A 450,579-nucleotide genomic window follows, 5' to 3' on the forward strand; every position below is an offset into this window, starting at 1 on the left:
GCCGATACCGCCCATGATTGGCCGGCCGCACTGGCCGCGATCGAGGCCAAGGCCTCGGCGGCGGCCTGACAGGACCCGGCGGCTGCGGCAGAATCGGGGCATGAACGTCCGACTGCGCGCACTGTTGTTGTCCTTGCTGCTGGTGCCGGCCACCGTGCTGGCCCAGCAGACCGCCGAGCGTTCGGCGGCCTACACGGTGGAAACCGGTGACCGCTGGGTCGATGCCCAGCTGCAGGACATCAACCACTACGCCGAACGCTACCCCGACGCCTTCCTCGACGAAGTGTCGCGCTATGCCGAGGTGCCGCGCGGTTACATCAGCGCGCTGTTCACCACCCATGGCTGGCAGGCCGGGGATATCTACTTCGCCTGCTTCTGGGCCAAGGCCAGCGGCCAGACCTGCCGCGACAGCGTGCGCGCCTTCAGCCAGGACCCGGAGGGCGGCTGGGAGGCGGTGGTGAAGCGCATGCCGGCCAAGCCGGACAACCTGCATTACCGCGCCGTGCGCCATGCCATCGTGGCCAGCTACCAGCACTGGGACCGGCCGATCACCCTGGATGCCACCCTGAGGCGCCAGCTCAAGCGGTAGTGCCGGCCGCTGGCCGGCAACTGCACCCTTCCAGGCATCCCGAGGTTGCCGGCCAGCGGCCGGCACTACCGATTTCCTTCATGTTGCTCTGCATATCGCCGCGGCCCCGCGCTCCGGCGACAATACGGGTTCGAGCTGTTCCCCGTTCCCGTAATCGAGTGACTGATGAGCGCCTCTTTCGTTTCGCCTGATGTGATCCGCCGCCTGTTCGCGCAGGCCATGTCCCGCATGTACCGCACCGAAGTGCCGCTGTACGGCACGCTGGTGGAACTGGTGGAGCGGATCAACGCGCAGGTGCTTGACCAGGACCCTGCGCTGGCCGCGCAGCTGCAGCGCAACGACGAGCGCGCGCGCCTGGATGAAGAGCGCCACGGCGCGATCCGGGTCGGCACCGTGCAGGAACTGGCCACGCTGCGCCGCCTGTTCGCGGTGATGGGCATGTACCCGGTGGGCTACTACGACCTGTCCGTGGCTGGCGTGCCGGTGCACTCCACCGCGTTCCGCCCGCTCACCGGCGCCGCGCTGGCGCAGAACCCGTTCCGCGTGTTCACCTCGCTGCTGCGCCTGGAGCTGATCGAAGACGAAGCGCTGCGCGCCGAATCGGCGAAGATCCTTGCACGTCGCCGCATCTTCACCGAGGGCGCGCTGGCGCTGATCGAGCAGGCCGAGCGTGACGGCGGGCTGTCGCAGGCCGATGCCGAGCGCTTCGTCGATGAAGCACTGGAAACCTTCCGCTGGCACGGCGATGCCACCGTCGATCTGCCGACCTACCACGCGCTGCACAACGCGCATCGGCTGGTGGCCGACGTGGTCAGTTTCCGTGGCCCGCACATCAACCACCTGACCCCGCGCACGCTGGATATCGACGCGGCGCAGGCGGCGATGATCGAGCATGGCATGGCGGCCAAGGCGGTGATCGAAGGCCCGCCGCGCCGTGCCTGCCCGATCCTGCTGCGGCAGACCAGCTTCAAGGCACTGGAAGAAGCCGTGCAGTTCCCGGACAGTGAGGGTGGTGATGCCGGCACCCACACCGCGCGCTTCGGCGAGATCGAACAGCGTGGCCTTGCGCTGACCCCGAAGGGCCGCGCGCTCTACGACCAGCTGCTGTCGCAGGCCCGTGATGCCGGTGGCGAAGGCAGTACCGGCGGCGACTACGGCCAGCGCCTGCAGGCGGTGTTCGCCAGCTTCCCGGATGACCACGACACGCTGCGCCAGGAAGGCCTGGGCTATTACCGCTACCAGCTGACCGATGCCGGCCGCGCCGCGCCGGAGCGCGTGGCCGATCTGCCGGCTGAAGTGCTGGTGGCCGCAGGCCTGGCCACGGCCGACCCGATCGTCTACGAGGATTTCCTGCCGGTCAGTGCCGCAGGCATCTTCCAGTCGAACCTGGGCGGTGAAGAACAGCGCGCCTATGCCGCACATGCCAACCGCGAAGCCTTCGAGCAGGCGCTGGGCGTGGCGGTGAATGACGAGTTCGAGATCTACGAGCGGCTGCAGGCCGAATCGCTGGCGGCGCTGCGCACCGCGTGAAGGTAGAGCCGGCCGCTGGCCGGCTGTTCTGGGGAGCCGGCCAGCGGCCGGCTCTACCCGATGTCCGTGCCTGGGGTCATGGCGCTGCCCTCTGTAGAGCCGAGCCATGCTCGGCTGCCCAGGAAAGCAGTCGAGCATGGCTCGACTCTACAAAAGCGGGTCTCAGCCCTTCATCGTGCCGGTATCCAGCCAGCGCTGGTGCCACGACAACGCTTCCGGCAGCAGGTGCGGGGTGTGCTTGCCGTAGCTCTCGCGGCTGGCACGGTCGAAGTAGTCCTGCAGCTGCGGGCGGAAATCCGGGTGCGCGCAGTTGTCGATCAGCACCTGCGCACGCTTGCGCGGGGTCAGGCCACGCAGGTCGGCCAGGCCCTGTTCGGTGACGATCACCGACACGTCGTGTTCGGTGTGGTCCACGTGGCTGGCCATCGGCACGATCGCCGAGATGGTGCCGTTCTTCGCGGTGGACGGGCTCAGGAACGCCGACAGGAAACCGTTGCGGGCAAAGTCACCGGAACCGCCGATGCCGTTCATGATCCGCGTGCCCATCACGTGCGTCGAATTGACGTTGCCGTAGATGTCCACCTCGATCATGCCGTTCATGCCGATGCAGCCGAGGCGGCGCACCAGTTCCGGATGGTTGGAGATCTCCTGCGTGCGCATGATGATGCGCTCGCGGTAGAAATCGATGTTCTCCTTGAACGTCTCGTTGGCCTGCGGGCTCAGCGCGAAGCCGGTACACGAGGCATAGCTCAGCACGCCGTCACGCAGCAGGTCGAGCATGCCGTCCTGGATCACTTCGGTGAACGCGGCCAGGTCGCGGAAGCCGCTCTTGGCCAGGCCGGCCAGCACCGCGTTCGGAATATTGCCCACGCCCGACTGCAGCGGCAGCAGGTTCGGCGGCAGACGGCCCTTCTTCACTTCATGCTTGAGGAACTCGATCAGGTGCGAAGCGATCTGCTCGCTGGTCGCATCGATCGGGCTGAACGGGCTGTTGCGGTCCGGGCCGTTGGTGCGCACCACGGCCACGATCTTGTCCGGGTCGCAGCGCAGCGCGGTGTCGCCGATGCGGTCGTTGGCGTTCACCAGCGGAATCGGCTTGCGGTGCGGCGGCAGCGCGGTGCCGTAGTAGATGTCATGCATGCCGTCGACGCCGGCCGGCTGCCATTCGTTGACCTCGACGATCACCTTCTTGGCCAGGTCCAGCCAGGTCTTGTTGTTGCCGACCGAGGTGGAGGGCACCAGCGAACCGTCTTCGCGGATGGCCGAGACTTCGATCACGGCGGTATCGATCTCGCCATAGAAACCGAACCACACGTGCTGGGCCACGTGGCTGAGGTGGATGTCGATGTAGTCCAGCTTGCCCTCGTTGATGCGGTTGCGCGCATCCGGGTCGCTCTGGAACGGCATGCGCATGGCGATGCCATCGGCCTTGGCCAGCGCGCCATCGAGTTCCGGCGCGGTGGAGGCGCCAGTCATCAGGCTGATCTGGAAGGGCTGGCCCTGGGCATGCACCGCTTCGATGCGGCGGGCCAGTTCGACGGGAACGGCCTTGGGATACCCGGAGCCGGTAAAGCCGCTCATGGCCACGGTTTCACCGGGCTGGATCAGCGCGGCTGCGGCCTCTGCGGAGACCACGCGGTCACGAAGACGCGCGTTGGCGATGCGATCAACAGACATGACGACACGTGTTGCTGGGGGGAATTCCGATTATCGGCCATCCTCATCCGTACGGGGGGTTCTACCTTCGTGGAATGGCTTTTCCCGCAGGGGTCACCCAAACCCGCCGGTTTTGTTTTGCAGTGCAGCGTGCAAAGTGCTTTCGCAGCCCGCACGATGGACCTGCATCCCGACGTGGGGGAGGGAGCAGAGCCCGCTGGCAGTTCGCTGCAAGCGGGCTTTTTTATTGCCTGTCGTCCAGTATGAATACGCGGTCTCCATTATCGGTAGTGCCGGCCGCTGGCCGGCAACCCCAGTAACCTTCGGCAGGATCGTCGGATCTGCCGGCCAGCGGCCGGCACTACCGGGTCATCGGATTCGCTGGGCAGCGGCCGGCGTTAACGGGTCGATACAATCAGCCCATGACCCTCGCCCCCGCTGACGTGCCCGCCTCCCTGCAGCCTCTTGTCGACCGCGCCTTGGCGCGCCTGGCCCAGGTCCTGCCCGAGCCCATCCCGGCCAACCTGCTGCCGTTGCTGACCCGGCTGGCGGTGAGCAGCGACTTCGCGCTGGACACCCTGGTGCGGCAACCGGCCTTGCTGGCACAGCTGGCCGCGCCCGGCTGCCCGCCGATCCCGGCGCCGGTGCTCGATCCTCTGCAGCCCAGCGACTGGCCGGCGCAGATCCGGCGCTGGCGCACCGCGATGTCCACACGGCTGATCTGGCGCGACCTGGCCGGCCTCGACGACGTGCCGCAGACCCTCGCAGGTGCCACCACGCTGGCAGAGGACTGCCTGCGGCTGGCACTGGACGCCCTGCAGCAGGAATTCGCCCAGCGCCACGGTGTGATCGCCGATGAACACGGCATCCCGCAGCAGCTGGTGGTGTTCGGCCTCGGCAAGCTCGGCGGTGGCGAGCTCAACTTCAGTTCCGATGTGGATCTGGTCTACGCCTATCCGCAGGGCGGCGAATCGGACGGCCCGCGCCCGCTGGCCGCCGAGGAATACTTCGCCCGTCTCGGCCAGCGCCTGGCCAAGCTGCTGGACGAAACCACCGTCGATGGCTTCAGCCACCGCGTCGACCTGCGCCTGCGCCCGTTCGGCAGCGCCGGTCGGGTCGCGCTGTCGTTCGCGGCGATGGACCAGTATTTCCAGCGCGAGGGCCGCGACTGGGAACGCTATGCGTGGCTGAAGGCGCGCGCGGTGGCCGGCGATATCGAGGCCGGTGAGGCGTGGCTGCAGACCCTGCGCCCGTTCGTGTACCGCCGCTACCTGGATTTCACCGCGCTAGACGGCCTGCGCGAAATGAAGGCGGCCATCACCGCTGAAGTCGCACGCCGCGAACTGCACGACGACATCAAGCGCGGTGCCGGTGGCATCCGCGAGATCGAATTCCTGTGCCAGGCGCTGCAGCTGATCCGCGGTGGTCGCGAACCGGCATTGCGCGAGCGTCGGCTGCTGGTGGCGCTGGACGCACTGGTGGCCGCCGGGCAGATCGCGCCCGAGGACGGCAGTGCGCTGCGCGAGGCCTACCTGTTCCTGCGCCGGCTGGAAAACCGCCTGCAGATGCTGCGTGACGCGCAGACCCATGTGTTGCCCAGTGATGCGCTCGACCGCGAACGCATCGCCGTGGGTCTGGGCTATCCGGATTGGGAGGTGCTGCGCGCGGCGCTGGCCGAACAGCAGCAGCGCGTCAGTACTGAATTCGCCGCGCTGCTGGCACCGCGCAAGGGCCAGGCCGCGCCCGATGCGCTGGCCAACTACTGGCGCAGCCTGCCCGAAGGCAGCAACGCACCGCTGCTGGCCGAAGCCGGTTTCCTCGATGCCAACGGCGCTGACCAGTCGCTGCGCGACTTCGCCCAGGGCACCGGCGTGAAGTCGTTGTCCGATGCCGCGCGTGCGCGGCTGGATCGCGTGCTGCCCGCGCTGCTGCATGCGGCCACGCGTTCGCCGCAGCCGGATGCCGCGCTCAAGCGCGTGCTCGGCCTGCTGCAGGCGGTGCTGCGCCGGACGAGCTATCTCGCCTTGCTGGACGAACAGCCCAGCGCACTGGCGCGGTTGGTGGACGTGCTGGCGCGCAGCGCGCTGCTGGCCGAACGGTTGGCGGCGTATCCGCTGCTGCTGGACGAACTGCTGGACGTGCGCGTGTCCGGGCCGATGCCCGATGCCGCCGGCATGCTGGCGGAGTGCCAACAGGTACTGGCAGTGGAGGATCCCGAATCCGCACTGCGCTGGCTCAATGAAACGCGGCTGGCACTCAGCTTCCGCATGGCGATGGCCACGCTGGATGGCCGCCAGGGTGCGGTGGACAGCACGCGGCAACTGGCCGAGCTGGCGCAGGCCGTGGTGGTCACCGTGTTGGCGATGGCCGAAGCGGACATGCATGCCGCACACGGCGAGATTCCCGGCGGGCGTTTCGCGATCATCGGCTATGGCAGCCTCGGTGGGCTTGAACTGGGCTTCGGTTCCGACCTGGACCTGGTGTTCCTGCACGACAACCCGGCCGGCGTGGATGCCAGCAATGGCGCGCGTCCGCTGGAGCCGGGGCGCTGGTATGCGCGCCTCGCGCAGAAGGTGATGGCGCTGCTTGGTGCGGTGACCGCCGCCGGGCGCCTGTACGACATCGACGTGCGCCTGCGCCCGGATGGCGGCAAGGGTTCACTGGTGTCTTCGCTGGCCAGCTACACCGAATACCAGCGCGAACGCGCGTGGACCTGGGAACACCAGGCGCTGGTGCGCGCGCGTGGCGTGGCCGGCGATGCCAGCCTGCTGGCCGACTTCGAGCAGGTGCGTGCGCAGACGCTTGGGCGTGAGCGCGACACGGGTGTGCTGTACGCGGACGTGCTGAAGATGCGCGGCCGCATGCGCACCGAACTGGACCGCAGCGATGCCGCGCGGCTGGACCTGAAGCAGGGTGCCGGTGGCGTGGTGGACCTGGAGTTCCTGCTGCAGACCGGTGTGTTGGCGCGTAGCGCGCGGCATGCAGCGCTGCTGCAGCCGCGCGATACACCTTCGTTGATCGATGCGTTGGCGGTTGCTGGTTTTCTGCCGGAAGACACGGCGCAGGCATTGCATGGAGCACATGCCACGTTGCTGGATGTTGGCCTCGCCTGCACGCTGGATCGACGTCCGCGACTGGCACCGACCACGCCCGCGATTGAGGAGGCATGTGCAGCGATTACGGCAGCGTGCATCGCCGCGGAGCTGCCATTCGCCTGAGTGGGTGCAAATGCTGCAACAACTTTGGGTGGGTACCGACCGTTGGTCGGCACAATCTGTCGGCAGCGATGAGTTCTGCAGGGCGTGCCGACCAACGGTCGGCACCCACCGGATCAATGGCCGGCGATGACCCGCTGTTGGCAGCTACCAGATCAATGGCGGTCAGCTGGTGGCGCGCAGCGGCGCCATCTTCCACAACAGCGCGCGGAACGGGGCCAGCAGGCAGACGCCAATCGCCAGCTTCACCGCCAGGTCGCCGGCAGCCCAGCTCACCCACGGCAGGGTCGAACCGGCAAACGCGATCGACCAGAAAATGGTGGTATCCACCGTGGCGCTGCAGGTGGTGGCCACCATCGGTGCGCGCCACCAGCTGCCACGGCGCAGGCGGTCGAACACGGTGATGTCCAGCAGCTGGGCCACGATGAAGGCCGAGCACGAGGCAATGGCGATGCGCGGGGTGGCCACCCAGATCGAAAGCAGCACCGCCACCGCGAAACCGATCCACGCCACGCGGCGGGCGGGGCCCGGGCCGAAGCGGCGGTTGATCAGGTTGCTGACCAGGAACGCGACCGGGTAACTGAAAGCACCCCACGTCAGCCAATCGTTGATCGGGTACTGCACCAGTACGTTGGACAGCAGCACCACCGCGCCCATGGCCAGCACCGCCAGCACCAGGGCGCGGGCGGTCAACGGGGCAAACACAGGGGCAGGACGCACGGACATGGCGAGCCAGGGGGACAAAGGTAATCCCCCATTATCCGCCCGGCTCGCGGCAATGCCAAAACCGGCCGTTCAGCTTTACAGCGTTTCGCTCATCACATCGCCGGCGGCATAGGCGGTCGGCACATAGGCCAGCGCCTGGCCCTGCGCGCTCTTCACGGTCCAGCCGGCACCCGCGTCGGTCGGGTCGAAGCGCACCTGCTGGCCGACGACGAAACCGGCAATCGGATCATCGCCTGCAGCCGCCGGCCATTGCAGCGTTGCGGTCTGGTCGGCCTTGCCGGGCACCTGCAGGTGCACCTGGCGATCACCGGCTGGCGTGGTGGCGACCTGCTTCACTTCCATCGGTGGCAGCGGCACCGCCGGCGTGCGTGCGGCGACCTTGCCGTTGCGCTCGCTGGCCTTGAACGGGGCCTTGGACAGTTCGGCCAGTCCCATCGACGTGGCCAACGGAATCGACAGCACGATCAGCGACGTGACCAGCACGCTGGTCTGGCCGCTGTTCAACTGCGGCGCGGCGCCGGCATGGACGGTGGGCACCACCAGCGCCGAAAGCAGCAGGGCAGTGGCGGGAACGCGCAGGCAACGGAACATGGAGACCTCCTGGTCAGGGTGGGGACGGCGGCTCAGCGCCGGGTATCGAAGATGTCGCGCGGGCCGGTGGCCTCGGGTAGATATTCCAGTGGACGGCCCTGGTTGTCCTTCAGCTGCCAGCCCTGGTCGGCGCCGGTCGGTTCGAAGTTCACGGTCTGGCCCACGGTGAACTGCACGGCGGGATCGCCGATGCCGCGCGGGTACTGCATCGATGCGGTGTTCTGCGGGTCGTTGGCATCGCGCAGCAGCACTTCGCGGCGGCCATCCACGGTGGTGGCGATCGCACTCACCTGCATCTGCGGCAGCTTGATCTGCTGCGGGCGGGCCAGCGGCTGGCCAGCGTCGGCGGCATCCTGGGCTTCCTTCGCCGCCGCCGCGCGGGCCGACGTCACCATCTGTGTGGACATCTCCAGGCTCGGTCCCTGCGGGCCCGGGTCGTGGATGATCACGATGCGGCGCTCTGCATGAGCGGCCGTGGACCAGGCCAGGCTTGCGACGATCAGCATCGGCATCAGGACGGCGGGCAGGGTACGCATGTCGTTCTCCTTGCTGGATTCAGGGCGTGGCGGCGGCAGCACCAGCTACCGGCACGTGAGGGATCACCAGTTCCTGCTGCAGCTGGCTGCGCTGGTGCAGGAAATCGAACACCGATTCCACCGTCACCACCGAATAGTTGCCGGAGATGCGTTCGCCGGCCGGATGGTCAGTGGTGGTGGCGTTGGCCACGAACAGGCGCGCACCCACGCGCTTGCCCAAGCCGATATGCAGCACGCTGGGCTGGTACTTCTGCTGGCGCAGCCACTGCTGCGCCTGTTCGCGCTTGACGATGGCCGGCGCGCCTTCGGTCTGCGCCATCGCCGCGGCCAGCACTTCCAGCACCCACTGGTTGGAGTTCTGGTAGTCGGTGGCAAACGGGTAGGCAACCACGTTGTATTTGGTTTCGTGCAGTGCCTTCGGCTGGATCGACGGCGACACCAGCATCGCCTTCAATGCAGCACGCAGCGGCGCCGACGGCACGCCGATGCGCAGGTCGGTATGGCCGCCGCTCTCACCGACGAAGTTGCCCAGCCCTTCGTGGTACAGCTGCGAGCTGTCGGTCTTGCAGCGGTTGAGCAGGTGCATCGCGCGCCAGCGGCCATTGTCCTCACGCACCAGGAAGGCCAGGTGGCTGTGGCGCAGGCCGTAGCGGCTCAGGTCCTGGCCACCGCGCGCGGCCACCACCACGTCCACATCGGGCAGCGCGTCCAGGCGCTCAGCGGTGGTCCAGGCCACGTCCAGCATCGCTGCCTGCGCGGCCACGCTCGGGTAGCGCTCGCGGCATTCGGTGCTGTTGGCCCAGGCCGGTGCGGTCGCCAGCAGGCTGGCGATCAGCAGCGCGGCGCGCGGCAGGCGGGAGAAACGATCCATGTCGATACCTTCAACGGCGGGCAGGCCCGCGCGCCGATCATACGCTGCTCAGCGCAGCGGGCGGTCCAGGCCCTTGCGCTGGAGTTCCTTGTCACAGGCGTCGCTGATCGGGGCCACCGGCAGCGGCGGGCGCTGGCCCTTCGGATCGCGCAGCGCCGGTTGTTCGCGGTACGCGTCCAGCTGCTGCTGGCATTGATACGAGATCGGATCCAGCTCGGTGGGCGTGGTGGAGCAGGCAACGAGCAGGGCCAAGGGTAACAGGAGCAAGGTACGCATGAAGACGTTCAGAGTGATGGGGGACGCTGGACTCTAACCGCGTAGCCGGATCGAAATGTTCAGAAATCGCTGCGCGGTCGGGTAGTGCCGGCCGCTGGCCGGCAACGACAGGGTGTTCGGTAATGGGTACAGCGTTGCCGGCCAGCGGCCGGCACTACCGTGATGCCAGGCGCCGAGGATTGCCGGCCAGCGGCCGGCACTACCGTGATGCCAGGCGCCGAGGGTTGCCGGCCAGCGGCCGGCACTACCCCAATGCCAGGCGCTGCTTCACCTCTGCCGCCACCCGCGCGGTCTCGCGCAGCGGCTCGATACGGTCGTACTGCCAGTCCAGCCAGTGCGCCTGCAACCGCCCACGCTCGCGCAGCTGCTGCTGGAAACGCGCCAGCCGGCCCTGCACGGTATCGGCCAGCGCCACCATCACCGGCATGCGCGTGGCGCAGGCTTCAGACAGCAGGTTCACCGAATCGGGCGAGACCACCACGCGGTTGGCCCAGCCGAGCAGGCCGCCATAAGGATTCGTACCGTCGCCGCCGTCGCCCCAGATCACGTGCGGCAGGTCGGCGAACGTCGCGCGCAGGATCTCGGCCAAGGCCGGTGGCGTGCGCCGCGAGGTGGTGGCCAGTAGGCTGCCGCCCTCGCTGCGGATCTGCTCGGCCAACGCCTGGAACACGCCCACCATCGCGGTCTCGTCCCAGGGCGCCAGCGGCGTCGGCCCGCCCACCAGCAGCGCGGTGCGCGGGCCGGGCAGGGTACTGAAGCCGGCGAACGCGGCGCGGCCCCAGGCCAGCCAGTCATCGTCCACCGGGTTGAGGCTGCCGAGCAGGGTCAGTACGTTGCTGCCACGCAGGGCATCGTGTTCGGGCACCACCACCATGTCCCAGTGGCGGGCATTGATGCGCGGGTCGAGGATCTGCACCACCTGGCTGCCACGTGCGCGCAGCACGCGCAGTGCGCCGGCGGCCTGGCGGCCACAGCCGATCGCCAGCGGCGGTGCATCCGCGGCCAGCGTCGCGAATGCCTCGCCGTAGCCGTTCACATCACCAGGCAGCCGCCGCGGCGACAGCCAGCGCCAGGGTGCGCGGGGCTGCAGGACCAGCGGGCGATGGGTGCCCTGGCGCAGCGCAGAGGCCAGCGCGACCGCCTGGCGGACATTGCCGGCACGGCCGTCCGTGACCGTCCAGGGCGCACTCGATCGTTTCACCTGTGGCATTAATTCGTTTCAGCCCTGCTGGGTGTTGCAACAGTCGCGACACTCTACACTGCGGCTCGTCGTTTCGCCCCGCGCCGCCCGCGGGCACTGACTTCCCTTAGCCGCCCTGGAGATCCACCGATGTCCCACGCGCTCGACGCTGCTGCCCTCGACCAGCTGTTCCGTACTGCCCGCACCCAGAACGCTTTCCTCGACAAGCCGGTCCCGGCCAGCCTGCTGCAGGAACTGTACGACCTGGTGAAGTGGGGCCCGACCGCCGCCAACACCACGCCGGCCCGCTTCGTCTTCGTCACCTCGAAGGAAGCGAAGGCCAAGCTGGCCCCGGCCCTGTCCGAAGGCAACCACGACAAGACCATGGCCGCCCCGGTCACCGTCATCATCGGCGTCGACCTGGACTTCCACGAGAAGCTGCCGTACCTGTTCCCGCACACCGATGCCAAGGCCTGGTTCGACGGCCCGCAGGAAGGCCGCCACGAAGCCGCCATCCGCAACGGCAGCCTGCAGGGCGCCTACCTGATCCTGGCCGCACGCGCGCTGGGCCTGGATGCCGGCCCGATGTCGGGCTTCGATGCGGCCAAGGTGGATGAAGCCTTCTTCGCCGGCACTTCCATCAAGTCGAATTTCCTGGTCAACCTGGGTTACGGTGACTCGGCGGGCCTGTTCCCGCGTCTGCCGCGCCTGTCGTTCGACGAAGCGGCGCGCATCGCGTAAGTCGCTGTATCGGTTTCGGGCCTGCCGTCCCGTGGCAGGCTCTTGCTGCACCGTGTACCCACCCTACGATCCGGAGAGTTCCTCAGATGAGCGCCACCCGTAAACTGCTGCTGCCGCTGGCCCTGACCCTGGCCATCGCCGCCTGCTCCAAGCCGGCCGATACCGCTGCCCCGGCTGCTGACGCCGCCGCCCCGGCCACCACCGAACAGGCCGCCACCCCGGCTGCCGATGCCGCTGCCGCCGCGCCGGCCGCCGAAGCGATCCAGATCGCCTCGGGCACCTACAAGCTGGACCCGACCCACACCGACGTGCTGGCCCAGTGGAGCCACTTCGGCTTCTCCAACCCCAGCGCGCACTTCGGCAACGTTGAAGGCACCCTGGTGTACAACGCCGAAGACGTGACCAAGTCCACCGTGGAAGTGAAGCTGCCGCTGAGCGGCCTGAACAGCTTCACCGCCAAGTTCGACGAGCACCTGAAGAGCGCCGACTTCTTCGACGCCTCCAAGTTCGCCGATGCCACCTTCAAGAGCACCAAGGTGGAAGCCGCTGGCACCAACAAGCTGACCGTCACCGGCGACCTGACCATCAAGGGCATCACCAAGCCGGTCACCCTGGACGTGACCGTCAACGGCGGCGGCGAGCACCCGATGGCCAAGGTTCCGGCCGCCGGCTTCGATGCCACCACCACCCTGAAGCGCAGCGATTTCGGCGTCGGCGCGTATGCCCCGAACGTCAGCGATGAAGTGAAGATCCGCATCACCACCGAAGCCACCGGCGAAAAGCCGGCCGCTTGATGCACCCCGCTCACTCGTCGTGAGAAGGCAGAAGGCCCGCTGAAAAGCGGGCCTTCTTCTTTTGGGTTCTGGTAGAGCCGGCCGCTGGCCGGCTGCATGCTAGGTGCCCGATGCTGATGGGGTTGCCGGCCAGCGGCCGGCACTACCCGGTAGGTGCCAACCTGCATCTGGTAGGTGCGGACCTGCATCTGGTGGGTGCGGACCGTTGGTCCGCACGATCCCTCAGCGCAGCGCGCCCAACCATGCCACGCACGCTTCGCTCGGGCTCTGCTTGGCTTTCACCGCCAGCCCACTCACGCGCACGAAGGTCTGCGCGGCCTGCGCCACCACCTGGCGTGCGATCAGCGCCGCCTGCTTGGTCGCGGCCTGCTGCTTGCGCAGCTGCACGATGTGCACCGACGGCCGGCCCACCGGCGCGTACTTCTGGTCGCGGCGCAGCACATCGGCCACCTGCGCCACTTCGAATTCGGCCTGCAGGTAGCGGTGTTGTGCTTCCACCAGCTCACGCAGCGGTGCGCGCAGGGCAGCGGTGTCGGCGAAGGCGGCCAGGGCCGCATCGCAGGCGGCGTCATCGGCAAAGCGGGTACGCAGCGCATCCACGCTGGCCAGGGTCAGTTTGGCCATGTGGCCCTCGTTGCTGCAGGAAAGGAGCGCGATTGTCGCATTGCTTGGCGTGCTCCGGGCCGGGAGGCTTTCGCTTTGGTAGAGTCGACTGTCAGTCAACTGCTCTTGGCGCGATGCCGGAAACCCCCGCGCTGCGCGCGATAGTCGACTAACAGTCGACTCTACCTGGCTGGCATTTCAGGCGCAGCCGCATCCACGGAAGGAAGACCCATGCAGGACACGCAGTACTGGTTGAACGAATTCTGGACGGGCCTGAGCGTGCTCGATCTGCTGGGCGGCAGCGTGCTCGGTACGCTGCTTGGCCTGGTGCTGGGCATCTTTGCCTGGCGCTGGCTGCACCGCCGGGGTTGGTTGCAGCGGCGCAAGCGCTGGCATCACTGGCTGCTGGCCAGCTACGTGGTGCTGCTGCCGCTGGCCACCGCCTTCTTCGGCCTGCAGCTGGGCTTCACTGCCGGTGCGCACCGCGCGCTGTTCAAGCAGCTCGATCATTTCCAGCCGCACCTGCAGACCCTGGTGGAAGGCTGGAGCGAAGGCTTCACCGATTCACTGGACGACCCGCGCATGCGCGAGGCATTGCGCAGCCAGGGCACGGTGGGCGATGTGGCCGACACCATCGCCTCGGCCTACCTCAGCGAACATCCGTTGCCCGGTCTTGATCGTCTTGGCAACGGCCCGTTGGCGCGCGGCACCGGTTGGGTGATCGGCAAAGTGCGCGAAGGCCTGCTGCGCGGCATGGTGGAAGACACGCTGGTGGACAAGGCCGGCACGCTCGGTCTGGAGCCCAAGGTCGTGCGCGAGGCGCTGACCATGCACGTCGATGAGCTGCTGCACACCCGTGGCGTGCTGCGGCTGGTGAAGGCGCAGATCAACGGCATGATGCCCGGCGTGTACTTCGGGCTGCTGTTGCCGTTGCTGATCATCGCGCTGCTGGTGGCGCTGGAGATCTGGGCCGCGCAGCGGTTCGGGTGGACGCGGCAGGTGGCATCCAACGCGGTAGTGCCGGCCGCTGGCCGGCAACTGCAGGTTCCTGCCGAAGGTTCATGAGGTTGCTGGCCAGCGGCCGGCACTACCCATCGGAGGGCGTGCGGACCAACGGTCCGCACCCACCAAGCAGGGTCCGCACCCACCGGCTGCCCGATCAATCGCCGTCGGTTTCGTCCGGGTGGGCCTTCCAGTAGCCGGTGGAACGGATCCAGTCGCGCGGCACGCCCAGGTGGCCTTCGATGAACTTACGCATCATCCGCGCGCGGCGCGATTCGGTGGCGATCCAGTAGAAGACATCGCCGTCCGGGGCTTCGAAGTCGGTCAGCATGTCTTCCAGCAGCGTGCTGCTCGCTGCCGGAAAGCCATTGCGCTCCAGCCAGTGGATACGCACGTTCTCGTACTGCGGCAGGTCCTGGCGTTCGGCTTCATCGCTCACTTCGATGAAGGCCTGCACCTCGGCATCCTCCGGCAGCACGTCCAGCCAGCGGGCGATGGCCGGCAGCGCGGTTTCATCGCCAATCAGCACATAGGCGTCGTAGCTGTCGGCCACCACGAACGAGCCGCGCGGGCCGCCGATCACCAGCGTGTCGCCAGCCTTGGCCTGCTCGGCCCACGGCCCGGCAATGCCCTGGTCGTGCAGCACGAAGTCGATGGCCAGCTCGCCGGTTTCGTGGTCCCACCAGCGCGGCGTGTAGTCGCGGGCCGGTGAGGGCTCCTTGCCGGCCGGATAGCTGCGGCCTTCGGCAGTGACCACCGGCAGCACCATCTCGCCGCTGGCATTGGGGAAGAACAGCTTGATGTGGTCGTCGGCGCCGGGCGAATCGAAACCGGCCAGCTCGGCGCCGCCCAGCACGATGCGGCGCATGTGCGGGGTGACCTCTTCGGTGCGCAGCACGGTCAGTTCACGGAAGCGCACATCCAGGCGCAGGCGCGTGTTGTTGTGTTCGGTCATGGGGTTACCTGTAAAGGTGTCGCGCAGTGCTGCGCGGCGTAGGAGAGACCTGGCTGGATTCAGTCTGGCTGGGTCGTTGAAATGGGTGGGCTCTCGCTACCGGCCGTACCGTTGAGCAGCGCGGATGCCCGCGTCAGCAGCGCCGCAACTTCTTCCGCCTCGCCCTCGGCCCAGCGGCCGTGGTGATGCACCAGCGCCCGCTTGAACTCGCGCAGGGCACCGGCCAGCGGCGGCGGCAGCGAGGCCTTGGTGATCTCGCGGGCGCGGTCGAAGGCACGCCGCTGCGCCAGGCGCACCTGGGTGCGCTGCACCTTCAGCTCGAACTCGCCGGCGGTGGTGATGCGGAAGATCCGCTTGCCGTCCACTTCCTCGGCCTCGATCCAACCGGCCTGCTCGAAGCTGGCCAGCAGCGGGTACATGGTGCCGGCGCTGGGCGTGTAGGCCTGCATGAACTGGTTGCTGATCAGCTGCATCAGCTCGTAGCCGTGGCGCGGCTGCTCGCCGATCAGGGCCAGCACCAGCAGGCGCAGGTCGCCGCGGCTGAGCACCCGCGGCTGGCCGTTGCGGCGTGGCACTTCCGGATTGGTGGAACGGGCTCTGGGAGAAGCGGTACGGCTCATTTCGATATATCGGTAAACGAGTGCGCAAACGATATATCGATATATCGAAGACGACAATCATCGATCCGGCCACAAGCAGGTCAGTTTTGGGCCACGGCCAGCCCCGCGCACAGCAAAAGGGGCGCCCCTTGCGAGGCGCCCCGGGCAACACTGTGGAAGGGAGTGAGGCAGGGCCAGACGGCGGACCGAAGCGGGCGAGGCCAACACTCGAGGCCTACCCTGAGGGCAGGGCGGGGGGCGATCCAGAGGCAGGTGCGACACGTTGTCGCCCGTTCAGCGCCAGCACGCGCAGCCGATACAGGTGGGCATGGCGCTGCCCTACAACCGTCATCGGCAGCAGTAACACTGCGTCCTGCACATGGGCGCAGCGGCCCGCAAGCGACAGCCCGCGCAGCCGCGAAGGCCTGCCGCAGGGCCGTCAACGGGCCTGGCAAGCCCCTTGCGGACACTGGCCGGTTGCATCCATACGCCTGCGTAGCCAAGTGACGAAAGCCCTTGGTGCGCTACACTTTGCGGTCTAGAAATCTATACAACAGTCGCGCGCGTGCGTGCGGTTATGGGAGCGCTAATGAACTGGTTGAACGAGGTGCTGAACAACGACCCGAATCCTGTGGAAACCCAGGAGTGGATCGAGTCGTTGAAGGCCGTTATTGATGTCGAGGGCTCCGAGCGCGCGCATCAGCTGCTGGAAGGCATGGTGGAACTGACCCGTCGTTCGGGCGCCTACCTGCCGTTCTCTCCCACCACCGAGTACGTCAATACCATCGAGCCGCAGCTCGAGGCCAAGAGCCCGGGCAATGCCGAGCTGGAATGGCGCATCCGTTCGATCATCCGCTGGAACGCGATGGCCACCGTGGTCCGCGCCAACCGCAAGCCGGGTGACCTGGGCGGCCACATCGCCTCGTTCGCCTCCGGCGCCACCCTGTACGACGTGGGCTTCAACCACTTCTGGCGCGCCCCGAGCGAAAACCACCCGGGCGACCTGCTGTTCATCCAGGGCCACAGCGCCCCGGGCATCTATGCGCGTTCCTTCCTGGAAGGCCGCATCAGCGAAGAACAGCTGGACAAGTTCCGCATGGAAGTGGACGGCGGTGGCCTGTCCTCGTACCCGCACCCGTGGCTGATGCCGGAATACTGGCAGACCCCGACCGTGTCGATGGGCCTGGGCCCGCTGGCCGCCATCTACCAGGCGCAGTTCATGCGCTACCTGGAAAACCGTGGCCTGATCGAGAAGTCCGACCGCAAGGTGTGGTGCTTCATCGGCGACGGCGAGAGCGACGAGCCGGAAACCCTGGGTGCCATCGCCCTGGCCGGCCGTGAAGGCCTGGACAACCTGATCTTCGTGGTGAACTGCAACCTGCAGCGCCTGGACGGCCCGGTGCGCGGCAACGGCAAGATCATCCAGGAACTGGAAGGCGTGTTCCGTGGCGGCGGCTGGAACGTGATCAAGCTGCTGTGGGGCGGTTACTGGGATGCCCTGCTGGCCAAGGACAGCGACGGCGTGCTGAAGAAGCTGATGATGGAAACCGTCGACGGCGAATACCAGAACTGCAAGGCCTTCGGCGGCGCGTATACCCGCGAGCATTTCTTCGGCAAGTACCCGGAAACCGCTGCGATGGTTGCCGGCCTGAGCGACGACGACATCTGGCGCCTGAACCGTGGTGGCCACGACCCGCACAAGGTGTACGCCGCCTACCACCAGGCCGTGAACACCAAGGGCATGCCGACCGTCATCCTGGCCAAGACCGTGAAGGGTTACGGCATGGGCAGCGCCGGTGAGGCACTGAACCCGACCCACCAGACCAAGAAGCTGGACGACGAAGCGGTGCGCCACTTCCGCGACCGCTTCAACATTCCGGTGACCGACGCGCAGCTGGCCGATGGCCAGGTGCCGTTCTACCACCCGGGCCCGGATTCGCCGGAAGTGCAGTACCTGCAGGAACGCCGTGCCGCGCTGGGCGGCTACCTGCCGCAGCGCCGCCGCAAGGCCGACAAGACCTTCGTGGCGCCGAAGCTGGACGCCTACGAGCGCCTGCTGAAGAGCAGCGGCGAGCGCAGCTACTCCACCACCATGGCCTTCGTGCAGAGCCTGAACATCACCCTGCGCGACAAGGAACTGGGCCCGCACATCGTGCCGATCGTGGCCGACGAAGCCCGTACCTTCGGCATGGAAGGCCTGTTCCGCCAGATCGGCATCTACGCGCCGTTCGGCCAGAAGTACAAGCCGGTCGACGCCGACCAGCTGATGTTCTACCGCGAAGACCAGAGCGGCCAGGTGCTGCAGCAGGGCATCAGCGAGCCGGGCGCCATCGCCTCGTGGATGGCCGCCGGTACCAGCTACTCGGTCAGCAACGTGCCGATGCTGCCGTTCTACATCTACTACTCGATGTTCGGCTTCCAGCGCGTGGGCGACCTGGCCTGGCAGGCGGCGGACATGCGTACCCGCGGCTTCCTGCTGGGCGGCACCGCCGGCCGCACCACGCTGAACGGTGAAGGCCTGCAGCACGAAGATGGCTTCAGCCATCTGGTGGCTGGCGGCATTCCGAACGTGCGCAGCTACGACCCGACCTTCGGCTTCGAAGTGACCGTGGTGCTGCAGCACGGCACCAAGCGCATGATGGAAGACCAGGTGGACGAGTATTACTACGTCACCCTGATGAACGAAAACTACACCCACCCGGAAATGCCGGAAGGTGCCGCCGAAGGCATCATCAAGGGCATGTACCTGCTGACCGACGCCGGCAAGCCGAAGAAGGGCGAGCTGCGCGTGCAGTTGCTGGGTTCGGGCACCATCCTGCGCGAAGCCATTGCCGCGGCCGAGCTGCTGGACAAGGACTTCGGCGTGACCGCCGACATCTGGAGCTGCCCGAGCTTCAACGAACTGCGTCGCGATGGTTTCGACGTGGAGCGTGCCAACCGCCTGCATCCGGAAGGTGAGCAGCGCAAGGCCTACGTGACCGAGCTGCTGGAAGGCCGCCAGGGCCCGGCGATTGCCGCCACCGACTACGTGCGTGCGTATGCGGACCAGATCCGCGCGTTCGTGCCGATGTCGTACACCGTGCTGGGTACGGATGGGTTTGGTCGCTCGGATACGCGTGCGAACCTGCGCCGGTTCTTCGAGGTGGATCGGTACTACATCGCGCATGCCGCGATTGCAGCGCTGGCGAAGGAAGGGAAGATGACCGCGAAGGACGTGGCCCGGGCGATCAAGCAGTACAAGATTGATCCGGAGAAGGCTAATCCTGTTGGGGTTTGATTTCGTCAATTAATTGACGTGAGAAAGGGCGGCCATTGGCCGCCCTTTTTTCTATAAATGACCCGCCCTGAATTGGGTTGACACCTTTTCCCTCTGGAAAAGGAATGCTCAATGAAATCAACAATCAGGCGCAGCCAGCGGGATTACTCGCTGGCCTTCAAGTTGTCGGTGGTAGATCAGGTCGAACGCGGGGAGCTGACCTACAAAAAGGCCCAAGAGCGCTATGGGATTCAAGGTCGTAGCACGGTGCTTACCTGGCTTCGCCGACATGGTCGGCAATACTGCGCGGCTGGGGCATCATTTCCTCCCATGAGCACTGTCCCCAAAGCCGGAGCGGCCAAACTGACCTGCTTAGAGGCGCATCTTCGCAAGCGCCTGTAGTGGTTCCATGTGGCGGAGGAATCAGCGTGTCCTTCGGACACCGTGTGGACTATAATGAACGAACGGGATCAATTGATCCCACCTTCTTGACGCCAAATTCGGCGCGCATTGAGGCGAAGTTCGAGTCCTCGTTTGGGTTGAGTGCTTCCCTGGTGGTTGATGCAGCTGTCATCACTAAGGAGAAACATATGACTGTAAACACTCGCACTGTAAGTATTGTTCCGCACACGTCTGGCCAAGGAAGTGTTGGTGCTCGCGCCGGCTCTGTCACGGCGGCGGCTGGTCAGCAGACCACGGTTTGCGACGACGACTCAGGATGGGTCTTCGGTCTGTCTGCCCGTGCTTGGTTCAAGAAAGCTATGTGGTCTATTTGGTTAGTGGCGTGCCTCTCGCGGAGCCCAGTCGGGGAAGAGCTACAACCCAAATTGAAGGATGGATTCGCCTGCGTGTGACGTCGTAGTCAAGGGGAGGCTAGAGGGTTCGAGTCCCTCTCTCCGCGCCAATTTTTAACCTCGCGTCCACGCGCGGTTTCAGCTCTCTCGCTAGAGCAGTGATGTAGCCCGGCCGTCTTGTGGCCGGGCCTAGCTTGGCCCTCTCTCGGCCGTGCTCGCTTAGCGATGTCTCCAAGCTGGAGGCTGTGCTCAGAGTGATCAATGAGCTTCATGACGCAGGTCTCGTGGCTTAAGGTCCTGCTTTGGATCAGGCGCACGAGTAAGCACCTGGCCCGCGGAGATTTGAGCGTGTTGAGCCCATCTGGAGGGCTGCTGGGTGACCACCATTTGTATCGCTATTAGCTGGGGAGTCGGGCTTGCGATGGATTCAACCCGCGCGAGCGGGCGGATACCGTGAAACATGGGAGGGCATCAGCCATGCGGATGATCGCCTGCCGGAGCGGAAAGCAATTCTTGAACCTCTTGGACAGGATGGTACGGGCAGCTTTGGTCTTTGGGCTGGCCCACAAGGGAGGTGAGTCTCTGGTGATGCCTCAAAATCTGGTTCAAGCCATTGATCAGCCGCTCAAAGATCAAAGGTCAACGATTGCCAGCTCAACGAGCCTTCGTGCAATTCGCTCGGAGTCGACTGCAAATCTTGCTACGAAGGTTCGGTGCTCTTGACTGGTCCGGTCAAAGCGCACCGCCCGATGACTGCTTCGCTGCACCTCCGCGCTAGGTAGGTTGATGATGATGAAGCCTAGTACTGGCTCGCGAGTGCAATCGTAATGGGAGACGAAGTTTCGAACGCATCGGATCTCTTTGCACTTCGCCTGGTCGGCATTGTCGAATCGTGACGCATAAGTTTCCCAAAGCTCCTCGATGATCAGGAAGTGCCGCCGCAGCTGCTCCTCTACGTAGCCTCCGAAATCACCCGCCTCCGCGAGCGTGCGCACCCAGCGCTCTGCGGCAAGGGGAATCTGCGGCATTTGCACAGGCGCCGCCGCGTGAATGATCGTGGCCTCACAGCGATCCGAGAACGAGACCCCATCTTGGGATGTGGCGCCCCCCTTCATCACAGGCAACCTTGGTAGGGAAACATGGAGCCGCCGAAGCTGCAGCCGTTGCCCCAAACTCAGCTCCCAGGCCAACACAAGCTGCTGCATTCGAGCATCAGTGAGTGCGATGAGGGTGTCTAAATCCGTACCGGGCGCCACTTCAGTCTGGGCAATACGCAGGGTGGCGTCGAGATTCTCGCCCTGCTCGAAGTGACATCCTGGCCACTGGGGTGGAGGCACGTAGAGCAACCTGTGAAATCCTCGGACGAGGTAAACGATCTGAAGGGCATCATCAGGCAAAACTGCGGCGCTGGGCGCAGACTGTGCATCATCGCCAATCACTAGCCCGGGCCTCCGAGTCATTTGTAGATCAACCCTTCTTAGGTCTTCTATCGGCGAGCCACTTCAATGAGCGCTCATAAACAGGTTGCGCGTTATTGTAGATGTCGTTGTAATGAACCTGGACGACCAGATCAGCTAGGGTTCTTCGGACCTGAGCCCGAAATTGATCGGAGGGGTGGTCATAGACGAGCAGCTTGATACTCTTTCCGACTCCGATAGATCTTCCATCGATGTTCCCGACGTACCATCGGAATGCCATCCAATCAGGGAGCTGAAGATACAGGGCGTCGCCCAAGATCTCTCGATCCCTAACGATGCGCAATTTTTCGACAACTAGAGGGCCAGTGCCGTTGTTGATTAAGGTCACGATGATCCTGTCTTCAAGATCGCTGCAGATAACCGCCGCCAGTGGGCGAACGGAAAGCCTATTGTGCTTTCGCTGTGCCCACAACGCGAATACTGCAACTATGAAGGCGAGGATTGCACCTACGCCCGATAATCTATCGGCGTTATCCCATAACCAGCGCATAAGTCCCCTGAGCTTAGCGGCGCTGCCGCCGCGCAGCCAGTCTAGGATAGATCAGAATCCTCGGCGACCGGAGGCAAATGGTCATGTGCTCATCGCAATTTGCGAGCCCCCTGTTTAGCTAAGTGAATTGGCGTGGCTCCTAAATGAGACCTATGACCGACTGTGCTGTCCTAGTTGTTTGCCAGGCCCGGAGCATCGCGGCACAACTGATTCCTGCGCGGAGGTTCGGCCTTGACGCTAGAGGGCAACCTGTGGGAGCTGTGCATGAGCCTGCCCATGATGGCATCGGCCAGCGAGGGATCAGGCATGAGGGCATCTGGCTGGCATTTTCCGCCTACGATGGTTGCGCTCGGCCCATCTAGTCATCGAGCAGTTACAGCAGATCGGATGGCCCGCGGTTGCGGGGCGGGGCCACGAATGTCCGGCGAGCGCCTGCTGCCACTGATGGCAAATAGTCGCAAGCTTGAGCGACTACAGTCTCCTGCTGAGCCTCAAGTAGGGAGCAAATCTCTGTTGAACCATTGAGCGCGCCCTATCAACTCCTTCTTCGCAGTCCTTGAGGCGTTCGAAGTCCGCCCTATGAACTTCATGGGCCTCCGGGGCGATCTTTGAGCAGTGGTTTGCGTACATATGGATCATGGTTCGGTGGCGGTCGATGTAGTGCAAGAAGATGGCCACATCTTTATCGAAGAGGAAGGGAGCCTCCAATAAGCTGCTCTCGAAGTTGCTAACGACTTCTCTGGGTAATAGCAGATACGCCTTGGACGGCTGGCCGTTCTTGAGGCGCGCGGATGGACCGCGTCGGGTCGAGATTTCCTCCTGCATCGCATTGAGCAACGCCACGGTCGCTTTGTAAACCACCAGCCTGCGATCGTATGAGTCCAAGCGGAGCTTAACTCTGTTTGTGTGCCACTGTGCTGCTGCCACGGCAACACCCAGCGCAGCAACGCCGGGGCCGAGACTGGCCTTCATTAGATCCAATATAGAGTCCATGCAGATGCGTAGATCCAGAGGTGAGGAGAACGTTGCCGAGCTTGAGCGCAGGTGCCCCGTGAGGGATGGCTACAGCTATGCCCAGTCGTGGAGTCATGGCCGTGAAAAGTCCTAGGGAAGATGCTGGCCCCACAGGCTCGTTATCCGTAAGATCGGCCATACATGTATTGCCTTGAGAGACCAATGGTTTCAGCCCTAGCAATACCAAGGTCTCGTGTCTTCAGATGCCGGCTAGTGCAGGAACGCACGCAAACTCACCTGCGTATGGGGCTGGCCTTTAAGCGCTAGGGTCGCGTCTCAATCCAAGGCGGCAGTCGCTACCGCTAGCCGAAGTACGCCAGTTCTGAGTGGCGCGGCGAACTGGAGTTCATGCTCAATTTTTGGACAAGCCTGCATTGCGTCTATGGGGGAAGGAATGTGTCAACGACCATCATGGGTTCGGGTATAACCCATATTTCCCAGCACCGGGGCATCTCGCCATACGAATTGTTGAAGATTATGTTGTGGGCCTGTCGGGTAGGCGAGACCCCTGTGGCGCGACCAGTCATACTCTCCCTCATCGTGGCGCGTGATCTGATAGATCGGATCAGATTTTCCGAGATTGAGGCTGCCACCCACGGGTTGTAGAGTGTAGTCGTGACTGCTTTGACGGCCTTCGCCTGTGGGGACACCAGTTTCGCAACTGACAGCAGTTGGTAGTTGACTCAAGCATTGCATGGACCGTTGTGCGGTAACTCTTCCGAGGCGCTCTCAAGCCTCGTTCACTAGGGATAGGAGACGGAAATGTCTGGATCTGGTGGTGGTAGTTTTGGGGGCGGTGGGGTTCAGGAGATTGCCTGTGACCGTCTCTCTTTTGAGACGCAGTTGAGTTCCCCCAAGCCTTCAGTCGTGGCTGGAATCAACGTCGGCGATGTCTTGTTGGTGGCCATCGAGCAGCAATTGGCTGCGCAGGTAGTGGTGATCAAGTACGGCAATCAGGTGGCCGGAGGTATTACTTCACCCAAGATGTCCCGCTTGCTCGAGTGTATGCGGCAGGGAACCCAGTACCAGGCCACGGTACTGAGCAAGGCCGGCGGCCAGGTAACCATACGCATCTCGCCTTGAGACGTAAGGCAACGAAAGGGGATAAATGGATGTTGACCATCGTCGGTGGTATCTACCGCGAGGTGTGTTTGCGCCCGCAGTGGGACGAAGTGTATGGATCGGCCGGACGTGCGGCGTCAGCGGTGTCGCGTCTGGGTGGACAGGTGACGTTGCACGGCTATCTTGATGCTGACCTCCAGCCGATCCTGGAGTGTCGTGCAGCAGATGAGGGCTTTGGCCTATCGATTGCGCCGTTGCCACGGTCTGCCTCTTTTCACTACAGCCACGGATTGTCGGTACCGTGGATCCAGCAGCCAGAGCGGCAATCGCCGCTCAGCGTGAAGGCCGATCACGTGCTTCGCTTTGGCATGCTGGAGAGCACGGCCATAGTCGACGCTGAGTACGCCGTATTCGATCCACAGAACGTTACCGGGACTGAAGCTTTTGGCGCTAACGGCTCGAGGGCCCAGCACCTGGCGCTTGTGCTGAATCTGACTGAGGCAAGGAGCTTGCTCCAACGATTCGATTTGATGCCCGAGCAGATGGCTGCCGAGCTGGCTTCGCAGCACGGCGCAGAAGTGGTGGTGTTGAAGATGGGGCCGAAGGGGGCCTTAGTGCACCACGAGGGCGGCACTGAATATGTTCCTGCCTATGCCACCTCTCGGGTATGGAAGATTGGTAGCGGGGATCAGTTTGCGGCCAACTTTGCATACGCCTGGATGGAAGAGCGCCGCTCGCCCTTTGAGTCTGCGGACCGAGCATCGCGCTCGGCTGCCTTCTATGCTCAGCATCGCAGGTATCCTGATGTTGGGGAGCTAGATGCCTTCGCTCCGGCGCCGCTGCGGCTATCGGACACCTACCTGCAGGGGCGGGCGCCTACCGTTTACTTGGCCGGGCCCTTCTTCACCCTTGGGCAGCTTTGGGTTGTCGAGCAGGCTCGCAACTGCCTCCTCGACATGGGCCTGGACGTGTTTTCCCCCTACCACGACGTGGGACCTGGCCCAGCAGAGATGGTGGTGGGGAAGGACATTGAGGGCATCCACCGGAGCCAGGTCATGCTCGCCATCGCTGATGGGCTGGACTCAGGCACGGTCTTCGAGGTGGGCTACGCGCGATCTCGGGGGATCCCGGTGGTGATGTATGCCGAGAACGTGTCGCCTGAGGACCTGAAGATGATGGATGGTACCGACTGCTTCCTGCGCGACGACTTCGTCAGTGCCATCTATCAGACCGCTTGGAATGGTGTTTGCGTATGAAGAGTGCCCTCCTACTGTCTGGCGGGATGGACTCGATCGCTCTGGCCTGGTGGAAGCGTCCGGATATGGCGTTCACCGTGGACTATGGGCAACTCGCCGCGGCTGCCGAAGTGGTGGCGGCCAGAGCCGTGAGCGACCGACTGCAGATCCCGCATTACATCATTCGGTTTGACGGTCGTGAGCTTGGTTCTGGGGACATGGCAGGGTCCACCCCGGACGTCCACGCGCCTGCCAGTGACTGGTGGCCCTACCGAAACCAGCTGCTGCTTACTCTGGTTGGTATGAAGGCGATCTCCCTGGGCGCGCAGAGACTTTGGGTCGGTACCGTTGCTTCAGATGGTAGCCATCAGGATGGCACGCCGGGTTTCGTCGACCTGATGAGCAAGCTGATGCAAAGTCAGGAGGGTGGCATGGTGGTTGAGGCCCCGGCGATCCAACTGCAAACCAGCGATCTGGTGCGCACCTCGGGGATACCTCGTGATCTGCTGTCTTGGGCTCACAGCTGCCACAAAGCGTCTGTCGCCTGCGGTAACTGCCGCGGCTGCAACAAGTACTTCCAGGTATGGCACGAGCTCGAAGGATATGTGGGCGACGCTGGGTAATCCGGTCCCTCGTCAGGACCCTGAGGCCTATGCGCCTTGGCAGTGGCCGGTAGTGCGCTCGATCGCGCTGCCGGCCGCCTCGGACGTAGTGAGTCAATGGCCAGAGGCACTCCTGCAGCGCCGAAGTCGTAGAGACTTTGCGCCCATCGATATGCACGCGCTGAGCACGCTGCTATGGCACACCGTGCGTTGCCAGTGCACTGCCGAGTCGCCAATGGGGTTCTCCCTGCAGCAGCGGCCAGTCCCTTCTGCAGGCGCTATCCATCCGGTGCACCTGCTGGTGCAGCTTCCGCTTGAGGGTGGGCAATGGGCACGCTACAACTCCATGACCCATGCCCTGGATGTCTTGGGCCATGCGTCCACCGTCCTGCATGGGCTGTGCGAAGAGGCGGGTCAGGTGATTCGGACCGAGCCAGGCTCGCTGCTCTTGTTCGTGGCGGAGCCGGCAATGACCGCCGCCAAGTATGAGAATCCCTGCAGTCTGGTATGGCGCGATGCGGGTGTCATGCAAGGGGCTCTGGCCATTGCCGCGGAGGCCTTGGCGTTGAACTACTGCCTTCTTGGGATCACTGGTGACCCGTGGGTGGGGCAGCTATCCGAGCAGTGCCATCTGGTTGGAGTGGGGCTGGCGGCGCTGGGAGCGCGGCCGTGAGGGCGCGTGCTTGGCCTTGAACTTGCCTTCCGGCAGCGCGTTGAGTGTGGCGCCGACGGTCAGGGGGGAGGCCATCATGTCCAGCCAAATGACGGCATCGAGTTCGGACGCCCTCACGCCCAAGCCAACGCTGAACTTCAGGAACTGGTCCTCGAGCTGGAGGTAGTTCCGCTCCACTGTCAGCTCTGGATCCAGGAACCCGGCAAGAACGCCGGCGCGCAGGATATGGATATCGAGGATCGCGACATCGTCTGCATCCAGCCAGTTGCGCGCAATCCAGGAGGCGGTCTTGTATCCGATCCCTGGAACAGAGGTCAGCCAGTCGCGTAGCGCGCGACCTGACTGATCCGGAGAGGGCTCTTGGGAGAGCTTGCGCATTGCTGCTGCCAGATAGCGTGCCTTCTGGCCGGCAAAGCGATACCGCACCAAGCGGCCTTCGTGCTCCATCGGCTCGGAGAGCCACTGAAGCAGATCCTGCTCGTCCGGCGCATCAGCCTCAAAGGCGCCCTTCGACTTGAGGTGGTTGTAAGCCAGCAATCCAATGCTCGCGGGGATCCCGTGACCGCCCAGAAGGCATGCGCCCACTTCCTCGCGAAGCGTCTTACCCAGCTTGTACTTGATCGAGCGCGCCTCTATTCGCCTGGCCATGACCTGGTATGCCCAGTACGCCGGAGTGGGGAACGCTTCGACGGCGCCCCACGGCACCCCGGCAACTACTTCCGACTCTGCGGAGGGCAGTTCAACGTTCACCGTCATGGATTCGAGCATTACGCAGGCACGCTGCATGGGGAGCCTCTTTGGTCGCCGAGCGTTGCATCTGCAACTCCGGACAAGCTGGGTTTACACCTGATCGGACTGGCAGGACGTGTAGGGCGCGTTCCCGTTTCGTGGGGGTTAGCTTTCCTTCTATGCATCTTATACCATAAAGTATGCGTATATGCCTAAAAAATCCCAGAGCTTTCATCCCTTAATGCGCTCTCTTCCAGCGGCCCTGGGGGCTCGCATGATTGCGCTTGGACACAGTCAAGTGGAGGTTTCAGCGTTCACCGGTGTCCCGCAGCCGCAGATCAGTCGCGCACTGCAGGGCGCACGAAAGCGCCTTACGCCGGACATGAAAAAGCTATGCCGTTATGCGCTTTTGAGTGCGGAAGAACCGGAGGTTGTGGGTGATCCGGCTCTAGAGGTCACCTTGCTAATGCGTCAGCTGATTGGGGACAGCACGCTGGCAGCAGCGCACATGAAGGCCGTGCTTCGCAGTCTGGCTCCATTGATGGCCGACTATCGGCAGCGGACCTCGCCGTAGTACGGGTGCTGGTCTCAGCCGTCTACGCCACCAGGCAAGCGGCGAGGGGTGCAGTCGGCAGGCTCGGTACCAGGCATGGTCGGAATGGCACAAGCGATCAAGGTGGCCACAGCGCCCAACACCCTGTGGGGCATGGACTTTGTCAGTGACGCGTTGTTCGATGGACGTCGCTTCCGGTTGTTACCGGTGCTGGATCACTTCACGCACGAGTTCCTGAAGATCGTTGTGGATCATTCGTTGCGTGCAGACGATGTGGCCGAAGCGGTGGCGCGGCTGGTCGCTGGACGGGGCAGGCCGGACGCGATCAAGGTGGACAACGGCAGTGAATTTGCCGGTAAGGTGATGGACCGCTGGACTTATGAGAACTGCGTGGAGCTGGATTTCTCCCGGCGTCGTACGCCGACGGACAATGCGATGGTGGGGAGCTCCAACGGCAAACTGCGGCAGGAGTGCCTGAACGACCATTGGTTCTTGTCGCTGGCCGATGCAAGGAGAAAAATCGAAGTGTGGGGGCGCCTCTATATCGAGGAGTGCCCCCACAGTGCATTGGCAAGGAAAACCCCTGCGGAACTCGCCCGAGAACACAGGCCTCAAGCAAATTCTCTGGCGCCAAAAGTGGGCGAAATCTCTACCGGCTGATAGCCCTGCTATTGGGGGTGGCCCTATCAAAAACAACATCTCGGTGGAATTCCAAGAAGCCAAGTTGCTTCGGCGAGAAAACTCCATGTCGAAGCGATGCATCCAACTTGAGACCGAGCCGATCTTGGACGTCAAACGGTAGGCTGCTCGAAACTAGCAAGCGACCGCTCGACGAGAAGCTAATCCATCCCCGATCAAAGAGCAGGTCCGCATGCGGAGCGAGGAGAAGACCGTTCTCGCCGTCAACGCGCTCGTCGTGACTGCTGTCCGCCCACGGCTTGATATGGCTCGCGCGAAGGAATCTCAGGTCCTCAATGCCGGTCAGTCGACAGCCCTTCTCTACGCCGATAAGGCGCTCACGGAACAGGCGTTGCTTTGTCCGCACTTCGGTTTCGCGTCTTGCGCTGGTCGCGCCGACGTCATCGACAGCGGCATCGATCTCAGCCTGGTCCTTCTCACTTGCCACAAGGCCCAGCGAGGCTTCCAATGATCTCAAGCGGAACACGATCGCAGACCTTAGCTGCCCTTCTCGATCTGGCATGCCAGGTTGGACATAGGAGGATTGGCACATGAACCTACCAAGGTACCGGTAGGGCCGCCCCTTGCCCATCATCTGAAACACTACGAGCGTCTTGCCATCTTTGACGTGCTCGCCGATCGCTCGGTTGCCCGCCACATACTTCATGTCTCCGACTTGACCCTCGCCGAAGTAATGAAAGACTTCGTCGTCGTCCCAAAAGTCGTGGTAGCCGTGAGACACGCCGGCCTCGCCAGTGAACGCGATGACTAGCGGATGCTCCTTGGGTGTCGAAATGCCGCCTTGCTGTTGTCCGCCAAATACACCGTGGATCTGCTTTTGACGGTTGTAGAGCGCGCCCACCTCGAATGGGAGTTCCATCCTAGATCCCTGTCCCAGAAGCTAAGTGCCCAGGATTCTATCCAGAACCAGGTTCCTTGTGTCATTGATTGACGCGTTTGGCTGCCGGGGCAGGGTGCAGATGGGAGTCTACTGGGGTGCAGGCCTAGGGCAGCTGTTCTCAGGTGCGCTCAAGTTCCTCCTGCGTCTCTCTGGTGAGCCCCATCCATCTTTCCAGCGCTGTAGCCCTATTGCATCGCCTGCGACCGTAGACATGGTGGCTATCAGAAGACTTGGTCCAGAGTTGTCCACGAACAGAATGGCATCGCCACGTAGGCTCATATCAAAGAAGTGTCTACTGGGATCATGCTTTCCGATGGTGACGCCTTGACAAGACAACGCTTCGGCAAAGCTCTCGGCGTCGGCCCGAAACAGGGCAAACTCCGACTCGGTGAGTCTTGGGTAGTTCTCAATACTCACTGTGGTGGCTGGCGCGTACGCCCCGCCAATGATCAATCCCAGTAGTGCTGCCGCCGTCAGGGCAAGCAAAGTCCGGCTCGGCATAGTGAGGCCAGTGTTGGAGGCTGGAGGGCTCAGACAGCGGCGAATGCTTCGGACCGTGCATACGATCCGCACATTGCATTCGATGTGCGTAGCGAAGTGCGCGCTACTCCCGCACCTGCAGCCGCTCAATAGCCTGCGCAGTCAACGCCACGCACGCCATCTTCAACCCTTCCATCACCCGGTCTCCCAGGTACTCCTCGGGCGCGCCGTTCTGCCGCGTGCGCTCCGCAGCCAGCATCAGCTCCGCCACCACGCGCAGCCCCGCCAACGCACAATCCGCATCCGCCAGCTGAAGGCACCGCCCAGGCAGTTGATGCCGTTCCGGCCAAGGCTGGCCGTCCGCCGCGGCACCGGTTCCGATGCGGTGCAGCGTGGCGACGAAGGCGTTGGGATCGACGGACGGTTCGCGCTCGGGTTCGGCGTTGTCCGGATCGTACTGCGCGTGCAGGGAACGGAAGTCCGATGTGTTCATGGCAATGCTCCGTACAGGACAGATAGCAGCGCCACCGATAAAGGCGGCGGACGATGCGTGGTTCGAAAGCCGGACAGTAACCAAGCCGGTGGGTCCGAAGACCCCCACGCACCGCCCGCCATGGAACGCGAACGGATTGCCAGCCGGCGCCACGCAAGGTGACGCCGGCTGACAAGCGCAAAACATAAGGCTACTGAACGGGCTTTCGAACCCCGCGCCACCCTTTTCCGGTGGCACGCCAAGAGATACCCGTGCAGCAACCAAATGCCAAGAAAACCGCAGAACCGGCGATTGCCAGTCCTGACGCTTTCGGCATTGTCGCACACGGTGTTAAGCCGGCAAGCGATTGCGCCGCAACGCTCTTGAAGGGCTTGGCGCTATTGGCCCCAAGCGCGGGAGCGCCCGCAGCCAAGGGGATGACCTAGAGCCAATCGCGACAGATTGGACCGACGGTTCAGCCGGGCGGCGCCGCGGCCGTGGGCGCGAAGGTCAGACGGACCCGCACCCGCGCATGCTGCGCGATGCCCTCAACCACGACCGGATCAAAGCGCCATTGGTCCACTGCGGTAAGGGCCGCACGATCCATCTCCCGCAGTCCGCTGGACCGCGCCACCATCACGTTGGAGACGTGGCCCAGCTCATCCAATTGAGCAACCAGCAGCACCGCCATGGGAGCCTGCAGGAAGGTATCGGGCGGCGTGGCAGGGGCCGTTGAATACTCAATGGCAGGTGCCTGCAGCAGCTTGAAGGAGGGGTTGTCACCGGCCTCTACGAACACTTCGGTGGACACCTGCAGGTCTGCCGCCATGGCCATGGCAGGTGTGGCGCCCAGCAGCATCAGAACGAGGTTCAGTGCCAGGGCGGTATTCAAACGGGGCATACGTGGTTTCCATTCCGGTGCGCTACCAGCATAGCGGCCATCCCCTAGCATCGCCTGCCTTGAATGCCGGCGTGCTGGACTGCTGCGCGGATCACACAGGCGCGCCCGGCCGTGGCCACAGCACATCGTCGCGCTCCAGGTCGTAGTCGCTGCCGAATGCCAACGCCGCCTCACGCGGCGGCAGGTCTGCGTAGCAGCCCAGCAGGTACTCATCCATGCCGGCATCGCTATGGTCGATGGCGAACAGGTGGATGAGCTCCTTGTCGAAGGCTTCCAGCCATGTGGGGTCGATTCTGGTCATGGGCATCCTCCAGTGGAGGAGGGAGAATGGTCTGCCTTCATCTCAGAGGATGCGATGGAGGGCGGAATCTGCCTCTCGGTCATCACAGGGTGGCATCAGCGGAAACCGTGAGCCAGTCGCATCTGCCTCGAAACGACCATGCCAAGAAGGGTAAGCTCCATCTGCGGTGTCATTGAAGGGAATCCAGGGACGCAGGTGATGAAGCAAAGCCCTACCCAAGGCCCTCAAGCGGGCCAGTTCTACTTGTTCTCACCAGATCTGGAAAGCAGCCGTCCTTTCCGTGGCGCCGAGGTTGAGAACCTGTCGGTGTTGCTCGATCCACCGCGCATCATTCTGCGCCCGGACAGCGGAGGTTTCCCGGCGCTTCGCGAGAAGCCACGCATCGTCTTCGATGCTTTCAAGGGCCCTGAGCCACGTGACCTGGAGGGCGGCTTCAGCGGCTACTGGCTCGTCTCGGAACGGCTATGGTGGGTAATGAAATCCGTGGATCCACAGGCGTTCGACTTTGTTGAATGTGATGTCCGCCTGGCCGATGGCACGCCTATGCCACGGCGTTTCCTGTGCGACGTGGTGCGTGAACTGGACGCGATAGACGAGGAGCGTTCAAGACTGGATATCGAGATCGATGAGGACTTCATCAACGGAAAGTTCTATTCGATTGCAGGCGGGGCGAGTCTGGCCATTCGCTCTCAGGTGGTGCGAGATGCGCATGTCTTCCTGACTCCATTCAGTACCTTCGTGATCGCGAGCCGCGAGTTTGTTGATGCAGTTCGCGTGGCGGGGCTCCCCACGAATCCTCGGGATAGCGGCATCTCCTTCGTGGACGCTGCGGCGATCTGACCTTAGGGAGCAGACAACTGATGGCAAGCCAGTTGCGACGTGTTGAACAGCTGCACGGTTCAGTCAGGCACGCCCGGCTGTAGCCGCTGCCCATCGTCCGGCTCCACGTCGTAGTTGCTGCCGAACACCAGGACTGCCTCGTGCGGTGGAAGGTCCGCGTAGCAGCTTACGAGCGACTTCGATTCACATTCACAGCGTGAGATGACAAGCATGGGATCAACTTCCACCTACCAGCCGCGCAAGGGCGAGTTCTTCAAGCTACGACCGGATGCTACCCGTGGAGGAGAGGGTCACGGGGTGGTTTTTGATAACGAGGACGCGTTGCTTGCGACTCCCAGGCTGATCCTCTTACCCGAGGCCGGTGGCTTCCCTCCACTGCGTGAAACCCCGCGCTTGGTCTATCGGGAGCGGCAGGGTGTCCCTCCACAGGACCTGGAAGGCGGGTTGAGCGGCTACTGGCTGGTCTCCGAGCGTTTGCGCCAGGTCATGGAAGAGATTGACCCTGACGCGTTCGTTTTCGCTGATACCGACTATCGCCTGGAAGACGGTTCAAAGGGACCAACCTACTTCCTTTGCGACGTGGTCCGCACGCTGGACGCCTTGGATGAAGAAGCCTCCCAGCTCAAAATCGTGATCAGCGATGAGTACAAGGCAGGGAAATACTACCGCCTGACCGGGGATGTCCGGTTGGCGTTCAAACGCGAGGTGCTGGGTTCGGCTCACGTGTTCAGATTGCCGTTCCATGGCGGGGTATTCTGCGACCGAACGTTCAAAGATGCGGTGGAAGCTGCCGGCATAGTCACTGCCAAGAGATCCAACGGGCTCTGGTTTGAAGATGTGGTGAACTGCTGAGTCGGTCCCGGCGCCGACAGGAGGGCACGGCTGCGCTCCAAATATGCGGAGCATGGTGCGCGCGCTGAGAAATCGTAGATTTCCTAATTGCCTCAGAAACCATTGATGGTCAAAATTGCCGTTATCGTCTGCCTTCTCGCAAGCGGCGGGCTATGATCTCCGGGAGGGCTCACGGTCTACACTGGAGGTCTTCACATAGCTGGCGGCGAACGCCTTCCCGGGGCGCCGCTCTGTCTCCAGGCTGGAACACGAAATTTGGGAGGAACAAGCGCATGGATTCGTCAAAGCCTAATCAGCCTGTGCCCGGCGAGTTCTATCTGCTCATGCCTGACACGACCCGAAGGGGAAGAGGGCATGGCGTTGAGATCGAGAATGAGGACGCACTGCTGACGCCTCCCAGGCTGATCATCCGCCCCGAAGAAGGCGGTTTCCCTCATCTGGCGCAGAGACCGCGCCTGGTTCTCGATCCAAAGCTGGGGGATCCACCGCAGGACCTCGAAGGAGGAATGAGTGGCTACTGGTTGGTATCAGAGCGCCTCAAGAAGGCATTCACCGAAATAGATCCCGTTGCCTTTGAGTTCGTAGAGTGTGACTACGTGCTTCCGGACGGCACAGAGGGCCCAACGTACTACCTGTGCGAGGTTGCTCGCGAACTGGATGCCGTCGACGAGGAAGCGTCGAAGTTCCGGGTCATCGTTGATGAGGGCTATCCGGGCGGAAGGTTCTACGACCTTCGTGGCGGAGCAAGCTTGGCATTCAAGAGGGATGTAATCGCGGACAGTCACGTCTTCCGCACTCCATATTCTGGTGACCTTGTCTACTGTGACCGCATATTCCGAGATGCCATACGGGCTGCGGGAATCGGAAGTGACGGTGAAACACGCGGCCTTAGGTTCAAGGACGCATTCGATATCTGAAGCAGATATGTGATTTCATGGATGAGGTGTTGATATGCCGGCTGATCGTCCGATCCTGCAGGATCACCATGTAATCGAGCAGCAGACCTTCAGGAATGATCCGCTGCTCAGGGTGCTCGCCAAGGCAAAGCTCATTGAGAAAGATGCCTTTGAGAATCGCCTTTACATGCCAGCTGATCGGGAGCTTGCGCAGGCAATGCGTATCTCGCCGCATAGTGGCGGTCCGATAGCTGACTATCAGGACGGCATCGGTTTTGAGCTGAGGCAGTTGCAGTTTTCCCGAGACGGACAGGAAGCGCTGCGTGGTGATCCAGCGGCACTCCAGCGCGTAGCAGCGCAGGTCAAAGACCTCCGCGACACCATGACGGTCGGCCTCGTCAATGGAGACCTTTATACGAACGCGCCGCTTGGCATGCGCGCTGATGACATTCGGCCCGTGACGCAGTCGTTCTTCCTCGACAACCGGAGTTACGCTCAGCTACACGCATCGAAGATTGGTTCGCTTGCCAGCTTCGGACCGGTAGACCGCAGCTATCTGCTGGTGACGGAATCCGAGTCGCGCATCGTTGCTTTGCTTGAACATGCCGACCTGACGGGAAGCAAATTGACGAAAGGCAGAAATCTTGAGCTTCAACGAAGCGGATTGTCTCTCGCAATTTCCAATGCCCATCATGAAGGGCGGACTCTTCTTTCTGAGTCGAGCATTCTGACCGTGGAGCGCGTACTGGGCGAAGAGGCCGCGTCACGCCTTCGTGCTCCGGTCGGGCAACGCGGCGGAGTTACATTGGATCTCCTCCTCGGCGAAGCCTCCACCAGCCAACTGATCCGCTCCGGCGGCCTGCTCGCCTCCGGCGCCGACGCCGTTATCACCGCCCGCCGCACCTCGCAGCTGCTGGAAGAAGGCAACGGCACCGCCGCTCAGTCCGAGCTCACCCACGCCCTGGCGCGCAACGGCGGTGGCTGGATCGGTGGCATGGCCACGGCGTCGGTGATCGGCACCTCCAGCTTCGTCCCTGCGGCCATCGTCGCGGGCGATGCGCTGCTGATGAGCAAGGCGTTCGACAGGGGCGCAGATCTGCTCGACAACCGCGCCGTCTACCGGCAGACCGACAAGGCCGATGTTACATGGCAGTTCAATGGCCTCAACTGGCAGCGCCAGGCGGTCATGGACAGCGCGGGCGACGGCCTGGGCAATCCGGCTGAGCGCAGTGTGGGCGCCAGTTACGAGAAGGCCCGCGAGCTGGGTGCATATGCCCATGTAAAAGCGGTAGAGCTGGCGCTGGGCAAGGCGCCGCCGCCGCAGAATCCTTTCAGCATCCCGGCGAAGGACGGCGAGGGCCGTCTGGACAATCCCAACTGGCACCGCGATGCGCAGACCGAACAGTGGACGCGGCAGGTCAAGATCGGCGTGTCCGGTGCCAACGACCGGGGTGTGTATGAGACGCAGACCGCCAGCCCCGAACGGGCCAGTGAGTTGAATCGTGAGGCGGTGCAGCGCATCGAGAACAACATCGCCAATGGCAAGGCCGCCATTGCCGCCAGCTACCTGGAGACCTACGCCGCTACCCGCGCCAGCGACTTCGTGCCTCTGGTGCCGGAAGCGGTGGAGCAGGCCCGTGCCAGGCCCGACGCCATCCAGGGCTCGGACAACCAGCTCTACCAGCGCGACGAAGCAGGACAATGGAGCCATGCTGGCCAGATCGCGCAGGGCAACATGGCGCTGGAGTTGGAGCTGACCCGCACCATCCAGCAGCCGTCGCTCGATCAGTTCAACCAGACCATTGCCGCGTTGGACGCGCGGCCGTTGCCTTCTGCGGCCGAAGTGAACCAGAACGAGCTGCGTCACAGCTACTACGCTGCGGGCGTTGCGCTGTCACCGGCATGGGAGCAAGCGATTGCGCTGGCCACGGCGCGCACGCGCGAGCAGCACGGCATTACGGGCCCCACGCTGCAGGAACTGGGGCCTGCAGCCGAGGGCAACGCTGGCGCCTCCCGACCCATCACCCATTACCAGGTAGGCCAGGATGGCGTTGCACGCGCCGTCGCGACCACCAGTACGCAGGAGCTGCAGGCCGCATGGAATGAGGTGCGGGCGCTTGCCAATGAGCAGGCGCCGGTGCCGGACTCACCCGAGCTGCGCATTGCCGCGCTGTCGGCGGGTGAGCAGGAGGCTTACCGGCAGGCACTGCAGGAGGCCAATCGACAGGGGGCTGCGCAGGTGGATGCAGGTCAGGCTGCACGAGCGGCCGCGCAGGTGGCACATGGCGACAAGCCATCTGAGCAGGGCGGGAATGTGGAAGTGCGGCCTGAAGAGCCTGCGACTGCGCAGCCCATTGCGCCTGCGGCGGTAGCGGTCACGCCAGCGGTAGCGGTCGCACCACCACCTACGCCCGCGCCACAGGACAAGCCCGCGCCTCAACGGCACGCCGAGCAGCGCGATCCGCCGCGGCGTGAGGCGGAGCCGCAACCTCAGCCCCATCCAAACAGCGAGGCGCCCACCGAAAGCCGTACCGCTTCACAGACGCCGGAGCCCGCTGGGCCGATGCAGGCACACCCAACCGAATACGAGCGCGCGACGCCACACTCTGCCGCGCCTCTGGCAGCGGCAACGCAGACGGTGCCCACGCAGCGCACAGAGCAGGCATTGGAGCCGGAGCGGATGGCACCGGTGCCTGCGGTTGCCCCCACTCCAAAGCAGGACATGGCAGTGCAGGAGGTGGAACCGGTGCCCTTCAAGGAGCCACTGCCTGCTGAGCCTGCGTGCGATCCATGGCCTTTGGAGCAGGAAGCGGCACAACACGTGCCAGAGCCCGAACCGGCTCCGTTGTATGACCTCCAGCCCGTCACTGCGGCTATCACTGTTCCTGCCGAGCCCACGACAGCGCCAGGCCCTGAACCGGCCGCGCCCGCACCGGATGAGGCATCGGGCCCGAACCGGGCGCTGCAGGACCCCACGCAGCCCGGCCACCCCGATCACGCGCTATATCAGCAGATCCGTGAGGGCGTGGAAGCGCTGGACGCCAAGCACGGCCGAAGCTTCGATGAAGTCAGCGAACGCATGACAGCCAGCCTTCTGGTACTGGCCAAGGACAACGACCTGGAACGGGTGGACCATGTGCTGGTGAGCAACGCTACGAGTGAACATCCGGCCGGGCACACGCTGTTCGTGGTACAGGGTGAGCCAAGCAATCCGGCACATCAGCGCGCTGCGATGCCGACCGAGCTGGCGGCGCAGACACCGGTGGAGGAGTCACTGCAGCAGTTCGACTCTGTCAGCCGTGAAGCGCATCAGCGTGCGCTTGCCAATCAGATGGACCAGCAGCTGGAAGATCAGCGGGTGCAGCACGACATCCAGATTCGTGCGGCGAGCATGTGATGAGCAAGGCACGCGCTGCACTGGCGACCTGCACGGAGGACTGAAGATGACGCCACATGGAAAGCGCCGGATATGCATGCTCGCGGGACTACTCGTTCTTCTGGCTACCGCGTGCCGGCCCGATGCGGCTCGCGACGCAGGCTCGATAGCAGAGGCCCATCGTCCGGATCTGGTGCCGCTTGTGCGGGCCATGCCGACTACCTCAATGGATGCACCATTGACGGTCGAGTTCGATGTGGCTGCTCCCAGAAAAAATTCCTCTCCAACGCTCATGATCGGCATTCGCGTTGACCGCACGGATAACACCACGGCGTTTGGGGCACTGGCCGATGTTCGGGCGTCCGGGTTCCAGGCGAAGGTTTCCATGCAGCGCCTGGAATCGAGTGGATGGAAGGACGTGCCGTTGCTCCGGCTGGAATCGATCATTGGGGAACCTGCCAGGACGATTCCCATCCCCGCCGATGGTCGAGTAACAAGCGCGTGGCTGGACGATGCTGACGTACTGGCGCTGCAGAATGCTGGGCTGGAACGACCCGGCGACACCTATGCACAGCTGGCCTTCGCATGGGCGCGCAATCCGTCGCCGGGCCGTTACCGGGTTGAAGTGCAACTGCATTCGCCTCTGACGCAGCTTGATCCGTATCACCCCGAACTGCTGATTGCCTACCTGCGCAGGCCCAAGTAGCGAAGGAGTCAGCTTCTTCCCCTTGGGATTGCTGGCTGGTTCACACATTCAGCAAGCCAGCCGTGGCCTTAGCTTTGTCCTCCACCTGCCCCCCATCCCACCTATGCCATCATCCAGCCAGGACCGCAGCACCCATCAAGGCTGAACAGGCATGGAGCAGGCAACACGCTACACGGCAACTCTTTATCTGGCCGCGCCCGGCACCCCATTGAAAAGTGGGGGAATCTCGCCGCGCGGCCACATGTACCTGCAGGTGGCGGCAGGCGACGAGGCCCACAGCTACGGCTTCGCACCGCCGCGCCAGGCGCCGGGCGAAACCCGCACCGGCGTGCAGTACGCGCAGGTGCGCCTCGACGATGCCGACGAGCATCTGGACCCGTACTACAGCCGCACCCTGGAAATCACCGAGGAGCATTACGGTTGCCTGCGTGACTTCGCCGAGGAACCGGCCGAGTTCGAATTCGATGTTGATCGCCCGGCCACCATCAACCGCTGCAGCGATTTCGTCTGGGCGGCGCTGCACTACGCCGGGCTGCATCCGCTGCCGGCGCCGCTGGATGGCGGCAGCAACCTGGGCGAGTTCGCAGTGCTGTTCAACCTGCCGGAAATCCAGTGCATTGCTGCGCCGTTCCCGGGCAGCGATCTGAATGCCGAAACCCACCATGCGATGCCCGAGCGCGAGGCCGAACATCATCGCCAGGGCGACCGTGCCAGCGATGCGCCGCCGCCGACGCCGATTGAAGTGGCCGGCACGCTGCTGGACCCTTCTCATCCCGACCATCGCCTGTTCTCGCAGCTGATCCAGAAAGTGGCCGAACTGGATGCCGCGCATGGCCGCCCGTTCGATGCGGCCAGCCAGCGCATCAGCGCCAGCCTGCTGGTGCTGGCCAAGCAGAACAATCTCTCGCGCGTGGACCACGTGCTGCTCAGCCAGCCGACCAAGAGCAGCCATGCGGCAGAGAGCATCTTCATCGTGCAGGGCGACCGCAACGACCCCGGGCACCGCCGCGCCAGCATCGCCACTGAAGTGGCGGCCAAGACGGATGTGGCCGATTCGCTGCGGTTGAAGGAGCAATGACGCGGCCACAGCGGCGGGGGGCGGTGGTACTGGCGGTGCTGGGCGCGCTGGCGGCATGCCGTGCGTCACCAGCGCCTGAGGTTGCGCCGCCCCTGCTGACGCGCGCACAGGCCGAGTCCCGCACGGTTGTGCCGATCACGCGGGCCGTGCAGTTGCAGAAGGCCGGTCGGATTGCCGAGGTCACGTTTGATTTGCCGGCACCCCAGAAGCCGGCCATTCCGATTCTGAACATCGGGTTGCGGCTGCAGGATACCGACGCGCGGCGGCTGCTGGATGCTTCGGAGAAGATCACTCTCGGACGTTTGCCAGCGCGGCTGCGCCTGGAGCGGATTGATGGCAGCTCGGCTCGTCATGTACAGCTCTGGCAGCGTACCCGCGATGGACGCGACTCGCAGAAGATCGCCGATGATGGCGTGGTCACAGACCTGACGACGGGGAGTGTGGACATCAACAGCTTGGCCGAGGCCGGGTTGTACTCTGAAGACGTGCTCTATCGCACGCTGCAGCTGGCGCAGGTCGGAGGCATTGCACCCGGGCGCTACGTTCTGCTGGTCGACCTTGTGGAGGATCGACCCCCGCTGGATGGCCTGAAAGCAGAATTGATCATTGGCTACCAATCACTAGGAAAGTAGACATGCACAAGGACGAAGCCGAACGCTACAGCGTAACCATCCATCTGGCGGCCCCCGGCACGCCGCGCTACGGCCGTGATGCCGAGGGAAACAGGTTCCTGCTGGAGCCTTCGTTCGCGGGGCACATGTTCCTGTCGCTGCGCCGTTCGGGTGAACCCTTGCCGGAGAGCATTGGTTTCACCCACGCAGGCACCAAGGACGAGCCGAACAGGGGCAAAGTCGATGACATGGACGTGTCGGTCTACGACAAGCCCCGCTTCGAGCGCACGATCGAGATCAGCAAGGAGCAGTACGACCGCATCCTCGAGTTCTCGGCGGACCCGAAGAAGCACGGCTTCGACATGAACTACGACTTCTTCGCCAACGCCTGCACCGATTTCGCATGGGGTGCCCTGAACCACGCAGGCCTGCGACCGGTCGGGCTGGCCGGGGAGATCACCAACTACGAGGGCGCCACCAAGGTCCTGGACAACATCCGCGCGGTCAACGCCATCCCGCAGCAGGTGAAGGGCAGCGAGCTGGACAGGGTGCAGTGGAACCCGATGCCGAAGCAGACGTTCCGCGAGTGGATGTTCACCGAGAACGGCGAGCAGTGGCGCGGCAACAGTGCACTCGCGGCAAGCGGCACGCCCGCAGACCCGGCGCACGACGATCATGCCCGCCTCAACCAGATCCACCAGCAGGTGGCCGACCTCGGCGCTTTCGGTGCACGCAACGGCAATGTCAGTGCCAGCCTGCTCGCGCTGTCGAAGGAGCAGCAGTTCTCGCGCGTGGACGAAGTGGTGCTGGGCGAGCAGCGCGGTGATACCGCACCGAAGCTGTTCATCGTGCAGGGGGACCGCAGTGACCCGGCACACCAGCGCGCCAGCATGCCCGCGGAGGTTGCAGCGCAGGCACCGGTGGAGGCCTCGTTCGAACGGGTCGCTCAGTTGCAGCAGAACCCGCCGCAGCGCGATGTGCAGCGCCTGCAGGAAGAGCAGCAACTGCAACAGAGCCACGGCCCACGGATGGCATAGCCGGCGGACGCGGTTCCAAGGTCGAACGTCTGCCACGCTCAGGCAGACGCACGCCACGCCCCCCACCTGCTACCATTCCCCCGCAACCCCAGCCAGCCCACCCTGCGCAGACAGATGCGGGGCGGGCCGTCGCAGTACGGCCCAGCGAGCCAGGACACCCTCCCGTGCCCATTCAAGGACGCTCGCATGTTCCGTAATCCTCTCTTCCGCTCGGCCGCCCTGGCCGTTGCCGTTTCGCTCAGCCTCGGCGCGCCCTCGGCCTTCGCCGACAACGCTCCCGCCGCCAGTGCCACCGCCGCCGTGCAGCGCCAGGCCGTGGCCAAGGGCCTGTACGAGCTGGCCTACAGCCCGAAGCAGAACGCCGTGTTCGTGGCCTCGTCCGGCGGCTTCGGCGATGACGCCGGCCCGGCACAGGTGCTGCGCCTGAACCCGGCCACGTTGGCCGTGGAAACCCGCATCCCGCTGGAGCGCAAGGCGTTCGGCGTGGTGCTGGATGACGCCCACAACCGCCTGTACGTGGGCAACACCGTGGACCTGTCGGTGACCGTGGTCGACACCGCACAGAACAAGGCCGTCGGCACCATCCAGCTGATGGAGAAGAAGACCGGCAAGGACGGCAAGGCTGCTTACACCCACGACCTGCGCGAGCTGGTGGTCGACAGCGCCGCCAACCGCCTGTACGTGACCGGCCACAGCAGCCAGCCGGATGTGAGCAGCGTGCTGTTCGTGATCGATACGAACACGCTGAAGGTGATCAACACCATCGACGGTTTGGGCAATGCCAAGGCGCCGGGTCTGGCGCTGGATGCGGCCAACAAGCGCGTCTACACCAGCAACCTGCTGGCCGATCTGGTGGTGGTGGGTACCGATTCGAACAAGGTGGTGGCGCAGCACAGGATCGCCGCCGAGCAGCCGATGAACATCGCGCTGGACCCGGCCGGCAAGCGCCTGTTCGTGACCGACCAGGGCTCGGAATTCCTGCGTGGCTACCAGGCCAAGAGCAGCGGCCTGGTCAGCAAGCATCCGGGCCAGCGCGTGCTGGTGCTTGACCGCAGCAACGGCAAGGAACTGGCCAGCATCCCGACCGATGCCGGCCCGCTGGGCATCCTGCTGGATGCACCGCGCAAGCGCCTGTACGTGACCAACCGCGAAGCCGGTACGGTGACCGCGTACAACAGTGACAGCTACCAGAAGGTGGCGACCTACAAGGTGCCGACCCACCCGAACAGCCTGGCGCTGGATGCGAAGAACAACGTGTTGTTCGTGAGCATCAAGAACGGCGAGAAGGATGACAAGGGCGCCGACGAGAGCGTGGCGCGGATTCAGCTGTAACGAGCAAAAGTCGGCCGCGCTTGAGAGAAGCGCGGCCGATTCATTGGGTTCTACGCAATACGATATCGATAGGCGAGAGCTTGCAGGTTCGCATCCGAGATTTGCCACGGCTGCTGAATGTGTGCGGTTCCTCCGGCGCAAATGGGTACTCCGTCGTGCGACTGCAGTTGGATACCATGCACGACGAACAGGCCGTTGTTCGGATGATGCTTTAGGTGGTGCTGCACTTCGTTCTTGGTGAGCACGATGTCCCCCAAACCGCCGGTGGTTCCCTTCACCTCGATGTAGTGAACCTGGCCTTCCTTTCTGATCTCCAGATCGTAAGGGGCCGTAGCACTCGTATCCTTGATTTCATATCCCGCGCTGCCGAAGTGCTCCTTGGCAAGTGCCATCGCTTGCAGCTCCACTGCTCGGCGCTGAGGCTGCGTGAGCCCAAAGCCCTGTCCAGACTTCTTGCGACCCGAGGCGGTCTCTTCGATCGCCTCGACCACTGCAATAACATCCGGTGAAGTTTGGCCGCTACGCTTCTGGGCCGGCTCACCTCGATAGATGCTCTTCAGTAGACGCGCCATCGTGAGCATGTCGGCGCGCAATTGATCATCGGATGGAACGTGATCCTTGGCGTAGAAATACGAAACAGCTGTGGTGCTTTCGTAAGCCTTTGCCAGAGAGCCGCCGCCCAAAGTCATGGATTTGAGTAGTCGTGGATCCGCGGTGATGTCATTCTCAAGTATCTCCAAGGCCCATCTGGTTAGGCGCTGAGTCTCGCCCGGGGAACGCTTGATAAAATCGCCATCAATCTTCTCGGTAGAGGCATGGGAGACCGCTAGATAGACGCCGGAGCCATCCTCGCGGAACAGCCAAACCACATACCAGCCCTCGGTTGCGGTGGGCGAGCGTGCTTCGGATGCAAAACGAACCCACGGAACTTGGGACTTTCTGCCGATCCCATCACGCCCAACGAGTAAAAAATCCCCCGGCTCGATGTCTGATGCAAGGCGAAGTTGCTCGGCGTTCTCGCTAAGCAGCTTGGGTAGCTGATGCTTGATGATCTGGCCGCGAGCCTGCATGGCAGCTGTCGGCAATGAACTGTATTGAGGCTGCAGTTCCATCACCTTCTGCAATTCGTCCCTGATACCCACGACGCCCCCTGCGCAATTTTCGATAGACGCAATTAATGCATACAGGGATATCGATCCGCAATGCATATCAAGTCGGTGTCATTGGCGTCAAGGCATGTCGTTTGTGGGTGGTTTGGCGCAGATATGACCAGCAGCCCCTGCAGTTCGCGGTAGGCGGGGCTCCGGTCGGGATAGCTTCCGATTGGACTGAATCTCAAGTAGGGCGCTGCAGGTCAGCGGACGCCCTGGTCACGTGATGGCCGGCTCTGAGCGGCGCCGGCGTGCTTACCCCATCCGGTGCGCAGGATTCTGCATTTCCTGCGCCTGCACCTCGACCTGCGGCTGCCCACCCAGCCCCAGCTTCTGCATCGACTGCTCCACCGGCGTCTGCGCCGCCACAGCCGTCGGCATCATCGCGCGCAGGTGCGCCGGATTGGCCGGGTCGCCCTGCACGACGAAGACGTTGTGCCCGGCCGGATGATTGGCCGTGGCGTTGCTGACCAGCACGTGGTCGACCTGCTGCAGGCCCTGCTCGCGGGCGAGCACGGTCAGGCTGGCGGTCAGACGCTCGCTGGTCTGGTCGAACGGACGGCCATGCTGCGCGTCCAGGGCGGCCACGCCCTGGCGGATCTGCTGGTTGAGGCCGTACTCGGGGTGGTTGGGGGTGATCTCTGCCATGGGGCGATCTGCAGCGGTAGGTCGTGATGGACCTGGGCAGTATAGAACCGGTCCGTGAACCACCGCATCGCGGCGATCAGTCCGCCGGCCGATGGTCATAGCTGATCACCCGCTCGGCCAACCAGCGCCCGTCCACGCGACGCCAGACCTGGATGAAGCGGGCCTGGCCCACCCAGCGCTCCACGCCGTCCTTGCCGCGTTCATGGAAGCGGTGGTCGCCGATTTCCAGCGCCCGCTCGTCGTGTAGCGGGAACACCTGCAGCGAAGGCTCCACCCGCTCGCGGCGCAGGCTCCAGCCGCCCTTGCGCGCATTGCTGCACATGTTGGCCACGCTGCGGCGGAAGTCTTCGCGGCTGCTGGCCGACTTGCCATCCTTGTCATGGAAGAACTCCATGTCCTGGGTGGTCATCGCGGCGGCCTTGTCGGCATCGCAGGCCTCGAAGGCGGCGGCGAACAGCTGGGTGTCGGCTTGGCGGATCTGCTCGCGCAGGTCATCGGAGGGCGCGGGTGCGGCGGCGAGGCCGGCGGCCAGCAGGGGCAGGGTGAGCAGCAGCATGACGAGTCTCCAGGGAGGGTTCGCGCAGGCTCGCATGGCGTTTGGTGCGCTGCAGCCGGCGTCTGACGAAACGGCCGTTCCATGGAGTGAATGCCCGCATTGGCGGCTCGGCTCCAACGTCGGGGCCGTGGTCTGTGCAGGGGATGTCATGGCGACCGGCGATTCCATCACGGTCGCGATAGGGGCCGGCCCATAGTCTGAAATCCTCCCCTTCCACAGGAGGTTCCATGCCTGCTTCCCCCGTCCGCCTGCACGTTGAAGACACTGGTGGCGACGGCCGCCCGGTCATTCTGATTCACGGTTGGCCGCTGTCCGCCGACGCATGGAAGACGCAGGTGTCGATCCTCCGCGACGCCCAACACCGGGTGATCAGCTACGACCGGCGCGGCTTCGGCCGTTCCGATAAGCCGGCCGAGGGCTATGACTACGACACGCTGGCAGCGGACCTGGCCGGGGTGATCGAGGAGCGTGACCTGCACGGCGTCACCCTGGTCGGCTTCTCGATGGGCGGCGGTGAGGTGGCGCGCTATGTGGCCAACCACGGGCAGGAGCGCCTGCACAGCGTGGTGTTTGCTGCTGCGGTGCCGCCGTATCTGCTGCGCAGTGATGACAACCCGGATGGCCCGCTCACCCAGGAAAAGGCCGATGAAATGCGCAGCGGTCTGGAGAAGGATCGTGAGGCGTTCTTCGATGGCTTCACCCGCGATTTCTTCAGCGCCCATGGCCAGTTGATGGTGACCGAAGAGACGCGTCAGGCGGCGATCGCGTTGTGCCATCAATCCGACCAGAACGCAGCGCTGGGGTGCATGAAGGCGTTTGCTACCACCGACTTCCGCGAAGACCTGAAGAAGATCACGGTGCCGACCTTGATCCTGCACGGTGACAGCGATGCCATCGTGCCGTTTGAAGGTTCTGGCCAGCGCACGCACCGAGCCATTTCGGGCAGCGAAGTGGTGATCCTTGAAGGCGCGCCGCATGGCTGCAACACCAGTCATGCTGATCACTTCAATCTGGCGCTGTTGAACTTCCTGAAGCAGTAAGCTGCGGCCATGCGTGAACCGAAGACGCCCCCGTGGAAGAAGCCCAATCCCAAGGGCCAGACGTCGCAGCCGTTGTCGCCTGCGCAGAAGGAGGCAGCCCGGCAGCGTGCGGAAGAGAACGGGCGGCGTTATCCCAATCTGGTGGACAACATGTGGGCCGCGAAGCTGCCGCGCGGATCCTGATCTGTAGAGTCGAGCCGTGTTCGACCCCGCACGGTGCCCATCCACGCATGGCGTGGATCTACTGCAACAGCAGCCTGGCTTGGCCCGGCATCTACATGCCGTCCAGCGGCGTCCAGCCGGGTTCCAGCCAGGGTGAGATCTCGCTCTGGTGGACGGTGATTGCCTCCGTCGGCAGCCCCGCCAAGTGCGCAAGCTCTGCACGCAGCAGCTCGGAATCCACCGGCGCGGCCGTAGCCACCTGCAGCCGATCACCCTGATGCCTCACTTGAACCGGCAGCGTGGCGTGCGCATCATGCTCGCCGCCGGTGCGTCCGATCGGGTAGCGCATCGTTACCGGCCGCGACAGTTGCGCCAGTGCTGGCTGCCAGGCCTGCAGTACGAGGGGCTGCCCGGCAGCGGGAACATGTACTTCAGCAATCGTAGCCGGGTAGCCGGTGATGCTCTCGACCATGACCTGGAAGCGCGCGCCATCCGGCACGACCAGCACGGTGGCGATCAACGCGAAGAGCGAAACGAACAGCGCTGCGAGGTTCCAGCTGCGCGGCGCGGAGGCCGGGCGAGTTGCGGTACGCAGACCTGGCTTTCGCCGCAGCTTTCGCGCGTAGATGCGCCGGTCCTTCCTGCGTGGGCTGCTGCTGTGCTCGGGCAGGTTCAAGGGAACCCGTGGAAGGCGCGCCACGCGGGCCTTGATCAGGCGCGACAGCAGCATCCAGGCGATCACGAACGCCAGCAGCGGAAGCAGCGTTCGCACCCACAGATACAGCGTGACCATCCACAACACCTCTACATACGACCATCCATGCTCATCCACATCCTACCGGGACCGCGCGCCGGTTGTCGTATCCGCCAGCCGACAAGCACAGGGCGCTTGGTTAGGATGGTCCTTTGTTGTCATGGATGAACCGATGGTCTCTGCTGCTACCCGCTTCTGTCGTATCTGTGGTCCTGGCCCGATCCTGCTGGCACTGCAGGTGGTGGCGCTGCTGGCGGTAGCCCTTGCAGTCGGCTTCTTCCACTACCGTGTGGGACTGCTGCTGGAGCCGGTGGATGACGCATGCGGCGGGCCCGACCCTGTCGCGCGCATGCAGGTGGCCGAACAACTGCTGGCGCGGTCCACTGCGCTTGCACCGTGGCAACCCTTGCAGTGGATTCCGATGGCGGGCGTGGTACTGGCGCTGCTGGGCGCGATGTCGATCAGCGTCTACCGGCTGGGCCGCCTGTCGGAACGCCTGCGACGTGCCAACTGGGGGCTGATGGCGCTGCACGCCGCGATCCTGGCGCTGGCCCTCAGGGCATTGCACCTGTACGACCTGGCATGGACTGGCGTGGCCAAGTTGTCCCCAGCGGCGTGCCTGGTGGAGCTGGGCGAGCAGGGCCGGTTGCCGCTGGCACAGGCGCAGCAGGTGGTGTTCGAGATCCTCACCCATGAGCATGCACCGCTGCTGCGCAATCCCGATGATCTTGCCCTGGTGCTGGTCGCGTTGATGCTGATGGCGATGGCTGCAGGATTCATGCTGTGGCGGGCGATCGTGCGCGAACGTCAGGAGCAGTCGCCCGGCCCATAGCGGGTGTGGGGCCGGCCGCGCGCCCGCAATCGCGCTAGAGTCAGCACTTCGCCCCTGCAAGGATGTGCTGATGCGTTGGTTGCTGCGTGCGGTGCCATTGCTGCTGTGTTCGTTGGCGGTACACGCCGCCGAGGTGGATCGCCGGATCGCGATGACCATCGACGACCTGCCGTGGGCGCGGGTGGATGAGATCGTTCCGCCGGACCTGCAGTCGCGGCACGAAGCGCTGATGGCCCAGCTTCGCCAGGCGGGTGTGCCGGTGGTCGGCTTCGTCAACGAGAACAAGCTTGAGATCAACGGACACGTGCAGCCCGCGCGGGTGCAGATGCTGCGCGACTGGCTGGACGCCGGGTATGTGCTGGGCAACCACACGTATTCGCACATGGATCTGAACGCCAGGGGTGTGCCTGCGTTCCAGCAGGATTTCCTGCGTGGTGAAACGGTGCTGCGGCCGTTGCTGGCCGAACGTGGACTGAAACCGCAGTGGATGCGCCATCCCTATCTGCGTGCCGGACGCACACCGGAAGAACGCGCGGAGATGGACATGTTCTTCAAGCAGCACGGCTACCGCGTGGCACCGGTGACGGTCGACAACGGGGAGTGGGTATGGGCGTTTGCCTATGCCAACGTGATGAACGAGCAGCCCGATTCCCCGGCGCGCGAGGCGACGCTGGCGCAGCTGCGCAAGGGCTATGTGCCGTACATGCTGAACAAGCTGGACTACTACGAGAAGCAGTCGCAGGCGCTGCTGGGCTACGCGCTGCCGCAGGTCTGGCTGATGCATGCCAACGAACTCAATGCAGCCACCTTCGCCGAACTGGTGGCGGCGACGAAGCGGCGCGGCTATCGCTTCGTTTCACTGGATGAGGCGATACGCGATCCTGCTTACGCGCGCGGCGCCGAGGGCTACAGCGGTCGCTATGGCCCGAGCTGGCTGCACCGCTGGGCGATGGCCGAGAAGAAGCCGAAAGACTTCTACGCCGGTGAACCGGAAGTGCCGAAGTGGGTGATGAAGCTGGCGAAGGTTGACTCGGAATGAAGCTCAGCGCTTGACGGCCAGCACGCCGTCCAGCGCCAGCTCGGCCTTGAAACCGGCCTTTTCCAGGCGCTTGGCCACTTCGCGCGGCACGTCGCGGCCGCTGGTCAGCTTGTTCGGCGCGCCGGTGTAGTGGAACAGGCGCCCGCCCTTGCGGATGACGCGGGCGAGGTGGTCGTAGAACACCTGCGAGTACAGTTCGCCGGCGATGCCGAAGCGCGGCGGGTCGTGCAGGATCGCGTCGACGCTGCTGCTGGCCACCTGTTCGATCTGCTGCGAGACATCGCCGTGGCTGAACTGCAGGCGGCCACCGGCCGCAGCCGAGTCCGGGTCCGGCGACCACGGGTTGAGCGTGCGCAGCCACATCACGTCGGCATTCTTCTCGAACGAGCGGATCTGGCCGACGCTGGCCTCCAGCGCGCAGGCGGCGAAGTAGCCCAGGCCGCCGCAGGTATCGAGGATGACCTTGCCGGCCGGGGCGACCAGCTCGACCTTGCGTCGCGCATCCTCGAACGGTGACAGCTTGGAGGTCGGCAGCATCTTGATGCCGTCGATCTCGAAGGTCGGTGCGCCCCATTCGGTCGGCACCAGCTTGATCAGCGAGCTGCTGTAGCGCGAGATAGGTGCGAAGTCCTCGCCATCCCAGTAGTACAGCGTGCGGTCCTTCAGCTTGCCCGGCCACGGGTAGCGCTGGCCACGGAAGTGGAAGCCGTCGGCATCCAGCACCACGCTGTCCTCGCTGCGGCCAAGGTCGAGCGAGCCCTGCCAGTCGGCAGCGCCCTTGTCATGGGCACGGCGCAGGGTGTCAGCGCTGTCGCGGGTCAGCAGGGGGCCGGTGTAATGGGGCACGGCGGGTACCGGGGCGGTTCGGGGGAGGGCATGGTACCGCAGCTGTTGCCGGGGCCACGCGTGGCTGCTGTTGCGGTAGATCCACGCCACGCGTGGGTGCCGGCATGGCGGCACCGGGCGTGGGCTCGGCTCTACAGCTGGCTGGTGCAGCTGTAGCCGTGTGTGGTTCCTTCCCCTGAAATCATGCCGACGCCACGCGAGGGCCGCATGCCCTGCCGCGCGCATGAGCGACGATGAGCGTCCTGGGTTTCCGGTGGCTGCCGATCAAAGTCGTAGCGCAGGCTGCCGTCTTCCTGCAGCAGCCAATGCACGGTAACGCGCTCGTGGCGACCATCGCCGAGATCCCAGTCCAGGGTGCGCAATATCAGTGTCTGGCCGTCGGGCAGTTCCCGGACTTCGTCATAGGCACCCTGAGACTGTATTGCACCGGCCATCAGCAGGAGGGGCAGCATGTTCCAATGTCCAAGACTGAATGTCATTTCGTCAGTCCTTTGGCAACGAGTATATGGCGTTTATGCATGGATGAGAGATGCCCTGCCTTTGGGCATGGGCATCTCCCTCTAGGAGCTATTGAGCGAAGATCGTCCCTCTATTGGTGGCACATTGTTTGGGGATGCAGGTCTCCATCATGGTGTTTGCAAACTTGGACTGCGAAAAATAGCAATTGACGCCAAATTGGGTTCTGCCTCTGAATGGCCCTGCGTAGTGGTCGGTTTCCTGTGCAATACAGCGTCCATTGTCTACGCTGAGGGTTGAGCGCCTCATGCCGCCAATAGAGCTCTCCCAGCTCCCGCTCCCAATGGGAAAGATATTCTGACCAACGGGTACCTGCCCACTCGGTGCAGTCGCCGTTGCCCAATCAATACTGTTCAAAGGGTCGGCAGGGGGCGCGGGATCATCGCTGTAGCATGACCAGCCGGTGGAGGGGCCCGACAACGTCATGGTACCGCTTGAGGGTGCCATTTCCACCGACTCGCAATAGGCTTGGTGATAGAGCTGCGTGGCTCTACTCTGATCTTCATAGCGATAGCTGAGTCTCCCAAAATCATCTTGTTTCAGGCGCTGCGTTACGTCCACGATGCCGCCATTGAAGTCTGGCCAGCTGCTTGTCCTATCTACGCTGACACTTCCGTCTGGATTCGCTACTACGACATCTATGCTTAGACGCTCGCTAGCGCAAATGGCGGTCGCGGGCAGAAAGGCTGTTATCAAAAAGGCGAACTGCTTCAATTTCATGTCTCAGCTCCTCTTTTGGGATGGAGAGCTGATGCTGAACTGAGTTCTGGTCGCCCGACGAGACACCTATCCAGTTATCGTTGTTTTGAAATTTTTCCTATGCTTCGGGCTGTTAACTACGAAAGAAGCTGTCGCAAACAACTGCTCAAATACACTTCACCGCATACACCGGCCCGGCCCCGATCAGCATCAGTGCCATGTAGTCACTGTCGCTGGCTTTGCCCTTCAGCGTCGCGCCCTTGTTGAAGTGGAAGATGCCGAAGCCACCGGCCATGCGGATCAATGCGCTGTCGATCTGCTCGGCGTCATCGCGGAAGTAGCGGCTGATTTCGCTGCGGGAGGCCTTGTGCAGGGCATTCGACTCGCGCTGCCACTGCTCGCCGCGGCTGAAGGAGACGAAGTACTGGCCGCCTTCCTTGTCGATGCGGAAGTCGGCCGGTTTGCGCGCGCCGGTGGCGAAGCAGCCCTGCAACGGGTCGGCGCTGAAAGGAAGCCCGGCATCACCACTGCAGGCGGTGAGCAGCAGGAGGGCACCTGGCAGCAGCAGGTGGAGCGTGCGCATGGGATGTCCCGACGGGGCAGGTGCGGCTAGTGTAGGCAGCGCACGGGCGTGGTCCGTACAGAAATTCGGCAAGGACACAGGGGTTTTCGGATGGCGAAGGGCAAGGCACCGTGGTGCGGCGTGGCCAGTTGGCTGGGGATCGTGGTGGGCTGGGGCGCGGGCAGCCTCGCTGCGCAGGCGGCGGTGGCCGCAGGCGGCAATGGCATGGCTGCGGGATTGGGCGTGGGGGTGCTGGGCGCGGCGCTGGTGGGCTGCGGTCTGGCGGTGGCTTCGCGCGTGCGCGGCGAGCGCTGGCCGTGGATCGGCATCGGTGGTGCAGTGCTGAGCGCGCTGCCGCTGCTGATGTACCTGCTGCGGATGATGTTGAAGCTGTAGTTGTAGAGTCGAGATCCTATGTTCGTGGTCAAGCCTGCTGGAAGCAGGCTTGACCCACCTTCAGCATGGCCGGATCGAAGTCCCGGCCGCTTTTGAAGACACCCCAGGCGATCCTGGCCAGCTTTCTGGCCAGGATGTTGAAGACGGCGGTGCTGGGGTGACCGCGTTTTGACAGCTCGTCGTAGAGCGGTTGCCCCTGGCGACACCGCTTGAGCCCCATTGCGGCCATGTAGAGCATCTGGCGCAGCACTGGCGCGCCCTGTTTGGACAGCCGACGCCGTCCCGTTCTGCCGCCAGACTCGTTGGGCCGGGGATCCAGGCCGGTGCAGGCGATCCACGCGTTGGCGTTGGCCAACGGCCAGCGCGTCATGTAGTAGATCAGGTGAGCGGCGACGGCGGGGCCGATACCAGGGATGGTCAACAGGCGCTTGTAGAGCGTGCCATGCTCTCCATCGCGACCCAAGCGCTGCAGTTCGCTTTCCAGCTCGGACAGCGTCCCAGCCAGAGCGCAGAACAGATCTGACAGCTCCCCGGGGGCACTTTTGCTTACCCCGAAGGATTGCTCCAGGCGCGCGCGTGTCTTTACCAGCGTCTGCCGCTTGCGCAGCAAATCGTGCATCTGTTGCTGCTCGTCGGTACGCGGTACGTATTCACGCAGGCGATCGTTCTCCTTCTTCACGTACCGGGCGATCGCTTCGGCGTCCATGGCGTCCGTCTTGCCACGCGAGCCCGTCGCCCGGCCGTAGTGCTTGATCAGACGTGGATTGATCACATAGACAACGTGGCCTGCCTGGCCAGCCATCCGAGCCAACAACTCGTAGTACCGCCCCGTCGCCTCCATGCCAATCCGGCATCGCTGGGGCAAGGTGTTGAGCCACTGGGCTATGCCGGCCCGGGTGTTGGCGATCCTGTCGCCGGCCTTGCGGTCGGCCACTGCCGGTACGAACTCCTTGGAGTCCACGTCCACGCCAATATCGAGAGAATCAGACATTTGTACGGCTCCCAGCTATCTTTAAGGGGCTGGGGTGGTACCGCACCGACGTTAGCTTGCCTACATCGACGATCCCCTTTGGGGGCCGTACGATCCTTTATCGACGTTCGTGTGCGGGATGGGGATCGCTCGACTCGTCTGTCGGCTAGTATCCGCAGATGCATGCTTGACGGTCCCTCCACCCTGGCTCCTACATACCTCGTAGGAGCCGGGAGGAACATACAAGCCATGCTCGACTTGTGGGCAACGCACCCAGGCATGGCCTGGCTCTACTGGTCAGCGGCGGCCGGAGCATGCCATGCCGGCCAGCGGCCGGCACTACCCGGCGTGGATCATGCGCTGCGGTGAATCTCCACCGTCACGTGCACCAGCTCCTCATGAATCGCCAGCGCGTTGCGCACGGTATCGGCATCCAGACGGGCGTCGCTGGTAACCACGCTGGCGCTGACCGCGTACTTGCCGCGACCCACCTGCCAGACGTGCAGGTCGGCCAGGCGCGCCGGCCACGGGCCGTGTTCGATTACCTCGCGCACTTCGGCCACCACCGGCGCATCCATCTGCGCGTCGAGCAGGATGCGGCCGCTGTCGCGCAGCAGGCCGATCGCCCAGACCGTCACCAGCACGGCGCCGACCAGGCCCATCACCGGGTCCAGCCAGGTCAGGCCCAGCAGCTTGCCGCCAAGCAGGGCGACGATGGCCAGCACCGAGGTGGCGGCGTCGGCCAGCACGTGCACGTAGGCCGAGCGCAGATTGAGGTCGTGACCGTGCGCATGGCCGTGATCCTGGTGTTGGTGGTCATGCCCGTGATGATGGCCATGGTCATGCCCGTGGTGGTGATGCGCGTGGCCCGGGCTGTCGTGCAGCCACCAGGCGCAGAGCAGATTCACGCCCAGGCCCACCGCTGCAATGGCGATGGCTTCGTCGTAATGGATCGGTGCCGGCACCCACAGCCGTTCCAGCGATTGCACGGCCATCAGCGCGGCGACGCCAAGCAGTGCGATGGCGCTGGTGTAGCCGGCCAGGATCTCGATCTTCCACGTACCGAAGGCAAAGCGCGGATCGTGCGCGTAGCGGCGCGCGCAGCGGTAGGCGAACACCGAGAGGCCCAGCGCCAGCGCGTGCGAACTCATGTGCCAGCCGTCGGCGAGCACGGCCATGGAGTTGAACCACCAGCCGCCGACGATCTCCACCAGCATCATGACGACGGTGAGCCACAGGGCGCGGCGGGTATTGCGTTCGGCCAGCGGGTTGCCGTCGTCGAAGCGGTGTTCGTGGCGACGGGCGGCGGCGAGGGCGTCCAAGTGCATGGCGGCGGGAGCTGGAGTAGATACCCCTATAGGGTATATGATCCCGCCATGGCGCATGTACACAAGAATCGAAAGCAGCTGCTGACCCGGGTGCGCCGCATCGCGGGCCAGGTGGCGGCGTTGGAGCAGGCGCTGGACCAGCCCGAGGGTAAAGCCGGCGACTGTGCGGACGTGCTGGTGCAGGTCGCCGCCGTGCGCGGTGCCGCCCACAGCCTGCTGATGGAGCTGCTGCACGAGCACCTGCAGGAACACGTGGTGGGTGCCGATGACCCGCAGCAGCGGGCGGACGAGGCTGCGGTGCTGGTGGAGCTGCTGCGCCGCTACGGCAAATAGCAGGGGTAGTGCCGGCCGCTGGCCGGCAACTGCAGGTTGCGTCCGAAGCTCATGCGGTTGCCGGCCGGCGGCCGGCACTACCCCGCGTGCCGGTGCCGCGCGTTCCAGATATGCGTGGCGGCCAGCAGCAGGCTGCCGGTGACCGTCATCGGCGTTTCCAAGTCATGTGAGGGCAAGGCCAGCGCTCCGGCCAGCAGCAGGCCGAGCCCGGCGCCGGCGGTGGCCCAGGCCAGCACGGGCAGTGGGTGACGGCGCTCGGCCCGCCACAGCGCGTAGCCGGTCAGTGGCAGGGCAATGGCCACGAACAGCAGATGCACCCATTCCGCTTCGGCCCACGCGCCGAACAGGGGGAGCGCGGCGGCCAGCAGGGGCAGCGCCAGGCAGTGCAGCAGGCACAGGCTGGACAGGGCGACCGCGCCGGCATCAAGCAGGGCGGCAGAAGGCGACTTCATCGGCGGAGGTTCCTTGCGCAACAATTGTTATACAGTAACATTTCCGTTCCGCAGCCAACCCGCTCCGACATGAACACTGTTTCCCGCGCCGACCGTCGCCTTCCGGTCACCGTGCTGTCCGGCTTCCTCGGGGCCGGCAAGACCACCCTGCTCAACCAGATCCTGCGCAACCGCGAGGGCCTGCGCGTGGCGGTCATCGTCAACGACATGAGCGAGGTCAACATCGATGCGCAGCTGGTGCGCGAAGGTGGCGCCGAGCTGCGCCGCACTGAAGAGACGCTGGTGGAATTCAGCAACGGCTGCATCTGCTGCACGCTGCGCGATGACCTGCTGCAGGAAGTGCGCCGTCTGGCCGATGCCGGTCGCTATGACTATCTGCTGATCGAATCGACGGGCATCGGCGAGCCGATGCCGGTGGCGGCCACCTTCGCGGTGCGCGACGAACATGGCTTCAGCCTGAGTGATATCGCGCGGCTGGACACGATGGTGACGGTGGTCGACGGCAGCGCGTTCCTTGCCGACTTCGGCTCGACGTCGCGACTGGCCGAGCGCGGCCAGCAGGCCGGCCCGGAGGATGATCGAAGTGTGGTTGACCTGCTATGCGAGCAGGTCGAGTTCGCCGACGTGATCGTGGTCAGCAAGGTGGACCAGGTGGATGACGAAGCGTTGCAGGACACGCTGGCCGTGTTGCGTGGCCTGAACCGCGACGCGAAGCTGCTGCTGTCCAGCTTCGGCGATGTGCCGCTGGCCGAGCTGCTGGATACCGGCCGCTTCGACATGGAGCGTGCGCAACGTGCGCCGGGCTGGGTGAAGGAACTGCGGGGCGAGCACACACCGGAAACCGAGGAGTACGGCATCGGCAGCTTCGTCTACCGTTCGCGGCGTCCGTTCCACCCCGCGCGATTCGCCCGCGCGTTGCAGTCGGGCATGCCCGGCGTGATCCGCAGCAAGGGCTGGTTCTGGCTGGCCAACCGCATGGATTGGGTAGGCGAGTTGAACACCGTGGGCGCCGCGACGCGGACGCAGGCGGCGGGCTTCTGGTACGCCGCGCGCGACCGCGTGCGTGCCGGCCTGGAAGACACCGCACCGTTGTTGCCGCCGACACCGCTGCCCTACAGCGACCTCGGCTGGGCGCGGCAGCAGGCCGATTGCTGGAGCGCACCGTTGCCGGGGCTGGAAGAGTTTCCGGATGCAGCCGCGCACACGGCGATGCAGCGGCTGTGGCACCCGTTGTGGGGTGATCGCCGCCAGGAGCTGGTGGTGATTGGTGTGCACATGGATGAGCGTGCGGTGCGCGCGGAGCTGGATGCGTGCCTGCTCAATGACCAGGAGCTGCGGGCGGGGCCGCTGCTGTGGCAGCAGATGCCACAGGCGTTCCCGGTGTGGAAGCGCTGATGGTGCATTGAGGTTTCCTGGGCTGCCGGCCAGCGGCCGGCACTACCCCGGGTCGATACGCCATGCGTGGATCTACAAGGCGTCATGCCACTGCCAGCCCTCGGTGCTCACGTGCAGCACCTGGGTCGGCCGCAACGCCTGCAGCAGGTGCCGGTCGTGGCTGACCATCACCAGCGCGCCCGGCCACGCCGCAAGCAGTTCCTCCAACGCCTGCAATGCGCTCAGATCCAGCGCATTGCCGGGCTCGTCCAGCAGCAACAGCTGCGGCGCGGGATCGGCGTACAACACGCTGGCCAGCGCACCCTTCACCCGCTCGCCATCGCTGAGGCTGCTGGCGGCGCGCTGGATGCGCTGTGCGTCCAGACCCAACAGGGCCAGGCGCGTGCGCAGCTCCCCGGGGTCGGCACTCGGGTTGGCGGCCTGCACGCTGTCGAGGATGCTGCATTCGCCGGACAGCCCCAGCAGCTGCTGATCGAGCAGCGCCAGCGGTGTGTGACGTTGCACGGTCCCATCGCGCGCGGGCAGCTGACCCGCCAGCACCCGCAGCAGTGTCGACTTGCCGCTGCCGTTGTCACCGACCACGGCAATGCGCTGGCCGCGGCGGATCTCCAGCTGCAACGGGGCGCTGCAGCCATGTGGGAGGATCAGATCCTGCGCCTGCAGCAGGCGCGTGCTGCCACGTTCCCCCGCACCGGCAAACAGCGCCAGTTCCGGCGCGGTGTGAACCGCCGAGGCCGCTGCGCGCAGTTGCTCTGCGCTGGCCTGCAGGCGTTCGGACTGCACCTGCTGCGCGCGCCCATGACTGGCTTCGGCGCGCTGCTTCTGCCGGCCAAGCAGGATCGGTGCCTGGTTGGCCTGCTTCGCATCGCGATTGCCGCGTGCCTGGCGTTGCTGCTGACGTTCGTGTTGTTCGCGAGCGCTGCGTTGCTGTTGCCGATGCTGCGCACGTGCATGGTCAAGCTGGGCGGTGGCGGCTTCACGTTCGGCGGCGCGTGTGTCGGCGTAGTGCTGCCATGCGCCGCCATAGCGATGCAGGCCACGCCCATCGAGTTCGACAATCTGCTGCATTCGGCCCAGCAACTCGCGATCATGACTGATCACCAGCAGGCCACCGCGCCACTGCTGCAACTGTTCGTACAGCTGTTGGCGATGGCGTGCGTCGAGGTGGTTACTGGGTTCGTCCAGGATCAGCCAGCCGGCACTGCTGGCCCAGGCGCCGGACAGCGCCACCTGCATGGCCTGGCCGCCACTGAGGCGCGCAGCAGGCTGGGCGTGATCGAGATCATCGGGCAAGCCCAGCGCCTGCCACTGCTGCTGCAGGCGTTCACGCAGATCCCAGCGGTCGCCTATGCAGGCGAAGTCGGCCTCATCGACGCTGCCGGCTTCGATGCGTGCGAGCGCGGACAGCGCTTCACCCACACCGGCCAGTTCACCGACCGTGCCGGCGGGTGGATAACCGGGTGTCGGCAACAGGAACACGCGGCCGCTGCCACGTACCTGGCCGTTGTCGGGCGACAGCCGGCCGGCCAGCAGGCGTGCGAGCACGCTTTTGCCAGCGCCATTGGCACCGACCAGGCCGGTAGCAACCGGTTCGAAGGAAAACGTCAGATCGGAAAACAGCACACGGCCGTCGGCCAATCGATACGACACGCGATCGAGCGTGAGGGAATACGGGGTCATGCGACCTCCATGGATGCCGGGTTCTCCCCTGCGCGCAGGGGCGGGAAGAGTCAGGCCGTCTGTTGTGAAGACGGCGGCATCAATGGCGCATTGGTCGCGAGCCTCTGGGAGGAATGAGCGGCCAGTATAGCGGGGCTGGCTGAATGGTTTGATGGCGCGACTCTACAAAGGCATCCACGCATGGCGTGGATCTACTGTGGGCCGGGCATGGGGTGGATCGATCTCCTACGGCACGGTTTCTAAGCGCGCGCTGACGAAGTCGATGAACACGCGCAGTTTCGGTAGCACGTGGCGGCCGGAGGGCCACAGCAGGTGGAAGATGCCGCAGGAGTGCACATGCTCGTTGAGCACGGTCACCAGCCGGCCGTCGGCCAGTGCATCGCGCACCGAGTGTACCGGCACGAATGCCAGGCCGATATCGCGCAATGCAAGCGCCACCCGCGCTTCGATGGTGTTGGCCACCATGTGTACTGGCAGTTCCTGCGGTGTTTCATGGTCGGGCCAGTGGATCGGCCACAGTTCCAGCTTGCCGGTGCTGGGGAAGCGATAGTGCAGCAGCGTGTGCTGCATCAGATCGGCCGGCGTGCGCGGCGTGCCGCGCCGCTGCAGGTACGCCGGCGAGGCGACGATGCGGCGTGGGAACACGCCCAGGCGTCGTGCGTTCATGCGTGAGTCGCTGGGCTCGCCGACGCGCAGCACGGCATCGAAACCCTCCTCGATGACATCGACCAGGCGGTCGCTGAAATCCAGATCGAGGCGGATGTCCGGATACGCGGACATGAACTCGGCCATCAGCGGCAGAGTGAGATCACCCACCAGCGGCAGACCGATGCGCAGCGTGCCACTTGGTGCGGCATGCGGTTGCGCCAACTCGGTGCGCGCGGCATCGCGCTCGTCGAGGATGCGCCGGCAGCGTGCCAGGAACAGCTGGCCCTCGGCGGTGAGGGTGATGCTGCGCGTGCTGCGGTGGAACAGGCGCACGCCCAGTGCCTGTTCCAGCCGGGCAACGCATTTGCCGGCGGCCGAGGCCGAGATGCCCTGCAGGCGCCCGGTCTCGACGAAGCTGCGGGTGTCGGCCGCGTGCACGAAGGTCTGCAGATTGGCGAGGTTGTCCAGGACTGACATGGGCGTGCGGGCAATGAAAGCGGCAGGGTAGGTCGGCGCGGCTGTAGCGGACGGCTCCGCCATCGCAACACTGTGGTGCGAAGTGGTGTGGAGCCCGTTGCGGCCTTGCAGTTCCGGCCATCATGCCGATTGCGGACTGCACGGTCCATGATGCCCGGAGCGGCAACCGGCTTTTTGCACGGGGGCGTGGTGCCTAACGTGGCGAGCCTCTCCCCACGGATCACCGCGATGAACGCTGTTCCTTCCCTTGCACCTGCGCCGACGCTGCCGTCGGTGCAGCGGCTGCTGCAGCAGGTCCACCCACAGCGCCTGGTCGGTACGGTGGTGCTGGTGCGCGAGCACGGTGTGCTGCGCCACGCCAGCGCGACCGGGCTGGCCGATCGCGAGTCGGCCACGCCGATGCGGCGCGACCAGTTGTTCCGGCTGGCATCGGTCAGCAAGCCGCTGTTGACCACGGTGATCCTGCGCCTGGTAGCCGAAGGCGTGCTGGACCTGGATGCGCCGGTACAGCGCTGGCTGCCGGACTTCCGCCCGGCGCTGGCCGATGGCAGCACGCCGCCGATCAGCCTGCGCCAACTGCTCAGCCATAGCAGCGGGCTGGGTTACCGCTTCCTCGAAGCCGATGCGGATGGCCCGTACGCACAGGCCGGCGTCAGCGATGGCATGGATGCGAATCCGCTGACGCTGACCGACAACGTGCATCGCATCGCGCAGGCGCCGCTGCTGTTCGCGCCGGGCAGCCAATGGTTGTACTCGTTGGGCGTGGACGTCGCGGGCGCCGTGGCTGAAGCCGCGACTGGTGAAACGCTGCAGGCATTGTTCGCACGCCTGTTGGCCACGCCGCTGGGCCTGCGCGATAGCGCGTTTGCCATCGACGATGCTGCGCGGCTGGCCACGCCCTATGTCACCGACGCGCCGCAGCCGCATCGCCTGCAGGAAGGCGAGGTGGTCGCTCCATTCGAGGGCACCGTCGGCATCGAGTACAGCCTCGCGCGCGCCACCGATGCCAGCCGTTTCCCTTCGGCCGGTGCTGGATTGATTGGCAGCGCCGACGAGGTGATGGCGGTGTTGGAGGCCTTGCGCGATGTGCAAGCTTCGAATCTGTTGCCGCCCGCGCTGGTGGCGGAGATGGCCAGCCCGCAGGTGGGCGAGCAGGGGCCGCCGGAACCGGCCGGCTGGGGCTTCGGGTTGGGCTTTGCGGTGCTGCGCGATGCCGCCGCCAGTGGCACACCGCAGAGCGAAGGCACCTGGCGCTGGGGCGGTGCCTACGGCCATAGCTGGTTTGTCGATCCTGCGCGTGGGCTGAGCGTGGTGGCGCTGACCAACACCCTGTACGAAGGCATGGATGGCGCCTTCGTCGATGAACTGCGTGACGCCGTCTATGCCGATCTGGAGGCTGCACGATGAGCGGCCATGCCATTGATGCGGCGAGTCCTGCCGGCGAAGCTACACACCTGCCGTGGGCCGGCCTGCTGGCGCTTGCAGGTGGCGGCTTCATCACCCTGCTGACCGAGACCCTGCCCGCCGGTGTACTGCGGCCGATGGGCGAGAGCCTGGGCGTGAGTGATGCGGCGGTGGGCCAGCTGGTCAGCGTGTACGCGCTGGGATCGGTGATGGCCGCACTGCCCATGACCGCGCTGACCCAGCGCCTGCCGCGGCGGCCGTTGCTGCTCGCGGCGATAGCCGGCTTCGTGGTGGTCAACACGCTGACCGCCGTGAGCAGCAGCTATCCGCTGATCCTTGCCGCGCGTTTCCTGGCCGGTGTGAGTGGTGGCCTGCTGTGGTCGCTGGTGGCCGGCTACGCGGCGCGCATGGTGGTGCCGTCACTGCAGGGCCGCGCGATCGCAGTGGCGATGGTCGGTTCACCGCTGGCGCTGTCGCTGGGCGTACCGGCGGGCACGTTGCTGGGCCAGCAGATCGGCTGGCGCTGGGCGTTCGCGTTGATGAGCGTACTGGGTGTCGGGCTGCTGGCGTACGCGCGCTGGACACTGCCGGCGTTGCCCGCCACCGGTGCCGGCCAGCGCATGTCACTGGGCACGGTGTGGCACATGCCCGGCGTACGCAGCGCGCTGGCGGTGATGGTGCTGTACGTGCTGGCGCACAACGTGCTGTACACCTACATCGAACCGCTGGCGGTGGACGCCGGTGCCGGTCCATGGCTGGACCGCCTGCTGCTGGCCTTTGGCGTGGCTGCCATCGTTGGAATCGGCATTGCCGGCTGGGGCGTGGACCGTCATCTGCGCACGCTGGTGTGGGCGGCCGTGATCGGTTTCATCCTGCCGGTGTTGACCCTGCTGTTGTGGCCAGGACAGGCCACACCGCTGCTGCTGGCGACGATCCTGTGGGGCATGGCGTTCGGGTCGGTTGCGACCCTGTTCCAGACCGCGCTCGCACGCCGTGCCGGTGCTGCCGCCGACCTGGCGCAGTCGATGCTGGTGACCGGTTGGAACCTGGCGATTGCCGGCGGTGGCGTCGCCGGCGGCGTGCTGTTGCAGGCCAGCGGCCCGAGCCAGCTGGGCTGGTTGCCGTTGCTGTTGCTGGCGGTGAGCGCGGCGTGGCTGTTGGCACGGCCGAAGGCCTGGGCGTAGGCGCAGACCAGACGTTACCGAGGTGCCGGCCAGCGGCCGGCACTACCGTGGTCCACGCCATCCACGCATGGCGTGGATCCACCGAGCGCAGCGACCCGCGTTGGCCTTTGATTCTTCTGTTGATTCCGTGGTGGGACGCCGCCGCAATGTGTCCGTGGCCGGGTGGGTGGGCTGCGCAGGGGCGTGAGCCGCATGGATGCGGCGACCGAGCTTACATGGACGTACTTGCAGCGCCCCCTGCGCAGCCCACCCACCCGGCCCACCCCGACGGTTCCGCCGAACGCGACCCACCACGAGGGGCTCCGCCGTTGGCCGTCCTACTCGATCCCCTCACGCTCGATCGGCACGCTGCGCGGATTCTGCATGTGCTCCCGCGCCGCGCCATAGCGCTGCTGCCGCTTGTGATGGAACACCACGAACTCATCCCGCGGCAGCGGCCGCGAGAACAGCCAACCCTGCGCGAACTCGACCTTCCGGGTATGCAGATACGCCAGCTGTGCCTCGGTCTCCACGCCCTCGGCCACCACCCACAGGCCCAGCTCCTTGGCCATGTCGATGATGTGCGGGGTTACCGGGCTGGTGGCGCTCTCGGTGTCGATCGCATCGATGAATGATTTGTCGATCTTCAACGCGTCCAGTGGCAGCTGTTCCAGGTACTGCAGGCTGGAGAAGCCGACGCCGAAATCGTCAATGGCCACGCTGTGCCCGGCCCGACGCGCCTGCGCCAGCATCGTGCGGGCGCGGTCCAGATCCAGGAAGCCGCGCTCGGTGGCCTCCATCCAGATCTGCTGCGGCAGGATGCCGCTGCCGGCCATGTGCTTGGAGATCATCTTCAGCGCACGGCCGCTGCTGATATCTTCGGCGGCCAGGTTGATCGCGATGTGCGCGCTGCGGTCGGCCACCAGCAGTTCACGCATGTCGCGCACTACGTTCTCGATCACCAGATCGGTGACCGCGCCGATCATGCCGGCCTCTTCGGCCAGCGGAATGAACAGGTCCGGCCGCACCTGGGTGCCATCCGGGCGCTGCCAGCGCACCAGCGCTTCGGCGCCGACGCAGATGCCGGTATCCAGCTCGATGATTGGCTGGTAGTGCAGGTACAGCTCGCGGCGGCGGATCGCTGTGGCCAGCTCGCCGCGCAGGGACAGGCGGCGACGCGACAGCCAGATCACCAGGCCGGCACCGGCAGCGGCCAGCAGAACGCCGATCGGCACGAACAGCCACGCCTGCTGGCGGAAGGTCGCGGCAAGCGCGGTACGCGGCATGGTCGCGATCGCCAACCACTCTTCGTTGCGGGCGGTGGCATACAGGGTGTGGTGGTCCAGGCCTTCATCGGGGGCGCGCAGCAGGGTCTCCAGCAATGCCGGATCCATGCCGTCCTGCCTGGCCAGGAGACGCCCATCGGGGCTGGCCAGGGCAAGGCGCACGTTCGGGTCGGCGATGACATCGACGAAGCGGCGCGGATCGACCAGCACGTCGTAGTTGCCGTACAGGAACGACAGGACCTGGCGCCGTCCGCTGGCCTCGGGGCGCACATCCACGGCGATGCCGGCGCCATCACTGGTGACGTGGTCGGCCTTGGGCTGGTTGACGTCGGACAGGAACGGCCCCCACGACGTACAGCGCAGCTTGCCACCCTCGAAGTAGCCCATCTGGTCGACCGACGGCGAGGTCATCACCAGCGTCTGCATGCGCCGGATATGGTCGGGCCCGCAGGCGTCGTGGGCGCCGACCTCGGCCGACTGCAGTGCCGCCAGCGCTTCCTGGTAGGACTGGTCGGCGCGGCGCAGGGCGCGACCGGCGATGTCGCGCAGCCGCTGCTGCTCGACGCTGACTGCACGGTCCCAGGTGGCATAGGCCATCACCGCGATCGGCACGGCCGCGGCCAGCAGCGCCAGCGCGGTGCCACCAATGATCACGCGCAGCCGACTCAAGGCCGGAGCTCCAGCGGGGCGGGCAGGGCAGGGCACATGGTCAGGCCGATCCTTGGGCAGGTGCGGCTATCTGAGCATGACGCCGGGCCGGGCGGAATGGGACGAATCCGGTATTCGGTCACAATGTGATGAAAGCGACCATGATTGACGTAATCGGGCCGTCCAGCGCTGGCGCTCCGGGCCGGGGAGGACTAACGTCGAACGCTTCGCCCGCCCCAGTGCACGCCCATGACCGAGCCCGCAACGCCCCCCGAGCACCTGCGCCGCAGCCTGTCCAACCGCCACCTGCAGTTGATCGCCATCGGTGGTGCCATCGGCACCGGCCTGTTCATGGGCTCGGGCAAGACCATCAGCCTGGCCGGCCCGTCCATCGTCTTCGTCTACCTGATCATCGGCGCGATGCTGTTCTTCGTGATGCGCGCGATGGGCGAGCTGCTGCTGTCCAACCTGCAGTACAAATCCTTCATCGATTTCTCCACCGATCTGCTCGGTCCCTGGGCCGGCTTCTTCTGTGGATGGACGTACTGGTTCTGCTGGATCGTCACCGCCATCGCCGACGTGATCGCGATTGCCGCCTACGCGCAGTTCTGGTTCCCTGGGCTGGATGCCTGGATACCGGCACTGGCCTGCGTGCTGCTGTTGCTGGCACTGAACCTGGTGACGGTGAAGCTGTTCGGCGAGATGGAATTCTGGTTCGCGCTGATCAAGATCGTGGCGATCTGTGCGCTGATCATCACCGGCGCCGGGCTGGTGGCGTGGGGCTTCACCTCGCCCAGTGGCCACACCGCGTCGTTGTCGAACCTGTGGAATGACGGCGGCATGTTCCCGATGGGCCTTGTCGGCTTCTTCGCCGGTTTCCAGATCGCGGTGTTCGCTTTCGTCGGCATCGAGCTGGTAGGTACCACCGCCGCTGAAACCGCAGACCCCGAGCGCAACCTGCCGAAGGCGATCAACTCGATCCCGGTGCGCATCATCATCTTCTACGTGCTGGCGCTGATCGCGATCATGGCGGTCACCCCGTGGCGCCAGGTGGTGCCGGACAAGAGCCCGTTCGTGCAGCTGTTCGTGCTGGCCGGCATCCCCGCCGCGGCCAGCCTGATCAACTTCGTGGTGCTGACCTCGGCCACGTCTTCGGCCAATAGCGGCATCTTCTCCACCAGCCGCATGCTGTACGGCCTGGCCGAGGAAGGCCACGCACCGCGCGGGTTGTCGAAATTGTCACGCGCCGCAGTGCCCGCCCGTGGCCTGCTGTTCTCCTGCCTGTGCCTGCTCGGCGGCACGCTGCTGATCTACCTGATCCCCAACCTGGTGACCGCCTTCACCCTGGTCACCACGCTGGCGACGGTGCTCTTCATCTTCGTCTGGTCGCTGATCCTGGTGGCCTACATGGCCTACCGCCGCCGCTACCCGGAACGCCACGCTGCCTCGATCTTCAAGATGCCCGGCGGCGTCGCCATGTGCTGGGCCTGCCTGGTGTTCTTCGCCGCCGTGCTGGTGCTGCTGAGCCTGCAGGCCGACACCCGCCAGGCGCTGGTCGCCAGCCCGGTGTGGTTCGTGCTGTTGGGCGTGGGGTACTGGGTGCGTCGGAGGACCGCGAAGTAATCCAGCATTTGCGTTCCATCGATTGATCCAGAGATCTCTCTGGAGTGGGGTCAGAGACCGTTGCGCAGCAACGGGATCCGACCCCCCGCAGGAAATCGGCCGTTGCCGTTGCTGTTGAGGTTGCCGGCCAGCGGCCGGCACTACCACGGGTGCAGGGCGCAGCCCTGCTGGCCCCCATTCACCCAGCATTAGCGGGCGCGGCCGGATGATCCGGCCGCCATGTTCCGTCGCCCTCTCCTGCTTGCGCTGTTGCTGCTGCCCAGCCTGTGGCCCGGGCTGGCCGCCGCGCGCACCGTCTATCGCTGCGTGCAGGGCAACACCGTCAGCCTGGCCACCGCGCCGGAACCCGGTTCACGCTGCACCCCGAAGGAAATCGACGACAACGCCATCCAGACCCCGAATCTGTGGGGCAACATGGGCGTGTTCAGCGGCGTGCTGTACGAGCGCGAGCAGGATGGCGCGCTGGTCTACTCCACCCGCAACCTGCCCGGCTCGCGGGTGTTCCTGAAGTTCACCATGGCCACGCCGCCGGGTGAACCTGCCCACGAAGGCCTGGGCAAGGTGGGCAAGCCGCAGCTGGCGCAGCATGCCAAACAGTTCAAGGCCGCCGCCAAGGCCACCGGCGTGGATGACGCGTGGCTGCGCGCGATCGCCCATGCAGAAAGCAACTTTGATGCACTGGCGGTGTCCAGCAAGGGCGCACAGGGCGTGATGCAGTTGATGCCGGACACCGCGCAGGAGTACGGGGTGAATGATCCGTTCTCGCCGCAGCAGTCGATCGATGGCGGCGCCCGCTACATGCGCGCGTTGCTGCGTCGCTACAACGGAGATCGGCCGCTGGCAGCGGCCGCCTACAACGCCGGCATCGGCGCGGTCACCCGCTACAAGGGCGTGCCGCCCTATGCCGAAACCCTGGCCTACGTGGACAAGGTGATGGCCCTGTACGCACGCTACCGCGAGGCGATGGGCATCCGTACCGAGGTGCCGGCGCGCTAGGCGGGTGGTGCTGCACGCACGTGGTTCTACATGGGAGCTTGCTCAGCGCGAGGTGGAGGTGCTGACCAGTTCGTAGCGTTCGATGCGGCCCAGGCGGGCAACCTCGGCCTGCACGTCGGCGCGCTGCTTCAGCGCACGCCAGGCCGCATCGATCTTCACGTCGCCGGGCAGCGACGGATAGGTGCGCATGTCCTGCAGGCTGGCCAGCGTTTCACCGCGTTCAACGGGTGAGCGCAACTGTTCGATCAGCACGGCAGCTGCGCCGTCGAGATTGCCCTCGTCCAGCAGCATTTCGCGCTGGAACAGGCGCGCATCATCGCCCTGGGCCAGGATCGCTGCACGCGCGGCCTGTTCGGCTTTGGCATCGCCACGTTCACGGGCGGCAACGAACTGCAGCAGTGCCTGGGCTGCCTTGCCGTAACCGGCCAGGCCCGGCATGTCATTCACTGCCGTGGCGGCATCCTGCATGCGGCCCAGCGAACTGAACACGAAGCCGACGTTGAACTGGTGCTCGGCACCATCGGGGCCCAGTGCACCGATGCGTGCGGCCAGCTTGGCTGCCGCCAGCGCATCCTCGTTGCGACCCAGCCGGCGCAGCGCCGTGAGCCGGCTGTTGAGCAGCCATGCCACCCATTCGGCTTCTGCCGCCGAAGGCGCCTCGCCTTCGGCGGCCGCAGCGGCCATGCCATCGGTCAGCGCCAGCACTTCCTCGTTGCGGTCCAGCATCAGCAGCGTGCTGCTGAACTCGGCCATGCGCGCGTCCAGCGCCCGGTCGAGCAGGCCGGAAACCCGCAGTTCGTCGAGGTGCTTCTGTGCAGCCTGCACGGGATCAAAGCGCGGGTTGGCGCGGTCGACATAGGGATCGAAGCGCTTGTCACTGCGCAGCCGGATGATTTCGGCGGGCGCGGAGATGCGGGCCAGGGTCGCGGGGATGGCCTCGCCACGGCCGTTGTCGGCCTGCAGCGTGGCCAGTGCCAGCCACAGTCCGGTGGGTTCCAGGCCGCCGCTCTTCCAGCCGTTGTCGAATAGTGCCTGCAGCAGTTCCATACGCTGCTGCGGCTGGTCCCGCAGGCGGAACTGCAGGTAGTTGATCGCGTGGTGGTCCACCGGCAACGGCGCGTCGGCATGCTTCAGCGCCTGCACCAGGTGCTTGGTGGCAGGCGCCGGTTGGTTCTCGGACAGTTCCACCGAGACCAGGGTCAGCAGGATCTGCGCATCGTCCGGCAGTGCCTCCTGCGCGCGCTGCAGATAGCGGCGAGCCTGGTCCGGCTTCTTCTGCACCATCGCGGTCCAGCCGGCCACCTGCGCGGCGCGGCCGCGATGTTCAGCATCGAAGTCATCCAGCATCGGATCTTCCATCAGCCGTTCCATCGCGATGAGTGCGCCCAGCGTGTTGCCACTGCGTGACTGCTGGATCGCCTCATCCCATCGCGTGGCATAGGCCTGGTGCATCGCATCGGCGGTGACTGACGGCTTCTGTGGTGCCACCGAGATCGAGGCGGAGGCCGGCGTGCTGGCCAGTGCGGCCACCAGCAGGGCGGCGAGGGGGAAGATGCGGGGCATGGAGGATCTCCATCCGTGGGAAGAGCATTGAACCCGCTGTAGCCAGGGAGAACAAGCGCGACGCATGGAACTCTGGTATCCGGCAGTACGTTTGGCCTTGGCGGATCCTGCGTTCAGCGTCTATTGTCGGTGCCTCTTCAGACAGCAGGCAGGCAGCGCAGCACGATGGCACGGTGGCAATGGATGGCGGCAGGCGTAGCGTTGGCGACCGTAGTGGCACTGGCCGCGACCTGGTGGGAGACGCCGCTGCATACGCCGGCTGAACCGGCAGGTCCGGTTCCAACGCCGCTGGCGTGGACCGCGCAGATCGAGCCGCTGGCCGGCGATGGCCACCCGGGTGACCGCGATGGCGCGTCCGCGCAGGCGCGTTTCGCCGATCCGTACGCGTTGCTGCGCAGTGCCGATGGCAGCGTCTATTTCACCGATGCCGGTGACAACAACCGGATCCGTCGTCGACTTCCCGATGGCCGCGTTGAAACGGTGGCCGGGCAGGGCGAGGGGCGTATCGATGGCCCGGCACTGCAGGCCAGTTTCAATACGCCCTCGGGCATCGCCGCCGACGCGCAGGGCAACCTGTATGTGGCCGACACCGGCAACCACGCGATCCGCCGTATCGGCACCGATGGCCAGGTGACCACGCTGGCCGGTGGCGAACAGGGCTACGCCGATGGCCCTGCCGCGCAGGCGCGCTTCGATGCACCGATGGGCATCGCGGTGGACGCGCAGGGCCAGGTCTATGTGGCCGATACCTTCAACGACCGCATCCGGGTGATCGGTACCGACGGCAACGTGCGTACCCTGGCCGGCGGCGAGCGCCCGGGGCTGGCCGATGGCCTGGCGGGCGATGCACGCTTCGATACACCAGTGGCGCTGGCCTTCGATGCGCACGGCGCGCTGCTGGTGGCCGACCTGTTCAACAACGCGGTGCGTCGGGTCGGTGCCGACGGCATGGTCAGCACGCTGCTGGGCGATGGCGGCGTGATCAATGGGCCGCTGTCGCTGGCCACCACGCACGACGGCGTGCTGTACGTGGGTGACCTTGATGGCCGCATCGTGCAGGTAACACCGCAGGGCCACCAGATCGCGCTGGTGGGCAACGGCCGCCTGCCACGCCTGGCCCGCCCCAGTGGGTTGGCGATGGATGCCGATGGCAGCGTGCTGGTCGCCGATTCCGCCAGCTATCGCCTGCACCGCCTGCGCCCGCTGCCGGTGGGTGACCTGCCGGCACCGGCGCTGGTCGGGCCCGCTGCCGATGCAGCATTGCCGGACACCGGTGGGCGCTGGCCATTGGCACCCCAGGATGGCTGGCATGAAGTGGTCGGCACGCTGGGCGAGGTGCGCGGCAACTTCAAGGGCGAGAGCCGCCACCACCTGCACGGCGGTTTCGATGTGCGCGGCGATGTCGGCCAGACCGTGCTGGCGATCGCCGATGGCAAGATCAGCAGCCCGGTAGCGGCGTGGAGCCTGGGTGGGCAGGCCGAGGGCCTGGCCGTGGACCGCCTCAAGTACATCCACATGCGGGTCGGCCGCACACCGCGCGACCAGCCGTTCGATGCGCGCTGGCAGGCGCTGTACGACGAACAGGGCAAGCTGGAGCGGATGCGGGTGCGTCGCGGCACGCGCATCCACGTCGGCGATCGCCTGGGCAGCATCAACAACCAGGCGCACGTGCACCTGGCGGTGGGCACCGGCGGCTTCGAAACCAACGCCGTGGCGCTGGGCTTCCACAACTACGCCGACCACTTCGCACCGCGCATCACCGATGTGGCGCTGCTGGACGACAACGACCAACCGCTGGCGGCCGGCAGCGACGGCGTGGTGATGCTGGCGCGGCAGGGCCGCGGCGTGCAGATCGTGGTCGAGGCCTGGGACCAGGTCGACAACAACCTGCCGCGCCGCCGCCTGGGCATGTACCAGGTGGGCTACCAGATCCTTGATGCTGCCGGGCAGCCGCTGCAGGGCTACGAGCAACCGCGCTGGAACATCGTGTTCAACCGCATGCCGCCGCAGAACGAAGCGGTGCGCGTGGCCTACGCGCCGGACAGCGGCATCACCGTGCATGGCAGCGCGGTGACCCGTTTCCGCTACCTGGCCACCAACACCGTGCGTGACGGCCTGATGGAAACCGGGCGCTGGCAGCCGGCGGCATTGCCACCGGGCGAGTACACCGTGCGCGCCAGCGTGCGCGACTACAGCGGCAACGAAGGCGTGGGCCCGCGCGAGATCAGGGTACGGCTGCTGCCATAGCCGCAGCCGGGGCGCCGCAGCGTTCGCGCTCGGCGTCCATGTCTTCCAGCGGCCGCACCTCGATGCTGCCGAAGCGTGCCCACGGGAAATCGCGGGCGATGCGCATGGCTTCGTCGCGGTCGCGGGCGACGATCAGGTTGAAGCCGGCCAGCAGTTCGCGGGTTTCCGCGAACGGGCCATCCAGTACGCGGCTGTGGCCATCGCGCACGCGCAGGGTCTGCGCGGTGTCGACCGGCTGCAGCTTCTGCGCGGCCAGCAGCGTGCCTTCCGCCTGCAGTTTGTCGGCGTGGGCGAGGCAGTCGCGCATCAGCGCGTTGAATTCTTCGGTGGGCAGGGCCTGCAGCAGGGCAGGCTCGATGTAGATCAGAAGCAGGTACTGCTGCATGGCACGATCCTGGCGGGGGGCGGGGTGTCCATGATGGCGCAGGTTTGCCTGCCGGCATGCTGCAGCGCGAAAGGCCGCCTGCGGCGGGCGATCGGCGAACGGCGGAGCCCCTCCGTGGTGGGTGGGTTGGTCGCTGAAAGCTCGGGTTCTTGGATTTGGCCGGGTGGGGAGGCAGGGCAGGGGGCGCTGCAAGTACGTCCATGTAAGCTCGGTCGCCGCATCCATGCGGCTCACGCCCCTGCCCTGCCTCCCCACCCGGCCTTGGACAGATCTCTGCGGCTGACCCACCACGGGAGATCAACAACAAGAGCAAAAGCGGGTCGCTCCGCTCGCAAAGCCGAGGTCGCCAGCCACCCGCTGTTGCTGTTGCTTCTGCCTTTTTTCTTGATCTTCCCGTGGTGGTTCGGCCACCGGAATCTGTCTGGGGCCGGGCGGGTGGGGTTGGCGGGGTATCCGCGGCATGGATGCCGCGGCTAAGCCCCCATGGACGGGTTTACGGCGTCCCCGCCAATCCCACCCGCCCGGCCCACCCACAGGAAACCAGCTTTCAGCGACCCAACCCACCACGGAGGGGCTCCGCCGTTCGCCGACTCCCGCCGAAGGTGCGCTTTCCACGGAAGAAACAATTTTCAGAGAACGTGTCGATTCCCAGCCCCCTGGTTCGTTGTACCCAGTGAAGGGCACGCACCACGCGTCCCCACGGGAGACCGCAATGAAAGTGATGGTGATCGTGAAGGCCAACGCCGACTCCGAAGCCGGCCGCATGCCCAGCGAACAGGAATTGTCCGACATGGGCGCCTTCAACGAACAGCTCGTGGCCGCCGGCATCATGCTGGCCGGTGAAGGCCTGCATGCCACCCAGCGCGGACGTCGCATTCATTTCGGCGGCGGCGCGCCGAAGGTCGAGGCCGGTCCGTTTGGCCCCGCCAGCGAACAGATCGCCGGTTTCTGGCTGTGGGACGTGCGCTCGCTGGACGAGGCCGTTGAATGGGCCAGCCGCGCGCCGTTCAACAGTGGCGGCACGCTGGAGCTGCGCCCGCTGATCTCCGCCGAAGACTTCGGTGAAGCCTTCACCCCGGAATTACAGCAGCAGGAACAGCGTCTGCGTGCACAGTTGGAAGGTTGACCCGGTTCATTTCCCCCGCCGGGCATGGACCGGCGCTACCACCCTGAAACCCACGACGGAGTATTGCCATGAAATTGATTCCCTTCCTCGGCTTCAGCGGCCAGGCCCATGAGGCGATGGCGTTCTATGCAAAGGCACTCGGTGGCCAGGTCACCTCGGAAATGAAATACCGCGACATGCCGCCCTCCGATGGCTCGCCGGGCTGCAACGAGATGCCGCCGGAAACCCTGGACCACGTCGCGCACAGCCAGCTGGAAATCGGTAGCGCCATCGTGATGGCGGCCGACGGTCCCGGCGGTGGCGAGGGTGGCTCGACCACCATCAATGTCGACGTCGACAGCATCGAAGAAGCCGAACGCGTGTTCGCCGCGCTGGCCGACGGTGGCCAGGTGCAGATGCCGATCGCCGAAACGTTCTGGGCGCACCGCTGGGGCATGTTGATCGACCGCTACGGCAAGCCGTGGATGGTCAACTGCATGAAGCAGCCCTGATCCCTCTTCTTTTCATCCACAAGGAGCTTCACCGATGAATGCACCGCAACCGCAGATGATCTTCGTCAATCTTCCGGTGAAGGACCTGGAGAAATCCAAGGCCTTCTTCACCGCGCTGGGCTACAGCTTCAATCCAACTTACACCAACGATGACGCGGCAGGCATGGTCATCAGCGAGAGCATCTACGTGATGCTGCTGACCCAGCCTTTTTTCCAGCAGTTCACCAACAAGCCGATTGCCGATGCGCACACCCACACGGAAGTGATCAACGCACTCTCGGCACCCAGTCGCAAGGCAGTTGACGAGTTGGTGGACAAGGCACTGGCCGCCGGCGGCAGCGAACCGCAGCCGCCGCGCGACCTGGGCTTCATGTACCAGCGCGGCTTCCAGGATCTGGATGGCCATCTCTGGGAAATCGCACACATGGACGGCGAGCCGGGCTGACGGCCGCCGCAGGGAGAATCCTCATGGCTTACGTGGATGCTTACGTGCTGCCGTGCCCCCAGGACAAGGTGGCGGCCTACCGCGGCCTTGCCCGCAAGGCCGGTGCGGTGTGGAAGGACCATGGCGCGCTGCAGTACATGGAATGCGTGGCTGACGATGTGGAACCGGGAAAGAGCACGTCGTTTCCGCGTGCGGTCAAGGCAAAACCGGGCGAAACGGTGATCGTCGCCTTCGTGGTGTTCCGTTCGCGCGCGGCGCGCGACCGTATCAACGCGAAAGTGATGGCGGACCCACGGCTGGCGTCGCTGGGCCCGAAGGACATGCCGTTCGACACCAAGCGCATGTTCTGGGGCGGCTTCAAGCCGATAGTTGAAGCGTGAGCTGCGGCGCTTGTGCGGGCCGGGCGTGCGTGCTGTGATCGGCGCATGCTCGAGCCCGCACTGACGCAGCGTCTGGAAACCCTCTGGCGGATGGAGTCGCCGGTGTTGATCGCGCGCCTGGCGCGGCTGCTCGGGGGCGATGTCGGCCGCGCCGAGGAGCTGGCCCAGGACACCTGGCTGGCCGCGCTGGAGCGCTGGCCGGAGCAGGGCATCCCGGACAACCCCGGAGCCTGGCTGATGACCACTGCGCGCAACCGTGCCATTGATGTGCTGCGCCAGCACCAGCGGGTGGCGCAGCAGCATGCGCAGTGGGGCGAGGAACTGCATCCGGCGCCGCTGCCGGCGCCCGATGACAGTCAAGCGCTGGAAGATGATCTGGGTGACGACCTGCTGCGGCTGATGTTCGTGGCCTGCCATCCGGTGCTGCCGGCCGATGCACGGGTGGCATTGACCCTGCGCCTGCTGGGTGGCCTGACCACTGTCGAGATCGCGCGCGCCTTCCTGCAGCCCGAGCCGACCATCGCCCAGCGCATCGTGCGCGCCAAGCGCACCTTGGCGCAGAAGCAGGTGCCCTACGAGGTCCCGCGTGCTGACGCGATGCCCGAGCGGCTTGGTTCGGTGCTGGAAGCGATCTACCTAGTGTTCAACGAAGGCTATGCGGCCAGTGCCGGTGACGACTGGATGCGCCCGGCACTGTGCGAGGAGGCGCTGCGGCTCGCGCGCATCCTGGCGCACCGGCTGCCGGTGCCGCCGGTGCTGGGCCTGCTGGCGCTGATGGAGCTGCAGGCCTCGCGTGCCGCGGCACGGACCGATGCGCAGGGCGTGCCGGTACTGCTGGACCAGCAGAACCGCGCGCGCTGGGACTGGCTGCAGATTGAACGCGGGCAGCAGGTGCTGGCGCGCGCGCTGGCCGCCGGTGGCGCTGATGATCCCTATGTACTGCAGGCGCGTATCGCAGCGTGCCATGCAGCGGCGCGCCGCCCCGAGGATACCGACTGGCCGCGCATCGCAGCGCTCTATACGCAGCTGCTGCAGGTGCAGCCCTCGCCGGTTGTTGCATTGAACCGGGTCGTGGCGGTGCTGCGCAGTGACGGTGCCTTCGCGGCGTGGGCGCAGCTGCAGCCGTTGCTGGTGGACGCGCGACTGCGTGAGTACGCGCCGCTGCAGGTGGTGCGCGGGGAGTTACTACAGGCGCTGGGGCGCGACCTGGACGCACGTCACGCTTTTGCGGAAGCCGCCAGACTCAGCCAGAACCAGGCAGAGCGGGGCCTGCTGCGGCAACGGGCCGGCCTGCCTCCCACGGAGTGACCTCGACGAAGGCAGCACTTGTCGGCGGGCCCGCGAGCCGTTATGTTTCGCGCCCAGCGGACGCGTCAGCGTCCACTTTCCATGCGTATTGACCGAGGAGCGGTTGGATGTATTCAAGGACGAAGAGCGCATCGCGCGCTTATGCGCGCCTGCTTGCCTGTGCCCTGTGCCTGGCCGTATGGCCGATGGCCGTACAGGCGGCAGACAAATCACAGCAGGCCTATTGGGCCGGTTTTGCCTATACCGCTGATGCCGCTGCCGTGCAGGCGACCACACCGCATGCGCATGCGGTGCTGGAACAGCGCGGCCTGATCCCGTTGAACCAGGCCCTGGCACAGTCGCTCAAGCGCCGCGCCCCGGCCCACCTGCAGCTGATCGACCAGCCGGTGGCGATGCTCGACGGCACCACCAGTGCGACAGTGCTGGCCGCGGCACTGGACCGCGAACTGGTCTCGGTCGAGCCGATCGGTGACCAGTACAAGGTGCTGGTGGAAGTGGCGCTGCAGGCGCTGTTCTTCGATTTCCGCGAGCGCCAGGTGATCGCGTCCTATCCGCTTACCCTGCAGCGCATCGACGTGCAGGATTACCGGCCGGACAACGACGACATCGACGCGATCGTCGCCGATCTCCTGTATGGCAGCGCCGATACCAGCCTGTCGCAGGTGCTGGCTGCCAGCCTCGCCCAGGCCAGGCTGCCCGATGCCGCCGTGCGTCGCCTGCAGGTCGGTGGCGTAACCCTGTCCGACGCGGTCCGCGCCAAGCTGCCCGACCCGAAGTGGGAAGCCCCGCTGCGCGCCACGCTGGCCCATGAGCTGTCCAAGACGCTGTCGTCCAATACCGGCGTCGGCCTGCTGCCGCCGGCCTCGGGCCAGGCGATCGGTGGTGCGATGGCGGCGCGCTTTGCCGACGGCAAGGTCTACCAGCTGAAGATTCCCGAGCCGGACTACGTCATCAACCTGCAGGTGGATGCGCTGAAGAACGGCGTGATCGAAGAAACCCCGGCGATGAAGACGATGCTGTTCGGCGCGTTCTTCACCGCCAAGGTGACCGAGCCGTTCTCCGGCAAGGTCTATTTCGAACAGCCGCTGCGCAAGGGTGCCACCAAGGTGGTGCCGGTCACGCAGTGGCAGGTCGACCAGTGGTCGGCCAGCTACGAAACCCTGCTGGCCGGCTTCGACGCCTTCGCCGGCGCCGCCGCCAAGCGCGCCGATTCGCGCGGCTGGCTGGACGAACAGAAGCCGGGCGGCCGCCCGTTGCAGCAGCAGACCCAAGCCCTCCAGGAGTTGATCAAGTCATGTCGTTGATGCGTACCATCCTGCTCATCCTCATCGCCCTGGTGGTGGCCTCCCCGGTCGCTGCACAGACCGCCAGTTCACGCGGTACCGGTTCGGCCAGCTACGGCCTGCGCCTGAGTGCCGACACCCGCGCCCAGGCCCTGAACAAGGCCAAGGTCAATGCACTGGAGGCGTACATCGCCGAGACCGGTGCGGCCAAGCTGCGCCTGTTCGAAGCACGTCGCTCCGAGTTCATCGGCGAGATCGACCGCTACGTGCTCAGCGCCGTGCAGCTGTCGGACACCGAAGACAAGAAGGCCAAGACCTACACCGTCACCGTCCGCGCCGAGATCAACACCACACTGCTGCAGACCAAGCTGGATGCCGGCTCGGCCGTGGCCGGTGCCACCGCCGCGCAGCGCTCGCTGCTGACCTTCCTGTTCATGGCGCGCTCGCAGGACACCGTGCAGTCGTTCCAGGACAAGGAATACCGCCGCGTCGACGCCAGCAGCAGCTACAGCGAGAACACCCGTGAAGGCGACAGCTTCCGCGGCAACTCGGTCAGCACCAACGGCAGCATCAACCAGAACGGTTCGATGTCGGTCACCAGCGGCGGCAGCACCACCCAGCGCAGCGACAACATCAGCTGGAAGGTGGCCAACGCCGCCGAAGTGAACACCGCGATGACCGGTGCCTTCAGCGCCGCCGGCTACGAAGTGGTTGAAGCCGAATACGTGGAAGGCGAATCGCGCGGTCTGCTCAGCATCGAGCGTATCCGCAAGGACTTCAGCACCGGCAACGACCTGGCCCCGGCCACCCTGCGTGATACCGCCAACGGCATCCGCGCGGCCAACATCCCGTACATCGCCGTCGGCACCCTCGACGTCGGCATGCGCGACCGTGACCCGGCCAGCGGCAACACCCGCGTGTTCGTCACGGTTACCGGCAAGGTGCTGGACGTGACCGGTCGCTTCCCGCGCACCGTGTCGTCGGTGGGCCCGGTGCAGTTCTCCGGTACCGGCCCGAACGAAACCGTCGCCCGTACCAACGCGCTGCAGCTGGCGGCTGAAAAGGCTGCCCAGCAGATGATCAACGAACTGAACGTCAAGGCAGTTCGTTGATCCGCCACCCCGGTGGGTGCCGAGCTCGCTCGGCATCGCCCGGGGTTACCGATTTCCCACGTGCCGCTTCGCGGCCGTCTCTCCCAAAGGACACTCATATGATCCGCAATACCGCTCTTGTCGTGGCCATCGCTGCCGCCACCCTGTCGATGCCGGCCCACGCGGGCCTGGGCAAGCTGAAGGACCTGGCCGGTGCCGCTACCGGCACCTCCAGCAGCAGCGCCTCCAGCGCCGCCGCTCCGGATGAAGCCGCGCAGGAAGCGCTGGTGCGTCGTTTCGTCAGCTCGCAGTCGCACTCGCTGCAGGCCCAGACCTCGTTTGCCCGCGCCTTCGGCCTGGCCGAGCAGGTGCAGCTGCTGGAAGCCGAGCGCCAGGCGCTGTCGTCGGGTTCGGTCAGCGTCGATGCGATGAAGAAGTCGGTGTCGGTCAGTGAAGCTGCGCAGGCGGCGATCAACGAGCGCCAGGCCGCACAGCCGGAACTGAACGCTGAATCCAAGCAGCACTACGCCGAAGGCCTGGTCTCGCTGCTGTCCTCGGCGGCCGAAGCACAGAAGCTGGGCGGCGAAGCCAGCAACTTCACCGCCGGCATGAAGAACCTGGGCGCGACTCAGCTGGCCACCGTCGGCCGCAAGCTGGCAGCAGGTGCATGGGTGGCCAAGGAATCGCCGGGCTTCATCCAGGGCCTGTACGGTTCGACCAAGTCGGCCGTGACCTTCGCCAAGAAGAGCAAGGTGAAGGTGCCGTCCAACGCTGATTCGATGCTCGACACGCTCTGATCCGAGGCGAATCTCCATGCGTATGACCTACCGTTTGATCGGCCTGGGCCTGGCTGCCACGCTGCTTGCAGCCTGTGGCAAGCAGGACACCCCGGCCGCCGCGCCCGCCAAGGACAAGGCAACCAGTGCACTGGCCAGCAATGCGCCAGTGGAAGCAGCGCCCCTGCGTGGCACGCCGGATTTCGGCGGCACCACCCAGGTCGCGCGCGAAGCCGACGGCATCGGCAGCACCCCGGAACTGGCGGTGCTGGCGGCATTGCAGTCGGCGGTGGCGCAGGTCAACGGCGTACGCGTGGCCAGCCAGATGCAGAGCCTGCGTGCAGGCCTGCATGTGGATGTGGATGACGAACACGTCGGCGATATCCGCGCCGACGCGTTCACCCAGCAGATGATCGCCGGCTCGCAGGGCGCGGTGCTGGGCTATGAAATCTTGTCGCAGGATGAAGTGCGGCAGCTGGACGAGGAAACCATCGCCCGCGTGCGCGCCAGCGACGAAGGCTGGAGCTTCAAGGGCTCGGCGTCGGCCAGTGCCTCCGGCGAAGCCTCGGCCAAGAGCGGTTCGGCCTCGGCCAGCGTCAGGGAAAGCTACGACGAGAAGGTCAGCGTCGATGCCAAGCGTGGCGCCAGTTCGTTCGATTCCGACGTGACCCATCGCCGCATGCGCAGCTACTGGAAGGTGCGCGTGCGCGCACAGATTGCCCAGTACCGCGCGCCGGACGAGCAGGGCAAGCCGAAGATCGTGGTTGCACTGCCGCGCACCAAGGCCGGCAGCTATGCCGTGGGCGACGGCCGCGTGGACGCGGACGAAGTGGCCGATGCGATCCGCGCACGGCTGTCCGACACGCTGACCCAGACCCAGCGCTTCATCGTGCTGGACCGCGAATTCGGCGACGAACTGCAGGCCGAGATCGACCACATCAACAGCGGCAACGTGCGCCTGCAGGACACCGCACGCGTGGGCCAGCAGCTGGCTACCGACCTGATCCTGATCCCGACCATCGAACGCTTCGAGTACCCGCGCAGCGTGCGCAACCTGCGCATGTCCGACCGCCAGGTGACCTCGTACTCCGGTGGCGGCCGCATCACCCTGCGCCTGATCAACGCCACCACCGGCCAGGTGGTGATGTCCGACAGCTTCGACCACCAGCTGGCCTCGACTGGCCCGAGCACCCTGCCGCGCGTGGTCAATGGCCGCAACATGGCCGCGGCGATGATGGAATCGCTGTCCGGCCAGATCGGCACCACCATCGTCACCACGCTGTTCCCGGTGTCGGTGGTTTCGGTGGACGGAGACCAGGTGGTGCTGAGCCAGGGCGGTGACACCGTGCAGGCCGGCCAGCGCTGGCAGGCCGTGCGCCTGGGCGAAGAACTGAAGGACCCGCAGACCGGCCGTTCGCTGGGCCGCAGCGAACACCCGTGCTGCACCATCCGCATCGACCGCGTGGCTGCACAGACCTCGTACGGCACCATCGAAGACGGCGTCGACGCCATGCGCGGCGGCTTCCGTCCGGGCCAGATTGAACTGCGCCAGAAGCTGGGCAGCAAGCCGGCTGCCGCCGCTGCCGCTGCCGGCGCAACGGCCTCGGCTGCACCGGCCGCCGCCGCGCGCCCGGCGGCCAAGCCGAAGCCCAAGCCCGCTGCCGCCCCGGCCGAAGACCCGAACTGGTAACACGCCAAGGCAGCACACAGATGGGGTCAGAGCCCTTTTCCACCGGGAAAGGGAACTGACCCCTTCTTGTTTCCGTCCGTGTCGACCAAGGTCGACACCTACCACAGCGGCGTGTCGACCAAGGTCGACACCTACCACAGCGGCGTGTCGACCAAGGTCGACACCTACCAACAGCGGCGTGCCGACCAAGGTCGACACCCACCAACAGCAGCGGGAACCTGTCGAAGGCGGGGTGGGTCCGGTTGCGGGGGTGTAAGCGCCATGGATGGCGCGCCCAAGCCTCCAGGGACGGATTCACGGCGTCCCCCGCAACCGGACCCACCCCGCCATCCCACGGAATGCCGCTGTTGCTTCAGCTGTTGCTGTTGCCCCGGCTTCGGCAGGTGCAGGGCGCAGCCCTGCCGAACCCCTTACACTCCAGAAGGATTTCCCTGCTGGAGAGAGCAATGAAACGAGTGGTACTGGGCGTGCTGGCCCTGTCGGTGTCGAGCGCACTGATGGCGGCCACCCCGAAATTCGATGGCGCGCGGATCTCCGCCGACGTCAAGGAACTGGCCTCCGACGCCTACGAAGGCCGCTCCCCGGCCACCGCCGGCGAAGAGAAGACCATCGCCTTCCTCAGCAAGCAGTTCGCCGACGCCGGCCTGCAGCCGGGCGGTGACCTCAAGGATGGCAAGCGCCTGTGGACCCAGGCCGTGCCGCTGCGCAAGGGCGACATCGTCGGCGTACCGCAGCTGGCGCTGCACCAGGGCGGCAAGACCGTTGCGCTGGAACAGGGCAAGCAGATCGCCGTGCGCGCGGCCATGAACGGCGCCAGCAACGTCGACATCAGCAAGGCCCCGCTGGTGTTCCTCGGCTACGGCGTGAAGGCCCCGGAGCGCAACTGGGATGACTTCAAGGGCGTGGACCTGAAGGGCAAGATCGCCGTCGTGCTGATCAATGACCCGGACTTCGAGACCGGCCAGGGTGATTTCGACGGCAAGGGCATGACCTACTACGGCCGTTGGACCTACAAGTACGAAGAAGGCGCCCGCCAGGGCGCGCTGGGCGTGCTGATCGTGCACGAGACCGCACCGGCGTCGTACGGCTGGGCCACCGTGGCCGGTTCCAACACCAACACCATGTTCGATGTGGTGCGCGACAACCCGGCCGACAGCCACCCGCTGCTGGAAGGCTGGATCCAGCGCGACCTGGCCGTGGAGCTGTTCCGCTCGGCCGGCCAGGACTTCGAGGCGCTGAAGAAGAAGGCGCAGCAGCGCGACTTCACCCCGGTGCCGCTGACCGGCGCCAGCCTGGACGCGAAGTACGCGGTGAAGACCGAAGTGATCACCTCGCACAACGTGGCCGCACGCCTGGAGGGCAGCAGCCACCCGGACGAGACCATCGTCTACAGCGCGCACTGGGATCACATCGGCGTGGGCGAGCCCGACGCACGTGGCGACCGGATCTTCAATGGCGCTCTGGACAACGCCAGTGGCACCGCATCGCTGATCGAACTGGCCCGTGGCTTCGCCAAGGCCAAGCGCCCGCAGCGTTCGCTGCTGTTCCTGGCGGTCACCGCCGAGGAAAAGGGCCTTCTGGGTTCGGAGTACTACGCCACCCATCCGCTGTATCCGCTGGAAAAGACCGTGGCGGTGATCAACATGGATGGCATGGCGCCGTTCGGGCCGTCGCGTGATTTCGGCATCTACGGTGCCGCGCGCTTCGAGCTGCTGGACCAGCTGAAGGACGTGGCCAAGGGCTGGGATATCCGCTACACGCCGGACCCGAAGCCGGAAGCGGGCCTGTTCTTCCGCTCCGATCACTTCCCGTTCGCCAAGCGTGGCGTGCCGGCGCTGTCCTGGTCGGCCGGCCAGGACTGGGTGGACGGTGGCGTGGCCGCAGGCAAGAAGGCCTCCGAGGACTACACCGCCAAGCGCTACCACCAGCAGGGCGACGAGTGGCAGCCGGACTGGGTGTTCGCCGGTGCCGCCCGCGACCTGGAGGTGCTGTACACGCTGGGCAACCAGCTGGCCAACTCGCGCAGCTGGCCAAACTGGAGCAAGGACGAATCGTTCCGCGCCGTGCGTGACGCCAGCGCCGACCAGCGCAAATAAGGCAACGCGCCGGGCTTGCCCGGCGCCTCCCGGGTAGTGCCGGCCGCTGGCCGGCAACCTTGTGATGCTTGTGGAGGTCATGGGGAGCCGGCCAGCGGCCGGCTCTACCAGAATGGCTTCCATCCCCGCTTTCCGGCCCTTCGTCGCAACCCGCTTGTTTGCCCGGCGGGCCGCCCTATGCTCGGCTCACCCCCTTCCTCCAAGGCGCCGCCGTGTTCGCCAGCCTCTCTCTCCTGCTTCGTCACCTGCTGGCCTGGGCTGCGGCGCTGTTCGTCGCCGGCATGGTCTGGAGCGGCATCTTCAGCGGCATGAACGATGGCCCCGGCTGGATCTTCGGCCTGCTGGCGATGTTCCTGATGATTTCCGCGCTGGGCAGCGCGATTACCCATGTACGCCGCGTCTGGCTGGTCGCCGGCCGGCTGGATTCGACCACGCTCTCCGGCCGCCAGCGCCGCCAGGTGGAACTGCCGATGGATGCCGGCCAGGCATTCTCGGTGGTGGAAGCGGCCATCGCTGAACTGCCGCGCGTTGAAGACGTGGAAAGTTCGGCCGGCAGCCTGCAGGTGCGGGCCTACGTGCGCCGCGTGGATGCCTGGAACGGCCGCCAGCCATCGCGCTGGAACCTGCCGGCACGGCTGGCGATCAAGCGCAACAGCGTGCTGGCGACGGTCACGCCGGGGCAGGGCACCAGTACCGTCACCCTGTTGTTTGAGCCGGATGCCGGCTGGTGGGCCGACCTGCTGGCACTGGATGAGGGCAGCAACTTCGAGAACGCCGAAGCGGTCACCCGCGCGATCAGCCGCCGTGTTGCCGACCAGCGTCGCGACGAGCAGGCCGCGGCCGAGCAGACCCAGGTGGAAAAGGAGCTGTCGGTGGCCCGGTTGAACCTGCTGCACGCGCAGGTGGAACCGCACTTCCTCTACAACACGCTGGCCAACGCGCAGGTGCTGACCCGCACCGACCCGGCACGTGCTGACCAGATGCTGGGCCACCTGATCCAGTACCTGCGCAGCTCGTTGCCACAGGTGGACGAATCGCTGTCCACGCTGGGCGTGGAGCTGGAGCGTACCCGTGCCTACCTGGAGATCCTGCGTATCCGCATGGGCGCACGGCTGGGGGTGGAGGTGCAGGTACCGAACGAACTGCACGGCGTGCAGCTGCCGGCGATGGCGCTGCAGACGCTGGTGGAGAACGCGATCAAGCATGGCCTGGAACCGAAGCCCGGCGGTGGCACGATCTGGATCCTGGCGCGTGGCTTCGATGACCATGTAACGGTGACGGTGGCCGACGATGGCCTCGGCTTCGGCCAGGGCACCAGCGGTACCGGCATCGGCCTGAAGAACCTGCGCGAGCGCCTGCGCCTGACCTGCGGCGAACAGGCCGGCGTGGCGATCGTCGCCAACTTCCCCAGCGGCGTGGCCGCGACCATGACCCTGCCGCAGTCGAGCAAGGAGCGCAGCCATGCCGCTTGAGGCGCTCATTGCCGAAGACGAGGAACTGCTGCGGCAGTCGCTGGTCGAGCAGCTGGGCCGGTTGTGGCCGGACCTGAAGCTGGTGGCCGAGTGCGAGGATGGCGCCAGTGCGCTGGAACAGCTGGCCGAGAAACAGCCGGACATCGCCTTCCTCGATATCCGCATGCCCGGCATCAGTGGCATTGAAGTGGCCCGTTCGCTGTCCGAACTGAGCCCGCGCACCCAGGTGGTGTTCGTTACCGCCTACGACCAGTACGCCATCGACGCGTTCGAGCAGGGTGCGATGGACTACCTGCTGAAGCCGGTCAGCGATGAGCGCCTGCTGGCCACGCGCGAACGCATCCTGTCGCGGCTGCCATCAACGCGCCAGGACGATGCCGTACTCGAACGCCTGCTTCAGCGCCTGGGGCCGTCGCAGAGGGCGGCAGAGCGCCCGCCCTTGGCCTGGATCACCGCCAGCAACGGCCGCGAGACGCAGCTGATCATGCTGGAAGACGTGGCCTATTTCCGTGCTGACAACAAGTACACCACCGTGATGACCGCGGCCGGTGAGAGCCTGCTGCGCACACCGTTGCGCGAGCTGCTGGAAGTGCTCGATCCGCAGCACTTCCGCCAGATCCATCGCTCGACCATCGTCAACATGAAGGCGGTGGCAGCGGTCAGCCGCGACGATACCGGGCGCGGGGTGCTGCGCCTGCGTGGGCGTACGGAGACGCTGGTGGTCAGCCAACCCTTCATGAGCCTGTTCCGCGGCATGTAGCCGCACCCTGGAGGCACCATGCGCCTGTTCCTGTTTGCCTGCGTTGCTGCGCTGTCGTTGGCCGGCTGCGAGAAGTCCAGCGAAACCTCGATCACCCGTACCAATGCCAACGGCGTGGACACGCTGTACAGCAAACGCACCGTGGTCGATGGCGAGGCGCGGTTCCAGTGCATCGCCAGCAGCAGTGGCCACTGCCACTACGTGGTGCTGGACCCTGCATGCAGCAGCGGGGCCGCGTGTGCCACGCCGCCGTTGCGTCGGTTCGCGGTGGCGGTGGGAAAGACCGAGACGATGCGTGACCTGCCCAGGGGCTTCCACCAATGCGTCAGCCAGGACCCGATAGAACAATGCCACCGTGAGTGATCACGGTGGCATTGTGGGCCCCCCCGCTTCCCTGAAGGATCAGTAGGCAGGTTGCAGTGTCAGGTCGTGGTGGTGCTCGTTCTCACCCACATGGTTCAGGCGGCCGACCAGTTCTGAGTGCTGCTTCATGCGCCCGATCTCGGTCATGATGCGGATGTCCTCATGGCGCAGCTCGCGCTTGGCGGTGACGGCCTGCTTGTAGTCCAGCACTTCCGGGTAGTGCTCGGCCAGGTCCAGTGCCTCGGCCACGTTCTCGACGCTGTCGGCCTTGGAGCTGATGCGGGCGCGGCTGTTGAAGGCCTTCATCCAACGCTCGAAACCGGCGGTGCGGTCGAACATGTTGGCCATGAACCAGATCACGAACAGGATCGAGATCCATGAGCCGAACACCACGACCACGCGGGTGAAGGTGATGTGGTAATCGTCGCGCCACAGGTAGTTGGTGATCAGCCCGAGGATCAGCAGCGAGGCCGCCTGCCAGCCGACGATCGAGGCGATCAGCCATTGGCACTTGGCCTGGGCCAGCACAGCCACTTCATCGCGGATCTGCTGCTCGCTGAGGCTGCGCCAGTGCGCGACCTGTTTTTCGAACGGGCTGCTGTAGAGCTCGTTGTCGCGAAGCAGTAGTCCCAAACCCTTGAACAAAGCAATCATGGCTGGCTCCTTGTGGAACGTGCGTCGATCAGCGTTGGACGGTGTGGCGGGTTCAGTTCTAGCACTTCCAGCGAGCCGTGCAATGGGCGCAATGCCTAGCGGCGTAAGGGTTTTGTCTGAATGGGTGAATGTTGCTGCATCGCAACATCATGGTCGCAGCCTGCGACAGGATGTCGCAGGGTGAAACGTGCTGCGGCTGCACATGAAACCGTGGCTGAGCGCGGAGGCTCGCCGTCGGCGTCGTGATCGCCCAGAATCGGGGCCGACCGCGCAACCTGCGGCCGCTCTTCCGCCTTTCCTGGACCTGTGATGCCGGCTCTGCTGCAGCGACTTTCCCGCCCCGTGACCGCGCCTATCCGGCGCTGGGTACTGGAGGCCTTCCCGCGTGGCCAGAGCGGCATCGATTACGACCACCCGCTGGGAGACCCGGGCTGGTTCGGCCCCGACAGCGTCACCTGGCGCCTGCATGCGGAATTCCCCTCGATGCTGGCCGGTGGCCTGTGTGCGCTGATGCTGCAGACCCTGCACCCGCGCGCGCTGGCCGGCGTCTACGACCACTCCAATTTCCGCCAGGACCTGGTGGGACGCCTGCGCCGCACCACCGCCTTCGTTGCCGGCACCAGCTATGCGCCCCGCGGCGAGGTGGAGGCGCTTGTGGCCAAGGTACGCCGCATCCATGCGCAGATCCGCGGCCAGACCGCGCAGGGGGAGCCCTATGCGGCGGACGATCCGCAGCTGCTGACCTGGGTGCACGTGACCGAAGCCTTCGGTTTCCTGCAGGGCTTCCGTCGTTACGGGCGCGAGGTGCCTGCGCACATCGCCGATCGCTACTACGACGAGTATCGCTGCGTGGCCGAAGCACTGGGTGCGGTGGATGTACCGCGCAGCGAAGCGGAAGTGGCGGCGTACTTCTGCGCGCGGCAGCCGGAACTGCGCGTCGACGAACGCTCGCGCGAAGTGCTGGAGGTGTTGTCCGGCGTGCGCCTGCCGGTACCGGTGCCGGGTCTGTCGCGCGAAGTGTTCCTCGGCGCCGGTGCGGCGCTGCTGCCGGATTGGGCCGAGGGCATGCTGGAACGCAATGCGCGCCAGCGCGCACAGGCTGCAGCGTCGGCGAAGCTGATGCAGGGCATGGCGCCGCTGTTCCGCCGCGCGCTGCCCGATGGCCTCGCCAGCCGCGCCTGCACGCGCGTGGGCGTGCCGGTGGATGTACTGCGCGAGTGGCCCACCGTTCCCCGGTAGGTGCCAACCTTGGTTGGCACGCGTTTCGCGCGGTGTCGCAGAAGCGCCAACCAAGGTTGGCCTCTACCAGAGCGGATTCCGCAGTAGATCCACGCCATGCGTGGATGGGCGTTACCCGGCCGACTTCAACCCACGCAACAGCATCTCCAGCGCCGCCGTCGCCTGCTGCAGGCGCGCGTCGCCATCCTCGCCCTCGGCGATCCAGAACGCGGCCTCGGCCAGGCTGCCGTAGATCAGCGACGCCATCGCCTGCGCATCCACCGGCGCCACCGCACCCTCGGCAATCAGCTGCTCGATCAGGCGCTGCATCGAGTTCACGCAGTGCCGCTGCGATTCCGGTGAGGCGCCACCGAGTACCGCGCGCGCATCGCGCAGCACGATGCGCTGGATCTCCGGCTCCAGTGCCATCTCCAGATAGGCGCGGCAACGCTGCACGAAGCCGTCCCAGGCATCATCCGCGCCATCGCTGATCGCCTGCAGGCGCAGGTCGGTCTCGGCATCGAGCTGGGCGACGACAGCCGCCAGCAGACCCTTCTTGTCGCCGAAGTGGTGGTACAGCGCGCCGCGGGTCAGCCCGGCCTGGGCGGTCAGGTCGTCCATCGAGGTGGCGGCATAGCCATGCGCGCTGAACACCCGGCGGGCGGTGGTCAGCAGGGTGGCGCGGGTTTCTTCCATCTCGGCGCGGGTGCGACGAACCATCCGGAGCTCCTTACATACACAGTGCATGATTATTTACATACGGCACGTATGAATGTAGCCTCTTATTCATACGCTCTGTATGTATTGTCGTGGCGCTCGGTGCGCCAGGCAAGTCGCTGCCCTGGAGATCCTGATGGCCACCCCCTATCGCGACCTGTTCGCTGCCCCCGGCACCGCCGGCCTCGCCCTGGCCGGGCTGCTGGCACGCCTTCCTCTACCGATGACCGGTATCGGCATCATCACCCTGCTGTCCCAGCTGCGCGGCAGCTATGCACTGGCCGGTGCGGTGTCGGCCACCTTCGTGCTGACCTACGCGTTGCTGTCGCCGCAGGTATCGCGCTGGGTCGACCGGCGCGGGCAGGGCAGGGTGCTGCCGTGGGCCACCGCGGCCAGTGCGGCGGGGTTGCTGTTGCTGCTTGCGTGCACGCTGCTGGCCGCGCCGGACTGGACGCTGTTCATTGCGGCGATGCTGGCCGGTTGCATGCCCAGCGTGTCGGCGATGGTGCGCGCGCGCTGGACCGCGATCCATCACGGGCGCCCGCAGCTGCAGACCGCGTATTCGCTGGAGACCGTGTTCGACGAGGTGACCTTCATCGCCGGGCCACCGTTGTCCGTCGGGTTGTCGGTGGCGGTATGGCCGCAGGCCGGCGTGCTGGCCGCCGCCCTGCTGCTGGTGCTCGGGGTGACCGCACTGGTTCTGCAACGCGGTACCGAACCACCGCTGCAGCGCTGCGAAGGCGCAACACCCTCGCGCTCGCTGCTGCGGCAAGCGGAGATCCGCCTGCTGGCGTTGCTGATGCTGGCGATGGGTGTGATTGTCGGTACCGTCGACATCACCAGCGTGGCCTTCGCCGAACAGCGCGGGCAGCCACTGGCTGCCAGTTGGGTGCTGTCGGCCTATGCGCTGGGCAGCTGCGCGGCGGGCCTGCTGTTTGGTGCGCAGAAGCTGCAGATCCCGTTGCCGCGCCTGTTGCTGACCGGAGCAGCGGCCACTGCATTGGCCACGCTACCGCTGCTGTGGGTCGGCAGCCTGCCTGCCCTGGCCGTTGCCGTGCTGCTGGCCGGGGTGTTCTTCGCGCCGACGATGATCGTTGCGATGTCGCTGGTCGAACAGTACGTGCCCGAATCGCGCCTGACCGAAGGCATGACCTGGTTGCTGGCCGGATTGAACATCGGCGTGGCGCTGGGCGCGGCACTGTCCGGGCAGGGTGTCGATGCGGGGGGCGTGCGCAGCGGTTTTGCTGTTGCGCTGGTGGCAGGCGGTGGCGTGCTGCTGTTCGCCGTGCTCGCGCAACGTGCACTGCGCCCGTCTGCCTCGACCACATCCCCTGAAGGAATCGTCCCGTGAGCGCTTCATCGCCTGCGCACGCCGCGACTGTGCCTCGTCATCCGTGGTGGTCGGTTTCCGCCGTCGGCCTCGCCACGTTCTCGGTGGTCACCACCGAAATGCTGCCGGTCGGCCTGCTGACCCCGATCGCCGAAGATCTCGGCGCGTCCACCGGCACCGCCGGCCTGATGATCTCGCTGCCGGCCCTGCTGGCGGCAGTGTTCGCACCGCTGGTGGTGATCGCAGCCGGTGGCATTGATCGCCGTCGCATCCTGTGCGCGCTGCTTGCGCTCCTGCTGGTCGCCAACCTCGCGTCGGCGCTGGCACCGGGCATCGGCTGGCTGTTGGCCGCACGGGTGCTGGTGGGGTTCTGCATGGGCGGCATCTGGGCCATCGCCGGCGGTCTGGCTGCGCGCCTGGTGCCGGCTGACCGCATCGGCCTGGCTACCTCGATCATCTTCGGCGGCGTGGCCGCAGCGTCGGTGCTGGGCGTTCCGTTGGGCGCGCTGATCGGGGATGCATTGGGTTGGCGCAGCGCCTTTGCAGCGATGGCGTTGTTCAGTGCGGCGGTGATGCTGCTGCATCTGCGGGTGGTTCCTGCGTTACCTGTAAGTACATCGGTGCGGCTGCGGCAGTTCGTGCAGCAGCTTGGCCAGCGCGACCTGCGGCGTGGCCTGTGGCTGACCGTGCTGCTGGTGTCCGGGCACTTCATCGCCTTCACCTACGTGCGGCCGCTGCTGACGTCCGTCTCGGGCGTGGAGGCGTCGTGGATCGGTGCACTGTTGTTTGCCTACGGCCTGGCCGGCATCGCCGGCAACTTCATTGCCGGGCCGCTGGCAGCGCGCCATCCGCGCGGTACGTTGCTGGCGATCGCATCGGGCCTGCTGCTGACGCCGCTGCTGTTGCTGTGGCTGGGGGGCACGCCGAGCGGTGGCATTGCGGTGCTGCTGCTATGGGGCCTGGCCTATGGCGGCGTATCGGTGGGCCTGATGAGCTGGATGATGAAGGCGCTGCCGCAGGCCGTGGAGATCGCCACCGCGCTGTACGTTGGTGTGTTCAATGTGGGCATCGCGCTCGGGGCGTGGGGCGGTGGCCGGCTGCTGGATGGCATGGGCCTGCATGCGAATCTGTGGGTTGCCGCGGTGTTGGCTGCGAGCGCTCTGCTGATGGTTGCCACCACCCGCCGGTAGATCCACTCCATGCGTGGATTCCTACCCCGTGCCGACCAAGGTCGGCACCCACCAGAGCCGGGACATGTGCCGACCAAGGTTGGCACCCATCAGAGCGGGGTATTTGCCAACCAAGGTTGGCAGCTACCAGGGCGGGGCATGTGCCAACCAAGGTTGGCAGCTACCGGGAAATGAAACGGGCGCCTTTCGGCGCCCGTTCCGGTTACATCACCACACCTTGACCCGCTTGTCCGGGGCCAGGTACAGCTTCTGGCCTTCCTTCACTTCGAACGCCGGGTACCAGGCGTCGATGTTGCGCACGGTGAGTGCGCGGAACTGGCCCGGTGCATGCACATCGGTCAGCAGCGAGTTGCGCAGCGCCTGCTCGCGGCTCTTGCTGCGCCACGCCTGGGCGAAGCCGAGGAAGAAGCGCTGGTCGGGGGTGAAGCCTTCCAGGGTCTGGCCCGGCTTGCCCTGCAGCGACAGCTGGTAGGCATCGTAGGCGGTACCCAGGCCAGCCACGTCGGCGATGTTCTCGCCCAGGGTCAGCTTGCCGTTCACATGCACGCCCGGGAACGGCTCGTAGCTGCTGAACTGTGCGGCCAGCGCATCACCAGCGGCGTTGAACTGCTTCAGGTCTTCAGCGGTCCACCAGTTGTGCAGCTTGCCGGTCTCGTCGAACAGCGCACCGGCGTTGTCGAAGCCGTGGCTGATCTCGTGGCCGATCACTGCGCCGATGGCGCCGTAGTTCACCGCGTCGTCGGCAGCACCGTCGAAGAACGGCGGCTGCAGGATCGCGGCCGGGAACACCAGGCGGTTCTCCAGCGGCACGTTCATCGCGTTGATGGTCTGCGGCAGCATCGCCCACTCGCTGTGGTCGACCGCCTTGCCCAGCTTGGCGATGTTGCGCTGGTACTCGAACAGTTCGGCGCGCTGCGCATTGCCCAGCGCGTCATCACGGCGGATCTCCAGGCCGGTGTAATCACGCCACTTTTCCGGGTAACCCATGCCCACGGTCAGGCCGGCCACCTTGGCCTTGGCGCTGGCCTTGGTCTGCGGCGACATCCACGCGAGCGCGTCGATGCGCTTGGCGAAGGCGGCGATGATGTTCTTCGCCATCTCGTCCGCGCGTTCCTTGGTCTTGGCGTCGAAGTGCTTCTCGACGTAACGCTTGCCGATCGCTTCGCCGATGGCATGGTTGGCGTCGTCCACTGCACGCTTCCAGCGGTCGCTCTGCTGCGGGGTGCCGCTCAGCGCGGTGCCATGGAAGGCGAAGCGGGCATCGGCGAACTTCTTCGGCAGGTAGGCAGCGGCGCGGTCCAGCGCGTGGAAGGCCAGGTAATCCTTCCAGACATCCAGCGGCTCGGTGGCGACCAGCTTGGACAGGCCGGCCACGGCCTTGGGTTGCCAGACGATGAAGTCCTGCTGCTTGCCCAGCGCAGCCGCGTCGAGGAAGGCGTTCCAGTCCATGCCCGGTGCCTTGGCATTGAAGTCGGCCTGGGTCCAGGGGTTGGCACCCTTGGTCACGTCGTTGGTTTCTTCCTGGGTGGCGTGTGCCTGCGCGATCTTGGTCTCCAGCGCGAGGATGCGCTGCGCCTTGCCGGCCGGGTCGGCAACGCCGGCCAGCTGCAGCATCTGTGCGATGTAGGCCTGGTACTGCTTGCGCAGTTCGGCCATGCGGCCACCCCCCAGATAGAAATCGCGGTCGGGCATGCCCAGGCCGCCCTGCACCAGGTAGGGTGCGTTGCGGTCCGGCTGCAGCAGGTCCACCGACACCCACAGGCCGAACAGGCGGTCGGTGTAGAAGTTGGTCGCATTGAGCAGGTCGACGTCGGCGCGCATCTCGCCGCCCAGGGCTCGGGCCAACCCGGCCTTGTCGGCGATCGCATCGATGGCCTTCAGCTGCGGCTGCACCGGCGCGATGCCGTGCTGCTCGATGCCGGCTTCGTCCATGTAGGCGGCGTAGTAGTCGCCGATCAGCTTGTCGTCACCGCTGGCCTGGGTGTTGCCGGCGGCGCCTTCGAGAATGGCGCGGGTGTCGGCCAGGGTCTTCTCGGCGATGACGTTGAAGCTGCCGAAGCGCGAGCGGTCGGCCGGGATCTCGGTGTTCTTCACCCAGGTGCCGTTGGCGAAGCCGAAGAAATCATCGCCGGCGTTGATGCTGCGGTCCATGCCGCTGGCATCGAAGCCGAAGCTGCCCAGCATCGGCTTGGCGGCCGCAGGTGCGGCATCGGCAGGCGCGGCGGTGCCGGCAGCCGGATCGGCCGGGCGGTCGCAGGCGGCCAGGGACAGGCTGGCAACGATGGCCAGTGCCAGGGTGGGACGGCGCAGCTTGGACATGGACTTCTCTTGCAGCGGAAAACCCCAAGTCTAATCCGCTCCGCCCCGGCTGGCCCTCCCGTAGTGCCGCCCGCCCTGTGCGGGATCTGGCTGAACGCGCGGAAGCGATCTTCACGCCGTCACCGGTGTGGTGCATGCTGGCCTCAGGAGCCCTGCGCGGACACGGGGAGGTGGCCATGCAGGGGCGGGTCAGGCGTCAAGAATGGCGTCCGCCGGCCGTTGAGGTCGGGGATGTGGAGGATTCGTTCGCGCATGAAGCCAGCCGACTGCACAAGGAAGACCAACCGATGCCCGCGCTGAAACGGGCGTTGGCCCGGCCGCTGCGCGCCATTACCTGGGGCGGGGTGTTGCTGGGCATTCTGCTGGTGGCCGGGTTGACCACCATGTTGGCCAACGACCATCACCGCCGGCTGGAGGCCGCACAGCGCCAGAGCCGTGCACTGGCGGTGGGCAGCGAGCGCCTGCTGGCGCTGGAGCTGCGCAACCTGGAGCGGGCGATGTCCGGCATCGCCGCCGATGCCGTTGAAGTGTTCCGCAGCGTGCCCGCGCAGGCGCCGGCGCTGCTTGATGCCTCCATCGGCGGCGTGCTGCGCCGGCATGCCGAGCTGCACAGCATCGTGGTGCTGGACAGCTATGGCCGCGCCCTGACGGCCGGCAAAGGTGACCTGAACCTGCCGCTGTGGACCGATCCGCAACGCCGTGGCCAGGGCAGCGCGCTGTACATCGGCCCGCCGCAGCGTGCCAGCGACGACGGCTGGGTGGTGCCGCTGGCGCTGCCGATGGCCGGCGACCGCTGGCTGCTGGCACGGCTGCGCTGCGGCGAACTGCAGCGCATCATCGGTGGCCTCGATGTCGGTCCGAACGGACTGGTCTCGATCAGCGATGCCGAAGGTTACATGCTGGCCCGCGTGCCGGACCCGCATGGTACGGTCGGCCGTCGCTACGACCTGCCGCGCCGCGATCTGCTCGGCAAGCAGGCGGTGGTCGAGCTGGGCAGCCTGCCGGGCGCGGTGGATGGCGTGCCCCGCATCATCACCATCAGCACGCTGGAGCGCAGCCCGCTGGCGGTGCAGGTCGGGTTGGCCGATGAGGACGTGCTGGCACCCTGGTGGCCCTACCTGCAGGCGTCAGTAGCGATCGTGCTGGCCTACGTCGGGGTGCTGCTGGTCCTGCTGTACGCGGTGCGCCGCAGCACCCGCCGCCAGCAGTCGATGGCGGAGGAACTGAAGACCGGGCATGCCGAACTGCGCCTGGCCCACCAGGTCGGGCGCGTCTGCACCTGGTACGTGGACGAGGATGCCGCACTGTTGCGCTGGTCACCGCTGGCGCGTGAAATCTTCGGCGTGCAGACCGATGCGCTGCCGGTGGCCGATTTCTTCGCGCGCGTGCATCGTGATGATGCGGCGCGCCTGCAGCAGGCCTTCGACCAGGCCTTCGCCGGTGGCGCGGTGCTCGACCAGGTGTTCCGCCTGGTACTGCCCGGAGGCGCAGTGCGCTGGGTGGGCGCACGCGGGCAGCGGGTGGAGGTGGCCGACAGCGAGCGCCGCATGATCGGTGCCCTGACCGACCTGAGCGAACGCTACCAGGCCCGCGAGCAGATGAGCGAAGTGGAACGCCGCTTCCGCCTGTTGTTCGACCGCAATCCAGCACCGTTCTGGGTGTTCGATCCGGATACGCTGCGCTTCATCGAGGTCAACGATGCCGCCGTGCGCCAGTACGGCTACAGCCGCGAGGAATTCCTGGCGATGAGCATCCTCGACATCCGCCCGCGCGAAGGCTGGGACGAGGTGAAGGGTGCGATCGCCAAGGCCCGTGTCGGCGAGCTGCAGGATGCCACCGTGCGCCTGCACCGGCGCAAGGACGGCAGTGTGTTCGAAGTGCGCGCACACCTGTCCAGGCTCGATTTCGATGGCCAGCCCGCCTGCCTGGTGCTGGCCGAGGATGTGAGCGAACGGCTGGCCTACGAGCGCGACCTGGCCTACCAGGCGCGGCACAACCCGGCCACCGGCCTGCTCAACGTGCGCGCGCTGACCGAACAGCTGGACGAGCACGATGCGGGCTACACCATTGCGTTCGTGCAGTTGCGCGGCCTGCAGCTGGTGGCCGACACGCTGGGCCGCGAGATCGGCGATGCGGTGCTGCAGTCGATGGCGACCCGGCTTGGTGGCCTGGGCGCGCGCTGCGGCACGCTGGCGTTCCAGCCGGCGGAGGACTTCGTGTTCGCCATCGGTGCCGAGCACGATACCCAGCGCGTGCTGGACGACCTGCTGCAGATCGTGTCGGCGCCGATGCGCGGCAAGGATTCGCTGCACCAGTTCGAGCCGCGCATCGGCGTGGCCGTGCACATTGCCGGCGACGGCCACAGCGCCGAGCAGGTGATCGGCATGGCCGCACAGGCCGCGCATGCCGCGCGCGCCGAAGGCAATGTGGTGGTCTGGTTCGACGCGGCGGTGACCACGCGGTTGGCCGATCGCCTGCGCCTGGCCGGACGCATCCACGCCGCCATCGACAACGAGTTCCAGCTGTATTTCCAGCCGATCCGGCACGCCAGCGATGGCAGTCCGGCCGCGCTGGAGGCCCTGCTGCGCTGGCCGCAGGCCGATGGCAGCTTCATCCCGCCCAACGAGTTCATCCAGCTGTGTGAGGACACCGGGCTGATCCTGGCACTGGGGCGCTGGGTGATCCGTGCGGCGGCGAAGGCGCAGCGCCGGCTGGTCGAGGCCGGTTGGGGCGAGCTGCCGATCGCGGTCAATGTATCGGCGGTGCAGTTCTTCAACAGCGATCTGGTGGCCGAGTTCACCCGCGCGCAGCAGGAGTTCGGCCTGGCCCGCGGCGCGCTGCACGTGGAGCTGACCGAGAGCAGCCTGATGCGCAAGCCGGCGCAGGCGATGCAGACCATGCAACGCCTGCACGAGCAGGGCATCAGCGTGTCGCTGGATGACTTCGGTACCGGCTATTCCAGCATGTCCTACCTGCAGCACCTGCCATTGGACATCCTGAAGATCGACCGCAGCTTCGTCGCCGACGTGGAAACCAATCCGCGCAATGCCTCGATCTGCCGCGCGCTGCTGTCGCTGGGCCACAGCATGGGGCTGACCATCATCGCCGAAGGCGTGGAGACGCCCGGACAGCTGGACTGGCTGGCTGCGCACGGCTGCGACCAGGTGCAGGGTTACCTGCTTGGGCGGCCGGCGCCGCTGGAACGGATCATCGAGGCGCTGGATGAGGTTGCCGCCTAAGTGGTAGTGCCGGCCGCTGGCCGGCATTCGCCCAGGACCGGGATGTGTCTGATTGCCGGCCAGCGGCCGGCACTACCGGCAAACGCCAGATTCGGCTACACCCCGGCCTCCACCAGATGGTCGATGAAACTGCGTACCTTCGGTGCCAGGTGGCTGCGGCTGGTATAGACCGCGAAGATGCCGATCGGCGAGGCCTCCCACTCGGGCAGAACGCGCACCAGGCGGCCATCGGCCAGTGCGTCTTCCAGCAGGAAATCCGGTTGCAGGATCACGCCCATGCCGGCGATTGCTGCTTCGCGCAGCACGTCGCCGTTGTTGGCGTGCAGCAGGCTGCTCACCGCCACCTTCACTTCGCCGCCGGGCCCCTGCAGCGGCCAGTTGTTGCCGGCGGCCCAGTAGCTGTAGCTCAGGCACGCGTGTGCCTGCAGGTCCTGCGGCGTCTGTGGGGTGCCGCGTGCGGCCAGGTAGGACGGCGCGGCGCACAGGCTCACCCGCGATTCGCCCAGACGTCGCGCGATCAACGTCGGCCCCGGCTCGCGGGTGATGCGGATGGCGACGTCGTAGCCTTCCTCGACCATGTCCACCAGCCGGTCGGACAGGGCCAGGTCCAGTTCCACCTGCGGGAAGCGTTCGCGGTAGCTGGCCAGCAGCGGGCCGAGGCGGGCGATGCCCCAACTGACCGGTGCGTTGATGCGCAGCGTGCCGGAGGGCTCCAGCGCCTGCGCGCCGATGCTGGCCTCCAGCGCGTCGAACTCGGCCAGCAGGCGCACGCACTGGGCGTAGTAGGCGGCACCGGCACTGGTCGGGCTGACCCGGCGCGTGGTGCGGTGGAGCAGGCGGGTGGACAGGCGCTTTTCCAGCGCGGCGACCTGGCGGGTGACGCCGGCAGTGGACATATCCAGGGCCTGGGCGGCGGCACTGAAGCCGTTGCGCTCGACCACCGCCACGAACACGCGCATCGCCTCGAGGGTGTCCATTGTTGCGCCTTTTGAAATAAATACGGTCAATCCATCGTATTTATTGGTCCACGAAGGCGCAATAACCTGTGCCCACTCCCTTCAAGGTGTTTCCCCATGCACACCACGACCGCTCCTGTTTCGCCGCTGGCCCCGTACGGCGCCACCCTGCTGCGCCTGGCCCTGGGCGTGCTGTTCCTGGTCCATGCGCTGATCAAGCTGCTGGTATTCACCCCGGCCGGCACGGCGGCGTTCTTCGAGTCGCTGGGCCTGCCCGGCGTGCTCGGCTACCTCACCATCGGCGTCGAGCTGGTGATCACCGTCGCGCTCCTGCTGGGCATCTACGCACGCTGGGTGGGCCTGGTCGGTGTGCCGCTGCTGCTGGGCACCATCGTCACCGTGCACGGCGCCAACGGCTTCGGTTTCGCCAATGCCGGCGGCGGCTGGGAATACCCGGCGTTCTGGGCACTGGCGCTGGTAGTGCTGTTCCTGGTCGGCGATGGCAAGTGGACCCTGCGTTCGCGCTGATCGCCGCCTGACCCTGCAACTGGAGAATTCCATGTCCCGCCTGCCTTCGCTGTACATCTCGCATGGTTCGCCGATGACCGCCCTGCATCCGGGCCAGGTTGGCGTGCGCCTGGCCGAGCTGGCGCGCGATCTGCCGACGCCACGCGCCATCGTGATGGCCTCGGCGCACTGGCTGGGCCGGCAGCCGCTGGTCGGCGCGCATCCGCAGCCGCCGACCATCCATGACTTCGGCGGCTTCCCGCGCGCGATGTTTGAACTGCAGTACCCGGCGCCGGGCGATCCGGCGCTGGCCGAAGAGGTGGCCGGCCGCATCACCGCCGCTGGCCTGCCGGTGGCACTCGACCCGCAGCGTGGCCTCGACCACGGTGCCTGGGTGCCGCTGCGGCTGCTGCGCCCGCAGGCCGACATCCCGGTGGTGCCGGTGTCGATCCAGCCGATGCTCGGCCCCGAGCACCAGTTCGCGCTCGGCCGCGCGCTGGCGCCACTGCGCGAGCAGGGCGTGCTGCTGGTCGGCTCGGGCAGCATCACCCACAACCTGCACGACTGGGGCGACTACCAGGACGGCAAGGAAGCGCCGTACGTGCGGCCCTTCATCGAGTGGGTGGAGCAGCGTCTGGCCGCCAATGACCGCCAGGCCCTGTTGGATTACCGCAGGCAGGCGCCATTCGCCGAACGTGCGCACCCGACCGACGAGCACCTGCTGCCGCTGTTCTTCGCGATGGGCGCGGCCGGCGAGGGCGGCTTCGGTGCACGCCGCATCGACGCCGGTATCGATGCCGGCTTCCTCGCCATGGATCTGTACCGCTTCGACGGGGCATGAGCCGGGGCTGACGCGCGGCGGCCCCGGCCGTCGCGGTCATGGCCGCATGTGGTAGTTTTTTCCGGGTTTCCGGCGCTGGCTTGCGAGCCTCCCCGCGCGCCGCTTCCTGGAAGAAGCATGCATACCATTGAAGTCGTCCTGGCGATGCTGGTGGCCGTTGTCGCCAGCGGCTACCTGGTTCGTGTCCTGCCGTTCTCGTTGCCGCTGCCGCTGGTGCAGATCGGCCTGGGTGCGGTCATCGCCGGCGTGTTCAACCGCGGCCACGCGCTGGAGCCGGAGGTGTTCTTCCTGCTGTTCCTGCCGCCGCTGCTGTTCCTGGATGGCTGGCGTATTCCCAAGCAGGGCCTGTTCCGCGACAAGGGCGCGATCCTCGAGCTGGCGTTCGGCCTGGTGGTGTTCACCGTCATCGGCGCTGGCTTCCTCATCCACTGGCTGATTCCGGTGATGCCGCTGGCGGTGTGCTTCGCGCTGGCGGCCATCGTGTCGCCGACCGACCCGGTGGCGGTCGGGGCCATCGCTTCCAAGGCGCCGATTCCCAAGCGCCTGATGCACATCCTTGAGGGCGAGTCGCTGCTGAACGATGCCTCGGGCCTGGTCTGCTTCCGCTTCGCGGTGGCGGCAGTGATGACCGGCACCTTCTCGCTGGCCACGGCCTCGCTGACCTTCGTATGGGTGGCGGTGGCCGGCCTTGCTGTGGGCGTGGCAGTGACGCTGGGTGTGTCCACCTTCCAGCGCTGGCTGTGGCGCCGCTTCGGCGAAGAGCCGGGCGCGGCGATGCTGGTCAACCTGCTCATTCCGTTCGCGGCCTACCTGCTGGCCGAAGAGATCCATGCCTCGGGCATCCTCGCCGCGGTCGCCGCCGGTATCGCGATGAGCTATGTCGAGCTGACCGGACGCGTCTCCGGCAGCATGCGCGTGCAGCGCGCCGGGGTCTGGAACATGCTGCAGTTCAGCTTCAACGGCATCATGTTCGTGCTGCTGGGCGAGCAGCTGCCGGGCATCGTCGAACGCGCCACCACCACCATGAACGAGACCGGCCACCAGAGTGCGTGGTGGCTGCTGGTGTATGTGGTGGTGATCAATCTGGCACTGGTCGTGCTGCGCCTGCTGTGGGTGTGGCTGTCGCTGCGCTGGAACCTGCTGCGCGCGCGCCGTCGCGGCCTGGAGCGGGGCGAGGCGCCGAACTGGCGCATTGTGGTGGCGACCTCGGTGGCCGGCGTGCGCGGTGCGATTACCCTGGCCGGCGTGTTGACCCTGCCGCTGTTCCTGCCCGACGGCAGTGCGTTCCCGGCGCGTGACCTGGTGATCTTCCTGGCCGCGTCGGTGATCCTGTTCTCGCTGCTGGGCGCCAGCATCGCACTGCCGCGGCTGTTGAAAGGCCTGCAGCTGCCGTCCGATTCGGGTGAGCGCAAGGAAGAGGATCTGGCGCGCCGGCTGTCGTCGAAGGCCGCACTGGCCGGGGTCGAGCGCATGCGCCAGCAGATGGTGATGAACCAGAACACCGAGAACGTGCAGCTGTACAACGATGCCGCCTCGCGGGTCAGCCTGCTGTACCAGCGCCACCTGGAGAAGGACAGCGACGGGCCCGACGTGGACCCGGAGAAGGTGCGGCGCATGGAACTGGGTTACCGCCAGCTGCGCAGCGCCGGCCTCAATGCCGAGCGCGAGGAGCTGTTCCGGCTGACCCGGCGCGGGGTGATCTCCGATGAGATCTCGCGACGCCTGATCCGCAACCTGGACCTGCTGGAATCGCGCAAGCGCGAATGACGCCGAATGTAGAGTCGAGCCATGCTCGACTGCTCTTGCCCCAGGCGTCATGAACCCGGAACGGAAAGCAGTCGAGCATGGCTCGACTCTACACAAGCCGGTTATTCCGGCTTCGTTTCCAGGAAATACGCCTCGACCTTGCCCTTGACCTTGATCGTCATCGGGTTGCCGCGGCGGTCGCGGGCCTTGCCGGCCTGCACGCGGATCCAGCCTTCGCTGACCGAGTATTCCTCGACGTTGTCGCGCTCGACGTCGTTGAAACGCACGCCAACGCCGCGCTCCAGCGCCTGCGCATCATGGAAGGGGCTGGCCGGGTTGATCGCCAGGTGGTCGGGAGGGGTATCGCTCATCGCTTCATTCACAGTGACGGCCACCAAGGCCGGCTTCAGCGGCACAGGATAAACCGTAGAATGCCGGCCTGCCCCAGAGGAAGTTCCGCCATGCCCGACAACAGCGACTATTTCGACTTCGAGGAAGACATCCACGACTTCGACGAAGACGGCTTCGAGGCGCGGGTCTGGAACCTGCTGGTGCTGATCAACCCGGGCGACGAAGAGCTGGCCCTGCAGCAGTTCAACCGCTGGCGCGAGCACCTGTCCGAGGACGGGCAGCCGCTGGAAGCGGACAGCGACTGGCTGCCGGCGCTGTTCACGGCCATTGCCTGGCAGTCCGGTTTCGAGGTGGAACGAGATGACCTGGAATCGCTGCAGTCGGCGGTGAACGAGCTGTCGGCGCGCTTCAACCTGCAGCTGGACTGGGGCGGCGACCTGGACGACGAGGACTTCGCCGAAGACCTGGACGGCGTGCAGCTGATGTCCACCGCCTTCGACCGCCTGCGCGAGCACAATTACACGCTGTGGAGCGTGGATGCCGGCAGCGACGGCTTCACCGGCGTGATGGCGCTGACCCGCGACGACGACGCGATGCTGGCGTTGTGCTCGCTGCTGAACGTGGAAATCCGGCTGGGCAGCGACCCGTTCTGAGATTGATCGGTAGCGCCGGGCCATGCCCGGCGCTCCCATCTACGGCCGGTACTGCGCCCTGGCGTTGGCGATCACCGCTTTGACCAGCGCGCGGTCGGTGTGCCTTGAGATCGCCTGCGCGCCGAGCGCGATCGCCTGCGTACGCAGCTCGGCGGTGACGTCGTAGTGGGCGCCGCTGGCCTTGTTCTGGAAGGCCCGCGGGGGAATGCCGAGCTGCGCCGCCATCGCGTGCAGCTCGGCCAGGGTGTCGGCCATCAGGTGCGCCCAGCGCTGTCCACGCCAGGGATGCACCGCGTCATCGACGTAGACCGTCACCGCCGCGGCCGGTTCAGGCCTGCGGCTTGCTGTCGCTGTCAGCGGCCGGAGCGGCCGGAGCGGCCTCGGCAGCGGCTTCTTCGGCCACGTCGCCCTCGGCGGCTTCGCCTTCCTCGCCCTCAGCAGCGTCGACGCCTTCGAACTCGGCGACCAGCTTGTCCAGGTACTCGTCAGCGGTCTGCTCGGATTCGGCGGCCAGGGTGTCCAGCAGCTTCTGCAGCAGTTCGGAGTACTCCAGGTTGACCTTGCGGCCTTCCTTCTCCTGCACGTTGGCCAGGTGCTTGAGCATGGCCAGCATCGGCACCGGGTTCTCGGCATTGCCCATGGTCTGGCCGCCGATGGCCAGCAGCCACTCACGGCCCTGCAGGCCGATGGCCGCAACCACCTGGCCGTCTTCGTTGGTCAGCACGGCATGGTTCTGCACCTGCTGCTGCGCGTTCAGGCGGAGGAACGGGCGCTTGGCCTGCTGCTTCTTGCGCTTGTCGCGCTTGGCCTTGGAGTTCTGGGACATGGGGTGGGGTCACCTGGAAACGGAAAGACCGCCATTGTAGCGGGTGCGCCGGGTCATGCCCCTGGTGGGTGCGGACCTTGGTCCGCACGCTTTTCCGGATGTGCGGACCAAGGTCCGCACCTACCGTTTACTTTGCCGGACCCTGCGCGGCCTGCACGTCCGGGTCGGCGGCGGGGGCCGACAGCCCCACCTGCGGGCCGGCACCGGCCAGGGCGGCTGCTTCGGCGGCCTGGGTCATCACCACGATGCTGATGCGGCGGTTGATCGGATTCTGCGGGTCGGCCTTGTCGAACAGCACCGACGAAGACAGGCCGACCACGCGGGTGATCTTGCTGTCCTCCAGGCCGCCGTCCACCAGTGCGCGCCGTGCGGCGTTGGCACGATCGGCGCTTAGTTCCCAGTTGCCGTAGCCGCGCGCGGCCGAATAGGCGGTGATGTCGGTGTGGCCGGTCAGGCTTATCCGGTTCGGCACGTGGTTCAGGTAATTGGCCAGCTCGTGCAGGATCTGCTGCGTGTACGGCTTCAGCGTGGCGCTGCCGAGGTCGAACATCGGCCGGTTCTGCTTGTCCACGATCTGGATGCGCAGGCCTTCCGGGGTCAGGTCCAGCAGCAGCTGGTCCTTGAACGGCTCCAGCGCCTGGCTCTTGCTGATCGCCTCCTGCAGTTCCTTCATCAGCGCTTCCAGCTGCTGCTTGTCGCGCTGCTGCTGGTCCACCGGCTGCGGCACCGCTTCCTTCTGGTTCTGGAAGGGATCGTTGCTGCTGCCCCGCGAGATGTCGGTGGCGCCACCGAGCTTGATCATCGAGGTGCTGGCGCCACCCGGGCCGGCCATGCCGGGCGCCGGCGTGGTGTTCTGCCCGCTCAGCGGGCTGGGGTTGCGGAAGTACTCGGAAATGGCCGCGCGGTCGTTCTTGTTGGTGGTGGCCATCAGCCACAGCACCAGGAAGAACGCCATCATCGCGGTCACGAAGTCGGCATAGGCCACCTTCCACGAACCGCCATGATGGGCGGCGTGGCCGGCCTTCTTGACCCGGCGGACGATGACGGTGGGCTTGGTCTCGGCCATGGCTTACTTGACCGTCTTCAGGTGCTGCTCGAAATCGGAGAAGGCCGGGCGCACGTTCGACGGCAGCGTCTTGCGGGCGAATTCCAGCGCGATCTTCGGGTTGTAGCCACGCAGACAGGCCAGCAGCGCGGTCTTCACCGATTCGTAGATGCGGCTGTCCTGCTCGGCGCGCGCTTCCATGGCGGCTGCCATCGGGCCGACGAAGCCATAGCCCAGCAGGATGCCCAGGAAGGTACCGACCAGCGCGCCGGCCACATGGCCGCCGACCTCGACGATATCCCCGCCGATCGAACCCATGGTGATGACGATGCCGAGCACCGCCGCGACGATGCCGAAACCGGGCAGTCCGTCGGCGACCTTGGTCAGCACCTGCGACGGCGCCATGGCCTCGGCGTGGTGCTTTTCCAGCTCCAGTTCCAGCAGCGGCTCCAGCTCGTGTGGCTCGATGTTGCTGCCGATCATCAGGCGCAGGCAGTCGGTGATGAAGTCGATCAGGTGGTGGTCGGCCTGCACCTTGGGGTAGTTGCCGAACAGCGCGCTTTCGGCCGGGCGCTCGACGTGGTCTTCCAGCGCCATGAAGCCTTCGCGGCGGGCCTTGTTGAGCAGTTCGTAGAGCAGGCTGAGCACATCGATGTAGTCCTGCTGCTTGTAGCGCGGGCCCTTGAACACGCCGACCATGGCCTGCAGGGTCTGCTTGACCGTCTTGGCCGGGGTGCCGACCAGGAAGGCGCCGAGCGCGGCGCCACCGATGATGACCAGCTCGTAGGGCTGCCAGAGGGCACCCAGGCGGCCGTGGGCACCGAGATAGCCCCCGATCACGCTGACGATGACGACCAGGAATCCAACGATGATGAGCATGGGGCGACGCAAGGAGAGGGGATATCTCCTTGTCGGCCCGTCGCCCGGTTTTCTGAAGAGGGAATTCTGTGAAATCGGTCAGCGGGGTGTTTCAGCCCGCCACGCCGCTTTCGGCGCCGCCACGCTGCAACGGGTCGGGCCAGGGCTCGCCATTGCCGGTGAACGAAAGTGAGACGGAGTTCAGGCAGTGGCGCTCGTAGGTGGGCGGCGGGCCGTCCGGGAATACGTGGCCCAGATGGCTGCCACAGCGCGCACAGGTGATCTCGGTGCGGACCATGCCGTGGCTGGTATCGCGGATTTCGCGCACGTGTGCCGGGTCGAACGGGGCGAAGAAGCTCGGCCAACCGGTGCCGGAATCGAACTTGGTGCTGGAGCGGAACAGCGGCAGCGCGCACAGCCGGCAGCAGTAGACGCCCTCGCGCTTGTTGTCGAGGAACACGCCGCAGAACGGCGCCTCGGTACCGTGCTGCAGCAGCACGCGGCGCTCTTCACTGCTGAGGCCGGCGATCAGCGCCTCGGTCTGGGTGGCGGTGGGGGGCGTCAGGTCGAAGGCAGTCATGGCGGCGCTCCGTGGGGTTGATGGCCTGGGGATGGCGGAAAACGTGGGGGTGCCGGCGCGCGCTTGCAAGTGTGATGGCCGTTCATGGCCGGCACACAGGTGCAGGCGCAAGGTGAATGTGATCCACGCCGGAGCGTGACATGAAACCGACCCTTTCCCTGCTGTTGATGGCCCTGTTGCCCCTGGTCGCGCAGGCCCAGGTACCGACGTCGTCGAGCCCGACCGCCACCCGCAGTGCCACCACCGTGGCACCGCAGCCGGTGATGCCGCCGCCGCAGGCCGCTCGCCCGCAGCCGCAGGTCCTGCCGTCGCCGCAGCCGGCGCAGCCGATCAGGTCCACCGGCCCCGCCCAGATCGCGCCCACCCCGGCGCCGAAGCCGGCCGACAAGGTGTACGACCGCAATGGCCGCATCGTCCCCGGGGTACGCCCGGCCGGTCCGAACCGCGTGTTCGATTCGCGTACCGGCCGCTATTACGACAGCGTGCCGGCCGGCGATGGCCAGCAGATCAAGCGCTGATCTCGGGTGCCAAACGAGGTTGGCAGCTAGCGCACGCTGTCCGGCCTGAACGCACGAAAACAACCCGCTGCAGATCACTGCTTTTTCGCCTGCGATTAACCGTTCCGGGACCAACGTGACCGTGCGCCGGCATTCCGCCGCCGCATGTCCTTCGTCCACTGGATCGCGATCATGAAAAACCAGCAGAACCGTCATCCCGGCAAGGAACCGCAGGGCCGCAACCCGCAGCAACAGCAGCAACAGCAACAGATGGACCCGCAGCAGCCGCACAAGGGCGGCAAGCAGCAGGAACAGCGCTCGCAGAAGCATCCGCAGCAGCGCTGACGGACCCGGGGGTCAGAGCCCGCTGCACGGGATCTGGCCCCACTACCGTTCCGGACTCAATCCGGAATCGGCAGGCTCAGCGTCTCCTTCACCTCTTCCATCACGATGTAGCTCTTCGACTCACGTACGTGCGGCAGTGTCAGCAGCGTGCTGCCGAGCAGCTTGCGGTAGGACGCCATCTCGCTGATCCGCGCCTTCAGCAGGTAATCGAAGTCGCCCGAGACCAGATGGCACTCCAGCACGTTGGGCAGCTTCAGCGCCGCGCGCCGGAACTCCTCGAAGATGTCGCCGGACTTGTAGGCCAGGCTGATTTCCACGAAGACCAGCAGGCTGGCCTTTACCGCCGCCGGGTCCAGGTGAGCGTGATAACCGGTGATCACTGCTTCGCGTTCTAGGCGGCGCACCCGTTCGGTGCACGGGGTGGTCGACAGCCCGACCCGTTCACCCAGTTCGGTGAAGGAGATACGGCCCTCGGCCTGCAGGATGCGCAGGATCTTGCGGTCTATCTTGTCCAGTTCACGGGTACGTGTGGCCATGGCCGTCAACCTTGGGGAATGAATTGCAGGAGAACATCCTGCCGGTTGATCGCAAATCAGGCAAATCAACTGGTATTGGCTGTCTATACTTCCCCAATTATGGTCCCGGCACGCTCCAGTGCAGGGAATGATCGGGTTGGAGAAGTCCCATGCGAGTCCTAGTCCTCGGCAGCGGCGTGATCGGCACCACCAGTGCCTGGTACCTGCGACAGGCCGGGTTTGAAGTCACGGTCATCGACCGTCAGCCCGGCCCGGCGCTGGAAACCAGCTTCGCCAATGCCGGCCAGCTGTCGTTCGGCTACACCTCGCCGTGGGCCGCCCCGGGCGTGCCGAAGAAGGCCATCGGTTGGCTGTTCGAAAAGCACGCGCCGCTGGCGATCAAGCCGGGCATGGACCTGGCCCAGTACCGCTGGCTGTGGCAGATGCTGCGCAACTGCACCCACGAGCGCTACGCGATCAACAAGGCGCGCATGGTGCGCATGTCCGAGTACAGCCGCGACTGCCTGAACGAGCTGCGCGCGCAGATCGGCATCGAGTTCGAAGGCCGCGACCTGGGCACCACCCAGCTGTTCCGCACCCAGCAGCAGCTGGATGCCTCGGCGCAGGACATCGAGATCCTGGCCCAGTACGGCGTGCCGTACGAGGTACTGGACCGCGCCGGCATCATCCAGGCCGAACCGGCCCTGGCCCATGTCGATGGCCTGGTCGGCGCGCTGCGCCTGCCGCGTGACCAGACCGGCGACTGCCAGCTGTTCACCCGCCGCTTGGCGCAGATGTGCGTGGATGCCGGTGTCGAGTTCCGTTTCGACCAGGACATCACCGGCCTGGAGTTCGATGGCGATCGCATCACCGGCGTACGCATCGATGGCAAGCTGGAAACCGCCGACCGCTTCGTGGTCGCACTCGGCAGCTATTCGCCGGCGCTGGTCGCATCGCTGGGCATGCGCCTGCCGGTGTATCCGCTGAAGGGCTACTCGCTGACCCTGCCGATCACCGACCCGGCGATGGCGCCGACCTCGACCATCCTCGATGAGAGCTACAAGGTGGCGGTCACCCGTTTCGACGACCGCATCCGCGTCGGTGGCATGGCCGAAGTGGCCGGCTTCGACCTGTCGCTGTCGCAGCGCCGTCGCGAGACCCTGGAGCTGGTGGTCAGCGATCTCTACCCGAAGGGCGGCGACCTGTCGCGCGCGCAGTTCTGGACCGGCCTGCGCCCGGCCACGCCGGACGGTACGCCGGTGATCGGCGCCACGCCATTCCGCAACCTGTACCTCAACACCGGCCACGGCACGCTGGGCTGGACCATGGCCTGCGGCTCGGGCCGCTACCTGGCCGACCTGATGAGCGCGCGCCAGCCGCAGATCAGCACCGAAGGCCTGGATATTTTCCGCTACGGCCAGTACGGTCACGCGCCGCAACAAGAGAACCGCACATGCGTCCTGCCCGCGCGCTGATCGATCTGGGCGCCCTGCGCAGCAACTACCGGCTCGCCCGTGAACTGGGCGGTGGCAAGGCCCTGGCGATCATCAAGGCCGATGCCTATGGCCACGGCGCAGTGCGCTGTGCGCAGGCACTGGAAGGCGAGGCCGATGGTTTCGGCGTGGCCACCATCGAAGAGGCGCTGGAACTGCGCCAGGCCGGCATCCGTGCGCCGATCCTGCTGCTGGAAGGCATCTTCGAGCCCAGCGACATGGCGCTGGTGGCCGAGCATGATTTCTGGTTCGCCGTCGGTTCGCCGTGGCAACTGGAAGCCGTCGCTGCCTTCGACAGTCCGCGTCCGTTGACGGTGTGGCTGAAGCTGGACAGCGGCATGCATCGCCTCGGCCTGGACGTGGACAGCTTCCGCGCCGCGCATGCACGCCTGTCGGCGCTGCCGCAGGTCGAACGGATCGTGCTGATGACCCACCTGGCGCGTGCCGACGAGCTGGATAGCGAACGCACCCACGAGCAGGCGGCGACGTTCGCGCGGGCCATCGACGGCCTCGATGGCGAGACCAGTGTGTGCAACTCGCCGGCGCTGCTGGGCTGGCCGGATGTACGCAGCGACTGGGTGCGCCCGGGCCTGATGCTGTACGGCGCCAATCCGCTGCCTGACAACACCGTACTGACCGAGCGCCTGCGCCCGGTGATGACGATGCAGTCGAAGGTGATCGCCGAACGCTGGATCGAGGCCGGTGAGCCGGTGGGCTATGGCGCGCGCTTCGTGGCCAAGGCACGCACCCGCGTGGGCGTGGTCGCGCTCGGCTATGCCGACGGTTATCCGCAGTTCGCCCCGAATGGCACCCCGGTGCTGATCGATGGTCAGCCCGGTGCCCTGATCGGGCGCGTGTCGATGGACATGCTGACCGTGGACCTGACCGCGCACGCGCAGGCCGGCATCGGCAGCGTGGTGGAACTGTGGGGCAGTGCACCGACGCTGTCCGAACTGGCGCCGCGCTGCGGCGTGAGTGCGTACCAGCTGCCCTGCGCGGTCAAGCGCGTGGCGAAGGTCTATCAGGACTGACCGAACGCTGGCCGTGCACGGCTCTGGTAGCGGCCGACCTTGGTCGGCGCTGTGAATGCGTGTCGACCAAGGTCGACACCTACCGACGGGCTTTACGCGCAGTGGTCGCCGGGCGCGGCTCTGGTAGCGGCCGACCTTGGTCGGCGCCGTGATTGCGTGTCGACCAAGGTCGACACCTACCGATGGGTCTAACACGCAGTGGCCGCCGCACGCGGCTCTGGTAGAGGCCGACCTTGGTCGGCGCTGTGAATGCGTGTCGACCAAGGTCGACGCCTACCGATGGGTCTAACGCGCAGTGGCCGCCGGGCGCGGTTCTGGTAGCGGCCGACCTTGGTCGGTGCCTTGAATGCGTGTCGACCAAGGTCGACACCTACCGGTGAGTCGCGTCGCCCGGGATCATCGCGCCGCGGTGGCCTGGCTGGCCAGCTGCCGCTTCACCCAGTCATCGATCAGGCGCTTCTCGTAGCGCAGCGGATCACTGTCGCTCTTCAGCCCCAGGTTGTGCAGGTAGCCGGTATCGCTGAGGCGCGCATCGCCCTCGCTGACGATACGGCCGCTGGCGTCCTTCAACGTGTACTGCAGGCTGATCCGCGGCGGGTAGATGTCACGCATGATCCGGATGTCGCGGCCACGCGGGCCATGCCACGGCTCGTAGTCACCGGCGCGCTTGATGTCGACCAGGGTCACATCGAGGGTCTGCCCAGGCTGCAGCGGCTTGGCGGCGGTGGTCTGCAGGTAGCGTGCCAGCTGCTGTACCCAGTCGCCACGCTCGGCCTCGAAGCGGTTGGTGCTCTGGCGGATCTCGGTGAATTTGGCCGGGTCCTCCCATTTCACGCTGACCGGGCCATCGGCCTGCAACGCACGTGGCGCGTCCGCATCGGTCACGGTGCGCGGTGCAGCGTTGGCGCCGCCCGCCACCAGGGCGCCTGCCAGCAGGGCAATCGCGAGTGAGCGTTTCATGACGGTCTCCTGCGTCCCCGCTATGGGGACGATGTTGATCACGGATCGAGTGTGATCCTGCGGCCGGGCCGCCGCAATGGCAGATTGCGTCATGCACAAGAGTGGTTGCCGCCAATTCATCGTCGTCAACCATGACTGACGGCGCTTGACGCTGTGAATACGCCCTTTGGAAGATGCTGTGCCTCCAACCCGGCCTGCACTGACGCCCTTGTCCACACTGCCGCCCCTTGTGGAGCGCCCACCGATGATGGTGCCGGCGCCCGAACCCGACCTGCATCATGGCGTGCTTGAGCGCATCAACGCCGGTTTCTGCGTGATCCAGGTGCTGTTCGAGGGCGATCGTGCGGTCGACTATCGTTTCATCGAGGTCAACGACGCCTTCGAGCGCCACACCGGCCTGAAGGATGCGCGTGGCCAGCGCATGACGGCGCTGGAACCGGGCCACGAGGAAGACTGGTTCCGTATCTACGGCGAAGTTGCCCGCAGTGGCCGGCCGGCACAGTTCGAGATGGAAGCGCGTGCGCTGGGCCGCTCGTTCGCGGTGGATGCGGTGCGCGTGGGCCGCCCGGGTGAGGACAAGGTCGGCATCCTGTTCTTCGACATCACCGCGCGCAAGCAGATGGAAGTGGAGCTGGGCGAAAGCGAAGCCCGCTTCAGTGCGCTGGCCGACGGTCTGCCGATGCCGGTGTGGGTGCTCGACGAGCGCGGCCATGCCCGTTTCGTCAACAGCGCTTTCAGTGAGTTCTTCGGCGGCGACGAGACGCGCGTGCCGGAAGACGTCTGGCGTGGCCTGGTGCACCCGGACGATGCGTCGGTGTTCGAGTACGAACTGCAGGAAGCGCTGAAGGCACAGCGGTCGATGCATGCGCTGGTGCGGGCCCGACGCGCCGATGGCGACTGGCGTTGGTTGGAGATGAACGCGCGTCCGCGCTTCTCGCGGATGGGCCGCTTCATCGGCCTGGCCGGCAGCAGCCCGGACGTGACCGAACGCCGCGAGATCGAACTGGCCCGCGAGGAGCTGCTGCAGTCCGAGCGTGCCGCGCGCAGCGCCGCGGAGAACATGGCGCGGCTGAAGGACGAGTTCCTGGCCACGCTGTCGCATGAACTGCGTACGCCACTGACCACCATCCTCGGTTGGAGCGAACTGCTGCTGCAGCGCGTGGACAACACCAGCCCGCTGTACAAGGGCCTGAACGTGATCGCCAACAGCGCCGGTGCGCAGAAGCGGCTGATCTCGGACATGCTCGACCTCAGCAGCATGCTGCTGGGCAAGGTGCAGCTGGAGGTGGAGATACTGGATCTGCGCGACCTGCTGGGCGAAGCCATCGGCGCGCAGGAGCTGGTCGCCGAAGGCAAGGCGCTGGACGTGAGCCTGCAGCTGCCGGAGCAGCCCAGCCTGGTGCTGGGCGATGCCACCCGCCTGCAGCAGGTGTTGTGGAACCTGCTGTCGAATGCGATCAAGTTCACCCCGGCCGAAGGCCGCATCGATCTGCAGCTGCAGGCCGACGGCAACCACTGGGTGATCACCGTGCGCGACACCGGCGACGGCATCGCGCCCGAATTCCTCAATCATCTGTTCAGCCGCTTCCGCCAGGCCGATGGCACCACCACCCGACGCCATGGCGGCCTCGGCCTGGGTCTGGCAATCGTGCAGCAGCTGGTCGAACTGCATGGCGGTACCGTCACCGCTGCCAGCGAGGGCCATGGCCACGGCGCCACCTTCACCGTGCGCCTGCCGCAGCACATTCCCGATGCCGAACGGCGGCCGCTGCGCGAAGTGATCAGCGGACCGATCCTGGAGCCGGTGATCGTCGAACCGTATCCGCTGCGCGGCATGCATGTGCTGGCGGTGGAAGACCAGCCGGAAGTGCTGGAGTACCTGCGGCGCATGCTGGAAGAGCAGGGCGCAAGCGTGTCGGCAGCCAGCTCGGCCGGTGAAGCGCTGGCGCTGCTGGCCGATACCGGGCACCTGCAGTACCACGTGATGCTGACCGACATCGGCATGCCGGGCATGGATGGCTATGGCCTGGTGCGCACGCTGCGCGAGGACATGGGCGTGGATGCGATGACCCTGCCGGCGGTTGCCGTGACCGCGCTGGCACGTGCCGATGACCGGCGCCGGGCGCTGGCGTCGGGCTTCCAGGAACACGTGGCCAAGCCGTACTCGGTGGCGCAGCTGGTGGCTGCGGTACGCAAAGTGCAGGTGCCACGCGCGGACAGCGCGCTGCACTGAGCATTCACGGCCGATCGGCGACCCTGTACGCAGGAGGTCGCCGATGTCCCGTACAGCTCCCCGCATCCACACCGATCCGACGCAGATTGCGCGCCTGGAAGCCCTGCTGCCGCAGCTGGAAGGCGAAACGCAGGTGGAACTGACCCTGCACGATGGTCGCCGCCTGCTCGGCACCGTCGCCGTGAAACCGACAGTGCAGCAGTACCGCAACGAGGCCGGCGACGAAGGCAGCAACGGCCAGCTGCGCCTGGATGACTACGACACGCCGGTGCAGCAGCACCATGTGTGGCTGGACGAGATCGCCAGCATCCGCAGGTTGCCGCCCAGGGTCTGACGGCAACCTGCCAACCCCATCCACGCATGGCGTGGATCTACTGGAAAGGGCCACGCATGGATGTGCGTGACCTCGTCATCGGCCAGGCCTCATGCCGTCCACGCACAGCGTGGATTTTCCAGAGGTTGCAGTAGAGCCACGCCATGCGTGGCTGTTGGGATCAATGCTCGAACAACGTAGGCGTCGCCTCGAACCGGCGCGCATAGGCGCGTTCTTCCGCCACCCTCGCCACCTCGTCGTCGGCCAGGTCCGGTGCGCCGTACACCGCATAGGCCACGCTTCCGTCGGCACCATGGCCGACCTGGTGCAGCCGGTAGCGCGAGTGGCCACCGCCGGTGTCCTCGGGGTAATGCACGGGCGGATGGCTGCCTTCCAGGTCCATTTCACTGTTGTCGACCACGCCACCGACGAACAAGGCTCGCATGCAGGTTCTCCTGGGTTTCCGGGGGGAGCCTCTACCCTGAACGTTTCAATGTTGCTGGCAGATCAAGGCCCCGTTCGGGTTTCGCAAAGCGGCCGCCGGGGCCGGCCCGGCCAAGCCGGTACAATGGACGGCCCTCACGCTTGAAGTACCCGCGCCGATGGCCTCCAGCGACGACGCCCCCCTGCAGACCCTGTTCCTGCCGTTCTCCCAAGGCGCCCTGCGCTGGCCGGAGGGCCCGGTGGCCTTCCTGCGTGCCCGCGACGGCTGGCCGCTGCGCGAAGTGGCCGGCAACCGCGAAGTGCATTGCGAGCAGAGCTTTGCCCCGTTCGCGCAGCCGCTGCAGCAGGCCGCCGGCTGGACCGTCAGCGGCCAGCTGGATGATGTGGCCGGCAAGGGCCGCTACCCGCTGGTGCTGGTGCTGCCGCCGCGCCAGCGCGAGGAGGCCCGTGCCCTGTTCGCGCGCGCGCTGGCGCTGGTCGCCGACGGCGGCCGCATCGTCGCCTGCCAGTCCAACAACGAAGGCGCACGTTCGGGCGAGGGCGACCTCAAGCAACTGACCGGCCTCGGCGGCAGCCTGACCAAGAACCACTGTCGCGTGTACTGGACCGCCCCGATGCAGGGCCAGCACGACGCCGACCTGGCCAAGCGCTGGTCGGCACTGGATGCGGTGCGGCCGATCGTCGGCGGCCGTTTCCTCAGCCGCCCGGGCGTGTTCGCCTGGGATCGCATCGACCCGGCGTCGGCGCTGTTGGCCGAGCACCTGCCGGCCGACCTGGCCGGGCGTGCCGCCGACCTCGGCGCGGGCTATGGCTATCTGTCGCGCGAGCTGCTGGAGCGCTGCCCGAAGATCACCGCGCTGGATCTGTACGAAGCCGAGCAGCGTGCGCTGGCCCTTGCCGAACTGAACCTGGCGCCGCCGCCGCGCGCGCTGCCGCTGCGCTTCCTGTGGCAGGACGTCACCGCCGGCATCGAGCCGGGCTACGACGTCATCATCAGCAACCCGCCGTTCCACACGCCCTCGCGCGCCGATCGCCCGGACATCGGCCAGCGCTTCATCGCCGTGGCCGCGCAGGCGCTGCGCCCGGGCGGACGCCTGTACGTGGTGGCCAACCGCCACCTGCCGTACGAGTACACGCTCAACGAGAGCTTTGGCGCGGTGCGCGTGATCGCCGAGCGTGATGGCTTCAAGCTGGTGGAAGCGGTGAAGGGGAAGGGCAAGTGAAGCTGGTCAAGCTTATCGCCAACCTGGGCTATGGCAGCCGCAAGCAGGTGCAGTGGATGTTCCGCGAAGGCCGCGTCACCGACGCCGACGGCGAGGTACTGTATGCCGACGACCAGGTGCCGCACGAGGCGATCCGGGTCGACGGCGAGCCGCTGGACCCGCCGGTGGGGCTGTCGATCGCGCTGCACAAGCCGGCCGGCTACACCTGTTCGACCAAGGACACCGGCCGCCTGATCTACGACCTGCTGCCGCCGCGCTTCCGCGACCGCGATCCGGTGCTGTCCACCGTGGGCCGCCTCGACCGCGAGACCAGCGGCCTGCTGCTGCTGACCGACGATGGCGGCCTGCTGCACCGGATCATCTCGCCGAAGTCGAAGCTGCCCAAGGTCTACGAAGTGGAACTGAGCGACGACCTGCGCGGCGACGAAGTGGCGTTGTTCGCCAGCGGTACGCTGATGCTGGAGTCCGAGAAGACCCCCCTGCTGCCGGCTGAACTGGAAGTGCTGGATGCGCGCCGCGCACGCCTGGTGCTGCATGAAGGCCGCTACCATCAGGTACGCCGCATGTTCGCCGCCACCGGCAACCACGTGCAGGCCCTGCACCGCAGCCGTGTCGGCGGGCTGGACCTGCAGGGACTGGACGAGGGGCAATGGCGGCAGCTCACCTCCACCGATCTGGATACGCTGTTCGCTCCATGACCACCATCGCTGCGCTGCCGTTCCTGCCCGACGCCGTCATCTTTGACATGGACGGCCTGATGATCGACAGCGAGCGGGTCTCGCTGGCCTGCTGGAGCGAGGCGGCCGACGAATTCGGGCTGGGCCTGGACGAGACCGTGTTCCTGCGCATGGTCGGCCTCGGTGACCGTGACACGCACGCGCTGCTGCGTGCGCAGGGTATCGAGGACAGCGTGATCGAAGCGGTGGCCGCACGCTGCCATGAGCTGTACGAAGCACGCACACAGACCGGCCTGCCGCTGCGTCCGGGCATTCTGGAGCTGCTGGAGCTGCTGAAAGCGCACGCGGTACCGCGCGCGGTGGCAACCACCACGCGGCAGCCGCGGGCCAACCGCAAGCTGGCCGCTGCCGGCCTGCTGCCGTATTTCGATGCCGTGATCACCAGTGGTGATGTGGCGCGGCCGAAGCCGGCGCCGGATATCTACCTGCTGGCCGCGCAGCGGCTGGGCCAGGTGCCCGAGCGCTGCCTGGCGCTGGAAGACTCACCGGCCGGCACGCGTGCAGCGCTGGCGGCAGGCATGACCGTGATCCAGGTGCCGGACCTGGTGCATCCGGATGAAGAGCTGCGCGCGCTGGGCCACCGCATCGTCGGCTCGCTGGTGGACGCGCACGCGCTGCTGCTGCCGCTGCTGCCGAGGTAACGGTGGGCGCCCGACCGTGGGTCGGCACACCCAATGCCCCGGTAGGTGCCAACCTTGGTTGGCACGCCCAAACGCCCTGGTAGGTGCCGACCGTTGGTCGGCACGCCTTCCCATCACACCCGGCCGAACACCAGCGCAGCGTTGGTGCCACCGAAACCGAAGCTGTTGGACATCACGGTATCCAGCTTCTGCTCGCGGCTCTCGCGCAGGATCGGGAAGCTTTCCACCTTCGGGTCCAGTTCGCCGATGTTGGCCGAACCGGCAACGAAGCCATCGCGCATCATCAGCAGGCAGTAGATGGCCTCGTGCACGCTGGCCGCCCCCAGCGAATGGCCGGACAGCGCCTTGGTCGAGGACAGCGGCGGCACCGCATCGCCGAACACTTCGCGGATCGCGTTGAGCTCGGTGACGTCGCCCAGCGGCGTGGAAGTGCCGTGGGTGTTGAGGTAGTCCAGCGGACGATCGACGCCCTGCAGCGCCATCTTCATGCAGCGCACCGCGCCTTCACCGGACGGCGCGACCATGTCGGCGCCATCGGACGTCACGCCATAGCCGATCAGCTCGGCATGGATGCGCGCACCGCGCGCAACGGCGTGGTCGTAGTCCTCCAGCACCAGCATGCCGCCGCCACCGGCGATGACGAAGCCGTCGCGGTCCTTGTCGTACGGACGCGAGGCGCTGGCCGGGGTCTCGTTGAAGCTGGTCGACAGCGCACCCATCGCATCGAACATCACGCTCATCGACCAGTGCAGGTCTTCACCGCCACCGGCGAACATGATGTCCTGCGCGCCATGGCGGATCATGTCCGCGGCGGCGCCGATGCAGTGCGCCGAGGTCGCGCAGGCGGCCGACAGCGAATAGCTGACGCCCTTGATCTGGTAGGCGGTGGCCAGGCAGGCCGAGACCGTCGAGCACATCGTGCGCGGCACCATGTACGGGCCGACCTTGCGCACACCACGTTCGCGCAGCAGGTCGACTGCGCCGATCTGCCATTCGCTGGAGCCGCCGCCGGAACCGGCGATCAGGCCCGTGCGCAGGTTGCTGACCTGCTCGGGGCTGAGCCCGGCATCGGCGATCGCATCGCGCATGGACAGGTAGGCGAAGGCTGCCGCATCGCTCATGAAGCGCTTCTGCTTGCGGTCGATCAGCGCCTCCAGGTCGAGGTCGACGCGACCGCCGACCTGGCTGCGCAGGCCCGCTTCGGCGTGGTCGGCCAGGGCGGTGATGCCCGAGCGCCCTTCGCGCAGCGCAGCCGAAACGGTATCCAGATCATTGCCGAGGCAGGACGTGATGCCCATGCCGGTGATGACGACGCGACGCATCAGAAGCTCCCGGTTTCAGTGAACAGGCCGACGCGCAGGTCGCGCGCGCTGTAGATTTCGCGGTCATCCACGTACATGCGGGCGTCCGACTGGGCCATCACCAGCTTGCGGTTGATGACACGGCTGATGTCGATCTCGTAGCGCACCAGCTTGGCCTCCGGCAGTACCTGGCCGGTGAACTTCACCTCGCCGCAGCCCAGTGCGCGGCCCTTGCCGGGGGCGCCCAGCCAGGTCAGGAAGAAGCCGGTCAGCTGCCACATGGCGTCCAGGCCGAGGCAGCCGGGCATCACCGGGTCGCCGATGAAGTGGCAGCCGAAGAACCACAGGTCCGGGCGGATATCCAGTTCGGCGCGTACCATGCCCTTGCCATGCGGTCCGCCGTCCTCGCGGATGTCGGTGATGCGGTCGAACATCAGCATCGGATCGTTGGGCAAACGGCCGGCGGCGGTGCCGAACAGTTCACCGCGTGCGCTGGCCAGCAGCTGTTCGCGGTTGAACGCGTGGAGACGGGTCATGAAGCACAATCCTGGAAGCGGGGAAACAGGGAAACAAGCGCTCGAGGATGCCCGTGGAAACTGCGCCGATCAAACATTTCAACCGTACGCAACCGTAGTGTTTTCAATGGAATACGCGCATCCTGTTGATGTGCAACGACCATACTTCGGCGTGTGGCCCGTTCGGCACGCCCCCGCCCTTTCCGCCTGACATGACCCGACTGCGCAAGATCATCCACGTCGACATGGACGCGTTCTACGCGTCGGTGGAGCAGCGCGACGATCCGTCACTGCGCGGCAAGCCGGTGGTTGTGGCATGGCGCGGCGCGCGCTCGGTGGTGTGCGCGGCCTCGTACGAGGCGCGCGTGTTCGGCGTGCGTTCGGCGATGCCTGCCGTGCGTGCCGAGCGCCTATGCCCGGACGCGATCTTCGTGCCGCCGGACTTCGCACGTTACAAGGCGGTGTCACAGCAGGTACGCGCGATCTTCCTGCGCCATACCGACCTGGTCGAGCCGCTGTCGCTGGACGAGGCCTACCTGGACGTGACCGAGCCGAAGAGTGGCATCGAACTGGCCACCGACATCGCGCGCACCATCCGTGCGCAGATCCGCGAGGAGACGAACCTGACCGCTTCAGCCGGGATCGCGCCGAACAAGTTCCTGGCCAAGATCGCTTCGGACTGGCGCAAGCCCGATGGCCAGTTCGTGATTCCGCCGCAGCGGGTGGACGCGTTCCTGCTGCCGCTGCCGGTGAACCGCGTGCCCGGCGTCGGCAAGGTGATGGAAGGCAAGCTGGCCGCGCGCGGCATCGTCACCTGCGGCGACCTGCGGCAGTGGGCACTGATCGACCTGGAAGAGGCGTTCGGCAGTTTCGGCCGCAGCCTGTACAACCGCGCACGCGGCATCGACGAGCGGCCGGTGAAGCCGGACCAGCAGGTGCAGTCGATTTCCTCCGAAGACACCTTCGCCGAGGATCTGCCGCTGGAAGACCTGGGGGAGGCAATCGTGCAGTTGGCAGAGAAGACCTGGAATGCCACGCGCAAGACCGAACGCGTCGGCCACACCGTGGTGCTGAAACTGAAGACCGCGCAGTTCCGCATCCTCACCCGCAGCTTCACCCCGGAGCGCCCGCCGGAATCGATGGAAGAACTGCGCGACATCGCCCTGGCCCTGCGCGCCCGCGTCGACCTGCCGGCGGAGACCCGCTACCGGCTGGTGGGTGTCGGACTCGGTGGCTTCCGCGAAAAGGAGCCGGTGGTGCAGGGGGAACTGTTCGAGCACGGGCCGAACGAGTCCCCACGTAGCTGATCTTCGTGTCGACCAAGGTCGACACCTACCAAGAGCAGGTCATGCCATCCAGACAGGTTGCGGAGACATGCCATCCAGGCAGATCGCAGAGAACTGTCGAAGGCGGGGTGGGTCCGGTTGCGGGGGCGTGAGCGCCATGGATGGCGCGACCGAGCTTACATGGACGTACTTGCAGCGTCCCCCGCAACCGGACCCACCTCGCCATCCCACGGATAGCCAGCTGTTGCTGTTGCTTCGGCTGTTGCCGTTGCATTGAGCAGGTGCAGGGCGCAGCCCTGCAAAAGAAAACTCCCTACCTCATGGCCACTGCATCTCGCCCTTGGCCACCTTCGCACTCAACTCCAGCGACGCCACGCCCGCCAGCTTCGGGTAGCGCGCCTGCATCGCCTTCACCAGTGCCGCACTGTCCTTCGCCTTTGCCGCCTCAACATCGAACGCACGGATGTAGTCCGCGGTGAAGCGCAGCGCACTGGCATCCAGCGCCGCGCCCGGCGCGTAGTGCCCCGGCACCACCACCTTCGGCTTCAGTGCCTGCAGCCGCTGCAGGGTCTGCAGCCAGTCGGCATGTGACTTCGGCGTCTGCGTATCGGCCATCCACACGTGCTCACCGGCTACCACCGGAATACCACCGACGATCGCGCGCAGCGACGGCACCCATAGCACCGTGCGGTCCGGGGTCGGGCCATCGAGGCCGATCAGCGGCAGGCGCTGGCCTTCCAGTTGCAGGGCATCGCCGTCCAGCACCTGCGGCACCACGATGCGCGCCGGCACGTCGGCACCTATCTTCGGCCCCCAGTAGGCCAGCTTGCCGGCCTGGGTCTGCTGGATGTGGGCGACGGTCTGCGCGGTGGCGACGATGCGCGCCTGCGGGAACGCGTCCTGCAGCGTGGCCAGGCCGAAGTAGTAGTCCGGATCACCGTGGCTGATGTAGATGGTGGTCAGCTGCTTGCCGCTGGCGCGGATCAGCTCGACCAGCTTGCGCGCGTCGCTGGCAGCAAACTGCGCATTGACCAGGATCGCGTCGTGGCGGCCTTCGATCAGCACCGAGGACACCGAGAACATCGCCTGCGGGCCGGGATGGAAGGTCTGCAGGTGCAGCTGGGATTTCGTGGCCGTGGCCGGCGCTGCGGCGGCCGGCGCGGCGAGCAGTGGCGCACTGGTGAAGCTGGCGGCCAGGGCGAGGGGGAGCAGCAGGGCAGCGGTACGCATGGGGCATTCCTTGTGGCGGACGGCGAGCCGGGCGTGGGCCTGGCTCACAGGTGGGTAGCGCCGGGCCATGCCCGGCGGCCTGGCATCAGTACGCCGCAGTGATGATCTGCTTCGGGTACTGGTGCGCTTCCAGCTCGGCGACGAACGCCGCGCCGTAGTCGGCGTAGCTGATGCGGCTGTGGCCGCTGGCATCAGCGAGGAAGGCCTTGGCCTGCACGCGGTACTGGCCGCGCTGTTCACCCGGGCCGATTTCGGCGGCCGGCGAGAAGAAGGTCCAGTCCAGGTCATCCACCGCCTGCAGGCGGTTGAACGCCTCACGGTGTGCCAGTGCGTACGGCTTGTAGGCGTCCGGGAAGGTGGGGGTATCGACCAGCTGCACGCCGGGTGCGACTTCGAGGCTGCCGGCGCCACCGACCACCACCAGGCGCGGTACACCGGCCTTGCGTGCGGCGGCGGCCAGCTGCGCGGCGACCTCGCCGACGCGGCCGATGTCATCGCCCGGGCGCGGGCCGTAGGCACTGGCCAGCACGTCGTGGCCGGTGATGGCGGCAACCAGCGCGTCCTGGTCATCCAGCGAGGCGATCACGGGATGGGCACCGGCCAGCTCGGCCGGGAGGTCCTGCGCGCTGCGCACGATGACAGTGAGTTCGTGGCCGCGGGCCAGCGCGTGGCGGGCGATCTGGCGGCCGATGTTGCCGGTGGAACCAACGAGGGCGATTTTCATGGCATGACTCCGTGGGGCGGTGTGGGGTGGGAATGGGGCCACTCTAGGCTGCTGCAGTTGCTCGAAAAACAGCGTATAACGCGCTTGTTTGTTGCATGGATCGAGCATATGGACCGATTGACCGCCATGACCGTGTTCGTCGAGGTGGCCGAGCGCGGCAGCCTCACCGCCGCCGCCGAGGTGCTGGACATGTCGCGGGCGATGGTCAGCCGCTACCTGGCCGAGGTCGAGAGCTGGCTGGGCGCACGCCTGCTGCACCGGACCACGCGCCGGGTCAGCCTGACCGGCCCCGGCGAGGCAGCGCTGGCGCGCTTCCGGCAGATGCTGGCGATCGGCGAAGAACTGCAGGGCGAGCTGGCCAGTGATGATCCCGAGCCGCACGGTACGCTGCGGGTGACCGCCAGCGTCTCATTCGGGCAGAGCCACCTGGCGCGGGCGGTGGCCGGCTTCGTCGCGCGCCATCCGGCGGCGCGCATCGAGCTGCTGCTGGTCGACCGCACGGTGAACCTGGTGGAGGAGCGGGTGGACCTGGCCGTGCGCATCGCGCGCCAGATCGATCCCAGCCTGATCGCACGGCGGCTGGCCACCTGCCGCTCGGTGCTGTGCGCGACGCCATCCTACCTGCAGGCACGTGGCACACCGACCGCCCCCGAGCACCTGGCCGCGCACAACTGCCTGACCCACCACTACGTCGGCAAGAGCCTGTGGCAGCTGCACCGCGATGGGCGTTCGCTGTCGGTGGCGGTGGGTGGCAACATCAGTGCCAACGAGGCCTCGCTGCTGCTGGAGGCGGTGCGCGCCGGTGCCGGCATCGCCATGCTGCCGACCTACCAGGTGGCGCCGCTGCTGCGCAGTGGCGAACTGATCGAACTGCTGCCCGAATTCAGCCTGGACGAACTCGGCATTCATGCCGTGTACGCGTCACGGCGCCAGCAGCCCGCTATCATGCGGCGATTCCTGGACTTCCTGGCCGAGTGCTTCGCCAGCCCGGCCTTCCAGGATCTGGATTGGCGCCCACCGGGCAAGGAGAACACATGAACCATGGACAGGCCTTGATCGACCACAACCGTGCTGCCTGGGACCGCCAGGCCAGCGAAGTGCGCGAATGGTCGCGCCCGGTGGAAAGTTCAACGATTGCCGCCGCGCGCGAAGGCCGCTGGCAGGTGCACCTGACGCCCCGCGCGTTGCCACTGGACTGGATGGGTGATGTGCGCGGCCGTCGCATCCTGTGCCTGGCCTCGGGCGGTGGCCAGCAGGCACCGGTGCTGGCCGCTGCGGGCGCTGACGTCACCGTGTTCGATCTCTCCGACGGGCAGCTGGAACAGGACCGCAGGGTCGCCGCGCGCGATGGCCTGCAGCTGCGCACCGTGCAGGGCGACATGCGCGATCTGCACGTGTTTGCCAACGACAGTTTCGATGTGGTGTTCCACCCGATCTCGAACCTGTACGTGCCTGATGTGCGCCCGGTGTGGACCGAGTGCCGCCGCGTGCTGGCACGCGATGGCATGCTGATGGCCAGCTTCTACAACCCGGTGCTGTTCGTTGGCGCGCGCGATCCGCAGCTGGATGCACAAGGCCTGATCCGGCCACAGTACGCCATTCCCTATTCGGACCTGGAAGACCTGGCGCCGGCCGAGCGCGAGGCGAAGCTGGCACGGGGTGACGCGCTGACCTTCGGCCACAGCCTGACCGAACTGATCGGTGGTCAGCTCGATGCCGGCTTCATCATCGATCGCTTCATGGAAGACTGGCAGCCGCAGCCGCGCTTCCTGATCGATCGCTATCTGCCCACCTTCCTGGCGACCCGCGCGCGCCGGATCGGCTGAGGCGGATCGGCGCAAAAACCAGCGGCGTACAATGGACGGCCCCACGTCATGCAGGTGCCGTCCCTTGTCGTATCCCTATCCGCTGGTCGTGTTCGACCTTGATGGCACGCTGGTCGACAGCGCCGCCGATATCGCCGAAGCACTGAACCGCACGCTGGAGGACATCGGTGTGGCACGCGTGCCGGAAGCCACGGTGCTGGGCTGGATCGGAGATGGTGTGCGCCGCCTGGTCGAGCAGGCCGTGCATGCCGCCGGTCGCGAAGTCGACCTGGCCGAAGTGATGCCGGTGTTCATGGTGCACTACCGTGAGTGCCTGCTGCGCAGCCCGCGCCTGTTCGATGGCGTGGCCGAAGCGCTGACGCAGCTGCGTGCGCGCAACGTGCCGCTGGCGATCTGCACCAACAAGCCCGAAGCGCTGGTGCCACCGCTGCTGCAGCACCTGGGCATCGGTGATGCGTTCGCGCTGGTGTTGGGTGGCGACTCCCTGCCGCAGCGCAAGCCCAGTGGTGAACCGCTGCGGCACGTCGCCGCGCACTTCGGGCTGCCGGTGGACGCATGCCTGATGGTGGGTGATTCGTTGACCGACTACCGCGCCGCCGAAGATGCGGGCATGCCGATCGCACTGGTGCGTTACGGCTATCCGCGTGGCCTGGACCTGGCCACCGCGCATGCGGTGGCGGTGATCGACGACCTGCGTGAGTTGCCGGGGTTGCAGGGCTGATGCAACGGACATCCCTGGTCGCCGGCCGGTAACCCGGGCTGACGAAATGGGTAGTGCCGGCCGCTGGCCGGCAATCCCGGATCGGCGCATTGGGTAGTGCCGGCCGCTGGCCGGCAACCCGGGATGCGTTGCCGAAGGTCATGGTAGTGCCGGCCAGCGGCCGGCACTGCCATGACCGTCGCGGTCACTTCGGCTGGTAACGCACGCTCAGCTGGTACTCGCGGCCCGGCTGGTTGAACCACGCCACGGTTTCATACGTGCGGTCGAATACGTTGGCGGCGCGCGCCAGCAGCGACCACGACGGCGTCAGCGCGTACTCGGCGCGCAGGTCCAGCGTGCCGTAGCCGCCAACCTTCACCGAGTTGCTGGCGTTGTCATAGCGCTTGCCCGCACCCTGCACGGTCAGGCCGGCGCGGACGTCACCGAAGCGGCGGTCGACGTCCAGGCGCGCGGTCTGCTGCGCACGGCGCGGCAGCCAGTTGTCGAACTGGGTGCTGCCATGGGTGCGGTTGCGCGGGTCGGTGTAGCTCAGCTGCGCGTTGATGTCGAAACCGGCCAACAGCACGCCACCGGTCAGCTCGGCACCGCGGATGCGCGCCTTCTCCACCTGCTGCATTTTCATCGTGGACGCATCGTAGGTGATCAGGTCATCGATGCGGGTCTCATAGACGTCCAGGCCCCAGTGCCAGCCCTGGCCCTGCTGCGAAACACCGAGGTTGGCGCTCTTGGACTTCTCCGGGTTCAACGTCGGCACGCCGCTCCACGGGTCGTACAGGTCGCTGAAGGTCGGCGCCTTGAACGCCGTGCCGTAGCTGGCATTGACGCGCAGGCCGTGCTCCAGTTCCATCGCCCAGCCCACGCTGCCGGTGGCATGGTTGCCGAACTGCTGGTTGTCGTCATTGCGCGCGCTGGCCAGCAGCTGATGGCGGCCGAAGCGACCCTGGTACTGCACGAACACACCGGTGTTGCGGCGGCTGTCGACGAGATATCCGGCGCTGCTGCCGTCCAGGTTGTCTTCGCTCCAATCCACGCCTGCACTCAGCAGCTGGCCCTCGGCCACGCCGAAGTCGCCCTGCAGCGAGGCGCTGTCACGATGGGTCTGGGCGCTGCCGAACACCCCCGGTGCGCCGAAGTTGTCCGACTCGTTGTCACTGCGGCCGACGTTGGCTGTGAAAGCCAGGCGTTCAGACGGGGTGTAGCGCACTTTGCCAGCGAGCACCTGCTGGCGGGTTTCCGAATAGTTGTAGTAACCGTCGTAGTGGTTCTTGCCGTCGGCGCGCAGTGCGCTGCCTTCCACGGTCCACTGGTCGTTGAAGCTGTAGCCGCCGCGCAGGCTCTTGGACAGGTTGCGGTAGCCGTCGCGGTCGTGCTCGTCGGCAAAGCAGCCCGCGGTGAACACCGAGGCGGAGCCGCGGCAGGCATCGATGCCGTCGGAATGCTGGTAGGCGATGTCGGCGCCGAACCAGCCGCGTTCGGTGCCACCGCCGATGCCGCCGCTGGCTTCGCGCAGGCCGTTGCTGCCACCGCCGAGCTGGAAGTGCGGAGCGAAATCGCCCTGGTTGCGGCGGGTGAAGATCTGGATCACGCCACCAATGGCGTCGGCACCGTACAGGCTGGACTGCGGGCCGCGCACGATTTCCACGCGTTCGATCTGCGCCAGTGGCAGGTCCTGGTACATGGCCAGGCCGAGGTCGGCACTGTTGATGCGCACGCCATCCACCAGCACCACGGTGTGGCCCGAGTTGGTGCCGCGCAGGAACAGCGAGCTCTGCTTGCCGAGGCCGCCGGAGTTGGTCAGGTTGATGCCGGCGCGGCCGCGCAGCAGTTCCTGCAGCGACGTGGCCTGGCTGGATTCGATCTGCGCGCGGTCGATCACCTGGGCCGGCGCGATGCTGTCCTGCAGGGCGATCGGGGTGCGGGTGGCGGTAACCAGGATCTGGTCGAGCGCGGTGGTGTCATCGGTGGCCTGGGCCAGCGCGGGCAGGGCGGCCAGCACGGCCAGGGACAGCATTCGGGACTGCAGCTTCATGGGGGACTCCAGGTACCACGCACGCCCGCGTGGCGAAGGGGAGGAGCCGCGAAGGCAGGCATGCGCCGACGCCGCAGCGCAGGCTGCGGTCATCCAGCGCCATGCCCACCGCATCGCGACCTGAGGCTTCCTGGCCGGTCTCCGGGCTTGCCGCCGGGTGGCGCGAGGCCACCGTCCAGGCGCCTTCCCATGCCTGCGGCACAGTGGCGTTGTTGCCTGGAACTGACGTGCTTACCGTTGCGGGGGCAGCGCCGGCCTGGCGTGGAATCACGCGTCACCGGCTTCCCGTTTCAACCTGCCGGCCGTGGCCGCAGGTCACCTGGAAGTGCGCGCAGTCTACGGCATCGCAGGCGGCCCGTAGTGTCGAGCGTGCTCGACTGCCTTTGCTGTGCCCTTAGAATGGTCCCTCGATCCCGTGGTGCCGTTGCCGATGTCCGCCCGTTTTCCGCTGTTCCCGCGTTGCCTGTACAGGACGCACGCATGATCCTCGACCTGGTCCGCCATGCCGGCAACGGTCGCGATGAGTTCCTCGATGGCCGCAGCGATCCACCGCAGCTGGCCCGCCTGCCGCAGGAACTGGTCGACGCCTACGCTGCGCAGCCCTGGGAGCGGGTGATCAGTTCGCCGCGGCTGCGCTCGCTGCACACGGCGATGGCCCTGGCCACGCCGCGCGGGCTGGACGTGGAAGCGGACGAGGAATGGGAAGAGCTGGATTTCGGCGATTGGGACGGGCAGTCGCTGTTCGACCTGCCGGAGGACGCATTGGCGGCCTTCCATGCCGACCCGCATGCATTCCCGCCGCCGAACGGCGAAAGCTGGGGCCACTTCGAGCGGCGCATCGCGCGCGCGCTGGATCGCCTGCTGGATGATGACGATCCGGTGCCGACGCTGGTGGTCAGCCACGGCGGCCCGCTGCGCATGGTGCTGTCGCAGGTCTGCGGCCTGCCGATGTCGCTGTGCTGGGCCCTGCGTATTGACCACGGCACACGCCTGCGGGTGTGGCTCGAGCGCGGCGAGGTCGGGCTGGTGGGCGAACTGCTGGAGCTGCAGCAGCCCTGACGAATCCGGTAGCGCCGGGCCATGCCCGGCGAATTCCACATCACCCGCGCTACGCGCTCGCCGGGCATGGCCCGGCGCTACCGGTCAATCCTCGTCGGCGCTCTCCGCCACGCTGTCTTCCGCGTCATCATCGGTGTCGAAGCGCTGCTCATGCACCGGTCCCGAGGCCGGGCCGGCCGCTTTCAACGGATGCGCGGCGATGCGCGCCTCATAATCCTGCACCAGCGCCTCACGCTGCGGCTCGCTCAGTTCCTGCCAATGGCAGTCCAGCAACGCGCCTTCCAGTGAATAGAGCAGGTTCAGGCTGGGCTTGAAGCCCGCGCGCTTGACCTTGACGAAGGCACCGACCGCGCCGATCGCAACCAGATCCTCGCGGCTGCGCAGGCCGACCTGACGCAGCCAGGCTGCACTTTTGGGGCCGATGTTGCGCAGCTTCGGTGCGCTCATCCCAGCGCCTCGACGAACACGCGGGCGATGGCTTCCAGGCCGGCCTGGTCATCGGCATCGAAGCGGCCGACCTTCGGGCTGTCGATGTCGAATACGCCGATCAGTTCATCGCCGCGCAGCAGCGGCACCACCAGTTCCGAACGCGAGGCCGAATCGCAGGCGATATGGCCGGGGAAGGCATCGACGTCCTCCACGCGCTGGGTCACGCGCTGGCTGGCGGCGGCACCGCACACGCCCTTGTCCAGCGGGATGCGCACGCAGGCCGGCAGGCCCTGGAACGGGCCGACCACCAGTTCCTTGCCGTCGTACAGGTAGAAGCCCACCCAGTTCAGGTCGGGCAGAGCGTGATAGACCAGTGCGGAGAGGTTGGCCGCGTTGGCGATGCGGTCGGACTCGGCGTAGACCAGGCCGCGGGCCTGTTCCAGCAGCTGGGCGTATTGTTCCGGCTTGCTGCCGGTGAGCGAGGCATTGGCGAACATGCTCGCAGTCTAGCAAGCACGCCGGGCCGGCGATAATGCACGCTCTGTTGCCCCGCTGGAGCTTATCGATGCCGTTGCCCGCCACGCTGCCGCCTGCCCTGTTCGTCACCGGCACCGATACCGAGATCGGCAAGACCGCGGCCAGCACCGCGCTGCTGCATGCACTGCGCCGGCGCGGCCTGCGCGCAGTCGGCATGAAGCCCGTGGCCAGTGGCAGTGAAGATCTGGGGCAGGGCCTGCGCAACGAGGACGCGCTGGCGCTGCAGGCGGCCAGTTGGCCGGTGCCGGACTATGCCGACCTGAACCCGTACGCGCTGCGGCAACCGCTGGCGCCGGAGCTGGCCGCTGCCGAGGATGGCGTGCAGGTGGAGCTGGCGCAGATCGTGGCCGCGTTCGCGCGCCTGCGTGCGCAGGCCGATGTCGTGGTGGTGGAGGGCGTTGGCGGTTGGCTGGCGCCGGTCTCGGCCACGCTCGACCAGCTTGATCTGGTGCGCGCACTGCAGCTGCCCGTGCTGTTGGTGGTGGGCATGCGGCTGGGCTGCGTCAACCATGCGCGGCTGACCGCGCAGTCGCTGCAGGCCAGCGGCGTGGAGTGCCTGGGCTGGATCGGCAACCACATCGACCCGGTGATGCAGCGCCAGGATGAGAACATCGCGACGTTGCAGCAGCGCCTGCCGATGCCGTGCTGGGGGCGGCTGCCGTATCTGCCGGGAGTGGATGGCGAAGCACTGAGCGCGTACCTGCTCGAGTGACCCTGGGTAGTGCCGGCCGCTGGCCGGCAACTGCATCCACTCGGCGATCCCGAGGTTGCCGGCCAGCGGCCGGCGTTACCGTGCCGCAGCCGCCAGCTCCTTCGCGATCGCACCGAGCCGCTCAACCGCACCGATGAAGCGCGCATCCAGCGTCTGGCAGCACGACAGCCGCAGGCAGTGGCGATAGCGCGCACCACGTGAATACACCTGGCCGGGCATGAACACGATGTCCTCTGCCAGCGCACGCTCGAACAGCTCACGCGTATCCACGCCCGGCAGTTCCAGCCACAGCAGGAAGCCGCCCTGCGGCTCGGTGGCACGGGTGCCGGCCGGGAAGTGTTCGGCCACCAGCTGGCGCAGCCGTCCCACCTGTTCGCGGTACAGCCGGCGCATGCGATGCAGGTGGTGTTCGTAGCTGCCTGCTTCCAGATACGCCGCCACCGCATCGCCCAGCAGCTGCGGTTCGCCACCGGTGGACTGGAACTTGAGCAGTGCGATGCGCTCGGCGAAGCGCCCCCCGTCCAGCCAACCGATGCGGTAATCCGGCGCCAGCGTCTTGGAGAAACCACCGACCACCATCACCCAGCCATCGCGATCAAACGCCTTCAGCAGCGGTGCCGGCGGCTCGCAGAACTGCAGTTCGGCGTACACCGCATCTTCGATCAGCGGTAGCTGGAGAGCGTTGACCAGTTCGGCCAGGCGTTGCTTGGCGGGTGTCGGCATGGTGCAGCCCAGCGGATTGTGCACGGTCGGCATCACCACCAGTGCGGCCAGCGACGTGTGCTCCAGCATCGCTTCCAGTGCATCGACATCCAGGCCGTGCTGCGGGTGGGTGGGCAGCTCGATGGCCTGCAGGCCGAGGTTGGCCAGCAACGGGTACAGGTTGAAGTAGGACGGCGCCTCGATGCCCACCGCATCACCGGGCTGGGTAACCGCACGCAACGCCAGCTGCAGGGCCTCCATCGCGCCGTGGGTCAGCAGCAGCCGCTCGCTGTGGGTGTGCAGGCCCATGCGTGGACCACGGCGCACGATCTGCGCCAGCAGCCGGGGTGAACCGTTGGGGCGCGCGTAGGTCTCCACCGTCTGCTGGCCGTGACGCAGCACCTGCGCGGTGTGACGGGCCAGCTGTGCGCCCGGATAGAACTGGCGACCGCGCGGACCGGCGAACGCCAGGTCGATCACTCCGGAGCGACGTTGTGCCTCCAGCACGCGAGCCATCAACACCTGCTGCAGCGGCGCGGTGGGCGCAGACGGCGTGTCGCGCAGCGAACGTTCCGGCACCGACAATCGCGGCGCGACCTCGAAGCCGGCTTTGGGCCGCGGAATGACCAGGCCGGCGTCCTCCAGCTGGCGATAGGCCGCGATCACCGTGTTCAGGCTGAGCCTTCGCTGCAGGGCCATCTGCCGCAGTGAAGGCAGGCGGCTGCCGACCGGGAGACGTCCGCCGTGGATGGCCTCGGCCAGTTCGTCGGACAGCCGTTGGTAGCGGGGTGGGATCATCGCGCTCTGGTCATCTGTATCCATCGAACTTCCCGCCATCTGGTTCTGTACCCATGATGATGGCGAGCCTAGCATGTCGTTGTCGGACGGGCCTGATCGGGGCACGGCCGATACTTCCCAAGCGCACGGCTGGATGGCCGTGCGTCTTTTTTGGAGGTGGTACCGGCCGCTGGCCGGCGATCCCCAGATCCGCAGGAGCCGGCCAGCGGCCGGCACTACCCGGGTCGTTACCGCATCGGCACCAGTGCCGCGTCGCGCCGGTACAGCGCCGGGAACTGCTTGCCCAGTGCCGCCAGCTTCGGTGCGTCGTAGTAGCGGATGTAGGCCGCCTGCGGGTAGTTGGTCATGTAGTTCTGGTGGTAGCTCTCGGCCGGGTAGAAGTGCTGGCCGCTGACCAGCTGGGTGACGATCGGTGCGCGGTAGCTGCCGGCCTGGCCGAGCTGGGCGATGTAGGCGCGGCTGGCCGCCTGCTGGCGTGCGTCATCACTGAAGATCGCCGAGCGGTACTGGCTGCCCTGGTCCGGCCCCTGCCGATTGAGCTGGGTCGGGTCGTGCACCACCGAGAAGAACACCTGCATCAGCTGGCCATAGCTGACCTGGCGCGGGTCGTAGTCGATCTTCACCGCCTCGGCATGACCGGTCTGGCCACCGCTGACGCGCTCATAGCGCGCATTGGCCGCGCTGCCACCGATGTAGCCGGACACCGCATTGCTCACGCCTTTGACGTGCTGGAACACGCCCTGCACGCCCCAGAAGCAACCGCCGGCGAACACCACGCTGGCATGGGTGGCGTCATCGCGGAACGCGGCGTCGCCGCTGGGCGCCGGTAGTGCCTTGGCCTGCGCGCTGGCTTCCAGCGGTGCCGCGACTGCGCCGTGGTCGACCAGCAGCACGCCAGCGATCAATGCAGTAGCTACCAAGCCGGCGACACCGGCGGCGATACCTTGTTCAAAAGAGAGTTTCATCGTGTGCTCCCGTTTCAACCGAAGGTGAAGGCATAGGCGTGCACGCCCGCATCGAGAAATTCGATCTCGAAGCGATGCGGGCCGACCGCGCCGCGCTGGCGCACCAGCTGGTACAGGCGGTGTTCGTTGACCACGCCGCTGCCATCGGCGCCGACATCGCTGCCGGCATCGGCGGCGGGCAGCGGCTTGCCATCCAGCCAGACGCGGAAGCGCACTGGCTTGCCGTCCTCGTTCGGTGCCAGCACCAGGTGCAGGTCACGTGCGTGGAACTGGAAGGCGATGCGGCCACCGGCCTGTTGCAGCTGTGCGGCCTCGTCGGTGACGGTCCAGCGCCCGGACAGTCCCCATTGGTTCAACGCCAGAGTGGTGGGCAGCGTGTAGTCGAACGCGGTGTCGCTGCGCTGCCCGCCGGGCGAGGCGAACTGCTCGGCGCGGGCGTGGCCCAGGTAGGTTTCCGGCGAACGCAGGTTGCCCATGTCGGCCTGCACGGCCACGCCCTTCAGGTCGGCGGCAGCGGGATCGGCCGGTGGTGGCAAGTTGGTCTGCCCGGCTTCGGTCAGCAGGCGACGGATCATCTGTTCCGAGCGCGCATAGTTGCCCTCGCCGAACTGATGGCCGCGGATGTTGCCCTGCGCGTCGACGAAGTACTGTGCCGGCCAGTAGCGGTTGTTGAAGGCGCGCCAGATCGTGTACTGGTTGTCGAGCACCACCGGGTACTCGACCTTCAGCTGCTGCACCGCCTTCATCACATTGCTCGGGTTGCGTTCGAAGGCGAACTCCGGCGTGTGCACGCCGAGCACCACCAGCCCATGGTCACGGTAGCGACGTTCCCATTCGTGCACGAACGGCATCGCGCGCAGGCAGTTGATGCAGGAGTAGGTCCAGAAATCGACCAGCACCACCTTGCCGCGCAGCTGCTGTGCACTCAGCGGCGGGCTGTTGAGCCAGCCGGTGGCACCGTCCAGCGCGGGCAGGGTGCCTTCCACCGGCAGCGGTGCATCGGCACCTGCATTGGCGCCGGCCATCATCATCATCGGCGGTGCCGCCGGCTGCGCGCCGGGTACTGCGTCCAGCAGGCTTTGCTCGATGCGCGCGGTGCTGACCGTCGAAAGACGGGTCAGCAGGCCGGTATCCCAGCCGAGGCCGATCGCTACGACGGCCAGCAGCGCGGCTACACCCAGCACCTTGCGCAGGACATCGCCGAGGCCGAGCCGCGCCTGCAGCGCACGGAACACCCGGCCGCCGACCCACACCGCCAGCGCCAGCGCGGTGATCGCACCCGATGCATAGGCAAGCAGCAGGGTGCTGGTACCGACGCTGGCGCCATGCAGGGCAGCACCGGTCAGCACCAGGCCGAGGATTGGACCGGCGCACGGCGCCCACAGCAGGCCGGTGGCGACGCCGATCAGCAGCGAGGTCCACGCGCCGCCACGTCCTGCGGCGTCCGCGGCATCGGCGCGTGCGCTCAAGCGTGCACCCACACGCTGGAACGGCGCCAGCAGATGGTCGGCCAGCCGTGGCCACAACAGGGCGACCGCGAACAGCGCCATCAGCAGCAGGGCAATCCAGCGCCCGACCTGGTTGGCCTGCGCCACCCATTGGCTGCCTACGGCGGCCAGGCTGGCGACCACGGTGAAGGTGAGCGCCATGCCCAGCAGCAGCGGCAGCGTGCTGCGTAGGAATGGACGGTCGGCACGCGCGAACACGAACGGCAGCACCGGCAGGATGCAGGGGCTGAGCAGGGTCAGCGCGCCCCCGAGGTAGGCAAGCAGCAACAGCAGCATCGTCAGGCTCCGGAAGCAGGGGAAGAACCGACCGGCACCCGCCAGCCGTCGGCAGTGCCAGCAGGGGCACCGGGAACGAACACCATCGCCGCACCGTTCATGCAGTAGCGCAGCCCGGTCGGGCGTGGCCCATCGTTGAACACATGGCCGAGATGGCCGCCGCAGCGGCGGCAGTGCACCTCCACCCGCAGCATCCCGAAGGTGACGTCGCGGTCTTCGCCGATGGCGTTGTGCAGCGGTGCCCAGAAGCTGGGCCAGCCGGTGCCGCTCTCGAACTTGGTGGAGGAGGAGAACAGCGGCAGCGCACAGCCGGCGCAGGCGAAAGTGCCCTGCCGATGTTCCTTGTTGAGCGGGCTGCTGTACGGGCGCTCGGTGGCCTGCTGGCGCAGCACCGCGTACTGCGCCGGGGTCAGTTGCTGGCGCCACTGCGCATCGCTGTGCATGACCTCGAACTGTCGCGACGGACGCGCTTCGGCGGCGGCCGGGGCTGCGCGGCTGCAGGCCCCCAGGCCGAGCAGGCCGGCGGCGGTGGCAACACCGCCCAGGCCCAACAGATGGCGGCGGGTTAGGGACATGGCGGACTCCGGGAAGGGGCGACGGGGCCATGCTGCGCCCGCCCGGGTCAACGAATCCTCACGCAGGATTCAATTTTTCGTGAGGTATCGGCGGCCGTCCCGCGCCACAATGCAGCCAGCTTCCCCACTGGCCCCGAGCTGCCAATGTCCACCAAACGCGTGCTGATCGTTGAAGACGATGCCCACATCGCCGACCTGCTGCGCATGCATCTGGGCGATGAGGGCTACGACGTCGCCCATGCCGCCAGTGGCGACGCCGGCCTGCGCCTGCTCGAGCAGGACGGCCCATGGGATGCGCTGGTGCTGGACGTGATGCTGCCCGGTGTCGACGGCCTGCAGGTCTGCCAGCGTGCACGCGCGATGGCGCGCTATGTGCCGATCATCATCATAAGCGCGCGCGGCAGCGAAACCCAGCGCATTGTCGGCCTGGAGCTGGGCGCGGACGACTACCTGGCAAAACCCTTCTCGATGCCGGAACTGGTGGCACGGGTACGCGCGCTGCTGCGCCGCGCCGAGGCGATGGCGCAGAGCGCGCGCATCGATGCCGGCGCAATCGAGCTGGGTGGGCTGCAGCTGGATCCGGTCGCGCGCACCGCGTCGGTGGATGGCAATACGTTGGAGCTGACGCCGCGCGAATTTGATCTGCTGCTGTTCTTCGCCCGTCATCCGGACCAGGTGTTCGCGCGCATGGAGCTGCTCAACCAGGTCTGGGGCTATCAGCACGATGGTTACGAGCATACGGTCAATACCCATATCAACCGCCTGCGCAGCAAGATCGAGCCGGACCCGGCCAACCCGCGGCGGCTGCTGACGGTGTGGGGCCGCGGCTACAAGCTGGTCGACCCGGCCGGGGCGGCGGCATGATCAAGCCCAATCTATGGCAGAAGCTGGCGGCGGTGATCGCCGCGCTGATGCTGATGTGCTGCATGGCGTTGCTGGCACTGCAGATGCGCGCCAACACCCGCCATGAGCAGGAAGTGGTGCAGCGGCTGTCGCTGGGCCTGGCCGAACACATCGCCCAGCGCAGCGAACTGATGGACACCAGCGGCATGCGCGATGCGGCGGTGCGTGCGCTGTTCGGCCAGCTGATGGCGGTCAATCCCAGCGTCGAGGTCTACCTGCTGGACGACCAGGGTCGCATCCTCGGCCACGATGCACCCAGTGGGCATCTGGTGCGCAACAAGGTGGACGTGGCACCGTTGCGTCGCCTGCTGGCCGGTGCGCCGCTGCCGATCCTCGGTGATGACCCGCGCAGCGCCGATGGCCGCAAGGTGTTCAGCGCCGCACCATTGATCGTGCAGGGCCGGCCGGCCGGCTATGTATACGTGGTGCTGGTCGGCGAGCACCGGCAGATGCTCGCCGACGATCTTGCCGCGGGCAGCCAATGGAACACCACGCTGTGGTCAGTCGTGCTGGTGGGGGGCCTCGGCCTGTTTGCCGGGCTGGTGGCGTTCTACTGGGTGACGCGTCCGCTGCGGCGCCTGACCCGACGCATCCAGGCGTTCGACATCGACGCGCCGACCCCACTGCCGCCGCCGGAGCCACTGCGGCCCGGTGAGCGCGATGAACTGGTGATCCTGGAACACGCACATGCGCAGATGGCGCAGCGCCTGGGGGAGCAATGGCAGCAGCTGCGCCAGCAGGACCTGCAGCGGCGCGAACTGGTGGCCAACATCTCGCATGACCTGCGCACGCCGTTGTCGTCGCTGCACGGCTACCTGGAAACGCTGGCGCTGAAGGACGCCACGCTGTCCCCGGACGAGCGCCGCCGTTACCTCGGTATCGCGCTGGCGCAGAGCGCCAAGGTTGGTTGGCTGGCGCGCGCGCTGTTCGAGCTGGCGCGGCTGGAGCATGGCGAAGTGCGCCTGGAGTGGGAAGTGTTCGCGCTGCCGGAACTGCTGCAGGACGTACTGCAGAAATTCGAGCTGGCGGCGCAGGCACGCAACCAGCGCCTGCACGCCGCGTTCCCGCCCGGCCTGCCGCTGGTGCGTGCCGACCTGGGCCTGGTCGAGCGCGTGCTGACCAACCTGCTCGACAATGCATTGCGGCACGCACCGGAAGGTGGCCGGATCGAAGTGTGCCTGCGTGCGACCGCGGACAGCATCGAGGTGAGCGTGGCCGATGATGGTCCCGGCGTGGCAGCGGCGCTGCGTGCGCAGTTGTTCCAGGCGCCGGCCGCGCTGGGCGCACGGCGTGGCGAGAACGGTGGGCTTGGCCTGCTGATCGTGCAGCGGATCGTGCAGCTGCATGGCCGCCGCATCGAACTGCGTGACAGTGAGCGTGGCGCGCTGTTCGTGTTCGCGTTGCCGCGCGCGGAGCCGGCGGCCTAGCAGGCCGCCTCGCTCTCCACGGCACCGCCGCTTTCCAGCGGCAGGTGCAGGCGGATGCAGGCACCGCCCAGCTCCGAATCGGTCACTTCAACGTGGCCGCCATGCTTGTCGGCCACCACCTGCACCAGCGCCAGGCCGAGGCCGAAACCGGGGCTGCCCGGATCCAGCCGCACATAGGGTTGCAGTACCTGGCCGCGCAGTTCGGGCGCGATACCGGGGCCGTCGTCCTCCACCTGCAGGCACAGCCAGCCGTCGTTGACCGTGCTGGCGATACGGATCTGCCGCCGTGCGTAACGCAGGGCATTGCCGAGCAGGTTGCGCAGCGCCAGTTCCAGCATATGCCGGTTGACGTTGACCAGGCCTGCCGGCGACAGCACCTGCTGTACCGGCAGCGGCAGCGGTGCGAACTGGGCCACCACGCCACGGACCAGTGCCGCCAGCTGCAGGCGCTGGCGGGTCAGCTGATGGCAGCGGCCCAGCGCGGCGTACTCGACGCCGGCATCGGTGAGGTGCTGCAGCCGATCGACATCGGTGCGCAGCCCGCCCAGCGCATCGCGCTGTATCTCGTCCAGCGCGGTGTCCTCCAGGTCGGCCAGGCCGAAACGCATCCGCGCCAACGGCGTGCGCACTTCATGCGCGACCGCCTGCGCCAGCACGCGCTGGCTCTCCAGCAGCTGCTGCAGCTGCTCGGCCATGTGGTTGAAGGCATTGGCCAGCGGCCGCACCAGCGCGGTGCCGGCACGCGGCGCACGCGTATCCAGCTGGCCGTCGCGCATCTGCCGCGCCGCCTGTGCCAGCTGCGACACATCGCGCCACAGGCGGTAGACCATTACATACATCGGCAGCGCCACGGCCACCATCAGGATCAGCAGCAGGATCGCCACGCCGGACACTTCGCTGTCCTGCCAGCCTTCCTCAGGCAACGCTTCATCCAGTGGCCCCAGCATCACGGCATAGTCTCTGTCGCCGATCCGCTGCAGGCTGCGCATGTGTTCCAGGTCGATCTGCACACGGCCGTTGTTGAACGGCGGTCGCTGGCTGGTCGACAGCGCCTTCTCCGCCTCGGCCAGCGGCACCATCCGCAGGGCATAGGCGAAGTCGGCGTCGAGCCCTCGTGCCAGCGCCGGCCACTGGTCACGTGGTGTTTCCGCGAAGCGTTGCTGCAGCAGCGCATGGGTGCCACGCATCTCGGCCAGCAGGCTGGCTTCGGTGCGGTCTTCCAGCAGCGCATCCCAGGCCCACAGGCCCAGCACGATCAGCAGCAGGTGGGCGACCAGGAAGCCGATGCCGTAGCGCAGGAAGTGGAAGGCGTGGCCGCGCATCGCCGAGTGCGTGCGCTTCATCCCCATGCCGAGCGGCTGAACAGGTAGCCGCGTCCACGGACGGTCTTGATCCGCTCCGGTTGTTCAGGGTTGTCGCCCAGCTTGCGGCGCAGGCGCGAGATGCGCGCATCGATCGAACGGTCCAGGCCGTCAAAGGCGATGCCACGCAGGCCGCGCAGCAGCGCATCGCGGTCCAGGATCTGGCCGGCGTTGCTGGCCAGCAGGAACAGCAGGTCGAACTCGGCCGTGGTCAGCTCCAGCAGGCCGCCCTGCAGGTGCACGTTGCGGGTGGACGGGTCGATGTTCAGCTCGCCGAAGCGCAGGCTGCCGTCGCGCGGTTCGACCCGGCGATGGCGGCGCAGGTGGGCACGCAGGCGGGCGAGCAGCACCCGCGGTTCGATGGGTTTACCGATGTAATCGTCGGCCCCCAGCTCCAGTCCCAGCACCTGGTCGATGTTGTCGGTGCGGGCGGTCAGCACACAGATGATGCCGTCATAGTGGGGCCGGATCTGCCGACACACTTCGAAACCATCCTGGTCGGGCAGGCCGACATCGAGCAGGACCAGGGCCGGCTTCTCGGCCAGGATCCGGGCCACCGCGCGCTCGCCACTGCGCTCATGGGCCACCTGATAGCCATGCCGCTGCAGATAGTCGCTGACCATCGTACCCAGGCGGGCATCGTCTTCAACCAGTACGATATCCAGCATTTTCAAGGCCTCCGTGGGGCGTACGTACCGCCACGGCACGAGCGCGGCGATGCTATCCCAGCCTGCGGGCCGCCCGGGTCCCGGGGGCGGGCGCCATTCAGCCGGGGTTGCTGGCGCTCGGGCCGGGCCTCAGGCCTGGCAACAACTTGGCGTCCAGCATAGCTTGTTGCCGTTACAAAACGTTACCTTCGTGATACGTCTGGTGACCATCGCTGACAGCAAAGCGACTGACGCGGGGCAGGTGGGGCGCCGAGCATGGAGTCTCCTCCGCTCCGCGTGCCGTTCCCATGTCGCTCGCCGCCCCCTGCCTGCTGAACCCGTCCCGCCGCTGCCGCTGCGGAGGTGCCCGATGAGCGGCGTGGTCGGGGCCTGGTTGCCGCCCGCCGAGGACGAACATCTGCTGCAGCAGCTGGCACCGATGCTGCGCGCCCTGCAGCAGCGTGGCCGGGGCCGCATCGGTTACTGGACCGACGCCGAGGCCGGCCTCGCGCTGGGCCATTGCCGGGCGCCGACCGACACCCCGCTGCAGCCACTGAGCTCGGACTGTGGCCGTTACGTGCTGTGCCTGGACGGTCGCCTGTACAACCGGGCTGACCTGCAGTCGCAGCTGCGCGATCTGCCACGCAGCTGCAGTGACGCCCGGCTGCTGCTGCAGGCGATCGTTGAATGGGGCGTAGAGCGGGCGCTGTCGCGTATCGAAGGCGCGTTCGGTTTCAGCGTCTGGGACCGTGAGTCGCGAGCGTTGTGGCTGGCGCGTGATCCGGTGGGCGAGCGGCCGCTGTATTACGGCTGGTTCCAGGGCCAGTTCCTGTTCGCTTCGGAAATGAAGGCGCTGCAGGCCTTCGCCGGTTTCGCCCCGAGCATCGACCAGGATGCGCTGAGCCTGCTGCTGCGCCACGACTATGTGCCGGCGCCGCACACCATCTACCGGGGCATCCACAAGCTGGTGGCCGGCGCGGTGCTGCGCGTCGATCTGGATGACCACGCTGCCGGCGGTTCCAGCCAGGCGGCGGAAGGGGGCGCGCGCTACTGGTGCGCACGCGATGCGATGCAGAGTGCGCTGCAGGAACCCCTGCAGCCGGCGCCGAGCCTGGAACAGGCCACCGACCAGCTGGAAGTGGTGTTGCAGAAGGCGATCGCGGCACGCATGCATTCGCCGCTGGCCTGCGGTGCGTTCCTGTCTGGCGGCACCGACTCGTCGCTGGTGACCGCGATGATGCAGGCGCAGTCGACGCTGCCGATCGAGGCCTGGACGGTCGGCTTCGACGATCCCGGCCACGACGAAAGCGATTGGGCCTCGCAGGTCGCGCGGCATCTGGGCGTGCAGCATCATCTGCACCGGATGGACGCGCGACAAGGCCTGGATCTGCTGCAGCGGCTGCCACAGGTCTGGTGCGAACCGTTCGCCGATGCCTCGCAGCTGCCGACCCTGCTGGCCAGTGAACTGCTGGGCGCGCGCAAGCCGGTGGCCCTCACCGGCGACGGTGGCGATGAACTGTTCTTCGGTCATCCCAGCTATGGCCGGGCGCTGCGCAATGCACGCCTCTGTGGTGGCTTGCCGGACTGGGTGCGTGACTTGGCGCGGCGCAGTGGCAACCGCATGAACGTCGAGCGTGGCCGCCTGGGCGGCTGGCGTGCGCTGGTGGCCGAGGTTGCCGCCAACGATGTGGAAGGGCATTACCTGCAGCGTGTCACCCGCTGGCGGCAGCCGGCGCAGGTGGTGCTGGGCGCACGTGAGCCGATGACGATCTTCCAGCAGCAGGACACCGCGCTGCCGGCCGAGGCGCGCATCCAGCTGTTGGATTTCCGCATGGATCTGGCCGAGGGCATCCTCGCCAAGGTCGATCGTGCGGGCATGGCGGCGGGCGTGGAGACGCGTGCGCCGCTGCTGGACATGGAGGTGGTGCGTCTGGCCTGGCGCCTGCCGCAGCACCTGAAGTACCACGATGGTGAGCACAAGCGGATCCTCAAGCACCTGCTGGCGCGCTACCTGCCGGAACCGCTGGTGTACCGCCCCAAGCGCGGTTTTGGCCCGCCGATGGCGCGTTGGTTGGCGGGCCCGCTGCGCGATTGGGCGGAGGCGCTGCTGGACCCGCAGCTGTTGCGCAACCAGGGGTGTTTCGATGTTGCGCGCGTGCGCGGTATCTGGGAGGCGTTCCTGCGTGGCGAGCGCAAGTGGCACACGCACCTGTGGAACGTGCTGATGTTCCAGGCGTGGCACCAGCATTGGCACGGTGGTCGCGGGCGCTGAGCGGTTTCTGCATTGCGTGCAGCGGATTGAATCAGCGTGGCGCGGGGCGGATGCCCTTGCGTACGAATGTCCTCCGGCGCCGGCCGTTGGCCGTCACCTCCCCCTTTACTTCGTACGCAAGGGCATCCGCCCCGCGTTCGGAGTTCGTCGGCGCCTCATTGAGAAGCTGTCGCGAGCGCTGCGCTCTGCTCACCGCACGCCGAGCCTCGTCGGGATGGGCAGGGGTCTGGGCAAAGTAAAGGAGGAGGTGACGGCCAACGGCCGGCGCCGGGGGACATTTGCCCAGGCCCCTGCCCGCCCCGGCGGGGCCCCTCAGCTCGCAGAGAGTCCAGACGAGGAAGCGCTTTGGAATCCGAACGCCAGGCAAAAAAAGACCCGGCAGAGGGAGGGATCTGCCGGGTCCGGATTGCGTGGGGGGAGGGACCCACGCAATGAGCGTTGCGTCGCGTCAGTGGTTGTTCGCGTCCGCCGTTGATTCGTTGTAGCCCTGCACCAGTTCGGACCAGGCCTTGCCGGCCTGCAGGCTGAGACCGACTACGTCCTGCTGGGCCTGGCCCAGCCGCTGCAGGTTGTCCTGCCACAGCTGTGCGCCCTTGTTGAGCACCCCGGCCGCGTCGTCACTGCGGGCCAGCTCGCCGAGCCAGCCGCCGGTCGCGGTCAGGTTGCGCTCTATCGCCTTCAGCTGCACCCCGAACATGCTTTCCGCGTTCTCCAACGCCAACCGGTTCGCGCGCGTTGCCGCGGCGGCGAGCTGGCGGGTGGCATCACTGAAGCGATCGCTGAAGGCGGTGGCCATGGGGGCATCAGGGAGTGGCTTGATGCAGTGCAGCATACGCCGTTGATGCGGCAATGCAACAAAAATAACAAAGGCGCCCAGGGCGCCTTTGAAGGACCTTTCAGATCAATGGGTTGATCAGGCTGTTGGGCCGCGGTAACGGCAACCCGAGGTGCAGGTTTCGTGCACGGTGATCTCGCTCAGCGCCGGCAGGCTCGGCTTCAGCTCGTTCCAGATCCACACCGCCAGGTTCTCGCTGGTCGGGTTCTCCAGGCCGGGGATGTCATTGAGGTAGTGATGGTCCAGGCGGTCGTAGATCGGCTGGAAGGCCGCCTTCACGTCGCCGAAATCCATGATCCAGCCGGTCTGCGCACCCGGCTCGCCCTCGACCTTCAGTTCCACCCGGAACGAGTGGCCGTGCAGGCGCGCGCACTTGTGCCCCGGCGGCACGTTGGGGAGGCGGTGCGCCGCCTCGAGCATGAAGACTTTGAAGATTTCCATGACGCGATTGTACGCCGCAGGTGGCCGGCCAGCCTGAGCGGATGTTGGACTTTCGTGAAGCCAGTCTTTCCATCCGGATGAAGAGATGATAGTTTCTCTTATATCCGTATGAAGAGATGTTATTGGCCGGACCCCGGCCAGGCATGGACTACTGCGGAACTTCGTCGCCCTTACCACCTCCCCCACATCGTCATGCCCAAGCACACCCTGCTCGTGGCGGCCCTGGCCGTCGCTCTGGCCGCGCCTTTGTCCGCCGCCGCCGAAACCTCCGCCGACGCCAGTGGCGAAGCCAGCACCCTGGCCGCCGTGCGCGTCACCGGTTCCAACATCAAGCGCACCGATACCGAGGCCTCCAACCCGGTGCAGGTGATCGGCCGCCAGCAGCTGGAACAGACCGGCAAGGCCACCGTGGCCGATGTGCTGCGCTCGATCTCGGCGAACACCGGCAACGCCAGCAACGAAACCACCAACAACGGCTGGGCCTCCGGCTCGGCCGGCATCGGCCTGCGTGGCCTGTCGCAGAAGAACACGCTGGTGCTGCTCAATGGCCGTCGCCTGGCCAACTACGGCTTCCCGGCCGGTGGCCTGTCCGACACCTTTGTTGATCTCAACGCGCTTCCGCTGGTCGCGGTCGAACGCATCGAAGTGCTCAAGGATGGCGCCTCGGCGGTCTACGGCTCCGACGCCGTGGCCGGTGTGGTCAACATCATCACCCGGCAGAACTTCGAAGGCGCCGAGATCGGCGGCAGCTTCGGCGGCGCCGACCAGGGCGGCCTGCACGAGCAGAACCTGAAGTTCGTCGGCGGCCTCGGTGATCTCGATACCGACGGCTACAACATCCTCTTCAGCCTGCAGGGCTACAACCGCGAACGCCTGGATCAGGACGAACGCAACCTGACAAAGAGCGGCATCTACACCGACAAGCCCGGCGGCCGCTGGAACGGCTGGTCGGCCAAAGGTGCGCGCTATCTGGTCAACGGCGTGTCGGTGCCGATGCTCGATGCCAACGGTAACTGCCCGACCGGTACCACCCGCGTTGCCAGCGCGCCGATCGACGGCCTGGCCGGTGATACCTGCGGCTTCAACCAGGCGCCGTTCACCACGCTGATTCCCTCGACCAAGCGCTACCAGGCCTATGCCAACGGCACCTTCCGCCTGAACGACAACGTCGAAGCCTTCGGCGAAGTGCTGTACAGCCAGATCAAGAGCACCGCGTGGTTTGGCAGCAGCCCGTTCTTCACTCTGGAGAGCGGCCGCTTCGCACTGAACGCGGACAGTGGCCTGGCCGAGCCGGTGTCGTCGCTGCTGCCGGCCAACAATCCGTACAACCCGTACGGCCGTGCGATCCCGATCGAGTACACCTTCTTCGACCTGGGCGGCACCCTCAAGACCAACCGCTCCACCGCTTACCGCGGCGTGTTCGGCCTGCGTGGCACCACCGCGAAGTGGGACTGGGAAGTCGCAGCGTTCGGCGCGCGCAGCAGCGAGCGCGAGAGCGTCTCCGGTGGCTTCGCCAACCGCTGGGCGCTGGCCGATGCGCTGGCCACCGGCAGCTACAACCTGCTGAACCCGGCCGCCACGCCGCAGTCGGTGCGCGACTCGATCAACATCGCCACGCTGCGTCCGGCCGAGTCCAAGCTGCAGGGCATCGATGCGAAGATTTCCGGCAGCCTCGGCCATACCTGGGCCGGCGAGATCGGATTCGCCGCCGGTGCCGAGTGGCGCCGCGAGAAGCTCGATTCCAACAACCCGTGGCAGATCGACGCCGGCCTGCAGGTGCGCCCGGCCATCGCCGAAGTGCACGGCAAGCGCCAGGTCAGTGCGGCCTACGCCGAAGTGAACGTGCCGCTGGCATCGACGCTGGAGCTGTCCGCTGCCGCGCGCGCCGATCACTATGATGATTTCGGCGATGCGTTCTCGCCGAAGATCGGCCTGCGCTGGCAGCCGCTCGACTTCCTGCTGGTGCGTGCCTCCGCCTCGAAGGGCTTCCGTGCGCCGTCGCTGTCGGAGAACTCCAACAGCACCAGCATCGCCTACGGCAGCGTGGTCGATCCGCGTGACCCGGACGTGCCGGGCTCGCGCCAGAACCCCACCTTCTTCACCGTCGGCAACAACGAACTGAAGCCCGAGCGCACCAAGAGCGTGAACTTCGGCGTGGTGCTGTCGCCGTGGGCCAACACCAACCTGAGCGTGGACTACTACCGCATCCAACTGGACAACTTGGTCGGCACCAACAACACCCAGACCCTGATCAACGACAACGTGGCCGGCGCAGTGCAGCGCGATGAGCGCGGCAAGCTGCAGGCGGTCTACAACCGCTACCAGAACCTGAGCGAGCTGAAGACCTCGGGCATCGACGTCGAGCTGCGCCAGCGCATCCCGACCGCTGCGCTCGGCGACTTCATCGTGTCTTCGGCCTATACCCACGTGCGCGATTACCGTCGCCCGACCGTGGTCGGTGGCCCACTGGTGGACTACGCCGGCAGCAACCTGGGCGCAACCCTGCCCAAGGACAAGGCCACCACCACGCTGGACTGGAAGTACGGCGACTTCAACGCAGCCGTGACCTGGTACTACACCAGCAGCTACCGCCAGGAAGCCAGTACCGCCGCCAAGGACGTGCAGCAGCGTGTCGGCAGCTACAGCCAGTACGACCTGTACCTGGCCTACACCGGCATCGACAAGCTGACCGTGTACGCCAAGGTGCAGAACCTGGCCGACAAGACGCCGCCGTACGACGCCTCGTTCCCGGGCATCCGCGCGCCGTACGACTTCAGCCAGTACGACCTGCGTGGCCGCTACTTCACGCTGGGCTTCGATTACCGCTTCTGATCCATCCGCCGCGGCCGGTCACCTGAAGGGACCGGCCGCGCGACTGTCTGCCGTTGTGTTCCAGGGGAGTCATCGTGTCCTTGCATCGCCGTGCCGTTCTTCCGTTGCTGCTTGCCGCCGCCACCGCACTGTCCTCGCCGCAGCCGGCGCAGGCACAGAGCGCGTACTTCTTCCCGCAGGTCACCGACGCAGCGGCGTTCGATGCAGCGGTGCCCACGCCGGAGCAGTTCCTCGGCTACCCGATCGGCAGCCGTTACACCCGGCACGATCAGCTGGTGGCGTACTTCCAGGAACTTGCGAAACGCTCGGACAAGATCAGCGTGCGCGAGATCGGCCGCAGCTATGAAGGTCGCCCGCTGCTGATCGCCACCGTCACTGCTGCAGGCAACCACGCGCGGCTGGAACAGATCCGCCAGCAGCACGCGACCCTGGCCGATCCGGCGCAGCCGCGCAGCGCCGCCGGTGACAGCCCGGTGGTGGTGTGGCTGGGCTACAGCGTGCATGGCAACGAGACCTCCAGTGCCGAAGCGGCGATGCTGACGGCGTACTACCTGGTGGCCAACCGCAGTGCCGAAACCCAGCAGTGGCTGCAGCAGGCGGTGGTGCTGTTCGACCCGGCACAGAATCCGGATGGCCGTGATCGTGCCGCCAACTGGCACAACGCCTGGGCCTCCGATCCGGCTTCGGCCGACCCGGCCGACAAGGAACACGTCGAGCCGTTCCCGCAGGGCCGCACCAACCACTACTTCACCGATCTCAACCGCGACTGGCTGGCCCTGACCCAGCAGGACTCGCGGCCGAAGGTGGAGGTGTTCCACCAGTGGTACCCGAACGTGCAGATCGATTTCCACGAGATGGGCAAGGACAGCACCTACTACTTCGAACCGTCGCCGAAGAGCATGCACAGCCCGCTGATTCCGCCGGCGTCGTACGAGTTCAACAAGACCCTGGCCAAGTACCACGCGCAAGCCTTGGATGCATTGGGGTCGCTGTACTACACCGGCGAGAATTTCGACAACTTCTCGCCGGTCTACGGCTCCACCTATCCGGACTTCCATGGTGCAGTGGGCGTCACCGTTGAACAGGCCAGTTCGCGCGGCCGCGTGCAGGAATCAGTGAACGGCCTGCTGACCTTCCCGTTCACCATCCGCAACCAGGTGGCTACCGGGCTGGGCACGGTGCGGGGTGCAGTGACCGAGCGCAGCGGCCTGTTCGACCTGCAGAAGCAGTTCTTCCAGAGCGCGCTGAAGCAGGCCGCACAGCAGCCGGTGAAGAGCTTTGTGTTCGGCGATGCGCATGATCCGGCACTGACCCGGCGCCTGCTGGAACTGTTGCTGCTGCATCGCATCGAGGTGCGCGCGCTGGATCGTGACGTCAGTGTCGATGGCCAGCGCTTCGATGCCGGCAGCGCCTACGCGGTGCCGGTGCAGCAGGCGCAGTTCCGCCTGGTGCATTCGATCTTTGCCGAGACGCCGCCGATCAAGGGCGATGTGTTCTACGGCAGCACCAGCTACGCGATTGCACCGGCCTACGGCGTGGCCTTCGCCGGTAGCCGCAGCCGCATCGACGGCGGCGCACGCGTGGCGGCGCTGCCGGCGGAGCAGGGCACCGTGCTGGGCGGCCAGGCAGGATTCGCCTACGCGATCGACTGGCGCGACTACAATGCCGGGCGCGCGCTGGCCGCGCTGCAGGGCAAGGGCGTGAATGCACGCGCGGCATTCCAGCCGTTCACCACCGCGACGGCGCAGGGCGAGGCCAGCTTCGCCGCCGGCAGCCTGGTGATTCCGGTAGCCGGGCAACCACTGCAGGGCACGGCGTTGCTTGAGGCAGTTACATCCGCCGCACGCGAGGCAGGTGTGCAGGTGCACGCGCTGTCCAGTGGCCGCAGCCGCGAAGGCATCGACCTCGGCAGTGACGGCGTCAAAGCGCTGCGCAAGCCTGCGGTGGCACTCGTGATGGGCGAGGGCGTGGCCGCCACCGAAATCGGATCGGCGTGGTTCCTGTTGGACCAGCAGCTGCGGTTGCCGGCCAGCAAGCTGGATCCGCAACAGCTGGGCAAAGTGCCGCTGGACCGCTACACCACCATCGTGTTGTCCGGCGGCACCTATACCGGCGTCGATGCCACGGCGGTGGCTGCACTGAAGCGCTGGGTACAGGCCGGTGGCTCGCTGGTGACGTACGGCAGTGCCTCGAAGTGGGCGATCGAACAGAAGCTCGCCGACGGCGAGAAGCTCGGCAAGGAAGAAGATGCAGCTGACGAAAGCCGTCGCGCGTTCGGCGATCAGCGCGACATCGCCGCGATCGAGCGGGTCAGCGGCAACATCCTCAGTGTCGATGTTGATACCAGTCATCCGCTGGCGTTCGGTGTGCCGCGCCGGCAGCTGGCGATCAACAAGGAGAACACGGTAACGCTGCAGCCGAGCACGAACCCGTTCTCGACGGTGGTGCGCATCGACACGCCGCCGCGGGTGAATGGTTATCTGTCCGAGCGCAACCGCGCGCGGGTGGCAGGCAGCGCGTGGCTGCTGGTGTCGGCGCAAGGGCAGGGCAACGTGGTGCTGTTCGCCGATGATCCGGCGCATCGCAAGTACTGGCACGGGACGGATCGACTGCTGATCAACGCGGTCTTCTTCGGGAATCTGGTGAATCCGAGTAAAGCGCGGGGTTGAGGTGTTTGGCGCCGAGTTTCTGTTGTGCTTGGGAGGCAGGGGGCCTCAGCCAGGACACGCCGTAAACCCATCCATGGGGGCTCGATGGCGCCATCCTTGGCGCCAACGGTCCTGGCTGAGGCCCCCTGCCTCCCATGACAGTTTCCTGCGGGCGCGGACGCATCAGACCCCAAGGCGGGAGCAAGGGCAAATACAAAAGCAAAAGCAAAAGCAAAGCCAGGAATTGCGACTTCGGCTTTTGCCTTTGAATTTGAATTTGAATTTGAATTTGAATTTGATCTTTCTTCTCCCGGCTACCCGGCGGGACAAGAAGGCGCAGGCAATGCTTGAAGCGGATGGGCATGGGGGCAGCGCAGAACCGTTGGCGCCATGGATGGCGCCATCGAGCTTACATGGACGTATTTACAGCGTGTTCTGCGCTGCCCCCATGCCCATTCGCCCTCGGTACTGCCACCGCGTGCTTTATCACCCGGTAGCCCGCAACAAAAAAGGACGGCGCGTCAGCGCCGTCCCTCGATAGCCCCCGCGCAGCGGGAAGCACCCTCCATGTCAGCTGGGATCAGCCGGCGCGACCGCCGCCGTTGCCACCCTGGCCGCGGCCACGGCCGCCACCATTGCCGCCACCGCCACGACGCTGGCCCTGACCGGCACCTGCACGCTGCTGGCCATTGCCACCGCCCTCGCGACGGCCACCACCGGCCTTCTTCGGGCCCGCATGCGCATGGCGCGGCGCATCGCCGTGCGGACGGCGCGCGTGGCTCTTGCGCGGTGCGCGCTCGCCGGTATCGTGCTCGGCTTTGCCCGGCGCACTGTTGCCCCAGCGGATCGGCGTCTGCAGCTCGAAGCCCGGCACATCGCGGATGTCCATGTCGCGGCCCAGCAGGCGCACGATCGCGCGCAGCAGCTTCACTTCATCCTGCGCCACCAGCGAGATCGCCTGGCCGGTCGCGCCGTTGCGGCCGGTGCGGCCGATGCGGTGCACGTAATCTTCGGCCACCATCGGCAGGTCGAAGTTGATCACCTTCGGCAGCTCGTTGATGTCGATGCCGCGCGCGGCGATGTCGGTGGCCACCAGCACGGTCACGCGGCCGGCCTTGAAGTCGCCCAGCGCACGCAGGCGCTGGCCCTGGCTCTTGTTGCCATGGATCGCCGCGGTCTTGATGCCCGACTTTTCCAGGAACGTGGCCAGCTTGTCGCTGCCGTGCTTGGTGCGGGCGAACACCAGGGTCTGCTCGCGGCTGTCCTGCGCCAGCAGGTGCAGCAGCAGGTCACGCTTGCGACCGGCATCGACCGGGTGCACGCGGTGGGTGATGGTTTCGGCCACGGTGTTCTTCGGCGTCACCTGGATCTGTTCCGGGTTGCGCATGAACTCCAGCGCCAGCTGGCGGATGTTGTCCTCGAAAGTGGCCGAGAACAGCAGGGTCTGGCGGTTCTGCTTCGGCAGCTTGGCCAGGATGCGCTTGATCGACGGCAGGAAGCCCATGTCGAGCATGCGGTCGGCTTCGTCCAGCACCAGCAGTTCAATGCCGGACAGGTCGATGCTGCGACGCTCCAGGTGGTCGATCAGGCGGCCCGGGCAGGCCACCAGCAGGTCCACGCCACGGCGCAGGATGTCCAGCTGGTTGCCCATGCCGACGCCACCGTAGATGCAGGCGCTGGGGATGCGCAGGTACTTGCTGTAACCGCGCAGGCTGTCATGCACCTGGGTGGCCAGCTCGCGGGTCGGGGCCAGGATCAGCGCGCGCGGCTTGCGCGGGCCGCTGCGCACTTCCTGCGAGGCGGTGCCCAGGTGCTGCAGCAGCGGCAGGCCAAAGGCAGCGGTCTTGCCGGTACCGGTCTGTGCACCGGCCAGCAGGTCGCGACCGGCCAGCGCCAGCGGGATCGCCTGCTGCTGGATCGGGGTCGGGTTTTCGTAGCCCTGCTCGGCAAGCGCACGCAGCAGGAAGGGCGCCAGGCCCAGCGATTCAAAAGACATTGAGTTTGCTCCAAGTACAAGAAACGCCTGTCCGACTGGACAGACGGGGGCAGATCAAACTGATCGGCTGACTCGGAGCGTTCCCGTGAACCGCGCTGCGAGAATTGGGTGCAGCCGGCACGAAGCGCAGGCTGGAATGCGTGACGAACGGCGTCGGAGTGGGGGCGGGCGAAGAGGGCGGACCCTGGTCGCCGGCGGTCCCGGAGGGAAACGGACGGCCGCTGCAGACCCTGCAAGTCTAAACGATGTTTGAGACTTCACGCAAAAAGGCCTGTTCAGGTAGGGCGGGCTCTCTGCAGGGCTGCGCCCTGCACCCGCAGAGGCCGAAGCAACGTCAACGTCAACGTCAAAAGCCGGTTTCCTGAGGGATGCGGGGTGGGTCCGGTTGCGGGGGGCGCTGCAAGTACGTCCATGTAAGCTCGGTCGCCGCATCCATGCGGCTCACGCCCCCGCAACCGGACCCACCCCGCCTTCGAGAGTCTTCCGCGATCTGTCGAATCTCATTCGATCAATTTCGATATCTGACGGATTTCGACGATGAATGATGTGGATGTTCGATCCGTCATCGGGAAATTGTCAGGGGTGGGACGGTGTGGGTGGGCAGGACCGTTGGCGCCATGGATGGCGCCATCGAGCCCCCAGGGACGGGTTTACGGCGTGTCCTGCCCACCCACACCGTCCCGCCCAGCTCACAGACAACCCAGAGCCGGCTGTTGCTGTTGACGTTGCCCTGGCTTGAAGCAGGTGCAGGGCTGCAAGCCCTGCCGAACCCCCCACTACGGTAGGGTGGGCCGATGCCGCGCTGCAGCTTGGCGTCGACGCAGATTTGATTACACTTGAAACTTGTTTGCCCACGACTCCGGACACCCACCCATGAAGCTTGGTTCTTTGAAGGAAGGCGGCCGCGACGGCACCCTGATCGTCGTCTCGCGTGACCTGCGCCACGGCGTGCGCGCCACCGGCATTGCCGCCACCCTGCAGCAGGCCCTGGAGGACTGGAGCCACATCGCGCCGCGCCTGAACGCCCTGTACGAATCGCTCAACGCGGGCGACGCCGATGGCGTGTTCGACCTGGACCCGCAGGCGCTGGCCGCGCCGATGCCGCGTGCCTATGAGTTCGTCGATGGCAGCGCCTACCTGCCACATGTCGAGCGCGTGCGCCGCGCCCGTGGCGCCGAGGTGCCGGAGAGCTTCTACACCGACCCGCTGATGTACCAGGCGACCAGCGCCGGTTTCTACGGTCCGCGCGACGCGGTGAAGGTGGTCAGCGAGGACTACGGCATCGACCTGGAAGCAGAGATCGTGGTGATCACCGACGACGTGCCGATGGCCGCCACCCCGGAACAGGCCGCAGGCCATATCCAGCTGGTCGGCCTGGTCAACGATGTCTCGCTGCGCAACCTGATTCCGGGCGAGCTGGCCAAGGGCTTCGGCTTCCTGCAGTCCAAGCCGCGCTCGGCGCTGTCGCCGGTGTTCGTCACCCCCGACGAGCTGGGCGCCGCGTGGCAGGACAGCAAGGTGCACCTGCCGCTGCTGACCCACATCAACGGCCAGTGGTTCGGTGCGCCGGAAGCGGGCGTGGACATGCAGTTCAACTTCGCCCAGTTGGTTGCGCATGCGGCCAAGACCCGTCCGCTCAGCGCCGGTACCATCGTTGGCTCGGGCACCATCGCCAACGAAGACACCAGCAAGGGTGCCTCCTGCTTTGCCGAACAGCGGGTGGTCGAAACCCTGCGCGACGGCAAGCCGAGTACGCCGTTCATGTCGTTCGGGGACGTGGTCCGCATCGAGATGCTCGATGCCGCCGGCAACAGCATCTTCGGTGCGATCGAGCAGCGCATCGAACAGGCGACCAAGCCCTGAGCATGGAAGCGGCGATGGAGATCCCGGTCGACGACGGCATCGTGCTGTACACCTACTGGCGATCCAGCGCCGCCTACCGCGTGCGCATCGGCCTGGAGCTGAAGGGCCTGGCCTGGGAGGCCCGGCCGGTGCACCTGGTGCGCGACGGTGGCGAGCAGCACCTTGACGCCTATCGCGCGCTCAATCCGCAGCAGCTGGTGCCAACCCTGTTGCATGAAGGGCATGCGCTGATCCAGTCGCTGGCGATCCTGGAGTATCTGGAAGAACGCTTCCCGCAGGTACCGCTGCTGCCGGCCGATGCCGCCGGCCGTGCGCGGGTGCGCGCGCTGGCCCAGCTGGTGGCCTGCGACATCCACCCGATCAACAACCTGCGGGTGATGCAGTACCTGGAGCGCAGCCTGCAGGTGCCGGCCGATGTCCGCACGCAGTGGACCCTGCACTGGATCGCCGAAGGCTTCGCTGCCATGGAGGCAATGTTGGCCAACAGCAGCGCGACGGGCACCTTCTGCCACGGTGACCGTCCCGGCCTGGCCGATATCTGTCTGCTGCCGCAGCTGTACAACGCGCATCGCTTCGGCCTGGACCTGACGCCGTACCCGACCCTGCGCCGTATCGAAGCTGCCTGCCAGGCACTGGACGCCTTCGACCGCGCACGCCCGGAAAACCAGCCCGACGCCGCCTGAAAGTAGAGGGGACGGAGGGGATTAAGTCGTTTGTGCACTTACGACTTAATCCCCTCCGTCCCCTTTTTGTTGCAATCGGGCCAGGTCATCGCGGAACAGCCGGTAGGCATCCTCGCGGCGCGCATCGTCGGTCTGCCGCAATACCCATGCCGGGTGCACCGTGGCATAGCCGCGGGTGCCGTCCTCGAGGGTGTGCCAGCGTCCGCGGTCGCGTGAGAGGTCGAACCCACGACCAAACACCGAGGCTGCCGCTGTCGCGCCGAGGCACACGATCACCTGGGGCCGCACGCGCGCGATCTCACCCATCAGCCAAGGGCGGCAGGCCTGGATGTGCCGGCTTTCCGGTCGCTTGTGCAGTCGCACCTTGCCACGCCGTTCATGATGGAAGTGCTTCACGGCGTTGGTGAGGTACAGCGCCGCGCGATCGATTCCCAATTCGGTCAGCGCACGGTCCAGCAGCTGACCGGCAGGACCCATGAACGGCTGTCCGCGCAGATCCTCGGTGTCGCCAGGTTGTTCCCCGATCAGCATCATGCGGGCGTCTGCAGGCCCCTGCCCGAACACGGTCTGCGTGGACTGCTCCCACAGCGGGCACTGGCGGCAGGTGCTGGCCTGTCCGCGTAGATTCTCCAGACTGCTGGCATCCGCTGCTGGCATCGCAACACCTGCACGCAGGGGGATCCTGCGCTGCGGTGCCTGCGCGGGACGGTCATGCATTTCCTGTACGCGGTCGGCCGCATCGCGCACCAGGCGTGGCAGCAGCTGGGCCTCCGGCAGGTGGCGCCAGTACTTTGCCGGCATCTCCTGCATCATCATGCGTGTATTGAGTCGCGCCGGATTGAAGATGCTGGCGTAGTAGGTCTGCCACAGTGATTCGCGCGCATCCTCGGCCGGGGCATCCTCGCGCCGTGCGCCGGGGCCGAAGGCAAGCGCCTGCCCATCCCATGCGACGCTGCGCGAAGGCGTGAGGATCGCCCAGCGCATGCCGGTGAAGCGGCGCGCGAAGAAGGGCGCGACCCGGTCGACAATGTGGTGCTGTGGCTCAAACCAGGCGATGAACGCATCAGGCTGGCCAGGCACCTCGCGGAAGCGCACGAATGCCTTCATCTTGTGCGTGTCACGGCGGACGGCCTGGGCGAGCGCCGTTGCGCGCAGGACATCGGCGTCGGCGGGGTTGCTCAGCACCGAACGCTCGCCATGGACGATGCGCCACAGCAGGCGATACAGCAAGGCCAGTCGCTGGGGGTCGCGATGGCACAGGCAGGTGGCCGCCAGTTCCAGGAAATCGCGGGGCACGTTGGGTGCACTGGCATCGGCCAGCATCGGCGCCCGCTGCACGGCCGGCGCATCCAGCAACGACGTTTCGCTCCCTTCCAGCCAGTCCAGCTGAGGCGGGGCCACGCCTCGCAGCAACGCTTCGCGCGCAGCATCGCGCCAGGCCTGCAGCGACCACTGCGGGTCCACCCGCAGCGACCAGCGCTGCGCGTCAGGCGGCGGGCGGTGCATCAAACAGCGATCCCTGACGAGGCGGTGGGGCCAACTGCGCGCGCAGCGCCGCCGGATCGTCCAGCGATTTGCGTGGATGGTGGTCAGCCAGCTGCACAAACGGAAGCAGTTTGCTCATCGGTGCCTTCAGGCGTGCTACATCGGCAACCCGCAGGCGACCGTGGCGGCGTGCCATCAGCACCCGTTTCACGTTGCGCACGCCCAGCCCGGGTACGCGCAGCAGCATTTCCTTCGGCGCACGGTTGAGATCCACAGGAAAGCGCTCGGGGTGACGGATCGCCCAAGCCATTTTCGGGTCGATATCCAGGTCGAGCATGCCGTCCTGGGTGGTATCGGTAATCTCATCCACGCCGTAACCGTAGAAGCGCAGCAACCAGTCGGCCTGGTAGAGGCGATGTTCGCGCTGCAGCGGAGGCGGTTGCAGTGGCAGCTGCCGGCTGGCGTCCGGAATCGGGCTGAACGCGGAGTAGTACACCCGGCGCATGCGGTAGTTGCCGTACAGCGCATCGGCGCTGGCCAGGATCTGTTGGTCGTTGGCCCCGTCCGCGCCGACGATCATCTGCGTGCTCTGCCCGGCGGGTGCGAAACGGGGAGGGCGTGGACTGCGGCTGGCCCTCGGCGCCACCGCTGCGGGGGCTTTGCGCGCCTCCTTGGCTTCCTCGATGCGCCAGCGTAGTTCGCCCATCGCGCCGCGTATCGAATGCACCGTCTTCTCCGGCGCCAAGGCACTCAGTCCCGCTTCGGTGGGCAGTTCGACGTTGATCGACAGGCGGTCGGCGTAGCGCCCGGCACTGGCCAGCAGTTCCGGCGAGGCCTCGGGAATGGTCTTGAGGTGGATGTAGCCGGCGTAGCGGTGTTCTTCGCGCAGCTGCCGGGCCACTTCCACCATCTGTTCCATGGTGTAGTCCGCATTGCGGATGATGCCGCTGGACAGGAACAGCCCCTCGATGTAGTTGCGCTTGTAGAAGTCCAGGGTGAGTGCGACCACCTCGTCCACGCTGAAACGTGCGCGGGGCACGTTGCTGGAGACGCGGTTCACGCAATAGGCGCAGTCGTAGATGCAGAAGTTGGTCAGCAGGATCTTCAGCAACGAAACGCAGCGGCCATCGGGCGTGTAGCTGTGACAGATGCCCATGCCCTCGGTGCTGCCGATACCGCCACTGACGCGCGAATCGCGCTTGCCCGAGCCGCTGGAGGCGCAGGAGGCATCGTACTTGGCGGCATCGGCCAGAATGGCCAGCTTGCGGATGGTTTCCATTGAGGAAACCTACGGATGAGGGGTCTCATTGGATGAGACCGCCCCTGAATTCTTCAGGAAAAGGGGACGGAGGGGATTAAGTCGTAAATGCACTTACGACTTAATCCCCTCCGTCCCCTTTTTCGTGCGGTCAGAAGCCGTGGGTGATGCTTGGCTGCCCGGCCGAGAAATCCGCGTACGGGTCGTGCTCGCCACTGCTGCCTTCGGACAGGCGGAACTTCAGAGCCAGGCCATCGCGCGAGTCGGCCGCGCGCAGCGCTTCCTCCTGCTCGATGATGCCGGCCTTGGCCAGACGGAACAGGCACTGGTCGAAACTCTCCATGCCTTCCTCCAGCGAGCCTTCCATCGCCGCCTTGATCTCGTGCACCTGGCCGCGACGCAGCAGGTCACGGATCATCGGCGTGTTGATCAGCACCTCGGTGGCCGGCAGGCGACGGCCCTCCTTGTTCTTCACCAGGCGCTGGCTGATCACCGCACGCAGGTTCAGCGCCAGGTTCATCAGCACGTTCTTGTGCGCGCTTTCCGGGAAGAAGTTGAGGATGCGCTCGATGGTCTGGTCGGCGTTGTTGGAGTGCAGGGTGGCCAGGCACAGGTGGCCGGTTTCGGCGAAGGCGATCGCCGCCTCCATCGTTTCCGCATCCAGGATCTCGCCGATCAGGATCACGTCCGGCGCTTCACGCATCGCGTTCTTCAGCGCGTTGTGGAAGGCATGGGTGTCCAGCCCGACCTCGCGCTGGTTGACGATCGACATCTTGTGCTTGTGCAGGTACTCGATCGGGTCCTCGATGGTGAGGATGTGACCGGTGGTGGTGCTGTTGCGGTGGTCGATCATCGACGCCAGCGAGGTGGACTTGCCGGAACCGGTGGACCCCACCACCAGCACCAGCCCGCGCGGGGTCATGATGACGTCCTTCAGCACCTGCGGCAGGTTCAGCTCCTCGATGCTCGGGATGCGGCTGCGGATGGCGCGGATGACCATGCCCACTTCGCCGCGCTGCTTGAACACGTTGACGCGGAAGCGCCCGGCATCGGGCAGGGCGATGGCCATGTTGAGCTCCAGCTCGCGCTCGAACTGCGGCACCTGGCCTTCGTCCATCAGCGAGTAGGCGATCTTCTTGACCATGCCCGGCGGCAGGCCGGTGTTGCCCAGCGGATAAAGCTTCCCCTCGATCTTGATGTAGACCGGTGCTCCGGTGGTCAGGAACATGTCCGAAGCGTTCTTTTCGGTCATCAGCTTCAGGAAGTAGCCGATATCCATTGCGAATTTTCCCCAACGAAACGGCCGACGCCCGTTGCCAGCACGGTGTCGGCTTGACGACAATGGCCGTGAACCGACAACCGGTACGGCCTCCCCAATGAAACGACTTAGCTTCGCACGAATGCGCCATGGCCTGTATGTGATGGCGTTTGCATTCGCACTGTCTGCCCCCGCCTGGGCGCAGGACGGCGCACTGGAACTGGCCCAGGCCCGGCAGGCGGTCGACAAGGCCACCCAGGCCGACGCCGACCAGTACGCCCCGGACCTGATCGGGCTGGCCCGGCAGGGGCTGGAACAGGCCCAGCGTGCTGCCGGCGACCGCCGCGAGCGCAAGAACGCCCCGGCGATCGCCCTGCGCGCCGCTGCCGATGCCGACCTGGCCCGCGCCCGCAGCGAGGAAGCCACCGTCACCGCGCAGCTGCAGTTGCGCCGCAACGAGGTCAACCAGCTGCAGCGCCAGCTGTCGACCGGGGAGGACCGCCGGTGAAGCCGATGACTGCCACAACCCTGGCTGCGCTGCTGGCGCTGCCGACCCTGGCTCTGGCCGCCGACAACCCGATGGTGGCGCAGCTGAGCCAGCGTCTGATGGCCATCCAGGCCAATCCCGACACGGCTGAGCTGGGCGCCTTCGAGCGCATGCAGGCCCAGCAGGCCATCGCCACCCTGGACAAGGCCAAGCGCCGCGACCAGGAGCTGGCCACCTACCTGGCCGAGCGCCGGGTGGAGATTGCCGAGACTGCCGTGCGTGCCGCACTGGCCGCGCGTGAGGTCGACCGCCTGGAGCGCACCCGCAGCGACCTGCTGATCGAGGCCAGCCGCCGCGATGCCGCCCGCGCCCGCCAGGAAGCCGAGCAGCTGAGAATGCAGGCGCAGATGCAGGCCGAGGAGGCGGAGCGCCTGCGCCAGACCGCCGAGGCCGAAACCCTGGCCCGCCAGGACGCCGAGAACGCCCTGACCAGCGTCGCCGGCAAGCAGCAGCAGCGCCTCAGCGCCGCCCAGCAGAACGCCGCCAAGCTGGCCCGCGAGGAAGCCGAGCTGGTATCCGGGCAGAAGTTGCCGGGCTCGAAGTTCGATGGCCGTGGCGAAGTCTTCACCTTCAATGGTGACGCATTTGCCGCTGGCGCCTCCAGCCTGTCCGGTGGGGCCCGCAACCAGGCCAAGGCGCTGGCCGAGTACCTGAACATCGGCAAGAAGGGCCGCCTGCGCATCGAGGCCTATGACAGCGCCAACGGGGTCGGTCAGAAGCGCGCCGAAGCGCTGCGCGACGCCCTGGTCGCGGGCGGTGTCGCCAGCAACCGGATCCAGCTCAGTGGCAAGAAGGCGGCGTCCACCCGGGCACGCTCGGCCGAGGTCATCATCGCCCCGTAATTGCTTGATATTGTTTGTTTTTCGTTGCGATGAGCATTCAGCCTGAACCCCGCCCCGGCGGGGTTCGGTCTTTTTGCCGCAGGGGTCTTGTACCCCGCCTTGAGCAGGCGTAGGGTCAATCGTCCGGGACGCAATGCCGCGGACCGGACGATGGGAGGGCCGGGCCGATGCAAATAGGGCGCGAACCGCAGCAGATCGACGTGCGCAGGCCAGTGCCGCAGGTCGTTGCAGGCGTCCAGGTGGCCATCGACCGGCGCTCCTCCATGAACAACGCCCCGTGCCTTGCGGCCGGGGCGTTCGTGTATCTGTCGAAGGAGGTCCATCATGTTTGAAGATCAGCCCCAGAGCGAGATCGACGCCCGTCGCGCGCGTGATCCGGAGTTCAGGGCACTCCATGACCAGCACCGTAAGTTGAACAAGAAGTGCATGGACGCGGAGTTGGGTGTACTCCCGATCGATGATGTCACCCTGGGTCGCATGAAGCGCGAGAAGCTGCTGGCCAAGCAACGACTTCTGCGAATGTACGAAACACCGCTCCCAATGACGTCCCCCACGCTTTGACGCACCCCGTCACGCCCGGAACGGCGTGACCCGGCCATCGATGGCCCCGCCGGGCGCTCCTGCCCCGGCATCGCGGCACCGCCGATGAGGCGGCCGCGCCAAGGCACCACAGGCCGTGGTGCCTTGGCCTGCAGGCACAGCTCACCGATGCGGGCGGTACCGGTCTCCTCGTCGATCCGGGGCCGTCCGCATCTCTTTTTACGGTGGACGGGCTGCGGCCCTGCCGACCTGACTTTCATCGCCATCCGTCGGATAATCATCGGTCCGGCCCTGTGCGGCGCGAACCGAAAGTCCTCCGAATGCCCATCCATTCTTCCGTCCTCGAACTCATCGGCCAGACCCCGATCGTCAAGGCCCAGCGCCTGGACACCGGCGTCTGCGAGCTCTACCTGAAGCTGGAGAGCGCCAACCCGGGCGGATCGATCAAGGATCGCATCGGCCTGTCGATGATCGAGGCGGCGGAAAAGCGCGGCGACCTGAAGCCCGGTGCCACCCTGGTCGAGGGCACGGCTGGCAACACCGGCCTGGGCCTGGCGCTGGTGGCCCAGCAGAAGGGCTATAAGCTCATTCTGGTCGTTCCCGACAAGATGAGCCGGGAAAAGATCTTCAATCTGAAGGCGATGGGCGCCGAAGTGCGCCTGACCCGCTCGGACGTAGCCAAGGGCCATCCGGAGTACTACCAGGACCTGGCCAAGACCATCGCCGAGCAGACCCCGGGCGCCTACTTCATCAACCAGTTCGGCAACCCGGACAACCCGGCCGCGCATGAATTCGGTACCGGCCCGGAAATCCTCGAACAGATGGGCGGCGACCTCGATGCCATCGTGTTCGGCTGCGGCAGCTCCGGCACCATGACCGGCCTGTCGCGTGCCTTCGCCAAGCTGTCGCCGAAGACCGAGCTGGTGCTGGCCGATCCGGTCGGTTCGATCCTGGCCGAGTACATCAACGACGGCAATCTGAACGACAAGTCGGGCAGCTGGCTGGTGGAAGGCATCGGCGAGGACTTCCTGCCGTCGATCTCCGATTTCAGCCGCGTCAAGAAGGCTTATGCCATCAGCGACGCCGAGAGCTTCCACACCGCACGCGAACTGCTGGGCAAGGAAGGCATCCTGGGTGGCTCGTCCACCGGCACCCTGCTGGCCGCCGGCCTGAAGTACTGCAAGGAGCAGACCACGCCGAAGAAGGTGCTGGTGCTGGTGCCGGATACCGGCAACAAGTACCTGTCGAAGATGTACAACGACTACTGGATGCTGGACAACGGTTTCCTGCAGCGCCCGCAGCACGGTGACCTGCGCGACCTGATCCTGCGCCCGTACGGCCAGCGCGACACCGTGGTGATCGGTCCGAACGACCTGCTGACCACCGCCTACCAGCGCATGAAGCTGTACGACGTATCGCAGCTGCCGGTGATGGACGGCGAGCAGCTGGTCGGCATCGTCGACGAAAGCGACGTGCTGCTGCACGTGTATGGCGATGAGGCACGCTTCCGCGACACCGTCGCCACCGCGATGGTCAGCAAGCTGGACCGGCTGGACGTGAAGTCCCCGATCGAGGCGCTGCTGCCGGTGTTCGACCGCGGCCAGGTGGCGATCGTGATGGACGGCGACACTTTCCTGGGCCTGATCACCCGTATCGATCTGCTGAACTATCTGCGCCGTCGCGTGCAGTAAGCCGCTGATCGCCGACGTTCACTGCTGAATCCTGGTTTATCCGCGTCAAAGGTCGTTAAGGCCGCGCTGGTAGACTTCCGCACCTTCGATGGCGCCGTGCGTCGGCGCCCCTCAGGAAAGAACATGTCCAACGCAACTTCCCAGGATCGCGCCCTGGCCCTGGCTACCCTGGCCATCCACGGTGGCCAGTCGCCCGACCCCAGCACCGGCGCGGTGATGCCGCCGATCTACGCCACCTCGACCTACGCCCAGTCCAGCCCGGGCGAGCATCAGGGCTTCGAGTACTCGCGTACCCACAACCCGACCCGCTTCGCCTATGAGCGTTGCGTGGCGTCGCTGGAAGGCGGCACCCGCGGCTTTGCCTTCGCTTCGGGCATGGCGGCCAGCTCGACCGTGATCGAGCTGCTGGACGCCGGCAGCCATGTGGTGGCAATGGACGATATCTACGGCGGCAGCTTCCGTCTGTTCGAGCGCGTGCGTCGCCGCACCGCCGGGCTGGATTTCAGCTTCGTCGACCTGACCGATCTGGCCGCGTTCGAGGCCTCCATCACGCCGAAGACGAAGATGGTGTGGATCGAGACCCCGACCAACCCGATGCTGAAGATCGTCGACATCGCTGCGGTCGCTGCCATCGCCAAGCGCCATGGCCTGATCGTCGTCGTCGACAACACCTTCGCCTCGCCGATGCTGCAGCGCCCGCTGGAGCTGGGCGCTGACCTGGTCCTGCACTCGGCCACCAAGTATCTCAATGGCCACTCGGACATGGTCGGCGGCATGGTCGTGGTCGGCGACAACGCCGAACTGGCCGAGCAGATGGCCTTCCTGCAGAACTCGGTGGGTGGCGTGCAGGGCCCGTTCGACAGCTTCCTGGCCCTGCGTGGCCTGAAGACCCTGCCGCTGCGCATGAAGGCACACTGCGCCAATGCGCTGGCCCTGGCACAGTGGCTGGAGAAGCACCCGGCCGTGGAAAAAGTGATCTACCCGGGCCTGGCCTCGCACCCGCAGCACGAGCTGGCCGGCAAGCAGATGGCCGGTTACGGCGGCATCGTTTCGATCGTGCTCAAGGGCGGTTTCGAGGCGGCCAAGCGCTTCTGCGAGAAGACCGAGCTGTTCACCCTGGCCGAGTCGCTGGGCGGCGTGGAAAGCCTGGTCAACCACCCGGCGGTGATGACGCATGCCTCGATCCCGGTCGCGCGGCGGGAGCAGCTGGGCATCAGTGATGCGCTGGTAAGGCTGAGCGTGGGTGTGGAGGATCTGGGGGATCTGCAGGTGGATCTGGAAAGGGCGTTGGGTTGATCCGATGAGCACTGTCGACGGACGTGGTCCGCTGCGTGACGCGTGGGATCATCGCGCCCTGCTGGGACGCATGGTCAAGCGTGATATTCGGGGGCGGTATCAGGGCTCGATCTTCGGGGCTTTGTGGTCATTCGCTACGCCCTTGCTGCTGCTCTGCGCATACTGGTTTTTCTTGGGTGTCGTGCTGCAGGCACGCTTCGGAGCGGCTCCCCAGGCTGCATTCCCCGTAATTCTCTTTTCTGGACTCATTACCCATCTCTTCTTTGCAGAAGTAATCGGCCGCTCTTCGGGGTTGATTTTCGAACATGCCACCTATGTGAAAAAAGTGGTGTTCCCGTTGACGGTGCTTCCTTGGATGACTCTTGCAACGGCGGCTTTCCATCTCTGTGTGAATCTTTCGATCCTCCTGGTGGGACAGTTGCTCATCGTCGGCAGTGTCCCGCCGACCTGGCCGTTGATCTTCGTTGCACTATTGCCGGCGTTGCCCCTGATGCTCGGGTTGTCGTGGCTGCTGTCCGCGTTTGCGGTTTTTCTTCGTGATACCCAGCAGGTTGTTCCACTGGTACTCACGCTGATGATGTTCGCCAGTCCCATCTTCTTCCCCATGGAGATGGTGCCTGAACAGTACCGCCCGTTTCTTTACCTGAATCCGACAACGGTGATCATCCAGCAGGTCCGGGCTGTGGCCATACATGGGCAGATGCCTGATTTCCTCGTTCTTGCTACTTACTCTGTGGTGGCGCTGCTGGTTATGAGTCTCGGATACTGGGCATTCATGCGTACGCGCAAGGGCTTTGCTGATGTGCTCTGATCAGTTGATCGTCGAAGTCGCCCATGTCGACAAGAGTTTCCTCTTGTACGACAAACCATCTCACCGCCTGTGGCAGATGCTGGTCGGCAACCGGCGGACGTTCTATCGAGAGCATCAGGTTCTCAAGGACATTAGTTTCCAGGTTCCGCGAGGTCAGACGCTCGGCCTTGTGGGTCGCAATGGCGCAGGCAAGTCGACCCTGCTGAGCATTCTGTGCGGCACGCTTACCCCTAGTAGTGGGGTGGCCCACATACATGGGAAAGTGGCCGCCTTGCTTGAATTGGGAGCAGGTTTCAATCCCGAACTGACCGGCCGCGAGAATATTGACCTTTGCGCACAGATCTATGGGCTGTCCGAGGAGCAGATCAGCGCCCGCCGGGATTCGATCATCGCGTTCGCGGATATCGGCGACTACATTGATCGTCCGGTGAAGACGTACTCCAGCGGCATGTTCACCCGTTTGGGGTTTTCGGTCGTTGCTCACGTGGATGCAGACGTGCTCATCGTGGATGAGGCCTTGGCGGTAGGTGATGCCTTCTTCGTGCAGAAATGCATGCGCTTCCTGCATGGGTTCCGCGATAATGGCGGGACCTTGGTGTTCGTCAGCCATGACATGGGTGCGGTCACCGCGCTCTGTGATCGGGTCATTTGGCTGAAGGATGGTCGAGTGTTCATGGATGCGTCGCCGAAAGAGGTAGCGGGTGCATATCTGGCGGATCTGTATGAACAGCCCGACACGGCAGAGGCTGTTGATTCGTCCGCCGAGCGCGCCTCTCCGGTCACGGCATTTACCGCCGATGAGGTCGATGCACGTCTGGCGTGGATCAACACAACCTCCTTGCGCAACGACATCGAAGTATTTCCATTCGCGATCCAGCACGACTTCGGATCGGGCGGCGTCGTGTTCGAGGCCGGTGGGCTGTTCGATGAAAGTGGGCGAAGGCTCAGTTGGGTCATTGGGGGCGAACTGGTGACCCTGCGACTTCAATTGAGGGCACATATCGCCATCAATTCGTTGCTGGTCGGCTTCGTTGTCAAAGACAAGCAGGGGCAGCCATTGTTCGGCGAAAATACCCAGCTGACCTACCTGGACAGTCCCCTGGCGCTCGCTGCGCAGCAGCTCTGTACGGCAGCGTTTACCTTCCGTATGCCCGTGCTGCCTTCAGGAGACTATGCCATCAGTGTTGCTGTCAGTGATGGAACCCAGAAGCAACATGTCATGCACCAGTGGATTCATGATGCGCTCATCCTTTCAAGCCGATCAACCAGCGTGTCAACGGGCCTTATCGGGATACCGATGCTGGATATCAGGATGGATGTGGCCAATTGAACCTGCCTGATGGCGCAGGGCCTTACGTGATTGGCGCTCGATCGCCGCAATGCATTGGAGAGGCAAAGATGGGAAACAATGAGCTTCCAAAACTTGGACGCCTGCGTGTGCAGGCTGTTCTTTACGGAAACGAGCCGGACTCGATTCTAAGAACGGTCCAGCACCTGGATCGCGCCGCGGAGCTTGCAGTCCAGATAGGTGCCTTTGGTCAAGTCACGCTTGCATACGGCGACTCATCGCCGACAGATTCCCTGCGCTCGGTCGTTGAAGATGCCAAGGCGACCTGCAGCACCCTTGCCGATGTCGAATACGTCCACTTTGGCAAGAACATGGGTTCGGCCGGTGGCCACAATGCTTTGATGGAGCTCGGTCAGACGGACTTCACCATTCTGATGAATCCGGACATCATGTTTGCCCCAGATGCCCTGATCGAGCTCGCACGCCCATTCGTCGACCCTTCCGTGGGCATGAGTGAGCCCAAGCAGCTGCCGTTTGAACACCCCAAGGAATACAACCCGTCATCCGGCGAAACCCCTTGGGCATCCGGGGCCTGCACTCTGGTCCGCCGCGCTGTCCTGAGCGAGCTCGAAGGCTACGATGCGCGGACGTTCTTCCTCTACTGCGACGACGTGGATCTTTCTTGGCGTGCTCGCCTGAAGGGCTACAAGCTCATCTACTGTCCGCATGCAGCGGTCTTTCATGACAAGAGGATGCAGTTTGGCGGCGAGCGCCCCGTTGGTTGGGCGGAGAAATTCTACTCAGCGGAAGCGGGGTTGCTCATGGCCTATAAATACTGCCGGGATGATCGCGTGAAACAGATCGCCACGTTTTTCGCGGAAAGTGGCGACCAGGTATGGCTTGATGCGCTGGCATCCTTCGAGAAACGCCGGGAAGATGGAACGTTGCCTGATCGACTTGATCCCGATCACAAAGTCGCGTACTTCCGCGATGGCCTCTACGCTCGTCACAGGTACGTTTGAAGATGGATATCTACGACAACGCCTTTTCAGAAAGCAATCCGTATGGGCATGTGGTCCAGCTGGTGGCTCGCTTTGAACCGGGCCCCGGTGATTACATTGTTGATGTTGGTTGTGGCTATGGACGGATTGCGGAAATCCTTCGAGACAGGTTTGGTATTGAGTATCTCGGCTTGGACGCGGACCTCGAGTCCCTTGAGTCGCTGCGTTCGCGGGGTTTCAATGCGGTCCAGTTCATAGCAGGTCAGCAGGATCTGGCGGCGCAGATCTTCGCTGCTCTGCCCGTGGGCGCCCGGGTAGTCGCGATCACCGCGCTCGATTTCATAGAGCATATCAACGATCCCGGACAGCTGTTGGCTGACTTGGCGACGATCGCAGCACCTTGGAATGCGCCGTTGATCCTGTCGGTCCCAAATGTCTCTCATCGGGATGTCGGGACCAAGCTCGCCCTCGGTCGCTTCGACTGGACTGATGCTGGTCTGTTGGATCGCACGCATATCCGATTTTTCACCAACGATGTACTGGCAAGGCTGACGCACGATCACGGATGGCACGAGGTCTATCAGCACGATTTCAGCCTCAGGAAAAGCGATCAACACTTTCCTGGCACGTTGCCGGGTCTGTCTGCTGACACGCCCTTAGGCCAGTTCCTTGCCCAGGTGAGAGAAGGCGCTGATCAGTACGGATATGTGAATCAGTTCATCCGTGCATACCTGCCTGGACCGACGCTCAAGGTGGGTGCGGATGTCGATGGCGTGGTCCAGAAGGTAGCCAACCCCTTCCTCAGCGTTGTGATCCGCACGACGGGGATGAGGATCGGCACTCTTCGCGAGGGGCTGCTCTGCTTGTCTGCGCAGAGTGATCAGGATTTTGAAGTCCTGATCGTTGGACACAATCTGGAGATCCCTGCTCAGATTGAAGTCGAGCGCCTCATCGAGCAGCTGCACCCTGCCTTCCGCAGCCGGGTCCGTCTCGTGCGCGTGGACGGCGGCGGGCGCTCTGTGCCACTCAATACCGGCTTCAACGCTGCGAACGGAGAATACATCGTCGCGTTTGATGACGACGATCTGCTGTTTGGTGGTTGGGTCGAGACCTTCAGGAATCTGGCTGAAAGAGCGCCTGGCGCGCTTCTGCGGCAGTGCACCGTTGCGCAGGACTGGGATCGGGTTGCGGCTGCAGGTGGCGATGCCGCTTCTCGATCAATAGGCGGCATGAAGTCCATCTATCCCGCGAACTTCGATCTGCTGGCGCACATCGTGGAGAATCGGACGCCGCTTCACTCAATCGCGTTCCCAAGGGCACTGTTCAGCCATCTCGGTTTCCAGTTCGATCCCGGTCACAGCACCGCTGAGGACTGGGATCTGATCATCCGTGCTGCCCCGTTGTGCGGTGTGAGCACCTCTACAGATGTTGGCTGTATCTATCGACACTGGGCCACTGGTACGTCCTATACGACCCATTCACAGTTCGAGTGGACCGGCAACTATCTGAACACTCTCAAGAAGTTGAACGATCGACCATTCCTGCTTCCGAAAGGATCCGTGAACCGGTTGCGCAATATGTATGCGGAGTTGCAGCGCCTGAAGGGCGATGTCGACGTCTCCGCCGAGACCGGTGTCGAGTCCCTGGCCAATGGTGTGCTGCTTGATGACGAGCAACGACTGGCCGAGCTCAAAGAGCGCTATTACGAGCTGACCACATCCAAATCCTGGCAGATTACCGCGCCCCTGCGGGTGCTGTTCAGCGCCTTGAAGCGCAGGCCCTGGGCGCGTCCGCCTCGGATCTGGCTGATGAATGAGGCTGACCTTGATTTCCATATCAGGCAGATTCTGCAGTCGTCATCCTGGAAGTGGACCCGCATCCTACGAGGCCTGAGATGACGAAACGAAATCGCTACGACGAGCACGGCACGTCACGCGCGATTACGCCGGCGATCCGTCTCATGTTGGGAATCTTGCTGATCTGGCAGATTTCGTCGCTAGCAACCTCATTGGGCTTCTCGGTCGGGATTCTGCGCACCGCCTTTCTGCCGTTCGCTGGAGAATCAGAATCGTTGCCGCCAGCCGTGGGCGAGTTTGCGCACCTTCTGCGCATCCAGACGAAGGCGCCGGTGTCCTGTTCGCTCAGTGAAGAGGTGGCGTCGGACAGCCTGCTGATGCAGCGGAGTCATGAGGCCGTCTACCCCGTGAGGATTGATCCGAGCAGCACCAGCTGCGTACTGAGTACGGGCGCAACTGCGGCTGCGTCGGCCTGCAGGCTAAAGTCGGAGGGCGACCATGCGCGCATCTTCAATTGTGGTTAATGCACGCAGCTATCCTGCAACCTGGCTTGGTGCATCACTGCTTCTTGTCTACCTGTTCTATGCAGCGGGTGTGGGCGGGATGCTGCTCACGGCCTTGGTAATAGCGTGCCTTGGCATATTCGTGACTGTCGCGTCGACGCAGCTGCTCTCCCGACAGAATCTTCTGGTAGTCCTGTTTGTTTTTGCGTTGTGCGTCATCGCACTGGCCACGCCATCGCCGGCATGGGATGCGCGCTCGATCTGGTTGTTTCATGGAAAGCGGATTTTCTATGACGCTTCGCTTTACGCGCAGTTGGATAACTATGCGGTCTGGAGCCATAACGACTACCCGTCATTCGTTCCAGCGCTGATGGCCTCGGTTGCACATGTGCTCGGTCATTGGAACGACGTATTTCCCAAAGTTGTTGTCCCGTTGGCGATGCTCCCCCCTCTGCTGGTTATCCTTCGCCGGCTTCCCCGACTGGAGTGGCGCATGGCGTTCCTGGTCGCGCTGGTCGCATTCGGTGGGACTCACCTCGTTGACGGTTACGTTGACGCTTTACTTGCGTTGGCGTTCGTTGCGGTGTTCCTTCTGATCAATGAGATCACGGCGACCGACGCGCCTGGGCTCGAGCAGTATCTGCAGCTGGTCGTGATGGCAGCGCTGTTGGCACTGGTGAAGAATGAAGGCGCCGCATTGCTTCTGTGCGCAACTCTGGCGGGGATTGCCGGCCTGCTTGTCCGCAGGCGCAGAGTGAATTTTGCGATGGTGGTCAGCCTTGCTACGGCATTGTTGCCCTTGCTGGCTTGGAAGCTGAGCGTCTCCAATGCAGGCCTGTCCAACGATCTTGCCGGGTCTGACCTGATGGGCCAGATATCCGGTCGGCTCAGGAGCGTTCAGTCCTACTGGCTGCTGATCGATGCATTGCTGTTCCGCCTGCCGAGCCTGATACTGCTGCCGCCCCTGTTGCTGTTCGCCTTTACCGCTCGCAGGGACAGTATTTCGCTCTATGCGATGTCTGCATGCGTGAGCTATCTCGCAGTTCTTTTTGTGGTCTACATGAGCACTCCGAACGATCTTGCCTGGCATCTTTCTACCAGCGCTGACCGCACGTTGCTCCCAGTGTGGCTTTTGGCGGCCTGCGCATTGCTCGTTGACCTGACCCGCAACAGTGAGAGGGAGTAGGCGGCGTGCCAAATTTTTCTGTTGGATATCTGAGGTCAAACATGCAGCCTGAGTTCGAGTTCGTAGTCGTTACTCCGGTCTACGAGGATCGCACAGCGTCGAGCCGCTTGTTCAGCGAACTGGCATCCTGCTACGGTAGCCGCGTCTATGTGGTTGCCGTAGATGACGGCTCATTGCGCGAGCCGGTACTTGCCGAGCATCTGGAGGCGGCGGGGGTCAATGGCGTGGTGCTTACGCTGCGCCGCAATGTGGGGCACCAGAAGGCCATTGCTATTGGGCTCAGCTATGTGGAAAGCGCCCTGCCCGATGCGCAACGTGTAGTGGTGATGGACTCGGATGGCGAGGATCTGCCGGCCACCATTTCCGATCTGCTCGGCGCACTGGATGCTGAGAACGTGGATGTCGCGGTGGCGCAGCGCAAAAGCCGGGTCGAGACCTTTCGATTCAAGCTCTTCTATGTTGTCTACAAGTTCATTTTCCAGCTGCTGACTGGGCGATCCATCAGCTTCGGGAACTTTATGGCTTTGAAACGTCCGGCCCTTTGCCGGGCCAATGCAATGCATGAGGTCTGGACACACGTCGCCGGCGGTATCATCGCCAGCAAGCTACGCTTGGCTGTGTGCCCGATAGACCGGGGGCCCCGCTATGCGGGCCACAGCAAGATGAATTTTGTCGGCCTGACGCTGCACGGTTTCCGTGCCCTCATGGTATTTGCAGAGGATGTGCTGGTCAGGGTCGGTTTGATGTGCGTGGTGGTGTCCTCCGTTTCTATCGCGTTCGCCGTCGTGGCAACGCTCTTGAAGCTGGCGGGCTACGCTACTCCCGGCTGGTTTTCGATGGCACTGGGTGTCCTGTTCCTTGTGTTCCTGCAGACGGGCACGCTCACCCTCATGACTCTCATGCTTAGCGGCATTGTCCGCGGTGGTATCCAGAAGCGGGGGGCGTTCATGGATTACGTCACCTCTGCCAGCGAGGTGGGTATCAGTGCTGCGCAGCGTTGATCTTCGCCAGTTCGCCCGATTTGTAGTGAATGGGTTGGCTGCGACCGCGGTTCACTTCGGGACACTGACCTTTCTGGTTGAAGTAGTAAACGTAGGATCCAAAGGGGTGGCTAACTCCATCGCAGCGGTGCTTGGCATCTTTGCATCATTTCTGGGCAATCGCTTCTTCGTATTTGCCTCGAAGACAGGCAGCCTGCGCAGGGAGCTGCTCAGGTTTTCCGCGTTGTATGCGACATTGGCGCTCTTGAGTGGCGCGCTGATGGCACTATGGGCTGACGTGCTTGCTTTCGACTACCGAATCGGTTTCGTCGTCATCAGCGGTATTCAGCTCGTCCTCTCTTTCCTGGGTAATCGCATGTTGGTATTCAAAGTATGAACAGGTTCCTGAAGGCCGCGGGTCTGACCGCTGTCTATGTCGTCGTGCTGCTTGTCGTGTATGTGATCCACATGCGCTATTTCGCTGTCGACGTCGTCTTCTATGCGGCGATCGGCGATGCATTCATTGCGCTTGTCATCACCGGTCTGATGCTGCTGCTGCCGTGGTTCAGGACCTTGTCCGGGCTTGAGAAATTTCTTCTTTGCGTGATCTGGTTGCTGGGGGGGTACTCGTTTGCGATCTCGGTTCCCACGGTGCTCGACCGATCGCTTTCGTTCTACATCCTGGAGAAGCTAGAACAGCGTGGCGGTGGGATCCGCCAGGATGCCTTCCAGGAGGTGTTCACCAAGGAGTACATGGTTGAACATCGTCTGGTTGATGTGCGCTTGACCGAGCAGGAGAGCTCCGGAACCGTAGAGATCGTCAATGGATGCGTCCGCTTGACGGATAAGGGCGAGCGCATTGCCACACTGAGCAGGTTCTATCGCAAGAACTTGCTGCCCAAGCGCAGGCTCTTGCTTGGCGTCTATTCCGATGACCTTACCGACCCGTTCCGTCATAGCCTGCAGGATGTGGACTATCGCTGCAGGTGAGGTGCAGGACGTGGAAGCCAGTAGCGAATCCGCTGTCGCGGGCAAACTGGTATGGAACTTCTGCAATGCAAAAGGGGCGCCTGAAAGGCGCCCCTATTCACTTCAGCTGTTCTCGCTGAGCAGGTTATCAAAGTATGTGATCGTGCGACGCAGGCCCTCTTCCAGCTGGACTTGGGGTTCCCAGTTATCAAGTTTGCTTCTGGCCAGCGAAATGTCTGGTTGGCGCTGCATCGGATCGTCAACCGGCAACGGCTTGAATACCAGTTTGGATCCCGAGTTGGTCAGTGCGATGACCTTTTCGGCAAGTTCTCGGATCGTGAATTCGCCGGGATTCCCGAGGTTGCAAGGCCCGGTGAAGCCTGCCTCGCTGTCCATTAGCCGCAGGAAGCCCTCGATCAGGTCGTCGACATAGCAGAATGAACGGGTCTGCTTACCTTCGCCATAGATCGTGATGTCTTCTCCCCGCAGTGCCTGCACGATGAAGTTCGACACCACGCGCCCGTCGTTGGGGTGCATGCGCGGACCGTATGTATTGAAGATCCGCGCGACCTTGATGTCGAGTCCGTGCTGGCGATGGTAATCGAAGAATAACGTCTCGGCGCAGCGCTTGCCCTCGTCATAGCACGAGCGAGGGCCGATAGGATTGACGTTGCCCCAGTATTCCTCGCGCTGAGGGTGGATATTGGGATCTCCATAGACCTCACTGGTGGAAGCCTGGAAGATGCGGCAGTTGAGCCGCTTGGCTAGGCCAAGCAGATTGATTGCTCCGTGCACCGACGTCTTGGTGGTCTGTACTGGATCGTGGCTGTAATGGATTGGCGACGCGGGGCACGCCAGGTTCCAGATCTCGTCAACCTCAACGTAGATGGGGAACGTCACGTCGTGACGCAGGAATTCGAAGTGCGGATTCTGCAACAGGTGCTCGATGTTCCGCTTGCTGCCGGTGAATAGATTGTCGGCGCAGATCACTTCGTTGCCTCGGTCCAGGAGGCGTTCGATCAGGTGGGAGCCCAGGAAACCCGCTCCCCCAGTCACCAGGACACGCTTTCGACTGTTGTAATTTCTCATTTTAAATTCCCGTTGCGATCACTGGTTACTGAGCGACCCCTGCCAATGCCGTAGTAGGCGATTCCGGTAGATTCAATTTTTGCGGGGTCATACATGTTGCGGCCATCGAATACGACCCGATCACGGAGCTGCAGCAGCGATTCGAAGCTGGAAAGCAGAAACTGCTTCCACTCCGTGACCACCACAAGTGCATCCGCGCCTGTGATCGCTTCTTCGGCAGAGCTGGCAAACGAAACGTTGTCGCCGAGAGGGGAAAGCAGGTGGCGCGCCTCAGTCATTGCTTGCGGGTCGTAGCAACGAATCTTTGCGCCGCGAGCTACCAGGTCTGCAATGAGAACAAGCGCGGGTGCCTCGCGCATATCGTCAGTGTTGGGCTTGAATGACAATCCCCACAAGGCGAAGGTTCTGCCGGCTACATCATCAGCGTAGTGGCGAGAGATCAGTTGCGAGAGTTTCTGCTTCTGGCGGTAATTGACCGCTTCGACGGAACTGAGCAGCTCGGCCTGGTAGCCGACCGAATCCGATGTTCTGGCCAGTGCTTGAACATCCTTGGGGAAGCACGAACCGCCATATCCTGCGCCAGGATAAATAAAGGAATAGCCAATCCGGCTATCGGATCCAATGCCTTTGCGCACCTGTTCAATATCAGCGCCAACGCGTTCAGCGATGTTGGCGATTTCATTCATGAAGCTGATCTTGGTGGCCAGCATCGCGTTTGCCGCGTACTTGGTCAGTTCGGCCGAAGGTACGTCCATCACGATAAGGCGGTCATGGTTTCGATTGAACGGTAGATAGAGCTCCCGCATCCGTTCAGCAGCCGACGAATCCGCGGTGCCCACAATGATTCGGTCCGGACGCATGAAGTCTCGGATTGCGTCGCCTTCCTTGAGGAACTCCGGATTCGAAACGACATGGAAGGCAATTTCCCGGCCGGTGTCAGCCAGCGCCTGACTGATCTGTGTCTCGACCCGCGCCGCAGTACCCACGGGTACCGTCGACTTGTCAACGATGACCGCGTCATGATCCAGGTGTCGGCCAATGGTGTCAGCCACGGCAAGAACATAGGTGAGGTCAGCGCTTCCATCTTCCCCAGGAGGTGTGCCGACGGCAATGAAGATGATGTTGCCGTGTCGAACTGCGACCTCAGCATGGGTTGTGAATGACAATCTCTTTGCAGCAACATTGGCCGTGATCATCAAATCCAGGCCAGGCTCGTAGATGGGTATGATCCCTTGCTCCAGCCGCTCAACCTTGCGCGCATCGGTATCGACGCAGATCACGTCATGGCCCACCTCGGCCAAACAAGCGGCCGTTACCAGGCCGACATAGCCCGCACCAAAAATAGCTACTTTCATCAATGACCTCTTCTAGAACGGACGACGCCCCGTCGGCAGACGGGGCGTCGCGGCGGCAGCTCCAGAGTTTACAGTGCCTTTTCCAGCTCCGGCAGGACTGCAAACAGATCCCCCACCAGGCCGATATCGGCGATTTCAAAGATCGGCGAATCCGCGTCCTTGTTGATGGCCACGATCGTGCCGGCGTCCTTGATGCCGGTCAGGTGCTGGATCGCACCACTGATGCCAACGGCCACGTACAGTTCCGGCGCGATGATCTTGCCGGTCTGGCCGACCTGCAGGTCGCTGGGCACGTAGCCGGCATCGACGGCCGCACGCGAGGCACCGACGGCAGCACCGAGCTTGTCGGCCAGCTGGAAGATGACCTTGAAGTTCTCTTCCGAACCGACGCCACGGCCACCCGAAACCACGCGCTTGGCGCTCTGCAGGTCCGGACGGTCGCTGGCACCGGCGGCCAGGCCGACGAAGCGGGTATGGGTCGGCAGGGCAGCGTCGACGCTTGCTGCTTCAACGGCGGCATTGCCACCCTGGGCGGCTTCCGGCCACGAGGCGGCACGCACGGTGGCGACCACGATCTGGTCGGCCGGCGCTTCCACGGTGATGATCGCGTTGCCGGCGTAGATCGGGCGCTTGAAGCTGTGGCTGCCTTCAACGCTCATCAGGTCGGAGACCTGGTTGACGCCGAGCAGGGCGGCCACGCACGGCATCAGGTCCTTGCCGAAGGTGGTCGACGGGCCGAATACGTGGGTGTAGCCCTTGGCCAGCTGTGCGATCTGCGGCGCCAGCACCTGGGCGATGGCCTGCGCGTTGGCAGCGTTGGCCACGGTCAGGACCTTGGCGACCCCAGCGATCTTCGCGGCTTCAGCGGCGACAGCGGCCGGATCGGCGGCCAGCACCAGCACGTCGATGCTGGCACCGCTGATGGCGGCGGCGGCACTGACGGTCTTGGCGGTGGCGGTGTTGAGCTTGCCGTCGTGATGCTCGGCGATGACGAGAATCCTGCTCATTACAGCAACCCCTTCTGCTTGAGTGCGGCAACCAGTTCGGCCGCGTCCTTGACCATCACACCCTTGCTGCGCTTGGACGGCGCGGCGTACTGGGTGGTCTTGAAGGTGTCGGCGGCTTCAACGCCGAGGTCGGCCAGCTGCAGGGTCTCCAGCGGCTTGGCCTTGGCCTTCATGATGTCCGGCAGCTTGATGAAGCGCGGTTCGTTCAGGCGCAGATCGGTGGTGACCACGGCCGGCAGATCCACTTCCAGCGTTTCCAGGCCGGCGTCGACTTCACGGGTCACCGTGGCCTTGCCATCGGCAATTTCGAGCTTGCTGGCGAAGGTCGCCTGCGGGCGGCCCCACAGCGTGGCCAGCATCTGGCCAGTCTGGTTGGCGTCGTCGTCGATGGCCTGCTTGCCGAGGATCACCAGATCCGGCTGCTCCTTTTCGATCAGCTTGAGCAGGGTGCGCGACGCGGTCAGCGGCTGGATCGCCTGGTCGGTGACGACGTGGATGGCACGGTTGGCGCCCATGGCCAGGCCGTTGCGCAGGTGCGCCTGGGCGTCGGCCGGGGCGATGGTGGCAACCACGACTTCGCTGGCGATGCCCTTGTCGCGCAGGCGCAGGGCTTCTTCCAGGGCGATTTCATCGAAGGGGTTGGGGGACAGCTTGACGCCGTCGGTGACCACGCCGGAACCGTCCGGCTTGACCTGAATGCGGACGTTGTAGTCCACCACGCGCTTGTACGCGACGAGGATTTTCATCTGGTACGGGGTCCTTCAATAACGGAGAGAACGTCCGGTCCTGGAGCAGCAACCGGTTCGGGGGTGGGACCCCGATTCTAGCTGGCTTGGGGTGACCATGCGAATGCGTATGGTGGGAGCTCCGGCTGTTGCGATGCAGCAATGCAGTCGGCCTGAGTTCACTTGTGTGATCGCGTGTTACCGGAGGCCCGTTGTATCCTTCAACGTTGCATTGTCGTGGCCATGAAGGCCCCGTCCCACGAATTTCGATCAGGAGAACAGGTAGTGCCCACATGGCTTGTCACCGGCGGCGCCGGATTCATTGGCGGTAACTTCGTTCTCGAGGCCGTCGCGCGCGGCGTCAAGGTCATCAACCTCGATGTGCTGACCTACGCCGGCAACCTGAAGACCCTGTCCAGCCTTGATGGCAACCCGAACCACCTGTTCGTGCAGGGCGACATCGGCGACCGTGATCTGGTCGCCCGCCTGCTGGCCGAGCATCAGCCGGACGCGGTCGTGAACTTTGCAGCTGAAAGCCACGTTGACCGCTCCATCGATGGTCCCGGCGCCTTCATCCAGACCAATGTGGTAGGCACCCTGGGCCTGCTGGAATCGGTCCGTGACTACTGGAAGGCGCTGCCGGCCGAGCAGGGCGCGGTGTTCCGCTTCCTGCACGTGTCCACCGACGAGGTGTACGGCACCCTGGGCGAGACCGGCAAGTTCAGCGAAACCACCCCGTACGCCCCGAATTCACCGTATTCGGCGTCGAAGGCGGCTTCGGACCATCTGGTACGTGCGTTCCACCACACCTATGGGCTGCCGGTGCTGACCACCAACTGTTCGAACAATTACGGCCCCTACCACTTCCCCGAGAAGCTGATCCCGCTGGTGATCGCCAAGGCGCTGGCCGGTGAGCCGCTGCCGGTGTACGGCGATGGCAAGCAGGTGCGCGATTGGCTGTTCGTGTCCGACCACTGCGAGGCGATCCGCACCGTGTTGGCCAAGGGCCAGGTCGGCGAGACCTACAACGTCGGCGGCAACTCGGAAAAGCAGAACATTGAAGTGGTGCAGGCCATCTGCGAGCTGCTGGACCAGCGCCGCCCGCGTGCGGATGGCCAGCCGCGCAGCAGCCAGATCACCTACGTCACCGACCGCCCGGGCCATGACCGCCGTTACGCGATCGATGCGTCGAAGCTGAAGAACGACCTGGGCTGGGAACCGGCCTACACCTTCGAGCAGGGCATCGCCTTCACCGTTGACTGGTACCTGGACAACCAGGAGTGGGTCAACGGCGTGCTGGACGGCAGCTACCGCCTGCAGCGCATCGGCACTGCGGCCTGAACCCGGGAGACGACATGACCCAGCGCAAGGGCATCATCCTCGCCGGCGGCTCCGGCACCCGGCTGTATCCGATCACCAAGGGCGTCAGCAAGCAGCTGCTGCCGGTGTACGACAAGCCGATGATCTATTACCCGCTCAGCGTGTTGATGCTGGCGGGCATCCGCGAAGTGTTGATCATCAATACCCCGCACGAACAGGCGCTGTTCCAGCAGTTGCTGGGCGACGGCTCGCAGTGGGGCATGGACATCCAGTACGCGGTGCAGCCGAGCCCGGACGGCCTGGCCCAGGCCTACCTGATCGGCCGCGACTTCGTGGCCGGCAAGCCGAGCTGCCTGGTGCTGGGCGACAACATCTTCCACGGCCACGGCCTGCGCGAGGTGCTCAAGCGCGCTGATGAGCGCGTGGATGGTTCGACCGTGTTCGGCTACTGGGTAAATGATCCGGAGCGCTACGGCGTGGCCGAGTTCGACAAGAGCGGCAAGGTCATCGATCTGGTCGAGAAGCCGGAGAATCCCCGTTCGAACTACGCAGTTACCGGCCTGTACTTCTACGATGGCAAGGCCAGCGATTACGCGGCCGAGCTGAAGCCGTCGCCGCGCGGCGAGCTGGAGATCACCGATCTCAATAAACGCTACCTGGAAGAAGGCAATCTGCACCTGGAAGCACTCGGCCGTGGCTATGCCTGGCTCGATACCGGCACGCACCAGTCGCTGCTGGAAGCGTCCAACTTCATCGAGACCATCCAGACCCGCCAGGGCCTGCAGGTGTGCTGCCCGGAAGAAATCGCGTTCGGTCAGGGCTGGATCAATGCCGAGCAGCTGGAGGCGCTGGCTGCGCCGCTGATCAAGAATGGCTACGGCCAGTACCTGCATAAACTCGCTTTACGTGGAGTGGTTCCGTGAAAGTAGTTGAAACCAAGTTGCCCGGCTGTGTGGTGATCGAGCCGGCCGTGTTCGGCGATGCCCGCGGTTACTTCTTCGAAACCTGGAACGCCGAGCGCTTTGCTGCGCTGGGCCTGCCGGACCGTTTCGTGCAGAGCAACGTATCGACGTCCGCACAGGGCGTGCTGCGTGGCCTGCATTACCAGTGGCCGCGCCCACAGGGCAAGCTGGTCAGCGTGCTGGAGGGCGAGGTCTATGACGTGGCCGTGGACATCCGTCGTGGCTCGCCGACCTTCGGCCAGTGGGAAGCGGTGGTGCTGAGTGCGGAAAACAGGAAGCAGTTCTGGATTCCGGAAGGCTTCGCGCATGGGTTTGCCGTGCTGTCCGAACGTGCGCTGTTCAGCTACCTGTGCACCGATGTCTACGTCAGGGAGGCGGATGCGGGTATCCGCTGGAACGATGCTGATATCGCAGTGGATTGGCCGGTCAGCGCACCGACCTTGTCGGCCAAGGACGAGAACGCGCCGTTCCTGAAGGACATCGCTGAAGATCGCCTGCCGGTCTACGTGCCATGACCGTTCTGGTGTTCGGTGGCAATGGCCAGGTTGGCCAGGAGCTGCTGCGCGCGCTGGCGCCGCTGGGTGAAGTGGTTGCCACCACCCGCAGTGGTCAGCTGCCTGATGGCAGCGCCTGCGAGGTGGCTGATTTCGGCCAGCCCGACAGCCTGCCAGCCTTGCTGGATCGCCTGCAGCCATCGGTGGTGGTCAACGCGGCCGCCTACACGGCGGTTGATCGTGCCGAGCAGGATGCCGAGGCCGCCTTCGTCGCCAATGCGCAGGCGCCGGGCGTGATCGCGCGCTGGTGTGCGGCGCACGGCGTGCCCTTCGTGCATTACTCCACAGACTACGTGTTCGATGGCCAGGGCACCACGCCGTACCGCGAGGACGAGCCGACCGCGCCGCTGGGTGTGTATGGCGCCAGCAAGCGTGATGGCGAAGAGGCCGTGCGCGCTGCCGGTGGCCGCCATCTGATCTTCCGCACGGCGTGGGTGTACGCCTCGCATGGCGCCAATTTCCTGCGCACGATGCTGCGTGTGGGTGCCGAGCGCGACCAGTTGCGTGTGGTAGCCGATCAGATCGGCACGCCGACACCGGCTGCGCTGATCGCTGATGTCACCGCGCAGGCACTGCAGCATCCGGGGCAGCTGTGCGGCACCTGGCATCTGACGGCCAGCGGCCAGACCAGTTGGCATGGGTTCGCCGAGGCGATCTTCGCCGAAGCGCTGGCGACCGGCGTGTTGGCGAAGGTGCCGACCGTCGAGGCGATTCCCAGTTCCGAATACCCGACCCCGGCCAAGCGTCCGGCCTGGTCGGTGCTGGACAACCGCAAGCTGCAGCAGGATTTCGGCATCGTGCTGCCGACATGGCAGGACGGCCTGAAGCGGGTGATGGCGGAGATTGCCTGACCCGGTAGGCGACGTGCCGACCAACGGTCGGCACCCGCCGCAGGGCGTCGGATCAACTGCGCCCGTACGTGTCCTCGAAGCGCACGATGTCATCTTCGCCAAGGTAACTGCCGGACTGCACCTCGATCAGCTCCAGCGGCAGCTTGCCCGGGTTTCGCAGGCGATGGGTCACGCCCAGCGGGATGTACGTGCTCTGGTTCTCGCTGAGCAGGATCACCTCGTCGCCGCGGGTCACCTCGGCGGTGCCGCTGACCACGATCCAGTGCTCGGCGCGATGGTGATGCATCTGCAGGCTGAGCGTACCGCCGGGCTTGACGGTGATGCGCTTGACCTGGAAACGCTCGCCGTTGTCGATCGAATCGTAGGCGCCCCACGGGCGGTAGACCTTGCGATGCCAGGTGGCCTCGCTGCGACCGTCGGCCTTCAGCTGCGCCACCACGGTCTTGACCTCCTGCATGCGGTCGGCCTTGCCGACCAGCACCGCGTCGTCGGTCTCGACCACGATCACGTCATCCAGACCGACCAGTGCCACCAGGCGCTGTGCATAGGCATAGGTGTTGCGGCAGTCGATCGCGATCACGTCACCCTGGTGCGCATTGCCATCGCCATCCTGATGCGAGACATCGCGCAGTGCGGTCCACGAACCGACGTCGTTCCAGCCGGCGTCCAACGGAATCACCACGGCGTCTTCGGTTTTTTCCATCACGGCATAGTCGATGGAATCGGAGGGAACGGTGGCGAACGCCTCCTTGTCGAGGCGGGTGAAATCCGAATCGCGACGGGCCTGCTGCCAGGCCTGGCGGCTGCTGGCCAGCATGTCGGGCTGGAAGCGCTCCAGTTCCTGCAGGTAGCGCGAGGCCTTGAACAGGAACATGCCGCTGTTCCAGTAGTACTGGCCGCTGGCCACATAGCCGGTGGCGGTGTCCAGGTCGGGCTTTTCGACGAAACGCTCGACGGCACGCAGGCCCTGCCCATTGGCGGCCTTGATATAGCCGTAGCCGGTTTCCGGACCGGTCGGCACGATGCCGAAGGTCACCAGCTTGCCGGCCTCGGCAGCGCTGGCTGCAGCCTGCACGACTGCACGGAACGCAGCCTCATCGGTGATCACATGGTCCGAGGGCAGCACCAGCAGCAGCGCATCGGCGCCGTCGCGGGTGGCCTCCAATGCTGCGACCGCAATCGCCGGCGCCGTATTGCGGCCAACCGGTTCCAGGATGATGGCAGCCGGCTCGGCGCCGACCTGCTGCAGCTGCTCGGCAGCGACGAAGCGGTGCTCTTCGTTGGCGATCACCAACGGGCCGTGGGTGGCGATGGGCGCGACGCGCTGCCAGGTGGCCTGCAGCATCGTCTGTTCGCCTGCCAGCGGCAGGAACTGCTTCGGATACGCCTCGCGCGACAGTGGCCACAGGCGGGTGCCGGAACCACCGGACAGGATGACGGGCTGGATGTTGCTCATGATCTTCCTTGATTACTGCTGGATAAGGCGGGAGATTTCGTCGGTGCGCGCCTGCATCAGGGCTGCGTCGCCGCGGGCTTCAACGTTCAGGCGCAGCAGCGGCTCGGTGTTGGAACTGCGCAGGTTGAAGCGCCAGTCGCCGAAATCGGCGCTGATGCCATCGGTATGGTCCAGCGCGGGCGACCGCGCGGCGAAGTGCTCCATCACGCGGGCCACGGCGGCCTTGGCATCGGCCACCTTGAAGTTGATCTCGCCGCTGCAGGGATAGGCCGCCATGCGGTCTTCGACCCAGTCGGCCAGCGAGCGGCCGCTCTCGGAGATCAGCTGCGCGATCAGCAGCCACGGGATCATGCCGGAGTCGGCATAGGCGAATTCGCGGAAGTAGTGGTGGGCGCTCATCTCGCCGCCGTACACCGCATCTTCGGCGCGCATCTTTTCCTTGATGAAAGCGTGGCCGCTCTTGCACAGCACCGGCACGCCGCCTGCCTGTTCAACCATTTCCACGGTGTTCCAGACCAGCCGCGGGTCGTGCACGATCTTGCCACCGGGATTGCGTGCCAGGATGGCCTTGGCCAGCAGGCCGACCAGATAGTAGCCCTCGATAAAGCGGCCGGTATGGTCGAAGAAGAAGCAGCGGTCGAAGTCACCGTCCCAGGCAATGCCGAAGTCGGCGCCGTGTTCGCGCACCGCATTGGCGGTGGCGGCGCGGTTTTCCGGCAGCAGCGGGTTGGGAATGCCGTTGGGGAAGCTGCCATCGGGTTCGTGGCAGATGCGGATGAACTCGAACGGCAGGTGCGGTGCCAGCAGGTCGACGATGGCGCCCGCACCACCGTTGCCGGCATTGACCACCAGCTTCAGCGGCTTGAGCTTGGCGGCGTCGACGTAGCTCAGCAGATGCTGGATATAGGCGCTCTTGTCATGCTGGGCGGTCTGCCCGGCGCGTGGCGGCTGGGCCTCGGACGTATCGACGGCAACCGCATCGGAGATCGCGAACAGGCCGGTATCGGAGCTGATCGGGCGGGCGTTCTCCTTGACCAGCTTCATCCCGTTGTAGTCCATCGGGTTGTGGCTGGCGGTCACCATCACGCCGCCGGCTGCGCCGAGGTGATCGGTCTGGAAGTAGACCTCTTCGGTACCGCACAGACCGATGTCGATTACCTCACGACCGGTACCACGCAGGCCTGCGGCCAGTGCATCCTGCAGCGCCGGGCTGGTCAGGCGCACATCGTGGCCGAGGACCACCGGGCCGGGAGCGAGCTGCGCAGCCAGGGCGACGCCGATGCGGCGCGCCAGGTCTTCGTTCAGTTCTTCCGGCACGCGGCCGCGGATATCGTAGGCCTTGAAGGCGGGCAGGGGCATCGATCAGATCCTTTGTGAGCTCAGCCCTCAATTGTAGTCCCAGTCCCGTTTGGGAATCGTTTCCATCGGAGAACGCCACCTGACTGGCGCCACGGATCAGGCCTGCGGCGATCGTCGGCCTGGCCGGCGGGTGCGCTTGGCCGGCAGGCCCGGCAACGGCGCCAGCAGCGCCTGGACGTCTTCCTCACTGAAGCGTGGACCCGTGCTGCCGCCGCCTTCCAGAATCGATTCCGCCAGCAGGGCCTTGCGTTCCTGCAGCTCGGCAATCCGTTCTTCGATGCTGCCTGCGGCGATCAGCCGGTAGACGAACACCGGCTGCTGCTGGCCGATGCGATGGGCGCGGTCACTGGCCTGGTTTTCGGCCGCCGGGTTCCACCAGGGATCGAAGTGGATGACGGTGTCTGCAGCAGTCAGGTTCAACCCGACGCCACCCGCCTTCAGGCTGATCAGGAACACGGGTACCTCGCCCTGCATGAAACGCTGCACCGGCGTGGCCCGGTCCTGGGTGTCGCCGGTCAGCGTCACATAGGCCAGCCCGAGCTCCTCCAGCGCCTGCGCGATCAGCGCCAGCATGCCGGTGAACTGTGAGAACACCAGGATCCGCCGGCCTTCCTCGACCATCGACGGCAGCATGTCGCGCAGCAGCTCCAGCTTGGCCGAGCCGGCATTGCGTGCAGGGGCGTCGCCCGGCAGCAGGCGCGGATCGCAGCAGACCTGGCGCAGCTTCAGCAAGGCATCCAGCACCACGATATGGCTGCGCGCCAGCCCGCTGCCGCTGATGGCTTCGCGCACCTGCTTTTCCATCGCGGCACGCACGGTTTCATAGAGATCACGCTGGCCACCCTCCATCTCCACCGCGCGGGTAATGAGGGTCTTGGGCGGAAGCTCTGACGCGACCTGATCCTTGCGCCGGCGCAGGATGAAGGGGCGCAGACGCTGCGCCAGCAACGTGGCGCGACGGTGGTCGCTGCCGCGTTCGATCGGATGGCGCCAATGTTGGTTGAACTGTTTCTCGCTGCCGAGCAGGCCGGGCAGCAGGAAATCGAACTGCGTCCACAGTTCGCCCAGATGGTTTTCCAGCGGCGTACCGGTCAGGCACAGGCGATGGCGGGCCTGCAGCGTGCGCAGGGTGACCGCCGCACGCGATTTCGGATTCTTCACCTGCTGGGCCTCGTCGAGGATCAGCAGATGGTAGGCATGTGCCTGCAGCGCCTGCTCGTCGCGCCACAGCAGGGGATACGTGGTCAGTACAAGATCGTGCTCGGGGATCGCCTCGAACAGTGCTTCACGTGCCGGTCCGTGCAGGGTCAGTACGCGCAGGCCCGGGGTGAAGCGTGCCGCTTCGCTCTGCCAGTTGTGCAGCAGCGAGGTCGGCACCACCAGCAGCGCCGGCCGGTCCAGGCGGCCACTTTCCTTCTCGACCAGCAGATGCGCCAGTGTCTGCAGGGTCTTGCCCAGCCCCATGTCATCGGCCAGCACCCCGCCCAGCCCCTGCTGGCGCAGGTACTGCAGCCACGACAGGCCCTCCAGCTGGTAGGGACGCAGCGTTGCCACCAGCCCCGCTGGTGGCGGCACTTCGCCCAGTGCGGGTGCCTGCATCAGCCGCTGCACCAGCGCCTGGGTATCCTTGCGGCCCCGGAACTGCAGGCGCGCCGTGTCCTGCAGTGCCTGCAGGCGGCCACGGTCAAGCGCTGACAAGCGCAGCGGCGCGCCACGCTGGGCGAACAGGTCCGCCAACAGGGCCATGATCGGCTTCAGTCGCGCGGCCCGCAGTGCCAGGCGGGTGTTGTCGCCTGCCATCAACAGGACGTTCTCGTCGTCGCCGATGGCGTCCAGCTGGCCACGCATCCAGCGGGGATCGGACTGCAGCACCTGCTGCAGCAGCGGAACCATCGATACGTTGCGGCCTTCCACCTGGATGTCCAGACCCAGGTTGAACCAGCCCGCATCCGCCGGGTCCGCCTGGATGTCCAGGTCGATCTCATCCACCCGGGTGATGCGATGGCGGAAGTCGTCGTCAGTCTCCACCTTCCAGCCCAAGGCTTCCAGGCGCGGCACGTCATCCAGCAGGAACCGTGTCCAGTCATGGGTGCGCAGCTGGAACTGCGGGCCAGCGCCGTCCAATGACGCCCGCGGGTCCGTGTCGCGATACAGTCCCACCGTGCGCAGCTCGGCCTCGCGCCGTGATTCCTCAGCCAGGTCACGGGGCAGCAGGGCGAGCTGGCCCTCCGGATCGAGTGCGAACAGGCTCGGATCATCCAGGAACCGCACGTGCTCGTCGTACTCGAAGGCCACGGTCGCGATATCGGCCCATTGCGACGGGTCGCGGCGGCCGAGCCACGCCGGCCGGAACTCAATCGTATGCAGGCGCAGCACGGGGATCATCGCGCTGATCTGCAGGGTGGGCAGTGTGTCGCTTGCACCGGGGCGCGGCAGGGCAGGGTCGATCTGTTGCAGCATCTGTGCGACCACCGCTTCTTCGTTGGGTAACAGATTGGGCAGGCTCAGGAAGGCGTCGGCGTCCTCGGCCCTGACATCCAGCAGCAGCGGACCGACCTCGCCGGTGACCGGGTCCAGATAGCACGCACTCCGGCCCAGGACCACGCCTCTGGCGCCGCCCTCCACGCTCAACGCGGGTTCCAGCAGCGTCGCGCCCTGCGTCATGCCAACGGTCCAGCCCAGTTCGCCGCGGCGTGGAGCTCCTGACCGGGCCGGCACGTCGCCGTGCGTACCGCAGGAGACCCAGCCATGGCCGCTGGAGACGATCAACTGCAGGGTGGCCGCGAAGTCGATCCATTCGTCCTTCGTCGCGGGCTGCCGCTGGGTGCGTAGCTGGATCATCACCGCCAGATCAGTCGGCGTGAGATAGGCCGGAGGATCCAGCAGCAGGTCCGCGGTGATATCCATCCACTTGCCCGTGCTGATCGCACCATCGGTCCCGTACTTGACGCGCCGGACCAGCACGGCGGGGTGGTGGTTGTAGGTGGACAGTTCGAAGATGACACCGTTCCGGCGTGGCTGGGCCGGCCGGATCCGCGCGCTCTTCCAACGCGAAAGCTCCGCCAGCAGTTCAGGACGCGGCGGTTGCGCCAGGTCCTGTTCGGTCAGGGGGCTCTCGTCGTCCATGGCAAGCGAATCCAGCATGTACGAGACCAGCACCGCCGCCACATGCTTGCAGGTGCGGCCGACGGGGCAGGAACAGGCACTCTGCAGGCGGCTGCGCGCGGTGCGCGTACTGGCCGTCAGATCGATCTCCACGTAGTAGGGATGCCTGGCCGAACCCTGTACCTCGGCCGTCAGCAGGCCATCGCGAAGTTGCCGGTTGCGCACGCCACCCAGGCACTGCTCGCTTTTCTGCAGTGTCCATTCGTCGATCCAGCGGAACAGGTCTTCGTCTGTGAAGGTCGGCGTCATCGTAGATCGAGGGGCGTAGGCGCTGAAGCACCCTTCTGCGTGGAATCGCCCATTCTACCCAATGCCCGCCTGGTGCTCCGTCAATGCTGCGGCGCATCCAGGCCCTTCGCCGCCCTCCAGCTAGAATGCGGTCATCCTCAACGTGCAGGGTAGTACAGCAATGCAGCAATCGACTTCCACCGGCAAGCGCGGCAAGCGCTTCGCCAGTGCGGCGGAGGCCCTGCAAGGGGTGGTCGCCGATGGCCAGACGCTGGCCGTGGGCGGCTTCGGCCTGTGTGGCATTCCCGAGGCCCTGATCGCCGCGCTGCGTGACAGTGGCGCCAAGGGCCTGACCGTGATCTCCAACAATGCCGGCGTCGATGGTTTCGGCCTGGGCCAGCTGCTGGAAACCCGGCAGATCAAGAAGATGATTTCGTCCTACGTGGGCGAGAACAAGGAATTCGAGCGCCAGTTTCTGGCCGGCGAGCTGGAGCTGGAATTCAACCCGCAGGGCACCCTGGCCGAGCGCCTGCGTGCCGGCGGCGCGGGCATCCCGGCGTTCTTCACTGCCACCGGCTACGGCACCGTGGTGGCCGAGGGCAAGGAAACCCGCGAGTTCGACGGCAAGCACTACGTGATGGAGACCGCGCTGCGTGCCGATGTCGCGCTGGTCAAGGCGTGGAAGGCCGACGAAGCAGGCAACCTGGTGTTCCGCAAGACCGCGCGCAACTTCAACCCGGCCTGCGCGATGGCCGGCAAGGTTTGCATCGTGGAAGTGGAAGAGGTGGTGCCGGTCGGCGCCATCGATCCGGACCTGGTGCACCTGCCGGGCATCTACGTGCACCGCATCGTGCACAACCCGCATCCAGAAAAGCGTATCGAACAGCGCACCATCCGCGCGGAGGGCAACTGACATGGCGTGGACCCGCGATGAGATGGCGGCACGCGCCGCCCGCGAACTGACTGATGGCGCCTACGTGAACCTGGGCATCGGCCTGCCGACCCTGGTCGCCAACCATATTCCCGAAGGCGTGGATGTGTGGCTGCAGTCGGAGAACGGCCTGCTCGGTATCGGCCCGTTCCCGACCGATGCCGAAGTGGACGCCGACCTGATCAACGCCGGCAAGCAGACCGTCACCGCACGTGCCGGTGCCAGCTACTTCGGCAGCCACGACAGCTTCGCGATGATCCGCGGCGGCCACGTCAACCTGGCCATCCTCGGCGCCATGCAGGTCACCCATAAGGGCGACCTGGCCAACTGGATGGTGCCCGGCAAGATGGTCAAGGGCATGGGCGGCGCGATGGATCTGGTGGCCGGCGTGCAGCGCGTGGTGGTGCTGATGGAGCACACCGCCAAGAACGGCGAGCACAAGATCCTGACCGAATGCACGCTGCCGCTGACCGGTGTGGGCGTGGTCGACCGCATCATCACCGATCTGGCCGTGTTCGACGTGACGGACAAGGGCCTGCTGCTGGTGGAAGCCGCGCCGGGTGTCAGCGATGAAGAACTGAAGGAAAAGACCGGCGTCGCGTTCCGTCAGTAAGGCCTGCTCACGGCTACATTGCCACGGCCACTGAAGTCGTCTTCGGTGGCCAAATCCTGCAGCCAGGTGCCTGCCTGCCAGCTTCCCTCGGCAAGCAGGCGCAGTGGTTCCAGCACACTCCGTTCATCGAGCGTGATGCTGACAACGTCCGTGCCGACCGCCGAGCAGACATCACTGATGAATGCGAGCGCGCCAGTCTGCACTGCGGCGAGAGCTTCCAGTCCACGCTCCCCCAAGGTCTGTTCGCCGAACTCGCCGTGCACCACTCCACTCATGTCGCGGAAGTAGCCGTTGAACTGACCGTGCGGGGCACTTAGCAGTGCTTCCAGCAAGAGGTCGTGCTGAAGGATCAAGGATGAGCCTGAGGGATCCTGGCGGCCGTCGAAGTAGCGCGCTTCAGCCCAGCCCAATCCGTCCAGCTGCTTGGCCGTTTCCCGCAAGGCGAAGTACTGGCCGCCAATCGGTTCGCCGCTAAGGCGGATCAGATTGCGCTGGATGGTTCCTGCATAACCCAGATCGACGACCATGGCTGGTTCGCCGCCAGTGGCCTCTGACAGGCGCGCTTGCCAGATCTGTCGGCTCTGCTCGGCCAGCTCAAGGAGGGAGGGAAGTGCAGGTTGCAGCCACAGCGAGACCGTGTCTGCCATTTCAGGCAAAAAGACGTCGCGCTCCAGCAGCGTAGAGTCAACTTGGGCAATCACGTCCATGGCCTGCGTGCCAAGGCGTGCCACAAGAAGTTGCCGCATGTTGCCGTTGAAGCTACCGGCCAGTACGGCAGATAGATCTGCATCCGCTGCCAGTGCCGGCAAGGCCGTGGAGCGCCGCGATGCAAGAAAATACTCTGTGCGCAGTGCTCGCATTCCGGAATGGACCTTGGCCAACAGCGTCCAAGCCTGCTCCAGCAGATGGCCTTCTCGAGCGAGCAGCAGGATTGAACCGATACCCCGCCGTTGGGCGGCAGTGGCGGTTGTCAACAGGAAATCAAGCAGGATGGGACCCAACACGCAGTAGCCCGTGTCTTCCGCTGCAAGTTGTGGCGTCGGGTACACGCGATGTGGGGCGGTGTCGGCTATGTACGTCAAACGATTGGCCAGCAACCCACGCCATAGCTGCTCAGGCCAAGGTGCCTGCGCTGCTGAACGATGGCGCAAGGTGCGCAGAGCGGGGACCATGTCGAACAGTGCGCCGGGACGTAGCACGTGGACCGGATTGATCAGGCCGGCACGTTGCGGCAGCTGGACATCAGAATGTTCATTGTCGCCCACATGCAGCCAATGATCCGGAGATATTGCCAACTGCTCCGCCCATCGCGCCCAGCTGTCGTCGGCATCCTTACGGTGCCCGGTTTCGCAGGAGATCCACCAGGTGTCGGTAATGGCTTCCACTGGTGGTGGCAGTATGCTGCGCAGTACAGCTGCGGGCAGGTACATGTCCGACAGAGCGATCAGCCGTTTTCCGGCCAACGTCGGTAGTGCTTCCAGAAGCCCCTGGCGCGGGCGCAACAGCTCCTGCTCTGTCTGCACTTCCAGTGCCAGCAGACGCTGGGCCATGGCGCCGTCAAGGTGCCCGATGCGTCCCACCTGCTGGTAGATTTCGGCCAGTTCCGGATCGCGGCCCAGACGTTGCCGTTCTGCGATTTCCGCGTCCTCCCGAATCTCGGCGAACGCAGTCAATCCCGATATGCGTTCAGCACGAAGTGCCAGCAGTTGGCGCGCGCCATTTGGCGTCGTGAAGGGGCGCAGAACCATGGTGTCGAATACATCCAGCGTCACCACCCTGGCTTCGATGCCCGCCATCCGTAGTTGCTCTGCCAGCGGATACCTGAAGGCAGCACCGGCATTTCGCTCACCTTCGGTGGCCATGTGGCGACTGCCATCGGCCGGCAGTACGCCGATTCGATAGCCACGATCGCGAGCGATCAATGCGAAAAGACGTTCGATCGCATGCTGCAGAGTGCCATCGATCTGGCCCTGCTCTGCGGGAAACTCATCCAACGAAAGTCTCAGCTCGAACAGTGGCCGCAGGGCATCCACTCGCGCCCAGAACATCGAGCCGGCGGGGTAATCGAAGTAGCCGGTGCCGTCCCACCCCAGACCCAGGCGGGCGCACAAAGCGTGACCTATTGAAGCGTTGGAAAGCCAAGTATGTGCCCATGGCGGTAGTGACGCATGGGTTTCCGGATAGACCAGCCCCAAATCCGGGGCCGCCTGCAGCACGCCAAGCAACCAAGCCAGGCGATCGTGGTCACCAAACAGCGATGCCAGTAGATAGCGTCGCCACTGTTCCTGGGTGCTACCGGTGTAAAGCGATTTCTTGGTGTGTACGTGGCCCACCACGTCCAGCTCACGGATGCTGGTTTCAAATGCGAGCATCAGTGGCGCGATGTCGCGGCCACGGTTGGCTACCTTCGCTACCTGCAGGTCGATCAGCTTGGGAAGCTGCCCAAACCGTGCACGAACCTGCTCTGCAGCGACGTCATCCACCACCGAGACCATAAGCCGATAGGGAACTGGCATCTGTTCCAGCGACGAGGCCAGCTCTTCAATCAGGTCCGGATAGAAGACATGCGCCATCACTCCGACCTTCAATGAAATCAGCTCCAGTGGGACTGGTGCTGGCAATGGTGTGTCGCATACTGGTGGAGTACTCGCGTGATGAGTTGCGCCGGAAGTGCGCACGCGGCGCAGCAGTCCACCGATACCCATGACACGTGCAATCTTCAGTGCGCGACGGACCACCGACCAGAGCCCCGGCAATCCGCCTCCGTGGCGCTGAACCGAGCGTTGGATTGCATCAAGGTAACGACGGAGCTTCACCGTTCACTCCGTTGGTCAGATGCAGAGCTGGACTGGCTGGGTTTAAGGCGCGGCATCAGTTGAATTGGAAGGATAGGTCGAGATGGAGCATTGTCCCGTCTGTGACTGAACCGGGCAAATCGGGCAAGCTGGAGCTGATTTCATCTGAAGACATGGCGCCATGCTGTTCCCTCACGACCTGCCCGATGCCGATGTCCAGCACCTGCCGGGCTGGCTGGCCGCGACCGATGCCGACCGGCTCCTGTCCGTGCTGCAGGCCGAAGTCCCCTGGGAAGTCCACCGCATCCGCATGTTCGGCAACTGGGTGGATTCGCCGCGGCTGAGCTGCTGGATCGGCGATCCGCAGGCGCGCTACCGCTATTCGGGGGCTGAATTCGTGCCGCACTTCTGGCCACCCGCGTTGCAGGCCATGCGTGATCGCCTGCAGGTGGAGGGCCTCGGCCGCTTCAACAGCGTGCTGCTGAACCGCTATCGCGGCGGCGGTGATTACATGGGCTGGCACAGCGATGACGAGCCGGAGCTGGGGCCGGCCCCGGTGATTGCTTCGCTGAGCCTGGGCGCGGCGCGGCGCTTCCTGCTACGCCGGCGCGATGACCCGGCGCGGAAGGCCGAGTATCTGCTCGGCCACGGCGATCTGCTGGTGATGGCCGGTCAGACCCAACAGTTCTATCAGCACGCGCTGCCGAAGATGGCGCGGGTGCAGGGCGAGCGGATCAACCTGACGTTCCGCTGGATCACGCCGCGCTGATCGATCAGCGCGCGACGGTCGGCTGGTCGGCCTGCCCGCTGGTCAGCGTCCAGCCCACCATCTCCTGTGCCAGCTGCTGCAGGCCGCGCTCGAAGGCCGCGGTCACCGCCGGTACGTCGGTGCTGCCGACCGGCTGCGCCTGGCGGAAGGTGCGGTCGGCGACCACGCGCTGGTCGGCGACGTGGATCAGCTTGGCGTTGACCTCGATCACCACCGTCGGCGTGGCCTGTCCCTGGTAATCCGATTCGAAGCGGCGCACGTCGGTGGACAGCTTGTAGTCGGCGCGGATGCCGGCGGTGCTGCGGGCCACGCCGCGGATGCGGCCGGAATCCTCGAAGCCGCGCAGCAGGGTGTCCTCGATCATGTCGGTGGCCGGCTGCGCCCAGCTGGCGCCCTTGTAGATCTCCAGCTGCGATGGCGTCGGCCGCACGTTGATGCGCGGGCTGTCGACCATGCGCGCGGCGCTGGGTTTGGCCAGTACCAGCTGCCAGCTGGCCTGTGGCCACGCCGGGTCCGCCTTGACCTGCACGGACGGCGAGTACAGCGTCACTGCGGTTTTCTCGCTGCTGCCAAGGATGGAGCAGCCGCCCAGCAGGGTGACCATCGAAGCGGCCAGCAGCAGGCGCGGAAGGGTGGTCGGGCTCATTTGGGTTCGAACTCCTTCGGTGCGTCGCGGCCCAGCAGGTAGCGCGCGGGGTTGTTCTCGAGGCGGTCGCTGACCCGGCGCAGGTCGCGGATCAGGCCGCGCAGTTCGGTCAGCGTCGGGCCGAGCTGGCCGAGGCCATCGTTGGCGAAGCTGTTGATGGCAGCGCGGTTCTCGCCAAGGATCGAATCGGCGTTGCCTGCGGCCGAATCAAGCTTGGCCAGAGTGCCGTCGAGCTTGTCGATGATGCCCGGCAGCTGCTGCACCAGGTTCTTGTCCAGGCGCTCGATGGTGCCGTTGGTGGTCTTCAGCGTGGTGTCCAGGCTGCGCGCGGCGTCGCGCGCGCTGAGCAGCAGCGCCTGCGTGCCCTGGTCACGGTCGGCCAGACCACCGCTGATGGTTTCCAGGTTGGCCAGTGTCGCGTTGATCGAAGCCACGTTGCGGTCGCTGAGAATCTGGTCCATGCGCTCGACGATGCGGTTGGCGACGTCGGTGATGTTCTGCAACGCCGACGGCGTGGTCGGGATGATCGGCGCCGGGTCCTTGTTGACCGTGGTCAGCGCCGGCGACTGCGGCGTGCCACCGCTGAGCTGGATGATCGACGGGCCGGTCAGGCTGGTGATCGCCAGCTTGGCGCGGGTATCGGTCTTGACCGGCGTGTTGGAGTTCAGGCGGATGCGCGCGACCACCTGGCGCGGGTCGTCCGGTACCAGGTTCAGTTCGGTGATCGAGCCCACCGCGATGCCGTTGTACTGCACCGGGCTGCCCACAGACAGGCCGGTCACCGCTTCGCGGAACACCACGCGGTATTCCTGCCAGGTGCGGTCGGAAGAGTACTTGGCGGCCCACAGGCCGAAGGCCAGCAGGGCCAGGCCGGTGATCAGGGTGAACGCGCCGATCAGCACGTAGTTGGCTTTGGTTTCCATGGCTCAGGCACTCTCGATCTGTTCGCCACGCGCGGCACGCGCGCGGGGTCCGTGGAAGTATTCCTGGATCCACGGATGATCCAGTTTCTCGATGTCAGGCAAGGGCGCGTTGGCCACCACCCTGCGGTCGGCGATCACCGCGACCCGGTCGCAGATCGCGTACAGCGTGTCCAGGTCGTGGGTGATCAGGAACACGGTCAGTCCCAGCGCTTCCTGCAGGGTCTTGATCAGGCGGTCAAATGCAGCCGCACCGATCGGGTCGAGGCCTGCGGTCGGTTCGTCCAGGAACAGCAGCGGCGGATCCAGCGCCAGCGCTCGGGCCAGGCCGGCGCGCTTGCGCATGCCACCGGACAACTGCGAGGGCAGCTTGTTGATCGCATCGGCGGGCAGGCCGGCCAGCTTCACCTTCAGCAGCGCCAGCTCGTAGTGCCAGCGCTCGGGCAGTTCGCGATGGTGCTCCTTCAGTGGCACCTGCACGTTCTCGCCCACGGTCAGCGAGGAGAACAGGGCACCGTCCTGGAACAGCACGCCGGTGTTGCGCTCGATGTGCAGGCGGCTCTCAGCATCGTCGGCACGCGCGTCGCGGCCGAGCACTTCGATCTGCCCGGCATCGGGCACGCGCAGGCCGAGGATCGAACGCATCAGCACCGATTTGCCGGTACCCGAACCACCCACCACGCCCAGGATCTCGCCGCGGCGTACATCCAGGTCCAGGTCCTCATGCACGGTCTGGCTGCCGAAGCGGTTGACCAGCCCGCGCACGCGGATGGCCAGCTCGTGGCCGTTGTCGTCCTGCATGGGAATTTCTTCGGGCGTCGCATGCGTGCTCATGTCACCAGTCCATGTGCATGAACCACAACGCCGCGAAGGCGTCGATGATGATCACCAGCGAGATGGTCTGCACCACGCTGGAGGTGGTGCGTTCGCCGACCGACTGCGCCGTGCCTTCGACCTTCAGGCCTTCCAGGCAGCCGATCAGGCCGATCACCAGCGCGAACACCGGCGCCTTCGACAGGCCGACCAGCATGTGGCGCACTTCCATCGTCTCGTGCATGCGCGCGATGTACATCTGCGGCGGAATATCCAGGTCGAACGCACCCACCGTGATGCCGCCGGCCAGACCGGCGACCATGGCGATGAAGGTCAGCAGGGGCAGGGTGACCAGCAGCGCCAGCAGCCGTGGCAGCACCAGCAGGTCGATTGGATCCAGGCCCAGAGTGCGCATCGCATCGATTTCCTCGCGCGCTTTCATCGCACCGATCTGCGCGGTGAAGGCGCTGGCGGTGCGGCCGGCCAGCACGATCGCGGTCAGCAGTACCGCGAATTCGCGCAGGAAGGCGATGTTGACCAGTTCGACCACATAGATCTCGGCGCCGAAGTCGCGCAGGATGGTCGAGCCGAGGAAGGCGATCACCGCGCCAACCAGGTAGGACAGCAGTGCCACCAGCGGTACCGCGTCCAGCCCGACCTGCTCCATCTGGTGCACGGTGGCGGTCAGACGGAAACGGCGGGGTTCCTTGACCAGGCGTGCGGCCTTGACTAGGTTCTCGCCGAGGAAACTGCACAGCGCTTTGATGTTGTGGCCGGTGGCATGGACCCTGACACCCAGCCGTTCCAGCGCGGCCAGCACGCCGAAATCGCGCTTGGGCCTGGGCCGGTCGTCGGCCACTTCCTCGATGGTGCACACCAGCGCCTGATGGTCCGGGCGGAACTTCAGTGCGTCTTCGCCGAGGTCGGCACGGTGGGCTACGCGCAGCACCTGCAGCACGCCGGCCGAATCCATCTTCTCGATGGCGGTGGCATCGATGCCGGTCAGCGTGTCGGGAACGCCGCGCAGCACTTCGGCCGCGGCCAGCGCGGTCTTCAAGGTCCAGGTGCCGGACAGGCGGATCACGCCCGGGTCATGGGCATCCTGTTCGAGCTGGGGGGCGTGGTTCGGGGTCACTTGGGCCATTCGGGTCGCAGCATAACCGTTCTGTATTGGGCATCGCGTCGAACTCGGATGAATTTCTCCGGTAAGGCCCAGCCTAGGTAATACTACGGCGCATGTCCGCAGACGCTCACACGATCCCCACGCCCCAGGCCACCTACGCGCAGCGCGTGGCCTTCGTTTCCGAGATCGCCGGACGCCTGCACAGCTACGGCACAACGGCCCAGCGCCTGGAAACGGCAGTGGTGGCACTGGCCCGCCAGCTCGATCTGGATTGTGAACCGTGGTCGAATCCCACCGGTATCATCCTCAGCTTCAGCGACCCTGCGCAGGCGATCGGCTCCAGTGACATCACCCGCGTGATCCGCCTGGCCCCCGGCGAGAACGACCTGCACAAGCTCAGCGTGGCCGATCATATCGCCGAGGAAGTGGCCAACGGGCGGATGAGCATCGCCCAGGGCCACACCGCGCTGCGCCAGCTGGACAAGGATCCGGGCCGGCGCGGCAAGCTGCGCACCATCCTTTCGTTCACCCTCGGCGCGGCCGGTGTGGCCGGCATGTGGAAGCTGCCGTGGCTGGACATTGCCACCGCCGGTGTCATTGGCCTGATGATCGGCCTGCTCGGCATGGTCACCGACCGTCGCCCGGCCACCCGCGAAGCCGCCGAGGCACTGGCCGCGCTGCTGGCCGGCCTGGTCGCCACCCTGGTCGCGTCCTTCATCGGCGCGCTCAATCTCAACACGGTGATCATCGCCTCGCTGGTGGTGCTGCTGCCCGGCATGTCGCTGACCAATGCGGTCAATGAACTGGCCAGCCAGCACTGGGTGTCGGGTACCGCGCGCTTTGCCGGCGCGCTGACCACCATCATGAAGCTCAGCGTCGGCGCGATGATCGCGGTGACCCTGGCCGACGTGCTCGGCCTCGATCCGGTGATCCGCGCCACGCGTCCGCAGGGGCCGTGGGTGGAGTGGGGCTCACTGCTGACCGCGGCGTTTGCCTTCGCGATGCTGTTCAAGGCCAACCGCCGCGATTATCCGTGGGTGATCGCGGCCTCGGTGGCTGGTTATGCGATCTCCAAGTTCGGTGGCCACGCCTGGGGCGCGCCGGCTGGCATCTTCCTGTCGGCGATGCTGCTGACCGCCGGTGGCAATCTGTTCGGCCGCCTCGTCGGCCGCCCGGGCGCAATCATCCGCCTGCCCGGCATCATCATGATGGTGCCCGGCAGCACCAGCCTGCGCGGCGTGCTGACCCTGGTCCAGCAGCAGGACGTGGGCGCCGGCCAGAGCGTGTTCCTCACCGTGCTCAACGTGGTGATGGCGCTGGTCGCTGGCCTGCTGTTCGGCAACCTGCTGATGCCGGCCCGCAAAACCCTGTAATCGCCCTCTGGGCTGCTTCCTGTGGATGTGGACCGTTGGTCCACACCCCTTTCCTTTCCGGGGAATGAAAAAACGCCGGCTTTCGCCGGCGTTTTTCATTGCATCCCGATCCGGCCTCAGGCCTTCTTGATCAGGAAATCTTCCGGCTTCTTGTTGCCCTTGGCGGTCAGCTCGGCCATCCAGCGCGGCTGCTTGCCACGGCCGGTCCAGGTTTCCTTCGGATTGGCCGGGTTGCGGTACTTCGGCGCAACCTTGCCCAGCTTGCGGCCAGCGGTCTTCGACGGTGCCTTGGCAACCTTGGCAACCTTGGCCACCTTGCGCGCGCGCGGGGCCGGGGCGTCGCCGAACAGTTCCTCGATGGTGTAACCCTCGGTCTTGGCCAGCTTGGTCAGCTGTGCCCGGACCTTGGTGATCGGCCGGCGCTTGGCGACGATGGTCTGCTGCTTCTTGGCGGTGCGGATCAGGGCGCCCAGCTCGCGTGCCGACAGGCCGGTCAGGTCAATGCTCATTTACGGTTACTCCGGAAACTAATAAGTGGACGGGACGAGCCAGTCCCTGGCGTCGCGGGACAGAATAAAGATGAATTAATCGCAGCACAAATGCAGACCGGTCATGGCCTGGCAGCATCCCGGCTGCATTGCGTCGATTTTGACCGGATTATGTCCGCTGCAATATTGCTCAAATGGGCGTCAGGCAAAAAAAGACCGGGGCATGCCCCGGTCTTTTCCTGATCAACCCTGCAGGCGCTGCAGCAGGGTGGCCTTGTCCAGGCTTTCCGCTTCGCTGGCACGACGCGAGCGGTACTCGTAGGTGCCGGCGGCCAGACCACGTTCGCTCACCACCACGCGGTGCGGGATGCCGATCAGTTCCATGTCGGCGAACATTGCGCCCGGGCGCAGGCCACGGTCGTCGAGTGCCGCGTCCAGGCCCGCATCGCGCAGCTCCTGCAGCAGGTTGGCCGCGGCGTCGGCCACGGCGGCGTCGCCCTTCGGATTGATCACGCACACCACCACCTGCCACGGCGCCATCGCGTCCGGCCAGATGATGCCGGCATCGTCATGGTTCTGTTCGATCGCGGCAGCCACCACGCGCGAGATACCGATGCCATAGCAGCCCATCGCCATCACCGCCGCCTTGCCGTTCTCGTCCAGAACGGTGGCATCCAGCGCTTCGGCGTACTTGCGGCCGAGCTGGAACACGTGGCCGACTTCGATGCCACGGGCGATCTTCAGTTCACCACCGTCCAGCGCGCGGTCACCGGCACGCACGTTGCGGATGTCGGCCACTTCCGGTTCCGGCAGGTCGCGGCCCCAGTTGACGCCAGCCAGGTGGAAACCGGCTTCGTTGGCGCCGACGACGAAGTCGGACATCGCCGCCACTTCGCGATCGGCCACCACGCGGATGGCCTTGGCCGGGGCGACCGGGCCGAGGAAGCCCGGCACGCTGCCCAGGTGCTCGGCGATTTCCGCCTCACTGGCGAAGCGCTGTTCGTCCAGGCCGGCAACCTTGGCCAGCTTGATCTCGTTGACCTCATGGTCGCCGCGTACCAGCAGCAGCACGAACTGCTGTGCCTTGCCTTTGCCGGCGATCAGCGCCACCGATTTCACCGTGCGCTGCAGGTCGATGCCGAGCAGCGCCGCGACATCCTCGCAGGTTTTCTGGGTGGGGGTATCGACCTTGCGCATGGCTTCGCTGGCGGCCGCACGCGGTGCCGGATCGGCAGCGATCGCCGCTTCCATGTTGGCCGCGTAGTCCGAACCGGTGGAGAACACCAGCGCGTCTTCGCCGGAATCGGCGATGACGTGGAATTCCTGCGAGGCATCACCGCCGATCGCGCCGGAGTCGGCCTGCACCATGCGGAAATCCAGGCCGAGGCGGGTGAAGATACGGCTGTAGGCCGACTTCATGTTCTCGTACTCGCGCACCAGGCACTCATCGTGCAGGTGGAACGAATAGGCGTCCTTCATCAGGAACTCGCGCGAACGCATCACGCCGAAGCGCGGACGGATCTCGTCGCGGAACTTGGTCTGCACCTGGTAGAAGTTCACCGGCAGCTGCTTGTAGCTGGACAGCTCGCTGCGCGCGAAGTCGCAGGCGGCTTCTTCGGCGGTCGGGCTGTAGCAGAACACCTGGTCCTTGCGGTCCTTGATCTTCAGCAGCTGCGGGCCGAACTTCTGCCAGCGCCCGGTCTGCTCCCACAGTTCCTTCGGCTGGATGGTCGGGATCTGGAATTCCACGGCACCGGCGCGGTCCATTTCCTCGCGCACGATGCGCTCGACCTTGCGCAGCACGCGCAGGCCCAGCGGCGACCAGGTGTACAGGCCCGATGCCAGCTTGCGGATCATGCCCGCGCGCAGCATCAGCCGGTGGCTGGTCAGCTCGGCGTCGCTGGGGGTTTCCTTGGTGGTGTGCAGGTGAAACTGGGAGAGGCGCATCGTCGGCTTCGGATAACGGCAGAGACGCCTATTCTGCCAGCCCGGCCGGGGGGAGGGGTATCGGCAGGGCTGCGCCCTGCACCCGCCTCAAGCAACGTCAACTGCAACTGCAACAGCGGGCTTCCCGTGGGATGGCGGGGTGGGTCCGGTTGCGGGGGACGCCGTAAATACGTCCCTGTGGCTCGGTCGCGCCATCCATGGCGCTCACGCCCTCGCAACCGGACCCACCCCGCCTTCGACAGTTTTCCGCGATCTGCCGCCCTTTTGTAGGGCCGAGCCATGCTCGGCTGCTGTTCGATCAATTCTCGAACTATTCGATTTCCATGGAGATTCATCCACGCATGGCGTGGATCTACTGACCACCGGGAATCTGTCGGGGGTGGGGCGGTGTCGGATTGCGGGGTGTCAGCCGCATGGATGCGGCTGCCAAGCCTACAGGGACGTACTTGCGGCGTCCCCGCACTCCGACACCGCCCCGCCATTCCACGGAATGCCCGCTTTTGACGTTGCCCTTGCCATTGCCTCTGCGGGTGCAGGGCTGCATGCCCTGCCGATACCCTTACTCTGCCGGGCAGTAGGCCTTGATGGCGGCTTCAGCCAATCCCTTCTGCGCGCTGCGCTGCTCCGGAGCCAACGGGGTATCGGCCTTGCCATCACCATCGGTGTCCTGCATTACCTGGCCGCCGCCGTCCAGCAGGGCCAGGTTGGCGCGGGCGGTGCTGCACTGCTCGGGCACCGGCGCGGCCGGGGTCTCGGCGCTGGCCGCCGCCTGGGGACTGCGCGCCTGCGCCCGGGTCTCGAACTTCCTGCCCGCCGGCGGGGTCTCCGAATACTGGGTCACGCCATTGGCGTCCTTCCATTTGTAGACCGGGCCGGCCACGGCGTTGGCACTGGCCAACAACAGCAGGCATCCAAGGCAGGACAGGGCACGCATGGCAAACTCCACGGAATGGGCGTAGAACGCCGATTGCAGCATTGGCGCCGAGCACTGGCAAGTCGATTAAACTGGATTCCATGGACCCGATCACACCGCCGCCGCGTTCGCGCACGATTTACCTGCTGCCCAACCTGTTCACCACCGCCGGCCTGTTTGCTGGCTTCTACGCGATCATCGCCGCGGCCAACGGGGACTTCGTCAACGCCAGCATCGCCGTGTTCGTGGCGGCGGTGATGGATGGCCTGGATGGGCGCGTGGCGCGCCTGACCGGCACCAGCAGCGAATTCGGCGTGCAGTACGACTCGCTGGCCGACTTGGTCAGCTTCGGCATGGCCCCGGCGCTGGTGATGTACCACTGGTCGCTGTCGTGGCTGAAGTTCGACGACCCGCTGCTGGGTCGCGTCGGCTGGGCCGTGGCCTTCCTGTATGCCGCCTGCGCGGCGCTGCGCCTGGCCCGCTTCAATACCCAGGTAGCGGTGGTCGACAAGCGCTGGTTCGTCGGCCTTGCCAGCCCGGCCGCAGCCGGCCTGATGATGTCCTTCGTCTGGGCGTTCGCCGATGGCAACCTGGGCTGGGACGGCAACCAGCTGCGCTACGTGGCGCTGGCGGTGACGATCATCGCGGCGCTGCTGATGGTCAGCCGCATCCGCTTCTGGAGCTTCAAGGGCGGCGGCGCCAAGGGCACCCGCTCCGACCGCGTGCCGTTCCTGGTACTGGCCCTGGTGCCAGTGGCGATCGCCATTGCGGTCATCGACCTGCCGCGCGTGCTGTTCGCGGTGGGCATCCTGTATGCCTTGTCGGGCCCGGTGATGTGGGCCGTGCAGCGCCTGCGCAAGAAGCCCGAGGCCGCGTGAGCGAGGACCTGCCCTTGCTGTGGTCACCGGCCCAGCAGGCCTGGCTGCAGGCCATGGGCTACACCGTCTATCACGACGGCCAGCTGGCCGCCGAGCTGGATGCCGCGCTGCAGCTGAGCGTGGCCGACGCCGAGGCGGCTGCCACACCAGCGGCGGAGCAGGCGCGGGCGTCAACCGCACCCGCGCGCGAACCTCTGGCTGCGGCCGCACCGGTTTCCCGCCAGGAACGCCCGGCGCCAGCGCGCCGCGAGACCCCGGTCAGCGCACCGGACACCGCGCCCGCGGCTGCCCGGCCGCTGCCTGGCGGCAATGCCCGGCAGCCGGTGGTGCGCCTGCCGGATCGCCTGCAGATCGCCTTGCTGCGCGCGTCCGGCTGCAATCCCAATGATCCGGCCACGCAGGCGCTGATGGACAGCTGGCCGCTGGACCAGCTGCGTCAGGACCCGGCCGCCAAGCGCGCGCTGTGGCCGCAGCTGCGCGCCCTGCGCAAGCGGGGTGCGCCATGAGTGCGGTCAGCCAGCCCGGTCCGGTCAGCCTGCGCGCGCTGCGCGAGAGCGACCTCAACGCGGTGATGGCGATTGAAGTACGCGGCTATCCGTTTCCCTGGACCCGCGGCATCTTCGTCGACTGCCTGCGTGCGGGCTATCCGGGCCTGGCCATGGAGCGCGATGGCCAGTTGATCGGCTATGGCGTACTCAGCATCGCGGCCGACGAAGCCCATGTGCTGAACGTCTGCATCGACCCGCTGACGCAGTCGCGTGGGCTCGGGCGTCAGCTGCTGCGCGCGCTGGTACAGCTGGCCGGCGACCGGGGTGCGCAGCGTGTGTTCCTTGAAGTGCGTCCGTCCAACACACCGGCGCTGGCCTTGTACCACAGCGAAGGCTTCAACGAGATCGGTCGCCGCCCGCGTTACTACCCGGCCGCACAGGGCCGCGAAGACGCGGTGGTGATGGCGATCGAACTGGTCGACGGCGACCTGCAGGCGATGCCGCCGCTGTAACGGAGCAGGGTTGCCGGCCAGCGGCCGGCACTACCGATGGATCTCCGTTGCCATCGACACATCACCTACCGTGGTAGGTGCCAACCTTGGTTGGCACGCTTTCCTCACGCCAGCCGCAGTGCCAACACACCCCCGACGATCAACGCCGCCGCCAGCCAGCGCGCGCGCGGAATCCGTTCGCGCAGCAGGAACACCGAGATCAGCAACGCGAACAGGATCGACGATTCGCGCAACGCCGAGACCATCGCCACCGGCGCCTGGGTCATTGCCCACAACGCCATCGCATACGAGGCGGTGGTGCCGACGCCACCGGCCAGCCCCAGCGGCCAGTGCTGTCGCGCATAGTCCAGCACCGCGCCGCGGCGCGTGTACAGCGCCCACAGTGGCAGTGGAATGCCCGACAGCAGGAACAGCCACAACGTATAGCTGAGTGCGCTGCCGGACTGACGCGCGCCCTGCGCATCGACCAGCGTGTAGGTGGCGATCATCGCCGCGGTCAGCAGCGGCAGGCGCAGCTGACCGCCACGTGCACCCAATGCCATGCACAGGATGCCGGTGCTGACCAGCACCACGCCCAGCCACGCTGCCGGTGGCAGCTGCTCGCCCAGCAGGGTGCCCGCCAACGCGACCAGGATCGGCGCGCTGCCACGCATCAGTGGATAGGCCAGGCTCATGTCGACCTGCTGGTAACAGCGTGCGACCAGGCCGTAGTAGGTCACCTGCAGCAGCACCGACGCGCCCAGCCACGGCCAGCTGTGCGCGGCGGGAAATGGCAGGAAGGGCAGGCCGGCAGCCGACAGCAGCGCGGCACTGCCGGTCACCAGTACGGTGCCGAGGAACTTGTCCGGCCCGCGCTTGACGATCGCGTTCCAGCTGGCGTGCAGGGCTGCAGCGGCGAGAACCAGCAGGAAGATGGAAAGCGGCATCCGCCGATGATGCCATGCGCGGGAAATGTAGAGTCGAGCCATGCTCGACTGCTGTCATGAGTCGAGCACGGCTCGACTCTACAAAAGGAAACGCCGGGCAGTACCCGGCGTTTCCCTGCACTTACAGCTTCGCGCGCTGTTCGCGCAGGCCGGCCAGCTGGGTGTTCCAGTCGACCAGGCGCACGCGCTCCTGCTCGACCACCGCCGGCGGCACCTTGTCGGTGAACTTGGCCAGCTTGGTCTCGCTCTTCTCCTGCTCGCCTTCCACGCGCTTGATCTCCTTGTCCAGGCGCGCGCGCTCGGCATCGAGATCGACCAGGCCTTCCAGCGGCACCAGCAGCTTCAGCTCACCGACAATCGCGGCGGCAGCCGGCGGTGCACTTTCGCCTTCAGCCAGCCACTGGATGCTGTCCAGCTTGAGCAGGAACGACAGCGAGGCGCTGAAACGTTCGATGCGCACGCGGTCCTGCTCCAGACCGGCCTGCAGGCGCAGCGGCACCAGCTTGGACGGCGCGACGTTCAGCTCACTGCGCACGCGGCGCACGGCACTGATCACGGCCTTCAGCCATTCCACGTCGGCCTCGGCCTGGGCGAAATCGCCTTCGAACTCGGCGGCGGTCGGGTACGGGCGCAGCGACAGCGTGGTTTCGGCCAGGCCCAGGCGCGGCGCCAGCTGCTGCCACAGCTGTTCGGTGATGAACGGGGTCAGCGGGTGCAGCAGGCGCAGCAGCGCTTCCAGCACGTACAGCAGGGTGTGGCGGGTGCTTTCGGCGTCGGCGGCATCGGCACCATTCAGTGCCGGCTTGCTCAGCTCCAGGAACCAGTCGCAGAACTCGTTCCAGGCGAACTCGTACAGGCACTGCGCCAGCAGGTCGAAGCGGTAGTTGGCGTAGTGGCCCTGCGCCTCGGTGGACACCGCCGCCAGGCGCGCCAGGATCCAGCGCTCGGCATCGGTGCGCGGCGTCGGCACGCCGGTGAACGCTGCACCCTCGGTGTTCATCAGGGTGAAGCGGCTGGCGTTCCACAGCTTGTTGCAGAAGTTCTTGTAGCCCTCGGCGCGGTTCATGTCGAACTTGATGTCGCGGCCGTGGGTGGCCAGCGCGGCGATGGTGAAGCGCAGCGCATCGGCACCGTGGGCAGCAATGCCGTCCGGGAATTCCTTGCGGGTGGCCTTCTCGATCTTCTCCACCATCTTCGGCTGCATCAGGCCGCCGGTGCGCTTGGCGACCAGATCGTCGATGGTGATGCCGTCGATGATGTCCAGCGGATCGAGCACGTTGCCCTTGCTCTTGGACATCTTCTGGCCCTGGCCGTCGCGGATCAGGCCGGTGAAGTAGACGTCCTTGAACGGGATCTTCCCGACCAGGTTGTCGGTGGCCATGATCATGCGCGCCACCCAGAAGAAGATGATGTCGAAGCCAGTGATCAGCACCGACGACGGCAGGTAGCGGTCGAAGCCGCGCTCGGCCATGGCCTGTTCGTTCGGCCAGCCCAGGGTGGAGAACGGCCACAGCTGCGAGGAGAACCAGGTCTCCAGCACGTCGCTTTCCTGGTTCAGCACCACGTCGCTGCCCAGGTTGTGCTTCGCCCGCACTTCCTCTTCGCTGCGACCGACGTAGCAGCTGCCGGTGGCTTCGTCGAACCACGCCGGAATGCGGTGGCCCCACCACAGCTGGCGGCTGATGCACCAGTCCTGGATGTTGTTCATCCAGTGGCGGTAAGTGTTGATCCAGTTCGGCGGCACGAAGGAAATGCTGCCGTCTTCGACCAGCTCCAGGCCACGCTTGGCTAGGTCGTCCATCTTCACGAACCACTGGTCGGTCAGGTACGGCTCGATCACCTGGCCGGTACGGTCGCCGCGCGGCACCTGCAGCTTGTGCGCCTTGGTCTCGACCAGGATGCCCAGGTCTTCCAGTTCGGCCAGCACGGCCTTGCGCGCGGCGTAGCGGTCCAGGCCCTGGAAACGCTCCGGCGCGTTTTCGTTCAGCGCCGCCACCGGGGTGAACAGGTTGATCATCGGCAGGCTGTGGCGCACGCCCACTTCGTAGTCGTTGAAATCGTGCGCCGGGGTGACCTTGACCACGCCGGTGCCGAAGGCACGGTCCACGTAGTCGTCGGCGATCACCGGGACGCGGCGGCCGGTCAGCGGCAGCACCACGCTCTTGCCGATCAGATGTGCATAGCGCTCGTCTTCCGGGTGCACCATCACCGCGGTATCGCCCAGCAGGGTTTCCGGGCGGGTGGTGGCGACGACCAGGTAGTCGCGGGTTTCGCGCAGGGTTTCCACGCCGTCGGCATCGCGCTCGACGTGTTCGTAGCTCAGGCCCTCATCCAGCGTGTAGGCGATCGACCACAGGAAGCCGTCTTCCTCGGCGCTTTCCACTTCCAGGTCGGAAATGGCGGTCTTCAGCACCGGGTCCCAGTTGACCAGGCGCTGGCCGCGGTAGATCAGGCCCTGCTCGTACCAGCGCACGAAGGCCTCGTTGACCGCCGCCGACGGCTGCGGGTCCATGGTGAAGGTGCTGCGCGACCAGTCGGCGGAGGTGCCGAGGCGGCGCATCTGGCGTTCGATGGTGTCGCCAGACTGCTGCTTCCACTCCCAGACCTTGCCGATGAAGCCTTCGCGGCCCAGCGAATCGCGGGTCTCGCCCTTGCCTTCCAGCGCCAGGTTGCGGCTGACCACCATTTCGGTGGCGATGCCGGCATGATCGGTACCGACCTGCCACAGCGTGTCGTAGCCACGCATGCGGTGGTAGCGCACCAGCGCGTCCATCAGGGTCTGCTGGAAGGCGTGGCCCATGTGCAGGGTGCCGGTCACGTTCGGCGGCGGCAGCAGGATGGTGTACGGCTCGCCCGTGCCGGACGGCTTGAAGTGGCCGGCCTTCTCCCAGGCCTCGTAGAGGTCGGTCTCGAAGGACTTCGGGTCGTAACTGGAGGCGAGTTGGGTCATGCGGGGGAACCGGTAATCAAGGCGGAAGGGAGATCAGCGCGGCCCGAGGGCGCGCCGGATCTTCTGGTCGGTGTGGTACTGGCTGACCGCGTAGGCGGCCCAGATGGCGGCGGGCAGCCAGCCGATCAGGGTGATCTGCAGGATCAGGCAGACAATGCCGGCAAACGGCCGGCCGATGGTGAAGAAGGACAGCCAGGGAAGAATCAGGGCGATCAACAGGCGCATCAAGGGGTCCTCGCTGGACTTACATGTCGTGCTTGTTCAGGTCGTAACCGGCGGCCTTGTACTGGCGCCAGCGTTCGCGCAGCGGTTCGCGCGCTTCCGGGTCGGCCGGAACCACTTCCAGTACGCGCTCGCACTCGCCCAGCCAGGGTTCATCACGCAGGTTGATCACCAGCGGGCGCGCCGGTGCATCGGTGCCCGGCACGGCGATCAGCACCAGGGCTTCTTCCTCGTCCATGTCCTCGCCGGCGATCTGGTGCGGGATGTAGGCATCGTTGTCGAACGCCCACAGCAGTTCGTCCAGCTCCTCGGCCTGGGCCTGGTCGCGGGCCAGCACCAGGGTGAACAACCCGGCGTCGTTGGCCTTGCGCGCCAGCTCGCAGACCAGGCGCAACGGCTCGGTCAGGAAGCGGGGCTTGGCGATCAGGTAGAAGTCGGCGCGGGGCATGGCAGGGTCCGGGTCAGGCAGGGGCCCGGCAGTGCCGGGCGAGGCCCTGGCCGGCGGGGCCGGCCAGGGTCGGGTACGGCATCAGGCGCGGGCGGCCTGGTCCAGCAGCCACTGGCTCAGCAGGCCGACCGGGCGGCCGGTGGCCATGCCACGCTTGCCTTCATCGCTGGCCACGCCGGCGATGTCCAGGTGGGCCCAGCGCTGGCCTTCGGCGAAGCGCGACAGGAAGCAGCCAGCGGTGATCGCGCCGGCCCAGCGGCCGCCGATGTTGTAGACGTCGGCGAAGGTCGAATCCAGCATCGGCTGGTATTCGTCCCACAGCGGCAGGCGCCAGGCGCGGTCGAACACCTGCTCGCCGGCGGCCAGCAGCTCGTTGGCCAGGTCGTCGTGCTTGCTCATCAGGCCGGCGGTCTGGTGGCCCAGGGCGACCATGCAGGCGCCGGTCAGGGTGGCGACGTCGACCAGCGCGGCCGGCTCGAAGCGCTGCGCGTAGGTCAGCGCGTCGCACAGGATCAGGCGGCCTTCGGCGTCGGTGTTGCCCACTTCGATGGTCTTGCCCGACATCGAGGTGATCACGTCGGACGGGCGGTAGGCGTTGCCGTCGATGGCGTTTTCCACCGCCGGCACCACCACCACCAGGTTCAGCGGCAGCTTGGCCTTGACCGCAGCGACGAAGGTGCCGATGACGTTGGCGCCACCGCACATGTCGTACTTCATCTCTTCGATGCCGCCCTGGGTCTTCAGGTTGACGCCACCGGTATCGAAGGTGATGCCCTTGCCGACCAGCACGTACGGCTTGGCGTCGCCGCCATTGTTCCACTTCAGCACGACCAGGCGCGGGCGGTTGGCCGAACCACGGGCCACGGCCAGCAGCGAGCCCATGCCCAGCGCTTCCATCTGGGTCTCGTCGAGGATCTCGGCTTCGGCACCATCGTGCTCGCCGGCGAACTTCACGCCGACCTCGGCCAGATGGGCCGGGGTGCAGTAGTTCGGCGGCAGGTTGCCCAGTTCGCGGGCGAACTCGACACCGGCGGCGATGGCCTGGCCCTGGGCCAGGGCCTGCGCGTCGTCACCGGCGATGGCCAGCTGGGCCAGGCCGGCGTCGTCGGCCTTCTTCTTGCCCAGGGTGGCGGTGTAGCGGTACGCGGCATGATCGGCGGCGATCACCGCCTGGCGGATCGCCCAGGCCGCGTCGCGGTCCTTCACCGCCACTTCGGACAGGGTGAACAGTGCGCTGCGGGCAGCACCGGCCTTCAGCGCGCGCACGGCGTCGCCGACGGCCTTCAGGTACGGCGGCACGCCGAAGCGGGCGGCTTCGCCCAGGCCGACCACCAGCACGCGCGGGGCGGTCACGCCCGGCAGGTCATGCAGCAGGGTGGTGGCGCCGGTCTTGCCGGACAGGTCGCCGCGCTGGGCCAGGGCGGCCAGGCGGCCACCGCTGGCGGCGTCCAGGGCCTGTGCGGCCGGGGTCAGGGTATGGTCGGCATACGCGCCAACCACCAGGCAATCGACGGTGGCGGCGGCCGGAGCAACGTGGTTCAGGGTGAATTCGAGGGCCATTGAGCAGATTCCATTGGCGAGTCCGTACAATCGCAGGCCGTTTACGCCCAGACAGTAGACTGGGCGGCACCGCGAACGAACCCCAGAGTTTAAACCACCGCCCCATGCTGAAGCTCGACCGATACCTGCTGGGCGATTTCGTCCAGAGTTTCCTGGCTACCCTGATCGTCCTGCTGGTGGTCAGCGTGGGCGGCGTGCTGGTGGACATCCTCGGCAACATCGCCGACGGGCGCCTGCCGGCCAAGCTGCTGTTCTCGCAGCTGGGCCTGCAGTTCATCGCCTACCTGCCGCTGATCCTGCCGCTGGCGCTGATGCTGGGCCTGCTGCTGGCGATCGCGCGCCTGTACCGCGACTCGGAAATGGCAGTGATCACCGCCATTGGTGTCGGCCCCAAGCGACTGCTGCGGCCACTGCTGATGCTGGTGGTGCCGGTGGTGGCACTGGTGGGCGCCTGCTCGCTGTGGCTGGGCCCGTGGGCCGGCCGGGTGGCCGAGCAGATGATCATCGAGGCCAACCGCAGCGTGCTGATGGCCGGTCTGGAGCCGGGCCGCTTCACCCCGCTGCCCAATGGCGGCGTGGTCTACCTGTCCTCGATCTCGCCCGATGGCACCCAGCTGGGCAAGGTGTTCCTGCAGCGCCAGAAGGATGACCGCCTGGAGGTGGTGTCGGCCAATGGCGGCCGCATGTTCTTCGAGGGCACCCGTCAGCGCTTCCTGGAGCTGGATGACGGCCACCAGGTGGAAGGGCCGGTGGCTGGTGGCCTGGACTACCGCCTGGCGACCTTTGCCCGCAATGACGTGGCCCTGCCCGATGGCGCGCAGACCCGCACCGAGGATGACCCGGAACTGATGCCGACCCTGCAGCTGATCGGCGATGAGCGTCCGCAGGCGCAGGCGCAGCTGCACCGCCGGCTGGCGCCGCCGCTGATCGCGCTGGCGTTCGCCCTGCTGACCGTGCCGCTGGGCCGCAGCTCGCCGCGCCAGCAGCGCTACGGCCGCATGATGCTGGCGCTGATGGCCTACATGGTCGGCACCAATCTGATGTTCATCGGCAGCGGCTGGATCGCCAACGGCAAGATCCCCCCTGCGCTTGGCCTGTGGTGGTTGACCCTGCCGTTGCTGGCGCTGGCAATCTGGATGTATGCACGTGATGGCCGCCTGGGCCGCCCGAAGGGAGCCCGCGCATGAGGCTGCGCCCGATGCGTTTCGACCTGTACCTGGGCCGGTCGGTGTTCACCACGGTGCTGCTGACCTGGGCCGTGCTGGTCGGCCTGGACGTGGTGATGGCGTTCTCCGGCGAGTTCAAGGACATCGGCAAGAACGGCTACACGCTGGGCCATGCTGCCGCCTGGGTGCTGTACACGGTGCCACGCCGCGCCTACACCATGTTCCCCACCGCCGCGGTGATCGGTGCACTGATGGGCCTGGGCCAGCTGGCAGCGACCTCGGAGCTGACCGCGCTGCGTGCGCTGGGCCTGTCGCGCAAGCGCCTGAGCGTTTCGGTGGCGATCGCGCTGTCGCTGCTGACCGCGGTGATGGTGCTCAGCGCCGAGACCCTGGGCCCCTGGGGCCAGGACCGCGCCGATGCGTTGAAGTCCAGCGCCAAGTGGGGGCGGGATATCGCCACCAGCCGCTACTCGGGCCTGTGGGCACGCGAGGGCGATACCTTCCTCAACGCGCAGAGCGGCGAGGAGCAGCTGGTCGGCGACAAGGGCACGCGCCTGATCCTGCGCGACGTGCGCCTGTACCGCATCGCCGAGAATGGGGGCATCGCCTCATTGACCCATGCCGACACCGCCGAGCATGACAGGGATGGCTGGGTGCTGACCGGGGTACGTCGCGATACCTTCGGCGAGCGCTCGGCGACCCGCCAGGAAGTCGCGCGCGAACCGTGGAATTCGAAGCTGGATGCGGCCGCATTGGCCACCGGCATCGCCAAGCCGCGCAACCTCAGCCTGGCCGAACTGAGCACCAGCATCACCTACCGGCAGCGCAACGGGCTGGACGCGCGTGACTTCGAGGACGTGTACTGGAGCCGCTGGTTCTACCCGTTGAACGTGCTGGCGCTGTGCCTGGCGGCGGTGCCGTTCGCGTTCGGCTCGCTGCGCAGCGGCGGCATGGGCAAGCGCCTGTTCCTGGGCATCCTGTTCGCGCTGGGCTTCTGGCTGCTGCAGCTGTTCTTCGGGCGCATGGCCGGCGCGCTGAAGTTCGATTACCGAATTGCCTATGCGCTGCCACCGATCGTGATGCTGGCGGTGTCTGGATTGCTGTTCCGGCGCAAATCGGGTTGATTCCCAGGGAGCCGGGCAAGGCCCTGCTGTTTCCGTTTCACTTCAAGGACGAACATGAGCTTCCAACGCTTTCTGCCGTACATCGCGGCCGTGCTGCTTTCTGCCGGCTGCAGCCGGTCCACCGTCGACTTCGAGATCGACAACCCGACGGATGCACCGCTGACCTTGTCGGTCGACCAGCAGGTGCATACCCTGCCGCCGCACACCTCCATGCCCCTGGTCCTGGAGCCGGGCCAGTACCGGCTGCAGAGCGAGAAGATCGGCAGCGTACGCATGGTTGTCTACGCCGACGGGATCGGCGGGCTGATCAACCCGGCCATGGCCGAGTACGTGATCGTCACCGAGCAGTACGTCACCAGCAAAACCAATACCGGCAACCTGGCATCGAAGATCGAACTGAACGATGTGGAGATCGAGGGTCCCTACGTGAAGGCGACCGGCTTCTTCATTCCGCGCCGTTGGGACGCAGGACTGAAGGACGAACTGCCTGACACGGTGGTCTCCAGCAGCCCGGATACCTCGTCCGACTACCGGACCAAGCTCTACAACGTGCCTGGCTTCTTCGAATACCTGGATGCCGGGGACGAGCTGAAGGAGGCTTTCGGGCCGGATGGCTACCGGCCGCCGGCAGCATCGGTGGCTTTCACTGCCGCCCAGCTGCCGCCGCTTCCGGCGGCCTATGAGGCCCAGGGCAAACCGATGCGCGAGCTGTACGCGCAGTACCTTGCCGCAACCGATGCAGGCGAGCAGAAGCGCCTGAAGAAGGCCAGCCTGAAACTGTGGCAGGAGTTCGTGAAGACCCGTGCGCAATTGAGCGGACAGTCGCCGGTGGCCGATGATGTGCAGGCCAATGCGTTTGCGTCCGCCTTTTTCGACCTCTGGACGCAGCCGGCGGTGATCCTGCCGGATCCGGCGCCAGCCGGCTGATCGCTGCGTTGATCGTGTGGAGCCGAGCCCATGTTCGGCTCTACACGTGGTGCATCACCGCTTCGGCATGCGCATCAGGCGGGTGCCGCTGGCGCGGTCGTGCCAGGTCAGGCGGTCGCGGTCGACCCATGCCCACCAGAACCCCAGTCCACCCAGCAGCAGTGACAGCGTGCCCACCGCGAAGCGCAGCCACAGTTGGCCGAGCCGCAGCGGCGTGCCATCGCTCGATTGCAGTTTCAGCCGCCACGGTCGCATGCCCAGCGTCTGCCCGCCGCGTCGCCAGCTGGCCGTGGCGTACCCCCCCGTGATTCCCCAGCACACCGCCCACAGCAGCCACTGCCAGGCACTGAACGGTGCGATGTTCTCGCGCTGCGCGTGGCCGCTGAAGGTGTAGGCGAGGGTGAACAGCGTGCCGGCCAGCATCCACAGCGCCAGCACCGGCAGTGCGTCGTAGACCATCGCCAGCACGCGCCAGGCCAACAAGGCACGTGGGCGGGGCATTTCGGTAGCGGCCGCAGGGGCCGTGTCGGTGGCGGGGCGGGACATGCGCCGAGCATACGCAAAGCTGGCCGTGCCCGCAGTGGCCCTCGTATCCTGCACCCATGGCCCTTGTTTCCACCCCCGCCGAACGCCGCCAGCTGGTCCAGCAACTGCCCGAGCTGCGCGCCGACGACAGCGCGCGCATCCAGCGCTTCCTCGATGCGATCTGGGCCGAGAACGGCCTGGCCCGCGCCACCCTCGACAGCTACCGGCGCGACCTGGAAGGGCTGGCGCGCTGGATGGATGGGCGCGACGGTGGCCTGGCCGGCATCGAGCGCCCGGGGCTGTTCGACTATCTGGCCTGGCGCACCCGGCATGGCTGGTCGCCGCGCAGCAATGCGCGCCTGCTGTCGGCGCTGCGGGCGTTCTTCGCCGATGGCGTGCGCCGTGGCGAACGCAGCGAAGACCCCAGTGCGCTGCTCGACCCGCCGAAGCTGCCGCGGCTGTTGCCGAAGGCGCTGGCCGAAAGCCAGATCGACGCGCTGCTGGCGTCGCCGGACATCGACAGTCCGCTGGGCCTGCGCGACCGTGCCATGCTGGAGCTGATGTATGCGGCCGGCCTGCGCGTGAGCGAGCTGGTGCTGCTACCGGCCACGGCAGTCAACCTGCGCCAGGGCGTGCTGAGGGTCACGGGCAAGGGCAGCAAGGAGCGGCTGGTGCCGCTGGGCGAGGAATCGCAGCACTGGCTGGAGCGCTATCTGCAGGCGTCGCGCCCGCAGCTGGTCGGCAAGGGCAAAGTGCATGCCCTGGCGGATGGGCAGACCCCGTTGTTCATCGAGCCGACGTTGCATGCACTGACCCGGCAGGCGTTCTGGCACCTGGTCAAGCGCCACGCGCAGGTGGCCGGCATCGACCCGGCGCGGATCAGCCCGCATGGCCTGCGCCACAGTTTCGCCACCCATCTGCTCAACCGCGGTGCCGACCTGCGCGCGCTGCAGATGCTGCTCGGCCACAGTTCCTTGTCGACCACCCAGATCTACACCCTGGTGGCGCGCGAGCATCTGCAGAAGCTGCACGCCCGCCACCATCCGCGCGGCTGAGCGCCGGGCTGAATCGCTGCCCGGGGCCGTGCCGGGCGTCGCGGCCCGGTTCTGGTGGCTGTGTCAGAATCCGGGATCTTCTTCTGTTGCGGATCGCTCCATGCTCCGATTTGCCATCGCCGCCGTGTTCGGTGCGCTCAGCCTGACCGCCTGCGCCCAGCCGGCTCCGCCGGCCGCCAAGGCACCCGCCGCGGCTGCGGCCAAGGCCGCCCCGGCCGCCAACGCTTCGGCCGACCAGGCCGTGCGCGCCGCGCTGACCGCGCTGAATCCCGGCTTCCAGGTGGACTACATCGGTGCTGCGCCGTTCCCCGGCTTCCGCGAGGTCGTGGTCTCCGGCCAGTTGCTGTACGTGTCCGACGATGGCCGCTACCTGTTCCAGTCGCAGCCCTACGACACGCGTGCCAAGGGCCCGGCCAACAGCGAGGGCCTGCTGGGCTACCGCCGCGATCTGCTGGCCAAGGCCAACCACGGCGACCGCATCGTATTCGCTGCGCCCAATGCCAAGTACACCATCAGCGTGTTCACCGACATCGAGTGCGGCTACTGCCGCAAGCTGCATCAGGACATCGCAGAACTCAACCGCAACGGCATCTCGGTCGAGTACCTGGCATTCCCGCGCATGGGCCTGGGCAGCAAGGACTACACCGACATGATTTCGGTCTGGTGTGCAGCGGATCGCCGCCAGGCCCTGACCAACGCCAAGCGCGGTGGCAGTGTGCCGGCCAAGAACTGCACCAACCCGGTGGCGATGCAGTACGCGCTGGGCCAGCAGTTGGGCGTGAACGGCACGCCGGCGATCTTCGCGCCGGATGGCACCCAGCTGGGCGGTTACCTGCCGCCGGCGCAGCTGCGTGCGGCGCTGGACAAGCTGTCCGAGAAGCGCTGACGCGGAATCGTAGCGTCGAGGTATGCTCGACTGCGGGACCATCAGCCGAGCATGGGCTCGGCGCTACAGATCAGAGGCCAGGGGCGCACAATGCGCCCCCGGCTTTTTGCTTATTTCAGGCCATCACTGACCGCCTTGGTCAGCGTGCCCTGCGCATCGTCACCGCTGAACTCCCAGACGAACGCGCCGCCCAGGCCCTGGGTCTTCACGTAACCCATCTTGCGGGTGATGTTGGCCGGGGTATCGAAGCTCCACAGCGTGCTGCCGTTGTAGATCCAGGTGGCACCGGCGGTGTTGTCGGTGTAGCCCGGCCACGCCAGGTTCTTCAGCACCTTCCAGTCTTCGATGCCGGCCTCGTAGGTACCCGGTGCGGCACCCGTCGCGGTCTGGTACAGGCCGTTGTTGGCGTTGGCCACACCGGTCCAGCCACGCCCGTAGTAGCCGATGCCCAGGTTGAGCTTGGCGGCGGGCACGCCACGGCTGATGAAGGCCTCGATGGCGTCGTTGCTGTTGTACAGCTTCTGGTCGCCGGTGGACGGATCATTCGGCGAATCGAACAGCGCCGACTGGTGATTGGTCTTCGCATCCCACGCGCCGTGGAAGTCGTAGGTCATCACGTTGATGTAGTCCAGGTACGGGTGGTACGCGGCCGGATCAGTGACGCGGATCTTGTCGATGCCGGCACCCACCGCCACCGTCAGCAACAGGCCCGGACGCACCGCATCGAGCTGGCGGCGGAACTCGGCCATCAGCGCGGTGAAGTTGGCGTTGTCCTCCGGCTTGCCGCATTCGATGCCACAGGCCACCGGGTACTCCCAGTCGACGTCGATGCCGTCGAACACGCCCAGTGCGGCACCGGCGCCACCGGCACCGTCGGTCACCGGCAGGTTGCCCTTGATGTAGGCGTCGATGCACGAGGCGACGAAGGCCTGGCGGTTTTCCGGACGCGCCGCGCTGGAGAAACCACGCGACCAGGTCCAGCCACCCAGCGAGATCAGCACCTTCATGCCCGGGTACTTGGCCTTGAGCTGCTTGAGCTGGTTCCAGTTGCCGCGCAGCGGCTGGTCCCAGGTATCGGCGCTGCCGCTGACGCTCTCGGCGGCACTGAAGGCCTTGGTGTAGTCGGCGAAGGCATCGCCACCGGCACCGCTGTTCGGATCCGACGGCTGGGTGATGCCCACTTCGCAACGGTTGTTGCGCACGTTGCCGAACGCGTAGTTGATGTGGGTCAGGCGTGCGGCCGAGCCACTGCTGTCGATGTTCTTGACCCGGTAGTTGCGGCCGTAGATGCCCCACTGGGTGAAGTAACCGATCACCCGCTTGCCGGTGGTGCCGCCGTCGCCGGCCAGCGTAGTGGCGCTGATCTCGGTGCCCTGGGCCGAGGCGTTGCCGGCGTTGTCGCGGGCACGAACCCGGTAGCGGTAGGTGGTGGAGGCAGTCAGCCCGCCATCGATGTAGCTGGCGCTGGACGGTGAACCGACCAGGCTGCCGTTGCGGTACACGTCGTAGCCGGCCACGCCGCTGCCACCGGTGTTGTCGGTGGACGGGCTCCAGCTGAGCGCGATGCTGTTGGCGGTGCGGGTGCCGACCGCCAGCCCGCCCGGCACACTCGGTGCGGTGGTATCGCCACCGGCGGCGTTGACTGTGATGGTGATGGTGGCGGTGCTGGTGGTGGCGTTGTTGTTGTCGGTCGCGACTGCACGCAGGGTGTGGCTGCCGGCGCTGGCATTGGCCCAGCTGGCCGCATACGGCGCATTGGTGGCCACGCCCAGCGAGCTGCCATCGCGGAAGAATTCGACCTTGGCGACGCTGCCGTCCGGATCACTGGCGTTGGCTGTCACGTTGACCGTGCTGCCGGCGCTGAAGGTGGCGCCGTTGGCCGGCGAGGTCAGGCTGACCACCGGCGGCTGGTTGCTGCCGCTGCCATCGCAGGCACCGAGGTTGGTGTAGTAGGGCGCACCGGCCGGATGGTCCGGCGGCGCGTTCCAGATGTCCTGGTTCGCCCGATAGAGGACGCCTCCTTTCTGCAGGGTATCGCCGGCCCGGTAGATCTTGGCCTGGTCCCACTGGGCCACGCCGGCACAGCTGGCGGCTTGCGCCAGGCCGGGCAGGGCGGCGGTACCGGCGGCCAGGGCAAGCAGCCAGGCCAGGCGGCGGGGACGACAGCTTCGGGTCGCACGTTCGGCACTGCGCACAATCGGGTCGTACATGGGTAAGTCTCCGATCAAAGGGCGCGCGGGCCCCGATGGCGCCGCGCGTGACGCAGGTCCGGGCGTCGCCCGGGAAGGCGACGGAGGGGGCGGACGGAGGTACCTGGGAGGCCGGGGAGAGAGTCCGGCGCCAGGTGGGGACAACGTTGTCATCAATCGCGTGGTCAATCCGTGAGCGAGTGCATGGTTCGGGGATTTGGCGGAGAGCGGCGCTGCGCGCGGTCGGCGGCCATCGGCGGAGCCCCTCGTGGCTGGGGTGGGTCGCGTACAGCGGATTTCTGGGGTTTGGCCGGGCGGGTGGGCTGCGCAGGGGACGCTGCAAGTACGTCCCTGTAAGCTCGGTCGCCGCATCCATGCGGCTCACGCCCCTGCGCAGCCCACCCGCCCGGCCACGGACAGGTTCCTGCGCGGCCAGCCACGGAAGACAGAACAAAAAATCAAAAGCAGAAGCCGATCGCTTCGCTCTTCAATGCCTGATTTCTGAAATTTCCTGGTTGCCGGCCAGCGGCCGGCACTACCGGGGAGCATCCACGCATGGCGTGGAACTACTGCAGATCGCGGAAATCTGTCGAAGGCGGGGTGGGTCCGGTTGCGGGGGCGTGAGCCGCATGGATGCGGCGATCGAGCCTCCATGGACGGATTCACGGCGTCCCCCGCAACCGGACCCACCCCGCCATCCCACGGGAACCCCGCTTTTGCTTTGGCAGTTGCCGTTGCCTTGGCTTCGGCGGGTGCCGGGCGCCGCCCGGCCAAAGCCCTTCCCCCGCTTCCGGTACAATGTCGGGCCCGTTTCCCAACTACGGTTCCCCGGACATGATGGTCCTCGAGGGCGCGCCCGCCCTGTCGCCGTTCCGCCGCGAACGTCTTGAATCCCGCCTGCAGTCCATCGCTCCCTCCCTGCGTATCAGCGGTGCCTGGCACGTCTACTTCGTGCAGCCCGAAGGCAGCGCCGCCCCCGACCTGACCACCCTGTGCCGCATCCTCGAAGCCGCGCCGCAGGCCGAGGCCGTGGCCGACGGCGCGGTCAGCCGCATCGTGGTGCCGCGCCTGGGCACGCTGTCGCCGTGGTCGAGCAAGGCCACCGAACTGGTCCGCGGTGCCGGGCAGCCGGTCAGCCGGGTCGAGCGTGGCCTGCGCATCGACGTGCAGGGCTGGCCGGCCGATGCCGCCGCCCAGCAGGCGCTGGTCAAGGCGCTGCACGACCCGATGACGCAGTCGGTGCTGGAGACCGTGGAACAGGGCCAGGTGCTGTTCTCGGCGCCGGCCCGCGGTGAACTGGAACGCGTGCCGGTGGACCAGCTGGAGGCTGCCAACCAGCGCCTCGGCCTGGCCATGGCCCAGGACGAGATCGACTACCTGCGCGAACGCTTCACCGCGCTCGGCCGCGCACCGTCCGACGTCGAGCTGATGATGTTCGCGCAGGCCAATTCCGAGCACTGCCGCCACAAGATCTTCAACGCCAGCTGGACCATCGACGGCCAGGAACAGGACCGCTCGCTGTTCCGGATGATCAAGAACACCCACCAGCAGACCCCGCAGCACACGCTCAGCGCGTACAGCGACAATGCCGCAGTGATCGAAGGCCATCCGGCGTCGCGTTACCGCCCGGATCCGGCCAGCGGCGAATACCGCCGCGAGCCGCAGGTGCCCAGCGCGTTCCAGATCAAGGTGGAAACGCATAACCATCCGACCGCGATCGCGCCGTTCCCGGGTGCATCGACCGGCAACGGTGGCGAGATCCGCGACGAAGGCGCGACCGGCCGCGGCGGCAAGCCGAAGGCGGGCCTGTCCGGGTTCTCGGTCTCGCACCTGCGCATTCCGGAACTGCCGCAGCCGTGGGAAGCGCCGCGCGCGCTGAACCCGCGCATGGCACCGGCGCTGGAAATCATGACCGACGGCCCGCTTGGCGGCGCTGCGTTCAACAACGAGTTCGGCCGCCCGAACCTGCTCGGCTACTTCCGCAGCTTCGAGCTGCCGGAAGGCGCCGATCTGGTGCGTGCCTACGACAAGCCGATCATGCTGGCCGGTGGCCTCGGCGCGATCGACCGCGTGCAGGTCGACAAGATCCAGCTGCAGGCCGGTGATGCGGTCATTGTGCTCGGCGGTCCGGCGATGCTGATCGGCCTGGGCGGCGGTGCCGCCAGTTCGGTGGCCTCCGGCGAGAGCGCCGAGGACCTGGACTTCGCCAGCGTGCAGCGCGACAACCCGGAAATGGAACGCCGCTGCCAGGAGGTCATCGACCGCTGCGTGGCGATGGGCGCCAACAACCCGATCAAATTCTTCCACGACGTCGGTGCCGGTGGCCTGTCCAATGCCATCCCGGAACTGCTGCACGACTCCAAGGTCGGCGGTGTCATCGATCTGGGCAAGGTGCCCACCGATGATCCGTCGCTGTCGCCGATGCAGCTGTGGTGCAACGAGTCGCAGGAACGCTACGTGCTGGGCGTGGCCCAGGAGCGCCTGGCCGAGTTCGCCGCACTGTGCGCCCGCGAGCGCTGCCCGTTCGCCGCGGTTGGCGTGGCGACTGCCGAGGAGCACCTGGTGGTGGCCTACGGTGCCGTGCCGGGCCACACCCCGGCCGATCCGCCGATTGATCTGCCGATGGACGTGCTGTTCGGCAAGCCGCCGAAGATGCACCGCGACACCGCGCACCCGCCGGCCCCGCGCTGGCCAGCGCTGAAGACCGGCGGCCTGGACCTGCAGGAAGCCGGCCTTCGCGTGCTGGCGCACCCGACGGTCGCTTCGAAGAACTTCCTGGTCACCATCGGTGACCGCAGCGTCGGCGGCCTGACCGCACGCGAACAGATGGTCGGCCCGTGGCAGCTGCCGGTGGCCGACGTGGCGATCACCCTGGCCGACTTCGACGGCGTGTCCGGTGAAGCGATGTCGATCGGCGAGCGCACCCCGCTGGCCCTGCTCGACTCCGCTGCTTCGGCACGCATGGCGGTGGGCGAAGCGTTGACCAACCTGTGCGCGGCCCCGGTCGATGCGCTGGATGAGATCAAGCTGTCGGCGAACTGGATGGCCGCGGCCGGCCACCCGGGCGAAGACGCGCTGCTGTACGACGCGGTGAAGGCGGTGGGCATGGAACTGTGCCCGCAGCTGGACATCAGCATCCCGGTGGGCAAGGACTCGCTGTCGATGCAGGCGCAGTGGCACGACCAGGGCGAAGCACACAAGAGCGTGTCGCCGGTGTCACTGGTGATCTCGGCGTTCGCGCCGGTGGCCGACGTGCGCCAGCAGCTGACGCCGCTGCTCGACCGCGACGTGGAAAGCGAGCTGTGGCTGATCGGCCTGGGTGCCGGCAAGCAGCGCCTGGGCGGTTCGATCCTGGCCCAGGTGCATGCCGACCACGGCGATCTGCCGGCGTTCGCCGGCGCTGCCCCGGATCTGGACGACCCGCAGCGCCTGCGTGGCTTCTTCGAGCTGATCCGCGATGCGCGCCAGTCCGGCCTGCTGCTGGCCTATCACGACCGCAGCGACGGCGGCGCCTTCGCTGCGCTGTGCGAGATGGCCTTCACCTCGCGCCTGGGCCTGGATATCACCCTCGATGCCTGGGGCGATGATCCGTTCCGCAGCCTGTTCAACGAAGAACTGGGCGCGGTGGTGCAGATCGCACGCGAAGACCGTGCGGCCTTCGCCGACCTGGTCGAGCGCCATGCACTGACCGAATGCGCGCAGCGCATCGCCAAGCCGACCACTGCACCGGTGGTGCGCGTGTCGCTGGGTGGCGAGAACCTGGCCGAGTGGCGCTGGGACGCGCTGTTCGACGCCTGGTGGTCGGTCACCCACGCGATGCAGAAGCGCCGCGACAACCCGGCCAACGCGGATGCCGAGCGCGAGGTCGCCCGTGCCTTCAATGCGCCGGGCCTGAAGCCGAAGCTCAGCTTCGACCTCAACGAAGACGTGGCGGCGCCGTTCATCAGCACCGGTGCGCGCCCGCGCGTGGCCGTGCTGCGCGAGCAGGGCGTGAACGGCCAGATTGAAATGGCCAACGCCTTCGAACGTGCCGGCTTCCGCGCGTTCGACGTGCACATGAGCGACCTGATCGAAGGCCGCGTGGCCCTGCAGGACTTCACCGGCCTGGTCGCCTGCGGCGGCTTCAGCTACGGCGACGTGCTCGGTGCCGGCCGTGGCTGGGCCACCTCGATCCTGGAGCGCAGCGCACTGCGTGATGCCTTCGCCGCGTTCTTCGCGCGCGAAGACAGCTTTGCGCTGGGCGTGTGCAACGGCTGCCAGATGATGAGCCAGCTGAAAAACATCATCCCGGGTGCCGAGCACTGGCCGCAGTTCCGTCGCAACGCCAGCGAGCAGTTCGAAGCCCGCACCGCGCTGCTGGAAGTGGTGGAATCGCCGTCGATCCTGCTGCGTGGCATGGCCGGCTCGCGCCTGCAGGTAGCGGTGGCGCACGGCGAAGGCCAGGCCGTGTTCGACAACGCCGTCGACCAGGCCGCCGCACGCGTCTCGCTGCGCTACATCGACGGCAATGGCAACGTCGCCAGCCAGTACCCGCTGAACCCGAACGGTTCGCCGGACGGCATCACCGGCCTGACCAGCAGCGACGGCCGCGTCACCATCATGATGCCGCACCCGGAGCGCACCCCGCGCGCGCTCAACCTGAGCTGGGCTCCGGCCGAGTGGCAGGGTGACTCGCCGTGGATGCGCATGTTCCGCAACGCGCGGGTGTGGTGCGGCTGATCGCACTGCATCGCGCAGGCCTCAATGCCATCGCGTATGGAAAAACCCGCCGTTGATCGGCGGGTTTTTCTTTGCGCGCTTGAAACTCCAGTCGCGACCGCTAGTTACATGCATTTTCATGCGTCGAGGAATCGTCACGCATGCATAACAAAATCATTTCATAAACACGTGAAATAGTGATGTGCTTCACGGCAATAGGATTTGCTGTGTCAAAGTCTTGACGATCTGCAAAGTTGCCGTTAACACTTGAACCCCGTTTCAGAATCATTCATTTCGCAGTAACCGCTTGGCGCACGCGCTCGGTTTTCTGTCGCTGCGCGCCGTTCGGCAATACCCCGCAGTAAATCACGCGAATAAACGCCCCCAGGGGACGTTGGGCCGGAAAGCCCAGCGGTGGCGTTGCTTTGCCCAAAACCAGTCCAATCAGGAGCCGTACCGATGAATCGGATTTATCGCAAGGTCTGGAACAAAGCATTGGGTCAGTTGGTGGTGGCCTCGGAACTGGCCTCCTCCGACAGCGGCGGCGGGGTCGTCGACCAGCGCCGCGATGCAACGCAGGCTGCGCCCGCAAGGTTGGCGATGGCACTGGGCCTGGTGTTGGGATTGGGCATGAGCGGTATCGCCGCAGCACAGTCGGTGCAGATCGGCGGCAGCGCCACCTGCGTGGCATTCAGCGGCAAGCTGCTCGAAAAGTGCCTGATCGAAGGCTCGGCCACGGCCAAGGGCAGCAACGCGGTGGCGATCGGCAGCAACAGCAGCGCCAGTGCGGCCAATAGCGTAGCGCTGGGCGCCGGCTCCAAGGCCACGCGTGCCAACACGGTGTCCGTGGGTGATACCGGCAAGGAACGGCAGATCACCAATGTTGCCGCAGGCAGCCAGGCCACCGATGCGGTGAACAAGGCGCAGCTGGACGCGCAGGCGCGCGCCACCCAGGCTGCGCTGGCCGATGTCGCCGCAGACGGCAGCCGTTATTTCAAGGCCGATGGCGCAGGCGATGACAGCGACGCGGCGAAGATCGACGGGCAGGGCGCAGTGGCGGCCGGTGCCGGCGCACAGTCGCTGGCCAATGCCACCACTGCCATCGGAACCCAGGCCATTGCCGCGGGCCTGGGCGCAAGCGCGTTCGGCCAGGGCGCCTTGGCAATCGGCGATGCCAGCGTGGTGGTCGGGCAGAGCGCTGCGGCCTTCGGTCTCGGCGACACCGCGGTTGGCGCAAGCGCGACCGCCGCGAGCGAGAACGGCGCGGCCACCGCGCTGGGTGCGCTGTCCGAAGCGACTGCCGATGGCGCCACGGCTGTCGGCGGCGGTGCCGTGGCGATGGGCCCGGGCAGCACCGCGCTGGGCCGCGGCGCTACCGCAGCCAACGAAGCATCGATCGCGGTGGGTGCGTTCAGCACCGCCGTCGGTGAATACAGCACCGCGCTGGGCTCGAATTCCGCGGCGGTGGCCACCGGCAGCGTGGCGCTCGGCGCGGGCTCGCTGGCCGACCGCGTCGATACCGTGTCCGTTGGTGCCGCCGAATACGGGCTGACCCGGCAGATCACCAGCGTGGCCGCAGGCACCGAAGACAACGATGCAGTCAATGTCGGTCAGCTGAAGGACGTCGCCGCCGTGGCCGATGCCACCGCCAAGCGCTTCCAGGCCAATGGCAGCAGCAACAGCGATGCCGGTGCACTGGCCGAGGGCGACGAGGCGCTGGCGGCCGGCGAGGCCGCCAATGCCATCGGCAACGGCACCACTGCAGTCGGTGCCGGCGCCACCGCCGTCGCGCAGAACGCCACCGCCGTTGGCAACAACGCGCTGGCCTCGGGCCAGAACAGTGCCGCGTTCGGCAACAACGCGCAGGCCAACGGTCCGGGCAGCGTTGCCGTGGGTGGCGCTGCGGTGGATGCCGACGGCAACCCGCTGATCACCAGCGGCGGCGTGCCGGTGGAAACCGGCGCAACCAGCGCAGGCGTCGGCGGCACTGCGGTCGGCGCCAGTGCCGAAGCCAGTGGTTTTGCGGCGTCGTCCTACGGCGTCGGCGCCTATGCGGCCGGTGCGCAGGCGTCGGCCTTCGGCGCCGTGGCCAATGCCATCGGCGATTATTCCACCGCGCTGGGTACGCAGAGCAACGCGACGGGCACCAGCAGCGTCGCCATCGGTGGCCCGGCTGACCTGATCCCCGGCCTGGGCTTCTTCGTGCAGACCCAGGCCAGTGGCGAAGCCGCCACCGCCGTCGGTGCCGGTGCCATCGCCAGTGGCGACCGTGCCGTGGCCAACGGCAGCCTCAGCGAAGCCTCCGGCGCCGAAGCGACCGCGGTCGGCTACTTCGCCTATGCACCGGGCGAGAACGCCAGTGCCCTGGGCGCGCAGACCTGGGCGAGCGGAGCGCAGAGCACGGCCGTGGGTTACTACGCCACCGCACGCGGCGCGAACAGTGTGGCACTCGGCGCGAATTCCGAAGCGGTGCGCGCCAACAGCGTGGCCGTCGGCAGCGCCGGCAACGAGCGGCAGATCACCAGCGTCGCTGCAGGCAGCGAAGCCACCGATGCGGTGAACAAAGCCCAGCTCGACGCCGTGGCCGGCACTGCCGACACCACCGCGCGTTTCTTCCAGGCACAGCCGGAGGCGGGCAGTGATGCTGGCGCACTGGCTGATGGCGAAGGCTCCATCGCTGTGGGTTCGTCGAGCAATGCGATCGGCGCAGGTGCCATCGCGCAGGGTGCTGCCGCGTCGGCCATCGGCGATGACAGCGTGGCCGTGGGCCGCAACAGCGCGGCCACCGGTAATGGCGGTGTCGCCATCGGTGGCCTCGGCCAGGCCTACGACGAGTTCAACCAGCCGATCATCGGTGCCGATGGCACGGCGCAGCAGGTGGGCACCACCGCTGTTGCCGATGCCACCGCAGTCGGCAGCGGTGCGCAGGCCACCGGGGCTGCCAGCAGCGCTTTCGGCAACGCGGCCAAGGCCAGTGGTGACAACAGCTTCGCCGCAGGCGGCAAGTCGCGCGCCACCGGCAGCTATGCGGTTGCGGTCGGCGACAGCGCATTCGCCAGCAGCGATGACAGCACCGCAGTAGGCGGATACAGCTGGGCCACTGCCAGTGGCGCAGCAGCATTCGGTTCGGGTGCATGGGCCACCGCCACCAACGCGTCAGCGTTCGGCAACGCGGCCTGGGCCAGCGGCAGCGGCGCGACCTCCATCGGTTACAACAGCTGGGCCAACGGCGCCAGTTCCACCGCCGTTGGCCGCGGTGCCTTCGGCTATGGCGACAACAGCGTGGCGCTGGGCTTCCAGGCGCTGGGCAACAGCATCAACAGCATCGCCATCGGCACCAACACGGTGGCCGGTGGTGAGAGTGCGATCGCGCTCGGTGCCGGCAGCAATGCCAGCGCCAGCAACACGGTCGCGCTGGGTGCCGGTTCGGTCGCCAACCGCGCGCGCACGGTGTCGGTGGGCAGCGCCGGCAACGAACGCCAGGTCACCAACGTCGCCGCCGGCACCCAGGCCACCGATGCGGTGAACAAGGCGCAGCTGGATGCGGTGGCGACCACGGCCACCACCACCAGCCGCTTCTTCCAGGCCAGCGGCAACGGCGACGACGTAGCCGGTGCATTGGTGGAAGGTGACAACGCACTGGCGGCCGGTGATGCCGCCAATGCCATCGGCAATGGCGCCACCGCACTGGGTAGCGGCGCCAACGCGCTGGCCAGCAACGCACAGGCGCTGGGCTTCAATGCGTTGGCGACCGCAGCCAACGCCAGCGCTGTTGGTGCCAACGCACAGGCCACGGGCGAGTACGCCACCGCGCATGGCGCGGAAAGCGAAGCCAGCGGCGAGCAGAGCGCGGCGTTCGGTGCGGCCAGCATCGCCAGCGGCGCCGGTAGCACTGCCAATGGCGTGCTGTCCGAAGCGTCCGGCGAAGAAGCCGTGGCTGTGGGTTACTTCAGCAATGCCAGCGGTGACGCGGCAACCGCCGTGGGTAGCGAAAGCGTGGCCAGTGGCACGGCGTCAGCGGCCTTCGGTATCGGTGCCGAAGCCAGCGGCGGTTACAGCACCGCCATCGGTGGCTACGCACAGGCCTCGGCATTCAACGCCACCGCGTTCGGCAACTTCGCCAACGCCTCCGGCTCCAACAGCGTGGCCGTGGGTGGCGACTCGGAAGCGTCCGGCGCCTACAGCACCGCCACCGGCCAGGGCAGCCTGGCCACCGGCACCAACAGTGTCGCCGTTGGCGGCTCGCTGTTCGGTCTGCTGGCCACCGAGGCATCGGGCAACTACTCCACTGCGGTGGGTGGTGGCGCCTGGTCGGGGGGCATCAACAGCACCGCACTGGGCAACGCCGCCGAATCGCGCGGTGCCAACAGCGTGGCGCTGGGTGCGGACTCGATTGCCGACCGCGACAACACCGTGTCGGTGGGCGGCGGTGGCAACACCCGCCAGATCACCAACGTGGCCGATGGCACGCAGGGCAATGATGCGGTCAACAGGAATCAGCTCGATGCCGTAGCCGCGGCAGCGGAAAAGACCAGCCGGCAGTTCCAGGCCAGCGGCAATGCCGATGGTGAAACCGGGGCGCTGGTGGAGGGCGACAACGCGCTGGCCGCAGGTGACGCCGCCAATGCCATCGGCAACGGCGCCACCGCGCTGGGCAGTGGTGCCAATGCGCTCGCGGCCAACGCCACGGCGGTAGGCATCGATGCGCTGGCCACCGGCAGCAACGCGGCGGCTCTGGGCAGCACGGCACAGGCCACCGGCGAAGACAGCCTGGCGCTCGGTACCGGCGCCAGCGCCAGTGAACTGGGCGCAAGCGCGGTCGGCGCGCGTGCGCAGGCCAGTGGTGCGTACAGCACCGCCAGCGGCGCCGAAGCCAATGCCAGCGGCACCCAGGCACTGGCCAGTGGCTTCCGCAGCGCCGCGTTTGCCGATGGCACTACCGCTGTCGGCGGCTACGCCGAAGCCAGCGGTCGCCTCGGCACTGCCTTGGGCTACGGCTCGGCAGCCAGTGGTGCCAACACCACTGCAGTCGGTTTCGGTGCCGCTGCGGCCGGTACCGGTGCCGTTGCCGTGGGTCAGTCCAGCGAGGCCAGTGGCGAGGAGAGCGTGGCCATCGGCGGCAGCACCTTCTTCGGCCTGATCCCGTCGCGTGCCAGTGGCACCGGTGCCGCGGCATTCGGTGCGGGCGCGTGGGCCACCGAAGACTACGCCACGGCGATCGGCTGGAATTCGTGGGCGGCGGGCAGCAGCGCCACCGCGCTGGGTGCCAATGCCACCGCCAACGGCAGCAACAGCGTCGCGCTCGGTGCCGGCTCCAAGGCCGACCGTGACAACACGGTGGCCGTCGGCAAGGCGGGCGGTGAGCGCCAGGTCACCCATGTCGCAGCCGGTACCGAAGCCACCGATGCGGTGAACAAGGGCCAGTTGGATGCAGTCGCCAGCGTCGCCGACAAGACCAGCCGGCAGTTCCAGGCCAGCGGCAATGCCGATGGCGAGGCCGGTGCCCTGGTGGACGGTGACAACGCACTGGCCGCCGGCAACGCGGCCAACGCCATCGGCAACGGCGCCACCGCGCTGGGCAGTGGTGCCAATGCCATGGCCGGCAATGCCACGGCCGTGGGCTTCGATGCGCTGGCCACCGGCAACAATGCGGCGGCGCTCGGCAACGCGGCGCAGGCTGCTGGTGTCGACAGCGTAGCCGTGGGCAGTGGCGCCAGCGCCAGCGAACTCGGCGCCAGTGCTACCGGCGCCGGCGCCCAGGCCAAGGGCGCTTACAGCACTGCCAGCGGCGCGCAGGCCACGGCCAGCGGCACCCAGTCGCAGGCCAGTGGTTTCCGCGCCAATGCTTCGGCCGACGGCGCTTCGGCGCTGGGCAGCTATGCCGAAGCCAGTGGTCGCCTTGGCACTGCAGTGGGTTACGGCAGCAAGGCCACCGGCGCCAATGCCACCGCAGTGGGTGTCAGTGCCAACGCTTCGGCGGCCGGCAGCATCGCACTGGGCGCAGGCTCGGTGGCCGACCGTGCCAACACCGTGTCGGTGGGCAGCAGTACCAGTGATCGTCAGATCACCCGCGTCGCTGCCGGTACCGAGCGCACCGATGCGGTCAATCGTGGCCAGCTTGATGCGGTCGCAGCGACTGCCGATGGCACGGCACGTTACGTCAAGGCCACCGGCGCAGGTATCGCCAGCGCCAGCGGCAGTGATGCCGCCGCGATCGGTTCGGCGGCCAGTGCCAGCGGCGCGCGCAGCAATGCGCTGGGCGCCAACGCGATGGCGATCGGCAACGGTGCACTTGCACTGGGCAACAGTGCCGGCGCGTCCGGTGCCAACTCGGTGGCGCTGGGTGCGGGCTCGCGTGCGCTCGATGCCAACGTGGTGTCGGTCGGCGGTGGCAATGGCACCGATGGTCCAGCCACGCGCCGCATCGTCAATGTAGCCGATGGCCGCATCGCCGCCGGCAGCAGCGATGCCATCACTGGCTCCCAGCTCAACGTCACCAACCAGCGGGTGGGCGCGGTGGAAACGCGCGTGGGCGATTTCGATTCGCGCATCGCCACCGTGGAAACCACCGCGGCCAGCGCGGTCAGCTACGACGACGCCAGCCGTGACCGCCTGACCCTGTCCGGCTTCCAGGGCACCACCATCGACAACGTCGGTGCCGGCAGCATTGCCGCGGGCAGTCGCCAGGCGATCAACGGCGGCCAGCTGTTCCAGTCGCTCAGCGATGCCGCCAGCTTCCTCGGCGGTGGTGCCAGCGTCGGCATGCAGGGGGTGTTCGTGGCTCCGAACTACGTGATCCAGGGCGCCACCTACAGCAACGTCGGCGATGCGCTGGGCGCGCTGGACCGCAAGGTCAGCGAGATCGACCGCAGAACCGCCGGTGGCTCGCGTGCCGGGACTGCCAACCTGCGCGCGATGAGTGCCTCGCTGGATGAGAGCCCGCTGGCAAGCACCGCTGATGCACCTGCAACGGCCGACGCGGCACCGGCCAGCACCGCGCGTGTGCAGGGCACGCCGACCGCTGCTGCCGCCGGTGCCGGGATTCCGGTTGGCACTCCCGCGACGGGCTTCAATGCCGTCGCCATGGGCGAGGGCGCCGTCGCCAGTGGCGCTTCGTCCACGGCCATCGGCCAGGGCGCCAATGCCACCGCGGCGAACGCGGTGGCGCTGGGCCAGGGCTCGGTTGCCGATCGTGCCAACACGGTCTCGGTGGGCAGTGAAGGCAAAGAGCGCCAGGTCACCAATGTGGCGGCGGGTACCACGGCCACCGATGCGGTCAACAAGGGCCAGCTCGACCGTGGCATGGCCACAGCCAACAGCTACACCGACAGCCGCGTCCAGGCCGTCGCCGACAGCTTCGATGTGTTCAAGGGCGAGATCGACGGACGCCTGCGCCACATGGATCGCCGCATCGACCGCCAGGGTGCGATGAGCGCGGCGATGCTCAACATGGCCACCAGTGCCGCCGGTATCCGCACCCAGAACCGGGTCGGCGTCGGCATTGGTTTCCAGGGCGGCGAGTCGGCGTTGTCGCTGGGCTACCAGCGTGCGATCAGCGATCGCGCCACGGTGACCTTCGGCGGTGCTTTCAGCAGCGACGACAGCTCGGTTGGCGTCGGTGCCGGCTTCGGCTGGTAAGCCACTCCATCGCGCCGGCGGCCACCCACGCCGGCGCAGCACCTGCAGTGAGGGCCTGGGGGGAGGTCACGGCAATCCCGGCTGGGCCGGCCGGGAGTCGTCAAGGAATGATGGCCGCAGTGTTGGTTCGATCCATGACCCAGAAGAGGAATTCGACGTGATCAAGAAGCAGAACCTTCGCATCAATGTGCTTGCCGCCGCCGTGCTGTCGATGACGGCCGTCGGTGCCGTCCACGCCGCCGGCCTGCCGACCCACGAACCGGTGCGCCAGGCCAGCACCGCCCAGCCGGGCGCCGAGCGCATCATCGTCAAGTACCGGGCCGGCGCTGCCGCCGCCACCGACCGCTCGGCGAAGCTGTCCACCGTGCAGTCGGCGCTGACCCGGGCCAGCCTGTCCGGCGGTACCTCACGTGCCAGTACCCTCGGCCCGCAGGTGGTACGCAAGCTCGCTACCGGTGCGGACCTGATCCGCGTGCAGGGCCGCCTGGCCCCGGCCGAACTGCAGCGTGTGCTGAAGGAACTGAAGGCCGACCCGTCGGTGCAGTACGCCGAAGCCGACGTGAAGCTGCGCCGCACCGAACTGCGTGCCGGCAACGTACAGCCGGCGCTGGTGCCGAACGATCCCTTCTACCAGCAGAACCAGTGGCACCTGCACAACGCCGTCGGCGGCATCAACGCACCGGCGGCATGGGATGTCTCGCAGGGTGAGGGCATCGTGGTGGCGGTGATCGATACCGGCATCCTGCCGCAGCATCCGGACCTGGTCAGCAACCTGCTGGAGGGTTACGACTTCATCAGCGATGCGGAGACCTCGCGGCGCCCGACCAACGATCGTGTGCCGGGTGCGCAGGACTACGGTGACTGGGTCGAGAACGACAACGAGTGCTATGACGGCTCGCTGGCCGAGGACAGTTCCTGGCACGGCACCCACGTAGCCGGCACCGTAGCCGAGCAGACCAACAACGGCGTCGGCATGGCCGGTGTCGCCTACAAGGCCAAGGTGCTGCCGGTACGTGTGCTGGGCAAGTGCGGCGGCTACCTGTCCGACATCGCCGACGCGGTGGTCTGGGCATCGGGTGGCACGGTGACCGGCATCCCGGCCAACACCAACCCGGCCGAGATCATCAACATGAGCCTGGGCGGCAGCGGTACCTGCGGCAGCACCTACCAGGACGCCATCAATGGCGCGATCTCGCGTGGCACCACCGTGGTGGTCGCGGCGGGCAATGAAGCCGACAACGCGTCCAAGTACCGTCCGGCCAGCTGCGAAGGCGTGGTGACCGTGGGTGCCACCCGCATCACCGGTGGCATCACCTACTACTCCAACTATGGCACCCGCGTGGACCTGTCCGGTCCGGGTGGCGGCGGCAGTGTCGACGGCAACCCGGGTGGCTACATCTGGCAGACCGGCTCCAATGCGGCCACCACGCCGGAATCGGGCACGCCGGGCTACATGGGCATGGGCGGTACCTCGATGGCCTCGCCGCATGTGGCCGCCGTTGCCGCACTGGTGCAGAGCGCGCTGATCGCCAAGGGCAAGGATCCGTTGACCCCGGCCGCGATGCGTACCCTGCTGAAGGAAACCGCACGTCCGTTCCCGGTCGCCATCCCGGCGGCCACGCCGATCGGTACCGGCATCCTCGATGCCAAGGCCGCGCTGGCCAAGGCACTGGAAGAACCGTGCACCGAGAACTGCGGGCCGGTGGCCACGCCGCTGACCAACAAGGCTGCCGTCGGTGGCCTGTCCGGTGCGGCCGGCAGCAGCAAGCTCTACAGCTTCGAAGCGGCTGCCGGCAAGCAGTTCAGCGTGATCACCTACGGTGGCACCGGCAACGTTTCGGTCTACGTGGCTGAAGGCCGTGAGCCCAGTGCCAGCGACAACGACGCCAAGTCGACCCGTCCGGGCACCTCCGAGACGGTGCGGGTGACCAAGCCGGTGGCGGCCACCTACTACATCAAGGTGGTGGGTGAAGCGGCCTACAACGGGGTGAGCATTCTCGCCACGCAGTAAGCTTGAACTGTCGTAGTTGAATGGCCGAAGCCCGTCATCCCATGTGACGGGCTTCGTCTTTTTACGAAAGGTGGCGCAGGGGCGGCGGAAATCATGGCTTAACTGTTAAAGTCGAGCCGATTGACAGGAGAGTCATGTGAACGCGCTTGCTGCTACCGCCGCTGCCGACGACGCTGAAGGCCGCATCCTGGATGCGCTGCTGGCGCGCGGCCGGCTGAAGGAAGGCGATCTGGCACGTGCGCGGCCGCTGCACGCAGAGGCCGGCGGCAGCCTGCTGGGCCTGCTGGTGCGGCTGGGGCTGGTCTCCGAGCGTGACCAGGCACAGGCCAGCGCCGAAGTGCTGGGGCTGCCGCTGCTGGAAGGCAAACAGCTGCCGGAGGCGCCGCCGCAGGGGCTGGCCGAGGGCCTGCCGTTGTCGCTGCGCTTCCTCAAGCAGTTCCATGTCTGTCCGCTGGCGCTGGATGAACACGGGGTCCGGCTGTGGCTGGCCGATGCCCATGATCCTTATCCGCAGCAGGCCGTGCAGCTGGCACTGGGGGTACCGGTGACACCGGTGCTGGGCATGCGCGCAGAAATTGATGACCTGGTCGAGCGCTGGTTCGGCCAGGGCCGCAGCGCGATGGGCGCGATCGTCGAAACCGCCGATGGCGAGGGCGGTGCGGTCGATGATATCGAGCATCTGCGTGACCTCGCCTCGGAAGCGCCGGTGATCCGCCTGGTCAACCTGGTGATCCAGCGTGCAGTGGAGCTGCGCGCTTCGGACATCCATGTCGAACCGTTCGAAAGCCGGTTGAAGGTGCGTTACCGCGTCGATGGCGTGCTGGTGGAAGGCGAAAGCCCGCCGGCCAACCTCACTGCTGCGGTGATCAGCCGCATCAAGATCATGGCCCGGCTCAACATCGCCGAGCGCCGCCTGCCGCAGGACGGCCGCATCATGCTGCGCGTGCAGGGCAAGGAGCTGGACCTGCGCGTGAGCACGGTGCCGACCGCGCACGGCGAAAGCGTGGTGATGCGATTGCTGGACCGCGAAACGGTGGTGTTCGATTTCCATCGTCTCGGTTTCACTGACGCCTTCCTGCCGCAGTTCCGCAAGGTGCTGGAACAGCCGCACGGCATCCTGCTGGTGACCGGCCCGACCGGTTCAGGCAAGACCACCACGCTGTACACCGCGCTGAGCCAGCTGAACACTGCCGACGTCAAGATCATCACGGTCGAAGACCCGGTGGAATACCAGATCGAAGGCATCAACCAGATCCAGGCCAAGCCGCAGATCGGGCTCGACTTCGCCAACGCCCTGCGCAGCATCGTGCGCCAGGACCCGGACATCATCATGATCGGCGAAATGCGCGACCTGGAAACCGCGCGCATCGCGATCCAGTCGGCGCTGACCGGCCACCTGGTGCTGTCCACCCTGCATACCAACAACGCAGCCGGCGGCATCACGCGCCTGCTCGACATGGGCGTGGAAGACTACCTGCTCACCTCCACCATCAACGGCATCCTGGCCCAGCGCCTGGTGCGTCGGCTGGAGCCGACCCATGCCGAGCGCTATGAAGCCTCGCCGGAAGAGATCGAACGCTTCGAGCTGCGCCGCCTGCAGCCGGAAGGACCGATCCACCTGTACTGCCCGAAGCCCTCCGCGCTGGCGCCGACCGGTTACCTCGGCCGGACCACCATCATGGAATTTCTGGTGATGAACGACGCGCTGCGGCGCGCGGTGATGCGCCGCGACGGCATGGGCGAGATCGAACGCATTGCCCGCGAAGCCGGCATGCGCACGATGTACGAAGATGGTCTGTCCAAGGCCCTCAGTGGTCAGACGACCATCGAGGAAGTCCTGCGTGTCACCGAGGAAAGCTGATGCGCGCAGGACGCCGGGGCTGACATGCCGACCTACCGTTACAAGGCACTGAATCCGCACGGCGAGATCTTCGACGGGCAGATGGAAGCGGCAAGCGAGGCCGAGCTGGTCGCGCGCCTGCAGGACCAGGGCCATCTGCCGATGGAGACCCAGCTGGCCGATGGCGGTGCGATCGGTGGCAGTACCTGGCGCAACCTGTTCCGCCAACGGCCGCTGCAGGGCGCTGCATTGCTGCAGTTCACCCAGCAGCTGGCGACACTGCTCGGTGCAGGCCAGCCGCTGGATCGCGCGCTGTCGATCCTGCTCGGGTTGCCCGAAGACGAACGCTCGCGCCGCGCGATCACCGACATCCGCGATGTGGTGCGCGGTGGCGCGCCGCTGTCGACCGCACTGGAGCGCCAGCATGGGTTGTTCTCGCGCCTGTACGTGAACATGGTGCGGGCCGGTGAAGCCGGCGGCAGCCTGCACGAAACCCTGCAGCGCCTGGCCGACTACCTCGAACGCAGCCGCGCGTTGCAGGGCAAGGTGATCAACGCGCTGGTGTACCCGGCCATCCTGCTGGTGGTGGTGGGCGGCGCGCTGCTGTTCCTGCTCGGCTACGTGGTGCCGCAGTTCGCGCAGATGTACGAAAGCCTGGATGTGGCGCTGCCGTGGTTCACCAACGCGGTGCTGCAGCTGGGTCTGTTCGTGCGCGACTGGTGGGTGTTGCTGCTGGTGGTGCCAGGGATACTTGCGCTGTTCTTCGAACGCAAGGCGCGGCAACCAGCCTTCCGGCTGGCGCTGGATGGCTGGCTGCTGCAGCGTCGCGGCATCGGCCGCCTGCTCGGCGAACTGGAAACCGCGCGGCTGGCCCGCACGCTGGGCACGCTGCTGCGCAATGGTGTGCCGCTGCTGGGTGCCTTGGGCATCGCCCGCAACGTGCTGGGCAACCGCGCGCTGGCCGCCGATGTGGAAGCCGCCGCGGATGAAGTGAAAAACGGTACCGGCCTGTCGCTGGCGCTGTCGCGCGGCAAGCGTTTCCCGCGCCTGGCGCTGCAGATGATCCAGGTCGGCGAGGAATCCGGTGCACTCGATACCATGCTGCTGAAAGCGGCCGATACCTTCGAACAGGACAGCGCCCGGCGCATCGACCGCCTGCTGGCGGCGATGGTGCCGGCGATCACCCTGGTGCTGGCCTCGGTGGTCGGTGCGGTGATCGTTGCCGTGCTGGTACCGCTGTACGACCTGACCAATGCCATCGGTTGACGATGGATCCCTACGCAACCCCGACACTCCGCAACTGAAAGGACCGACCATGATTGCTTCCCGTCGACCGATCCGCCTTTCCTTCACCGCCGCGCGCAACCAGTCGGGCATGAGCCTGCTGGAAATCATCATCGTCATCGTGCTGATCGGTGCGGTGCTGACCCTGGTCGCCAGCCGCGTGCTGGGCGGCGCTGATCGCGGCAAGGCCAACATCGCCAAGGCGCAGGTGCAGACCGTTGCGTCCAAGGTCGACAACTACCAGATCGATACCGGCAAGCTGCCCGGCTCGCTCAACGATCTGGTGACCGCACCGGCGGGTGTCGGTGGCTGGCTGGGGCCGTATGCCAAGCCGGCTGACCTGAACGACCCGTGGGGCCACGCGCTGGAGTACCGTGCGCCGGGCGAAGGCCAGCCGTACGAGCTGATCAGCCTCGGCAAGGATGGCAAGGCCGGCGGCAGCAGCGTCGATGCCGACATCCGCTACCAGCCGTAATCCTGCATGACGTATTTCCTGCCGCGCCGGCTGCCTCGCCCGCGCCTGCACGGCAGGCGCGCAGCGGGCCTGTCGCTGCTGGAAATGCTGCTGGTGATCGCGCTGATCGCAGCGATCGGCCTGATTACCGCCGCCGGCCTGTCGCGCGGCTTCGCCGGCATGCAGCTGCGCAGCGCCGGCAAGGACATCGCCAACCAGCTGCGGGTGGTACGCGCGCAGGCGATCGCCCGCGGCGAGCCGCAACGCTTTGTCATCGAACCGGCAAAGCGGCGCTGGGAAGGCGCCAACCAGCGCCATGGTGACGTGCCGGCACAGCTGCAGGTGCAGTTCGAAGGCGCCGCGCAGCTGGCCACCGCGCCAGGGCAGGGCGTGATCGAGTTCCATCCCGATGGTGGCTCCAGCGGTGGCCGCATCCGGCTGCAGCGTGACGATGCCGAATGGCGCATCGACGTGGGCTGGCTGACCGGTGAGGTCCGCTCCGGCCCCTGGCGGGCACAATGAAGCGGCACGTTCGCGGCTTCACCCTGCTGGAAGTGATCATCGCCTTTGCCCTGCTCGGGCTGGCGCTGACCCTGCTGCTGGGCAGTCTGTCCGGTGGTGCCAGGCAGGTGCGCGAGGCCGAGCTGCGCACGCGCGCGATACTGCATGCGCAGTCGCTGCTGGCCGAAACCGGTGTCGCCACGCCACTGCAGGTGGGTAGCCAGCAGGGCGACTGGGAACAGGGACGCTACCACTGGGAGCTGCAGGTGCAGCCGTGGGTGGAGCCACGTGCCGGCAACGCCGTGCAGTCACAGTCGGCCGGTGCCCCCTGGCTGGCCGAACTGCAGCTGCAGGTGCGTTGGGGCGACAGCGAACGCGAGCAGCTGCGCTGGCGCAGCCTGCGCCTGCTGCCGCCGGACCTGGAGAGCGCGCGATGAAGCGCCGCGCCGCGGGTTTCACGCTGATTGAAGTGATGCTGGCCACGGTGCTGCTGGCCGGTGGCCTGGCGCTGGCGTTCGCCAGCGTCCGTTCGGCAATGGCGGTCAGTCAGCGTGGCGAGCAGATCGCGGCCGAGAGTGAGCGCATGCGCGCGGTGCAGGCGCTGTTGCGGCGGCAGCTGGCCGGTGCGCTGCGCACGCCGCTGGAAGTACCCGATCCCACCCGCGAACCGATCTTCTTCCAGGGCGAAGAGCAGCGCATGTTGTTCGCCGCCGATCTGCCGGGCTACCTCGGCCGCGGCGGACCCTACCTGCACGCGCTGCAGGTGGACGGCCGCGATGGCCAGCAGCGCCTGCTGCTGGACCTGGTGCTGCTGCAGGAAGGCGAGCGCATCGCCGAGAACCCGCCGCGCCCGCCGGAAGTGCTGGTGGAAAACCTGAAGTCGGTACAACTGCGCTATCGCGGCATCGATGCCAGTACCGGCCAGGTGAGCGACTGGATGCCGCGCTGGGACGATACCCGCCGCCTGCCGATGCTGGTGGAGATCAGGATCGTCCCGGCCAGGGGCGCGCCCTGGCCGACGCTGGTGGTGGCGCCGCGTAACGGTGGCAGCGGAGGCGCGCGATGAACCGGCAACACGGTGCGGCACTGGTACTGGTGCTGTGGTTGATCGCATTGATGACCGCGCTGGTCGGTGCGTTCGCGTTGAGCGCACGGGTCGAGCATCTGCAGCAGCGGGTGCTGGATGACGATGCACGCGGCCAGGAACGGGCGCGCGCCGGCCTGGAGTACGCGCTGCTGCGCCTGTCCGCCGATCCGCTGCGGGCGCCCTGGCGCGCTGATGGCCGAACCTACCGCTGGCAGTTCGATGACGCCAGCATCGAAATCAAGGTGCTGGACGAGAACGGCAAGATCAACCTGAACCTGGCCGACGTGACCTTGCTGACCGCGTTCCTCAAGGCGCTCGGCGAAGACGAAGGGGCAGCCCGGCAGCTGGCCGGTGCCATTGTCGACTGGCGTGATGAAGACAGCCTGCTGCAGCCGGGCGGCGGTGCCGAAGCCCCGGACTATGCGGCGGCGGGGTTGCCGTATGGCCCACGCAACAAGCGTTTCGAGACGCTCGGTGAACTGCAGCGGGTACTGGGCATGCGCGGCCCGCTGTACAAGGCCATGCTGCCGCACCTGACCCTGTACAGCCGCCAGGCACGCCCGGATCCCCAGTTCGCCAGCGCGCCGGTGCTGACCGCACTGGGCCTGGATGCGGATACCGTGCTGGCGCAGCGCGCACAGCAGGAGCGTGACGCAGATACCGCTGGTGGTGCGACAACGCTTGCCAGCAGCAGCGGCACCTATAGTATCGAGTCTCGTGCAACCGACGGCAGTGGACGCCGGTCGGTGTTGCAGGCAGTGGTACGCAATGGCTCGGGCGGGGTTCCCGGGCGGTCCTACACAGTGCTTCGCTGGGAGCAGGGAATGACAGCAAGATGACGGCATGGCAGGACAGTGTGCGGCAGGTGCAGGGCCGGATCGGCCCTGGCGCCGGCCGTTTCCTGCGCTGGTGGCGGCAATCGCTGCTGGCCTGGGTGCCGGCACGTTGGCAGTGGGCACTGGGCTGGGCACAGGCGCGCCTGCTGCTGCAGCGCCAGGGTGAGCAGCTGCAGGTCTGGCGAGAGGCCGGAGAACGCCGCGAAGCAGTTGCCAGCGTGCCATGGCCGCTGTCGCCGGCCGAACTGGACCGCGTGCTGGAACCGCGACTGCGCAGCCTGCCGCGGGTGTGGCTGCTGCCGGCCAGCGAGGTACTGCGTCGTCATCTGCGCCTGCCTGCGGCTGCGGCCGACCGGCTGCGCGCCGTGGTCGGTTTCGAGATCGACCGCCAGACGCCGTTCGAATCCAGCCAGGTCAGCTATGACGTGCGTGAACTCGGGGGCGCCGCCGAGGGCCAGCTGCAGGTCGAACTGATCGCCTGGCCACTGCGCCAGCTTGAGGCGTGGCGGGCCAGCGTAGGCGAATGGGCCGATGCACTGGCCGGTGTCGATGCCATCGACACCGAGGGTGAACCCCTGCAGGTGAATCTGCTGCCACCGGGGCAGCGCCAGCTGCGGGCAGACCCGACGCGGCGCTGGAATGTGCTGCTGGCCGTGGCCGCGCTGGTGATGCTGGTGCTGGCGGCCCTGCAGCTGCTCGACAACCGCCGCGCCGCCGCCGACGAACTGCGTGCGCAGGTCGAGCGCAGTGCACGCAGTGCGCGTGGTGTCGCCAGCGAACGCGCGCAGCTGCAGGCGCTGATCGATGGTGCCGCATTCCTGGAAAAGCAGCGCAGCCAGCGCGCCGGAACGGTGGAAATCTGGAATGAACTGACCCGGCGCCTGCCGGAGGGCACCTACCTGGAAAAGCTGGCCATCGAGAACAACAACCTGCAGCTGATCGGCCTGAGCCGCGAGGCCTCGCAGCTGGTGCAGCTGCTGCAGGACGCACCGCAGTGGCGCAAGGTCAATCTGACCGGCGTACTGCAGGCCGATGGCGCCGCCAGTGGCCGTGACCGCTTCACCATGACCGCCGAACTGCAGCCGTTGCCGGCTGCGGCCCCGACCCGGGAGGCGGCCGATGCCGATGCCAAGCGCACGCCGTGACCGCTGGCTGGCACTGGCGCTGCTGCTGGCAGTGCTGGGCCTGGCCTACCTGCTGCTGGTGCACCCCTGGTTCACCCAGCCACTGCGCGAAATCGACGCCGACGTGGCCGCCCTGCGCGAGCGCGAGCAGCGCGTGCAGGCGCAGCTGCAGCAGCAGCCGCAGATCGAACAGCGCCTGCGCGCCACCCGGGAGGCACTGCAGCAGCGGCCGGGCTTCCTGCGCGAAGCCACCGCCGAAGCTGCGGCCGCTGCGCTGGGCGCGAAGCTGCAGGATGCGGTGGCGATGGCCAGCCCGGGCAACCGCAGCTGCACCATCAGCAACCGTACGCCACTGACCGACAACCGCCGTGACGCCGAATTCGTGCGCGTGGCCATGCAGGTGCGCCTGCGTTGCGGTGTGGCCGAACTGGCCACGGTGCTGCACAGCCTGGAAACCGGCAGCCCGCGCCTGTTCGTCGACAACCTCAACCTGATCGCGCAGCGCTTCCAGCAGTCGCCCAACGAGTCCGGGCTCGGCCTGGACGTGTCGTTCGAACTGGCCGGTTACCTGCTGCCCGGTGCTGCGGCCGATGGCGCTGCGCCGGCACCTGCAGCCGAACCGGGCGCGGCGCCGCAACCGCCTTCGGCCACACCTGCACCGGCCGCCGCACCGGCTGCGCCGGAAGAAGGGCAGGAGGTGGCCGATGAAGCTTGAGCAGATCAGCCTGCGCACCGGCTTCCTGCTGGCACTGGCCGGCTGGGCGGCAGCGGTCTGGCTGGCCACCGGCTTCGGTCTGGGCAGCCAGCTGCCAGGTGCGGACGGTGATGCCGATGCGGTGCCTTCGTTGCCGGTGCTGCCGCCGTTGGCCGCAGAACGCATGGCCAGCGCCGACAGCTACAGCGCGATCGGCGAGCGACCGCTGTTCGCCGAGGACCGCAGGCCGAAGCCCTACCTGCTCGGCGGCAGCGAGCCCGCCGCCAGCGCCGCGCTGCGCCTGACCGGCGTGCTGCTGACCGGCGACTTCGGCATGGCCACCTTCACCACCGAACAGAACCGCTCGCTGCGCCTGCGCCTCAACGGTGAAGCCGTCGACGGCTGGCAGCTGGTCGCACTGCAGCCGCGTCAGGCCACCGTGATCGGCCCCGGTGGCAACCAGGTGCTGGAACTGGCGGTATTCAACGGGCAGGGGGGTGAACCACCGACCGTGCTGCGCGGCGCCAACGGTGCGCCACCGGCCGGTGCGATCGTTGTGCCGCCCCCGGCAGGCGCTCCGCCGGCACCGCCGCCGGCTGCGGCAACCGCATCGCCGTCGCCTGCTGGCAGTGCGCCAGCATCCTCGGCTGCGGCGGCCGCCACACCGCCTGCCAACAACAACGGCCCCAGCGAAGCGCAGATGCAGGCCATCCGCGAACGCATCCAGGCCCGTCGCCGCCAGCTGCAGCAACAACAACAGCAGCAACAACCGTCGCCGCCCCCGGGCGATGGCACCAACCGATAGAGTGAATGCATGAGCCTGCGTTTCCTTCCCTGGTCCTTTGCCCTCGCGCTGCTGGTCGGCTGCAGCACCGTGTCCGCACCGCATGTGCAGCGCAAGGGCAATCTGTCGCCCACTGCCGAGGCCGGCCAGGCGGCCGAAGTCGCCGCTGATGCTGCCCGTGACGCCCAGGGCGCTCCGCAGGCGGTGATCCGCCGTGGCACCGGCACCATGATCAACCGCGAAGCAGCACGCGCACCGGCTCCGGCACTGCATGGCGCCAGCACCGGTGAAGCAACCTTCAATTTCGAAGGCGAATCGGTGCATGCGGTGGTCAAGGCCATCCTCGGTGACATGCTGGGCCAGAACTACGTGATCGCACCGGGGGTGCAGGGCACAGTCACCCTGGCCACGCCCAAGCCGGTGTCGCCGGCGCAGGCGTTGAACCTGCTGGAGATGGTGCTGGGCTGGAACAATGCCCGCATGGTCTACAGCGGCGGCCGCTACAACATCGTCGCCGCCGATCAGGCATTGGCCGGTACTGTCGCGCCGAGCACGGCGCCGGCAGCCAGTGCGCGTGGCTTCGAGGTACGGGTGATCCCGCTGCAGTTCATCTCCGCAACTGAAATGAAGAAGGTGCTGGAGCCGTACGCGCGCCCCAACGCCATCGTCAACGTCGACAGCGGCCGCAACGTGATCACCCTGGGCGGTACCCGCGCCGAGCTGGAAAACTACATGCGCACCGTCGAGATCTTCGATGTCGACTGGCTGTCGGGCATGTCGGTGGGCGTGTTCCCGATCCAGTCCGGCAAGGCCGAGCAGGTGGCCGCCGACCTTGAGAAGGTGTTCGGCGAGGAGAGCAAGACGCCCAGCGCCGGCATGTTCCGCTTCCTGCCGCTGGAAAACGCCAACGCGGTGCTGGTGATCACCCCGCAGGTGCGTTACCTGGACCAGATCCAGCAGTGGCTGGACCGCATCGACACCGCCGGTGGCAGCGCCCGCCTGTTCTCCTATGAGCTGCGCTACATCAAGGCGCGCGATCTGGCCGAACGCCTCAGTGAAGCCTTCGCCAGCAGCGGCAACCGCGGCGGCTCCAGCCCGGCCTCGCTGGCACCGGGTGCAATGCCGTCGCAGCTGGGCAGCGACGGTGAGCGTGGCATGGACAGCAACAACAGCAGCAATTTCGGTTCGACGCCGGGCACTGGTTCCAGTGGCACCGGCAACGGCAGCATGAACCTGCCGCAGCGCCAGTCCGGCAATGTCAGCGTCAGCCTGGAAGTGGAAGGCGATCGCGTGGGCGTGTCGGCGGTGGAGGAAACCAACACCCTGCTGGTGCGCTCGACCCCGCAGGCCTGGCGTTCGATCCGCGAAGTGATCGAGAAGCTGGACGTGATGCCGCTGCAGGTGCATATCGAAGCGCAGGTGGCCGAGGTCGCACTGGAGGGGGACCTGAAGTACGGCGTGAACTGGTTCTTCGACAACGCGGTGGCCGGGCGCGCGCTGACCGGCGCATTGGCCGGCGTGACCCTGCCGGCCGCCGCCGGCGGCTCCTGGAGCAGCTTTGCCGGTGCCGCGACCGGTGGCGAAGGCCTTGGCTGGGCATTCACCGGCCACAATGGCGCGGCGGTGGTGAGCGCGCTGGACAAGGTCACCGATGTGCGCCTGCTGCAGACCCCCTCGGTGTTCGTGCGCAACAACGCCGAGGCCACGCTCAACGTGGGTGACAAGGTGCCGATCAATACCACCACGGTGAACACCGGTATCGGCACCAGCAGCTACAGCTCGGTGCAGTACATCGACACCGGCGTGATCCTGAAGGTGCGCCCGCGCGTGACCCGAGACGGCACGGTATTCCTCGACATCGTGCAGGAAGTGAGCAGCGCCTCGAACGTGCCGGAGAACTGCAACCCGACCGAGCGCAACTGCAACCCGCGGATTTCCACCAAGAAGCTGTCGACCGAAGCGGCGGTGCAGAGCGGCGACACCATCATGCTGGCCGGCCTGATCACCGACACGGCCACCGATGGCAGCAGCGGCATACCCGGCCTGAGCCGGATTCCGGTGGTGGGCGCACTGTTCGGGCAGAAGAGCCGCACCAGCCGTCGTTCGGAGGTGATCGTGCTGCTGACGCCGAGCATCGTGCGCAACGGGCAGGAGGCACGCACCCTGACCGACGAGTACAGCCAGCGCTTCCGCGCGATGGAACCGCTGAACCAGCCGCGCGCAAAGAAGTAAGGGGTTACGGCCGGGCTGCGCCCGGCACCCGCAGAGGCCAGAGCTGGAGCAACGGCAACAGCGGGTTTACTGAGGGGGGGCGGGGCACTGTGGGTTTGCGGGGACGCCGTAAATCCGTCCATGGAGGCTTGGTCGCCGCATCCATGCGGCTCACACCCCGCAAACCCACAGTGCCCCGCCTTCGACAGTTTCCTGCTGCTGTTGGTAGGTGTCGACCTTGGTCGACACGCTGGATCCACGCCATGCGTGAATGCTTTTCGATTCCAATTCGAAATATTCGATTCCGATGGAGATTCATCCACGCATGGCGTGGATCTACTGCAGATCGCAGAGATCTGTCGAAGGCGGGGTGGGTCCGGTTGTGGGGGCGTGAGCCGCATGGATGCGGCGACCGAGCTTACATGGACGTACTTGCAGCGTCCCCCGCAACCGGACCCACCCCGCCATCCCCCAGGAACCCAGCTTTTGCTCCGGCTGTTGCTTCGGCTCTGGCTCTGGCCTCTGCAGGTGCCGGGTGCAACCCGGCCGATACCCTCCCAGTGCTAGGCTGTGGCTACCGACAACCACGGAGGCGGGATGGGGGCGATCGTGTTGTTGCCGCTGTGCGTGGACGATGCCGCACTCGACCGCTGCCTGGCCGCGCTGGATGCCGGCACCGCGCCGGGTACCGCGGTCTGGCTGGCCGATGACGCGCAGACCGGCCCGCGTGCGCAGGCGGTGGTGGAGCATTGGTTGGCGCATACGCCACTGCAGGCCGAATACACCCGCCGCGCGCGGCCGTTGGGCGAGGTCGCCCATCTGGATGAGATGCTGCGCGCCTGCGAGGGCATGGACGTGGCGGTGCTGGCGCCGGACAGCGTGCCCGCGCCGGGCTGGCTGCAGCAGCTGCAGGATGCCTTCGCCCGCGACGCCGCCATCGCCACCGCAACCCCGTGGTGCAATGCCGGCGAAACCGCTGCATGGCCGCGGCTGGGCGAAATCAATCCCGAACCGGAGGACCCGGCGCTGCTGGCACACACCTGTGCCACGCTGCCGGTGCTGCATCCGGAGCTGCCCTCGGCGGTCACCCACGCGGTACTGGTGCGCGGCAACGCGCGTCGCCGCGCCGGCGGCCTGGACGTGGACAGCTACGCCGGCTGGAACGCGGCACTGGTGGACCTGAGCCTGCGCATGGCTGGCCTGGGATGGCGCAACGTGCTGTGCGAGACCGCCTTCGTCAGCCGGGCAGCGGGAGGCGGTCAGCCGTGATGGCGATCTCGAGGCCCTGGCCGCGCGCTGGCCGGGGTGGGTGCCACGGTTGGCTGACTTCCTCATGCACGATCCGTTGCATGGCCTGCGTGCCGATCTGCAGCAGCGCATGCGGCAGGCGATAATGCCGAAGGAACAGGGTGACCTGTTCGTCTCGTCTTCCGCGCCGGAGCCTCCTGCTTGAATGTTGCCATTGCCGCCATCGTCGTCACCTACCAGAGCGGCAGCACCATCGACGCCTGCCTCTCGCGTCTGCGCCAGGCGCAGGACGTGGCCGAGATCCGGGTGATCGACAATGGCTCGATGGATGGCACGCTGGATATCGTGCAGCGCCATGCCAGCCACGACCCGCGCGTGCGTTTCGTCGGCAATCCGGACAATCCCGGCTTTGCCGCCGCCAACAACCAGGGCGTGGCCGATTCGCACAGCCCATGGCTGGCCTTCATCAACCCGGACCTGATGGTCGAACCGGAGACGTTGGCCGCACTGCGCAGCCGCGCGGAAGGACTGGGCGACTGCCTGCTCGGTGTCGAGCAGGTGGACGAGCAGGGCCATGCCGACGAAGCCGTGCGCCGCCGCGACCCGGATTTCCTGATGATGCTGCGCTCGCCGGGCAAGGGCTCGAAGCTGGCGGTGCCGCGTGACCCGCAGCAGGCGCTGCAGCGGGTGCCGGCGCTGTCCGGTGCGCTGCTGATGATGCCGCGTGCATTGTTCGACTGCATCGGAGGTTGGGACGCCGGCTATCGCCTGCATGCCGAAGACCTGGACCTGTGCCGGCGTGCACGCGAAGCCGGAGCAGTGGTGGCGATCGCCAATGACCTGCAGGTCACCCACGTTCGTGGCGTCTCCAGCCGCTCGCGGCCGTTCTTCGTGGAATGGCACAAGCACAAGGGCCTGTGGCGCTATTTCCAGAAGTTCGAGGCCAGGCAGCGTTCGCTGCCGGTGCGGGTAGCGGTGTGGGGCGCGATCTGGGCGCACGCGCTGATGCTGGTGCCGAAGCTGCTGCGCAGGGCGCTGTAGCGCCGAGCCCACGCTCGGCTCAGGCAACACATCCAGCCGAGCGTGGGCTCGGCTCTACGGAGGGCGGGCGCGCCCACGGTTCACTCCGCCGGGCGCATAATCCGCCCCATGCCTATCATCCAGTCCCTGCTCGACACCGACCTGTACAAGTTCACCATGATGCAGGCGGTGCTCCACCAGCACCCCGGCGCCCAGGTGCAGTACCGGTTCAAGTGCCGCACGCCCGGCATCGACCTGGCCCATTACATCGACCAGATCGACGAAGAGATCGACCACCTGTGCAGCCTGCGTTTCAGCGACGCGGAGCTGGACTACATGCGTGGCCTGCGCTTCGTGAAGCCGGACTTCGCCGATTTCCTCGGCCTGTTCCACCTCGACCGCAAGTACATCCAGCTGCGCGCGTCGAAGACCGTGCCCGGCGAGATCGAACTGGACATCACCGGGCCCTGGCTGCACACCATTCTGTTCGAAGTGCCGCTGCTGGCGATCATCAACGAAGTCTGGTTCCGCAACACCACCACCGCCGACTTCGCCGAGGGCGAGCGCCGCCTGCAGGCCAAGGCCGCGCTGCTGCGTGATACCCCGGGGTTCGAGCAGTGCCGCATCGCCGACTACGGCAGCCGCCGCCGCTACTCGCGTGACTGGCATGCCCGTCTGCTGCCGCTGCTGCGCGATGCGCTCGGCCCGCAGCTGGTCGGCACCAGCAACGTGCACTTCGCCCGCCTGTACGGCATGACCCCGCACGGCACCATGGCCCATGAGTACCTGCAGGCGTTCCAGGCGCTGGGCCCGCGCCTGCGCGATTCGCAGGTGGCGGCACTGGAGTCGTGGGCACGCGAGTATCGCGGCGACCTCGGCATCGCGCTGTCCGACGTGGTCGGCCTGGATGCGTTCCTGCGCGACTTCGACATGTACTTCTGCAAGCTGTTCGACGGCGTCCGCCATGACTCCGGCGATCCGTTCGACTGGGGCGACCGCATGCTGGCGCACTTCCAGCAGCGCCGGGTGGATGCACGCAGCAAGGTGCTGGTGTTCAGCGATGGGCTCGACATCGCCAAGGTGATGCGCCTGTACGACTACTTCCGTGGTCGCTGCCAGGTCGCCTTCGGCGTCGGCACCCACCTGACCAATGATCTGGGGCCAACGCCGCTCAACATCGTCATCAAGATGGTCCGCTGCAACGGCCAGCCGGTGGCCAAGCTCAGCGATTCGCCGGGCAAGAGCATGTGCGACGACCCGGGCTACCTGGCCTATCTGCGCCAGGTGTTCGAGCTGCCGCCGGCGTAAACACGTCGGCTTACAGGTAGTCGACCACCACCAGGTAGGCGCCCTGCAGCGGCTGCTGCTTCGAAGCCTGCACGCTGTAACGCTCGGAGAAGGCGATATCGCCGGCGCGCATCGCGCTGGCCGACACCGACAGCTTCTGGCCCTGGCGCTTGCCGTCGCGCAGCGTCGCGGCCTGACCATCGGCCAGCGCCGTCACGGCCACCGTCGAGCCCTTGGCCGAGGGCGGGCAGGCGGCCAGGCTCAGCTCACCCTGGGACAGGTTCGTCGTGCAGCCCGGCTCGGCGATACGGCCGCTGAAACGGATGCTGCCGCTGCTGGCCTGGGCCAGCGCACTGACGGACATCAGGGCCACACACAGCAGAATGGAGTTCCTCATGACACGTTCTCTGGTTCGGTGTGTCCTAGTTAGCGACAGGTTCGATCCGTCTTTAATAGGACAAATCCGAATCTGCTAGGGCCATCACCAAGAAAGAGTGATGCGCATCAAATAAGGCGATTTCCACCTGAAAAAAGCCTGTTTTCGCGCATGTCGAACGCGCCACGGGAAGCGTCATGCAGGGTCGTTTGTGACCTGATCGCCTTGCCGTCAAATCCCCCACGCCCGCCGGGCTCTCATTCCGCCTACCACGTCACATTTGAGGCGTCAATGAATTGGCGTTCAGAAAAATAATGAGACTTTCATCACAGTTGTGCCTATACTTGCGTCACGGATTCAGGGGAAGGTATGTCCGAGTCCGGCCACAGGTGAGACGCAAGGATGGGTCTTGATAGCCCGGCAGTGCTCCTTGCTTCCTCCTCTACTTCTCATCTCTTCAGTAGGGTTAGGTAAAAGCGAATGCACAAGATCAATATCATCGCCGCTCTGATGCTGGCCGCCGCTCCGCTGGCCGCCAACGCCGCCGACGGCACCATCACCTTCAACGGCAAGGTGACCGACAAGACCTGCACCATCTCGACCCCGGGCGGCAAGGACTTCTCCGTCAACCTGCCGACCGTGTCCAAGAACACCCTGGCCGCCGCCGGTAACGTTGCCGGTCGCACCCCGTTCGCCATCAACCTGACCAAGTGCAGCGCCGGCAACGTCGCGACCTACTTCGAGCCGGGTTCGACCGTTGACTTCAACACCGGCCGCCTGCTGAACCAGGCTTCGGCCAACGCTGCCACCAACGTGCAGCTGCAGCTGCTGGGCTCGAACAACCAGGTCCTGCCGATCAAGGCTGCAGGCGCTGGCCAGGCCCAGACCAACTCGCAGTGGGTCACCGTCGGCACCGACGGCTCGGCCGATCTGAACTACTACGCTGAGTACTACGCCACTGCCGCCGCCACCCCGGGCGACGTCACCAGCAGCGTCAAGTACACGATCATCTACAACTGATCGTAGTCGTACCCGCACTGGCCGGCGTACGCGCCGGCCAGTGCCTCGCGGCCCCTGGCCACATACCTCGAGCGTAGTACTTCCGATGAAAGCATTCTTTCCCCGGGCGCTGCTGCTGGCAGCGTTCACGCTGCCCTTCTGCCAGAACGCTCTGGCCGGCGTGGTGGTCAATGGCACGCGAGTGATCTATCCGGCGCAGGCGCGCGAAGTCACCGTGCAGGTCGACAACGTGGGCGATTCGCCGGCGCTGGTGCAGGCCTGGATCGACAGCGGCGACGCCAACCAGACCGCCGATACCAGCGATGCCCCGTTCGTGCTGACGCCGCCGATCGCGCGCGTCGAGCCGGGCCGCAGCCAGGCGCTGCGACTGATCTTCTCCGGCGCGCAGCTGCCGACCGACCGCGAGTCGGTGTTCTGGCTCAACGTGCTGGATGTTCCGCCGTCCCCGGACAACGCCGACAGCGGCGAACAGAATTACCTGCAGGTCGCGTTCCGTTCGCGCCTGAAGCTTTTCTACCGGCCGCAGGGCCTGAAGGGCGTCGCCAACGACGCGCCCGCAGCGCTGCGCTGGACCCGCACGGGCGACCGTCTGCGGGTGGAAAACCCGAGCCCCTTCCACGTCACTCTGGCCGAAGTACATGCCGTGACCGGCAGCAGTGAAAAGGCCGTCGAGGACAAGGGCGCGATGGTCGCGCCGAAGCAGAGCCTGGAGTTCGCCGCACCGGCGGGCACCGACCAGGTCCGCTTCATCACCATCAACGACTACGGCGGCCGGGTGGAACACACCATCCGCCTCGGCAGCACCGGGGGCTGAACGCGCCGCGCCGGCCTTGGGCCTGCGCATCCCGCCACCGCCGCTGTGCGGCGAATTGAAGGAATGTCAGTGTGATCGGAAACAGATTGACATTGTCGATCCATCAGGCGCTTTGCCTGTTGGTTGCTGGCGTGGCCTGCCCAGGATGGGCGCTGGCTGCCCCGGCCAATCTCGGCGAACAGGCGCTGATGGCGCAGAGTGGTGCGGCCAATGCGCGTGCACCGGAATCGGCCCAGTTCAACTCCAGCTTCCTGTCTGGCCAGGCCAAGCAGGTCGATCTGGCGGCCTTCAGCAACGGCAACCCGATGGTGGCCGGCAACTACCGTGTCGACGTCTACGTCAACGGTGCCTGGCAGGGCCGTCGCGATCTGCAGTTCAAGGCCGATGCGCAGGGCCGTGTCGACGCCTGCCTGCCGCTGCCGATGCTGGAAGAAATGGGCGTGGACAGCGAAGCCGTGCTGCTGCAGCAGGATCCGTCCGTGCCGACCGACAAGACCAGCTGCGTGCCGGTCCAGCAGCGCATGGCCAATGCCTATGGTGTCTATGACAGCGGCAACCTGCGCTACGACCTGAGCATCCCGCAGGTGTTCCTGCGCCGTGAGGCACGCGGCTACGTCAACCCGGCGCTGTGGGACCGCGGCATCAATGCCGGCTTCGTCGGCTACAGCTTCAATGCCATCGACAGCGACAGCCGTGTCGAAGGTGGCCAGCGCAACCGCAGTGCCTACCTCGGCCTCAACGCCGGCATGAACCTGGGTGGCTGGCAGTTCCGCCACGATTCGAACCTGACCTGGTCCGAGGGCGATGGCCGCCATTGGCAGAGCATCGCCACCTATGCGCAGCGCGGCATCCCGCAGGTGCGCGGCATGCTCACCATCGGTGAGGCCTACACCACCGGTGAACTGTTCGACTCGATCGGTTACCGCGGTGCCAGCCTGGCCAGCGACGACCGCATGCTGCCCGATTCGCTGCGCGGTTACGCGCCGGTCGTGCGCGGCATCGCCGAGACCAACGCACGCATCGAAGTACGCCAGAACGAGCAGCTGATCTACTCCTCCACCGTGTCGCCGGGCAGCTTCGTCATCGACGACCTGTACCCGACCGGCTACGGCGGCGACCTGGAAGTGAGCGTGATCGAGGCCGATGGCCGCCGCCGCGAATTCAAGGTTCCGTTCGGTTCGGTGCCGCAGATGCTGCGCGAAGGCGTGTCGCGTTACTCGCTGACCGCCGGCCAGGTGCGCAACAAGCTGCTGGCCGATGAGCCGTGGCTGGTGCAGGGCACCTACCAGCGCGGTATCGGCAACCAGCTGACGCTGTACGGCGGCAGTGCACTGAGCGACGGCTACCTGTCGCTGCTGTACGGCGTCGGCCTGTCCACGCCGGTTGGCGCGTTCGCCGCCGACGTCACCCACGCACGTACGACGTTCGACCACTACGGCAACCACACCGGTGCCAGCGTGCGCTTGAGCTACAGCAACATGATCGGCGAGACCGGGACCAACCTGACCCTGGCCGCCTACCGCTATTCGACCGAAGGCTTCTACAGCCTGCAGGACGCGCTGTATGGCCGTGATTCGGACAAGCGCGGCATCGATCCGACCACCCGTGGCCGTCAGCGCAGCCAGTTCCAGGTAACGCTGAACCAGCCGCTGGGCCGTCGCGGCGGCGCGCTGTACGTGACCGGCTCGGTGCGTGACTTCTACGACCGCCCCGGCACCTCCAAGCAGTATCAGGTGGGCTACAACAACGCCTGGCGTTCGGTGAACTACGGCTTCTCGGCGCTGCGCACCGAAGAGGGCGTGCTCGGCCGCTCCGACACCCAGTACCTGCTGTCGATGAGCGTGCCGCTGGGCCGTGGTTCGCATCCGGTGTCGTTCAGCGCCGACCTCGGCGTGCGCGAGCGCGGTGGCTACGACAACAGCCGCGTTGGCATCACCGGTTCGACCGGCATCGACAACAACTTCAGCTACGGTGTGGCGCTGTCCGACTCCCGCGAAGGTGGCACCACCGCGGTGGGCAGTGCGGAATACCGCAGCCGCTACAGCGCGTTGAACGCGACCTACAGCCACTCGCGCGATTTCCGCCAGGCGTCGGTCGGTGCCAACGGCAGCGTGGTCGTGCATCCGGGCGGCTTCACCTTCACCCCGCAGCGTGGCGACACCATGGTGCTGGTGGAAGCGCCGGGCGCACGCGATGCGATTGTCAGCAACGCCCCGGGCCTGCGCGTCGACGGCCGCGGCTACGCGGTGGTCCCGTACGTGTCGCCGTACCGCCTCAATACCGTCACCCTCGACCCGCAGGGCATGGCCCACGACGTCGAGCTGGAAAGCACCAGCCAGTCGATCGCGCCGTTCGCCGGAGCCATCAGCTACCTGCGCTTCGATACCCGCAAGGGCAACGCGCTGCTGATCCAGGTGCGCAACCCCGATGGCCGCACCATGCCGTTCGGTGCGCAGGTCAAGGACGAGCAGGGCCAGCCGGTGGGCATGGTCAGCCAGGGCGGCCGCCTGTACGTGCGCAGCGAGAAGAACCAGGGCCAGTTGCAGGTCGAGTGGGGCGCAGGTGCCGATCAGCGCTGCACCATTGATTACCAGGTACCGGCGGGCGCCGACGCGTCCAAGACCGGCTTCATCCCGCTGGAGGCAGCATGCCGATGATTTCTTCCCGTGGCCGCAAGGCATTGGCCGCGTTGGCCCTGCTGGGTGGCGTGCTGCTGGCGCAGCAGGCCAGTGCGGCCTGCCGCATCCAGATCAACGGCTTCGTTGCACAGGACGTGCAGATGGACATGGGTCAGATCGTGATCCTGCCCAGTACACCGGTGGGTGGCGTGATCAAGGAAATCAGCGTGCCGATCAACCAGCAGAACAGCGTTGCCCGCTGTGACTACTGGTATAGCGGCTACTCGACAGGCGAGTACGTCAACGCGCCGCAGAAGCGACCGGTGGCCGGCTTTGCCAACGTCTATGAGACCGGCGTGGCCGGTGTGGGCATCCGCCTGTTCCGCGACTCCGGCGCGATCCAGGCCTATTACCCACATACCATCAATTTCGCGGCCAACTCCACGATCTCGCTGATCGGTGGCCAGTTCCGCATCCAGCTGATCAAGACCGCCGCGCAGACCGGTTCGGGCGTGATCGCACCGAACGGTCGCTTCACCACCTACTACTTCGATGGTGATGGCCCCAGCCGCCCGGTGCTGACCTCCACCTTCAGGGGCTCGGGCACCACCGTGGTCAGCCCGACCTGTGAAGTGCAGGCCGGCAGCCGCAACATTGCTGTCGATTTCGGCAGCGTGCCCAACACCACCTTCACCGGTGTCGGTTCCAGGGCTGTCGATCGCGATTTCGAGATCCGCCTGAACTGCCAGGGCAGCAACGTTGCTGCCTACCAGAGCAAGATCGGCATCCGCCTGGATGCCGACCAGGACAGCTCGAACATGCCGGGCGTGCTGAAGCTCAGCGCGGCCACCAACAGTGCCACCCGCATCGGCATCCAGATGGTCCAGCGTGATGGCAGCACCGAGCGCGAAGTGCGTTTCGGCCAGACCGTCAACGTCGGTACCACCACGCCCGGCACCAGCACGATGACCTTGCCGCTGCGCGCGCGTTACGTGCAGACCCAGGCCGGCACGGTGGGTGCAGGTGTCGCAAACGGCCAGGCCACCTTCACCATCCAGTACGAGTAAGTCGGCCGCAGGCCGCGCCACTGCTGCGTTCCACCGCAACGTCGCCCGTTCCACGGGCGGCGTTGACTGCGTCTTGATCTTCCAACGATGAAGATCAATGCCACGACGCACGTACCATCATTCGAATGTGATGTACGTCGCGATTTTGGAGTTTCCTCATGAGGTGACCGTCTCCTGCCTGCGGGTGTTGGACGGGAACGCCGAAAGGATCCAGACGTGGCTACAGCTCCTGGCATTCCCTCGCGCCGACCTTTCGGAGCGCTGCGATGAAGGTCCTGTCGGTGTTCGGCACGCGACCGGAAGCGATCAAGATGGGGCCGCTGGTAAGGGCCTTGGCGGAGGCTGCGGACATCGAATCGGTGGTCTGTATCACCGGCCAGCACCGGGCGATGCTGGACCAGGTGATGTCGCTGTTCGCGATCACCGCCGACCATGACCTCGATGTCATGGTGCCCAACCAGACCCTCAATGGCCTGTGTTCCAAGCTGTTCGAACGGCTTGACGCGCTCTACACGCAGGTTCGTCCGGACCGGGTACTGGTGCACGGCGATACCACCACGGCGATGACCGCCGCACTGGCCGCGTTCCACCACCGCATTCCGATCGGTCACGTCGAGGCCGGCCTGCGCACCGGCGACATCAACCGGCCGTGGCCGGAGGAAATGAACCGGCGGGTGATCGATGTGGTCGGCCACCAGCTGTACGCGCCCACGCCCAGCTCGCGCGCCAACCTGGCCGGTGAACACCTGGGCGGGCAGATCCTGGTCACCGGCAATACCGTCATCGATGCCCTGCAGCAGACCGTAGAGCGGCTGGATGCCGACCCGGCGCTGCGTGCGCGGGCTGACGAACCCTTCCACATGCTTGACCCCGATCGTCGCCTGCTGCTGGTCACCGGCCACCGCCGTGAGAGCTTCGGGCAGGGCTTCGAGGACATCTGCCGTGCACTGGCCGAACTGGCGCGGCGGCCGGACCTGCAGGTGCTGTACCCGGTGCATCTCAACCCGAACGTGCAGGGCCCGGTCAACGCCCACCTCGGCCATCTCGACAACGTGCACCTGGTGCCGCCGCAGGACTACCTGCGCTTCGTGCGCCTGATGCAGCGCGCCGACGTCATCCTCACCGACTCCGGTGGCGTGCAGGAAGAAGCGCCTGCGCTGGCCAAGCCCGTGCTGGTCATGCGCGACGTCACCGAACGCCCGGAGGCGGTCGAGGCCGGTGTGGTGACGCTGGTCGGCACCACGCCCTCGCGCATTGTCGAGGCGGTCAACGCAGCACTGGCCCAACCACCGCAGCCGACCCACTTCGACCCCGATGCCAGTCCCTACGGCGATGGCCGTGCCAGCGCGCGCATCGTCGCCGCCCTGCGTGGCACGCCCCTTCCCGAATTCTCGCCCGGCCTCCGCAACAGCGGTGCCGCCCACCCCCATCCACGCGAAGTGACGCCATGACCCAGACCGGCCGCTCTCCCCTGTTTGCATCCGCCGCCGCGTTCGTCCTGTCGGGCGTGGTTGCCAGTGCCCATGCCGCCGACAGCGTCGCCGGCCAATTCGCCGAATGGAGCGGCGACAGCACGGTCAACCGGCAGATGACCCTGCGTGAACTCGGTTTCCGCCAGCCGCTGGTGCTTAGCGGGCAGGAGAGCCAGCGCGAGGTCTACCTGCCGGTGCCGGCCGGCGTCGCCACCCGCGATGCGCAGCTGCAGCTGGACGGGCGCTATGTGCGCGGCCACGCCGGGCGCACTTCCGGCCTGTGGTCGGTCGATGGCGATCCGATCGCCGCGCGCTCGATCACCGATGCGCAGGGCGACGCCAGCCAGCTGCTGGCCATTGATGGCGAACCTCGCCAGAACGGCTTCGTGCGGGTCGGCGTCGGCTGGTGGTCGATCGTCTCCGACTACCAATGTGCCGACCAGAGCGCGCCGGCCAACGTTTTGCGGCTGTCGCCGGACTCGCGTTTCAGCTACCGCTTCGACGGCCGCGCCGTGGACACCGTGGCCAAGGCCTGGGGCGCGCTGCCACCGCAGGTGCGCCTGCTGGTGGACGGCAAGGCGCTGCAGGCGCCCGCCTACGACGCCGCCTGGCGCATCGGTACCGCGTTGCAGGGCGGTGGCAAGCAGGTGCAGGTGGTGGCGCTGCCCAAGGTCGGTGACAGTGTCGACCTGGCCGGCATCAGCATCCCGGCCAGCCTGCAGGGCGTGCCAGCCTATGCCGCGCTGGCTGCGGGCGAGCGCACGCATGCGATCAAGGACCTGGCCGAAGTGGGGGCGCTGCTGTCGCTGCGTGACAGCGGACCCTTGGCCGCTGACGTGATGATCGGCAGCGATGCGCTGCGGGCCGGCGTACGCGCGGCACTGGACGCGCTGGCCGTACAGGTTGCGGCTACGGGTGCCGATGCGGGCGCTGCCTTCGCCGCGTGGCGCGGTACCGATATGGGCGGCCTGGAAAAGCCCACGGCCAACGCATCGGTCAGCGTGGTCGCCGTTGCTGGCCGTCCGACGCTGGTGGTCGACCCGGCGGCGGCGGGCAAGGTCGCCGGGTTGTTCGCCGAACAGTGGCGCAGCTATGCGCTGGGCCGCAGCCTGCAGGTCAGCGCGGCGGGAACACCGAAGCTGGACGGAGACCAGGTGCTGCTGAGCCGGCTCGGCAACATCGCCGGTACGATGGATGTGGTAACCCGCGCGGACCGCAGTGCCACCTTCGACCTCGGCACGCTGTCGGCCGATGGGCGCCTGCCCGAGGAAGTGGTGATCGATGTCTCGGCGGCGCCCAACGCCGCCGGGCAGGGCGCGGTGGCCACGATCCATTTCAACGATTACCTGCTGGGCGGTAAGGTGCTGTCGGCCAATGGCCAGCCGCAACGGCTGGTGGCCAAGGTGCCGGCCTACGCGCTGTCGGCGCGCAACGAGATCCGCGTCAGCTTCCTGCGCCAGCCGGCACGACCTTATTGCCACGATCCTGCCACCGCCTATCCGGTCTCGATCCTGCCCAGCAGCCACCTGACCCTGGCCAAGCGGTCGCTGGGCAGTGATTTCGTCGGCGCCAGCAGTCAGCTGTCGCGCGGCAACCAGGTGTTCGTGCCGGCCACGTGGCTGCAGGATGCACCGGCATCGCTGCGCAAGGTGATTGCGGTGGCCAGTGCAGTGGGTGCCTCGCCGGAGGCGTCGGAACTGAAGGTGGTCGATGCCGGTGCGGCGGTCAGCCCGGGTGCGCCGTGGCTGGCGTTCGGTGTGGCGCCATCGGGTGTCGATGTGGCCGGCCTGAAGGACGGTCATCTGCTGCTCGGCGGGGAGCCGCAGCCGCTGCTGGATGTCAGCGGGTTGGATCGTGCCGCGGTGGTGCAGGTCGGCACCGCCGGCGGACAGCTCGGCGTGCTGTACAGCGACCTGGGCGCACAGGCACCGCCGTTCGGCGCACCGTTCCGGCTGCTGCGCGGTGATCTCGCCGTGCTCGACGGCAGTGAGGCCGTGCGCGAATTCGACCGCCAGGATCCCTATGGCACGCGTATCGCGCAGGACGGCAATCCGCAATCGAAGTGGGAACGGCACATGGTCTGGTTGCTGCTGCTGGTCGGCGTGATCGTGTTCGCGCTGCTGGCCGCCCGCGTTACCCAGGTGCGCCGCCGCAAGTCCGCCAACACAGGGCACTGATCCACCGTGGACGGTCTGTTCTGGAACATCCAGCTGGCCAACTACTACGCTGCCCTGGAAACCACGGCGGCTGCGGTGGCCGTGCTGATCCTGATCTCCAGCCTCGATGACCTGTTCATCGATGTCTGGTACTGGGTGCGCGAGAGCTGGCGGGCGCTCACCATCAAGCGTCGCGAGGCGTACCGGCCACTGACCCAGGAAGACCTGCTGCAGCGGCCGCAACAGCCGCTGGCGATCATGGTGCCGGCGTGGATGGAGTACGACGTCATCGCGCAGATGGTGGAGAACATGATCAACGTACTCGACTACCGCGAGTACGTCGTGTTCGTCGGCACCTATCCCAACGACCAGCAGACCATCGACGAAGTGGAGCGCATGCGCCGCCGCTACAAGCGCCTGCGCCGCGTGGAAGTGCCGCATGACGGGCCGACCAGCAAGGCCGACTGCCTGAACTGGCTGATCCTGGCCATCTTCGATTACGAGAAACGCCACGACATCGAGTTCGCCGGGGTGATCCTGCACGACAGCGAGGACGTGCTGCACCCGATGGAACTGCGCTTCTACAACTACCTGCTGCCGCGCAAGGACATGATCCAGTTGCCGGTCACCTCGCTGGACCGCGAGTGGTACGAACTGGTGGCCGGCGTCTACATGGACGAGTTCGCCGAATGGCATGCCAAGGATCTGGTGGTGCGTGAAAGTGTTTCCGGCATGGTGCCGTCGGCGGGCGTCGGCACCTGCTTCTCGCGGCGCGCGCTGCTGGCACTGAGCGCGCAGACCGACAACCAGCCCTTCAACACCGACAGCCTCACCGAGGACTACGACGTCGGTGCGCGGCTGGCGGCGATGGGGATGCAGTCGATCTTCGCGCGCTTCCCGGTGCAGTTCCGCGTGCGTCGCCCGTCCTGGTTCGGCTGGGGCCCGGTACGCGAGCGCACCCAGCAAATGGCGCTGTGCGTGCGCGAGTACTTCCCCGACAACTTCCGCGCATCGTACCGGCAGAAGGCGCGGTGGGTGCTGGGCATCGGCCTGCAGAGCTGGGAGTCGCTGGGCTGGCGCGGCTCGCTGGCCACCAAGTACCTGCTGGCGCGCGACCGCAAGGGCATCATCACCTCGTTCGTCAGCATCATCGCCTACGTCATCTTCCTGCAGCTGCTGCTGTTCTGGCTGTTGAAGATGACCGGGCTGTGGACGATGCAGTTTCCCAGCGTGTTCCAGGCCGGTACCTGGCAGATGAACGTGGCGCTGCTGACCACGGCGGCGCTGGCCACCCGCGTCGTGCAGCGCTTCTACTTCGTCAACCGGCTGTATGGCTGGGAGCATGCGCTGATGTCGATCCCTCGCATGGTGGTCGGCAACATGATCAATTTCATGGCCACCGCGCGCGCGTGGAAGGTGTTCCTGGCCTACCTGCTGTTCGGCAAGCGCATGGTCTGGGACAAGACCATGCACGACTTCCCGGATGCGGCACAGCTGGTGCAGACCCGCAAGCAGCTCGGTGAGCTGTTGACCACCTGGCAGGCGGTGGAACCCGAACGCCTGCAGCAGGCGCTGGATCAGCAGCAGGCAGGCCGCCAGCAGCCGTTGGGCCGCATCCTGCTCACCCAGGGCTGGCTGGATGATGAAACGCTGGCCGAGGCGATCGCCTTCCAGGGCGACCTGCCACGCGCGGTCATCGACGTGGACTACCTGCGCGCCTGCCAGTTCCCGGTCAGTGCCGATGCCTGCGTGCAATGGCGCATGCTGCCGCTGCCACCGCGTGAGCAAGGCACCCTGCGGCTGGCCGTCGCCAGCCCATTGCCCGAAGAGGCGTTGGCGCTGCTGAAGCAGGAAACCCGCAGTGAGCACGTCGAACAGAGCATCGCCCGCGAAAGCGAAATCAACGCGGGCCTGCGCCTGATCGGCGGCGACCGGCAGTGGCACCTGGACAACGTGCCGCTGCTGGGCGACCTGCTGGTGGAAATGCGCCTGATCGACCACGCGCGCTTCGAGATCGCACTGGATGACTACATGCCGCAGCGCGACGGCCGCATCGGCGATTACCTGGTCAAGCAGGGCATCACCACCGAGGAGGCCGTGGCCCAGGCCATGCAGGAACAGCGCCGGCGTGCGGCCACGCTGCAGTCGCCGCCTCCAGGAGCCTTGCCGGCATGAAGACCACGCTGCTGTCCACCGTCATTGCTGTCGCGCTGGCTACAGCCACCGCACCGGTACTGGCACAGGCCGATGCGCCGCTGCCATTGTCCGGTGCGGCCTACCGCATCGCCGAACAGGCGTTTGCCGCCTATGAGCGTGGTGACTACCGAGCGGCGTACCAGCAGTCCACTGAAGCGATCCGGCTGCGCCCGGACGTGGTGCGGCTGCGCCTGCTGCAGATCTATGCGCTGCAGAAACTCGGGCGTGGTGCAGAAGCGCAGCAGCAGGCGCGGCGTGCGCTGGACGCGGGGATGAAGGATCCGGCCTTGCCGGCGCTGGCGGCTGCCACCGCTGCACGTAGCGCGGCAACCGGAGGCGAAGGTGCGCGCACGACATCCCCATCTCGTCCGGTCGGCAGCGCCGCACACCGCAGCAGGCAGCAGGCCTACGCGCTGGCCACCGAGGCGTACGCGGCCTATGACGCCGGGCGGATGGGAGAGGCGGCCAGCAAGGCCGAGCAGGCGTTCCGGAAGCAGCCGAAACAGGGCGCATGGGCCCTGCTATGGGTGGCAGCACTGGAGGCACAGCAACAGCCCGAACAGGCCGACGCCGCCATCGGCACCGCGCTGCAGCTGGGTGCACCGAATGCCGAGGCGCTGCGCACGCGGCGCGTGGCACTGGGTCGCCAACGCGCCCTGCTGCAGGCCCAGCAGGCCTATCAATCGCTGTCCGGAGGCGAGGATGCCGCCGCCATTGAGCAGGCACACGCTGCCGTGGAACTGGCCCCCGACGTGGCTTCATACCGGCTGCTATTGATCACCGCGCAGCTGCAGGGCGATCAGCTGGCCGACGCTGAGCACAGTGCTGATCAGGCATTGCAGGTAGATGCCAACGACCTCAATGCACGGGTCATGCGCGGTTACCTGCGCCAGCGCCAGGGCAGCACGTTGCGGGCCAATGAAGATTTCGACGCCGCACTCGCTGCGCCGGGGTCGACAACGCAGCAACACAACGTGCGTCTGCTGGCGGTGGATGCGGCGCTGGCCAGTGCCGACCGCACGCGCGCCGCGGCGCTGCTGGCACCCTTGCAGTCGGCATTGCCGACGGATGCGGGCGATGCACGCGCGCAGCAGTTGCTGCAGCAGGGCATCGAGCAACGCGCCCGGGCGATCCGTTCCAGTCGCGCGCTTCCCCGCATCAGCGCCCAGACCTACCCGGCACCCGTCCAGCATTGCCAGTCCGGTGATACCGGTAACGTCTGCGAGCTGACGCCGGCCGACCTGCAGGGCGATGGCGGTGCCGCACAGCGCGCCTACGCTGCCTACGCGCGCGAGGACTACGCCGATGCCATCGGTGAGGCGCGGCAGGCCGTGCAACTCGCACCGGACGACGCGAACCTGCAAGCCCTGCTGACCACCACGCTGGCAGCGGGCAACCGCGCACAGCAGGACGAAGCACGGCAGCGCCTGGATGCGGCACTGGCACAGCGTCCTGACGATGCGGAGGCGCTGATGCAGCGCGGCTACCTCAACCAGAAGGCGCACGAACCGGCGCAGGCACTGGCCGACTTCCGTGCCGCCGAGGCCACCGGCAAGGCACCGAAAAGCGTGGTGCTCGACCAGGCCTACGCCAGCGCAGCCAACGGCGATCATCCACAGGCGGTGACCCTGCTGCGTAGCGCCATCGACCGCGCCGACGTCGGTGAGCTGCCGCTGGATGAGCATCAGCGCTACAACGTGCGCAATGCCATCGCCAACTATTCACGCGAGTGGGGCGTGATCGCCTCGGCCGGTTTCCGGGGGGCGCGCCAGGCCGCAACCAATGTCGGCGGTGCGGCGATCAGTACGCCCGGCGATTCGGTGTTCAGTACGCTGGAGGCGTTCTGGCGGCCCCCGGCCTTCAACGACCAGCATGGCACGCTGGAGCTCTACGCACGCCTGCTCAACACGCTGTACGACGAGGGCGGCACCTACGAGTCGATCCGTGCGGTGGATCCGTGCACCGGCGAATCAACGCCGGATGCGCGTGCACGCGCCGAGCGCCTCAGTCATTCGCGCTCGACCACCGGCTGGCCGTCCACCATCGCCTCGTTCGGGTTGCGCTACGCGTTTGGCCAGACCGGTCTGAGCGCCGGCATCGAGCGCCGCCAGTTCCTCGGCAGCGCCACCCGCCAGGGCGAGGTCTACCCCGCATCGGCAGCGGTGCAGTGCCGCCTGCAGCTGGCCCTGAGCCGGCCACTGGAAGCCAGCACGCTGGCGCGCTACCGCTTGGCCAGCGGTTCCGGTGGATGGATGTCCTACCTGACCTACGGTTATTACCACGGCACCGATCTGCGCACCGATGTGAACCAGTGGTGGATGGTCAGTGGCTATGCGCAGGGGGGATATACCTGGGACGACAACGGTGCCACCTTCACCCTCGACGCGCTCGATGCCAACGGCACGCCGGTGCGGCGCCTTGGCGAGGCCAACGGGCGCCTGCATCGCGAACAGTGGTTCGCTGCCGGTGAACTGCGTGCCGGGCGCAGCTTCCGTTTCGGTGCCGGGCAGACGCACTGGGTGGTCACACCCTATGTCGTGGTTGGCGCCGATTGGCTGGACCAGCGCTCGCGCGTGCGCGACATCCGTTACCCGCTGTTCCCGGCGCAGTCGTTCGCGCTCAACGATACGCAGCGCAGCTGGTCCCTTGGCGCGGGCCCGGGCGTGGGCGTGCGCTACTGGTTTCGCGAGGACCACTACAACACACCGCGCTCCTACCTGGACCTGACCGTGCAGTACCGCTTCGCGATCGGCGGCGGTGATACGCAGCGCGCCAAGGGTCTGTTCGCCACCGCCATCCTCTACTACTGAGGCAGGCCCCAACGTCGTCGCAGCGCCGCGGCCTGCGGCGTGTCCTGGGTCAGCCATGGCTCCAGTGCATAGACCAGCACGTGCTGTGCGCCGCTGCCGCGTGCCCATGCCAACTGCCGCTGGACGCGCGCGGCATTGGCAGTTTCGCCCTTGAATCCGCTGCCGTCGGCAGGGCCGCCGGGCAGTTCGCGGAACAGTTCAACGATCGCATCGAAACCGATGCCGTGTGCGTGGAAATGATCGAGCAGCGGTTGCAGCTGCTGCACGTTGCCGACACCGGCCACCCCCACACCGTCCTGCACCATCGGCCGCACCGCCGCTTGGGCCAGCACGGCCTGCCACAGCGTGACCAGGTTGCCATCGGTCTGCAGGCGGCTGAAGTAGCAGGACATCGCGCAGTCGCCACCGCGTGCGCTGGCCGCCTGCACCAGCCCGTGCAGCCACTGCGCCAGCCAGTGCTGGCGGGCCGGATCGGCCCAGTGGTACTGCTCCAGCTCGTAGGGCAGGTACCAGCCCCCGAAGGCCGGCTGCTGCGCCCAGGGCGCCTGTGCCAACCAGCGGCGTGCCTGCGCCAGGCTGTCGGCCAGGAAGGCCTGCAGCGTGGCATCGTCGGCGCCGATGGCCTGCCACCAGCGTTGCTGGAAGGGCAGGCCGACGCGGATGCGGATGTCGTTCTCGCTGGCGGCGGTGAACAGTTGCTGCAGGCTGCCGTCGGGCAGTGACCAGTCGCCGTCGCTGCCACCGATGATGCCGGTCCACTGCAGCACCAGCTGCCGGCAGCCCAGCGTACGTGCAAGCTTCAAGGATCGCTGCCAGTCGGCCAGGTCCCACTGCAGGTGGCTGCGCCAGGGCTGCAGGAAGGTGCCATCGACCTGCACCGGCGGCGAGCAGCCGGGCAGGGTGGTCAGCGCAGCGGCCAGCGGTGCCACCACTGCCGCACGCAGCAGCCGGCGGCGCAACGGCGAGGACGGATCAGCAGGAAGGACTGGCGGCACCATGCCCGCATCATCCCAAAGCACCGTGCGCGGCAGGTGAACCACCGCCCGGTAGTGCCGGCCGCTGGCCGGCACCGCCCAACGCTTACTCCAACGCGTAGCGCAGGGTGAACAGCACCGCCACCAGCCACACCGCCGGATGCACTTCGCGCCAGCGGCCGGTACCGGCCTTCAGCGCGGCATAGGCGATGAAGCCGAACGCCAGGCCATTGGCGATGGAGTAGGTGAACGGCATCGCCAGCGCACACAGTGCGGCCGGCACCGATTCGGTCAGGTCGCTCCAGTCCACTTCCACCAGCTCACGCAGCATCAGCCCGGCCACGAACAGCAACGCCGGTGCGGTGGCATAGCTGGGCACCATCGCCGCCAGCGGCGAGAACAGCAGCGCGGCCAGGAACAGCGCCGATACCACCAGTGCGGTCAGGCCGGTGCGGCCGCCGACCTGCACGCCCGAGGCGCTTTCGGCAAAGGCCGTGGTGCTGCTGGTGCCGAGCATCGAACCGGCCACGATCGCGGTGCTGTCGGCCAGCAGCGCACGGCCGAAGCGCTTCTGCGCGCCCGGCAGCTTCAGCAGGCCGGCGCGGCCGACCACGCCATACAGGGTGCCGGTGGCATCGAACACTTCCACCAGCACGAACACCAGCACCACCTGCAGCAGCACCGCGATCGGCGCACCGCCGTCATGGTGCAGCAGGCCCGGCAGGTCCAGCTGCAGGAAGGTGGGTGCCAGGCTCGGCGGCAGCGAGACCAGACCCTGGTACTGCACGTCGCCCAGCGCCCAACCGGCGCCGGTCACCGCCAGGATGCCGATCAGGATCGCGCCACGGATGCGACGCGCTTCCAGCACCGCGATCAGCAGGAAACCGGCCAGCGCCAGCAGCGGCGGCGCCGTGTTCAACGGGCCCAGCGCCACCAGCGTGTCTTCATTGCCGACGATCACGCCGGACTTCTGCAGCGCGATGATCGCCAGGAACAGGCCGATGCCGGCCACGATGGCCGAGCGCAGCGACGAAGGAATGCCCGACACCAGCCATGCACGCACACCGGTCAGCGACAGCACCAGGAACACCAGGCCGGAGATGAACACCGCTCCCAGTGCCTGCTGCCACGGCAGGCCGGCAGCGCCGACCACGGTGAAGGCGAAGAACGCGTTCAGGCCCATGCCGGGCGCCATGCCGACCGGGAAGTTGGCGGCCAGCGCCATCACCGCCGAACCCAGTGCAGCAGCCAGGCAGGTGGCCACGAACACCGCGCCCGCATCCATGCCGGTGGTGCCAAGGATCTCGGGATTGACGAAGACGATGTAGGACATCGTCAGGAAGGTGGTGACACCGGCCAGCAGCTCGGTGCGCACGGTGGTGCCGTGCTGCTGCAGCTGGAACAGGCGTTCGAACAGGGACATGGGGGAATCTCGCGACAATAATGCGTCACGACCAACGGTCGTGACCTACCCGAATGCAGAACGTGGGTGCCGACCGTTGGTCGGTACGCTTCACAGCGTCACCACCAACGGTGGTGACCTACCGAAATGAGAAAGGCCGCGCGAGCGCGGCCTTTCCTGTTGCCTTACTTCAGCGCCTTGAAGCGCAGGCGCTTCGGCGCGGCGTCGTCGCCCATGCGGCGGCGCTTGTCTTCTTCGTACTCGCGGTAGTTGCCCTGGAAGAACTCCACGTGCGAGTCGCCTTCGAACGCCAGGATGTGGGTCGCGATGCGATCCAGGAACCAGCGGTCATGCGAAATGACGAAGGTGTTGCCCGGGAACTCCAGCAGCGCATCTTCCAGCGCACGCAGGGTTTCGATGTCCAGGTCGTTGGACGGTTCGTCTAGCAGCAGCACGTTGCCACCCTGCAGCAGGGTCTTGGCCATGTGCAGGCGGCCACGCTCACCACCGGACAGCGAACCGACCATCTTCTGCTGGTCCTGGCCCTTGAAGTTGAAGCGGCCGATGTAGGCGCGCGACTGGATCTCGATGCCGTTGATGTTGAGGATGTCCAGGCCGCCAGCGATTTCCTGGAAGACGTTGTGGTTGCCTTCCAGCGCGTCGCGGCTCTGGTCCACGTAGGACAGCTTCACGGTCGGGCCGACCACGATCTCGCCGGTATCCGGCTTTTCCTGGCCGGTGATCATCTTGAACAGGGTCGACTTACCGGCACCGTTCGGGCCGATGATGCCGACGATGGCGCCGGCCGGCACCAGGAAGCTCAGGTTGTCGAACAGCAGGCGGTCGCCGAACTTCTTGGAGACGTTCTTGAACTCCATCACCGCATTGCCCAGGCGCTCGCCCGGCGGGATGAAGATTTCATTGGTCTCGTTGCGCTTCTGGTAATCGACCGACTGCAGCTCTTCCAGGCGGGCCAGACGGGCCTTGCCCTTGGTGCGGCCGCCCTTGGCGTTCTGGCGCGACCATTCCAGTTCCTTCTGGATCGCCTTCTGGCGAGCCTTTTCCTGGTTGTCTTCCTGCTTCAGGCGCTCATCCTTCTGGGTCAGCCAGTCGGTGTAGTTGCCCTTCCACGGAATGCCGCGGCCGCGGTCCAGTTCCAGGATCCACTCGGCGGCGTTGTCCAGGAAGTAGCGATCGTGGGTAACGGCCACCACGGTGCCGGTGTAGCGCGCCAGGAACTGTTCCAGCCATTCCACCGACTCGGCGTCGAGGTGGTTGGTCGGTTCGTCGAGCAGCAGCATGTCCGGCTTCTGCAACAGCAGGCGGCACAGCGCCACGCGGCGCTTTTCACCACCGGACAGCTTGCCGACCACGGCATCCCACGGCGGCAGGCGCAGCGCATCGGCGGCCACGTCCAGCTGGTTCTCCAGGGTGTGCGCGTCGCCAGCGGCCAGGATCGCCTCCAGGCGCTCCTGTTCCTTGGCCAGCGCGTCGAAGTCGGCGCCTTCCTCGGCGTAGGCCAGGTACACCGCGTCCAGCGCGGCCTGGGCCTGCAGCACTTCGCCCACGCCTTCCTCGACCGCTTCACGCACGGTCTTGGTCGGGTCCAGTTCCGGTTCCTGCGCCAGGTAGCCGACCTTGATGCCCGGCTGCGGGCGGGCTTCGCCCTCGAAATCGGTGTCCACGCCGGCCATGATCTTCAGCACGGTGGACTTGCCGGCGCCGTTCAGGCCCAGCAGGCCGATCTTCGCGCCCGGGAAGAAGGACAGCGAGATGTCCTTGATGATCTGCCGCTTGGGCGGGACCACCTTGGACACGCGGTTCATGGTGTAGATGTATTGCGAGGACATGCGGTCTCCGTAGGCGCGGCCCTGCGCCCGATCCGTCACGGGAACATCCCGTTGCGGCAGCGGGCACAGACTGAAATGGAATACCGCCAATTATAGCCGGAACCGGTTCCGGGCCGCGCCCGGGCAGTGGCGCCGGGCTGGCCGCGGCCTGAATACCCGGTCACAGTCCTGTAGCGGGAAGCGTTTCCAGCCGGAAACGGTTCAGATCGGATGCGCAATATGGGTTCACCACCCACCCGAGCAGAGGTCTGACATGCGCATCAATCGAGTAATGGCCGGCGCCGTGGCCCCGGCCTTCGCCGACAACGACCACCGCCGCGACCATGATCGCCGCGAGTGGCGCGAGGACCGCCGCGAGTGGCGCCAGGATCGCCGTGACTGGGAGCGCGACCGCCGCGAGGCCCGGCGCGACTACCGCCAGGATCGCCGCGAGTGGCACCGCGACCATGACCGCTACTACCGCCCGGCACCGCCGCGTGTGGTGTACCGCCCGGCCTATGGCCCGGGCTACGGCTGGAAGGTCGGCCATCGCTACCGCGACTACTACCGTGGCCCGGTCTATGTGGTGAACGACTACCCGCGCTATCACCTGCGTCGCCCGCCGTATGGTCACCACTGGATCCGCGATGACCGCGGCAACATGCTGCTGGTGGCCATCGCCACCGGTGTGATCGCCCAGTACGTGCTCAGCAGCCGCTGAGTCCGCAGCCACCTCCACGCATGGCGTGGATCTACCGGTACGCCGGTACAGCGCACTCGAAACCATACGGGGCCGGATTCCTTCGGGGATGCCGGCCCCGTCCGTTTCGGCCCCGGCAGGCCCGGTGCGGAGCTACAATCGGGGGCTGAGCCGTACCCCTTTTCCCTGCCTGCTGGAGTACCCGATGTTCCCGCGTGACGTCCGCATCGAATCCTACGATCCCGAACTGGCCAAGGCCATCGCCGCTGAAACCCAGCGCCAGGAAGACCACGTCGAGCTGATCGCCAGCGAGAACTACACCAGCCCGGCGGTGATGGAAGCGCAGGGCAGCCAGCTGACCAACAAGTACGCCGAAGGCTACCCGGGCAAGCGCTACTACGGTGGTTGCGAATACGTGGACATCGCCGAGCAGCTGGCGATCGATCGCCTGAAGCAGCTGTTCGGCGCCGACTACGCCAACGTGCAGCCGCACAGCGGCTCGCAGGCCAACCAGGCCGTGTACTTCGCTCTGCTGCAGCCGGGTGACACCATCCTCGGCATGAGCCTGGCCCACGGCGGCCACCTCACCCACGGTGCCAAGGTCAATGCCTCGGGCAAGCTGTTCAACGCCGTGCAGTACGGTGTGAACGACCAGGGCCTGATCGATTACGACGAAGTCGAGCGCCTGGCCCTGGAGCACAAGCCGAAGATGGTCGTGGCTGGCTTCTCGGCCTACTCGCAGGTGATCGACTGGGCGCGCTTCCGCGCCATCGCCGACAAGGTCGGTGCCTACCTGTTCGTGGACATGGCCCACGTTGCCGGCCTGGTTGCCGCTGGCGTCTACCCGAGCCCGCTGGAACACGCGCACGTGGTCACCTCGACCACCCACAAGACCCTGCGCGGCCCGCGCGGCGGCATCATCGTCGCCAAGGGCGCCGACGAAGACCTGGTCAAGAAGCTGCAGTCGATCGTGTTCCCGGGCATCCAGGGTGGTCCGCTGATGCACGTCATCGCCGGCAAGGCCGTGGCCTTCAAGGAAGCGCTGGAACCGGGCTTCAAGGCCTACCAGCAGCAGGTGGTGAAGAACGCCCAGGCGATGGCCAACACGCTGATCGCGCGCGGCTACAAGATCGTCTCCGGTGGCACCCAGAACCACCTGATGCTGGTCGACATGATCGGCAAGGACGTGTCCGGCAAGGACGCGGAAGCCGCGCTGGGCAAGGCCCACATCACCGTCAACAAGAACTCGGTGCCGAACGACCCGCGTTCGCCGTTCGTGACCTCGGGCCTGCGCCTGGGCACCCCGGCGGTGACCACCCGTGGTTACGTCGAACAGGATTGCGTGGACCTGGCCAACTGGATCGCCGACGTGCTCGACGCACCGAACGATGACGCCGTCATCGCCCGCGTGCGCGACGCCGTCAGCGCGCAGTGCCGCAAGTACCCGGTCTACGGCTGATCGCAGCAGGGGTCGGATCCCTTCCTGCCGGGAAGGGCTCCGACACCGGTATGGGAGTAACCGCGCATGGATGAGCGCCACCTCAAGTACCTCTACGCCGCGCTGGCGGTGCTGTTCGGCCTGCCCAGCCTGGCGATGGGCGGCGCGGCGGCGACGATGCTGCTGCTGATGGGGCTGGGCCAGTTTGGTCATGGCACGCTGGCCTCGGTGACGGTGATGCCGCTGTGGGGCCTGGCCGGCATTGCCGGCTGCCTGGCCTGGTTGTGGCTCAGCGCGGGTTTTCTGTTGCAGGGGCGTGCCGGGCTGCACGTGCACCGCCTCTGGTGGTGGATGCTGCTGGCGGGCGGTCTCGCCGCCTTGCCCCCGCTGGGGCTGGCGCTGTGGTGGGGCATCGCCGTGCACGGCGAAGGCCTCGGCTTGTTGCTGCTGGGCCCGTCGATGCTGGTGCCGGCTGCGATGCTGGTGTGGATCAAACGCCGCGGATGATGCGGCCCAGGGAAGGAAACCGAACGCATGGATGAGCGTCTGCACAAACGCTGGATGGCCATTGCCGGCCTGTTGGTGGGCCTGCCCACGGTGGCCGCCGGAGGCACGGGTGCCGTGCTGGGTCTGATGGTCGTATGGGATGGCAAGTACCTGACCGGTGACGAGTACAGGATCCTGCTGCTGTGGTCGTCGGCCGGGATCATCGGCCTGCTGTCGTGGTTGTGGCTGAGCGGCCTGTTCCTGTGGCGCGGTGTCAGCGGCCTGCGCCAATCGCCGGTTGTCGCCTGGGTCGGCCTGGCGCTGGGGACCCTGGCCGCGCTGGGCGTGGTTGGCGCCACGCTGTACTTCACCTTCAAGCACGGGGAGATCTCGACCCTGGCCTTCCTCGGGTTCGGCCCGCCGTTGCTGGTGATGGCAGGGCATCTGGCGTGGCTGCGTTGGGCGCCCGCGGCCTCGGCGCCGCCGGCACCCGGTTGAACGCGCAGCCGTGACCGCGCTGGCGGCTCTGTTCGGCCGAAATGCAGGCACTTCCGCGCAGACAGCATTTGCTGCGGGGCCCTTTCTCAGGTACCTTTGCGACGCTGCCATGACCGTGGCAATAGGTACTTTCCTGAGCCAGGCGTTCCATGCACTGCCCCTTCTGCCAACATGCCGATACCCGGGTCATCGACTCGCGCGTCTCCGAAGACGGCGCGACGATCCGTCGTCGGCGTGAATGCGAAGCCTGTGGCGAGCGCTTCAGCACCATGGAAACGGTGGAGTTGAAACTGCCCGCCATCGTCAAGAGCGATGGCACCCGTGAAGCATTCGACCAGCGCAAGGTCCGCGCTGGCTTCGACCGCGCGCTGCAGAAGCGTGCGGTGGCCGAAGACAAGATCGAAGCGGCGGTACGCGCCGTGGTCCACCAGCTGCGCATCAGCGGCGAGCGCGAAGTGCCCTCGATCAAGGTCGGTGAGTTCGTCATGAACGAACTGCGCAAGCTCGACCATGTCGGCTATGTGCGCTTCGCGTCGGTCTACCGCAGCTTCGAGGACGTGGCCGATTTCCGCGAGGAGATCGAGAAGCTTGAACGCGACCTGCCCTCCAGTACCGAACAGCTGCAGCTGCTGGGCGACGTGATCGCCCTGACCAAGAAGAAGAAGGGCTGACGCCCCGGTAGATGCCAACCTTGGTTGGCACAGATATCTGCTTCGGTGGGTGCCAACCTTGGTTGGCACAGTGGCGCCCATCCACGCATGGCGTGGATCTACACCGGCACCAACGGCGCTACCATGGCCGCATGACCACCCCGTTCTCCGTTCTCGACCACCTGCACATGGCCAACGCACTGCGTCTGGCCGAGCGTGCCGCCTACACCACCCGCCCCAACCCGATGGTCGGCTGCGTCATCGCCCTTGGCGAACGCGTGGTCGGGCAGGGCTGGCACCAGCGCGCCGGTGGACCGCACGCCGAAGTGTTCGCGCTGCGCGAGGCAGGAAGCGAGGCGCGCGGTGCCACCGCCTACGTCACCCTGGAGCCTTGTGCGCACTACGGGCGCACACCGCCGTGTGCGCTGGCCCTGATTGAAGCGGGCGTGTCGCGTGTGGTTGCCGCGATGCGCGATCCGTTCCCGAAGGTCGATGGTGGTGGCTTCGATCTGCTGCGCAATGCGGGCATCGAAGTCGCCGAAGGGCTGATGGCGACGCAGGCACGTGAGCTCAACAAGGGCTTCCTGTCGCGTGTGGAGCGCAACCGGCCGTGGCTGCGGGTGAAGCTGGCGGCCAGCCTCGACGGTCGCACCGCGATGGCCGACGGTAGCTCCAAATGGATCACCGGCCCGGCCGCGCGCGAAGACGTGCAGCACTGGCGCGCGCGCGCAGGTGCGATCCTGACCGGCGCCGAAACCGTGCTGGCCGACGACCCGATGCTGACCGTGCGCCTGGCTGATGCCGAGGTGATGCCGCCACTGCGCGTAGTGCTGGATTCGCGCCTGCGCTCACTGGAGTGCAGCCGTGTGCGCGAGGGTGGGGCACCGACGCTGTACCTGCACGATGCTGCAGTGAGTGCACCGGATGCGGCTGACGCAGAATTTGCCAGCGTGCCCAGTGTTGACGGCCGTCTCGATCTTGGCGCGGTGCTGGCATTGCTGGCCGAGCGCGGCATCAACGAAGTGCATACCGAAGCCGGCGCGACGCTGGCCGGTACCTTGCTGCGCGGCGGCTGGGTGGACGAACTGCTGCTGTATCAGGCGCCCACGCTGCTGGGCGACAACGGCCGCCCGCTGCTGGCTGGCCTCGGCATCGATGCCATGGACCAGCAGCGTCGCCTGCGTGTGGTTGACCAGCGTCAGGTCGGTGAGGACATCAGGCTGCTGCTGCGCCCGTGAGGCAATGACGCGAAGCAGGGGCGACGCCCTTGTCGTCAGGCATCCTCGTCGTCTTCTTCGCCGACCGGGCACTGGCCCTTCCATTGCTGCTTCCACAGCGCATGCAGGTTGCGGCAGTACGCGCCCAGTGCCTCGCCCGGCAGTTTCTTCGCCTTCAATCGCAGCTGGTGACGGGTAAAGCCGTCGTCGTACTCATGGGGCAACACCAACACGGCACACTGATCGTGGTACATCAGGAACGCGTGACAGTCGTCGTCTTCGCTCATCCACGCATCCAGCTGCCGGTCGCTCAGCAGGGTTGACTCGAAGGCAACCGCTGGGATGACCGAGAAGGTCGTAATCCTGGACTTGGGAGCTTTGGCTTGCCCGCACGCCACAAGCGCCAGCAGCGTCAGCAACATGACCATGGTCGACGTCGTGCGGTGTTTCATGCGGTTGCCCCGATGGAAGAGGGCAACAGCATTGACCATGCAGGCCACGCAGGGCCATGCAACGGTTCTGAAAGTGCGGCCGCCCTCGTCGTCGGCGACAATGAGCCGAGCGTGGGCTCGGCTCTACACGCGGCTCACGCGCACTCGTCGGTCCACATCATCTCGGCGATCGGGCGCAGTGCCTTGCACTCCTGCGTCATCTCATCGGCCGACTGCACCTGTGCCTTGGCCTTCAGCTCCTCGGCCATGGCGTCCACGCCGCTGATCTGGTCCGGTGCGATCTTCGCCACGCAGGCACGATGCTGCTGCAGCAACAGGTCGCAGCCCGGTACGCCGGTCACCTTCGGCGCGTTGGCCGCCTGCGCGTCCTGCATCCAGTCCTCGAACGGTGCCAGCGCACCGGCCAAGGTGCCCACCAGGTCATCGAAGTTGCCGCTGTACCAGTAGCCGTTGTCCTTGGCCGGGTACAGGGTGAAGGTGCCGCTGACCGGCACGCGCGCGCCACTCTGCAGCGCCTGGGTGTAGGCATCGGTGAACTGCTTGCGCGAGGCCGGGCTGGCATCGGATGCGAGGCTGGCGGCGAACAGCGGGCGCACCTTGCCCAGGTCGGGCAGCTGGCAGCTGTAGGTGATCCGCGCCAGCTTCTGGTCTTCAACGTATTCGTTATCTTCGATCACGCTCTTGGTCGCGCGGCACTTCGAATCACGCAGCGCCTTGGCATACAGCGCTTCGGTGGCTGCAGCGTCTACCTTGGCGCCGGTGCTGGCCAGTACGGTCTGCCAGGGTTCGGCCAATGCCTTGGCCAGCGCACCCGGGTTCGGGGTCACAGCGTCCTGGCCTTCGAATGCCGGTTTCAGTGCGTCGTTGAGCGCGCGCGTGGCGGTCGCGTCGTCTTCCAGCAGGGTGCGTGCATACAGGTCGAACGCCTGTTCGGGCGACAGCGTGGCCGGGGCGGCCGTGGCGATCAGCGGGGCGCACAGCAGCATGCTGGCCAGCAGAGTACGGGTGGGGGTCTTCATGACGGTGTTTTCCTGTTCCAGAGGCGCGCAAGCCTAGCGCATCTGCGTGGACTTTCGATGGCGCGATGGGGTCACGAGGTCGTGTATGCCGGCCAAAAAAACGGGCCCCTTGCGGGGCCCGTTCGATCGCACGACGAGGAGCGATCGTTGGATCAGAAGCTGGCGCGGACGCCGGCCGAGTACTGGGTGACGTCGCGGTAGCCGGAGATCTCGCCCACCAGACCCCAGGTCCTAGTGAAGTTGATCTGGCCACCGATGGTGCCGACCCAGGTGCCCTTGTAGTTGTTGCCGCCGTCCATGTAACCGGCCTTGGCCCAGGCTTCGGTCATGCGCGACGGCTTGCCGCGGATGCCCATGGTGGCGCGGGCCAGGTTGGTGTGGTCCTTGTAGCGGTCGCTGTAGCCGTCATAACGATCGGTCAGCTCAGCGTTCTGGCGCACCCAGGCGATGTCGGCGGTGAAGTCGACGCGGTCGGTCCACGGCATGTGGTAGCCGATGCCCAGCTCCGGCTGATTCAGTTCAACCTTCAGCGAACCGTCGCTGTAGTGATAGGTCTTGCTGGTGCGCGACCAGCCACCGAACACGTAGACCTGTTCGGCGATGGCCACAGAGCCACGCAGGTAGCCGCCGTCGACCTTCGGGTCGTCCAGTGCGTTGTCGTCAACCTTGACCTGCGTCCAACCGCCTTCAACGTAGGTGTAGCTCAGGGCGTCGGCCGAAGCCGAGAGCGGGGCGGCGGCCAGCAGGGCGGCCACGATCAGCATCTTGCGCATGGGAATTCCTGTGAATTTCAGTCCTTTGGCGGGCCTGCCCAGCGGGCTGCCCGTGGCGACCTCATGTCGTCCGGGGCAGAATTTTAATGAAAGTTTTACAAATTGCGAGCGACGGCCGTCACAGCTGTGGCATCCGACCCCGTTCAGCACGGGCTGGTACACTAGCCACGCCGGTTCGCCGGTACACAAACGTCTTCAGGGCGGGGTGCAATTCCCCACCGGCGGTAGGTGCGCAAGCACGAGCCCGCGAGCGCCCCGGCCCACGGCCGGGGGTCAGCAGATCCGGTCCAATGCCGGAGCCGACGGTCATAGTCCGGATGAAAGAAGACGGTGCCACAGGGCTCATGCCCTGCGTGCGCCTGTTTGCCTTGCGGCGTTTTTCGCTCACTTTTCGCGGAGAACGTTACTTGTTTACTGGAATCATCGAAGGCGTCGGCCGTCTGGCCGCACGCGAATCCATCGGCGGCGATGTCCGCTTCACCTTCAATGTCGGGAATCTGCCGTTCGACAACGTGCAGATGGGCGAGAGCATTGCCATCAACGGCGTCTGCCTCACCGTCATCGCATTCGACGCCAGCAGCTTCCAGGCTGACGCGTCCACCGAGACCCTGGGCCTGACCACGCTCGGCCAGCTGTCCGAAGGGGCGGTCATCAACCTTGAACGCGCCATGCGCCCGACCGACCGCCTCGGCGGCCATCTGGTCAGCGGCCACGTCGACGGCCTCGGCCAGGTGCTGTCCATCCACGAAGACGCGCGTGCCCAGCGTTGGCGATTCGCAGCGCCGGCCTCGCTGCGCCGCTACATCGCCAAGAAGGGCTCGATCTGCGTGGACGGCGTCAGCCTCACCGTCAACGAAGTGGACGATGAAGGTTTTGAAGTCGCCCTGATCCCGCACACGGTGGCCAACACCGCCTTCTCCGCCGCAGGCGTGGGCAGTGCGGTCAACCTTGAAATCGACCTGGTGGCCCGATACGTGGAGCGCCTGATCAGTGTGCCGGCCAACGGTCAGCACCCGCATGGAGATGCAGCATGAATTTCGCCCCGATTCCGGAGATCCTGGAAGACATCCGCCTGGGCCGCATGGTCGTCATCGTCGATGACGAAGACCGCGAGAACGAAGGCGATCTGATCATGGCCGCCGAGCTGGTCAAGGCCAGCGACATCAACTTCATGGTCACCCATGGCCGTGGCCTGGTGTGCCTGCCGCTGAACCGCACCCGCGCCGCCGATCTCGGCCTGGCGCCGATGGTGCAGGCCAATACCGCGCAGTTCCAGACCAATTTCACGGTCAGCATCGAGGCCGCCGAGGGCGTCACCACCGGCATCTCGGCGCATGACCGCGCGCATACCATCCGCACCGCGGTGAAGCCCAACGCCAAGCCGTCGGACCTGCACCAGCCGGGCCACATCTTCCCGCTGATCGCTCAGCCGGGCGGCGTGCTGACCCGCGCCGGCCACACCGAGGCGGCCGTGGACATGGCCATGCTGGCCGGGCTGGAACCGGCCGGCGTGCTGGTGGAGATCCTGAACCCGGATGGCAGCATGGCACGCCGCCCGGAACTGGAAGTGTTCGCCCGCGAGCACGGTCTGAAGATGGGCTCCATCGCCGACCTGATCGCCTACCGCCTGGCCACCGAAAAGACCGTCGAGCGTGTGGACGAGCGCGAGATCGAGACCGAGTTCGGCCCGTTCAAGCTGGTCACCTACCGCGATCGCATCGCCCACGACGTGCATTTCGCCCTGGTGCGCGGCACCCCGGATGCCGAAACGCCGACCCTGGTGCGCGTGCAGGTGGAAAACCCGCTGGCCGACCTGCTGCACTGGCGCCGCGATGACTTCGGCGTGGCCGCCACCGATGCCCTGCGCGCGATCGATGCCGAAGGCGCCGGCGTGATGGTGGTGCTGTCGGCCCCGCGCGACGGCGAGGCCCTGCTGGCCCGCCTGCGCCAGCAGCCGGCGCCGGTGGTACCGGGCAAGGACAAGGACGTGAGCCAGTGGCGCCGCAATGGTGCTGGCGCACAGATCCTGTCCGACCTGGGCCTGGGCAAGCTGCGCGTACTGGGCACCCCGCGCCGCCAGATCGGCCTGGCCGGGTACGGCCTGGAAGTGGTGGAGACGGTGACCCTGTAAGGGGTAGTGCCGGCCGTTGGCCGGCAACCGCAGTCCCCGTGATTGCCGGCCAGCGGCCGGCACTACCGGTGGGTGGCGACCCCGTGCCACCGGTGGGTGCCGACCGTTGGTCGGCACGCCCCGGGCCCCCATCGGCCACGACCGGGGCCCATCCACGCTAGAATTACCCCCTTATCGAGTCCCCCAAGCCGCATATGAGCCACTTCGAAGGCGATCTTCGCACTCCCGAATCGGCGCGCTTCGCCATCCTGGCCAGCCGCTGGAATGCCCGCATCACCGACACGCTGGTCGCTGGCGCCCGCCAGAGCCTGGCTGGCAACGGCATCACCGAAGCCAACATCGACGTGATCCGCGTGCCGGGTGCCTGGGAACTGCCGCTGGTGGCCGCGCGCCTGGCCGCCGCCCACGAACACGCCGCCATCCTTACCCTGGGCTGCGTGATCCGTGGCGATACCCGCCACTACGAGCACGTGGCCGATCGCTGCGCCGAAGGCCTGATGCGCGTGCAGCTGGACTTCGGCGTGCCGGTGCTGAACGGCGTGCTGGCGGTGGAACGCGTTGAAGACGCCGAGGCCCGCGCAGGCGGCAGCCACGGCAACAAGGGCGAGGAAGTCGCACTCGCCGCATTGGAAATGGTCAATCTTCTGGAGCAGCTGCCATGAACAAGAACACCCAGGGCAAGCCCTCCGGTAAACCCGTCCGCCGTGATGGCGTCGATCCGGTGCTGCGCTCGCGCGCCCGCCGTCGTGCTGTGCAGGCCATCTACGCCTGGCAGATCTCCGGCGGCAACGCCCAGTCGCTGATCGCCCAGTTCGCCCACGAGCAGGCCCGCGAAATCGCCGACCTGGCGTACTTCGAGGCGCTGCTGCACGGCGTGCTCGACAACCGCCGCGACATCGACGAAGCGCTCGGCCCGTACCTGGACCGTGGCATCGAAGAAGTGGACGCGATCGAACGCGCGGTGCTGCGCCTGGCGGCGTACGAGCTGCGCTACCGCTTGGACGTGCCGTACCGCGTGGTGATCAACGAGGCCATCGAATCGGCCAAGCGCTTCGGTTCCGAACATGGTCATACCTACGTCAACGGCGTGCTGGATCGTGCCGCCGTGGAATGGCGCAAGGTCGAATCGGGTCACTGACCCACCTGTGGTAGTGCCGGCCGCTGGCCGGCAGCTGCAGGGATCCTGAGGTTGCCGGCCAGCGGCCGGCACTACCGCCCACCGCGCACTGCGCGGCACGTACAACAGCGGGAACGCCCCATGTCCCTGGCCGAATTCGCCCTCATTGACCGCATCCGCGCCCGTACCCTCGAGCGCGACGACATCCTGCTCGGCATCGGCGACGACGCTGCGCTGCTGCAGCCGCGTGCCAATGAGCAACTGGTGGTCACTGCCGACACGCTCAACAGCGGCGTGCACTTCCCGGCGGAAACTCCGGCCTTCGACATCGGCTGGAAGACCCTGGCGGTCAACCTGTCGGACCTGGCTGCGATGGGCGCGCGCCCGGCGTGGTGCACGCTGGCGTTGTCGCTGCCGGAAGCCTCTGAAGACTGGATCGATGCGTTCGCCGATGGCTTTTTCGCCCTGGCCGATCAGCACGACATCGCGTTGATCGGCGGTGACACCACGCGTGGTCCGTTGTCGCTGTCGGTGACCGCGATGGGCCAGGTGGGACGTGGCCAGGCGCTGCGTCGCGACCGCGCGCAGGTGGGCGATGACATCTGGGTGAGCGGCACGCTCGGCGATGCCGCTGGCGCGCTGCGCCTGTGGCAGCAAGCTGCGCTGAGCATCGCCACCGCCACGCTGCTGGCCGACTACGAAAGCCTGCGCCTGCGTCTGCTGCGGCCGACGCCGCGTGTGACCCTGGGCCTGCGCCTGCGTGCGTTCGCACACGCGGCGGTGGATGTGTCCGATGGCCTGCTGGCCGATCTGGGTCACATCACCACGCGCAGCAACGTGGCCGCACATGTCGATGCCGATTCGTTGCCGATCTCCCACGCGCTGCGTGAGCTGCTCGGCCGCGATGGCGCGCGCGACTGCGCACTGCGCGGTGGCGACGACTACGAACTGTGCTTCACCGCCGCCGCCGACCAGCGCGACGCGCTGCACTACCTGGCCGAATCGCTGGACGTGCCGCTCACCCGTATTGGTCGTACTGCCGAAGGGCAGGGCGTACACGTGGATGGCGAAGCCGCCGACGGTGGATACCAGCACTTCGTCTGATTGATGACGCCGGGCATGGCCCGGCGCTGCCACGCGACTGAAACCGCCGGGCATGACCGGGTGCTGCCGTATCGGTGCGCGGTTGCTGGATGACATCGACGCTGCAGAGCCGAGCCTACGCTCGGCTCACGCGCGAAGCGCGGCTTTCATCGCGATGTGCCCCATGGCAGCCGAGCATGGGCTCGGCTCTGCAAATGTCGCTAAGCTGCCTGCAACTGCACATCCAGTACTCAGTCAGCCTGCGGCTGCCTGCCGCGACGCTGCTGCAGGCAGGACTCACACGTGACCGTTGCCAGCGACCGCGCATCGTTGACCGCGGCCAGGGCCTGCTCCAGGATCGGCGCGAGGTCATGTGGCAGGCGCGCAGCGGCTTCGCCAAGAGTGGTGATGACATGGGGATAGAGAGGCTTGTACATCTCGGCATCCTTGTTCGCAGGGCGTGGGCGCTGTTGCTTCGACCCAACCCGTTCGGCGGTTGCCAACGGCTCACAGAGATGCCGATGGTGCTGTCACTGCAGGCTCGCTGGACCAGGCAGCTGGCGCTCACGACGGGCGTGGGTCAGAGCTGTGTGGTGCTGTTGGCGATATGTTCCTGGCAAAGGAGCAGTTTTCCCATGCAACAAGTTGCAAAGCACACTGGACACCGGATGGAGCTTCAGTTGACGGCTGGCAGCGTGAAGGTCCGTAGCGGGTACAGTGCGACGCCTCCAGCTGGGGAGGGCTCCTGCGGGTCGTCGTCAACACATTGGCAGTGGCACTACACCGGCGGCAGCACCTTGCCGGGGTTGAGAATGCCGTCCGGGTCCAGCGCGGCCTTGATCGCGCGCATCGTCGCCAGCGTTTCCGGGGTAAAGGCCTGCGCCATGAAATCGCGCTTGGCCAGGCCAATGCCGTGTTCGCCCGACAGGGTGCCACCCAGCGCCAGCGTCAGCGCGAAGATCTTTGGCAGCGCGGCATGTGCGCGCGCGTTCTCGTCGGCATCGTCCGGGTGATACAGGATGTTGACGTGTAGGTTGCCGTTGCCGGCATGGCCGAAGGTGACGATGGTCAGCGTGTAGTCGCGCGCCAGTGCCTGCACGCCCGCCACCAGCTCCGGAATGCGCGATACCGGCACCACCACGTCTTCATTGATCTTGCCCGGCGCAACGCTGCGCAGCGCAGGCGACAACGCCTTGCGTGCGGCCCACAGCTGGTCGCGCGCGCGTCCTTCCATCGCCACATCCAGTTCGATCATGCCGTCGCCTTCAGCGGCGCTGGCCAGGGCCTGCAGCAGATAGGGCAGGGTGTCGTGGTCACCATCGGCTTCCACCAGCAGCATTGCACCGGCCTCCGGCACGTCGGCACCGTTCAGCCGCAGCAGCTCGAGGCTACGTGCGTCCATGAACTCCAGGCGGGTGGGTACTACCGGCTGCGACATCAATCGCGATACCGCGGCTGCGGCGGCATCGGCATCGCGGTACAGCACACGCAGGCCGGCCTGGCTGACCGGCAGCGGGGTCAGTTTCAGCGTGGCTTCCACGATCAATGCCAGCGTGCCTTCGCTGCCTACCAGCAGATGGGTGAGGTCGTAGCCGGTGGCGTCCTTGGTGTAGGCGCCGCCGCAGCGGATGACGTCGCCGGTGCCGGTCACCGCCACCAGACCCAGCACGTTGTCGCGGCTGGTGCCGTACTTCACCGCGCGCGGGCCGCCGGCATTGCAGGCCAGGTTGCCGCCGATGCTGCAGATCTCGGCGCTGGAGGGGTCCGGCGCCCAGAACAGGCCATGCGGGGCCAGCGCCTGCTGCAGGGCGCCGTTGAGCACGCCTGGTTGCACCACCGCGCAACGGTCACCGGCGCGGATCTCGACGATGCGGTCCATGCGGGTGAACGACAGCACGATACTGCCGGGCAGCGGCACCGCCGCGCCGGTGGTGCCGGTACCAGCGCCACGTGCGACCAAGGCCACGCCATGCGCACGGCAGGCCCGCACCAAAGCCTGCACCTGTTCGATGTCGGCTGGCAGCGCCACCGCCGCCGGGCGCTGGTGACGCCATGAGTTGTCCTGCGCGTTCGCCTCCAGCGCGCCGTCATCCATGCGCCAGCCCTCCGCGCCCAGCAGGGCGGACAGTTCGGCAACCAGGGCAGCAGGCAGGGCAGGACTCATGACGGATCTCGTGGGGCAGCAGGAGCGGGTTGGATCAGTTTCCAGGCAACAACGGCGGTAGCCAGTGGCAGCCACACCCAGCGCAGTTCAGAGAGCAGGGTGGCCACGCCACGCGCGCTGAAGAACTGTGGCGCGAAGGGTGAAACGCGGATGGGTCGCCACGGCGCGAAGAAGCGCTGCTCACTCCATGGCCAGGCCAGGGCGACACCGAGGCCGCCGGAGGTCGTCGCATCCAGCAACGGATGGCTGGCGGCGCAGACGAAGACGAACACCGCCGCTTGTACGGTCGATGCCACCGTTGGCCCTGCCTTGGTAGGTGCCAACCTCGGTTGGCACGAAACCGCCGACCAAGGTCGGCGACTACCGAAGCTGCGTGGTGCCGACCAAGGTCGGCCGCTACCAGAGCGTGCCATCGCCTCTTCGGTAGGTGCCAACCTTGGTTGGCACAGAAGCGTCGACCAAGGTCGGCGACTACCGGAGTTGCGGGGCGCCGACCAAGGCCGGCGGCTACCAAAGAACGCCAACACCGCGGCCAATGCCGCCAGCACGCCGGCAAACAGCAACGAATGGCTGGCACCGCGGTGGCCGAACGCATCGGCGTAGGGAATATGCAGTGCAAAGGCCAGCACGTCGGCATCGGGCAGCATCGCTGCGATCACACCGGCCGCCAGCAGGCGCGGAGGGATGCGGCCACGGTCAGCGGCGCACCAGAGCGCCAACGGCACAGCGGCATGGGTGATGATCGAAGGCATCAGTCACGCACCGTGGTTGTGCCGGCCAGGCTGCGCTCCGGTAGGTGCCAACCTCGGTTGGCACAGAAGCGCCGACCAAGGTCGACCTCTACCAGAGCGGACGGAAACCATCAGCAATCATCCAGCCGGAACGCATCGCGCAGCCAGTTCAACTGCGGCGGTTCACCCGTGGCTTCCACCACATCAAAGCGGCACGGTGCATTGGCCAACGCCGGATTGTCCTGCAGGAACAGCTGCGCGGCATGGGCCAGGCGCCGGCATTTGCGCGCATCCACCGAAGCGGCGCCGCCACCGAAATCCGATCGCGCGCGATAGCGCACTTCCACGAACACCACGGTGCCGGCGTCGTCCATCACCAGGTCCAGTTCACCACCGCGATAGCGCACGTTGCGCGCACGCCGCTGCAGTCCGGCCTGTTGCAGATGCAGCTCGGCGGCGGCTTCCACCGCCGAGCCACGTTGGCTGCGCTCAGCGACCACCGACGATCGGCATCGGCCGGCCGCCATTGAAGGTGGACCATGCCGGCTGGCGCAGGATGTTGCCGTTGCTGTCCAGGAACAGGGTGCCGGTAGCACCGTCCAGGCCGCCCTCGTTGGACAGCTTGTCCAGATAGGCGGTGATCTTCCATGCATCGGCACCGAAGGCGAACAGACGGCCAGCGGCGCCGCGAGCGCTGGGCAGCGCGCTGGCCACCTGGCTGGCCGACGGCAGGCCGGACACGCTGCGCACGTTCCAGGCTTCGTTCGGGTAGACGATGCCGTCCAGCGCCACGTCTTCTTCCACCTTGCCGCTGCCGACGGTCAGCTGCGAGGTGCCGACGCGGGTCGCGCCGCCGGCACCGGCCAACGCCAGCTGCGGTGCCAGCAACCGGGCCTGCGGGGCGCGCACGGCGAGGAACACGGCGTCGACCTGACCGGCATTGCGCACCTGCGCGCCGACATCGCCGACGGCTTCGCTGACATTGACCGTGGCCACCACCTGGCCGCCGCGCTGTGCGAAGCGCTGGGCGAAGGCGGCGGCGGAACGGCGGCCGGTGTCGTCGTTGCTGCTGATCACCAGCGCGCGGTTGCGCTCGCGGCCACGCAGGTACTCGGCGGCGACGATACCGTCGTCTTCCGGTGCCAGCGAGAAGCCGGCGCTGCCGGCCGGCGGTGCATCCTTGCCGCGGTTCAGGGCCAGCACCGGTACCTGCAGCTGCTGGCGGCCGTACACGGCGTCCACTTCGTCGCGGCCCAGCGGGCCGACCACGAAGTCGGCACCGGAGGCGACGGCCTTGTCGTAGGCGGCGAGGGCACCAGCCGGGGTGCCAGCGGTGTCGAAGAAATTGATGTCCGGGCGGCGACGGCTTTCACCGTAGTAGGCGCTCAGCAGGCCATCGCGCACCGGCTGTGCGGCGGTGGCCAGGCGGCCGCTGAGCGGCAGCAGCACCGCCAGCTTGGCCGGCGGCCGGTAACCGTCGCTCATCGCCGGCGGCCGCTTGCTGGTGTCGAACTGAGCCGCGCCATCGCGGTCGAACGGGCGCGGCAGCGGCAGGCCGCGCGCGATCAGCGCACGGCCGGCGAAGTTGTACAGAGGATCGTTGGCCGGCAGGGCGGCGGCACGGCTGCGCAAAGTGGCGTCGTCGAGGGTGCCGAGCAGGCCGGCGATGGCGGCCTGGTTCTCGCTGCGCGCACTGCCGGTCAGGCTGGCATGGGCGCGTGCACGTTCGGTGGCGGCGCCGAAGGCATCGCCGGTGCCCTGCAGGGCCTGGGCGCGGGCCAGCAGCCAGCGGGTGCGCAGGCCGACCGCAACACTGTCGGCATGATCCTTCAGCAGGGCCAGGGCCTGCGCCGGCTGCTTGTCGGCCAGTGCCAGCTCGGCGCCGGTCAGCTGGTAGCGCTGCAGGCTGGCGCCGGACAGCTGGCGCGCGGTGAGCTGGCCCAGCAGGCTGCGCGCGCGCGCACTGTCACCGGCCAGGTGCCAGGCCCAGGCCGCGTCGGCCAGCGCGTTGCTGCGGGCGCCGCCGCGGAGGGTGGCGGCCAGGGCTTCCAGCTGCAGCGCGGCGTCGCGCGGCTTGCCCTGTTCGATCAGCGCCAGCGCCTGGCTCTGGGCCGGCGAATCGGGCGTGCTGGTCAGGCTGGTGGTGGCGCAACCGGCCAGCAGCATCAGCGACAGCGACAGGGCGGAGATCCGTGCGGCGGGCTTGTTCATGATCGGGTCCATGCGATGAGGGCAGCGGCCTTGGCCGGGTACACGCTACGATTCTACCCTTGCCCCGTGAGTACCGCTGAAATGAGTGTGCCAACCCTGTACGTCGTCGCCACCCCGATCGGCAACCTGGCCGATCTGAGCCCGCGCGCGCAGGAGGTGCTGCGGTCGGTGGCGGCCATCTGTGCTGAAGACACCCGCCGCAGTGGCCAGCTGCTGTCCCATTTCGGCATCCAGCAGCCGTTGGTGGCCCTGCACGAACACAATGAAGAGGCCCTGGCCCAGCGCCTGGTATCGCGCCTGCAGGCCGGTGAATCGCTGGCGCTGGTCAGTGATGCCGGCACCCCGCTGGTCAGTGACCCCGGTTTCCGCCTGGTGCGTGCTGCGCGCGCGGCGGGCATCAAGGTCAGCCCGATTCCCGGCGCCTGTGCCGCCATCGCTGCGCTGAGCGTGGCCGGCCTGCCCAGCGACCGTTTCAGTTTCGAGGGTTTCCTGCCGGCCAAGGCCAGCGGCCGCCGCGACCGCCTGCAGGCGCTGGCCGGTGAAGTACGCACGATGGTGTTCTACGAATCCTCGCACCGCATCGCCGAATCGCTGGCCGACATGGCGGCGATCTTCGGCGGCGAACGACCGGCGGTGCTTGCCCGCGAGCTGACCAAGCTGTTCGAGACCGTGCTTGATGGTGACCTGGCCGGCCTGCTGGCGAAGGTGGAAGCCGACGAGAACCAGCGCAAGGGCGAGTTCGTGGTGATGGTGCAGGGCGCGGGTGATGACGAAGAAGCGCAACTGGCGCATGGCCGCCGCGTTTACGCCAAACTGAGCGAGCACCTGCCGCCGTCGACCGCCGCCAAGCTGGCCGCCGAGTTGACCGGCGCGCCGCGCAAGGCGTTGTACGGGAGTTGATGGATCGTGCGGGCCAAGGTCCGCACCCACCAACGCGGAATCTGCACCCACCAGAGCAGCGGAATCGGTAGATCCACGCCATGCGTGGATGAACGGGCCACGCCGGGGTCTGCACCCACCCGGGCGGACCGATAGCGCCAGGCCTTGCGACGTCAGGACTGTACGGGTGTGTCGAGGGTGTCCAGATAGTTGGCAATCTCGGCAATCACCGAAGAGAGGTCCGGCGCGATCAGGCGATTCCTGCGCAGGAAGGCGCGCCACTGGGTCTGCTTCTGGGTATCTGCGGCGAATGACTGAGTCAGTCCGTAGGGCAGGGGCGTTGGCGCCGGGGTCCTTCGTCGATCAAACGTCGCGCCAATGGCCGCAACAAGGTGCGGGCGATCCATGGCGTCTTCGCGGATCAGTGCCAGCAAGTCGAAGAAGTCCTTCATCCTGCTGTTAGCGATGCCCAGTGCCGCTATAGCCTCGAGCTTTTCGGCAAACACGGTTTCGCGTGGATAGACGCGCAGGCAGGCTGGAGGGAATCCCTCCAGAATCACCGGATAGGTGATTTCCGGCGGCGGGGTGATCACCGCGTCGCCAAACCCGACGTCCCACTGCACATGGCAGCGTGCGCGGCCCAGATGTGCGATCAGGCGCATGCGCAGCCCCTCGTACGTGGCTTCTTCACGTATGGCCTCGATGACGATGCTGCCTGGATCGAAGCGCAGGCCGTCGTCCCCGGGCATTCCACAGAGCGAAAGTGCGATATGTAGCAGGCGATCGGGCTCAGCGCTGCCGGATCCCAGGAAATCGGCATCCCGTGTAGGGCGGTGCGGCGCGTCGAACCACACTGCGAACAGCATGGCACCCTTCAGCAGGAACTGGTCGCGGTATCGAGAAGCGGAGAGCCGGTAGAGCAGGCGCTCAACGGCGAACCTGTCCAGCACGAACTGAAAGTCCTCACCCCGCTTGCGTGCGAGATCGAGCAGCCGTTGCCGGATGGAAGCAACGCGGTGGGGAGGTGTTAGAGAGGGGATCAAGCCAGGGCATCGAGGTACGGTCTCATCAGTCTGGCAACGCGGCAGATCCGCGCATACTCCATCAACGCATCCGGCGTGGTTGCACGGCTGTGAAGCGCGTCACGCAGGGCTTCAAGTGCGACATCAAGCCCTACGAGATTGCGGAACTTGAAGCAATCGACGACGGTTTTGGCAGCGTTGCTGACGTATATGAGACGTCCGCCTACGCGACGTTCTTCCAGCCCCGCATTGAGGGTCGTTGCCGACATGCGGACCACACGGAGGGGCGGCCAGTCGATCCGCGGAACGCGGTCGCTGTTGCCGATGGAGACCCAGCGTTCGAATGGTGCTTGGGTGGTCAGGCCATGCAGGCGCAGGGCACTCAGCAGGCATAGACGGGGGTGTGGCAGGCGTTCTGCAATGATCCGCAGTCCATCATCGGTGTCGTCGCTCTTTCTTTCCGCCAACGCGTAGACGCCACGGGACAACCGGATCAGTGCGCCTGCCTCGACCAGGCGGGTCAGTTGGGCGCGGGCGATCCCGGCAGTCACCAGTTCGCGGGCGCGCAGGGTGCCTGCGCGTCGCAATAGCTTTCGTGCCTTGGCCTCGGCGTTTCCCATGACGGCATTGTTCCATAATGTCGGGTGTTTTGAATATCGACTGACAAAAAGGAACATCGTTGGCTGCGGCGAGTGACGAGTGAATGGTGCGGACCAAGGTCCGCACCCACCAGAGCGGAATCCGCACCCACCAGAGCCGCGCGGGTTTCGCCGGCCCTGTCCAGTGAATCGGTAGATCCACGCCATGCGTGGATGGCTGAACCTGACGCCGCGATCAGCACGGCAGGAAGGGCGTGCGTAGGCTAGAATGTGCACTGGCGGAGCCGGCCAGACAGTCGCGTCATCCCTTCGGGGGTGCCGAGGAAAGTCCGGGCTCCATAGGGCAAGGTGCCAGGTAACGCCTGGGCGGCGCAAGCCGACGGAAAGTGCAACAGAAAGATACCGCCTACGTCTTCTTCGGAAGGCCGGTAAGGGTGAAATGGTGCGGTAAGAGCGCACCGCGAGTCTGGCAACAGACCGGCACGGCAAACCCCACCTGGAGCAAGACCAAATAGGGATCCTTTGGCGCGGCCCGCGTTGGATCCGGGTAGGTTGCTTGAGCGTTGCGGTGACGTAACGCCTAGAGGAATGACTGTCCACGACAGAACCCGGCTTATCGGCCGGCTCCGCCTCCTTCTTCCATATGCGTGAACCGCGCATCGGTAGTGCCGGCCGCTGGTCGGCAGCGTCACGATGCCTGCAGGGCGGACAGAGTGCCGGCCAGCGGCCGGCACTACCTCGACGCCGCGTGTTCCTCAACCCGGCGTGCGGTACTGCCCGGCGGAGATGAACTGCGAGAAGCGCTCGCACCACACCACGACCGTGGTGTAGTCGTCCACGTTGACGTCATCGGGTACATCGACCAGGAAGCGGTTGAAGGTCTTCACTTCACCGATGCGTTTCGCCTGTGCCTTGATCTTCAGGAAGTCGGCCTTGTTGTCGACGAAGTCGCGGACCAGGTACACCTTGTAATCCGGGCCCGGCCCCATCTTGCCGTCGAAGGCGACCTGGCGCGGGCTGACGCTGACTTTGCCTTCCGCCCAATGCACTGCATCGCTGCCCTTGAGGTCGCGGCGAAAGGTGGTGCGGTAGGGGGCATCAGTCATGGCGGCCTGCACCTGTGCGACCGGCGGGTCATCGGGGGCAATCAGGATCGGCAGGAAGTACACGCCCAAGCCGAAGCCAAGGCCGAGGGTGAGCAGGTGGGTGACGATCAGGATGAGGATGCGGCGCATGGGGCCTCCATGGGGGTTGCGGTCGATCGCGCGGCGGGGTGCCGGGCGCCACCACCCTGGGGGGGCAGGGGCGACATTTATAGACACAGTGCCGATTGCGAAAAGGGCACAGTGGGCGGACTGCGACGCCGGAGCCCCTGTGGCGTGGGCGGATCGCGGTCGCGGTTGGAAGCTGAATGACGTTTCGAGCCCGTTGCGATGACGACTGCCGTCGCGTGGATCGCGACAACGCGATGCCCGGTAGTGCCGGCCGCCGGCCGGCAGCTTCATGGCGCATCCAAAGATCCAGAGGTTGCCGGCCAGCGGCCGGCACTACCCTGCTGGAAAGGAACTCCCGCCAGCGGCCGGCACGACCCGGTCAGAAAATGACGTGACTCTGTCCGTTGGCTGCGCCCTGTGGGCCAAAGCGGCGCTCGTGGATCTGGCCGTGGCCATCGGCGTCGATCAGCAGCACGGTGCTGGCGCGGGTGCCGTAGTCGTCGCCGCGGATGAACGCCGGACTCAGCCAGCGCTCGCGTTCCAGGCCGATGCCGGTGTCGGGCAGGTCGCTGTCGGCGGGGCGATGTTCGTCGGCCAGGGCGGCCCAGAGCGGGGTCAGGTCCGGGGTCAGATCCTTTTCGCTTTGCGAAAGGGATCTGACCCGGTCTTCCTGCAGCCAGGCTTCAAGGGCCTCCGTCAGCCGCCGGGTCTTCGGCCAGGGCGCGTCCAGCGCGCCGTTGGACATGCCATGCACGCCCGGGCCCAGGCTCTGCCGCTCGGCGGGGTGGTTGCCCAGGAACTCCAGGCTGTGGCCGTCGGCCAGCAACAGGTTGAACGGCGCGTAGGCGCCGGCCACGGTTGCCAGTCGGTCGATATGCACGGCGGCCGGGTCGCGGCCGCGCAGGAAGTCGGCCACCAGCGCGCCCCGTGAAGGACCGGTCTGGGCGGCCAGCGGATCACGCACATTGGTGACCACCGCCATCCGGCCTGCGGCACCGACGCCCGCCCAGCCGCCGCCGGAGCGCAGGTCGCGCCCCCCGATGACGGAGGTCTCATCTTGCCAGGGGGCCAGCGCCGCCGTCGGGCGGGCGTGGAACTCATCACGGTTGCCGGTCATCACCAGCCGCCAGCGCGGGTGGTGCATCCAGCCAAGAGCGAGCAGGCACATGGCCTCATTGTGCACGGTTTGCGCAGTCTGGCGCCGCTTCCGGCCCGTTTTGGATGAATGCGCGGCCGATGTTTCACGCGCTGTCCACAGCCCTGAACTTCCGTTCAATCTCAAAAATTGAGACGGATCAGCAACTTGTGGATAAGCCTTGAACAATTCTCTAAAGGTTGTTGCAAGCCATTGATGTGGCTGGCGATTTCCCCGCTGAAAAGTTGTTGACAACCCTTCGGCCGCTGCTAAGGTGGGCATCAGAGGGAAATCCGGGTGTTTTGTGGGTTTTCGTGGTTCAATGTTTCACCGGGCGAAGGATAGGTGCACGCGTCGTGTTCCAGGGCGAGACGGCCATCACAGTTGACGATAAAGGGCGCATGGCGGTTCCCACCGCTTACCGCGACCTCGTCGCGCGCGCCAGCAACAACCGTCTCGTGCTGACCTACAACCCGTTCGAAGCCGGCTGCCTGTGGCTGTATGCAGAGTCGGAATGGGAGCGGGTCCGCGACGACGTGATGTCCAAGCCCAACACCCAGCGCGTCGTGCGCCTGTTGCAGCAGAAGCTGGTCGGCTCGGCCGCCCATCTTGAGCTGGACGGCAACGGTCGCATCAGCATCCCCGCCAGCCACCGCGGTGCGGTGGGCATTGAGAAGAAGGCGGTATTGCTCGGTATGGGCGACAAGTTCGAATTGTGGAGCGAGCAGGCGCATCGGGCCCTGATCCAGCAGACATTGTCTGACGAGGATCTGGGTGATGGGTTGCTCGACCTGAAGTTGTGAGCCGGGGTGCCCGGATGCGCCCAGAAGCGCAGGCCGGTCACCTTCCGGTGTCGCAGTCGCCGGCGGTGCACCTGCCGGTCCTGTACACCCAGGTCCTTGAAGGCCTGAGGGTGATCGAAAACGGACGTTATCTGGATGGCACGTTCGGTCGTGGCGGTCATGCACGTGGCGTGCTCACCCAGCTCGGTCCCGAGGGGCGCCTGCTGGTCATGGACAAGGATCCGGAAGCCATCGCCGTAGCCGAGCGCGATTTCGCGCCGGACCCGCGCGTGTCCATCTTCCGTGGCAGCTTCGCCCAGCTGCTGCAGTGGGATGCGACGGCTGAAGGCCTGGACGGCGTCCTGTTCGACCTGGGCGTGTCGTCGCCGCAGCTGGACGTGGCCGAACGTGGCTTCAGCTTCGGCAAGGACGGCCCGCTGGACATGCGCATGGACCCGGACAGCGGTGAAAGCGCCGCGCAGTGGATCAACCGCGTCGAAGATCGCGAGATTGCCGACGTGCTGTGGACCTACGGCGAAGAGCGCCAGAGCCGCCGTATCGCCCGTGCCATCGTGGCGCGCCGCGAGAAGCAGCCGTTCACCCGCACCGCAGAACTGGCCGAGCTGATCGCCTCGGTGATGCCGCGTGGCAAGGACAAGATCCACCCGGCCACGCGCAGCTTCCAGGCCATCCGCATCCACATCAACCGCGAGCTGGCCGATCTGGAAGCCGGCCTCGATGCGGCGGTGGAGCGGCTCAAGCCCGGCGGTCGTCTGGCGATCATCAGCTTCCACTCGCTGGAAGACCGCATCGTCAAGCAGTACATGAACCGCCTGGCCAAGGCGCCGCCGGCCAACCGCCGCCTGCCCGAGGCGGAGGTGTTCGTACCGACGCTGGATCTGATCGGTGGCGCCATCAAGGCCACCGACGAAGAACTGGCGGCCAACCCGCGTGCCCGCAGCGCCGTGCTGCGCGTGGCCCAGAAGCGGGAGGCCGATGCATGAGCCGGCTGCTGCTGATCATCCTGTTGGCCTCGACCGTGGCCTCGGCGATCGGCGTCGTGTTCGTGCGTCACCGTCACCGTCAGACGTTCATCGAGCTGTCGCGCGCTGAGCGCAAGCGCGATGACATCAATCTGGAATTCGGCCGCCTGCAGCTGGAGCAGGCCACCTTGGCCGAAGCCAACCGTGTCGATCGCATCGCCCGCGAGAAGCTCGGCATGAAGTTCCCCGAGGCCGCCGACATCGTGGTGGTGCGCCCATGAGCAAGACCGGCCGCAACCGCCCGCGCAACGCCTTCAACCTGCGCCAGCGCCTGCGCTGGGTGGCGTTGGCGCTCGGCCTGTGTTCGGTGTCGCTGGTGGGCCGTGCGGCCTACGTGCAGATCATCAACAGCGACTTCTACCAGCGCCAGGGCGAGGCCCGCTACCTGCGCGAGCTGCCGATCAAGACCTCGCGCGGCATGATCACCGACCGCAACGGCGAGCCGCTGGCGGTGTCGACCCCGGTCGCTTCGATCTGGGTCAACCCGCAGGACCTGCTGCGTTCGCCTGAGCGGATTCCCGAGCTGGCCCAGGCGGTCGGCATGTCGGTGGATGAACTGAGCAGCCGCCTGTCGCAGAAGTCGGACAAGGAATTCATGTACCTGCGCCGCCGGATCAATCCGGACGAGGCAGAGAAGGTGGTCGCGCTGAAGATTCCAGGCGTGGCCGCGCAGCGCGAGTTCCGCCGCTTCTACCCGCAGGGTGAGGCGATGGCGCACGTGCTGGGCTTCACCAACATCGACGACCGCGGCCAGGAAGGCCTGGAGCTGGCGTTCGACGAATGGCTGCGCGGCAAGGCCGGTGCCAAGCGGGTGATCCGCAACCGCAAGGGCGAGACCGTCGAGAGCGATCTGCTGCGCGCCGCCGAACCGGGCAAGGACCTGACCCTCAGCATCGACCGCCGCATCCAGTACCTGGCGTTCAAGGAACTGCGCAATGCGCTGGTGGCCAACAAGGCGGCCGGCGGTTCGATGGTGATCATGGACGTGACCACCGGCGAGATCCTGGCCATGGTCAACCTGCCGACCTACAACCCGAATTCGGTGGGTGGTGCGGCTCCTGATACCCGCCGTAACCGTGCGGTGACCGACCTGGTCGAGCCGGGTTCGACGATGAAGCCGCTGACCATCGCCACCGCATTGCAGGCAGGTGCGGTGACCAAGGACACCGTCATCGACACCAATCCGGGCTACATGCAGGTGGCGCGCTTCACCATCCGCGACGTGCCGCGCAACAACGGCGTATTGAACGTGACCGGTGTGATCACCCGCAGTTCCAACATCGGCGCGGCCAAGGTCGCGGCGAAGATGCCGGACCAGGTGTTCTATGACGGCGTGCGCCGCTTCGGCTATGGCTCGGTGCCGCACAGCGGCTTCCCGGGTGAATCCGGTGGTGTGGTGCGGCGCCCGGCCAACTGGGACGGTGCCACCAAGACCACCATGTCCTACGGCTACGGCCTGAATGTGACCCCGCTGCAGATCGCCACCGCCTATTCGGCGCTGGCCAATGGCGGCAAATTGATCGCGCCGACCTTTGTCAAAGGCCAGCGCAACGAAGCGCATCAGATCATCGATGAGAGCGTCGCCAGGCAGGTGGTGGCGATGATGGAAACGGTTGTTACCCAGGGCGGCGCCAAGCAGGCGGCGGTGCTGGGTTACCGCGTGGCCGGCAAGACCGGTACCGCGCGCAAGACCGGCCCGGGTGGTTACGAGCGCGGCCATTACAACGCGCTGTTCGCCGGCGTGGTGCCGGCCACCAATCCGCGCTTCGCCACTGTCATCGTCATCAACGATCCGCAGGCCGGCAAGTTCTATGGCGGCCTGGTGTCGGCGCCGGTCTACCACAACGTGATGGAAGGCACCCTGCGCCTGATGGACGTGCCGCTGGACGACCTGCAGTCGTGGCTGGCCGCACAGCAGTCCGGCAAGGTCGGCCATTCGGCCTCGATCCTGCCCGCGCCGCCGGCCGAGGCCGCGCTGCCGGTGGATGCCGCCGCTGAATTCGACGCTGCGCTGCCCAGCGCGCAAGCCCAGACGCCGCCCGCTACGGGAGGCACGCAATGAGTCCTTCGATGTTGCTTTCGCAGTTGCTTCCGGATGTGGCCCTGGCGGGCCACGATCCCGTTCTGACCGGCCTGGTGCTGGACAGTCGCGCCGTGCGCCCCGGCAATGCCTTCGTCGCCATTGCCGGTTTCGGCGCGCATGGCCTGGGCTTTGTCGAGCAGGCCCGTGCGGCCGGCGCTGGCGCCATCCTGTTCGAACCGCCGGCACCGGTCGAACTGCCGGCACCGGACGATGCGATCGCTGTGCCGGGCCTGCGCGCGCGCATGGGTGCGATGGCCGACCAGTTCCATGGCGCACCGTCGCGGGCGATGGCGATGGTGGGCGTGACCGGCACCAACGGCAAGACCTCCACCGTGCAGCTGCTGGCCCAGGCCTGGCACCTGCTCGGAACGCCCAGTGGCAGTATCGGCACGTTGGGCGCCGGACTTTACGGTGCAGTTGAGCCGACCGGCTTCACTACGCCGCTGGTGCTGCAGATGCATGCGTTGCTGGCGCAGCTGCGTGATGCCGGTGCGCGCGCGGTGGCGATGGAAGTCAGCTCGCATGCGCTGGACCAGGGCCGCGTGGATGCGGTGCACTACGACGTGGCGGTATTCACCAACCTCACCCGCGATCATCTGGACTACCACGGCGACATGGCCAGCTACGGCGCGGCCAAGGCGCGGCTGTTCCATCGTCCGGGCCTGAAGGCCGCGGTGATCAATCTTGACGACGCGTTCGGTCGCCAGCTGTTCGCCGGCCTGCCGGCCGGTGTGCAGCCGATCGGCCTGAGCTCGCGCGGTGCCACCGATGCCAGCGTGCGCGCCGAGGCGCTGCAGCTGGATGGCCGTGGCATTGCCTTCGAACTGGTCATCGACGGCCAGCGCGCGGCGGTGCAGTCGCCGCTGCTGGGCCGCTTCAACGTGGACAACCTGCTGGCCGTGGCCGGCACCCTGCACGCGCAGGGTCAGCCGCTGCCGCGCATTGCCGAGGTGTTGTCGGCGCTGCAGCCGATCCGTGGCCGCATGAACCGCCTGGGCGGCGAAGACGGCCTGCCGACCGTGGTGGTCGATTACGCACATACCCCGGACGCACTGGAACAGGCGCTGGACAGCCTGCACGGCCACCTGCAGGGCACGCTGTTCTGCGTGTTCGGCTGCGGTGGCGAGCGTGATACCGGCAAGCGCCCGCAGATGGCCGCGATCGCCGAGCGCTTGGCCAACCAGGTCATCGTCACCGACGACAATCCGCGTGGCGAAGATGGCGACGTGATCGTAGCCGACATCCTGGCCGGCTTCACCGATGCCTCCGCCGTGACCGTGCAGCGCAGCCGCGCACGTGCGATCGGCCTGGCGGTGAAGCGTGCCGGTGCCGGCGACATCATCCTGATCGCTGGCAAGGGCCACGAGCCGTACCAGGAAGTGCATGGCGTGCGCCATGACTTCGACGACACCGAAGTGGCCGCCGCTGCGTTGGCCGCCAAGGCCGGTGTGCTCAGCGCGCAGGCCGGGGAGGGCATCGCATGAAGCGCACTCTGCTTTCGCTGATCGCACACTGGGCCGGCGGCGAGATCCACGGCGACGACGTGGCCATCGATGCGGTCAGCAATGACACCCGCAGCCTCGGCCCGGGCAACCTGTATGTGGCGCTGCGCGGCGAGCGTTTCGATGGCCATGACTTTGCCGCCGACGCGCAGGCGCGCGGTGCCAGCGCGCTGCTGGTCGAGCGCCTGCTGCCGATCGAACTGCCGCAGGTGCTGGTGGCCGACAGCGAACTGGCGCTGGCGAAGATCGCCACCGGCATGCAGCGTGACCGTGATACCGAGGTGTTCGCGATCACCGGCAGCAACGGCAAGACCAGCGTGAAGAGCCTGCTGCTGTCGATCCTGCAGCAGGTGGCCCGTCATGCGCACAAGGTGGTCTACGCCAACCCGGGCAACCGCAACAACGAGATCGGCCTGCCGCTGGCAGTGATCGATGCCCCGGAAGATGCCGACTACGCTGTCTACGAGATGGGCGCGGGCAAGCCGGGTGACATCGCCTACCTGACCGACATCGCCCGCCCGCGCTATGCGCTGGTCAACAACATCGCCCCGGCGCACCTGGAACGCATGGGCAGCCTGCTCGGCGTGGCAGTGACCAAGGGCGCGATCTATGCCGCGCTGCCTGCCGATGGCGTGGCCGTGATCAACGTCGACGATGCCTACGGCCGCTGGTTCGAACAGCACTTCGTCGGCACCCCGCCGCGCTGCCGCGTACTGCGCTATGGCCTGGAGCACACCGCGGACATCACCGCGCGCGACATCCGCGCCGGCGCGCAGGGCAGCCAGTTCACCCTGGTCGCACCGGGCGGCGAAGCCCGCGTGGTGCTGGGCCTGCCGGGTCGCCACAACGTCAGCAATGCGCTGGCCGCTGCCAGCCTGGCGCTGGCCGCCGGTGTCGATCTGGCGCTGATCGCGGCCGGCCTGGCCGAAGCACAGCCGGTACCGGGCCGCCAGATCGCCCATCAGCTGCGCAACGGCGCGGTGCTGGTGGACGACAGCTACAACGCCAACCCCGGTTCGCTGGCCGCGGCCATCGACGCCCTTGCCGCCGCACCGGAAGAGGGTTGGCTGGTGCTGGGCGACATGCGCGAGCTGGGTCCGGACGCCGAAGCGCTGCACGCGCAGGCAGGGCTCCGCGCGCGCGCTGCTGGCCTCAAGCGCCTGTATGCGCTGGGCCCGCTCAGCGCCGCTGCCGCCACCGCCTTCGGTGAAGGCGGCCGTCATTTCGCCACCCATGACGCGCTGTCGCAGGCGCTGAAGGACGAGCTGCACGCCGGCGTGCGCTGCCTGGTCAAGGGTTCCCGTGGCAGCGCCATGGACACGATTGTCAAAGCGCTGCTGGCGCAAGGAGAGGAATCCCCGCATGTTGTATGAACTGGCTCGATGGTTGCAGCAGTTGGAGAGCCTGTTCGGGCTGTTCAACTACCAGACGTTCCGCGCCATCCTTGCCGCGTTGACGGCCCTGTTCCTGTCGCTGTGGCTCGGCCCGGCGATGATCCGCAAGCTTGCCCAGTTCAAGGGCGGCCAGCCGATCCGCAAGGACGGTCCGCAGACCCATTTCTCCAAGGCCGGTACGCCGACCATGGGCGGTTCGCTGATCCTGCTCACCATCACCCTGTCGGTGCTGATGTGGGCCGACCTGCGCAACCGCTACGTGTGGCTGGTGCTGGCGGTGATGCTGTGCTTCGGCGCCATCGGCTGGTATGACGACTGGATCAAGATCGTCCGCCGCGACCCGAACGGCCTGAAGTCGCGCTGGAAGTACCTGCTGCAGTCGATCTTCGGCCTGGCCGCGGGCCTGTTCCTGTTCTACACGGCCGACGTGCCGGCAGCGCTGACCTTCTACATCCCGATGTTCAAGTCGATCGCGCTGCCGCTGGCCGGCATCGGATTCGTGGCCATCGCCTACTTCTGGATCGTCGGCTTCTCCAACGCGGTGAACCTGACCGACGGCCTGGACGGCCTGGCGATCATGCCGACCGTGCTGGTGGCCTGCGCACTGGGCGTGTTCGCCTACGCCTCGGGCAACGTGGTGTTCGCCAACTACCTGCAGATCCCGCAGATCCCGGGCGCCGGCGAGCTGGTCATCATCTGCGCGGCCATCGCCGGTGCGGGCCTGGGGTTCCTGTGGTTCAACACCTATCCGGCCATGGTGTTCATGGGCGACATCGGCGCGCTGGCGCTGGGTGCGGTGCTGGGTACGATCGCAGTGATCACCCGTCAGGAGCTGGTGCTGGTGATCATGGGCGGCGTGTTCGTCATCGAAACGCTGTCGGTGATGATCCAGGTCGCCTCGTTCAAGCTGACCGGCAAGCGCGTGTTCCGCATGGCGCCGATCCACCACCACTTCGAACTGAAGGGTTGGCCGGAGCCGCGCGTGATCGTGCGCTTCTGGATCATCTCGGTCGTGCTCGTGCTGATCGGCCTGGCCACGTTGAAGGTGCGCTGAGATGAACGACCTGTCCCGCCAGGCAACACGCCTTGAGGCCATCGAAGGCAGCTACGACAAGTGGCTGCTGGGCGCGATCATCGCGCTCACGGGCATCGGCGTGGTGATGGTGGCGTCCAGCTCGATCGCTCTGATGAGCAGCCCGTTCTACTACCTCAACCGCCACCTGATCTTCCTGGCGGTGGGTATCGTGCTGGCGGTCGTTGCCGCCCGCACTGAACTGAAGTCCATCGAGCAGTACAACCAGATGCTGCTGCTGGGCTGCTTCGTGCTGCTGCTGGCGGTGTTCGCACCGGGCCTGGGCAGCACGGTCAACGGCGCACGCCGCTGGATCAATCTGGGCATCTCCAAGTTCCAGACGGTGGAAGCGGTGAAGGTGCTCTATATCGTCTGGCTGTCCAGCTACCTGGTGCGCTTCCGCGACGAGGTCAACGCGACCTGGCCGGCGATGCTCAAGCCACTGGGCGTGGCCGGTGCGCTGGTGCTGTTGCTGCTGCTGCAGCCGGACTTCGGTTCCTCGACCCTGCTGCTGGCGATCACCGCCGGCATGCTGGTGCTGGGCGGTGTGAACATGCCGCGCATGTCGATGCCGGTGATCATCGGCCTGGTCGGCATGAGCGCGCTGGCGATCATCGAGCCGTACCGCATGCGCCGCATCACCTCCTTCCTCGACCCGTGGGCCGACCAGCAGGGCGACGGCTACCAGCTGTCCAACGCGCTGATGGCCGTGGGCCGCGGCGAGTGGACCGGCGTTGGCCTGGGCAACTCGGTGCAGAAGCTGTACTACCTGCCGGAAGCACATACCGACTTCATCTTCTCGGTTACTGCCGAGGAATTCGGTTTCCTCGGCACCTGCGTGATCGTGGCCCTGTACGCGCTGCTGGTCGGCCGCACCTTCTGGCTGGGCATGCGCTGCGTGGAAATGAAGCGCCACTTCTCCGGTTACATCGCCTTCGGCATCGGCCTGTGGATCAGCATGCAGACCTTCGTCTCGATCGGCGTGAACCTGGGCATCCTGCCGACCAAGGGCTTGACCCTGCCGCTGATCTCCTCCGGCGGTTCGTCGGTGCTGATGACCTGCGTGGCGATGGGCCTGCTGCTGCGCGTCTCCTATGAGCTCAAGCGCGCCGAGCGTCGCCAGGCCGTGCGCATCGGCGGTGGCGACGAGGCCGTGGCCGATGCACCCGTGGACGCGCCGGCCGCACCGGCTGCGGCCAGCGTGCCGATGAGCGCCGAGCCGACGGCTGCCGCTGCAGCGAACGCCACACGCGGTACCAGCCGCCTGCAGTCGCGCATCGAACCGACCTTCGGGAGGCTGTCATGAGCGCAGCCACCGATAACGTGCGCCCGGTGATGATCCTGGCCGGTGGCACCGGCGGTCACATCTTCCCCGGCCTGGCCGTGGCCCGCGTGCTGCGCGCGCGCGGCGTACCGGTCACCTGGATGGGCGCCGATGGTGCGATGGAAACCCGCCTGGTGCCGCAGCACGACATTCCGATCGACACGCTGGCCATCACCGGCCTGCGCGGCAAAGGCAAGCTGGCCCTGCTGGGCGCGCCGTGGCGGCTGATGCGCGCGCTGCGTGCCGCCGGCATGATCATCCGCAAGCGCCAGCCGCGTGCGGTGGTGGCCTTCGGTGGTTTCGCGTCCGGCCCGGGGGGCATGGCCACACGCCTGCACGGCCTGCCGCTGCTGGTGCACGAACAGAATCGCGCTCCCGGCATGACCAACCGCATCCTGTCGCGCTATGCGCGCCGGCTGCTGACCGGCTTCCCGGGCACCTTCGCCAAGGGCGAAGAGTTCGTCGGCAACCCGGTACGTGCGGAGATCGCCGCCATCGCACCGCCGGAACAGCGTTTCGCTGACCGCCAGGGTCCGCTGCGCGTGCTGGTGGTCGGTGGCAGCCAGGGCGCGCGTGCGCTCAACACCGGCGTGCCGCAGGCGATTGCTGCGCTGGGCACGAGTGTGCCGGTGCAGGTTCGCCACCAGAGCGGCGAAAAGCTGCATGCCGAAGCGGTCGAGGCATATGCCAAGGCCGGCGTGCAGGCTGAAATCACGCCGTTCATCGCCGACATGGCCGAGGCCTTTGCCTGGGCCGATCTGGTGGTGTGCCGTGCGGGCGCTTCCACTCTGGCCGAGCTGTGCGCGGTGGGTGTCGGCAGCGTGCTGGTGCCATTCCCCGCCGCCGTCGACGATCACCAGACCCGCAACGCGGAGTACCTGGTCGAGCGCGGCGCGGCGGTTTTGCTGAAGCAGGACGGAACGCTGGCTGACGGCATTGCCGCACTGCTGCGCGATCTGTCCGAAAATCCCGCCCGTCGCATGCAGATGGCGCAAGCCGCGCGTGCCCTGGCCAAGGTCGATGCCGCCGAGCGCATCGCCGATATCATTCTTGAGGAAGCCGTATGAAGAAGGCATGCCACCGCGCCTGCCCTGCGCGAGGCCGCGCATGATCCGTCGCCTGCACGACACCAACGACCTGGTGCGCGCGTTCCCGCGCGTGCATTTCGTCGGCATCGGCGGCACCGGCATGAGCGGTATCGCCGAAGTGATGCTGACGCTGGGCTATGAGGTGTCCGGCTCGGACAACGCCGACAACGTGGCGACCCGTCGCCTGGCCAGCCTGGGTGCGCGCATCATGCGCGGCCACTCCGCAGCCAACGTGCTGGGCACCGACTGCGTGGTGGTCTCCAGTGCCATCCGCGAAGACAACCCGGAACTGATGGAAGCGCGCAGCCAGCGTATTCCGATCATGCCGCGTGCGGCGATGCTGGCCGAGCTGATGCGCTTCCGCCGCGGCATCGCCGTGGCCGGTACCCATGGCAAGACCACCACCACCAGCCTCACCGCTGCGGTGCTGAGCGAAGGCGGCCTGGACCCGACGTTCGTGATCGGTGGCCAGTTGCTGGCTGCCGGCGCCAACGCCAAGCTGGGCGGTGGACAGTGGCTGGTGGCCGAGGCCGACGAAAGCGATGGCAGCTTCCTGCGCCTGAACCCGCTGATGTCGATCATCACCAACATTGACGCCGATCACCTGGAGAACTACGGCAACGACTTTGCCCGCGTGCAGGCGGCGTTCGCCGAGTTCCTGCAGCGCCTGCCGTTCTACGGCCTGGCGGTGCTGTGCATCGACGATCCAGAAGTCGCGGCTCTGGCTGCCAAGACCCCGCGCCACGTGATGAGCTACGGCATGAGCCCGCAGGCCGACGTGCGCGCCGAGAACGTGGTGCAGGAAGGCTCGCGCATGCGCTTCACCCTGCGCCTGCCGCAGGGCACCAGCCAGGAAGTGGTGCTGGCGCTGCCGGGCAAGCACAACGTACTCAACGCGCTGGCCGCCGCTGCGGTGGGCTGGCAGCTGGGCGTGGCACCGGACGCGATCGCGCGTGCACTGGAAGGCTTCGCCGGTGTCGGCCGTCGCTTCAACGATCTGGGCGAAGTGACCACCGCCAGCGGCGCCAAGGTCCGCATCATCGACGACTACGGTCATCACCCGAGCGAGCTGGAAGCGGTGTTCGCCGCCGCCCGTGGTGGCTGGGCCGACAAGCGCCTGGTGGTGGCCTTCCAGCCGCACCGCTACAGCCGTACCCGCGACCAGTTCGACAAGTTCGCCGCGGTGCTGTCCAGCGTCGATGCACTGGTGCTGAGCGAGGTCTACCCGGCCGGCGAGGAACCGATTGCCGGTGCCGATTCGCATGCGCTGGCCCGCGCCATCCGCGCGCGCGGCCGCAGCGAACCGGTGGTGGTGGGCAAGGCCGCCGAGCTGGCCAGCGTGCTGCCGGACGTGCTGCAGGACGGTGACCTGCTGCTGATGATGGGTGCCGGCGACATCGGTGCCGTGGCCACCCATATCGCGGTGGAAGGCTTCAAGGGGGAGGGCGAGGCGTGAGCGCGCTGACCTTCCCGCCGCTGCGCGTGACCGACCCGGCCGTGTTCGGCCGCGTCGCCGTGCTGCTCGGCGGCAGCTCCAGCGAACGCGAGGTGTCGCTGGACTCCGGCCGCAACGTACTGGAAGCGCTGCAGTCGCGCGGCGTCGATGCGTTCGCGGTGGATGGCATTCCGGCGCTGGCGAAGGCGCTCGCCGCCGGTGGCATCGATCGCGTGTTCAACATCCTGCATGGCCACAACGGTGGCGGTGAGGACGGCATCGTACAGGGCCTGATGGACGCCTTCGGCGTGCCGTACACCGGCTCGAACGTGCTGGGCTCGGCGCTGAGCATGGACAAGATCCGCACCAAGCAGGTGTGGCTGTCGCTGGGCCTGCCCACCCCGCAGTACCGGAAGGTGGACGCGACCACGGTGCATGCACTGGCAGCCGAACTGGGCCTGCCGGTAGTGGTGAAGCCGGCCAACGAAGGCTCCAGCGTGGGCATCAGCCGGGTCACCGATGACGCCGGCCTGGACGAAGCGGTGGCCCTGGCCGCGCGCTACGACGGCCAGCTGCTGATGGAACAGATGGTGGTCGGCGACGAACTGACCGTGGCCATCCTCGGCGATGTCGCGCTGCCGTCGATCCGCATCGTGCCCAAGGGCCAGTGGTACGACTACAACGCCAAGTACATCGCCGAGGACACCCAGTACCTGTGCCCAGGCCTGGACGGTGACGACGAAGAGGAAATCCGCCGCATCGCGCTGGCCGCGTTCCGTGCCGCTGGCTGCCGTGGCTGGGGCCGCGTGGACGTGATGCGCGATCGCAGCAGCGGCCGCTTCTTCCTGCTGGAAGTGAACACCGCGCCGGGCATGACCAGCCATTCGCTGGTGCCCAAGGCCGCAGGCCAGGCCGGCATCAGCTTCGAAGAGCTGGTGTGGCGCGTGCTGGAACAGACCCTGGAGGCCTCGCACGCATGAACGCGGTGCTGCGCATCTTCGTCTGGCTGTTGGCGCTGTCGGTGGTTGCACTGCCGGTGGTGGCCGTGGTCAATGGCTGGGTCGGCGCCGAGCGCTGGCCGCTGGCGAAGCTGCGCGTGCATGGTGAGTTCAAGCGGGTGCCGGCCGAGCAGTTGCAGCAGGTGCTGCTGCCGTACGCGCACGCGGGCTTCTTCGCGGTCAAGCTGCAGGACGCGCAGGACGCCTTGGAACAGCTGCCGTGGGTGGAAAGCGCGCAGGTGCGCAAGCAGTGGCCGGACGTGCTGGAAGTGACCCTGGTCGAGCACAAGCCGTTCGCGCGCTGGGGCAACGACCGCCTGGTTTCCGAGCAGGGCAAGCTGTTCCCCACGCCGAAGAAGCTGGCCGATCTGGCGCTGCCCGAACTGGATGGCCCCGACAGCCAGACCGAAGAAGTGATGAAGCTGTACAGCGACTCGCGTGCATTGTTCGCACCGGCCGGCGTCGACGTGCGCCGGGTGACGATGGATGCGCGCGGCAGCTGGTCGCTGGTGCTGAGCAACGGTACCGAAGTGGTGGTCGGCCGCGACGACGCGCGCTCGCGCATGCAGCGCTTCGTCAAGGTGCTGCCGCAGCTCAACCGTCAGGACGCGCCGATCGAGCGCGCCGACCTCCGTTACACCAATGGTTTCACGCTGAGCTGGGGTACCCCGGCCACGCCGGCGAAAACGCCGGCGACCCCAGCCAGCAGGACGCAGGAAAGGACATGAATCGCAAGGGTGACAAATCGCTGATCGTTGGCCTGGACATCGGCACCTCCAAGGTGGTGGCGCTGGTGGGCGAGTACTCGCCGGGCAACCCGATCGAAGTGATCGGCATCGGCTCGCACGAGTCGCGCGGGCTCAAGCGTGGCGTGGTGGTGGACATCGAATCGACCGTGCAGTCGATCCAGCGCGCGGTGGAAGAAGCCGAGCTGATGGCCGGCTGCGAGATCCGCTCGGTGTATGCCTCGATCTCCGGCAACCACGTGCAGTGCAAGAATTCGCCCGGCATCGTGCCGATCCGCGACGGCGAAGTGACCTGGGGCGACCTGGATCGCGTGCTCGATGCGGCCAAGGCCGTGGCGATTCCGGCCGACCAGAAGATCCTGCACGCGATCCCGCGCGAGTACGTCCTGGACGATTCGCAGGAAGGCATCCGCAACCCGGTCGGCATGACCGGCGTGCGCCTGGAAGTGCATGCCCACCTGGTGGTGTGCGCGCAGTCGGCTGCGGCCAACATCAGCAAATGCGTCCAGCGCTGCGGCCTGCAGGTGGACGACCTGGTGCTGTCCTCGCTGGCCTCCAGCGTGGCGGTGCTGACCGCTGACGAGCGCGAGCTGGGCGTGGTGCTGGTCGACATGGGCGCCGGCACCACCGATATCGCGGTGTTCGTGCAGGGCGCGATCTGCCACACGGCTTCGCTGCCGATCGCTGGTGACCACGTCACCAATGACATCGCGCACATGCTGCGCACGCCGACCCCGGAAGCCGAGCAGATCAAGGTGCGCTATGCCTGCGCCCTGGCCCAGCTGGCCACCGCCGAGGAAAGCATCCAGGTGCCGTCGGTGGGCGACCGCCCGCCGCGCCGCATGCCGCGCCATTCGCTGGCGCAGGCCGTGCAGGGCCGCTACGAGGAAATCTTCGAGATGGTGCAGGCCGAACTGCGCCGCTCCGGCTTCGAGGAACTGGTGCGCGCCGGCATGGTGCTGACCGGTGGCGCTTCGAAGATGGAAGGCGTGGTCGAACTGGCCGAGGAAATGCTGCAGATGCCGGTTCGCGTGGGCATCCCGCAACACGTCACCGGCCTGGGCGAAGTGGTGGGCAACCCGGTGCATGCCACCGGCGTGGGCCTGCTGCTGATGGGCAGCCAGATCGAGCACCCGCGGCGGCCGTCGCTGCCGACCGGGCGCGCTGGAAGCATGTTCAAGAAACTCAAGACCTGGTTCCGCGGCGAGTTCTGACGCGGAACCCGTAACACCGGGCATCGCCCGGGCGCAGCACCCGCAGTACCCGTAGCACAACGCAACACCGGCAACACACAACCCACACAGCCGCAACGTCGGCATGCAGCAGGACGGCAGGACGCCCGAATGCCCATGCCAGCCAAAGCGGATACAACGAGGACACGGACATGGCGCATTTTGAACTGATCGAAAAGATGGCACCCAATGCGGTGATCAAGGTGGTTGGCGTGGGCGGCGGCGGCGGCAATGCCGTGGCGCACATGGTCAACTCGGCGGTGGACGGCGTGGAATTCATCACCGCCAACACCGACTCGCAGGCCATCAAGAATTGCGGTGCCAAGCTGCAGCTGCAGCTGGGTACCAACGTGACCAAGGGCCTGGGCGCAGGCGCGAACCCGGAAGTCGGCCGTCAGGCCGCGCTGGAAGACCGTGAGCGCATCATGGACGCCCTGCAGGGTGCGGACATGGTGTTCATCACCGCCGGCATGGGCGGTGGTACCGGCACCGGCGCTGCGCCGGTGGTGGCACAGCTGGCCAAGGAAATGGGCATCCTGACCGTGGCCGTGGTCACCAAGCCGTTCCCGTTCGAAGGCCGTCGCCGCATGCAGGTGGCGCTGAAGGGCATCGAGGAACTGAGCCAGCACTGCGACTCGCTGATCACCATCCCGAACGAGAAGCTGATCACCGTGCTGGGTCGCAACGCGACCATGATCCAAGCCTTCCGTGCCGCCAACGACGTGCTGCAGGGCGCCGTGCAGGGCATCGCCGACCTGATCGTGCGTCCGGGCCTGATCAACGTCGACTTCGCCGATGTGCGCACCGTCATGTCCGAAATGGGCCTGGCGATGATGGGTACCGGCACCGCCCGTGGTGATGACCGCGCCCAGGCCGCGGCCGAAGCCGCGATCCAGAACCCGCTGCTGGACGATGTGAACCTGGCCGGTGCCAACGGCATCCTGGTCAACATCACCGCCGGCGCCGACTTCACCATGGCCGAGTTCGACGAGATCGGCCGCACCATCGACGGCTTCGCTTCCGAGGACGCCACCGTGGTGGTCGGTACCGTGCTGGATCCGGACATGCAGGACGAAGTGCGCGTGACCGTGGTCGCTACCGGCCTGAACCGCGTGTCGGCCAGCAAGACCCAGCGTCCGGGCGAGCGTGCGCCGATCAAGCTGGTCCGCAATGCCACCACCGGCCAGCCGGAATTCGGTGACTTCGACAACGGCGGCGACGCCGTGTCCAAGGCCGTGGGCGGCATGGGTCTGGGCCTGCGTCGCGCCAGCAGCGATACCGCGGCAGCCTCCGCTCCTTCGGCCCCGGCCGCTTCGGCCCCGGCGGCGGCGGAACTGCCGAACGATTACCTGGACATCCCGGCGTTCCTGCGCCGCCAGGCGGACTAAGCGGGGCGCCCGGGGCTTGTCCTCCCCGGGTTGCGCCACCATGTCCTGAAAACGCGGGCGCCGGGCCAGGATGGGTCCGGCTGCCCTGCTTCACGCGCGTCCCCGCGGCGTGCCGGTGCGTCCTGCCGGCAGCCTTCACTGGCGTTTCAGCCAGGGTAGGGGAGGGCGCGTGTTAATCTAATGTGTCACTTCCGGCCCATCCCCCATGATCCAGCAACGCACCCTCAAGAACACGATCCGCGCCACCGGCGTTGGCCTGCACAGCGGTGACAAGGTCTACATGACCCTGCGCCCGGCACCGGTCAACCATGGGATCGTGTTCCGTCGCGTGGATCTGGACCCGGTGGTGGAAGTGCCGGCCAAGGCCGAACTGGTCACCGAAGTGACCCTGTGCACCGGCCTGACCTGCAACGACGCCAAGATCCAGACCGTCGAACACCTGATGTCGGCGCTGGCCGGCCTGGGTGTGGACAACATCATCGTCGAACTGTCCTCGGCCGAGCTGCCGATCATGGACGGTTCGGCCGGCCCGTTCGTGTTCCTGCTGCAGTCGGCGGGCATCGTGGAACAGGACGCGCCCAAGCGCTTCATCCGCGTGCTGAAGACCGTGGAAGTGACCGAGGGCGACAAGGTGGCCCGCTTCAGCCCGTACGAGGGCTACAAGCTGGGCTTCACCATCCAGTTCGATCACCCGATGATCCCGGCCAAGCAGTCGCGCCAGGAAATCGAGTTCTCGACGCTGGCCTACACCAAGGAAATCTCCCGCGCGCGCACCTTCGGTTTCATGCGCGACCTGGAATACATGCGCGAGCGCAACCTGGGCCTGGGCGGTTCGATGGACAACGCCATCGTGCTGGACGAGTTCCGCGTGCTCAACGAAGACGGCCTGCGCTACGCCGACGAGTTCGTGCGCCACAAGATCCTCGACGCGATCGGCGACCTCTATCTGGCCGGTGGCCAGGTGCTGGGTGCCTACGAAGGCTTCAAGTCCGGTCACGCCCTCAACAACAAGCTGGTGCGGGCGCTGATGGCCGACGCCACCGCCTGGGAATGGGTCAGCTTCGACTCGCCGGCCACCCCGGACCCGGTGGAATATGCCACTCCGGCTTACGCTTGATTCCTGTAGATCGTTGAATTGAAAGACAAAAACGCCGCCTTCCAGGGCGGCGTTGTCGTTTCAGGCGTGTCCGGCGCATTCAGCATGCTTGACGCGAGTCAAGGCCGGTTCGAGGTCACGGTTTTGTGAACCTGTTGGATCGGAAGCCTGAATTTAACGCGGTTTTAACAACAATCTAACGACAGGCCCCCGGATGGCAGCTAGGATGCGACCCGGCCCCCGAATTGTTTCACGCCGTGGTGACACGCGCGACGGGGAGCGGAGCCGGATGCTCCGTTGTCGTCAGGACCGCTTCTTCGGCTTCGAAGGAACGTCCTGCAGGCAAGCCAAGGCGTCGCGTAGCCCTTTGTGCGTGGCGGCTGAAACTGCGTGGGGTCCATTCCGGTTGTCGAGCGCTGGGGAGCGCGTGGGAGTGGGAGACGCAGTCTTGATGGTCACCCTGGTGGCCTTCAGCCCGATGGAACGGGCCGCGTCGAGCAACTGGGCTTCGGCAAGCCGCAACTTGGCATGCCAGACCGGGGACTCGACGAGAAAAACGAGGTGTTCCCCGTCCACATTGGCCAGCCGGCAACGGCTGCGCAGAGGTGGCGGCAACTGGGGGCGCAACTGACGGTCCAGCGCGTCGAGCCACAAGGCACGCCGCAGCGGGTTCCCGCTTTTGTCCGCCATCACCGCATCCAGCGCCGGCTTCGGCACTGACGCGGGGCGAACGCTGGATTTCGGCTCAGACATGAAAACTCACTGATGGCATTCAAAAAGATCGTAATCAAAACGCGTGAAGGACAGGCCAAAGCGTCGCCGATCGCGCGTTTGCGGTTCTATTTCGAGGACCGCCCCCGCGCCCTGCTGGGCAGCGTGCTCGGGGTAGGCTGCATTATCGGCCTTGCCGGCGGCATTGGCGCCAGCGCGCTGAATGATTCCCGCCTGCAGGCCAAGGTCGAGCGCCAGGATGCAGAGCTGGCCAAGGTCAAGCGCGATGCGCAGACCCAGGTCAACGCGCTGGCGGCCCGCCTCGGCGAGCTGCAGGCCCAGGCCACCCGCCTCAACGCCCTCGGCGAACGGCTGACCCAGATGGGCAAGCTGGAAGACGGCGAGTTCGACTTCAACGAGACCCCCGGTCTCGGTGACGGCGACGCCGGCGGCCCGACCAGCGACATCCCGGTCAAGGACGTCAACGCCGACTTACAGGTGCTGGAGCAGCGCTTCGCTGCTTCAGGCCGCCAGTTGTCGGTGATGGAATCGCTGATGTTCGACCACCAGCTGCAGCAGAACGCCGTGCCGTCGCGCATGCCGATCCGCAACAGCTACGTGACCTCCGGTTTCGGCACCCGTGCCGACCCGTTCGGCCGCGGTGCCGCCACCCACAAGGGCATGGACTTCCACGCCAGGGTCGGTGACCCGGTGATGGCCGTGGCCGAAGGCGTGGTCAGCTTCTCCGGCGTGAAGGGCGGCTACGGTAACGTGGTCGACGTCGACCACGGTAACGGCTACGTCACCCGCTACGCGCACAATTCGCGCCTGGTGGTGAAGGTCGGCGACCTGGTGCGTGCCGGGCAGGAAGTGGCCAAGGCCGGTTCCACCGGTCGTTCGACCGGCGCCCACGTGCACTTCGAGGTGTGGGAGAACGGCAACGTGGTCAACCCGCGCAAGTTCCTCGGCGACGGCGGCAACACGCCGGTCGGCCGCGTCAGCCGCGGCTGATGCCCGGGTCGGATCCCTTCCGCGCCGCGGAAGGGCCCTGGCCCGATTCCGTTGATCTGGTAGTGCCGGCCGCTGGCCGGCAACCTCATGATCTTCGGCAGCATCGCGTACCCGGCCAGCGGCCGGCACTACCGGGAATGTTCGGATGCCATTGCCGCCAAAGGGTTGAAACCCCTTGCGGCCGTCCCAAGCTACAATGGGTGTTGCCATCGACAGGGCGCCAGGCGCCCTGTTTCGTTTGCGGCGGACGGATCCCAAGGGGGAGGCCGGGCGTCGTGTCCATCCAACCCGGTTCCTTCAATGATCAACAGCCTGCTTACCCGCGTATTTGGCAGTCGTAACGAACGACAGCTGCGCCAGCTCAACCGCATCGTCGCCAAGATCAATGCGCTGGAGCCGGAGATCGAGAAGCTTTCCGACGAGCAGCTTCAGGCCAAGACGCCGGAGTTCAAGCAGCGCATCGCCGACGGTGAAGCCCTGGACAAGGTGCTGCCGGAAGCGTTCGCGGTCTGCCGCGAAGCCGGTCGCCGCGTGCTGGGCATGCGCCACTACGACGTGCAGCTGATCGGCGGCATGGTGCTTCACCTGGGCAAGATCGCAGAAATGCGCACCGGTGAAGGCAAGACCCTGGTGGCGACCCTGCCGGTGTACCTCAACGCGCTGGAAGGCAAGGGCGTGCACGTGGTCACCGTGAACGACTACCTGGCCCGCCGCGACGCCGCGCAGATGGGCAAGCTGTACAACTGGCTGGGCCTGAGCGTGGGCGTGGTGTACCCGGGCATGCCGCACAGCGACAAGCGCGAAGCCTATGCCTCGGACATCACCTACGGCACCAACAACGAATTCGGCTTCGACTACCTGCGCGACAACATGGCGCTGTCCAAGGCCGACCGCTACCAGCGCGGCCTGCACTACGCCATCGTCGACGAAGTCGACTCCATCCTGATCGACGAAGCGCGTACCCCGCTGATCATCTCCGGACCGGCCGACGATTCCCCGGAGCTGTACATCCGCGTCAACCGCGTCGTACCGAACCTGGTCAAGCAGGAAGCGGAAGACGGCGAAGGCGACTTCTGGGTCGATGAGAAGGGCAAGCAGGTGCACCTGTCCGAAGCGGGCATGGAGCACGCCGAGCAGCTGCTGGTCGAGGCCGGCATCCTCGACGGCGAGACCGAAGGCCTGTACGCGCCGCAGAACCTGACCGTGGTCCACCACCTGAACGCCGCGCTGCGCGCGCACGCGATCTACCAGCGTGACGTGGACTACATCGTGCGCGATGGCGAAGTGGTCATCGTCGATGAGTTCACCGGCCGCACCCTGTCCGGTCGCCGCTGGTCCGATGGCCTGCACCAGGCGGTGGAAGCGAAGGAAGGCGTGCCGGTCCAGCGCGAGAACCAGACGCTGGCGAGCATCACCTTCCAGAACCTGTTCCGCATGTACAAGAAGCTGTCCGGCATGACCGGTACGGCCGATACCGAAGCCTTCGAGTTCCAGAGCATCTACGGCCTGGAAGTGGTGGTGATCCCGACCAACCGCCCGACCATCCGCAAGGACAGCCCGGACCAGGTGTTCCTGAACCGCAAGGGCAAGTTCAATGCGGTGCTGGCCGACATCGAAGAGTGCGCCAAGCGTGGCCAGCCGGTGCTGGTGGGTACCACCTCGATCGAAACCTCGGAAATGCTGTCCGAGCACCTGCGCAAGGCCGGCGTGAAGCACGAAGTGCTCAACGCCAAGCAGCATGACCGCGAAGCGACCATCGTCGCCAATGCCGGTCGTCCGGCCGCGGTCACCATCGCCACCAACATGGCCGGTCGTGGTACCGACATCGTGCTGGGCGGTTCGCTGGAAGCGGAAATCCACGAGCTGGGCGAAGGCGCGACCGACGAACAGAAGGCCGCGGTCAAGGCCGATTGGCAGAAGCGCCACGAGGCCGTCAAGGCTGCCGGCGGCCTGCACATCGTCGGCACCGAGCGCCACGAATCGCGCCGTATCGACAACCAGCTGCGTGGCCGTTCGGGCCGCCAGGGTGACCCGGGTTCGTCCCGCTTCTACCTGTCGCTGGAAGACAACCTGATGCGCATCTTCGCCTCCGACTGGGTGCAGAAGGCCATGCGCATGATGGGCATGAAGGAAGACGACGTCATCGAGGACCGCCTGGTCAGCCGCCAGATCGAGAAGGCGCAGCGCAAGGTCGAGGCCCACAACTTCGACATCCGCAAGAACCTGCTGGACTTCGACGACGTCAACAACGACCAGCGCAAGGTGATCTACGCACAGCGCGATGAACTGCTGGACGCCGAGTCGGTGAAGGACAACGTCGACGGCATCCGCGACGACGTGATCTTCGACGTGGTGGCCCGCTTCGTGCCGCCGAACTCGATCGACGAGCAGTGGGACCTGCGTGGCCTGGAAGCGACCCTGGAGTCGGACTTCGGCCTGCAGATGTCGCTGACCGACCTGGTCAAGTCGCACGAAGAGCTGGACGCCGAAGCCATCGCTGCCAAGGTGCAGGAGCGCGTCAACCAGCACTTTGCCGAGAAGGAAGCCGGTGTCGGTGAGGAAACCATGCGCGCGCTGGAGAAGCACGTGATGCTGACCGTGCTGGACCAGAGCTGGAAGGAGCACCTGGCGCGCATGGACTACCTGCGCCAGGGCATCTACCTGCGTGGTTACGCGCAGAAGCAGCCGAAGCAGGAATACAAGAAGGAAGCCTTCGAGCTGTTCTCGGACATGCTGGAGAACGTCAAGCGCGAAGTGGTGACCCTGCTGTCGCGCGTGCGCATCCGCAGCGACGAGGAAGTGCAGGCGCTGGAAGCGGCCGAACGCCAGCAGGCCGAAGCGCGCCTGAGCCAGTCGCAGTTCCAGCACCAGGACGTGGGCGGCTACAGCGCCGACGAGGAAGCCGCGCAGGTGCAGGCTGCCCAGCAGGGCATTGCACAGGCGCAGCGCGATGAGCCGAAGATCGGCCGCAACGATCCATGCCCGTGCGGCAGTGGCAAGAAGTACAAGCACTGCCACGGCCAGCTGAGCTGACCCCGAAAAGCCCCGCGAAAGCGGGGCTCTCTTTTTTCATGGCGGCTGTTTCGCGGGGCTGATCCGGCCCGATCCGAGATTGCGCGGGCCGCCCTGTTCTGGGCATGCTTCCCCCATGGCTCCCCCCACCCGATCGATCCACGTCGTGGCCGCCGTCATCACCGACGCCCGTGGCCGCGTGCTGCTCAACCGTCGTACCGAGAACCGCGACATGGCCGGCCTGTGGGAGTTCCCCGGCGGCAAGCGCGAATCCGGCGAGACCTCCGAGCAGGCGTTGGTTCGCGAGCTGCGCGAGGAACTGGGCATCGAAGCCGATGTCGGCGAATGGCTGATGGATGTGCCGCAGCGCTACCCGGACAAGCACCTGACCCTGGAAGTGCGCCACGTGCGCAGCTGGAAGGGGACGCCACGTGGCCGCGAGGGCCAGGCCATTACCTGGGTAGCGCCGGATAAACTGGGTCGCTATTCGATGCCACCGGCCGATCTGCCGGTGGTGGCCGCGCTGCGCCAGCCCGACAGCTACCTGATCACCCCGGCGCCGGCCGATGATGAGGGCGGCATGCAGCATTGGCATGAACAGCTGCAGCGCGCGGTGGACGCGGGCCAGCAGCGCATCCAGCTGCGGTTGCCGACGGCGCATCCGCAGCGCCAGGCGATGGTCGAACAGGCCGTGCGCGCGCATCGTCGCAGCGGGGTGCAGTGGCTGCTCAACCGCGATATCGAACGCGCGCGCGTACTGGGCGTTGGGGTGCACCTGGGCAGCGAGCAGCTGCTGGAGCTGTCGCAGCGTCCGCTGCCCGAAGGCCAGCTGGTGGCCGCGTCCTGCCATGACCTGCAGCAGCTGCAGGCCGCACAGCGGTTGGGCTGCGACTTCGCCGTGCTGGGCCCGGTGCAGGCCACGGCCAGCCATCCGGATGCCGTGCCGCTGGGCTGGAACGCGTTCGCCGAGCTGCGCGCGCAGGTGTCACTGCCAATCTACGCCCTGGGCGGCATGGGCCGCGGTCACATCGCCGAAGCGCGTCGCCATGGTGGGCAGGGCATCGCCGCCATCCGCACGCTGTGGCCGGAGTAAAGCTGCTTCGCTCGCCGGGCATGGCCCGGCGCTACCGTGTGGGATGGAGGCAGTAGATCCACGCCATGCGTGGATGGATGCTCGCGATCACAGCGTGATCCAGAAACACCCGTATTGCCGTCGCAACCCCAGCACCGTCGAAGCGCGCGACGCGCTGCCGGGCAGGGTCTGCTCCAGGCGCAGGCCGATGGGATGCCGCGCCACAGAGGCCACAGGGTCGGATCCCAACGCGGCAGGGCTCTGATCCTCATCCTGCGATTGCGGCAGCGCCTGTGACGGATACACCGGCACCACGTCCACCAGGGGCCGCCGCGCCAACGATTCCAGCTGGCCGAGGATGCGCTGCGCGCCCGCATCGGAAACCGCGCCCCACAGATACAGTGAGGACAGCCGATTCACATCGTTGCTGACGATGCCGACGCGCAGCGCGTCCACCAGTTCACTCAGCCGCCGCGGGCAGCGTGCCCCCAGGGTGTCGCGCTGCAGGGTATTGCCGGCGGGCGCAGGCGGTGGCAACCGCGACCGCGCGCCCAGGCTGTCGCAGGGCCGGTCGGTGTAGACGCTTTGGCCCTGGGCATCGGTGCAGCGGTTCAGGCGTGTGGACTGTGCGTGGGCGACGCTCGACAGCACGCACAGCGGCAGCAGCAACAGCAGGAAGGAAAGCCGGATCATCCTCGCAGGGTAGCGCCGATCACGCTTGCGCGCCGTGCTTTCAGCCCTGCAGCAGCTTCAGCACCGAAGTGGTCGGCTTGGCCAGGTTCAAGGTGTAGAAGTGCAGGCCGGGTGCGCCGCCTTCGATCAGGCGCTGGCACAGCTTGGCCACCACTTCAGTGCCGAATGCACGCACCGACTCTGCATCATCGCCATAGGCCTGCATCTTGCGGCTGATCCAGCGCGGGATCTCCGCACCGCACTGTTCGGAGAAGCGGCGCAGCTGGCTGAAGTTGGCGATCGGCATGATGCCGGGCGTGATCGGTACCTGCACGCCCAGCCGCCGCACTTCGTCGACGAAATGGAAGTAGGCATCGGGGTTGAAGAAGTACTGGGTGATCGCCGCATCGGCACCGGCGTCGATCTTGGCCTTGAAATGCTTCAGGTCGGCCAGTGCGTCGGAAGCCTGCGGGTGCGTTTCGGGGTACGCGCCCACTTCGATATGGAACGCATCACCGTGCTCGGCGCGGATGAAGTCGATCAGTTCGGCGGCATAGCGCATGTCACCGGGGAAACCCATGCCCGACGGCAGATCGCCGCGCAGCGCGACCAGGCGGCGGCAGCCGATGGCGCGGTACAGCTTGAGCAACTCGCGGATTTCCTGACGGGTGCCGCCGACGCAGGACAGATGCGGTGCGGCATCGAAGCCATGGTGCTGGTTGAGGTGGCGCACGGTCTCGGAGGTATAGCTCAGGGTCGAGCCACCGGCGCCGAAGGTACACGACACGTACTCGGGACCGTAGTCCTTCAGCCTGGCCGCGGCACGGTCCAGCTGGCTGCGCTGTTCGTCGGTCTTGGGCGGATAGAACTCGAAGCTGATGGCGGTCATGGCACGGGCGGCAGCGGCGGGTGCGGATCAGTATATCGCTTCATCAAGATGGATGTTGTCAATTTCTGCGGGCGAACATCGTCAGCCGCCTGCGACCGTTCGCCCCGGCGATCGGCCGCTGCTCCGAAATCGCCCCCCGGGTGCCGTGGCCGGCGGCACGCTGAGCCCATTCCGGCACCACCCACCTGACGAAGGAGCAGACGATGAAGATCTTCCTGGCACTCTGGTATGCAATGAAGGCCCTGGCCCGGCTGGCGATGATCGGCATGGCGATGGCCGTGCTCGGCTCCGGCTCGGCGCACGCCGCCAGCGCCCCGGCGGCGGGCAAGGTGCAGGTCGAGGTGGTCGGCAAGGGCCGCCCGCTGCTGATGATTCCCGGCCTCAACAGCAGCGCCGAGGTGTGGCGCGAGACCTGCCTGGCCCTGAAGGATGTGCAGTGCCATCTGGTGCAGCTGCCCGGCTTTGCCGGTGCGCTCGCGGCCGATCCGCGCCCGGTCGAGTTCCTGCCGGCGATGCGCGGGCAGCTGCTGGCCTACCTGCATGACCAGCATCTGGGGCCGGTGGTGGTGGTTGGCCACAGCCTCGGTGGCCTGCTGGGCCTGCAGATGGCGCAGGCCGAGCCGAAGGCGGTCAGCGCGCTGGTGGTGGTTGACGCCCTGCCATTCCTGCCGGCCGCGCGTGACCCGAAGGCCACCGCTGACAGCGTGCGGCCGGTGGTCGACCAGCTGCGCAAGGGCATGCTGGCCGCCGACGCCGCGCAATGGCAGGCGCAGTTGAAGGCGGGCCTGCCGGGGATGACCCGCGATACTCAGCGCCAGGCCGAACTGGGCCGCTGGGGCGAAGACAGCGATCGCCAGACCACGGCCGATGCCATGCATGCGGTGATGACCACTGACCTGCGTGACAGCATTGCCTCGATCACCGCACCGACGCTGGTGCTGGGCAGCTGGGCCGGCTACCAGCCGATGGGTGGCACCGAGGACGGCACCCGGGCGGTGTTCCAGTCGCAGTACGCGAAACTGCAGGGCGTACAGATCGCGATGAGCGCGCAGGGTTTCCACTTCCTGATGTGGGATGATCCGCGCTGGTTGCAGGAACAGGTGCAGGCCTTCCTCGACCGCCACCACTGAGTTTCAACACGCCTCGGAATGGACATGCCGGATTCCTCCTCGACGGTACGCTTCTGGCTGCTCAATGCGCTGGTATGGGCGCTCTATGGCGTTGCCGGAATCGGCCTGCGCCAAGCCTATTTCAGCGATGCCGGAAGCGCAGGCGTGTTGATCACGCTGGGCCTGGCGTTGGCCCTGTTCGGATGCAGCGGTGCCATCCGCGCGCTGGCGCTGCGTGCAGACTGGTGGGCGCGCGGAACGGCCGGGCTGTTGCTGCGGCTGGCGCTGTCGGTGGCATTGGGCGCGGCAGTGGCGCAGCTGCTGGTGAACATCGCGCTGCACTCGGCGCTGGCCTGGAACTGGGTGAGCCTGGGGCGGCAGACGGCCGACTTCAGCTCCAAGGCGCTGCTGCTCTACTGGTACACCACTGCGGTGATGCTGGCCCTGTGGGCAGCGCTTTGGGCAAGCCTGCACAGCCTGCGCCGGATACGCGGGGCGGAACTGGCCCGCCTGCGCGCCGAAGCCGAGCGCAGTGCGCTGGAACGCGATGCGCTGCGTGCACGGCTCAACCCGCACTTCATGTTCAATGCGCTGAACAACCTGCGCGCGCTGATCCTGGAAGATCCTGAGCGTGCGCGCGACATGGTCACCCGTCTGTCGCGCACGCTGCGCCAGGCGCTGGCGCACAACCGCAGCGAGCAGGTCACGCTGGCCGAGGAACTGGCGGTGGTGGACGACTACCTGGCCATCGAGGCGGTCCATTTTGAACAGCGCCTGCAGGTGCGGCAGCAGATCGATGCCGATGCCATGCAGGCGCAGCTGCCTGCGATGGCGTTGCAGCTGCTGGTGGAGAACGCGATCAAGCACGGCATCGCCAGCCGCCCCGGCGGCGGCGAGGTGCAGATCCGTGCCACGCTGGACAATGACGTGCTGCGCCTGCAGGTGGACAATCCGCTGGGCAGCGCCAACGAGCCCACCCACGGGCATGGCGTCGGCCTGGCCTACCTGCGTGCGCAGCTCGGTACGCAAGGTCGTTTCACCCTGCAGCCGGTCGGCGACCGCATGCAGGCCCTGCTGGAGATTCCGCAATGAATGGCGTGCTGCGCGTGTTGATCGTTGATGATGCGCGGCTGGCGCGGCAGGAGCTGCGCACGCTGTTGTCGGCGCTGCCGTGGGTGCAGTGCGTGGGCGAGGCCGACGATGTGCCGGCCGCGCGCGAGGCGATCGCCACACTGGCGCCGGACCTGGTGCTGCTGGATGTGCAGATGCCCTCCGGCAGCGGCTTCGATGTGCTGGATGGACTGGAGACGGTGCCGGCGGTGGTGTTCGTTACCGCTTATGACACCTATGCGGTACGCGCATTCCAGGCCAACGCGCTGGACTATCTGGTCAAGCCGGTGGAGGCACCGCGCCTGCTGGAAGCACTGGAGCGGGCGCGCGAGCGCGACGTGGTGGCGAGCGGCGCGCCGGAACTGCGAAGCACGCTGGGTGCGCAGGACCAGGTGTTCGTGCGCGAGGGCGAACGCTGCTGGTTCGTCGCGGTCTCGGAGATCCGCCGGCTGGTGGTGGATGGCAACTACACGCGGCTGTGGTTCCGCGACCAGAACGCCCTGTTGACCCGCAGCCTGAGCGCGCTGGAAGCACGCCTGCCGCCGGATCTGTTCTTCCGTGCCAACCGCAACACGCTGGTCAACCTGCGCCGCATCCGAGGCGTGACGCCCAGCATCGCTGATGGTTATGACCTGGCGCTGGATGACGGCAGCGAGGTGGAGGTGTCGCGGCGGCAGGCGCGTGAACTGCGCGAGCGGATGGCGTTGTAGCTGCCGCTACAGCTCGGCACTGACCGGGCTGGACCGCCGGAGGCGCTTCATGCCTCGGCTGGCTGCCCCCTCAAGCGGGCCATCACCCCGCCACCGCCGTGCTGGATGACCAGTTCGAGCCCGTAGTGGCTGCACAGTCGCCGCATGATATCCAGGCCCAGGCCGTTGCCCTCGCTGCCATCACGCTTGTCGAATGGCCGCGGCTCGGGCCAGTTGCCAAGGAAGGGTGAAGCACCTGCCGTGTTGTGCACCAGCAGCTGAGCGTCCTGCCATGCAATCAGGACCTGGCCCTGCGCGGTATGCGCGAACGCATTGCCGACCAGATTGGCCAGGACTACGCGCAGGGCCGCCTCGGGCGCGCGCAGCGTGGCCCCGTCGGGCACGGTCAGCTGTACCTCGACCGGCCGTGCAGCCAGCAACGGAGACTGCTCGATGATCACCCGTTCCAGCAGCGGCACAAGTTTGACCGGCGGAGCGCCGTGGCTGGCGGTTTCCTCGCGAGCCAGCGCCAGCAGCGCCGCAATGGCCTGCTGCAGCTGCAGTGCCGAAAGACGGATATGCTGCACATGCTGGCGGCCACGCTCGGACAGGCCCGACTCGCTGGCCAACTGGCCTGCCGCACTGGAGATAACGCTCAAGGGTGTGCGCAGTTCGTGGCTGGCATCGCGCGTGAACGCGTGTTCGCGGGCAACGAAGGCAGCGACGCGTGCGGACAATCCATCCAGGGCGCGCGCGAGCACGCCAATCTCGTCATCGTCGAAACGTGCTGCCAGGCGCACGCCGGGGCCTGGTTCCGGCTGCAGCGCTTCAACCTCCTCGACCAGCGCATAGAGCGAGCCTGTGCTGCGATGGGCGAGCCAGATGCCGAGGAAGATCGCCGCGATCAGGACCAGCAGTGCTGTGCCAGCAAGCAGCATTACGACCCGATCGCGGATCGGCCGGACCACCAGTTGCGCACTGACCTCCGACACAAGCCAAGCAGGGCGGGCGCCGGCCGGGGGATCGATCCGCTTGAGATGGTAGTGCCGACCATCGACGCCCGCGAACTCCGAGCGCCACGGTTCCTTTGCGAACTCGCTGCGCAGATCGTCGGGGAAGGTAGAGGGTGAACGATGCAGCTGGATTGCGGCATCGGCAGGTGTACGCCAGTCCCCTTCGAGCGCGTGCCGGGCGAGCTGAGCCCGTGCTTCACGGTCCAGTTGGGCGTTGAAGATGCTGTCTTCCACCACATACATGAACACCAGCGAGTAGGTGCCGAACACCATGGCGGTGAACAGCGCGAAGGCTGTGAATGTGATCAGCAGTCGACGGCGCAGGTGCTGGGTGGGCCGCGGTTTCATGGCGAAGCTTCCAGACGGAAGCCGACACCGTGGACGGTGCGCAGCATCTCGCCTTCGAACGGCCTGTCCAGTACCTGCCGCAACAGGTACAGATGCGAGCGCAGCGGATCGGAAGGAGGTGCTTCATCCCCCCACAGGCGTTGAACGAGCTCGCTGCGGGTGACGGTTCGCGGCCAGGCCTCGGCCAGTACGAGCAGGATGCGCTGCGGAACCTGTGCCAGCTCCAGCAGCAATCCCGCGCGCCAGGCCTGGCCGCTGCGGCGGTCGATGCTCAGCGGCCCAATCTGCAGGAGGTTCGGTTGACCCACGCGATGGCGGCGGGCGAGGGCGAGACAGCGGGCGAGCAGCTCGGCATCGTCGAAGGGCTTGACCAGATAGTCATCCGCGCCCGCAGCGAAGCCCTGCAGCTTGTCGTCGATCGCATCGCGTGCGGTCAGCATCAGGATGGGGACGTGCCGATCACTGCACTCGCGCAACCGACGGCAGACCGTCGTACCATCGGTGCCCGGCAACCCGATATCGAGCAGCAGCACATCCGGCGGTGACGCCAGCGCCAACTGCAGCCCGACGTGTCCGCCAGCGGCGAAATCGACCAGATGGCCATGCGCCTGCAGCATGTCGATGATGGCCGAGGCCAGCGGCAGGTTGTCTTCAATCAACAGCAGGCGCAGGCGCTCGGCGTCCATGGTCAGGGCTGCATGCGGGCCAGGAGAGCGTTAGCTTCGTCCAGACCGGGCTGCTTTTCCAGCACAGCCAGTACCTGCGAACGGGCCAGATCGGTCCGGCCCAGGCGCCAGTGCGCTTCTGCCATCGCGACCTGCAGCCTCGGCTCGTCCATATGCGGGCTGGCCAGCTGCATGATGGACAGCGCGTCGGCGGTTGCAGTGGCGTCCTTTGCTGCTTTCAGCTGGTAGAAACCCAGCATGCCGATCAGCTCGACGTGATGGTCGGACGGGCGCTGCGCCAGTATCTGCGCCGCCTGACCATCACGCTGCTGCAGGTGCTGCTCCACCAGCGCCATGCTGCGCTCATCGCGCCATGCCTGGCGTGCCAGTGGCACACGCCCGCTGGCGCGCACGAAGGCGTCAGCCAGTGCGGCGGTCGAGAACGGGTTCTGACCGGTCAGCAGGCGTCCATCGACTACGACCTTGGGCATCATCAGCGGTGCCTCCTGCCAGCGTGCGCCCAGCTCGCGCATGCGCGGTTCAAGCTGGAACGCGAATTCCTTCGCCCAACGTTTGCCGAACAGTGCTTCTTCCTCTTCCGTGAATCCGGTCATGGCGCGGCCTTCCACCATGGCCCGGCCATCGGGAAGGCGAACACCCGCCAGTGCGGCCGGACCATGGCATACCGCCGCGACCAGTCCTCCCTGCTGCCAGATTCCGGCAATCGTGGCATGCAGGGCCTTGTCGGCCGGAAGGTCGAACATGGCACCCTTGCCGCCGATCACCAGGACGCCCTGGTAGTCGCTGGCACGCAGTTGTGCAGTGGGCACGGTCGCGGCAAGCTTGCCCATGGCCTGGGAATCGGCAAGGACAGCTGCGTTGAAGGCCTCGGAGGGGTTGTACTTGTCAGCCTCGACGGCGCCGCCACGCGGACTTGCCACGTCGATGTCGAAGCCGTTCTGCTTGAGGATGAGCCAGGCCTGGGCGAATTCGTCCATCTCGAAGCCCGGACGGGTCTTCCCTTGGTCCCGGCCTTCGCTGCTGACGACGAGCAGCACGCGCGATGGTGCGGCAGATGCGGAAGATGGGGCCATGGCAGGGAGGAGAAGGACGGCCAGCAGGCCGGACAGCAGGGGGGAGCGGAAGCGGTTCATGCAGGACTCTCCGGGAGATGTGCGCGCACTGTGGCCGGCAAATGTGAAGCAGACTTCAAGCGCATCGACGGTTACCCTGAGGGCCAGTTCCCGTTCGTGCATGCCATGTCCATCGTCCTCACCGACTTCGCCCGTCCCCGCCTGTTCCCGCGCGTGCCGCGCGGCAACACCATCCAGGATTGCACTGCCGAGCAGTTCGAGGCACACCTCAATGCGCACGCGCCGCTGAAGGTGCTCGATGGCTACGCCCCGTTCTGCAAGCTGTTCGTCTACGAGAACTGGACCAGCACTCGTTGCCTGACGGTGCCGGTCACCGACGCCAACCGCCACCAGCTGCGCAGCGGCTACGAAGCGCGCAACCGCGAGGAACTGCCGGTACTGGTGCGCTGGTTCGAGGGGGTGGAGTCGCCGCGCGCGAACTATCTGGTGGTGATCCTGTACAGCGCCGGGCAGCTGGCGAAGGAGGGTTCACCGATCGAGGCCGACTGGGGCATCGTCGGCTGTATCTACACCGCCGAACCCGAAGAGGTACCGATGGCGCCGATCACCATGATGCGCAATGCACTGGGCGTGGAGGAGGGCGGTTCCGGTGTGCCGCTGGATCGCGAGGCTTACCAGCGCTCCGTCGCGTTCTGGGAGAACAACGCCAACTGGCGGCCGTGAGCCCACGCTGCGGCCGGACAGTCGGCATGTGAACAGGGAAGATTGCAGCGGGACGCTACCATGGCGGTGGATCAACGCAGGGAGCACAGGGATGGATGTTCGCAGTTGGATGCCGTTCGCATGGGTCGCCGCAGGCCTGCTGGCCGCGTGTGAGGGCTCTGCAGCAAAATACGATGCAGGCGCTGCCTGTGGTGCTTTGTCCGACGTGACGCCGATCCGCGATGCCGGCGTGGGTTCACTGCAGGCGCAGGCAACGTCGGGGCGCTGCACGTTCCATGTGGAAGCGGATGACGCTGCAGCGCTTTCGCGTCAGCAGTCGTTGCTGCAGAGCGTGTCGGCGATCGCCTGTAGTGCGCCAGCCACCACCCGGCCTTCGCAAGGGGCTGCAGGCTTCGACCTGCAGATGCCTGCACGTTGCCCACTCTCTTCCAGCACGCCCTTGATTGCCCGGGAAGGAGGCTGGCACCAGCGGCGACTTTCGTCGGTCCCGACGTATCCTGCGGCCGCCATGCGCGAGGCCCAGCAGGGAGGTGTCGAGCTGATGCTGCTGCTGGATGCGCAGGGCAAGACCCAGGCGATCATCCTGTCCCGATCCAGCGGCTACCCGCTGCTCGATGCGGCGGCGCTCAAGCACGCGCGTGATTGGCGTTACGAGCGTGAAGCGGCAGGCAAGGCACCAAGCATGAGCCTGATACGCGGCACGGTCACGTTCAAGCTCAACTAAGGCGTCTGCAGGGCGGGCTCGGGCTTCCACTCCCACCAGCGATAGTGGTACTCGCGCTCGGTCGCGCTCCATTGCTGCGCGCAGCAGGTGCACGTCAGCCGGTAGCATTCGCCCCAGCCGTCCTCCGCTTCGCCCCGTGCACGCAGCTGCACGTGACCTTGTTCCAGCAGCGGCTCGGGGCTGAAGAACACATAGGATGGGTAGAGCGCGCACAGGCAGCCTTCGCGTGCCTGCCAGTAGCGCAGCCGTTGCAGGGCCGCCTTCAGGTGCACCTGGTTGCTGATCAGCATGCCGCCAAGGGCGATGCCTTGGCAGCTGCGTTCGATCGTATCCACATGCGCGACCAGCGCGTCCAACGATGAGGCGCTGAACAGCCGAGCGACCGTACGCGTGGCATCGTTGATGCGCGTTGCATCGCGCGACAACAGGTCCTGCAGCAGCACATCGGCCTGTGCATCGTCGAGCCGGGGTATCGGTGCTGCAGACCACGGCCAGCGCATCAGCGTGACTTGCCGATGGCAGCGTAGTGGCCGGCAGTCAGCCGCAGCAGGTCGGCTGGTGCCAGTTCCACTTCCAGGCCGCGGCGACCGGCGCTGACATGCAGCGCGGGCAATGCCTGCGCGCTGGCGTCCAGGAAGGTGCGCAGGCGCTTCTTCTGCCCGAGTGGGCTGATGCCACCGACCAGGTAACCGGTCGCGCGCTGTGCGGCATCGGCCGCGGCCATTTCGCACTTCTTGCAGCCGGCCGCTTCGGCCAGCGCCTTCAGGTCCAGCTGGCCGGCCACCGGCACGATCGCTACCAGCAGTTCATGGGTCTCGGTGCTGGCCAGCAGGGTCTTGAACACCTGGGCCGGGTCGAGGCCGAGCTTGTCGACGGCTTCGCCGCCATAGGATTCGGCGTGAGCATCGTGCACGTAGCTGCGCACGGTGTGGGCGATCTTCTCGCGCTTGAGCAGGTTGATGGCCGGAGTCATGGGGGCATCCTAGCGCGGGGCAGGGGTGTTGCCTTGACCGAGGCTATTGTTCCCGCTCCGGTGGGGAACATCCATGCACGGCGTGGATCTACTGTGGGTTGGCTGGGGGATATCCACGCATGGCGCGGATCTACTGGGGCCGGACGATCAGTAGATCCACGCCATGCGTGGATACGTGGTGTACGGCCACACGCGAATGCAGAACGGGCGCCCGAAGGCGCCCGTTCCGTGTGTTGCATGCACCGGTAGTGCCGGCCGCTGGCCGGCACCGCGCAGGCATCAGTAGCGGTAGTGGTCCGGCTTGAACGGGCCTTCCACCGGCACGCCGATGTAGTCGGCCTGTTCCTGGCTCAGGGTGGTCAGCTTCACGCCGATCTTTTCCAGGTGCAGGCGGGCCACTTCTTCGTCCAGCTTCTTCGGCAGCAGGTAGACCTTCTTCTCGTAGCTGTCCTTGTTCGCCCACAGGTCGATCTGTGCCAGGGTCTGGTTGGCGAAGCTGTTGGACATCACGAAGCTCGGGTGGCCGGTGGCGCAGCCCAGGTTCACCAGGCGGCCTTCGGCCAGCAGGAAGATCGCGTTGCCGTTCGGGAAGATGTACTTGTCCACCTGCGGCTTGATGTTGACGTGCTTGATGCCGGCGAACGACACCAGCGCATCGACCTGGATTTCGTTGTCGAAGTGGCCGATGTTGCAGACGATGGCCTGGTCCTTCATCGCGCTCAGGTGCTCGATGCGGATGATGTCCTTGTTGCCGGTGGTGGTGACGTACAGGTCGGCACGGCCCAGGGTCGATTCGATGGTGTTGACTTCATAGCCTTCCATCGCCGCCTGCAGGGCGCAGATCGGGTCGATCTCGGTGACGATCACGCGCGCGCCGTAGGCACGCAGCGAGGCCGCGCAGCCCTTGCCGACGTCGCCGTAGCCGCAGACCACGGCCACCTTGCCGGCCAGCATCACGTCCATCGCGCGCTTCAGGCCATCGGCCAGCGACTCGCGGCAGCCGTACAGGTTGTCGAACTTGCTCTTGGTGACCGAGTCGTTGACGTTGATCGCCGGGATCAGCAGGGTGCCGGCCTGGGCCAGCTGGTACAGGCGGTGCACGCCGGTGGTGGTCTCTTCGGAGACGCCCTTCCAGTCCTTGACCACGCGGCCCCAGTAACCCGGGCGCTCCTTGGCGACGCGCTTGAGCAGGTTCTTGATGACCTGTTCTTCGTGCGAGGCAGAGGCGGTGTTGACCCAGTCGCTGCCGTTTTCCAGCTCGTAGCCCTTGTGGATCAGCAGGGTCACGTCACCACCGTCGTCGACCACCAGCTCCGGGCCGGTCAGGGTGCCGTCGGCCAGGGTGAAGGTCAGCGCGTCCAGGGTGCAGTCCCAGTACTCTTCCAGGGTTTCGCCCTTCCAGGCGAACACCGGGGTGCCGGTGGCGGCGATGGCGGCAGCGGCGTGGTCCTGGGTCGAGAAGATGTTGCACGAGGCCCAGCGCACGTCGGCGCCGATGTCCTTCAGGGTCTCGATCAGCACCGCGGTCTGGATGGTCATGTGCAGCGAGCCGGTCACGCGCACGCCCTTCAGCGGCAGCTCGGCCTGGTACTTGCGGCGGATCGACATCAGGCCCGGCATTTCGTGCTCGGCGATGTCCAGTTCCTTGCGGCCCCAGTCGGCCAGCGTGATATCGCGGATCTTGTAGTCACCTTCGGTGGAGAAGGTCTTGGCAACAGCGTTCATTCGTGTGCTCCGGTTGTGGACGAGCGGATGCTCGCATCTAGCCGGGCGCCGTTGTTACAAAGCCACCTTACCGAGCCTGGCCGGGCCTCGTGGGATCCGGTCGCAGCGCCCCTCGGCAGGGGAGAACCCCAATTATATCGCGGCCCCGACGTGACATCCGGATGACCCAACCATCGGCAGATGGGGCCGCGTGCACGGCCTGTTAAGGTCGGTGTTTTCACGCATCACACAGGTGGAACGATGAGCATGCACGCGCGCCGTACTCGGCGCTGGACCGGCCTGGTCCTGTCGATGGGACTGCTGGCGGTGGCCCCGCTGGCCTGGGCCGCAGCGCCGCAGCCGGTGGCCGCACAGGCCCAGGGCGTCAACGGCTACGAACTGCCGTCGGCCGCGCTGCAGGCGGTGGTGGACGCGCCGCGCGCGCCCTCGCTGTACCTGTCGCCACGCCGCGATGTCGCCGCGATGATGCAGATGCCGTCGCTGCCGTCGATCCAGGTGGTAGCGCAGCCGGAACTGAAGCTGGCCGGCCTGCGCATCAACCCGCGCACCTTCTCCGACAGCCGCTTCAGCTTCGGCGAGAAGCTGTGGCTGATGAACGTGGCCGACGGCAAGGAACGGCAGATCAGCGGCCTGCCGGCCAAGCTGTCGATCGCCAGCGTGATGTGGTCGCCGGACCAGAAGTGGCTGGCCTTCAACCAGGTCGACGCCGCCAGCGGCGCCAATGAACTGTGGCTGGTGGATGTGGCCGGCGGCAGCGCCCGTCGTCTGGTCGCCGGCCTGAACACGGTGATCGGCAGTGGCTACCAGTGGCTGCCGGACAGCCGCGGCCTGGTGGTGTTCACCCGTCCGGCCAACCTTGGTGCGTCCCCGGCCGCCGACGGCATTCCGACCGGCCCGGCCGTGCAGCAGACCAGCCAGGGCGGCGGCGTGGTGTCGATCCGTACCTACCAGGACCTGCTGAAGAACGAGGCCGACGCGCGCCAGTTCGATTACTACGCCACCACCCAGCCGATGGAAGTCAGCCTGGATGGCAACACCCGCGCGATCGGCGCGGCCGGCATCTTCATGGGTTTCTCGGTGTCGCCGGATGGCCGCTTCGTGCTGCGCCAGCCGGTGCAGCGGCCGTATTCCTACGTGGTGCCGGTGAGCAGTTTCCCGCGCCGTATCGAAGTGATCGACCGGGCCAGCGGCAAGCTGGTGCACACCGTGGCCGTGCGTCCGCTGGTGGAAGGTCTGCCGACCGGCAACGACGCTGAAGTGACCGGCGTGCGCGATATCAGCTGGCGTGGTGATGCCGACGCAACGCTGGTCTGGGCCGAAGCCCAGGACGGCGGCGACCCGAACAGGGACGCCAAGGTGCGCGATGCGGTGCTGATGCAGGCTGCGCCGTTCGACAAGCCGCCGGTCACGTTGGCCCAGCTCGGCAGCCGTCTGGTGGGCATCAACTGGGGCCGTGGCGACCTGGCCCTGCTGACCGAGTCGTGGTGGAAGACGCGCAAGACCAGGACCTGGCTGATCGCCCCGGACAATGCCGGCGCCGAGCCGCGCCTGCTGTGGGATCGCGACGGGCAGGACCGCTATTCCGATCCGGGCCGGCCGCTGTTGTCCAGCGACGACCGCGGCCGCTCGCTGCTGCAGACCAGCGCCGATGGCAGCAGCCTGTATCTGGCCGGTGCCGGTGCATCGCCGGAAGGCGATCGTCCGTTCGTGGACCGCTTCGACGTTGCCACGGGCAAGGCCACCCGCCTGTTCCACTCGCAGGCGCCGAGCTATGCGCTGCCGGTGGCGTTGCTGGACGACCAGGCCAGCTCGCTGCTGCTGAGCCGCGAGAGCCCGGATGAGCCGGCCAACTTCTACGTGCAGTCGCTGGCCGATGCCGGTGCTGCGCCGCGTGCGCTGACCCACTTCGCGCATCCGCTGCCGCAGTTGAAGGGCGTGCAGAAGGAGCAGATCCGCTACAAGCGCAAGGATGGCGTCGACCTGACCGCGACCCTGCTGCTGCCGCCGGGCTACGACCCGAAGCGCGACGGCCCGCGGCCGCTGCTGATGTGGGCCTACCCGGGCGAGTTCAAGAGTGCGGCTGCGGCCAGCCAGGTGACCGATTCGCCGTACCGCTTCAATGCGGTCAGCTACTGGGGCCCGCAGGCGTTCCTGGCCAAGGGCTATGTGGTGCTGGCCAGCCCGTCGATGCCGATCATCGGCGAAGGCGACAAGGAGCCGAACGACACCTACATCGAACAGCTGGTGGCCAACGCGCAGGCAGCCGTGGATGAAGTGGTGCGCCGTGGCGTGACCGATCGCGATCACATCGCCATTGGTGGCCATTCCTACGGTGCGTTCATGACCGCCAACCTGCTGGCGCACACGCGCCTGTTCAAGGCGGGCATCGCGCGCAGCGGCGCCTACAACCGCACGCTCACGCCGTTCGGCTTCCAGGCCGAGGAGCGCAACTACTGGCAGGCGCAGGACGTCTACCAGAAGATGGCGCCGTTCAACTACGCCGACAGGATCAAGGATCCGATCCTCTTCATCCACGGCGTGGACGACAACAACTCCGGCACGTTCCCGATGCAGAGCGAGCGCATGTTCGCCGCAGTGAAGGGCCTGGGTGGTACCGCGCGTCTGGTGATGCTGCCGAACGAATCGCATGCCTACCGTGCACGCGAGTCGATCATGACCATGCTGGCCGAAAGCGAGCGCTGGCTGGAACAGACCATCGGCCCGGCCGAGCAGGGCAAGGCGAAGAAGAAGCGCTGACGTGACCCGGTAGTGCCGGCCGCTGGCCGGCAACCTCAGGTCGCGTGAGTCCATGAGGTTGCCGGCCAGCGGCCGGCACTACCAGATGAAACCATTTTTGCATCGCAGCACGATGCCCGTTCTGGTTTAGGCTTGGGGTCTGGATCCGTTGACCGAGGCCTGTGCGTCGCCGATGAACGAGTACCGCAGCAGCATCGAGTTTGCTTCCCCCGATCTTCCGCTTCGCGATGACGTGCGCCGGCTCGGCGCGCTGGTTGGCGACCTGCTGTTTGAACAGGTCTCCGCCGCGTTCCTTGACGATGTCGAGGACGTGCGCACCCGCGCCATCGCCCGCCGCGAGAACCAGGCGCCGTTGTCGGAGCTGGCCGATGGCCTGGCCGGGCGCACGCCGCAGCAGGCCGAAACCATGGTGCGGGCCTTCAGCACCTACTTCCAGGTGGTCAACATCGCCGAGCGCGTGCATCGCATCCGCCGTCGCCGTGACTACCAGCGCGCCGGTACCGCAGGGGCGCAGCCCGATGGCCTGCAGGATGCACTGCAGCACCTGAAGGCGCAGGGCGTGGGCCTGGACGAGCTGGCGCAGTGGCTGCCACGCATCGACATTGAACCGGTGTTCACCGCACACCCGACCGAAGCAGTGCGCCGCGCGCTGCTGGAGAAGGAGCAGCTGATGGTGGCCAGCCTGGTCGACAATCTCGATGGCCAGCGCACACCGGGTGAAGCCGCCGCCGATGCCGCGCGCTTCCGCATGGCATTGACCGCTTCGTGGCAGACCACCGATTCCTCGCCGGTGCGGCCCACCGTCGATGACGAACGCGAGCACGTCGGCTTCTATCTGGTGCAGGTGCTGTACCGGGTGATTCCGGTGCTGTACGAATCGCTGCAGCAGGCGTTGCGCGATACCTATGGCGAAGAACTGCCGCTGCCGCGCCTGCTGCGTTTCGGCACCTGGGTGGGCGGCGACATGGACGGCAACCCGAACGTGGATGCCCATACCATCCGCAATACGCTGGATGCGCAGCGGCAGGCGGTACTGGGCCGTTACCAGAAGGAACTGTTGCAGCTGGCCAGCCTGCTCAGCCAGTCCACCGAGCGGGTGGGCGTGAGCAATGCGCTGCAGGCGCGCGTAGCGCATTACCAGCAGTTGCTGCCGCAGGTGCAGTCGCGCCCGCGCCATGCCGACATGCCGTACCGGTTGCTCAACGACCGCATGCGCGCGCGCCTGCAGGCCACGCTGGATGATGGCGCAGGCGCTTACGCTGGTCCGGACGAACTGATCGACGACCTGCAGCTGATCCTCGACAGCCTGCGCGCCAATCGTGGCGAACATGCTGGCGGTTTCGCGGTGCAGCGCCTGCTGTGGCGGGTGAAAACGTTCGGCTTCCATCTTGCGCGGTTGGACGTGCGCCAGGAATCGAGCGTGCACGCGCGCGCGCTGGCCACCGTGCTGGGCGGCGACGCGGCGTGGGACGGTCTGGACGCATTGGGCCGCGCGCGCCTGCTGGCGCCGCATGCCAGTGGTGACGCGCCGATGCCGAAGGGCGACGACGAAGGCAACCAGCGACTGGATGCGGTGTTCGCGGCGTTGGCCGATGCGCGTGCGCGCCATGGTGGCGATGCACTGGGCAGCTACATCATTTCGATGGCGCATGACCGCAGCGATGTACTGGCGGTGCTTGCGCTGGCACGCCGTGGCGGCCTGGTGGAAGAGGGCGGTTCGGTGCCGCTGGATATTGCGCCGCTGTTCGAGACGGTGGACGACCTCAAGCGTGGCACCGCGACCCTGCGCGACCTGCTGGCCGATCCGGTGTACCGCGCACACCTGCATGCACGCGATGACGTGCAGATGGTGATGCTGGGCTATTCGGACAGCAGCAAGGACGGCGGCATCGCTGCTTCGCGCTGGGGCCTGCAACGCGCGCAGGTGGAACTGCTGGAGGTGGCGGCCGAGGCCGGCATCCGCCTGACCTTCTTCCATGGCCGTGGTGGTTCGATCAGCCGCGGTGGCGGCAAGACCACGCATGCGGTCGATGCCTCGCCGCGCGGCAGCATCGATGGCCGCCTGCGGGTGACCGAGCAGGGCGAGGTGATCCATCGCAAATACGGCATCCGTGCGCTGGCGCTGCGCTCGCTGGAACAGGCCACCGGCGCGGTACTGCGCGCCAGCCTCCGCCCGCGGGCTGCCGAACCCCGCGAGGATGAGTGGCGACCGGTGATGGATGTGGTCGCTGGCTCCAGCAGCGAGGTGTACCGCGCCTTCGTCGGCCAGTCTGGCTTCATGGACTACTTCCGCACGGCCACGCCGATCGACGTGATCGAGCGGATGACGCTGGGTTCGCGTCCGTCGCGCCGGCTCGGCCAGGACGCGGCGTTGGGCAACCTGCGCGCGATTCCGTGGGTATTCGCCTGGAGCCAGGCGCGTGCCGTCATTCCCGGCTGGTACGGGGTGGGCAGCGGCCTGCAGGCGGCGGTGGATGCTGGCCACGAACAGACGCTGCGCGAGATGGCGCGTGACTGGCCGTTCTTCCGTACCTTCCTGGACGACATCGCGATGGTGCTGTCCAAGGGCGATATCACCATTGCCGAGCAGTTCTCGAAGCTGTCAGGTGATCTGCACGGGCGCTTCTTCCCCCAGGTCGAGAAGGAGCTTGAACTCACCCGGCATTGGTTGCTGGCGCTGATGGGCCAGCAGACGTTGCTCGACCACGATGCGCGGCTGTCGCTTTCGATCCGTCTGCGCAATCCCTATGTCGATCCGATCAGCGTGCTGCAGGTGGATCTGCTGCAGCGCTGGCGAGCCAGCGGGCGCGAGGATGACGACCTGCTGCGCGCACTGGTGGCCTGCGTGAACGGTGTTTCGCAGGGTGTGCAGAACACCGGTTGATCCGCATCCGCCGGGCATGGCCCGGCGAATTCGAAAAGGTAGTGCCGGCCGCTGGCCGGCAACCTCATGATGTCTGGCAACACGCGCGAGGTTGCCGGCCAGCGGCCGGCACTACCTCACTCTTCCGGCGACGGCGGGTTCGACGCCAGCAGTTCCAGATGGCGCTGCTCCATTTCCTGGCGCAGCTGGCGGCGGATCAATGCGGCCGCCTGGCGGCGCTTCTCGTCCGACGTGACCGGCTGCAATGACGGCACCGGCGTTGGCCGGCCTTCCTCATCCACGGCCACCATGGTGAAGAAGCAGCTGTTGGCATGGCGCACGCTGCGCTTGAGGATGTCCTCGGCCACCACCTTGATGCCGATCTCCATCGACGAGGTGCCGGTGTAATTCACCGAGGCCAGGAAGGTGACCAGCTCGCCCACCGCGATGGGCTGGCGGAACATCACCTGGTCCACCGACAGGGTGACCACGTAGCTGCCGGCGTAACGGCTGGCGCAGGCGTAGGCGACCTGGTCGAGCAGGCGCAGGATGGCGCCGCCGTGGACCTTGCCGGAGAAATTGGCCATCTCCGGCGACATCAGCACGGTCATGGACAGCTGGTGGGTTTTCAGTTCGGTCGACATGGGGCGATTGTATCGGCAACCGGTAGTGCCGGCCGCTGGCCGGCAACCACGCGATTGTTCCCGGAGGCCATGAAAAAGCCGGCCAGCGGCCGGCTCTACCAGAAGCAGAAGGGCCGCTTGCGCGGCCCTTCGTGTTTCTTACTTCAGCTTCGCATCGGCGCGCAGGGCGGCGGCGCGGTCGGTCTTCTCCCAGGAGAAGGCCGTGGCGTTGACGGTCTCGCCTTCGCCGTTGAGGTAGCTGAACTCCTTCGGCTTGCGGCCGAAGTGGCCGTAAGCCGCGGTCTGCTGGTACATCGGGTGCACCAGGTCCAGCATCTTGATGATGCCGTACGGGCGCAGGTCGAAGTGCTTGCGGATCAGCTTCTCGATCTTGTCGTCGCTGATCTTGCCGGTGCCGAAGGTGGTGACCGAGATCGAGGTCGGCTCAGCCACGCCGATGGCGTAGGAGACCTGCACTTCGCAACGGTCGGCCAGGCCGGCGGCAACCACGTTCTTGGCGACGTAGCGGGCCGCGTAGGCAGCCGAACGATCGACCTTGGACGGGTCCTTGCCGGAGAAGGCGCCACCACCGTGACGGGCCCAGCCGCCGTAGGTGTCGACGATGATCTTGCGGCCGGTCAGGCCGCAGTCGCCCACCGGGCCGCCGATCTCGAACTTGCCGGTCGGGTTGATGTGGAACTTGGTGCCCTTGTGCAGCCACTTGGCCGGCAGCACCGGCTTGATGATCTCTTCGCGGACGGCCTCGATGAGGTCCTTCTGCTTGATGCCCGGGGCATGCTGGGTCGACAGGACAACGGCGTCGATGGCCGAGACCACGCCGTTTTCATAGCGCAGGGTGACCTGGCTCTTGGCGTCCGGGCGCAGCCACGACAGCGGCGAGTTCTTCTTCTTGCGGATCTTGGCCTGCTGCTCGACCAGGCGGTGCGACAGGTGGATCGCGGCCGGCATGTAGCTGTCGGTCTCGTTGGTGGCATAGCCGAACATCAGGCCCTGGTCGCCAGCGCCCATTTCTTCCGGCTTCTTGCGATCCACGCCCTGGGCGATGTGCGGCGACTGCTTGCCGATCAGGTTCAGCACGCCGCAGGTGGCGCCGTCGAAGCCGACGTCGGAGCTGTCGTAGCCGATGTCCGTGATGACCTTGCGGGTCAGCGCTTCCAGGTCGATCCAGGCGCTGGTGGTGATTTCACCGGCCACAATGGCAACACCGGTCTTGACCATGGTCTCGCAGGCCACGCGGGCGCGCTGGTCCTGGGTCAGGATCGCGTCCAGCACCGCATCGGAGATCTGGTCGGCAACCTTGTCCGGATGGCCTTCGGAGACCGACTCGGAGGTGAAGAGATAGCTGGACATCAGGCGTAATATCCCTTGATTCGGATGGAAAGATGGGCGCGAATGATACACGGGGTGCGCCGCCTGTGCATTGTGAACCTGTACCGGTTGCCGGTGGTTAAGCCCGCGTAGGCCCGGCAGGGGCCGTCCGGCCGGGATTGGGGCTCAGCCTCGAGGTCCAGTGTTCCACCAGCGTGACAACGCAGCGCGCGGCTACCGGCCCCGACTGCGCGGGCCACAACGCCCGGCAGCGGCTGTGCGGCCGTCATCGTTCTGCCCAAAAACCGCCATCTGGCTGCCGCCTGCCGGGCGCAGGCTGTCGGCCAATCCGGCCGCCGGGCATGAGTGGATCCGCCATGCAGGAACTTGAACAGCGTCTCCAGCAACGCTTCCCCGATTGGTTCCATGGCCGCCGGGGCCAACTGGCGCGGCCGTTGCTGCGCAGCGTCGGTCGCTGGTCGCGGTTGGACCAGATCGAAGCCTTCCTGCAGCGCAGCTCAGGCCTGCGTGGCTTCGGCTTCGTCGCCGCCGGCCTGGAGTTCATCGACGGCCAGTACCAGGTGGACCCGGCCGCGCTGGCCAGGATCCCGGCCACCGGCCGCCTGCTGATCGTCGCCAACCATCCCTCCGGGGCACTGGATGCCCTCGCCCTGCTGGACGCGGTCGGCCGCATCCGCCGTGACGTGCGGATCGTGGCCAACGACCTGTTGGGGGCAATCGCGCCACTGCAGGACCTGCTGCTGCCGGTACGCATCCTCGGTGGCAAGGCCCAGCGTGGCAGCCTGCATGCCGTCGAAGAGGCGCTGGCCGCCGAGCAGTGCGTGATTGTGTTCCCGGCCGGCGAGGTCTCGCGGCTGTCGCTGCGCGGCATCCGTGATGGCCGGTGGCAGCGCGGTTTCGTCCGCTTTGCCCGTGCCGCTGGCGCGCCGGTGCTGCCGGTGCGGGTGGAGGCGCGCAACTCGGCGCTGTTCTACGGCGCCTCGACCCTGTTCAAGCCGGCGGGCACCGCGCTGCTGGCGCGCGAGATGTTCACCCGTCGTGGCCGTCCGCTGCGGCTGAGCATCGGTGAGCCGATGCAGCTGGGCAAGGGCGGCGACCCGGGCGCACAGCTGCTGGCGGTGCGCCGCGCGCTGTATGCGCTGGGCCGTAATGGGGCGGCGGGCGATGCAGCTGCTGTAGCAGGCCCCGAGCCGCTGGCGTCCCCGGTGCCGCCTTCACAGGTGGCCGCAGGCATCGCCGCGGCGACCCAGCTGGGCCAGACCGCCGACGGCAAGCAGATCCTGCTGGCGACCTGTACCGCCGATTCGCCGCTGCTGCTGGAGCTGGGGCGCCTGCGCGAGCTGACCTTCCGCCAGGTAGGCGAGGGCACCGGGCGCAGCCGCGATCTGGATGATTACGACCCGCGGTACGAACACATCGTGATATGGGACGCCGCCGCGCAGCGCATCGCCGGCGCCTACCGGATCATGCGTGGTGCCCACGCGCTGGCCCGGCACGGCCTGTCCGGGCTCTACAGCGCGTCGCTGTTCCGCTATTCCGACGACGCCATCACCCACATCGCCGAAGGCCTGGAACTGGGCCGCAGCTTCGTGGTGCCTGATTACTGGGGCAGCCGCAGCCTGGACTACCTGTGGCAGGGCATCGGCGCCTACCTGCAGTGCCGGCCCGGCATCCGCTACCTGTTCGGCGCCGTGTCGATCAGCGCAGCGCTGCCACGCGATGCACGCGAGCAGCTGGTGGCGTACTACCAGCGCTACTACAGCGGTACCGCCGGCCTGGCCGAATCGAACCGCCCGTTCCAGTACTTCGCCGCGCCGCCAAGTTTCGGCGAGCTGGATGCAGGTGCCGCGTTCGATGTGCTCAAGGCCAACCTGGCCGCACTCGGCACTGGCGTGCCGACGCTGTATCGCCAGTACACCGATCTGTGCGAACCCGGTGGCGCCCGTTTCCTTGCCTTCGGTGTCGACCCGGACTTCAGTGATTCGATCGACGGCCTGATTGAAGTCGACCTGTGCGCGATCAGGCCGAACAAGCGCAAACGCTACCTGCGCGACGCGGGGGCGCCGGCATGAGCGCGCTGGCGAACCTGTCGCCGCACCGGCGCGCAGTGTTCGTCTCCGACGTGCACCTGGGGTCACGTCATTGCCATGCCACCGAGCTGGCGCGGTTCCTCTCGCAGCTGCGCTGCGAACGGTTGTACCTGGTGGGCGACATCATCGACCTGTGGTGGATGGCGCATCGCCGCGCCAACTGGCGCCAGTCGCACAGCGAAGTCATCCAGGCCCTGCACGCGCTGCGCCGTGCCGGGACCGAGATCGTCTACATCCCCGGCAACCATGACGCGTCACTGCGCCACGTGTGCGGGCTGATGCTCCCAGCGATGCAGGTGCGCCGCCGCGCCATCCATGTGACCGCCGATGGCCGTCGCCTGCTCGTTGCGCATGGGGACGAGTACGACGGCGTGACCCACTTCGGTGGCCTGCAGGAAAAGTTCGGTGACTGGCTGTACTACCGCATCCTGACCGGCAACCAGGCGTTGAATGCGGTGCGGCGGCTGCTGGGGATGCGCTACTGGTCGCTGTCGGAGTTCCTGAAGAAGCGCAGCGGTGCGGCCGAACGCTACATCGAGCGCTTCGTGCAGGCCGGGCTGGACGACGTGCGGCGGCGCGGACTGGATGGCATCGTCTGTGGCCACATCCACCGCGCCGCGCTGATCGAGCACGATGGCCTGGTCTATGCCAACGACGGCGACTGGGTGGAGAGCCTGACCGCGCTGGCCGAAGACCATGATGGCGCGCTGCGCCTGCTCGACCACAATGGCCAGACCCTGGTCGAACTTCCTGGCGCGCGCATCAAGCAAGCGGCTTGACCCACTCTCGTAGAGTCGAGCCATGCTCGACTGCTCTTCTCAGACTGCCCCGCGTACAGCAGTCGAGCATGGCTCGACTCTACAAAAGAGCGCGAGCGGCTGTGCCATCAAGACGGCACGCCCGCAAGCCGCTAGCATCGGCCCATGGATTCCCTGACCCAGATCGTGCTCGGCGGCGCCGTCGCTGCTGTCATCGCCCCGCCCGGACATCGCCGTGCGGCCCTGCTGGCCGGTGCCGCGCTCGGCACCCTGCCGGACCTCGACGCCCTGTGGCTCGGTTTCACCGCCGCCGACCCGGTGGCGAACATGATCGAGCACCGCAGCTTCAGCCACTCGCTGCTGGTGCTGCCTTGGGTGGCGGCACTGATCTGGTGGTTGTTCAAGCGCTTCGGCAATGGCCGCGTCGCCCAGTCACCTGTGCGCTGGTTCTGGGCGATCCAGCTGGCGCTGGTCACCCATCCCATGCTGGATGCGTTCACCGTCTACGGCACCCAGCTGTGGTGGCCGCTGCGCCCACACCCGACCATGGGTTCCAGTGTCTTCATCATCGATCTCGGCTACACGGTATGGCTGCTGCTGGGCTGCGTGCTGGCCTGGTTTGGTCGCGCCCGCCCCTGGGCTGGCAAGGTGCTGGGTGTGGCGTTGCTGGTCAGCAGTGCGTACCTGGGTTGGGGCCTGATCGCCAAGGCGCAGGTCGACCGTGCTGCCCAGCAGAGCCTGGTGGCGATGGGCCTGGGCGATGCGCCGCGCTTCTCGGTGCCGATGCCATTCAACACCCTGCTGTGGCGCGTGGTGGCAATGACGCCGAACGGCTACGTGGTGGGCGACCGCTCGCTGGTGGCCGACCACGGGCCGATGCAGTTCGAAGGCCACGCATCCAATGTGCAGGCCTTGCGCGAAGCGCAGGCCATCCCGGCGGTGCAGCAGCTGACGTGGTTCAATCGTGGCTTCATGCGTGCGCAGGTGGTGGACGGCCGGCTGGTGCTGAGCGACCTGCGTATGGGGCTGGAACCGGACTACACCTTCAACTTCACGGTGGCCGAGCAGGCTGATGGGCAGTGGCGGGCGATCACGCCCGAGCAGGTGCGGGTGGAATACAGCAGCCCGGCTGCACGCGCCGACGTCGGACGCCGGTTGGCCGCGATGTGGCAGCGGATCTGGCAGGAGCCGGCAGCACAGCCGGGTGCGGCCGACCACAGCGCCGTGCATTGATCCGTAGATCCACGCCATGAGTGGATGGCGCGGACATTGGCGAAGACAGCCACGCATGGCGTGGCTCTACTGCCTCAATCGGCAGTGCAGTGTCGCATCCGTAGATCCACGCCATGCGTGGATGGTGCGGGCATCGGAAGGCAGCCACGCATGGCGTGGCTCTACTGCCTCCATCGGCAGTGCAGTGTCGCATCCGTAGATCCACGCCATGCGTGGATGACGCGGGCATCGGCGAAGGCAGCCACGCATGGCGTGGCTCTACTGCCTCCATCGGCGGTGCAGTGTCGCATCCGTAGATCCACGCCATGCGTGGATGGCGGGGGGCATCGGCGAAGGCAGCCACGCATGACGTGGCTCCACCGAATCAATACACCGTGGCGCGGCCCTGCACGAACGAATAGAAGAACACCGCGTTCGGGTCGTTCTGCACCAGGCGGAACTCGCGACGCATGCCTTCCACGGTTTCCTCGTCCACCGATCCGGCCTGCAGCAGTTGGTCGGCGGCCGACAGCAGCAGCTGTTCCCAGAACGCGATCATCGTCTTGCGACGTGCCGGCTCGCGGTTGTCCAGGTGGATGGTCTTGATCTCGGTGTGCACGTCGCGGAAGCCGCCGGCCAGCAGCAGGTTGCCCAGCTTGGCGCCGACGAACGGATCTCCCCCGTGGTCGTACTGGAAATCGTTGAAGGCCATCCAGTAGCGCCAGATATGCGGCGAATACGGGTCGAGCAGGAACGAGGCATTCATCACCTCGGTGATGTAGACCGGCGAACCCGGGGCCAGCACGCGGCGCACCTCGCTCAATACGCGTGCTGGTGACGGCACGTGCTCCAGCACCCAGCACAGGAACGCCGCGTCGAAGCTGCGTGCTTCGAACGGCAGCTCCCCGGCGTCGGCCTGCTGCAGGGTGTAGCGGTCGCTGCACCACGGTGTGCGCGCCAGGTTCTCGCGCGCGGTGGCCAGCTGTGTTTCGCTCAGGTCCACGCCGGTCACGTGCAGATCGGGGAAGCGGCGAAGCAGGATTTCGGTCTGCGCGCCGACGCCGCTGCCGACTTCCAGCAGGCGACGCGCGCCGCTGTAGTCGATCTGGCCGAAGATGCTCGATTCCAGCAGCCGTGCCTGGGTCATCAGGCGCTGCTGCTCGGTGCCGGAGAATCCGTGCAGGTAGGTCGGGGAGGAGATCGGCGGGGTCATGGGGGCGGGCTCTTGTAGCGTCGAGCTTGCTCGACGGCTCCGGGAAATCAGTCGAGCAAGCTCGACTCGACGGCGTGGCAATACGCTCAGGCAGCAGATGACAACGCCGGTTCCCCGGCGATCAGGCGGTCGAAGTACTCGGTCGTCAATGCGATCTGGCTGGCCGGATCTTCGGCACGGTTGACCACCGCGCGGAAGGCGGCATTCTCCGGTCGATCCTTGGCGTACCAGCCCAGGTGCTTGCGCGCGATGCGCACGCCCTGCGGCTCGCCATAAAACGCATGCAGTGCATGCAGGTGGCCGAGCAGGATGTCGCGCACTTCCGCCAGCGATGGCGGCGGCAGTTCCTCGCCGGTGGCCAGGTAGTGCGCCACCTCCCGGAAGATCCATGGCCGGCCCTGTGCCGAGCGGCCGATCATCACTGCGTCCACGCCGGTCTCCTTCAGGACGAACGCCGCCTTCTGCGGCGAATCGATGTCACCGTTGGCGATCACCGGAATGCGCAGTGCGGCCTTGATCTCGCCGATCGTGGCGTACTCGGCCTGGCCGGTGTAGTGCTGGTCGCGGGTGCGGCCGTGCACAGCCAGTGCGGCGATGCCACTGTCCTCGGCGATGCGGGCGATCAGAGGGCCGTTGCGGTGGTCGCAGTCCCAACCGGTACGGATCTTCAGGGTAACCGGCACGTCCACCGCGTTGACCACCGCTTCGAGGATGCGCGCCACCAGCTGTTCGTCGCGCATCAGTGCCGAACCGGCCCAGGCGTTGCACACCTTCTTGGCCGGGCAGCCCATGTTGATGTCGATGATCTGCGCGCCGTGGTCCACGTTGTAGCGGGCGGCTTCGGCCAACTTCTGCGGCTCGGTGCCGGCGATCTGCACGCTGATCGGTGCCGGCTCGCCGTCATGGTCCATGCGATGGATCGACTTGCGCGTGGTCCAGAAGCGCGGGTCGCTGATGGTCATTTCCGAGGCGGCCAGTCCCGCGCCCAGCCGTTTGCACAGCAGGCGGAAAGGCTTGTCGGTAACGCCGGCCATGGGCGCCAGCACGACGTTGGGGGCAATGGTGTACGGGCCGATCTGCATGCGCCCATTGTAGGGCGCGGGCGGCGGTACGGCCGTGTCGGGGGCGTTCCGGTTCAGGCCGATCCGCACCCAGCTCATGCCGTACCGGCATCAACAGATGCTTGACGGTTGCTTCCGCCGCCCCCAAGGGCGGGCGATGGTGGGCGGCTAGCCCAGGCTCTGCCAGGCCTGGCGGGTCCCCACGGCGAAGGCCAGCCCCAGGCCCAGGCAGACCAGCGAACTGACCGCCCAGAAGCGCGTGCCGTTGTAACCCGGTCGGAACAGCGCCAGGCCGAAGCCCATCGTGGCGCGCAGCAACAGCAGCGCGGCAATGCCTGGCAGGACCAGGCGGCTGGCCGGCAACGGCGCATGCCAGCCGGCAGCAGCCAGCGCGTACAGCGCCCAGGCAACCAGCAGGGCGGTGATGCCGGCGGTCATCAGTGGCGGCCACCAGTGTCCGGTCTGGGCCAACCGGACCATGCGCGGACCGGCGCCGAAACGCTCGTACCAGGGCGCGCCGAAGGCGATGCAGCCAATGTGCAGCAGGGCCGCGATGGCACTGCCGGCGGCCGCGATCAGCAGCCAGGGGAATCCGTCCATGTCCTGCCCACGCAGAGAAGCTGCGCGGATGGTGGGCGAGGACCTGGATGCGGGCAATGCGACAAGCGGTCGCAGGTGCGCGCGGGCCTGCAGAATGCGCAAATGAAAAGCCCGGGCATCTGCATGCCCGGGCTCGTTCATCCACGCATGGCGTGGATCTACTTCACTTCCACGTCGGCCGGGGTGAAGCGCGGCATCGCCGCCGCAGCGCCTTCCTTCTCGGTCGAACGACCGGCGAACTGGTTGGCGAAGCGCACGTGGCGGGCGAACGGGGCGTCGGCCACCTGCGCCAGCGACGCGGCCAGCGCACCGTTGAAGGCGTCACCGGCACCGGTGGTGTCGATCGCCTGCACCTGTTCGGCACCCACGCGGTAGTACGGCTGGGTATCGCCGCGCAGGTTCTCGTCGGCATGCGACACGAACACACCCACCGAACCCAGGGTCACCACCACGGTACCGTTGCCGACCAGCTTGCGGCACAGCGCATGCAGGCTGGCACCATCCAGCGCGGCGACGTCGTTGGCATCCACGCGCTCACCGACATGGCGGCCGAGCAGGGCGGCGAACTCGGTCTCGTTCGGGGTGATCACATCGGCCAGCTTGAGCAGGCCGATGGTCGAAGGGGCGTCGGCCGGTGCGGTGTTGAGCACGGTGGTGACGCCGGCCTCGCGGGCCGTGGCCAGTGCCGCTTCGATGGTCTGCACCGGCGATTCCAGCTGCACCAGCACCACCTTGGCGCCGGTCAGCAGGGCCTGCTGCTGTTGCAGGAAGTCGGTGCTCAGCGCGGCGTTGGCACCCGGTCCGATCACGATGGTGTTGCGGCCACGGGCATCGACGTAGATGCCGGCGGTGCCGGTCGGCTCGCTGCTGGCCTCGGCGATCAGCGCGAATCCATCCTGCGCGGCCAGCTCACGGGCGGTGGCACCACCGGCGTCGTCGCCCAGCGCGCATACGAAGTGCGTGTCGGCACCGGCGCGGCAGGCCGCCACGGCCTGGTTGAAGCCCTTGCCACCGGGGCCGGTGCTGTAACGGCCGGCAATGGTCGCACCCGGTGCCGGCAGCGACTCGCACCGCCACACGTGATCGACATTGAAGGAACCGACGACAACGACACTGCTGCTCATAGGGAATCTTTTCTCAACCAAGGGTTCAACTGAAGTGCGTCAGCACGCCGGCGATGGTCGCCGTCATGAAGGTGGCAATGGTACCGCCCAACACCGCGCGCAGACCGAACTTGGCCAGATCGTGGCGACGTTCCGGGGCCAGGCCGCCGATGCCGCCGATCTGGATCGCGATCGAGCTGAAGTTGGCGAAGCCGCACAGCGCGTAGGTGGCGATCAGGCGACCTTCCTCGGACAGGCTCACGCCGGCGATCTGGCCGTTCACGATCTGCGACAGCTCGGTGTAGGCCACGAACTCGTTGATCACGACCTTCTGGCCGATCAGCGAACCGACGGTGGTGGCATCGGCCCACGGGGTGCCGATCACCCAGGCGATCGGGGCCAGCACGTAACCGAAGATGGTCGACAGGTTGGTCGGCTTGCCGATGGCAGCGGCCAGGCCGGTCACATCGCCGATCCAGGTCAGCGGGGCGTTCAGCAGCGCGATCAGGGCGATGAAGGCCAGCAGCATCGCACCGATGTTCAGCGCCAGCTTCAGGCCGTCACCGGCGCCGGCGGCGGCCGCGTCGATGATGTTGCTGGAGGTCTTCTCGACTTCCATCTTCACCGTGCCGCGGGTCAGCGGGGTGCCGGTCTCCGGGATCAGCAGCTTGGCCACGACCAGGGTGGCCGGGGCCGCCATGATGCTGGCCGCCAGCAGGTGCTTGGCGTAGAAGGCCTGCTGCGCCGGATCGCCACCGCCGAGCATGCCCACGTAGGCCGCCAGCACGCCGCCGGCGATGTGCGCCATGCCGCCGATCATCATGGTCAGCAGCTCGGACTGGGTCATCCTGGCGATGTACGGGCGCACGGTCAGCGGCGCCTCGGTCTGGCCGATGAAGACGCTGGCGCAGACGCTGGTGGTTTCAGCACCGGACACGCGCATCACCTTGGTGATCGACCAGGCCATCACGCGCACGATGCCCTGCATGACGTTGAGGTGGTACATCACCCCCATCAACGCAGAGAAGAAGATGATGGTCGGCAACACCTGGAAGGCGAAGATGAAGCCGTAGTTCTTGGTGTCCATCAACGAGCCGAAGATGAAGCCCGAGCCCTCGTTGACGTAGCTGAGGATCTTGACGAAGCCCTTGCCCAGTGCGTCGAACACGTCGCGTCCGCCCGGGACCAGGATCACCAGCGCCGCGAAGGCGATCTGCAGGGTGATACCGGTGGCAACCAGCTTCCAGTCAACCGCGCGCTTGTTATTGGAAAACAACCAGGTGATGCCGATCAGCACCGCCAACCCGAACAGGCCGAAGCCGATCCTGCCCAAACCTTCGACCATGTGAGTGACTCCCCTGGGGCGTCGCGAAAAACGGGAAGCCTAGTGCAGGGCAGGGGCCGGGGCAAGAAAAAGCAGCGTGTGCGCGGCCAACGGTACCGATCAGGCCAGCAACGGCAAGGGCTTGCGGCTGGCGGCGGCGGGTAGAATGGGGTTCGATCCCGGCCCGGATGCGGGCCCGCAGCAGGAGATTCGCATGCAATACCGTCGCCTGGGCTCCACCGGCCTGCCGATTTCCGCCTTGTCCTTCGGCGCCTGGGTGACCTTCGGCGACCAGGTCCCGCGCGATGAGGCCCGCAACCTGGTGGCCGCCGCCTGGGATCATGGCGTCAACTTCTTCGACAACGCCGAGGGTTATGCCAACGGCCGTGCCGAACAGGTCATGGGCGACGTGATCACCGACCTGCGACTGCCGCGCGACGGTTTCTGCGTGTCCAGCAAGGTGTTCTTCGGCAGTGCCAAGGACCCGCGACCGACCCAGCGCGGCTTGTCGCGCAAGCACGTGACCGACGCCTGCCATGCCGCGCTCAAGCGCCTGCGGGTGGACTACCTGGACCTTTATTACTGCCACCGCCCGGATCCGGACGCGCCGATCGCCGAGACCGTGCACGCCATGGATACCCTGGTACGGCAGGGCAAGATCCTCTACTGGGGCACTTCGGAGTGGTCGGCGGCGCAGATCCAGCAGGCGCTGGACATCGCCGAGGCGCGCAACCTGCAGGGCCCGTCGATGGAGCAGCCGCAGTACAACCTGTTGCACCGCGAGCGGGTCGAGGTCGAGTACGCGCCGCTGTATGCGGGTGCCGGCCTGGGCACCACCATCTTCTCGCCGCTCGCCTCGGGCCTGCTCACTGGCAAGTACGACCAGGGCATCCCGGCCGATGCGCGGCTGGGGCGGGAAGGCATGGAGTGGTTGCAGGACCTGGTGCTGGGGGCCGACGCCGGGGCCCGCCTGGGCCAGGTGCGGCGCTTCAGCGAGGTGGCACGCGCGCTCGGCCATGCCCCGGCCACGCTGGCCATCGCCTGGTGCCTGCGCAACCCGAACGTTTCCAGCGTGATCCTCGGCGCCAGCCGGGTCAGCCAGCTGCTGCAGAACCTGCAGGCGCTGGACGTGCTGGAGCAGGTCGATGCGGCCGGCTGGGCCCAGGTCGAAGCCGTCTTCGCCTGACAACTCTTTGGAGAGTCGAGCCACGCTCGACTCCAGGTTGGTCGGGCCTTTGTAGAGTCGAGCCATGCTCGACTCCGCACGTAGCGCGGGCATTTCCAGGCGACGGCGCGAGAGCAGTCGAGCGTGGCTCGACTCTACAAAAGCCGTGTGCCCCCATATTTCAATAGATGAAATCTATCGCATTTCAGAATTCGATCATTAATCTCATCAATGAAATTGAGAATGGTTGTTGATTGTCAACTGAGAATCATTATCATTTAACTCGTCCCTCGCACGAGTCCAGATGCTCATGAATGCTCAACCTGTACTGCTGCGCCCCGAAACGCTGACCCTCCGCGATCGACCGGTCCGCGTCGTTCCGCCGGAAGAGGTCATCGACAGTGAAGCCCTGCTCAAGGGCCGTCGTGAAATCCTGATCCAGCACGGCGACCGCTTCTATCGCCTGCGGCACACCAGCAACGACAAGCTGATCCTGACCAAGTAATCGCGGCCTGGTCGCCCGCCTCCCTCCCTCCTGCCGGCAGCGCCGACAGCGTGGGCGACCCGTCCGCTCCCGCTCTCTCCCCCTCGGTCTACCGCGTGCACCTTCCGGGTGTGCCGGTAACCGGGGGTTCCCTTGCCTGACCGAACGAACCCGATGACCCGCCATACCGCCCTGTGTCTTGCTGTCTGGATGGCGTTGCCGCTGTCCGCCCACGCTGCTGCCACCGCCGCCCCTGATGCGCGCGAATTCGACCGGGTGCAGGTCACCGCCACCCGCACCGAGCGGGCCGTGAGTGACGTGGCGGCCACCGTGGACGTCATCGACCGTGAGCAGATGGACCGGCACCTGGTGCAGGACATCAAGGATCTGGTGCGCTACGAGCCGGGCCTGTCGGTCACCCGCAGCGCGACCCGCTTCGGCCTGGATGGTTTCCGCATCCGTGGCCTGGACGGCAACCGCGTGCGCATCCAGACCGACGGCATCGTCATGCCGACCCGGTTCGACATCGGTTCGTTCGCCAGTTCCAACCGCAACTTCACCGACCTCGATACGCTCAAGCGCGTGGAGATCGTGCGTGGCCCGGCCAGCTCGCTGTACGGCTCCGATGCGCTGGGCGGCGTGGTGGCGTTCGTCACCAAGGACCCGGCCGACTACCTCAAGGACGGCAAGAACAGCTACTTCGGACTGAAGTTCGGCTACGACGGTGAGTGGAAGGGCCTGCTCGGCGGTGCCACCGCCGCCTTTGGTGGCGACCACTGGAGCGGCCTGGTCAACGTCAACCACCACCAGGGCCAGGAAACGGACAACAAGGGCACGGTGCGCAGCGACAACGACACCCGTACCGCGTCCAATCCGCAGGACCGCGACGGCCGCAGCCTGCTCAGCAAGCTGGTCTACGCACCGAGCGAAGACCAGCGCTTCCGCCTGACCGTGGAAGGCAACGAAGACACCACCGATACCAATGTGTTGTCGGCGATTGCCAGCGTTGCACCGCGCCCCGGCGCGATGGCTGCGGCCACTGGCATGAAGTCCCACGACACGCAGAAGCGAACCCGCGTGTCCTTTGCCCACGAAATGGATGCGCTGGAACAGCCGTTCGCCGACAGCCTGCATTGGCAGGTGTATGCGCAGAACAGCGAAACCCGGCAGCAGACCGACGAGACCCGCACCGACGGCAGTCGTCGCCACCGCGTGTTTTCCTTCGACCAGCATGCCTATGGCCTGCAGGCGCAGTTCAACAAGGCCTTCAGCACCGGTGCGGTCGAACATGCGTTGACCTACGGCTTCGAGGGCACGCGCACCGAGATCCGCCAGAAGCGCGACGGCTATCAGGTCAACCGTGCCGGTGTGGTCAGCAACACCGTTACCCCCGACACCTTCCCGGTGCGTGACTTCCCGATCAGCAAGACCACCGAGTTGGGCCTGTACGCGCAGGATGAAATGCGCCTGGCCGACGGCAAGCTGTCGCTGGTGCCGGGCGTGCGCGTCGACCGTTACGAGCTGAAGCCGGAAGTGGACAGCATCTTCGCCGAAGACAACCCGACCACGGCCGTGGCGCAGCTGAAGAAGACCAGCGTGTCGCCGAAGCTGGGCATGGTCTGGCGCTTCACCGACCAGTGGTCGCTGTTCGCCGGGTATGCGCGTGGCTTCCGCTCGCCGCCGTACAACGACGTCAACATCGGCCTGACCAACGTGGCCTTCGGCTACACCGCCATCGCCAACCCGGACCTGAAGCCGGAAACCAGCGACGGCTACGAACTGGGCCTGCGCTTCATCGCGCCGGCTGCGTACGTCAGCGTCAGCGGCTACTACAACGACTACAAGGATTTCATCGAGTCCAACGTCAACACCGGCCGCAACGCACAGGGCCTGATGGTGTTCCAGTCGCAGAACATCGCCGACGCGCGCATCTATGGCGCGGAAATGAAGGCCGGCATCGAGTTCGGTGAACTCAGCCCGGCGCTGAAGGGTTGGGCGCTGCGCAGTGCGCTGGCCTGGTCGCGTGGTGACAACCGGACCGATGACGAACCGCTGGCCTCGGTCGATCCGCTGCGTGGCACGCTGGGCCTGATGTACGACACCGATACCTGGGGCGTCGAACTGGCCGGTACCTTCGTGCAGCGCAAGAAGCGCCTGCCGCCGCCGGCGGCGCAGACCAATCCGAACGCACCGGCGCCGTTCGTCTACCAGCCGGCCGGCTATGGCGTGCTGGACCTGATGGCGCACTGGAACTTCGCACCGGGTGCCACCTTCAATGTCGGCGTGTTCAACCTGGCCGACAAGCGCTACATCGAATGGTCGTCCATCACCCCGAGCCTGATCACCAACCGCGCACTGAGCGATCGTTTCAGCAGCCCGGGCCGCACCTTCTCCGCCAGCCTTGCCGTTTCCTGGTGACCTCATGAGCCGAGCACTGTCCGCACGCAGGAATGACTCCATCGCCGCGCCGCACAGCGCGGCCTGGCCGACCCCGGCACAGCTGGCCACGCTCGGCACCGTGCTGTGCCTGTACCACGCCGACGGCAACGAGCTGGGCGGCTGGCGCCAGGCCGTACGCGTGCATGCCTGCCAGGGCGTGGACAGCGAAGGCCTGCGCGAAAGCCTGTGCTTCCTCGATGGCCGCGGCCGCTGCGTGTGGCGCCTGTACCTGCTGCCGGACAGCGACTTCCTGGCCTGGGACCGGCTGGTGGCTGCGCTGCCGCCGGGGCCCGAGCACGACAGCGATGGCAGCGTCGGCGAACGCCTGTGGCGACGCCTGGCCGGTCATCTGGGTGGCCAGCGCTGGCGCCTGTGCGCGCTGCGCCTGCATGCCGCCGACGATGGCCGCACGCTGGCCGCCAGTCTGTCGACCCTGTCCTCGCTGGGCGCAGCCACCGCGCGCCGCATTGCACGGCTGGAAGGTGCCGAAGGCGAGCTGGCAATCGACGATTGCTGCTGTGCCGATGCCGCGCGGCGTCCGGCGCCGCGGATTCCCGGCGACCTGCCGCTGATCCGCCTGTGACCCACTCCTGATGGAACGCCTGTCGGCCACGGACGGCCTCTCAACGCATCTGCAACCCCGAAGGAAGACCCCGATGAAGCTCCAGACAGCCAGCGCCCTGCTTGTGCTCGCCGCCAGCGGCGTGGCCAGCGCGCAGCCCTCCGATATCGCCCGTGACCACGACAGCATCCTTGCCATGCAGGGTGAGTACACCGTGGACTTCGCCTTCGACGAGACCGTGCTGCTGAAGCCGGGCTACGAGCGCGCGCCGGCGATGCGCAGCGGCGGCAGCGAAGTGGTCATCGTGGTCGAAGACACGCCGAAGCGCATCGTGCTGCAGCACCTGCTGCTGGACGAGAAGAGCGGCCACATCACCAAGCACTGGCGCCAGGACTGGGTGTACGAAGCACCGAACCGTTTCGAGTTCAGTGCCGACCAGACCTGGAAGGTGCGCAGCATTCCGGCGGCGGTGAACCAGGGCGCCTGGACCCAGTGCGTATACGAAGTGAGCGACGCACCGCGCTATTGCGGCACCGGCACCTGGACCTACACCAACAACGTGCCGAGCTGGACCAGCGACCTGAGCTGGCGTCCGCTGCCGCGCCGCGAGTACACCAAGCGCAGTGACTACAACGCGCTGGCCGTGATCAACCGCCACACGCTGACCCCGAACGGCTGGACCCACGAGCAGTTCAACACCAAGGTGCAGCGCAACGCCGATGGCAGCCAGGTGGAGATCGCCCGCGAGTTCGGCTTCAACGACTACGTGAAGACCACCGAGGTCGATTTCACCCCGGCGCGAAACTACTGGAAGGCCACTGCCGGTTACTGGGCCAAGGTGCGCCAGCGCTGGGACGGCTTCCTCGGCCAGGCGCCGGGCGTGCACCTGAAGACCAAGATCGACGGCATGGCGATGATCATCCCGATGTTCACCCAGGCCGAAGAGATCCAGGCCGGCAAGAAGGTGAAGGACAAGCAGATCGACGACGTGTTCGCCAAGTACGTGGAAAAGGCCCAGTAAGTCGAGCCATGCTCGACTCCACGGCAGCATCCACGCATGGCGTGGATCTACCGACCGCTGCTTCTGGTAGGTGCCGAGCTTGCTCGGCACGCTCTCCATCGGTGATCGCACGCTGCATCCATGCCATGCGTGGATGCGATGCACTCAGGACGCCGGCCCACTCAAGGTGGTCAGGTCCAGCCCGGCGTCCTGGAAGGCACGCAGGGTAGCCTGGAGGCTGGCCTCGTCATCGCGGGTGCGGACGCCCATGACAGCTTGGTGGCAACGCACTCGATCCGTGCTGCAGGCGCTACGGTCCGGCAGCAGCGCGGTCTGTGCGACGAGGATCGCCATGTGCGCCACTTCCTTTCTCGGCTTCGGTTGGCCCCGGTAGAACCGGTCGAACTCAGCACGCAGGTCGGCCACCACGTCGGCATCGCTGCGCGTGCGTGACATGCTGGCCGGAACCAGATAGGTCGGATGGCCCTCGTGGAAGGCTTGCGCCTCGTCGGCCAGCACCGTTTCCAGTATGAAGGCCTGCACCGCGTCAGGAACATAGCCCTCCGCCGCGCGGGCGCCTGCGGGCAGCACCGCGGTGAGCAGCGGGGAACTGGCCAGAAGGATGCGCAGGCAGAGGCTGTATTTCATCTTCATTCCTTGAACCTCGGGAGCGCGGGAGCAACCTTCCGCGCTTCCGGACGATCTGATCGGGTGGGGCGCGCAGCATAGCGCCCCACCCGAGCGTGTCACGATCGCGTCAGGCTTCGCGCAGGGCCAGTGCTGGTGGCGTATGCAGGATCGCCCGCGTACCCCACCAGCCTGCCAGCAGGCTCAAGCCGATGCCGACCAGGCCGCCGATCAGCAGGCCCGGCCACGGCGGCAGCAACGGCAGCTCGAACACCTTCTGCGAAACCGCCACGCCGATCGCAGCGGCCGCGCCCACCGCCAGCAACGCCGCCAGTGTGCCCAGCGCACCGAATTCCACCAGTACCGCGCCACGCAGCTGGCGCCGGGTCGCGCCCAGCGTGCGCAGCACCGCGCTGTCGTAGCGCCGTTCGCCCGCCGTGGCCTGCAGCGCGGCCAGCAGCACCAGCATGCCGGCCAGCAGGCTGAACACCATCACCAGCTGCACCGCCTGCGCCACCCGTTCCATCACATCGCGCACCTGCGAGATCACCGCGTCCACGTCCAGCAGCGACAGGTTCGGCTGCGCGCGTACCAGCTCGCCCAGTCCGGCGGCCTTGCCGGCCGGTAGATGGAATGCCGACAGCAGGTTGTGTGGCGTATCGCCCACCGCATTCGGGTTCAGCAGCACGAAGAAGTTCGGGCGGAAGGTGTTCCAGTCGGCCTTGCGCACGCTGGTGACAGTGAACTCGCGTTCCTGCTCGCCCACCGCAATGGTGATGCGGTCGCCGGGATGCACGCCGTAGCGCTTGGCCCAGCCGATTTCCACCGAGGCTTCGGCGGCGGTGCTGTCTGCCTTCCAGAAGGTGCCGTTGACCAGTGTGTTGGCCGGCGGGAAGCTGCTGCGCCAGCTGAAGTTCAACGGCCGGTTCTCGTCGTCGTCATCGCGCTGGCCTTCGCCCTGTGCCGGCTGCCCGTTCTGTTCAGGCGAGCGGTCCACGCGCAGCGGCGGCTTGCCGTTGATCGCGATCAGGCGGCCAGTGGCCATCGGTTCGATGCTGGCGTCGTTGGCGCCCAGTCCACGCAGCGCGGCCAGCACGCTGTCGCGCTGTTCGGGCTGGATGTTGATCAGGAAGTAGTTCGGCGTATCCGCGGGCAGGCGTTCGCGCCATTGCTGCAGCAGGCCGGGGCCGGTCACCGCCAGCAGCAACAGCGCGCACAGCGACAGCGACAGCCCGACCAGCTGCATCACCGCCAGCATCCGGCGCCGGGTCAGCGCGGCCAGGCCCAGTCGCCAGTGGCCGTGCAGGCGGTGCTGCAGGCCACGCAGCAGCTGCAGCAGCACGAAGCCGACCACGCCGGCCGCCACCGCCAGCGCGGCCAACCCGCCCAGCACCCACAGCGCCAGCTTGAGATCACCGGTGACCTGCACCGCCAGCAGCAGGCTGGCCGCCAGGGCAGCCACGTAGGCCAGCAGCGAGGCCGGCGGCAGGGCGGCGAAGGAACGGTTGAGCACCCGCATCGGCGGCACCCCGCGCAGGCGCAGCAGCGGCGGCAGGCCGAAGCCGAACAGCAGCAACAGCCCGATGCCGGCACCGGTCAGCGCAGGCATTGCCTCGGGCAGCGGCAGGCGCTGCGGCACCAGACTGCCCAGCACCTGCACCAGGCCCTCCTGCGCCGCCATGCCCAGGCCGATGCCGAGTGCGCAGGCCGGCACCGCCAGCATCAGCAGCTGCAGTGCCAGACCGGACAGGATGTCGCGCTGGCGCGCGCCCAGGCAGCGCAGGATCGCCACCTGGTCGATGCGGCGCAGGGCGAAGCGGTTCGCCGCCAGCGCCGTGGCAACACCGGCCAGCAATACCGCCAGCAGCGCGCTGAGGCCGAGGAAGCGCCCGGCCAGGTCGAACGCCTGGCGCACGCCACGCTGGGTGTCGTCCACACTCAGCAGGCGCAGGCCCTTCACCTGCGGCAGCAGCCATTGCCGAAGTGCCGCGATCGGCTCTGCTGCTCCGGCGAACATCAGCCGGTAGTTGATGCGGCTACCCGGACCGAGCAGGCCGGTGCCTTCCACATCGGCGCGGTTGACCAGCAGGGTGGGGGAAAGCGTAAGCAGGTCGCCGCCGGTATCCGGCTCGGCCTCGATGATGCCGGCGATGCGCAGCGTGCCAGCGCCGAATTCAAGGTCGTCACCGGCCTTCAGTCCCAGCCCCTGGAGAAGGCGTGGGTCGGCATAGGCCTGGCCCTTGGCCGGCATGCCGGCGTTGTCGATCAAGGCGCCCCCGGGCGTGGCCCGCACCCGCAGCGTGCCACGCAGCGGATAGCCCGCCTGCACCGCCTTGATGCTGGCCATCTGGCTGGCATCACCGTTGAACAGCACGCTGCCGAAGCTGGCGATACGGGTGTAGGCCAGTCCGCGCCGCTGCGCCTCGTCGGCGAACGCCTGCGGCGGGTCATCGCGCCCGGCGATGCCGAGGTCGCCGCCTAGCATTTCCGCTGCGCTGCCGGTCAGTGCCAGGTTGACCCGGTTCACCAGCGTGCCGACCGCGGTCATCACCGCCACGCCCAGCACCAGCGCGGCGAACACGGTCAGCAGGTCGCCGGCCAGCGCCTCGCGGCGCAGCGCGCGCCACGCGTGCCGCAGCAGGTTCATGCCTGCGCCCCACGCTCGACCGGCAGCAGGCGGCCGTCGTCGATGCGGTGGATGTACTGGCAACGCTGGGCCAGGCGCAGGTCGTGAGTGACCAGCACCAGGGTGGTGCCGCTGCCGGCGTTGAGTTCGAACAGCAGGTCGCTGATGTGCTGGCCGGTGGCGTGGTCCAGCGAGCCGGTCGGTTCGTCGGCGAACAGAATGCGCGGGCGGGTGACGAAGGCACGTGCCAGTGCCACGCGCTGCTGCTCGCCGCCCGACAACTGGCGCGGATAGTGGCGGGCGCGATGGGCCAGGCCGACCTGGGCCAGCACTTCTTCGACCCGCGCCCGGTCTTCGCGCCCAGCCAGTTCCAGCGGCAGCGCGACATTCTCGGCGGCGGTCAGTGCCGGCAGCAGATGGAAGCTCTGGAACACGAAGCCGACCTCACGCGCGCGCAGCTGGGCGCGGGCCTCCTCGTCCAGCGCCGCCAGGTCCTGGCCGGCCAGCGCGATGCGGCCGCGGCTGGGCAGGTCCAGCCCGGCCAGCAGGCCGAGCAGGGTGGTCTTGCCGGAACCGGAGGCGCCGACGATGGCCGCGCTGGTCCCTTCATGGACGGTCAGGGTGATGTTGTCCAGTATGTGGACTTCACCCTCCGGGCCCTGCACGGATTTGCCGACCTGGTCGACGGCGATGGCAACGGACGCGCTGCGGGGGGACAGGCTGTCGATGAGGAGACTCCAATGCGCAAGACGGGATGGAGCCGGCGAGCCGGCGTGATGATGGTGCTGCTGCTAGGGTTCCTGCTGCTGCCTGGGCTGGCCTGTGCCAAAGGTCCGGCTGGCACCGTGCTGGTGCTCGGCGACAGCCTCAGTGCTGCCCACAATATCCCTGCCGACGCCGGCTGGGTGAGCCTGCTGCAGCAGCGGGTCAGGCAGCAGTCGAAAACACCGGCGCGCATCGTCAACGCCAGCATGAGCGGGGAAACCACCGCCGGCGCGCTGACCCGCCTGCCGGGCCTGCTGGCGAAGGAAAACCCGACCGTGGTGGTGATTGCCCTCGGCGGCAACGATGCACTGCGCGGGCTGACCCCGGCGCAGGTGCAGGGCAACCTGGAAAAGATGGTGCAGGCCAGCCAGAAGGCCGGTGCCAAGGTGCTGCTGCTGGGCATCGACGTGCCGCCCAACTACGGGCCAGCCTATCGCCAGCGCCTGGCGGCGGCCTACAAGGCGCTGGCCACGCAGTACAAGGTGCCGCTGCTGCCGTTCCTGCTGGAGGGCGTGGCCCTGCAGCCGGGCATGATGCAGGCCGACGGGCTGCACCCGACCGCACAGGCGCAGCCGAAGGTGCTGGACAACGTCTGGCCGCTGCTCAGACCGCTGCTCTGAACCGTTTGTTTACCTCTTGACGGAACTTCACATCGCGTCCACCGTCGATCCGGCATGTTTCACAAAGCTGAAGTTAGAGGGAATCACATGCGTCAGACGAAGGAGACCTCCGGCTTGGTGCTGGTGGTCGAAGACAACCGCAACATCTCCGAGATGATCGGGGAATACCTGGAAGGTCGCGGCTTCGAAGTCGACTATGCACAGGACGGCCTGGATGGCTACCGCCTTGCGGCGGAGAACAGCTATGACGTCGTGGTGCTCGACTTGATGTTGCCGCGCCTGGATGGCATCGAAGTGTGCCGTCGCCTGCGCAACGATGCGCGCAAGTCCACCCCGGTGCTGATGCTCACGGCACGCGACACGCTGGACGACAAGCTCACCGGCCTCGGTTTCGGCGCCGATGACTACCTGACAAAGCCGTTCGCGATTCAGGAGCTGGAAGCCCGCCTGCGCGCGCTGATCCGCCGCGAGCGTCGCCAGGTCGGTTCGGAAGTGCTGAAGGTCGCCGACCTGGTGCTCGATCCGGTCAGCATGCGTGCCACCCGTGCCGGTACCGAGCTGCAGCTGTCGCCGATCGGCCTGCGCCTGCTGACCATCCTTATGCGCGAATCGCCGCGCGTGGTCACCCGCCAGGAGATCGAACGCGAGATCTGGGGCAACGGCCTGCCGGATTCGGACACCCTGCGCAGCCACCTGTACAACCTGCGCAAGATCATCGACAAGCCGTTCGACCGTCCGCTGCTGCATACCGTGCAGAGTGCCGGCTACCGCATTGCCGACATCGCCCAGCCGATGGCCTGAGCAGGCCCGCGCCGGTGCAGCCGCAGGCCGGGCCGGGCTGCGGCCAGGCACAAGGGCAGGGGATGACCGTCCGGCAGTGCCGCCGGTCATCGCCCGTGCATCCCAACGGCGCGGTGCGCTGCCTATAATCGCAGCGCTCTGACCGGGACCCCGCAATGCCGCACGGCCTGCCGCGCAAGATCCGTATCGCTTTCATCCTGCAGGCAGTGCTGGCCAGCCTGGGCATCCTGCTCGGTGCGTGGCTGGTTTCGCTGGTGATCAAGCACAGCCTGGTCGGCGCCGCCCTGCGCGAGGAGGCGGCGTACTTCTGGACGCTGCACGAGGCCTCGCCGGTGCAGCCGCCACCCAACACCCAGAACATCCGTGGCTACCTGCTGGAAAGCGGGCAGTCGGCCCTGTCGTTGCCGGCCAATCTGCGCAACCTGGAGCCCGGCTTCCACGAACTGCCCAAGGACGACCAGCTGGTGCTGGTCGATGTGCGCCCGGCCGGCCGCCTTTACCTGGTATTCCTGCGTTCGCGTGCGGAGATGCTGGCGTTCTGGTTCGGCATCGTGCCGGTGCTGCTGACCCTGCTGGCGGTGTATGGCGCCAGTTGGGTCACCTATCGTGCGTCCAAGCGCCTGGTATCGCCGGTGAACTGGCTGGCGCGGCGCGTCTCGCGCTGGGACCCGGGCCACCCGGAGGCGGCCGACCTGGAGCCGAACAAGCTGCCGGCGGACATGCAGGGCGAGACCCGGCAGCTGGCGGCCGCACTGCATTCGCTGGCCAACCGGGTCAGCGCGCACGTGGCGCGCGAGCGCAATTTCACCCGCGATGCCAGCCATGAACTGCGCACACCGTTGACCGTCATCCGCGTGGCCAGCGACATGGCGCTGGGCGATGACAGCCTGGAGCCGCGCCTGCGCCGCAGCCTGCAGCGCATCCAGCGTGCCGGCCGTGACATGGAGGCGGTGATCGATGCCTTCCTGATCCTGGCCCGCGAGGCCGACGTCGAGCCCCAGGTCGAGCTGTTCGACGTCAACGACATCGTCCGCTACGAAGTGGACAACGCCAACGAACTGCTGGGTACGCGCCCGGTGTCGGTGCACCTGCACAGCGATGGCCCGGTGCAGCTGCATGCGCCGCCGCGGGTGCTGCAGGTGGTGGTCAGCAACCTGGTGCGCAACGCGTGCAGTTACACCGATGAGGGGCGCATCGACGTGCATGTGCACAACGATCGGGTGGTGGTGCGCGATACTGGTATCGGCATGTCGGCCGACGCACTGTCGCGGGCCTTCGAGCCGTTCTACCGCGCCGAGCCGAGCCGCCCGCAGGGCACCGGCCTGGGCCTGTCGATCGTGCGCCGGCTGTGCGATCGCTTTGGTTGGAAGGTCAGCCTGGCCAGCGAGCCGGGTCAGGGCACCGAGGCCACGGTGGTGTTCCGCTGACGCGGCACCAGCGGCCTCGGTAGATGCCGACCTTGGTCGGCGCTTTCAACAGGATTCACGCCGGTGCCCCATGCCAACCAAGGTTGGCATCTACCGGAGCGAGGCCGCAGCCTTCTTCAATCGCACTTCACCTTCGGCGCCAGCGCCCTGGTCCAGATCGCATAGCCGGCCGGGGTCATGTGCAGCATGTCCTCGCGGAACAGCGACGCATCCGGCTGGCCGTCGGCGCCGAGCATCGGCGTGTAGACGTCGGTGAAACCGGTGTTGGGCAGCCTGGCCAGAGCTGCCTTGATCAGCGTGTTGGCCTCGTTGATCGCCGGCAGCAGGTGCGCGCGCGACGGGCTTGGCTTGATCGACAGGTACTCCACCTTCGTCTTCGGCAGGTCGCGTTGCACGCGCTGCACGAAGGCAACCACATCGTCGCGCACCTGCACGGCGCTGCGGCCGCTGTTGAGGTCGTTGTCACCGGCGTAGAAGAACACCTTGCACGGTGCATACGGCACCACGATGCGGTCGGCATACCAGGTGCTGTCGCGGACTTCCGAGCCGCCGAAACCACGGTTGAACACCGGCTGGCCGGGGAAGTCGGCTGCCAGGCCTTCCCACATGCGGATCGAGGAGCTGCCGATGAACTCGATGCCGCCCCGTGGCGGCGGGCTGGCCTGGTCGGCGCTGGCAAAGTGGGCCATGTCGCCGGCCCAGGCCACGTTGGAGACCTGCTCGGGCACGCGCGGCGGCTTGGCCGGGCTCAGCGCCTGGGCCAGGGGGGCGGCGGTCAGCAGGCCCAGCATCAGCAGGCAGGTACGGCGACGGGACATCAGGCGCTCCAGCAGGGAAGAGGAAAGCCATCATAGAAGCTGGGGCGGGCCGGGGCTTGCCCCTGGCAGTCCATTCACCGGGCCGGTGCCGGGATGCGGCTGGCGGCCTTGTGGCAAAATGGCGGCCATCTGCCTATCCCTGTGCACCCATGATTCCCTGCCGTGCGTCTGAGCGGTCGCTGCGCCGCGCCCCTGTTGCTGGATGTTCCACCCGTGGCTGATCAGTTCGGCCATCTGCCCCGCGGCCCGCGCCGCATCTTCCAGGCCGCGCGCTGGTCCTGGCAGGGCCTGCGCGCCGCCTGGCTGCATGAGTCCTCGTTCCGGCTGGAGGTCTACCTGCTGATCCTGCTGACGCCGGTCGCGGTCTGGCTGGGCCAGACCCCGGTCGAGCGCGCGCTGCTGATCGGCTCGATGCTGCTGGTGCTGGCGATGGAACTGGCCAACTCGGCCATCGAGGCGGTGATCGAACGTTACGGCAGCGAGATCCACGAGCTGGCCGGCCGCGCCAAGGACATGGGTTCGGCGGCGGTCTTCGTGCTGATGATGAACGTGCTTCTGTGCTGGGCGCTGGTTGTGGTCCCGCATGCAATGGCCGGCAATTACGGCTGATCCCCATTCCCCCACTGCCCTGAAGAGTTTCCATGTCCTTTGAGTTCCTCGCCGACCCCAATGCCTGGGTGACCCTGTTCACCCTGAGCGCACTGGAAATCGTGCTCGGCATCGACAACCTGGTGTTCATTTCCATCGCGGTCAGCAAGCTGCCGGAAGAGCGTCGCCCGTTCGCGCGCAAGCTCGGCATCGCCGTGGCCTGCATCACCCGCATCGCCCTGCTGGTGTCGCTGGCCTATCTGGCGCACATGTCCGCCAACCTGTTCACCGTGGCTGGTATGGGCATCTCCATCCGAGATCTGGTGCTGATCGTCGGTGGCCTGTTCCTGATCATCAAGGGCTACATGGAGATCAAGGAACTGATCACCGGTGGCGAAGACGAGAACCCAGCCACCAGCAAGGCCTCGGGTGTATTCGGCATGGTCATCCTGCAGATCGCCATCATCGACATCGTGTTCTCGCTGGACTCGGTGATCACCGCCGTCGGCATCGCCGATCACATCCCGGTGATGGTCGCCGCCATCCTGCTGTCGGTGCTGGTGATGCTGCTGGCCGCCAACCCGCTGGGCCGCTTCATCGACGCAAACCCGACCGTGAAGATGCTGGCACTGGCCTTCATCCTGTTGATCGGTGCGGTGCTGATCCTGGATGGCCTGGACGTGCACGTGCCCAAGCCCTACATCTATGCCGCCATGGGCTTCTCGGTGCTGGTGGAATGGCTGAACCTGCTGATGCGCCGCCGCGCACGCGATCACCATGTGCCGGGTGCTGGCGACTGGTAAGCAGATCACAGGCCAATGTGTCTTCCAGAACCCCCGGCCAGCGCCGGGGGTTCTGCGTTATGGGACCGATTGGGCTCGCCGGGCCATGCCCGGCGGGGAGGTTCCCGCCAGCTGTGAATTGAGGTCAACAGTGTTTTCCCGGGGCGAGGCTTAATCCGCGGCAGCAAAGCGCGCAGGCTACGCGCTCTTTTCCAGGACCTGCCCCACGCAGGATGACCCCATGAACTCCAGAGCCGCCTTGTTGGCCCTTGCTGTCGGCGCCTTCGCCATCGGCACCACTGAATTCGCGCCGATGGGCCTGCTGCCCGTCATTGCCGACGGCGTCGGCGTGAACATTCCCACAGCCGGCATGCTGATCACCGCCTATGCCGTGGGCGTGATGCTGGGCGCGCCGGTGATGACCCTGCTGATGGGACGGTTTGGCAAGCGCACCGCGCTGATGCTGCTGATGTCGATCTTCGTGGTCGGCAACCTGCTCTCGGCACTGGCCCCGAACTACGGCCTGCTGTTGCTGTCGCGTCTGGTCACCAGCCTCAATCACGGTGCCTTCTTCGGCATCGGTGCGGTGGTTGCCGCCAGCCTGGTGCCGAAGGACAAGCAGGCTGCCGCCGTGGCCACCATGTTCATGGGCCTGACCATCGCCAACATCGGCGGTGTGCCGCTGGCCACCTGGGTGGGCCAGCAGCTGGGCTGGCGTCTGTCCTTCGCCGGTACTGCGGTGCTGGGCCTGGTCGCGATCACCGCGCTCGGCCTCGCGCTGCCGGCATCCGCGCCGGGGCCGCGCCCGGACGTGCGCCGCGAACTGAGAGCGATCCTGCAGCCGCAGGTGCTGCTGGCGATGGCTACCACCGTGCTTGGCGCCGGCGCGATGTTCACCCTCTATACCTACGTGGCACCGGTGCTGACCGAACTGACCGGTGCCTCCAACGCCTTCATCGCGATGTCGCTGGCGCTGATCGGTATCGGCTTCACCTTCGGCAATGGCATCGGTGGGCGCATGGCCGACTGGTCGCTGGATGGTGCCACCCGCATCCTGCTGGCGGTCCTGGCCGTGTTGATGTTCGTGCTGCCGCTGGCCTTCATGAATCACGCCACGGCGGCGCTGGGTGTGCTGCTGTTCGGCGCGGCGACTTTCGCCATCGTGCCGCCGTTGCAGATCCGGGTGATGCAGGCGGCCAGCGAGGCGCCGGGACTGGCGTCGTCGATCAACGTCGGTGCGTTCAACCTGGGCAATGCCGTGGGTGCGGCGCTGGGCGGTGCGGTGATCAGTTCGGGCCTGGGCTATGCCGCGATTCCGGTGGCCGGTGGCCTGCTGGCGGCCTCGGGGTTGCTGCTGGCATGGCTGGGGCGTCCGCGCACTGCGGTGGCTGAGGCTTGCTGAGTGATGTGGGGTTCCGGCAGGGCTTGCAGCCCTGCACCCGCAGAATCCAGAGCAACAGCAAGAGCCTGCATTCCGCGGGTTGGCGGGGTGGGTCCGGTTGCGGGGGACGCCGTGAATCCGTCCATGGAGGCTTGGCCGCGGCATCCATGCCGCGTACACCCCCGCAACCGGACCCACCCCGCCTTCGACAGATTCCCGCGGTCTGTCGGAACGTCGTTCTGCTTTGGTAGGTGTCGACCTTGGTCGACACGAATGCCTGAAGAACCGGCTTTTGCTTTTGTTTTTTTCTTTGTGATCTTCCCGCGGTGCGCAGGAAATTGTCCGTGGCCGGGAGGGTGGGTTGGCTGGGGGCGTGAGCCGCATGGGCCCGAGGCATGCCTCGGGCGGGTTGGGCAGGACGCCCGACCCTGGCCTTGCCGTGCGCGCAGGACAGCGCACACGAGCAAGCGGCGATCGAGCTTACATGGACGTACTTGCAGCGCCCCCCAGCCAACCCACCCTCCCGGCCACCCCCAGAGAACCAGCAAACAACCACCGCGGAGGGGGCGGCGCCCGATGGCCGGTCTTTCACCCGAACCATGGCATGCTCGGCGCCAAGCCCACCCGGAACCTCCGCCATGCGCCTGTTCACCCGTGTCCTGCCCCTGATGCTGTTGGCCTCCCTGCTCTCCGGCTGCGGCTACAACGCCATCCAGCAGAAGGATGAAGCGGTCAAGGCCAGCTGGTCGGAGGTCATCAACCAGTACAAGCGCCGCGCCGACCTGGTGCCCAACCTGGTGCAGACCGTGAAAGGCTTCGCCAGCCAGGAAGAGCGCGTGCTGACTGAAGTGACCAACGCCCGTTCGCGTGTCGGCCAGATCAACGTCAATGCCGACGACGAAGCCTCGCTCAAGCAGTTCCAGCAGGCCCAGGGCGAACTTGGCAGCGCGCTGTCGCGGCTGCTGGTGGTCACCGAGAACTATCCGGAACTGAAGTCGAACCAGAACTTCCGCGACCTGCAGGCGCAGCTGGAAGGTACCGAGAACCGGGTCACCGTCGCCCGTGGCCGTTACATCCAGCAGGTGCAGGACTACAACACCTACATCCGCTCGTTCCCGCAGGTGATCACCGCCAAGATCTTCGGCTACAAGACCAAGCCGAACTTCACCGTGGACAACGAAGCGCAGATCTCCAACGCGCCGGCGGTCGATTTCGGCAACGCGCCGCAGCAGCAGCCGGCACCGCAGCCGGGGACCTGATCGATGCGCCTGGCCTCTGCGCTGCTGGCCCTGCTGCTGTGGCTGCCGCTGGCCTCGCATGCGCAGCAGCTGGCGCCGGTTCCTGCGCTGGATTCGCCGGTGGTCGATACCACCGGCACGCTGGATGCCGCGCAGAAGGAGGCGCTGGTGCAGCAGGCGATCGAACTGCAGCAGCGCAAGGGCAGCCAGCTGCAGGTGCTGGTGGTGCCGACCACCCAGCCGGAAGACATCGCGCAGTACACCACGCGGGTCTTCGACCAGTGGCAGATCGGCCGCAAGGGCGTGGATGACGGGGTGCTGCTGGTGGTGGCCAAGGACGACCGGCGCGTGCGCATCGAGCCGGGCTACGGTCTGGAAGGCGCCATTCCCGATGCCATCGCCAACCGGGTCATCCAGGAATACCTGGTGCCGCGCTTCCGCAGCGGCGACTACGCCGGTGGCATCACCGACGCCACGGCGGTGCTGGTCAAGCTGATCGACGGCGAAACGCTGCCGGCACCGGTCAGCGGCCATCGCGGTCGGGAACCTGGTGGTGGCGGCGATACCTGGTTCCTGGCGTTGTTCATCGGTGTGTTCGCCGGCAGCATCCTGCGCGGCGTGTTCTCGCGCGTGCCGCGACCGCTGCGTGGCCTGCTGGGTGGTGCCGGTGCAGCGCTGGCGGCGTTCCTGTTCACGTCCACGCTGCTGGCCAGTGGCCTGGCAGGCGTCGTAGGGCTGATCGTGGCCATGCTCTCCGGTCATCCGGGCCGCTTTGCCGGCGGCGGCGGCTGGGGCGGTGGCAGCTGGGGTGGCGGAGGCGGCTTCGGCGGGGGCGGTGGATTTGGTGGTGGCGGCGGCTGGGGTGGCGGTGGTGGCCGCTCCGGTGGTGGCGGTGCTTCGGGGGGCTGGTGATGATCCAACGTCTATGTCGGCACGTGTTTTCGCCCTCGGTGCGGCGCGCGTTCCCGCCGGCCACACTGCAGGCGATCACCGAGGCCATCGCGGCCGGTGAGCAGCGCCACGGTGGGCAGGTGATGTTCGCAGTGGAAGCGGACCTGCCGCTGGGTGCGCTGTGGCACAGGGTGACCCCGCGCCAGGCCGCCGAGCACGCCTTTGCGCGCCTGCGCACCTGGGATACCACCCACAACAACGGCGTGCTGATCTACCTCCTGCTGGCTGACCACGCCATCGAGATCGTCGCCGACCGTGGCCTGCAGGGCCGGGTCAGCCCGGCACAGTGGCAGCGGGTCTGCACCCACCTGCGCGAGGGGCTGCGTGGTTCCCATCCGGTGGAAGCGCTGCAGGATGCCATCGACGAGGTCTCCAGCCTGATCGAAGGGCACTTTCCGGCCTCGACGCGGTCGAACGATGACGGCCTGCCCAACACGCCCCAGCTCCTTGGTTGAGCCGGGGCGGCACTGGCCCGAGAATAGGCGTTCAACCGCAAGGCACCTTCCATGATCTATTTCCACGACATCGACCCCATCGCCCTCTCGCTGGGGCCGATCAAGGTGCACTGGTACGGCATCACATGTACCTGCTCGGCTTCACTGCGGCCTGGCTGCTGGGCCGCAAGCGCATCGCCGACGGGCGCCTGCCGGGGGTCGATGCCAACGGCTTCTCGGACCTGCTGTTCTACGCCATGCTCGGCGTGGTGCTGGGCGGGCGCATCGGCTTCATGCTGTTCTACGCGCTGGGCGATTTCCTGCACAACCCGCTGCTGCTGTTCAAGGTGTGGGATGGCGGCATGAGCTTCCATGGCGGCCTGCTGGGCGTCGTGGTTGCGTGCTGGTGGTGGTCGCGCCGCAACCGTCTGCACCTGTTCGACACTGTTGATTTCATCGCCCCACTGGTGCCGATCGGCCTGGCTTTGGGTCGGGTTGGCAATTTCATCGGTGCCGAGTTGTGGGGCAAGTACACCGACGGTACCTGGGGCGTGGTGTTCCCGTCCGGCCTGCCGGCTCCGCTGAACCAGCTCGACCACGCGACCCTGCAGGCGCAATTTGCAACCGGTGCGCTGAACCAGTACGCGCGCCACCCTTCGCAGCTGTATGAGGCGGCACTGGAAGGCCTGGTGATGTTCACCGTGCTGTGGTGGGTCTCGGCCAAGCCGCGTCATCGCTATGTGGTATCGGGCCTGTTCGCACTGATGTACGGCATCTTCCGTTTCGGCCTCGAGTTCGTGCGCATGCCCGACAACGGCGTCTACATCGCCTTCGGCTGGCTGACCAAGGGCCAGATCCTCAGCCTGCCGCTGATCGCCTTCGGCCTGGTGCTGCTGGTGATGTCGCGCCGCGCGCCGGTACTGCAGCCGCAGCCGCTGGTAGCTGCCGAGGGCAAGGCATGAAGGCTTACCTGGACCTGCTCTCGCACGTGCTCGAACACGGCGCCGAGAAAAGTGATCGCACCGGCACCGGCACCCGCAGCGTGTTTGGCTGGCAGATGCGTTTCAACCTGGCCGAAGGCTTCCCGCTGGTCACCACCAAGAAGCTGCACCTGCGCTCGATCATCCACGAGCTGCTGTGGTTCCTGAAGGGCGACACCAATATCGGCTACCTGAAGGACAACCAGGTGCGGATCTGGGACGAGTGGGCCGACGAGAACGGCGACCTCGGCCCGGTCTACGGCAAGCAGTGGCGCAGCTGGGCTACCGCCGACGGTCGCGAGATCGACCAGATGCAGTGGCTGGTGGACGAGATCAAGCGCAACCCCGACTCGCGCCGGCTGGTGGTCAGTGCCTGGAACGTGGGCGAGCTCTCGCAGATGGCGCTGATGCCGTGCCACAACCTGTTCCAGTTCTACGTGGTGGACGGCAAGCTCAGCTGCCAGCTGTACCAGCGCAGCGGCGACATCTTCCTCGGCGTGCCGTTCAACATTGCCAGCTACGCGCTGCTGACTCACATGGTGGCGCAGGCCACCGGCCTGGGCGTGGGTGACTTCGTGCACACGTTGGGCGATGCGCACCTGTATTCGAACCACTTCGAGCAGGCCCGCGAGCAGCTGTCGCGTGAACCGCGCGCGCTGCCGACGCTGTGGTTGAACCCGGAGGTGACCGACCTGTTCGGCTTCCAGTTCGACGACATCCGCATCGACGGCTACGATCCGCATCCGGCGATCAAGGCGCCGGTGGCGGTATGAGCGCGCGCATGCTGTCCCGGTGTCTGTTGGCGCTGTGCGCTGCGCTGCCTCTGGGCATGGCCCAGGCCGCAGCGGCGGATACACTGTCGCTGGCCAGGCAGGTCAATGAGCAGATCGTGCACAAGCACATGCGCGAGGAAGTGCAGGCGTTCGCCGGAGCATTCAACGGCAGCACGATGCTGCCCCAGGATGTTCCGGAAGGCTGCCGGGCGCAGATGCGTGAGGCGGTAACCGGCATGTACACGGCGATGACCGAGCACCTGAAGGCGGGCGTCGAGAACCCGGCGTATCAGCGTGAGCTTGAACAGGGTCTGGCCACCGTCTATTCCAACGACCAGCTGAAAGCGTTCCTGGCGCGCGGCGCCAGCGACGATATCGCTGCGCTGTCGGCAGAGATCCTGTCGGGACCGGGCCTGAAGGAGATCGAAGAGGCGCAGAAGCAGAAGATCCTCGCTGGCCTGGATGAGCAGACCACGTCCAGCCCTGCGCTGGCTGCGGCGTTGCAGGCCGCCAGTGCCGCAAACGCTGCCTGCGAACGCCTGCAGATCGACGCCAGCTGAGGAGGTGGTAGCAATGAAGCTGTCGATGATCGTGGCGCTGGACCGCAACCGTGGCATCGGCCAGGGCAATGCCATGCCCTGGCACCTGCCGGATGATTTCAAGCATTTCAAGGCGCTCACCCTGGGCAAGCCGATCCTGATGGGGCGCAAGACCGCCGAGTCGATCGGCCGCGTGCTGCCGGGGCGGACCAACCTGGTGCTGACCCGCAGCGGCCAGGTGCCATTCGAGGGCATGCGTGCGGTGGCGTCGCTGGACGAAGCGAAGTTGATTGCCGAAGGCGAGGGCGCGAGCGAGCTGTGCATCATCGGCGGCGGCGAGATCTTCCGCCAGCTGCTCGACCAGGCCAGTGACCTGTACCTGACCTGGGTGAATGCTGAAGTGCCCGCCGACACGCATTTCCCCGAAGTGGATGCGCAGGACTGGCGGGAAGTGAGCAGCGAGCCGCACCCGGCCGACGAACGCCACGCCTACGCGTTCCGCTTCGTGCACTACGTGCGCCGCTGATCGCTGCGCATCTGTAGAGCCGAGCCATGCTCGGCTGCTGTTGCCGGACACATCCCGTAGCCGAGCATGGCTCGGCTCTACAGGATTGCCTACGGCATCCGGTAATGCCCGATGATCGTGTGCTGGAACAGCAGGTTCTCTTCCCGCGTGCCGCGCGCGATGTTGTGCAGCACCAGCGGCGTGCCATTGGCCAAGCGCCGGTCGGAGACGATACCCACATGCAGCAGGCCGTTGCCGTTGAGCTTCCAGGCGACGATGTCGCCGGCTGCGTAGTCGGCGGCGGCGGTGCTGATCGGCTGCTGCCAGCGCTGCCGCTCGAACCAGCGCATCAGGTTCGGTACGCGACGATGATCGATGTTGCGGTCCGGCCGTGACAGGCCCCAGATCGCCGGATAGGCACTGAAGTTGCCGCGCATGTCTTCATGCACGCGTGCCTGCAGGTCCAGGCCCTGGCTGCGCAGGGCGCGCACCACCACATCGGTGCACACGCCGCGATCCAGTGGCACGTCGCCGCCGGGATAGGCCAGCACTTGATAGGCAGGGTCGTAGCGGGTGGTGACGCCGATCTGCGCGCGCGCCGCAGCCACCAGTGGCGGCGAAGGCGCCTGTGGTGGCGTCGGTGTGCGTTCAGCGCTGTCCGCAGCCGTGGGAGCAGTCGGCGAGCCGGGCTGGCAGCCGCTGGCCAGGGCCAGCGTCAGCAGCAGCACCGTCCATGGTGCCCAGCCGTGCCGCGTCATGCCTGCGGCGGGGTGCTGTTGTTGTTGGGACCGCCGGAGCCACCACCGCCACCGCCACCACGGCGACGACGACGGCGCGGGCCGCGGTTGCCCGGGTTGGCGGCCGGAGCATTGCCGCCGCCCTGTTCCTTGCCCTGCGCCGGTGCGGCCGGGCGCTCGTGCGCCGGGCGCGCTGGCGGGCGGGCGTTGGGCACGGGTGCCGGTACATCGCGGCCTGGCACCTGCACCACGCGCAGTTCATCGGTATCGAGCTGGATCGCGGTCAGCTTGCCGCCCCAGACCGCGCCGGTGTCGATGGCGTGCACGCCCTGGGTGATGGTCAGGCCCAGCGCCGACCAGTGGCCGCAGACGACCTTGAGGTCACGCTCGACCCGGCCCGGCACTTCGAACCAGGGATACAGCCCCTGTTCCTGGGTACCCGGCGTGCCCTTGTCCTCGATGCCGATACGCCCGCGCGGGGTGCAGTAGCGCATGCGGGTGAGCACGTTGATGATCGCGCGCGAGCGGTCGTAGCCGGACAGGTTCGGTGCCCAGCTCGGCTTGTCGCCGTACATGTTGCGGAACAGCTTGCGGTAGCCGGCGCCGTGCAGCTGCACCTCGACTTCGGCTGCATGCTTCTCGGCCATCTGCGTGGTCCACTTCGGCGCCAGGCCGGCGTGCACCATCATCCAGCCCAGCTCGCGGTCCACGTGCAGCAGCTTCTGCAGGCGCAGCCAGTCGAGCAGTTCGTCGCGGTCCTCGGCCTGCACGATGCGCAGCAGGTCCGGGTTGACCTTGCGCTGTTCCTCTTCGGTGCGCGCACCGACGGCCAGCAGCGAAAGGTCATGGTTGCCCAGCACCACTACGCTGTGCTCGCGCAGCGAATGCACCAGCCGCAGCGTTTCCAGTGACTGGCCACCGCGGTTGACCAGGTCGCCGCAGAACCACAGGGTGTCCTGCGCCGGGTCGAAACGGATCTTCTCCAGCAGTCGCTGGGTGACGTCATAGCAGCCCTGCAGGTCGCCGATCGCCCACACACTCATCGTTCGGCCTCCGTGTCAGTGCAGGGTACGCGGGATGGCCAGCACGAAAGGTGCGACCGGCGCGGCAAATTCGGTGCCGTCGTCGGCGACCATGTCGTAGTGGCCCTGCATGGTCCCGTGATCGGTCCCCAGCATGACACCGGACGTGTAATGGAAGTCTTCACCGGGACGCAGGCGCGGCTGCTCGCCGATCACCCCGTCACCATCGACATGCTCGACGCGGCCGTTGGCATCCGTGATACGCCAGTGGCGTGCGACCAGGCGCGCGGCAACACGCCCCTGGTTGTGGATGCGGATCGTGTAGGCGAACGCATAGCGCCCGTCTTCCGGCGCGGATTGATCGTCGAGGAAGCGCGGTGCGACTTCGACGGAGATGGCATAAACGTCAGCGTCTTCCATACCGGCAGTGTAATCAGGAGGCATTGGCCAAAGCGATGAATTCGGCCACGTCCAGCTGTTCGGCGCGGGCATCGGGACGCACGCCGGCGGCAACGAACTGTTCGGCGGACACCACGTTGTTCAGGGCGTTGCGCAGGGTCTTGCGGCGCTGCCCGAAGGCGGCCTTGACCACCTCGGCGAAACGCTTGTGGTCGTGGATGTTGATCGTGGCCGGGTCACGCGGCACCAGCCGCACCACGGCCGAATCGACCTTCGGCGGCGGCCGGAACGCGCCCGGCGGCACCACGAACAGCGAGGTCACCTGGCAGTAGGCCTGCAGCATCACGCTGAGCCGGCCGTACACCTTGCTGCCGGGGCCGGCGGCCATGCGGTCGACCACTTCCTTCTGCAGCATGAAGTGCATGTCGCGGATCACCGCCGCATGTTCCAGTGCATGGAACAGGATCGGCGAGGAGATGTTGTAGGGCAGGTTGCCGATCAGGCGGATCGACTGGCCGGCAGCCAGCTCGGTGAAGTCCACGCGCAGCACGTCGCGGTGGACGATGGTCAGCTCGCCCAGCGGCTCGGCGGCGGCGGTCAGCGGCGCGATCAGGTCGCGGTCGAACTCGATCACCGTCAGTTTCGGATGCACGCGCAGCAGCGGCAGGGTGATCGCGCCCTGGCCGGGGCCGATCTCGACCAGGCGGTCACCGTCTTTCGGGTTGACCGCCATCACGATCTTGTCGATGTAGTGGCGGTCGGCCAGGAAATGCTGGCCAAGCTGCTTCTTGGCCGGGGCGGTGAACACCGGGCCGGAGGGGGAATGCGGGGAATTCATGCGCTCAGTGTACGTTGCCGCGCAAGCTGCGCACACAACGTCGTTGCCGCCTGCAGGCTGGAAGGATCGGCAATGCCGCGGCCGGCAAGGTCCAGCGCGGTGCCATGGTCCACCGCCACGCGCGGGTAGGGCAGACCCAGGGTCAGGTTCACCGCCTGCTCGAAGCCCGAATACTTCAGCACCGGCAGGCCCTGGTCGTGGTACATCGCCAGCACGGTGTCGAAGCCTGCCAGCTTGGCCGGCAGGAAGGCGGTATCGGCCGGCAGCGGCCCGATCAGGTCCATGCCCTCCGCGCGCAGGCGCTGCAGCAGCGGGATGACCAGGTCCAGTTCCTCGCGGCCCAGATGACCGTCTTCACCGGCATGCGGGTTCAGGCCGAGCACGGCGATGCGTGGCGCGGGCAGGCCGAATTCGCGGCGCAGCGCAGCGTGCACGGTGCGCAGGGTGTGTTCCAGGCCGGGCGCGGTGATCGCGTCGGCCACCTCGCGCAGTGGCAGGTGGGTGGTGGCCAGGGCCACGCGCACGATGTGGTTGGCCAGCATCATCACCACCTTCACCCCGGCCTGGTCGGCCAGCAGTTCGGTGGTGCCGCTGTAGGCGATGCCGCCTTCGTTGATGACCGCCTTGTGCACCGGGCCGGTGACTACGCCGTGCAGTTCGCCGGACAGACAGGCCTGGCCGGCACCGAGCAGGGCGCCGATGACGGCGCCGGCATTGGCCGGATTGGCCTGGCCGAAGTGGCTGGGCACGGTATTGGCTACCACGCGCACACGCAGATCGCCGGGGACGCGTGCTTCGGCGTCCTCGGGCAACAGCTGCAGGGGCAGGTTCAGCGCGGCCGCGGCCGCGCGCAGGGTATCCGGGTCGGCGAAGGCCAGCAGCCGGCAATCTTCACGCGGCTGCTGGACGAGGCGGACACACAGCTCCGGGCCGATCCCGGCGGGCTCGCCCGGTACCAGAGCGAGCTCGGGGCGCATCGGTCAGGACTGCGGCGGCGTGGCGGTGTTTTCCGCGCGGTCGCCGCTGCGGAAGCTGACGTAGGCTTCGCCACGCAGTTCCTGCAGGAAGCGGTTGTACTCGTCTTCCAGCTTGCGGCGGCCGATGGTCTCGCGGACCTGGGCACGCTGGTTGTCAGTGGTCACGTCGGTCTGGCGGGTGCCCACGCGCTGCACGATGTGCCAGCCGGCATCGGTGCGGAACGGCTGGCTGACGCCACCGTCCTGGATGCCGGACACCTGCTGGCCGAACGCCGGACCGAACGCGTCGGCCGGGAACCAGCCCAGATCGCCGCCCTGGCCCTTGCTGTTGTTGTCCTCGGAGGACTCCTTGGCCACGGTCTCGAAGTCCGCGCCACCGGCGATGCGGGCACGCAGGGTATCGATCTTGGCCTTGGCGGCAGCGTCGGTCTGGTGATCGTCCACGCGCACCAGGATGTGGCGGCCGTGGTACTCGGTGACCGTGTGCTCGCCACCGCTGGCGGCGCTGGCATCACGCACTTCCACCAGCTTCAGCAGCTGGAAGCCGCTGGGGCCGCGGATCGGGCCGACCACTTCGCCGGGCTTCATCTTTTCCATCATCTGCGCGAAGGCCTGCGGGATTTCGTCCAGGCTGCGCCAGCCCAGGTCGCCGCCTTCCAGCGCGTTGGGGCTGTCCGAATAACGCACGGCGGCGGCGTTGAAGTCCAGCTCACCCTTGTCCAGCAGGGCCTTCACGCCTTCGGCCTTCTTCTGGCCGGTGGCGATCTGGTCGGCGTTGGAGCCGTCGGGCAGGGCGATCAGGATGTGCGCCAGGTGGTACTGGTTGCCAACCGTGGCCTGCTGCTTCAGGGCGGCGTCGACTTCGCCCTCGCTGACGCTGATGCGGCTCTGCGCGAAGCTCTGGCGCAGGCGCTGCACGGTGATTTCATCGCGCACCGAAGCGCGGAAATCGTTGAAGTCGATGCCGTCGTGGGCCAGGCGCTGGCGCAGTGCATCCAGGTTCGAGCCGTTCTGCTGGGCGATGGCATTCATCGCCTGGTTCAGCTCCTGGTCGCTGACGCGGATGCCGCTGCCCTGGGCGCGGGCCACCTGCAGCTTGACCAGCACCAGGCGCTCGAGCACCTGGCGGCTGAGCACGTCTTCCGGCGGCAGCTGGTTCTCACGGCCGGCGTACTGCGCCTTGATGTTGGCGATCGCACGCTGGAGCTCGCTCTGCAGGATCACGTCCTCGTCGACGACGGCGGCGATGCGGTCCAACGGCTGCGCCTCCTGCGCGAGCACCTGCAGGGGGGCGGACACGCTGGACACCGCCAGCAGGGAGGCGAGAAGAACGGGGAAGCGCTTGGTCATGGGATCTGATTCGGATCGTAGTCATCCCGGGTCGCCCCGGTGTTGCTGGGCGGCACGAGATAGAGGTCGTCGCGGTTGTAGCCGAGGATAGCACGGCGCAGCGTACGGTCCGTGTCCTGGCCGATGGAGCTGAGGCCCTTGAGGACGAACTCCAGCTGGATGGAATTGTTCATGTCGCCTTCGCGGTTGCGCACGTAGCGGCGGGCCACTGCACGCACGGCCAGGCAGCAGCTGTCCCACTGCACGCCGGCGATGATCTCCAGCGGTTCCTTGTCCTGCAGTGAGTAGTAATACCGGCCCACCAGGCTCCAGCGCGCATTCAGCGGGTACAGGAACGACAGGTCGGCCTGCTCCAGCAGGGTCCGGTCATGCTTGTTGGCGGTTGCCGGGGCGCCGGCATTGATGCGGTAGCGGTAGCTGAGGTTGATCACGCCATCGTTGGGCATCAGATAACGGGCGCGGACGCTGGCCAGATCCTCGCGCTTGTACTTCGGGTCCCACTGGTAGGTGGCGCCCAGGGTCCAGCGGTCGTTGATCATGTAGTTGCCGTCGGCGATCCACGCCGACTTGCCCTTCTCCACCGGCGCGCCGCCCGGCGTGGTGCTCACCCGCGATTCGTCGAAGTACTGGATCTGGCCGATCGCGGCCGAGAAGCGTTCCTTGCCGGTGGTCTGGTCGATGAAGCGGGTGCCCAGTGCCAGGGTCAGCTGGTTGGCATCGTTCTGGCGGTCGGCGCCGGTATAGCGCGAGTCGCGGAACAGCTGGCCCCAGCTGAAGGTGAAGTCACGGGTGTCGAAGATCGGCAGCTCGTCCTGGTTGCGGTAGGGCGTGCGCAGGTAGAACAGGCGTGGCTCCAGGGTGTGCAGGAACGACTTGCCGCGGATGGTGGTCTCGCGGTCGAAGAACAGGCCGGCATCGAGGCTGCCGATCGGCAGGCTGCGGCTGGGCGAGGTATTGCCGCGCAGCTGCTCGGGCGTGGCGGTGTTCGGATCGATGCCCTGGGAGGTGAGCACGGTACGGCGGACGCTGTCGGCCAGGCCGCGATCCAGGTCATAGGCGGTGTAGCGGTAGGCCAGGGTCGGGGTTACGTACCAGGCTGCGCCACTGATCGGGAACGACACGTACGGCTTCACGTCCAGGCGCGAACCACCGAACATGCGCTGCACCTGCCCGTTGCGGGTGTACTGCAGGTCGGTGCCGGCACTGGCGTCGTACTTGAAGTTGACGTCGTCGTGGGTGAAACGCACCGCTTCGGTGTAGATGCCGGTTTCCAGCCACGGCAGCACCGGCTTGTTCCAGTTGAAGAACAGGCGTGGCTCGCGGTTGTAGGGCAGGGCGCGCTCGTCGAGGGTGTAGTCGGTCAGCTGCCAGCGGTCGGCCATGATGCCGGCCGTCCAGTTCTGGCCGGTGCCGTACAGGCCGATGGTGCTCTGCAGGTTGGAGGCGGTCACCCCCACCAGGCGGTTGGCGAAGTCCTCGACATAGCGTTCGTCGCTCACCCAGGCAAGGTTGGCGCGGGCCTGCCAGTGGCTGTTCACGTTGTGGTAGCCGTCGAACATCACACGGCCGCGGTCGCGGTCGCGCAGCTTGTCGTTGGGCATGTAGCTGGTCAGCACCTCGCCACGACCGCCGTTGTAGAGGTAGCGGAACTCATTGTCGAGCAGCAGGCCGCGCCGGCTCATGTAGCGCGGGGTCAGGGTGTCGTCGTAGTTCGGCGCCAGATTGAAGTAGATCGGCTGCGCGTAGTCGACACCGTTGCGGCCGGACATGCCCAGCTGCGGGAACAGCAGGCCGGTCTTGCGACGGTCATCGATCGGGAACTTGAAGTAGGGCGCCCACAGCACCGGCACCTTGCCAATGCGCAGCACGGCGTTGCGGGCCGTGCCGAAGCCTTCGTCGTTGTCCACTTCGATCTGCGGCGCCGACAGCTTCCATACCGGCTGCGACGGGTCGCAGGTGGTGTAGGTGGAGCGGTGCATCTGGCCGACCGCGCCCTGCAGGTCGACCGACTCGGCATCACCGTTGCCCCGGCGCGACACCAGCTGGTACTTGATGTCGGAGATCTTGTGGGTGTCGCTTTCCTGGTTGCCTTCGGCGCGCTTGGCGACCATCCGGATCGACCCGTCCTGGTAGCGGACATTGCCGTCGGCGATGTAGTTGCCGGTCTCGGTGTCGAAGCTGAGCTTGTCGGTACCGACGAACTGGTCACCCCGGCGCAGCGCCACGTTGCCCTCGTACTGCGGCACCGTGGTGGTGCCCAGCAGCTGGTCGCCTTCGATGTCGGTCGGCTGGTTCTCGCGGGCGGCTGCGGCAGCAGCCTTGTCCTGGGCCGGGACCGGGGTAGGGGCGTCGGTGAATGCGGGAATGACGTCGGTGGCCGGGCACAGGCCCCAGTTGAGCGGCTTATCATCGGCCATCGCCGGCAGGCTGATGGCGATGCTCAGAGGCAGGGGAAGCAGGCGGAGGGCTCGGCGCACGCGGTTCGGATTCGGGCGAAAACGGACGGTAGCTTGCCCCATCCCTTGCATAGGGGCAATGAAGGGCGCCGGAGCCTGCCGGTTCGGGTTCATCCGGCGGAGGCACCCGCAGAGGGTGTGATCAGGGCCTGGACATGGGCCACGCTGCACTCGGCCAGGGCCTGCAGGTCGTAGCCTCCCTCCAGCATCGAGACCACCCGGCCGGCGGCGTGACGGCGTGCCAGCGCATGCAGTTCACGGGTGATCCAGGCGAAATCGTCGGTCTCCAGCATCAGATCGGCCTGCGGGTCGCGCAGGTGGGCGTCGAAGCCGGCGGAGATCAGCAGCAGCTGCGGACGGAAGTCGTCGATGGCTGGCAGCATCTCGTCGGCCCAGACGTTGCGGAAGCGGAAGCCGCCGCTGCCCGGTGGCAACAGGATGTTCATCAGGTTGCCGGCACCGCGGTCGCGGCGCAGGCCGGAATTGGGGAACAGCCCGGCCTGGTGGGTGCTGTAGTAGGAGACCCGGGCATCGTGCTGGAAGATGTCCTGGGTGCCATTGCCGTGGTGGACGTCGAAATCGACCACCGCGATCCGCTCCAGGCCATGGCGGTCACGGGCATAGGCGGCAGCGATGGCGATGTTGTTCAGCAGGCAGAAGCCCATCGCCGTGCTGCTGGTGGCGTGGTGGCCCGGCGGGCGTACCGCGCAGAAGGCCAGCGGGTCCTCGCCCAGCATCACCGCATCGACCGCGGCCACGCCGGCACCGGCGGCGTGCACGGCGGCGCTGGCCGAGCCGGGCGAGGTCCAGGTGTCCATGTCCAGCTGGCGCAGCGGCGCGGTCTGCGGCTGCAGCACGAAGTCGAGCAGGGCGCTGTCGTGGACCCGGGTCAGTTCGCCGAACTTGGCCGGCGGCGCCTCGCGCCAGTCCAGCTGATCAGGGAAGGCGGCGTGCAGTGCGTCGAGTACGTACTGCAGGCGCTGCGGGCACTCCGGGTGGCCGGGGCCGGGGTCATGCAGCAGGCAGGACGGGTGGGTATAGACCAGCATCGTGCCGACTCAGCGCTGGCGCTGCTGTGGTTGCCACAGCGCTTCGCCGTGGCCATCGGCACGGGCCAGCACCCGGGCCAGCACGAACAGCAGGTCCGACAGCCGGTTGAGATACTGCAGCGCCTCGCTGCGCACGGCCTCGTGGCGGGCCAGGGTGACCGTCTCGCGCTCGGCGCGGCGGACGATGGTGCGGGCCAGATGGCAGCGCGCGGCGGCTTCGCCGCCGGCCGGCAGGATGAATTCCTTCAGCATCGGCAGGTCGGCGTTGTAATGGTCCAGCTGCTGTTCCAGGGCCGAGACGTCGGCGGCGTGGATCGCGGCATGGCCGGGAATGCACAGCTCGGCGCCCAGGTCGAACAACTGGTGCTGCAGATGCACCACCAGCGCGCGCACATCCTCGGGCAGGGGCGCGGCCAGCAGCAGGCCGAGCGCGGCATTGGCCTCGTCGACGGTGCCGTAGGACGCCACGCGGGCGTCATCCTTGGCTACGCGCTGGCCGTCGCCAAGGCCGGTACTGCCGTCGTCGCCGGTGCGGGTGTAGATGCGCGAGAGGCGATGACCCATGGCGCGGCTCAGTGGCGGATGTCGCGGCGGGCCTGCTGGAGCTTCAGCACCTGCTCCACGGCCAGCTGCAGGGCGGCGGCCAGCGCCACATAGATCGCCGTGGTGCGCAGGTAGGGCCCGAACCACTGCGCGTAGTTCTGTGCCCAGCCGGCCAGGGTCGGCTCGGCCACGTTGCGGCTGCTCCAGTAGAAACCGCCCTGTGCCAGCAGGTGGCAGACCGCCACCGAAGCGACCAGCAGCAGTGCGCCCTTGGCCAGTACCGGCCAGCGCGCGCTCTGGTAGTTGCGGCCCAGCAGCATGCCGCCGGCCCACAAAGAGAAGTAGGCAGGCAGCAGCAGCCAGTAGCCCGGCGACACGCAGTAGTGCTGCCAGAAATCCAGACCGCTGCTGCGGATCACGATCCAGTCCACCAGCACCGCGAACACCATCAGCAGCGGGAACGCCCAGCGCGTCCAGCGCGCCAGGTAGAAGCCACCGATGAAGAACACGGCCCAGGAGGCATCCGGAATGGCCGCGAAGTGATTGACCCGGGTCGCCGCCAGCAGCAGTACGAGTACGGACAGGACGAAGGCGCGGTTGGCGGTATCGGACATGGTGGGGGCCCGGAGCGGATTCAGGTTTCATTCTAGCCCGCCGCGCAGGTTGGCGCAGGTGCCGCCCGTTCGGCGTACAGTCGGGGCGAGCGCGTATCATGAACACATGAGTGAACGACATGACGTGCTGATTGTCGGTGGTGGCCTGGTGGGTGCCAGCCTGGCCATTGCCCTGGACCGCCTGGGCCGCGACGTGGGCCTGCTTGAGGCCAGCCCGGCCGGCGAGCTGCCTGCGGTGTTCGACCAGCGCAATCTCAGTTTCGCCGCTGCCACCGTCAATGCGCTGACCGCGCTGGGGGTGATGCAGAAGCTGGCGATGGCACCGGGCCCGATCCGGCGCATCCATGTCAGTCGTGCCGGCGATTTCGGCCGTGTGCAGCTCGAAGCGGCCGATTACGACCGGCCGTGGTTCGGCCAGGTGGTGGTCGCGCGCGATTTCGGCCAGGCGCTGGAAGCGCGCCTGCAGGAACTGCCGCGCCTGCGCCGTTACCGGCCGATGCGGTTCCTGGGGCTGGGTGAGGTGGTCGATGGTTACCGCCAGGTACGGGTGGCTGACGAGGCTGGCGAACGCGTGCTGCTGGCACGGTTGGTGGTGGGGGCCGATGGCACCACCAGCGGCGTGCGTGGCGCGCTGGGCATCGAAGTCGACCGCCATGATTTCCAGCAGACCCTGTTCGTGGCCCGCGTGCGCAGCCAGCGCGCGCCGGATGGCACCGCCTGGGAACGCTTCACCGATACCGGCCCAACCGCCCTGCTGCCGCGTGGCGATCGTCACTTCGGAACCGTGCACGGCGTAGCGCGCGACCAGGTCGATGCGGTGATGGCGTTGGACGATGCGGCCTGGCTGCAACGCCTGCAGAACGCGATCGGCTGGCGTGCCGGCCGCCTGCTTGAATCCGGCCCGCGCAGTGCCTACCCGCTCATCCAGGTGCTGGCGCGCGCGCTGGCCGGTGAGCGCACGGTGCTGCTCGGCAATGCCGCGCAGACCATCCATCCGCTGGGCGCACAGGGCTTCAACCTGGGCCTTCGCGATGCGCTGACCCTGGCCGAACTGCTGGAGGATGCGCATGAGGATGCCGGCAGCGATGCGCTGCTGAAGGCCTACGTCGCGCGCCGCGAGGAAGATCGCCGGCAGACGGTGGCGTTCTCCGGTGGCCTGGCACGATTGACCAGCAACCCGGCACCACTGATGCGGCCGCTGCGCAGCCTCGGCCTGGTGGCCGCACAGCGCGCGTCGGTGCAGTCGATGCTGGTCGGTGGTGCGATGGGCTTCCGTGGTGACGTGCCGCGCCTGTGCCGCGGAGAAGCCGCATGAGCCGGCGCACGCGTCTTGATGTGGCCATCGTTGGTGGTGGCGTGGTCGGTGCCGCGTGTGCGCTGGCGCTGGCCGATGCCGGCCTGTCGGTTGCGCTGGTGGAAGGCCGCGAACCGGCACCGTGGCAGGCCGCACAGCCGGACCTGCGGGTGTTCGCCTTCGCCGCCGACAACGTGCAGCTGTTGAACCGCCTGGGTGTGTGGCCAGCCATCGCGCAGGCCCGCGCCTGGCCTTACCGGCGCATGCAGGTGTGGGATGCCGCGGGTGGCGAGGATCTGTTGTTCGACGCCGATCGCTTCGGCCGTCGTGAGCTGGGCTACATCGTCGAGAACGGCCTGCTGCAGGATCGCCTGTGGGCGGCGCTGCCGGCGGCGGGCGTGCAGCTGCACTGCCCGGCACGGGTGGAAGCGCTGGAACAGGATGAAGACGGCGTGCGCCTGCGGCTGGATGACGGGCGCCGCCTGGAAGCGGCGCTGGCGGTGGCCGCCGACGGTGCCGAGTCAACCTTGCGCCAGCTAGCCGGGATCGAGGTCGAGCGGCATGACTACCACCAGCGTGGCGTGGTGGCCTACGTGGACAGCGAGCTGCCGAACCAGGCCACCGCCTGGCAGCGCTTCCTGCCGACCGGACCGCTGGCGCTGCTGCCGGTGGCCGAGCGGCGCAGTTCGATCGTCTGGACCCTGCCCGAAGACGAAGCGGCTCGCGTGCTGGCCTTGGACGAGGACGCCTTCAACCGCGAGCTGACACGGGCCTTTGCTGCGCGCCTGGGCGAACTGCGGCTGGCATCACCGCGTGCGGCCTTCCCGCTGCGTCGCCAGCTGGCCCGTCACTACGTGGCTGGCCGCGTGCTGGCGCTGGGTGATGCTGCGCATGTGGTGCATCCGCTGGCCGGGCAGGGCGTGAACCTGGGCCTGCGCGATGTCGCCGCCCTGCAGCAGTGGCTGGCGCCGTCGGCCGAACGCCGCGGCCAGCCGCGGCTGTCGCCGCAGCGCCTGCAGCGCTGGGCACGCGAACGGCGCAGCGACAACCACATCGCCGCCTACAGTTTCGATGCGATCAACCGCCTGTTCTCCAACGACGAAATGCACCTGACCCTGGCCCGTGGACGCGCACTGGGCTGCGTCGGCAAATGGCCGCCGCTGGTGCAGGCGTTCTGGAAGCGCGCCGCCGGGGTCTGACCGGAGTACAGGTCGCTCTGGCAGGTGCCAACGCCGCTCTGGTAGGTGCCAACCTTGGTTGGCACAAGGCTGGAAATACCCTCGCCTCATCTGGGCCCAGGATGCCTGATGGATGTGCCAACCAAGGTTGGCACCTACCAGAAGCGGGCTCCGCTACCGCCGTTGATCCAGTAGATCCACGCCATGCGTGGATGAAGATCGCGCCGGTGGATCAATCAACCAGCCAACCAGCCAGGTCGGCACGATCCAGCTTGCCGCGACGCTTCACGTCCAACGCATTGAACTCATCGGCCAGCGCCGGATTCGCCTGCGCTTCTTCGCGACTGATGAAACCATCGCTGTTCACATCCAGCGCGGCGAAGTGGATGCGGTACTGGCCGACCACGCTGCTCGGTTCCAGCGAACGCACGGTCACCTGTGCCTCGCCGGCTGGCCGTGCAATCTCGACGCTGCCGCTGACCCGGCCGGCATCCAGCGGTTGCTGGCGGATCGCGCCGCCGGTCGGGCCCAGTGGCTGGCTCTGTGCAGGGGTGTGCGGCAGCTGCTGGGCAATGGCCGGTGCGGCTGCCAGCACGGTGATCAGCATGGCGAGCGGGTGGTATCGCATGTTTCCCTTCCTCGGTAGCGCCGGGCCATGCCCGGCGGGCATGTTCCTCAGCGCAGCGGCGAGGCCAGTACCGTGATCTCCTCACGGTCGTGATAGAGCTGCTTGGCGCGGACCACCAGCGGCTTGCCGGCCTGCTCCTGGAACAGGTCCAGGCACAAGCGGGTTTCGTCCCAGCGCTTCTTCATCGGCAGTTTCAGGTTGAAGATCGCGTGCCTGCACCAGCCTTCGCGGAACCAGGTGGCCATGCGTTCGGCCACGCGCCGCGGCTGCTCGACCATGTCGCAGACCATCCAGTCCAGCGGCTGTTCCGGGTGCCAGTGGAAGCCATCGGCACGCAGGTGCTCGACCAGGCCGGTGTCCAGCACGTGCTGGCGCAGTGGGCCGTTGTCGATGCTCAGCACGTGCATGTGCTGGCGGGTCAGCACCCAGGTCCAGCCGCCGGGTGCGGCACCCAGGTCAGCCGCGCGCATGCCGGGCCTGGCCAGCGCTTCGCGTTCTTCCGGCGCCAGCAGGGTCAGCAGGGCTTCGTCCAGCTTCAGTGCCGAACGCGACGGCGCTTCGGGCAGCAGCTTCAATCGCGGGATGCCCAATGCCCACGGTGCGCTGTCGGCCGGGTCGGCTACGCAGACGAAGGCGTGGGTGCCGTCGACGAACACCACGTGCAGGCGCGGCAGACGGTCGTTCGGCTTGTCAGTGAGCTTGCCGGCCTTGCGCAGCGCCGGGCGCAGCGCATTGCCGAAGGCACGGGCCAGCCCGGACAGCGGCTTGCCGGCGTCCGAGTCGGGATGCTCCACCCACAGGTCGCCGAAGCGCGGCGCATCGGCCAGCACCTCCAGCATCGGGGTGATGCGGTCGGCCGGGTCCAGCTGCGGCAGCTCGGCCAGCACCACCAGCTTCTGCCGCGCGAAGATCAGTTCGCGCCAGCGCAGGCGCGGCGCCAGTGCCGCAGCTTCGTCGCACATGAAAAGCACGTAGCCATCATTGCGCTGGGTGCGCGCATAACCGGCGAAACCGGCTTCACCGGCGCGGAACTGCAGTTCGCCGGCCAGCTCGGGCTCGAAGCCCTGCCGGCACAGGCACAGCAGGCCGATGCCGGCCTCAGTAACGGGCGCCATCGCTTTCCCCATAGGCACGCAGCACGCTGCGTGCGGCGTCGCGGTTCAGGCCCTGCACCACTTCGATGCCGCGCTTGTTGAGTTCACCCACCCAGTCGGCCGGCAGCGGGCCTTCGTCGAACGGGGTCAGCTCTTCGACGTCGGCCGAGTTGGCACCGATCAGCAGGCGGTCGATGCCGGCCCACACGGTGGCGCCGTAGCACTGGCAGCACGGCTGCGAACTGGTGGCCAGGGTGACCGGCGCCAGCACTGCGTTCAGGCGCGGGGTCTGCAGGCGCTGCTGGGCCAGCATGTAGGCCATGTTCTCGGCGTGCGCCAGCGAGGTCGCGTGCGGCATCACCCGGTTCACGCCGGCGGCGATGACCTTGTCATCCGGGCCGAACACCACCGCACCGAACGGGCCGCCACTGGCGTGCTCGACGTTCAGCCGCGACAGCTCGATCGCCAGCGCGACCTTGGCCTCATCGCCCGGATATCGACGATCCAGGTCGATCTGGTCGTGGATCCAGGCGGGAAGGGTCAGGTGGACTTGCGCGTACAGCATCGCGGGGGTGCCTCGTAATGGGATGGAAGAAGGTGCGGTTGCTTGGGAAACCGGCGCGCAGTGTAGCCGCACCGGCCTGTATCGGGTGTGGCGGTGGGTCAGCCCGGCGAGCCGGTGCGGATCACTACGTACTGCTTGCGGAACTCCAGCCCGGCCTGCGGCCAGCTGGCCGCGTAGGCGCGCAGCAGGGGCAGGGCGGCGGCGAAGTCGTGGCCGTTGACCCGGCAGTCGGCTTCGCACAGGCCGTCGGCATCGCGCGAGGCGAACAGGCGGATGGCGAGGAACTGGCGGGCTTTCAGCAGCTCATCGAAGGCCTCCATGCTGCGGGTGAACAGGCAGCAGGGGCAGGAACCGTGGTCGTCCTCGCTGCAGGTGGAGGCATCCACCTCCTGTGCGCGGTAGTGCGCCAGCGGCCCCAGTACCACGGTGCGCTCGTGTTCCTCGCCATCGTCACCGGCCGGATAGGTCAGGCCCATCATCGGCAGGCCCTGCGCGTCTTCGGCGCCGATCGCGGTCTGCAGCGTCGCCAGGTCCACCCGCACCCAGGTCTGGAAGCCGGACAGCAGCGATGCCTGCTCATCGGCACCGTTGGCGTGCTGGTACTCGAACAGGCCATCGGCGAACAGCAGCGGATGCTGGCTCTCGATGACGGTAGAGGTCTGCCAGCCGCCGTTGTCGCGCGCGTGCGCGGCCATCGCATGCGGGGTCAGGCGCAGGCCGCTGTCCAGCAGCAGCGCGTCACCGTCGACGTGGCTGGCGATGCCGGCCTCCTGCAGGACCTGCTGCAGCAGCGGGAGGAGGTCGGTGGAGGTCGTGGTCATGTCAGGCCTGTGGATGGATGGGGTGGAACATCCAGGCAAGGCCTGGGGATCTAGCGGTCGAGCGCGTCAAGTTCGGCGCGATATCGCTGCGCGTCGGACTGCTGCTGCGAATCGTTGCCGTGGTCGCGCAGCCAGGTTTCCAGCTCGCGGCGATAGTCCGCGCGGAAATCGGCATTGCCCGGGCTGAAGTGCAGCTTGCGCGCCGCCACTTCCACCCGCTCGCGCGCGCTGGCCCGGGCCTGGGCGATGCCGTGCGGCGATTCATTGGTGAGGATGACGAAGTTGCGCGGGAAACCCGGCGTGTACTTGACCACGAACGGCTGGTCGCGCGCCGGGATACGGATGGCGTTTTCCAGCGGCCACAGCGAAGCGGTGTTGGTGTGGAACACCACTTCCACGTCGCGGCCCTCGGCGGTACGCAGCACTCCTTCGTAGCGCCAGATGTACTGCTCGTTCATCGTCGAGCTGGTGCGCTCGGACTTCACGATCACCGCTTCACCAGGCTCGCCCACCACGTTGAGGAAGGCGGCGTTGAGGAAGTGGCCGAGGAAGATGTTGAGCATCGCCAGCGGGAACACCACGATGGCGTAGCCCGGAAAACGCCGCCACCACGAGACCAGCCCGGCCAGCACCATCGCCGAAAAGAACGTCAGCAGCGGATGCTGCGAGATGAACCAGAGCAGGACGGAGAGGGCGGTGATCATCGTCGGATTCGTGCGGGCGCCTTCCCGGCGCCCGCGCAGGTCCTCAGGCCGACCAGGTGTCGCGCAGAGTCACGCTGCGGTTGAACACCGGCCTGGCCTCGGTGTGGTCGCGGCGGTCGGCCACGAAGTAGCCGGTACGTTCGAACTGGAACGACTGCTCCGGCGCGGCGCTGGCCGCGGCCGGCTCGACATAGCCGGTGACGGTGCGGCGCGATTCCGGATTGAGGTAATCGCGGTAGGTCTTGCCTTCCGATTCATCATCCGGGTTCGGCACCGAGAACAGGCGGTCGTACAGGCGGATCTCGGCCGGCACGCCATGTACGGCGCTGACCCAGTGGATGGTGCCCTTGACCTTGCGGTTGGCGCCTTCCATGCCCGGACGCGATTCCGGATCCAGCCAGCCACGCAGCTCGGTGATGGTGCCGTCGGCATCCTTGATCACTTCGTCGCAGCGGATGATGCCGGCACCGCGCAGGCGCACTTCGCCGCCGGGGACCAGGCGCTTCCAGCCCTTCGGCGGCACTTCGGCGAAGTCCTCGCGGTCGATCCACACTTCGCGTGCGAACGGCACTTCGCGGCTGCCGAAGCTCTCGTCCTTCGGGTGGTTGCTGAAGGTCAGCTGTTCTTCGTGGCCTTCCGGGAGGTTGGTCAGCACCAGCTTGACCGGGTCGACCACGGCCATGCGGCGCGGCGCGGCGCTGTCCAGGTCTTCGCGCAGCGCGCCTTCCAGCACGCTGAAGTCGATCAGCGAATTCTGCTTGCTGATGCCCACGCGCTCGGCGAACAGGCGCATCGCCGCCGGGGTATAGCCACGGCGACGCAGGCCCTGCAGGGTCGGCATGCGCGGGTCTTCCCAGCCGTCCACCAGCTGCTCGGTAACCAGCGCCATCAGCTTGCGCTTGCTCATCACCGTGTAATTGATGTTCAGGCGCGAGAACTCGATCTGGCGCGGCTTGGCGGCTTCGCGCGGCAGGCCGGCGTCGACCAGCGGCTGGGTCAGCGTGTCGTCATGGGCGAAATCGACGTTGTCCACGCACCAGTCGTACAGCGGGCGGTGATCTTCGAATTCCAGCGTGCACAGCGAGTGGGTGATGCCCTCGATCGAGTCGCCCAGCGCGTGCGCGAAGTCGTACATCGGGTAGATCGGCCACGCGTTGCCGGTGTTCTGGTGCTCGACGTGCTTGATGCGGTACAGCGCCGGATCGCGCAGGTTGATGTTGCCGCTGGCCATGTCGATCTTCGCGCGCAGGGTGCGCGCGCCATCCGGGAATTCACCGGCGCGCATGCGGCGGAACAGGTCGAGGTTTTCCTCGACGCTGCGGTCGCGCCACGGCGACGGGCGGCCCGGCTCGGTCAGGGTGCCGCGGTAGGCGCGCACTTCCTCGGCCGACAGGTCGCAGACATAGGCCTTGCCCTGTTCGATCAGCTTTTCGGCCGCCAGGTAATAGGTCTGGAAGTAGTCAGAAGCATGGCGCAGCTCGTTCCAGCTGAAGCCCAGCCAGCGCACGTCGTCCTGGATCGCGGCCACGTATTCCGGGTCTTCCTTGGCCGGGTTGGTGTCGTCGAAGCGCAGGTTGCAGACGCCGCTGAACTCGCCGGCGATGCCGAAGTTCAGGCAGATCGACTTGGCATGGCCGATGTGCAGGTAGCCGTTCGGTTCCGGCGGGAAACGGGTCTTGATCGCCTGGTGCTTTCCGCTGGCCAGGTCCTCGCGCACGATCTGGCGGATGAAATCGCGCTTTTCGTGGCTGTCGGCGGGGGTCTCGGGGCTGGCGGGGGTGTGCTCGGACATGAGTCGGCGAAAAGAAAGGCAGAAAGACCAACAGTCTAGCGCGTACCGGGCAGGGCTGCCCGGTGGGGCGTGGGGATGCCGGCCAGCGGCCGGCACTACCAACCCCTCTTCCGGTAGCGCCGGCAGCCGGCCGGCGGAATGTGGATCGCCGTGCAATTGGGTAGTGCCGGCCGCTGGCCGGCAGAACGGTCATGCGCCGTCACCACCACCATTCAGCCCCCGGGCGTATGCTGGAACCCTGTCCCACGGAGCTGCCGCATGCACATCGTGTACAAGGCCGACAACCTGTTCGACGCCCACCTGGTCAAGCACGCGCTGGAGGATGCCGGCATCCCGGCCTTCGTGTTCGGCGAGTCGTTGTTGGGCGGCATGGGCGAGCTGCCACTGTTCGGCGTGCTGCGGGTGGGCATCCCTGATGCGGCACGGCCGCAGGCCGAGGACATCGTGGCGGCGCTGGACTTGGGCCACGCGCCGGACGCCCCCATTTCCGATGCAGACGACATAGCCGGCCTTCCGGCGTAGGAGCGCATCATGTTGGGAATTGGCCAGGGCATCCTCGGCATCGGCGCCTTCAAGCAGCGCCTGCCGCGCCCGGAAGAAGCACTGCCGGGCCGCGAGCAACCGTTGCCGCTGCACAGCAACCAGCACTTCGTGAACAGCCATCCGCTGAAGGACCGTTTTGCCGGCCTGCAGCAGATCCGTTTCGCGCTGGGCTGCTTCTGGGGCGCCGAGCGCAAGTTCTGGACCGAACCGGGCGTGTACAGCACCTCGGTGGGCTATGCCGGCGGCATCACCCCGAATCCGACCTATGAAGAGGTGTGCTCGGGCCTGACCGGCCACACCGAAGTGGTGCAGGTGGTGTTCGACCCGGCGGTGGTGAGCCTGGAGCGGCTTCTGCAGCTGTTCTGGGAAAGCCACGACCCGACCCAGGGCATGCGCCAGGGCAACGACACCGGCACCCAGTACCGCTCGGCGATCCACGCCACCGACGAGGCGCAGTACGCCGCCGCGCTGGCCAGCCGCGAGGCCTACCAGGCGCAGTTGGCCGCAGCCGGCTACGGGGTGATCACCACCGAGATCGAGTACCCGGCACCGGCGTACTACTACGCCGAGGACTATCACCAGCAGTACCTGGCGAAGAATCCGAACGGCTACTGCGGTATCGGCGGCACCGGGGTGAGCTGCCCGATCGGGCTGGATGTGGAGGCGCCGCGCTGACGCGCGGTGGTCCGCCTGCGGCGGGCAGAATCTACGGCAGAAGCCAAAGCCAAAGCGGCTCTGCGTTTCTGCGGGTTGGGCGGGGCGGTGTGGGTTGGCAGGACACGCCGTAAACCCGTCCTTGGGGGCTCGATGGCGCCATCCATGGCGCCAACGGTCCTGCCAACCCACACCGCCCCACCCCCGACAGTTTCCCGGTGACGGTGGGCAAGAGCATGGGTTACTGACGAACTGAAAGAAAACAAAAAGGACGCGGCCTTCGCCGCGTCCTTTTTGTTTGATCCTGCAGTGCTTTCTGTAGAGCCGAGCCATGCTCGGCTGCGAGCAAGCGAAGCGCGCGACCCGCTTTTGCTCTTCTTTCTTTCATCCGTGGCGGGCGGCCGCCGGAAACTGTCAGAGGGCGGGCGGGTTGGGTTCGCGGGAGTGTCCGCGGCATGGATGCCGCGGCCAAGCCTCCAGGGACGGATTCACGGCGTCTCCCGCGAACCCAACCCGCCCGACCCAGCGCGGCTTTCGCTCTTGCTTCAACGCGACCAAGCCCCCGCCACGAGGGGCTCAGCCGTTCGCCGGAATCACAGTTCCGAACGAATGCGCTCGCGCAGCGCTTCCAGATCCTTGGCAAACGCATCGATGCCGGTCGCCAGCTTCTCGGTCGCCATCGGATCGGCCGCCAGGTCGGCCGCGAACTTCGCCGCGTCGATCGGGGTCACGGCCACGCCGTCGGCCGCACCGGCCACCAGCTTGCGCGGCAGCTCGCCGTGGTCGGCGTCCAGCTTCTCCAGCAGGTCCGGCGAAATCGTCAGGCGGTCGCAGCCGGCCAGCGCTTCGATCTGCGCGGTCGAACGGAACGAGGCGCCCATCACCACCGTCGGCGAACCGCGGCGCTTGAATTCGGCGTACACGCCGCGCACGAACACGACGCCGGGGTCTTCATCGATGTTGGCCGGGGTCTGGCCGTTGGCCACGTACCAGTCCAGGATGCGGCCGACGAACGGCGAGATCAGGAACGCGCCGGCTTCGCTGCAGGCCAGCGCCTGGGTCGGGTTGAAGATCAGGGTCAGGTTGCAGTCGATGCCCTCGGCCTGCAGGATGCGCGCGGCTTCCACGCCTTCCCAGGTCGCGGCGATCTTGATCAGGATCTTCTCGCGCGGCACGCCGGCATCGGCGTACATCTGGATGAACTGGCGGGCCTTGGCTACGGTGGCAGCGGTGTCGTGGGCCTGGTCGGCATCCACTTCGGTGGACACGCGGCCCGGCACCAGCGTGCTCAGCAGCGCGCCGACGCCGATGGTCAGGCGGTCGGCCACGGCGTGCACCACGGCTTCGCGGTCGCCACTCTGCTGGCGGCCCCAGGCCAGTTCGCGTTCGATCAGCTCGGCGTAGACCGGAAGGTCCAGCGCCTTCTTCACCAGGGTCGGGTTGGTGGTGCAGTCCACCGGCTGCAGGCGCTTGATCGCCTCGTAGTCACCGGTATCGGCAACGACCACGGACAGTTCGCGCAGCTGGGACAGTTTGGACGGGGTACTCATTACGGCTCCTGGTGCAGGGGGATCGAATCGCGCGCGGTGCGCAGCGGTAATCAGGGGCGGTCGTTGTGGACCGCGGTCACGCGCAGGCGCAGCTTGCGGCCGCCGGGCGCGTTCCAGTCGATGCTCTGGCCGATCGAAAGGCCGAGCAGGGCACTGCCGACCGGGGCCAGCACGGAAACCTTGCCTTCATCGACGTTGGCTTCGCGGGGGAAGACCAGGGTCAGGACGTGCTTCTCGCCCGACACTTCATCTTCGCACTCCACGCGCGAATGCATCATGACGATGCCTTCGGGAATCTGGTCCGGTGCCAGCACGGTGGCACGGTTGAGTTCTTCAGCAAGCGCGAGCGCGGCAGGCGTCTGGCTCAGCGCAGGGGATTCGAGCATGGCGTCCAGGCGGTCCATGTCGAAGGTGGAAACGGTGATCGACGGCGGCAGGCCGCTGGCGGTACTCATGGTGAAGCTCCTTGGTTGAAAGCCATGCAAAAGGCGGCACCTGCTGGCGCCGCCTGACTGTATTGTGGGGACAAATGCGACCGGAATCGACTCCTGCCGATTCCAGGCCGGTGCTGCGGGGGTTCAGCCGTTCAGCGCGGGGCCGGGCAGGGCGGTCGTGTCGCCGGCGGCGTTGACCGCTTCCAGGGTGAACAGCGCCTGCGGCAGGCGCTTGAACTGATCGGCCAGCTCCATCAGGAAGTCGTTCATGGCCGAGCTGCGGCGCCAGATCATGGCGATGCGGCGGCTGGGGCGGCCTTCGCCGGTGAAGTCGAGCAGGCGGATGTTGTTCGAGCGCGGCACCGGCGGCTGCACTGACAGGCTTGGCAGCAGGGTGATGCCGACGTCGGCGGCGACCATCTGCCGCAGGGTTTCCAGGCTGGTGGCGCGGAACTCGGACTTCTCGTTGGCACCGAACAGGCGGCAGACTTCCAGTGCCTGATCGCGCAGGCAATGGCCATCTTCCAGCAGCAGCAGCTTCTGCGTGGCCAGCTCCTGCACGTCCAGGTGTTCGCGACGGGCCAGCGGGTGGCGCCCGGATACGGCCAGCAGGAAGGGTTCCTCGAACAGAAACTCGGCATGCAGCTGGTCGTCGATCACCGGCAGGGCCAGCAGTGCAGCGTCGAGCTTGCCTTCGCGCAGGCGGTCCAGCAGCACATCGCTCTTTTCCTCGACCAGCAGCAGTTCCAGCTCCGGGAAGCGATCTCGGATGCGCGGAATCACATGCGGCAGCAGGTACGGGCCCAGGGTCGGGAAGATCCCCAGGCGCACCGTACCGGCTTCCGGATCGCGACTGCGACGTGCCGCTTCCTTCAGCTGTTCCACTTCGGACACGATCACCCGTGCCCGTGCTGCTGCTTCCTGGCCGGCCGGGGTCAGCATCACCTTGCGCGGTGCACGTTCCACCAGCGGCAGGCCCAGCTCTTCTTCCAGCTTGCGGATCTGCGTGGACAGCGTCGGCTGGCTGACGAAGCAGGAGGCGGCAGCCCGGCCGAAATGCTTGTGGTCGGCCAGGGCTACCAGGTACTTCAGATCACGTAGGTTCATCCTTACACCCCAGGGGTAACGGACCGGCTGACGGCATGGTTACCCGACAGGCAGACAATGTTCCCGGTGATCTGGGAACGATGGATCAGGCAGCTTCAGCAACGGCACCGCTGCTGCTGCTCACCGACGAGCGGATCAGGTGGTCGAACGCGCTCAGTGCGGCGGTCGAACCGGCGCCCATGGCAATGATGATCTGCTTGTAGGGTACCGTCGTGCAATCGCCAGCAGCGAACACGCCCGGCAGGTTGGTCTGGCCGCGGTCATCGATGACGACCTCGCCACGCGGCGACAGCGCCACGGTGTCCTTCAGCCACTCGGTATTGGGCAGCAGGCCGATCTGCACGAAGATGCCTTCCAGCTCGACGCGGTGGGCGTCGCCGCCGACACGGTCCTTGTAGACCAGGCCGGTGACACGGCTGCCGTCGCCCAGCACTTCGGTGGTCTGTGCGCTGGTCAGCACGGTGACGTTGGCCAGGCTGCGCAGTTTCTTCTGCAGCACTTCGTCGGCGCGCAGGCTGGAATCGAACTCCAGCAGGGTTACATGCGACACGATGCCGGCCAGATCGATGGCCGCTTCCACGCCGGAGTTGCCGCCGCCGATCACCGCCACGCGCTTGCCCTTGAACAGCGGACCATCGCAGTGCGGGCAGTAGGCCACGCCCTTGTTGCGGTACTGGTCTTCGCCCGGCACGTTCATCTGGCGCCAGCGTGCGCCGGTGGACAGGATCACCGAACGCGACTTCAGCACCGCGCCGTTCTCCAGCTGCACCTGCACCAGGCCGTCTTCACCGGCCGGCACCAGCGCACTGGCGCGCTGCAGGTTCATGATGTCCACCTCGTACTCGCGCACGTGCTGTTCCAGCGCCGTGGCCAGCTTCGGGCCCTCGGTCTCCTTCACCGAGATGAAGTTCTCGATCGCCATGGTGTCCAGCACCTGGCCACCGAAACGTTCGGCGGCGATGCCGGTGCGGATGCCCTTGCGTGCAGCATAGATCGCTGCTGCCGCGCCGGCCGGGCCACCGCCCACCACCAGCACGTCGAAAGCGTCCTTGGCGGCGATCTTCTCGGCATCGCGCTTGCTGGCGTTGGTATCCAGCTTGGCGACGATCTGCTCGAGGGTCATGCGACCCTGGTCGAAGACTTCACCGTTGAGGTACACGGTCGGCACCGACATGATCTCGCGCTTCTCGACTTCGTCCTGGAACAGGGCACCGTCGATGGCCACGTGCTGGATGCGCGGGTTGAGTACCGCGGCCAGGTTCAGTGCCTGCACCACGTCCGGGCAGTTCTGGCAGGACAGCGAGAAGTAGGTTTCGAACTTGTATTCACCTTCCAGGTTCTGCACCTGCTCGATCAGCTCGGCGGTGGCCTTGGACGGGTGGCCGCCGACCTGCAGCAGCGCCAGCACCAGCGAGGTGAACTCGTGGCCCATCGGCAGGCCGGCGAAGGTCAGGTGGATATCCTGGCCCGGGGTGCCCAGGTCGAAGGACGGCACGCGGCCCTGGCCATCGCGCAGCACCTGCAGCGAGATCTTGTCCGACAGGCTGTCCAGGGTCTGCAGCAGTTCCAGCATTTCCTGCGACTTGGCGCCGTCGTCGGCGTGCGCGGTGATCTGGATCGGGCGGGTCACGCGCTCCAGATAGGTCTTCAGCTGCGACTGCAGGTTGGCGTCCAACATCGGGTCATCTCCTGGCTTCAGGCAAACAGGGGGCGTGGCACCGCTGTAGAAGGTAGCGGACCAGCAGGGGGTAGGGGTGAACCCAAGACAGCGACCGTGGAAGGGGCTGGCTGGCCAAGGCGGGCGAGCGTTGGCTGTCTTGGGTTCACCCCCACGCCGGTGGGGGGACCGGCACGGGGATGAAAGGCGCGCCGTGGCGTGGGGCCACGGCAGGCCGGTACCGCTTTAGATCTTGCCGACCAGGTCCAGCGACGGGGTCAGGGTCTTCTCGCCTTCCTTCCACTTGGCCGGGCACACCTGGTTCGGGTTGGCGGCGGTGAACTGGGCAGCCTTCAGCTTGCGCAGGGTTTCGGAGACGTCACGGGCGATCTCGTTGGAGTGGATCTCCAGGGTCTTGATCACGCCTTCCGGGTTGATGATGAAGGTGCCGCGCAGGGCCAGGCCTTCTTCCGGAATGTGCACGCCGAAGGCGTTGGTCAGCTGGTGGGTCGGGTCGCCAACCAGCGGGAACTGGGCCTTGCCGACGGCCGGCGAGGTTTCGTGCCACACCTTGTGCGAGAAGTGGGTGTCGGTGGTGACGATGTAGACCTCGGCGCCGGCCTTCTTGAACTCGGCGTAATGGTCAGCGGCGTCTTCGATCTCGGTCGGGCAGTTGAAGGTGAAGGCGGCCGGCATGAAGATCAGGACCGACCACTGGCCCTTCAGGGTGCTGTCGGAAACCTTGATGAACTCGCCATTCAGGTAAGCATTGGCTTCGAACGGCTGGATCTGGGTGTTGATCAGGGACATCGTTTTTCCTCTGGGTGAAGGGGAGTGGGTGAATCGACAGGACCTAGAGTACCGACTCGCTATCGATAAGAACAATCCATTGATTGCATCTATTTGATAGATGTAGTCTATCAAAATGCACTGAGCAGGCACTGAACCCGGACGCTTTCATCCTGCAACTGCCTGTGTGACAAGGAAAATCTTCCGGAACGGCTGAATAGGGCCAATAGTCCCTCCTTATCCGCTCGGGCAGAACCTGAACGGATTGCAGCCTTTTGTAGAGTCGAGTCATGCTCGACTGCGGACCTGTGGATGTGTAGCTCGACTGCGCCAGAAGCAGCCGAGCATGGGCTCCGCTCTACAATTGCGGCATGCTTTCCCAAACCGAACCCACCCTGCGCCAGATCGTGGCCGAGGCCAGTGCCCGCCTCGGCGGCGTCGAGGCCCGCCACGAGGCCGAACTGCTGCTGCTGCATGTGCTGGAGCGCCCGCGCAGCTGGCTGTTCGCGCATGCCACCGATCCGCTGGCCGCCGCCGACCAGGCCACCTTCGAAGCGTTGCTGGCCCGCCGCGTGGCCGGCGAGCCGGTGGCCTACCTGACCGGCCGCCGCGGTTTCTGGACGCTGGACCTGGAGGTCGACCCGGCCACGCTGATCCCGCGTCCGGAAACCGAGCTGCTGGTCGAGCTGGCGCTGGAGCGGCTGCCGCCAGACCAATCGCTGCAGCTGGCTGACCTGGGCACCGGCAGCGGTGCGATTGCACTTGCACTGGCCAGCGAACGGCCCCAAGCGCAGGTGCTGGCTACCGATGCCAGCCCGGGCGCGCTGGCCGTGGCCGCGCGCAATGCTGCGCGCCATGAACTGCGCAACGTCCGCTTCGCCGAGGGCGGGCACGACTGGTATGCGCCACTGCAGGGTGCACGCTTCGACCTGATTGCCAGCAACCCGCCATACATCGCCAGCGACGACCCGCATCTGGAGCAGGGCGACCTGCGTTTTGAACCGGCTACCGCGCTGGCCTCCGGCGTGGATGGCCTGGATGACATCCGCCGCATCGTAGACGGTGGCCAGGCCCACCTGCTGCCCGGCGGTTGGCTGCTGATCGAGCACGGTTGGGACCAGGGCGCAGCGATCCGCGCGCTGTTCGACGCCGCGGGTTTTGCACAGGTGCAGACCGTACAGGACCTGGAACAGCGCGACCGCATCACCCTGGGCCGGCGTCCGGCCTAGAATGGAGGTTCTCCTGCCCCGGCAGGGCATCACCCTGGAGCTGCAAGCATGCGTACGCTGTACCCCGCCATCACCCCCTACGACGTCGGCACCCTGAAGGTCGACGACCGCCACACGCTGTACTTCGAACAGTGCGGCAACCCGGATGGCAAGCCGGTGGTGATGCTGCACGGTGGCCCGGGCGGTGGTTGCAGCGACAAGATGCGCCAGTTCCACGACCCGTCCAAGTACCGCATCATCCTGTTCGACCAGCGCGGTGCCGGCCGTTCCACCCCGCACGCGGACCTGGTGGACAACACCACCTGGGACCTCGTCGCCGATATCGAGAAGCTGCGCGAGCACCTCAAGGTTGATCGCTGGCAGGTGTTCGGCGGCAGTTGGGGTTCGACCCTGGCACTGGCCTATGCCGAAACCCACCCGCAGCGCGTGACCGAACTGGTCCTGCGCGGCATCTTCATGCTGCGTCGCTGGGAACTGGAATGGTTCTACCAGGAAGGCGCCAACCGCTTGTTCCCGGATGCGTGGGAGCACTACCTCAAGCCGATTCCGTCGGTGGAGCGTCATGACCTGATCTCGGCCTTCCACCGTCGCCTGACCAGCCAAGACGAAACCACCCGCCTGGAAGCGGCCAAAGCCTGGGCGGTGTGGGAAGGCGCGACCAGCTTCCTGCACGTCGACGACGACTTCATCAACAGCCACGAAGACCCGCACTTCGCGCTGGCCTTTGCCCGCATCGAGAACCATTACTTCGTCAACGGCGGCTTCTTCGAGGTGGAAGACCAGCTGCTGCGCGACGCGCACCGCATCGCTGACATTCCCGGCGTGATCGTGCACGGCCGCTACGACGTGGTCTGCCCGCTGGCCAACGCCTGGGACCTGACCAAGGTGTGGCCGAAGGCGAAGCTGGAAATCACGCCGGCCTCGGGCCACTCGGCGTTCGAAGCCGAAAACGTGGACGCGCTGGTGCGCGCCACCGATAGCTTCGCCTGATCGGTAACGCCGGACCATGCCCGGCGCTACCGGCCCTCATCCACGCATGGCGTGGATCTACCGCAGCCTGGTAGTGCCGGCCGCTGGCCGGCAACCCGGAAACGGTTGGATGCGCGCAGACGCCGGCCAGCGGCCGGCGCTACCACTGCCCGGCCAGCAACGCGTCGGCCAGTACCTGCAGCTTCGGCGAGCATTGCCGCGAGGGCGGATAGATCAGTGACAGTGCACGGCTGCGGCCTTCAAACGGCTGCAGCACGCGCTGCAGGCGGCCATCGGCCAAGGCGTCGGCCACCGCGAAATCCATCACCTGCACGATGCCGATACCGGCGATGGCCGCTTCCACCAGCGGATCGCCGCTGTCGAACACCATCCGCGTCGGCGGCGTGAACTCGCGCAGTTGCCCGTCCTGCAGGAACTGCCAGTCCACCAGCCGGCCACTGCGCAGGTTGCGCACCGCCAGGCAGGCATGGTCCTGCAGCGCGGCCACATCGTCCGGTGCGCCACAGCGGGCCAGATAGGCGGGGCTGGCCACCGTCACCCAGCGCAGCGGCCGCAATGGCCGCGCGACGATGCGCTGGTCGGCGATGACGCCGGTGCGCAGCGCGGCATCGAAGCCTTCCTCGACCAGATCGACCAGACGGTCGCTGAGCACCGCTTCCACCTGCAGCTGCGGATGCTGTTGCAGCAACGGCGCCAGCATCGGCACCAGCACCTTGCGCCCGAACATCGACGGCGCACTGATCTTCAACGTGCCCGAGGGCGTGCACGGGCGGTCGGCCAGTTGCCGCTCGGCATCGTCCAGGCCGGCCAGCAGCGGTGCCACCTGTTCGACGAATTGGCGGCCATCCGGGGTCAGCGCCACATTGCGGGTGTTCCGCTGCAGCAGCTTCACCCCCAGCGTGGCTTCCAGCCTTCCGATCGCGCGCGACAGGCCGGACTGGCTCAGGCCCAGTTGGCCGGCGGCCACGGTGAAACTGCGGGCTTCGGCCACCTGCACCAGCATGCGCACCGCATTGAGGTCCATCGAGGCTCCATTCATGCCGAAAATCATGACAGATATGGTCGGGGAGGGGTTTATTGATTGGCTCGCATCAATGAGACTGCGCTCCCCCACCGCGCCAGACCGCCGATGCCTCCCCTCAAATACCCGCGCTGGGCGCTGACCCTGCTGGCCACCGCCCAGCTGATCATCGCCCTGGATGCCACCATCATCTTCGTTGCCCTGCATGACATGGGCCGCGCGCTGCAGATCAACGCGCAGCAGCTGCAATGGGTGGTCAGTGCCTACACCGTGGCCTTCGGCGGCAGCCTGCTGCTCGGCGGGCGCGCCGCCGACCTGATCGGCCGCCGCCGCTTCTACCGGCTGGGCATGCTGCTGTTCGCGCTGGCCTCGCTGCTCGGCGCGCTGGCGCCGAACGCCACGCTGTTGATCATCGCGCGCGCCGCACAAGGCGTCGGGGCGGCGCTGCTGTTCCCGGCCACGCTGGCGCTGATCAACACGCTGTACGCCGAAGGCCCGGTACGCAATCGTGCGCTGGCGATCTGGAGCATGGCCAGTGCGGTGGGCCTGGCGCTGGGCACGCTGCTCGGCGGCGTGCTGACCCAGGCGTTCGGCTGGCCGGCGGTGCTGGCGGTGATCGTGCCGCTGGCCACGGCGTGCGCGGTCGCGGCCGGTACATGGCTGCCGTCCGATGGTCCACGCGTGCAGGGCCGTTCCTTCGATCTGGCCGGTTGTCTCACTGTCACCGCCGGCGGCAGCCTGTTGGTCACCACCCTGGTGCAAGGGCCGGAGTGGGGCTGGACGGCGCCGGCTACGCTCATCTGCCTGCTGCTTTCAGCCGTACTGTTGACGGTGTTCGTACAGATCGAAAAGCGCAGCCGTGACCCGCTGATGCAGTTTTCGCTGTTGCGCCTGCCCGGCCTCCGCGCCGCGCTGGGTCTGACCTTCGCTTTCATGAGCAGCTATGGCGTGCAGTACTACTTCCTGGCGCTCTACTTCCAGGATGGCTATGGCTGGAGCCCGCTGCAGGCCGGTATGGCCTTCCTGCTGCCGACATTGGTGTGCACCTTCGGCATCCGTATTGCCGAACGCATGCTGCGGCGCCGTTCGCCACGGCAGGTGCTGGCCTGGGGCTTCGCCGCAGGTGCCGTCGGCATCGCCGCGGTGGCGCTGGCGATGCCGCATGGCGCCAGCTACTGGCCGCTGTTGCCGGGCATCGTGGTGCTCAGCGTCGGCCAGGGCATGAGCTGGACGGCGATGTGGATCGTGGCCGGGCAGGGCGTGCCGGGTCCGCAGCAAGGCGTCGCGTCCGGCATGGCGGCCACCGCCCAGCAGATCGGCGGCGCCTTGGGGTTGGCGGTACTGGTGATGGTCGCCAACGCCGCGCGCGGCACGCAGGCGGCAACCAGCCCTGATGCGTTGCAGGGCATGGTCAATGCACAGTACGGCGCCGCGCTGTTCGCCGCGCTCGGCGTGGTGATCGCGCTGGGCCTGCGCCCGGCGCCGGTAGACTCGGCAGCGACTGCCTGCCTGAGCACCGACGCATGATCGAACTGTTGGACCTGCAACAGACCCTGCATGCCTTCGCTGTCTGCAACGATGACGATGAGGTGTGGAACGCCTTCGGCTGGGTGATGGCCAGCAACGAGGACCTGCTCGCTGCGCGGTTGTGGTTGCCGTCATCCAGTGATGAAGCGCTGGATGACGACGGCGAGCGATCGGCCGCTTCGGCAGCGATGGGGCTGTTCCCGTATCTGGAGCCGGCCACGTTTGCCGACGTGCTGGATGTGCAGAAGCGGCAACGCCCGCTGTCGTCGCTGCAGGACTACGCGCAGGCACTGGCGTACTACGCCGAGTACGACGCGTTCCAGCAGGTCGAGGGTATCGACGAGGCTCTGGGCGAAGCGGGTGCTGAGGAACAAGCGGAGGCGCGCGAGGCAGGGGTGGGCGCAGGCATCTTCGCTTCGTTCGATCTGTGCCTGGTGGCGTGCCCGGCAGACCAGCTGAAGGCTGCTGCGCAGCGCGTGGCGCGCCTGCTGGAGATGCCGGTGGGCGAGGCGTTGGCGCGCTGCCGTGCGTTGCCGCTGGTGCTGGGTGAGGCGCTGGATCGTCGCCGCGCGCAGGCGATCAAGGATGATCTCGAAGCGATCGGTGCGACCGTGCAGGTGCACGGGTTCAAGCCGTTCCCGTGGATGGATGCGCCCGTATTGCGGTAGTGCCGGTCGCTGGCCGGCAACCTCAGGTTCGTTGGATCATTGCAGTTGCCGGCCAGCGGCCGGCACTACCAAGCCTGGGTAAATCACCCGGCGGCCAGCAACTGCGGTTGCAGCGCGCTGAAGATCCGCGCCAGCCGCTGCGCCCATGCCTGCTGCCCGGCGGCATCGGCGATCAGGTCCTGGCGGATCTCCAGTTCCACGTGCACCAGCCCGCGGCCTTCGCCATGCACCGGCACCGCGTAGTCGCTGGTACTGCTGACCGAATACGGTTCGTTGTCGCCCACCACCAGGTCGCCTTCGTCGCGCAGTGCCTGCACCAGTGCATGCGCAAAGCGCGTGTCCTGGTGGTACAGCACGCCGGCATGCCACGGCCGCTGCGCGCCGTTCATCGCTGGGGTGAAGCTGTGCATCATCACCAGCAGGGTGGGGCGACCGGCATCGCGGCGTGCGTCCAGTTCGGTGTCGATGCGTGCGTGGTACGGCGCGTGGATCGCATCAATGCGCTGTTGCCGCTGCGCCGCCGACAGCCCGGCATTGCCCGGGACCACGGTGTGGTCGCTTACTTCCGGAATCAGCGTCGGCGAGGCCAGTGGGCGGTTGCAGTCGATCAGCAGCCGCGAATAGGTCTGTTCGATCGCCCAGGCATCCAGCCGTTCGGCCAGTGCACGGGTGGTGCCGGCAATGCCGATGTCCCAGCCGATGTGGCGGTCCAGTTCGACCTGTGGCAAGCCCAGGCCGGCGAGGGCGCGCGGCACCTGCTGGCCGGCGTGGTCGGCCAGCAGCAGGTACGGCGAAGCGCCCTGCGGCCGGTGAAGGGTGTAGATCGCCGGGTCGTCGGCGCCGAGCAGCGCCGGCAGCGCATGCAGGTCGGCGTCAGCCACGCGGGCGCCCGTCCAGGTGGTGCTCGATCATCCACAGGCCGGCCCAGAGCTTGGCGTCCAGCTCGTAGCCTTCGCCCATCTTCTGCACCAGCCAGGCCGCGGCCTCAGTGCGTGGAATCTCGTGCACGGTGATGTCCTCGCTGTCATCGCCGCCACCTTCGCCGATCCGGCGCAGGCCGGTAGCGCGTACGAAGGCGATCTTCTCGCTGCTGGCGCCGGAGGACGTCGGGCCGATCATCAGCACTTCGGCGTGATCGGCGGTCCAGCCGGTTTCTTCTTCCAGTTCGCGCACGGCCGAGACTTCAATCGATTCGCCGGCGTGGATGTCGCCGACCAGGCCGGCCGGCATCTCGATGGTCGGGGCCTGCAACGGCACGCGGAACTGTTCGACGAACAGCACCTTGTCCTCGGGGGTGACGGCGATGATGATCGCCGCCAGGCCACCGGCGTGGGTGCGTTCGCTGTATTCCCAGGTGCCGCGCACCAGCATGCGCTGGTACTTGCCTTCATAGACGACGCGCGGGGCTTCGGTGTTGCGCTGGCTCATGCGGGCTCGCTGGAATTGGAAAAGGATGGAGTGGGAACGGGGTCGGCCACACCGGCGGCATCGAACAGCCGGCGGCGGGTCATCGGGCCGAAGCGCAGGGTCTGGCACAGGCCACCGAGCAGCTCCGGGTCGGCCGCCTGGCGCAGCAGACCGGGTTGGCTGCCGTCCAGCGGCGCGTCCAGCGCGATGGTGATCAGCTGGCGCCAGAGCTGGGCGTGCTCGCGCTGTTCGCGCAGGCGCACCGCCATCTGTGCCGCGCCGCGCAGGCGCAGGAACGGCACTTCGTCCAGGCGTTCGTACAGCGCATCCATGCTGCCGAAGTGGGCCAGCAGCACGGCGGCGGACTTGCTGCCGACACCACTGACACCGGGAATGTTGTCCACCGCATCGCCGCACAGTGCCAGGTAATCGGCGATCTGGTGCGCGTGCACGCCGTGCCGCGCCTTCACTCCGGTTACGTCCCAACGCTGGTTGCGTGCGTAGTCCCACTGCTCGTCGTGATCCAGCAGCAGCTGCGACAGGTCCTTGTCGGCGGAGATGATCACCCCGCGGTGGCTGCCACGGTGCACGTGCAGGGCGCTGCCGATCAGGTCATCGGCTTCGTATTCGTGGTGGGCAAGCACCGCAAGGCCCAACGCCGCGCACAGCGCCTTGCAGTGTACGAACTGGCGCTTGAGCGCTTCCGGCGCCGGGTCCCGATTGGCCTTGTAGGCAGGGTACAGGCGATGGCGGAAGCCGCTGTCGAGCGCTTCGTCGAAGGCGATGGCGATGTGCTGGGGGCGCTCGCGCTCCAGCAGGTCCAGCAGGAAGCGGGCGAAGCCGTGCACGGCGTTGGTCGGCCAGCCCTGCGCGTCCTGGAACTGGTCTGGCAGCGAATGCCAGGCGCGGAACACGTAGATGCTGGCATCAACCAGGTACAGCGACGGCGGCGGAGCCGGCAGGGTCATGCCGGTGGCGTCCAGTCGCGCAGCAGGGCCGCCGGATCGGGGCGCTCGCGTTCGGGTACATCGGCCTTGGGCGTGCCAATGTGGATGAAGCCGGCGATGCCTTCGCCTTCGGCCAGGCCCAGATGTGCCTGCACGACCGGGTCGAAGGCCATCCATGCAGTCAGCCACTGCGCACCGAAGCCCAGCGCCTGCGCGGCCTGCAGCAGGGCGAAGCAGACGCAGCCGGCGGTCATCAGCTGTTCCTGTTCGGGCACCTTCGGGTCCGGGCGCGGGCTGGCGACCACCACGATCACCAGCGGCGCATGGCTGAAACGCTGGCGGTCCTTCTCGAATACCGCCTCGCCGGCATGCGGGTCGCGCTGGCGGCTGCGCTCGGCCAGGAAGTCGCCCAGAGTGTGACGTGCATCGCCGGCAATCTTCAGGAAGCGGAACGGTACGCGCTTGCCGTGGTCGGGCACGCGCACGGCCGAGGCCAGCATGCGCTGCAGGGTGGCTGGATCCGGTCCGGGCTCGCCCAGTTGCCGCGAGGGCACCGAGCGGCGGGCATCCAGGGCAAGCAGGGCAGCGGGGTCGGGCATGGAGTCTGAACCGGTCATCACGGGTGTTTGATTATAGTCGGGGTGGTCAATGACGCCGTCTGTGTCGCGTCCCGCCCCTGAATATCAAACTGTGATGAACATCATGCCACTGGCGGGAAAGGGACGACCGCTTCCTCTCGCCTCGTGGGCCTCGCACGGCTTACGATATCTATCTTGCCGGGCCGCCGGTCATGAGGTTTGAAGTGAGGACTGTTTCACTGTCCGTGACGGGCTGGCCGGCCTACCATCGACGTACCGGCACATGGGGTGTGCCGGCCGTCGCGATGTCCATGCTGTCTGTCGTACCAGAGAAGGTGGGGAGCCTTCCCGAATGATGAGCGCGCCCACACCGATGGGATCGCCGGGCCGTGACCCGGTCCAGCTTCAGCGTGCCCGGGACATGGTCCTGCCGGCGCTGTGCCAGGCGTTCGGGGCCGCACTGGCGCGTTTCGACGATGCACTGTTCGACCGCGCCGGCAATGCTGGCTCGTCGCAGCTGCTGTTCCTGGATGCGATGCGCGAGCTGCGCCGTCGCCGTGAGGACATCGCCGCCGCCTTCGCCGGCCACCTGCAGCGGGCCTGGGATGCACTGGCCAGTGGCGAGCCGTTGTCGGCCGAAGCCACCCTGTCCGGGCCGGCCGAGGATGGCCTGAGCCTGCTGGCTGAACATGTACTGGAATCGCGGCTGGCGGTGCGCAATTTCGCCACCGTGCTGCTGCGTGACTTCAAGCCGGTGCTGGCGCGGCTGGACCGCCGCCTCGGCCGCCTGATCGGCGGCGCCGAGCTGGACGCCGACCACAACCCGGTCAGCCCCGAACACCTGGGCGTGGCCATCCATGAGGCCTTTGCCGGCTGCGAACTGGCGCCGGAAGTGCACCTGGTGCTGATCAAGCTGTGCGAGCGCGACCTGCGCGCGCCGGTGGGCCGCATCTACGAGAAGCTGGACGAGCAGCTGGCCGCCGCTGGCGTGATGTCGCAGATGGGGGCGCCGCGGCGTCCACTGTCTGCCGCGCCCGACCCGCGCATGGCGCCCGGGTCGGACGATCTGGTCGAGCCGCGCCACGCGGCGGGCTTCGAATCCGAATTCAGCGATGATGAACAGGCCGCGCCGGCCTGGGCACAGCGCTTCGCTGCGCGCTGGTCCGAGCGCCGTGGCCACATGCAGCAGCACCTCGGGAGCGAGGATGCCGGCAACGGCGAGGCGTATGCCGGCCAGCAGGGAATGCTGCTGGAGGCCCTGCATGAGCTGCTGCAGCAGACCCGTCACGTTCGCGAGGACGCCACCTCGGCAGCGCAGGTCGCGGTCGGCCAGCACCGCCCGTTGAGCCAGCGCGAGATGATGTCGGTGCTGTCGCTGCTGCAGGCCACGCCCAGCGCCACCCTGCGTGCGGCCATCGGCGAGGACGGCGAATCACTGGCGCAGCGGCTGAAGAGTGAAGTGCTGTCCAGCGCCACCCGTCTCGGCGTCGATCCTGGCCAGACCCGGCTGGACCCGCAGGACGAAGATGCGATCGATCTGGTTGGCATGCTGTTCGACGTGATGCTGGACGAACGCGAGCTGGAGGGCCGTTCGCGCGAGTTGATCGGCCGCCTGGTGGTGCCCTTCGTCAAGGTGGCGATGCTCGACCGCCGCATGTTCGTGCAGAAGACCCACCCGGCCCGCAAGCTGCTCAACTCGCTGGCCGAAGCCTGCGAGGGCAATACCGGCGAAAGCCAGGCCGAGCGCATGCTGATGGCCAAGGTCGAGGAAATCATCGAGCGCCTGGTGGCTGAGTTCAACGAGAACCTGGCGATCTTCCTGACCCTGGAAGAAGAATTCCGCGAGTTCCTCGTGCAGCACCGCCGCCGCGTGGAAATCGCCGAGCGCCGCGCCGCCGAAACGCAGCGCGGCCAGGAGAAGCTGGAAATGGCCCGCAGCCGGGCCGGTGCCGAACTGGATCGCCGCATCGGCGATGCCACCCTGCCGCCGGCCATCGCTGAGTTCCTGCGCCAGCCATGGCAGCACCACCTGACCCTGGCGCTGCTGCGCGAGGGCGAGGAGGGCGCGTCGGTGGCCGAGGCACTGAGCTTGGCTGACGGCCTGCTGGAGGAAGTGGCCGAGGCCCGCCGCCAGATCGTCGGCAAGCCGTGGCTGCAGGCCTGGCAGCCGGTGCTGGCCAAGGTATTTGCCAGCGTCGGCGTGCACGGCGATGCCGCCACCGGTGCCATCGACGCCCTGCACGACACCCTGCAGGGCATTGCGGAATCGCGACCGGAACTGCAGCGCGCGCTGCCGGAGCTGCCGCAGGTCGCCTTGCCGGCGCCGCCGGTGGCTGAGTCGCCAGCGGTGGAGCTCGGCGGGCAGATCGACGCCGACGATTTCGACAACGCCGACGCCGACCGCTTCCGACGCATGGAAATCGGCAACTGGCTGGACTTCGTCGACAAGGACGGCAAGGTGCAGGCCGGCAAGCTGTCCTGGGTCAGCCCGATTTCCTCGCGCCTGCTGTTCGTCAACCGCCGCGGCGTGCGCTTCTGCGTGGCCTCGCCGGAAGAACTGGCGGTGATGGTGCGGCTGGGCCGCCTGCGCGCCCACGTCGACGATGGCGCCTTCGACAGCGCGATGCAGGGTGTGATCGATCGGCTGGACCCGGGCAGCGCAACACTGCACTGAGCCGTGGCCGCCTGCTAGGATCGGGAAAACTCACCGATCAGCGGGGACCTGCATGGCCGTGGCGTTGCTGGGGATCAAGGAGACCGCGCCGGGCGAACGGCGCGTGGCGTTGACGCCGGAAACCGCGCGCAAGCTCGGTGTCTTGGGCATCACTGTCTGGTATGAGGCCGGCGCCGGTCTGGCGGCGGGATTTACCGATGCTGCCTATGACGACGCCGGTGCACGTGTGTTCGATGAAGGTCGCTGGGCCGAGATCGATATCCTGCTGTGCGTGCAGGCACCGCCGGTGGCGGTGCTGGAGCAGCTCAAGCCCGCTGCCAGCGTGGTCGGCCTGCTGACTCCGGCCAGTGATCCGGCGCTTGCGGCATTGGCCGCTGGCGACCGCCTGCACCTGTTCCCACTGCAGCAGCTGCCGCGCAGCACCCGCGCGCAGGCGATGGATGTACTCAGCTCGCAGGCCGGCATGGCCGGTTACAAGGCGGCACTGATCGCGGCCGAGCGTGCGCCGCGTTTCTTCCCGATGCTGACCACCGCCGCCGGTACCGTGCGCCCGGCCAAGGTGCTGGTGATCGGTGCCGGTGTGGCCGGTCTGCAGGCCATCGCCACCGCACGTCGTCTCGGTGCACAGGTGGAAGGTTTCGACGTGCGCCCGGAAACCCGCGAGCAGATCCAGTCGCTGGGCGCGCGCTTCCTTGATCTTGGTGTGAGTGCAGCCGGTGAAGGCGGCTATGCGCGTGCGTTGACCGATGAGGAACGCGCCGAGCAGCAGCGCCGGCTGGCCGACCACCTGCGCAGCGTGGATGTGGTGATCTGCACGGCAGCGGTACCGGGGCGCCCGGCGCCGACGATCGTGACTGCCGCGATGGTGGAAGGCATGGCCACCGGCAGCGTCATTGTCGATCTGGCGGCAGAGAGCGGCGGCAACTGCGCACTGACCCAGCCGGGGCAGTGCATCGAACATCAGGGCGTGACCATCGATGGCCCGCTTGGCCTGGCCAGCCGCGGCGCGACCCAGGCCAGCGAGATGTACGCGCGCAACCTGCTCAACTTCGTCGCCTTGTTCGTGCGCGAGGGCCAGCTGGGTTTCGACTGGGACGACGAGTTGCTGGCGAAGACACGCTGGCAGGCGTGAGCCGGTAGCGCCGGTTGCCTTCCCGGTAGATCCACGCCATGCGTGGAGGAACGGCCCAGCGTCCGGACCAGGGTCCGCACCCACCCTGCGGATGCCGGCGTTACCGCGGCTTCGCCGGCGGCGGGTTGTCGCGCACCCAGTCCTTGCGTTGTTCCGGCGTCATCTGCGACCAGCGCTCGCGCAGGGCGTCGCGCTGTTCCGGCGGCATGTTCCGCATCTGACCGAACAGGGCCCGGGCCTGCTCACGCTGTTCCGGGTTCATGTGCTCGAAGCGGCGCAGGCCACGGCGGGCCTTGTCGCGCTCCTCCGGGCTCATCGACTGCCAGCGCTGGCCATGCGAAAGCATGCGCTGGCGCTGGCCGGCATCGGCGCTGTTCCAGCGGTCGCGCAGCGGCGCCAGCAGGGATTCGCGCTGCGCTTCGCTCAGGTGTTCCCACGCCGGCAGCGGTGCGGCCGGCGCAGGGCGTGCGGCAGGGGCGGGCGCGGCGCTCTGCGCCAGGGCCGGGAAGGCCGGCAGCAGCAACAGGGTCATCAGCAGGGGCAGGGTGTGCAGTCGGGACATGATTCACTCCATCGCCAGGTCGGTATCGCCCAGCCACAGGTACAGATCGGGATTTTCGTCGTAGAGCGCGCTGTTGTCTTCCGCCGAGGCAAGCACAGGTGCCGGCGCAGGGCCCGTCAGGGTGCCGTGGCCGGTGAACTGCAGGCCGATACCCAGTGCCACCACCAGTGAACAGGCACTGGCCAGCCACCAGCGCCAGCGCCCGCGATGGGCGGCCGTGGCGCCGTGGCGAGCCTGGCGCAGCCGGGCCAGCGTTGCCGGCGACAGCGCGTGCAGCGACTGCGCGTGCAGGCTGCGCAGGGTGTCATCGGAAGGCAGGGAGCGGTTCACGGGTGGGTCTCCAGATAATCCTGCAGCGCCTGGCGGGCGCGTGCCAGATGGGTTTTTACCGCGCCTTCGCTGCAGCCCATGGCGCGGGCGGTGGTGGCCCCGTCCAGGTCCTGCAGCACGCGCAGGGTGAAGGCCTCGCGCTGGCGGGCGGGCAGGCGGCGCAACGCGTCCACCAGCTGTTGGTACTGCTGGCGCTGTTCGAGCGCCTGTGCCGGGTCCGGGCCGGGGTCGGCCCAGTCGATCTCGCCGTCGTCGGCGTCCTGGTTGTCGCGCCAGAACGGCAGTCGGAAGCGGCGCCGGCGCTGCACGTCGATCACGCGCCGGCGCAGGATGCTCCAGAACAGCGGGGCCCATTCGGCAGCCGGCTTGTCGGCGTAGTCCAGCATGCGCAGCAGCGCGTCCTGCACCGCGTCCATGGCGTCTTCGCGCTGGCGCAGGCCGGCCTCGGCGAAGCGGAACGCGCGCGGGCCAACACTGGCCAGGAACGCCTCCAGCGACGCCGGCAGGGCATCGGTCTCGGCGCTCGGGGGGACGGGGCTGCTCACCAGCACAGGGTACGGTTCCTCGCTCGGGGTCACCATCGACAACGCGTGAGCGCGGCTTCGGTTGACGCCGGGCGCGCACCGGGTTCAGCCCATGGTTATGATGGGACGACGAAGACAGAGCAGGAGCGTTGCCGGTGAGTGACGGGTTCGTAGCGCTGTACATCTTCATGCTGGCAGCCATCGCCGGCCACGTGATCATTTCGCGGGTGCCGGTGATCCTGCATACCCCGCTGATGTCGGGCTCCAACTTCATCCACGGCATCGTGCTGATCGGTGCAATGGTGGTGCTGGGGCACGCGCAGACACCGCTGGAGAAAGCTCTGGGCTTCCTCGCCGTGGTGCTTGGTGCTGGCAACGCCGCCGGTGGCTACGTGGTCACCGCGCGCATGCTGGAAATGTTCAAGCCGAGCGCGCCCAAGGGCGGCAAGGACGAGCCGAAGGAGCCGCAGGCTTGAACATCAGCACCGTCGAACTGCTCGATTGGCTGGTCAAGGCCAGCTACCTCGTCGCCGCCACGCTGTTCCTGCTGGGCCTGCAGCGCATGGCCTCGCCGCTGACCGCGCGAAGCGGCATCCGCTGGGCCGGGCTGGGCATGCTGCTGGCCACGGTGGCGACGTTCTTCCTGCCCGAACTGCATAACGTGCCGCTGATCCTGGTGGCGCTGCTACTGGGCGCGGGCCTGGCCTGGTGGTCGGCCGGCAAGGTTGCCATCACCGACATGCCGCAGATGGTGGCGCTGTACAACGGCATGGGCGGCGGCTCGGCCGCGGCCATCGGTGCAGTGGAACTGCTGCGCTACGCCTTCCTTGCCAAACGCGATACCAGCCACTGGAGCGCACAGGCGCTGGCCGACCTCGCTGCCCGCCAACCCTCGGGCATGGTGCTGCTGCTGGCGGTGGTCGGCGCGGCCATCGGTGCGGTGTCGCTGTCCGGCTCGGTGATTGCCTGGGCCAAGCTCGATGGCCGCCTGGACAAGCGCGTGACCTGGCCGGGTCAGCAGGTGATGAACCTGGTGGCAGCACTGGCGGTGGTGGTGCTGGCGATCATCGCGGCCAGCACGCTCAACACCTGGGCGATCGTCGCGTTCTTCGTGCTGGCACTGGCACTGGGCGTGCTGATGACGCTGCCGATCGGTGGCGCCGACATGCCGGTGGTGATCTCGCTGTACAACGCGTTCACCGGCCTGGCGGTGTCGTTCGAAGGCTATGTGCTGGGCAACGAGGCGCTGATCATCGCCGGCATGATGGTCGGCGCGGCGGGCATCCTGCTGACCCGGCTGATGGCCAAGGCGATGAACCGGCCGATCCGCAACGTGTTGTTCTCCAACTTCGGCGGCGGCGCCGGCGGCGAAGCGCAGGCGATCACTGGCGCGCAGAAGCCGATTGAAGCGTCGGACGTCGCGGCGATGATGGCCTACGCCGAACGCGTGGTGATCGTGCCCGGTTATGGCATGGCGGTGGCGCAGGCCCAGCACAAGATCTGGGAGCTGGCGCAGCGGTTGGGCCAGCGCGGGGTGAAGGTGAAGTTCGCGATCCACCCGGTGGCTGGGCGCATGCCTGGGCACATGAACGTGCTGCTGGCCGAAGCGGGTGTGCCCTACGACCTGATCGCCGACATGGACGACATCAACCCGGAATTTGCCAACACCGATGTGGTGCTGGTGATCGGTGCCAACGACGTGGTCAATCCGGTCGCGCGTACCGACCCGGCCAGCCCGATCTACGGCATGCCGGTGCTGGATGTGGTCAACGCGCGCAACGTGGTGGTGATCAAGCGCGGCAAGGGCACCGGTTTTGCCGGCATCGAGAATGCGCTGTTCTACGCCGACAACACCCGCATGCTGTACGGCGATGGTGCGGAAGCGGCGGCCTCGCTGGTGAGCGAACTGAAGGCGCTCGACGGCGGGCATTGAGCGGCGGCTGCATCGGGTAGGTGCGGACCTTGGTCCGCACGCATTTGCCGGCCAGCGGCCGGCACTACCGAATCCATGCGTGGTGGCTGCATCGGGTAGGTGCGGACCTTGGTCCGCATGCTTCTGCCGGCCAGCGGCCGGCACTACCGAATCCACGCGTGGTGGTTGCATCGGGTAGGTGCGGACCTTGGTCCGCACGCTTCTACCGGCCAGCGGCCGGCACTACCTGCCGGTGGGTCAGCGCGCCAGCCAGGCGCCCACGGCCACGCCCAGGGCCAGCCACAGCCATTCCATCGCGCCATTGGCGAGGGTGATCAGGGTCCAGGCCAGGTGCGGGCCCATCCGCAGGGTGGCGTCCCACAGGTCCAGCCCGATCGAGCCGCCCATCCACGCGCTGGCGATGGCCCAGTTGGCCACGGCCGCCACCAGCAGGGTGCCCAGCACGACCAGGGCGATGCGCAGCCGGCCCGGCCCCAGCGTGCCCATGCGCAGCATGAACACCAGTTCCAGGGCGGTCAGTACCGCCATCCAGCCGACCTGCCGGCCGGTCATCAGCGCCAGCATCATCCAGGCGAGGGGAGCAACAAGCAGACCCAGCAACAGCATGATGGGCCAGAGCCAGGTCACGGTCCTGGCACGCGCGGCATTGGAGGACATCGAAGCTCCCTGAAGATCACCCACAGGATACTGTGGTTTGCCGCAGTGCACCGGCGGCGGCAGGGCGGCTGGGCTAGAATGCCGTCTTGCGTGGCCTTGGCCACGGCCCCATATCGGTCCCCATGTATTCCCGTAGCAGCGAACCTGTCCACTTCGAACGCGATTGCGAGGCCGTGATGGTCCCGCAGGGCGACACCGTGACCCTGCCCGCCGGCAGCTATGGGTACATCACCCAGGCGCTGGGCGGCAGTTATTCGGTGTTCGTCGAGGGCAACCTGTTCCGCATCGCCGGCAAGGACGGCGACGCCATCGGCAAGGAGGCACCGGCACCGCTCGAGCTGCCGGCTGACGCCACCGATGAACAGGTGGAACAGCTGGTGTGGCAGCAGCTGCGCACCTGCTTTGATCCGGAAATTCCGGTGAACATCGTCGAACTGGGCCTGGTCTACGAGGTCGAGATCAAGCACCTGGACGAAGGCAAGCGCGAGATCGACGTGAAGATGACCCTGACCGCACCGGGCTGCGGCATGGGCGAGATCCTGGTCGACGACGTGCGCAGCAAGCTCGAAATGATTCCGACGGTGGCCGAGGCCGACGTCGACCTGGTGTTCGACCCGCCGTGGAACCAGCACATGATGTCCGAGGCGGCCCGGCTCGAGACCGGCATGCTTTGACCCACGGCCCGCAGTGACGCGGGCCGGGCATTACCCGCAACCAGAACAGGAAATCTCCGGTGTCCCAGTCCATTCCCAGCTTCGCCGTCACCCGTTCGGACCACCCGCGCAGCGCTGAAGAGCGCGCCCAGATCCTGGAGAAGCCGGGTTTCGGCCTGCACTTCACCGACCACATGGTGGAAGTGCGCTGGGACAAGGACACCGGCTGGCACAACGCCAACGTGCGCGCCTACGGTCCGCTGCAGCTGGACCCGGCCGCGGCCGTGCTGCACTACGGCCAGGAAATCTTCGAGGGCATCAAGGCCTACCGCCATGCCGACGGTTCGATCTGGACCTTCCGCCCGGATGCCAACGGCCGTCGCCTGCAGCGTTCGGCGCAGCGCCTGGCGCTGCCGGAACTGCCGGTGGAGATCTTCGTTGAATCGCTGAAGCAGCTGATCGCCGTCGACAGCGCCTGGGTGCCGTCGGCCGATGAGTCGAGCCTGTACTTCCGTCCGTTCATGATCGGCGACGAAGCCTTCCTTGGCGTGCGCGGCGCGCACAAGGCCGGCTACTACGTCATCGCCAGCCCGGCCGGCCCGTACTTCGCCAAGGGCGTCGCCCCGGTGTCGATCTGGCTGTCGACCGAGTACGCACGTGCGGCCAAGGGTGGCACCGGTGCCGCAAAGTGCGGTGGCAACTACGCCGCCTCGCTGCTGCCGCAGCAGAAGGCACAGGCACAGGGCTGCTCGCAGGTGCTGTTCCTCGACCCGGTCGAAGGCAAGTACCTGGAAGAACTGGGTGGCATGAACGTGTTCCTGGTCTACAAGGACGGCACGCTGGTTACCCCGCAGCTGTCCGGCAGCATCCTCGAAGGCATCACCCGCGAGAGCATCCTGCAGCTGGCCCGCGACCGCGGCATGAAGGTCGAAGAGCGCAAGGTCACCATCGATGAGTGGAAGCAGGGTGTGACCTCGGGCGAGATCGCCGAAGTGTTCGCCTGCGGTACCGCTGCGGTGGTCACCCCGATCGGCCAGCTGAAGGGCGAAGGCTTCTCGGTGGGCGACATCAACGCACCGGCCGGCGAAGTGACCATGTCGCTGCGCAAGGAACTGACCGACATCCAGTACGGCCGCCTGCCGGACCGCCACAACTGGCTGGTCAAGCTGGGCTGATCGCCCGCGTTGAACCGGTAGCGCCGGGCCATGCCCGGCGGCGCTTCTTGAAAGCCCGTCCCAGTGACGGGCTTTCTGCGTTGTGGGCCCGCCCGTCGACCGCAGCAGGCGGGCGCTTGACGCAAATAGGTTTGCATTGCAAACTAAATTCAAGCGACCCCGATGGAGCGTGTCATGCAGCAGCCGTCCGTCATTGATCCTTCCTCGCGCCTGCAGGCGCTGACCCGTGAATATTCGCGGTACTCGCGAAGTGCCGGGGGCCTGTCGGCGATGGCAGGCGGCATTGCCTGCCTGGCCTCGTTCCTTGCCGGCGCGCTGCTGCCGACCACCCTGGCGCTGCGCATCGTGCTGATTGCCGTGCCGGTGCTGTGGATCGTCGGCAAGCAATGGCTGGCACGCCGTTACTACCAGCGGCTGGGCCAGGTCGAGGAGCAGGTCACGCCGGTCGAGCGCAATTTCCAGCGCTTCTTCATTGCCTTCACCGCGCTGGTAAGCGTGCTGGTGATCGGCAGCGTGCTGACCCGGCTGGCGCCGATGGGCGAGCTGCCCTGGGACCTGCGCGCCATCGGTTACCTGGCCGTGGTAGCGCTGCTGCCCTGGGTGGTGTGGCGCTGGCTGCGTACACCGCTGGAGTTCATCGTGGGCGTGTTCCTGTTGTGCCAGGCTGCGCTGGCCTTCACCGGGCAGGCGTATGGCTTCGCCCTGAGCACGGCCGTGTTTCCGCTGGCATCCGTCGCACTGATCGTGGTCGGCTGGCGTGACCACCAGCGCTTCCAGCGGCTGCAGGTGGAGATGCGCGCGTTCATGGCGGCGCGGACGAACGTCGGATGACGCAGCTGCCTGATTCCAGAGCGCTGCTCCAGCTCGACCGCTTGATCCACGAGCCGGCACGCCTGCTGATCCTGTCGATCCTGGCAGGTGCCGAATCCGCCGAGTTCGGCTTTGTCGAACATCTCAGCGGGTTGAGCAAGGGCAACCTCTCCAGCCATCTGAGCAAGCTGGAGGCTGCTGGACTGGTCGCCATCGACAAGTCGTTCCGCGGCAAGCGCCCGCTGACCACCCTGCAGTTGACGCCGATGGGCCGCACTGCCTTGGCCGAGTACCGCACACAGCTGGCGGCGATCGTTGCCGGCATTCCCGATCCGGATCGAAAGGACGCCTGACATGACATTGCTCCCGCGCCTGTTTGCAGTTCTGGTCGTTTCCTTCTCTGCCCTCATCGGCGCGGCCGCGGCCGCAGATCCGCGCCATCAGGGAGCCACGCTGACCACGCAGTTCTACGAAGGGCACATCGACGCCCTGTGGGAACGGATGACGCCGCAGATGCAGGCGGGGCTGCAGTCCCCGCAGAACCTGGTGGCGCTGCGCGAGCAGGTGCTGGCGGGCTGGGGCGCAGAAACCGAGCTGGTCAGTGAGAAGGTCGAGAAGGTTGATGGATTCGACACCTATCTGCGGCAGGCGCGCTTCGCCAGGAGCCCAGACGTCATCCAGGTGCTGTGGGCCATCGATGCCGACGGGCGGATTGGCGGCTTCTACATCCGCCCGCTCCAGACCACGCCACCGCAGGCCGCAGCGAGCGGATTCCTCGACTATCAGACCCGCACACGGCTGCAACTGCCGTTCAACGATGAGTACTACGTGTTCTGGGGCGGGCGTACCGTCGAACAGAACTACCATGCGGCCCATGCCGGCCAGCGCTTCGCGCTGGATCTGCTGGTGGTCCGCGATGGCCGCTCGCACCGTGGCGATGGCCTGCGCAACGATGATTACTACTGCTTCGGTCGCCCGATCCTCGCGCCCGCCGACGGCACGGTGGTGGAGGTGATCGAGGGTGTCGCCGACAACGTGCCGGGCCAGATGAATGCCGCCCAGCTCACCGGCAACCGCGTCATCCTCGACCACGGCAACGAGGAATACTCGGTGCTGGCGCACCTGCGCCAGGGCAGTGTGCGTGTGGCGCAGGGACAGGCTGTCCGCAGCGGCGCGCACCTCGGTGACTGTGGCAACAGCGGCAACTCCTCCGAGCCGCACCTGCACTACCAGCTGCAGGCCGGGCCCGTGTTCGGTGTCGGCGAAGCGCTCCCGGCACAGTTCTCCGGTTATGTGGCCGATGACCAGCCAGTTGCACGCGGCGAGCCGGTCAAAGGGCAGCGGATCCGGCCGGCGCGCCTCCCGCAGGCAAAGTAGTCAGCGCGTCCGACGCGATGGGCAGGCACGCCGCGGGCACGCTGCGCCGTCGTTGGTGTCAGCAGTGGACGCCGATGTCGGCAAAGTCATCGCAGGACACGTGATGACCCAGTCAGGTGCGTGCAGGGCAGGAGAAAGTTCCTTCACCTTCACAAACCCTCGACCCGGAAAGTCTCAGAACGAACATTTCATCTTGCTGAAAAGACGCTGAAAATCTTGTGGTGTCCGGTTTTGGTCATTAGCGTCATCTGCACGGCGGATCGTTAGGGGGATCCGCTGGCTCGCCGGACTTCGAACCTCGCCAACGCAAGCCAGCCCAGGGTTCGGGCCGGTGCTTCTGCCGATTCCGGCATTCACACCACAAGAAAGGGAAATACGATGTCCCAGGTAACGCAACCGCGTGTGCGTCGAGTGTGGGTGGTCCTTGGTGCGTCCGTTCTGTCATCGCTGCTGCTGGCCACGCCTGCGCTGGCCGGTGATGTCCAGCTCAGCGGCCTGCAGTCCGCACAGACCCACCAGCGTTTCATCGTGAAGTACCGCGACGGCAGTGCCCCGGTGGCCAACACCACCGCACTGGCCTCTTCACTGAAGAGTGCCGCCGCCGGCCTGGCCAGCAGCCAGGGCCGTGCGCTGGGCCTGCAGCAGGTCCGCAAGCTGGCCGTCGGCCCGACCCTGGTCAGGACCGATCGTCCGCTCGACCAGGCCGAATCCGAGCAGCTGATGCGTAAGCTGGCCGCCGACCCGAACGTGGAATACGTCGAAGTCGACCAGATCATGCGCGCCACGCTGACCCCGAACGACACCCGCTTCAGCGAGCAATGGGGCTTCGGCACCTCCAATGCCGGCATCAACATCCGGCCGGCCTGGGACAAGGCCACCGGCACCGGTGTGGTCGTGGCGGTGATCGACACCGGCATCACCAATCACGCCGACCTCAATGCCAACATCCTGCCGGGCTACGACTTCATCAGTGATGCGGCGATGGCGCGCGACGGCAACGGCCGCGACAACAACCCGAACGATGAGGGCGACTGGTACGGCGACAACGAGTGCCAGGCGGGCTACCCGGGTTCGAACTCCAGCTGGCACGGTACCCACGTGGCCGGCACGGTAGCGGCGGTGACCAACAACAGCACCGGCGTGGCAGGTACTGCGTTCAACGCCAAGGTCGTGCCGGTGCGCGTGCTCGGCAAGTGCGGCGGTTACACCTCCGACATTGCCGACGCGATCGTGTGGGCGTCCGGCGGCAGCGTCAGCGGCGTGCCGGCCAATGCCAATCCGGCCGAGGTCATCAACCTCTCGCTGGGCGGCGGCGGCAGCTGTTCGACCACCTACCAGAACGCGATCAATGGCGCTGTCGGGCGTGGCACCACCGTGGTGGTCGCCGCCGGCAACAGCAACACCAACGTGTCCTCGTCGGTGCCGGCCAACTGCCCGAACGTGATCGCAGTGGCGGCCACCACCTCGGCCGGTGCGCGTGCCAGCTTCTCCAACTATGGCAACGGCATCGATATCTCGGCACCGGGCCAGGGCATCCTGTCCACCCTCAACAGCGGCACCACCACCCCGGGCAGTGCCAGCTACGCTTCGTACAACGGCACCTCGATGGCGGCACCGCACGTGGCCGGCGTGGTCGCGCTGATGCAGTCCGTAGCCCCGAGCCCGCTGAGCCCGGCGCAGGTGGAGAGCATCATCAAGAGCACTGCACGTCCGCTGCCGGGCGCCTGCTCGGGCGGCTGCGGCGCCGGCATCATCGACGCCGACGCGGCCGTGGCTGCGGCGATCAACGGTGGCGGCCCGAACCCGGGTGGCAACGTCCTGCAGAACAACGTTCCGGTCACCGGCCTCGGCGCTGCCAGTGGCGCTTCGCTGAGTTACACCGTGAACGTTCCGGCCGGCAGCACCCAGCTGCGCGTGGCGATCAGTGGCGGCAGCGGTGATGCCGACCTGTACGTGCGCCAGGGCAGTGCCCCGACCGATACCGCCTACACCTGCCGCCCGTACCTGAGCGGCAACAGCGAGACCTGCACCATCAACAGTCCGGCTGCCGGCACGTGGTATGTGCGGGTGAAGGCCTACAGCACCTTCTCGGGCCTGACTCTCAACGCCCAGTACTGAGCCCAAGCCCCTCTCCATGGGCACGCCCCGGCTCCGGCCGGGGCGTTTTTGCATGGGGACGCGCGGTGATGCGAGCCGCCGCGTCGTGGTGGGTGCCGACCTTGGTCGGCACGCTGTTCCTCACACCGATTCGAAGCGGTTCGCGGCCACGTTCTTGCGCACGTGCTGCGGGTCGAAAATCCGCCCGTTCATCGCGATGTACACGCCGCTCGGCAGCGACTGCACCGCACCGATCGCGCAGCCGATGTTGAACTCCGCATCCGAGCCGCGGAAACGCGCCGGGCTCAGCGCGCCGGTCATCACGATGGTCTTGTCCGGGATCGTCGCCAGCACCTGGCCGGTCTGCACCATCGAATCGGTGCCGTGGGTCACCAGCACGTGGCGGGTCGGCTGCGCGGCGATGGTGGCGCGGATCAGTTCGCGGTCCTCATCGTTGATGTGCAGCGAATCCTTGCGCAGGATCGGAATCACGTTGAAGCGGAACGTCACGCCCAGCTCGCGCAGGATCATGCCGATCTGGGGGTCGCCGATCTGGTAGTCCGACTTGTCGTCGAAGTAGATCTTGTCGATCGTGCCACCGGTGGTGACGACCAGGAGCTCTTCCATCATGTGCATGCGCGAAACCAGGACAGGTACAGCGGCGCGGGGCCAGGAACACAGATGATACGGCCCGGCGGGCGCAGCGTCAGCGTCGCTTGCCGAAGCGGGCGCGCAGCCCGGGGAGGCTGGCGCTGAAGATCACCAGCAGGGCCAGCGCGATCTCGATCAGCGCCAGCCAGCGTGTTTCCGGGTGGCTCCAGGCACTCATCACCCCGTGGCTGAACCAGCCCAGGGCCAGCACCGAGGCCCAGAAACCGGCCTTGCGCCAGCCCAGTCGCAGGGCAACGGCCAACGCCAGCGGCGGCGCGGTGAACACCAGCTGGGTGGCCAGCCAGTGCTTGTCATTGATGAACCAGCCGGCGAACAGCGCGGCCAGCCCCATCAGGGCCAGCAGCAGGGCCGTGCGCGGCGCGGCGCTCATCGGGCCAACCGCTGCGCGATGTCGGCCACCCGGCGGCCCAGCGCGCGCGCCAGCACGGCTTCATCGTCGGTCGGCTGCGGGTCGTCGGCTGCACCGGCCACATGGCTGGCGCCATACGGCGTGCCGCCACTGGTGGTGTGGCTCAGCGCCGGCTCGGTGAACGGGATGCCGACGATCACGCAGCCATGGTGCAGCAGCGGCACCTGCATCGACAGCAGGGTCGATTCCTGGCCGCCATGCATCGAGGCGGTGGAGGTGAACACGCCGGCCGGCTTGCCGGAGAGGGTGCCGTTGACCCATTCGGCGCCCAGCCCGTCCAGGAAGTGCTTGACCGGCGCCGCCATGTTGCCGAAGCGGGTGGGGCTGCCAAGCAGCAGGCCCTGGCATTCGACCAGGTCCTGCACGCTCACGTAGGGGGCACCATCGTCGGGGACCGGAGGTTGTGCGGTCTGGGTCACGGCGGCCACCGGCGGCACTGTGCGCAGGCGCGCGGTCATGCCCGGCACTTCGCCGATGCCCCGCGCGATCTGGCGCGCCAGCCGTGCCACTGAACCGCCCCGGCTGTAGTACAGCACCAGAATCTCGCCCATCGTGCCCGCTTCTCCTCGTCGTGTGGCCACCAGTATGGCTATCCTGCGAGCATTCCGCATCGGGTACCCTTTCGCCGATGGAACCTTTGGATACGCTCAACCTGTGGATGGAGCGCGCGCGGGATCGCGCACGGGCCATCAGTTTCGGCCGCTTCCTGTGGCATCGCTTCCTCGACGACCGCCTGTTCCAGGCGGCGGCGGCACTGGCGTACACCACGGTGTTCGCGCTGGTGCCGCTGGCCATCGTGGTGTTCGGCGTGCTCTCGGCCTTCCCTGTCTTCGACCGCTGGAGCGACCAGCTCAGCGATTACGTCTTCTCCAACTTCGTGCCCAACGCCGCGCGTGCGGCCGAAGGCTACCTGCGGCAGTTCTCGGCCAGTGCCGGCCAGCTCACGGCTGCCGGCTTCATCGCACTGGTGGTCTCGTTGCTGATCACCCTCAACAGCGTTGAAGAGACCTTCAACCAGATCTGGCGGGTCGGCTCGACCCGGCCCAAGCTGACCCGCTTCCTGGTCTACTGGACCGTGCTGACCCTGGGCGCAATGCTCGCTGCCGCTTCGCTGGCGGTGTCGGCGCGGGTGTTCGCGATGCCACTGTTCGGCACCCAGGAGGGCCGCTGGCTGGCCGAGTTCGCGCTGCGGCTGGCGCCGATCCTGATCGAGTTCGTCTGCATCACGCTGATGTTCCGGGTGGTGCCGCACCACACCGTGAAATGGCGGCACGCGGTGCCCGGCGCGATTCTCGCGGCGGTCATCCTGGAACTGGTGAAGTGGGGCATCGGCGCCTACCTGGGCAGCTTCCAGTCCTACCAGAAGCTCTACGGCACGGTCGCCTTCGTGCCGATCCTGCTGCTGTGGATCTACCTGTGCTGGGTGGCGGTGCTGCTGGGCGCGTCGCTGTCCTCGTCGATGGCCGCCTTCCGCTACCAGCCGGTGGAACTGCGCCTGCCGCAGGGCTACGAGTTCTATGGCCTGCTGCGCCTGCTCGGCCGCTTCCACCATGCCCGAGCCAAGGGCAAGGGCCTGGCCGATGATGAAATCCTGCGGCTGGAGCCGATGCTGACCGATTCGCTGCTGCAGGACCTGGCCTGCAACCTGCAGGAGATCGGCCTGCTGCGCCGCGATGAACGTGGCGAATGGCTGCTCTCGCGCGACCTGGACCAGGTCAGCCTGGCCGATCTGTACGAATGTACCCAGTTGCGCATTCCGGTAGCCGAGCAGCATCTGCCATACCGCGACGACACACTGGGCCGTGCTGCGCTGGCGGCACTGGACGATCTGCGATTGCCCCTGCGCGAACGCCTCAAGCGCAAGGTCAGCGATATCTACACCGATTCCGGAGACATGCCATGACCCGCAAGACCCCGTTGCTGCTCCCGCTGGCCCTGTTGCTGGCGCTGTCGGCCTGCAAACCGGCCCAGGAGCCGACCCCCGCCAGCAGCCAGCCGCCAGCACAGGCACCGACGCCGACCACACCGGCACCGGTCGAAGAGACCCCGGCCGAGCGCACCACTGCCGAGTTCCCGACGCTGAGGATGAAGGCGGTGGATGGCAGCGACTACGACCTGGCCGCGCACCGCGGCAAGTGGGTGATCGTGAATTTCTGGGCGACCTGGTGTGCCCCGTGCCGCAAGGAGATGCCGGAGCTGTCGGCGCTGCATGCGATGCGCAGCAACATCGAGGTGGTTGGCCTGGCCTATGAGGATATCGAGGTGCCGGAGATGCAGTCGTTCCTGACCAAGCACCCGGTGACCTATCCGATCGTGATCGTGGACCCGTTCGATCCGCCGGCGGACTTCGCCACGCCGCGTGGCCTGCCGTTGACGCATCTGCTGGATCCGCAGGGCAAGCTGGCGCACACCTTCCTTGGCCCGGTGACGGCCGCCGACATCGAAAAGCAGATCGCCAGCGCAAAGTAGTGGGTTGGTCGGCAGGGCCTGCGGCCCTGCACCCGTGGAGGCCAGAGCAACAGCAACGGCAACAGCCGAAGCAAAGGCGGGTCTCCTGAGGGATGGCGGGGTGGGGCCGGTTGCGGGGGCCGCTGCAAGTACGTCCATGTAGGCTTGGCAGCCGCTTGCTCGTGTGCGCTGTCCTGCGCACACGGCAAGACCGGGGTTGGGCCTCCTGCCCAACCCGCCCGAGGCATGCCTCGGGCCCATGCGGCTCACGCCCCCGCAACCGGACCCACCCCGCCTTCGACAGATCTCCGCGATCTGCAGTAGATCCACGCCATGCGTGGATGAATCTCCATCGGAATCGAATATTTCGAATGGGAATCGAAAAGCATCCACGCATGGCGTGGATCTACTGTGTCGACCAAGGTCGACACCTACCAACAGCCGCAGGGATCTGTCAGAGGTGGGGCGGTGTGGGTGGGCAGGACCGTTGGCGCCATGGATGGCGCCATCGAGCCCCCATGGACGGGTCTACGGCGTGTCCTGCCCACCCACACCGCCCCGCCATCCCGCGGATAGCCGCTGTTGCTGTTGCCGTTGCGTTGAGCAGGTGCAGGGCCGCAGGCCCTGCCGACCCACCCTAATCTTCGACCGGGAAGTCCTCGATCGGCTTCAGTACATCGTAGTGCTCGCGATGCAGCTTGCCCTTCAGCTTCGGCAGCTCCGGCAACGGTGCATCCACCCGCGTGTCCGGCAACCGGTCCAGCAGGTTGCGCACCAGCGTCAGCCGACCCAACCGCTGGTCGTTGAAATCCACCAGCGTCCACGGTGCCGCCTCGCGATGCGTCGCGCGCAGCATCGCCTCGCGGGCCTCGGTGTAGGCGCTGTACTTGCTGCGGGATTTCAGGTCCACCGGGGAGAGCTTCCAGCCCTTCAGCGGATCGAGGTGGCGCTCGGCGAAGCGTTTTTCCTGCTGTTCCTGATCCACGCACAGCCAGTACTTGAACAGCAGGATGCCGTCGTCCACCAGCAGTTGCTCGAATACCGGCGTCTGATGCAGGAACTGCTGGTACTCGGTTTCGCTGCAGTAGCCCATCACCCGCTCCACGCCGGCACGGTTGTACCAGCTGCGGTCCATCAGCACGATCTCGCCGGCGGCAGGAAGGTGCGAGGCGTAGCGCTGGAAATACCACTGGGTGGCTTCGCGGTCGGTGGGCTTGGGCAGTGCCACCACCCGGCACTGGCGTGGGTTGAGGTGCTGGCTGATGGCCTGGATCGCGCCGCCTTTGCCTGCGGTATCACGGCCTTCGAACAGCACCAGCAGGCGTTGCCCGCTGTGCTGCACCCAGCGCGCCATCGCGGTCAGTTCCAGCTGCAGCGGCAGCAGCAGTTCGTCGTAGTCCTTGCGCTTGAGCTTGGCCATCATCACACCACGCGGGGAGGGAGCCCGAGCGTAGCGCAGGGATCGCTCAGGCGATGTCGAGGCCCTGCCAGCCATGCTCGCCGGCCAGTCGCTGCAGCAGCGCCGACAGGTCGCGGGCGAAGCTGGCCATGTCGAACAATCCACTGCGCTCGCGTGCCTGGGCCACTTCGGCGCGCAGCGTGGCCAGCGCCGACGGGTCATTGCCCAGCGTACTGGCGGTGGCGATGAATGCCGCATCGTCGGCGACATTCATCCGTGCCAGCCCCAGATGGTGATTGAGGCTGCCGGCCACGCGCGCGGCGAAGGTGTCGCCGGGGCAGGTCAGCACCGGGCAGCCGGCCCATAGTGCGTCGGACGCGGTGGTGTGCGCGTTGTACGGATGCGTGTCGAGGAGCAGGTCGGCCAGCGGATAGCGAGCCAGGTACTGCGGATGTGGCAGCTTGGCCATGAACACCAGGCGTGCCGGATCCAGGCCAGCGGCCTGTGCGGCGCTGCGCAGGCGCGCGTCGGCATGGCCGGGACCGGACAGCAGCCACAGCACGCTGCCGGGCACCGCCTGCAGCACCGCGAAGGCGCGGCCCATGCTGCGTGGATTGAGCTTGTAGCTGTTGTTGAAGCAGCAGAACACCACGCCCTGTTCGGGCAGCCCGCACTCCGCGCGGGACGGTGCCGGCTCCAGCATGCGGGTGTTGTCCGAGGGCTGGAACGCACGCGGCAGGCGCAGTACGCGCTCGCTGTAGTGGGGTTCCAGTGACGGCGGCAGAACGAAGCTGTCGCCGATCACCGCATCCATCCACGGCGCACCGGACGTGCCGGGATACGCCAGCCAGTTCAACTGCAGCGGGGCAGGGCGCATCGCCAGCACTTCCGGCGTACCGCCGCCGCCCCAGCCGCGCAGGTCGAACAGCAGGTCGATGCCCTGTGCGCGGATGCGTGCAGCAGTGTCTGCATGGCGCAGCGCGGCCACATCATGCAGCTGTGCGGCCACCTGCAGGCGCTGGCGGATGCGGCTGCCGTCATCCTGGTTCAACGCGAACAGGTGCAGCTGCAACGCCGGGTCATGACGCAACTGCTCGAACAGGGCCACGGTCAACAATCCGGTGGGATGGGCGCCGAAACCATTGGAAAGGAAGCCGACCCGCAGCGGGCCCTGGGAACGCACCTTCACTGGCGGCAACGGCCGCACAGAAGCGGCAACGGCGGATGCACGGGCACGCGCGCAGGCCAACTGCTCGGCTGCGCTGGCATCTTCGCTGAGGAACGCGAACGGTTCGACCACGCCCTGCCCAGAGGCAAGTGCACCACGTACCTGTGCCGCCAGCACGTCCACGTCCTGCCAGTCGCACAGGCGACGCTGCCAGGCCAGGCGCTGGGCGGCGATATAGGGTTCGCCCGGCATCAGTGCATGCGCACGGCGATAGGCTGCTGCCGCGCCTTCGGCATCATCGGCATCTTCCAGCGCATGGCCCAGCCACAGCGCAATGCCCGGGTGCTGCGGGGCCAAGGCCGAGGCCTGGCCGAGCAGCTTCGCCGCATCGGCATGCGCGCCGGCCATCCAGGCCACGCGACCCAGCCGTGCCAGTGCTTCAGGGTGGTTCGGGCGCAGCTGCAGTGCACGGCGCGCGGCCTGCTCGCCGGCGGCGATGTCGCCGGCTTCCAGTTCCAGGTCCGCCAGCATCACCCAGGCGACGAAGTCGCCCGGCTGGCGTGCAATCGCCTGTTGCAGGTGCTGCCGCTGCTGCCAGGCCGACATGCGACTCAGCCCGCCGACAACTGGGCCAGGGCGTCGACCTGGTGCTCGTGGCTGAGCCGCTGCAGCAGCGGGTCGAGGTCGCCGGCCAGCACGTTGGGCAGGTCGTACAGGGTCAGGCCTTCCACGCGATGGTCGGTGATCCGGCCCTGCGGGAAGTTGTAGGTGCGGATGCGCTGGCTGCGGTCACCGCTGCCCACCTGCAGGCGCCGCGACTCGGCCTGCGCGGCGTCCTGGCGCTGGCGCTCGGCATCGAGCAGCTGTGCCTTCAGGCGCTTCATCGCTTTGTCGCGGTTGGCGTGCTGGCTGCGCTCGGTCTGGCATTCCACCACCACGCCGGTCGGCACGTGGGTGATGCGGATGGCCGATTCGGTCTTGTTGACGTGCTGGCCGCCGGCACCGGACGAACGGAACGTATCCACCTTCAGGTCGGCCGGGTTGATGACGATGTCATCGACCTCATCGGCCTCGGGAATGATCGCCACGGTGGCCGCCGAGGTATGGATGCGGCCCTGCGATTCGGTGGCCGGCACGCGCTGCACGCGGTGCGTGCCCGATTCGAACTTCAGGCGCGAGAACGCGCCACGCCCGACCACGCGCGCCACCACTTCCTTGTAGCCGCCATGCTCGCCCGGGCTGTCCGATTCGATCTCGACCTTCCAGCCCTGGCGCTCGGCGTAGCGGGCGTACATGCGGAACAGGTCGCCGGCAAAGATCGCGGCCTCGTCGCCGCCGGTACCCGCGCGCACTTCCAGGAACAGGTTGCCTTCGTCACGCGGGTCGCGCGGCACCAGCAGCAGCGCCAGCTCCTGCTCCAGTTCCTGCAGGCGCGCCTGTGCAGCAGCGATTTCCTCATCGGCCAGCTCGCGCAGGTCCGGGTCGGCGCGCATGCCTTCGGCGGCGGCCAGATCGGCCTTGGCACGGGCTTCATCGGCCAGGGCGATGGCGATCGGTTCAAGTTGGGCGAATTCGCGCGAAAGGTCGCGGAAACGAGTGTTGTCGGCGACCACATCGGGTTCGGCGAGCAGGCGTTCCAGTTCTTCGCGGCGCTCGGCCAGCGCTTCCAGCTTACGGCGCAGGGTCGGCGTCATCGGGTCTCACGGGTGGGTGGCGGTAACCCGGCGTGGCCGGGAACAGGCGCTCGGCGGCGCGGGTCAGGTCGGCATCGCCACTCAGCGCGGCCGCACGCAGGGCGGCGGTCGGCGGATGCAGCAGGCGGTTGGTCAGGCCGTGGGCAAGCAGCTCCAGCACTTCGTCGGCCGGCTTGCCGTTGGCCAGTTGCTGGCGTGCGCGCTCCAGCAGCTCGGCACGGGTGGCTTCGCCGAACGCGCGCAGCTGCCGCAGCGGCGCCTGATGGGCGCTGGCCTGCTGGGTCTCGACGAAGCGCGACACCTGCAGGTCGATGATCGCCTCGGCTTCGGCGGCGGCCTCGCGGCGGCCACGGCGGTTGTCTTCCACCGCGCGTTCGAGATCGTCTACGGTGTAGAGGAAGGCATCGTTGAGCGTGCCGACCTCGGCCTCGATGTCGCGCGGTACGGCCAGGTCGAACAGCAGCATCGGCTTGTGCCGGCGCGCGCGCAGGGCCTTGGCCACCATTTCGCGATGGATCACCGGTTCGCGCGCAGCGGTGGCCGAGAACACCACGTCGGCCTCACCCAGGTGGCGGTCCAGTTCGGTCAGCGGCAGCGCCACGCCACCATGTCGGCTGGCCAGTTCCTGCGCGTGGGCGAGGGTGCGGTTGGCGATCAGCAGCCGGCGTACCTTGCCTTCGCTCAGGTGCCGTGCAGCCAGTTCGATGGTCTCGCCGGCACCGACCAGCAGTACGGTGGAATCGTCCAGCCGCGCGAACGCGTTCTGCGCCAGGCGCACCGCCGCCGACGCCACCGATACCGGGTTGGCGCCGACCTGGGTATCGGTGCGCGCACGCTTGGCCACCGAGAAGGTCTGCTGGAACAGGCGGTCCAGGCGTTGGCCGAGCAGGCCATGGTCGCGCGCGGTCGACCAGGCATCCTTCACCTGGCCGAGGATCTGCGGTTCACCCAGCACCATCGAGTCCAGCCCGGTGGCGACCCGGAACAGGTGGCGCACGGCCTCGGCGTCGGCGTGCTGGTACAGGTAGCCCTGCAGGTCGCCGGCCTGGGTGTGCAGCCACTGGTCCAGCGCCTGTGCCGAATCGGCCACGGCGTACAGCTCGGTGCGGTTGCAGGTGGACAGCAGCACCGCCTCGGCGATCTGCGGGGTATCGCGCAGCGAACCGAGCGCGCGCGGCAACGCCTCACCGGCGAAGGCCGCGCGTTCGCGCAGCTCCACCGGTGCGGTCTGGTGATTCAGTCCGAGCACCCACAGGGTCATTGTTCAGTTGCTTGCGATAAGCTGCTGGCCATTGGACGACATTTTAAGGCCCCGATGCCGACGATGCCCGCATTGATTCGCATCCCCAGTGTTCTGCTGCTGTCCCTGGCCTGCAGCCAGGCCCTGGCAGCGGTGCCGGCCAAGGCCCCCGTGCGGGCCGCGGCCACTGAGCAACTGGCGCTGGAACCGGTGATGGCCGGGGAATTTGCCCTGCAGGCCGGCAAGCTGGCCGAGGCCGCGCGCTGGTACCTGCAGGCGGCCCAGCAGACCGACGGCGACGCCGGCCTGGCCGAGCGCGCGACCCGCATTTCCATGCTCGCCAACGATGATGCCAGCGCCGCCAAGGGCCTGGCCCTGTGGCAGCAGCGCGCCCCGCGTTCGTTGACCATGCGCAGTGCGGCCGGTGCGCTGGCCATGCGCCAGGGCGATGTGAAGGCTGCCCGCACCGAACTGCAGGGCCTGCTGGCCGACCCCGACGAGCGCGGCTGGAAGTTCGCCCTGGCCGCACTGATCGGTGGCGGCCGTGATCCAGCGGTGCCCGCGCAGGTGCTGGGTGAGCTGGTCGACGCCAATGCCATTCCGCCGAAGATCGAAGCCTGGCAGGAGTTTGGCCGCCTTGCCCTGCGCATGGAAAAGCCCGAGCTGGCCCGGCGCATGATCGATGAAGTGGTCAAGCGCTTCCCGGAAGAGCCACGTGTGGCGCTGCTGCGTGCCAGCCAGCTGCAACAGGCGGGCGAGACCGGCAAGGCGTTGTCGCTGCTGCACGATGTGGAGCCGAAGACCCGCCAGGACCCGGAACTGCGCAATGCGGTGGCCATTGCCTATGACAGTCTCGGCCAGCCGTCCGCCGCCGAGCGCGTGCTGGCGTTCGGCCCGCAGGACGTGCAGACCTGGGGCATGCGGGCCTCGCTGCTGGCCAAGCAGGGCGACAAGGCCGCGCTGTCCAATCTCTACAACGAACTGTCGCGGCAGGCGGCCAAGCCGGACCCGGCGCAGCGCCTGCTGCTGGGCAAGATCGCCGAGTACCTGAAGCGTTATCCCGAGGCGGTGCAGTGGTACCACAGCGTGCCAGGTGGCGATGAGCTGAGCGAGGCGCGCCTGCGCGCGGCCAATGCCCAGGCCCTGGCCGGGCGTCTGCCGCTGGCGCTGGACGAAGTGCATGCGATCCAGTCCGATGCGGTGGTCGACGACGACGTGCGCCGCGACGCCTACCTGCTGGAAGCCGAACTGCGCCAGCGCGCCGACGACAGCGCCGGTGAACTGGATGCGCTGGCCCGCGGCCTGGCCGCTTACCCGGATGACAACGGCCTGCTGTACGCCCGAGCGCTCACCTGGGAACGCCGCGACGACATCCCGCGCGCCGAGGCCGATCTGCGCAAGATCCTGGTGACGGAGCCGGAGAACGTGCCGGCTTTGAACGCGCTGGGTTACACCCTGGCCGATCGCACCGGCCGCCTGCAGGAAGCACTGGAGCTGATCGACCGCGCCCGCGTGGCCGAACCGGACAACGCCGCCATCGTCGACAGCTACGGCTGGGTGCTGTATCGCCTGGGCCGCAAGGAAGAGGCTCTGGTGCAACTGCGCCGGGCCTGGACCCTGGCCAAGGACCCGGAGATCGCTTCGCACGTTGGCGAAGTGCTGTGGGTGCTGGGCAAGCACGATGAGGCCCGTCATTTCTTCGAGGAAGCGGCCAAGCTCGACCCTGAAAACCGCGCGCTGCTGCGCGCCCGCGAGAAATTCAATCCATGAGTGTTTTCCTGATCCGGCCGCTGCTGTTGGCGGCCGCGACCCTGGCGGTCAGCGCCTGCACCAGCGTGGGCACGCAGAAGACCCCGGCGCCGGCGGTGGTCGAGATCGTTTCGGCCGAAGCGGCGCAGGCCGAGGCCGCACGCGTGGCCGCGCTGCAGGCACAGCCGGACTGGGCCTTCCAGGGCCGGGTCGCGGTCAGCAAGGGCAAGGATGGCGGCAGTGGCCGCATCGACTGGAAGCAGGACGGCCGCCGCTACGTGGTCGAATTGAGCGCGCCGGTGACCCGGCAGAGCTGGAAGCTGACCGGCGATACCCATTCCGAAGCTGGGCGCCTGGAAGGGCTGGCCGGCGGTCCGCGCGATGGCGAGGATGCCCAGCAGCTGCTGCTGGAGGCGACCGGCTGGGACATTCCGGTCAACCAGCTGCCGGAGTGGATCCGTGGCCTGGTGGCCGGCGACGCCGCTGGCCCGGAGAAGGTCGAGCGCGATGGTGAAGGCCGGCCGCGTCGCATGCAGCAGATGGGCTGGCAGGTGCAGTACCTGGACTGGTACCCGGCCGAGGCCGGGCGCCCGGCGTTGCCGCGCCGGATCGAAGCCAGCAATGGCGACGCCAAGGTACGCCTGCTGGTGGACCAGTGGGGGCAGGGCGCGCCATGAGCGGGGCAGTCGACGACGCGGGCTGGTCCTGGTGGCCGGCCCCGGCCAAGCTGAACCTGTTCCTGCACATCACCGGCCGCCGCGCCGACGGTTACCACGAGCTGCAGACCGTGTTCCGTCTGCTGGACTGGGGCGACCGCATCGGCCTGCGCCTGCGTGAAGACGGCCAGGTGCGCCGGCAGGGCGAGGGGCTGGCTGGCGTGGCCGAGGCCGATGATCTGGCGGTGCGTGCCGCGCGATTGCTCAAAGAAGTGGCAAATGTCGCGCAAGGTGCGGACATCATCGTTGAAAAGCATGTATCTGCCGGTGGTGGCTTCGGCGGCGGTTCGTCCGATGCCGCCACCGTGCTGGTGGTGCTGAACCGCCTGTGGCGGGCCGGTCTGGACGAGGGCGCGCTTGCCGCGCTGGGCCTGCGCCTGGGGGCGGACGTGCCGGTGTTCGTGCGCGGGCGCAATGCCTGGGCCGAAGGGGTGGGCGAGCGCCTGCAGCCGATCGCGCTGGAACCGGCCTGGTATGTGGTGGTTGAACCGGGCGTTCATGTTCCCACCCCGGCCCTGTTCGCAGACCCGGATTTGACGCGCGACAGCCCAGTGGCGAAAATAGAGGACTTCGCTTCCGGAACCCTGGTCGGGAACGCGTTCGAACCGGTGCTGCGCCGCCGTGAGCCTGCCGTCGAGGCAGCGTTCGCAGCGTTGAGCGACATCGGCACGGCGCGGCTGACCGGTTCGGGAAGTGGTTGTTTCGTCGAGTTCGCATCGCAGTCTGCCGCAGAGCAGGGACGGTCGAAGTTGCCGAAGGAGTTGCGGGCAAGGGTGGCAGCGGGCGTTGCGCGTTCGCCACTGCTGGATGCACTCGAGCAACACTGATTTATCAATGCAGGGGCGTCGCCAAGAGGCCCAAGGCACCAGGTTTTGATCCTGGCATTCGTAGGTTCGAATCCTACCGCCCCTGCCAATAGCGGCTGTGTCCGCGCCTTCCAGCGCATCGCCTGCGCGGGACGTGGAAACAATCGCGGTGTTGTCAGCAGCAAGGGTCCATCGGGTCCTTGCCGACTCCGGATCCCCGCCACTCGTCCCCGCCCGAGACAATCATGATGCAAGAGTCCCCGAACCTGCTGGTCTTTTCCGGCAACGCCAACAAACGTCTGGCGCAGAACATCTGCAAGGAACTGGGGGTTCGCCCGGGCAAGGCGCTGGTCTCGCACTTCTCCGATGGTGAAGTGCAGGTGGAAATCGAAGAGAACGTCCGCAAGCAGGACGTGTTCGTGATCCAGCCGACCTGCGCGCCGAGCGCGGAAAACCTGATGGAACTGCTGGTGCTGATCGACGCGCTCAAGCGCGCATCGGTGGCCAGCGTGACCGCCGTGGTGCCGTACTTCGGCTACTCGCGCCAGGATCGCCGCATGCGTTCCTCGCGCGTGCCGATCACCGCCAAGCTGGCGGCGAAGATGTTCAGCACCGCTGGCGCTGATCGCGTGCTGACCGTCGACCTGCACGCCGACCAGATCCAGGGCTTCTTCGATATTCCGGTGGACAACGTGTATGCGTCCCCGCTGCTGCTGGCCGACATCTGGCGCGCCTACGGCACCGAGAACCTGATCGTTGTGTCGCCGGACGTGGGCGGCGTGGTCCGCGCCCGTGCGGTCGCCAAGCGCCTGGATGACGCCGATCTGGCGATCATCGACAAGCGCCGCCCGCGCGCCAACGTCTCCACCGTGATGAACATCATCGGTGACGTCGAAGGCAAGACCTGCGTGATGGTCGATGACATCGTCGATACCGCCGGCACCCTGTGCGCCGCTGCCGCTGCCCTGAAGGCGCGCGGTGCGCTCAAGGTCGCCGCCTACTGCACCCACGCGGTGCTGTCGGGCCCGGCGGTGGACAACATCACCAATTCCCAGCTCGACGAGCTGGTGGTGACCGACACCATCCCGCTGAAAGACGCAGCGCGGGTGTGCAGCAAGATCCGCCAGCTGAGCGTGGCGGAAATGCTGGCCGAAACGATGCGCCGCATCGCCTTCGGCGAGTCGGTCAGCTCGCTGTACGTCGACTGAGTTTTTCGTCCCTGCCGGCAACGGCGGGGACATACCCCGGGTGCTTCTGGTCGCGGAAGCATCTTCAACCGCCACGCCGCAAGGCGCGGCAACAACCTGAGTAGTCGAAAATGTCGAAGACCCATGAAATCAAGGTCACCAAGCGTGAACTGCAGCGTAAGGGTGCGAGCCGCCGCCTGCGTCACGCTGGTGTGATCCCGGCCATCGTGTACGGCGGCAACGCCGAGCCGGTCGCCATCAGCCTGGACCACAACGAAATCTGGCTGGCCCAGCAGAACGAGTGGTTCTATGCCTCGATCCTGGACCTGAACCTGGACGGCCAGGTGCAGAAGGTCCTGCTGCGTGACATGCAGCGCCATCCGTACAAGCAGCTGATCATGCATCTGGACTTCCAGCGCGTGAACGAGAACGAAGCCCTGACCGCTTCGGTCCCGCTGCACTTCATCAACGAAGACACCTCGCCGGCCGGCAAGGCTGCCGACGTCGTGGTCACCCACGAACTGAAGGAAGTGACCATCACCTGCCTGCCGAAGGACCTGCCGGAGTCGATCGAAGTCGACCTGGGCGAGCTGAAGGCCGGTGACGTGGTGTACCTGTCCAACATCAAGCTGCCGAAGGGCGTGGAAATCCCGGCCCTGGCGCTGGGCAAGGACCACGACGACGCCATCGTCACCGCCAAGGCCGGCAAGGCCGACGCGGCTGACGAAGAAGCGGCTGCCGCCGAGTAATACCGCTACGGTGCCTGCCTCCGGGCAGGCACCGTATTGGAAGGAACCATGGCAGGACTGCGACTGATCGTCGGTCTGGGCAACCCCGGATCGGAACACGCCCGGACCCGGCACAATGCCGGGTTTCATTTCGTTGAGGCCCTGGCGGAAAAAGCCGGTGCACGATGGAATGTGGACAGCAAGCTGTTCGGTGAGACCGCCAAGGTCGAGATCGCCGGGCAGACGGTGTGGCTGCTCAAGCCCGCCACCTTCATGAACCTCAGCGGCAAGTCGGTCACCGCCGCACAGCGGTTCTGGAAGATCGAGCCGGAAGAAACCCTGCTGGCCCACGACGAACTGGACCTGGCGCCCGGCGTGGCGCGGCTGAAGTTCGACGGTGGCCACGGTGGCCAGAACGGCCTGCGCGACACCATCCGCCTGCTCGGCCACGGCAAGTTCCATCGCCTGCGCGTGGGCATCGGCCACCCCGGCCACAAGGACCGCGTGGTGGGTTGGGTGCTTGGGCGCCCGTCGAAGGACGACGACGTGCTGATCGCGCGCGCCATCGATGATGCGATCGACGTGCTGCCGCTGGCGGTGCAGGGCGATTTCAGCGAAGCGATGAAGCGGCTGCACACCCCGAAATAAGCGGTAGGTACCGACCGCTGGTCGGCAACGGGCATCAACCGGCCCGGTAGTTGCCAACCTTGGTTGGCAGATGTTGAACACCGAGATGGATTGGCCAAGCAGCGCGCGCGCTGTTTCACCAATCACTTTCACCCCAGAGAGCTGTCACCCATGGGTATCAAATGCGGCATCGTCGGCCTGCCCAACGTCGGCAAGTCGACCCTGTTCAATGCGCTGACCAAGGCGGGTATCGCCGCGGCGAACTTCCCGTTCTGCACCATCGAACCGAACGTCGGCATCGTGCCGGTGCCGGATCCGCGCCTGAACGAGCTGGCAGCGATCATCAACCCGCAGAAGGTCATCCCGACCGCGGTCGAATTCGTCGACATCGCCGGCCTGGTTGCCGGTGCCGCCAGCGGTGAAGGCCTGGGCAACAAGTTCCTGGCGCACATCCGTGAAGTCGATGCGATCACCCACGTGGTGCGCTGCTTCGAGAACGCCGACGTCATCCACGTCAACAACAAGGTCGACCCGATCTCGGACATCGAAACCATCGATACCGAGCTGGCGCTGGCCGACCTGGACAGCGTCGAGAAGGCGCTGAACCGCGCCGAGCGTGCGGCCAAGGGGGGGACAAGGACGCCGCGGCGCGCAAGCCGGTGCTGGCCAAGCTGCAGGCGGCGCTGTCCGACGGCAAGTCCGGCCGTTCGGTGGGCCTGGACGAGGAAGAGAAGGCGCTGGTGCGCGATCTGTTCCTGCTGACCCTGAAGCCGGTGATGTACATTGCCAACGTGCTGGAAGACGGTTTCGACAACAACCCGCACCTGGAAGCCGTGCGTGCGCATGCTGCCGCCGAAGGCGCGCAGGTGGTGCCGGTGTCGGCCGCGATCGAAGAGGAGCTGTCCCAGCTCGATGACGAAGACCGCGATACCTTCCTGGCCGATCTGGGCCTGAGCGAGCCGGGCCTGAACCGCGTGATCAACGCGGCCTACAGCCTGCTCGGCCTGCAGACCTACTTCACCGCCGGCGTGAAGGAAGTCCGTGCGTGGACCGTGCGCAAGGGCGCCACCGCCCCGCAGGCCGCCGCGGTCATCCACACCGACTTCGAGAAGGGCTTCATCCGCGCTGAAACCATCGCGTATGACGACTTCATCAAGTACAAGGGCGAAGCCGGTGCCAAGGAAGCCGGTCGCCTGCGCCTGGAAGGCAAGGAATACCGCGTGCAGGAAGGCGACATCCTGCACTTCCGCTTCAACGTCTGATCCAGCAGCAACGGATCGACCCCGGACGCCCCGCCTTGTGCGGGGCGTTCGCGTTTCTGGTGATGGACAAAAAAGCACCAGGCTGCGAAACGCTTGCGGTGCGACGTTTGCCGGCACTTGTCCACAGCAAACTCCCATCGCTTTCCACGCCGGATGTGGAAAACCTTGGGGGCGGAGCCCTTTCCACGGGAAAGGGCTCCGCCCCGATCAGTGCAGTCGGACCGTGGACAGAATTTCACCACGCTTCGAAACGCCTGCGCTGCAATGCTCGCGGCCACTTGTCCACACCAAGTTCCCATCGCTCTCCACGTCCGGTGTGGAAAACAATCGAAGGACATGGACAAAAAATCACCACGTCCGGAAAAGCCCGCACTGCAAGCCTCGCGGCCACTTGTCCACACCAAGTTCCCATCGCTTTCCACGCGCGGTGTGGAAAACCCGCGTGGCCCGCTCTGGTAGTCGCCCCCCTTGGTGGGCGCGTGGCAGATCAGTGCCCACCAAGGTGGGCATCTACCAGAGCCAGGTTCCCAAACAACAAGGCCCGCCAATGGCGGGCCCTGTCGTCCACGTTCTGCAATGCGGCGTGCCTTACAGCGCGCTGCCACCGAACTTGTGGGTGTACTGCAGGTTGATGGTGCGGCCGACGCTGTCGAACCAGGACACGTCGTAGTACGGATACGCGGTGTACGTGGCGTCCTTCGGCGGCATCTTGTTGAACACGTTGACCACCGACAGCGACAGGCGCGAGTGGTCGTCGAAGCGGTACTGCAGCGACGCGTTGTAGCGGTAGGTTGCCTTGATGTACGGGCTGTCACCGCTGTCCCACTTGAATACCTGGTCGTAGCTGTCCGAGGTCGGCAGCTTGCCCAGGCGCGAACCATAGACCGTGGCCGACCACGCGTCCTTCTCCCAGGTCACGCTCAGGCTGGTCTTGGTACGCGGGATGTCGAAGTTGCTGTTGACCGCGAACTGGTCCTGGATCGGATCACCGGGGTAGCGCTGGAAATCGTGCTTCTTCACCCAGGTGTGGGTGCCGTTGAGGATGAAGTCGCCGATGCCGGTCTGCAGGCGGTAGCGCAGGCCAATGTCAATGCCGGAGGTGGATTCGCGGGCGACGTTGATCGGGGCGACACGCACGCCGTACAGGCGGCCATCACTGGTGCGGGTGATGCGGTCGAGCGCGTCCACGCAGGTCGGCGAGTTGATGTCGGCACTGCCGAGGCGGCAGTTCGCTTCGCTGGCCAGGATCGTGCGCACGTCCATGTCCTGCACCTGCTTGCGCATGTCGATGTCGAACCAGTCCACCGACAGGTCCAGGCCGATCGCCGGCGACCAGACGAAGCCGGCACTCCACGAGGTGCTGGTTTCCGGGTCGAGCTGGCGGTTGCCGGTGCGGCTGCGGATCAGGTTGTGCTCGTAGTCGGAACAGTCGGCGGCATCGTCGGCGCGGCAGCTGTACAGGTCCACTGCGCTGGTCTCGTCGTTGCCCGGGCCGGCGAACACGTAGTGGAGGTCCGGCGCACGGAACGCGGTGCCGTACGAACCACGCACCAGCAGGGTGTCGATCGGGCGCCATTCCAGGCCACCGCTCCAGGTCGCCTTGCCGATGGTGTGGCCGGAATAGCGGTACTGGTCGTAGCGGCCGGCCACGCTCAGGTTGACCGTCTCGTGCAGCGGCATGCGCAGCTCCGCAGCGGTCGCCCAGCGGTTGCGCGAGCCCTTGCCGTCCGAATCCTTCCAGCTGTAGTAGTAGTACTGGGTCGCCAGCGGATCGGGGTTCAGCGAGTACGCCTGCTGGCCCACTTCCACGGTCGCGGCGAAGCCGGCATCACCGCCCGGCAGGCCGAACAGCGCGGAATTGGTCAGCGTGAACGCAGCCGTCTCGGTGCGCGACTTCGGGGTGTAGGTGGTGCGCGCCGCGATCGAATCGTACTCGGCGCGGGTCAGCGGCCGGTACAGGCGCGACGGGTCGGCGTTGTAGATCGGGAAGCCGTCGTCGTCCACGCCCAGCTGCGGGCCCAGGAACAGGTCATTGGCTTTGGCGGCGATGATCTGTGCCCAGCTGATCCGCGACTGGTACTGCGAATGGCTCAGGGCCGCTTCGTAGTCCCAGTTGCCGGCCAGGTTGCCCTTGAAGCCGGTGGTCACGCTGAAGGTCTTCTGCGTGCTGCGCACCATTGCATTGCGCAGGCCACCCATCTCCTCGGGCGAGAACTGGCGCTGCCAGAACTCGATCTCGCCGGTGGCCTGGTTGTTGAAATAGCCCGACTCATCGCCGTTGGCGTCCATGCGGCCCCACTTGGTGACGTCGCGCATCAGCGACATCGTGTGGTAGCCCAGCTGCACATCGGCGAACCACTGCTGGCCGTTGTCGAAGTCGTAGCTCAGCGAGGCGTAGCCATTGGCGCCGCGGCGCTTGCTGAGGATGGTGCCGTAGCCGATCGAGCTGTCGCTGCCGCAGTAGTAACCGTAGCGCGGGCGGTAGGCGCGGTAGGTGCTGCCCTGGTTCTGCCCGGCCAGCGCTTCGCAGGTGGCCGCGCCCGGATCCAGGTAGTCGTCGTTGTAGTCCGTGCGCAGGTAAGCGCGGCGTGCGATGCGTGAGCCCTCGGTGGGGCCGTCCTGGGTCGAATCCTGGATGTCGCGCTCGTACGCCCACAGCGGGGTCTGCGACTGCAGTTCAACGCTGTATACGGCGTTGAAGTTGCCACGGCTGAAGCCACTGGCCAGGCTCATGTCGAACGACTCGCCACCGCCTTCGCTGGTGGTGCCCATGCGCATGTCGACGGTGGTGCCGTCGGCCTTCTTCTTCAGGATGAAGTTGACCACGCCGGCGATCGCGTCCGAACCGTAGATGGCCGAGGCACTGCCGGTCAGCACTTCGATGCGCTCGATCATGCCCAGCGGGATGTTGGAGACATCGGTGAAGTTGCTGCGGCCCTTGAACGGCATCGGGAAGTCGGCGATGCGGCGGCCATTGACCAGCACCAGCGTGTGATTCGGGCCCAGCCCGCGCAGGTCCACCTGCTGGGCGCCCGGCGAGAAGTCGGCGCCGCTGGACGACTGCTGGCTCTGCGTCTCACCGCCGTTCTGGGTCATCGAGCGCAGCACGTCGGGCACGCTGGTGAAGCCGCTGGAGCGGATCTGCTCGGCGCTGATCACCGTGATCGGGGCGGGGCCTTCCACCTGGGCGCGCGGAATGCGCGAACCGGTGACCTGCACCGCATCCAGTTGTTGAACCGAAGAGGAGGCCGGTGCCTGGGCCGCCGCGGAAGCAGCCACGCCCATCAACGCCAGCTGGATCGACCACGCCATCGCCTTTCTACGCATGAGGAATTCTCGGAAATGAAGCCGGCCCGCAGAGGAGGGGCCCTGTCCCCCATTCAGATTTCCGGAATGGGCGCGCGCATTTAACGCCTTTTTTATGCCCTTGACTACTGGGCCCCTATCTGGCAAAGAGTGAAAACGCTTGCAAGTCGATTTTGTTCAGGGAGATCAAGATGCGACGCCTCCATTGCACCCTGCGTGCCCCCTTCGCCTGGCTGGCGCTGCTGGTGTTGGCCGTGCCGTTGGCCGCCCCTGCGCAGGACCTGCAGGGCCCGGGCTTCGCCTACTACGAAGCCGGGGATCTCGACGCACCCCGGCCCGGCCCGCGCGCGCCGGCCATGATGCTGATGGGCGGTGGCGAATGGGTGCCGGAGGCCTTTCACTGGTGGCTGAAGCAGGCCGGTAACGGCCGCGTGCTGATCCTGCGCGCTTCTGGCAGTGATGAGCTGCAGGACCGCCTGTATCGCGAGATTGGCGGGACCACCGCAGTGCAGACGCTGGTCTTCGACAGCCGCCGCGGCGCCGACGATCCGGCCGTGCTGCGCGTGGCGGCTGCGGCCGATGCCATCTTCATTGCCGGTGGTGACCAGTCGCGCTACATCCGCTTCTGGAAGGGCACCGCGCTCAACCGCGCGCTCAATGCCCATGTGCGCGCCGGCAAGCCGATTGCCGGTACCAGCGCCGGGCTGGCCATCCTCGGTGGCTATGCCTACGGCGCGATGGACGGCGGCAGCATCACCTCCGCCGGTGCGCTGGCCGACCCGATGGGCAGTGCGGTGACCATGGACAGTGGCTTCCTGCAGATGCCCTACCTGCAGCGCGTGGTCACCGACACCCACTTCGACAAGCGCGATCGGCTCGGCCGCCTGATCGTGTTCGTGGCGCGCGCCGCGCAGGACAGTGGCGACCCCGACATCGTCGGCATCGGCGTCGACGAGGACACCGCCCTGTGCGTGGAGCCCGATGGCCAGGCACAGGTCTACAGCGCCGACGGCGAAGGCAAGGTCTGGGTGGTCAGCCCCGGCCGCGATGCCGACCGTCTGGTCGAGGGCGAGCCGCTGCGCTTCCACGCGGTGCCGGTAACGGTGGTCGCCAGCGGCAGCCGCATGCGCCTGGATGACTTCCAGGCCGACGCCGACTACCAGGCCGTGGCCGACGTCAGCGACGGCGAGATTGAGTTCACGCTTCGGTAGTGCCGGTCGCTGGCCGGCAACTCGCCTTCCCTGATGCGCCCCTTGCCGGCCAGCGGCCGGCACTACCCTGCAATCCATTCCCTCGTTCTGCTGGAGACGTACCCGATGAAACTGCGCCTGGCGCTGTCCGCACTGTTGTCCCTGCCCATGCTTGCCCAGGCCGCACCGGCGGCTTCACCGCTGCTGGTCATCCACGGCGGCGCCGGCGTCGAGCGCAAGGACCTGTCGCCGGCCGAGGAAAAGGCCGCACGTGACGCGCTGCGGGCGGCCCTGTTGAAGGGGCATGCGGAGCTGGCGGCGGGTCGCCCCGCGTTGGCTGCAGTCACCGCTGCGATCACCGTCCTGGAGGACGATCCCACCTTCAACGCCGGCAAGGGCGCGGTGTTCACCCACGACGGCCATAACGAGCTGGATGCGGCTGTCATGGATGGCGCGAGCCAGGCGGCGGGCGCGGTGGCCGGCGTGCAGCGGGTGCGCAACCCGATCCTGCTGGCGCAGACCGTGATGCAGAAATCCAGGCACGTGATGATGGTGGGGCAGGGCGCCGAAGCCTTCGCGGTCGAGCAGGGGATGTCTCTGGTCGATCCCTCCTACTTCCGTACGGAGAAGCGTTGGCAGCAGCTGCAGCGTGCACTGAAAGAAGAGGCCAGTGGCCAGGCGCATGCCGACCTGGAGACTGCAAAGCACTTCGGGACCGTCGGTGCAGTCGCATTGGATGTGCAGGGGCACCTGGCCGCCGGTACCTCCACTGGCGGCATGACCAACAAGCGCTATGGCCGGGTGGGTGACTCGCCGATCATCGGTGCAGGCACCTGGGCCGATGCGCGCTGTGCGGTGTCCGGCACCGGCTGGGGCGAGTACTACATCCGCACCGCGGCCGCGCACGAGATCTGCGCACGCATGCGCTACCAGGGGCAGACGCCGGAACAGGCCGGCAAGGGCGTGATCAACGAGACGATTCCGCAGATGGGGGGTGACGGCGGTGCGATCGTGCTCGCTGCAGACGGAAAAATGGCCACGCCATTCAACACCCAGGGCATGTATCGGGGCTGGATCGGCGGCGACGGCGTCCCTCATGTCGCAATTTTCGCCAACGAGACCCTTGCGGTCCCGGGGCAATAACCTTGCGTATCAATGGGTTTGCGACAGCGTGTGAAAAAAGTGGAAAAAAGCGTTGACAGCCCCCCGTCCCATCAGCAGAATAAGCGGCTCACCACCACACACCGCAACGCTTCGGCGGCAACGGAATGGGGTGGTAAGGAGGGATACCCAAGCGGCCAACGGGGGCAGACTGTAAATCTGCTGGCTTACGCCTTCGGTGGTTCGAATCCACCTCCCTCCACCAGTTTCACGTTGTGACATTCCCGGCGCGGGAGTAGTTCAATGGTAGAACCTCAGCCTTCCAAGCTGATGGTGCGGGTTCGATTCCCGTCTCCCGCTCCATTGAATGAACTTTGAATATTATCGAGTTCATGTCATAATGCAAAACTCGGCTCACGTAGCTCAGTCGGTAGAGCACTTCCTTGGTAAGGAAGAGGTCGAAGGTTCGATTCCTTTCGTGAGCACCATCTTAAGCATCACCTCTCAGACGAATTCGAGATAAGCAGCCATGGCCAAGGGTAAGTTCGAGCGCACCAAGCCGCACGTCAATGTCGGCACCATCGGTCACGTCGACCACGGCAAGACCACGCTGACCGCCGCACTGACCAAGATCGGTGCCGAGCGCTTCGGTGGCGAGTTCAAGGACTACTCCTCGATCGACGCCGCGCCGGAAGAAAAGGCTCGTGGTATCACGATCTCGACCGCGCACGTCGAATACGAATCCCCGGTCCGTCACTACGCCCACGTCGATTGCCCGGGCCACGCTGACTACGTCAAGAACATGATCACCGGTGCCGCCCAGATGGACGGCGCGATCCTGGTGTGCTCGGCCGCTGACGGCCCGATGCCGCAGACCCGCGAGCACATCCTGCTGTCGCGTCAGGTCGGCGTGCCGTACATCGTCGTGTTCCTGAACAAGGCCGACATGGTTGACGACGCCGAGCTGCTCGAGCTGGTCGAGATGGAAGTGCGCGAGCTGCTGAGCAAGTACGACTTCCCGGGCGACGACACCCCGATCATCGCCGGTTCGGCCCGTCTGGCGCTGGAAGGCGACCAGAGCGACATCGGCGTGCCGGCCATCCTGAAGCTGGTCGATGCCCTGGACAGCTGGATTCCGGAGCCGGAGCGTGCGATCGACAAGCCGTTCCTGATGCCGGTGGAAGACGTGTTCTCGATCTCGGGCCGCGGCACCGTGGTGACCGGTCGTATCGAGCGCGGCGTGATCAAGGTTGGCGACGAAATCGAAATCGTCGGCATCCGTCCGGTGCAGAAGACCACCGTGACCGGCGTTGAAATGTTCCGCAAGCTGCTGGACCAGGGTCAGGCAGGCGACAACGCTGGCCTGCTGCTGCGCGGCACCAAGCGTGACGACGTCGAGCGTGGCCAGGTTCTGGCCAAGCCGGGCTCGATCAAGCCGCACACCAAGTTCGAAGGCGAAGTCTACGTCCTGTCGAAGGACGAGGGCGGCCGTCACACCCCGTTCTTCAACGGCTACCGTCCGCAGTTCTACTTCCGCACCACCGACATCACCGGCGCAGCTGCTCTGCCGGAAGGCGTCGAAATGGTGATGCCGGGTGACAACGTCAAGATGGTCGTCACCCTGATCAACCCGGTGGCAATGGACGAAGGCCTGCGCTTCGCCATCCGCGAAGGCGGCCGTACCGTCGGCGCCGGCGTGGTCTCGAAGATCATCGAGTAAGCCTGCAGTACCGGTGGTTGCATAGCGCCGCCGGTTACGCGAATGGCGGGCCGGGAACCTCGGTCCGCCTTCGCCGTCTAAGGGAAGGCAAGTTTCAACACGTACGCCAGTAGCTCAATTGGCAGAGCAGCGGTCTCCAAAACCGCAGGTTGGGGGTTCGAGTCCCTCCTGGCGTGCCATCTGCCCACCTTATCCAGCGGCCTGGGCCGCTAAAGCAGACACAGCCGGATGAATAGCAAGATCGAACACTCCAAGGACAACTCCGCCAACGGCGGGGATATCGTCAAGTACGTCGCCGCATCGCTGCTGGTGCTGGCCGGTCTGTTCGTCTGGTTCTGGTTCTCCGCCGACTCCGGTCGCGCCACCCAGCTGGGTGCGTGGGCGGGTCAGCTGCGTGCGTTGGCGGTTGTGGTCGGTCTGGTTGGCGGTATCGGCGTGTTTATGCTGACCGGCAAGGGGCGCGACACCCGCGAATTCCTCTCCGAGTCGCGCTTCGAACTGCGCAAGGTGGTCTGGCCGACGCGCCAGGAAGCCATCCGCATGACCTGGGTCGTGATGGTGGTGGTGACCATTCTCAGTCTGTTGCTGGGTGGGTTCGATTACGTCATTCAGTGGCTGGTTCAGTTGTTCCTGAGCCGCTAAGGAGAATTGCATGAAGCGTTGGTACGTCGTTCACGCCTATTCGGGCTTCGAGAAGTCGGTGGCGCAGGCTCTGCGCGATCGCATCGTCCGTGACGGCATGGAAGAGCGCTTCGGCGATGTCCTGGTCCCGACCGAAGAAGTGGTCGAGATGCGCGCTGGCCAGAAGCGCCGCTCCGAGCGCAAGTTCTTCCCGGGTTACGTGCTGGTCCAGATCGAGACCCACGAAGAAGCCGGTATTCCGCGCATCGACAACGAAAGCTGGCACCTGGTCAAGGAAACCCCGCGCGTGATGGGCTTCATCGGCGGCACCGCCGACCGTCCGCTGCCGATCGCCGATTCCGAGGCCGAAGCCATCCTGAATCGCGTTCAGGAAGGTGTCGAGAAGCCGCGTCCGAAGGTGCTGTTCGAGCCGGGCCAGATGGTCCGCGTTACCGACGGCCCGTTCAACGATTTCAATGGCGTCGTCGAAGAAGTCAACTACGAGAAGAGCCGTCTGCGCGTCTCGGTGCTGATCTTCGGTCGTGCCACTCCGGTCGAACTCGAGTTCGGCCAGGTCGAAAAGGCCGTCTGACCGGTCCTGTAGGGTCGAGCCATGCTCGACTCCAGGCTCCGGATGGCGGTGCAGTCGAGCATGGCTCGACTCTACAAGGGGAACCGGGCTTTGCCCGGTTTCGTTCGTTTACGTGCCGCTTCAGGCATGTGAAGAAAAAACCTGATATAGTGCGCGGCTCCCCGCTGGGAAGCCAGCAGGACGAGGCCGCCGCAAGGTGGCCTTCAGCATGATTTCAAAACGCGATGCCGGGACGCGTGATTCCCGGTCCGATGGGGAGCCTGTTGTCGAAAGGCGCTAGCACCCGGAGAGTACTCACATGGCAAAGAAAGTTGTCGGTTACATCAAGCTGCAGGTGAAGGCCGGTCAGGCCAACCCCTCGCCGCCGGTCGGTCCTGCGCTGGGTCAGCGCGGTCTGAACATCATGGAATTCTGCAAGGCGTTCAACGCTGCCACGCAGAAGCTCGAGCCGGGTCTGCCGGTGCCGGTGATCATCACGGCCTACTCGGACCGTACGTTCACCTTCATCACCAAGAGCACCCCGGCCACCACCCTGCTGAAGAAGGCCGCTGGCATCTCGTCGGGCTCCAAGCGCCCGAACACCGAGAAGGTCGGCAAGGTCACCCGTAAGCAGCTGGAAGAGATCGCCAAGGCGAAGGAACCGGATCTGACTGCCGCCGATCTGGACGCCGCCGTGCGTACCATCGCTGGCTCTGCCCGTTCCATGGGCCTCGTGGTGGAGGGTTAATAAGATGGCACAGACCAAGCGTGAGAAGGCCATCAAGGCCGCCGTCGTTCCGGGCAAGGCATACGCCTTCGAGGACGCGATCAACATCCTGAAGAGCGCCACCAAGGCCAAGTTCGTCGAGTCGATCGACGTCGCTGTGCGCCTGGGCGTCGATGCGAAGAAGTCCGACCAGCAGGTCCGTGGCTCCACCGTGCTGCCGGCCGGTACCGGCAAGTCGGTCCGCGTCGCCGTGTTCGCTCCGGCCGGTGCCAAGGCTGACGAAGCCCTGGCCGCTGGCGCCGAAGCCGTCGGTATGGATGATCTGGCCGAGAAGATGCAGGCCGGCGATCTGAACTACGACGTCGTCATCGCGACCCCGGACGCCATGCGCGTCGTCGGTAAGCTGGGCACCGTGCTGGGCCCGCGCGGCCTGATGCCGAACCCGAAGGTCGGCACCGTTTCCCCGAACCCGGGTGAAGCCGTGAAGAACGCCAAGTCGGGTCAGGTCCGTTACCGCACCGACAAGGCTGGCATCATCCACTGCACCATCGGCAAGGCCGACTTCGCCGAAGACGCGCTGAAGTCGAACCTGACCGCGCTGCTGCTGGACCTGATCAAGGCCAAGCCGGCCACCTCGAAGGGCACCTACCTGCAGAAGGTTTCGGTCAGCTCGACGATGGGCCCGGGCGTCACCGTCGACCAGTCGTCGCTGACCCTGAAGTAATTGTTTCAAGCGGTCACGGTACCTTCGGTGCCGTGACCGTGACATTTGAAGGCATCGCTGGCCGTACATCGCCCGCGGTAGCCGTCAAAGACCGCAGGCGCGGTCGTGGCAATACCGGCGACGGGCACGGAAGCTCGATCTGGCAAGGAGTCGCCGCCGGAGCAGTCATGAGCGCTTAATCGATTCCCCGGAATCACCCTGCGTAGATGGTGCCCTTCTGGAGTTTTTCTGGTTCACGCACGTCTGGGTTTCCCAGGTTGGCCCACTCCAGGTCTAGAACGGCCCACCCCCGGAACATCATCCCGATGTTCCCGGCGTCCAGGACGGATGCCGCACAGGACCGCACACGGCAGGAGCCGTAAGCGGAGTTCAATAGGAGGAGTGCAATGGCTCTCAATCTGTCCCAGAAGCAAGAAGTAGTCGCCGAGCTGGCAGACGTCGCCGCCAAGGCCCACTCCTTGATCGCAGCCGAATACGCTGGCACCACGGTCGCCCAGATGACCGCGATGCGCAAGCAGGCTCGTGAAACCGGTGTTTTCTTGAAGGTTGTCAAGAACACCCTGGCTTCGCGCGCCGTTGAAGGCACCGAGTTCGCAGTCGCCCAGGACCAGATGGTTGGTCCGCTGCTGTACGCGTTCTCGCTCGAGGAGCCCGGCGCTGCCGGTCGCCTGATCAAGGAAGCCGCCAAGGGCAACGACAAGCTGAAGGCTAAGGTCGTCGCCATCGGTGGCGAAGTGTTCCCGGCAAGCCACGTCGAAGTGCTGGCCTCGCTGCCGACCCGCGACCAGGCCCTGGCCATGCTGGCCCGCGTCCTGACCGAGCCGGTCACGATGTTTGCCCGCGCCATCAAGGCCGTTGGCGAGAAGCAGGGTGGTGGCGACGTCGCCGCCGACGCTGCCGAGCCGGCCGCCGAGACCGCCTGAGTTTCGACTTACCGTGGTTCCTGACGGAACCTCAACCCAGAAAATCATCCAAAGGTATTAATCATGTCCCTTACCAACGAACAGATCGTCGACGCCATCGCCGAGAAGTCCCTGATGGAAGTGATGGAGCTGGTCAAGGCCATCGAAGAGAAGTTCGGCGTCTCCGCCGCTGCTCCGGTTGCCGTGGCTGCTGCTGCTGGCCCGGCCGCTGCTGTTGAAGAGCAGACCGAGTTCACCGTCACCCTGAAGTCGGCCGGCGACAAGAAGGTCGAAGTCATCAAGGCCGTCCGCGCCATCACCGGCCTGGGCCTGAAGGAAGCGAAGGACCTGGCCGAAGCCGGTGGCGTCCTGAAGGAAGGCGCTTCGAAGGACGACGCCGAGAAGATGAAGAAGGACCTGGAAGCTGCTGGCGCGACTGTCGAAGTCAAGTAAGCAGTTACCTTGCATCGTCACCGATTCACGGCGATGCAGCCAAGGCTGGGGGCGTAAGCCCCCGGCCTTTGGTCGTTGTTGCAGTACCGGTAGGGTCGACTGTTAGTCGACTGTTTCAAAAGCAGAAAAAGCCCAACACGGGCTGCGGTCAGACCCCGGCAGGCCAGCGCAGAGCGCGGCAGCGGGGGAGTGGATGCAGACGAGTTGGCAGTTGGAAGTAGCGGGAGAAGGCGTGCTGGTGCCGGCAATACCAGCGACTTCCAACTGACAATTTCAAGTTCCCTTCGGATCGTGGGCGCACGATCCGCACAACAAGGTGGAAGACCTCATGACGTCCTATTCGTTCACCGAAAAAAAGCGTATCCGCAAGGATTTCGGCAAGCAGCGCTCGATTCTCGAAGTGCCGTTCCTGCTCGCCATCCAGGTGGATTCCTATCGTGAATTCCTGCAGGAAAACGTCGATCCGGCCAAGCGCACGGACCACGGCCTGCACGCTGCGCTGAAGTCGGTCTTCCCGATCGCCAGCTACAGCGGCAACGCTGCCCTGGAATACGTCGGCTACAAGCTGGGCGAACCGGTCTTCGACGAGCGTGAGTGCCGCCAGCGTGGCATGAGCTACGGCGCCCCGCTGCGCGTGACCGTGCGCCTGGTGATCTACGACCGTGAGTCGTCGACCAAGGCCATCAAGTACGTGAAGGAGCAGGAGGTCTATCTGGGCGAAATCCCGCTGATGACCGAGAACGGCACCTTCATCGTCAACGGCACCGAGCGCGTCATCGTCTCGCAGCTGCACCGTTCGCCGGGCGTGTTCTTCGACCACGACCGTGGCAAGACCCACAGCTCGGGCAAGCTGCTGTACAGCGCCCGCATCATTCCTTACCGCGGTTCCTGGCTGGACTTCGAGTTCGACCCGAAGGATGCGCTGTTCACCCGTATCGACCGCCGCCGCAAGCTGCCGGTGTCGATCCTGCTGCGCGCGCTCGGCTACAGCAACGAAGAGATGCTGGCCGAGTTCTTCGAGATCAACACCTTCCACATCAACCCGGATGAAGGCGTCCAGCTGGAGCTGGTGCCGGAGCGCCTGCGCGGCGAAACCCTGGGCTTCGACCTCGCCGACGGCGACAAGGTCATCGTGGAAGCCGGCAAGCGCATCACCGCGCGCCACATCAAGCAGCTGGAAGCCTCGGGCATCGCCGCCCTGGCCGTGCCGGACGACTACATCGTCGGCCGCATCCTGTCGCACGACGTGGTCGATGCTTCGACCGGCGAACTGCTGGCCCAGGCCAACGACGAGATCACCGACGAGCAGCTGCAGGCCTTCCGCAAGGCCGGTGTGGATGCCGTGGGCACCCTGTGGGTGAACGATCTGGATCGTGGCCCGTACCTGTCCAACACCCTGCGCATCGACCCGACCAAGACCCAGCTGGAAGCCCTGGTCGAGATCTACCGCATGATGCGTCCGGGCGAGCCGCCGACCAAGGATGCCGCGCAGAACCTGTTCCACAACCTGTTCTTCACCTTCGAGCGCTACGACCTGTCTGCGGTCGGCCGCATGAAGTTCAACCGTCGCGTGGGCCGCAAGGAAACCACCGGCGAAGCCGTGTTGTACGACCGCAAGTACTACGGTGAGCGCAACGACGAAGAGTCCAAGCGCCTGGTTGCCGCCCATGGCGACAGCTCCGACATCCTGGACGTGATCAAGGTTCTGACCGAGATCCGCAACGGTCGCGGCGTGGTCGATGACATCGATCACCTGGGCAACCGTCGCGTGCGTTCGGTCGGTGAAATGGCCGAGAACGTGTTCCGCGTGGGCCTGGTCCGCGTCGAGCGCGCGGTCAAGGAGCGCCTGTCGATGGCCGAGTCGGAAGGCCTGACCCCGCAGGAGCTGATCAACGCCAAGCCGGTCGCCGCTGCCATCAAGGAGTTCTTCGGCTCCTCGCAGCTGTCGCAGTTCATGGACCAGAACAACCCGCTGTCGGAAGTGACCCACAAGCGTCGCGTCTCGGCCCTGGGCCCGGGCGGCCTGACCCGTGAGCGCGCCGGCTTCGAAGTGCGCGACGTGCACCCGACCCATTACGGCCGCGTCTGCACCATCGAAACCCCGGAAGGCCCGAACATCGGCCTGATCAACTCGCTGGCCGTGTACGCCCGCACCAACCAGTACGGTTTCCTCGAGACCCCGTACCGCAAGGTCGTGGACGGCAAGGTCTATGACGAAGTCGAGTTCCTGTCGGCCATCGAAGAAAACGAGTACGTCATTGCGCAGGCCAACGCCCTGACCAATGCCGACAGCGTGCTGACCGAGCAGTTCGTTCCGTGCCGCTTCCAGGGCGAGTCGCTGCTGAAGCCGCCGGCGGAAGTCCACTTCATGGACGTCTCGCCGATGCAGACCGTGTCGATCGCGGCCGCGCTGGTTCCGTTCCTGGAGCACGATGACGCCAACCGCGCACTGATGGGCGCCAACATGCAGCGTCAGGCTGTGCCGACCCTGCGTGCGCAGAAGCCGCTGGTCGGTACCGGCATCGAGCGCGCCGTGGCGCGTGACTCCGGTGTGACCGTGAACGCCCGTCGTGGTGGCGAGATCGTGCAGATCGACGCGGCCCGCATCGTGGTCAAGGTCAACGAGGAAGAGATCGTTGGCGCCACCGACGCAGGCGTGGACATCTACAACCTGGTCAAGTACACCCGTTCGAACCAGAACACCTGCATCAACCAGCGTCCGCTGGTCCAGGTGGGTGACGTCATCGCCCGCGGCGACGTGCTGGCCGACGGTCCGTCCACCGACATCGGCGAACTGGCCCTGGGCCAGAACATGCTGATCGCGTTCATGCCGTGGAACGGCTACAACTTCGAAGACTCCATCCTGCTCTCCGAGCGCGTGGTGGAAGAGGATCGTTACACCACGATCCACATCGAAGAGCTGACCTGCGTCGCGCGTGACACCAAGCTGGGGCCGGAGGAAATCTCCGCCGACATCCCGAACGTCTCCGAGCAGGCGCTGAACCGCCTGGACGAGAGCGGCGTGGTGTACATCGGTGCGGAAGTCCGCGCCGGCGACATCATGGTCGGCAAGGTCACCCCGAAGGGCGAAAGCCAGCTGACCCCGGAAGAGAAGCTGCTGCGCGCGATCTTCGGCGAGAAGGCTTCGGACGTGAAGGACAGCTCGCTGCGCGTTCCGCCGGGCATGGACGGCACCGTCATCGACGTGCAGGTCTTCACCCGCGACGGCATCGAGAAGGACAAGCGCGCCCGCCAGATCGAAGAGTCTGAAATCAAGCGCGTCAAGAAGGACTTCGACGACCAGTTCCGCATCCTGGAAGCCGCCATCTACATGCGTCTGCGTTCGCAGATCGTGGGCAAGGTGGTCAACGGTGGCGCTGGCCTGAAGAAGGGCGACGTCATCAGCGACGCCTTCCTGGACGGCCTGAAGAAGGCTGACTGGTTCGCCCTGCGCATGAAGGACGAGGACGCTTCGGAAGCCATCGAGCGCGCCCAGAAGCAGATCCAGGCGCACGAGAAGGAATTCGAGCGTCGCTTCGCCGACAAGCGCGGCAAGATCACCGCCGGTGACGACCTCGCCCCGGGCGTGCTGAAGATGGTCAAGGTGTTCCTGGCCGTGAAGCGCCGCATCCAGCCGGGCGACAAGATGGCAGGCCGCCACGGCAACAAGGGTGTGGTCTCCAACGTGGTGCCGGTCGAGGACATGCCGTACATGGCCTCGGGCGAAACCGTGGACATCGTGCTGAACCCGCTGGGCGTGCCGTCGCGTATGAACATCGGCCAGATCCTGGAAGTGCATCTGGGCTGGGCTGCCAAGGGCCTGGGCCGCAAGATCCAGGCGATGATGGAAGCCCAGGCGGCGGTTGCCGACCTGCGCAAGTTCCTGGACGACATCTACAACCACGACGACACCAACGTGGCCAACCGTGTCGACCTGTCGCAGTTCAGCGACGAGGAACTGCTGCGTCTGGCCCGTAACCTCACCGACGGCGTGCCGATGGCCACCCCGGTGTTCGACGGCGCCACCGAAGCGGAAATCAAGCGCATGCTGGAACTGGCCGACCTGCCGAGCAGTGGCCAGACCCAGCTGTACGACGGCCGCACCGGTGAAGCGTTCGATCGCCACACCACCGTGGGTTACATGCACTACCTGAAGCTGAATCACCTGGTCGACGACAAGATGCACGCCCGTTCGACCGGTCCGTACTCGCTCGTCACCCAGCAGCCGCTGGGTGGCAAGGCGCAGTTCGGCGGCCAGCGCTTCGGTGAAATGGAAGTCTGGGCGCTGGAAGCCTACGGCGCGGCCTACACCCTGCAGGAAATGCTGACGGTGAAGTCCGATGACGTGCAGGGCCGCAACCAGATGTACAAGAACATCGTCGACGGTGAGCACGAGATGGTCGCGGGCATGCCGGAATCCTTCAACGTGCTCGTGAAGGAAATCCGCTCGCTGGCCATCAACATGGAACTGGAAGACAACTGATCCATGCCGGCGCGGCGGCCTCTGCCGCCGCGCCGCTGGCAGTCAACTGAAAGCCCATCGACACAGCATTCCTCCTTCTGGAGAACACCATGAAAGACCTGCTCAACCTCTTCAACCAGCAGCGCCAGACGCTGGACTTCGACGCGATCAAGATCGCGCTGGCCTCGCCGGACCTGATCCGTTCGTGGTCCTTCGGCGAAGTGAAGAAGCCGGAAACCATCAACTACCGTACCTTCAAGCCGGAGCGTGACGGCCTGTTCTGCGCCGCCATCTTCGGCCCGGTGAAGGACTACGAGTGCCTGTGCGGCAAGTACAAGCGCATGAAGCACCGCGGCGTGGTCTGCGAAAAGTGCGGCACCGAAGTGACCCTGGCCAAGGTGCGTCGTGAGCGCATGGGCCATATCGACCTGGCCTCGCCGGTCGCGCACATCTGGTTCCTGAAGTCGCTGCCGTCGCGCATCGGCCTGATGCTGGACATGACCCTGCGCGACATCGAGCGCGTGCTGTACTTCGAAGCCTACGTGGTGACCGAGCCGGGCCTGACCGCCCTGGAGCGCCGCCAGCTGCTGACCGAAGAACAGTACCTGCAGGCCCGCCAGGAGCACGGTGACGACTTCGACGCCGCGATGGGCGCCGAGGCCGTGTACGAACTGCTGCGCACCATCGACCTGCAGTCGGAAATGACCCGCCTGCGCGAGGAAATCGCCGCTACCGGTTCGGAAACCAAGCTCAAGCGCCTCACCAAGCGCATCAAGCTGATCGAAGCCTTCCTGGAATCGGGCAACCGTCCGGAGTGGATGGTCATGACCGTGCTGCCGGTGCTGCCGCCGGACCTGCGTCCGCTGGTTCCGCTGGATGGCGGCCGCTTCGCGACCTCCGACCTGAACGACCTGTACCGCCGCGTCATCAACCGTAACAACCGCCTGCGCCGCCTGCTCGAACTGAGCGCGCCGGACATCATCGTGCGCAATGAAAAGCGCATGCTGCAGGAATCGGTCGATGCGCTGCTGGACAACGGCCGTCGTGGCCGTGCCATCACCGGCACCAACAAGCGCCCGCTGAAGTCGCTGGCCGACATGATCAAGGGCAAGCAGGGTCGCTTCCGCCAGAACCTGCTGGGCAAGCGCGTCGACTACTCGGGCCGTTCGGTCATCGTGGTCGGTCCGTACCTGCGCCTGCACCAGTGCGGCCTGCCGAAGAAGATGGCGCTTGAGCTGTTCAAGCCGTTCGTCTTCGCCAAGCTGCAGCGTCGTGGCCTGGCCACCACCATCAAGGCCGCCAAGAAGCTGGTCGAGCGCGAAGAAGCCGAAGTCTGGGACATCCTGGAAGAGGTCATCCGCGAGCATCCGGTGATGCTGAACCGTGCGCCGACCCTGCACCGTCTGGGCATCCAGGCGTTCGAGCCGGTGCTGATCGAAGGCAAGGCCATCCAGCTGCACCCGCTGGTCTGCACCGCGTTCAACGCCGACTTCGACGGTGACCAGATGGCCGTCCACGTGCCGCTCTCGCTGGAAGCCCAGCTGGAAGCGCGTGCGCTGATGATGTCGACCAACAACATCCTGTCGCCGGCCAACGGCGAGCCGATCATCGTGCCGTCGCAGGACGTCGTGCTGGGTCTGTACTACATGACCCGCTCGCTGGAAAACAAGAAGGGCGAGGGCATGGCCTTCGCCAACATCGCCGAAGTGAAGCGTGCCTACGACAACCGCGTGGTGGAACTGCACGCGCGCGTCAAGGTCCGCATCACCGAGGTGGTGACCGACGAAGACGGCGTCAAGCAGAACAAGACCTCGATCGTGGACACCACGATCGGTCGCGCCCTGCTGGCTGAAATCCTGCCGGAAGGTCTGCCGTTCGCGCTGGCCAACACCGAGCTGACCAAGAAGAACATCAGCCGCCTGATCAACTCCAGCTACCGCCAGCTGGGTCTGAAGGACACGGTCGTGTTCGCCGATAAGCTGATGTACACCGGCTTCGCCTACGCGACCCGCGCCGGCGTCTCGATCGGCATCGATGACATGCTGATCCCGGACGAGAAGAAGGGCATCCTCACCGAGGCCGAAGCCGAAGTGCTGGAAATCCAGGAGCAGTACCAGTCGGGCCTGGTCACCGCCGGCGAGCGCTACAACAAGGTGGTCGACATCTGGTCGCGCACCAACGAGCGCATCGCCAAGGCGATGATGGACACCATCGGTACCGAGAAGGTCGTCAATGCCAAGGGTGAGACCATCGACCAGAAGTCGATGAACTCGCTGTACATCATGGCCGACTCCGGTGCGCGTGGTTCGCAGGCGCAGATCCGTCAGCTGGCCGGTATGCGTGGCCTGATGGCGCGTCCGGACGGCTCGATCATCGAGACGCCCATCAAGGCGAACTTCCGTGAAGGCCTGAACGTGCAGGAGTACTTCAACTCCACCCACGGTGCCCGTAAGGGTCTGGCCGATACCGCGCTGAAGACCGCGAACTCGGGTTACCTGACCCGTCGTCTGGTCGACGTCGCGCAGGACGTGGTGATCACCGAGGTGGATTGCGGTACCACCGAAGGCCTGATCATGACCCCGATCGTGGAAGGCGGCGACGTGGTCGAGCCGCTGAAGGATCGCGTGCTGGGTCGCGTGGTTGCCGAGGACGTGTTCCTGCCGGGCAACGACGAAGATCCGATCGTCACCCGCAACACCCTGCTGGACGAAGCCTGGGTCGCCAAGCTGGAAGACGCCGGCGTGCAGAGCATCAAGGTGCGTTCGACGATCTCGTGCGAATCGGCCTTCGGTGTCTGCGGTCGCTGCTACGGCCGCGATCTGGCCCGTGGCCACCTGGTCAACATCGGTGAAGCGGTCGGCGTCATCGCCGCCCAGTCCATCGGTGAGCCGGGTACCCAGCTGACCATGCGTACGTTCCACATCGGTGGTGCGGCGTCGCGAGCTGCTGCGGTCGACAACATCACCGTCAAGACCACCGGCTCGGTCAAGTTCAGCAACCTCAAGTCCGTCGAGCATGCCAATGGCTCGCTGGTGGCAGTGTCGCGCTCGGGCGAAATCTCGGTGCTCGATGCCCACGGCCGTGAGCGTGAGCGCTACAAGCTGCCGTACGGTGCGACCATCACGTCCAAGGACGGTGATGCGATCAAGGCTGGCCAGACCGTGGCCAACTGGGATCCGCATAACCACCCGATCGTGTCGGAAGTGGCCGGTTTCATCCGCTTCATCGACTTCGTCGACGGCATCACCGTCATCGAGAAGACCGACGAGCTGACCGGCCTGGCGTCGCGCGAAATCACCGATCCGAAGCGTCGTGGTACCCAGGCCAAGGACCTGCGCCCGATCGTGCGCATCGTCGACGCCAAGGGCAACGACCTGTCGATCCCGGGCACCGACCTGCCGGCGCAGTACCTGCTGCCGCCGCGCTCGATCGTCAACCTGCAGGACGGCGCTGCCGTCGGCGTGGGTGACGTGGTCGCCAAGATTCCGCAGGAAGCGTCGAAGACCCGCGACATCACCGGTGGTCTGCCGCGCGTGGCCGATCTGTTCGAAGCGCGCAAGCCGAAGGATCCGGCGGTGCTGGCCGAGCGTTCGGGCATCATCAGCTTCGGCAAGGACACCAAGGGCAAGCAGCGCCTGATCATCAAGGACACCGATGGTTCGGAGCACGAAGAGCTGATCCCGAAGTACCGCCAGGTCATCGTGTTCGAAGGCGAGCATGTCACCAAGGGTGAAACCATCGTGGACGGCGAGCCGAGCCCGCAGGACATCCTGCGTCTGCTGGGTGTCGAACCGCTGGCGGCCTACCTGGTGAAGGAAATCCAGGACGTGTACCGCCTGCAGGGCGTGAAGATCAACGACAAGCACATCGAGGTGATCACCCGCCAGATGCTGCGCAAGGTCGAGATCACCGACCAGGGCAGCAGCAAGTTCCTGAACGGCGAACAGGTGGAGCGTCAGCGTGTTATCGAGGAGAATGCGCGCCTGTCGACCCGCAACGAGCTGCCGGCGCACTTCGATCCGGTCCTGCTGGGTATCACCAAGGCCTCGCTGGCGACCGAATCGTTCATCTCGGCCGCGTCGTTCCAGGAAACCACCCGCGTGCTGACCGAAGCGGCCGTCCGCGGCACCTCGGACAACCTGCGTGGCCTGAAGGAAAACGTCATCGTGGGTCGCCTGATTCCGGCCGGTACCGGCCTGGCGTACCACAGCAACCGCCGTCGCGGTGCTTCCGGTCTCACCGAGTCGGAAATGCAGACCCTGGCCGGCACCCCGGCTGCGGTCGAGGCACCGGTGGTTGAAGCCGAAGCTGAACAGGCCTCGGGCGAAGAATGAGGTATCCGGTCCGGCCGCAGGGCCGGACCACCCCATCGGTCCATCGATGGGATAGGGAAAGGGCAGGGGAGATCGTCCGCGATCGACTCGGCCAACCTGAACGGGGTACATGGAGGCCCCCCAGTAACGTTCCGGGATCAGGAACGGGCTTGACAGGAGGCGTTTGACTGCTTTCCTGGCAGGTTGCTACAATCGTCTGTCTCAGCAGGCCAGAATTTTGGCCTGCTTTAACATTTCCGCATCTCTGGTCGGATTTTCCGGCCACCAATCAGAAGAACCTACTGATGGCGACGATCAACCAGCTGGTCCGCAAGCCGCGGCAAGCGACCACCTACAAGAGTGCCTCGCCGGCGCTCGACAAGTGCCCGCAGCGCCGTGGCGTCTGCACCCGTGTCTACACCACCACTCCGAAGAAGCCGAACTCGGCTCTGCGCAAGGTTGCCAAGGTCCGCCTGACCAACCAGGAAGAAGTGATTTCCTACATCGGTGGTGAAGGCCACAACCTGCAGGAGCACTCCGTGGTCCTGATCCGCGGCGGTCGCGTCAAGGACCTGCCGGGTGTGCGTTACCACACCGTTCGTGGCTCGCTCGACGCCGCCGGCGTTGCCAAGCGTCGCCAGGCCCGTTCCAAGTACGGCGCCAAGCGTCCGAAGGCATAAGGAGAGAGCACTATGTCGCGTAAGGGTAATACTCCGCAGCGTTCCGTCCTGCCCGATCCGAAGCACGGAAGCGAAACCATCGCCCGCTTCATCAACATGGTCATGCAGAGCGGCAAGAAGTCCGTCGCCGAAAAGATCGTGTACGGCGCCATGGACGTGATCACCGAGAAGAACAGCAGCGCCAACGCCATTGAACTGGTGCAGAAGGCTCTGGACAACGTCGCTCCGGCGGTCGAAGTCAAGTCGCGTCGCGTCGGTGGTGCCACCTACCAGGTGCCGGTCGAAGTGCGTTCGTCGCGCAAGATGGCCCTGGCCATGCGCTGGCTGATCGACTCCGCGCGCAAGCGTGGTGAGAACACCATGCCGAAGAAGCTGGCTGCTGAACTGATCGACGCCTCGGAAAACCGTGGCGGCGCCATCAAGAAGCGCGAAGAAACCCACCGCATGGCCGAAGCCAACAAGGCATTCGCCCACTACCGCTGGTGAGTTTGACGGCCTTGTAAAACAGGCAGGGCAGCACCACTTCGGTGCGTGCTGCCTCGCGGTCCCAGAAGGACTGCGCCAATCCGAAGGCCGCCGAAAGGCGGCGTTCGGCCATCCGAAATCCAAGAAATCTGAGAGGCTCCCGTGGCCCGTTCCACTCCCATCGAGCGTTACCGTAACTTCGGCATCATGGCTCACATCGATGCCGGCAAGACCACCACGTCCGAGCGCATCCTGTTCTACACCGGCAAGAGCCACAAGATCGGTGAAGTGCACGACGGCGCCGCCACCATGGACTGGATGGAGCAGGAGCAGGAGCGTGGCATCACGATCCAGTCCGCTGCCACCACCGCGTTCTGGAAGGGCATGGACAAGTCCCTGCCGGAGCACCGCTTCAACATCATCGACACCCCCGGGCACGTCGACTTCACCATCGAAGTGGAGCGCTCGCTGCGCGTGCTCGACGGTGCCGTCTTCGTCCTGTGCGCCGTCGGTGGCGTGCAGCCGCAGTCGGAAACCGTGTGGCGCCAGGCCAACAAGTACCACGTGCCGCGCATCGCGTTCGTCAACAAGATGGACCGCACCGGTGCCAACTTCCAGAAGGTCGTCGGCCAGCTGAAGGCCAAGCTGGGCGCGGTTGCCGTGCCGATGCAGCTGCCGATCGGCGCTGAAGACAACTTCAAGGGCGTTGTCGACCTGCTGAAGATGAAGGCCATCCATTGGGATGAGGCTTCGCAGGGCATGAAGTTCGAATACGGTGAAATCCCGGCCGATCTGCAGGGCCCGGCTGAAGAGGCTCGCCAGTTCATGGTCGAGACCGCTGCCGAAGCCAGCGAAGAGCTGATGGAAAAGTACCTGGGCGGCGAAGAGCTGGCCGAGGCTGAAATCATCAACGCGCTGCGTACCCGCACCCTGGCCACCGAGATCGTGCCGATGTACTGCGGCTCGGCCTTCAAGAACAAGGGCGTGCAGGCCATGCTGGACGGCGTGATCCAGCTGCTGCCGTCGCCGGTCGACGTGCCGGACGTGAAGGGCGTGGACGTTGACGACGACACCGTCGAAATGACCCGCAAGTCGGACGACAAGGCTCCGTTCTCGTCGCTGGCCTTCAAGATCATCACCGACCCGTTCGTCGGCGCGCTGACCTTCTTCCGTGTCTACTCGGGCACCCTGAACGGTGGCGACACCGTGCTGAACTCGGTGAAGGGCAAGAAGGAGCGCATCGGCCGCATCCTGCAGATGCACTCGAACAACCGCGAGGAAATCAAGGAAGTTCTGGCCGGTGACATCGCCGCTGCCGTGGGCCTGAAGGACACCACCACCGGTGACACCCTGTGCGCCGTGGACGCCCCGATCATCCTGGAGCGCATGACGTTCCCGGAGCCGGTGATCTCGATGGCCGTCGAGCCGAAGACCAAGTCGGACCAGGAAAAGATGGGTCTGGCCCTGGGCCGTCTGGCGCAGGAAGATCCGTCGTTCCGCGTCAAGACCGACGAAGAATCCGGCCAGACCATCATCTCGGGCATGGGCGAGCTGCACCTGGACATCATCGTCGACCGCCTGAAGCGCGAGTTCAACGTTGAAGCCAACGTCGGCGCGCCGCAGGTGGCCTACCGCGAAACCATCACCCTGGCCGACGTCAAGTCGGACTACAAGCACGCCAAGCAGTCCGGTGGTAAGGGTCAGTACGGTCACGTCGTGATCGAACTGTCGCCGATCACCGCTGCCGACCGTGCCGATCCGAAGCTGGCTCCGGCCATCAAGGACGACTTCCTGTTCATCAACGACATCACCGGCGGCGTGATCCCGAAGGAATTCATTCCGTCGGTTGAAAAGGGCCTGCGCGAAACCATCACCAGCGGTCCGCTGGCTGGCTTCCCGGTCGTGGACGTCAAGGTGAAGCTGGTGTTCGGTTCGTACCACGACGTCGACTCCTCGGAAATGGCGTTCAAGCTGGCTTCGTCGATGGCCTTCAAGCAGGGCTTCGCCAAGGCCAAGCCGGTGCTGCTGGAGCCGATCATGAAGGTCGAGATCGTGACCCCGGAGGATTACCAGGGTGACGTGATGGGCGACGTCAGCCGTCGTCGCGGCGTGCTGCAGGGTTCCGACACCACCGGTGACGGCTCCGCTTCGATCATCAACGCGATGATCCCGCTGGGTGAAATGTTCGGCTACGCCACTGCGCTGCGTTCGCAGACCCAGGGCCGCGCCACCTTCACCATGGAATTCGATCACTACGAGCCGGCTCCGACCAACATCGCCGAAGCCGTCATGAAGAAGGGCTGAGCCTCGCTCAGCCTCTCTTGAAACCACTTACGAACAATCAAGGTATAGAACAATGGCAAAGGGTAAGTTCGAGCGCACCAAGCCGCACGTCAACGTCGGCACCATCGGTCACGTCGATCACGGCAAGACCACGCTGACCGCTGCACTGACCAAGATCGGTGCCGAGCGCTTCGGTGGCGAGTTCAAGGATTACTCCTCGATCGACGCCGCGCCGGAAGAAAAGGCGCGTGGTATCACGATCTCGACCGCGCACGTCGAATACGAATCCCCGGTCCGTCACTACGCCCACGTCGATTGCCCGGGCCACGCTGACTACGTCAAGAACATGATCACCGGTGCCGCCCAGATGGACGGCGCGATCCTGGTGTGCTCGGCCGCTGACGGCCCGATGCCGCAGACCCGCGAGCACATCCTGCTGTCGCGTCAGGTCGGCGTGCCGTACATCGTCGTGTTCCTGAACAAGGCCGACATGGTTGACGACGCCGAGCTGCTCGAGCTGGTCGAAATGGAAGTGCGCGAGCTGCTGAGCAAGTACGACTTCCCGGGCGACGACACCCCGATCATCGCCGGTTCGGCCCGTCTGGCGCTGGAAGGCGACCAGAGCGACATCGGCGTGCCGGCCATCCTGAAGCTGGTCGATGCCCTGGACAGCTGGATTCCGGAGCCGGAGCGCGCTATCGACAAGCCGTTCCTGATGCCGGTGGAAGACGTGTTCTCGATCTCGGGCCGCGGCACCGTGGTGACCGGTCGTATCGAGCGCGGCGTGATCAAGGTTGGCGACGAAATCGAAATCGTCGGCATCCGTCCGGTGCAGAAGACCACCGTGACCGGCGTTGAAATGTTCCGCAAGCTGCTGGACCAGGGTCAGGCAGGCGACAACGCTGGCCTGCTGCTGCGCGGCACCAAGCGTGACGACGTCGAGCGTGGCCAGGTTCTGGCCAAGCCGGGTTCGATCAAGCCGCACACCAAGTTCGAAGGCGAAGTCTACGTCCTGTCGAAGGACGAGGGCGGCCGTCACACCCCGTTCTTCAACGGCTACCGTCCGCAGTTCTACTTCCGCACCACCGACATCACCGGCGCAGCTGCTCTGCCGGAAGGCGTCGAAATGGTGATGCCGGGTGACAACGTCAAGATGGTCGTCACCCTGATCAACCCGGTGGCAATGGACGAAGGCCTGCGCTTCGCCATCCGCGAAGGCGGCCGTACCGTCGGCGCCGGCGTGGTCTCGAAGATCATCGAGTAATCTGGTAGTATCTGCGCCCCGATGTTGCCTGGGTAGGGCATCGGGGCGTATCAAATGGGAAAGCAGGCACAGGATGTGCCTTGTGTTCCCCGGACCAGGAAGGGTCAATGCCATTCAGGCGGCGTCAACAGGCGACTGTTGACAGCTGCCTTGCGTGCCATTATGCTTCTACGTCTGGGCAGGCCGGGTAACTGGTCTGCCTACGTTTTTGAGGTCTATGGAGTGACCTTGGCGGCCTGCAGGACTGTGGGTCGTCCGTATTCAGGAATTTCATGGGACAAAGCAACCCAGAGGCTTTGTCTGTCGCTCTTTTAACGAAGGAACCTACCGCCATGGCGGACCAAAAGATCCGGATCCGGCTGAAAGCGTTCGATCATCGTCTGATCGACCGTTCGGCCAGCGAGATCGTTGAAACGGCAAAGCGGACCGGCGCGCAAGTGCGTGGCCCGATCCCGCTGCCGACCAAGATCGAGCGTTACACCGTTCTCGTTTCCCCGCACGTCGACAAGGACGCGCGTGACCAGTACGAGACCCGCACGCACAAGCGCGTGCTCGATATCGTTGACCCGAATGACAAGACCGTGGACGCGCTGATGAAGCTCGAACTGGCTGCCGGCGTCGACGTTCAGATCAAGCTGACCTGAGGACTACGACCATGACGAAGAAGTATTCGTTGGGCTTCGTGGGCCGCAAGGCTGGCATGAGCCGCGTGTTCACTGAAGATGGCCGCTCCATCCCGGTGACCCTGATCGAAGCAACCCCGAACCGCATCGCGCAGATCAAGACCGTCGAAACCGACGGCTACAGCGCCGTGCAGGTGACCGTCGGCGCGCGTCGCGCTGCCCTGGTCAACAAGCCGGAAGCCGGCCACTTCGCCAAGGCGAAGGTGGAAGCGGGTCGTGGCCTGTGGGAATTCCGCGTTGAAGACGCGCAGCTCGGCGATTTCGCCGTTGGCGGCGAAGTCAAGGCGGACATCTTCGAAGTCGGCCAGATCGTCGACGTCCAGGGTGTCACCAAGGGTAAGGGCTTCCAGGGCACCATCAAGCGCCACAACTTCCGTATGGGCGATGCAACCCACGGTAACTCGCTGTCGCATCGCGCGCCGGGTTCGCTGGGTCAGCGCCAGACCCCGGGTCGCGTTTTCCCGGGCAAGAAGATGTCGGGCCACATGGGCGCGGTGCAGCAGAGCACCCAGAACCTGGAAGTGGTCAAGGTCGACGTCGAGCGCGGTCTGATCGCCGTTCGCGGCGCCGTTCCGGGCGCGGCGGGTGGCGACGTGATCGTCCGTCCGGCGAGCAAGGCATAAGGAGAGATGACGATGGAACTCGTTATCACGGGTAGCAACAACAAGGTCTCGGTCTCCGACGCCGTGTTCGGTCGCGATTTCAGCGAAGATCTGGTCCACCAGGTCGTCGTTGCCTACCGCAACGCCGGTCGCGCCGGCACCAAGGCACAGAAGACTCGCTCCGAAGTGGCTGGTACCACCAAGAAGTCGAAGAAGCAGAAGGGCGGCGGCGCGCGTCATGGCGCACTGACGGCTCCGATCTTCGTCGGCGGCGGTGTCACCTTCGCGGCCAAGCCGCGCAGCTTCGAGCAGAAGGTCAATCGTAAGCAGTACCGTGCCGCCATGTGCGCGATCCTGTCCGAGCTGAACCGTCAGGGCCGTCTGACCATCGTGGAGTCCTTCGACGTCGAAGTGACCAACACGAAGGGTCTGATCGCCAAGCTGGCCGGCCTGGAAGTGGGCAAGCGCCCGCTGATCGTCACCGAAGAAGCGTCCGAGCACCTGTACCTGTCCGCCCGCAATCTGCCGTACGTGCAGGTGCGTGACGTCCAGGGTCTGGATCCGGTCTCGCTGGTGGGTGCCGACACGGTCGTCATCACCGCTGACGCGGTCAAGAAGGTCGAGGAGTGGCTGGCATGAACAGCAACGAAAAAATCTTCAGCGTGCTGCGTGCCCCGCGTGTCTCCGAAAAGACCGCGCGCCTGCAGGAACTCTCCAACCAGTATGTCTTCGAAGTTTCGAACGAAGCCACCAAGGCCGATGTAAAGGCCGCGGTTGAGCAGCTGTTCGACGTCAAGGTCGAAGCCGTCAACGTGGTCAACGTCAAGGGCAAGAACAAGTCCTTCCGTAACCGTGCTGGCCGCCGCGGCGATTGGCGCAAGGCGTACGTTCGCCTGGCCGATGGCCAGTCGATCGATGTAACGGCCAAGGCCTGAGGTACATCCCATGCCATTGATGAAATTCAAGCCCACTTCCCCCGGCCGCCGTTCGGCCGTGCGCGTGGTCACTCCCGACCTGCACAAGGGTGCTCCGCACGCTGCGCTGGTCGAGTCGCAGAGCCGCTCGGGTGGTCGTAACCACCATGGCCGCATCACCGTGCGTCACGTCGGTGGTGGTGCCAAGCAGCACTACCGCATCATCGACTTCAAGCGCAACAAGCTGGGCATCCCGGCGCGCGTGGAACGCATCGAATACGATCCGAACCGCACCGCGCACATCGCTCTGCTGTGCTACGTCGACGGTGAGCGTCGCTACATCATCGCCCCGAAGGGCCTGAAGGCTGGTGATCAGGTGATCGCTGGTTCGGATGCTCCGATCAAGGCTGGCAACACCCTGCCGCTGCGCAACATCCCGGTCGGCACCACCATCCACTGCATCGAACTGAAGCCGGGCAAGGGCGCTCAGATCGCTCGCGCCGCTGGTGCGGCCGTGCAGCTGGTGGCTCGCGAAGGCATCTACGCCACCCTGCGCCTGCGCTCGGGTGAAATGCGTAAGGTTCCGGTCGAGTGCTGCGCCACCATCGGCGAAGTCGGCAACGACGAGCACAGCCTGGAAAAGCTGGGCAAGGCCGGTGCCAAGCGTTGGCGCGGCGTCCGCCCGACCGTTCGTGGTGCTGCCATGAACCCGGTTGACCACCCGCACGGTGGTGGTGAGGCGAAGGCCGGCCAGGGTAATCCGCATCCGGTCACCCCGTGGGGTGTCCCGACCAAGGGTTACAAGACGCGCCATAACAAGCGCACTCAGCAGTTCATCGTCCGCGATCGTAGGGGCTAATCGACCATGGCACGTTCACTCAAGAAGGGCCCGTTCGTCGATCACCACCTCGTCAAGAAGGTGGAGGCCGCTGCGGGCAGCAAGAAGCCGATCAAGACCTGGTCGCGCCGTTCGATGATCCTGCCTGACATGGTAGGCGTCACCATTGCCGTGCATAACGGCAAGAACCACATCCCGGTTCTCGTCAACGAGAACATGGTCGGCCACAAGCTCGGCGAATTTGCCATCACCCGGACCTTCAAGGGTCACGGTGGTGACAAGAAGTCGGGCAAGTAAGGAGAGATGACAATGGAAGCGAAAGCCATCCTGCGCACTGCGCGCATCTCCCCGCAGAAGGCTCGTCTGGTCGCTGACCAGGTGCGCGGTCTGCCGGCCGAGCGTGCGGTCAACCTGCTGAAGTTCTCGGACAAGAAGGCTGCCCACCTGATCAAGAAGGTGGTGGAGTCGGCAATTGCCAACGCCGAGAACAACCAGGGCGCCGACGTCGACGAGCTGAAGGTTCAGACCATCATGGTTGATGAAGGTCCGACCCTGAAGCGTTTCATGGCGCGGGCGAAAGGCCGCGGTACCCGCATCCTCAAGCGCACCAGCCACATCACTGTGGTTGTGGGCGCCGCCAAGTAAGCGGATAAGGAAAAGACCATGGGTCATAAAGTTCATCCGATTGGTATCCGCCTCGGCATTTCCAAGGACTGGAACTCCAAGTGGTACGCCAACAAGGCCGAGTTCGCTGGTTACCTGGCAGCCGACCTGAAAGTGCGCGAAATGCTGCGCAAGAAGCTGGCTCAGGCCGGCATCAGCAAGATCCTGATCGAGCGTCCGGCCAAGACCGCTCGCGTGACGATCCACACCGCCCGTCCGGGCGTGGTGATCGGCAAGCGCGGTGAGGACATCGAGAAGCTGCGCAAGGAAGTGAGCGAGATGATGGGCGTCCCGGCGCACATCAACGTCACCGAAGTGCGCAAGCCGGAACTGGACGCGCAGCTCGTTGCCGAGTCGATCGCCCAGCAGCTGGAGCGTCGCATCATGTTCCGCCGTGCAATGAAGCGCTCGGTCGGCAACGCGATGCGTCTGGGTGCCCTGGGCATCAAGGTCAACGTCGGTGGCCGCCTCAACGGTGCAGAAATCGCCCGTTCGGAGTGGTACCGCGAAGGCCGCGTGCCGCTGCACACCCTGCGTGCCGACATCGACTATGGCTTCGCTGAAGCCAAGACGACCTACGGCATCATCGGCATCAAGGTCTGGATCTACAAGGGCGAGGTCTTCGATTTCTCCCAGGTTGGCCAGGAAAAGCAGGACGACACCCCGTCGCGCAACGATCGTCACGATCGCGGCGACCGTGGTGACCGTCAGCGCCCGGCCCGTGAAGCGAGGTAACGACAATGTTGCAACCCAAGCGAACCAAGTACCGCAAGGTACACAAGGGCCGTAACGATGGCCTGAGCTGGAGCGCCAACGCTGTCAGCTTCGGCGAATACGGCCTGAAGGCAACCGCACACGGTCAGCTGACCGCGCGTCAGATCGAAGCGGCCCGCCGCTCGATCAGCCGCTACGTCAAGCGCGGCGGCAAGATGTGGATCCGCGTGTTCCCCGACAAGCCCATCACCAAGAAGCCCATCGAAGTCCGAATGGGTTCTGGTAAGGGCAACGTGGAATACTGGGTGGCCCAGATCCAGCCCGGCCGCATGATCTATGAAATCGAGGGTGTTTCCGAGGAAGTGGCTCGCGAGGCGTTCCGCCTGGCCGCCGCCAAGCTCTCGGTCACCACCACTTTCGTGACCCGTACGGTGCGCTGATGGATATCAAAACTCTCCGTGAAAAGTCGGCTGACGAACTCAAGGCCCACCTGATCGACCTGCGTAAGGAACAGTTCTCTGTCCGTATGCAGCAGGTCACCGGCCAGCTGCCGAAGACCCACGACATTCGCCGGGTCCGTCGCGAGATTGCTCGCGTCAAGACCCTGCTCGGCAGCACGAAGTAAGGATGGCCGCTATGAGCGACAATACTGAAAAGAAGACGCTGCGCACGGTCGAAGGCCGTGTCGTCAGCAACAAGATGGACAAGACGGTTACCGTCCTGGTTGAGCGTCAGGTCAAGCACGCGCTGTACGGCAAGTACATCAAGCGCTCGACGAAGCTGCACGCCCACGATGCCGACAACGCCTGCAAGGAAGGCGATGTCGTCCGCGTGACCGAGATTGCTCCGATGTCCAAGACCAAGAACTGGCGCGTGGTGGAAGTCATCACGCGCGCGGCTGAATAAGGAGCTGAATCATGATCCAGATGCAGAGCTACCTTGACGTCGCGGACAATTCGGGTGCCAAGCAGGTGATGTGCTTCAAGGTGCTGGGTGGTTCCAAGCGCCGTTACGCCGGCATCGGCGACATCATCAAGGTCACCGTGAAGGATGCGATTCCGCGCGGCAAGGTCAAGAAGGGTGAAGTGTATGACGCCGTCGTGGTGCGTACCCGCAAGGGTGTGCGTCGCGCCGACGGCTCGCTGATCCGCTTCGACGGCAACGCTGCCGTTCTGCTGAACAGCAAGCAGGAGCCGATCGGTACCCGTATCTTCGGGCCGGTGACCCGTGAACTTCGTTCGGAGAAGTTCATGAAGATCGTCTCGCTCGCTCCCGAAGTGCTGTGAGCGACAGGAGATAATCATGGCTAACCGTATCAAGAAGGGCGACCAGGTTGTCGTCAACGCTGGCAAGGACAAGGGCAAGCAGGGCGAAGTCGTCCGCGTCGACGGCGACCGTGTGGTCGTCGCCAACGTGAACATCGTCAAGCGCCACACCAAGCCGAACCCGCAGGCAGGTGTTGCCGGCGGCGTGGTCGAGCGCGAAGCTTCGATCCATATCTCCAACGTGAATGTTCTGAACCCGGCTTCGGGCAAGGGCGAACGCGTTGGCTTCAAGGTGCTGGAGGATGGACGCAAACTGCGTGTGTTCCGCTCCAGCGGTGAGGCGCTCGACGCCTGAGGAATGAGAAGATGAGTTCCCGTCTCGAAAAGTTCTACAAGGACGAAGTGGTGCCGGCGCTGATGAAGCAGTTCGGCTACACCAATCCGATGGAAGTGCCGAAGCTGGTCAAGGTCACCCTGAACATGGGTGTCGGCGAAGCGGCCACCAACAAGAAGATCCTGGAAAACGCCGTCGGCGACATGACCAAGATTTCCGGCCAGAAGCCGGTTGTCACCAAGTCGCGTGTGTCGGTTGCGTCGTTCAAGATCCGCGATGGTTGGCCGATCGGCTGCAAGACCACGCTGCGTCGCCACAAGATGTACGAGTTCCTGGATCGCCTGATCAACATCTCGCTGCCGCGCGTGCGCGACTTCCGTGGTGTTTCCGGTCGTTCCTTCGACGGCCGCGGCAACTTCAACATGGGTGTGAAGGAGCAGATCATCTTCCCGGAAATCGACTTCGACGCCGTCGACGCGATCCGCGGTATGGATATCGCCATCACCACCACTGCGAAGACCGACGCGGAAGCGAAGGCGCTGCTGGCAGCGTTCAAGTTCCCGTTCCGTAACTGATCTGTCGAGGAAACCGAAATGGCAAAGACCTCCATGGTCAACCGCGACATCAAGCGGGAAAAGCTGGCAAAGAAGTACGCTGAAAAGCGTGCAGCTCTGAAGAAGATCGTGTCCTCCGTGGACGCGACCTACGAAGAGAAGATCGACGCCGCAACCAAGCTGGCCAAGCTGCCGCGCGATTCGTCGCCGAGCCGCCAGCGCAACCGTTGCGAGCTGTCGGGTCGTCCGCGTGGCGTCTACAGCAAGTTCGGCCTGGGCCGTAACAAGCTGCGTGAAGCCACCATGCGTGGCGACGTCCCGGGTCTGCGCAAGGCCAGCTGGTAATCCCAGCCGGCCCTGCGATCAGGCGCCCCTTCGGGGGTGCCTGAACCGGGCAGGGGAGGCATTCAGCTTTCCCGACGCAAAAAAACCGAAGAGCCCGGCGCAAGCCGGGCTCTTTTGGCGTATACTCCCGCGTCTTGCCCTGTGCAAACGGGGTTGTAGGAGTGGGCCCTTGGCCCGCTGCATCAAGGGACCTGGCCCGTTTCCAGGAGACAACAGATTTTCGCGAAAGCGGATATCGGTGCACTCAAAGGTACTCATATGAGCATGACTGATCCCATCGCCGACCTGCTGGTCCGCATCAAGAATGCGGCCGCGGTTGGCAAGCAGACGGTGAAAGCCCCGTCGTCCAAGATCAAGGTTGCGATCGCCCAGGTCCTGAAGGACGAGGGTTACATCACCGACCTGCGCGTGACCCAGCTGGAAAACAACAAGTCCGAGCTGGAAATCGTGCTGAAGTATTTCGAAGGCAAGCCGGTCATCGCGACCCTGAAGCGCTTCTCGCGTTCGGGCCTGCGCCAGTACCGCGGCAAGAGCGAGCTGCCGAAGGTCATGAACGGCCTGGGTATCTCCATCATTTCCACCTCCAAGGGCATCATGACTGATGCGCAGGCGCGCCAGCTGGGCGTCGGCGGCGAAGTCCTGTGCTTCGTGGCCTAAGGCGAAAGGAGTAGAACTATGTCCCGCGTAGCCAAGAAGCCGATCGACCTGGGTAAGGTTGAACTGAACGTCCAGTCGGACAGCGTCACCGCCAAGGGCCCGAAGGGTTCCCTGTCGCTGGCCAAGCCGGCCGGTATTGCCATCAACGTCGACAACGGCGTTGCCACCCTGAGCACCGAGAACGCCGAGCTGGTCGCACTGACCGGTACCGTGCGTGCGATCCTGGCCAACATGGTCAAGGGCGTGTCCGAAGGCTTCGAGCGCAAGCTGGAGCTGGTCGGCGTGGGTTACCGCGCTGCCATGCAGGGCAAGGACCTGAGCCTGTCGCTGGGCTTCTCGCACCCGGTCGTGTTCGTGGCGCCGGAAGGCATCACCATCACCACCCCGACCCAGACCGAGATCCTGGTCCAGGGCGCTGACAAGCAGGTCGTCGGTGAAGTTGCCGCCAAGATCCGTGCGTTCCGCAAGCCGGAGCCGTACAAGGGCAAGGGCGTGAAGTACTCCGACGAAGTCATCATCCGTAAGGAAGCCAAGAAGGCGTAAGTGCGAGTCCCTCGCAAGAGCCCGCACATCCTTGTGCGGACTCCTCAGGGAAAAGCCCAACCTTCAGCTTTCAAGGAATAATCAAAATGAACAAGAACATCGCCCGCCTGCGTCGCGCCAAGTCGACCCGCGCCCACATCCGTGAGCTCGGCGTCGCCCGCCTGTCGGTGCTGCGCACCGGCCAGCACCTGTACGCCCAGGTCTTCACCGCCGACGGTTCCAAGGTGCTGGCTGCTGCCAACACCACCCAGACCGACGTCATGGAAGGCCTGAAGAACGGCAAGAACGCCGACGCCGCCGCCAAGGTCGGCCGTATCGTCGCTGAGCGCGCCAAGGCCGCCGGCGTCGAGAAGGTTGCCTTCGATCGTTCGGGCTACCGCTACCACGGCCGCATCAAGGCCCTGGCAGAAGCCGCCCGCGAAGCCGGCCTGCAGTTCTAAGGGATAAGGGCAGGGGACCTGTGGTCTCCTGCCCGCCTGCTCGCCCGCCTGAGTGAGGCTGGACGGCGCCACTCTTCTGCAGTGGCCCACCGGAACAACGCGACATTCCACAACCATAAGCGGCCCCGAGCCGTACATACCCAAACTACCAAGGAATCAAAATGGCAGAAGAGCGTCAGCAGCGGGGTCGCGATCGCGACCGTAACCGCGAAGAGAAAGTCGATGACGGCATGATCGAAAAGCTGGTCGCGGTCAACCGCGTCAGCAAGACCGTCAAGGGTGGCCGCCAGTTCACCTTCACCGCCCTGACCGTGGTCGGCGACGGCGAAGGCAAGGTCGGTTTCGGCTATGGCAAGGCCCGCGAAGTGCCGGTCGCCATCCAGAAGTCGATGGAACAGGCCCGCAAGAACCTGGTCAGCGTTGACCTGAACAACGGCACCCTGTGGCACACCATCAAGGATGGTCACGGCGCAGCCCGCGTGTTCATGCAGCCGGCTTCGGAAGGTACCGGCGTCATCGCCGGCGGTGCCATGCGCGCCGTGCTGGAAGCCGTTGGCGTGAAGAACGTGCTGGCCAAGGCCACCGGTTCGCGCAACCCGATCAACCTGGTGCGTGCCACCGTGAAGGGCCTGTCTGCTGCGCAGTCGCCGGCTCGCATCGCGGCCAAGCGCGGCAAGAAGGTGGAGGAACTCAACCATGGCTAATGAGTCCAACAAGACTGTGAAGGTGCGCCTGGTGCGCGGCCTGCGTGGTGCTCAGTCGCGTCACCGCCTGTCGGTGCGTGCTCTGGGTCTGAACAAGCTCAACGATGTGCGTGAACTGAAGGACAGCCCGCAGGTTCGCGGTCTGATCAACACCGTTCACTACCTCGTCAAGGTTGAGGAGTAATCGATCATGACTCTGCGTCTCAATGAACTGAGCCCGGCACCGGGCGCCCGCACCGAGCGCACCCGCGTCGGTCGCGGTATCGGCTCGGGCCTGGGCAAGACTGCCGGCCGCGGCCACAAGGGTTCGTTCGCCCGTAAGGGTGGCGGCAAGATCAAGGCTGGCTTCGAAGGCGGCCAGACCCCCATGCAGCGTCGTCTGCCGAAGATCGGCTTCCGTTCGCCGATCGCCAAGGACACCGCTGAAGTGCTGCTGTACGCGCTGGACAAGCTGCCGGCCGGTGAGATCGACTTCGCCGCCCTGCGTGCTGCCAAGCTGGTCCCGAGCACTGCAAAGAAGGCCAAGGTCGTCGTCAAGGGCGAAGTGACCAAGGCGTTCACCCTGAAGGGTATCGCTGCCACGGCTGGTGCCAAGGCTGCGATCGAAGCTGCCGGCGGCAGCGTAACGGAGTAAGAAAATCATGGCGCAAGCTGGCATCGGTAACCTCGCGGGCGGAATGGGCAAGTTCACTGAACTTCGCCAACGTTTGCTGTTCGTCGTCGGGGCTTTGATCGTCTATCGCATCGGCTGCTACGTGCCGGTGCCGGGCGTCAATCCCGATGCCATGCTTGCCATGATGCAACAGCAGGGCGGCGGCATCGTGGACATGTTCAACATGTTCTCGGGCGGCGCCCTGCACCGTTTCAGCATCTTCGCGCTGAACGTGATGCCATACATTTCGGCATCGATCGTGATGCAGCTGGCCGTGCATATCTTCCCCGCCCTGAAGGCGATGCAGAAGGAAGGTGAGTCCGGCCGCCGCAAGATCACCCAGTATTCGCGCATCGGCGCCGTGCTGCTGGCAGTGGTGCAGGGCGGCTCGATCGCACTGGCCCTGCAGGGCCAGGTCTCGCCGTCGGGCGCTCCGGTCGTGTACGCACCGGGCATGGGCTTCGTGCTCACCGCCGTGGTCGCGCTGACCGCCGGCACCATGTTCCTGATGTGGGTCGGTGAGCAGGTCACCGAACGCGGCATCGGCAACGGCGTGTCGCTGATCATCTTCGCCGGTATCGTCGCTGGCCTGCCGGGTGCGATCATCCACACCTTCGACGCCTACCGCGACGGCAACATCCAGTTCATCCAGCTGCTGCTGATCGCCATCGTCGTGCTCGCCTTCACCTTCTTCGTGGTGTTCGTCGAGCGTGGCCAGCGCCGGATCACGGTCAACTACGCGCGCCGCCAGGGCGGTCGCAACGCGTACATGAACCAGACCTCGTTCCTGCCGCTGAAGCTCAACATGGCCGGCGTCATCCCGGCGATCTTCGCCTCGAGCCTGCTGGCCTTCCCGGCCACCCTGGCCATGTGGTCCGGCCAGGCTGCCAACCAGAGCAGCTTCGGCCAGGTCCTGCAGAAGGTCGCCAACGCGCTCGGCCCGGGCGAGCCGCTGCACATGATCGTGTTCGCTGCGCTGATCACCGGTTTCGCGTTCTTCTATACCGCGCTGGTGTTCAACTCGCAGGAAACCGCCGACAACCTGAAGAAGTCGGGCGCGCTGATTCCGGGCATCCGTCCGGGCAAGGCAACCGCCGACTACATCGACGGCGTGCTGACCCGCCTGACCGCAGCCGGCTCGGCCTACCTGGTGATCGTCTGCCTGCTGCCGGAACTGATGCGCACGCAGCTGAACGCCTCGTTCTACTTCGGTGGTACTTCGCTGCTGATCGTGGTGGTGGTGGTGATGGACTTCATCGCCCAGGTGCAGGCGCACCTGATGTCCCACCAGTACGAGAGCCTGCTGAAGAAGGCCAACCTGAAGGGCGGCAACCGCGGCGGTTTTGCCCGCGGCTGATTGGCCTGTTATACTTTCGTCTTCCTGACGTGATGGTCCCTCCGCTTCGCGGACTCCGGCCACACAAACGAAGGGCGGCCCCCGCAGCGGTTCCGGGTGGGGGTGTGATGAGGTGGTCCCGCGCTGGAGTAGCGCGGGCGGCTCCGGGGGAAACCCCAGGTCCAACCCCATCCGGCGCCGGAGCCTGGGCACACTCCCCAGGCCGGGTTCATGAAACCAATGGTTTCACGGGCTTCCATGTAAACCGGAACCTTGTTAGTATCGCTAGTTCACTTTTTTGATCCATCCTGCCGGATTGGCGTGCCCGAGGCGCGCTGTCGGCCATCACTCAGCTGGAGAACCGCGTCATGGCGCGTATTGCAGGCGTCAACCTGCCAGCCCAGAAGCACGTCTGGGTCGGGTTGCAAAGCATTTACGGCATCGGCCGTACCCGTTCGAAGAAGGTCTGCGAAGTCGCAGGCGTTGCTTCGACCACCAAGATCCGCGATCTGTCGGAGCCGGAAATCGAGCGCCTGCGCGCCGAAGTCGGCAAGTACATCGTGGAAGGCGATCTGCGCCGTGAGATCGGCATCGCGATCAAGCGCCTGATGGACCTGGGCTGCTACCGCGGCCTGCGTCACCGTCGT

The 450,579-nt window shown here is 66.4% G+C and carries 414 protein-coding genes, 5 tRNA genes, 1 other RNA gene, 6 pseudogenes and 3 riboswitches (2 of these 429 running past the window's edge); of the genes and pseudogenes, 264 read left to right on the forward strand and 162 right to left on the reverse strand.

The genetic code is table 11. The annotated features are described in order from the left end of the window. The 3 genes from ACZK2R_RS01760 to hglS all read left to right on the forward strand — a co-directional run. A protein-coding gene (locus ACZK2R_RS01760; RefSeq protein ID WP_032130030.1) for an HAD family hydrolase crosses the window boundary here: on the forward strand, nt 1-69 show its 3' end. Its footprint begins 684 nt before the window's first position; the window shows 69 of its 753 coding nt (coding positions 685-753); the start codon falls outside the window, past its left edge; its stop codon occupies nt 67-69. A gap of 31 nt (nt 70-100) precedes the next feature. Then, entirely contained in the window at nt 101-589 is a 489-nt protein-coding gene (locus ACZK2R_RS01765; RefSeq protein ID WP_049400073.1) for a hypothetical protein, read from the forward strand. Between the two features lie 165 nt (nt 590-754). Next, complete coding sequence (gene hglS / locus ACZK2R_RS01770) at nt 755-2,119, forward strand: 2-oxoadipate dioxygenase/decarboxylase HglS (protein ID WP_100433925.1); 1,365 nt, start codon at nt 755-757, stop codon at nt 2,117-2,119. A 162-nt stretch (nt 2,120-2,281) separates the two neighbouring features. Here the strand turns inward: hglS and ACZK2R_RS01775 are convergent, their stop codons facing one another. Continuing rightward, nucleotides 2,282-3,796: an acetyl-CoA hydrolase/transferase family protein gene (locus ACZK2R_RS01775; protein WP_012509864.1), complete on the reverse strand. Its 1,515-nt coding sequence runs from the start codon at nt 3,794-3,796 to the stop codon at nt 2,282-2,284. Between the two features lie 401 nt (nt 3,797-4,197). Here ACZK2R_RS01775 and glnE point away from each other — a divergent pair, with 401 nt between their 5' ends. Then, the gene (glnE, locus tag ACZK2R_RS01780) at nt 4,198-6,993 is read left to right on the forward strand and encodes a bifunctional [glutamate--ammonia ligase]-adenylyl-L-tyrosine phosphorylase/[glutamate--ammonia-ligase] adenylyltransferase (RefSeq protein WP_180838265.1); all 2,796 of its coding nucleotides are present in this window, start codon (nt 4,198-4,200) and stop codon (nt 6,991-6,993) included. Between the two features lie 162 nt (nt 6,994-7,155). Here the strand turns inward: glnE and ACZK2R_RS01785 are convergent, their stop codons facing one another. The 6 genes from ACZK2R_RS01785 to ACZK2R_RS01810 all read right to left on the reverse strand — a co-directional run bounded on the left by ACZK2R_RS01785 (nt 7,156) and on the right by ACZK2R_RS01810 (nt 11,200). Next, nucleotides 7,156-7,716 carry a queuosine precursor transporter gene (locus ACZK2R_RS01785; protein ID WP_087921316.1) on the reverse strand — a complete coding sequence of 187 codons (561 nt, stop codon included), beginning with the start codon at nt 7,714-7,716 and terminating at the stop codon, nt 7,156-7,158. Between the two features lie 75 nt (nt 7,717-7,791). Continuing rightward, on the reverse strand, nt 7,792-8,307 hold the full coding sequence (locus tag ACZK2R_RS01790) for a hypothetical protein (RefSeq protein ID WP_004139500.1): 516 nt from the start codon (nt 8,305-8,307) through the stop codon (nt 7,792-7,794). A gap of 32 nt (nt 8,308-8,339) precedes the next feature. After that, on the reverse strand, nt 8,340-8,843 hold the full coding sequence (locus ACZK2R_RS01795; RefSeq protein WP_004139502.1) for a hypothetical protein: 504 nt from the start codon (nt 8,841-8,843) through the stop codon (nt 8,340-8,342). Between the two features lie 19 nt (nt 8,844-8,862). Beyond that, entirely contained in the window at nt 8,863-9,714 is an 852-nt protein-coding gene (locus ACZK2R_RS01800) for a DUF2145 domain-containing protein (protein ID WP_049400079.1), read from the reverse strand. A gap of 48 nt (nt 9,715-9,762) precedes the next feature. Next, nucleotides 9,763-9,990: a hypothetical protein gene (locus ACZK2R_RS01805; RefSeq protein WP_180838266.1), complete on the reverse strand. Its 228-nt coding sequence runs from the start codon at nt 9,988-9,990 to the stop codon at nt 9,763-9,765. Between the two features lie 244 nt (nt 9,991-10,234). Beyond that, entirely contained in the window at nt 10,235-11,200 is a 966-nt protein-coding gene (locus tag ACZK2R_RS01810) for a mitochondrial fission ELM1 family protein (RefSeq protein ID WP_180838267.1), read from the reverse strand. A gap of 120 nt (nt 11,201-11,320) precedes the next feature. Here ACZK2R_RS01810 and ACZK2R_RS01815 point away from each other — a divergent pair, with 120 nt between their 5' ends. Both ACZK2R_RS01815 and ACZK2R_RS01820 read left to right on the forward strand, forming a co-directional pair. Further along, a complete protein-coding gene (locus ACZK2R_RS01815) occupies nt 11,321-11,911 on the forward strand; it encodes a malonic semialdehyde reductase (RefSeq protein ID WP_478487728.1) in 591 nt (196 codons plus the stop codon). A gap of 86 nt (nt 11,912-11,997) precedes the next feature. Then, on the forward strand, nt 11,998-12,705 hold the full coding sequence (locus tag ACZK2R_RS01820) for a YceI family protein (RefSeq protein WP_080291836.1): 708 nt from the start codon (nt 11,998-12,000) through the stop codon (nt 12,703-12,705). A 222-nt stretch (nt 12,706-12,927) separates the two neighbouring features. Here ACZK2R_RS01820 and ACZK2R_RS01825 read toward each other — a convergent pair whose 3' ends face one another. Further along, complete coding sequence (locus tag ACZK2R_RS01825) at nt 12,928-13,329, reverse strand: hypothetical protein (RefSeq protein ID WP_125895978.1); 402 nt, start codon at nt 13,327-13,329, stop codon at nt 12,928-12,930. A gap of 210 nt (nt 13,330-13,539) precedes the next feature. On the opposite strand from ACZK2R_RS01825, the gene ACZK2R_RS01830 reads away from it, so the two are divergent. Next, nucleotides 13,540-14,373, forward strand: coding sequence for a hypothetical protein (locus ACZK2R_RS01830; RefSeq protein ID WP_180838268.1), 834 nt, complete (start codon nt 13,540-13,542; stop codon nt 14,371-14,373). A gap of 94 nt (nt 14,374-14,467) precedes the next feature. Here ACZK2R_RS01830 and ACZK2R_RS01835 read toward each other — a convergent pair whose 3' ends face one another. Together ACZK2R_RS01835 and ACZK2R_RS01840 are read right to left on the reverse strand one after the other, a co-directional pair. After that, entirely contained in the window at nt 14,468-15,265 is a 798-nt protein-coding gene (locus tag ACZK2R_RS01835) for a siderophore-interacting protein (protein ID WP_004139602.1), read from the reverse strand. Nucleotides 15,266-15,324: 59 nt separating this feature from the next. After that, nucleotides 15,325-15,885 (reverse strand): PadR family transcriptional regulator, encoded by a 561-nt coding sequence (locus ACZK2R_RS01840; protein ID WP_100438301.1) that lies wholly within the window; start codon nt 15,883-15,885, stop codon nt 15,325-15,327. Nucleotides 15,886-16,453: 568 nt separating this feature from the next. Here ACZK2R_RS01840 and aceE point away from each other — a divergent pair. Together aceE and ACZK2R_RS01850 are read left to right on the forward strand one after the other, a co-directional pair. After that, nucleotides 16,454-19,141, forward strand: coding sequence for a pyruvate dehydrogenase (acetyl-transferring), homodimeric type (gene aceE / locus ACZK2R_RS01845; RefSeq protein ID WP_125895064.1), 2,688 nt, complete (start codon nt 16,454-16,456; stop codon nt 19,139-19,141). A 111-nt stretch (nt 19,142-19,252) separates the two neighbouring features. Continuing rightward, a pseudogene (locus ACZK2R_RS01850) lies at nt 19,253-19,421 on the forward strand (IS3 family transposase); the annotation flags it as partial. Between the two features lie 1,125 nt (nt 19,422-20,546). On the opposite strand, the gene ACZK2R_RS01855 reads toward ACZK2R_RS01850, so the two are convergent. From ACZK2R_RS01855 to ACZK2R_RS01865, 3 genes are all read right to left on the reverse strand, one after another. Beyond that, on the reverse strand, nt 20,547-21,353 hold the full coding sequence (locus tag ACZK2R_RS01855; RefSeq protein ID WP_180838269.1) for a hypothetical protein: 807 nt from the start codon (nt 21,351-21,353) through the stop codon (nt 20,547-20,549). 28 nt (nt 21,354-21,381) lie between these two features. After that, the gene (locus ACZK2R_RS01860; protein ID WP_180838270.1) at nt 21,382-21,882 is read right to left on the reverse strand and encodes a hypothetical protein; all 501 of its coding nucleotides are present in this window, start codon (nt 21,880-21,882) and stop codon (nt 21,382-21,384) included. A 471-nt stretch (nt 21,883-22,353) separates the two neighbouring features. Continuing rightward, nucleotides 22,354-22,854, reverse strand: a complete 501-nt coding sequence (locus ACZK2R_RS01865) for a hypothetical protein (protein ID WP_478487730.1) — start codon at nt 22,852-22,854, stop codon at nt 22,354-22,356. Nucleotides 22,855-23,244: 390 nt separating this feature from the next. On the opposite strand from ACZK2R_RS01865, the gene ACZK2R_RS01870 reads away from it, so the two are divergent. The 5 genes from ACZK2R_RS01870 (at nt 23,245) to ACZK2R_RS01890 (ending at nt 26,468) form a co-directional block, all read left to right on the forward strand. Beyond that, nucleotides 23,245-23,502 (forward strand): macro domain-containing protein, encoded by a 258-nt coding sequence (locus ACZK2R_RS01870; protein WP_219630987.1) that lies wholly within the window; start codon nt 23,245-23,247, stop codon nt 23,500-23,502. A gap of 156 nt (nt 23,503-23,658) precedes the next feature. Then, nucleotides 23,659-23,979: a hypothetical protein gene (locus ACZK2R_RS01875; protein ID WP_180838272.1), complete on the forward strand. Its 321-nt coding sequence runs from the start codon at nt 23,659-23,661 to the stop codon at nt 23,977-23,979. A gap of 29 nt (nt 23,980-24,008) precedes the next feature. Continuing rightward, the gene (locus ACZK2R_RS01880; protein ID WP_180838273.1) at nt 24,009-25,214 is read left to right on the forward strand and encodes a PfkB family carbohydrate kinase; all 1,206 of its coding nucleotides are present in this window, start codon (nt 24,009-24,011) and stop codon (nt 25,212-25,214) included. Next, nucleotides 25,211-25,816: a 7-cyano-7-deazaguanine synthase gene (locus tag ACZK2R_RS01885; RefSeq protein WP_180838274.1), complete on the forward strand. Its 606-nt coding sequence runs from the start codon at nt 25,211-25,213 to the stop codon at nt 25,814-25,816. The genes ACZK2R_RS01880 and ACZK2R_RS01885 overlap by 4 nt, the downstream gene beginning before the upstream one ends. A 214-nt stretch (nt 25,817-26,030) precedes the next feature. Further along, nucleotides 26,031-26,468 (forward strand): nitroreductase family protein, encoded by a 438-nt coding sequence (locus ACZK2R_RS01890; protein ID WP_180838275.1) that lies wholly within the window; start codon nt 26,031-26,033, stop codon nt 26,466-26,468. On the opposite strand, the gene ACZK2R_RS01895 is transcribed toward ACZK2R_RS01890, so the two are convergent. Continuing rightward, entirely contained in the window at nt 26,409-27,254 is an 846-nt protein-coding gene (locus ACZK2R_RS01895; RefSeq protein WP_180838276.1) for an 8-oxoguanine DNA glycosylase, read from the reverse strand. The two genes, ACZK2R_RS01890 and ACZK2R_RS01895, sit on opposite strands and share 60 nt — an antisense overlap. 217 nt (nt 27,255-27,471) lie before the next feature. Here ACZK2R_RS01895 and ACZK2R_RS01900 point away from each other — a divergent pair, with 217 nt between their 5' ends. Beyond that, nucleotides 27,472-27,771: a helix-turn-helix domain-containing protein gene (locus tag ACZK2R_RS01900; protein ID WP_180838277.1), complete on the forward strand. Its 300-nt coding sequence runs from the start codon at nt 27,472-27,474 to the stop codon at nt 27,769-27,771. A 105-nt stretch (nt 27,772-27,876) separates the two neighbouring features. Next, nucleotides 27,877-28,410 (forward strand): annotated as a pseudogene (locus ACZK2R_RS01905) (integrase core domain-containing protein); the annotation flags it as partial. Here ACZK2R_RS01905 and ACZK2R_RS01910 read toward each other — a convergent pair. From ACZK2R_RS01910 to ACZK2R_RS01925, 4 genes are all read right to left on the reverse strand, one after another. After that, nucleotides 28,400-29,308, reverse strand: coding sequence for an HNH endonuclease (locus ACZK2R_RS01910; RefSeq protein ID WP_180838279.1), 909 nt, complete (start codon nt 29,306-29,308; stop codon nt 28,400-28,402). The pseudogene ACZK2R_RS01905 and the gene ACZK2R_RS01910 sit on opposite strands and share 11 nt — an antisense overlap. Before the next feature lie 625 nt (nt 29,309-29,933). Next, entirely contained in the window at nt 29,934-30,302 is a 369-nt protein-coding gene (locus ACZK2R_RS01915) for a hypothetical protein (protein WP_014645738.1), read from the reverse strand. Between the two features lie 454 nt (nt 30,303-30,756). Further along, nucleotides 30,757-31,182 (reverse strand): TonB family protein, encoded by a 426-nt coding sequence (locus tag ACZK2R_RS01920; protein ID WP_180838280.1) that lies wholly within the window; start codon nt 31,180-31,182, stop codon nt 30,757-30,759. A gap of 91 nt (nt 31,183-31,273) precedes the next feature. Next, nucleotides 31,274-31,483, reverse strand: a complete 210-nt coding sequence (locus tag ACZK2R_RS01925) for a hypothetical protein (protein WP_180838281.1) — start codon at nt 31,481-31,483, stop codon at nt 31,274-31,276. Between the two features lie 198 nt (nt 31,484-31,681). Between ACZK2R_RS01925 and ACZK2R_RS01930 the strand changes: the two genes are divergently transcribed. The 9 genes from ACZK2R_RS01930 (at nt 31,682) to ACZK2R_RS01970 (ending at nt 42,211) form a co-directional block, all read left to right on the forward strand. Further along, nucleotides 31,682-32,323, forward strand: coding sequence for a DUF1629 domain-containing protein (locus ACZK2R_RS01930; protein ID WP_180838282.1), 642 nt, complete (start codon nt 31,682-31,684; stop codon nt 32,321-32,323). A 210-nt stretch (nt 32,324-32,533) separates the two neighbouring features. Further along, entirely contained in the window at nt 32,534-33,175 is a 642-nt protein-coding gene (locus ACZK2R_RS01935; RefSeq protein WP_180838283.1) for a DUF1629 domain-containing protein, read from the forward strand. Between the two features lie 272 nt (nt 33,176-33,447). Next, nucleotides 33,448-34,092 (forward strand): DUF1629 domain-containing protein, encoded by a 645-nt coding sequence (locus ACZK2R_RS01940; RefSeq protein WP_049421156.1) that lies wholly within the window; start codon nt 33,448-33,450, stop codon nt 34,090-34,092. 34 nt (nt 34,093-34,126) lie between these two features. Then, entirely contained in the window at nt 34,127-37,468 is a 3,342-nt protein-coding gene (locus ACZK2R_RS01945; protein ID WP_180838284.1) for an XVIPCD domain-containing protein, read from the forward strand. A gap of 217 nt (nt 37,469-37,685) precedes the next feature. Then, nucleotides 37,686-38,153, forward strand: a complete 468-nt coding sequence (locus ACZK2R_RS01950; RefSeq protein ID WP_180838285.1) for a hypothetical protein — start codon at nt 37,686-37,688, stop codon at nt 38,151-38,153. Between the two features lie 151 nt (nt 38,154-38,304). Beyond that, the gene (locus ACZK2R_RS01955) at nt 38,305-39,231 is read left to right on the forward strand and encodes an XVIPCD domain-containing protein (protein ID WP_180838286.1); all 927 of its coding nucleotides are present in this window, start codon (nt 38,305-38,307) and stop codon (nt 39,229-39,231) included. After that, nucleotides 39,228-39,863, forward strand: a complete 636-nt coding sequence (locus tag ACZK2R_RS01960; protein WP_180838287.1) for a hypothetical protein — start codon at nt 39,228-39,230, stop codon at nt 39,861-39,863. Before ACZK2R_RS01955 ends, ACZK2R_RS01960 begins: the two co-directional genes overlap by 4 nt. A gap of 2 nt (nt 39,864-39,865) precedes the next feature. Continuing rightward, on the forward strand, nt 39,866-40,879 hold the full coding sequence (locus ACZK2R_RS01965) for an XVIPCD domain-containing protein (RefSeq protein ID WP_180838288.1): 1,014 nt from the start codon (nt 39,866-39,868) through the stop codon (nt 40,877-40,879). Nucleotides 40,880-41,065: 186 nt separating this feature from the next. Beyond that, entirely contained in the window at nt 41,066-42,211 is a 1,146-nt protein-coding gene (locus ACZK2R_RS01970) for a YncE family protein (protein WP_180838289.1), read from the forward strand. Between the two features lie 50 nt (nt 42,212-42,261). Here ACZK2R_RS01970 and ACZK2R_RS01975 read toward each other — a convergent pair whose 3' ends face one another. From ACZK2R_RS01975 to ACZK2R_RS01985, 3 genes are all read right to left on the reverse strand, one after another. After that, on the reverse strand, nt 42,262-43,323 hold the full coding sequence (locus ACZK2R_RS01975; protein WP_180838290.1) for an MrcB family domain-containing protein: 1,062 nt from the start codon (nt 43,321-43,323) through the stop codon (nt 42,262-42,264). Between the two features lie 294 nt (nt 43,324-43,617). Further along, entirely contained in the window at nt 43,618-44,010 is a 393-nt protein-coding gene (locus tag ACZK2R_RS01980; RefSeq protein WP_180838291.1) for an XVIPCD domain-containing protein, read from the reverse strand. A gap of 76 nt (nt 44,011-44,086) precedes the next feature. Then, entirely contained in the window at nt 44,087-44,566 is a 480-nt protein-coding gene (locus tag ACZK2R_RS01985; protein WP_005407862.1) for a YybH family protein, read from the reverse strand. 227 nt (nt 44,567-44,793) lie between these two features. Here ACZK2R_RS01985 and ACZK2R_RS01990 point away from each other — a divergent pair, with 227 nt between their 5' ends. After that, nucleotides 44,794-45,606, forward strand: coding sequence for an alpha/beta fold hydrolase (locus ACZK2R_RS01990; protein ID WP_180838292.1), 813 nt, complete (start codon nt 44,794-44,796; stop codon nt 45,604-45,606). A gap of 9 nt (nt 45,607-45,615) precedes the next feature. After that, a complete protein-coding gene (locus tag ACZK2R_RS01995) occupies nt 45,616-45,789 on the forward strand; it encodes a hypothetical protein (protein ID WP_097048477.1) in 174 nt (57 codons plus the stop codon). A 91-nt stretch (nt 45,790-45,880) separates the two neighbouring features. Here ACZK2R_RS01995 and ACZK2R_RS02000 read toward each other — a convergent pair whose 3' ends face one another. Further along, entirely contained in the window at nt 45,881-46,561 is a 681-nt protein-coding gene (locus tag ACZK2R_RS02000; protein ID WP_180838293.1) for a hypothetical protein, read from the reverse strand. A gap of 133 nt (nt 46,562-46,694) precedes the next feature. On the opposite strand from ACZK2R_RS02000, the gene ACZK2R_RS02005 reads away from it, so the two are divergent. Continuing rightward, nucleotides 46,695-47,354 carry a hypothetical protein gene (locus ACZK2R_RS02005; RefSeq protein WP_180838294.1) on the forward strand — a complete coding sequence of 220 codons (660 nt, stop codon included), beginning with the start codon at nt 46,695-46,697 and terminating at the stop codon, nt 47,352-47,354. Between the two features lie 70 nt (nt 47,355-47,424). Next, nucleotides 47,425-48,393, forward strand: coding sequence for a polysaccharide deacetylase family protein (locus ACZK2R_RS02010; RefSeq protein WP_180838295.1), 969 nt, complete (start codon nt 47,425-47,427; stop codon nt 48,391-48,393). Between the two features lie 3 nt (nt 48,394-48,396). Here the strand turns inward: ACZK2R_RS02010 and ACZK2R_RS02015 are convergent, their stop codons facing one another. The 4 genes from ACZK2R_RS02015 to ACZK2R_RS02030 form a co-directional block, all read right to left on the reverse strand. Beyond that, nucleotides 48,397-49,329: a class I SAM-dependent methyltransferase gene (locus tag ACZK2R_RS02015; protein ID WP_343205452.1), complete on the reverse strand. Its 933-nt coding sequence runs from the start codon at nt 49,327-49,329 to the stop codon at nt 48,397-48,399. Between the two features lie 41 nt (nt 49,330-49,370). Then, complete coding sequence (locus ACZK2R_RS02020) at nt 49,371-49,691, reverse strand: hypothetical protein (protein WP_125895021.1); 321 nt, start codon at nt 49,689-49,691, stop codon at nt 49,371-49,373. 115 nt (nt 49,692-49,806) lie between these two features. Continuing rightward, complete coding sequence (locus ACZK2R_RS02025; RefSeq protein ID WP_125895019.1) at nt 49,807-50,475, reverse strand: hypothetical protein; 669 nt, start codon at nt 50,473-50,475, stop codon at nt 49,807-49,809. Between the two features lie 145 nt (nt 50,476-50,620). Beyond that, nucleotides 50,621-51,037: a hypothetical protein gene (locus ACZK2R_RS02030; RefSeq protein ID WP_180838297.1), complete on the reverse strand. Its 417-nt coding sequence runs from the start codon at nt 51,035-51,037 to the stop codon at nt 50,621-50,623. A gap of 90 nt (nt 51,038-51,127) precedes the next feature. Between ACZK2R_RS02030 and ACZK2R_RS02035 the strand changes: the two genes are divergently transcribed. Further along, nucleotides 51,128-51,412, forward strand: coding sequence for a hypothetical protein (locus ACZK2R_RS02035; RefSeq protein WP_004139696.1), 285 nt, complete (start codon nt 51,128-51,130; stop codon nt 51,410-51,412). Nucleotides 51,413-51,440: 28 nt separating this feature from the next. Here ACZK2R_RS02035 and ACZK2R_RS02040 read toward each other — a convergent pair whose 3' ends face one another. Then, on the reverse strand, nt 51,441-52,403 hold the full coding sequence (locus tag ACZK2R_RS02040) for an IS110 family transposase (protein ID WP_132809226.1): 963 nt from the start codon (nt 52,401-52,403) through the stop codon (nt 51,441-51,443). 332 nt (nt 52,404-52,735) lie between these two features. Further along, nucleotides 52,736-53,710 carry a CDF family Co(II)/Ni(II) efflux transporter DmeF gene (gene dmeF, locus ACZK2R_RS02045; RefSeq protein ID WP_180838299.1) on the reverse strand — a complete coding sequence of 325 codons (975 nt, stop codon included), beginning with the start codon at nt 53,708-53,710 and terminating at the stop codon, nt 52,736-52,738. Between the two features lie 48 nt (nt 53,711-53,758). Here dmeF and ACZK2R_RS02050 point away from each other — a divergent pair, with 48 nt between their 5' ends. Beyond that, nucleotides 53,759-54,043: a metal-sensing transcriptional repressor gene (locus ACZK2R_RS02050; protein WP_005407873.1), complete on the forward strand. Its 285-nt coding sequence runs from the start codon at nt 53,759-53,761 to the stop codon at nt 54,041-54,043. Nucleotides 54,044-54,120: 77 nt separating this feature from the next. Here ACZK2R_RS02050 and ACZK2R_RS02055 read toward each other — a convergent pair whose 3' ends face one another. Next, nucleotides 54,121-54,495, reverse strand: coding sequence for a MerC family mercury resistance protein (locus tag ACZK2R_RS02055; RefSeq protein ID WP_478487735.1), 375 nt, complete (start codon nt 54,493-54,495; stop codon nt 54,121-54,123). A gap of 69 nt (nt 54,496-54,564) precedes the next feature. Between ACZK2R_RS02055 and ACZK2R_RS02060 the strand changes: the two genes are divergently transcribed. Next, complete coding sequence (locus ACZK2R_RS02060) at nt 54,565-55,890, forward strand: GTP-binding protein (protein ID WP_180838301.1); 1,326 nt, start codon at nt 54,565-54,567, stop codon at nt 55,888-55,890. A gap of 72 nt (nt 55,891-55,962) precedes the next feature. On the opposite strand, the gene ACZK2R_RS02065 is transcribed toward ACZK2R_RS02060, so the two are convergent. After that, on the reverse strand, nt 55,963-57,570 hold the full coding sequence (locus ACZK2R_RS02065; protein WP_180838302.1) for an ABC-F family ATP-binding cassette domain-containing protein: 1,608 nt from the start codon (nt 57,568-57,570) through the stop codon (nt 55,963-55,965). Nucleotides 57,571-57,795: 225 nt separating this feature from the next. Continuing rightward, entirely contained in the window at nt 57,796-58,695 is a 900-nt protein-coding gene (locus ACZK2R_RS02070) for a LysR family transcriptional regulator (protein WP_180838303.1), read from the reverse strand. Nucleotides 58,696-58,923: 228 nt separating this feature from the next. On the opposite strand from ACZK2R_RS02070, the gene ACZK2R_RS02075 reads away from it, so the two are divergent. Together ACZK2R_RS02075 and ACZK2R_RS02080 are read left to right on the forward strand one after the other, a co-directional pair. Continuing rightward, nucleotides 58,924-60,102 carry a serine hydrolase domain-containing protein gene (locus ACZK2R_RS02075; RefSeq protein ID WP_180838304.1) on the forward strand — a complete coding sequence of 393 codons (1,179 nt, stop codon included), beginning with the start codon at nt 58,924-58,926 and terminating at the stop codon, nt 60,100-60,102. Next, nucleotides 60,099-61,283 (forward strand): MFS transporter, encoded by a 1,185-nt coding sequence (locus ACZK2R_RS02080; RefSeq protein WP_180838305.1) that lies wholly within the window; start codon nt 60,099-60,101, stop codon nt 61,281-61,283. Before ACZK2R_RS02075 ends, ACZK2R_RS02080 begins: the two co-directional genes overlap by 4 nt. Nucleotides 61,284-61,600: 317 nt before the next feature. Here the strand turns inward: ACZK2R_RS02080 and ACZK2R_RS02085 are convergent, their stop codons facing one another. Further along, a complete protein-coding gene (locus tag ACZK2R_RS02085; protein ID WP_049399139.1) occupies nt 61,601-63,217 on the reverse strand; it encodes an EAL domain-containing protein in 1,617 nt (538 codons plus the stop codon). Between the two features lie 228 nt (nt 63,218-63,445). Between ACZK2R_RS02085 and cycA the strand changes: the two genes are divergently transcribed. Further along, nucleotides 63,446-64,819 (forward strand): D-serine/D-alanine/glycine transporter, encoded by a 1,374-nt coding sequence (cycA, locus tag ACZK2R_RS02090; protein WP_049399140.1) that lies wholly within the window; start codon nt 63,446-63,448, stop codon nt 64,817-64,819. 219 nt (nt 64,820-65,038) lie between these two features. Beyond that, complete coding sequence (locus ACZK2R_RS02095; RefSeq protein ID WP_125892404.1) at nt 65,039-65,815, forward strand: lytic transglycosylase domain-containing protein; 777 nt, start codon at nt 65,039-65,041, stop codon at nt 65,813-65,815. Between the two features lie 42 nt (nt 65,816-65,857). Here ACZK2R_RS02095 and ACZK2R_RS02100 read toward each other — a convergent pair whose 3' ends face one another. Next, nucleotides 65,858-67,378, reverse strand: a complete 1,521-nt coding sequence (locus tag ACZK2R_RS02100) for a tetratricopeptide repeat protein (RefSeq protein ID WP_121504780.1) — start codon at nt 67,376-67,378, stop codon at nt 65,858-65,860. Between the two features lie 165 nt (nt 67,379-67,543). Here ACZK2R_RS02100 and ACZK2R_RS02105 point away from each other — a divergent pair, with 165 nt between their 5' ends. Beyond that, nucleotides 67,544-69,625 carry a gluconolaconase gene (locus tag ACZK2R_RS02105; protein WP_180837544.1) on the forward strand — a complete coding sequence of 694 codons (2,082 nt, stop codon included), beginning with the start codon at nt 67,544-67,546 and terminating at the stop codon, nt 69,623-69,625. Here the strand turns inward: ACZK2R_RS02105 and ACZK2R_RS02110 are convergent. Beyond that, the gene (locus tag ACZK2R_RS02110) at nt 69,603-70,010 is read right to left on the reverse strand and encodes a YciI family protein (protein ID WP_004153945.1); all 408 of its coding nucleotides are present in this window, start codon (nt 70,008-70,010) and stop codon (nt 69,603-69,605) included. The two genes, ACZK2R_RS02105 and ACZK2R_RS02110, sit on opposite strands and share 23 nt — an antisense overlap. A gap of 712 nt (nt 70,011-70,722) precedes the next feature. Between ACZK2R_RS02110 and ACZK2R_RS02115 the strand changes: the two genes are divergently transcribed. The 13 genes from ACZK2R_RS02115 to ACZK2R_RS02175 all read left to right on the forward strand — a co-directional run bounded on the left by ACZK2R_RS02115 (nt 70,723) and on the right by ACZK2R_RS02175 (nt 83,291). Beyond that, nucleotides 70,723-71,136 (forward strand): YciI family protein, encoded by a 414-nt coding sequence (locus ACZK2R_RS02115; protein ID WP_180837545.1) that lies wholly within the window; start codon nt 70,723-70,725, stop codon nt 71,134-71,136. Nucleotides 71,137-71,204: 68 nt separating this feature from the next. Then, nucleotides 71,205-71,627, forward strand: a complete 423-nt coding sequence (locus ACZK2R_RS02120) for a VOC family protein (RefSeq protein ID WP_012509913.1) — start codon at nt 71,205-71,207, stop codon at nt 71,625-71,627. Between the two features lie 34 nt (nt 71,628-71,661). After that, a complete protein-coding gene (locus ACZK2R_RS02125) occupies nt 71,662-72,072 on the forward strand; it encodes a VOC family protein (protein ID WP_004139958.1) in 411 nt (136 codons plus the stop codon). Between the two features lie 23 nt (nt 72,073-72,095). Next, entirely contained in the window at nt 72,096-72,452 is a 357-nt protein-coding gene (locus tag ACZK2R_RS02130; RefSeq protein WP_004139960.1) for a DUF1428 domain-containing protein, read from the forward strand. A 45-nt stretch (nt 72,453-72,497) separates the two neighbouring features. Beyond that, nucleotides 72,498-73,760, forward strand: coding sequence for an RNA polymerase sigma factor (locus ACZK2R_RS02135; RefSeq protein ID WP_012509914.1), 1,263 nt, complete (start codon nt 72,498-72,500; stop codon nt 73,758-73,760). 107 nt (nt 73,761-73,867) lie between these two features. After that, complete coding sequence (locus tag ACZK2R_RS02140; RefSeq protein ID WP_180837546.1) at nt 73,868-75,064, forward strand: hypothetical protein; 1,197 nt, start codon at nt 73,868-73,870, stop codon at nt 75,062-75,064. Next, nucleotides 75,055-76,155 carry a hypothetical protein gene (locus ACZK2R_RS02145; RefSeq protein WP_049398326.1) on the forward strand — a complete coding sequence of 367 codons (1,101 nt, stop codon included), beginning with the start codon at nt 75,055-75,057 and terminating at the stop codon, nt 76,153-76,155. The genes ACZK2R_RS02140 and ACZK2R_RS02145 overlap by 10 nt, the downstream gene beginning before the upstream one ends. A gap of 98 nt (nt 76,156-76,253) precedes the next feature. Continuing rightward, complete coding sequence (locus ACZK2R_RS02150) at nt 76,254-76,931, forward strand: hypothetical protein (protein WP_049398327.1); 678 nt, start codon at nt 76,254-76,256, stop codon at nt 76,929-76,931. 16 nt (nt 76,932-76,947) lie between these two features. Continuing rightward, entirely contained in the window at nt 76,948-78,600 is a 1,653-nt protein-coding gene (locus ACZK2R_RS02155; protein WP_180837547.1) for a CsgG/HfaB family protein, read from the forward strand. A 446-nt stretch (nt 78,601-79,046) separates the two neighbouring features. Beyond that, on the forward strand, nt 79,047-80,696 hold the full coding sequence (locus ACZK2R_RS02160; protein ID WP_132809041.1) for a M28 family metallopeptidase: 1,650 nt from the start codon (nt 79,047-79,049) through the stop codon (nt 80,694-80,696). A gap of 212 nt (nt 80,697-80,908) precedes the next feature. Then, nucleotides 80,909-82,168: a sensor histidine kinase gene (locus ACZK2R_RS02165; protein ID WP_010484138.1), complete on the forward strand. Its 1,260-nt coding sequence runs from the start codon at nt 80,909-80,911 to the stop codon at nt 82,166-82,168. Beyond that, nucleotides 82,158-82,928, forward strand: coding sequence for a LytR/AlgR family response regulator transcription factor (locus ACZK2R_RS02170; RefSeq protein ID WP_032128763.1), 771 nt, complete (start codon nt 82,158-82,160; stop codon nt 82,926-82,928). Before ACZK2R_RS02165 ends, ACZK2R_RS02170 begins: the two co-directional genes overlap by 11 nt. A gap of 18 nt (nt 82,929-82,946) precedes the next feature. After that, a complete protein-coding gene (locus tag ACZK2R_RS02175) occupies nt 82,947-83,291 on the forward strand; it encodes a hypothetical protein (protein WP_180837548.1) in 345 nt (114 codons plus the stop codon). 39 nt (nt 83,292-83,330) lie between these two features. On the opposite strand, the gene ACZK2R_RS02180 is transcribed toward ACZK2R_RS02175, so the two are convergent. Next, entirely contained in the window at nt 83,331-83,945 is a 615-nt protein-coding gene (locus tag ACZK2R_RS02180) for a hypothetical protein (protein ID WP_032128761.1), read from the reverse strand. A gap of 309 nt (nt 83,946-84,254) precedes the next feature. Between ACZK2R_RS02180 and ACZK2R_RS02185 the strand changes: the two genes are divergently transcribed. Then, the gene (locus tag ACZK2R_RS02185) at nt 84,255-85,184 is read left to right on the forward strand and encodes an oxygenase MpaB family protein (RefSeq protein ID WP_180837549.1); all 930 of its coding nucleotides are present in this window, start codon (nt 84,255-84,257) and stop codon (nt 85,182-85,184) included. 111 nt (nt 85,185-85,295) lie between these two features. Here ACZK2R_RS02185 and ACZK2R_RS02190 read toward each other — a convergent pair whose 3' ends face one another. Next, nucleotides 85,296-85,883, reverse strand: a complete 588-nt coding sequence (locus ACZK2R_RS02190) for a TetR/AcrR family transcriptional regulator (RefSeq protein WP_180837550.1) — start codon at nt 85,881-85,883, stop codon at nt 85,296-85,298. A gap of 133 nt (nt 85,884-86,016) precedes the next feature. On the opposite strand from ACZK2R_RS02190, the gene ACZK2R_RS02195 reads away from it, so the two are divergent. Next, on the forward strand, nt 86,017-87,231 hold the full coding sequence (locus ACZK2R_RS02195) for an MFS transporter (RefSeq protein WP_180837551.1): 1,215 nt from the start codon (nt 86,017-86,019) through the stop codon (nt 87,229-87,231). Next, nucleotides 87,228-88,400, forward strand: coding sequence for an MFS transporter (locus ACZK2R_RS02200; RefSeq protein ID WP_180837552.1), 1,173 nt, complete (start codon nt 87,228-87,230; stop codon nt 88,398-88,400). Before ACZK2R_RS02195 ends, ACZK2R_RS02200 begins: the two co-directional genes overlap by 4 nt. Before the next feature lie 207 nt (nt 88,401-88,607). Here the strand turns inward: ACZK2R_RS02200 and ACZK2R_RS02205 are convergent, their stop codons facing one another. Beyond that, entirely contained in the window at nt 88,608-90,719 is a 2,112-nt protein-coding gene (locus ACZK2R_RS02205; protein ID WP_180837553.1) for a M13 family metallopeptidase, read from the reverse strand. A 176-nt stretch (nt 90,720-90,895) separates the two neighbouring features. Here ACZK2R_RS02205 and ACZK2R_RS02210 point away from each other — a divergent pair, with 176 nt between their 5' ends. Beyond that, complete coding sequence (locus ACZK2R_RS02210; protein ID WP_180837597.1) at nt 90,896-93,958, forward strand: bifunctional diguanylate cyclase/phosphodiesterase; 3,063 nt, start codon at nt 90,896-90,898, stop codon at nt 93,956-93,958. Between the two features lie 95 nt (nt 93,959-94,053). Here the strand turns inward: ACZK2R_RS02210 and ACZK2R_RS02215 are convergent, their stop codons facing one another. After that, a complete protein-coding gene (locus ACZK2R_RS02215; protein WP_346485184.1) occupies nt 94,054-94,935 on the reverse strand; it encodes a LysR family transcriptional regulator in 882 nt (293 codons plus the stop codon). Between the two features lie 96 nt (nt 94,936-95,031). Here ACZK2R_RS02215 and ACZK2R_RS02220 point away from each other — a divergent pair, with 96 nt between their 5' ends. The 3 genes from ACZK2R_RS02220 to ACZK2R_RS02230 all read left to right on the forward strand — a co-directional run bounded on the left by ACZK2R_RS02220 (nt 95,032) and on the right by ACZK2R_RS02230 (nt 98,029). Further along, nucleotides 95,032-95,442 carry a DoxX family protein gene (locus tag ACZK2R_RS02220; RefSeq protein ID WP_049424804.1) on the forward strand — a complete coding sequence of 137 codons (411 nt, stop codon included), beginning with the start codon at nt 95,032-95,034 and terminating at the stop codon, nt 95,440-95,442. A gap of 31 nt (nt 95,443-95,473) precedes the next feature. Continuing rightward, nucleotides 95,474-96,262 (forward strand): dioxygenase family protein, encoded by a 789-nt coding sequence (locus tag ACZK2R_RS02225; RefSeq protein WP_478487737.1) that lies wholly within the window; start codon nt 95,474-95,476, stop codon nt 96,260-96,262. A gap of 117 nt (nt 96,263-96,379) precedes the next feature. Next, complete coding sequence (locus ACZK2R_RS02230) at nt 96,380-98,029, forward strand: Na+/H+ antiporter (protein WP_032128751.1); 1,650 nt, start codon at nt 96,380-96,382, stop codon at nt 98,027-98,029. A gap of 101 nt (nt 98,030-98,130) precedes the next feature. Here the strand turns inward: ACZK2R_RS02230 and ACZK2R_RS02235 are convergent, their stop codons facing one another. Continuing rightward, the gene (locus ACZK2R_RS02235) at nt 98,131-98,379 is read right to left on the reverse strand and encodes a DUF3297 family protein (protein WP_012509930.1); all 249 of its coding nucleotides are present in this window, start codon (nt 98,377-98,379) and stop codon (nt 98,131-98,133) included. A 90-nt stretch (nt 98,380-98,469) separates the two neighbouring features. On the opposite strand from ACZK2R_RS02235, the gene ACZK2R_RS02240 reads away from it, so the two are divergent. After that, a complete protein-coding gene (locus tag ACZK2R_RS02240) occupies nt 98,470-99,012 on the forward strand; it encodes a DUF6630 family protein (RefSeq protein WP_049398337.1) in 543 nt (180 codons plus the stop codon). Nucleotides 99,013-99,051: 39 nt separating this feature from the next. Here the strand turns inward: ACZK2R_RS02240 and ACZK2R_RS02245 are convergent, their stop codons facing one another. The 5 genes from ACZK2R_RS02245 to msrB (ACZK2R_RS02265) all read right to left on the reverse strand — a co-directional run bounded on the left by ACZK2R_RS02245 (nt 99,052) and on the right by msrB (ACZK2R_RS02265) (nt 102,321). Next, nucleotides 99,052-99,327 carry a DUF4031 domain-containing protein gene (locus ACZK2R_RS02245; protein ID WP_049398338.1) on the reverse strand — a complete coding sequence of 92 codons (276 nt, stop codon included), beginning with the start codon at nt 99,325-99,327 and terminating at the stop codon, nt 99,052-99,054. 13 nt (nt 99,328-99,340) lie between these two features. Next, nucleotides 99,341-99,838, reverse strand: a complete 498-nt coding sequence (locus ACZK2R_RS02250) for a hypothetical protein (RefSeq protein WP_032128748.1) — start codon at nt 99,836-99,838, stop codon at nt 99,341-99,343. A gap of 127 nt (nt 99,839-99,965) precedes the next feature. Then, entirely contained in the window at nt 99,966-100,904 is a 939-nt protein-coding gene (motB, locus tag ACZK2R_RS02255; RefSeq protein WP_180837556.1) for a flagellar motor protein MotB, read from the reverse strand. A 3-nt stretch (nt 100,905-100,907) separates the two neighbouring features. After that, on the reverse strand, nt 100,908-101,762 hold the full coding sequence (gene motA, locus ACZK2R_RS02260; protein ID WP_032128746.1) for a flagellar motor stator protein MotA: 855 nt from the start codon (nt 101,760-101,762) through the stop codon (nt 100,908-100,910). Nucleotides 101,763-101,853: 91 nt separating this feature from the next. Continuing rightward, nucleotides 101,854-102,321, reverse strand: a complete 468-nt coding sequence (msrB, locus tag ACZK2R_RS02265; RefSeq protein ID WP_005415117.1) for a peptide-methionine (R)-S-oxide reductase MsrB — start codon at nt 102,319-102,321, stop codon at nt 101,854-101,856. Nucleotides 102,322-102,461: 140 nt separating this feature from the next. On the opposite strand from msrB (ACZK2R_RS02265), the gene ACZK2R_RS02270 reads away from it, so the two are divergent. Beyond that, complete coding sequence (locus tag ACZK2R_RS02270; RefSeq protein ID WP_049398340.1) at nt 102,462-102,839, forward strand: hypothetical protein; 378 nt, start codon at nt 102,462-102,464, stop codon at nt 102,837-102,839. A gap of 144 nt (nt 102,840-102,983) precedes the next feature. After that, on the forward strand, nt 102,984-103,163 hold the full coding sequence (locus tag ACZK2R_RS02275) for a hypothetical protein (RefSeq protein ID WP_004140556.1): 180 nt from the start codon (nt 102,984-102,986) through the stop codon (nt 103,161-103,163). A 56-nt stretch (nt 103,164-103,219) separates the two neighbouring features. Here the strand turns inward: ACZK2R_RS02275 and ACZK2R_RS02280 are convergent, their stop codons facing one another. Further along, nucleotides 103,220-103,699 carry an Lrp/AsnC ligand binding domain-containing protein gene (locus ACZK2R_RS02280; RefSeq protein WP_004140558.1) on the reverse strand — a complete coding sequence of 160 codons (480 nt, stop codon included), beginning with the start codon at nt 103,697-103,699 and terminating at the stop codon, nt 103,220-103,222. Between the two features lie 149 nt (nt 103,700-103,848). On the opposite strand from ACZK2R_RS02280, the gene ACZK2R_RS02285 reads away from it, so the two are divergent. Together ACZK2R_RS02285 and alr are read left to right on the forward strand one after the other, a co-directional pair. Further along, nucleotides 103,849-105,153 (forward strand): D-amino acid dehydrogenase, encoded by a 1,305-nt coding sequence (locus ACZK2R_RS02285; RefSeq protein ID WP_032128742.1) that lies wholly within the window; start codon nt 103,849-103,851, stop codon nt 105,151-105,153. Then, nucleotides 105,132-106,202 (forward strand): alanine racemase, encoded by a 1,071-nt coding sequence (gene alr / locus ACZK2R_RS02290; RefSeq protein WP_125892444.1) that lies wholly within the window; start codon nt 105,132-105,134, stop codon nt 106,200-106,202. The genes ACZK2R_RS02285 and alr overlap by 22 nt, the downstream gene beginning before the upstream one ends. A gap of 396 nt (nt 106,203-106,598) precedes the next feature. On the opposite strand, the gene ACZK2R_RS02295 is transcribed toward alr, so the two are convergent. Next, entirely contained in the window at nt 106,599-107,162 is a 564-nt protein-coding gene (locus ACZK2R_RS02295; protein WP_010484117.1) for a DUF3016 domain-containing protein, read from the reverse strand. Between the two features lie 244 nt (nt 107,163-107,406). Between ACZK2R_RS02295 and ACZK2R_RS02300 the strand changes: the two genes are divergently transcribed. Then, a complete protein-coding gene (locus ACZK2R_RS02300; protein ID WP_049424820.1) occupies nt 107,407-109,395 on the forward strand; it encodes a hybrid sensor histidine kinase/response regulator in 1,989 nt (662 codons plus the stop codon). A 43-nt stretch (nt 109,396-109,438) separates the two neighbouring features. Further along, complete coding sequence (locus ACZK2R_RS02305; RefSeq protein WP_180837557.1) at nt 109,439-109,729, forward strand: DUF3247 family protein; 291 nt, start codon at nt 109,439-109,441, stop codon at nt 109,727-109,729. 160 nt (nt 109,730-109,889) lie between these two features. Here ACZK2R_RS02305 and ACZK2R_RS02310 read toward each other — a convergent pair whose 3' ends face one another. Then, the gene (locus ACZK2R_RS02310; protein ID WP_005407925.1) at nt 109,890-110,153 is read right to left on the reverse strand and encodes a hypothetical protein; all 264 of its coding nucleotides are present in this window, start codon (nt 110,151-110,153) and stop codon (nt 109,890-109,892) included. 157 nt (nt 110,154-110,310) lie between these two features. On the opposite strand from ACZK2R_RS02310, the gene ACZK2R_RS02315 reads away from it, so the two are divergent. From ACZK2R_RS02315 to ACZK2R_RS02325, 3 genes are read left to right on the forward strand one after another with little or no spacing between them, the layout of a single operon-like run. Continuing rightward, the gene (locus ACZK2R_RS02315; protein WP_032128737.1) at nt 110,311-111,375 is read left to right on the forward strand and encodes a class I SAM-dependent methyltransferase; all 1,065 of its coding nucleotides are present in this window, start codon (nt 110,311-110,313) and stop codon (nt 111,373-111,375) included. Then, nucleotides 111,372-112,073: a pseudouridine synthase gene (locus tag ACZK2R_RS02320; RefSeq protein ID WP_005407927.1), complete on the forward strand. Its 702-nt coding sequence runs from the start codon at nt 111,372-111,374 to the stop codon at nt 112,071-112,073. The genes ACZK2R_RS02315 and ACZK2R_RS02320 overlap by 4 nt, the downstream gene beginning before the upstream one ends. Then, a complete protein-coding gene (locus tag ACZK2R_RS02325; RefSeq protein WP_049398344.1) occupies nt 112,070-112,753 on the forward strand; it encodes an HAD family hydrolase in 684 nt (227 codons plus the stop codon). Before ACZK2R_RS02320 ends, ACZK2R_RS02325 begins: the two co-directional genes overlap by 4 nt. Nucleotides 112,754-112,866: 113 nt before the next feature. Here ACZK2R_RS02325 and fabB read toward each other — a convergent pair whose 3' ends face one another. Together fabB and fabA are read right to left on the reverse strand one after the other, a co-directional pair. Then, nucleotides 112,867-114,075 (reverse strand): beta-ketoacyl-ACP synthase I, encoded by a 1,209-nt coding sequence (fabB, locus tag ACZK2R_RS02330; RefSeq protein ID WP_049408278.1) that lies wholly within the window; start codon nt 114,073-114,075, stop codon nt 112,867-112,869. Continuing rightward, a complete protein-coding gene (gene fabA / locus ACZK2R_RS02335) occupies nt 114,075-114,590 on the reverse strand; it encodes a 3-hydroxyacyl-[acyl-carrier-protein] dehydratase FabA (RefSeq protein WP_005407930.1) in 516 nt (171 codons plus the stop codon). Before fabA ends, fabB begins: the two co-directional genes overlap by 1 nt. 191 nt (nt 114,591-114,781) lie before the next feature. On the opposite strand from fabA, the gene dinB reads away from it, so the two are divergent. Beyond that, nucleotides 114,782-115,876 carry a DNA polymerase IV gene (dinB, locus tag ACZK2R_RS02340; protein ID WP_180837558.1) on the forward strand — a complete coding sequence of 365 codons (1,095 nt, stop codon included), beginning with the start codon at nt 114,782-114,784 and terminating at the stop codon, nt 115,874-115,876. A gap of 297 nt (nt 115,877-116,173) precedes the next feature. On the opposite strand, the gene ACZK2R_RS02345 is transcribed toward dinB, so the two are convergent. Together ACZK2R_RS02345 and ACZK2R_RS02350 are read right to left on the reverse strand one after the other, a co-directional pair. Beyond that, the gene (locus ACZK2R_RS02345; RefSeq protein ID WP_180837559.1) at nt 116,174-117,085 is read right to left on the reverse strand and encodes an MBL fold metallo-hydrolase; all 912 of its coding nucleotides are present in this window, start codon (nt 117,083-117,085) and stop codon (nt 116,174-116,176) included. 85 nt (nt 117,086-117,170) lie between these two features. Further along, entirely contained in the window at nt 117,171-117,809 is a 639-nt protein-coding gene (locus ACZK2R_RS02350) for an NAD(P)-dependent oxidoreductase (protein ID WP_125892457.1), read from the reverse strand. A 108-nt stretch (nt 117,810-117,917) separates the two neighbouring features. On the opposite strand from ACZK2R_RS02350, the gene ACZK2R_RS02355 reads away from it, so the two are divergent. From ACZK2R_RS02355 to gph, 3 genes are all read left to right on the forward strand, one after another. Further along, complete coding sequence (locus tag ACZK2R_RS02355) at nt 117,918-118,847, forward strand: LysR family transcriptional regulator (protein WP_164080451.1); 930 nt, start codon at nt 117,918-117,920, stop codon at nt 118,845-118,847. Beyond that, complete coding sequence (locus tag ACZK2R_RS02360; RefSeq protein ID WP_032128731.1) at nt 118,844-119,635, forward strand: class I SAM-dependent methyltransferase; 792 nt, start codon at nt 118,844-118,846, stop codon at nt 119,633-119,635. The genes ACZK2R_RS02355 and ACZK2R_RS02360 overlap by 4 nt, the downstream gene beginning before the upstream one ends. Nucleotides 119,636-119,699: 64 nt before the next feature. Beyond that, nucleotides 119,700-120,356, forward strand: coding sequence for a phosphoglycolate phosphatase (gene gph / locus ACZK2R_RS02365; protein WP_180837560.1), 657 nt, complete (start codon nt 119,700-119,702; stop codon nt 120,354-120,356). Between the two features lie 184 nt (nt 120,357-120,540). Here gph and btuB read toward each other — a convergent pair whose 3' ends face one another. Beyond that, the gene (gene btuB, locus ACZK2R_RS02370) at nt 120,541-122,385 is read right to left on the reverse strand and encodes a TonB-dependent vitamin B12 receptor (RefSeq protein WP_180837561.1); all 1,845 of its coding nucleotides are present in this window, start codon (nt 122,383-122,385) and stop codon (nt 120,541-120,543) included. 115 nt (nt 122,386-122,500) lie between these two features. Continuing rightward, nucleotides 122,501-122,723: riboswitch (cobalamin riboswitch) on the reverse strand. Nucleotides 122,724-122,865: 142 nt separating this feature from the next. On the opposite strand from btuB, the gene ACZK2R_RS02375 reads away from it, so the two are divergent. Continuing rightward, on the forward strand, nt 122,866-123,444 hold the full coding sequence (locus tag ACZK2R_RS02375) for a histidine phosphatase family protein (RefSeq protein WP_032128728.1): 579 nt from the start codon (nt 122,866-122,868) through the stop codon (nt 123,442-123,444). Between the two features lie 84 nt (nt 123,445-123,528). On the opposite strand, the gene ACZK2R_RS02380 is transcribed toward ACZK2R_RS02375, so the two are convergent. Both ACZK2R_RS02380 and ACZK2R_RS02385 read right to left on the reverse strand, forming a co-directional pair. Continuing rightward, nucleotides 123,529-123,891 carry a TfoX/Sxy family protein gene (locus ACZK2R_RS02380; RefSeq protein WP_125892467.1) on the reverse strand — a complete coding sequence of 121 codons (363 nt, stop codon included), beginning with the start codon at nt 123,889-123,891 and terminating at the stop codon, nt 123,529-123,531. Further along, on the reverse strand, nt 123,888-124,370 hold the full coding sequence (locus ACZK2R_RS02385) for a GAF domain-containing protein (RefSeq protein WP_005407940.1): 483 nt from the start codon (nt 124,368-124,370) through the stop codon (nt 123,888-123,890). The genes ACZK2R_RS02380 and ACZK2R_RS02385 overlap by 4 nt, the downstream gene beginning before the upstream one ends. Nucleotides 124,371-124,438: 68 nt before the next feature. On the opposite strand from ACZK2R_RS02385, the gene bioD reads away from it, so the two are divergent. Beyond that, nucleotides 124,439-125,122 (forward strand): dethiobiotin synthase, encoded by a 684-nt coding sequence (gene bioD / locus ACZK2R_RS02390; protein WP_180837562.1) that lies wholly within the window; start codon nt 124,439-124,441, stop codon nt 125,120-125,122. 75 nt (nt 125,123-125,197) lie between these two features. Here the strand turns inward: bioD and ACZK2R_RS02395 are convergent, their stop codons facing one another. From ACZK2R_RS02395 to msrB (ACZK2R_RS02410), 4 genes are all read right to left on the reverse strand, one after another. Further along, a complete protein-coding gene (locus ACZK2R_RS02395; RefSeq protein ID WP_180837563.1) occupies nt 125,198-126,646 on the reverse strand; it encodes an aminotransferase-like domain-containing protein in 1,449 nt (482 codons plus the stop codon). A gap of 203 nt (nt 126,647-126,849) precedes the next feature. Next, complete coding sequence (gene msrA, locus ACZK2R_RS02400; RefSeq protein WP_049398354.1) at nt 126,850-127,587, reverse strand: peptide-methionine (S)-S-oxide reductase MsrA; 738 nt, start codon at nt 127,585-127,587, stop codon at nt 126,850-126,852. Nucleotides 127,588-127,601: 14 nt separating this feature from the next. Next, entirely contained in the window at nt 127,602-129,371 is a 1,770-nt protein-coding gene (locus tag ACZK2R_RS02405) for a cytochrome c biogenesis protein DipZ (RefSeq protein WP_180837564.1), read from the reverse strand. Between the two features lie 2 nt (nt 129,372-129,373). Then, nucleotides 129,374-129,946 carry a peptide-methionine (R)-S-oxide reductase MsrB gene (gene msrB, locus ACZK2R_RS02410; RefSeq protein WP_125892475.1) on the reverse strand — a complete coding sequence of 191 codons (573 nt, stop codon included), beginning with the start codon at nt 129,944-129,946 and terminating at the stop codon, nt 129,374-129,376. 144 nt (nt 129,947-130,090) lie between these two features. On the opposite strand from msrB (ACZK2R_RS02410), the gene ACZK2R_RS02415 reads away from it, so the two are divergent. Together ACZK2R_RS02415 and ACZK2R_RS02420 are read left to right on the forward strand one after the other, a co-directional pair. Then, nucleotides 130,091-130,810 (forward strand): response regulator transcription factor, encoded by a 720-nt coding sequence (locus tag ACZK2R_RS02415; RefSeq protein ID WP_014645826.1) that lies wholly within the window; start codon nt 130,091-130,093, stop codon nt 130,808-130,810. Then, entirely contained in the window at nt 130,807-132,276 is a 1,470-nt protein-coding gene (locus ACZK2R_RS02420; RefSeq protein WP_478487739.1) for a sensor histidine kinase, read from the forward strand. Before ACZK2R_RS02415 ends, ACZK2R_RS02420 begins: the two co-directional genes overlap by 4 nt. Here the strand turns inward: ACZK2R_RS02420 and ACZK2R_RS02425 are convergent. Together ACZK2R_RS02425 and ACZK2R_RS02430 are read right to left on the reverse strand one after the other, a co-directional pair. Then, the gene (locus ACZK2R_RS02425) at nt 132,273-133,619 is read right to left on the reverse strand and encodes an ATP-binding protein (RefSeq protein WP_478487741.1); all 1,347 of its coding nucleotides are present in this window, start codon (nt 133,617-133,619) and stop codon (nt 132,273-132,275) included. The two genes, ACZK2R_RS02420 and ACZK2R_RS02425, sit on opposite strands and share 4 nt — an antisense overlap. Continuing rightward, nucleotides 133,616-134,305 (reverse strand): winged helix-turn-helix domain-containing protein, encoded by a 690-nt coding sequence (locus ACZK2R_RS02430; protein WP_010484092.1) that lies wholly within the window; start codon nt 134,303-134,305, stop codon nt 133,616-133,618. The genes ACZK2R_RS02425 and ACZK2R_RS02430 overlap by 4 nt, the downstream gene beginning before the upstream one ends. A 349-nt stretch (nt 134,306-134,654) precedes the next feature. Here ACZK2R_RS02430 and asnB point away from each other — a divergent pair, with 349 nt between their 5' ends. Next, nucleotides 134,655-136,556, forward strand: coding sequence for an asparagine synthase (glutamine-hydrolyzing) (asnB, locus tag ACZK2R_RS02435; protein WP_180837566.1), 1,902 nt, complete (start codon nt 134,655-134,657; stop codon nt 136,554-136,556). Nucleotides 136,557-137,004: 448 nt separating this feature from the next. Here the strand turns inward: asnB and ACZK2R_RS02440 are convergent, their stop codons facing one another. Both ACZK2R_RS02440 and queD read right to left on the reverse strand, forming a co-directional pair. Then, nucleotides 137,005-137,352 (reverse strand): phasin family protein, encoded by a 348-nt coding sequence (locus ACZK2R_RS02440; RefSeq protein WP_180837567.1) that lies wholly within the window; start codon nt 137,350-137,352, stop codon nt 137,005-137,007. A 117-nt stretch (nt 137,353-137,469) separates the two neighbouring features. Then, nucleotides 137,470-137,832 (reverse strand): 6-carboxytetrahydropterin synthase QueD, encoded by a 363-nt coding sequence (queD, locus tag ACZK2R_RS02445; RefSeq protein ID WP_005407953.1) that lies wholly within the window; start codon nt 137,830-137,832, stop codon nt 137,470-137,472. A 192-nt stretch (nt 137,833-138,024) separates the two neighbouring features. Here queD and ACZK2R_RS02450 point away from each other — a divergent pair, with 192 nt between their 5' ends. Together ACZK2R_RS02450 and ACZK2R_RS02455 are read left to right on the forward strand one after the other, a co-directional pair. Then, the gene (locus tag ACZK2R_RS02450; protein WP_180837568.1) at nt 138,025-140,664 is read left to right on the forward strand and encodes a TonB-dependent receptor; all 2,640 of its coding nucleotides are present in this window, start codon (nt 138,025-138,027) and stop codon (nt 140,662-140,664) included. 74 nt (nt 140,665-140,738) lie between these two features. Beyond that, entirely contained in the window at nt 140,739-143,333 is a 2,595-nt protein-coding gene (locus tag ACZK2R_RS02455) for a M14 family zinc carboxypeptidase (RefSeq protein WP_180837569.1), read from the forward strand. A gap of 559 nt (nt 143,334-143,892) precedes the next feature. Here the strand turns inward: ACZK2R_RS02455 and ACZK2R_RS02460 are convergent. Then, nucleotides 143,893-145,308: a DEAD/DEAH box helicase gene (locus tag ACZK2R_RS02460; protein WP_049461652.1), complete on the reverse strand. Its 1,416-nt coding sequence runs from the start codon at nt 145,306-145,308 to the stop codon at nt 143,893-143,895. 873 nt (nt 145,309-146,181) lie between these two features. On the opposite strand from ACZK2R_RS02460, the gene ACZK2R_RS02465 reads away from it, so the two are divergent. Further along, nucleotides 146,182-147,171, forward strand: coding sequence for a fumarylacetoacetate hydrolase family protein (locus ACZK2R_RS02465; protein WP_180837570.1), 990 nt, complete (start codon nt 146,182-146,184; stop codon nt 147,169-147,171). Between the two features lie 14 nt (nt 147,172-147,185). Then, nucleotides 147,186-147,854 (forward strand): maleylacetoacetate isomerase, encoded by a 669-nt coding sequence (maiA, locus tag ACZK2R_RS02470; protein ID WP_180837571.1) that lies wholly within the window; start codon nt 147,186-147,188, stop codon nt 147,852-147,854. A gap of 45 nt (nt 147,855-147,899) precedes the next feature. On the opposite strand, the gene ACZK2R_RS02475 is transcribed toward maiA, so the two are convergent. The 3 genes from ACZK2R_RS02475 to ACZK2R_RS02485 form a co-directional block, all read right to left on the reverse strand. Continuing rightward, nucleotides 147,900-149,360 (reverse strand): UdgX family uracil-DNA binding protein, encoded by a 1,461-nt coding sequence (locus tag ACZK2R_RS02475; RefSeq protein ID WP_180837572.1) that lies wholly within the window; start codon nt 149,358-149,360, stop codon nt 147,900-147,902. After that, a complete protein-coding gene (locus ACZK2R_RS02480) occupies nt 149,341-150,618 on the reverse strand; it encodes a putative DNA modification/repair radical SAM protein (RefSeq protein ID WP_180837573.1) in 1,278 nt (425 codons plus the stop codon). The genes ACZK2R_RS02475 and ACZK2R_RS02480 overlap by 20 nt, the downstream gene beginning before the upstream one ends. 130 nt (nt 150,619-150,748) lie before the next feature. Beyond that, the gene (locus ACZK2R_RS02485) at nt 150,749-151,876 is read right to left on the reverse strand and encodes a PilT/PilU family type 4a pilus ATPase (protein WP_032127971.1); all 1,128 of its coding nucleotides are present in this window, start codon (nt 151,874-151,876) and stop codon (nt 150,749-150,751) included. Nucleotides 151,877-151,997: 121 nt separating this feature from the next. Here ACZK2R_RS02485 and ACZK2R_RS02490 point away from each other — a divergent pair, with 121 nt between their 5' ends. From ACZK2R_RS02490 to ACZK2R_RS02555, 14 genes are all read left to right on the forward strand, one after another. Beyond that, a complete protein-coding gene (locus ACZK2R_RS02490; RefSeq protein WP_049398394.1) occupies nt 151,998-152,363 on the forward strand; it encodes a DUF4398 domain-containing protein in 366 nt (121 codons plus the stop codon). Beyond that, on the forward strand, nt 152,360-153,244 hold the full coding sequence (locus tag ACZK2R_RS02495; protein WP_180837574.1) for an OmpA family protein: 885 nt from the start codon (nt 152,360-152,362) through the stop codon (nt 153,242-153,244). Before ACZK2R_RS02490 ends, ACZK2R_RS02495 begins: the two co-directional genes overlap by 4 nt. 324 nt (nt 153,245-153,568) lie before the next feature. Beyond that, nucleotides 153,569-153,805 (forward strand): HP1242/YdcH family protein, encoded by a 237-nt coding sequence (locus ACZK2R_RS02500; RefSeq protein WP_004154075.1) that lies wholly within the window; start codon nt 153,569-153,571, stop codon nt 153,803-153,805. Between the two features lie 299 nt (nt 153,806-154,104). Then, the gene (locus ACZK2R_RS02505; protein WP_032127973.1) at nt 154,105-155,475 is read left to right on the forward strand and encodes a pyridoxal-phosphate dependent enzyme; all 1,371 of its coding nucleotides are present in this window, start codon (nt 154,105-154,107) and stop codon (nt 155,473-155,475) included. A 123-nt stretch (nt 155,476-155,598) separates the two neighbouring features. After that, a complete protein-coding gene (locus ACZK2R_RS02510; RefSeq protein ID WP_180837575.1) occupies nt 155,599-156,771 on the forward strand; it encodes a cystathionine gamma-synthase in 1,173 nt (390 codons plus the stop codon). A 4-nt stretch (nt 156,772-156,775) separates the two neighbouring features. Beyond that, nucleotides 156,776-157,582: an ABC transporter permease gene (locus tag ACZK2R_RS02515; protein ID WP_180837576.1), complete on the forward strand. Its 807-nt coding sequence runs from the start codon at nt 156,776-156,778 to the stop codon at nt 157,580-157,582. 4 nt (nt 157,583-157,586) lie between these two features. Continuing rightward, the gene (locus ACZK2R_RS02520) at nt 157,587-158,912 is read left to right on the forward strand and encodes an ABC transporter ATP-binding protein (protein WP_478487745.1); all 1,326 of its coding nucleotides are present in this window, start codon (nt 157,587-157,589) and stop codon (nt 158,910-158,912) included. Next, entirely contained in the window at nt 158,909-159,892 is a 984-nt protein-coding gene (locus tag ACZK2R_RS02525) for a glycosyltransferase (protein ID WP_180837578.1), read from the forward strand. The genes ACZK2R_RS02520 and ACZK2R_RS02525 overlap by 4 nt, the downstream gene beginning before the upstream one ends. Before the next feature lie 2 nt (nt 159,893-159,894). Next, nucleotides 159,895-161,769: a methyltransferase domain-containing protein gene (locus ACZK2R_RS02530; RefSeq protein ID WP_180837579.1), complete on the forward strand. Its 1,875-nt coding sequence runs from the start codon at nt 159,895-159,897 to the stop codon at nt 161,767-161,769. Then, nucleotides 161,766-162,191 (forward strand): hypothetical protein, encoded by a 426-nt coding sequence (locus ACZK2R_RS02535; RefSeq protein WP_180837580.1) that lies wholly within the window; start codon nt 161,766-161,768, stop codon nt 162,189-162,191. Before ACZK2R_RS02530 ends, ACZK2R_RS02535 begins: the two co-directional genes overlap by 4 nt. Beyond that, nucleotides 162,166-163,356 carry a hypothetical protein gene (locus ACZK2R_RS02540; RefSeq protein WP_180837581.1) on the forward strand — a complete coding sequence of 397 codons (1,191 nt, stop codon included), beginning with the start codon at nt 162,166-162,168 and terminating at the stop codon, nt 163,354-163,356. Before ACZK2R_RS02535 ends, ACZK2R_RS02540 begins: the two co-directional genes overlap by 26 nt. Before the next feature lie 41 nt (nt 163,357-163,397). Continuing rightward, nucleotides 163,398-164,357: a glycosyltransferase gene (locus ACZK2R_RS02545; RefSeq protein ID WP_180837582.1), complete on the forward strand. Its 960-nt coding sequence runs from the start codon at nt 163,398-163,400 to the stop codon at nt 164,355-164,357. Continuing rightward, nucleotides 164,341-164,733: a GtrA family protein gene (locus ACZK2R_RS02550; protein ID WP_180837583.1), complete on the forward strand. Its 393-nt coding sequence runs from the start codon at nt 164,341-164,343 to the stop codon at nt 164,731-164,733. Before ACZK2R_RS02545 ends, ACZK2R_RS02550 begins: the two co-directional genes overlap by 17 nt. Continuing rightward, nucleotides 164,730-165,326, forward strand: coding sequence for a hypothetical protein (locus tag ACZK2R_RS02555; protein ID WP_180837584.1), 597 nt, complete (start codon nt 164,730-164,732; stop codon nt 165,324-165,326). Before ACZK2R_RS02550 ends, ACZK2R_RS02555 begins: the two co-directional genes overlap by 4 nt. Before the next feature lie 102 nt (nt 165,327-165,428). Here ACZK2R_RS02555 and ACZK2R_RS02560 read toward each other — a convergent pair whose 3' ends face one another. The 4 genes from ACZK2R_RS02560 to ACZK2R_RS02575 all read right to left on the reverse strand — a co-directional run bounded on the left by ACZK2R_RS02560 (nt 165,429) and on the right by ACZK2R_RS02575 (nt 169,502). Then, nucleotides 165,429-166,394, reverse strand: coding sequence for a UDP-glucuronic acid decarboxylase family protein (locus tag ACZK2R_RS02560; protein WP_180837585.1), 966 nt, complete (start codon nt 166,392-166,394; stop codon nt 165,429-165,431). Beyond that, nucleotides 166,391-167,749: a UDP-glucose dehydrogenase family protein gene (locus tag ACZK2R_RS02565; RefSeq protein WP_180837586.1), complete on the reverse strand. Its 1,359-nt coding sequence runs from the start codon at nt 167,747-167,749 to the stop codon at nt 166,391-166,393. Before ACZK2R_RS02565 ends, ACZK2R_RS02560 begins: the two co-directional genes overlap by 4 nt. A 68-nt stretch (nt 167,750-167,817) precedes the next feature. Then, nucleotides 167,818-168,756, reverse strand: a complete 939-nt coding sequence (locus ACZK2R_RS02570) for an electron transfer flavoprotein subunit alpha/FixB family protein (protein WP_180837587.1) — start codon at nt 168,754-168,756, stop codon at nt 167,818-167,820. Further along, entirely contained in the window at nt 168,756-169,502 is a 747-nt protein-coding gene (locus tag ACZK2R_RS02575; RefSeq protein WP_012509979.1) for an electron transfer flavoprotein subunit beta/FixA family protein, read from the reverse strand. The genes ACZK2R_RS02570 and ACZK2R_RS02575 overlap by 1 nt, the downstream gene beginning before the upstream one ends. Nucleotides 169,503-169,766: 264 nt before the next feature. Between ACZK2R_RS02575 and rfbB the strand changes: the two genes are divergently transcribed. Genes rfbB through rfbD form a run of 4 tightly spaced genes read left to right on the forward strand, consistent with a single transcriptional unit; the run spans nt 169,767 to nt 173,168 of the window. Beyond that, nucleotides 169,767-170,822, forward strand: a complete 1,056-nt coding sequence (rfbB, locus tag ACZK2R_RS02580; RefSeq protein WP_180837588.1) for a dTDP-glucose 4,6-dehydratase — start codon at nt 169,767-169,769, stop codon at nt 170,820-170,822. Nucleotides 170,823-170,836: 14 nt separating this feature from the next. Continuing rightward, complete coding sequence (gene rfbA / locus ACZK2R_RS02585) at nt 170,837-171,724, forward strand: glucose-1-phosphate thymidylyltransferase RfbA (RefSeq protein ID WP_180837589.1); 888 nt, start codon at nt 170,837-170,839, stop codon at nt 171,722-171,724. Continuing rightward, entirely contained in the window at nt 171,721-172,278 is a 558-nt protein-coding gene (gene rfbC, locus ACZK2R_RS02590; RefSeq protein ID WP_180837590.1) for a dTDP-4-dehydrorhamnose 3,5-epimerase, read from the forward strand. The genes rfbA and rfbC overlap by 4 nt, the downstream gene beginning before the upstream one ends. Then, nucleotides 172,275-173,168, forward strand: coding sequence for a dTDP-4-dehydrorhamnose reductase (gene rfbD, locus ACZK2R_RS02595; protein ID WP_180837591.1), 894 nt, complete (start codon nt 172,275-172,277; stop codon nt 173,166-173,168). The genes rfbC and rfbD overlap by 4 nt, the downstream gene beginning before the upstream one ends. Nucleotides 173,169-173,220: 52 nt before the next feature. Here the strand turns inward: rfbD and ACZK2R_RS02600 are convergent, their stop codons facing one another. The 3 genes from ACZK2R_RS02600 to ACZK2R_RS02610 all read right to left on the reverse strand — a co-directional run bounded on the left by ACZK2R_RS02600 (nt 173,221) and on the right by ACZK2R_RS02610 (nt 179,397). Then, the gene (locus ACZK2R_RS02600; protein ID WP_100437840.1) at nt 173,221-174,624 is read right to left on the reverse strand and encodes a mannose-1-phosphate guanylyltransferase/mannose-6-phosphate isomerase; all 1,404 of its coding nucleotides are present in this window, start codon (nt 174,622-174,624) and stop codon (nt 173,221-173,223) included. A gap of 12 nt (nt 174,625-174,636) precedes the next feature. Continuing rightward, nucleotides 174,637-175,983 carry a phosphohexomutase domain-containing protein gene (locus ACZK2R_RS02605; protein WP_049398412.1) on the reverse strand — a complete coding sequence of 449 codons (1,347 nt, stop codon included), beginning with the start codon at nt 175,981-175,983 and terminating at the stop codon, nt 174,637-174,639. Between the two features lie 96 nt (nt 175,984-176,079). After that, entirely contained in the window at nt 176,080-179,397 is a 3,318-nt protein-coding gene (locus ACZK2R_RS02610; protein WP_180837592.1) for a DEAD/DEAH box helicase, read from the reverse strand. A 160-nt stretch (nt 179,398-179,557) separates the two neighbouring features. Here ACZK2R_RS02610 and ACZK2R_RS02615 point away from each other — a divergent pair, with 160 nt between their 5' ends. Both ACZK2R_RS02615 and ACZK2R_RS02620 read left to right on the forward strand, forming a co-directional pair. Next, nucleotides 179,558-180,289 (forward strand): CoA transferase subunit A, encoded by a 732-nt coding sequence (locus ACZK2R_RS02615; protein ID WP_180837593.1) that lies wholly within the window; start codon nt 179,558-179,560, stop codon nt 180,287-180,289. A gap of 1 nt (nt 180,290) precedes the next feature. Beyond that, nucleotides 180,291-180,920: a CoA transferase subunit B gene (locus tag ACZK2R_RS02620; RefSeq protein WP_049424915.1), complete on the forward strand. Its 630-nt coding sequence runs from the start codon at nt 180,291-180,293 to the stop codon at nt 180,918-180,920. On the opposite strand, the gene ACZK2R_RS02625 is transcribed toward ACZK2R_RS02620, so the two are convergent. After that, on the reverse strand, nt 180,914-183,736 hold the full coding sequence (locus ACZK2R_RS02625) for an HAD-IA family hydrolase (protein WP_180837594.1): 2,823 nt from the start codon (nt 183,734-183,736) through the stop codon (nt 180,914-180,916). The genes ACZK2R_RS02620 and ACZK2R_RS02625 overlap by 7 nt on opposite strands. A 160-nt stretch (nt 183,737-183,896) precedes the next feature. Between ACZK2R_RS02625 and ACZK2R_RS02630 the strand changes: the two genes are divergently transcribed. Continuing rightward, nucleotides 183,897-184,484, forward strand: coding sequence for an alpha-ketoglutarate-dependent dioxygenase AlkB family protein (locus ACZK2R_RS02630; RefSeq protein ID WP_032127995.1), 588 nt, complete (start codon nt 183,897-183,899; stop codon nt 184,482-184,484). Between the two features lie 4 nt (nt 184,485-184,488). Here the strand turns inward: ACZK2R_RS02630 and ACZK2R_RS02635 are convergent, their stop codons facing one another. The 4 genes from ACZK2R_RS02635 to ACZK2R_RS02650 are packed head-to-tail and all read right to left on the reverse strand — an operon-like array spanning nt 184,489 to nt 188,007. Beyond that, a complete protein-coding gene (locus ACZK2R_RS02635; RefSeq protein WP_032127996.1) occupies nt 184,489-185,130 on the reverse strand; it encodes an ABC-type transport auxiliary lipoprotein family protein in 642 nt (213 codons plus the stop codon). Beyond that, nucleotides 185,127-186,053: an MlaD family protein gene (locus ACZK2R_RS02640; RefSeq protein ID WP_014035909.1), complete on the reverse strand. Its 927-nt coding sequence runs from the start codon at nt 186,051-186,053 to the stop codon at nt 185,127-185,129. The genes ACZK2R_RS02635 and ACZK2R_RS02640 overlap by 4 nt, the downstream gene beginning before the upstream one ends. A gap of 3 nt (nt 186,054-186,056) precedes the next feature. Further along, a complete protein-coding gene (locus tag ACZK2R_RS02645; protein ID WP_121504842.1) occupies nt 186,057-186,884 on the reverse strand; it encodes an ABC transporter ATP-binding protein in 828 nt (275 codons plus the stop codon). Nucleotide 186,885: 1 nt separating this feature from the next. Next, complete coding sequence (locus tag ACZK2R_RS02650) at nt 186,886-188,007, reverse strand: ABC transporter permease (protein WP_478487749.1); 1,122 nt, start codon at nt 188,005-188,007, stop codon at nt 186,886-186,888. Between the two features lie 92 nt (nt 188,008-188,099). Between ACZK2R_RS02650 and ACZK2R_RS02655 the strand changes: the two genes are divergently transcribed. Continuing rightward, nucleotides 188,100-189,359, forward strand: coding sequence for a threonine/serine exporter family protein (locus ACZK2R_RS02655; protein WP_049398420.1), 1,260 nt, complete (start codon nt 188,100-188,102; stop codon nt 189,357-189,359). 116 nt (nt 189,360-189,475) lie between these two features. Here the strand turns inward: ACZK2R_RS02655 and ACZK2R_RS02660 are convergent, their stop codons facing one another. From ACZK2R_RS02660 to ACZK2R_RS02670, 3 genes are all read right to left on the reverse strand, one after another. Beyond that, the gene (locus tag ACZK2R_RS02660; RefSeq protein ID WP_065179138.1) at nt 189,476-189,868 is read right to left on the reverse strand and encodes an H-NS histone family protein; all 393 of its coding nucleotides are present in this window, start codon (nt 189,866-189,868) and stop codon (nt 189,476-189,478) included. Between the two features lie 222 nt (nt 189,869-190,090). After that, nucleotides 190,091-191,794: a proline--tRNA ligase gene (locus ACZK2R_RS02665; RefSeq protein WP_180837596.1), complete on the reverse strand. Its 1,704-nt coding sequence runs from the start codon at nt 191,792-191,794 to the stop codon at nt 190,091-190,093. A 559-nt stretch (nt 191,795-192,353) separates the two neighbouring features. Then, a complete protein-coding gene (locus tag ACZK2R_RS02670) occupies nt 192,354-192,728 on the reverse strand; it encodes a DUF4124 domain-containing protein (protein WP_100437948.1) in 375 nt (124 codons plus the stop codon). 80 nt (nt 192,729-192,808) lie between these two features. Between ACZK2R_RS02670 and pssA the strand changes: the two genes are divergently transcribed. The 3 genes from pssA to rimI are packed head-to-tail and all read left to right on the forward strand — an operon-like array spanning nt 192,809 to nt 194,585. Further along, complete coding sequence (gene pssA / locus ACZK2R_RS02675) at nt 192,809-193,585, forward strand: CDP-diacylglycerol--serine O-phosphatidyltransferase (RefSeq protein WP_019660986.1); 777 nt, start codon at nt 192,809-192,811, stop codon at nt 193,583-193,585. Then, nucleotides 193,582-194,091 carry a hypothetical protein gene (locus tag ACZK2R_RS02680; protein WP_180838736.1) on the forward strand — a complete coding sequence of 170 codons (510 nt, stop codon included), beginning with the start codon at nt 193,582-193,584 and terminating at the stop codon, nt 194,089-194,091. The genes pssA and ACZK2R_RS02680 overlap by 4 nt, the downstream gene beginning before the upstream one ends. Continuing rightward, entirely contained in the window at nt 194,088-194,585 is a 498-nt protein-coding gene (rimI, locus tag ACZK2R_RS02685; protein WP_032128003.1) for a ribosomal protein S18-alanine N-acetyltransferase, read from the forward strand. Before ACZK2R_RS02680 ends, rimI begins: the two co-directional genes overlap by 4 nt. Nucleotides 194,586-194,689: 104 nt before the next feature. Here rimI and ACZK2R_RS02690 read toward each other — a convergent pair whose 3' ends face one another. The 5 genes from ACZK2R_RS02690 to ACZK2R_RS02710 all read right to left on the reverse strand — a co-directional run bounded on the left by ACZK2R_RS02690 (nt 194,690) and on the right by ACZK2R_RS02710 (nt 200,691). Then, entirely contained in the window at nt 194,690-195,511 is an 822-nt protein-coding gene (locus ACZK2R_RS02690; RefSeq protein ID WP_121504845.1) for an EamA family transporter, read from the reverse strand. Nucleotides 195,512-195,632: 121 nt separating this feature from the next. Then, entirely contained in the window at nt 195,633-198,461 is a 2,829-nt protein-coding gene (locus ACZK2R_RS02695; RefSeq protein WP_180838735.1) for a valine--tRNA ligase, read from the reverse strand. Nucleotides 198,462-198,494: 33 nt separating this feature from the next. Then, complete coding sequence (locus ACZK2R_RS02700) at nt 198,495-198,686, reverse strand: YqaE/Pmp3 family membrane protein (RefSeq protein WP_012510005.1); 192 nt, start codon at nt 198,684-198,686, stop codon at nt 198,495-198,497. Nucleotides 198,687-198,705: 19 nt separating this feature from the next. Continuing rightward, on the reverse strand, nt 198,706-199,131 hold the full coding sequence (locus ACZK2R_RS02705; protein WP_180838734.1) for a DNA polymerase III subunit chi: 426 nt from the start codon (nt 199,129-199,131) through the stop codon (nt 198,706-198,708). Between the two features lie 81 nt (nt 199,132-199,212). Beyond that, entirely contained in the window at nt 199,213-200,691 is a 1,479-nt protein-coding gene (locus tag ACZK2R_RS02710) for a leucyl aminopeptidase (RefSeq protein WP_180838733.1), read from the reverse strand. A gap of 104 nt (nt 200,692-200,795) precedes the next feature. Here ACZK2R_RS02710 and lptF point away from each other — a divergent pair, with 104 nt between their 5' ends. Genes lptF through ACZK2R_RS02725 form a run of 3 tightly spaced genes read left to right on the forward strand, consistent with a single transcriptional unit; the run spans nt 200,796 to nt 203,908 of the window. Continuing rightward, nucleotides 200,796-201,878 (forward strand): LPS export ABC transporter permease LptF, encoded by a 1,083-nt coding sequence (gene lptF / locus ACZK2R_RS02715; protein ID WP_032128008.1) that lies wholly within the window; start codon nt 200,796-200,798, stop codon nt 201,876-201,878. Next, nucleotides 201,875-202,981, forward strand: coding sequence for an LPS export ABC transporter permease LptG (gene lptG, locus ACZK2R_RS02720; protein ID WP_180838732.1), 1,107 nt, complete (start codon nt 201,875-201,877; stop codon nt 202,979-202,981). The genes lptF and lptG overlap by 4 nt, the downstream gene beginning before the upstream one ends. A gap of 54 nt (nt 202,982-203,035) precedes the next feature. Beyond that, a complete protein-coding gene (locus ACZK2R_RS02725; RefSeq protein WP_100437852.1) occupies nt 203,036-203,908 on the forward strand; it encodes a hypothetical protein in 873 nt (290 codons plus the stop codon). A gap of 54 nt (nt 203,909-203,962) precedes the next feature. Here ACZK2R_RS02725 and ACZK2R_RS02730 read toward each other — a convergent pair whose 3' ends face one another. Beyond that, on the reverse strand, nt 203,963-204,454 hold the full coding sequence (locus ACZK2R_RS02730; protein ID WP_180838731.1) for an RDD family protein: 492 nt from the start codon (nt 204,452-204,454) through the stop codon (nt 203,963-203,965). 56 nt (nt 204,455-204,510) lie between these two features. On the opposite strand from ACZK2R_RS02730, the gene xerD reads away from it, so the two are divergent. Further along, complete coding sequence (xerD, locus tag ACZK2R_RS02735) at nt 204,511-205,488, forward strand: site-specific tyrosine recombinase XerD (protein WP_180838730.1); 978 nt, start codon at nt 204,511-204,513, stop codon at nt 205,486-205,488. A gap of 100 nt (nt 205,489-205,588) precedes the next feature. After that, nucleotides 205,589-206,374: a DsbC family protein gene (locus tag ACZK2R_RS02740; protein WP_049424945.1), complete on the forward strand. Its 786-nt coding sequence runs from the start codon at nt 205,589-205,591 to the stop codon at nt 206,372-206,374. Between the two features lie 110 nt (nt 206,375-206,484). Here the strand turns inward: ACZK2R_RS02740 and ACZK2R_RS02745 are convergent, their stop codons facing one another. Next, nucleotides 206,485-208,584 (reverse strand): glycosyl hydrolase family 18 protein, encoded by a 2,100-nt coding sequence (locus ACZK2R_RS02745; RefSeq protein WP_478487753.1) that lies wholly within the window; start codon nt 208,582-208,584, stop codon nt 206,485-206,487. 813 nt (nt 208,585-209,397) lie between these two features. Here ACZK2R_RS02745 and purL point away from each other — a divergent pair. The 17 genes and pseudogenes from purL (at nt 209,398) to pncB (ending at nt 237,301) form a co-directional block, all read left to right on the forward strand. Further along, the gene (gene purL / locus ACZK2R_RS02750; RefSeq protein WP_180838642.1) at nt 209,398-213,282 is read left to right on the forward strand and encodes a phosphoribosylformylglycinamidine synthase; all 3,885 of its coding nucleotides are present in this window, start codon (nt 209,398-209,400) and stop codon (nt 213,280-213,282) included. Nucleotides 213,283-213,720: 438 nt separating this feature from the next. Continuing rightward, on the forward strand, nt 213,721-220,899 hold the full coding sequence (locus ACZK2R_RS02755; protein ID WP_180838641.1) for an ESPR-type extended signal peptide-containing protein: 7,179 nt from the start codon (nt 213,721-213,723) through the stop codon (nt 220,897-220,899). Between the two features lie 157 nt (nt 220,900-221,056). After that, a complete protein-coding gene (locus ACZK2R_RS02760) occupies nt 221,057-222,910 on the forward strand; it encodes a S8 family peptidase (RefSeq protein WP_180838640.1) in 1,854 nt (617 codons plus the stop codon). Between the two features lie 136 nt (nt 222,911-223,046). Then, the gene (gene gspE / locus ACZK2R_RS02765) at nt 223,047-224,771 is read left to right on the forward strand and encodes a type II secretion system ATPase GspE (protein ID WP_180838639.1); all 1,725 of its coding nucleotides are present in this window, start codon (nt 223,047-223,049) and stop codon (nt 224,769-224,771) included. Nucleotides 224,772-224,795: 24 nt separating this feature from the next. After that, on the forward strand, nt 224,796-226,016 hold the full coding sequence (gene xpsF / locus ACZK2R_RS02770) for a type II secretion system protein XpsF (RefSeq protein ID WP_032130133.1): 1,221 nt from the start codon (nt 224,796-224,798) through the stop codon (nt 226,014-226,016). 49 nt (nt 226,017-226,065) lie between these two features. After that, complete coding sequence (gene gspG / locus ACZK2R_RS02775; protein WP_004142831.1) at nt 226,066-226,509, forward strand: type II secretion system major pseudopilin GspG; 444 nt, start codon at nt 226,066-226,068, stop codon at nt 226,507-226,509. 6 nt (nt 226,510-226,515) lie between these two features. Beyond that, nucleotides 226,516-227,010, forward strand: coding sequence for a type II secretion system protein XpsH (gene xpsH, locus ACZK2R_RS02780; protein ID WP_032130132.1), 495 nt, complete (start codon nt 226,516-226,518; stop codon nt 227,008-227,010). Continuing rightward, a complete protein-coding gene (xpsI, locus tag ACZK2R_RS02785) occupies nt 227,007-227,426 on the forward strand; it encodes a type II secretion system protein XpsI (protein WP_032130131.1) in 420 nt (139 codons plus the stop codon). The genes xpsH and xpsI overlap by 4 nt, the downstream gene beginning before the upstream one ends. After that, nucleotides 227,423-228,055 (forward strand): type II secretion system protein J, encoded by a 633-nt coding sequence (locus ACZK2R_RS02790; protein WP_180838638.1) that lies wholly within the window; start codon nt 227,423-227,425, stop codon nt 228,053-228,055. The genes xpsI and ACZK2R_RS02790 overlap by 4 nt, the downstream gene beginning before the upstream one ends. Next, nucleotides 228,052-228,915 (forward strand): type II secretion system minor pseudopilin, encoded by an 864-nt coding sequence (locus tag ACZK2R_RS02795; protein ID WP_032130129.1) that lies wholly within the window; start codon nt 228,052-228,054, stop codon nt 228,913-228,915. The genes ACZK2R_RS02790 and ACZK2R_RS02795 overlap by 4 nt, the downstream gene beginning before the upstream one ends. After that, entirely contained in the window at nt 228,912-230,057 is a 1,146-nt protein-coding gene (locus tag ACZK2R_RS02800) for a PilN domain-containing protein (RefSeq protein ID WP_032130128.1), read from the forward strand. The genes ACZK2R_RS02795 and ACZK2R_RS02800 overlap by 4 nt, the downstream gene beginning before the upstream one ends. Further along, on the forward strand, nt 230,032-230,751 hold the full coding sequence (gene gspM, locus ACZK2R_RS02805) for a type II secretion system protein GspM (protein ID WP_032130127.1): 720 nt from the start codon (nt 230,032-230,034) through the stop codon (nt 230,749-230,751). The genes ACZK2R_RS02800 and gspM overlap by 26 nt, the downstream gene beginning before the upstream one ends. Further along, nucleotides 230,741-231,535 carry a hypothetical protein gene (locus ACZK2R_RS02810; RefSeq protein WP_032130126.1) on the forward strand — a complete coding sequence of 265 codons (795 nt, stop codon included), beginning with the start codon at nt 230,741-230,743 and terminating at the stop codon, nt 231,533-231,535. The genes gspM and ACZK2R_RS02810 overlap by 11 nt, the downstream gene beginning before the upstream one ends. 9 nt (nt 231,536-231,544) lie before the next feature. After that, nucleotides 231,545-233,746: a type II secretion system secretin GspD gene (gene gspD / locus ACZK2R_RS02815; protein WP_180838637.1), complete on the forward strand. Its 2,202-nt coding sequence runs from the start codon at nt 231,545-231,547 to the stop codon at nt 233,744-233,746. Nucleotides 233,747-234,322: 576 nt separating this feature from the next. Beyond that, a pseudogene (locus ACZK2R_RS02820) lies at nt 234,323-235,178 on the forward strand (glycosyltransferase family 2 protein). Beyond that, nucleotides 235,175-236,014, forward strand: coding sequence for a glycosyltransferase family 2 protein (locus ACZK2R_RS02825; protein ID WP_032128058.1), 840 nt, complete (start codon nt 235,175-235,177; stop codon nt 236,012-236,014). The pseudogene ACZK2R_RS02820 and the gene ACZK2R_RS02825 overlap by 4 nt, the downstream one beginning before the upstream one ends. A gap of 108 nt (nt 236,015-236,122) precedes the next feature. After that, complete coding sequence (pncB, locus tag ACZK2R_RS02830) at nt 236,123-237,301, forward strand: nicotinate phosphoribosyltransferase (RefSeq protein WP_010482009.1); 1,179 nt, start codon at nt 236,123-236,125, stop codon at nt 237,299-237,301. A 10-nt stretch (nt 237,302-237,311) separates the two neighbouring features. On the opposite strand, the gene ACZK2R_RS02835 is transcribed toward pncB, so the two are convergent. Further along, entirely contained in the window at nt 237,312-237,677 is a 366-nt protein-coding gene (locus ACZK2R_RS02835; protein WP_014645902.1) for a hypothetical protein, read from the reverse strand. Nucleotides 237,678-238,136: 459 nt separating this feature from the next. Between ACZK2R_RS02835 and ACZK2R_RS02840 the strand changes: the two genes are divergently transcribed. The 8 genes from ACZK2R_RS02840 (at nt 238,137) to ACZK2R_RS02875 (ending at nt 251,809) form a co-directional block, all read left to right on the forward strand. Continuing rightward, nucleotides 238,137-238,676, forward strand: coding sequence for a fimbrial protein (locus tag ACZK2R_RS02840; protein WP_032128057.1), 540 nt, complete (start codon nt 238,137-238,139; stop codon nt 238,674-238,676). 85 nt (nt 238,677-238,761) lie between these two features. Beyond that, nucleotides 238,762-239,490, forward strand: a complete 729-nt coding sequence (locus ACZK2R_RS02845; RefSeq protein ID WP_032128056.1) for a fimbrial biogenesis chaperone — start codon at nt 238,762-238,764, stop codon at nt 239,488-239,490. A 92-nt stretch (nt 239,491-239,582) separates the two neighbouring features. Then, nucleotides 239,583-242,147: a fimbria/pilus outer membrane usher protein gene (locus ACZK2R_RS02850; protein ID WP_478488022.1), complete on the forward strand. Its 2,565-nt coding sequence runs from the start codon at nt 239,583-239,585 to the stop codon at nt 242,145-242,147. After that, a complete protein-coding gene (locus tag ACZK2R_RS02855) occupies nt 242,138-243,175 on the forward strand; it encodes a fimbrial protein (RefSeq protein WP_180838548.1) in 1,038 nt (345 codons plus the stop codon). Before ACZK2R_RS02850 ends, ACZK2R_RS02855 begins: the two co-directional genes overlap by 10 nt. A 266-nt stretch (nt 243,176-243,441) precedes the next feature. Beyond that, nucleotides 243,442-244,626, forward strand: a complete 1,185-nt coding sequence (gene wecB / locus ACZK2R_RS02860; protein ID WP_180838549.1) for a non-hydrolyzing UDP-N-acetylglucosamine 2-epimerase — start codon at nt 243,442-243,444, stop codon at nt 244,624-244,626. After that, a complete protein-coding gene (locus ACZK2R_RS02865) occupies nt 244,623-246,824 on the forward strand; it encodes a hypothetical protein (RefSeq protein ID WP_180838550.1) in 2,202 nt (733 codons plus the stop codon). The genes wecB and ACZK2R_RS02865 overlap by 4 nt, the downstream gene beginning before the upstream one ends. A gap of 6 nt (nt 246,825-246,830) precedes the next feature. Continuing rightward, nucleotides 246,831-248,978: a glycosyl transferase family protein gene (locus ACZK2R_RS02870; protein WP_134950783.1), complete on the forward strand. Its 2,148-nt coding sequence runs from the start codon at nt 246,831-246,833 to the stop codon at nt 248,976-248,978. Next, nucleotides 248,975-251,809: an NfrA family protein gene (locus tag ACZK2R_RS02875; RefSeq protein ID WP_180838551.1), complete on the forward strand. Its 2,835-nt coding sequence runs from the start codon at nt 248,975-248,977 to the stop codon at nt 251,807-251,809. Before ACZK2R_RS02870 ends, ACZK2R_RS02875 begins: the two co-directional genes overlap by 4 nt. On the opposite strand, the gene ACZK2R_RS02880 is transcribed toward ACZK2R_RS02875, so the two are convergent. From ACZK2R_RS02880 to ettA, 3 genes are all read right to left on the reverse strand, one after another. Continuing rightward, entirely contained in the window at nt 251,803-252,807 is a 1,005-nt protein-coding gene (locus ACZK2R_RS02880) for a DUF4434 domain-containing protein (RefSeq protein ID WP_180838552.1), read from the reverse strand. The two genes, ACZK2R_RS02875 and ACZK2R_RS02880, sit on opposite strands and share 7 nt — an antisense overlap. Nucleotides 252,808-252,889: 82 nt before the next feature. Beyond that, nucleotides 252,890-254,206, reverse strand: a complete 1,317-nt coding sequence (locus tag ACZK2R_RS02885) for an NCS2 family permease (RefSeq protein WP_005408048.1) — start codon at nt 254,204-254,206, stop codon at nt 252,890-252,892. Nucleotides 254,207-254,370: 164 nt separating this feature from the next. After that, nucleotides 254,371-256,035: an energy-dependent translational throttle protein EttA gene (ettA, locus tag ACZK2R_RS02890; protein ID WP_005412220.1), complete on the reverse strand. Its 1,665-nt coding sequence runs from the start codon at nt 256,033-256,035 to the stop codon at nt 254,371-254,373. Between the two features lie 253 nt (nt 256,036-256,288). Here ettA and ACZK2R_RS02895 point away from each other — a divergent pair, with 253 nt between their 5' ends. The 6 genes from ACZK2R_RS02895 (at nt 256,289) to ribD (ending at nt 261,024) form a co-directional block, all read left to right on the forward strand. Beyond that, the gene (locus ACZK2R_RS02895) at nt 256,289-256,735 is read left to right on the forward strand and encodes an RcnB family protein (RefSeq protein WP_049462846.1); all 447 of its coding nucleotides are present in this window, start codon (nt 256,289-256,291) and stop codon (nt 256,733-256,735) included. Nucleotides 256,736-256,919: 184 nt separating this feature from the next. After that, entirely contained in the window at nt 256,920-258,173 is a 1,254-nt protein-coding gene (gene glyA / locus ACZK2R_RS02900; protein WP_010481990.1) for a serine hydroxymethyltransferase, read from the forward strand. Between the two features lie 66 nt (nt 258,174-258,239). Continuing rightward, nucleotides 258,240-258,659: a hypothetical protein gene (locus tag ACZK2R_RS02905; protein ID WP_032128046.1), complete on the forward strand. Its 420-nt coding sequence runs from the start codon at nt 258,240-258,242 to the stop codon at nt 258,657-258,659. 27 nt (nt 258,660-258,686) lie between these two features. Then, nucleotides 258,687-259,136 carry a hypothetical protein gene (locus ACZK2R_RS02910; RefSeq protein ID WP_180838553.1) on the forward strand — a complete coding sequence of 150 codons (450 nt, stop codon included), beginning with the start codon at nt 258,687-258,689 and terminating at the stop codon, nt 259,134-259,136. A gap of 149 nt (nt 259,137-259,285) precedes the next feature. Beyond that, nucleotides 259,286-259,807, forward strand: a complete 522-nt coding sequence (nrdR, locus tag ACZK2R_RS02915) for a transcriptional regulator NrdR (RefSeq protein WP_004143350.1) — start codon at nt 259,286-259,288, stop codon at nt 259,805-259,807. Between the two features lie 131 nt (nt 259,808-259,938). Then, nucleotides 259,939-261,024, forward strand: a complete 1,086-nt coding sequence (gene ribD / locus ACZK2R_RS02920; protein WP_180838554.1) for a bifunctional diaminohydroxyphosphoribosylaminopyrimidine deaminase/5-amino-6-(5-phosphoribosylamino)uracil reductase RibD — start codon at nt 259,939-259,941, stop codon at nt 261,022-261,024. Between the two features lie 35 nt (nt 261,025-261,059). Here the strand turns inward: ribD and ACZK2R_RS02925 are convergent, their stop codons facing one another. The 3 genes from ACZK2R_RS02925 to ACZK2R_RS02935 all read right to left on the reverse strand — a co-directional run bounded on the left by ACZK2R_RS02925 (nt 261,060) and on the right by ACZK2R_RS02935 (nt 263,247). Beyond that, on the reverse strand, nt 261,060-261,455 hold the full coding sequence (locus tag ACZK2R_RS02925) for a hypothetical protein (RefSeq protein ID WP_164079804.1): 396 nt from the start codon (nt 261,453-261,455) through the stop codon (nt 261,060-261,062). Between the two features lie 134 nt (nt 261,456-261,589). Beyond that, nucleotides 261,590-262,474: a hypothetical protein gene (locus ACZK2R_RS02930; protein WP_125894909.1), complete on the reverse strand. Its 885-nt coding sequence runs from the start codon at nt 262,472-262,474 to the stop codon at nt 261,590-261,592. Nucleotides 262,475-262,626: 152 nt separating this feature from the next. Beyond that, nucleotides 262,627-263,247 (reverse strand): hypothetical protein, encoded by a 621-nt coding sequence (locus ACZK2R_RS02935; RefSeq protein WP_032128042.1) that lies wholly within the window; start codon nt 263,245-263,247, stop codon nt 262,627-262,629. Nucleotides 263,248-263,434: 187 nt separating this feature from the next. After that, a riboswitch (FMN riboswitch) is annotated at nt 263,435-263,580 on the forward strand. 74 nt (nt 263,581-263,654) lie between these two features. On the opposite strand from ACZK2R_RS02935, the gene ACZK2R_RS02940 reads away from it, so the two are divergent. The 5 genes from ACZK2R_RS02940 to thiL all read left to right on the forward strand — a co-directional run bounded on the left by ACZK2R_RS02940 (nt 263,655) and on the right by thiL (nt 267,599). Continuing rightward, complete coding sequence (locus ACZK2R_RS02940; protein ID WP_012510037.1) at nt 263,655-264,281, forward strand: riboflavin synthase; 627 nt, start codon at nt 263,655-263,657, stop codon at nt 264,279-264,281. Beyond that, nucleotides 264,278-265,378: a 3,4-dihydroxy-2-butanone-4-phosphate synthase gene (gene ribB, locus ACZK2R_RS02945; protein ID WP_049425006.1), complete on the forward strand. Its 1,101-nt coding sequence runs from the start codon at nt 264,278-264,280 to the stop codon at nt 265,376-265,378. Before ACZK2R_RS02940 ends, ribB begins: the two co-directional genes overlap by 4 nt. A gap of 194 nt (nt 265,379-265,572) precedes the next feature. After that, complete coding sequence (ribH, locus tag ACZK2R_RS02950; protein WP_005408061.1) at nt 265,573-266,040, forward strand: 6,7-dimethyl-8-ribityllumazine synthase; 468 nt, start codon at nt 265,573-265,575, stop codon at nt 266,038-266,040. Beyond that, on the forward strand, nt 266,037-266,516 hold the full coding sequence (gene nusB, locus ACZK2R_RS02955) for a transcription antitermination factor NusB (RefSeq protein WP_005408062.1): 480 nt from the start codon (nt 266,037-266,039) through the stop codon (nt 266,514-266,516). The genes ribH and nusB overlap by 4 nt, the downstream gene beginning before the upstream one ends. A gap of 120 nt (nt 266,517-266,636) precedes the next feature. Continuing rightward, nucleotides 266,637-267,599: a thiamine-phosphate kinase gene (thiL, locus tag ACZK2R_RS02960; protein WP_180838383.1), complete on the forward strand. Its 963-nt coding sequence runs from the start codon at nt 266,637-266,639 to the stop codon at nt 267,597-267,599. Between the two features lie 230 nt (nt 267,600-267,829). On the opposite strand, the gene ACZK2R_RS02965 is transcribed toward thiL, so the two are convergent. The 5 genes from ACZK2R_RS02965 to ACZK2R_RS02985 all read right to left on the reverse strand — a co-directional run bounded on the left by ACZK2R_RS02965 (nt 267,830) and on the right by ACZK2R_RS02985 (nt 272,684). After that, a complete protein-coding gene (locus ACZK2R_RS02965) occupies nt 267,830-268,015 on the reverse strand; it encodes a hypothetical protein (RefSeq protein ID WP_032128040.1) in 186 nt (61 codons plus the stop codon). A 341-nt stretch (nt 268,016-268,356) separates the two neighbouring features. After that, complete coding sequence (locus ACZK2R_RS02970) at nt 268,357-269,742, reverse strand: FAD-binding oxidoreductase (RefSeq protein WP_180838384.1); 1,386 nt, start codon at nt 269,740-269,742, stop codon at nt 268,357-268,359. Next, a complete protein-coding gene (locus ACZK2R_RS02975) occupies nt 269,739-270,494 on the reverse strand; it encodes a metal-dependent hydrolase (protein WP_180838385.1) in 756 nt (251 codons plus the stop codon). The genes ACZK2R_RS02970 and ACZK2R_RS02975 overlap by 4 nt, the downstream gene beginning before the upstream one ends. Before the next feature lie 110 nt (nt 270,495-270,604). Beyond that, on the reverse strand, nt 270,605-270,973 hold the full coding sequence (locus tag ACZK2R_RS02980) for a YraN family protein (RefSeq protein ID WP_180838386.1): 369 nt from the start codon (nt 270,971-270,973) through the stop codon (nt 270,605-270,607). Continuing rightward, nucleotides 270,963-272,684: a penicillin-binding protein activator gene (locus ACZK2R_RS02985; RefSeq protein WP_125895337.1), complete on the reverse strand. Its 1,722-nt coding sequence runs from the start codon at nt 272,682-272,684 to the stop codon at nt 270,963-270,965. The genes ACZK2R_RS02980 and ACZK2R_RS02985 overlap by 11 nt, the downstream gene beginning before the upstream one ends. An 81-nt stretch (nt 272,685-272,765) precedes the next feature. Between ACZK2R_RS02985 and rsmI the strand changes: the two genes are divergently transcribed. Then, the gene (rsmI, locus tag ACZK2R_RS02990; protein WP_005412235.1) at nt 272,766-273,584 is read left to right on the forward strand and encodes a 16S rRNA (cytidine(1402)-2'-O)-methyltransferase; all 819 of its coding nucleotides are present in this window, start codon (nt 272,766-272,768) and stop codon (nt 273,582-273,584) included. Between the two features lie 152 nt (nt 273,585-273,736). Here the strand turns inward: rsmI and ACZK2R_RS02995 are convergent, their stop codons facing one another. Beyond that, a complete protein-coding gene (locus ACZK2R_RS02995) occupies nt 273,737-274,606 on the reverse strand; it encodes a nucleotidyl transferase AbiEii/AbiGii toxin family protein (RefSeq protein WP_219631009.1) in 870 nt (289 codons plus the stop codon). Then, nucleotides 274,603-275,262 (reverse strand): type IV toxin-antitoxin system AbiEi family antitoxin domain-containing protein, encoded by a 660-nt coding sequence (locus ACZK2R_RS03000; RefSeq protein ID WP_180838387.1) that lies wholly within the window; start codon nt 275,260-275,262, stop codon nt 274,603-274,605. Before ACZK2R_RS03000 ends, ACZK2R_RS02995 begins: the two co-directional genes overlap by 4 nt. A 202-nt stretch (nt 275,263-275,464) precedes the next feature. Between ACZK2R_RS03000 and rnpB the strand changes: the two genes are divergently transcribed. Further along, nucleotides 275,465-275,816, forward strand: an RNA gene (rnpB, locus tag ACZK2R_RS03005) — RNase P RNA component class A. A 123-nt stretch (nt 275,817-275,939) separates the two neighbouring features. Here rnpB and ACZK2R_RS03010 read toward each other — a convergent pair. Both ACZK2R_RS03010 and ACZK2R_RS03015 read right to left on the reverse strand, forming a co-directional pair. Further along, nucleotides 275,940-276,419, reverse strand: a complete 480-nt coding sequence (locus ACZK2R_RS03010) for a DM13 domain-containing protein (protein ID WP_100467800.1) — start codon at nt 276,417-276,419, stop codon at nt 275,940-275,942. A gap of 358 nt (nt 276,420-276,777) precedes the next feature. Then, complete coding sequence (locus tag ACZK2R_RS03015) at nt 276,778-277,566, reverse strand: NRDE family protein (protein WP_180838388.1); 789 nt, start codon at nt 277,564-277,566, stop codon at nt 276,778-276,780. Nucleotides 277,567-277,934: 368 nt separating this feature from the next. Between ACZK2R_RS03015 and ACZK2R_RS03020 the strand changes: the two genes are divergently transcribed. The 15 genes and pseudogenes from ACZK2R_RS03020 (at nt 277,935) to lpxC (ending at nt 294,737) form a co-directional block, all read left to right on the forward strand. Next, complete coding sequence (locus tag ACZK2R_RS03020) at nt 277,935-278,336, forward strand: division/cell wall cluster transcriptional repressor MraZ (RefSeq protein WP_008266948.1); 402 nt, start codon at nt 277,935-277,937, stop codon at nt 278,334-278,336. Between the two features lie 14 nt (nt 278,337-278,350). Next, nucleotides 278,351-279,319 carry a 16S rRNA (cytosine(1402)-N(4))-methyltransferase RsmH gene (gene rsmH, locus ACZK2R_RS03025; protein ID WP_094000427.1) on the forward strand — a complete coding sequence of 323 codons (969 nt, stop codon included), beginning with the start codon at nt 278,351-278,353 and terminating at the stop codon, nt 279,317-279,319. Next, entirely contained in the window at nt 279,316-279,579 is a 264-nt protein-coding gene (ftsL, locus tag ACZK2R_RS03030) for a cell division protein FtsL (RefSeq protein ID WP_005412242.1), read from the forward strand. Before rsmH ends, ftsL begins: the two co-directional genes overlap by 4 nt. Continuing rightward, the gene (locus ACZK2R_RS03035) at nt 279,576-281,420 is read left to right on the forward strand and encodes a peptidoglycan D,D-transpeptidase FtsI family protein (RefSeq protein WP_099590097.1); all 1,845 of its coding nucleotides are present in this window, start codon (nt 279,576-279,578) and stop codon (nt 281,418-281,420) included. The genes ftsL and ACZK2R_RS03035 overlap by 4 nt, the downstream gene beginning before the upstream one ends. After that, nucleotides 281,417-282,925 carry a UDP-N-acetylmuramoyl-L-alanyl-D-glutamate--2,6-diaminopimelate ligase gene (locus ACZK2R_RS03040; protein ID WP_180838389.1) on the forward strand — a complete coding sequence of 503 codons (1,509 nt, stop codon included), beginning with the start codon at nt 281,417-281,419 and terminating at the stop codon, nt 282,923-282,925. Before ACZK2R_RS03035 ends, ACZK2R_RS03040 begins: the two co-directional genes overlap by 4 nt. Continuing rightward, nucleotides 282,922-284,316, forward strand: coding sequence for a UDP-N-acetylmuramoyl-tripeptide--D-alanyl-D-alanine ligase (locus ACZK2R_RS03045; RefSeq protein WP_180838390.1), 1,395 nt, complete (start codon nt 282,922-282,924; stop codon nt 284,314-284,316). Before ACZK2R_RS03040 ends, ACZK2R_RS03045 begins: the two co-directional genes overlap by 4 nt. Further along, a complete protein-coding gene (gene mraY / locus ACZK2R_RS03050; protein WP_010481929.1) occupies nt 284,306-285,391 on the forward strand; it encodes a phospho-N-acetylmuramoyl-pentapeptide-transferase in 1,086 nt (361 codons plus the stop codon). The genes ACZK2R_RS03045 and mraY overlap by 11 nt, the downstream gene beginning before the upstream one ends. 1 nt (nt 285,392) lies before the next feature. Then, nucleotides 285,393-286,715, forward strand: a complete 1,323-nt coding sequence (gene ftsW / locus ACZK2R_RS03055; RefSeq protein WP_180838391.1) for a putative lipid II flippase FtsW — start codon at nt 285,393-285,395, stop codon at nt 286,713-286,715. Further along, complete coding sequence (gene murG, locus ACZK2R_RS03060) at nt 286,712-287,800, forward strand: undecaprenyldiphospho-muramoylpentapeptide beta-N-acetylglucosaminyltransferase (protein WP_049461621.1); 1,089 nt, start codon at nt 286,712-286,714, stop codon at nt 287,798-287,800. The genes ftsW and murG overlap by 4 nt, the downstream gene beginning before the upstream one ends. A 40-nt stretch (nt 287,801-287,840) precedes the next feature. Beyond that, on the forward strand, nt 287,841-289,277 hold the full coding sequence (gene murC, locus ACZK2R_RS03065) for a UDP-N-acetylmuramate--L-alanine ligase (protein WP_012510048.1): 1,437 nt from the start codon (nt 287,841-287,843) through the stop codon (nt 289,275-289,277). Further along, nucleotides 289,274-290,236, forward strand: a complete 963-nt coding sequence (locus ACZK2R_RS03070; RefSeq protein WP_049399805.1) for a D-alanine--D-alanine ligase — start codon at nt 289,274-289,276, stop codon at nt 290,234-290,236. The genes murC and ACZK2R_RS03070 overlap by 4 nt, the downstream gene beginning before the upstream one ends. Then, nucleotides 290,233-290,910 (forward strand): annotated as a pseudogene (locus ACZK2R_RS03075) (cell division protein FtsQ/DivIB); the annotation flags it as partial. The gene ACZK2R_RS03070 and the pseudogene ACZK2R_RS03075, both read left to right, overlap by 4 nt. A gap of 68 nt (nt 290,911-290,978) precedes the next feature. Then, nucleotides 290,979-292,214 (forward strand): cell division protein FtsA, encoded by a 1,236-nt coding sequence (gene ftsA, locus ACZK2R_RS03080; protein WP_005408083.1) that lies wholly within the window; start codon nt 290,979-290,981, stop codon nt 292,212-292,214. A gap of 170 nt (nt 292,215-292,384) precedes the next feature. Further along, nucleotides 292,385-293,620, forward strand: a complete 1,236-nt coding sequence (gene ftsZ / locus ACZK2R_RS03085; RefSeq protein WP_043397963.1) for a cell division protein FtsZ — start codon at nt 292,385-292,387, stop codon at nt 293,618-293,620. A 205-nt stretch (nt 293,621-293,825) separates the two neighbouring features. Further along, nucleotides 293,826-294,737 (forward strand): UDP-3-O-acyl-N-acetylglucosamine deacetylase, encoded by a 912-nt coding sequence (gene lpxC, locus ACZK2R_RS03090; RefSeq protein ID WP_005408085.1) that lies wholly within the window; start codon nt 293,826-293,828, stop codon nt 294,735-294,737. 282 nt (nt 294,738-295,019) lie between these two features. Here the strand turns inward: lpxC and ACZK2R_RS03095 are convergent, their stop codons facing one another. After that, nucleotides 295,020-295,469: a DciA family protein gene (locus ACZK2R_RS03095; protein ID WP_005408086.1), complete on the reverse strand. Its 450-nt coding sequence runs from the start codon at nt 295,467-295,469 to the stop codon at nt 295,020-295,022. Between the two features lie 12 nt (nt 295,470-295,481). Between ACZK2R_RS03095 and ACZK2R_RS03100 the strand changes: the two genes are divergently transcribed. The 3 genes from ACZK2R_RS03100 (at nt 295,482) to ACZK2R_RS03110 (ending at nt 300,543) form a co-directional block, all read left to right on the forward strand. Beyond that, the gene (locus tag ACZK2R_RS03100) at nt 295,482-296,438 is read left to right on the forward strand and encodes a M23 family metallopeptidase (protein WP_107432410.1); all 957 of its coding nucleotides are present in this window, start codon (nt 295,482-295,484) and stop codon (nt 296,436-296,438) included. Between the two features lie 300 nt (nt 296,439-296,738). After that, nucleotides 296,739-299,471, forward strand: coding sequence for a preprotein translocase subunit SecA (secA, locus tag ACZK2R_RS03105; protein WP_032129708.1), 2,733 nt, complete (start codon nt 296,739-296,741; stop codon nt 299,469-299,471). Between the two features lie 115 nt (nt 299,472-299,586). Continuing rightward, on the forward strand, nt 299,587-300,543 hold the full coding sequence (locus ACZK2R_RS03110; protein ID WP_125895346.1) for a Nudix family hydrolase: 957 nt from the start codon (nt 299,587-299,589) through the stop codon (nt 300,541-300,543). A gap of 87 nt (nt 300,544-300,630) precedes the next feature. Here ACZK2R_RS03110 and ACZK2R_RS03115 read toward each other — a convergent pair whose 3' ends face one another. Further along, entirely contained in the window at nt 300,631-301,215 is a 585-nt protein-coding gene (locus ACZK2R_RS03115; protein ID WP_125895347.1) for a DUF4124 domain-containing protein, read from the reverse strand. A gap of 40 nt (nt 301,216-301,255) precedes the next feature. Then, on the reverse strand, nt 301,256-302,083 hold the full coding sequence (gene metF / locus ACZK2R_RS03120) for a methylenetetrahydrofolate reductase [NAD(P)H] (protein ID WP_049399801.1): 828 nt from the start codon (nt 302,081-302,083) through the stop codon (nt 301,256-301,258). A 203-nt stretch (nt 302,084-302,286) separates the two neighbouring features. On the opposite strand from metF, the gene ACZK2R_RS03125 reads away from it, so the two are divergent. Genes ACZK2R_RS03125 through ACZK2R_RS03135 form a run of 3 tightly spaced genes read left to right on the forward strand, consistent with a single transcriptional unit; the run spans nt 302,287 to nt 305,012 of the window. Continuing rightward, entirely contained in the window at nt 302,287-303,213 is a 927-nt protein-coding gene (locus ACZK2R_RS03125) for an alpha/beta fold hydrolase (RefSeq protein ID WP_125895348.1), read from the forward strand. A 24-nt stretch (nt 303,214-303,237) separates the two neighbouring features. Beyond that, the gene (locus ACZK2R_RS03130) at nt 303,238-304,284 is read left to right on the forward strand and encodes a sensor histidine kinase (RefSeq protein WP_180838392.1); all 1,047 of its coding nucleotides are present in this window, start codon (nt 303,238-303,240) and stop codon (nt 304,282-304,284) included. After that, nucleotides 304,281-305,012: a LytR/AlgR family response regulator transcription factor gene (locus ACZK2R_RS03135; protein ID WP_180838393.1), complete on the forward strand. Its 732-nt coding sequence runs from the start codon at nt 304,281-304,283 to the stop codon at nt 305,010-305,012. Before ACZK2R_RS03130 ends, ACZK2R_RS03135 begins: the two co-directional genes overlap by 4 nt. A gap of 47 nt (nt 305,013-305,059) precedes the next feature. On the opposite strand, the gene ACZK2R_RS03140 is transcribed toward ACZK2R_RS03135, so the two are convergent. The 3 genes from ACZK2R_RS03140 to ACZK2R_RS03150 are packed head-to-tail and all read right to left on the reverse strand — an operon-like array spanning nt 305,060 to nt 308,171. Beyond that, nucleotides 305,060-306,352, reverse strand: a complete 1,293-nt coding sequence (locus ACZK2R_RS03140; protein WP_180838394.1) for a sensor histidine kinase — start codon at nt 306,350-306,352, stop codon at nt 305,060-305,062. Continuing rightward, nucleotides 306,349-307,038, reverse strand: a complete 690-nt coding sequence (locus ACZK2R_RS03145; RefSeq protein WP_032129701.1) for a response regulator transcription factor — start codon at nt 307,036-307,038, stop codon at nt 306,349-306,351. The genes ACZK2R_RS03140 and ACZK2R_RS03145 overlap by 4 nt, the downstream gene beginning before the upstream one ends. Before the next feature lie 2 nt (nt 307,039-307,040). Further along, nucleotides 307,041-308,171, reverse strand: coding sequence for a type 1 glutamine amidotransferase domain-containing protein (locus tag ACZK2R_RS03150; protein WP_049399797.1), 1,131 nt, complete (start codon nt 308,169-308,171; stop codon nt 307,041-307,043). A 105-nt stretch (nt 308,172-308,276) separates the two neighbouring features. Here ACZK2R_RS03150 and ACZK2R_RS03155 point away from each other — a divergent pair, with 105 nt between their 5' ends. Both ACZK2R_RS03155 and ACZK2R_RS03160 read left to right on the forward strand, forming a co-directional pair. Continuing rightward, on the forward strand, nt 308,277-308,834 hold the full coding sequence (locus ACZK2R_RS03155; protein WP_065722784.1) for a DUF3228 family protein: 558 nt from the start codon (nt 308,277-308,279) through the stop codon (nt 308,832-308,834). Nucleotides 308,835-308,925: 91 nt separating this feature from the next. Beyond that, complete coding sequence (locus ACZK2R_RS03160; RefSeq protein ID WP_175392800.1) at nt 308,926-309,558, forward strand: energy transducer TonB; 633 nt, start codon at nt 308,926-308,928, stop codon at nt 309,556-309,558. Here ACZK2R_RS03160 and ACZK2R_RS03165 read toward each other — a convergent pair. The 3 genes from ACZK2R_RS03165 to ahcY form a co-directional block, all read right to left on the reverse strand. Beyond that, the gene (locus ACZK2R_RS03165; RefSeq protein WP_180838395.1) at nt 309,555-310,058 is read right to left on the reverse strand and encodes a hypothetical protein; all 504 of its coding nucleotides are present in this window, start codon (nt 310,056-310,058) and stop codon (nt 309,555-309,557) included. The genes ACZK2R_RS03160 and ACZK2R_RS03165 overlap by 4 nt on opposite strands. Continuing rightward, nucleotides 310,058-310,531: a Cys-tRNA(Pro) deacylase gene (ybaK, locus tag ACZK2R_RS03170; protein WP_049399794.1), complete on the reverse strand. Its 474-nt coding sequence runs from the start codon at nt 310,529-310,531 to the stop codon at nt 310,058-310,060. Before ybaK ends, ACZK2R_RS03165 begins: the two co-directional genes overlap by 1 nt. Nucleotides 310,532-310,810: 279 nt before the next feature. After that, nucleotides 310,811-312,256: an adenosylhomocysteinase gene (gene ahcY / locus ACZK2R_RS03175; protein ID WP_014036003.1), complete on the reverse strand. Its 1,446-nt coding sequence runs from the start codon at nt 312,254-312,256 to the stop codon at nt 310,811-310,813. A gap of 36 nt (nt 312,257-312,292) precedes the next feature. Next, a riboswitch (S-adenosyl-L-homocysteine riboswitch) is annotated at nt 312,293-312,376 on the reverse strand. Between the two features lie 120 nt (nt 312,377-312,496). Here ahcY and ACZK2R_RS03180 point away from each other — a divergent pair. Both ACZK2R_RS03180 and ppc read left to right on the forward strand, forming a co-directional pair. After that, on the forward strand, nt 312,497-315,013 hold the full coding sequence (locus ACZK2R_RS03180; RefSeq protein ID WP_180838396.1) for a S9 family peptidase: 2,517 nt from the start codon (nt 312,497-312,499) through the stop codon (nt 315,011-315,013). Between the two features lie 172 nt (nt 315,014-315,185). Next, a complete protein-coding gene (ppc, locus tag ACZK2R_RS03185) occupies nt 315,186-317,897 on the forward strand; it encodes a phosphoenolpyruvate carboxylase (RefSeq protein WP_478488023.1) in 2,712 nt (903 codons plus the stop codon). A 116-nt stretch (nt 317,898-318,013) separates the two neighbouring features. On the opposite strand, the gene ACZK2R_RS03190 is transcribed toward ppc, so the two are convergent. Then, entirely contained in the window at nt 318,014-318,520 is a 507-nt protein-coding gene (locus ACZK2R_RS03190) for an acyl-CoA thioesterase (RefSeq protein WP_049399791.1), read from the reverse strand. 138 nt (nt 318,521-318,658) lie between these two features. Further along, complete coding sequence (gene metK, locus ACZK2R_RS03195) at nt 318,659-319,870, reverse strand: methionine adenosyltransferase (protein WP_010481882.1); 1,212 nt, start codon at nt 319,868-319,870, stop codon at nt 318,659-318,661. Between the two features lie 335 nt (nt 319,871-320,205). Here metK and olsF point away from each other — a divergent pair, with 335 nt between their 5' ends. The 3 genes from olsF (at nt 320,206) to ACZK2R_RS03210 (ending at nt 323,930) form a co-directional block, all read left to right on the forward strand. Further along, a complete protein-coding gene (olsF, locus tag ACZK2R_RS03200) occupies nt 320,206-321,921 on the forward strand; it encodes a bifunctional ornithine lipid synthase OlsF (RefSeq protein WP_180838324.1) in 1,716 nt (571 codons plus the stop codon). Then, entirely contained in the window at nt 321,918-322,718 is an 801-nt protein-coding gene (locus ACZK2R_RS03205; RefSeq protein WP_180838325.1) for a UDP-2,3-diacylglucosamine diphosphatase, read from the forward strand. The genes olsF and ACZK2R_RS03205 overlap by 4 nt, the downstream gene beginning before the upstream one ends. 144 nt (nt 322,719-322,862) lie before the next feature. After that, on the forward strand, nt 322,863-323,930 hold the full coding sequence (locus ACZK2R_RS03210; protein ID WP_180838326.1) for a metal-dependent hydrolase: 1,068 nt from the start codon (nt 322,863-322,865) through the stop codon (nt 323,928-323,930). Nucleotides 323,931-324,294: 364 nt separating this feature from the next. Here ACZK2R_RS03210 and ACZK2R_RS03215 read toward each other — a convergent pair whose 3' ends face one another. The 5 genes from ACZK2R_RS03215 to ACZK2R_RS03235 all read right to left on the reverse strand — a co-directional run bounded on the left by ACZK2R_RS03215 (nt 324,295) and on the right by ACZK2R_RS03235 (nt 329,231). Further along, entirely contained in the window at nt 324,295-325,122 is an 828-nt protein-coding gene (locus ACZK2R_RS03215) for a class I SAM-dependent methyltransferase (RefSeq protein WP_032129690.1), read from the reverse strand. An 86-nt stretch (nt 325,123-325,208) separates the two neighbouring features. Beyond that, nucleotides 325,209-326,204 (reverse strand): tRNA dihydrouridine synthase DusB, encoded by a 996-nt coding sequence (gene dusB / locus ACZK2R_RS03220; RefSeq protein ID WP_180838327.1) that lies wholly within the window; start codon nt 326,202-326,204, stop codon nt 325,209-325,211. 147 nt (nt 326,205-326,351) lie between these two features. Then, a complete protein-coding gene (locus ACZK2R_RS03225; protein ID WP_180838328.1) occupies nt 326,352-326,783 on the reverse strand; it encodes a hypothetical protein in 432 nt (143 codons plus the stop codon). 158 nt (nt 326,784-326,941) lie between these two features. Next, entirely contained in the window at nt 326,942-327,907 is a 966-nt protein-coding gene (locus tag ACZK2R_RS03230; protein ID WP_032129936.1) for a ribokinase, read from the reverse strand. Nucleotides 327,908-327,932: 25 nt separating this feature from the next. Further along, a complete protein-coding gene (locus tag ACZK2R_RS03235) occupies nt 327,933-329,231 on the reverse strand; it encodes a NupC/NupG family nucleoside CNT transporter (protein WP_049399786.1) in 1,299 nt (432 codons plus the stop codon). Nucleotides 329,232-329,424: 193 nt separating this feature from the next. Here ACZK2R_RS03235 and ACZK2R_RS03240 point away from each other — a divergent pair, with 193 nt between their 5' ends. The 5 genes from ACZK2R_RS03240 to ACZK2R_RS03260 all read left to right on the forward strand — a co-directional run bounded on the left by ACZK2R_RS03240 (nt 329,425) and on the right by ACZK2R_RS03260 (nt 334,881). After that, entirely contained in the window at nt 329,425-330,396 is a 972-nt protein-coding gene (locus tag ACZK2R_RS03240; RefSeq protein ID WP_032129941.1) for an aldo/keto reductase, read from the forward strand. A 289-nt stretch (nt 330,397-330,685) separates the two neighbouring features. Continuing rightward, entirely contained in the window at nt 330,686-330,880 is a 195-nt protein-coding gene (hemP, locus tag ACZK2R_RS03245; protein WP_005412278.1) for a hemin uptake protein HemP, read from the forward strand. Between the two features lie 153 nt (nt 330,881-331,033). Next, complete coding sequence (locus ACZK2R_RS03250) at nt 331,034-333,277, forward strand: TonB-dependent hemoglobin/transferrin/lactoferrin family receptor (RefSeq protein WP_478487760.1); 2,244 nt, start codon at nt 331,034-331,036, stop codon at nt 333,275-333,277. Nucleotides 333,278-333,281: 4 nt separating this feature from the next. Further along, the gene (locus tag ACZK2R_RS03255) at nt 333,282-333,881 is read left to right on the forward strand and encodes a ChuX/HutX family heme-like substrate-binding protein (protein WP_032129934.1); all 600 of its coding nucleotides are present in this window, start codon (nt 333,282-333,284) and stop codon (nt 333,879-333,881) included. Between the two features lie 73 nt (nt 333,882-333,954). Beyond that, nucleotides 333,955-334,881 (forward strand): DUF6607 family protein, encoded by a 927-nt coding sequence (locus ACZK2R_RS03260; RefSeq protein ID WP_032129933.1) that lies wholly within the window; start codon nt 333,955-333,957, stop codon nt 334,879-334,881. Nucleotides 334,882-335,025: 144 nt separating this feature from the next. On the opposite strand, the gene ACZK2R_RS03265 is transcribed toward ACZK2R_RS03260, so the two are convergent. From ACZK2R_RS03265 to ACZK2R_RS03275, 3 genes are all read right to left on the reverse strand, one after another. Next, a complete protein-coding gene (locus ACZK2R_RS03265; RefSeq protein ID WP_258015809.1) occupies nt 335,026-335,508 on the reverse strand; it encodes a hypothetical protein in 483 nt (160 codons plus the stop codon). A 109-nt stretch (nt 335,509-335,617) separates the two neighbouring features. Further along, nucleotides 335,618-338,134 carry an ABC transporter permease gene (locus ACZK2R_RS03270; protein WP_180838330.1) on the reverse strand — a complete coding sequence of 839 codons (2,517 nt, stop codon included), beginning with the start codon at nt 338,132-338,134 and terminating at the stop codon, nt 335,618-335,620. After that, nucleotides 338,131-338,778: an ABC transporter ATP-binding protein gene (locus tag ACZK2R_RS03275; protein WP_049461575.1), complete on the reverse strand. Its 648-nt coding sequence runs from the start codon at nt 338,776-338,778 to the stop codon at nt 338,131-338,133. Before ACZK2R_RS03275 ends, ACZK2R_RS03270 begins: the two co-directional genes overlap by 4 nt. Before the next feature lie 75 nt (nt 338,779-338,853). On the opposite strand from ACZK2R_RS03275, the gene ACZK2R_RS03280 reads away from it, so the two are divergent. The 3 genes from ACZK2R_RS03280 to ACZK2R_RS03290 all read left to right on the forward strand — a co-directional run bounded on the left by ACZK2R_RS03280 (nt 338,854) and on the right by ACZK2R_RS03290 (nt 341,726). After that, nucleotides 338,854-339,498 carry an arylesterase gene (locus ACZK2R_RS03280; RefSeq protein WP_004144386.1) on the forward strand — a complete coding sequence of 215 codons (645 nt, stop codon included), beginning with the start codon at nt 338,854-338,856 and terminating at the stop codon, nt 339,496-339,498. Nucleotides 339,499-339,585: 87 nt separating this feature from the next. Further along, complete coding sequence (locus ACZK2R_RS03285; protein WP_002811889.1) at nt 339,586-340,299, forward strand: response regulator transcription factor; 714 nt, start codon at nt 339,586-339,588, stop codon at nt 340,297-340,299. Nucleotides 340,300-340,454: 155 nt separating this feature from the next. Then, nucleotides 340,455-341,726 carry a sensor histidine kinase gene (locus tag ACZK2R_RS03290; protein WP_049399778.1) on the forward strand — a complete coding sequence of 424 codons (1,272 nt, stop codon included), beginning with the start codon at nt 340,455-340,457 and terminating at the stop codon, nt 341,724-341,726. A 116-nt stretch (nt 341,727-341,842) separates the two neighbouring features. Here ACZK2R_RS03290 and ACZK2R_RS03295 read toward each other — a convergent pair whose 3' ends face one another. Then, nucleotides 341,843-342,544: an SGNH/GDSL hydrolase family protein gene (locus ACZK2R_RS03295; RefSeq protein ID WP_180838331.1), complete on the reverse strand. Its 702-nt coding sequence runs from the start codon at nt 342,542-342,544 to the stop codon at nt 341,843-341,845. 213 nt (nt 342,545-342,757) lie between these two features. Between ACZK2R_RS03295 and ACZK2R_RS03300 the strand changes: the two genes are divergently transcribed. The 10 genes and pseudogenes from ACZK2R_RS03300 (at nt 342,758) to ACZK2R_RS03345 (ending at nt 350,736) form a co-directional block, all read left to right on the forward strand. Then, nucleotides 342,758-343,153, forward strand: coding sequence for a diacylglycerol kinase (locus tag ACZK2R_RS03300; protein WP_032129924.1), 396 nt, complete (start codon nt 342,758-342,760; stop codon nt 343,151-343,153). Nucleotides 343,154-343,185: 32 nt separating this feature from the next. After that, nucleotides 343,186-343,935, forward strand: a complete 750-nt coding sequence (locus ACZK2R_RS03305; protein ID WP_004144462.1) for a TerC family protein — start codon at nt 343,186-343,188, stop codon at nt 343,933-343,935. A 220-nt stretch (nt 343,936-344,155) separates the two neighbouring features. Further along, the gene (locus ACZK2R_RS03310; RefSeq protein ID WP_032129923.1) at nt 344,156-345,316 is read left to right on the forward strand and encodes an MFS transporter; all 1,161 of its coding nucleotides are present in this window, start codon (nt 344,156-344,158) and stop codon (nt 345,314-345,316) included. 617 nt (nt 345,317-345,933) lie between these two features. Then, nucleotides 345,934-346,554, forward strand: a complete 621-nt coding sequence (locus tag ACZK2R_RS03315) for a LemA family protein (protein WP_032130538.1) — start codon at nt 345,934-345,936, stop codon at nt 346,552-346,554. Nucleotides 346,555-346,557: 3 nt separating this feature from the next. Next, nucleotides 346,558-347,445, forward strand: coding sequence for a TPM domain-containing protein (locus tag ACZK2R_RS03320; RefSeq protein WP_180838332.1), 888 nt, complete (start codon nt 346,558-346,560; stop codon nt 347,443-347,445). Beyond that, on the forward strand, nt 347,445-347,939 hold the full coding sequence (locus tag ACZK2R_RS03325; RefSeq protein WP_125895695.1) for a TPM domain-containing protein: 495 nt from the start codon (nt 347,445-347,447) through the stop codon (nt 347,937-347,939). Before ACZK2R_RS03320 ends, ACZK2R_RS03325 begins: the two co-directional genes overlap by 1 nt. Before the next feature lie 51 nt (nt 347,940-347,990). Continuing rightward, nucleotides 347,991-348,880: pseudogene (gene lgt / locus ACZK2R_RS03330) on the forward strand (prolipoprotein diacylglyceryl transferase). Then, nucleotides 348,877-349,671 carry a thymidylate synthase gene (locus ACZK2R_RS03335; RefSeq protein ID WP_121504902.1) on the forward strand — a complete coding sequence of 265 codons (795 nt, stop codon included), beginning with the start codon at nt 348,877-348,879 and terminating at the stop codon, nt 349,669-349,671. The pseudogene lgt and the gene ACZK2R_RS03335 overlap by 4 nt, the downstream one beginning before the upstream one ends. Beyond that, the gene (locus ACZK2R_RS03340; protein ID WP_258015810.1) at nt 349,668-350,231 is read left to right on the forward strand and encodes a hypothetical protein; all 564 of its coding nucleotides are present in this window, start codon (nt 349,668-349,670) and stop codon (nt 350,229-350,231) included. Before ACZK2R_RS03335 ends, ACZK2R_RS03340 begins: the two co-directional genes overlap by 4 nt. A gap of 13 nt (nt 350,232-350,244) precedes the next feature. Next, the gene (locus tag ACZK2R_RS03345; protein ID WP_125895693.1) at nt 350,245-350,736 is read left to right on the forward strand and encodes a dihydrofolate reductase; all 492 of its coding nucleotides are present in this window, start codon (nt 350,245-350,247) and stop codon (nt 350,734-350,736) included. Nucleotides 350,737-350,825: 89 nt separating this feature from the next. Here ACZK2R_RS03345 and ACZK2R_RS03350 read toward each other — a convergent pair whose 3' ends face one another. The 10 genes from ACZK2R_RS03350 to ACZK2R_RS03395 all read right to left on the reverse strand — a co-directional run bounded on the left by ACZK2R_RS03350 (nt 350,826) and on the right by ACZK2R_RS03395 (nt 360,700). Continuing rightward, a complete protein-coding gene (locus ACZK2R_RS03350) occupies nt 350,826-351,473 on the reverse strand; it encodes a DUF1287 domain-containing protein (protein ID WP_180838333.1) in 648 nt (215 codons plus the stop codon). Continuing rightward, nucleotides 351,470-352,495, reverse strand: coding sequence for a symmetrical bis(5'-nucleosyl)-tetraphosphatase (locus ACZK2R_RS03355; RefSeq protein WP_180838334.1), 1,026 nt, complete (start codon nt 352,493-352,495; stop codon nt 351,470-351,472). The genes ACZK2R_RS03350 and ACZK2R_RS03355 overlap by 4 nt, the downstream gene beginning before the upstream one ends. 15 nt (nt 352,496-352,510) lie before the next feature. Continuing rightward, nucleotides 352,511-352,894, reverse strand: a complete 384-nt coding sequence (apaG, locus tag ACZK2R_RS03360; protein ID WP_005412297.1) for a Co2+/Mg2+ efflux protein ApaG — start codon at nt 352,892-352,894, stop codon at nt 352,511-352,513. Between the two features lie 13 nt (nt 352,895-352,907). After that, nucleotides 352,908-353,711 (reverse strand): 16S rRNA (adenine(1518)-N(6)/adenine(1519)-N(6))-dimethyltransferase RsmA, encoded by an 804-nt coding sequence (gene rsmA / locus ACZK2R_RS03365; protein WP_180838335.1) that lies wholly within the window; start codon nt 353,709-353,711, stop codon nt 352,908-352,910. Continuing rightward, nucleotides 353,708-354,688, reverse strand: a complete 981-nt coding sequence (pdxA, locus tag ACZK2R_RS03370; protein WP_049398141.1) for a 4-hydroxythreonine-4-phosphate dehydrogenase PdxA — start codon at nt 354,686-354,688, stop codon at nt 353,708-353,710. The genes rsmA and pdxA overlap by 4 nt, the downstream gene beginning before the upstream one ends. A 3-nt stretch (nt 354,689-354,691) precedes the next feature. Next, nucleotides 354,692-356,038 (reverse strand): peptidylprolyl isomerase, encoded by a 1,347-nt coding sequence (locus ACZK2R_RS03375; protein ID WP_032129906.1) that lies wholly within the window; start codon nt 356,036-356,038, stop codon nt 354,692-354,694. After that, a complete protein-coding gene (gene lptD, locus ACZK2R_RS03380) occupies nt 356,035-358,515 on the reverse strand; it encodes an LPS-assembly protein LptD (protein WP_125895688.1) in 2,481 nt (826 codons plus the stop codon). Before lptD ends, ACZK2R_RS03375 begins: the two co-directional genes overlap by 4 nt. Before the next feature lie 89 nt (nt 358,516-358,604). Then, the gene (locus ACZK2R_RS03385; protein WP_032129908.1) at nt 358,605-359,543 is read right to left on the reverse strand and encodes a histone deacetylase family protein; all 939 of its coding nucleotides are present in this window, start codon (nt 359,541-359,543) and stop codon (nt 358,605-358,607) included. A gap of 9 nt (nt 359,544-359,552) precedes the next feature. Beyond that, complete coding sequence (locus ACZK2R_RS03390; RefSeq protein WP_049460916.1) at nt 359,553-360,107, reverse strand: cob(I)yrinic acid a,c-diamide adenosyltransferase; 555 nt, start codon at nt 360,105-360,107, stop codon at nt 359,553-359,555. 8 nt (nt 360,108-360,115) lie between these two features. Continuing rightward, nucleotides 360,116-360,700, reverse strand: coding sequence for a hypothetical protein (locus tag ACZK2R_RS03395; RefSeq protein WP_019338105.1), 585 nt, complete (start codon nt 360,698-360,700; stop codon nt 360,116-360,118). 106 nt (nt 360,701-360,806) lie between these two features. Between ACZK2R_RS03395 and ubiH the strand changes: the two genes are divergently transcribed. Together ubiH and ACZK2R_RS03405 are read left to right on the forward strand one after the other, a co-directional pair. Then, on the forward strand, nt 360,807-362,015 hold the full coding sequence (ubiH, locus tag ACZK2R_RS03400; RefSeq protein ID WP_125895687.1) for a 2-octaprenyl-6-methoxyphenyl hydroxylase: 1,209 nt from the start codon (nt 360,807-360,809) through the stop codon (nt 362,013-362,015). Then, the gene (locus ACZK2R_RS03405; protein WP_180838337.1) at nt 362,012-363,193 is read left to right on the forward strand and encodes a UbiH/UbiF family hydroxylase; all 1,182 of its coding nucleotides are present in this window, start codon (nt 362,012-362,014) and stop codon (nt 363,191-363,193) included. Before ubiH ends, ACZK2R_RS03405 begins: the two co-directional genes overlap by 4 nt. A 211-nt stretch (nt 363,194-363,404) precedes the next feature. On the opposite strand, the gene ACZK2R_RS03410 is transcribed toward ACZK2R_RS03405, so the two are convergent. The 6 genes from ACZK2R_RS03410 to ACZK2R_RS03435 form a co-directional block, all read right to left on the reverse strand. Further along, nucleotides 363,405-363,800, reverse strand: coding sequence for an EF-hand domain-containing protein (locus ACZK2R_RS03410; RefSeq protein ID WP_100437916.1), 396 nt, complete (start codon nt 363,798-363,800; stop codon nt 363,405-363,407). Nucleotides 363,801-363,847: 47 nt separating this feature from the next. Further along, a complete protein-coding gene (rlmM, locus tag ACZK2R_RS03415) occupies nt 363,848-364,915 on the reverse strand; it encodes a 23S rRNA (cytidine(2498)-2'-O)-methyltransferase RlmM (protein ID WP_107431583.1) in 1,068 nt (355 codons plus the stop codon). Then, nucleotides 364,899-365,459 (reverse strand): nucleoside deaminase, encoded by a 561-nt coding sequence (locus tag ACZK2R_RS03420; protein ID WP_049398147.1) that lies wholly within the window; start codon nt 365,457-365,459, stop codon nt 364,899-364,901. Before ACZK2R_RS03420 ends, rlmM begins: the two co-directional genes overlap by 17 nt. Before the next feature lie 98 nt (nt 365,460-365,557). Beyond that, nucleotides 365,558-366,280, reverse strand: a complete 723-nt coding sequence (locus tag ACZK2R_RS03425) for a DUF6348 family protein (RefSeq protein ID WP_100437918.1) — start codon at nt 366,278-366,280, stop codon at nt 365,558-365,560. A 50-nt stretch (nt 366,281-366,330) separates the two neighbouring features. Then, a complete protein-coding gene (locus ACZK2R_RS03430) occupies nt 366,331-366,984 on the reverse strand; it encodes a hypothetical protein (RefSeq protein ID WP_180838338.1) in 654 nt (217 codons plus the stop codon). 43 nt (nt 366,985-367,027) lie between these two features. Then, nucleotides 367,028-368,776, reverse strand: a complete 1,749-nt coding sequence (locus tag ACZK2R_RS03435) for a glutamine--tRNA ligase/YqeY domain fusion protein (RefSeq protein ID WP_180838339.1) — start codon at nt 368,774-368,776, stop codon at nt 367,028-367,030. Between the two features lie 258 nt (nt 368,777-369,034). On the opposite strand from ACZK2R_RS03435, the gene ACZK2R_RS03440 reads away from it, so the two are divergent. Further along, nucleotides 369,035-369,298 (forward strand): putative signal transducing protein, encoded by a 264-nt coding sequence (locus ACZK2R_RS03440; protein ID WP_010481810.1) that lies wholly within the window; start codon nt 369,035-369,037, stop codon nt 369,296-369,298. A 30-nt stretch (nt 369,299-369,328) separates the two neighbouring features. Further along, on the forward strand, nt 369,329-369,994 hold the full coding sequence (msrA, locus tag ACZK2R_RS03445) for a peptide-methionine (S)-S-oxide reductase MsrA (RefSeq protein ID WP_180838341.1): 666 nt from the start codon (nt 369,329-369,331) through the stop codon (nt 369,992-369,994). Nucleotides 369,995-370,566: 572 nt separating this feature from the next. Here msrA (ACZK2R_RS03445) and ACZK2R_RS03450 read toward each other — a convergent pair. From ACZK2R_RS03450 to ahpC, 5 genes are all read right to left on the reverse strand, one after another. Beyond that, entirely contained in the window at nt 370,567-371,523 is a 957-nt protein-coding gene (locus tag ACZK2R_RS03450; protein ID WP_180838382.1) for a transaldolase, read from the reverse strand. A gap of 50 nt (nt 371,524-371,573) precedes the next feature. Further along, the gene (rnk, locus tag ACZK2R_RS03455) at nt 371,574-371,978 is read right to left on the reverse strand and encodes a nucleoside diphosphate kinase regulator (protein WP_005408156.1); all 405 of its coding nucleotides are present in this window, start codon (nt 371,976-371,978) and stop codon (nt 371,574-371,576) included. Nucleotides 371,979-372,101: 123 nt separating this feature from the next. Beyond that, a complete protein-coding gene (locus ACZK2R_RS03460; RefSeq protein ID WP_032129919.1) occupies nt 372,102-373,064 on the reverse strand; it encodes a LysR substrate-binding domain-containing protein in 963 nt (320 codons plus the stop codon). 85 nt (nt 373,065-373,149) lie between these two features. Further along, nucleotides 373,150-374,742, reverse strand: a complete 1,593-nt coding sequence (ahpF, locus tag ACZK2R_RS03465) for an alkyl hydroperoxide reductase subunit F (protein WP_100437922.1) — start codon at nt 374,740-374,742, stop codon at nt 373,150-373,152. 225 nt (nt 374,743-374,967) lie between these two features. Then, nucleotides 374,968-375,531, reverse strand: coding sequence for an alkyl hydroperoxide reductase subunit C (gene ahpC / locus ACZK2R_RS03470; protein WP_004144811.1), 564 nt, complete (start codon nt 375,529-375,531; stop codon nt 374,968-374,970). Between the two features lie 350 nt (nt 375,532-375,881). Between ahpC and prmC the strand changes: the two genes are divergently transcribed. Continuing rightward, complete coding sequence (gene prmC, locus ACZK2R_RS03475; protein WP_180838381.1) at nt 375,882-376,739, forward strand: peptide chain release factor N(5)-glutamine methyltransferase; 858 nt, start codon at nt 375,882-375,884, stop codon at nt 376,737-376,739. Between the two features lie 48 nt (nt 376,740-376,787). Beyond that, the gene (gene pip, locus ACZK2R_RS03480) at nt 376,788-377,729 is read left to right on the forward strand and encodes a prolyl aminopeptidase (protein WP_180838380.1); all 942 of its coding nucleotides are present in this window, start codon (nt 376,788-376,790) and stop codon (nt 377,727-377,729) included. Nucleotides 377,730-377,868: 139 nt separating this feature from the next. On the opposite strand, the gene ACZK2R_RS03485 is transcribed toward pip, so the two are convergent. Then, on the reverse strand, nt 377,869-378,753 hold the full coding sequence (locus tag ACZK2R_RS03485; RefSeq protein ID WP_100437925.1) for a LysR family transcriptional regulator: 885 nt from the start codon (nt 378,751-378,753) through the stop codon (nt 377,869-377,871). 105 nt (nt 378,754-378,858) lie between these two features. On the opposite strand from ACZK2R_RS03485, the gene ACZK2R_RS03490 reads away from it, so the two are divergent. Then, nucleotides 378,859-380,277: an MFS transporter gene (locus tag ACZK2R_RS03490; RefSeq protein ID WP_180838379.1), complete on the forward strand. Its 1,419-nt coding sequence runs from the start codon at nt 378,859-378,861 to the stop codon at nt 380,275-380,277. Continuing rightward, nucleotides 380,274-380,945 carry a DUF7716 domain-containing protein gene (locus tag ACZK2R_RS03495; RefSeq protein WP_180838378.1) on the forward strand — a complete coding sequence of 224 codons (672 nt, stop codon included), beginning with the start codon at nt 380,274-380,276 and terminating at the stop codon, nt 380,943-380,945. The genes ACZK2R_RS03490 and ACZK2R_RS03495 overlap by 4 nt, the downstream gene beginning before the upstream one ends. An 83-nt stretch (nt 380,946-381,028) precedes the next feature. On the opposite strand, the gene ACZK2R_RS03500 is transcribed toward ACZK2R_RS03495, so the two are convergent. Genes ACZK2R_RS03500 through ACZK2R_RS03515 form a run of 4 tightly spaced genes read right to left on the reverse strand, consistent with a single transcriptional unit; the run spans nt 381,029 to nt 383,898 of the window. Further along, nucleotides 381,029-381,826: an N-formylglutamate amidohydrolase gene (locus ACZK2R_RS03500; RefSeq protein WP_180838377.1), complete on the reverse strand. Its 798-nt coding sequence runs from the start codon at nt 381,824-381,826 to the stop codon at nt 381,029-381,031. Further along, entirely contained in the window at nt 381,819-382,373 is a 555-nt protein-coding gene (locus ACZK2R_RS03505) for an NUDIX hydrolase (protein WP_180838376.1), read from the reverse strand. The genes ACZK2R_RS03500 and ACZK2R_RS03505 overlap by 8 nt, the downstream gene beginning before the upstream one ends. After that, nucleotides 382,370-383,320: a 5'-3' exonuclease gene (locus tag ACZK2R_RS03510; protein WP_180838375.1), complete on the reverse strand. Its 951-nt coding sequence runs from the start codon at nt 383,318-383,320 to the stop codon at nt 382,370-382,372. Before ACZK2R_RS03510 ends, ACZK2R_RS03505 begins: the two co-directional genes overlap by 4 nt. Next, the gene (locus ACZK2R_RS03515; RefSeq protein WP_088028247.1) at nt 383,317-383,898 is read right to left on the reverse strand and encodes a nitroreductase family protein; all 582 of its coding nucleotides are present in this window, start codon (nt 383,896-383,898) and stop codon (nt 383,317-383,319) included. Before ACZK2R_RS03515 ends, ACZK2R_RS03510 begins: the two co-directional genes overlap by 4 nt. A 331-nt stretch (nt 383,899-384,229) precedes the next feature. Here ACZK2R_RS03515 and ACZK2R_RS03520 point away from each other — a divergent pair, with 331 nt between their 5' ends. Further along, nucleotides 384,230-386,551, forward strand: a complete 2,322-nt coding sequence (locus ACZK2R_RS03520) for a DUF1631 domain-containing protein (protein WP_049422876.1) — start codon at nt 384,230-384,232, stop codon at nt 386,549-386,551. A gap of 52 nt (nt 386,552-386,603) precedes the next feature. Continuing rightward, nucleotides 386,604-387,683, forward strand: a complete 1,080-nt coding sequence (locus ACZK2R_RS03525) for an NAD(P) transhydrogenase subunit alpha (RefSeq protein WP_180838374.1) — start codon at nt 386,604-386,606, stop codon at nt 387,681-387,683. A 100-nt stretch (nt 387,684-387,783) separates the two neighbouring features. Here ACZK2R_RS03525 and ACZK2R_RS03530 read toward each other — a convergent pair whose 3' ends face one another. The 3 genes from ACZK2R_RS03530 to ACZK2R_RS03540 are packed head-to-tail and all read right to left on the reverse strand — an operon-like array spanning nt 387,784 to nt 389,156. Next, nucleotides 387,784-388,245: a DUF3106 domain-containing protein gene (locus tag ACZK2R_RS03530; protein ID WP_049463518.1), complete on the reverse strand. Its 462-nt coding sequence runs from the start codon at nt 388,243-388,245 to the stop codon at nt 387,784-387,786. Nucleotides 388,246-388,248: 3 nt separating this feature from the next. Next, nucleotides 388,249-388,575: a hypothetical protein gene (locus tag ACZK2R_RS03535; protein ID WP_032130086.1), complete on the reverse strand. Its 327-nt coding sequence runs from the start codon at nt 388,573-388,575 to the stop codon at nt 388,249-388,251. Continuing rightward, nucleotides 388,572-389,156 (reverse strand): RNA polymerase sigma factor, encoded by a 585-nt coding sequence (locus ACZK2R_RS03540; RefSeq protein WP_180838373.1) that lies wholly within the window; start codon nt 389,154-389,156, stop codon nt 388,572-388,574. The genes ACZK2R_RS03535 and ACZK2R_RS03540 overlap by 4 nt, the downstream gene beginning before the upstream one ends. A 98-nt stretch (nt 389,157-389,254) precedes the next feature. Here ACZK2R_RS03540 and ACZK2R_RS03545 point away from each other — a divergent pair, with 98 nt between their 5' ends. Together ACZK2R_RS03545 and ACZK2R_RS03550 are read left to right on the forward strand one after the other, a co-directional pair. Further along, nucleotides 389,255-389,575, forward strand: coding sequence for an NAD(P) transhydrogenase subunit alpha part 2 (locus tag ACZK2R_RS03545; protein ID WP_005408173.1), 321 nt, complete (start codon nt 389,255-389,257; stop codon nt 389,573-389,575). Beyond that, complete coding sequence (locus tag ACZK2R_RS03550) at nt 389,572-391,032, forward strand: NAD(P)(+) transhydrogenase (Re/Si-specific) subunit beta (protein ID WP_180838372.1); 1,461 nt, start codon at nt 389,572-389,574, stop codon at nt 391,030-391,032. The genes ACZK2R_RS03545 and ACZK2R_RS03550 overlap by 4 nt, the downstream gene beginning before the upstream one ends. Nucleotides 391,033-391,269: 237 nt before the next feature. On the opposite strand, the gene ACZK2R_RS03555 is transcribed toward ACZK2R_RS03550, so the two are convergent. Continuing rightward, nucleotides 391,270-391,689 (reverse strand): hypothetical protein, encoded by a 420-nt coding sequence (locus ACZK2R_RS03555; RefSeq protein WP_125895495.1) that lies wholly within the window; start codon nt 391,687-391,689, stop codon nt 391,270-391,272. A 122-nt stretch (nt 391,690-391,811) separates the two neighbouring features. Here ACZK2R_RS03555 and sufT point away from each other — a divergent pair, with 122 nt between their 5' ends. The 6 genes from sufT to ACZK2R_RS03585 all read left to right on the forward strand — a co-directional run bounded on the left by sufT (nt 391,812) and on the right by ACZK2R_RS03585 (nt 397,822). After that, on the forward strand, nt 391,812-392,363 hold the full coding sequence (gene sufT / locus ACZK2R_RS03560) for a putative Fe-S cluster assembly protein SufT (RefSeq protein WP_005415385.1): 552 nt from the start codon (nt 391,812-391,814) through the stop codon (nt 392,361-392,363). Between the two features lie 59 nt (nt 392,364-392,422). Further along, nucleotides 392,423-393,517, forward strand: a complete 1,095-nt coding sequence (locus ACZK2R_RS03565) for a branched-chain amino acid aminotransferase (RefSeq protein ID WP_004144913.1) — start codon at nt 392,423-392,425, stop codon at nt 393,515-393,517. Between the two features lie 174 nt (nt 393,518-393,691). Continuing rightward, complete coding sequence (locus ACZK2R_RS03570; protein WP_049422881.1) at nt 393,692-394,348, forward strand: hypothetical protein; 657 nt, start codon at nt 393,692-393,694, stop codon at nt 394,346-394,348. Beyond that, on the forward strand, nt 394,345-394,680 hold the full coding sequence (locus ACZK2R_RS03575; protein WP_012510131.1) for a transcriptional regulator: 336 nt from the start codon (nt 394,345-394,347) through the stop codon (nt 394,678-394,680). The genes ACZK2R_RS03570 and ACZK2R_RS03575 overlap by 4 nt, the downstream gene beginning before the upstream one ends. A gap of 1 nt (nt 394,681) precedes the next feature. Further along, entirely contained in the window at nt 394,682-395,704 is a 1,023-nt protein-coding gene (locus tag ACZK2R_RS03580) for a M23 family metallopeptidase (protein ID WP_125895493.1), read from the forward strand. A 378-nt stretch (nt 395,705-396,082) separates the two neighbouring features. Next, nucleotides 396,083-397,822: a S8 family peptidase gene (locus ACZK2R_RS03585; protein WP_100434086.1), complete on the forward strand. Its 1,740-nt coding sequence runs from the start codon at nt 396,083-396,085 to the stop codon at nt 397,820-397,822. Between the two features lie 120 nt (nt 397,823-397,942). Here ACZK2R_RS03585 and ACZK2R_RS03590 read toward each other — a convergent pair whose 3' ends face one another. From ACZK2R_RS03590 to wrbA, 3 genes are all read right to left on the reverse strand, one after another. Further along, complete coding sequence (locus ACZK2R_RS03590) at nt 397,943-398,428, reverse strand: asparaginase domain-containing protein (RefSeq protein WP_032130424.1); 486 nt, start codon at nt 398,426-398,428, stop codon at nt 397,943-397,945. Between the two features lie 79 nt (nt 398,429-398,507). Then, a complete protein-coding gene (locus tag ACZK2R_RS03595) occupies nt 398,508-398,843 on the reverse strand; it encodes a DUF2069 domain-containing protein (protein WP_049422884.1) in 336 nt (111 codons plus the stop codon). Beyond that, on the reverse strand, nt 398,840-399,433 hold the full coding sequence (wrbA, locus tag ACZK2R_RS03600; RefSeq protein ID WP_012510135.1) for an NAD(P)H:quinone oxidoreductase: 594 nt from the start codon (nt 399,431-399,433) through the stop codon (nt 398,840-398,842). Before wrbA ends, ACZK2R_RS03595 begins: the two co-directional genes overlap by 4 nt. A gap of 77 nt (nt 399,434-399,510) precedes the next feature. Between wrbA and ACZK2R_RS03605 the strand changes: the two genes are divergently transcribed. Then, nucleotides 399,511-400,785, forward strand: coding sequence for a YihY family inner membrane protein (locus ACZK2R_RS03605; RefSeq protein ID WP_032130426.1), 1,275 nt, complete (start codon nt 399,511-399,513; stop codon nt 400,783-400,785). Beyond that, nucleotides 400,782-401,351 carry a TlpA family protein disulfide reductase gene (locus tag ACZK2R_RS03610; RefSeq protein WP_121504922.1) on the forward strand — a complete coding sequence of 190 codons (570 nt, stop codon included), beginning with the start codon at nt 400,782-400,784 and terminating at the stop codon, nt 401,349-401,351. Before ACZK2R_RS03605 ends, ACZK2R_RS03610 begins: the two co-directional genes overlap by 4 nt. Before the next feature lie 616 nt (nt 401,352-401,967). Here the strand turns inward: ACZK2R_RS03610 and ppk2 are convergent. Genes ppk2 through hemA form a run of 4 tightly spaced genes read right to left on the reverse strand, consistent with a single transcriptional unit; the run spans nt 401,968 to nt 406,852 of the window. After that, the gene (gene ppk2, locus ACZK2R_RS03615) at nt 401,968-402,750 is read right to left on the reverse strand and encodes a polyphosphate kinase 2 (protein WP_180838371.1); all 783 of its coding nucleotides are present in this window, start codon (nt 402,748-402,750) and stop codon (nt 401,968-401,970) included. A gap of 46 nt (nt 402,751-402,796) precedes the next feature. Next, nucleotides 402,797-404,503, reverse strand: coding sequence for an O-linked N-acetylglucosamine transferase, SPINDLY family protein (locus ACZK2R_RS03620; protein ID WP_180838370.1), 1,707 nt, complete (start codon nt 404,501-404,503; stop codon nt 402,797-402,799). Nucleotides 404,504-404,508: 5 nt separating this feature from the next. Beyond that, nucleotides 404,509-405,591, reverse strand: coding sequence for a peptide chain release factor 1 (gene prfA, locus ACZK2R_RS03625; protein WP_010481754.1), 1,083 nt, complete (start codon nt 405,589-405,591; stop codon nt 404,509-404,511). Further along, complete coding sequence (hemA, locus tag ACZK2R_RS03630) at nt 405,569-406,852, reverse strand: glutamyl-tRNA reductase (RefSeq protein WP_010481752.1); 1,284 nt, start codon at nt 406,850-406,852, stop codon at nt 405,569-405,571. Before hemA ends, prfA begins: the two co-directional genes overlap by 23 nt. A 63-nt stretch (nt 406,853-406,915) precedes the next feature. Here hemA and ACZK2R_RS03635 point away from each other — a divergent pair, with 63 nt between their 5' ends. From ACZK2R_RS03635 to ychF, 8 genes and pseudogenes are all read left to right on the forward strand, one after another. Continuing rightward, nucleotides 406,916-408,601 (forward strand): tetratricopeptide repeat protein, encoded by a 1,686-nt coding sequence (locus ACZK2R_RS03635; RefSeq protein WP_180838369.1) that lies wholly within the window; start codon nt 406,916-406,918, stop codon nt 408,599-408,601. Continuing rightward, nucleotides 408,598-409,257, forward strand: coding sequence for a lipoprotein insertase outer membrane protein LolB (gene lolB, locus ACZK2R_RS03640; RefSeq protein ID WP_125895165.1), 660 nt, complete (start codon nt 408,598-408,600; stop codon nt 409,255-409,257). The genes ACZK2R_RS03635 and lolB overlap by 4 nt, the downstream gene beginning before the upstream one ends. Continuing rightward, nucleotides 409,254-410,123 (forward strand): 4-(cytidine 5'-diphospho)-2-C-methyl-D-erythritol kinase, encoded by an 870-nt coding sequence (gene ispE, locus ACZK2R_RS03645; RefSeq protein WP_180838368.1) that lies wholly within the window; start codon nt 409,254-409,256, stop codon nt 410,121-410,123. Before lolB ends, ispE begins: the two co-directional genes overlap by 4 nt. Nucleotides 410,124-410,134: 11 nt before the next feature. Continuing rightward, nucleotides 410,135-410,211: transfer RNA gene (locus ACZK2R_RS03650), tRNA-Gln, on the forward strand. A 139-nt stretch (nt 410,212-410,350) separates the two neighbouring features. Continuing rightward, nucleotides 410,351-411,310: a ribose-phosphate diphosphokinase gene (locus tag ACZK2R_RS03655; protein WP_005415400.1), complete on the forward strand. Its 960-nt coding sequence runs from the start codon at nt 410,351-410,353 to the stop codon at nt 411,308-411,310. Nucleotides 411,311-411,420: 110 nt separating this feature from the next. Further along, on the forward strand, nt 411,421-412,038 hold the full coding sequence (locus ACZK2R_RS03660) for a 50S ribosomal protein L25/general stress protein Ctc (RefSeq protein ID WP_014036085.1): 618 nt from the start codon (nt 411,421-411,423) through the stop codon (nt 412,036-412,038). Between the two features lie 48 nt (nt 412,039-412,086). Beyond that, nucleotides 412,087-412,665 carry an aminoacyl-tRNA hydrolase gene (pth, locus tag ACZK2R_RS03665; RefSeq protein ID WP_049422892.1) on the forward strand — a complete coding sequence of 193 codons (579 nt, stop codon included), beginning with the start codon at nt 412,087-412,089 and terminating at the stop codon, nt 412,663-412,665. Between the two features lie 150 nt (nt 412,666-412,815). After that, nucleotides 412,816-413,906, forward strand: a pseudogene (gene ychF, locus ACZK2R_RS03670) (redox-regulated ATPase YchF). Between the two features lie 588 nt (nt 413,907-414,494). Here the strand turns inward: ychF and ACZK2R_RS03675 are convergent. Continuing rightward, nucleotides 414,495-417,233, reverse strand: coding sequence for a TonB-dependent receptor plug domain-containing protein (locus tag ACZK2R_RS03675; RefSeq protein ID WP_121504928.1), 2,739 nt, complete (start codon nt 417,231-417,233; stop codon nt 414,495-414,497). Nucleotides 417,234-417,403: 170 nt separating this feature from the next. On the opposite strand from ACZK2R_RS03675, the gene ACZK2R_RS03680 reads away from it, so the two are divergent. From ACZK2R_RS03680 to rpsM, 42 genes are all read left to right on the forward strand, one after another. After that, complete coding sequence (locus ACZK2R_RS03680; RefSeq protein ID WP_125895171.1) at nt 417,404-418,423, forward strand: cyanophycinase; 1,020 nt, start codon at nt 417,404-417,406, stop codon at nt 418,421-418,423. Between the two features lie 105 nt (nt 418,424-418,528). Then, a complete protein-coding gene (locus tag ACZK2R_RS03685) occupies nt 418,529-419,545 on the forward strand; it encodes an isoaspartyl peptidase/L-asparaginase family protein (protein WP_125895173.1) in 1,017 nt (338 codons plus the stop codon). Between the two features lie 137 nt (nt 419,546-419,682). Further along, nucleotides 419,683-419,768: transfer RNA gene (locus tag ACZK2R_RS03690), tRNA-Tyr, on the forward strand. Nucleotides 419,769-419,792: 24 nt separating this feature from the next. Then, nucleotides 419,793-419,866, forward strand: a tRNA-Gly gene (locus tag ACZK2R_RS03695). A gap of 49 nt (nt 419,867-419,915) precedes the next feature. Continuing rightward, nucleotides 419,916-419,991 (forward strand) — tRNA-Thr (locus tag ACZK2R_RS03700). Between the two features lie 41 nt (nt 419,992-420,032). Then, nucleotides 420,033-421,223: an elongation factor Tu gene (tuf, locus tag ACZK2R_RS03705; protein WP_004154360.1), complete on the forward strand. Its 1,191-nt coding sequence runs from the start codon at nt 420,033-420,035 to the stop codon at nt 421,221-421,223. A 103-nt stretch (nt 421,224-421,326) separates the two neighbouring features. Next, nucleotides 421,327-421,402 (forward strand) — tRNA-Trp (locus ACZK2R_RS03710). Between the two features lie 49 nt (nt 421,403-421,451). Further along, nucleotides 421,452-421,865 (forward strand): preprotein translocase subunit SecE, encoded by a 414-nt coding sequence (gene secE / locus ACZK2R_RS03715; RefSeq protein ID WP_005408202.1) that lies wholly within the window; start codon nt 421,452-421,454, stop codon nt 421,863-421,865. 10 nt (nt 421,866-421,875) lie between these two features. Further along, the gene (nusG, locus tag ACZK2R_RS03720) at nt 421,876-422,436 is read left to right on the forward strand and encodes a transcription termination/antitermination protein NusG (RefSeq protein WP_004154362.1); all 561 of its coding nucleotides are present in this window, start codon (nt 421,876-421,878) and stop codon (nt 422,434-422,436) included. A 298-nt stretch (nt 422,437-422,734) separates the two neighbouring features. Continuing rightward, nucleotides 422,735-423,163, forward strand: coding sequence for a 50S ribosomal protein L11 (rplK, locus tag ACZK2R_RS03725; protein WP_004145248.1), 429 nt, complete (start codon nt 422,735-422,737; stop codon nt 423,161-423,163). Between the two features lie 4 nt (nt 423,164-423,167). After that, nucleotides 423,168-423,866, forward strand: a complete 699-nt coding sequence (gene rplA / locus ACZK2R_RS03730; RefSeq protein ID WP_004154350.1) for a 50S ribosomal protein L1 — start codon at nt 423,168-423,170, stop codon at nt 423,864-423,866. Between the two features lie 386 nt (nt 423,867-424,252). Continuing rightward, a complete protein-coding gene (gene rplJ, locus ACZK2R_RS03735) occupies nt 424,253-424,789 on the forward strand; it encodes a 50S ribosomal protein L10 (RefSeq protein WP_010480377.1) in 537 nt (178 codons plus the stop codon). A gap of 63 nt (nt 424,790-424,852) precedes the next feature. After that, a complete protein-coding gene (rplL, locus tag ACZK2R_RS03740; protein WP_010480374.1) occupies nt 424,853-425,221 on the forward strand; it encodes a 50S ribosomal protein L7/L12 in 369 nt (122 codons plus the stop codon). A 328-nt stretch (nt 425,222-425,549) separates the two neighbouring features. Next, nucleotides 425,550-429,704 (forward strand): DNA-directed RNA polymerase subunit beta, encoded by a 4,155-nt coding sequence (gene rpoB, locus ACZK2R_RS03745; RefSeq protein ID WP_049401089.1) that lies wholly within the window; start codon nt 425,550-425,552, stop codon nt 429,702-429,704. 89 nt (nt 429,705-429,793) lie between these two features. Beyond that, nucleotides 429,794-434,017: a DNA-directed RNA polymerase subunit beta' gene (gene rpoC, locus ACZK2R_RS03750; RefSeq protein WP_125895178.1), complete on the forward strand. Its 4,224-nt coding sequence runs from the start codon at nt 429,794-429,796 to the stop codon at nt 434,015-434,017. Between the two features lie 284 nt (nt 434,018-434,301). Then, nucleotides 434,302-434,676 (forward strand): 30S ribosomal protein S12, encoded by a 375-nt coding sequence (gene rpsL, locus ACZK2R_RS03755; protein WP_004145320.1) that lies wholly within the window; start codon nt 434,302-434,304, stop codon nt 434,674-434,676. Between the two features lie 12 nt (nt 434,677-434,688). Further along, a complete protein-coding gene (rpsG, locus tag ACZK2R_RS03760) occupies nt 434,689-435,162 on the forward strand; it encodes a 30S ribosomal protein S7 (RefSeq protein ID WP_004145321.1) in 474 nt (157 codons plus the stop codon). Between the two features lie 141 nt (nt 435,163-435,303). Beyond that, entirely contained in the window at nt 435,304-437,445 is a 2,142-nt protein-coding gene (gene fusA, locus ACZK2R_RS03765) for an elongation factor G (RefSeq protein WP_049435135.1), read from the forward strand. Nucleotides 437,446-437,497: 52 nt separating this feature from the next. Continuing rightward, nucleotides 437,498-438,688 carry an elongation factor Tu gene (tuf, locus tag ACZK2R_RS03770; protein WP_004154360.1) on the forward strand — a complete coding sequence of 397 codons (1,191 nt, stop codon included), beginning with the start codon at nt 437,498-437,500 and terminating at the stop codon, nt 438,686-438,688. A gap of 332 nt (nt 438,689-439,020) precedes the next feature. Next, nucleotides 439,021-439,332, forward strand: a complete 312-nt coding sequence (gene rpsJ / locus ACZK2R_RS03775) for a 30S ribosomal protein S10 (protein ID WP_005408208.1) — start codon at nt 439,021-439,023, stop codon at nt 439,330-439,332. Nucleotides 439,333-439,343: 11 nt separating this feature from the next. Beyond that, on the forward strand, nt 439,344-439,994 hold the full coding sequence (gene rplC, locus ACZK2R_RS03780; RefSeq protein ID WP_004145336.1) for a 50S ribosomal protein L3: 651 nt from the start codon (nt 439,344-439,346) through the stop codon (nt 439,992-439,994). A gap of 12 nt (nt 439,995-440,006) precedes the next feature. Beyond that, entirely contained in the window at nt 440,007-440,612 is a 606-nt protein-coding gene (gene rplD / locus ACZK2R_RS03785; RefSeq protein ID WP_004145337.1) for a 50S ribosomal protein L4, read from the forward strand. Next, nucleotides 440,609-440,908, forward strand: a complete 300-nt coding sequence (rplW, locus tag ACZK2R_RS03790) for a 50S ribosomal protein L23 (protein WP_004145338.1) — start codon at nt 440,609-440,611, stop codon at nt 440,906-440,908. Before rplD ends, rplW begins: the two co-directional genes overlap by 4 nt. A 10-nt stretch (nt 440,909-440,918) precedes the next feature. After that, nucleotides 440,919-441,746: a 50S ribosomal protein L2 gene (gene rplB / locus ACZK2R_RS03795; protein WP_004145339.1), complete on the forward strand. Its 828-nt coding sequence runs from the start codon at nt 440,919-440,921 to the stop codon at nt 441,744-441,746. A 6-nt stretch (nt 441,747-441,752) separates the two neighbouring features. Next, a complete protein-coding gene (gene rpsS / locus ACZK2R_RS03800) occupies nt 441,753-442,022 on the forward strand; it encodes a 30S ribosomal protein S19 (RefSeq protein WP_004154485.1) in 270 nt (89 codons plus the stop codon). A gap of 12 nt (nt 442,023-442,034) precedes the next feature. After that, the gene (rplV, locus tag ACZK2R_RS03805) at nt 442,035-442,370 is read left to right on the forward strand and encodes a 50S ribosomal protein L22 (RefSeq protein ID WP_004145348.1); all 336 of its coding nucleotides are present in this window, start codon (nt 442,035-442,037) and stop codon (nt 442,368-442,370) included. A gap of 18 nt (nt 442,371-442,388) precedes the next feature. Next, on the forward strand, nt 442,389-443,123 hold the full coding sequence (gene rpsC, locus ACZK2R_RS03810; protein WP_004145350.1) for a 30S ribosomal protein S3: 735 nt from the start codon (nt 442,389-442,391) through the stop codon (nt 443,121-443,123). Nucleotides 443,124-443,128: 5 nt separating this feature from the next. Continuing rightward, nucleotides 443,129-443,542 carry a 50S ribosomal protein L16 gene (gene rplP, locus ACZK2R_RS03815; protein WP_004154486.1) on the forward strand — a complete coding sequence of 138 codons (414 nt, stop codon included), beginning with the start codon at nt 443,129-443,131 and terminating at the stop codon, nt 443,540-443,542. After that, a complete protein-coding gene (gene rpmC / locus ACZK2R_RS03820) occupies nt 443,542-443,727 on the forward strand; it encodes a 50S ribosomal protein L29 (protein WP_004154487.1) in 186 nt (61 codons plus the stop codon). The genes rplP and rpmC overlap by 1 nt, the downstream gene beginning before the upstream one ends. Nucleotides 443,728-443,738: 11 nt before the next feature. Then, nucleotides 443,739-444,008, forward strand: a complete 270-nt coding sequence (gene rpsQ / locus ACZK2R_RS03825; RefSeq protein WP_004154489.1) for a 30S ribosomal protein S17 — start codon at nt 443,739-443,741, stop codon at nt 444,006-444,008. Between the two features lie 11 nt (nt 444,009-444,019). After that, on the forward strand, nt 444,020-444,388 hold the full coding sequence (gene rplN, locus ACZK2R_RS03830) for a 50S ribosomal protein L14 (RefSeq protein WP_004145357.1): 369 nt from the start codon (nt 444,020-444,022) through the stop codon (nt 444,386-444,388). Nucleotides 444,389-444,404: 16 nt separating this feature from the next. Then, entirely contained in the window at nt 444,405-444,722 is a 318-nt protein-coding gene (gene rplX, locus ACZK2R_RS03835; protein WP_004154490.1) for a 50S ribosomal protein L24, read from the forward strand. An 11-nt stretch (nt 444,723-444,733) separates the two neighbouring features. Beyond that, nucleotides 444,734-445,276, forward strand: a complete 543-nt coding sequence (gene rplE / locus ACZK2R_RS03840) for a 50S ribosomal protein L5 (protein ID WP_004154491.1) — start codon at nt 444,734-444,736, stop codon at nt 445,274-445,276. A gap of 18 nt (nt 445,277-445,294) precedes the next feature. Further along, nucleotides 445,295-445,600, forward strand: coding sequence for a 30S ribosomal protein S14 (gene rpsN, locus ACZK2R_RS03845; protein WP_005408209.1), 306 nt, complete (start codon nt 445,295-445,297; stop codon nt 445,598-445,600). 258 nt (nt 445,601-445,858) lie between these two features. After that, complete coding sequence (gene rpsH, locus ACZK2R_RS03850; protein WP_005408210.1) at nt 445,859-446,257, forward strand: 30S ribosomal protein S8; 399 nt, start codon at nt 445,859-445,861, stop codon at nt 446,255-446,257. A gap of 18 nt (nt 446,258-446,275) precedes the next feature. After that, entirely contained in the window at nt 446,276-446,800 is a 525-nt protein-coding gene (gene rplF / locus ACZK2R_RS03855; protein ID WP_010483977.1) for a 50S ribosomal protein L6, read from the forward strand. 80 nt (nt 446,801-446,880) lie between these two features. Next, on the forward strand, nt 446,881-447,240 hold the full coding sequence (gene rplR, locus ACZK2R_RS03860) for a 50S ribosomal protein L18 (protein WP_024957318.1): 360 nt from the start codon (nt 446,881-446,883) through the stop codon (nt 447,238-447,240). A gap of 161 nt (nt 447,241-447,401) precedes the next feature. Further along, nucleotides 447,402-447,944 carry a 30S ribosomal protein S5 gene (gene rpsE, locus ACZK2R_RS03865; RefSeq protein WP_004145411.1) on the forward strand — a complete coding sequence of 181 codons (543 nt, stop codon included), beginning with the start codon at nt 447,402-447,404 and terminating at the stop codon, nt 447,942-447,944. Beyond that, complete coding sequence (rpmD, locus tag ACZK2R_RS03870) at nt 447,937-448,128, forward strand: 50S ribosomal protein L30 (RefSeq protein WP_004145412.1); 192 nt, start codon at nt 447,937-447,939, stop codon at nt 448,126-448,128. The genes rpsE and rpmD overlap by 8 nt, the downstream gene beginning before the upstream one ends. 6 nt (nt 448,129-448,134) lie before the next feature. Continuing rightward, nucleotides 448,135-448,578, forward strand: coding sequence for a 50S ribosomal protein L15 (rplO, locus tag ACZK2R_RS03875; RefSeq protein ID WP_004154498.1), 444 nt, complete (start codon nt 448,135-448,137; stop codon nt 448,576-448,578). A 7-nt stretch (nt 448,579-448,585) separates the two neighbouring features. Further along, nucleotides 448,586-449,953, forward strand: a complete 1,368-nt coding sequence (gene secY, locus ACZK2R_RS03880; protein ID WP_005408215.1) for a preprotein translocase subunit SecY — start codon at nt 448,586-448,588, stop codon at nt 449,951-449,953. A gap of 347 nt (nt 449,954-450,300) precedes the next feature. Next, nucleotides 450,301-450,579, forward strand: partial view of a 30S ribosomal protein S13 gene (rpsM, locus tag ACZK2R_RS03885; RefSeq protein WP_004154500.1) — the 5' portion only. Its footprint extends 78 nt past the window's final position; the window shows 279 of its 357 coding nt (coding positions 1-279); the start codon lies at nt 450,301-450,303; the stop codon falls past the right edge of the window.

The sequence above is a fragment of the Stenotrophomonas sp. 96582_Sma genome (assembly GCF_056480905.1).

Coding starts and splice junctions, on each gene's coding strand:
- ACZK2R_RS01765 (WP_049400073.1), top strand. CDS start 101: ATGAACGTCCGACTGCGCGCACTGTTGTTGTCCTTGCTGCTGGTGCCG.
- hglS (WP_100433925.1), top strand. CDS start 755: ATGAGCGCCTCTTTCGTTTCGCCTGATGTGATCCGCCGCCTGTTCGCG.
- ACZK2R_RS01775 (WP_012509864.1), bottom strand. CDS start 3,796: ATGTCTGTTGATCGCATCGCCAACGCGCGTCTTCGTGACCGCGTGGTC.
- glnE (WP_180838265.1), top strand. CDS start 4,198: ATGACCCTCGCCCCCGCTGACGTGCCCGCCTCCCTGCAGCCTCTTGTC.
- ACZK2R_RS01785 (WP_087921316.1), bottom strand. CDS start 7,716: ATGTCCGTGCGTCCTGCCCCTGTGTTTGCCCCGTTGACCGCCCGCGCC.
- ACZK2R_RS01790 (WP_004139500.1), bottom strand. CDS start 8,307: ATGTTCCGTTGCCTGCGCGTTCCCGCCACTGCCCTGCTGCTTTCGGCG.
- ACZK2R_RS01795 (WP_004139502.1), bottom strand. CDS start 8,843: ATGCGTACCCTGCCCGCCGTCCTGATGCCGATGCTGATCGTCGCAAGC.
- ACZK2R_RS01800 (WP_049400079.1), bottom strand. CDS start 9,714: ATGGATCGTTTCTCCCGCCTGCCGCGCGCCGCGCTGCTGATCGCCAGC.
- ACZK2R_RS01805 (WP_180838266.1), bottom strand. CDS start 9,990: ATGCGTACCTTGCTCCTGTTACCCTTGGCCCTGCTCGTTGCCTGCTCC.
- ACZK2R_RS01810 (WP_180838267.1), bottom strand. CDS start 11,200: ATGCCACAGGTGAAACGATCGAGTGCGCCCTGGACGGTCACGGACGGC.
- ACZK2R_RS01815 (WP_478487728.1), top strand. CDS start 11,321: ATGTCCCACGCGCTCGACGCTGCTGCCCTCGACCAGCTGTTCCGTACT.
- ACZK2R_RS01820 (WP_080291836.1), top strand. CDS start 11,998: ATGAGCGCCACCCGTAAACTGCTGCTGCCGCTGGCCCTGACCCTGGCC.
- ACZK2R_RS01825 (WP_125895978.1), bottom strand. CDS start 13,329: ATGGCCAAACTGACCCTGGCCAGCGTGGATGCGCTGCGTACCCGCTTT.
- ACZK2R_RS01830 (WP_180838268.1), top strand. CDS start 13,540: ATGCAGGACACGCAGTACTGGTTGAACGAATTCTGGACGGGCCTGAGC.
- ACZK2R_RS01835 (WP_004139602.1), bottom strand. CDS start 15,265: ATGACCGAACACAACAACACGCGCCTGCGCCTGGATGTGCGCTTCCGT.
- ACZK2R_RS01840 (WP_100438301.1), bottom strand. CDS start 15,885: ATGAGCCGTACCGCTTCTCCCAGAGCCCGTTCCACCAATCCGGAAGTG.
- aceE (WP_125895064.1), top strand. CDS start 16,454: ATGAACTGGTTGAACGAGGTGCTGAACAACGACCCGAATCCTGTGGAA.
- ACZK2R_RS01860 (WP_180838270.1), bottom strand. CDS start 21,882: ATGCGCTGGTTATGGGATAACGCCGATAGATTATCGGGCGTAGGTGCA.
- ACZK2R_RS01865 (WP_478487730.1), bottom strand. CDS start 22,854: ATGAAGGCCAGTCTCGGCCCCGGCGTTGCTGCGCTGGGTGTTGCCGTG.
- ACZK2R_RS01870 (WP_219630987.1), top strand. CDS start 23,245: ATGCTCAATTTTTGGACAAGCCTGCATTGCGTCTATGGGGGAAGGAAT.
- ACZK2R_RS01875 (WP_180838272.1), top strand. CDS start 23,659: ATGTCTGGATCTGGTGGTGGTAGTTTTGGGGGCGGTGGGGTTCAGGAG.
- ACZK2R_RS01880 (WP_180838273.1), top strand. CDS start 24,009: ATGTTGACCATCGTCGGTGGTATCTACCGCGAGGTGTGTTTGCGCCCG.
- ACZK2R_RS01885 (WP_180838274.1), top strand. CDS start 25,211: ATGAAGAGTGCCCTCCTACTGTCTGGCGGGATGGACTCGATCGCTCTG.
- ACZK2R_RS01890 (WP_180838275.1), top strand. CDS start 26,031: ATGGGGTTCTCCCTGCAGCAGCGGCCAGTCCCTTCTGCAGGCGCTATC.
- ACZK2R_RS01895 (WP_180838276.1), bottom strand. CDS start 27,254: ATGCAGCGTGCCTGCGTAATGCTCGAATCCATGACGGTGAACGTTGAA.
- ACZK2R_RS01900 (WP_180838277.1), top strand. CDS start 27,472: ATGATTGCGCTTGGACACAGTCAAGTGGAGGTTTCAGCGTTCACCGGT.
- ACZK2R_RS01910 (WP_180838279.1), bottom strand. CDS start 29,308: ATGGAACTCCCATTCGAGGTGGGCGCGCTCTACAACCGTCAAAAGCAG.
- ACZK2R_RS01915 (WP_014645738.1), bottom strand. CDS start 30,302: ATGAACACATCGGACTTCCGTTCCCTGCACGCGCAGTACGATCCGGAC.
- ACZK2R_RS01920 (WP_180838280.1), bottom strand. CDS start 31,182: ATGCCCCGTTTGAATACCGCCCTGGCACTGAACCTCGTTCTGATGCTG.
- ACZK2R_RS01925 (WP_180838281.1), bottom strand. CDS start 31,483: ATGACCAGAATCGACCCCACATGGCTGGAAGCCTTCGACAAGGAGCTC.
- ACZK2R_RS01930 (WP_180838282.1), top strand. CDS start 31,682: ATGAAGCAAAGCCCTACCCAAGGCCCTCAAGCGGGCCAGTTCTACTTG.
- ACZK2R_RS01935 (WP_180838283.1), top strand. CDS start 32,534: ATGGGATCAACTTCCACCTACCAGCCGCGCAAGGGCGAGTTCTTCAAG.
- ACZK2R_RS01940 (WP_049421156.1), top strand. CDS start 33,448: ATGGATTCGTCAAAGCCTAATCAGCCTGTGCCCGGCGAGTTCTATCTG.
- ACZK2R_RS01945 (WP_180838284.1), top strand. CDS start 34,127: ATGCCGGCTGATCGTCCGATCCTGCAGGATCACCATGTAATCGAGCAG.
- ACZK2R_RS01955 (WP_180838286.1), top strand. CDS start 38,305: ATGGAGCAGGCAACACGCTACACGGCAACTCTTTATCTGGCCGCGCCC.
- ACZK2R_RS01960 (WP_180838287.1), top strand. CDS start 39,228: ATGACGCGGCCACAGCGGCGGGGGGCGGTGGTACTGGCGGTGCTGGGC.
- ACZK2R_RS01965 (WP_180838288.1), top strand. CDS start 39,866: ATGCACAAGGACGAAGCCGAACGCTACAGCGTAACCATCCATCTGGCG.
- ACZK2R_RS01970 (WP_180838289.1), top strand. CDS start 41,066: ATGTTCCGTAATCCTCTCTTCCGCTCGGCCGCCCTGGCCGTTGCCGTT.
- ACZK2R_RS01975 (WP_180838290.1), bottom strand. CDS start 43,323: ATGGAACTGCAGCCTCAATACAGTTCATTGCCGACAGCTGCCATGCAG.
- ACZK2R_RS01980 (WP_180838291.1), bottom strand. CDS start 44,010: ATGGCAGAGATCACCCCCAACCACCCCGAGTACGGCCTCAACCAGCAG.
- ACZK2R_RS01985 (WP_005407862.1), bottom strand. CDS start 44,566: ATGCTGCTGCTCACCCTGCCCCTGCTGGCCGCCGGCCTCGCCGCCGCA.
- ACZK2R_RS01990 (WP_180838292.1), top strand. CDS start 44,794: ATGCCTGCTTCCCCCGTCCGCCTGCACGTTGAAGACACTGGTGGCGAC.
- ACZK2R_RS01995 (WP_097048477.1), top strand. CDS start 45,616: ATGCGTGAACCGAAGACGCCCCCGTGGAAGAAGCCCAATCCCAAGGGC.
- ACZK2R_RS02000 (WP_180838293.1), bottom strand. CDS start 46,561: ATGGTCACGCTGTATCTGTGGGTGCGAACGCTGCTTCCGCTGCTGGCG.
- ACZK2R_RS02005 (WP_180838294.1), top strand. CDS start 46,695: ATGGTCTCTGCTGCTACCCGCTTCTGTCGTATCTGTGGTCCTGGCCCG.
- ACZK2R_RS02010 (WP_180838295.1), top strand. CDS start 47,425: ATGCGTTGGTTGCTGCGTGCGGTGCCATTGCTGCTGTGTTCGTTGGCG.
- ACZK2R_RS02020 (WP_125895021.1), bottom strand. CDS start 49,691: ATGCTGCCCCTCCTGCTGATGGCCGGTGCAATACAGTCTCAGGGTGCC.
- ACZK2R_RS02025 (WP_125895019.1), bottom strand. CDS start 50,475: ATGAAATTGAAGCAGTTCGCCTTTTTGATAACAGCCTTTCTGCCCGCG.
- ACZK2R_RS02030 (WP_180838297.1), bottom strand. CDS start 51,037: ATGCGCACGCTCCACCTGCTGCTGCCAGGTGCCCTCCTGCTGCTCACC.
- ACZK2R_RS02035 (WP_004139696.1), top strand. CDS start 51,128: ATGGCGAAGGGCAAGGCACCGTGGTGCGGCGTGGCCAGTTGGCTGGGG.
- ACZK2R_RS02040 (WP_132809226.1), bottom strand. CDS start 52,403: ATGTCTGATTCTCTCGATATTGGCGTGGACGTGGACTCCAAGGAGTTC.
- dmeF (WP_180838299.1), bottom strand. CDS start 53,710: ATGCACTTGGACGCCCTCGCCGCCGCCCGTCGCCACGAACACCGCTTC.
- ACZK2R_RS02050 (WP_005407873.1), top strand. CDS start 53,759: ATGGCGCATGTACACAAGAATCGAAAGCAGCTGCTGACCCGGGTGCGC.
- ACZK2R_RS02055 (WP_478487735.1), bottom strand. CDS start 54,495: ATGAAGTCGCCTTCTGCCGCCCTGCTTGATGCCGGCGCGGTCGCCCTG.
- ACZK2R_RS02060 (WP_180838301.1), top strand. CDS start 54,565: ATGAACACTGTTTCCCGCGCCGACCGTCGCCTTCCGGTCACCGTGCTG.
- ACZK2R_RS02065 (WP_180838302.1), bottom strand. CDS start 57,570: ATGACCCCGTATTCCCTCACGCTCGATCGCGTGTCGTATCGATTGGCC.
- ACZK2R_RS02070 (WP_180838303.1), bottom strand. CDS start 58,695: ATGTCAGTCCTGGACAACCTCGCCAATCTGCAGACCTTCGTGCACGCG.
- ACZK2R_RS02075 (WP_180838304.1), top strand. CDS start 58,924: ATGAACGCTGTTCCTTCCCTTGCACCTGCGCCGACGCTGCCGTCGGTG.
- ACZK2R_RS02080 (WP_180838305.1), top strand. CDS start 60,099: ATGAGCGGCCATGCCATTGATGCGGCGAGTCCTGCCGGCGAAGCTACA.
- cycA (WP_049399140.1), top strand. CDS start 63,446: ATGACCGAGCCCGCAACGCCCCCCGAGCACCTGCGCCGCAGCCTGTCC.
- ACZK2R_RS02095 (WP_125892404.1), top strand. CDS start 65,039: ATGTTCCGTCGCCCTCTCCTGCTTGCGCTGTTGCTGCTGCCCAGCCTG.
- ACZK2R_RS02100 (WP_121504780.1), bottom strand. CDS start 67,378: ATGCCCCGCATCTTCCCCCTCGCCGCCCTGCTGGTGGCCGCACTGGCC.
- ACZK2R_RS02105 (WP_180837544.1), top strand. CDS start 67,544: ATGGCACGGTGGCAATGGATGGCGGCAGGCGTAGCGTTGGCGACCGTA.
- ACZK2R_RS02110 (WP_004153945.1), bottom strand. CDS start 70,010: ATGCAGCAGTACCTGCTTCTGATCTACATCGAGCCTGCCCTGCTGCAG.
- ACZK2R_RS02115 (WP_180837545.1), top strand. CDS start 70,723: ATGAAAGTGATGGTGATCGTGAAGGCCAACGCCGACTCCGAAGCCGGC.
- ACZK2R_RS02120 (WP_012509913.1), top strand. CDS start 71,205: ATGAAATTGATTCCCTTCCTCGGCTTCAGCGGCCAGGCCCATGAGGCG.
- ACZK2R_RS02125 (WP_004139958.1), top strand. CDS start 71,662: ATGAATGCACCGCAACCGCAGATGATCTTCGTCAATCTTCCGGTGAAG.
- ACZK2R_RS02130 (WP_004139960.1), top strand. CDS start 72,096: ATGGCTTACGTGGATGCTTACGTGCTGCCGTGCCCCCAGGACAAGGTG.
- ACZK2R_RS02135 (WP_012509914.1), top strand. CDS start 72,498: ATGCTCGAGCCCGCACTGACGCAGCGTCTGGAAACCCTCTGGCGGATG.
- ACZK2R_RS02140 (WP_180837546.1), top strand. CDS start 73,868: ATGTATTCAAGGACGAAGAGCGCATCGCGCGCTTATGCGCGCCTGCTT.
- ACZK2R_RS02145 (WP_049398326.1), top strand. CDS start 75,055: ATGTCGTTGATGCGTACCATCCTGCTCATCCTCATCGCCCTGGTGGTG.
- ACZK2R_RS02150 (WP_049398327.1), top strand. CDS start 76,254: ATGATCCGCAATACCGCTCTTGTCGTGGCCATCGCTGCCGCCACCCTG.
- ACZK2R_RS02155 (WP_180837547.1), top strand. CDS start 76,948: ATGCGTATGACCTACCGTTTGATCGGCCTGGGCCTGGCTGCCACGCTG.
- ACZK2R_RS02160 (WP_132809041.1), top strand. CDS start 79,047: ATGAAACGAGTGGTACTGGGCGTGCTGGCCCTGTCGGTGTCGAGCGCA.
- ACZK2R_RS02170 (WP_032128763.1), top strand. CDS start 82,158: ATGCCGCTTGAGGCGCTCATTGCCGAAGACGAGGAACTGCTGCGGCAG.
- ACZK2R_RS02175 (WP_180837548.1), top strand. CDS start 82,947: ATGCGCCTGTTCCTGTTTGCCTGCGTTGCTGCGCTGTCGTTGGCCGGC.
- ACZK2R_RS02180 (WP_032128761.1), bottom strand. CDS start 83,945: ATGATTGCTTTGTTCAAGGGTTTGGGACTACTGCTTCGCGACAACGAG.
- ACZK2R_RS02185 (WP_180837549.1), top strand. CDS start 84,255: ATGCCGGCTCTGCTGCAGCGACTTTCCCGCCCCGTGACCGCGCCTATC.
- ACZK2R_RS02190 (WP_180837550.1), bottom strand. CDS start 85,883: ATGGTTCGTCGCACCCGCGCCGAGATGGAAGAAACCCGCGCCACCCTG.
- ACZK2R_RS02195 (WP_180837551.1), top strand. CDS start 86,017: ATGGCCACCCCCTATCGCGACCTGTTCGCTGCCCCCGGCACCGCCGGC.
- ACZK2R_RS02205 (WP_180837553.1), bottom strand. CDS start 90,719: ATGTCCAAGCTGCGCCGTCCCACCCTGGCACTGGCCATCGTTGCCAGC.
- ACZK2R_RS02210 (WP_180837597.1), top strand. CDS start 90,896: ATGCAGGGGCGGGTCAGGCGTCAAGAATGGCGTCCGCCGGCCGTTGAG.
- ACZK2R_RS02215 (WP_346485184.1), bottom strand. CDS start 94,935: ATGGACACCCTCGAGGCGATGCGCGTGTTCGTGGCGGTGGTCGAGCGC.
- ACZK2R_RS02220 (WP_049424804.1), top strand. CDS start 95,032: ATGCACACCACGACCGCTCCTGTTTCGCCGCTGGCCCCGTACGGCGCC.
- ACZK2R_RS02225 (WP_478487737.1), top strand. CDS start 95,474: ATGTCCCGCCTGCCTTCGCTGTACATCTCGCATGGTTCGCCGATGACC.
- ACZK2R_RS02230 (WP_032128751.1), top strand. CDS start 96,380: ATGCATACCATTGAAGTCGTCCTGGCGATGCTGGTGGCCGTTGTCGCC.
- ACZK2R_RS02235 (WP_012509930.1), bottom strand. CDS start 98,379: ATGAGCGATACCCCTCCCGACCACCTGGCGATCAACCCGGCCAGCCCC.
- ACZK2R_RS02240 (WP_049398337.1), top strand. CDS start 98,470: ATGCCCGACAACAGCGACTATTTCGACTTCGAGGAAGACATCCACGAC.
- ACZK2R_RS02250 (WP_032128748.1), bottom strand. CDS start 99,838: ATGTCCCAGAACTCCAAGGCCAAGCGCGACAAGCGCAAGAAGCAGCAG.
- motB (WP_180837556.1), bottom strand. CDS start 100,904: ATGGCCGAGACCAAGCCCACCGTCATCGTCCGCCGGGTCAAGAAGGCC.
- motA (WP_032128746.1), bottom strand. CDS start 101,762: ATGCTCATCATCGTTGGATTCCTGGTCGTCATCGTCAGCGTGATCGGG.
- msrB (WP_005415117.1), bottom strand. CDS start 102,321: ATGACTGCCTTCGACCTGACGCCCCCCACCGCCACCCAGACCGAGGCG.
- ACZK2R_RS02270 (WP_049398340.1), top strand. CDS start 102,462: ATGAAACCGACCCTTTCCCTGCTGTTGATGGCCCTGTTGCCCCTGGTC.
- ACZK2R_RS02275 (WP_004140556.1), top strand. CDS start 102,984: ATGTCCTTCGTCCACTGGATCGCGATCATGAAAAACCAGCAGAACCGT.
- ACZK2R_RS02280 (WP_004140558.1), bottom strand. CDS start 103,699: ATGGCCACACGTACCCGTGAACTGGACAAGATAGACCGCAAGATCCTG.
- ACZK2R_RS02285 (WP_032128742.1), top strand. CDS start 103,849: ATGCGAGTCCTAGTCCTCGGCAGCGGCGTGATCGGCACCACCAGTGCC.
- alr (WP_125892444.1), top strand. CDS start 105,132: ATGCGTCCTGCCCGCGCGCTGATCGATCTGGGCGCCCTGCGCAGCAAC.
- ACZK2R_RS02295 (WP_010484117.1), bottom strand. CDS start 107,162: ATGAAACGCTCACTCGCGATTGCCCTGCTGGCAGGCGCCCTGGTGGCG.
- ACZK2R_RS02300 (WP_049424820.1), top strand. CDS start 107,407: ATGATGGTGCCGGCGCCCGAACCCGACCTGCATCATGGCGTGCTTGAG.
- ACZK2R_RS02305 (WP_180837557.1), top strand. CDS start 109,439: ATGTCCCGTACAGCTCCCCGCATCCACACCGATCCGACGCAGATTGCG.
- ACZK2R_RS02310 (WP_005407925.1), bottom strand. CDS start 110,153: ATGCGAGCCTTGTTCGTCGGTGGCGTGGTCGACAACAGTGAAATGGAC.
- ACZK2R_RS02315 (WP_032128737.1), top strand. CDS start 110,311: ATGGCCTCCAGCGACGACGCCCCCCTGCAGACCCTGTTCCTGCCGTTC.
- ACZK2R_RS02325 (WP_049398344.1), top strand. CDS start 112,070: ATGACCACCATCGCTGCGCTGCCGTTCCTGCCCGACGCCGTCATCTTT.
- fabB (WP_049408278.1), bottom strand. CDS start 114,075: ATGCGTCGCGTCGTCATCACCGGCATGGGCATCACGTCCTGCCTCGGC.
- fabA (WP_005407930.1), bottom strand. CDS start 114,590: ATGACCCGTCTCCACGCGTTCAACCGCGAACAGCTGCTGGCCAGCGCA.
- dinB (WP_180837558.1), top strand. CDS start 114,782: ATGACCCGACTGCGCAAGATCATCCACGTCGACATGGACGCGTTCTAC.
- ACZK2R_RS02345 (WP_180837559.1), bottom strand. CDS start 117,085: ATGCGTACCGCTGCCCTGCTGCTCCCCCTCGCCCTGGCCGCCAGCTTC.
- ACZK2R_RS02350 (WP_125892457.1), bottom strand. CDS start 117,809: ATGAAAATCGCCCTCGTTGGTTCCACCGGCAACATCGGCCGCCAGATC.
- ACZK2R_RS02355 (WP_164080451.1), top strand. CDS start 117,918: ATGGACCGATTGACCGCCATGACCGTGTTCGTCGAGGTGGCCGAGCGC.
- ACZK2R_RS02360 (WP_032128731.1), top strand. CDS start 118,844: ATGAACCATGGACAGGCCTTGATCGACCACAACCGTGCTGCCTGGGAC.
- btuB (WP_180837561.1), bottom strand. CDS start 122,385: ATGAAGCTGCAGTCCCGAATGCTGTCCCTGGCCGTGCTGGCCGCCCTG.
- ACZK2R_RS02375 (WP_032128728.1), top strand. CDS start 122,866: ATGATCCTCGACCTGGTCCGCCATGCCGGCAACGGTCGCGATGAGTTC.
- ACZK2R_RS02380 (WP_125892467.1), bottom strand. CDS start 123,891: ATGAGCGCACCGAAGCTGCGCAACATCGGCCCCAAAAGTGCAGCCTGG.
- ACZK2R_RS02385 (WP_005407940.1), bottom strand. CDS start 124,370: ATGTTCGCCAATGCCTCGCTCACCGGCAGCAAGCCGGAACAATACGCC.
- bioD (WP_180837562.1), top strand. CDS start 124,439: ATGCCGTTGCCCGCCACGCTGCCGCCTGCCCTGTTCGTCACCGGCACC.
- ACZK2R_RS02395 (WP_180837563.1), bottom strand. CDS start 126,646: ATGGATACAGATGACCAGAGCGCGATGATCCCACCCCGCTACCAACGG.
- msrA (WP_049398354.1), bottom strand. CDS start 127,587: ATGAAACTCTCTTTTGAACAAGGTATCGCCGCCGGTGTCGCCGGCTTG.
- ACZK2R_RS02405 (WP_180837564.1), bottom strand. CDS start 129,371: ATGCTGCTGTTGCTGCTTGCCTACCTCGGGGGCGCGCTGACCCTGCTC.
- msrB (WP_125892475.1), bottom strand. CDS start 129,946: ATGTCCCTAACCCGCCGCCATCTGTTGGGCCTGGGCGGTGTTGCCACC.
- ACZK2R_RS02415 (WP_014645826.1), top strand. CDS start 130,091: ATGTCCACCAAACGCGTGCTGATCGTTGAAGACGATGCCCACATCGCC.
- ACZK2R_RS02420 (WP_478487739.1), top strand. CDS start 130,807: ATGATCAAGCCCAATCTATGGCAGAAGCTGGCGGCGGTGATCGCCGCG.
- ACZK2R_RS02425 (WP_478487741.1), bottom strand. CDS start 133,619: ATGAAGCGCACGCACTCGGCGATGCGCGGCCACGCCTTCCACTTCCTG.
- ACZK2R_RS02430 (WP_010484092.1), bottom strand. CDS start 134,305: ATGCTGGATATCGTACTGGTTGAAGACGATGCCCGCCTGGGTACGATG.
- asnB (WP_180837566.1), top strand. CDS start 134,655: ATGAGCGGCGTGGTCGGGGCCTGGTTGCCGCCCGCCGAGGACGAACAT.
- ACZK2R_RS02440 (WP_180837567.1), bottom strand. CDS start 137,352: ATGGCCACCGCCTTCAGCGATCGCTTCAGTGATGCCACCCGCCAGCTC.
- queD (WP_005407953.1), bottom strand. CDS start 137,832: ATGGAAATCTTCAAAGTCTTCATGCTCGAGGCGGCGCACCGCCTCCCC.
- ACZK2R_RS02450 (WP_180837568.1), top strand. CDS start 138,025: ATGCCCAAGCACACCCTGCTCGTGGCGGCCCTGGCCGTCGCTCTGGCC.
- ACZK2R_RS02460 (WP_049461652.1), bottom strand. CDS start 145,308: ATGTCTTTTGAATCGCTGGGCCTGGCGCCCTTCCTGCTGCGTGCGCTT.
- ACZK2R_RS02465 (WP_180837570.1), top strand. CDS start 146,182: ATGAAGCTTGGTTCTTTGAAGGAAGGCGGCCGCGACGGCACCCTGATC.
- maiA (WP_180837571.1), top strand. CDS start 147,186: ATGGAGATCCCGGTCGACGACGGCATCGTGCTGTACACCTACTGGCGA.
- ACZK2R_RS02475 (WP_180837572.1), bottom strand. CDS start 149,360: ATGCACCGCCCGCCGCCTGACGCGCAGCGCTGGTCGCTGCGGGTGGAC.
- ACZK2R_RS02480 (WP_180837573.1), bottom strand. CDS start 150,618: ATGGAAACCATCCGCAAGCTGGCCATTCTGGCCGATGCCGCCAAGTAC.
- ACZK2R_RS02485 (WP_032127971.1), bottom strand. CDS start 151,876: ATGGATATCGGCTACTTCCTGAAGCTGATGACCGAAAAGAACGCTTCG.
- ACZK2R_RS02490 (WP_049398394.1), top strand. CDS start 151,998: ATGCGCCATGGCCTGTATGTGATGGCGTTTGCATTCGCACTGTCTGCC.
- ACZK2R_RS02500 (WP_004154075.1), top strand. CDS start 153,569: ATGTTTGAAGATCAGCCCCAGAGCGAGATCGACGCCCGTCGCGCGCGT.
- ACZK2R_RS02505 (WP_032127973.1), top strand. CDS start 154,105: ATGCCCATCCATTCTTCCGTCCTCGAACTCATCGGCCAGACCCCGATC.
- ACZK2R_RS02510 (WP_180837575.1), top strand. CDS start 155,599: ATGTCCAACGCAACTTCCCAGGATCGCGCCCTGGCCCTGGCTACCCTG.
- ACZK2R_RS02515 (WP_180837576.1), top strand. CDS start 156,776: ATGAGCACTGTCGACGGACGTGGTCCGCTGCGTGACGCGTGGGATCAT.
- ACZK2R_RS02530 (WP_180837579.1), top strand. CDS start 159,895: ATGGATATCTACGACAACGCCTTTTCAGAAAGCAATCCGTATGGGCAT.
- ACZK2R_RS02535 (WP_180837580.1), top strand. CDS start 161,766: ATGACGAAACGAAATCGCTACGACGAGCACGGCACGTCACGCGCGATT.
- ACZK2R_RS02540 (WP_180837581.1), top strand. CDS start 162,166: ATGCGCGCATCTTCAATTGTGGTTAATGCACGCAGCTATCCTGCAACC.
- ACZK2R_RS02545 (WP_180837582.1), top strand. CDS start 163,398: ATGCAGCCTGAGTTCGAGTTCGTAGTCGTTACTCCGGTCTACGAGGAT.
- ACZK2R_RS02555 (WP_180837584.1), top strand. CDS start 164,730: ATGAACAGGTTCCTGAAGGCCGCGGGTCTGACCGCTGTCTATGTCGTC.
- ACZK2R_RS02560 (WP_180837585.1), bottom strand. CDS start 166,394: ATGAGAAATTACAACAGTCGAAAGCGTGTCCTGGTGACTGGGGGAGCG.
- ACZK2R_RS02565 (WP_180837586.1), bottom strand. CDS start 167,749: ATGAAAGTAGCTATTTTTGGTGCGGGCTATGTCGGCCTGGTAACGGCC.
- ACZK2R_RS02570 (WP_180837587.1), bottom strand. CDS start 168,756: ATGAGCAGGATTCTCGTCATCGCCGAGCATCACGACGGCAAGCTCAAC.
- ACZK2R_RS02575 (WP_012509979.1), bottom strand. CDS start 169,502: ATGAAAATCCTCGTCGCGTACAAGCGCGTGGTGGACTACAACGTCCGC.
- rfbA (WP_180837589.1), top strand. CDS start 170,837: ATGACCCAGCGCAAGGGCATCATCCTCGCCGGCGGCTCCGGCACCCGG.
- rfbD (WP_180837591.1), top strand. CDS start 172,275: ATGACCGTTCTGGTGTTCGGTGGCAATGGCCAGGTTGGCCAGGAGCTG.
- ACZK2R_RS02600 (WP_100437840.1), bottom strand. CDS start 174,624: ATGAGCAACATCCAGCCCGTCATCCTGTCCGGTGGTTCCGGCACCCGC.
- ACZK2R_RS02605 (WP_049398412.1), bottom strand. CDS start 175,983: ATGCCCCTGCCCGCCTTCAAGGCCTACGATATCCGCGGCCGCGTGCCG.
- ACZK2R_RS02610 (WP_180837592.1), bottom strand. CDS start 179,397: ATGACGCCGACCTTCACAGACGAAGACCTGTTCCGCTGGATCGACGAA.
- ACZK2R_RS02615 (WP_180837593.1), top strand. CDS start 179,558: ATGCAGCAATCGACTTCCACCGGCAAGCGCGGCAAGCGCTTCGCCAGT.
- ACZK2R_RS02620 (WP_049424915.1), top strand. CDS start 180,291: ATGGCGTGGACCCGCGATGAGATGGCGGCACGCGCCGCCCGCGAACTG.
- ACZK2R_RS02630 (WP_032127995.1), top strand. CDS start 183,897: ATGCTGTTCCCTCACGACCTGCCCGATGCCGATGTCCAGCACCTGCCG.
- ACZK2R_RS02635 (WP_032127996.1), bottom strand. CDS start 185,130: ATGAGCCCGACCACCCTTCCGCGCCTGCTGCTGGCCGCTTCGATGGTC.
- ACZK2R_RS02640 (WP_014035909.1), bottom strand. CDS start 186,053: ATGGAAACCAAAGCCAACTACGTGCTGATCGGCGCGTTCACCCTGATC.
- ACZK2R_RS02645 (WP_121504842.1), bottom strand. CDS start 186,884: ATGAGCACGCATGCGACGCCCGAAGAAATTCCCATGCAGGACGACAAC.
- ACZK2R_RS02650 (WP_478487749.1), bottom strand. CDS start 188,007: ATGGCCCAAGTGACCCCGAACCACGCCCCCCAGCTCGAACAGGATGCC.
- ACZK2R_RS02655 (WP_049398420.1), top strand. CDS start 188,100: ATGTCCGCAGACGCTCACACGATCCCCACGCCCCAGGCCACCTACGCG.
- ACZK2R_RS02660 (WP_065179138.1), bottom strand. CDS start 189,868: ATGAGCATTGACCTGACCGGCCTGTCGGCACGCGAGCTGGGCGCCCTG.
- ACZK2R_RS02665 (WP_180837596.1), bottom strand. CDS start 191,794: ATGCGCCTCTCCCAGTTTCACCTGCACACCACCAAGGAAACCCCCAGC.
- ACZK2R_RS02670 (WP_100437948.1), bottom strand. CDS start 192,728: ATGCGTGCCCTGTCCTGCCTTGGATGCCTGCTGTTGTTGGCCAGTGCC.
- pssA (WP_019660986.1), top strand. CDS start 192,809: ATGGACCCGATCACACCGCCGCCGCGTTCGCGCACGATTTACCTGCTG.
- rimI (WP_032128003.1), top strand. CDS start 194,088: ATGAGTGCGGTCAGCCAGCCCGGTCCGGTCAGCCTGCGCGCGCTGCGC.
- ACZK2R_RS02690 (WP_121504845.1), bottom strand. CDS start 195,511: ATGCCGCTTTCCATCTTCCTGCTGGTTCTCGCCGCTGCAGCCCTGCAC.
- ACZK2R_RS02695 (WP_180838735.1), bottom strand. CDS start 198,461: ATGACCCAACTCGCCTCCAGTTACGACCCGAAGTCCTTCGAGACCGAC.
- ACZK2R_RS02700 (WP_012510005.1), bottom strand. CDS start 198,686: ATGCGCCTGTTGATCGCCCTGATTCTTCCCTGGCTGTCCTTCTTCACC.
- ACZK2R_RS02705 (WP_180838734.1), bottom strand. CDS start 199,131: ATGCCCCGCGCCGACTTCTACCTGATCGCCAAGCCCCGCTTCCTGACC.
- ACZK2R_RS02710 (WP_180838733.1), bottom strand. CDS start 200,691: ATGGCCCTCGAATTCACCCTGAACCACGTTGCTCCGGCCGCCGCCACC.
- lptF (WP_032128008.1), top strand. CDS start 200,796: ATGCTGAAGCTCGACCGATACCTGCTGGGCGATTTCGTCCAGAGTTTC.
- lptG (WP_180838732.1), top strand. CDS start 201,875: ATGAGGCTGCGCCCGATGCGTTTCGACCTGTACCTGGGCCGGTCGGTG.
- ACZK2R_RS02725 (WP_100437852.1), top strand. CDS start 203,036: ATGAGCTTCCAACGCTTTCTGCCGTACATCGCGGCCGTGCTGCTTTCT.
- ACZK2R_RS02730 (WP_180838731.1), bottom strand. CDS start 204,454: ATGTCCCGCCCCGCCACCGACACGGCCCCTGCGGCCGCTACCGAAATG.
- xerD (WP_180838730.1), top strand. CDS start 204,511: ATGGCCCTTGTTTCCACCCCCGCCGAACGCCGCCAGCTGGTCCAGCAA.
- ACZK2R_RS02740 (WP_049424945.1), top strand. CDS start 205,589: ATGCTCCGATTTGCCATCGCCGCCGTGTTCGGTGCGCTCAGCCTGACC.
- ACZK2R_RS02745 (WP_478487753.1), bottom strand. CDS start 208,584: ATGTACGACCCGATTGTGCGCAGTGCCGAACGTGCGACCCGAAGCTGT.
- purL (WP_180838642.1), top strand. CDS start 209,398: ATGATGGTCCTCGAGGGCGCGCCCGCCCTGTCGCCGTTCCGCCGCGAA.
- ACZK2R_RS02755 (WP_180838641.1), top strand. CDS start 213,721: ATGAATCGGATTTATCGCAAGGTCTGGAACAAAGCATTGGGTCAGTTG.
- xpsF (WP_032130133.1), top strand. CDS start 224,796: ATGCCGACCTACCGTTACAAGGCACTGAATCCGCACGGCGAGATCTTC.
- gspG (WP_004142831.1), top strand. CDS start 226,066: ATGATTGCTTCCCGTCGACCGATCCGCCTTTCCTTCACCGCCGCGCGC.
- xpsH (WP_032130132.1), top strand. CDS start 226,516: ATGACGTATTTCCTGCCGCGCCGGCTGCCTCGCCCGCGCCTGCACGGC.
- xpsI (WP_032130131.1), top strand. CDS start 227,007: ATGAAGCGGCACGTTCGCGGCTTCACCCTGCTGGAAGTGATCATCGCC.
- ACZK2R_RS02790 (WP_180838638.1), top strand. CDS start 227,423: ATGAAGCGCCGCGCCGCGGGTTTCACGCTGATTGAAGTGATGCTGGCC.
- ACZK2R_RS02795 (WP_032130129.1), top strand. CDS start 228,052: ATGAACCGGCAACACGGTGCGGCACTGGTACTGGTGCTGTGGTTGATC.
- ACZK2R_RS02800 (WP_032130128.1), top strand. CDS start 228,912: ATGACGGCATGGCAGGACAGTGTGCGGCAGGTGCAGGGCCGGATCGGC.
- gspM (WP_032130127.1), top strand. CDS start 230,032: ATGCCGATGCCAAGCGCACGCCGTGACCGCTGGCTGGCACTGGCGCTG.
- ACZK2R_RS02810 (WP_032130126.1), top strand. CDS start 230,741: ATGAAGCTTGAGCAGATCAGCCTGCGCACCGGCTTCCTGCTGGCACTG.
- gspD (WP_180838637.1), top strand. CDS start 231,545: ATGAGCCTGCGTTTCCTTCCCTGGTCCTTTGCCCTCGCGCTGCTGGTC.
- pncB (WP_010482009.1), top strand. CDS start 236,123: ATGCCTATCATCCAGTCCCTGCTCGACACCGACCTGTACAAGTTCACC.
- ACZK2R_RS02835 (WP_014645902.1), bottom strand. CDS start 237,677: ATGAGGAACTCCATTCTGCTGTGTGTGGCCCTGATGTCCGTCAGTGCG.
- ACZK2R_RS02840 (WP_032128057.1), top strand. CDS start 238,137: ATGCACAAGATCAATATCATCGCCGCTCTGATGCTGGCCGCCGCTCCG.
- ACZK2R_RS02845 (WP_032128056.1), top strand. CDS start 238,762: ATGAAAGCATTCTTTCCCCGGGCGCTGCTGCTGGCAGCGTTCACGCTG.
- ACZK2R_RS02855 (WP_180838548.1), top strand. CDS start 242,138: ATGCCGATGATTTCTTCCCGTGGCCGCAAGGCATTGGCCGCGTTGGCC.
- wecB (WP_180838549.1), top strand. CDS start 243,442: ATGAAGGTCCTGTCGGTGTTCGGCACGCGACCGGAAGCGATCAAGATG.
- ACZK2R_RS02865 (WP_180838550.1), top strand. CDS start 244,623: ATGACCCAGACCGGCCGCTCTCCCCTGTTTGCATCCGCCGCCGCGTTC.
- ACZK2R_RS02875 (WP_180838551.1), top strand. CDS start 248,975: ATGAAGACCACGCTGCTGTCCACCGTCATTGCTGTCGCGCTGGCTACA.
- ACZK2R_RS02880 (WP_180838552.1), bottom strand. CDS start 252,807: ATGGTGCCGCCAGTCCTTCCTGCTGATCCGTCCTCGCCGTTGCGCCGC.
- ACZK2R_RS02885 (WP_005408048.1), bottom strand. CDS start 254,206: ATGTCCCTGTTCGAACGCCTGTTCCAGCTGCAGCAGCACGGCACCACC.
- ettA (WP_005412220.1), bottom strand. CDS start 256,035: ATGTCCTCGCAATACATCTACACCATGAACCGCGTGTCCAAGGTGGTC.
- ACZK2R_RS02895 (WP_049462846.1), top strand. CDS start 256,289: ATGCGCATCAATCGAGTAATGGCCGGCGCCGTGGCCCCGGCCTTCGCC.
- glyA (WP_010481990.1), top strand. CDS start 256,920: ATGTTCCCGCGTGACGTCCGCATCGAATCCTACGATCCCGAACTGGCC.
- ACZK2R_RS02905 (WP_032128046.1), top strand. CDS start 258,240: ATGGATGAGCGCCACCTCAAGTACCTCTACGCCGCGCTGGCGGTGCTG.
- ACZK2R_RS02910 (WP_180838553.1), top strand. CDS start 258,687: ATGGATGAGCGTCTGCACAAACGCTGGATGGCCATTGCCGGCCTGTTG.
- nrdR (WP_004143350.1), top strand. CDS start 259,286: ATGCACTGCCCCTTCTGCCAACATGCCGATACCCGGGTCATCGACTCG.
- ribD (WP_180838554.1), top strand. CDS start 259,939: ATGACCACCCCGTTCTCCGTTCTCGACCACCTGCACATGGCCAACGCA.
- ACZK2R_RS02925 (WP_164079804.1), bottom strand. CDS start 261,455: ATGAAACACCGCACGACGTCGACCATGGTCATGTTGCTGACGCTGCTG.
- ACZK2R_RS02930 (WP_125894909.1), bottom strand. CDS start 262,474: ATGAAGACCCCCACCCGTACTCTGCTGGCCAGCATGCTGCTGTGCGCC.
- ACZK2R_RS02935 (WP_032128042.1), bottom strand. CDS start 263,247: ATGCGCAAGATGCTGATCGTGGCCGCCCTGCTGGCCGCCGCCCCGCTC.
- ribB (WP_049425006.1), top strand. CDS start 264,278: ATGAATTTCGCCCCGATTCCGGAGATCCTGGAAGACATCCGCCTGGGC.
- ribH (WP_005408061.1), top strand. CDS start 265,573: ATGAGCCACTTCGAAGGCGATCTTCGCACTCCCGAATCGGCGCGCTTC.
- nusB (WP_005408062.1), top strand. CDS start 266,037: ATGAACAAGAACACCCAGGGCAAGCCCTCCGGTAAACCCGTCCGCCGT.
- thiL (WP_180838383.1), top strand. CDS start 266,637: ATGTCCCTGGCCGAATTCGCCCTCATTGACCGCATCCGCGCCCGTACC.
- ACZK2R_RS02965 (WP_032128040.1), bottom strand. CDS start 268,015: ATGTACAAGCCTCTCTATCCCCATGTCATCACCACTCTTGGCGAAGCC.
- ACZK2R_RS02970 (WP_180838384.1), bottom strand. CDS start 269,742: ATGAGTCCTGCCCTGCCTGCTGCCCTGGTTGCCGAACTGTCCGCCCTG.
- ACZK2R_RS02975 (WP_180838385.1), bottom strand. CDS start 270,494: ATGCCTTCGATCATCACCCATGCCGCTGTGCCGTTGGCGCTCTGGTGC.
- ACZK2R_RS02985 (WP_125895337.1), bottom strand. CDS start 272,684: ATGAACAAGCCCGCCGCACGGATCTCCGCCCTGTCGCTGTCGCTGATG.
- rsmI (WP_005412235.1), top strand. CDS start 272,766: ATGAGTGTGCCAACCCTGTACGTCGTCGCCACCCCGATCGGCAACCTG.
- ACZK2R_RS03000 (WP_180838387.1), bottom strand. CDS start 275,262: ATGTTCCTTTTTGTCAGTCGATATTCAAAACACCCGACATTATGGAAC.
- ACZK2R_RS03010 (WP_100467800.1), bottom strand. CDS start 276,419: ATGCGCCGCATCCTCATCCTGATCGTCACCCACCTGCTCACCCTCGGC.
- ACZK2R_RS03015 (WP_180838388.1), bottom strand. CDS start 277,566: ATGTGCCTGCTCGCTCTTGGCTGGATGCACCACCCGCGCTGGCGGCTG.
- ACZK2R_RS03020 (WP_008266948.1), top strand. CDS start 277,935: ATGGCGGTTCCCACCGCTTACCGCGACCTCGTCGCGCGCGCCAGCAAC.
- rsmH (WP_094000427.1), top strand. CDS start 278,351: ATGCGCCCAGAAGCGCAGGCCGGTCACCTTCCGGTGTCGCAGTCGCCG.
- ftsL (WP_005412242.1), top strand. CDS start 279,316: ATGAGCCGGCTGCTGCTGATCATCCTGTTGGCCTCGACCGTGGCCTCG.
- ACZK2R_RS03035 (WP_099590097.1), top strand. CDS start 279,576: ATGAGCAAGACCGGCCGCAACCGCCCGCGCAACGCCTTCAACCTGCGC.
- ACZK2R_RS03040 (WP_180838389.1), top strand. CDS start 281,417: ATGAGTCCTTCGATGTTGCTTTCGCAGTTGCTTCCGGATGTGGCCCTG.
- ACZK2R_RS03045 (WP_180838390.1), top strand. CDS start 282,922: ATGAAGCGCACTCTGCTTTCGCTGATCGCACACTGGGCCGGCGGCGAG.
- mraY (WP_010481929.1), top strand. CDS start 284,306: ATGTTGTATGAACTGGCTCGATGGTTGCAGCAGTTGGAGAGCCTGTTC.
- ftsW (WP_180838391.1), top strand. CDS start 285,393: ATGAACGACCTGTCCCGCCAGGCAACACGCCTTGAGGCCATCGAAGGC.
- murG (WP_049461621.1), top strand. CDS start 286,712: ATGAGCGCAGCCACCGATAACGTGCGCCCGGTGATGATCCTGGCCGGT.
- murC (WP_012510048.1), top strand. CDS start 287,841: ATGATCCGTCGCCTGCACGACACCAACGACCTGGTGCGCGCGTTCCCG.
- ftsA (WP_005408083.1), top strand. CDS start 290,979: ATGAATCGCAAGGGTGACAAATCGCTGATCGTTGGCCTGGACATCGGC.
- ftsZ (WP_043397963.1), top strand. CDS start 292,385: ATGGCGCATTTTGAACTGATCGAAAAGATGGCACCCAATGCGGTGATC.
- lpxC (WP_005408085.1), top strand. CDS start 293,826: ATGATCCAGCAACGCACCCTCAAGAACACGATCCGCGCCACCGGCGTT.
- ACZK2R_RS03095 (WP_005408086.1), bottom strand. CDS start 295,469: ATGTCTGAGCCGAAATCCAGCGTTCGCCCCGCGTCAGTGCCGAAGCCG.
- ACZK2R_RS03100 (WP_107432410.1), top strand. CDS start 295,482: ATGGCATTCAAAAAGATCGTAATCAAAACGCGTGAAGGACAGGCCAAA.
- secA (WP_032129708.1), top strand. CDS start 296,739: ATGATCAACAGCCTGCTTACCCGCGTATTTGGCAGTCGTAACGAACGA.
- ACZK2R_RS03110 (WP_125895346.1), top strand. CDS start 299,587: ATGGCTCCCCCCACCCGATCGATCCACGTCGTGGCCGCCGTCATCACC.
- ACZK2R_RS03115 (WP_125895347.1), bottom strand. CDS start 301,215: ATGATCCGGCTTTCCTTCCTGCTGTTGCTGCTGCCGCTGTGCGTGCTG.
- metF (WP_049399801.1), bottom strand. CDS start 302,083: ATGACCGCCATCAGCTTCGAGTTCTATCCGCCCAAGACCGACGAACAG.
- ACZK2R_RS03125 (WP_125895348.1), top strand. CDS start 302,287: ATGAAGATCTTCCTGGCACTCTGGTATGCAATGAAGGCCCTGGCCCGG.
- ACZK2R_RS03130 (WP_180838392.1), top strand. CDS start 303,238: ATGCCGGATTCCTCCTCGACGGTACGCTTCTGGCTGCTCAATGCGCTG.
- ACZK2R_RS03135 (WP_180838393.1), top strand. CDS start 304,281: ATGAATGGCGTGCTGCGCGTGTTGATCGTTGATGATGCGCGGCTGGCG.
- ACZK2R_RS03140 (WP_180838394.1), bottom strand. CDS start 306,352: ATGAAACCGCGGCCCACCCAGCACCTGCGCCGTCGACTGCTGATCACA.
- ACZK2R_RS03145 (WP_032129701.1), bottom strand. CDS start 307,038: ATGGACGCCGAGCGCCTGCGCCTGCTGTTGATTGAAGACAACCTGCCG.
- ACZK2R_RS03150 (WP_049399797.1), bottom strand. CDS start 308,171: ATGAACCGCTTCCGCTCCCCCCTGCTGTCCGGCCTGCTGGCCGTCCTT.
- ACZK2R_RS03155 (WP_065722784.1), top strand. CDS start 308,277: ATGTCCATCGTCCTCACCGACTTCGCCCGTCCCCGCCTGTTCCCGCGC.
- ACZK2R_RS03160 (WP_175392800.1), top strand. CDS start 308,926: ATGGATGTTCGCAGTTGGATGCCGTTCGCATGGGTCGCCGCAGGCCTG.
- ACZK2R_RS03165 (WP_180838395.1), bottom strand. CDS start 310,058: ATGCGCTGGCCGTGGTCTGCAGCACCGATACCCCGGCTCGACGATGCA.
- ybaK (WP_049399794.1), bottom strand. CDS start 310,531: ATGACTCCGGCCATCAACCTGCTCAAGCGCGAGAAGATCGCCCACACC.
- ahcY (WP_014036003.1), bottom strand. CDS start 312,256: ATGAACGCTGTTGCCAAGACCTTCTCCACCGAAGGTGACTACAAGATC.
- ACZK2R_RS03180 (WP_180838396.1), top strand. CDS start 312,497: ATGAGCATGCACGCGCGCCGTACTCGGCGCTGGACCGGCCTGGTCCTG.
- ppc (WP_478488023.1), top strand. CDS start 315,186: ATGAACGAGTACCGCAGCAGCATCGAGTTTGCTTCCCCCGATCTTCCG.
- ACZK2R_RS03190 (WP_049399791.1), bottom strand. CDS start 318,520: ATGTCGACCGAACTGAAAACCCACCAGCTGTCCATGACCGTGCTGATG.
- metK (WP_010481882.1), bottom strand. CDS start 319,870: ATGTCCAGCTATCTCTTCACCTCCGAGTCGGTCTCCGAAGGCCATCCG.
- olsF (WP_180838324.1), top strand. CDS start 320,206: ATGCAGGAACTTGAACAGCGTCTCCAGCAACGCTTCCCCGATTGGTTC.
- ACZK2R_RS03205 (WP_180838325.1), top strand. CDS start 321,918: ATGAGCGCGCTGGCGAACCTGTCGCCGCACCGGCGCGCAGTGTTCGTC.
- ACZK2R_RS03210 (WP_180838326.1), top strand. CDS start 322,863: ATGGATTCCCTGACCCAGATCGTGCTCGGCGGCGCCGTCGCTGCTGTC.
- ACZK2R_RS03215 (WP_032129690.1), bottom strand. CDS start 325,122: ATGACCCCGCCGATCTCCTCCCCGACCTACCTGCACGGATTCTCCGGC.
- dusB (WP_180838327.1), bottom strand. CDS start 326,204: ATGCAGATCGGCCCGTACACCATTGCCCCCAACGTCGTGCTGGCGCCC.
- ACZK2R_RS03225 (WP_180838328.1), bottom strand. CDS start 326,783: ATGGACGGATTCCCCTGGCTGCTGATCGCGGCCGCCGGCAGTGCCATC.
- ACZK2R_RS03230 (WP_032129936.1), bottom strand. CDS start 327,907: ATGAGCAGCAGTGTCGTTGTCGTCGGTTCCTTCAATGTCGATCACGTG.
- ACZK2R_RS03235 (WP_049399786.1), bottom strand. CDS start 329,231: ATGGTCGAAGGTTTGGGCAGGATCGGCTTCGGCCTGTTCGGGTTGGCG.
- ACZK2R_RS03240 (WP_032129941.1), top strand. CDS start 329,425: ATGCAATACCGTCGCCTGGGCTCCACCGGCCTGCCGATTTCCGCCTTG.
- hemP (WP_005412278.1), top strand. CDS start 330,686: ATGAATGCTCAACCTGTACTGCTGCGCCCCGAAACGCTGACCCTCCGC.
- ACZK2R_RS03250 (WP_478487760.1), top strand. CDS start 331,034: ATGACCCGCCATACCGCCCTGTGTCTTGCTGTCTGGATGGCGTTGCCG.
- ACZK2R_RS03255 (WP_032129934.1), top strand. CDS start 333,282: ATGAGCCGAGCACTGTCCGCACGCAGGAATGACTCCATCGCCGCGCCG.
- ACZK2R_RS03260 (WP_032129933.1), top strand. CDS start 333,955: ATGAAGCTCCAGACAGCCAGCGCCCTGCTTGTGCTCGCCGCCAGCGGC.
- ACZK2R_RS03265 (WP_258015809.1), bottom strand. CDS start 335,508: ATGAAATACAGCCTCTGCCTGCGCATCCTTCTGGCCAGTTCCCCGCTG.
- ACZK2R_RS03270 (WP_180838330.1), bottom strand. CDS start 338,134: ATGAACCTGCTGCGGCACGCGTGGCGCGCGCTGCGCCGCGAGGCGCTG.
- ACZK2R_RS03280 (WP_004144386.1), top strand. CDS start 338,854: ATGCGCAAGACGGGATGGAGCCGGCGAGCCGGCGTGATGATGGTGCTG.
- ACZK2R_RS03285 (WP_002811889.1), top strand. CDS start 339,586: ATGCGTCAGACGAAGGAGACCTCCGGCTTGGTGCTGGTGGTCGAAGAC.
- ACZK2R_RS03290 (WP_049399778.1), top strand. CDS start 340,455: ATGCCGCACGGCCTGCCGCGCAAGATCCGTATCGCTTTCATCCTGCAG.
- ACZK2R_RS03295 (WP_180838331.1), bottom strand. CDS start 342,544: ATGTCCCGTCGCCGTACCTGCCTGCTGATGCTGGGCCTGCTGACCGCC.
- ACZK2R_RS03305 (WP_004144462.1), top strand. CDS start 343,186: ATGTCCTTTGAGTTCCTCGCCGACCCCAATGCCTGGGTGACCCTGTTC.
- ACZK2R_RS03310 (WP_032129923.1), top strand. CDS start 344,156: ATGAACTCCAGAGCCGCCTTGTTGGCCCTTGCTGTCGGCGCCTTCGCC.
- ACZK2R_RS03315 (WP_032130538.1), top strand. CDS start 345,934: ATGCGCCTGTTCACCCGTGTCCTGCCCCTGATGCTGTTGGCCTCCCTG.
- ACZK2R_RS03320 (WP_180838332.1), top strand. CDS start 346,558: ATGCGCCTGGCCTCTGCGCTGCTGGCCCTGCTGCTGTGGCTGCCGCTG.
- ACZK2R_RS03325 (WP_125895695.1), top strand. CDS start 347,445: ATGATCCAACGTCTATGTCGGCACGTGTTTTCGCCCTCGGTGCGGCGC.
- ACZK2R_RS03335 (WP_121504902.1), top strand. CDS start 348,877: ATGAAGGCTTACCTGGACCTGCTCTCGCACGTGCTCGAACACGGCGCC.
- ACZK2R_RS03340 (WP_258015810.1), top strand. CDS start 349,668: ATGAGCGCGCGCATGCTGTCCCGGTGTCTGTTGGCGCTGTGCGCTGCG.
- ACZK2R_RS03345 (WP_125895693.1), top strand. CDS start 350,245: ATGAAGCTGTCGATGATCGTGGCGCTGGACCGCAACCGTGGCATCGGC.
- ACZK2R_RS03350 (WP_180838333.1), bottom strand. CDS start 351,473: ATGACGCGGCACGGCTGGGCACCATGGACGGTGCTGCTGCTGACGCTG.
- ACZK2R_RS03355 (WP_180838334.1), bottom strand. CDS start 352,495: ATGAGTGTGTGGGCGATCGGCGACCTGCAGGGCTGCTATGACGTCACC.
- apaG (WP_005412297.1), bottom strand. CDS start 352,894: ATGGAAGACGCTGACGTTTATGCCATCTCCGTCGAAGTCGCACCGCGC.
- rsmA (WP_180838335.1), bottom strand. CDS start 353,711: ATGAATTCCCCGCATTCCCCCTCCGGCCCGGTGTTCACCGCCCCGGCC.
- pdxA (WP_049398141.1), bottom strand. CDS start 354,688: ATGCGCCCCGAGCTCGCTCTGGTACCGGGCGAGCCCGCCGGGATCGGC.
- ACZK2R_RS03375 (WP_032129906.1), bottom strand. CDS start 356,038: ATGACCAAGCGCTTCCCCGTTCTTCTCGCCTCCCTGCTGGCGGTGTCC.
- ACZK2R_RS03385 (WP_032129908.1), bottom strand. CDS start 359,543: ATGCTGGTCTATACCCACCCGTCCTGCCTGCTGCATGACCCCGGCCCC.
- ACZK2R_RS03390 (WP_049460916.1), bottom strand. CDS start 360,107: ATGGGTCATCGCCTCTCGCGCATCTACACCCGCACCGGCGACGACGGC.
- ACZK2R_RS03395 (WP_019338105.1), bottom strand. CDS start 360,700: ATGTCCGATACCGCCAACCGCGCCTTCGTCCTGTCCGTACTCGTACTG.
- ubiH (WP_125895687.1), top strand. CDS start 360,807: ATGAGTGAACGACATGACGTGCTGATTGTCGGTGGTGGCCTGGTGGGT.
- ACZK2R_RS03405 (WP_180838337.1), top strand. CDS start 362,012: ATGAGCCGGCGCACGCGTCTTGATGTGGCCATCGTTGGTGGTGGCGTG.
- ACZK2R_RS03410 (WP_100437916.1), bottom strand. CDS start 363,800: ATGCGATACCACCCGCTCGCCATGCTGATCACCGTGCTGGCAGCCGCA.
- rlmM (WP_107431583.1), bottom strand. CDS start 364,915: ATGGCGCCCGTTACTGAGGCCGGCATCGGCCTGCTGTGCCTGTGCCGG.
- ACZK2R_RS03420 (WP_049398147.1), bottom strand. CDS start 365,459: ATGCTGTACGCGCAAGTCCACCTGACCCTTCCCGCCTGGATCCACGAC.
- ACZK2R_RS03425 (WP_100437918.1), bottom strand. CDS start 366,280: ATGACCACGACCTCCACCGACCTCCTCCCGCTGCTGCAGCAGGTCCTG.
- ACZK2R_RS03430 (WP_180838338.1), bottom strand. CDS start 366,984: ATGATCACCGCCCTCTCCGTCCTGCTCTGGTTCATCTCGCAGCATCCG.
- ACZK2R_RS03435 (WP_180838339.1), bottom strand. CDS start 368,776: ATGTCCGAGCACACCCCCGCCAGCCCCGAGACCCCCGCCGACAGCCAC.
- ACZK2R_RS03440 (WP_010481810.1), top strand. CDS start 369,035: ATGCACATCGTGTACAAGGCCGACAACCTGTTCGACGCCCACCTGGTC.
- ACZK2R_RS03450 (WP_180838382.1), bottom strand. CDS start 371,523: ATGAGTACCCCGTCCAAACTGTCCCAGCTGCGCGAACTGTCCGTGGTC.
- rnk (WP_005408156.1), bottom strand. CDS start 371,978: ATGAGTACCGCCAGCGGCCTGCCGCCGTCGATCACCGTTTCCACCTTC.
- ACZK2R_RS03460 (WP_032129919.1), bottom strand. CDS start 373,064: ATGAACCTACGTGATCTGAAGTACCTGGTAGCCCTGGCCGACCACAAG.
- ahpF (WP_100437922.1), bottom strand. CDS start 374,742: ATGTTGGACGCCAACCTGCAGTCGCAGCTGAAGACCTATCTGGAGCGC.
- ahpC (WP_004144811.1), bottom strand. CDS start 375,531: ATGTCCCTGATCAACACCCAGATCCAGCCGTTCGAAGCCAATGCTTAC.
- prmC (WP_180838381.1), top strand. CDS start 375,882: ATGCTTTCCCAAACCGAACCCACCCTGCGCCAGATCGTGGCCGAGGCC.
- pip (WP_180838380.1), top strand. CDS start 376,788: ATGCGTACGCTGTACCCCGCCATCACCCCCTACGACGTCGGCACCCTG.
- ACZK2R_RS03485 (WP_100437925.1), bottom strand. CDS start 378,753: ATGGACCTCAATGCGGTGCGCATGCTGGTGCAGGTGGCCGAAGCCCGC.
- ACZK2R_RS03490 (WP_180838379.1), top strand. CDS start 378,859: ATGCCTCCCCTCAAATACCCGCGCTGGGCGCTGACCCTGCTGGCCACC.
- ACZK2R_RS03495 (WP_180838378.1), top strand. CDS start 380,274: ATGATCGAACTGTTGGACCTGCAACAGACCCTGCATGCCTTCGCTGTC.
- ACZK2R_RS03505 (WP_180838376.1), bottom strand. CDS start 382,373: ATGAGCCAGCGCAACACCGAAGCCCCGCGCGTCGTCTATGAAGGCAAG.
- ACZK2R_RS03510 (WP_180838375.1), bottom strand. CDS start 383,320: ATGACCCTGCCGGCTCCGCCGCCGTCGCTGTACCTGGTTGATGCCAGC.
- ACZK2R_RS03515 (WP_088028247.1), bottom strand. CDS start 383,898: ATGCCCGACCCCGCTGCCCTGCTTGCCCTGGATGCCCGCCGCTCGGTG.
- ACZK2R_RS03520 (WP_049422876.1), top strand. CDS start 384,230: ATGATGAGCGCGCCCACACCGATGGGATCGCCGGGCCGTGACCCGGTC.
- ACZK2R_RS03525 (WP_180838374.1), top strand. CDS start 386,604: ATGGCCGTGGCGTTGCTGGGGATCAAGGAGACCGCGCCGGGCGAACGG.
- ACZK2R_RS03530 (WP_049463518.1), bottom strand. CDS start 388,245: ATGTCCCGACTGCACACCCTGCCCCTGCTGATGACCCTGTTGCTGCTG.
- ACZK2R_RS03540 (WP_180838373.1), bottom strand. CDS start 389,156: ATGGTGACCCCGAGCGAGGAACCGTACCCTGTGCTGGTGAGCAGCCCC.
- ACZK2R_RS03555 (WP_125895495.1), bottom strand. CDS start 391,689: ATGTCCTCCAATGCCGCGCGTGCCAGGACCGTGACCTGGCTCTGGCCC.
- sufT (WP_005415385.1), top strand. CDS start 391,812: ATGTATTCCCGTAGCAGCGAACCTGTCCACTTCGAACGCGATTGCGAG.
- ACZK2R_RS03570 (WP_049422881.1), top strand. CDS start 393,692: ATGCAGCAGCCGTCCGTCATTGATCCTTCCTCGCGCCTGCAGGCGCTG.
- ACZK2R_RS03575 (WP_012510131.1), top strand. CDS start 394,345: ATGACGCAGCTGCCTGATTCCAGAGCGCTGCTCCAGCTCGACCGCTTG.
- ACZK2R_RS03580 (WP_125895493.1), top strand. CDS start 394,682: ATGACATTGCTCCCGCGCCTGTTTGCAGTTCTGGTCGTTTCCTTCTCT.
- ACZK2R_RS03585 (WP_100434086.1), top strand. CDS start 396,083: ATGTCCCAGGTAACGCAACCGCGTGTGCGTCGAGTGTGGGTGGTCCTT.
- ACZK2R_RS03590 (WP_032130424.1), bottom strand. CDS start 398,428: ATGGAAGAGCTCCTGGTCGTCACCACCGGTGGCACGATCGACAAGATC.
- ACZK2R_RS03595 (WP_049422884.1), bottom strand. CDS start 398,843: ATGAGCGCCGCGCCGCGCACGGCCCTGCTGCTGGCCCTGATGGGGCTG.
- wrbA (WP_012510135.1), bottom strand. CDS start 399,433: ATGGGCGAGATTCTGGTGCTGTACTACAGCCGGGGCGGTTCAGTGGCA.
- ACZK2R_RS03605 (WP_032130426.1), top strand. CDS start 399,511: ATGGAACCTTTGGATACGCTCAACCTGTGGATGGAGCGCGCGCGGGAT.
- ACZK2R_RS03610 (WP_121504922.1), top strand. CDS start 400,782: ATGACCCGCAAGACCCCGTTGCTGCTCCCGCTGGCCCTGTTGCTGGCG.
- ppk2 (WP_180838371.1), bottom strand. CDS start 402,750: ATGGCCAAGCTCAAGCGCAAGGACTACGACGAACTGCTGCTGCCGCTG.
- ACZK2R_RS03620 (WP_180838370.1), bottom strand. CDS start 404,503: ATGTCGGCCTGGCAGCAGCGGCAGCACCTGCAACAGGCGATTGCACGC.
- prfA (WP_010481754.1), bottom strand. CDS start 405,591: ATGACGCCGACCCTGCGCCGTAAGCTGGAAGCGCTGGCCGAGCGCCGC.
- hemA (WP_010481752.1), bottom strand. CDS start 406,852: ATGACCCTGTGGGTGCTCGGACTGAATCACCAGACCGCACCGGTGGAG.
- ACZK2R_RS03635 (WP_180838369.1), top strand. CDS start 406,916: ATGCCCGCATTGATTCGCATCCCCAGTGTTCTGCTGCTGTCCCTGGCC.
- lolB (WP_125895165.1), top strand. CDS start 408,598: ATGAGTGTTTTCCTGATCCGGCCGCTGCTGTTGGCGGCCGCGACCCTG.
- ispE (WP_180838368.1), top strand. CDS start 409,254: ATGAGCGGGGCAGTCGACGACGCGGGCTGGTCCTGGTGGCCGGCCCCG.
- ACZK2R_RS03655 (WP_005415400.1), top strand. CDS start 410,351: ATGCAAGAGTCCCCGAACCTGCTGGTCTTTTCCGGCAACGCCAACAAA.
- ACZK2R_RS03660 (WP_014036085.1), top strand. CDS start 411,421: ATGTCGAAGACCCATGAAATCAAGGTCACCAAGCGTGAACTGCAGCGT.
- pth (WP_049422892.1), top strand. CDS start 412,087: ATGGCAGGACTGCGACTGATCGTCGGTCTGGGCAACCCCGGATCGGAA.
- ACZK2R_RS03675 (WP_121504928.1), bottom strand. CDS start 417,233: ATGCGTAGAAAGGCGATGGCGTGGTCGATCCAGCTGGCGTTGATGGGC.
- ACZK2R_RS03680 (WP_125895171.1), top strand. CDS start 417,404: ATGCGACGCCTCCATTGCACCCTGCGTGCCCCCTTCGCCTGGCTGGCG.
- ACZK2R_RS03685 (WP_125895173.1), top strand. CDS start 418,529: ATGAAACTGCGCCTGGCGCTGTCCGCACTGTTGTCCCTGCCCATGCTT.
- tuf (WP_004154360.1), top strand. CDS start 420,033: ATGGCCAAGGGTAAGTTCGAGCGCACCAAGCCGCACGTCAATGTCGGC.
- secE (WP_005408202.1), top strand. CDS start 421,452: ATGAATAGCAAGATCGAACACTCCAAGGACAACTCCGCCAACGGCGGG.
- nusG (WP_004154362.1), top strand. CDS start 421,876: ATGAAGCGTTGGTACGTCGTTCACGCCTATTCGGGCTTCGAGAAGTCG.
- rplK (WP_004145248.1), top strand. CDS start 422,735: ATGGCAAAGAAAGTTGTCGGTTACATCAAGCTGCAGGTGAAGGCCGGT.
- rplA (WP_004154350.1), top strand. CDS start 423,168: ATGGCACAGACCAAGCGTGAGAAGGCCATCAAGGCCGCCGTCGTTCCG.
- rplJ (WP_010480377.1), top strand. CDS start 424,253: ATGGCTCTCAATCTGTCCCAGAAGCAAGAAGTAGTCGCCGAGCTGGCA.
- rplL (WP_010480374.1), top strand. CDS start 424,853: ATGTCCCTTACCAACGAACAGATCGTCGACGCCATCGCCGAGAAGTCC.
- rpoB (WP_049401089.1), top strand. CDS start 425,550: ATGACGTCCTATTCGTTCACCGAAAAAAAGCGTATCCGCAAGGATTTC.
- rpoC (WP_125895178.1), top strand. CDS start 429,794: ATGAAAGACCTGCTCAACCTCTTCAACCAGCAGCGCCAGACGCTGGAC.
- rpsL (WP_004145320.1), top strand. CDS start 434,302: ATGGCGACGATCAACCAGCTGGTCCGCAAGCCGCGGCAAGCGACCACC.
- rpsG (WP_004145321.1), top strand. CDS start 434,689: ATGTCGCGTAAGGGTAATACTCCGCAGCGTTCCGTCCTGCCCGATCCG.
- tuf (WP_004154360.1), top strand. CDS start 437,498: ATGGCAAAGGGTAAGTTCGAGCGCACCAAGCCGCACGTCAACGTCGGC.
- rpsJ (WP_005408208.1), top strand. CDS start 439,021: ATGGCGGACCAAAAGATCCGGATCCGGCTGAAAGCGTTCGATCATCGT.
- rplC (WP_004145336.1), top strand. CDS start 439,344: ATGACGAAGAAGTATTCGTTGGGCTTCGTGGGCCGCAAGGCTGGCATG.
- rplD (WP_004145337.1), top strand. CDS start 440,007: ATGGAACTCGTTATCACGGGTAGCAACAACAAGGTCTCGGTCTCCGAC.
- rplW (WP_004145338.1), top strand. CDS start 440,609: ATGAACAGCAACGAAAAAATCTTCAGCGTGCTGCGTGCCCCGCGTGTC.
- rplB (WP_004145339.1), top strand. CDS start 440,919: ATGCCATTGATGAAATTCAAGCCCACTTCCCCCGGCCGCCGTTCGGCC.
- rpsS (WP_004154485.1), top strand. CDS start 441,753: ATGGCACGTTCACTCAAGAAGGGCCCGTTCGTCGATCACCACCTCGTC.
- rplV (WP_004145348.1), top strand. CDS start 442,035: ATGGAAGCGAAAGCCATCCTGCGCACTGCGCGCATCTCCCCGCAGAAG.
- rpsC (WP_004145350.1), top strand. CDS start 442,389: ATGGGTCATAAAGTTCATCCGATTGGTATCCGCCTCGGCATTTCCAAG.
- rplP (WP_004154486.1), top strand. CDS start 443,129: ATGTTGCAACCCAAGCGAACCAAGTACCGCAAGGTACACAAGGGCCGT.
- rpmC (WP_004154487.1), top strand. CDS start 443,542: ATGGATATCAAAACTCTCCGTGAAAAGTCGGCTGACGAACTCAAGGCC.
- rpsQ (WP_004154489.1), top strand. CDS start 443,739: ATGAGCGACAATACTGAAAAGAAGACGCTGCGCACGGTCGAAGGCCGT.
- rplN (WP_004145357.1), top strand. CDS start 444,020: ATGATCCAGATGCAGAGCTACCTTGACGTCGCGGACAATTCGGGTGCC.
- rplX (WP_004154490.1), top strand. CDS start 444,405: ATGGCTAACCGTATCAAGAAGGGCGACCAGGTTGTCGTCAACGCTGGC.
- rplE (WP_004154491.1), top strand. CDS start 444,734: ATGAGTTCCCGTCTCGAAAAGTTCTACAAGGACGAAGTGGTGCCGGCG.
- rpsN (WP_005408209.1), top strand. CDS start 445,295: ATGGCAAAGACCTCCATGGTCAACCGCGACATCAAGCGGGAAAAGCTG.
- rpsH (WP_005408210.1), top strand. CDS start 445,859: ATGAGCATGACTGATCCCATCGCCGACCTGCTGGTCCGCATCAAGAAT.
- rplF (WP_010483977.1), top strand. CDS start 446,276: ATGTCCCGCGTAGCCAAGAAGCCGATCGACCTGGGTAAGGTTGAACTG.
- rpsE (WP_004145411.1), top strand. CDS start 447,402: ATGGCAGAAGAGCGTCAGCAGCGGGGTCGCGATCGCGACCGTAACCGC.
- rpmD (WP_004145412.1), top strand. CDS start 447,937: ATGGCTAATGAGTCCAACAAGACTGTGAAGGTGCGCCTGGTGCGCGGC.
- rplO (WP_004154498.1), top strand. CDS start 448,135: ATGACTCTGCGTCTCAATGAACTGAGCCCGGCACCGGGCGCCCGCACC.
- secY (WP_005408215.1), top strand. CDS start 448,586: ATGGCGCAAGCTGGCATCGGTAACCTCGCGGGCGGAATGGGCAAGTTC.